This is a genomic window from Mesorhizobium sp. 113-3-9 (assembly GCF_016756515.1).
In the GTDB taxonomy this organism is placed as follows: Bacteria; Pseudomonadota; Alphaproteobacteria; order Rhizobiales; family Rhizobiaceae; genus Mesorhizobium.
Map to the genome: position 1 here is coordinate 343,553 of NZ_AP023246.1, position 453,857 is coordinate 797,409.

The window sequence follows — 453,857 nt, forward strand, 5'->3', positions numbered from 1 at the left end:
CGGACGATTTTCAACACAAACGCCGGTTCATCTGCTGCTACGCACGGACCCGACCAACTCAACCAGTTCTCGCGACCCCAGGACGGCCATAATGCAACTCAGTCTCGACCAGGCAAGAGGACTGTGCCGGATGGCGGCACTCGGCGCCGGCGCCAATGAAGAGGCCGCGCAATCGCTCACGGCCTCGATTATCGCAGCCGAGGCGGAAGGGCTTTCGGCCGTCGGGCTTTCGCATTTCATCGACTATCTCGAGGCCCTCGAGGCCGGCCGCATCGACGGCAATGCCGATCCGGTGATCACCAGGCCGGCGCTGGCCGTCTATCTCTCCGACGCACGCGGCGGGCTGGCGCATACCGGCTTCGACCGGACGATCGACGATCTCGCCAAGGCGGCAAGACTGTTCGGCGTTGCCATCTTCTCGCAGAAGAACGCCTATACATGCGGCGCGCTTGGCTATTTCACCGGAAGGCTGGCTGCACAGGGACTGGTATCGTTCGCCGCCACCAACGGCCCGGCCGTGCTTGCCGGCTCGGGCTCGGTCAAGCCGGTCTATTGCACCAACCCGATGTCGTTTGCCGCGCCGGCCGCCGACGGCGCGCCGCTTGTCATCGATCAGTCCTCGAGCGCCACCGCCTTCGTCAACATCCGCAAGGCGGCCGAGGACGGCAAGAAAATTCCCGAAGGCTGGGCGCTGGACGCCAGCGGCAACCCGACCACCGATCCGGCAGCGGCCATGAAGGGCGCCATGCTTGCCTTTGGCGGCCAGCGCGGGGCCAACATCGCGCTGATGGTCGAAGTGCTGGCGGCGGGCATTTCCGGGGCCAACTGGTCGCTCGACGCGCCATGGTTCACCGGTGGGGCGGACAGCCCCGGAACCGGCCTGTTCGTGCTGGCCATCGAGCCCAAGCTGCTTGACCCGGATTTCGAGCAGCGCATGAAGGACCAGCTTGACCGCCTGCGCCGCCGCTTTGGCGTGCATGTGCCGGGCCGCGCCCGGGCCGAGGCGGCCGAGAAGGCACAGGCGCGCGGCATCACCGCGCCCAAGGCGGTGGTGCAGCGGATTTCGGAATTCGCCGAACGTTATTCGGCCTGAAGAAATCGACGATTTTTTCCGCGCCTTGGTGAACCTTTGCGCGCGTCGCGGCGACCCATGACTGTCCGGGTTGGGGTGCCCGGTCGGTGTCTTCTGTCGGATGCGTCCAGGGCTGGGGCGGGCGTGCTTGCTTCACGCCAAGCTGATACCGTCTCAGGTCAGGCCGTCTCGTTGGACCCTGGTTTCGACATGAGCTTCACCCGGAAAACCCCGCTTCGGCGGGGTTTTCTGCGTTTCATTTTGCGCACATAAACATGATTGTGAAAGTTAACTTTTGTTAACTTGACTTGGTGGGAACCATCGGGCGTTTGCAAGGGGATCATCACAACAACAGGAGCCACGATGTCCTCAACCACCGACGCTTCCCACGGCAAGCTGATCATTCCGGCGCTTGGCCGCCTGTATTCGTCGCTGCACGATGCCGGCGAAACCCTGCTGCGCGCCGTTGCCGGCATCTTTCTCACCATCCACGGTTCGCAGAAGATCACCAATCCGTTCGGCGCCGCCGAGATGGTCGAAGGCCTCGGCTTCTATCCCGGCGCCTTGTGGTCGTTGCTTCTGGCCTGCACCGAATTTTTCGGCGGCATTTTCATCACCATCGGGTTTTTGACGCGCCCCGCCGCTTTCGCCGGCCTGTTCGTGCTGCTGGTCACCGTCTGGTTCCACTGGGTGACCATGGGCCAGGGCTTTTCCGGTGCAGAGAAGTCGCTTCTGTGGGCGGCGATCCTGCTCTTCTTCGTCATTCGCGGCGGCAACCGCCACTCGGTCGACGCCCGTATCGGCAAGGCATTCTAACAAGCTTTCGAGAGCGGTGACGCGACGACGCGTCACCCTTTGCCTTTGGCGCAAAACGGACTATGAAACGGCTTCAGCCAAGCCATCTGGAAAGTGCGCCGGAGCCCGCCATGACCGAAATCCTGCAGACCCCAAAGCTCGTCGTCGTCTTTGGCGGGTCAGGCTTTGTCGGCCGCCATGTCGTGCGCGCGCTGGCCAAGCGCGGCTACCGCATCCGGGTCGCCTGCCGGCGGCCCGACCTTGCCGGCCATTTGCAGCCGCTCGGCAATGTCGGCCAGATCCAGCCGGTGCAGGCGAATGTGCGGGTGCGCTGGTCGGTCGACCGCGCCGTGCAAGGGGCCGACCATGTCGTCAATCTCGTTGCCATCCTGCATGAGAGCGGCCGGCAGAGATTCTCCGCCGTGCATGAATTCGGAGCCCGCGCCGTCGCCGAGGCCGCGCGCTCCGTTGGCGCCGGGCTGACGCATGTTTCGGCGCTTGGCGCCGATGCTGGCTCCGAATCGGGTTACGCGCGCACCAAGGCGCTTGGCGAGAAGGCGGTGCTGGAGACGATCAACGACGCCGTGATCTTCCGGCCGTCGATCAATTTCGGACCCGAAGATAGCTTCTTCAACCGCTTCGCCAACATGGCGCGCTATTCGCCGGTGCTGCCGCTGATCGGCGGCGGCCAGACCAAGTTCCAGCCGGTCTATGTCGGCGACGTCGCCGAGGCGGTGGCACGCTCGGTCGATGGCAAGATCAATGGCGGCCAGATCTACGAGCTCGGCGGCCCCAACGTGCTCACCTTCAAGGAGTGCATGGAAGAGTTGCTCGCGGTGATCGAGCGCAAGCGCCTGCTGGTCCCGGTGCCGTGGTGGGTGGCCAACATCCAGGCCTCGATCCTCGGCCTGTTGCCCAATCCGCTGCTGACCAAGGACCAGGTGATGCAGCTGCGCGAGCACAACATCGTTTCGGACGCCGCCGCCAAGGCCAACCGGACACTTGCCGGGCTTGGCATCCAGCCGCAGTCGATCGCGACGATCCTGCCGAGCTACCTCTGGCGCTTCCGCGCCGCCGGCCAGTTCCAGCAGCGCAAGCCCGCAGCATAACCCCAAGGTGCGTTGATATTCAGGTCGGGCCGCCATCGTTCGCAGGCCGGCATCACCTGAATATCGGCATGCCTTGAGCGGCTCAGCGTTTCACGGAATCGCAGAACCGCTCTAACTATTTGTTTTTACGCAATTCCGGACGGAAAACCGTTATACACTTTTCCTGGAATTGCTCTAGCGAGGCGTGACCTGCATCGGCAGTCCGCCTTGCGGCTGGGTCGTCAATTTCTGCACCGGCCAGGGTTTCGTTTCGGCCGTGGTGTCGAAGCGGAAGCGCGACAAAAGGATGGCGAGCGCGATGATCGCCTCCTGCATGGCGAAACTGGCGCCGATGCAGACGCGCGGGCCTGCTCCGAACGGCAGATACTGGAAACGGTCGATCTTTTCACGGTTCCCCGGGTGGAAGCGCTCGGGCAGGAAGGCATCTGGCCGGTCCCACAGCTTCCGGTGACGATGGACAACCCACGGCATCACCAGAACGGCCGCGTGTTTGGGGATATAGAGATCCTTCCACATCTCGGGCACGATCGGCTCGCGGTTGATCGACGGCGCCGGCGGATAGAGCCGGAGCGCCTCGTCGAAGGCGGCGCGGGTCAACGGCATGGCGTCGAGCCACTTTGTCGGATCGGGCTCGCGCGCCAGAACCTGGTCGATTTCCTGCTCGACCCGGTTGCGCTCCCATGGCGATTCTGCGAGGCAATAAAGCGTCCAGCCAAGCGCACGCGCCGTCGTCTCATGGCCGGCGCCGATGAAGGTGATGATGTTGTCCTCGACTTCCGGGCGCGTCAGCCCCTCCGGGCCTTCGGCCTTGAGCAGCAGCGTCAGGAAATCCTGTGGTACGGCATCGGGATCACGCCTGAATCTCTCTTCGCGCATCTTGACGGTATCGGTCACGATCTTGCGGAAATAGGCCATGGTCTTGCGGCCGCGGATGCGGGTGAGCCGCGGCAGCCAGTCGGGCGCGCGCAACAGGTCGAGCGGATCGACACGGCCCATGGTCTCGAACAAACGGTCGATCTCGTTGGCGAAACTGCCCGGTTCGCCCGCGATCTCACCGGAGAACAGCGTCTCGGCCAGGATGTCGTAGGTGAGCAGCGTCATGTCATGGGCGATGTCGGATGTGCCGCCCTGTTCGTAGCGGGTGACGAACTCGAGCGTGCGCTTCAGCATCGGCTGGGCAAAGCCGAAGATGTGGCGCGGCGTGAACACCGGCGCCATCGCCTTGCGTGACCGCTTCCAGACCTCGCCCTCGGCGGTCAGCAGGCCATCGCGCAGGATCGGGCGCAGGATCTTCTGGCGCACCGTCGCCATCTTGTAGTTCTTGGCGTTGTCGACCAGAACATGGCGGATGAGGCCGGGATCGTTGGCGATGACCAGCGGACCGCCGGCGCCCTTGGCCGAAATCCAGGGTTCGTTGTAGGTCGGCTCGCCCCAGAGTTCGAGCGGATTGCGGTAGACGATGCGGATCATCTCCAGCGTCGAAGGCGGCGATGTACGCGGCTTCGGTGCGGGAGGAACAAAGGGGGCGGGCTGAGTGTCCATGAAGTGCTCCGCTGCTGCTTCAATGTAGTGGCTGGCACCCCGGACGTCCATGTGACCGAACGGCAGGCACTTCGCGGCACGAAGCAGACAGTCTGTTCATCCGATCGTGACCGCTGCGCCTAGCGTCCAAGCTTGTCCGACGGGACGCTCTGCCGTAGCGACAGTCACCAACAGATACCGCCGACAAAGGAGCCTGTCTTGAAGCACCAGTTGAACATCATCATCGGCAGCACGCGGCCAGGACGCGCCGGTCCTGTTTTTGCGGAATGGCTGGAGACGTTCGCGCGCGAGCACGGGAAATTCGAACCGGTGCTGACCGACATCGCCGCATTTCACCTGCCGGTGCTCGACGAGCCGCATCATCCGAGGCTGGGCAACTATCAGAACGACCACACCAAGGCGTGGTCGAAGGCGATCGACGCCGCCGACGCCTTTGTCTTCGTGGCGCCGGAGTACAATTATTTCGCGGCGCCCGCGATCATCAACGCGATCGACTACCTCGCGCGCGAATGGAAGTACAAGCCCGCCGCCATTTTCAGCTATGGCGGCGTCTCCGGCGGCCTGCGCGCGGCGCAGGCGCTGAAGCCTCTGTTGGCCGCCGTGGGGATCATGCCGATCCCCGAGGGCGTCGCGCTGCCGATGTACCAGAAGCTGCTCGACGAGAACGGTGCCTTCAGCGCCAGCGACCAGGTGGCCGGTGGCGCCAGGACCATGCTGGACGAGCTGTTGCGCTGGAGCGAGGCGTTGAAACCGATGCGCGCCGGCTGAAGGAGCCGGTTTGGCCAAATGCCAGGCTTGCCCGCGCCATGAAGAGGTGGAATGGTCGGCAAAGGACTGAGCCGGGGGCGGTTCGACTTGCGTTTGCTGTTTGCCTTGCTGCTGATGCTTGCGACCACCGCCACCGCGGTCGCGGAACGGCGCGTGGCGCTGGTCATCGCCGAGGATGACTACCGGCTGGTCCGGCCGCTTGCCAATCCCCTTCATGATGGCGAGGCCATGCAAGCCGCGCTGAAGAAACTCGGTTTCGAGGTCGTGCTCGAAACCAATCGCGACCTCAGGCGCATGCGCCGCGCCCTCGACGATTTTCGCGAGGATGCCAGGGGCGCCGATGTGGCCTTGGTCTATTTCTCCGGCCATGGCGTCGAAATCGCCGGCGACAACCGGCTGCTGCCGGTCGATGCCGACGCCTCCTCGCTCGACCAACTGGACAAGACCAGCCTGCCGCTGGAAGAGGTGCGCGACGCCGTCGCCGCCACCGCCAAGGTCGGGCTGATCGTGCTCGACGCCTGCCGCAGCGATCCGTTCTCAGGGGGCAGCGGTGACGGGCGCGGCGCGACCTCGCTGGCGAAGGATGTCGCCGAAAAGGTCAAGCCAGGCCTCGGCCGCGTCGGGCGAGCGGAAAACATCCTGTTCGCCTTTTCGGCCGCACCCGGCGAGACGGCCGCCGACGGTACCGGGCAGAACTCACCCTTCACGACGGCACTGACCAAATATCTCGGCACGGACGGGCTCGAGATCCGCTCGGTGCTGACCTTGGTGCAGCAGGAGGTCTATGATCTCACACGCGGCAAACAGCTGCCCTATGTCGAGAGCGGCCTGCCGAAGCTATTCTTCGCCACTGCCGCCAAGGAACAACTGCCGGAGCGCGAACGCCTGCTGCTGGCCATGGCCGATGTGACTCCGGAAATGCGCGGCGAGGTCGAGCAGATCGCCAGCGACGCCGACATGCCGCTGGCGCCGCTCTATGGCGCGCTGATCAGCGCCGACGCCAGCCATCTCTCCGCCGACAGCCTGAACGCCCGGCTGCGCGAGGCTGCCGACGCCTTCGTCAAGGTGCGCGGCGAAATGAAGACGCTCGCCTCCGACGACCCGCGGGTGGCGGAGTTGCGCCGGCAGGCCCAGGAACAGCTTTCGCTCGGCGCCTTCGATGGCGCCCGCACCCTTCTCGCCAAGGCAGCCGACATCGACAATGTCTCGCGCCAGGCGCTGAAGGTCAATTTCGTCAGCCGCACCCTGTCCGAGGCCGCGACGCTTTATCTGTCCGGCGGTGCGGCGCGCGCCGACCTCGACTACGCCACCGCCATCAAGGACTATGAAACGGTGCTCTCGCTCTATGGCGAGGCCGGGCAGTCCTCATTGGCGCTGGAGGATGCCGACCGCCAGATCCGCACCCTGGACGAACTCGGCAAGCTCTACACCCTTGTCGGCAACACCGACGCCGCGGGCCGCGCCTTCTCGGCGCTCGTATCCAATCTCGAATTGCGCTCCGCCCGGGAAACCGATCCGAGCGTCAAGCGCGACTTTGCCGTCAGCCATATCAAGCTCGGCAATATCAGGATGGCGCAAGGCGACCTGCCGGCCGCGCTGGAGAATTACCGGACCGCCAGAACCATGCTCATGGATTTGACCGCGGCCGAACCCGGCCGCCTGCCATGGTTCGGCGATTTCGCCATGGCCGACGACAAGATCGGCAACGTGCTGGTGACGCAAGGCGATCTGGCGGGCGCCTCGCAGGTCTATCAGGAAAGCCTGTCGATCAAGAAACAGCTCGCCGCCAACGAACCCGAGCGCGCCGACCTGCAACGCGACCTGACCATCACCTATGACGAGATCGGCAATCTGGCGCACAGCGCCGGCCAGTTCGACAATGCCGAGGCGGCCTATGAGGAGAGCCTGAAGATCCGGCTGGCGCTGGCCGAGAAGAAGCCGCGGGATGCCGAGCGCCAGCGCGACGTCTCCGTCAGCCATGAGACGATCGGCGATCTCAAGCGCGAACGCGGCGATGCCGCCGGTGCGCTCGCGGCCTACCAGGCGAGCCACGCGATCGTCGACCAACTGGTCAGCCGCGATCCCGACAACAGCGAGTGGAAACGCGACCTGTCGGTCGGCAACGCCAAGATCGGCAATGCGCTGAGCGACCAGGAAAAATGGCCGGAGGCACTGGCCGCCTATCAGGAGGCGCTGCGAATATCCCGCGTTCTGGCAGCCGGCGACCCGAACAACACCGACTGGCAGCGCGACCTTTCGGTATCCATCGAAAAGGTCGCCGGGGTTCTCGCCATTCAGGGCGACCAGAACGGGGCGCTCAAAGCCTACATGGACAGTTTCGCCATCGCCGACAGGCTGGCGAAACTCGATCCGGCGAATGCCGACTGGCAACGTGACCTGTCGATCACGCTGTCCGAGATCGGCATGCTCAAGGTCAAGCAGCGCGACGTCAAAGGTGCACGGCAGGCCTTTCAGGACAGCCTCGACATCCGCCAGCAGCTTGCCCGGTCCGACCCTGACAACGCGACATGGCAGCGCGACCTGGTGGTCGCCATGGTCGACTACGCCCAGGTCGCCAAGAACCCCAAGGCGGTACTTTCCCAGGCGCTCGACATGACGCTGGAACTCGACCGGACCGGGCGGCTGGCGCCGCGATACAAGTTCATGATCAAGTTTCTCAGGGAGCGCGTGGCCAAGGCGAAATAGCGCCCGACGGGAGCCAGCCATGGACAGCCGGCTCATCCCCGGGGAAATGCCCGCAAACCTTGGAAAAACCGCCTTTAGCGCCTATATCTAGTGCATATCAGACGCGCGATTCGGGGCCGATTTTTCGCGCTGTACAAGCGGCATCTAGACAATAGGTTTTCATGAGCGACCAGACCGAGAACACCAACGGCGCCGAGGCCGAATACGGCGCCGATTCCATCAAGGTTTTGAAGGGGTTGGATGCTGTCCGCAAACGCCCTGGCATGTATATCGGCGACACCGACGACGGTTCCGGCCTGCATCACATGGTCTATGAGGTGGTCGACAACGCCATCGACGAGGCCTTGGCAGGCCACGCTGATCTCGTCACTGTGACGCTCAACCCCGATGGTTCGGTGACGGTAATCGACAATGGCCGCGGCATTCCGACCGATATCCACACCGGCGAAGGCATTTCGGCCGCCGAAGTGATCATGACGCAGCTGCATGCCGGCGGCAAGTTCGACCAGAACTCCTACAAGGTGTCGGGCGGCCTGCATGGCGTCGGCGTCTCGGTGGTCAACGCCCTTTCGGCATGGCTGAAGCTCAAGATCCGCCGCAACGGCCAGATCTTCGAGATGAGCTTCACGCACGGCAATGCCGATGCGCCGCTGAAGGCGACGGGCAGCTACGAGCAGGACAAGCAGCCAGGCACCTATGAGGGCCGCAGCGGCAGCTCGATCACCTTCTTTCCGTCGGCCGAGACCTTCACCATGGTCGAGTTCGACTTCGGCACGCTGGAGCACCGGCTGCGCGAGCTCGCCTTCCTCAATTCCGGCGTGCGCATCGTTCTGACCGATGCCCGTCACGCCGACATCGTGCGGCATGAACTGCACTATGATGGAGGCCTCGAAGAGTTCGTCAAATATCTCGACCGGGTCAAGAAACCGCTGATCGAGAAGCCGATCGCCATCAAGGCCGAGCGCGACGGCATCACCGTCGAAGTGGCGATGTGGTGGAACGACAGCTACCACGAGAACGTGCTGGCCTTCACCAACAACATCCCGCAACGCGATGGCGGTACCCATCTGGCCGGCTTCCGTGGCGCGCTGACGCGCCAGATCACCGGCTACGGCGAATCCTCGGGGCAGACCAAGAAGGAAAAGGTCTCGCTGATCGGCGACGATTGCCGCGAGGGCCTGACGGCGGTGCTGTCGGTCAAGGTTCCCGACCCGAAATTCTCCTCGCAGACCAAGGACAAGCTGGTCTCGTCGGAAGTGCGGCCGGTGGTCGAGGGGCTGGTCAACGAGGCGCTCGGCACCTGGTTGGAAGAGCATCCGACGGAAGGCAAGGTGGTCATCGAGAAGGTGATCCAGGCCGCGGCGGCGCGCGAAGCAGCGCGCAAGGCGCGCGACATCACCCGCAAGACCTCGCTCGGCGTCACCTCGCTTCCGGGCAAGCTGGCCGACTGCCAGGAGCGCGACCCGGCAAAATCGGAAATCTTCATCGTCGAGGGTGACTCGGCCGGTGGCTCGGCCAAGGGCGGCCGCTCGCGCCAGAACCAGGCCATCCTGCCGCTGCGCGGCAAGATCCTCAATGTCGAGCGCGCCCGCTTCGATCGCATGCTCTCGTCCGACATGATCGGCACGCTGATCACCGCGCTCGGCACGTCGATCGGCAAGGACGAGTTCAACGCCGACAAGCTGCGCTATCACAAGATCATCCTGATGACCGACGCCGACGTCGACGGCGCCCATATCAGGACCTTGCTGCTCACCTTCTTCTTCCGGCAGATGCCGGAGCTGATCGAGCGCGGCCATCTCTACATAGCCCAGCCGCCGCTCTACAAGGTGACGCGCGGCAAGAGCTCGCAATACATCAAGAATGAAAGCGCCTTCGAGGAGTTCCTGATCGATTCAGGGCTGGAGGAGGCCTCGCTTACGCTGGGCTCGGGTGAAGTGCGGACCGGACAGGATTTGCACAGTGCCGTGGCCGATGCGCTGGCTGTGCGCCAGCTCATCAACGGCCTGCACACACGCTACAACCGCAACGTCGTCGAGCAGGCTGCGATCGCCGGCGGGCTCAACCCCGAGGTCTTCGGCGATCTCGGCGGCGCCAACGCCATGGCGGAGCGGATCGCGCAACGCCTCGACATCATCGCCGAGGACACCGAGCGCGGCTGGACCGGCCGCATGTCGACCTCGAACGACGGCAGCGGCGGCTATGTGTTCGAGCGCACCGTGCGCAGCGTCAAGGAATATGCCCATCTCGACATGGGGCTGATCAATTCGGCCGATGCCCGTCAGCTAGACCGCTACGCGCAACGCCTCAGTGATGTCTATGGGACGCCACCGGTGCTGCGCCGCAAGGATGTGTCGGAAACCGTTTCGGGGCCGCTGGCGCTGCTCAACGCGGTCTTTGCGACCGGCCGCAAGGGCCTGACCATGCAGCGCTACAAGGGTCTCGGCGAGATGAATGCCGAGCAGCTCTGGGAGACCACGCTCGACCCGAATGTGCGTTCGCTGCTGCAGGTCAAGGTCAACGATGCGACCGATGCCGACAGCCTGTTCTCGCGGCTGATGGGCGACGAAGTCGAGCCACGGCGCGAATTCATCCAGGACAATGCGCTGTCGGTCGCCAATCTGGATATTTGATGCATGTTCCCCAAAACCGCACGGCGGTTTGGGCAGAGCGAGATGCACAAGAACTCAAGGCCGCGTCGTCTGAATCCGCTTCAGTGCGACGCGCTTTGAGACTGTAGCGATGCGCTGAAGAAACTTGCCAGGGCGGCGTTCAGGCGCTGATGGAAAGCGGCCCTATCGAAGCCGGGTTCGTCGATGCAAATCTGGGGGGCAGCGCCGCGCATTTGCGCGCTGCATGGCGGCAAGAACGCATAGTGACCGGCCAGGGGTTCGACATGATACTCCGGCGGTCGAGGCAGCGCCGAACGAAGGTGTTCTTCATACCAGGAGTCGGGCTGATGCCGGTCGTCGGCCGCGCGCCAGAGCAGCACCGGGATCTGAACCGAAGCGAGGCCGGTACGGTCAAAGGTGAAGCCAAACGCCGGCGCGGCAGCCGCGATGGCGCGGATCCGCCGATCCGGCTTCCACGCATCCGGCGGTGTTTGGACCGTTTTTGCAACGGAATGGACCCCCGCCTTGGCCAGCGCGGTGCAAAGATCGTGCCGAGGATTTTCCGCGCAGTATGGGTCGATCTTGTCGAGGTCGGGTATTCCGCCCGCTTCGACGAGCACGGTGAAGCCGCCATTGGAGAATCCGAAGGCGCCGATGCGCTGGGGATCGATGTCGGCGTGCGCCTGCCAGTCCTTCAGCATGAAATCGATCAGCCGGCTTAGCTGGGCTGGCCGGCGCCATGGCATCAGCACCTTGCTCTGGTCGTCGAAAGTATCGCCGGCATGGCTGACCGCGGCGACGATGAACCCGGCTTTCGCCAAGGCGATCGCGGTATCATAGTGGCCGGCATAGGATCCGCCGCCGCCATGCGAAATCACGATGAGTGGCAGCGCATGGCCCTTTAGCGGCCCCGAAGGCGCGACGTGCTGGGTAAAGCTTCCCAGCGGCACATCGCGCGGCTCGGTTGAAGTCGGGTACCAGATACCGGCGACCAACGGCGGTTCGCCGCCATTGGGAACGCGCACGGCTTCGAAGCCCACTGGAGAATCCGCGGTGTCTTCGGCGGCTGAACTGGCCGACGGCGCGCCAATCGGCGTGCCGGCTGCGGCGGCAGGAATCCAGGCCCCGATAAACAGACCAGAGAACAAGACAAGGCCGGCGAAAATTGCTGAGCGCGGCCGGCTGACTGGGCCCCAAATGCGCCGGGCCGTTGCTTTTTGCTTCTTCTGGAATTTCCTTGGAGTCATTTGTCTTCCTGCTCGGCAAGGCACTTCGAAGAAAATTCGTAGGGCTGACGGTCGGATCAGCGAGACTTGTGAGAGGCAAGGACGAAGCCGGATTTCCGCTTTTGCCCGGCTCGGCCTATGGGTCAAATCACAACAACATGATCGCTTGAGGCATTTGTGCGAAGCGGCGCTCCGAATTGTTCCATCGCCGGCAAACAAAATCATTTTATAACCCGCCGGAACGGAAGTCCTCCCGGGACATTGTGACAACATCGATCACAGTTTCTCACAGGAGGCCTTCATGGGACGTGGCATTTTGCTCTGGTTGCTCGGCATTCCGATTCCGATCATCATTCTCATCATGCTGTTCGTACGGTAGGGGGCGTTGATGCAGCCCACCTTACCGGCTATCGACCTATCCGCCTCAGAAGAATCCTCCGCTACAGCCGTCAGCTGGGGCCCTATCATTGCCGGTGCCTTCGCGGCCTCGACGCTGACTTTCATCCTCATGCTGCTTGGCTCCGGGCTCGGGCTCAGCATGGTTTCGCCATGGTCGGGGTCCGGCGCCTCGATCACCACCTTCGCGGTGTCGACCGCGATCTGGCTGATCATCGTGCAGTGGCTGTCCTCCGGCGTCGGCGGCTATCTTGCCGGACGCCTGCGCACCAAATGGGTCGGGATCCACACCGACGAGGTCTATTTCCGTGACACAGCGCACGGTTTCCTCGCCTGGGCATTGGCCACCTTGCTCGTCGTCGGCGTGCTTGGCTCGGCGCTCTCGGCGGCACTCGGTTCCGGCGTGCAGGCGGTCTCCACGGTGGCGTCGGGCGCTGCCATGGGTGCTTCGGCTGGCGCCTCCGCCAATGCCGGTGGCGCGTCGGCCAACAATGCGACTTCCTATCTGGTGGATTCGCTCTTCCGTCCGGCCGATCCGGCCAAGCTCGCGGGAGCCAATCCAGATAGCGACGCTGCAGCGGTCGGGCAGGCGTCGCGCATCCTGGTCGCCAGCGCCGCGGCGGGCGAGATTTCGGCCGACGACAAGACTTATCTGTCGCAACTGATTGCTGCCCGCACCGGTCTTTCGGAGGCCGACGCCAAGGCGCGTGTCGATGCAATGGTCGCCAAGGTCGAAGACGCCAAGGTCAAGGCCAAGCAAGCGGCCGACACCGCCCGAAAGGGCAGCGCGACCTTTGCCTTGCTCGGCGCCTTGTCGCTGGTCATCGGCGCCTTCATCGCCAGCGCCGCCGCGGCCCTCGGCGGCAGGCAGCGCGACGAAGAGGAAGCGGTTTTCCTGACCAGCCGCTGAACCGCCATCCCTGCCGCAGTTCAGGGCAGTTCCGGTAGATCAGGGCACGGCGGCAACGCCGTGCTCCTTTGCTTGAAACAGCGGGGGTTACTTCCAGCAACCATGAAGCCCGCCACCTGACTATTTTTGGGAGGGGTTCGGCGACCCTCAACATCTTGGTGGCGTTGGCAAAAATTTGGGCTATCTGAATGATCCCTGTCAGCATGGAGAGACAGGGTCTTGCCGAATAGCACCACTTCAATCCTTTTCCGTTCTCTTATGGCATGCACGGCGCTGGTTGGCCTGCAGGCCCAGGCGAGAGCCGCCGATATCATGGTCAGCGATGCCGCCGGCCTCTCCAGCGCGATCAGCAATGCGTCGAGCGGCGACCGGATCATCCTGCAGAACGACATCGCGCTCGGCACAACGCTGCTGCCGCCCGTATTGACCAACATTTCCATCGACGGCCAGGGCCACACGATCGATGCGCAAGGCAACAATCGAATCTTTTTCCTGAACAGCCAGGATGCCATGCCGGCTGTGTCGATCGAAAACGTCACGCTGAAAGGCGGCGCGGCCAAGGGCGGCGATGGCGGCAATGGCAATGGCGCCAGTTATGACGGCGGTGGCGCGGGCGGTGGCGGCGGCATGGGTGCCGGCGGCGCGATCTTCGTCAACAACGGCTCGCTGACGATCGCCAATGTCGACTTCGCCGACAACAGTGCCACTGGCGGCAATGGCGGCGTCCGTGTGCCGGGTGGCGGAACATCCGGCGGCGGTGGCGGCGGCGGACTGGGTGGCGGTGGCGGCGGGGGCGGTCAGAGCTCAGGCGGCGGCGGCGGCGGTTACAGCGGCGGCGGCGGCGCTCCCGTAGCACTTTATGGCAGCCCGCCGTCCGTTGGCGGCACCGGCCCCGGCGGCGACGGTGGCTCCAATGGAGCGGGTCAGGGCGGCGGCATCAATGGCGGCGCCGGCCCCAATGGCGGCGGCGGCGGACTGCCGACCGGCATGGGCGGCAACCCCAACAGCGATGGCACGGAAGGCGGCGGTGGCGGCGGCGCGTCGGACTCCGGCCGTGCCGGCAACGGCGGCGACTTCGGCGGCGGCGGCGGCGACACCACCAGCTTCGGTGTCGCCGGCAGTGGCGGCTTCGGCGGCGGCGGCGGCGGCATGGGCGCGTGGGGCAACGGCGGCAATGGCGGCTTCGGCGGCGGCGCAGGCGGCGGTTATGGCTACATGCGCGGTCCCGGCACCCCCGGCGCCGGCGGCGGGTATGCCTACCAGTCGGGTGGCGGCGGCGCTGGTTTCGGCGGCGCCGTTTTCGTGCGTTCCGGCGCCTCCATCACCATTGCCGACGGCTCGTTCGAGGGCGGCACCGCCTCCGGCGGGAGTGGGTATACAGCCGGCGCGGGCGCCGGCGGCGATCTTTTCCTGATGTCGGGCACTGTGACCACCTTCAATCCGATCGGGACACTCACCATCAACGGCACGATCGCGGACGACAGCCAGTCGAGCCTGCCGACCGGCCAGAGCTATGGCGCGGGCTGCGTGGCCGGCCCGAGCTGCGGCGCGGCGATCGCGATCACAGGCGGCACGGTTGTGCTGAACGGCGCCAATACCTTCGCCGGCGGCATGTCGGTCCAGAGCAGGGTTCGCCTCGGCAACAGCAGCGCGGCGGGCACGGGCACCATCACCGCACTGGGCGCCACGATCGACTATGCCGACGGCATCACCGTCGCCAACCCGATCGAACTCGACGCCGACGGCACCAAGCTCAACGTCGACACCGGCTCGGCCGAACAGTCAGGAGTAATTTCCGAATCCGGCGGTTCCTTCTCGCTGGAGAAGACCGGCGCCGGCGCTCTGACGCTCTCGGGCGCGAACACCTATTCGGGTGGCACGCTGATCAGTGCCGGCACGATCGTCGTCGGCGTCGACACCGTCGGCAGCCACGGCGCGATCGTGTCCTCGGCGCTTGGCACCGGCGATGTGACCCTGGACGGCGCCACCTTGCAGGCGGGCGGATCCTTCACCGTCGCCAACGATATCTCGCTGACCGCCAAGGGCGGATCCATCGACAACAACGGCAACTTTTTCGGGCTGAACGGGAACATCACGGACGCCACGAGCGGGGGCGGCACACTGACCTTCCTGGGCTCGGGGACAACCGACCTCGCCGGCTCCAACACCTATTCCGCAAACACGGTCATCAAGTCCGGCATCGTCCAGGCGCTGTCGACCTCGGCGCTGTCGGCCAGTTCCGCGTTCTCGATCGCGAGCGGGGCCGAACTGCAGCTCAATGGATTTTCGAACACGGTCGCGTCGCTCTCGGACGACGGATCGGCAGGCGGCGGTACGGTCTCCAACGGCGCGGCGACAAACGCCACGCTGACGCTTGGCGCGACGAGCGGCACGGCGACCTTTTCCGGCAGTATCGAGGATGGCAGCGGCGGTGGCTCCCTGAAACTCGCCAAGACCGGCGGCGGCACACAGGTGCTGTCCGGTGCCAACAGCTATACAGGTGGAACCAGTGTCAGCGGCGGCACGCTGAAGATCAGCGGCGGCGGAACACTGGGGGCTACCACCAACAGCCTTGCCGTGAATGGCGGAACACTCGACCTCGGCGGCACGACCCAGACACAGGATGGCGGCGTGTCCCTGGCCGGGGGCTCGATCGAGAACGGCACGTTGAGTTCTTCGGGAATTTTCGACCTGCAGGCGGGGGCGATCTCGGCGGCATTGACCGGAACAGGCAAGCTCGAAAAATCCACGACCGGCACCGTGACGCTCGGTGGGCAAAACAGCTACTCCGGCACGACGACAATCACCGGCGGCACGTTGGCGGCAGGCATTGCCGGCGCCTTCTCCGCCAGCAGCGCGTTTTCCGTGGACAGCGGCGCGACGCTGGATCTCGGCGGATTCAATCAGGAAGCCGGCTCGCTGACGGGCCAGGGAACGCTCACCAATGGCGGCACGACCAACGCGATACTGACCATCGGCGGCGACAACTCCTCCACCGATTTCGAAGGCCTGATCGAGGACGGCGCGCACGCCACGACGGGGTTGACCAAGACCGGTACCGGAACATTCACCTTGAAGAGCAGCCAATCCTATTCCGGCGCCACCAGGATCGAAGGCGGTACGCTTGCTCTCAGCCATGCCGGCGGCATTGCCAATTCCAAAGTCACAGTCGAAGATGGCACGTTCGATATCTCGGGAACGATCTCCACCAGCTCGACCATCGTCGATCTCGCGGGGTCGTCTTCCGGCGCTGTCTATCTCGGAGCCAAGCGTCTCATCATCGGCAACGCGGGATCCGAATTCGCCGGAACGATCAGCGACAACGGGCTTCTCGGCCAGTTGGAGATCGCCGGCGGCACGCTGACCCTGTCGGGTGAGAACACCTATACGGGTACGACGTTCATCGATAGCGGTGCGACGCTGGCCATCAAGGGCAAAGGCTCAATTGCCGATTCGGCCGCCATCAGCTTCGGCAAGGGCGGCGCAACCCTGGACATTTCGCAGGCCGACACCAACACCAGCGTCAATGGCATTGGCGATCTTGCAGGAAGCTCCATTGTCGCCCTTGGCGCAAAGACCCTGACGGTTACCGGCAATTCCCAGTTCGCGGGCGTGATCCAGGACGGCGGTCTGGGCAACGGGACCGGTGGCAGCCTGGTGGTGGCCGATGGCGCCTTGCTGGACCTGTCGGGAATCAACAGCTTCACCGGGTCCACCACGATCGAGAATGGCGGCACGCTCCGCCTCTCGGGTGACGGCGGCCTGGCCACCTCGAGCGGAATCGCAGCCGATGGCGTCCTCGACGTTTCGGCAAGCACGGCAACGGCGGGCGTATCGGTCAAGTCGCTGACAGGCGGCGGCGCTGTCTATCTCGGCGGCACCAAATTGCATGTGACCAATGCGAATGGCGTCTTCGACGGATCGATCAGCGACTGCGGCACGGACGGAGCAAGCTGCGCCTCGGCCGCATCGGGTGGTCAGCTGGCACTCGAGGGCGGCAAGCTGACGCTCAACGGCATCAACACCTATACTGGCGAAACCGTGGTGAGCGGCGGCAAGCTGATCGTCGGCGACGACAGCCATGCCGGCGCCAGCCTCGCCGGTGCCGTGACCGTCAACAACGGTGGAGCACTCGGCGGCATCGGCACGATCGGCGCACTGACGGTCAACGCCGGAGGCACAGCCGCGCCGGGCAATTCCATCGGCACGCTGACGGTGAACGGGGATGTGACGATGACAGCAGGATCGATCTTCGCGGTCGAGCTTGCCGGCAACGGCTCGAGCGACAGGATCGCTGCCGGCGGCAAGGCGACGCTTGGCGGCGGCAAGGTCGAAGTGAAGGCGCTGGACAGCCAGACCAGCTACACGACAGGCAAGACCTACACGATCCTGACCGCCGACGGCGGCGTCGAGGGCAGCTTCGATCCGGTCGTGCTGTCCAACTCGGCCTTCCTGTTCGGGCAACTTTCGCAGGATACCGACAGCGTCGACCTCAAGATCGCCGTGAAAGGCGTGTCCTTCGCCGGTGTCGCCGACAGCCCGAACAGCAAGGAGACGGCCGGTGCGCTGGACACGCTGCAGCAGAGCGGCCCGTCGCTGGCATTGTACAACAAGCTGCTGTTTCTGTCGGCCGACGAGGCGCGTGCGGCATTCAACGGGCTGTCAGGTGAAATCCACGGCTCGACCGCGACCGGCCTGATCGCGGACAGCCAGAAACTGCGCGATGCGATCGACAACCGGCTGCAGTCGGCTTTTGCGAACCCGAGCGAGGCGCCCTTGCCGGTGATGGCCTACGGCGACGATGCGAGCCTGCCTACCGGCTCGGTCTCGACCCAACGCTTCACAGCCTGGGGTTCGGCCTTCGGCTCCTGGGGCAGCATCGACGGCAACGGCAACACCGCAAAACTCTCGCACTCGACCGGTGGCTTCGTCACTGGCGCCGATGGCTTCGTCACCGACAACTGGCTCGCCGGCATGCTCGCCGGCTACAGTCATTCCAGCTTCAATACCGACCAGGGCTCGGCATCGAGCGACAATTATCATCTCGGCATCTATGGCGGCGGCGAATGGGGCGCGCTCGCCTTCCGCACGGGCCTTGCCTACACATGGAGCAACATCGACACTGGCCGTTCGGTCGCCTTCCCCGATTTCACCGACAGCCTGAGCGGCAACTACCGGGCAGGCACAAGCCAGGCCTTCGGCGAGTTCGGCTACACCATCAAGGCAGGCGGCATCGGGTTCGAGCCCTTCGCCAACCTCGCCTATGTCAACCTGGGTACCAGCGGCTTCCATGAGACGGGAGGCGCTGCCGCTCTGGCCGTGGAGGGCGGCTCCAACGACGTCACCTTTACCACATTGGGGCTGCGCGCTTCCGGCGACTTCGCCATTGGCGGCCTGAAAGCCACCGCGCGCGGCACAATCGGCTGGCAGCATGCCTATGGCGATACGACGCCGACGATCACCCAGGCTTTCGCAGGCTCGTCCGCCTTCACTATCGCCGGGGCTCCGATCGCCAGCGATAGCGCCATCGCCGAAGCTGGACTCGACCTTGCCGTTACCCCCGGCGCGACGCTTGCCCTAGCCTATAACGGCCAGATCGCAAAACAGGCTCGCAATCATGCATTCCGGGCCGACCTGAACATCAGGTTCTGACGGTGCCCTGCCCGCCTGCAAGAAAAAAGCCCGGCACCTGCCGGGCTTTTGCATCGCAACGCTGCTGCCGGATCAGTGATCCATGGCCTTGACGATTTCCTCGGTCATCTTCTTGGCGTCGCCGAGCAGCATCATGGTGCCGTCCTTATAGAACAGCGTGTTGTCGATGCCGGCATAGCCGGAGCCGAGCGAGCGCTTGACGAACAGGCAGGTACGCGCCTTGTCGACGTCGAGGATCGGCATGCCGTAGATCGGCGAGGACTTGTCGTCGCGAGCCGAAGGATTGGTGACGTCATTGGCGCCGATGACATAGGCGACGTCGGCCTGCGCGAACTCGGAGTTGATGTCCTCCAGTTCGAAGACTTCGTCGTAAGGCACATTGGCTTCAGCGAGCAGCACGTTCATGTGACCGGGCATGCGGCCGGCAACCGGGTGGATAGCGTATTTGACATCGACGCCGTTGGCCTTGAGCTTGTCGGCCATTTCGCGCAGCGCGTGCTGCGCCTGGGCGACCGCCATGCCGTAGCCCGGCACGATAATGACCTTCTGTGCGTTCATCATCAGATACGCCGCATCGTCGGCCGAGCCCTGCTTGACGGTGCGCTCGATGCCGTCATCCGCCGCAGCGGCCGTCTCGCCGCCGAAGCCGCCAAGGATGACCGAGATGAAGCTTCGGTTCATGCCCTTGCACATGATGTAGGACAGGATGGCGCCGGAGGAGCCGACCAGCGCGCCGGTGATGATCAGCGCCAGATTGCCGAGCGTGAAGCCGAGTGCCGCGGCGGCCCAGCCCGAGTAGGAATTCAGCATCGAGACGACGACCGGCATGTCGGCGCCGCCGATCGGGATGATCAGGAGGATGCCGAGCACCAGCGAGGCGGCGACGATCAGCCAGAAGACCAGTTTCGATTCGGTCGTGACCAGCAGCACGATCAGCACGACAAGCGCGATGCCAAGGGCGGCGTTGATGAAATGGCGGCCGCCGATCATGATCGGCTTGCCCGACATGCGGCCGTCGAGCTTCAAGAAGGCGATGACCGAGCCGGTGAAGGTGATGGCACCGATGGCGACGCCAAGGCTCATTTCGACCAGGGCCTGGGCATGGATGTCGCCCGCCGTGCCGATGCCGAAGCTTTCCGGCGCATAGATGGCGGCGGCCGCCACCATGACGGCGGCAAGGCCGACCAGCGAGTGGAAGGCAGCGACCAGCTGCGGCATCGAGGTCATGGCGATGCGGCGCGCGGTGACGGCGCCGACACCACCACCAATGGCGAGGCCCAGCACGATCAGACCGAAGCGGCCGGCCGACGGGGTTGCCAGTGCCAGCGTGGTGGCGATGGCGATGCCCATGCCGATCATGCCGTAGAGATTGCCCTGGCGGCTGGTGGTCGGATGCGACAGGCCGCGCAACGCCAGGATGAACAGGATGCCGGAGACGAGGTAGAGGAAGGAAGCGAGATTGACGGTCACGTCACTTGTCCTTCTTCTTGTACATGGCCAGCATGCGCTGGGTGACGAGGAAGCCGCCGAAGATGTTGACCGAAACCAACATCAGGGCGACGAAGCCGAAACCGGCGGCAACGCCGGAGGCAGCAATGCCGACAGCCAGCAGCGCGCCGACGACGATGACCGACGAGATGGCGTTGGTGACGGCCATCAGCGGCGTGTGCAAAGCGGGGGTCACCGACCAGACCACGTAGTAACCGACGAAGATCGCCAGCACGAAGATGGCGAAACGGAAGACGAAGGGATCGATGGCGCCGCCGGAGAGTGCGTGCGCGGCATCACCCGCCGCCTCGGCACCGCCTGGAGCATTTGCCAGGTTCTGCACCGCCAGCCGGACGGCAGCACTTGCCTGATCGAGCTGGTCGAGGGCTTTCTGCAAGGTCTGATCCATCACGCGGTCCCTTTCGACTTGGGCGAGGGCGACTTGGATGCGGCGGTTTTCCTGGGCGCGGCCTTTTTCGGCGCGGCAGGCGTGGAAGCATCGGCGACCATGGTCGTGGCCGGGATCGCGGCCGGCTCGATATGGGGCTGCTGGTCGGCCTTGGCGAAGGCCGGATGAACAACCTTGCCGCCGTCGGTCAGCATCGTCGCCTTGACCAGGTCGTCATCCCGGTTGATGGCAAGCGTCTTCGTGGTCTTGTCGACCAGAGTCTCGAGGAAAGCGAACAGGTTCTTGGCATAGAGCAGCGAGGCTGATGCGGCGACGCGGCCCGGCACATTGAGGTGGCCGACGATCTTCACATTGTTGGCCGTGGTGACGACCTTGCCTGGCTTAGCACCTTCGACATTACCGCCGCGCTCGACGGCGAGATCGACGAGCACCGAGCCGGGCTTCATCGAGGCGACCATCGCCGCCGAGACCAGCTTCGGCGCCGGACGGCCTGGTATCAGCGCCGTGGTGATGACGATGTCCTGCTTGGCGATGTGCTCGGCGGTAAGCGCCGCCTGCTTGGCCTGGTATTCCTTCGACATTTCCTTGGCGTAACCGCCCGCGGTTTCCGCGGCCTTGAACTCGTCATCCTCGACGGCCAGGAATTTCGCGCCGAGCGAAGCGACCTGTTCCTTGGCGGCAGGGCGCACGTCGGTGGCGGTGACGACCGCGCCGAGACGACGCGCCGTGGCGATCGCCTGCAGGCCGGCGACGCCGACACCCATGATGAACACCTTGGCCGCCGGCACGGTGCCCGCCGCCGTCATCATCATCGGCAAGGCGCGATCATATTCCGAAGCGCCGTCGATCACTGCCTGGTAGCCGGCAAGGTTTGCCTGCGAGGACAACACGTCCATCGATTGCGCGCGGGTGATGCGCGGCATGAATTCCATCGAGAAGGCGGTGACACCGGCCTTGGCCAGGGCCCCCACGGCGGCGTCATTGCCGTAAGGGTCCATGATGGCGATGACCGCCGCGCCGGGCTTGTAACTCTTGAGCTCGGCATCCGTCGGCCGGCGAACCTTCAGCACGACATCGGCCTTGGCGACATCAGAGGCCTTGCCGATGGCAGCACCAGCCTTGGCAAACTCCTCGTCGGGGATGCGCGACCTCGTGCCGGCGCCGGTTTCGACAATCACATCGAAGCCGAGCCCCGCCAGCCGCTTGACCGTATCGGGCGAGGCCGCGACACGCGGCTCGTTCGCGTCAAGCTCACGAGGGATGAAAACCGTCTGTCCCACCGCATGATCCTTTCGGCTGGAACCTGTTTGCGCAAAGTGTCGGCCGGAACATCCGGCGACGTCAATGGCAACGGGGTTTTGGAAGGTCTATCGCAGAATGAAGGCGCCGGCGGCCATGATCAGGAAGAACAGGATAAGCGCCGAGAAGAAGCCGCCAGCGAAGAAGCCGAAAGCCATCGCCAGAAGAAGCGCGCCGCAGAAAAGCGACCCGTATTTAGCCAGCATGAGAAAGCCCGCATAAGTGCGGTCATGCTCGGCATAGTCCATCTTCGCGCCCAGTTCGACAGGACCGGTCGGCGAGTGATCAGCCATAGGAATACCCCTTCGAAGACATCTTTCAGGCACATAGCGAAAAGCCGGGCCGAGGGCAATGGCGCTATTGCCGCATCGCGACCGACAACTGCCTCAAGGGAAAATTGAAACTGCGGGCGTATCCCGGCGAGGGACAGCCTTCGCGCCAGGCTTGATCGCCTGCCTCAGCCGGCGAGGTGCGGGAAAAGACCGAGCAATCCGACGACGATCAGATAGAGCGCGACGATGTAGTTCAGCAGCCGCGGCATGATGAGGATCAGCACGCCGGCGATCAGCGAGATAAGCGGCGTGAGCGCGAGCTGGGAAATATGCATGTCGGGGTCCTTTCCAGAAGCGATGCCCACCAACTTACGGCGATGTCGCCCTATACAACGCCTTCACGCTGGGAAAGCTCCATCGTGACGGACATTGCCCAAAAGCCGAGGCCGGTTCATAGCGAGGACATGCCCGAGGACGCGGCCAAAGCGCGTGAAATCAGGCTGCTTCGAAGTACTTGGCGGTGGGCAAGATGGTCAGCGGTGCCAGCTCGCCCCTGCCGGGGCGCTGGAAGAGCATGCGTTGCTCGAACGCCGTCGAGTTGAAGAACGGAAAGCGATCCAGCGTCGCCTGCATGTTCTCGGAGCACTTCGACTGGAAGAGATGCACGGGGACGGTGAGACCAGGATAATTTCGCGGAGGCACCGCCTGCTCCGATCGGAAGATGCGATGATAGAAGGCGGAGTGCTCTTCCTTGATCGCCGTCAGGCAATAGGTCGGCTTGAAATGGCTGCAAGCAACCACCGCCAGCCTGAGAGTGACATACGGCAGCACGCGCAAGCTGCTCGACCATTCGAGATCGGCCGCGAACCGGCTTGGATCGACGAAAGTCTCGCCAGTCGCCAGTCGCCGCGCCAGCACGTCGCCGAAAACATCGGTGCTGGGCGACACAGGATATCTCGCGCTGGCGTAGTGGATTCTGATGGTGCTGACGAGCGCGCCGTCGAAGAAGACGCCGAAGCGGTATGAATTGGGCAGGTCGTCGAAGTCGTCCTTCACCATGCGGGAGGCATCCGGCTTCACCATGCCGGCGTGAAGATAGGAATTGTAGCGCAGCCTATAGATCGCCTCTAGATCCTCGGCGCCATCGCAAAGGCGATACTCCACATGCTCCAGAACATCCATGACGTGATCTGAAAACACTGAGGGGCTATTCTTGTCCTTGCCCGCAGTCGCCGCCACGGGCGTACCCAACAACTTGTTTTCCATTCTGTCCTCGCACCGCCGCATAACGACAATAGCGAAGCACAGAAGGAACCAGAAGCAAAATTCCGAGCTTTTGCGTTTACCCTAAATTAACGTTAACAAATGGTAAATTGCGACCACGGGAAGATCTGGGTCTTGACGACTGGATTTCAGGGGGCGGCGCGCTTGGCGATCGGCTGCAATTCGGCGGCGAAAGGCCAGGTTACATTGGACATGGTTTCGATGCCCGACGCGCTGAGTGCGGCGCCGAAGAGGAAGCCCTGGACAAGATCCGGTTTCACCGAATGCAGCAGGATCTTGAGCTGCTCGAATGTCTCGACGCCTTCGATGGTGACGGTGAGACCCAGGATACGGGCCAGGTCGACGACGCCCTTCAACAGTTCGAGCGAGCGTGGATTCTGGGTAACATCCATCACGAAAGAGCGGTCGATCTTGATCTTGTCTAAAGGCAGCTTGTGGAGATAGCTCAGGCTGGAATAGCCGGTGCCGAAATCATCGAGGGCGATGCGCACGCCAAGCCGCTTCAGTTCCTCGATATATTGACGCGTCTGCGACTTGTCGTCGAGCAGCGCGGTTTCGGTGACTTCGATCTCCAGCCGGCCGGCGGCGAGGCCTGAACTGGCCAACGCGTCGCGGACCTTCTGGATGACATCGCCATTGCGGAAATCCCTGGCGGAAAGGTTGACCGAGACGCTGGTCTGGTCAGGCCATTTGGCGCATTCGGCGCAGGCCGCCTGGAGCACGAAAGTGCTGATCTCGGAAATGATGCCCATCTCCTCGGCCAGCGGGATGAAGACGCCGGGCGAAATCGGCCCGAGATCGGGATGGTCCCAGCGGCAGAGCGCCTCGCAGCTGGCGATGCGCATGGTCTTCATGGCCACGATCGGCTGATAGACGACCCGCAGGTTCTTGCTTTCCACGGCGGTGCGCAGATCCGCCTTCATCAGCTGACGGTTGCGGAACGCGGCGTCCATCGCCGCCTCGAACAGCCGCCACCCGTTCTTGCCGAGCTCCTTGGCCTTGTAGAGCGCCAGGTCCGCCTTGACGATCATGGCGTCGACGTCGGTCCCCTCGACCTTCGACAGCACCGCGCCGGCGCTGGCCTGGATCCGCAAGCCGTGGCCGGCGACGTCGACTTCGCCCTGCAGGTCGGCGAAAATCTGGTCGAGCAGGCTGGCGAGATGGCTTTCGTCCTCGACGCGGTCGAAGAACATCATGAATTCGTCGCCGCCGAAGCGACTGACGGTGATGCCTTGCCCAGCGATCGCCGCGAGCCGTTCCGCCACGGCATAGATCAGGCCATCTCCGACAGGATGGCCGAGCGTGTCGTTGACGCTCTTGAAATCGTCGAGGTCGACCACCGCCAGGCCGCACAGGCGGTCGCGCTCGCCGGAGGCCATCAATTCGCCGACCAGTTCGTGGAAATAGGCGCGGTTCGGCAGGCCGGTGAGGTTGTCGTAGCGCGCCATGAAACGGATTTTTTCCTCCGTCTCGACACGCGCCGTCACGTCTTCAAAGGTGATGACGCCCAATTCCTGGTTGCCTTCGCGGGCGGAGAATTCAAAGTGCTGGCCATTGGAAAAGGAAACCAGCACCTTGCGGTCACGCCCCTCGCGCAAGGCGCGCGTCAGCTGCGCCTCGACATAGCGGCAGTCCTTCGGTGCCAGCATGCCGCCGGCAACGCCGCGCAGCAGCAGTGAATGGATCGACCGCCCGAGCAACTGGTCGGGCGATTTCAGCGACATGAGACGGGCGGCCTCGGCGTTGCCGACAACCACCTTGCCGTCCGGGCCGAGCATGACCAGGCCATGCGACATGGTGTTGAGGGCGCGGTTGAAGCGCTGCGCGATCTGCCTCGCCTGCTTGTGTCCGACAACGGCCGAAAACAGCACATTGCGGACGTGGTCGGCGCTGCCCTTGATGATGAACATGAAGGGGATGATCAGCAGGCCCAGCACGACATAGGGCAAGTCGAACCTGAGAATGAGCGCCGCGGCGATCGGCCCGACGAAGGTGACCGCGAAGATCATGACCATGCGCGGCGAGCCGTAATTTCGGCCGACGACAGTCACCAGGGAGGCCATCGTCACCGACAGCGCCCCGATCTCGGCATAGGAATCCGAGTAGACATAAATGGAAATGAAGCAGAAGAACCCCAGCAACAGCCCTTGAAGGCTACCCTTCAGGATGTATTCGCGCTCCCACTTCGTTGCATCGGCGGCGTCCCGGATCTCACCGCCCGAGCGGTGGAACCGCCGCAGGCTGAAGTAACGCCAGACGCCGATGCCGAGCAGCGCGCCGGCGAGAGCCAGGAAAATAGGTTGGCCGTGGCGCCAGTAGACCATGAGGCTGATCGTGGCGTGGCAAAGCGCGCCGATCACCAGCATATGCGCGTTGTCGAACAACGAGCGCACAAACTGGATATAAACATCCACTGGGATGTTATCGGTCTTTGTTTTGCCCATTACTGGCGCCCAATGAGCCCCAGCCTTGGCATAGTCCCATTAAAAAACCTTTAGCCTGGGCCGAAACGCCTGGTTTTAGGCGCTTTTTGGATCATTCGGCGGCCTGAAGTTCCGGCCTTGCCGGTGCGTTTGCCAGGCGATCGAGCAGTCTTTGGCGCTCACCCAGGGCCTTTTCGGCGCTGGCCTGTCGGACATGGCCATAACCGCGGATGAGCGCGGGAACCGAAACGAGAGCGACCGCCGCATCGGCCTTGCCAGGCGCCAGCGACTTGGCGACAAGCTGCAGATCACCCTCATACTGTGCCAAAAGCCGCCGTTCCGCACGCCGTTCGGCGGTGTAGCCGAACAGGTCGAAAGCAGTGCCGCGCAAGCCCTTCAGCGCCGCCAGCAGGCGAAAACCCTTCATCATCCAGGGGCCAAAGCTCGACTTCCGAGGGCTTCCGTCATTGCCGCGACGTCCCATGAGCGGCGGCGCGAGATGGAATTCGAGCTTCTCGTAGCTCTGGAACTGCTTTCCAAGCTCGGCGGCAAAGGAGCCGTCGGTGTAGAGTCGGGCCACCTCGTATTCGTCCTTGATCGCCATCAGCTTGAACAGGTTCCTTGCCGCCGCCTCGGTCACGGCGGTCGAGCCGGGCACGGCCTTGGCCTCGGCGGCGCGCAGCAGCGCCAGCCTGTCGGCATAACGCTTGCCGTAGGCGGCGTTCTGATAGGAGGTCAGGAAGGCGACACGGCGGGCAATGATCTCGTCCAGAGTCTGCGCGACCGGGGCGGCTTGTCCCGCCTTGCCCGGCTGGGCGACAAGACCGCGCACGAAATCCGGCTGGTGTGCCGCGCGGCGGCCCCAGCGGAAGGCGGCGATGTTCATCGCCACCGCTTCGCCATTAAGCTCGATGGCCTTTTCGACGGCCTCGGCCGACAGCGGCAGGCCGCCATGCTGGAAGGCAAAGCCGAGCATGAACATGTTGGCGCCCAGCGAATTGCCGAACAGCGATGTGGCGGTGCGGGTGGCGTCAAAGAAATGCGCCTTGTCCTCGCCGGCGGCGGTGCGGATCGCTTTCTTGAGGCGTTCGATGGGCAGCGAAAAATCCGCCGAGCGGGCAAACTCGCCGGGCATGATCTCGGCGGTGTTGGCGAGGAAGATGGTATGGCCCTCGCGTACCGCCGTCAGCACCTTCTTGGCGCCCGACACGACAAGGTCGCAGCCAAGCACGAGGTCGGCCTTCCCCGCCGAGACGCGAATGGCATGGATATCGTCCGGCGTGCGGGCGATGCGGACATGGGTGAACACCGAGCCGCCCTTCTGGGCGAGGCCGGCCATGTCGATCATGCCGCAGCCCTTGCCCTCGAGATGAGCCGCCATGCCGAGCACGGCACCGACGGTGACGACGCCGGTGCCGCCGACGCCATCGATGATCGCCGCCCAGCCCTCGGCACCCAGAGGAAATTCGGCCGGTGCCGGCACGCCGTCGAGCGGATCGGTCTTGCCGGCCAGGCCCTCGGCTTTCCTGATCTTGGCGCCATGCACGGTGACGAAGGACGGGCAGAAGCCGTTGACGCAGGAGAAGTCCTTGTTGCAGCTGGACTGGTCGATCTTGCGCTTGCGACCGAATTCGGTCTCGACCGGCTGGATCGAGACGCAGTTCGACTGCACGCCGCAATCGCCGCAGCCTTCGCAGACCAGCTCGTTGATGAAGACGCGCTTGTCGGGATCGGGAAAGGTGCCGCGCTTGCGGCGCCGGCGCTTCTCGGCCGCGCAGGTCTGGTCGTAGAGCAGGATCGAAACGCCCTTGACGTCGCGCAGCTCGCGCTGGACGAGGTCGAGGTCGTCTCGGTGGTGGATGGTGGCGCCGGCGGGGAATTCGGCCTTGCCGGCATATTTGTCGGGCTCGTCGGTGACGATGGCGATCCGGTCGACGCCCTCTGCCCGCACCTGCCTGGCGATCATGTCCACCGTCAGGCCGCCCTCGTGCGGCTGGCCGCCGGTCATGGCCACGGCATCGTTGTAGAGGATCTTGTAGGTGATGTTGGCCCCGCTCGACAGCGCGAAGCGGATCGCCAGCGTGCCGGAATGGTTGTAGGTGCCATCGCCCAGGTTCTGGAAGATATGACCGCGCTTGGAGAAAGGCGCCTGGCCGACCCATTGCGCGCCTTCGCCGCCCATGGCCGTGAAGCCCAGCGTATTGCGGTCCATCCACAGCGCCATGAAATGGCAGCCTATGCCGGCGGCGGCGATCGAGCCGTCCGGCACCTTGGTCGACGAATTGTGCGGGCAGCCGGAGCAGAAGAAGGGCGTGCGCGAACCAATGTCGGTGGCGTCCGCCAGCATCGCCTGGAACTGGCGCAACTTCGCCACCCGCGCCGAAATCTCTTCCGACGGACCGATGGTTTTCACGATCCGCTCGCCGAGCGCAATGGCGATCTCGTTGGGGTCGAGCGCGCCCTTGGCGGGAAACAGCCAGTCGCCGCGCTCATCCTTCTTGCCGACGATGACCGGCTGGATGGCGGTACCGTAGAGGTTCTCGCGCAGCTGCACCTCGATCAGCGAGCGCTTCTCCTCGACCACGACGATGGCGTCGAGGCCTCGGGCAAAGTCTGCGATGTGCTGCAGGTCGAGCGGCCACGGGCAGCCGACCTTGAACAGCCGCACGCCGATGCGGTTGGCGGCCGCCTCGTCGATGCCGATATCCTCCAGCGCCTGGCGGACATCGAGATAGCTCTTGCCCAGCGTGATGATGCCGAGCTTCGGATTGCGGCCGCCCGAATAGACGATGTGGTTCAGCCCGTTGGCGTGGATGAAGGCGGAGGCCGCGGCACGCTTGTATTCATGCAACCGCTCCTCCTGGCCGAGCATGTCGATCTCGTGGCGGATGTTGAGGCCGCCCGGCGGCATGTCGAATTCCGGCAGGACGATGTTGAGCCGTTCGAGCGAGGCGTCCACCGAGGCCGTCGATTCGATGTTGTCCTTGACGCATTTGATCGCCGCCCAGGTGCCGGCGAAACGCGACATGGCAAAGCCATACAGGCCGTAGTCGATGATCTCCTGGACGCCGGCCGGGTTGAGGATCGGCACCATTGTGTCGACGAAGAGGAATTCGGTAGCGTGCGCGTTGGTCGAGGATTCCGCCATGTGGTCGTCGCCCATGAGCGCGAGCACGCCGCCGTGTTTCGACGAGCCGGCGAGATTGGCGTGACGGAAGACGTCGCCTGAACGATCGACGCCCGGACCCTTGCCATACCAGACCGAAAAGACCCCGTCATGGGTGCCCTCGCCCAGCAGTTCCGTCTGCTGCGATCCCCAGCAGGCGGTGGCGGCAAGCTCCTCATTGAGGCCGGGCTGGAAGACGATGTCGGCCCCGGCGAGCTGCTTCTTCGCCTTCCACAGCTGCATGTCGAGGCCGCCGAGCGGTGAGCCGCGATAGCCGGAGACGAACCCAGCCGTGTTCAGGCCGGCGCGGCGGTCGCGCTCGCGCTGCATCAGGAGCATGCGGATGACGGCCTGCGCGCCGGATAGGAAGATGCGCTCCTTTCCAAGGTCGAACTTGTCGTCGAGCGCGACATCATGCAGCGTCATGGGGCATTTCCTCTGCGAAGGCCGCGGGCAGCAGCCAACGTCGGGATCGGATGGCGCATCCTTTCTCCCCTTGCAAGGCAGGTCAAACAAAATCGAAGGGACCAGGCCACGCGCAACAAACAGTCCGGCAGGCGCCTGAGCGCGTATGAAACCGTGCGCCAATAGCGCGATGGCGCACTAAAATTCCAGCCGAGACCGGCTCGGTCGGAAGGTGTCAGCCGGCTTTCGAGCAGTCGGGCTTCGGCTCGCCCGGCAGTTTGCCGTCAGGATGGCCCGCGAGGTCGGGATTGGCCGTATAGAGCTGGTCGATGACCAGCGGCCGGTCGGGCAGGATCGACTGGTCCTCCGTCGACATCAGCGTGGTGTCGATCGTCTGCAGGACGGCGCCGTCGGCGCCCTTGATGCTGATGGCGATGGCGTAGGGCTTGTTCTTGACGATGCAGGTCAGCGCCGGGCTCTCCAGGCTCACCTTGTCGAGCTTCGGCCAAACCTTCTGTTCGACCACCAAAGGCGCACCGCCGGCGGGATTCTGGAAGCTGGCGACCGCCACCTGGCCCTCACCCATCGGCCGCAAGGGCCGCAGCGTCACGACGTAGGTCGCCCTGGCGAGGCGGTAGTTGAAGACGAATATCTTGCCGGAAACCTCGAACAGCTTGCCCTCGCCGCCGGTATCGCGGCAGGCGCCGAGCGCGGCGGCGGCGATCAAAATGGCGCCGGCAACGAACGCGCGTGAAAATCCCCTAGGCATCCTTGACCTCATGGGCCGCCATGCGGCGGCGGCGATAGTGACGACTTGCCTTCTGCCGGTTGCCGCACACCGACATGTCGCACCAAAGACGGCTGGAATTGCGGCTTCTGTCGACAAACAGCCAGGTGCAGTTGGGACAGATCCTGAGCCTCGCGACCGTGTCGTCACGCAGCAGCGAGAGTGCCGAAACCGCCAGCGCCGCCTCGAAAGCGATAGGCGTCGAGGGATTCCCGAACGGCTTTCCCGGCACACCGATCTCGGTGCGGCTGCCGGCCAGGCCCTCGGCACAGGCCCGCAGGAAATCCGGCAGGTCGGCGGTGGCAAGCGCGCCCTTCGACACCGCGCCGCGAAACAGCCGGTCGGTCGTCTCGCGAATCGACAGCACGACAGGCGCGATTGCCGCCGGTGAGGATACCGCCAGCCGCCTGTCGCCAAGCTCGGCGGAGCGGAAGCCGCTGGCCGCATCGGCAAAGCGGGCGATTTCGACCGGATCGTCGAAGCGGTCGAATGTGCGTTGCGGATCGCCACGCAGCACGACGGTGTTCGCCGTGTCGAGCGCGAGCAGGCCGCCGGTGAAGCGGTGCGGGGTCCAGGCAACTGTCATATCGTAAAATCTAACCGATAAATCGCATTTGACAAGTTAGATTCTACGATGCAAACCTCCGATGCGCACGGTATCGTCGCCTTTGTCTTGAGCATTTTCGTCGTCCCGGACCACCGCGCATTCCGGGCGAGACGCTTCTGGTGTTGAGCATGCTCTATTTCTTCCAGCAGGTGCTGAACGGGCTGCATTCGGGCGCGCTCTATGCGCTGCTCGCCTTCGGCTACGTGCTGACCAACGGCATCCTGCACCGCACCAACCTCGCCTATGGCGCGCTGTTTGCGTTCTGCGGCCAGGCGATGATCCTGAGCGTCGCCTTCGGCTACCAGGTTCTGTGGCTGACACTGCTGGCGTCGGTGCTGTTCGGTGTCGTCGCGGCGTTCCTCTATGCCGCGCTGATCAGCCATGTCCTGTCGCGCAGCATCTTCGAACCGCTGGCCGACCGCTCGCCCAATGCCATCGTGGTGACCACGCTCGGCATCCTGCTCGTGCTGTCGGAGGCGAGCCGTATCGCGGCCGACACGCATGATCTGTGGCTGCCGCCAATGTTGGCCCAGCCCATCGCCTTTGCCGAAGGCTCCGGCTTCAAGGCGACGCTGACGCTGATCCAGGTGCTCGACTGCGCGGTGGTGCTGGCGGCGGTCGCGCTCGCCACCTCAGCATTTGCCCACTCCAACTTCGGCCGGTGCTGGCGCGCTGTCTCGGATGATCCGCGCGCCGCCGCCCTGTGCGGCGTCGATGTGCGCGGCGTGTTCCGGCGCGCCGTGCTGCTCGGCGGCTTCTGCGCCGCGCTGGCCGGCGTCATGGCCAGCCTCTACTACGGCAATGTCAGCTTCGGCTCCGGTCTGGTCTACGGCCTGAAGATACTGTTCGTGACAGCGGTCGGCGGCTACCTTTCGCCGCCGCGGGCAGCACTGGGCGCGGCCGCCTTCGGCATGGCCGAATCACTGTGGGCCGGCTATTTCCCGGTCGAATGGCGCGATGCGTGGATGTACCTGTTCCTGGTGGCCATGCTGATCCTGATCGGCGCCGGCCGCGATACCGGCAAGGTCGTCTGAGCCCATCAGACTTTGGTTGCATGACGCCGGGGCAGACCGCCCTTGTCCCGCGCCACCCTTCATCCGATACCGTTTTGCAGCCGCCATCCGTGTTGACCCGTCCGGCCACGCGCGGCATACCGTTGGGCCACGCGGCGTGACGGCAAGAAAGGGGGAGCCTGCACGCCTCGGATACAAGGGAGGACTGCATGGAAGCGCCGCTCGCTTTGTCGCGGGGCATCGACCGCCTCAACGAATTCATCGGCAAATCGGTATCCTGGCTGATCCTGCTGGCGATCCTGGTGAGCGCGGCCAACGCCGTCATCCGCAAGATCTTCGACATCTCGTCGAATGCGTGGCTGGAGCTGCAATGGTACCTGTTCGGCGCCGCCTTCATGCTGGCGGCGGCCTATACGCTGAAGCAGAACGAGCATATCCGCATCGACATCGTCTACGGACTGTTTTCACGCCGCGTGCAGCACTGGATCGACCTTCTGGGTCATATCCTCTTCCTGATGCCGTTCGTGACGCTAATGGTCGTCTATTTCGTGCCCTACGTGTCGCTGTCGTTCCACAGCGGTGAAATGTCGACCAATGCCGGCGGCCTGATCGTCTGGCCGGCCAAGGCGATCCTGCTGGTCGGTTTTTTCCTGCTGGCGCTCCAGGGCATTTCCGAAATCATCAAGAAGATCGCCATCATGCGCGGCGTCATGGACGATCCCAACCCCTTCGTTTCCGTGCACGAACAGGCTGAGCTCGAAGCCAAGGCGCTGGCCGACGAGGTGCGCTCGTGATGGAGTTCATCGCCCAGAACATGGCGCCGATCATGTTCGCCTCGCTGATCCTGTTCATGCTGATCGGCTATCCCGTCGCCTTCTCGCTGGCCGCCAACGGCCTGATGTTCTTCTTCATCGGCGTGCTTTTGACGCCCCATTCGGGCGGGGCGATCAACCTCGCCTGGCCGCTGCTCTATGCGTTGCCGGACAATTTCTACGGCAGCCGGGTGATGTCGAACGACACGCTGCTGGCCATCCCGTTCTTCACCTTCATGGGCATCGTGCTCGAACGATCGGGCATGGCCGAGGACCTGCTCGACACGATCGGCCAACTGTTCGGACCGATCCGCGGCGGCCTCGCCTATGCGGTGATCTTCGTCGGCGCGTTGCTGGCGGCGACCACCGGCGTGGTGGCTGCATCGGTCATCGCCATGGGGCTGATCTCGCTGCCGATCATGCTGCGCTATGGCTATGACCGCCGTCTGGCGTCCGGCGTCATCGCCGCCTCCGGCACGCTCGCCCAGATCATCCCGCCCTCGCTGGTGCTGATCGTTCTTGCCGACCAGCTCGGCCGTTCGGTCGGAGACATGTATGCGGGCGCGCTGATCCCGGGCCTCGTGCTGACCGGTCTCTACGCACTTTACATTCTCATCGTGTCGATCTTCCGGCCGAAGATGATGCCGGCGCTGCCGCTCGAAGCGCGCACGCTCGGCCATGGCGTGATTTCGCTGCTGGTGGCGCTGGCGGCGGCGGTAGCTATCTCCTATGCGGCGTACAGCTATCTCGCGCCGACCCATGGCGACGACGCCGACATTCTTGGCGCCTGCGTGGGCGTGATCCTGATCTATGTCGTCGCGATCGCTGACAGAAGGTTGAACATCAATATGATGTCGCGGCTGGCGCAGCAGGTCGTCATCGTGCTGATCCCGCCGCTGGCGCTGATCTTTCTGGTGCTGGGCACCATCTTCCTCGGCATCGCCACGCCGACGGAAGGCGGCGCCATGGGCGCGGTCGGCGCGCTGGCGATGGCCGCGGCAAAGGGCCGGCTGTCGCTGGATGTGATCAAGCAGGCGCTGGCCTCGACGACGCGGCTGTCGTCCTTCGTGCTGTTCATCCTGATCGGCGCGCGCGTCTTCTCGCTGACCTTCTACGGCGTCAACGGCCAGATCTGGGTCGAGCATCTTCTGACTTCGCTGCCGGGCGGCGAAATCGGCTTCCTGATCGGCGTCAACATCCTCGTCTTTTTCCTGGCCTTCTTCCTCGACTTCTTCGAACTGGCCTTCATCATCGTGCCGCTCCTGGCGCCGGCGGCCGACAAGCTCGGCATCGACCTGATCTGGTTCGGCGTTCTGCTCGGCGTCAACATGCAGACCAGCTTCATGCACCCGCCCTTCGGCTTCGCGCTGTTCTACCTGCGCTCGGTCGCCGCGCGCGTGCCCTATCTCGACCGCATCACCGGCAAGCAGATCGCGCCGGTCACCACCGGCCAGATCTATTGGGGCGCGGTGCCCTTCGTCCTGATACAGGTGGTGATGATCGGACTGACCATCGCCTTCCCGCAAATGGTGATGCGCTACAAGGGAACGGCGATCGATCCGGGCACGATCGACTACAAGGTGCCGGAAGTGCCCGGCCTGTCGCCGCTCGGCGCCCCGCAGGATGGTGGCGCGCCCGCCAATGGCGGCAGCGCTCCGGCCGCGCCCGGCACGCCAGACCTGTCGCAACCGCCGAGCTTCGGCGATGCGCCGCCCGCCAAGCCGGCGACACCGACGCCGGACCTCTCGCAACCGCCGAGTTTCAATTGAGAGGGACGACGCCATGAAAGCGGTGCGGCTGGAGGCAGTGGGCAGCATCGCGCTGCGCGAGGTCGTCAAACCTGTCCCCGGCCCGGACGAGCTTCTGGTACGGATCGAAGCCTGCGGTGTCTGCGGCACCGACCGCCACCTCTTCCATGGCGAATTCCCCTGCCGGCCACCGGTGACGCCCGGACATGAATTTTCGGGCATAATCGAGGCGGTCGGCGACACGGTCTCCGGCTTCGCCGTCGGCGACCGCGTCACCGGCGATCCCAACATAGCCTGCGGGCGATGTCCGTATTGCCATGCCGGCCGGGTCAACCTCTGCAGCAATCTCAATGCCATCGGCATTCATCGCGATGGCGGCTTTGCCGAGTATGTCGTTCTGCCGCGGAAGCAGGCCTTCATCCTGCCTGCCGATCTGCCTCCAACGCATGGCGCGTTCTGCGAGCCGCTCGGCTGCTGCCTGCATGGCGTCGATCTTGCCGCGATCAAGCCCGGCAGTTCGGTGATCGTGCTGGGCGGCGGCGTCATCGGCCTGCTCACCGTGCAATTGGCAAGACTGGCCGGTGCCGCGACCATCATCCTGTCGACCAGACAGGCCTCACGGCGCGCGCTTGCCGAGGAGCTCGGTGCGACGGCGACGGTCGACCCCACCGCCGCAGATGTCATCGATGCCATTTCCGGACCGGCGGGCCTGATGCCGGGCGGCGCCGACGTGGTGTTCGAATGTGCGGGCGTGCGCGAGACCGTCGAGCAATCGATGCGGCTGGCAAGGGCCGGCGGCACGGTCGTCATCGTCGGCGTGACGCCGCAAGGCATGAAGGCGGAGTTCGAGCCCTTCGACCTGCTGTTCCGGGAATTGAAGGTGGTTGGCTCCTTCCTCAACCCCTATACGCATCGCCGCGCCGCCGAGCTGATCGCGTCGGGCGCGATCGAGATCGACCGGCTGATCTCCAGGCAGGTGCCGCTCGAAGGGGCGGCCGACGTGATCGCCAATCCGCCGGCGCCGGGCGAGGTCAAGGTGCTGGTGGTGCCGGGTCGAAACTAGGCGGCGGGCCCTTCCGGGATCACCACGCGGCCAAATGAAAGACCCGGGTGAGCCGAGCTCCCCGGGTCTCTTGAGCCGATGTTCGCCTCTTACAGCTTGCCGTTGCGCTGCTGGACCATCATGAAGGTGTCGTAATTGTACTCGGCCACCTGCGCCCAGAGATAGTGCTCCTTGCGGAAGCCCTTGATCGATTCCCAGATCTTCTTGAACGGCGCGTTCGAGGCCTCCATCTCGGCATAGACTTCGTTGGCCTTTTCGAAGCAGGCGGCCATGATCTCCTGGCTGAATGGACGCAGTTTCGCGCCGCCGGCCACCAACCGCTTCACCGCCGCGGGGTTCACATAGTCGTATTTCTGCAGCATGTCGGCATCCGTGGCTTGCGCGGCGGTGTGCAACAGCGATTTGTAAGCCGGCGAAAGCTCTTCGTATTTCGCCTTGTTGAACATCAGGTGGACGGTCGGACCACCTTCCCACCAGCCGGGATAGTAGTAGTAGGGCGCGACCTTGTAGAAGCCGAGCTTCTCGTCGTCATAGGGGCCGACCCATTCGGCGGCGTCGATGGTGCCCTTTTCCAGCGCCGGGTAGATGTCGCCGCCGGCGATCTGCTGCGGCACGACGCCGAGCTTCTGCACCACCTTGCCGGCAAAGCCGCCAATGCGCATCTTGAGGCCGGAGAGATCGGCGACCGTGTTGATCTCCTTGCGGAACCAGCCGCCCATCTGCACTCCGGTGTTTCCGCCCGGCAGCCCGAAAAGACCTTGCGTGGCGAGAAACTCATTGAACAGGTCAATGCCGCCGCCATGGTAGTGCCAGGCGTTCATGCCGCGCGCGTTGAGCGAAAAGGGAACCGCCGCACCGAGCGCCCAAGTCGGGTCCTTGCCCCAGTAATAATATGCCACCGTGTGGCAGGCCTCGACCGTGCCGGCCGTGGTGGCGTCGGCGGCCTGCAGGCCGGGCACGAGCTCGCCGGCGGCAAAGACCTGGATCTGGAAATTGCCGTCAGTGGCTTCCGACAGCATCTTGGAGAACACCTCGGCGCCGCCATAGATGGTGTCGAGCGATTTCGGGAAGGACGACGCAAGCCGCCATGTCACCTTGGGATTGGACTGGGCGATTGCCGGAGCGGCCAGCGTTGCCGCCGCCGCCGCAGCGCCGACACCGGTCACGCCGGCCTTGCGAATGAACGAACGACGATCCATGCAGTTCCTCCCTTTTGGATCAACAGACCAACATTCGGGAAATCCTCGGCTTCCCGTATCGGTTGGCCGAAACAATACACGGGCAAGAAGCCTAGTCCAGCACGGCGGCCTGATTTGGTAACCAAGCCTTGCCGCCCTGCAACTATAGTCTAACGAGGAATTTGGTGGCCCATGCGACACGCTGAAACTTGCCATGGAAAAACCACAGCGGATCGCCTATTTTGAAGGCAGGACATACCTTGCCAGATGGAAACCAGAGCCAAAATGCAGCAGCCGCTCGTCGCCATATCGACCGACGTCCGTCAGTTCGACAACTACACCTGGCATGCCGCCCCTCAGCAATATCTGGAAGCCGCCATCACCGGTGCGGGCGTGTTCCCGCTGCTGGTGCCGTCGTTCGGCGACAGGCTCGACTTGGACGAACTTTTGTCCTCGGTCGACGGTGTCATGGTCACCGGCTCGAAATCCAACGTGCACCCCTCGCTCTACGGCGGCGATGCCAGCGAAGCCAACGGCCCTTATGATCCGGCGCGCGACGCCACCACGCTGCCGCTGATCCGCCGGGCGATCGAGCGCGGCGTGCCGCTGCTCGCGATTTGCCGTGGCATTCAGGAGCTGAACGTCGCGCTTGGCGGTACGCTGGGCACCGAGATCCAGGAGCGCGAGGGTTCGCTCGACCACCGCGCGCCGGTGAGCGACAAACAGGATGAGCGCTTCGCCATCCACCAGACCATCTCGATCAAGCCAGGCAGCTGCCTGGCTGGCGTGTTCGGTGCCGGCGACATCAAGGTCAACTCGCTGCACCGGCAAGCGATCGACCGGTTGGGATCGAAGCTTGAGATAGAGGCTGTCGCCGCCGACGGCACGGTCGAGGCGGTTTCGGTCAAGGGCGCCCGTGCCTTCGCCGTCGGCGTCCAGTGGCACCCCGAATATTGGGTCAAATCGGACAGCAACTCGGCCAAGATCTTCCGCGCCTTCGGCGATGCGGTGCGCCTGCATGCCGCCGCGAAGGCTGGCGCACGGGCCGCGGCGGAATAATCAGTCGTCGGCCTTCCGGTCGCCCGCCAGCGACAACAAGGGCGTGGCCGGTGCGTAGGATTCGTAACCATCCCCGTCGGCAACGCTGAAAGCGACAATCGGATCGATGCCGTTGGCGCTAAAGGCGACCGTGCCGTCGTTCTGGTCGCGCCAGAATTTTGCCCGCTCGATGCCCGGCAAGAGCCGGCGGCAATTTGGTGCCACCGTCAACAGCGACAGCCCATCCGAAATCGTGGCTCCGCGCGTCACCGCGCAGGCTCCCTCGTCGCCATTGGCGACCAGTTTGTAGCTGTTGGATGGCACGGTTTCGTCGGCAACGCTTTCACCGCCGCCGCCTTGAAACATTTGAACGCCGCCAAACAGCGCGGTGGCAGCGATCAGGACGGAAAGCGCTTTCATCATTGTTCATCCATTCTTGCGGACAGGATGAATAATGATTTCAAAGGGTTAAGCTGGCGTTAATAAGTGTGGCAAACTGCCACTCAGCCGCGATCCTTGACATGCGCCGTCTCCGGCACCGGTGTCAGCGGCCGGCGTTCGGTGAACCAGGACACCAGATTGTCGACGCACAGATCGGCCATGGCGCGGCGCGTGTGCTCCGAGGCCGAGCCGACATGCGGCAAAAGAGAGGTGTTGGGGGCGTCGAGCAGCGCCTTGGGCACGTTCGGCTCGTCGGCGAAGACATCGAGCCCGGCTGCAGCGATGGTGCCGTCGGCAAGGGCTGCCGCCAGTGCTGCCTCATCGACCGTGCTGCCGCGGCCGATGTTGACGAAGACCCCGTTGGCGCCGAGCGCCGACAGGATCTCGGCATTGATCGCCTTTTGCGTCGAAGCACCGCCGGGCGCCACCGAAATCAGCGTGTCGACCGCTTCGGCAAGGCCTTTCAGCGTCGGATGGTACTGGTAGGCAAGACCTTCGATACGGCGCCGGTTGTGGTAGGCGACCGGCAGTCCGAACGCCTCCAGCCGCCGGGCTATGGCCTGTCCGATACGGCCCATGCCGAAAATGCCGACCCGGCGCGCGCGCAAGGTCAGCCGGCTCAGCGGATAGTTGCCCTTGCGCACCCAGCTGCCATCGCGCAGCCAGTTTTCCGCGCGCGGCAGGTCGCGGATCGTGTTGATCAGCAGCCCGATCGCGGTGTCGGCGACCTCCTCGGTCAGGACGTCGGGCGTGTTGGTGACCATGATGTTCTTCGCCGCCGCATGGCCGACATCGACCGAGTCATAGCCGACGCCGAAGGAAGCGATGAGCTCGAGATTGGGCAGCGCATCCATCATCGCCGCGCTGATGCCGGCAAAGGAGGCAATGCCACGCACCGTGCGGCGCATCTCCTCGGTGACCAGCGCCGGATCGGCGCGCTCGATCCTCAGCTGTTTGAAGGTACGGCCGATGCGCCCGACGGCATGGTCGCTGAAGCCCGCCGGCACCAGAATGGCAACGGCTTCCAGCTGTTCGGCCTTGGTCATGCGCGCTCCACCGGTCTGCCGGTCGACTGGCGCACATGCAGTTCCGGCTTGATCAATTCCTGCGAGGGCCGCACTGTCTGCCCGTTGAGCTTGTCGAGCAGCGCGCTGGCGGCGCGTCGGCCGACCTCGCGCTGTCCGTTCCAGACGGTGGTCAGCGCCGGCGTGGCGATCGCCGCCTCCTCCAGATCGTCATAGCCGGTGACGGAGATGTCGATGCCCGGCACCAGGCCGGCTCGCGCAATGCCGTTCATCAGGCCGATGGCGACGAGATCGTTCCAGCAGCAGGCGGCGGTCGGCCTGTCCTTCAGCGCCAGGAACTGTCCGGCCGCCTCGAAACCGGCCTGCTTGGTGCGCGGGCCGGCGATGCGCCAGGACGGCCTGACCTCGAGCCCGGCCGCCTCCATGGCATTGACATAGCCCTGGTAGCGGTCGCGGCCGGTCGAGGTCTGATCGGTGCCGCCGATCATGGCGATGCGCTTGTGGCCGAGCGAGATCAGATGGTTGGTGGCAAGCCCGGTGCCATAGGCGTCGTCGCCGCGAAAGACCGGCACGTCGGCACCCTCGACGGTGCGCGCGATCAGCACCGCCGGCAGGCCGTTCTCCTCGGCCATCAGGATGTCGGAAGCAGGCGTGCCGATGGCCGGCGACATGATGACGCCGTCGGCGCCAAGCTGCAGCAGCGTATCGATGAAGGTGCGCTGCTTCTCGAGCTGGTCATAGTGATTGGACAGGATGAAGGTCTGCCGGCTGCGATCGAGTTCGCTTTCGATCGAACGCAATATCTCGGCGAAGAACGGGTTCATGATGTCGTGCACGACGACACCGACAATGCCCGAGCGCGAGGTGCGCAGGCTGGCGGCGCGGCGGTTGTAGATATAGCCGATGGCGCGCGCATGTTCCTTGATGCGGTCGCGCGTGGAGCCGGCAACCAGCGGGCTGTCGCGCAGCGCCAGGGACACGGTGGCCGTGGACACGCCGAGTGCATCGGCGATCGTCGAAAGCTTGATTTTTTGTGCCAGCGCCTTGCGCTCCCCGAACGACCTGAATTGCGACCTAAACTGTTTAAAGGCGGCGTTATGCCACCGATCGGGAGCAAATCAAAGTTTTTTTGCCAGCGCTTCCGCCTCGACATCGGAGGCCGCGCGGCTCCGCAGCCGGAGCCGGTGCTCGCGATGGACGATGTAGAGGCCGCTGGCAACGATGATGGCCGCGCCGACCAGTGTCCATCGGTCGGGAAACTGCTTGAAGACGATCCAGCCGGAAATGATCATCCACACCATCTGCGAGTAGGGATAGGGGGCGAGCGCCGTGGTCGTCGCCAGCCGATAGGCCTGCACCAGCAGCCAATGCCCGACACCGCCGAACACGCCAAGCATGAGCAGGACGAACCAATGCCAGCCATCATGCGGCAGCGAGAATGAGAATGGCAGCATGGGCAAAAGCAGCACCGCCGGCGCCAGCGCCGAGAACAGGATCAGGCTTTCCGACGTCTCGGTGGCCGACATGCGGCGCGTCATGATGACATAGAAGCTGTTCGACAGCATCGAGCCGAGCGCGAAGAGATGCCCGATACCGAAAACGCCGACACCCGGCCTTGTGATGATCAGAACTCCGGCGAAGGCGGCGAGGATGGCCAGCCAGCGCCGCCAGCCCGCCCATTCGCCAAGCAGCGGGCCGGCAAGTGCGGTGATCACCATCGGCCCGAAGAAATAGATCGACGTCGTCTCGGCCAGTTGCAGGGAGCGGAGCGCCAGGATGTTGCACATGGTCGAGCCGAACAGGAACACACCGCGCAGCACATGCGCCGGCAGGTTGACCGGGCGAAACCGCATGGGTTGCCGCCAGCCGCGCAGCAATGCGCCGACCAGCACGACATGCACGGCAAAGCGAACCCAGGCGACAATCAGCGCGGAAACGCCGGCCAGGACGAGATATTTGCTTGAGGTGTCGAGGAAAGTGAAGAAGACATAGGTGGCAAGCATGCACAGGATCGCCACCGGCGGTGTCGCGCTTTCGACATATCTCTGGGAAGCACTCACTTGCAGGCCGGGGAAAAGCTGGGCTGGAACCCACCTTTGCGGGAATTGTGGCTTGCCGGCAAGCCAATTGTCGCCCGCTGCTGCGCCAAAGCCGGCTGGCACAACAACAGAAGCCGGCAGGCTTAGGCAAGGCTTCCCCTGCTATGCGTGCATGCGGGCGCCTTTGGTGATCTTGTCGACGAGCTTCTTGTCGGCGCGCAGCGCGACGCCGACCACCTTGGCGTCCTCGGGCGCGAACTCGGCGAAGACGGCGCGGTTGGCGGCATCAAAGCCGGTCGAGAACATCTCCTCGACATAGAGCGAAGTCGTCACGCCGCGCTCCAGCGCGCGCCGTTGGATCGCGCTTATCGTCGCCTGGTCGGCCGACAGCACGATGACCGGTTGGATCGACAGCGGGTTGTAGAGATTGCCGGCGCGGTCGCGATAGGGCTCGCCGATGATGTCGGGACACTGCGCGACAATGCCGCTGGTCAGGAAGGCGGTGACATTGAGTTTCTGCCAGACGGGCAGGTCTTCCCGCAGGACGATTGCAAATTTCGTATCGAACATGAGAAAATAGACCATTCGAGGTTGGGCCCCGACTGCGAGGCTGAAGGAGACGATGGCGTTGGAACTAGACCGCCAGGCCTTCGAGGGTCTTGGACGTTTGTGCGCCGATGCGGCTGAGAACTGCATCATTTCCGCTCCCGACCCCGCGGGGATGGAGCGGATCGAGGCGCGGTTCCACGGCAGTGCCTTCGATCTGCATCGCCATGACACCTACGCGATCGGGGTGACGCTGCAGGGCGTGCAGACATTTCGCTATCGCAGTGCTGCGCGGATAAGCCTGCCCGGCCAGATCATCGTGCTGCATCCCGACGAACTGCATGATGGCGGCGCCGGCACCGAGGACGGGTTGCGCTACAGGATGCTCTATCTCGAACCGTCGCTGATGCTGGACTGCCTTGGCGGCGCGTCCCTGCCCTTCGTCGGCGATGCCGTGGTGAGCGACGACACCTTCTGCGCAACGCTGCTCTCGGCACTGGGGCCGCTGCAACAGGAACTCGACGAGTTGTTTGTCGACGACTTCCTGACGCAATTGATGCAGAGCCTGGCGCGGCATGCCGGCCAGCCGGCGAAGCCGATGGCCAGAACGGCCTGGCGGGCCGCCGCCCTGGCGCGGGACTATCTCACGGAGAACGTTACACGCCCGGTGCGTTCCGGCGAACTGGAAGCCATCACCGGACTCGACCGCTACGCCTTGTCGCGGCATTTCCGCGCCGCTTTCTCGACCAGCCCGCATCGTTTCCTGGTGATGCGCCGGCTTCAACACGCGCGGCGGATGATCACTGCCGGCGAACCCCTGGCGCAGATCGCCGTCGAGGCCGGCTTCACCGACCAGAGCCACTTCAACAGGCAATTCAAGAAGGCGTTCGGCATGACGCCGGACGCTGGTCCTCGCTGATCCGGGATTCTATCCCGGCGGCAGCCTGACCGCTGCGATCAGTCGTCCGACTCGGCGTCGTCGTCGATCAGCACCAATTCCTCGTTGGAGAGGTTGGCCTCGATGCGGGCAAGCAGCTTGAACAGCGCCTTCTGATCCTTCTTGTCGAGGCCCTTCAGCGCCTGCTTTTCGGTCTTCTTCACCGACTTCTCGATGGCGCGGATGGTTTCCCGGCCGGTGTCGGTGAGAAAGATGTGCGCCTGGCGGGCATCGGCTTCCGATGCGCGCTTTTCCAGAAAACCCTGCGCCTGCAGCCGGTTGATGGTCTTGGTAATGGTCGGCGGGCGCACGCCAAGGCGACCGGCAAGATTACCCGGCGTCTGGCCGTCCTCGCGGTCGAGCGCCAGCATGATCTGGTCCTGGCCGGCATAGAAGCCGTGCGCCAGAAGCCGGGCCGCCAACGCGGTTCTTGCCAGCCTGGCCGCCGAATGCAGCCGGCTCATTGTTGCAGTCTTGTCCGCCTTGGCCATGGTCATCCCTCTTCGGCCGTGCCGGTGCGTGGAGCATAGACGCAGCCGGCCGGTTGGCAATCGACGATAGAAAAGATTCCGGCGCTCCAAACAGCTTTGCCGGCAAGCATTGCGGTGTCCGCCGTGGTGATGCCAGATGTTTATTTCAGTTAGATGACAAACGAGTTTCTGAAATACCGGATTCACGGCGACCGCGTCCCAGGCGCGACGTGACATTGACAGCCCCTGCCAAGACGCCTCCCTTGTCGTTCCCGCCTTTCAGCATCGCCGAGGCGCGGATCTTTCCCCCGACAGTAACCACAGGGATAGTCATGGCCGGCCGCTTTGGCCCATTGGTTTACCCCGTGCAAAAGCCCGAAACACACCCTATATGGGACCAACAATCCCTTTTTCACGGCCTGGATTTTCAAGGCCCGGTCATTCGAGGCAAGCCATGAGCGACGCACAGACGCAGATCCCCGTAACCGTTCTCACCGGCTATCTCGGCGCCGGCAAGACGACGCTGCTCAACCGCATCCTGTCGGAGAACCATGGCAGGCGCTACGCCGTCATCGTCAATGAATTCGGCGAAATCGGCATCGACAACGACCTGATCGTGGAATCCGACGAGGAAATCTACGAGATGAACAATGGCTGCGTCTGCTGCACGGTGCGTGGCGACCTGATCCGCGTCGTTGAGGGCCTGATGCGCCGCCCCGGCCGCTTCGACGCCATCGTGGTCGAGACCACCGGTCTCGCCGATCCGGTGCCGGTGGCACAGACCTTCTTCATGGACGACGACGTGCGCTCCAAGACCAAGCTCGACGCCGTGGTGGCGCTGGTCGACGCCAAGCATCTGCCGCTCAGGCTCAAGGATTCCAAGGAGGCCGAGGACCAGATCGCCTTTGCTGACGTCGTCGTGCTCAACAAGACCGACCTTGTCACTCCGGAAGAACTCGCCAAGGTCGAGGCGACGATCCGTGCCATCAACCCGGCGGCCAGGATCCACCGCACCACGCGCGCCGGCGTCGCCCTGTCGGAAGTGCTCGACCGTGGCGCCTTCGACCTGTCCCGGGCACTGGAAAACGATCCGCATTTCCTCGAGGCGCATGACGACCACCATCATCATGACCACGATCACGATCATCATGACCATGATCATGACGGGCATGACCACCATGACCACGCGCACGCTTCCGACATCCATGACGTGACGGTGCAGTCCGTGTCGTTGCGCGGCGGCGAGATGGACCCGAAGAAGTTCTTTCCGTGGATCGAGAAGATCACCCAGATGGAAGGTCCGAACATCCTGCGGCTGAAAGGTATCATCGCGCTCAAGGGCGATGACGAGCGCTATGTCATCCAGGGCGTGCACATGATCATCGAAGGCGACCACCAGCGCGCCTGGAAGGATGGCGAGAAGCATGAGAGCCGGCTGGTGTTCATCGGCCGCGAACTGGATGCCGAGCGGCTGAAGAAGAGTTTTGATGCCTGCCAGGCGGCTTGATTTCCAAGCCTTATAACGCTAGCGCTGCCTTTTTTCCTTCTCCCCTTGTGGGGGAAGGTTGGCGCCACACCTGGCCGCGCTGGCGACTTCCAGGGATGGCGACAAATCTCATTGGAACGGTTCTGATGCCCACAGTCGCCCCCCTCGATCTCGAAGGCCATTGCCTAGCCGCCGTCTTCCTTGGCGACGTGCCGCATTTCGCGCTGGCCGATGGTGCCATCCATCGGCTCGACAACGGCCACAAGACGACGCAGGCCAATGACGGGTTGCTCGCCACCTTCCACGATGCGGCGAACGATCGGCTGATCACCGGCGGCGAGGACGGCAAGGTGTTTGCCGTTGCTGCGGGCGGCAATGTCGGGGAATTGGCCAGCGCCGGAAAAAAGTGGATCACCAGCGTCGCCGCCGGGCCGCAGGGCGCCATCGCCTACGCCACGGGCAAGACCGCCTTCGTGCGCTTCGCCGATGGCAAGACCAGGGAATTCGCCCATCCGCGTTCGGTCGAGGGGCTGGCGTTTTCGCCCAAGGGCATGCGCTTCGGCGTTGCCCGCTACAATGGCGCGACGCTGCATTTTCCGGCCGCCGAGGGCAAGCCGGTGGAACTCGAATGGGCCGGCGCCCACACAGGCATCACCTTCTCGCCCGATGGCGCCTTCCTCGTCACAACGATGCAGGAGAACGCACTGCATGGCTGGAAGCTGGCCGACGGCAAGCACATGCGCATGAGCGGCTATCCCGGCAAGGTCAAAAGCCTGTCATGGAGCGTCAAAGGCAAATGGCTGGCGAGTTCCGGAGCCCCGGCGGCGATCGTCTGGCCGTTTTCCGGCAAGGACGGGCCGATGGGCAAGGCGCCGCTGGAACTCGGTACGCGCGGCAATACGATGGTGACCTGCGTCGCCTGCCATCCAAGCCAGGATGTCGTGGCGATCGGTTATGACGACGGCATGGTGATCGCCGCCCGTTTCGCCGATGCCAAGGAAGTGTTGTTGCGCCGGCAGGGCAAGGGCGCCATCACATCGATGATGTGGGACAAGGAAGAACGCCGCATCGCCTTCGGCAGTGCCGCCGGCGACTGCGGGGTTATCGACATCACGGCCTGACCTCACCGCGCCCGCGCGGCCAGCCGAAGAGGCTTGCGGCGCAGCGACAGCCCATCGCGCATGTTGAGCGACAGCAGTGCGATGTTCGTCGCGCCGGCTACCAGTTCGATCGTCTGGACGATCACGAAAAGGCTGTCGAAGCGACCGGCCGCGGCAAAGCCGCTGAGCAGGAAGGCCGAGGGCACGAGCACCAGCAATCCATTGGCGGCGATGATGCGCATGCGCCGCGCTTTGCGTGCCACGACCGGGCTCTTCCAGCCTTTGCCGAGTGAGAAGCCCGACGCGCCGGCGATGATCATCGCCGGTATGAGCACAGCCATGCCGGCCAGCACGTAGTTCTTGACCGCTGTAATCGCGGCCGTGTCGCCGAGCAGTTCAACAGTGGCCGTCGACAGCCAGAAAGCAGAAACCGTGATGAGGGCGACGGCGCCCGCCGCTGCATGAATTTTGGTTTTCATCTTCATCTCCATAGCAAGCTATATATCATTGCATAGCATGCTATTCAACAATTATCTGGTGGGCATGGCATTTCAGAAGGAACGATCCGCCGGATTCCTGGCCAACCACATGGCGCGGTTGTTTGCCAACGGGCTGCAGCAGCGCATCCGGCCGCTTGGCCTGGCGCCCGCCCAGTTCATGACGCTGCTGGCGCTGTGGGATGAAGATGGCCTCACCCAACGCGAGCTCGTGCGGCGTCTCAACGTGGAACAGGCGACAATGGCCAACACGCTGATCCGCATGGAACGTGACGGGCTGATCGAACGACGCTTGCACCCCGAAGACGGGCGCTCGCAGTCGATCCATCTCACCGCGAAGGCGGTTGGCCTGCGCGAGCCGGCGACACAGGCCGCGCGTTTACAGAACGAGGTCGCCCTGACCGGCTTCAGCGAAGACGAGCGGCTGGTGTTTCTCGACCTGATGCGACGCGCCATCGCCTCGATGCAGGCAGGCTGACACGACCGATCGGCGAGTCTACTCGGCTCCGCACGACACCTTGCCCGTCAATTCAGCCGGCTTGCCATCCTTGTCCTTGTCGGCGGTGCTGTCATAGACGGCAAGCGTGTACCGGCCGTCATAGACGCCTTCGTCGCTCGCCTTGGTCAGGATCGTCAGTTCGACTGAATCGAAGGTGTCCGCCACCTCGTGCTCGTGGTAGATGTTCAGCCGCAGTTCCTTGTCGTCCAGCCAGTACTGGGTCAGGTTGGAATCCTCGAACGCCGTCTTGCGCAATCCATCGCCAGCCGGCCTCGCCTTGATTTCGAGATCGCCGCGAAAGTTGAAGGTCGGGCCGCCCATGCCCCTGGTGACGCCGGCGCCGACGTCGAATGTCACCGCCGTATCGTCGACGTTGCACCAGATGCCGCCAGAGGCGAAGGCCGGGGCGGCCGACGCCAGAAGCATTGCCACACAGATGATTGTTCGCATCCTTGGTCCCCCACACCAATTCCCGCTCATATTGGCGCTGACTTCGACAGCACGGTCAAGCGGCGCTGCCAGACGCTGAGCCAATGCAGAACAGACGCGCGGCCAATTGCGGTTGCGGACATGGATTGGCTAAGAGGGACCAGCCAGAGGGGTTTCCATGCACAGCAGCGACAGTTCAACGACGTCCATCGGCGGCATCAGCCGTGACCGCATCGCACAATTGCGCGAGACCGAGGGGGCGGCCTTCCGCGCGGCGCGGCCGAAATCGCAAGCCAAGGTCGGTAACGGCCTGCCGGGCTTCTTCGGCGGCGTGCCGATGCACTGGATGAATGACTGGCCGACACCGTTTCCGATCCTGGTCGACAGCGCCAGGGGCGCCACGATCACCGACATAGACGGCAACAGGCTGGACGATTTCTGCCTTGGCGATACCGGTTCGATGTTCGGCCATTCGCCGCCGCCGGTGGCGCGCGCCATCCGCCGCCAGGCCGGGCGCGGCCTGACCTACATGCTGCCTTCGGAAGACGCGCTTGCCATCGGGCCGCTGCTGCAGCAGCGATTCGGCCTGCCGTTCTGGCAGATCGCGACCACCGCGACCGACGCCAACCGCTTCGCGCTGCGCGTCGCCCGCGCCGTCACCGGGCGCGAGAAAATCCTGGTCTTCAACGGCTGCTATCACGGCTCGGTCGACGAGACGATGGTGCGGCTGGTCGACGGCAAGCCGGTCAACCGGCCGGGGCTGGCGGGCGAGTTCCGCGACCTGACGCGCACGGCCAAGGTGATCGAGTTCAACGACGTCGCCGCGCTCGAGGCCGCGCTGAAGGACCGGGACGTCGCCTGCGTCATCGCCGAGCCGGTGCTGACCAATTCCTGCATGGTGCTGGCCGATCCGGGCTTCCATGACGCGCTGCGCAAGCTGACACGCGAAACCGGGACGCTGCTTTTGATCGATGAGACGCACACCATCTCGACCGGCCCCGGCGGCTACACCAGGAAATACGGGCTCGACCCCGACTTCTTCGTACTGGGCAAGCCGATCGCCGGCGGCGTGCCGGCAAGTGTGTGGGGCATGAGCGAGGAGGTAGCTTCCCGCTACGCCGACTACAACCGGACGAAAGAGCCCGGCTATTCCGGCATGGGCACGACGCTGTCGGCCAACCCGCTGCAATTCGCCACCATGCGCGCCACGCTCGAGGAGGTGATGACGCCGGAGAACTATGACCGCATGGATCATCTCGCCCGGCGTCTGGATGCCGGGCTGACCGGGGTGATCGACCGCTACCGCCTGCCCTGGCATGTCGCCCGTGTCGGCGCCCGCGTCGAGTTCATCTGCGCACCCGGCCCGTTGCGCAACGGTGCGGAGGCGGAAGGCGCGCACGCGCCGGAACTGGAAGCCGCCATCCATGTCGCGCTGGTCAATCGCGGCGTGCTGATCGCGCCCTTCCACAACATGATGCTGATCTCGCCGGCGACCACAGGCAGCCAGGTGAACCGGCTGATCACCGCCTTCGGCGCGGTTGCGGCAAAGCTTGCGGCATGAGACAAGCGGCCATGGACAATGCCATCGTGACCTCGCCTTCGGGCTCCTCGCCCACCGAGGCGCAAGCCTTTCTCGACGCCCATCCCGAGATCGAGGCCTTCGATATCGTGCTGACCGACGCCAATGGCGTCGGCCGCGGCAAGATCGTGCGCCGGCATGAACTTAAAAGCATTTTCGAGGGCGGCCGGCACATGCCGATCTCGATCCTCGGCCTCGACATCACCGGCGAGGATGTACACGAGACCGGGCTGATCTGGACCACAGGCGACGGCGACCTCCGGGCCTGGCCGATTCCCGGCACGCTGGTGCCGCTTTATGGAACCAGCCCGCCGCGCGGCCAGGTGCTGATGGCGATGTACCATCTCGATGGCCAACCCATGTCTTCGGATCCGCGGCTGGCGCTGGCACGGCAGGTCGATATCCTCGCGGCCAAGGGCCTTTATCCGGCCGGTGCCTTCGAACTGGAATTTTTTCTCCTGGCCAACGAGCGCGATGCCGACGGCAAGGTGCAGCCGGCGCGTGCCGTGCTCGACGGCCGCGTGTCCGGCAAGACGGAAGTCTATTCGGTCGACCATCTGCACGGCATGGAGCCGCTGTTCTCGGACATCTACGCCGCGGCCAAGGCGCAGGGCATTCCGGCCGAGACGGTTATTTCCGAATATGCGCCGGGCCAATACGAGTTGACGCTGAACTACCGCAAGGATGTGATGCGGGCGGCCGACGATCTGGTCATGCTGAAGCGACTGGTGCGGGCGCAGGCGCGCCGCCATGGTGTCACCGCCTGTTTCATGGCCAAGCCGATCGAGAAATATGCCGGCTCGGGCATGCATTTCCATGTCTCGCTGCAGGACAAGGCCGGCCGAAACGTGTTCGCCGAGGCCGGCGGCGAGAGCTGGTCGCTGCCCCTGCTGCAGGGGCTCGGCGGCCTGATCCAGACGATGGCCGAATCGATGCTGGTGTTTGCGCCGCACGCCAATTCCTGGCGGCGCTTCGTTTCGCAGTCCTATGCGCCGGTGGCGCCGACCTGGGGCGTCAACAACCGCTCGGTGGCGCTACGCGTGCCGGCTGGCGACGCCAGGAACCGGCGCATCGAGCACCGGCCGTCCGGCGTCGACGCCAATCCTTACCTGATCGCCGCAACCGTGCTCGCCGGCATCATCAAAGGCCTCGATGAAGGGCTCGATCCCGGCCCCGAAACGACTGGAAACGGCTATGAAGCGGCCGTCACGCGTACGACGATGCCGGCAGATTGGCGCGCGGCAATCGAAGCGGCCAAGGCCTCCAGCTTCCTGAAAGGCGCGCTCGGCGAGGACCTGCATCGCACCTTCGTGGCAATCAAGCAATCCGAATATCTGCGCGTGGCGCGCACGGTCAGCGAACTGGATTATCATCTCTACCTGCACGAGGTCTGATGGCTGAGTGACCCGGCGGCGATCACTTTTTCGCCGCCTGCATCAAATGAGGTAGCATACTGCCTCTCTAGAACATATCATGAACATATGAGCGCACTCACTGTTCGTGAAAAACTTGCGATCCTGTCCGACGCCGCCAAATATGACGCTTCCTGCGCCTCTTCCGGCTCGGCGAAAAAGGATTCGCTGACATCCGGCGGCATCGGCTCCACGGAGGGGATGGGTATCTGCCATTCCTACGCGCCGGACGGGCGCTGCATTTCGCTCTTGAAAATCCTGCTCACCAATTTCTGCATCTACGATTGCAGCTATTGCATCAACCGTTCGTCCTCGAATGTGCGGCGCGCCCGCTTCAGCATCGACGAAGTGGTGAAGCTCACCATGGATTTCTACCGGCGCAACTATATCGAGGGCCTGTTCCTGTCGTCAGGCGTCATCCGCTCGCCTGATGAAACCATGGGCGAGATGGTCGAGGTGGCGCGGCGGCTGCGGCTGGAAGAGAAATTTTCAGGATATATCCATCTGAAAACCATTCCGGAGAGCTCGGCGGAACTGGTCGAGAAGGCCGGCCTCTATGCCGACCGGCTGTCGATCAATGTGGAGCTGCCGACGGACGAGGGCGTCAAGAGACTGGCACCGGAAAAGAAGCCGGAAACGATCCGCCTTTCCATGGCGAAGTTGCGCCAGAAGATGGAGGAGAAAGCCGAGCCGACACTTCGGACCAAAAAGCGCGAACGCTTTGCTCCCGGTGGCCAGTCGACGCAGATGATCGTCGGCGCCGACAAGACATCCGACGACGGCATATTGCATACCAGCGCCCGGCTCTATGGCAGCTATCATCTGCGGCGCATCTATTATTCGGCCTTCAGTCCGATCCCGGATTCATCGTCGTCCCTGCCCTTGCAGAAGCCCCCATTGATGCGTGAGCATCGGCTTTACCAGGCCGACTGGCTGATGCGGTTCTACGGCTTCTCACAGCCGGAAATCCTGGCCGGCAGCAGCGACGGCATGCTCGATCTCACCATCGATCCAAAGCTCGCCTGGGCACTGCGCAACCGGGGGCGGTTCCCAGTCGACATCAACCGTGCCGACCGCGAAGCGCTGCTGCGAGTTCCCGGTCTCGGCACCAAGGTGGTGGCGAGAATCCTGGAAACCCGCCGCCACCGGCGCATGCGGCTCGAAGATGTCGGGCGGATTTGCCAGTCGATCGCCAAGCTCAGGCCGTTCATCATCGCCGAGGGTTGGTCACCGGGAGCACTCACCGACAAGCTGGGCCTGCGCGGCAAGATCGTGCAACCTTGCGAACAACTGGCGCTGTTTTGACCATGCGGCCGGCCGAGCTCAACCTGGCACGGTATAGTATACGGCTCGACGGCGAGACTGATTTTGCCGGCTGGCGCGACGCGGCACGGCGGCTGGCGTTGAACGAGGTCCGGCCCGAAGACATCAGCTGGCATGTCGTATCCAACTCGGACCAGGGCCAGACGGGCTTGCCAGCCATTCCTGCCGGTGTGCAGCTGGTCGTATCACGTGACTTCATCGCGCGTGCCGAAACCGCCTTCTGCCATTCCGACCCCGGCCGGTTCGCCTTTCTTTACCGGATGCTTTGGCGGTTGCGCATGGAGCCGAAGCTGCTGGCGATCGCATCGGATCCCGATACCAGGCGGCTTGAATCCATGGAAAAGGCGGTGCGGCGCGACAGCCACAAGATGCATGCCTTCGTTCGCTTCCGGAAGATCGGTGACGGCGACGAGGAGCGCTATGTCGCCTGGTTCGAGCCCGATCATTTCATTGTCGAACGCAACGCGGATTTCTTCGTCAGGCGCTTCACCGGCATGCGCTGGACGATCCTGACGCCGCACGCCTCGGCCGACTGGGACGGCGAAAGGCTGGCCATCGGACCGGGCGCCGCCAAGGCCGATGCCCCAGCACAAGACGACACCGAAGCGCTGTGGCGCACCTATTTCGAGAACATCTTCAATCCGGCACGGCTGAAGGTGAAAGCCATGCAGAAGGAGATGCCGAAGAAATATTGGCGGAACCTTCCCGAGGCTTCGCTCATTCCAGACCTGATCGCAGGAGCGGACAAGGCCGCCAAGGAGATGATTGCCAGAATGCCGACGAGGCCAGCGCCGCATCACGCCAAGGTGCAGGCAAAGCATTGGCCGAAGCATGAACCAACGCAGGCGCAGGACGATGACGACGCCAGTAGCATTTCAGAGTTGCGCGAGGCCGCGAAAAGCTGCCGCCGCTGCCCGCTCTGGCGCGACGCGACGCAGACCGTGTTCGGTGAAGGGCCTGACAACGCCAGCGTCATCTTCGTCGGCGAACAGCCCGGGGACCAGGAGGACCTCGCCGGCAAACCTTTCGTCGGCCCGGCCGGCAAGGTGTTCGATTCGATACTGGACGATGCGGGCGTCGATCGCCAGAAAGTCTACGTCACCAACGCGGTGAAACATTTCAAATTCGAACCGCGCGGCAAGCGGCGCATCCATTCCAAGCCGAATGCAGGTGAGGTGCAGGCTTGCCGCTGGTGGATCGACAGGGAATTCGCGCTGATCAAGCCGGAGCTTGCCGTGGCGCTCGGCGCAACGGCCGCACTGTCATTGCTCGGCAAGGCAATCCCGGTGACGAAGATGCGCGGCCAGGTCATCGAACGCGAAGACGGCTTGCGCGTGTTCATCACCATCCACCCGTCCTTCATCCTGCGCATCCATGAGCCGGCGGAGAAGGAGGCGGAGCGCGCGCGGTTCCTGCGGGATATGAGAGAGGTGAAACGGCTGATGAGGTCGTGAGATGAGCGAAGGCCTCCGCGACTTCGTCATACACGGGCGGAGCTGAGAGGCTTCAGCAAATCACCAACGGTTGTCGTGACCGAACGCTTAGGCGCTTCGGCTGCCGCAGGTGAACTAACGGATCAGAATTGCCCTGAGATCATTGACATTCGTGCCGGTCGGCCCAGGCACAAACAGATCGCCAACCGCATTGAAGGCCGTCCAGGCATTGTTGCCCGCCAGCATCGCTTTGGCATCCACACCCGCCGCGCGCATGCGCGAAACCGTCGAACCATCGGCGAAGGCGCCGGCATTGTTTTCCGAGCCATCGATGCCGTCCGTATCGGCGGCCAGCGCATGGATATTTTCGGCACCGTTGATGCCGACAGCGAAGGCGAGCAGGAATTCGGAATTGCGGCCGCCCTTTCCCTTGGCGCGCAGTGTCACCGTGGTTTCGCCGCCGGACAGGATCAGCACCGGCTTCTGGAAAGGCCGGTCGCGCGTCGCGACTTCGCGCGCGATCGCGGCATGAACTCCACCGACCTCACGCGCTTCGCCCTCGATGGCATCGGAGAGGATGACGGCCTCGATACCTTGCCGCCTGGCTTCTGCTGCGGCCGCATCGAGCGACACGCCGGCCGAGGCGATCAGATGCACCTCATTGCGCGAAAAGCGCTGATCGCCGGGATCGGGTGCATCGGCCGCCGGCGAATTGATATGCGCCATCACCGAGGCCGGCAGGTTCATGCCATAGGCCGATATCGACGCCAGCGCGTCTTGACGGCTGCCGGTATCCGGCACGGTCGGGCCGGAGGCGACAAGGGCCGGATTGTCACCGGGAATGTCGGAGACAACCAGCGACACCACCTTGGCCGGCCATGCAGCGGCGGCCAAGCGGCCGCCCTTGATGGTCGAAAGATGCTTGCGGATGGTGTTCATCGCCGCGATCGGCGCTCCGGAGGCGAGCAGGGCCTCGTTGACGGCGATCTCGTCGGCCAGCGTCAGGCCGGCGGCCGGCGACGGCAGCAGCGCCGAGCCGCCACCGGAAATCAGCGCCACGACCAGATCGTCCTCAGTGAGACCCTGGACCTTGGCGAGCAGGCGCCGCGAGGCCTCGAGGCCGGCGGCGTCCGGCACCGGATGCGCCGCCTCGATGATCTCGATGCGCTCGCATTTGGCGCCATAGCCGTAGCGGGTAACGACCAGCCCTTCGATCGGCCCATCCCAGATTTTCTCAAAGGCCGCCGCCATCTGCGCCGAGCCTTTGCCCGCGCCGATGACGATGGTGCGGCCCTTAGGCTTCGCCGGCAGATGGTCCCGGATGGTCCGCTCCGGATCGGCGGCGGCCACCGCGGCTTCGAAGATGGAAGTGAGAAAGGCCTTGGGATCGAGCACAGTCATTCGGATTCCGAAGGTAATGCCAGCCCACGACTGTCGATACCGAGATGGTCGCACAGCGCATCGACCACAACGCCGTGATCCTCCCGCTCCGGCAGACCGGACACAGCAATCACGCCAATGACGCCGGCGCCCTTGACGGTGACCGGAAAGCCGCCGCCGGCGAGCACATAGTCCGAGATGTCGAGGCCTTCGCCGACCTTGAAGGTGCGGTCCGGGCGCTGCTGTTCCAGCACCATGCGATAGGTGCTTCTGAGGAAACGCCTGACGACATTGATCTTGCGCCGCGCCCAGTCGGGATTGGAAGCGTTCGAACCCGGCATGGCAGCGTAGAAGAGCGGCCGGTCCCACAGCCTGATGTCGATGATGATGGGCAGGTTTTCGGCCAAGGCGCGCTCGCGGATGGCTGAGCCGATCTTGAAGGCGACGGCCTCGTCGAAGGCGGGAAAGACAAGGGTTTCTTCCTGTCTCCTGATCAGTGCGATGTCGTCAGCAACGGCCATGTCGTTCCCCTGTCAACTTCGCCGCACGCTTTGACCTATGGCTGCCGCCGGGTCAAGCAAGGAACGCACCTGACATTCTAACTCGCCATGTCGCCCTTGGCAGCCCGCCCCGCGACATAGACCTCGTGCACGGCGCGGTCGTCGCCCAGCGTCTGCAGCAGAAACAGTTCCTGCGCCAGCGTCTGCGCCGTTTCCATCCTGAGCCGCATCGCCGCCGTCGCCCTGGCATCGAGCACGACGATGTCGGCATCGGTGCCTTTGTCCAGCGTGCCGACCCTATCGGCCACCGACAGCGCCTCGGCATTGCCGCGCGTGATCTGCCAGAAGGACTGGAACGGGTTGAGCTTCTCGCCGTTCAGGGCGATCACCTTGTAGCCTTCGTCCATGGTGCGCAGCATGGAATAGTTGGTGCCGCCGCCGACATCGGTCGCGGCGGCGATCCTGAGGGCTTTGTCACGCGTGCGGTAGCGCTGATAATCGAACAGGCCGGAACCGAGGAACAGGTTCGAGGTCGGGCAGAACACCGCCACCGAGCCACTGTCCGAAAGCGCATCCGCCTCACGCTCCGACAGATGGATGCAGTGGCCGAACAGGCTTTTCTTGCCCAGCAGCCCGTAATGCTCGTAGACGTCGGTATAGTCGCGCGACCAGGGGTAGAGTTCCCGGGTGAAGGCGATCTCGGCGTGGTTTTCCGACAGATGCGTCTGCATGTGCAGGTCGGGATGCTCGCGGCAGAGCGCTCCAGCCATCTCCATCTGCTCCGGCGAGGAGGTGATCGCGAAGCGCGGCGTGATGGCATAATGCTGGCGCCCCTTTCCGTGCCATTGCGCGATCAGCGCCTTGGTGTCGTCATAGCCGGATTGCGGCGTGTCGAGCACACCGTCGGGTGCATTGCGGTCCATCATCACCTTGCCGGCGATGTTGAGCATGTTGCGATCATGCGACTCGGCGAAGAAGGCTTCGGCCGACGCCTTGTGCACCGAGCAATAGGCGACCACCGTCGTCGTGCCGTGGCGCACCATCTCGTCGAGGAACAGCCGCGCGACGCGGCGGCCGTGCTGCGCGTTGGCGAATTTCGTCTCTTCCGGGAAAGTATAGGTGTTCAGCCAGTCGAGCAGTTCGGCACCATAGGACGCGATCACCTGCATCTGCGGGAAATGCACATGCGTGTCGATGAAGCCCGGCAGCAAAAGATGCGGCCGGTGATCGATCTTTTTTACACCCTCGCCGGCCTGTTTCTCGACATCCGCATAGGCGCCTGATGCAACGATCCGGCCGTCGTTGATCAGCAGGCCGCCATCTTCCTCGTAACGCCAGGCCGAATGGTCATCGATGGTCTGCGGCCAGCGCACGAAGGACAGCGTGCGGCCGCGCAGAAGTGTCGAGGTCATGCCTATTTCCCCGCGCCTTCGAACCAGGCCACCAGCAACGCCCGTTCCTTGTCTGATATCTGCGAGACATTGGCGGGCGGCATGGCGTGGCTGCGGCCGGCCTGCAGATAGATCTCGCGGGCGTGGTTGGCTATGTTGGCGTCGGTATCCAGCATCACGCCCTTGGGCGCGTGATAGATGCCTTCATAGACCGGTTCCTGAGCATGGCACATCGAGCAGCGGCCGAGCACGGTGTCGCGCACCGCCGGGAAATGCGCCGAGGCGATATAGACTTCCGCCGAAGCCGACGCCTTCGGTTCGCCGGTCAACACCTTCGGCACGGTCGACAGCCAGATGATGATGATGAACAGGACGAGGGCACCCAGCCAAGTCCAGTGCGGATTGCCGGCACGCTTGTGCACGGTGTTGAAATAATGCCGGATAAGCACGCCGATGATGAACACCAGCGAGGCGATGACCCAATTGAACTGCGTGCCGAATGCCAGGGGGTAGTGGTTCGACAGCATTAGGAACAGGACGGGCAGCGTCAGATAATTGTTGTGAAGCGAACGCTGCTTGGCGATCTTGCCGTATTTCGGATCTGGCTTGCGGCCGGCGATGAGGTCCGCAACGACGATCTTCTGGTTGGGAATGATGACCATGAAGACGTTGGCCGACATGATCGTGGCGGTGATGGCGCCAAGATGCAGGAAAGCGGCGCGCCCGGTGAACAGGTGGGTGAGCCCCCAGGCGATGAACACCAGCACGCAGTAGAGCACCAGCATCAGGCCGGTGTCGCTTTTTCCAAGCGGCGAACGGCAGAGCAGATCATAAACCACCCAGCCGACGCCGATCGTGGCCATGGACAAAAGGATGCCGACCGGCACCGACATCGGCAGCACATTGGGGTCGATCAGGAACAGATCGGCACCGGCATAGTAGACCACGCACAGCATGGCGAAACCGGACAGCCAGGTGGCGTAGGACTCCCATTTGAACCAGGTCAGATGCTCGGGCATCTCGGCCGGCGCCACCAGATATTTCTGGATGTGGTAGAAGCCGCCGCCATGCACCTGCCATTCCTCGCCGAAGGCGCCGACAGGCATGCCGGGACGCTGGCGCAGGCCGAGATCGAGCGCGACGAAATAGAAAGACGAGCCGATCCAGGCGATGCCGGTGATGACATGCAGCCACCGCACGGCGAAGCTCAGCCAGTCCCAGAAAATCGCGAAATCCATCATTGAAGTCGTCCCTGCCGATTGGGTGACTTTACGGTGTGGCGCGCAAACGGAAAGAGGCGAGGTGTACGATGACTTTCAAAAAAAAATGGAAAATACTAGGCTGATCGCCGAAAAGCGGCGAAGGTGCTCCGTATGGCCTATCTCGACAACATCGCCGTCTTCGTCCGCGTCGTCGAGCTCGGCAATCTGTCGGCGGCGGGGCGCGACATGCGCATTTCGCCGGCGGTCGCCTCCAACCGTATCAAGGAGTTGGAGAAGCATCTTGGCGTGCGGCTGTTCAACCGCACGACGCGGCAATTGATGCCGACCGAACATGGCACGGTTTTCTACGCCGGCGCCAAGCAGGTGCTGGAGGCCATCACCGAAGCGGAAGCCGCCGTCTCGGCCCTTTCCGGCCAGCCGCGCGGCACCATCCGCGTGACCGCGCCGCTTGGCCTCGGCCGGCGGCTCGTCGCCTCGGGCATTCCCGATTTCCACGATAAGTATCCCGATATCGAAGTGCGGTTGAGGCTCTCCGACCACAATGTCGACATCATGAAGGAAGGCATCGACGTCGCCTTCCGGCTTGGCATCATCGAGGATTCCAGCCTGCGGATGCGCGGCATCATGGAATGCGAGCGCGTGCTGGTGGCGGCACCGAAATATCTGGAAGCGCGCGGCGAGCCCGTGGAGCCGCAGGAGCTGATCGGACGAAAGCACGACTGCCTGATGCTGCGCTATTCCGGCGCGCGCGAATATGTCTGGACGCTGCAGACCCCCACCGGGCCCCAGAAATTCGAAGTGCACGGACCTTACGACACGGATGACGGCGACGTGCTGACCGGCTGGGCGCTGTCGGGACGCGGCATCATCAACAAGCCGCGCTTCGAGGTCGAACCGTTCATCCGCGACCGGCGATTGAAGGTGATCCTGAGCAACACACCACCGACGCCGGTACAGTTTGCCGCGGTCTATCCGCATAAGAAGCTGCAGGACCCGAAAGTGCGGCTGCTGCTGGATTTCATGGCCGAGCGCTGCCAGCGCCTGATCAACGACATTCTTGCTGGTAAGTAGAGGCCGCCTGCCGCGCGGAAGGCACCGGTCGATGTTTGGCGCCTACGTCCTAGATTGGCCGAAGCCTCCCCAACTTCGTCATCCACGGGCGGAGCGACGCGAAGCGGAGCGCAGACCCGAGGATCCATTCCGTGACCTTCGATGGGGGCGCAGCGGCGCAGAATTTTGCACCGTCGCAACACTTCAGAGTCACGGCATGGATTCTAGGGTCTGCGCCGCGTCGCTTCGCTCCTTGCTCCGCCCTAGAATGACGACGTGATGGAGGTTCAGGCTAATTGCCGAAGTATGCGGCCACCAACGCAACATTCGGGCTGTCAAGACTTCCACCTCAAGCGAAGCGATGCCTGGCCGGCAAGTGACAGCCCGGTGGCCCACTGAAGCCCGTTGCCTTGTGCGAAAGCGAGCCTAGGTTGGTAGCCGGATGGCTGCACGACGCCGGTCGCAGCCGAAATGGGCCGCCTGCATGCATCTCGCCATTTCGCTCGATATCGCTGCCGCCACCGGAGAGGCCGTGCTGGATTTCAGCTGGATCAGCAAATTCGTGCGACAGGCAGAAGCAGTCGGCGTCGACATGGTCGCGATTTCCGACACCGCGGACGGGCCATCAAGCAGCCCATTCGAAGCGACGACCTTGCTCGCCGCCCTCGCGACGGTGACCAACAGAATCGGACTGGTCGCGGCGGCCTCGACAGTCGCCCACCAGCCCTACAATCTGGCGCGCCGTTTCGCTTCGCTCGACATCATCAGCCATGGCCGCGCCGGCTGGAACGCGACGATGGCGCGGAGCCCTCGCGAGGCCGCGAATTTCAGCCGGCCGGAAGGATTTTACGACACCGACTTTCGCCGCCGCGGCGAGGAATATATCGGCATCGTTCAGGGCCTGTGGCAGGGCTGGGACGCGGATGCGCTGCTGTTCGACAAGACCGGCGGACGCTTCCATGATCCCGGGAAAATGCACCTGCTCGACCACAGGGGCGAGTTCTTCTCCGTGCGCGGGCCGCTGAACGTCGCGCGTTCGCCGCAGGATACGCCGGTGCTGGTGTTCTCCGGTCTGTCGGAGCCTGACCTGGATATTGCGGCCCGCATCGCCGATGTCATCTTGCTGGAGAGCGGGTCGGTCGAGAGCGCGAAAGTACGCTATGATGATCTGAAGCGTCGCGCCACGGCGGCTGGGCGCGATCCGGATGCTGTGAAGGTGCTGACGAATATCTCGCTAGCGCCCGATGACAGCTCGGCCACCTTGGCCGATAGGCTGGAAACCCAATTTCGCGCAAGAAGCTGCGACGGGTTCAGCATCCAGTTGTCACAGCTTTCGGTATTCGACGATTTCATCAATCGTGTCGCGCCGGAGTTGCGGCGCCGCGGCCTTCTTCGAGAGACCTATCACGGCACGACGTTGCGCTCGCATCTTGGCCTTGCCGGCGGAGGTGAGCAATGAGCGCGCAGATGAAGCTCGGCGCCTTTCTGTGGGCAACAGGCCACCACATCGCCGCATGGCGCCATCCGAAGTCCCATGTGACGGCTGGCATCGACATCGACCATTACATCCAGCTGGCGCGCACGGCGGAAGCGGCCAAGTTCGACATGATCTTCTGCGAGGACGCCGCCGGGCTGCGCGAGGCCAATATCGGCATCGCCAGCCAGACGTCGCGCTCGATCGGCTTCGAGCCGATCAGCCTGCTTTCGGCGCTGGCCGTGCAGACCAGCCGCATCGGCCTCGTTTCCACCGCCTCGACAAGCTACAACGAGCCCTACGGCCTGGCGCGGACGTTTCTGTCGCTCGACCATCTGAGCGGCGGCCGCGCCGGCTGGAACCTCGTCACTTCGGCAAGTCCGATCGAAGCCGCCAATTTCGGTGCGACAGGTCTCAAGCCCCATGCCGACCGCTATGAACGAGCGCGCGAATTCGCCGAGGTCGTCACCGGCCTTTGGCACGGCAAGGCGTCCGGCCACGACGGCCAGAGCTTTTCGGTGCGCGACCCGCTCGACCTGCCGCGCTCGCCGCAGGGCGCGCCGGTCATGGTCCAGGCCGGCGCCTCGGATGTCGGCCGCGATCTTGCCGCCCGCACCGCCGACGTGGTGTTCACGGCGGCTCAGACCTTCGAGGAAGCGAAGGCTTTCTACGACGATCTCAAGGGACGCATGGCGACCTATGGGCGCGAGCCTGACGACATCAAGATCATGCCCGGCGTCTCGCCCGTGGTGGCGGAAACGGAGACTGAGGCCCGCGAGAAGCATGAGGAATTGCAGGAACTGATCCCCGACGATGTCGGCGTGGCGCTGCTCTCCAGCTATCTCAGCATCTCCGATCTTTGGCGCTATCCGATCGACGGGCCGCTGCCCGAACTGCCGGAGAGCGAGGGCATGAAGAGCCGCCAGGCGCTGGTCGTCGAACAATCGCGCCGCGACGGCCTTTCCATCCGCCAGCTTGCCCGCCATTTCGCCGGCGCGCGCGGCCATTGGCGCATTGTGGGCACGGCGGCGCAGGTCGCCGACGAGTTGCAGGCGCGGTTCGAGGGTGGTGCCGCCGACGGCTTCAACGTGATGCCGTCTTATTTCCCGGGCGAGCTCGATGCCTTCGCCACGCTGGTGGTGCCGGAACTGCAGCGGCGCAGTCTGTTCCGCCGGGACTATGAAGGCCGAACGTTGCGCGACCATCTGGGTTTGAAACAGCCGGCCTGAGCCGGCAGCTTCTATGCTTCGTCCATCATGCGCGCCGTGCCCGAGACCCTGATCGACCCGCCTGTCTCGGGCGAGATATCGGCGTGCAGGCGCGAGCGCATGCCCATGTCCTCGCCTTGCACGACATCGATCGCGCCGCCATGCGGCCAGCCGATGTCTCTGAGATAGCCGGCGAAGGCCGCCGTCGAGGCTCCCGTCGCCGGATCCTCATACACCCCGCCGGAGGCAAAGGGATTGCGCGTGTGGAAAAGCCGTGGCGTTTCGGCATAGGCAAACAGGATCGTCACCAGCCCTGCGGCCCGCATCAAGGCCTGGCCGGCTTTCAGATCGTAGCGCATGGCGGCGAGCGCCTCGCGCGATTTCAGCGCCAGAACCAGATGGTCGGCACCGCCATGGATAAGAGCCGGTGGAATGGTTGGATCGAGATCGGTCGCGGCATAGCCGAATAGCGCCAGCGCCTCGGCGATCAGTTCCGGCGGTGCCGGCTTGCTGCGTGTCGGCGGCGACTGCAGCGCGGCAGCGATGGTCGCGCCATCGCGAAAACCCTCGACGGTGATGCTGGCCTGGTTGAGAATCAGCGGGAAAATCCCGTCGCCGAACCGCCGAACAAGGGCGGCCCCCAAGGCGACAGTGGCGTGCCCGCAGAAGGGAACCTCGGTTTCGGGCGAGAAATAGCGAACCCGCCACTTGTCCCCATCCGGCGCGGCGAAGGCGGTTTCCGAGAACCCGACCTCGGCTGCCAGACGCTGCATTTCAGCGGCATCGGGCAAGACGTCGCCTATCAGGACCCCGGCAGGATTGCCGCCGGTGTTGCCATCCGAGAAGGCCGCGATTTTCAGAACGTCCATCTATCCTCACCTCATGCAGGAACGCCCGGTGGATACCGCAAATGGATTTTCCTGCGATTGAAAACAAGCAGGCCAACGAGCAGCCCTTGGCTAACCGGCCAGGGCCTTGTCCTGCTGGACCTGATGGTTGGCATTTGACGAAGCGTTGTGAACCACCAGCGCCGTCATGATCTCGGCAGCGGCAAGTGCCGCGATAACTGGCGGGCGCTTGTCCTTGACGGCGTCGCCGCCGATTGGCGAGACGAGGCGGGAGAATTCGGCTTCGCTGCCTTCAGCCGACTTCAGGAACCAGTTCTTGAACGTCGCTTTCTTGGTCTTCGAGCCGATCATGCCGACATAGCCAGCGTCGTTCCGTTTCAGCGCTTCGGCGACGATCAGGAAATCCAGTGCGTGGTCGTGGGTGAGGATCGCGAAAGCCGTGCCGGCAGGGGCGTTTCGCACCTCGGCCTCGGGCATCGGCGTCAGCCGCGTCTCGACGGTTTCCGGCATGCCCTCCAGCGCCTCGGCCCGTGTCTCGATGACGACACCGTGCACGGGAAGGAGCGCGATCGTCGACGCCAGCGCCTGGCCGACATGGCCGCCGCCGAAGATGTAGACATGCGGCAGATGGGCTTCCTCGGCTTCAGCGTCGGCAATCAGCCTCTGTTCGATTGCCCTGTCGATCAGCCGGATCAGCACCTCGACGCGGCCCCCGCAGCACTGGCCAATCTCCGGTCCGAGCGGAACGTCGAGGGTAGCGCAGATTTCGTCGACCTCGATGCGGGCTTCCTTACCCTCCCCCTTGTGGGGAGGGTCGGACGACGCAGTCGTCCGGGGCGGGGGGCCTTCGAGCGCCGCAGCCCCACCCCGGCCGGCTTTGCCGGCCGACCCTCCCCACAAGGGGGAGGGTGAAGACGCCAGCATCTGCCGGGCCTTGTCGATCGCCATATATTCGAGCTGGCCGCCGCCGATCGTGCCAAGGATCGCCGCCTGCGAGACGAGCATGAAGGCGCCCTTCTCGCGCGGCGTCGAGCCTTTGGTGCCCGCCACCTCGACCAGAGCAAGCCGGCCGGCACTGGCGAGGAAGGCTTTCAGGCTTTGCACGTTCGAGTTCATCGTCTGCATTCCCACCCGGGAAATATAGCGTTTTTCGGCCCGATTTGCACGTTAAGGCTCGATCAGGCCGGTTTTGCCGCTTTCAACCTCTCGATCGCCATCAGCACGCGTTCTGGCGTCGCGGGCGCATCAAGGCGTGGACAAATTCTATGATCGGCGACACTGGCCACCGCATCCGACAGGGCGTGCAGCACCGACATGCCGTGCGGCAGCGGCGGCTCGCCGACGGCCTTGGAGCGATGGATGGTCGGCTCATAGGCCTGCGACCAGTCGGTCAATGCCACGTTGAAGATCTTCGGGCGATCCGACGCCAGCGGGATCTTGTAGGTCGACGGCGCATGCGTGCGCAGCCGGCCCTTGTCGTCCCACCACAGTTCCTCCGTCGTCAGCCATCCCATGCCCTGGATGAAGCCACCCTCGACCTGGCCGATGTCGATCGCCCGGTTCAGCGAACGGCCGCAATCATGCAGGATGTCGGCGCGCTCTACGACGTATTCGCCGGTCAGCGTATCGACCGACACTTCAGAGCAGGCCGCGCCATAGGCGTAATAATAGAAGGCGTGGCCCTGGCCCTTGCTTCGGTCCCAGTGGATCTTCGGCGTCTTGTAGAAGCCGGCGGCCGAAAGCTGGACGCGTGCAATATAGGCCTGCCTGACCAGGTCGTTGAAGGAGACCTCCTGGTTGCCGACGCGCACCCGGTTGGGCAGGAACACCACCTGGTCGACCGGGACCTGGTATTTCTCGGCGGCGAAATCGGTCAGCCGCTGGCGGATCTGGCGCGCGGCGTTCTGCGCCGCCATGCCATTGAGGTCGGCGCCCGAGGACGCAGCCGTCGGCGCCGTGTTCGGCACCTTGGCGGTGGTGGTAGCGGTGATCTTCACGCGCTCGAGGTCGATCTGGAATTCCTCGGCGACAACCTGCGCCACCTTGAGGTGCAGGCCCTGCCCCATTTCGGTGCCGCCATGGTTCATGTGCACGGAACCATCGGCATAGACATGCACCAGCGCGCCGGCCTGGTTGGACTCGGTCTTGGTGAAGGAGATGCCGAACTTGACCGGGGTCAGCGCCAGGCCGCGCTTGATGAAGCGGCTGTTGGCGTTGAAGGCCGAAATTTCCCGCCGCCGCCGCGCATACTTGGCGCTTTCCTCAAGCTCGGCGACGATGCGCTGGATGATGCAGTCCTCGACCTTCTGGTGATAGGGCGTGACGTTGCGGCTGCCGATCGCCTCCATCGGGTCGTAGAAATTCAGCTTGCGGATTTCGAGCGGATCCTTGCCGACGGCGAAGGCGACCTCATCGATGACGCGCTCAGCGCCGATCATGCCTTGCGGGCCGCCGAAGCCGCGGAAAGCGGTGTTGGAAACGGTGTTGGTGTAGAGCGGCGCCGACTTGGCGTGGACATTCGGATAGAAATAGGCGTTGTCGCAATGGAACAACGCGCGGTCGCCGACCGGACCGGTCAAGTCTGCAGAGAAGCCGGCATTGAGCGCGAACATGAAGTCGACGCCGAGGATATTGCCCTCGTCGTCGAAGCCGACCTCATAATCGATGGCGAAGTCGTGCCGCTTGCCGGTAGCGGTCATATCCTCGTCGCGATCGAGCCGGATCTTGACCGCGCGGTTCAGCTTCTTGGCGGCAATGGCGGCGATGGCCGCGCACTGGTTGGCCTGCGTTTCCTTGCCGCCGAAGCCGCCACCCATGCGCCGAACCTCGACCGTCACCGCATGGCTCGGCACGCCGAGCACATGAGAGACAAGGTGCTGGGTCTCGCTCGGCCCCTGGGTTGAGCAATAGACAGTGACCTCGTCGTCTTCGCCGGGCACCGCCAACGAGACCTGGCCCTCGAGGTAGAAGTGGTCCTGTCCGCCAAGCTTCATGCGCCCTTTCACCCGACGGGGCGCGCTGGCGATCGCGGCGGCCGCGTCGCCGCGCCGCAAGGTGAGCGGCGTGGTGACCTGCCTGTCCTTGACCGGATCCAGACCCCAGATGCCGAGGATAGCTGGAAGTTCGTGATATTCTATCCTGGCCAGACGCGCGGCACGGCGCGCCGCTTCCCTTGTTTCAGCGATGACCGCGAAGATCGGCTGGCCGAAAAACTGCACTTTGCCTTCCGCCAGGACGGGATCGTCATGCATGCCGCTCGGCGAGACATCGTTCTCGCCGGGCACGTCGGCATAAGTCAGCACGTCGACCACGCCGGGTGCCGTCCGCACCGCCGAAAGGTCGATGCTCTTCAGGGTGCCATGCGCAACTTTCGACAGGCCCAACCCAACATGCAGCGTACCTGCCGGTTCCGGCATGTCGTCGATATAGACGGCGGTGCCGCTGACATGCTTGTGGGCGGAATCATGCCGCTGATCGGTGGCAACGCCGCCAGTGATCTTCTCGGCCTTGAGATTTGACGTGGCGTGCTTGTTCATCAGGCAGCCTCGTTGCGTGACACCTGGAATGGTGCCCTGGTGCCGGTGGTCTCGACAAAGAAGCGCAGCAACAGATTCCTGGCCGCAAGAGCCCGGTATTCGGCCGACGCCCGCATGTCTGTGAGCGGGGTGAAATCCCTGGCGTATTCGGCCATCGCCGTTTCAACCGTCTCTTCGGTCCAGGGCTTGCCGAGCAGTGCCTGTTCAACGAAAGACGCCCGTTTTGGCGTCGCCGCCATACCGCCATAGGCGATGCGCACATCGGCTACCGTACCGTCCCTGGCCAGCGTCAGGAAAAAGGCGCCGAGGGCAGCCGTGATGTCCTCGTCGCGCCGCTTGGTGATCTTGTGGACCGCGAACTTCGTGCCCTTGGCCGGGACAGAGACATGTACCGCCTCGACGAACTCGCCCGGCTGCCGGTCCTGCTTGCCATAGGCAATGAAGAAGGTTTCCAGCGGGATCGTGCGCCGCTTCTTGCCCTTGCGCAGCGTCAGGCGCGCGCCAAGCGCGATCAAGGGCGGCGGCGTATCGCCGATCGGCGAGCCGTTGGCGATGTTGCCGCCGATGGTGCCCATGTTGCGCACCTGTTCGCCACCGATGCGATCGAACAGCGGCCCGAGCGCCGGGATGCGTTTGGCCAGGGTCGAGAAGGCTTCCGTGTAGGTGACGCCGGCGCCGATCGATATGACGCCCTTGTCCTCGGAGATGGTGCGCAGCCCGTCGAGATTGCCGATGAAGATCACCGGTGAGATGTCGCGCATGTGCTTGGTCACCCACAGGCCGACATCGGTGGAGCCGGCAACGACCGTGGCGCCGGGTTCCTTGTCCAGCATGGCGGCGAAGTCATCGACATTGGCCGGCACGATGAGCCGCTTCTTGCCCGACTCGATCTCTATACGGGCGCCGTCATGCATGGCTTCCAGCCTCGCCGTGATCGCCTTGCGCTCCACCGCCAGCGGATCTTTTGCCGCCTTGCCGTAGCTGGAGATGGCGTGCGCCGCGCGCATGATCGCCTCATAGCCGGTGCAGCGGCAAAGATTGCCTTGCAAGGCCTTTTCGATGGCCGCGTTCGATGGGTCCGGCGACTTCATCCACAGGCCATAGAGCGACATGACGAAGCCCGGCGTGCAGAAGCCGCATTGCGAGCCGTGGAAATCGACCATCGCCTGCTGGACGGGATGCAGCTTACCGGGCTCACCGCGCAGATGCTCGACCGTCACGACATGGGTGCCGTCGAGAGAGCCGAGGAAGCGGATGCAGGCATTGACGCTTTCATAAACCAGCCCGCTGGCGGAGAGCTTGCCGACAAGCACCGTGCAGGCACCGCAATCGCCCTCGGCGCAGCCTTCCTTGGTGCCGCGCAGCGAGCGGTCGAGCCGCAACCAATCGAGCAGGGTCGCGTCGGGCGCAACCGACGACAGCACGACATCCCTGCCATTCAGGATGAAGCGGATTTCGTTTCGGACGGTGACCTTGGCCATGCCTCAGCTCCCCCTGTAGGTCGAATAGCCGTAGGGCGAGATCAGCAAGGGTACATGATAGTGCACCGCCTCCGCCATGCCGAAGCGGATCGGCACGCTGTCGAGAAAAGCGGGCTTGGGCAGCTTTATGCCTTGGCCGCGCAGATAGTCGCCGGCGGCGAACACCAGTTCGTATTCGCCGGTGCGGAACTCAGCGCCTACCAGCAGCGGCGCGTCGCAACGGCCATCGGCATTGGTTGCGACAGTCTTCAGATGTGTCCTGGCCGAACCGTCGAGACGATAGAGTGCGATCGACAGTCCGGCCGCCGGCTTGCCGGTCGCCGTGTCCAGCACATGGGTCGTCAGGCGCCCGCCATCGGCTTTCGACGTTTCAGCCATTGGCCGCCTCCCATCCAGGTACATCAGAACAACAGTGATGAATTGTGCGCCAATTAAAGGCGATGCATAAGTCCCGGTCGAGCGGAGCGCGACAAAAACACTTTCAAAAATTTTCGGGGGAATGCGAGAAGCACCCTTTCGATATCCTGATCATACTTCGGGCGATGCCCGGCGGGAGGGACGATGCGTTACGAAAGAGACATGCGTGGCTACGGAGCCAATCCGCCGGATCCGAAATGGCCTGGCGGCGCGCATGTCGCCGTACAATTCGTGGTCAATTACGAAGAGGGTGGCGAAAACTGCGTGCTCCACGGCGACAAGGCATCGGAAGCCTTCCTGTCGGAAATCGTCGGCGCGGCACCCTGGGTGGGTCAACGCCACTGGAACATGGAATCGATCTACGAATATGGCGCGCGGGCCGGCTTCTGGCGGCTACTTCGCCTGTTCAGCGAGGAGCAAGTGCCTGTGACCTGCTACGGCGTCGCCACCGCGCTGGCACGCTCGCCCGACCAGGTCACGGCCATGCAGGACGCCGGCTGGGAGATCGCTTCGCACGGGCTGAGATGGATCGACTACCGCGACCACAGCGCCGCGGACGAGCGCGGCGACCTCGAAGCGGCGATCAAGCTGCATTACGAAGTGACAGGCCAGCGCCCGACCGGCTGGTATACGGGCCGCACCTCGGTCAACACGGTGCGTCTGGTCGCCGAGGAAGGCGGCTTCGACTATGTCTCCGACACCTATGATGACGAACTGCCTTACTGGTTCGAGCATGCAGGCGGCACGCAGCTCATCATCCCCTACACGCTCGATGCCAACGACATGCGCTTCGCCACGCCGCAGGGCTTCAATTCGGGCGACCAGTTCTTCGCCTATCTCAAGGACAGTTTCGACACGCTTTATGCCGAAGGCAAGGCAGGACGGCCGCGCATGATGAATATCGGCCTGCATTGCCGGCTCGTCGGGCGTCCGGGCCGGGTCGCGGCGCTGAAGCGCTTCGTCGACTATGTGAAGTCGCACGACAAGGTCTGGCTGGCGCGGCGCATCGACATCGCCCGCCACTGGCAAGAGAACCATCCCTACAAGCCGGCGGCACTCAGGCCTTCTAAGATGGAATTCGAGACATTCGTCCACACGTTCGGCGGTGTGTTCGAGCATTCGCCGTGGATTGCCGAACGGGCCTACGAACTGGAACTGGGTCCGGCGCACGATACGGCAGGTGGCTTGCACAATGCGCTTTGCCGCGTTTTCCGTGCCGCCAGCGAAACCGAGCGGCTCGGTGTGCTCAACGCCCACCCGGACCTTGCCGGCAAGCTGGCCAAGGCCAAGCGGCTGACGGCGGAATCGACCCGGGAACAGGCCTCGGCCGGCCTCGACGCGCTGACGGACAAGGAACGCGAACTGTTCTCCAAGCTCAATGCCGCCTACGTCACCACCTTCGGTTTCCCCTTCATCATCGCGGTGAAAGGCAAGACCAAGGAGGAAATCCTGGCGGAATTCGAGGCGCGCATCGGCAACAGCCGCGGCGTCGAATTCGAAACCGCCTGCAAACAGGTCGAGCGCATCTCGCTGCTCCGCCTCACGGACATGCTACCGCAATAGGTTTGAAACCATGGATACAATCAGGATGCCCGACCGAACCTACTACACGCCGCATGGCGGCCATTCCGGTCAATCCGAACTGCTAACAGGCCGCGCCGTCTTCACAGAGGCCTATGCCGTCATCCCCAAAGGCGTGATGCAGGACATCGTCACCAGCGCCCTGCCGTTCTGGGACAAGACCCGCGTCTGGATCCTGTCGCGCCCACTGTCCGGCTTCGCCGAGACGTTCTCGCAATACATCGTCGAGGTCGCGCCCGGCGGCGGCAGCGAGCGGCCGGAGCCCGATGCCGGCGCCGAGGGCGCCCTGTTCGTTGTCGAAGGCGAACTGACCGTTTTGCTCGGCGGCAAGAAGCATGTCTTGCGACCAGGCGGTTTCGCCTTCCTGCCGCCGTCCAGCGGCTGGACAGTTCGCAACGAAAGCACGGCTGCCGTCCGTTTCCACTGGATTCGCAAGGCCTACGAAGCGGTCGACGGTCTCGAAACGCCTGAAGCCTTCTTCACCAACGAGCAGGATATCGCGCCTTCGCCGATGCCTGGCACCGAAGGCCGCTGGGCCACGACACGGTTCGTCGATCCGGCCGATCTGCGCCACGACATGCACATGACCATCGTCACGCTCGAGCCCGGCGCCGTCATTCCGTTCGCCGAGACGCATGTGATGGAGCACGGGCTCTATGTGCTGGAAGGCAAGGGGGTCTATCGCCTCAACCAGGACTGGGTCGAGGTCGAGGCCGGCGACTATATGTGGCTGCGCGCCTTCTGCCCGCAGGCCTGCTATGCCGGCGGCCCCGGCAAATTCCGCTATCTGCTTTACAAGGACGTCAACCGGCACGCCAAGCTCGGCGGGGCTGGCATTGGCGGCCGCTCGCGGTGACCCGCCCCATCTTGGCTCATATCGTCGCGCGGCCGCTGACCCGTGAGGCCTTTGCCGAATTCGGTGATGTCATCGACATGGGTGGCGACAACCACTACCCGATCAATGGCGGCAAGGCCGAGCGCTACCATGACCTGGCGACCGCCGAGGCGGCGGGACCGAACGCCCGCGTGCTGATCTCCATGGTGCGCGGCACGCCTTACGAACTGCCGCTGAAGCTGACCATGGTCGAGCGTCACCCCTTCGGCAGCCAGGCCTTCATTCCGCTGTCGCCGCGCCCGTTCCTGGTCGTCGTCTGCCATGACGGCAAGGAGGGGCCGGGCGAACCGCATGCCTTCATCACCGCGCCGGGACAAGGCATCAACTATTCCCGCAATCTCTGGCACGGCGTGCTGACGCCGCTCGGCGAGGCTCAGGATTTCCTGATCGTCGACCGCGGCGGCGACGGCTCCAACCTCGAAGAGTTTCATTTCTCGCACGCCTACGAGATCCATCTCCCTTGATTTTCGTGCATGTCGCCACCCCGAAACCGGGGGCACTTTTGGCCGGCGTGCAGCAGGAGACCCCGTCATGACCGACATTTCGCTGATCGACCGCCTGCTCGACGTCATCGAGCACGACATCGTGCCGAAGACGGCGGAAGGCGTCGCCCACGGCAACAAGCTGTTCGGCGCGGCGATCCTGCGCAAGGACGACCGTTCGCTGGTGCTGGCCGAAACCAACAACGAGATCGAAAACCCGCTCTGGCATGGCGAGGTGCATTGCCTGAAGCGGTTTTACGAAATGCCCAGGGCTGAGCGTGTCGACACCAAGGACGCGCTGTTCATAGCCACGCATGAACCCTGCTCGCTTTGCCTGTCTGCGATCACCTGGACCGGCTTCGATAATTTCTACTATCTCTTCAGCCACGAGGATTCGCGCGACAGTTTCGCCATCCCGCACGATCTGAAAATCCTGAAAGAGGTCTTCACCCTCGATCCCGGCGGCTACAATGCCGAGAACGCCTACTGGAAGAGTTTTTCGATCCGCAGGCTGGTGCGGGCGCTGCCCGAGGCCGAACGCCGGCGGCTGGAGACGCGCATCGGCACGATCTCGGCACGCTACGACGAACTGTCCGAAGCGTACCAAGCGAGCAAGGCCGAGAACGATATTCCGCTCAACTGAGCGTGTAGAGCAGGTAGCAGCACAGGTCGCATATTTCGCTGCTCCAGTCGCGAATTGCGATTGAAAGTTGCCGTGCCGCGGGGCGTTATGCGCACCATGAAAACCATTACCGAATTCCCCCGCAAAGTCGTCGAATTTCCTGACATGGGCATCGTCATGCCGGATGGCTGCCGGCTGTCGGCGCGGGTGTGGATGCCGGAAGATGCCGGCGACGATCCGGTGCCTGTCATCCTCGAGCATCTGCCCTACCGCAAGCGCGACGGCACCATCTTTCGCGACCAGCTGACGCATCCCTATTTTGCCGGCCACGGCTACGCTTCGATCCGCGTCGACATGCGTGGCAATGGCGATTCCGAAGGGCTGATGGACGACGAGTATTCCGAGCAGGAATTGCAGGACGCCTGCGACGTCATCGCCTGGGCGGCGGCCCAGCCCTGGTGCAACGGCAATGTCGGCATGATGGGCATCTCCTGGGGCGGCTTCAACTGCCTGCAGGTGGCGGCCAAGCAGCCGCCGGCGCTGAAGGCGGTGATCAGCCTGTGTTCGACCGTCGACCGCTATGCCGACGACATCCACTACAAGGGCGGTTGCCTGCTGATCGAGAATTTCGGCTGGGCCTCGACGATGTTGTCCTATTCGTCGCGACCGCCGGATCCGCTGATTGCCGGCGACAACAGATGGCGGGACCTGTGGCTGACCCGGCTGGAGAACCAGTCGTTCCTTGCACCGCTGTGGCTGAAGCACCAGCACCGCGACGCCTACTGGAAACGCGGTTCGATCTGCGAGGATTTTTCCGCCATTCATGCCGCCGTGCTGTCGATCGGCGGCTGGCATGACGGCTACCGCAACACGATCTCGCACCTCGTGACCAACATCGAGGCGCCGGTAAAGGGCATCGTCGGCCCGTGGATCCACAAATATCCGCACTATGCCGGTCCCCAGCCGGCCATCGGCTTTCTGCAGGAGGCCCTGCGCTGGTGGGACCATTGGCTGAAGGGCGCCGAGACCGGCGTCGAGGACGATCCCGCCTACCGCGCCTATGTGATGGACAGCGTGCGGCCGGCACGTTGGCACCCGGAGCGGCCAGGCCGCTGGGTGGCCGAGACAGAATGGCCCTCGCCCACCATCAAGATCCAGACGATCGATCTGCTCCCCAAGGGGAGCCAACCTTCCATCGTCGCCTCGCCGCAGAATTGCGGCCTCGCCGGCGGCGAATATTTTCCGTTCACCTTCGGACCGGAATTGCCGGGCGACCAGCGCCCCGACGATGCGCTGTCGGTGTTTTTTGATCAGCCGCTGCTCACGGAGGCGATCGACATCGTCGGCGCGCCGGAGGTCGAGGTCACGTTCTCTTGCGACCGCCCACAGGCCAACATGGCGATCCGGCTGTGCGACGTGCATCCCGACGGCGCTTCGGAACTGATCTCCTACGGCGTGCTCAACCTGACGCACCGGGCATCGCACGAGTTCCCGCAGGCGCTGGTGCCGGGCGAAACCGTGTCGGCGCGCGTCGTGCTCGATCAATGCGCCTATCGCGTGCCGGCCGGCCACCGCCTGCGCATCGCGGTGTCGAACGCCTACTGGCCTGTCATCTGGCCCTCGCCGCACCCGGCGCAACTCGCCTTGTCGGCCGCGACACTGGCCCTGCCGCTGCGCCCGCTGGCGACAGGCGACGAAACGAGGTTCGCCGAGCCGGAAGGCGCTGCGCCCTGGGCCACGGAAACAGTCCGGCCCGCCAATTCCGAGCGCCATGTCGATCGCGACGAAAAGACGGGGATCGTCACGCTTTCCATATCTGATGATTTTGGCGAGGTGCGCGATCTCGACCATGGCCTGGTCAACGGCAGCGTCGTCCGCGAGACCTGGGCGATCCACCCCGACGATCCGCTGTCCGCCTCGGGAAAAACCCATTGGACCCAGACCCTGTCGCGGAATGAATGGTCGGTCCGTACCGAGACATGGGCAGAGATGCGGTCGGACGCGGAAAACTTCATCGTAAGCGCGAGAATCGAAGCCTATGAGGGTGAAAAAATCGTCTTCGAGCGCAATTTCGAGGAAAAGATTCCACGCGCGCTCGTTTGAGATCCCAAGGCGTTGGTCCAAATGCGACGTACGATTTACGCCACGGCATGTCGCATTCGGTCTTGCTTACGGCATTGGCTTACCCTCATTATTCAGGGAGAATTAAAAACAAAAATCGACCGTAGAGTCGAACCAACAGAGTGAGGAACTCAATATGTCAAACGAACTGGAATTCCTTAGCCGGCGTGTCGCAGCGGGCAAGCTGAGCCGTCGTGACTTTCTCGGCAGGGCGGCGGCACTCGGCATCGCCGCACCTTTCGCCAACTCGCTTCTTTCAAGTGCGGCGCGCGCGGCAGGCCCGGTCAAGGGCGGCACGCTGAAAGCCGGCCTGGTCGGCGGTGAATCCACCAACAGTCTCGATCCGGCACTGATGATGACGCAGGTGCCGTTCGCCTTCGGCAAGTGCTGGGGTGAAATGATCGTCGAGCTGTCCCCCGACGGCAAGCTCGAGAACCGCATCGCCGAAGACATCGGCTCTTCCAAGGACGCCAAGGTCTGGACGCTGAAGATCCGCGACGGCGTCGAGTTCCACAACGGCAAGACCGTGACCGCCGAGGACGTTGCCGCCACGCTCGAGCGCCATTCGGACGAGAAGTCGAAATCCGGCGCGCTCGGCTACATGAAGGGCATCGAGACCATCAAGGCCAGCGGCAAGGAAGTGGTGCTGACCCTGAAAGAGGCCAATGCCGACCTGCCCTACCTGCTCAGCGACTATCACCTGATCGTCCAGCCTAATGGTGGCAAGGACAAGCCCGATGCCGGCATCTCGGCCGGCCCGTATGTGGTCAAGACCAACGAGCCCGGCGTGCGCCATGGCGGCGAGCGTTTCGCCAACTACTGGCAGGGCGACAAGATGGGCCATGCCGACCAGATCGAAGTCATCGTCATCAATGACGCGACGGCGCGCACGGCGGCCCTGCAGGGCGGCCAGGTCAACATGATCAACCGCGTCGAGCCGAAGATTGTCGACCTGATCAAGCGCGTGCCGGGCGTGACCATCCGCAACCATGCGGGTCCGGGCCACTATGTCTTCATCATGCATTGCAACACGGCGCCGTTCGACAACAACGACCTCAGAATGGCGCTGAAGCTCGCTATCGATCGCGAGGAGATGCTGACCAAGGTGCTGCGCGGCTATGGCTCGCTCGGCAACGACTTCCCGATCAACGCCGCCTACCCGCTGTTCACCGAGATCGAGCAGCGCAAGTACGATCCGGACAAGGCCAAGTTCCATTACAAGAAGTCGGGCCATGACGGCACCGTGCTGCTGCGGACCTCGGACGTTGCCTTCCCTGGCGCGGTCGATGCCTCCCAGCTCTTCCAGCAGAGCGCGGCCAAGGCCGGCATCAAGATCGAGCTCAAGCGCGAACCCGGCGACGGCTACTGGAACGAGGTCTGGAACAAGCAGCCCTTCTGCGCTTCCTACTGGGGCGGGCGTTCGACGCAGGACCAGATGTACTCGACCGCCTATCTGTCGACCGCCGACTGGAACGACACGCGCTTCATGCGTCCGGACTTCGACAAGATGGTGCTGGCGGCGCGCGCCGAACTCGACGAGGCCAAGCGCAAGCAGATGTACCACGACATGGCTGTGCTGGTGCGCGACGAAGGCGGCCTGATCCTGCCGATGTTCAACCAGTTCATCGACGCCACCGGCGCCAAGGTCGATGGCTGGGTGGACGATCCGCACCAGGAACTGATGAACGGCTACGCCCTGGCGAAGTGCTGGCTGCAGGCCTGAGTCCGGCTTTGCAGAGATGTCTTCACCCATCCTGAAACTAATCGCCCAGCGCATTGCGCTGGGCATCCTCCTTCTGTTGGCCATATCGGTCCTGATCTTCGCCGGCACCCAGATCCTGCCCGGCGACGTCGCGCAAGCCATTCTGGGACAATCGGCGACACCGGAGTCGCTCGCCAATTTGCGCGAGCAGCTCGGGCTGAACGATCCGGCCTATGTCAGGTATTTCCATTGGCTCGGCGGTGTGCTGACCGGCGACCTCGGCACGGCCATGTCGAGCGGCCAGGATATCGCCACCTCGATCAAGGGCCGGCTGTGGAACACGCTGTTCCTCGCCTTCTGGGCGGCGATCGTGGCGGTGCCGCTGGCGATCATCCTCGGCCTGATCGCCGTGCGCTTCCGCAATGGCTGGGTCGACAAGCTGATCTCCGGGCTGGCGCTCGCCTCCACCTCCTTCCCCGAATTCTTCATCGGCTATCTCCTGGTCTATTTCTTCGCCGTGAAATGGCAGATCTTCCCCGCCATCTCGACCGTCTATGACGGCATGCCGTTCGGCGAGCGGATGCAGGCCATCGCGCTTCCGGCGACGGCGCTCACCCTTGTGGTGCTCGCCCACATGATGCGCATGACCCGCGCGGCGATCCTCAACGTCATGCAGTCGGCCTATGTCGAGACGGCGGAGCTCAAGGGGCTTTCGGCCTTCGCGGTCATCCGCAAGCACGCCTTCCCGAACGCGATCGCGCCGATCATCAACGTCGTCATGCTCAATCTCGCCTATCTCATCGTCGGCGTGGTCGTGGTCGAGGTGATCTTCGTCTATCCCGGCATGGGGCAGTATCTGGTCGACCACGTCACCAAGCGCGACGTGCCGGTGGTGCAGGCGGTCGGCCTGATCTTCGCCGCCGTCTATATCAGCCTCAACATCATCGCGGACATAGCGGCGATCGTCGCCAATCCGCGTCTCAGACACCCAAAGTGAGGGGGCGGGCATGCTCGATATAAAACGCATCCCCATCCCCGCCCTGATCGGCCTCGTGCTGACCGCCCTTTTCGTGCTGGCGGCGGTCTTCGCACCGTTGATCGCCCCGCACGCCAATGCCGAGATCGTCGGCGATGTCTGGGAGCCGATGTCGGCAACGCATTGGCTGGGCACCGACAATCTCGGCCGCGATCTCTTGTCGCGCATGATCTACGGCGCTCGCATCACCCTGTTCATCGCCGTGCTGGCCACCGCGCTGTCCTTCTCGCTCGGCGCCATACTCGGTTTCTCGGCGGCGGTGTTCGGCGGCTGGTTCGACACGATCCTGTCGCGCCTGGTCGACCTTTTGATGTCGATCCCGACGCTGATCATGGGCCTGGTCGTGCTCTCCGTGCTGCCGACGAACCTGGTGACGCTGATCCTGGTCATGGGCATCCTCGACTCGACCCGCGTCTACCGCCTGTCGCGCGCTGTCGCTGTCGACATCAACGTCATGGACTACGTCGAGGCGGCAAAACTGCGCGGCGAAGGCAGTGCCTGGATCATCTTCCGCGAAATCCTGCCCAATGCGCTGTCGCCGCTGGTTTCGGAACTCGGCCTGCGCTTCATCTACGCGGTGCTGTTCCTGTCGACGCTGTCCTTCCTCGGCCTTGGCGTGCAGCCGCCGGACGCCGACTGGGGCGGCATGGTCAAGGAGAACAAGGACGGCATCGTCTTCGGCATTGCCGCCGCGCTCATCCCGGCGGGAGCGATCGCGGCGCTCGCCATCTCGGTCAACCTTGTCGCCGACTGGATCCTCAACCGCACGACAAGCCTGAAGGGAGGACGCGGGTGATGGCCGACAGCAAAGCGAAACCCGGACAACCCAAGCCAGGCGTGCTGCTCGATATCAGGAACCTGCGCATCGAGGCCACGGTGTACCCGCCCGGAGAGGCGCCAAAGAACATCGTGCTGGTGCACGATGTCTCGCTGACGCTGGAAAAGGGCAAGGTGCTGGGCCTGATCGGCGAATCCGGCGCCGGCAAGTCGACCATCGGCCTGTCTTCCATGGGTTATGGCCGCGGCGGCGTGCGGATCACCGGCGGCGAGGTGATCCTCAATGGCCGCGACATCCTGAAGGGCGGCAAGGAAGGTTTCCGCAAGCTGCGCGGCCGCGAGGTCTGCTATGTCGCGCAATCAGCGGCGGCCGCCTTCAATCCGGCGCACCGGCTGATGGACCAGGTGGTGGAAGCCACGCTGCTGCACGGCACGGCGACACGCGCCGAGGCGGAAAAGCGAGCCGTCGCACTGTTCAAGAAGCTCAGCCTGCCAAACCCCGAAACCATCGGCGAACGCTTTCCGCACCAGGTCTCGGGCGGCCAGCTGCAGCGCGTGATGACGGCAATGGCGCTGTGCTCGGAACCGGACCTGATCGTCTTCGACGAGCCGACGACGGCGCTCGACGTGACGACGCAGATCGACGTTCTGGCGGCAATCAAGGACGCCATCCGCGACACCCATGTGGCGGCGCTCTACATCACCCACGACCTTGCGGTGGTCGCCCAGGTCTCCGACGAAATCATGGTGCTGCGCCATGGCCGGCTGGTCGAATGGGGCGGCACAAGGCAGATCATCAAGGAGCCGCGCCAGGAATACACCAACGCGCTGGTCTCGGTGCATGAGATAGAACATTCCGAACAGAAGCCCGGCGCGACACCCTTCCTCTCGGTGAAGAACGTCACCGCGGCCTATGGCGGCGGCCAGGTCAAGGTGCTGAAGAACGTCTCGGTCGATATCTATCCCGGCCAGACGCTGGCCGTGGTCGGCGAATCCGGCTCCGGCAAGTCGACGCTGGCGCGCGCCATCACCGGACTTCTGCCGCCCGAGCAGGGCAATGTCACCTTCGATGGACGGCCCCTGGCCAACCGGCTTGCCGACCGGCCGAAGGAGGATCTGCGCCAGTTGCAGATGATCTACCAGATGGCCGACGTGGCGATGAACCCGCGCCAGACCGTCGGCACCATCATCGGCCGCCCGCTTGAATTCTATTTCGGCATGCGCGGCCGCGAACGCGACAAGCGCGTTGCCGAACTGCTCGACGAGATCGAGATGGGCAAGGGTTTCCTCGACCGCTATCCGGCCGAGCTTTCGGGCGGCCAGAAGCAGCGCGTCTGCATCGCGCGCTCGCTTGCCGCCAAGCCGAAGCTGATCATCTGCGACGAGGTCACTTCGGCGCTCGACCCGCTGGTGGCCAACGGCATCCTCAAGCTGCTGCTGAACCTGCAGGAGCACGAAAAGGTCGCCTATCTCTTCATCACCCACGACCTGGCGACGGTGAAGTCGATCGCCGATTCGATCGCGGTGATGTATCGCGGCGAAGTGGTGCGCTACGGCTCGAAGAGCAAGGTTCTCACGCCGCCCTTCGATGCCTATACCGACCTTCTCTTGTCGTCGGTTCCGGAAATGGAGATCGGCTGGCTGGAAAAGGCCATCAAGGGGCGGCGCATGGCCAGCGCGGGGAACTGAGCAATTCGGGAAGGCGAGCGGGTTTTCCGGTCGGAATTGCGCTGAAGCAAAGGGATGGACTGAAGCGGCTGGCCGGGGAGCGACCATCGTCATCAGCATGCAACACTAGGGCGCCACAGGTCCTTCCGGACGGGCGCCGCTGGTGTGACGTTATTTTCAACAAGGGGTAGGACATGAAGACTGAACTCGACCATCTCGCTGAGCTCGCCGGCCAGGGCCGGATATCACGTCGCGACTTCCTTGGCCGCACCGCGGCGCTGGGTGTGTCGGCGGCGCTGGCAACGACGCTGGCCGGGAAAGCCTTCGCACAGACGCCGGTCAAGGGCGGCATCCTCAAGGCCGGCCTGCAAGGCGGCGAATCGACCAACAGCCTCGATCCGGCGCTGAACCTCAGCCAGGTCACCTACAGCTTCGGCAAGCAGTGGGGCGAATATCTGGTCCGGCTGATGCCGGACAACAGCCTGACCAACATGATCGCGCAGGAGATCGGCGCTTCCAAGGACGCCAAGACCTGGACGATCAAGGTGCGTGACGGCATCGAGTTCCACAATGGCAAGACGGTGGCGGCGGAAGACATCGCCGCCACGATCGAGCGCCATGCCGACGAGAAGTCCAAATCCGGGGCGCTCGGCATCCTCAAGAATATCAAGGGCGTCAAGGCAAGCGGCAAGGAAGTCATCGTCACGCTCGGCGATGCGGACGCCGACTTCCCCTACCTCATGGCCGACTACCATCTCGTCATCCAGCCGAATGGCGGCAAGGACAATCCGAATGCCGGCATCAGCGCCGGCCCCTACAAGGTCACAGTCAACCAGCCCGGCGTGCGCCATGGCGGCGAGCGTTTCGCCAACTACTGGCAAGGCGATAAGCTGGGCCATGCCGACCAGATCGAGATCGTCGTCATCAATGACGCCACGGCGCGGCTGGCCGCGCTGCAGGGCGGCCAGGTGCACATGATCAACCGCGTCGAGCCAAAGGTCGTCGACCTGGTCAAGCGCATCCCGGGCGTCACCATCGAGAACGTGTCGGGCAAGGGCTACTATCCGTTCAACATGTTCTGCGACACGGCGCCGTTCGATAACAATGACCTTCGCATGGCGCTCAAGCTCGCCATGGACCGCGACGAATTGCTGGAAAAGATCCTGCGCGGCTACGGCTCGGTCGGCAATGACTTCCCGATCAACGAAGCCTACCCGCTGTTTTCCACTGACATCGAGCAGCGCAAGTTCGATCCGGAAAAGGCGGCGGCGCTCTACAAGAAATCGGGCCACAGCGGCTCCATCCTGCTGCGCACCTCCGACGTCGCCTTCCCCGGCGCGGTTGACGCGGCCCAGCTTTACCAGCAGAGCGCCGCCAAGGCCGGCATCAAGATCGAGATCAAGCGCGAGCCGGGCGACGGCTACTGGTCGGAGGTCTGGAACAAGCAGCCCTTCTCGCTCTCCTACTGGGGTGGGCGCGCCACGCAGGACCAGATGTATTCCACCGGTTACGTTTCGACCGCCGACTGGAACGACACGCGCTTCAAGCGGCCGGAATTCGACAAGATGCTGTTTGCGGCGCGCGGCGAACTCGACCAGGCCAAGCGCAAGGCGATCTACCACGACATGGCGGTGCTGATGCGCGACGAGGGTGGCCTGATCGTGCCGTTCTTCAACCAATTCATCGATGCCGCCGCCACCAACAAGATCAGCGGCTTTGCCAAGAGCCCTATCGGCGAAATGATGGACGGCTACGCACTCGGCGAGTGCTGGCTCAACGCTTAGTCGAACCCTGCCTGTCTGATTCACGTGTAAGAACGCCGTGTGCCCGAAACGGCACACGGCGTTCCCGTTTCAACTGCTAGACATCATGGAGCTGCCCATGGCGCTCAGATCCAAGCTTCTGCTGATCATCCTCGATGGTGTTCCCTACAGGAACTGGCGCCGGCTTATGGGCAATCTCGAGGGCTGGGTGCAATCGGGCGAGGCGCGGGTCTGGAAGATGCGCTCGGTGCTGCCGTCGACCTCGGCCTGCTGCTATGCCTCCATCCACACCGGCGTGTCGCCGCAGGTGCATGGCATTCTTTCCAACGAGAACCGCTTCCGGGTCGCGCAGCCAGACATCTTCTCGGAAGTCAGCAAGGCTGGAGGCAAGACAGGCGCGGTGACGCATTCCTACTGGTCCGAATTCTTCCGGTCCTATCCGTTCGACCTGGTCGAGGACATGGAATATGACGAGCCTGGTGGTCCGATCACGCATGGCCGGTTCCACACCATGACCGGCTACAATGCCCGTAACCAGATGACACCGAGCGACGTTGACCTGTTCGCGACGCTGACCATGCTGACGAAACGCCACGGCATCGACTACGGCATCCTGCACACATGCACGCTGGACTCGATGGGCCATCGCTTCGGCCACGACTGCCACGAGATGGACCATGCCGTCTATGCGATGGACGGCATGCTGGCAGCTTTCCTGCCGGGCTGGATCGAAGCAGGTTACGAGGTCATGGTCACCGCCGACCACGGCCAGACCGACCGTGGCCACCATGGCGGCCATGACGACGAAATGCAGGATTTCGCGCTGTATTATTTCGGTCCGGCGAAAGGCCCCGAGGGCGACACGCTGCTCGACCAGTTGCAGCTGGCGCCGACCGTGTTGAGCCGGCTCGGCGTGCCGGTGCCGGCGACGATGAAAGCGAAGCCGTTTCTGGATTGAGCGCGACTTTCCCTTCTCCCCTTGTGGGAGAAGGTGGCCTCGCGAAGCGAGGTCGGATGAGGGGTGCTCCAGCCTGGCGACGACGGCACTCCGTCACCCACCCCTCATCCGTCTCGGCGCTGCGCGCCGATCCACCTTTCCCCACAAGGGGGGGAAGGAAGAAGCGCCCCTACTGGCAACCTCCCCTTTCTTCGGTTAGCCTCCGCGAATTCCTTGGCGGAGGATGAACCTTTTTGGACCGATCAGCGACAGAGCAGGCAGGAGCCAGGCGGCTCGACCGGCCATGACGGCAGCGACGGATACCGATCGCGCGCTTGTCGACCGGGTCGCGAAGGGTGATCGTGCCGCCGTGCGGCTCCTGTTCATGCGTCACCACGCGCGGGTCTACCGCTTCGTGGTGCGCCAGACGGGATCGGAAATGATGGCTGACGATATCGCGAACGAAGTCTTCCTCGAATTGTGGCGTCAGGCGCCAGGCTTCGAGGGACGCTCCGAAGTCTCGACATGGCTGCTCGGCATCGCCCGGTTCAAGGCGCTGTCCCTGCTGCGCAAGAGGAAGGAAGACTGGATCGACGACGAGGCTGCCGCCGCGGTGCCCGACGGCGCCGACACGCCGGAGGTCGTCACGATGAAAGAGGACAAGGCCGCCGCCTTGCGCCGCTTTGTCGATGCCTTGCCCGAAGAGCACCGCACGGTGATCGACCTTGCCTATTATCACGGACAGTCGGTGACCGAGATCGGTGAGGTGCTCGGCATCCCGGTCGCGACCGTCAAGACCCGGATGTTCTACGCCCGCAAGAAACTCGGAGAGGCCCTCAAGGCCGCCGGTTACGACAGGGGGTGGCCATGAGCGCCGCTGAAAAAATGTCGCGCCGCGACGAAATGGAAACGCTGCTGCCGTTCTACCTGAACGGCTCGCTGGAAGGCTCGGAGCTGGAAGCCGTCGAAGAATGGCTGGCGACGGATCCGGCCGCAATGGCAGCCCTTGGCGAGGCCGAGGCCGAATTCTCCGGCATATCGGCCGCCAATGAGGCGATCCGTCCGCCGGCCGATGCGCTCAGCCGCTTCGCCAGGGCACTCGATGCCGAAGCGGGGCCGGCACGGGCACCGGCGGGCTCCTCCTGGCTGGCGCAGGCCTGGGGGCGGTTCATGGCGGTGCCGGCCGGTGTCGCCTGGGCCACGGCCGCGGTCCTGCTGGCACTGATCGCGGTGCAGTCGCTGGTGCAGCCCGGCGGCAAGGGCAAGGACTTCGAGATCGCCGGCGCCGAAGACGATCTGGCGAAAATGCCGTTCGCGCTGGTCAAGTTCAAGCCTGATGCGAAGATGTCCGATATTTCGGGCTTCCTCGGCAGCAGCGGGTTGAAGGTCATTGGCGGACCGACCGCCGATGGCGTGTTCCGGCTCGGCATTCCCGCGGCCAACGCAGCCGACTACACCAAGCAGCTCGGCCTTATTGCTGCCCAGCCGTTCACCGAGACTGTGATCGAGGGAAGGAAACCGGCTGATGGCGGCTGAGGCGGTCGTTCGATTTGCGGTGGTCCTTGCGGCGGCGATGACAATCGCCGCCGTGCCTGCATCGGCACAGACCAACGGCACCACTGGCGACCAGACGAAGATCGACTGCCGCAACGGCACCAATGCGGCAGGAGCCGACTGCGCCAAGGACAACGAAAAGGACGGTTCAGGGGCATCGCGGCCCGGCGCCGTCTTTCTTCCGGCCCTGATCGTCGACCTCTTTCCCAATCCCGCCGAAACTCCGGTCCCCGTGCCGACACCCGCACCGCGCCAGGATCCGGGTACGCCGCCGCCCGCCCCCGCCGATAAGCAACCGGGAACATCGGCCGGGGGGCCGATCGTCTCGCCCACCGATCTCATCGCCGTTCAGCCGCCGCGCGCGGTGGTGGGCGATTTCGTGCCCGACGAGGTGCTGGTGACCGTCGACGGCGATGCTGGCGCCGTGCAGCAGATCGCCGCCTCTTTCGGCCTTCAGGTTCGTTCGCAGCGCCAGTCGCGGCTGCTCGGCACCACGCTGGTGCGTTTCGGCATTCCCGACGGCCGCCCTGTCGGTGTCGTACTGGCGCAGCTTGCCGCCGACGGCCGCACGCAGCGCCGCGAGCCCAACCACATCTACTCGCTGCAGCAGGCGGCCGGCATCGTCAACTATGCCTTCGACCGCATCGCGCTCGATGCCAAACAGGCCAGCGGCGAAAACGTTCGTGTTGCCGTCATCGACACCGGCATCGACGACACCAACCCGGCGCTGGCCGGCGTCATCGCCGCGCAGTTCGACGCCATGCCCGACGTGCCGATCGAGAAGCGCGACCATGGCACTTCGATCGACGGCCTGATCGCCGGCGTCGGCGCGCTGGAAGGCATGGCGCCGGGCGCCAGGATCTACCATGCCCGCGCCTTCGAAGGCGGCAAGTCGACCATGGACGTCATCCTGTCGGCACTCGACTGGGCGGCCGAGCAGAATGTCAGCATCATCAATATGAGCTTCGTCGGGCCGAAGAACGACCTGCTCGGCGCCGCCTGCCGCAATGCACGGGCGCTCGGCATGGTGCTGGTCGCCGCTGCCGGCAATAACGGGCCGAAGGCGCCCTATGGCTATCCGGCCGCCTTCGACGGCGTCATCGCGGTGACCGCGACCGACGCTAAGGACGCTCTGATGCCGCAGGCCAATCGCGGCGCCTACGTCTTCATTTCGGCGCCCGGCGTCGAGATGGTGGCGCCAAGCGGCGCCGGCTCGGACGTGGTCACCGGCACCTCGTTCGCCGCGGCGATCGTGAGCGGCGCCATCGCCAATCTCCTCCATGCCGCGCCGGGCCGCTCGGCCGACGACATCGAGAAAGCACTGGCGGCGACAGCGAAGGATCTCGGCCCCAAGGGGCGCGACAACGACTTCGGCTACGGACTACTGGACATCAAGGCGGCCGAAGCGGCGAGGCAATGAGCCTGGGCACCGACACCTGGCTATCCGCAACGGCCGCGATAGATGGAACACCGTCGCCCACCGGCATGGCGATGGACCATGCTTGGCGCGATCCGCTATAGAGATGGGCCCAATCGAACGGCGCTTCCATCATAGAAACGCGACAGCCGGAAGCGGCTGAGATCATGCCCAGTCTCGTTTCCCTGTATCATGTCGGAAACGACGCGACCAATTCCTGGCCCGATACCAAACCCGTGACCACTCATGCCGGTGGCGACGAAAAGACCGCCGACCGCCTCCACGCGATCCACGACAGGAACGACATCGGGCATGGCGTCGATCATGCCTGCCCAGCCCGCCTTTAGGCGAAGCGTTTCGAACTGTGGAAAAAGGTGTTTGAAATTGCGTTCTATCGAACGGAGGCCGGAGCGTTCGGCGGCTGGGTTGAGCACCCGCATCCTTTCGAAGGGGCTGCGGGAATCCGGTGCCCAGTCGCGCGGCGTCGACCAGCTGTCGGGGTAGCCTGACGGAGCGAACGGAAAGTAACGTGTCCCGAACGGGTTGGCCATCAGGGCTGGAAGATACTTGGTGGCGTGCCGGAACGCGTCGGGCCCGACGTAAAGCAAATTGCTGCCTCCCGGGGCGAGCGTGTATCCGCCATCCTGTCTGCGCCTGAACGCGATGTGGTCGTCGGCCGCCGCACCGGAATAGATTTCGGGCAGGGGTTCCGTCGCGGCCACGGTTACCCTGACGCTGAGCTGAGGGACGGACACGCCGTGTCTTGCCAGGAGCAGGGATGACCAGGCGCCGCCCGCGACCAGGACGCTGGAGGTCTCGATGTACCCCGCCTCGGTCCACACGCCCTTGATCCTGCCCGCCGAGATTTCGAGGGTCCGCACGGCGCAATTCTCTACGATCCTGGCACCTTTTCGGGCGGCAAGCCGCGCAAGCGCGGGCACCGCCAACCAAGGCTCCGCACGCATGTCGGAGGGCGTCGTCATCGCACCCTTGAACCTGCGCGACATGCCCTTGATGAGTTTTGCGGTTTCGTCCGCGTCCAGGAGGCGAGTGTCGAGTTCATGGATCGCGGCGATCTTCATGAATTTTTCGAAGCCGGCCATTTTCTTGTCCGAGCTTGCCAGGTAGGTCACACCTGTCTGGTTCAGACCGATGTCTTCGCCGCATTCCTCAGCCAGCTGCCGCCATAGGCGAGACGCCTCGATAACAATCGGCAGTTCATCCGCGTCTCGCCCCTGCTTTCGAATCCAGCCCCAATTTCGGGAGGACTGCTCGGCCGCAACGCGTCCTTTTTCCAGCAGCGTCACCGGAATGTTGCGCTGCGCAAGGAAAAGAGCGGTCGTCACGCCAATGATACCGCCGCCCACAATGACCACCTCCGAAGTCTTCGGCGGCGGACCGGCATGTCGGATTGGATCCGCTTCGGAGAACGGGAATATGGGCAAGTGGCGCATCCTGGGAGGAATGATCGATGGCTCCGGCTTACTGGTTGCCACCCTCCAAAAGCCAAATCAAGAGCAGACGCAGGCGGACCGTTATCCCACGACACGGCAATCGATCGTCCGGCAAGGTCCGCAAGGGGCCGGCTCCGCAGGGTGATTGGGTCTGTCTCCTACGCCGGCGCACCGGCGACCGAGCCCCGCACCACCAGATCGACCGGCCAGACCTCGCCGCGGGCGCCTTCTTCCAGGCCCGATATCCGTGCCGCCAGCCGCTCGGCGACGCGCTCGCCGGCGAGACGGATGGATGAGCGCGTCGTCGATAACGGTACGGAAAAGTTTTCCGGCTTCAGCCAGGGGAAAACGTCGTCATGGGCGATCAGCGAGACATCGCCGGGAATAGTGAGGCCGAGGTCACGCACCGCGCGCACGACGCCCAGCGCCATGATCAGGCTTGAGCAAGCGATCGCCGTCGGCGCGTCGCTCGCCTCAAGCAATCGCCTGGTGGCGCGATAGCCGTTTTCTTCGGTCATGGCCACCGAGCAGACGTGGCGCTCGCCGAGGGTCAGTCCGCTCGCGGCGAGCGCCCGGCACACGCCGCGTTCGCGATGGATGGCAAAGGTTTCGCGGTCGTCGCCATTGATCAGCGCCAGCCGCCGGTGGCCAAGCTGGACCAGCAACCGCGCCGCCTCGTGGAAGGCACCCTCATTATCGATGTCGAGATAGGGATAGTCGAAATCGAGGCCTTCGCTGCGGCCGTGGACCAGATAAGGGATCCCGAGCGTGCTGACCAGCGCCACCCGGCTGTCCTGCGGCCTTGGCGACGAGATGTAGACGGCATCGACCTGCCGGTTGGCGACGATGCGCCGGTAAGTGGTCTCCTGGTCGTCGGCATCGGCCGGCGACAGCACAAGATCAAGCTCATGCGAGCGGGCATAATCGCCGAGGCCGGACAGGAATTCTACGAAATGCGGATCGATGTCGACGGCCGCACCCGTCGGCAGGACATAACCGATCATGCCGGACTTGCCGGTCGCCAGCCGGCGCGCGCTCGGATTGGGGCGGTAGCCATGGCGCTTGGCGGCGTCCATCACGCGCCTGCGCGTTTCCTCGTTGACCTCCGGGTAGCCATTCAGCGCCCGGCTTACCGTGGTCTGCGAAAGCGCCAGCATATGCGCGAGCTGCTTGAGGTTCACAACGGCCTCCATTCCCTCAAAGCGCTTTTAAATTGAATCGGCCCAAGTGCCACAAGGCCGCCAGGGTATCGACACAACCATAAGCGGGGTCGGGATCGGTTTGAAACAGAAAATTGCTGTTGCGCTGCCAAAAAGCATGCTGCGGTGCACTTTTTGATGCCAGAATCGGCGAGATTAAATCGATTAGCTAACCGAACCTCTTGACTTCCGGTCGATTCAATGGCGAGATCAGGAAAGCCAAAGCGCTTTGGAAGACTCTTCGAAAGGTTGCGGTTCCCTTGCGACTGAGTCACAGTCCTGCGGCGTCGGCGGGCGGAATGGAGGTTCCGTCCGGTGTGTGTGACCCACTGGGAGGGAATACCGATGAAGAAAATGCTTTTGCTAGGTGCTGCGTTTGCCACGCTCGCCCTGAACGCGCCCGCGCATGCCGAGCTGAAGTTCAAGCCGGGCGATGACAAGCGTTTCAACTGGGCAAATTACGAAGACCTGAAGAAAGTCGATCTCAAGGGCGAGACCCTGACCATCTTCGGGCCGTGGCGCGGCGAGGACGAGGCGCTTGCCCGTTCGGTGCTCGATTATTTCGCCGAAGCGACCGGCGCCGAGGTGAAGTACTCCTCTTCCGAGAACTATGAGCAGCAGATCGTCATCGACACCCAGGCCGGCAGTCCGCCAAACATCGCCATCCTGCCACAGCCGGGCCTGATCCAGGATCTTGCTTCCAAGGGCGTCCTGACCCCGCTGGGCGACGACGTCGCCGCCTGGATCAAGGAGAACTATGCCGCCGGCGACTCCTGGGCCAAGCTCGGCACGTATAATGGCAAGGACGGCAAGCCGGGCTTCTATGCCTTTCCCTACAAGATCGACGTGAAGGGGCTGGTCTGGTACTCGCCCGACAATTTCGACGAAGCCGGCTACAAGGTACCGAAGACGCAAGAGGAACTGGCCGAGCTCGAAAAGAAGATCATCGCCGACGGCGGCAAGCCCTGGTGCATCGGGCTTGGCTCGGGCGGTGCGACCGGATGGCCGGCGACCGACTGGGTCGAGGACATCATGCTCAGGACGCAACCGCCGGAAGTCTACGACAAGTGGGTCAAGAACGAGATCCCGTTCACCGATCCGGCGGTGGTCAACGCCATCGACATCTTCGGCAAGATCGCCACCGACGACAAGATGGTGGATGGCGGCGCCAAGGCAGTGGCGGCGACCGACTTCCGCGACAGCCCGAAGGGCCTCTTCACCGTGCCGCCGAAGTGCTACATGCACCATCAGGCATCGTTCATCCCCTCCTTCTTCCCGGAGGGCGTGAAGCTCGGCCAGGATGCGGATTTCTTCAACTATCCGCCTTACGCCTCCAAGCCGGAACTCGGCACGCCGCTGGAAGTGGCCGGAACATTGGTCATGATCACCAAGGATTCCAAGGCATCGCGCGAGTTCATCAAGTTCCTCGAAATGCCGCTCGCGCATGAATTGTGGATGGCGCAGAAGAGCTTCGTCACGCCCTTCAAGGGTGCCAACAAGGACGCCTATGGCAGCGATGCGCTGAAAAAGCAGGGCGAGATCCTGGTTGGAGCGACGACGGTTCGCTTCGATGGTTCCGACCTGATGCCCGGCAAGATCGGCGCCGGCTCATTCTGGACCGGCATGATCGATCTGGTCGGTGGCAAATCCGCCCAGGACGTGGCCGCCGACATCCAGAAGAGCTGGGACGCGATCAAATGACCAGCCCGGGCAAGTAACCAGCCCGGGTTCAGGTGCAATCCAGACTTTCCTGATCCTCATACCGAATCCGGGCCTCCGGCCCGGATTCACCGGCAGCACATGCCGGAAGCCTTTCGCGTTCGATTGTTCCGAATAACGAAATCGGTGCATCCAATCGCCAGCACTGCCTGGCCGATCATGCGCAGGGAGAGGGACCATGGCGGCTCAGATCTTCTCGGCCATATTTGTCATCATCATCGGCGTCGGCGGCTGTGTCGCTTATTTCTGGGGCGCCAACAAACTGCTCGACTTGACCTTCCCCTCGCGCGGGGTTTCCGGCACGGCCGCCGTGAACAATCTGCGCCGGCAGGGCCTGGTGCGGCCATGGCTGTTCGTCGGCCCGGCGCTGATCATTCTCACCATCTACCTGATCTACCCCGTGATCGCGACACTGTGGCTCTCCTTCCTCGACCGCGGCGGCGAGCACTTCGTCGGCTTCGCCAATTACGAGTGGGCGCTTCGCGATCAGGATCTGCGAAACTCGATCCTGAACAACATCCTGTGGCTGGCCGTGGTGCCCGCCGCCTGTACTTTCCTCGGACTGATCATTGCCGTGCTCACCGACAAGATCTGGTGGGGCACGATTGCCAAGAGCCTGATCTTCCTGCCGCTGGCCATCTCCTTCGTCGGCGCCAGCGTGATCTGGAAGTTCATTTACGAATATCGCGGCGAGGGCCAGGTGCAGATAGGCCTGCTCAACGCCATCATCCAGCATTTCGGCGGCCAGCCGCAGGTTTGGATATCGCTGCCGTTCTGGAACAATTTCTTCCTGATGATCATCCTGATCTGGATCCAGACCGGTTTTGCCATGGTCATCCTGTCCTCGGCGCTGCGCGGCATCCCGGAGGAGACGCTGGAAGCCGCCGTCATCGACGGCGCCAACCCGTTCCAGATCTTCTGGAAGATCATGGTGCCGCAGATCTGGGGCACGATCGCGGTTGTCTGGACCACCATCACCATCCTGGTGCTCAAGGTGTTCGACATCGTGCTGACCATGACCAACGGCCAATGGAACAGCCAGGTCCTGGCCAATCTGATGTTCGACTGGATGTTCCGCGGCGGTGGCGATTTCGGCCGCGGCGCGACGATCGCCATCATCATCATGATCGCGGTCATCCCGATCATGGTCTGGAACATCCGCCAGGCGAACAAAGAGACGGGAGGACACTGAGATGGCCGTCGCGACCGGAAATTCCTTCGCCAGCCGTTTCGGCGTCCATATAGCAGTGCTGGTCTTCGTGACGATCTGGACCATTCCGACACTCGGCATCCTGGTCTCGTCGCTGCGCGACAAGGATCAGATCGTTGCCTCGGGCTGGTGGAATTCGTTCGCCAGTTCCAGCCAGACCGAGGCCGGGCGCCTGCCCCCCGCCTCGGCGCAGACCCAGAAGGACGGCAAGTTCGTCCTCGAGGGCAACATTTTCGGCGACGGCGCTAGGCGCAGCATCAGCGCCTTCGGCGTCAAGGCGGCGTCACCGACACAGTATCCGGCCGGCACATCGGCAGACCTCGGTGACGGCGTGACCTTGCAGGTCAATGCCGACGGCAGCTTCGTCATGGCCTCGCCCAAGGCGTTCGAAGGCGATCGCGGCCAGCGCGTCTACTATGCCTCGTCGGCGCCGCCGAAATTCACCACCGACAACTACCAGACCGTGCTGTTTTCGGAAGGCATCGGCCGCTCGTTCATGAATTCGCTGACCGTCACCATCCCGGCGACCGTCATTCCGATCCTGATCGCCGCGTTTGCCGCCTACGCGCTGGCCTGGATGCGTTTTCCTGGCCGTGCGCTGCTGATCGCGGTCATCATCGGCCTCCTGGTGGTGCCGCTGCAGATGTCCCTGATCCCGCTGTTGAAACTCTACAACGGCGTCGGCACTTTCTTCGGGGTGCCGTCGAAGACCTATCTCGGCATCTGGCTGGCGCATACCGGCTTCGGCCTGCCCTTCGCCATCTATCTGCTGCGCAGCTATATTGCCGGCCTGCCGCGCGAGATCATGGAATCGGCCCGCATCGACGGTGCCAGCGATTTCGAGATCTTCGTCAAGATCGTGCTGCCGTTGTCCTTCCCGGTGCTGGCCTCCTTCGCCATCTTCCAATTCCTGTGGGTATGGAACGATCTGCTGGTGGCGATGGTTTTCCTCGGTACGGCACCCGACCAGATCGTGTTGACAGCCAAGCTCAATGCGCTGCTCGGCTCTCGCGGCGGCAACTGGGAGATCCTGACGACATCGGCCTTCATCACCATCATCGTGCCGCTGATCGTCTTCTTCTCGCTGCAGCGCTATTTCGTCCGCGGGCTGCTTGCCGGCTCGGTGAAAGGAGGCTGAAACCATGCAATCCGCTTTGAAGGCCAGCTCGAAGCCTGACCTTGCCGTCGATCGCGACTGGTGGCGAGGGGCCGTGATCTACCAGATCTATCCGCGCAGCTACCAGGATTCGAACGGCGACGGGATCGGCGACCTCAAGGGCATTATCGGGCGGCTGCCCTATATCGCCGCGCTCGGCGCGGACGCCATATGGATCTCACCCTTCTTCAAATCGCCGATGAAGGATTTCGGCTACGACGTCTCGGACTATTGCGACGTCGACCCGATGTTCGGCACGCTGGCCGATTTCGATGCACTGACGGCGGAGGCGCATCGGCTGGGCCTCAAGGTGATGATCGACGAAGTGCTGTCGCACACCGCCGACAACCATCCCTGGTTCAAGGAAAGCCGGTCGAGCCGCGCCAATCCAAAGGCGGACTGGTATGTCTGGGCGGACGCCGGGCCGGACGGCACGCCACCCAACAACTGGCTTTCGATCTTCGGCGGATCGGCCTGGCAGTGGGACACCAGCCGCCAGCAATACTACATGCACAATTTCCTGGCCGAACAGCCCGACCTCAACTTCCACAACCGCGAAGTCCAGGACGCCCTGCTCGACGTCACCCGCTTCTGGCTGGAACGCGGCGTCGACGGCTTCCGCCTCGACACGATCAATTTCTACTTCCACAGCCAGGGCCTGGAAAACAATCCGCCGCTGCCGCCTGAAGAGCGCAACGACCAGACAGCGCCAGCGGTCAATCCCTACAACTACCAGGACCATCTTTACGACAAGAGCCGCCCGGAAAACCTCGGCTTCCTCGAACGCTTCCGCGCCCTGCTCGATGAATATCCGGCGACCGCCGCGGTCGGCGAAGTCGGCGATTCGCAGCGCGGGCTGGAAGTCGTGGCCGCCTATACCGCCGGCGGCAAGCGCGTGCACATGTGCTATTCCTTTGACTTCCTGGCGCCGGAAAAGATCAGCGCGGCCAAGGTCCGCTCGGTGCTGGAAGCCTTCGGCAAGGTCGCCAGCGACGGCTGGTCGTGCTGGGCGTTTTCCAACCATGACGTGATGCGCCCGGCCTCGCGCTGGGCTGCCGACGAGGCCGACCCGACCGCCTATCTCAAGGTCATCTCGGCATTGCTGATGTCGCTGCGCGGCTCGGTCTGCATCTATCAGGGCGAGGAGCTCGGGCTCGGCGAAGCCGAATTGCGCTTCGAGGATCTTCAAGATCCCTATGGCATCCGCTTCTGGCCGGAATTCAAGGGCCGCGACGGCTGCCGCACGCCCATGGTGTGGGATGGCAACGCCACGAATGGCGGCTTCTCCCAGGCAAAGCCGTGGCTGCCGGTGCCGGCAAAACATCTGGCGCAAGCGGTCAATGTCCAGCAGGGCGACCAGGCTTCGCTGCTCGAACACTACCGGCGCTTCCTCACCTTCCGCCGTGCCCATCCGGCGCTGGCCAAGGGCGATATCACTTTCATCGAAAGCGAGGGCGACACTGTCGCGTTCACGCGCCGGGCGGGCAATGAGCAAGTCGTCTGCGTCTTCAACCTCGGCGCCAAGCCGGCCAAGGTCGACCTTGGCGGATCATCACTGCAACCCTTGCCGGGACACGGGTTTTCCGGGCAGGCGAGCACCGGTTCGATCGAACTTGGTGGTTACGGCGCCTGGTTCGGGCGCATCGACTGAATCTTTTTGAGAGATCACTGGGAGGAAACCAATGGCCGATGTCAATCTGAGACAAGTGAAGAAGTCCTACGGCAATCTCAACATTCTCCACGGCATCGACCTCGATATCAAATCGGGCGAATTCATCGTCTTCGTCGGTCCGTCGGGCTGCGGCAAGTCGACCTTGCTGCGCTCGATCGCCGGGCTCGAGGAAATCACCTCGGGTGAGCTCAAGATCGACGGCGAGGTCGTCAACAACGTGCCGCCGTCGAAGCGCGGCATCGCCATGGTGTTCCAGTCCTATGCGCTCTATCCGCACATGACCGTCTACGACAACATGGCGTTCTCGATGAAGATCGGCAAGGAGAACAAGGCCGAGATCGACCGCCGCGTGCGCCAGGCGGCGGAAATCCTGCAGCTGACCAAATATCTCGACCGGCTGCCCAAGGCGATGTCGGGTGGCCAGCGCCAGCGCGTCGCCATCGGCCGCGCCATCGTGCGCAATCCGAAAGTGTTCCTGTTCGACGAGCCGCTGTCGAACCTTGACGCCGCACTGCGCGTCGCCACGCGCATCGAGATCGCCAAGCTCAAGGAATCGATGCCCAACACGACCATGATCTACGTCACCCACGACCAGGTCGAGGCGATGACGCTGGCCGATCGCATCGTGGTGCTCAAGGATGGCCACATCGAGCAGGTCGGCACGCCGATGGATCTCTACAAGAAGCCCGGCAATCTGTTCGTCGCCCAGTTCATCGGCTCGCCGGCCATGAACATCCTGCCGGCGACGATCGACAAATCAGGCAGCCCGACCGTCGTCAGCCATGTCGGCGGGCGCAAGGCTACGGTGCCGATCACGACGCCGGCCTCGGCGAAGGGTGCGGCTGTAAGCTTCGGCGTGCGGCCGGAGGACCTGATCATCGCCACCGGCGCGGACTATCTGTTCGAGGGAACGGTCGATTACGTCGAGCAGCTCGGCGAGGTTCAACTGGTCTATGTCGACATCGGCCGCGCCGACCTGCCACTGGTGACCAAGCTGCCGGGCAATGTCGAGGTCAAGCGCGGCTCGACGCTGCGGCTGACCGCCAATGCCGAGGACTTGCATATCTTCGACACGGACGGGCGGTCCTTCGCGCTGCATGAAGCGGAAGCAAAGGCCGCTTAAGAAGCCGTCTTGACGGCAGAAACAAAAAGAGCGGCGGGCAAGGCCCGCCGCTCTCTTTTACGATCGACTTTGGCTGTTAGTGGCCGAAGAGGTTCCGGTCGGCGCCCTGGGGCGCGGACTTCTGCACATCGCCCGACGAATTGAGCAGCTTGTAGACGGGCGAATCGCCGTTGCGGATCGAAGCCGTGCGCGAGTTGTCGACAGAAGTCGCGGCAGGCTGGTTGGCGCCATTGGAGTTGAAGTTGTCACTTCCGGCGAAAGCGCTGCCCGAGAGAGCCAGAACGGCGGCGGCGGCGATGATGATCTTGTTCATTTCAAGTCTCCTGAATTTCAAGTTTCAACGGGACGGCAGGCAGGCCCGCCACCCCGGAGAATCGGCCGTTAGTGGCCGAAGAGGTTGCGGTCGGCACCCTGGACAGGTGTCTGGGCAGCCGGTTCCGACTTCTTGATCGAAGCGGTGTACGAGCTGTCGGTCGAAGTGACAGCGGGCTGGTTGGCGCCATTGGAGCCGTAGTTGTCGCTGCCGGCGAAGGCGCTGCCGGAGATAGCCAGAACAGCGGCGGCAGCAAGGATGATCTTCTTCATTTCAAGTCTCCTGAATTCTTCGAGTTCCGCCAAGGCGGCAAGCCAGGGCCACCGCCTGCTGGAAATCGACTGTTAGTTGTTGCCGAAGAGGTTGCGATCGGCACCCGTGACAGGCGCCTGAGCAGCCGGTTCCGACTTCTTGGTCGAAGCGGTGTACGAATTGTCGACGGCAGCAGTGGCTGCAGCGGCATTCGAACCATAGTGATCGCTACCAGCGAAGGCGCTGCCGGAAATGGCCAGAAGGGCGGCGGCAGTGAGAACAATCTTTTTCATTTTTGGTACTCCAGTATTTTCCCGTCCGTCTAGCGGCGTGTCTTGGGATTAAAATCGCGTCGTTCGGACAGCCCCGATGTGGGAAAGCCATGTGGCCGTTTCCAATCACGAAGTTGTTCCGTGTGGACCAAGAATCCACCACTTGAAATTGTACCAAGGCATTCCACTGCAAACATTTTTCTTTTTGATATCAATCGATTAGATAAAACCAGCAATACGATCACCTGATGTATCGAAGGCTCAGCGTTCACAGCGTGCTGTACGCACCGTCAACAGAAACGAACCGTTCGGTTCGATTTTAGAATCTGCTAATAGTCACTTTTCGAAACCGTTAACCCTTTTTGCTTCGGTTCCGGGGCGATTTCGATAGCCGGCATCGTCGTCACCGAGACGCGTTTCGTGGCCGTTCTTCCTGACTCGATCGTTGCTGAAGCGTGTCGCGCCACATGGATGCGATGTCGCTTTCATGCCGATGTCGCATGCGCTGTCGTGATTAGATCATGGCCATCTCAGGTGCCGCTTCGTGACGACGGGGCGGAGAATTGGGAAGCCGGTCAAAGTCCGGCGCTGCCCCCGCAACGGTGGTGGAGTTCAAGTCGCAACGGGAGACCACTGGGCGAAAGCCTGGGAAGGTGTCGCGACCGTCCGAAAGGACACTCCAGAGCCCGGAAACCAGCCCGAGATTTTTGAACTCGACTGATCGCGGTGGGCGGTCAAGAGGTGGATAGTGCATGACCGGCGCTTCGCCGGGACTGCATCCGATCCTTCCTCCATCACCACCATAGTCAGTCCTTAAACACGAGGACAGGACATGGATGTGCGCAACGATATGCTGAGGCTCTTGAGCAGCCGCAGAGAGGGTTTCTCGCTCGAGCAGCCTTTCTACACCGACCCGGACTATTTCAAGCTCGACATGGAGCTGATCTGGTACCGCGACTGGCTTTTCATCGGCCATGATTGCGAATTGCCCAAGCCCGGCAGCTTCATCACCGTACAGATCGGCGACTACCCGGTCGTGCTGGTGCGCGATCAGCAGGGCAAGATCAACGCCTTCCACAATTCCTGCCGCCATCGCGGCAGCAGGGTCTGCAACACGGACAAGGGCACGGCCGCCAAACTGGTCTGTCCCTATCACCAGTGGACCTATGAGCTCGACGGTCGCCTCCTGTTTGCCCGCCAGATGGCCGACGGCTTCGACAAGAGCCAGTTCGGGCTGAAGCCGGTCGCCTGCGAGAGCGTCGCCGGCTACATCTTCATCTGCCTGGCGAAGGATCCAGCCGACTTCGCCCCGATGCGGGCGATGATCGAACCCTATCTCAAGCCGCACCGACTCAGCGAGGCAAAGATCGCCTTCGAGAGCACCATCGTCGAAAAGGGCAATTGGAAGCTCGTCTGGGAAAACAACCGCGAGTGCTATCACTGCGCGGGCAATCACCCGGAGCTGTGCAAAACCTTCCCGGAAGCACCGACCGTGACCGGCGTGCAAGGCGCCGACAGCGATCCGGAGATGCTGGCGCACTGGGCCAAATGCGAAGCGGCCGGCCTGCCGAGCAAGTTCCGCATCGACCCGGCGGGGCAATACCGCGCCACCCGGGCGCCGCTGCTGCGCGATGCGGTCAGCTACACGATGAACGGCAAGCGGGCGGTGAAGAAGAACCTCTCCGACAGCGTCTCGGCCGACCGTATCGGCACATTGATGCACTATCACTACCCGACGACCTGGAATCATATCCTCATCGACCATGCCGTCACCTTCCGCGTGCTACCGATCAGCGCCACCGAAACCGCCGTGACGACCAAATGGCTGGTGCATAAGGATGCGGTCGAGGGCGTCGATTACGATCTTGCCGAGCTCACCCATGTGTGGACCGAGACCAACGATCAGGACCGCCGCATCGTCGAGGAAAATGCCCTCGGCATCCTGTCGCCGGCCTATGAGCCCGGCCCCTATTCGGAGCTTCACGAGGGCGGCGTGATCCAGTTCGTCGACTGGTACGCCCGCTTCATCGGTCCGCGCCTCGCCGAAGGCGGCCGGCCGGCGTTGCGCAGCGTCGCCTGAGAGGTTGAGGGATGAATGCGATGACCGACCTTGGCCTCTATCGCCATCTCGATCAGATGGCCCCCTGGAACGACAGGCTGCAGGTGCTGGAAGTGATCGGCGTCAGCGACGAGGCGCCTGACGTCAAGACCTTCACTTTCCGATCCGACAACCAGACCTGGTTCCGCTACAAGCCGGGCCAGTTCGTGACGCTGGAGCTGCCTGCGCCGGACGGGCCGCTGATGCGCACCTATACGCTGTCCTCCTCGCCGTCGCGGCCCTTCTCGATCGCGGTCACGGTGAAGGCGCAGGCCGGCAGCATCGGCACGCGCTGGATGTTCGATCACCTCGTGCCCGGTTCGCACGTCAAGGCCTATGGGCCGAGCGGCGACTTTTCACTGCACAGCCATCCGGCGGCCAAATACCTGTTCATCTCGGCCGGTTCCGGCGTGACGCCGATGATGTCGATGCTGCGCTGGCTGAACGACTGCGCGCCATGGACCGATGTCGGCTTCGTCAATTGCGCGCGTCGCGCCGAAGAGATCATTTTCCGCAAGGAGCTCGAACTGCTCGGCAGTCATATGCCGGGCCTGTCGCTGGGCTTCATGATCGAGGAGCGGTCAAGCCGCGAGGGCTGGTATGGCCATATGGGGCGCATCGACGCCATCCGGCTGCCATTGCTGGCGCCCGATTTCCGTGAACGCGAGATCTTCTGCTGTGGTCCGGACCCTTTCATGCGCGCCGTGCGCGGCATGCTGGAAGCCGCCGGTTTCGACATGACGAAATACCACCAGGAAAGCTTTGCCGCACCTGCGGTGGAGGAAATCCCGGCGCCGTTCGCAACGCCGCCGCAGGATGGCGTGGCCGTTCCCGTCGAGGCCGCAACGCCGATCCGCTTCGCGCTTTCGGACGTCGACGCCGAATGCGTCGCCGGCCAGACCGTGCTGCAGACAGCGCGTGCCTCCGGCGTGCGGATACCCGCGGCCTGCGAATTCGGCCTTTGCGGAACCTGCAAGGTGAAGAAAGTCTCCGGTGCCGTCGAGATGAGCCACAATGGCGGCATCCTCGATCACGAGATCGACGACGGCTTCATCCTCGCCTGCTGCTCGAAGCCGCTATCGGCGCTCGAAATCGAGGCGTGATCCGCACGGGCCTCGATTGGCCCCCAGAAATGTCGGCGCCCTGCCGGCGCCGGTTGCCTTGCCAAGAAAGAACCGAGCGTTTACAGGCGTTGTCAGTGGAAGCGATCCCGCTGGCGGGCGGGAATTGTGAAGCGGGGGCAACAATGACGCATGATTGCGACACCTATGCGGTTGCGAGCAGGGACATCGTCTTCGAATCCTTCGATGGCGAGGCCGTGGTGCTCAACCTTGCGAATGGCAAGTATTTCGGCTTCTCCGATTCCGGCAGCAGGGTTTGGCAGGCGCTCTCGTCCGGGGTCAACACGCAAGCCCTGATCGGGCTGACCGCCGGTGGCTCGACACTGGGCGCGGCGGAACTCGAACACTTCATCTCGCAATTGCTCGAAATGGGGCTGCTGGTGCCTTCAGATCAGGTTGCACAAGCGCTGCCGGGCGAGCTATCGGCCGAGCTTGCCGCCACGAACGAACCGCTCAATGTGAGCATTCACGACGACCTCGCCGACCTGATCATCGTGGATCCCATCCACGAGGTCGAGGAACCCCTCGGCTGGCCGGCGGTCAAGCAGGCATCCTGAAGAGCGGCTGCGTCCGGGATAGAGGGCGCTGGATGCCGCGCGTCACGCTCGAAACCTTGCCGGATTACGCACGGTATCTCATCACCGCCGCGGAAGAAGCCGTTGCACATTATCCAGCCCCGCTGACGGTCCGCCTGCCCCAACTGGAGCTGACCGCGCATGTCGGTCCCGGTGTGCTCGCGGATGCGCTGGGCCACGCCTTTGTAGAGGCCCATGATGGCCTGACGGCACCGTCGGCATGCCGCATCTTCATCGCCCATCCCGGCATCGACGGCATCCCCGAGCCGGCACGCTGGGGCGACGCGCATTTCACCGAATATGGCTTTGCCGAACGGCTCGCCGAGGCCGGGCTGCGCGGCCACTATTTTCACGATCTGGATTTCTGGCAGGTCTACGATCCTGAGCGCCGCATTGGCGTGCAACTGATGGCGTCGGCCGATGCCTTCCCGCCCTGGGAGCCGACAGCGCCGCTGCGGGCCTTCCTGCATTGGGAATATGCGGCGCGCGGCATGCGGCTGACCCATGCCGGCACGCTCGGTGCCAATGGCAAGGGCGTGCTGCTTGCCGGCGCGGGGGGCGCCGGCAAATCCGGCACCGTCGCCGCCGGCCTGCTTAACGGGCTCGACAGCGTCGGCGATGACTATGTGCTGATCGATCTCGCAGGTGGCGTAACCGCGAGGCCTCTGTTTTCGACGCTGAAGCAGGATGCGCGCGGTTTCGCGCGACTGGGCCTGAAGCAGCGGCTGGGGGTCGAGAGCCCCTTGAACTGGCAGGGCAAGCACACTTTTCACATTGTCGACATAGCACCCCGGCCGGTACCCCCGGCGCTGGACATCGTTGCGCTGGTGGTGCCACATATCGGCGGTGGCGAGGCGAGTTCGATCGTGCCGGTGTCGCGGCGAGACGCCATGATAGCGCTGGCGCCGTCGGGCATCATGCAGATGCCGGGGGAACGCGAAAGCGGCTTTCGTTTCTTCGGCGATCTCACTCGCCTGCTGCCAAGCTACCGTCTGTCCTTGGGAACGCATCCCGAGGAGATCGCCGGCACCATTGCGGATTTTCTAACGCGAGTTGCTTCGTGAAGTTGAGCGTGATCATGCCTGTCTACAACCGCGAACGTTATGTCGTTTCGGCATTGCGCTCGCTGGTGCGCCAGCGCGACGCCGCCGATCTCGACATCATCGTCATCGATGACGGCTCGACCGACGGTTCGGCGGAGGCCGTGCGCTCGATGATGGGCGAGAACCCCTGCATCCGCCTGTTCCGGCAAGAGAACATGGGTGTCGCCAGAACGCGCAATGCCGGGCTGAGGCAGTTGCCAGCGGACGCCGAGTTCGTTTCGTTCCTGGATTCCGACGACATCTCGCTGGCCGGGCGCTTCAAGACCGATCTTGCGCGTTTCGGCGCCAACCCCGGCTTGGAGTTGACCTATTCGTTGATGACACTGGTCGACCGGATTGACGATGAGAGGCTGGAGCCTGCGGTCGACAGCCGCACCATGACGCTGCGGGGAATTTCGCTGAGCACCGCCCTGTTCCGCAGAAGGCTAGTCGAGCGAACGGGCCAATTCGACGAGGAGTTCGAACAGGCCGAGGACACCGACTATCTGCTGCGGGTTTTCGAAACGGGTCCGAGCTATGAGTTGCTGGACACTGTTGCGATCTACTACCGGCGCCACGCCGGGAATGCCACCAGGGAACATGACGTCCGGGTCCGCAACCATTTGCGTGTAGTCCACAAGTCGATGCGACGGCGCAAGGCCGATCCGTCGCTGCGCGAGGTTCAGGGTATTTTCGAACTGAAGAGCCCATCTGCTGACTGGCGGATGATGTGATGCCGCACGTAATCGGATCGGATCTCGAACAGGCTTGGAGCGGCCTATGAGGCTGAGCGTGATCATGCCGGTCCATAACCGTGAGACCCTTGTAGGTCCGGCGCTACGGTCGCTGCTCAGGCAGCGTGACGCCGCCGATCTCGACATCATCGTCATCGATGACGGTTCGACCGATGGATCGGCCGAAGTGGTGCGCTCGTTGATGGCGGAGAGCCCTTGCATCCGCCTGTTTCAACAGCCCAATATGGGTGTGACCCGGACGCGCAACACCGGACTGGGATTGCTCGAGCCGGAGACCGACCTTGTCTCCTTTCTCGATTCGGACGACATTTCGCCGGTCCGACGCTTTGCAGCCGATATCGAACTCTTCCGCAATGATCCGGGTCTGGATCTCACCTATTCAAGGATGATGCTGGTCGACAAGATCGACGATGAGCGCCTGGAGCCCGCCGCTGACAGTCGCAGCATCACGGTTCGCGGCATCCATTTGTCGTCGGCGATCTTCACGCGCCGGCTTGTCGAGCGCATCGGTGTCTTCGACGAAGCCTTCAATCAGGCGGAGGATACCGACTACCTGCTGCGCACCTTCGAAAGCGGACCAAGATATGTCACGCCGGAGACCGTGGCCCTCTACTACAGACGCCATCCCGGCAACATGACCCGGCAGACCGACGTCCAGTCCCGCGAATTCATGCGTGCTATCTATAAGTCGATGACCCGCCGCAAGGCAGATCCGACCTTGCGGCGGATCGAAGGCATCTTCGAACTCAAGGATCTCACTGACTGGCAGTTCATGTGATGAATGAATACGGCGTCGTCATACCGGCCTTCAACGCAAGCGGCACGATTGCCGACACCTTGCTCTCGGTCGCGGCGCAGACGGTGCTGCCTGAACTGGTGGTGATCGTCGACGATGGTTCGACCGACGATCTCGCTTCGGCGATCAGCGGAACGGAGTTGCCGGTGCGCCTGTTTCGCCAGGCAAATGCCGGGCCCGGCAGCGCCACGACCAGGGGCATCGCGGCGCTGTCGACGCCGCTCATCGCGACGCTCGATGCGGACGACCTCTGGCTGCCGGACAAGATCGAGAGGCAGCTCGCGCATCTGGAGAGATTTCCCACGACATCGGGGGTTTTCTGTCACTGGCAGAATTTCCGCAACGACCGGCCCGACGCGCCAGAGGCCGAGGCGGTGCCCGGCTGGTCGCGCACCACCATGATGATCCGCCGTGAGGTCGCCGAGACGATTGGGCCAATCGTCGATCCGCCGGGCGGCCGTGGCGAAATGATCGACTGGATCGCCCGGGTGCGCGAAGCGGGCCTTGCCCTCGACATGCTGGACGAGGTGCTGGCACGGCGCCGCATTCGGCCTGGCAGTCTGTCCTACGGGCGCGATCCGGCACGCGATCGCGGCTATCTCCAGGTCGCGCGGCTCGCCATGCTGCGGCGGGCGCGGAACAAGGCCGGCTCGGGCTGATGGCTGATATCCGCCGTATCGAGCGACGCTTCCCGGACTATGGCTGGTCATGGCCTACGGGTGGGCTCGATCAATTGCTCAAGGCAGCGCTCCTTGCCGACGAGGATGCCGCTGCCGCCTGCGCCGCACGCTGGCTGGACGAGAACGATATCGATCTCGTCTCGTTCCGCGAGCACCGGCTGCTGGCCGCGATCTCCGACAGGTTCGGCAGGAAGCTCGCCGGTCATTCCGCTTATCCGCGCCTCGTCGGCCTGCAGAAGATGCTTTGGACCAAATCGCGCATAGCCATGCGGGAGGCCGAGCCGGCGCTGAAGGCGATGGCGGATGCGGGATGCCAGGTGATGCTGATCAAGGGCGCCAGCCGCATTGCCTTGAACGCATCGGCACAGCGCGGCAGGGTGGCGCACGACATCGACATATTGGTGCGGCCGCAGGACATGCAGACGGCCTTCGACGTGCTGCGCGACGGCGACTGGCAGATCGCCACCGGCGTCAGCCCGCAATATCTGCGGACAAGACTGGCGTCGCTGCGCTCGATGAATTTCTTCAAGGGCAATCTCGGCGACATCGACCTGCACCAGCTCGCCTATGACGGCTCGCAACGGAGCGAGGAAGATGACCTGGCCATCTGGCAACGGGCCGATAGCGCCGAATTCAGCGGCGTCGGCGTGCTGGTGCCGTCGCCGGCCGACCGCATCGCGCTTGCCATCGCGCATGGCGGCCTCGACGCCCACACCCACAGCGACTGGCTGGTCGATTGCGCGGTGGCCATTCGCGGCGGCGACGTCGACTGGGACGTGTTCCTCGATGTTGTCGCCAGGCGCGGCCTTGCCGTTGCAGCGGCGGTGGCGCTCTCCTATCTGACGCTTGAAACAGGCGTGACGACGCCGGACCGGGTGCTGGCGGGTGTGCTTGACATGGCCGACCGCTCCGGCCTCTCGCGCTGGTCGGCCGTGCTGCAGGCCAAGCCGCGGACCGATTTCGGCAGGCTGGTTTGGCTGTCGCGCGGCCTTGCCAAGCAGTTGCGGCTGAGGCGCAAGAGCGGCAGGCTGCGCCAGGAGCCGCCAGCCAAGGCCTGGCGCGGCAAGCCAGCCCGCAGCGAGCCGTCGGAAACGGCGCCGCCGTCGGTCTTCTCACAGACCATACCTTGCCCGCGAACGGTGGGCGAGATGATGCTGGACATCATGGTCAGGGTCAGCGTTCCACCGGTCCGCCGCCGCATCGAATTGGAGATCAATGCCGACGACCACCATGTTGCGCGCCTGCGCGCCATGGCCATCAGCCGGTCGGGGAGGGAACGGGTGCTGCATTTTCGCGGCAAGGTGACGCTTGATGGCGAAAGGCATGCCCTGACGCTGGAAGCGCGGCCATCGCGGCAATTCCGCCAATGGGACGACGCGGCGACCGTCGCCGCTTATGGCGCACTGCCCTTCCACCTGATCTCGGCGACGTTCTCGCCAATTGGCTGAAATGGAAGTCGGAACGAGTGGTCGACGGCCCGGTTAACCGCGCTTTAGGCAATCGAAGCTAATTTTAGAGGCGAATTTCAGCGGATTTCGGGAGCAGCCGGTGATCGATGCGAGCATTGCCGCAGGGCACGCGGCTTTGGCATCGGTGCTGATGCCGATCTCGAACGTCATCGTCCTCCGAAAAGTCGCCATCCTGGTAGCTGCCCGATGATCATGGGAACCTGCCGAGCCCGAAAAGCAGCGTCGTGGAGAAATGCACGGTGACCGCTTTCCAGAATCAGACCTTGTCCAATGCCGTTAGTCTCGCCGAGCGCAAAGAGCAACCGCGTACCATGGTTCTTTGCCTGCTCATCCTTGCGGCGGCCGTGCCCTGGCAATTGCGGTGGGGGGTAATACCCGATACGAGTTGGATCATCACGATGTGCGAGCGAATGCTCGCAGGCATGCGCCTTTACGTTGATCTCTTCGAGGTCAATCCGCCCTTCACACCTTGGATGTTCCTACCCGCCGTGGCGTTGGCTCACACCCTTGGCCTGTCGCCGGAGGTCATGATCCATATCTATGCCTATGCGATCTGCCTTCTCGGGCTGGGCTTCTCGGCACTGATCGTCAGGGCGGCCGGATTTGCCGAGAACCGGGCGCTGCTCTCGATGCTGCCCTTGTTCCTGGCCCTGCTGGTGATCTTTCCCGGCAACGCCTTCAGCGAGCGCGAACACCTAGGCGTTGCACTGCTTTTGCCATTGCTGGTGCTGATGGCATGGCGTGCGGCGCCGACCGATGAGCGCGCGCCCGGCCCGCTGGTGGTGGTGCTGGCCGGACTTTGCGGCAGCGTCCTGGTGCTGGTAAAGCCCCATTACGCTCTGGTGGTCCTCGTCCCGGCGATTTACGTGGCATGGCGACGCCGCTCGATCTGGATGCTTTTCGCCATCGAATACTGGGTGATCGGTCTGGTTTGCCTTGGGTATCTCGTCGCGGTCCTTTATTTCTACCCGCAATTTCTCGACGTCATTTATCCGGTGCTGGCCGATACCTACATGCGGCTTCGAGTTTTGCAGCCGGTGCTGATTAAATATGGGCCAGCCTATCTGATCGCGCTCTACATGCTGCGCTTCCTTCGCCCGGACCTGCCCTTGTCGCCACTTGTAACTGTGTTCGTGTTGGCTTCGCTGGCAGCCACCGGACCTCTCATCTACCAGGCCAAGGGCTGGCCTTACCATGCATTCCCAGCACTCTGCCTGATGGCGGCGGCGCTGCTGCTGAGGGCGACACAGAGTGATCCGACCGGACAGTCCCCAGCCGGAATGGCGATGGGTACCCCGCGCAAGTTGCTGCTGGCCGCGACGATTGTGGCCAACGCAATTCCTTTCCTTCCAACCCAGAAGCCTAGCGCCGAACTCATCGCCACGATCAATGACGCGGTTGAGCATCCAACAGTCGCGCTAATCGGCTCCGACATCGCCGCAGGCCATCCGCTGACGCGGATGGTCGGCGGGAACTGGATCTCGACCTACTGCAGCGACTGGCTCGGGACATTCGCTACCTACTTTTCGCAGGTCGAGGCGCAGAGCGGCAATCAGGCGGACGCTCAACACTACACGCGGATCGCAGACCGCTACATTGATGGCAAGCTCGCTGAATTGGAAACCGCCAGGCCATCGCTGGTCGTCGTGCAGAAAGGCGACGCAATGTGGACGGCAAAACTGTTCGCTCGGCCGGAGATCGTCCGCTTCATGCAGAATTACCACCAGATCGCGGAGGACGATACGGTCAAGGTGCTGCTTCGCAACGGCACTGGCGCCTCGCCGTGAACGTCCCCGTCAAACCGGCTTCGTCACCCGCCGCAGCGTCAGATTGATCCTGCCGCCGTTCTTCAGCAACGCCGAGGTCGAGGGATAGATGCGGTCGACGCCGTGGAAGCAGAGGCGCCCCTCGCCGCCGAGCACGACGACATCACCGCTTTTCAGCCTGAACGACTTGGTCGCGCCCTCGCGCGTCGTCTGACCGACCCTGAACAGGCAATCGTCGCCCAGCGAGACGGAGACGACGGGTGCCGAGAAATCGGCCTCGTCGCGGTCCTGGTGCAGGCCCATCTTCGCGTCCACCGTGTAGAAATTGATCAGGCAGGCCTCCGGCGGATTTGGATAGCCCGACACTTGCCGCCAAAGGTCGAGCAGGCCCTCCGGGATCGGCGGCCATGGTTCCCCGGTCAACGGATGCGTCGGCTGGTAGCGATAGCCTCGCTCCTTGTCGGTGACCCAGCCGAGCGTGCCGCAATTGGTCATGCGCACGCTCATCTCCTTGCCGGTGCGCGGCATCGCCGGCACGTAAAGCGGAGCCTGCTGGACGATGCTTCTCACCGCCTCGACAAGCGCCTCCTGAACAGTGCGCGGCAGATAGGCCGGCATGTGGCGGACTCCCTTGGGCAGAACGAGCATGGATTTGCGCACCTCGAGATGGTTCGAGCCGACAGGATGCCACCATCAAGGAAAGACGGCGACCCGAAAGCGGCCCCCGATCTCGTCGCGGCTATTGATGTGGGGATTCACGAAAGTGTCTGCGCGGAGCGCAACTGGTAAAATCGAAAACGCCGCGCGTCCTTTCGGATGCGCGGCGCTTGACTTCGCCGTATCGAAACGGCGCGATCTGGTTACTAAGTCAGGGGATGCGCAGCACCTGACCTGGATAGATCTTGTCCGGGTGGGTCAGCATCGGCCTGTTGGCCTCGAAGATGGCCGTATTCTTGACGCCCTGGCCCTTGCCATAGCTTTTCTCGGCGATCTTCCAGAGGTTGTCACCCTTCTGAACGGTGTAGAAAGTCGGTTCCTTGGCCGGCGCAGCTGCCTTCCCGGCATCCGGCGCGACCTGCAATTCGTCGGCCTGCACCTTGGAGACACCCAGCGTGTTGCCGACGGCAATCACCGCCTTTTCGAAGATCGACTGGTCCTTGACCACGCCCTTCAGCACCGCCGTGTCACCCTGGACGACGACTTGCACGCCATCGGTGCCGAGCTTGTGCGAATCGAGTTCCTTCTTGAGCGTGTCGGCAGTGGGTGCGGCTTCCTCGTCGCCGCCGATGCCTAGCTTCTTGCCGACGCTTTTGACGAAATCGAACATGCCCATCTTTAGTCTCCCTTGCTGTGGCAATGGCGAAACCTTGCATCTGAGGCGTCAAATGGAAAGCCATTTTATGCACGCGGCTGGTGTGGAGCTTAATCGTTCTCCACCCGGCCGCGCAGCTTCTTGATCGTGCCGCGCCCGGCCTTGCTTTTCAGCCGCCGTTCCACCGCGCCTTTCGAGGGGCGCGTCTTCTTGCGCGGCGGCGGTGGCGGCTCCGCGGCCTTGGCCACCAGTGCCGCCAGCCTCGCCCTTGCATCGGCGCGATTCTGCTCCTGGGTACGGAAGCGCCCGGCCTCGATGACGATGACGCCGTCCTTGGTGGCGCGCTGACCGGCAAGCTTGATCGTGCGTGCGCGCACGCGCTCCGAGAGGCCGGCCGCGTTGGCCGCGTCAAAGCGCAGTTGTACGGCCGTCGCCACCTTGTTGACGTTCTGGCCGCCGGGACCGGACGAGCGGATGAAATCCTCGTGCAGGTCGCCCGGATGGATCACGGCTTCGTCTGATATGATGATGTTGTCATCGATCGGCATGCCGCAGTCATGGCGCGGTGGACCGAAAAAGAAAAGGCCCGATCGAAACCGGGCCTTCACTGGTGCCTAGCAGCAATGATGCCAAGCGATCTGACGACTACTCCGCCGCTTCCTGCATGCGGGGCGCCGCCCCCACGACGGTTGCATCGACATGCGGCTCGAATTTCTCGAAGTTGACCGCGAACATCCCGACCAGTCTTGCCGCCTGACGGTCATAGGCAGCCTTGTCGGCCCAGGTCGAGCGCGGATCGAGAATTGAGCTGTCAACGCCAGGCACGGCCACCGGCACCTCGAAGCCGAAATTGGCGTCGGTGCGGAACGCGCCGGTCTTCAGCGAGCCGTCGAGCGCGGCGGCAAGCAGAGCGCGCGTCGCCTTGATCGGCATGCGCTTGCCGGTGCCATAGGCGCCGCCGGTCCAGCCGGTGTTGACCAGCCAGCAATCGGCGTCATGGCTGGCGATGAGCGCGCGCAGCAGGTTGCCGTATTCCGACGGATGGCGCGGCATGAACGGCGCGCCGAAACAGGTCGAGAACGTCGCCTCGGGCTCGGTGACGCCCTTTTCGGTTCCGGCCACCTTGGCCGTGTAACCGGAGAGGAAATGATACATCGCCTGCGCCGGGGTCAGCCGCGCGATCGGCGGCATCACGCCGAAGGCATCGGCGGTCAGCATGATGATGTTCCTGGGATGATTGGCGCGCCCGGTCTTCGAGGCGTTGGGGATGAAGTCGAGCGGGTAGGCACAGCGGGTGTTTTCGGTGAGGCGGCCGTCATTGAAGTCGGGCACGCCGTCGGCGTCGAGCACGACATTTTCCAGCACGGTGCCGAAGCGCTGCGTGGTGGCGAAGATCTCCGGTTCGGCTTCCGCCGACAGCTTGATGGTCTTGGCGTAGCAGCCGCCCTCGAAGTTGAAGATGCCATGCGGACCCCAGCCATGCTCGTCGTCGCCGATCAGCGTGCGCGATGGATCGGCAGAGAGCGTCGTCTTGCCGGTTCCGGACAGCCCGAAGAATATGGCGGCGTCGCCGGCCGGTCCCTCATTGGCCGAGCAGTGCATCGGCATCACGCCCTTCTGCGGCAACAGGTAGTTGAGCATGGTGAACACCGACTTCTTCATCTCGCCGGCATAGGAGGTGCCGCCGATCAGCACGATCTTGCGGCTGAGGTCGACGGCGATCACCGTCTCGGTGCGGCTGCCGTGGCGGGCGGGATCGGCGCGGAAGGACGGCAGGTCGATGATCGTCATCTCAGGCACGAACTGTTCGAGTTCGGCGCTATCCGGACGGATGAGCAGATTGCGGATGAACAGCGAGTGCCAGGCGAATTCGGTGATCACTCTGGTGGGGAGCTTCAGCTCCGCGTCGGCGCCGCCGACCAGATCCTGCACGTAAAGATCCTTGTCCGCGGCGTGGGCCTGGAAATCGGCAAGCAGCGTCTCGAACTGGGCCGGAGAGATCGCCTTGTTGTTGTCCCACCAGACATGCGGCTCGGTGGCTGCGTCGCGGACGACGAATTTGTCCTTGGGCGAACGGCCTGTGTGCTGGCCGGTCTCGGCGACCAGCGCGCCATGCGCGGTCAGCCGGGCCTCGCCGCGCCGGATCGAGTCCTCGTAAAGGGCGGCCGCCCCGAAATTGTAGCGCACCACGCCGGTGGTTTTCAGGCCGATACGATCGATCGCGCAAGCAGGATTGCGTTTGCCGACTTCCGACATTGGTGTCCCTTCTTCGATTTGCTGCGTCTTTGCCGGCGTATTTCCGGCACGCCCGCTGTCCGGGCTGAGATGGTCAGAACCAGAAAAGCCAAATGATATCAAATCATTAATCGATTTAAATATTTTGAAAGTTGTTTAAATCGTTTATATATGCAAAAAGTTTCACGGTTGCCCAAAGGATTGGCCGCGTTCGTTCGTCCAATCCATGTCGAGGTAGAATTGTGGCCTGCGGCACCCCGCGCGTGACAGCGGCCAAGGCCTATGCCACATTTTGTACCTAATTTGTCCTGCAAAAGCCCCTTCTCTACGAAAGAAGGGACAGCTCATGAGGGAGCCGCTTGAAATGGCAACAATCGCGCTTGTCGATGACGACCGCAACATTCTGACGTCGGTGTCGATCGCCCTTGAATCCGAGGGATATCGTGTCGAGACCTACACGGATGGTGCGTCCGCGCTGGAAGGCTTGGCGGCGCGTCCGCCGAATCTCGCCATCCTCGACATCAAGATGCCGCGTATGGACGGCATGGAGCTTTTGCGCCGGATGCGCCAGAAGTCCGACCTGCCGGTGATCTTCCTGACCTCCAAGGACGACGAGATCGATGAGTTGTTCGGCCTCAAGATGGGTGCCGATGATTTCATCCGCAAACCGTTCTCGCAACGTCTGCTTGTCGAGCGGGTGCGCGCCGTGCTGCGCCGTGCCAGCGCCCGCGAGGCTGCGGCAAAGGCGCCCAGCCAGCAGGCCCGCTCGCTCGAACGCGGCCAGCTCGTCATGGACCAGGAACGCCACACCTGCACCTGGAAAGGCGAACCGGTAACGCTCACCGTCACCGAATTCCTGATCCTGCATTCGCTGGCGCAGCGCCCCGGCGTCGTAAAAAGTCGTGATGCGCTGATGGATTCGGCTTATGATGAGCAGGTCTATGTCGATGACCGCACGATCGACAGCCACATCAAGCGGCTGCGCAAGAAGTTCAAGGCTGTCGACGACGACTTCGAAATGATCGAAACCCTTTACGGAGTCGGATACCGGTTCCGCGAAGCTTGAATAGGCAGTAGGCAGTAGGGAATAGTCGGTAGTCAGTTTTGAATGGTGCGAGCGGCCATCGCCGCGATCTCAGCCAACCATTTCTCTATTCCCTACTGCCTACTCACCACTCACTAACTAGGCAGGGCCTGCTATTCGATGGCAGTGGAAGCACAGCGAACAAGACCGGCGGGCGCTGCCAGGCGGCCGTCGCGCATCATGCCGTCCTTCGTGTCGAAGATTACCGTGCCGATGCGCCGCTTCCTCGGCCATCACATCTTCTCCAGCCTGACGCGGCGCATTCTGTTCCTCAACCTTGCCGGCCTGGCCGTCCTGGTCACCGGCATCCTCTACCTCAACACCTTCCGCGACGGGCTGATCGATGCCCGCGTCGAAAGCCTGATGACGCAGGGCGAGATCATCGCCGGCGCGATCGCGGCATCGGCGACGGTCGAGACCGATTCGATCAGCATCGACCCGGAAAAGCTGCTTGAGCTGCAGGCCGGCGAAAGCCTGGGGCCGGGCTCCGACCAGCTCGACAATCTGGATTTCCCGATCAATCCCGAACGTGTCGCGCCGGTGCTGCGGCGGTTGATCTCGCCGACCCGGACGCGGGCACGCATCTATGACCGCGACGCCAATCTGCTGCTCGATTCGCGCCATCTCTATTCGCGCGGCCAGATCCTGCGCTACGACCTGCCGCCGGTCGACGAGGAAGAGCCCGACCTTGTCGAGCGCATCCAGAAGTTCATCTTCGACTTCTTCCGCAACACCGACCTGCCGGTCTATCACGAACAGCCGGGCGGCAATGGCGCGGCCTTCCCGGAAGTGGTCAAGGCGCTGACCGGCAGCCCGTCGACCATCGTGCGCGTCTCGGAACAGGGCGAGCAGATCGTTTCGGTGGCGGTGCCGATCCAGCGCTTCCGCGCCGTTCTCGGCGTGCTGATGCTGTCGACCGAGGGCGGAGACATCGACAAGATCGTCGCCGCCGAGCGCAAGGCGATCCTGCGCGTCTTCGGCATCGCGGCACTCGTCACCGCCATCCTGTCGATGCTTTTGGCCTCGACCATCGCCAACCCTCTGCGCCGGCTGTCGGCGGCGGCGGTGCGGGTCAGGCGCGGCGTCAAGAGCCGCGAGGAGATCCCGGACTTTTCCGACCGGCAGGACGAGATCGGCAATCTGTCGGTCGCGGTGCGCGACATGACCAACGCGCTCTATGCCCGCATCGAGGCGATCGAAAGCTTCGCCGCCGACGTTTCCCATGAATTGAAGAACCCGCTGACGTCGCTGCGCAGCGCGGTGGAGACCCTGCCGCTGGCCAAGAACGACAATTCGCGCAGCCGGCTGATGGAGATCATCCAGCATGACGTCCGGCGGCTGGACCGGCTCATCACCGACATTTCCGACGCCTCCCGTCTCGACGCCGAACTCGCGCGCGAAGACGCGGGAACCGTGGACCTGAAGAAATTCGTCACCGATCTGGTCGCCGTGTCGCGCGAGGCCACCCGCAACAAGAAAGCGGTCGAGATCGAACTCAAGGTCGCCAAGTTGCCGCAGGGTGTCAAAGGCTATTTCGTCGTCGGCCACGATCTGCGTATCGGCCAGGTCATCACCAATTTGATCGAGAATGCGCGCTCCTTCGTTCCCGAGGACCACGGCCACATCAGCCTTTCGCTGGCGCGCGCCGGCAAGTTCAATATCCTCACCGTCGACGACAACGGTCCCGGCATCCGCGCCGACAACATCGACCGCATCTTCGAGCGCTTCTACACCGACCGGCCGGCCGGCGAGGCGTTCGGCCAGAATTCGGGCCTTGGCCTGTCGATCTCCAGGCAGATCGTCGAAGCCCATGGCGGCACGCTGACCGCCGAGAACATTCCCGGCACCAAGCCCGGCGAGATCAAGGGCGCGCGCTTCGTCGTGACGCTGCCGGCCGAAGCATGATCCCGAACCGAAGGGCAGCGGGATCATGTCCGTTGCAAAAAGACGTGATCCGTGCGGCCTGAAAACATTCACGCGACGGCGGTGCTGATCGGCGAACGTGGCATTCTGGTCAGCGGCGCGTCCGGTTCAGGCAAGACGACATTGGCGCTGACGCTCATCGACCATTGCCGTCAGCGCGGATTGTTCTCACGGCTGGTCGGCGACGACCAGCTTTTCATCGAGGCGCATGGGGGGGAGGCGCATGCGGGGCGGCTGGTATGCCGCGTACCCGCCACCATCGCCGGCCTTGCCGAAGTGCCGGGACTTGGACCCCGGCCGCTGCCGTTCGAACCCGCCTGCGTCATCGACCTGCATATACGCCTGCTGCCGGCCGGCGAGATCGCGCGCTTCCAGGAGGACGCCAGTGACGAGATCGCCGGGTGCGTGGTGCCACGGATCGATCTGGCCGAACGCAATGTCCAGGCTGCCCTGCCCGCCGTGATGGCGCGGCTGTCCATCATGCCTTTTCTATGATCCGCCCGGCATTTTTTGCTGCAATGCGTCAAAATGGCATGGGCAGGCGCAATTTTGGGCTTGTCAACGGGCCGCGCGTCGACAAGATAGCGCTCCCGCCGCCTGGAATGGCTGGCGAGCATAAAATGCGCCTGTGAAGCGGCGATGACGGGAGCCACCAAAGAATGATCGGACTCGTGCTTGTAACGCACGGTCAACTGGCCACCGAGTTCCGACATGCCGTCGAACATGTCGTCGGGCCACAAGACAATTTCGAAACCGTGGCGATCGGTGCCGACGACGATATGGAACAGCGTCGCCGCGATATCGTCGACGCCGTCGCCCGTGTCGATACCGGAGCCGGCGTCATCGTGCTGACCGACATGTTCGGCGGCACGCCGTCGAACCTTGCCATCTCGGTGATGGAGTCCGGCCGCACCGAGGTGATCGCCGGCATGAACCTGCCGATGCTGATCAAGCTGTCGTCGATCCGCAAGGGCGACAACATGGCGGCCGCGCTCGATGAGGCGCAGGCTGCCGGCCGCAAATACATCAATGTCGCCAGCCAGCTTCTGAGCAGCAAATGAACGCGCTATCATCGGAAAAAGAGCAGATTGTCCGGGAGTTTCCGATCGTCAACCAGCGCGGCCTGCATGCACGCGCCTCGGCGAAATTCGTCCAGCTCGCCAGCGGCTTCAATGCCGCGGTCCATGTCGAGAAGGACGGCGTCAAGGTCGGCGGCACGTCGATCATGGGCCTGATGATGCTGGCCGCCAGCCCGGGCTACTCCATCCGCGTCACCGCCAGCGGACCCGAGGCGCTCGAAGTGATGGACGCGCTGGAGCAGCTTGTCGCCTCCCGCTTCGGCGAGGAATGCTGATCCCCTGCATCGCCAAGGCATGCTTGCGAGACATGCAGGGATAAAGATTTCTTTATATCCCATTGTCGTTTCGACATCGATCTGCTAGTCAGGCCGGCAATTCGCGCCCTTCGACGCGCCGACCGGCGCGGGCGCATCCGCAACCAATTCGCAGCATAACAATTCGCATCGGAGCACTGCCATGACGGGTAGCAAGGATTATGTGGTCGCCGACATCTCGCTTGCCGGCTGGGGCCGCAAGGAACTCGATATCGCCGAAACCGAAATGCCGGGGCTGATGGCCTGCCGCGAGGAGTTCGGCGCCAAGAAGCCGCTGAAGGGCGCGCGCATCACCGGTTCGCTGCACATGACGATCCAGACCGCGGTGCTGATCGAGACGCTGAAGGCGCTCGGCGCCGATATCCGCTGGGCGTCCTGCAACATCTTCTCGACCCAGGACCATGCCGCCGCGGCGATCGCCGAGGCCGGCATTCCTGTCTTCGCCGTCAAGGGCGAGAGCCTCGAACAGTACTGGGACTACACCGACCGGATCTTCCAGTGGACAGACGGCGGCCTCTCCAACATGATCCTGGACGACGGTGGCGATGCCACCATGTACATCCTGATCGGCGCCCGCGCCGAGGCCGGCGAGGACGTGCTGTCCAACCCGCAGAGCGAGGAAGAGGAATATTTCTACGCCCAGGTCAAGAAGCGCCTGAAGGCTTCGCCCGGCTTCTTCACCAAGCAGAAAGCGGCGATCCGCGGCGTCACCGAAGAGACGACCACCGGCGTCAACCGGCTATACCAGTTGCAGAAGAAGGGCCTGCTGCCCTTCCCCGCCATCAACGTCAACGACTCGGTCACCAAGTCGAAATTCGACAACAAGTACGGCTGCAAGGAATCGCTGGTCGACGGCATCCGCCGCGGCACCGATACGATGATGGCCGGCAAGGTCGCGGTCGTCTGCGGTTATGGCGACGTCGGCAAGGGCTCGTCCGCCTCGCTCAAGGGCGCCGGCGCCCGCGTCAAGGTCACCGAGGTCGATCCGATCTGCGCCCTGCAGGCGGCGATGGACGGCTTTGAAGTCGTCACGCTGGAAGACGCGGCTCCGACCGCCGACATCGTCATCACCACCACCGGCAACAAGGATGTCGTCACCCTCGACCACATGCGGTCGATGAAGGACATGGTGATCGTCGGCAATATCGGCCACTTCGACAACGAGATCCAGGTCGCGTCGCTGCGCAATCTGAAGTGGACCAACGTCAAGCCGCAGGTCGACATGATCACCTTCCCGGACGGCAAGCGGATGATCCTCTTGTCGGAAGGCCGCCTGCTCAATCTCGGCAATGCCACCGGCCATCCGAGCTTCGTCATGTCGGCCTCCTTCACCAACCAGGTTCTGGCCCAGATCGAGCTGTTCACCAAGGGCGAGCAGTACCAGAACCAGGTCTATGTCCTGCCCAAGCATCTCGACGAGAAGGTCGCGCGCCTGCACCTCGACAAGCTCGGCGCCCGCCTGACCGAACTGTCGGGTGAGCAGGCCGCCTATATCGGCGTCACGCCGCAGGGTCCGTTCAAGCCGGAACACTACCGCTATTAACCAAAGCTAAATTTGCTACCATATATTGACGCCGGGCGATTGACTTTTCGCCCGGCTTTATTTTTGCGCGCGATCAGCCTTCACGGCGATTCGGCGAGGGTTTATTGTCAGGTGATTCGCGACGCTTCCGGCCCGAGAGGGGATCAGAGAGGCGCGTTTCAGGGCGGTCTTGCATTCAGGCGGCGGAGAGGACCAAGACATGCCGGGGCAAAACCCGCACGGAGCGGGATCGGCCGTTTCCGGCGGCCATGACGATTCGGGGACCTTAGGCTCGGCCATCCAGGGCGGACGCCTTTCATGGCGTGCCCGTGCGGGACTGTTGGCCAGTTCGGCACTGGCCTGGCCTTTGGCAGGCGCCGTGGCGCATGCCGAGACCGCCGCCGTGGCGACCGCCGGCCTGTCGATCAGCACGGTCGAAGTCATGCAGCTTGCGGTGTTCGTCGGCGTGACGGGCGCGGCGCTGCTGTCGGCCATCGTTCTCATCCGCGAGCGGGCCCGCACCTCGGCGGAGAATGTCGAACTGAGAAGCCGCGTCGCCGACGTCAACGCCGCACTGCGCCGGTCGGAAGCGTTGCTCAATCTGCGCGACCAGCGCGTGGTCGTCTGGGCCTCGGAGAACAAGAAACCCGAACTCGTCGGCACATTGCCGGTCGAAAGCGGCGCCCCCGAGGAGCGGGCGGCTTTCCTCGCTTTCGGCCGCTGGCTGATGCCGCGCTCGGCGGCGGCACTCGAACATGCGGTCGCGGGCTTGCGCGAAAAGGCGAGGCCTTTCGACCTGGTCATCGAATCGCAGGCCGGCGCACCGCTCGAAGTGCACGGCCGCAAGAGTGCCGCGCATATATTGGTGCGGTTTGTCTCGCTTTCCGAGACGCAGCGCAGCCAGGCCCGGCTGATGATCGAGAACCAGCGGCTGGCCGCCGACCATGACACGATGATCGGCCTGCTCGAGGCGCTGAAGATGCCGGCATGGCTGCGCGACGAGCACGGACGCCTGAAATGGGTCAACCGGGCCTATGCCGACGCGGTCGAAGCCGAGAGTGCGGAAGCCGCCGTCCGCGACGCCAAGGAGTTTCTTGGCGGCCAGGCGCGCGAGGCCATTGCCACCCAACACAAATCACATCCGGTCTTCGAGCAGTCGCTTTCCACTGTGATCGAAGGCGACCGCCGCGTGTTCGCGGTGACCGACGTCGCCGGCGGCGACGGTTCGGCCGGGCTTGCCTGCGACACCAGCGCGATCGAGACCATCCGCGGCGAATATGAGCGGACGGTGCGCAGCCACGCCGACACGCTCGACCAGCTCAACACCGCCGTTGCCATCTTCGACACCGACGAGAAGCTGCGCTTCTTCAACCAGGCATTCCAGAAGCTGTGGGGGCTCGACAGCGGCTTCCTGCACAGCGCCCCGGACAATGCGCTTTTGCTCGACCGGCTGCGCAGCGAAGGCAAGATCGCCGAACAACCTGAATGGCGCCGCTGGAAGGAAGGCCTGCTCGGCGCCTACCGCGCGGTCGAATCGCAGGAACATTGGTGGCATCTCCCGGATGGCAAGACCATTCGCGTCGTTGCCAACCCGCAGCCCAAGGGCGGCGTCACCTGGGTGTTCGAGAACCTGACCGAGAAGATGGACCTGGAAAGCCGCTACCGGACCGCGGTGCGGGTCCAGGGCGAAACGCTCGACAATCTCGCCGAGGGTGTGGCGGTGTTCGGCCCCGATGGCCGGCTGCGGCTGTCGAACCCGGCCTTTGCCACGCTGTGGGGGCTGAGCGCGGACGCCGCCAAGCCTAACGTGCACGTGTCGACGATCCGTGATCTTTGCGACCGGCAGGCGGTCGACAGCCCCTGGCCGGGCTTCGTTGCCGCCATCACCGGGTTCGACGATGAGCGCCGCGACCGTCACGGCCAGAGCGAGCTCAACAACGGCACCGTGCTGCGTTACGCCGTGATTCCACTGCCCAACGGGCAAGTGATGATGACCTTCGTCGACGTCACCGACAGCGTCCGTGTCGAACGCGCGCTGAAGGACAAGAACGAGGCGCTGGAAAAGTCGGATCAGCTCAAGAACGACTTCGTCCAGCACGTGTCCTACGAGCTGCGCTCGCCGCTGACCAACATCATCGGCTTCACCGAACTGCTTTCAGGGCCAACGACCGGGCCGCTGAATCAAAAGCAGCGCGAATATGTCGAGCATGTCAGCTCGTCCTCCTCGGTCCTGCTGACCATCGTCAACGACATACTGGACCTTGCGACCGTCGACGCCGGCATCATGCAGCTCGACATTTCGGAGGTTCATGTCGACCGCACGATCGCGGCGGCGGCGGAACTGGTTGCTGACCGGCTGCAGGAGCATTCGATCCGACTCGTGGTCGATGCCACCGCTGCGCCGAAGACCTTCCACGGCGATGAGACCCGCATCCGCCAGATCCTCTACAATCTGCTCAGCAACGCCGCCAATTACGCGCCGGAAGCCAGCAGCATCCGGCTCGCCTGCCGCCAGTTGGCGGACGGGGTGGAATTCTCGGTTCATGACGACGGCCCCGGCATGCCGCCGGATGTGCTGGATTCGGTGTTCCGCCGCTTCGAACCGCGTACCAATGGCGGCCGCAGGCGCGGCGCCGGCCTTGGCCTGTCGATCGTCAAGAGCTTCGTTGAACTGCATGGCGGCGGCGTTCGCATCGAAACCGGCAAGGACAAGGGCACGACCGTCATCTGCACCTTCCCCGACATGCCCGGCATCCGCGCCGCGGCCGAGTAGCGCGCTCGATGACGGGGCTTGTGCTGGAGCGTTTGCTCCCTGATGAGACACAGACCGCGCGGCTGGGCGAGGATCTGGCGCTGGCGCTGCGTGCCGGCGATGTGCTGGCGCTCAAAGGCGATCTCGGCGCCGGCAAGTCGACACTTGCGCGGGCTCTGATCCGAACGCTTGCGGACGATGCCGGCCTCGACGTGCCGAGCCCGACCTTCACTTTGGTGCAGAGCTACGACACGCGCATTCCAGTGCATCATTTCGACCTCTACCGCCTGGCGTCGGCGAGCGAGCTCGACGAACTCGGCTTCGATGAAGCGCTGACGCAAGGGGCAGCCCTGGTCGAATGGCCCGAGCGGGCGGAGGGCTATCTGCCGAAGACAGCGCTGTCGATCGAACTCGTCCAGCATGGCGAAGGGCGGCTGGCGCGGCTGTCGGGGCAAGGCGCGACCTTCGAGCGGGCGGCGCGGTCCCTGGCCATGCGCGATTTTCTCGACAGCGCCGGCTGGGGGACAGCGCGGCGCCGCCATTTCATCGGCGATGCCTCGGCCCGTTCCTATGAGATCGTAACGCTTGCCGGCCAGGAGCCGCGCGTGCTGATGAACTCGCCGCGGCTGGTGCTTGGCCCGCCGGTGCGCGACGGCAAGCCCTATGCCGTGATCGCGCACACCGCCCAGTCGGTCTCGGCCTTCGTCGCCATCGACCGCGCCTTGAAGGCCGGCGGCGTCAGCGTTCCGCAAATCCATGCCGAGGACCAGGACCAGGGGTTTCTGCTGCTCGAGCATCTCGGTTCCGAAGGGTTTCTAGGCAAGGACGGCGAGCCGGTGGCCGAACGCTACGCGGCGGCCGCCGAACTGCTGGCCATGATGCATGGCAAGACCTGGCCGCGGCGCCTGCAAGCCGGACCGGGCAGCTTCCACGAGGTGCCGCCTTTCGATCGCGATGCGATGATGATCGAAGCCGATCTTTTGGTCGACTGGTATGTGCCGGCCATATCGGGTGGCCCGGCCAGCCAAGATCTGCGCACGGGCTACGCCAGGCAATGGAACGCGCTTTTCGACCGGCTGCAGGCAAGCGAATACACGCTGATGCTGCGCGACTTCCATTCGCCCAACATCATCTGGCGCGGCGACCGCTCCGGGCATGACCGGCTGGGCATCGTGGACTTTCAGGACGCGCTTATCGGCCCGTCGGCCTATGACGTCGCCTCGCTTGCCATGGATGCCCGTGTCACCCTGTCGTCCGCGATCGAAAAGCAGACACTTGATGCCTATGTCGCGGCGCGACATGCGGCAGGGGCTTTCAACGAAGCGAGCTTCCTGGAAGCCTATGCAATCATGGCCGCGCAGCGCAATTCAAAGATCCTCGGCATTTTCGTGCGTCTCGAAAAGCGCGACGGCAAACCTTATTATCTCAGACACCTGCCGCGTATCCGCGACTATCTGCGCCGGGCGCTGTCCCATCCGGCGCTCGCCAGCTTGAAGGATTTCTACGGCACGCACGGGCTGCTGGAGGAACGAGCGCTGTGACAGCAAGACCGGACACTGCCATTGTGCCCCAAACTGCAATCGTACTCGCCGCCGGGCTCGGCAAGCGCATGCGGCCGATCACCGACACCATCCCCAAGCCGCTGGTCAGGATCGCCGGCAAGACCTTGCTCGACTGGGGTCTCGACAGCCTAGCCGCCGCCGGCGTCGCCAAGGCCGTCGTCAACGTCCACTATCTTCCCGAACAGATCGTTGCCCATGTCGCGACGCGCCATGTGCCCCGCATCATCATTTCCGACGAGAGCGACCGGCTGCTCGATTCGGCCGGCGGCATCGTCAAGGCGCTGCCGGAACTGGGCGAACAACCCTTCTACATCCTCAACGCCGACACGTTCTGGATCGACCACGGCCCACTCAATCTCGGCCGCCTCGCCCTTGCATGGGACGCCGCGAAAATGGATATTCTGCTGATGCTGGCGGATCTCCATCAAGCGACCGGACACTGCGGCTCAACCGACTTCCTGGTGGCGCCGGACGGCACCTTGCGGCGTTCAAAAGGCGATCCGGCAGGCCTGATCTATGCCGGCGCGGCGATCGTCCATCCGCGCCTGTTCGCGGACGCATCCGCCGAACCGCATTCGCTCAACGCCTATTTCGACAAAGCCATCGCCGCCGGCCGCCTGTTCGGCATGCCGATGCACGGCCACTGGATCACTGTCGGCACGCCCGATGCCATTGCGCTCGCTGAAGCGGCAGTCGCCGGCGCGCTGACCGAGTCGCAATGAGCGGCACAGGCCGCGTTTTCTCCATCCCCCCCGGAGCGCCGTTTCTGCCGACGCTGGCCGAGGCGCTGCTTGCCGGTCGACTGGTTCCCGGATTTCGCTTCGACGGCGATCCGCTCGCTCTGGCCGATGTCACCATCTATGTGCCGACGCGCCGTGCCGCGCGCGCCTTGCGCGGTGTCTTCGTCGACAGTCTCGCGGCGCGCGGCGGCGGCGGTTCGGCGATCCTGCCGGTCATCCGTCCGCTCGGCGAGTTCGACGAGGACGAAGCGGCGTTCGATGCCGAGCCATCGGCGGCGATCGATCTCGCGCCACCGATCTCGGCAATCGAACGCCTGTTGCTGCTGACGCCGCTGGTGCGCGCCTGGAAGCGCCGGCTGCCGGAGCATGTGGCGAAGCTTTTCGCGGAGGAGATCGTCATTCCCGCGTCCACCGCAGACGCGATCTGGCTGGCGCGCGACCTCGCGGCGCTGATGGACGAGATCGAGACGGAAGGCACCGACTGGGCAAAGCTTGAAGGCCTGGTGACCGGCAACCTCGCCGGCTGGTGGCAGGTAACGCTCGAATTCCTCGGCATCGTCACCGATGCCTGGCCGAAATTCCTCAGTGAAAGCGACCGCTCCAATCCGGCCGCGCATCGCAGCGCGCTGATCCGCTCCGAGGCGGCGCGGCTGCGGCGCAATCCGCCGCCTGGACCGGTCATCGCAGCGGGATCGACCGGCTCGATACCGGCCACGGCGGAGCTGCTTGCCGCGATCGCCCGCCTGCCCGGCGGGGCCATCGTGCTGCCCGGGCTCGACCGCACGCTGGACGAGGCATCCTTCCAGGCGCTCATCGCTCCCGGAGCGCGGCCTGCGGTGCTTGGCCATCCGCAATATGGCCTCGCCAGGCTGATCGGCAAGATCGGCGTGCTGCGCTCGGATGTCGAGGAAGTCAGTGCCGCCGAACCGCACCTCGCGCTTCGCGCCGCGCTTGTCGGCGAAGCACTGCGGCCAGCCGAGACCACCGAATTGTGGGCCGAAACGCGCAATGGTTTTTCGGCACCCGATATTGCAGGTGCCTTCGCCGGCGTGACCCTGCTTGAAGCAGCCAGCGAGCGCGACGAAGCCGTCGCCATCGCGGTTGCCCTGAAGCAGGCGGTAGAGGAGCCGGGCCAAAGAGCTGCCCTCGTCACCGGCGATCGCGCGCTGGCGCGGCGTGTCTCGGTCGAACTCAAGCGCTTCGGCGTTGTCGCCGATGATTCCGGCGGCACGCCGCTCGCCAACAGTCCGGCGGCCAGCCTGCTCAGGCTGGCGCTCGAGGCGGTGTTCCGGCCGGGCGATCCGGTCGGCCTCTTGTCACTGCTCAAGCATCCGCTGCTCGGCCTCGGCCTCGAACGCGCTGACGTGCGCCATGCGGCGGAACTGGTCGAACTGGTGGCGTTGCGCGGCGGCACCGGCCGTCCCGACATCGCATCACTGCCGGAACTGTTCGAAACCCGCCTCATTGGGCTCGACGATGACAGCCGGCCACCCTTCTGGTTTTCCCGTCTGACCGTGCGCGCCATCGAAAGCGCACGGAATTTGCTCGAAGGTCTGAAGCAAGCCCTGGCTCCGCTGATGGCCTTTCGCGGCCAGGCGGATGCCGATCTTGCCGCCTTGGTCAAAGCCAGCGTTGTGGCCCTGGAAAATCTCGGCCGCGCCGCCGATGGCGGCCTTGCCGACCTCTATGCTGGTGACGCCGGAGAAAAGCTCGCCGAACTGCTGCGCGGGCTGGTCGCCGCTTCGGCGCCGCTGTCGTTCGCGGCGAGCGAATGGCCCGATGTGATGGACGCGCTGATCGCGCCCGAAACGGTCAAGCCGGCGCAAGGCACCGACCGGAACATCGCCATCTGGGGCGCGCTGGAAGCGCGGCTGCAGGACGTGGACACGCTGGTCATTGGCGGGCTCAACGAAGGCGTCTGGCCGCGCAAGCCGGAGAGCGACCGCTTCATGTCGCGGCTGATGAAGACCGGCATCGATCTCGAACCGCCGGAACGGCGCATCGGCCTTGCCGCGCATGATTTCCAGATGGCCATGGGTGCGAAGAAGGTTCTGCTGGCCCGCTCGGCGCGTTCCGGCGACGCACCCGCCGTGCCATCGCGCTGGCTGCAGCGGCTGCTCACCTTCATCGGCAACGAGCAGGCGGCAACCCTGCGCGGGCGCGGCGACGAGCTGCTCGCCTGGGCTCGTGCTCTCGATACCGGACCGAAGCAGGATTTCGCGCCGCGGCCGCAACCGAAGCCGCCGCTGCAGGTGCGCCCGACGCATTTCTCGGTCACCGAGATCGAGACGTTGCGCCGCGATCCCTACGCCGTCTACGCAAGACGGATCCTCGGCCTGATGCCGCTCGATCCTGTGATCCGCGACCCCGGCGCGGCCGAGCGCGGCACGCTGTTCCATGCCATCCTGCATCTGTTCTCATCCAAGGTGGCCGATCCGCGCGCGCCCGAGGCGCTGGCCGGCCTCATTGCCGCCGGCCGCGCCTGCTTTGCCGAGGCTGCCCTTCCAGCCGATGTCGAGGCGGTGTGGTGGCCGCGCTTCGAGAAGCTCGCCGCCAACATCATCGAATGGGAGCGCACACGCGCCGATGCGGTGGTCCAACGACATGCGGAAGAGAGGGCGGGAAAGACCGTCGTCGGCCAGTCCGGCGTGACGCTGTCCGGCTACGCCGACCGCGTCGACCTGCTGGCCGGCGGGATGGCCGATATTCTGGACTACAAGACAGGCTCCTCGCCCTCCAAGGCGCAGGCGCACACGCTGCTGGCGCCGCAACTGGCGCTGGAAGGCGCACTGCTGAGGCGCGGCGCCTTCAAGGATCTGGGTGCGCGTGAACCGTCGCAACTGGCCTTCATCAGGCTGAAGCCGAATGGCGAGGTGTTCGAGGAGTCCATCCTCGAACACAACCGCCAGCCACGAACCGCGACCGATCTCGCCGAGGAAGCCTGGGCACGGCTGGAAAAGCTGCTGGTCCACTACGCCGATCCGCAAACCGGATACCTGTCGCGCGCGCTGCCGTTTCGTGAAGGCGAGACCGACGGCGACTACGATCATCTCGCCCGCGTGCTCGAATGGTCGGCCGGCGGCGATGCCGGCGACGAGGGAGGGGAGGCATGAAGAAGGCCTATCCCATCCCGAGCGACACCGCGACCAGCCAGGCCCGCGCCGCCGATCCCATGAATTCCGCCTGGGTGTCTGCCAATGCCGGCTCCGGCAAGACCCATGTGCTGGCCCAGCGCGTCATCCGGTTGCTGCTCAACGGCACCGACCCGTCGAAGATCCTGTGCCTGACCTACACGCGCGCCGCCGCCGCCAACATGTCGAACCGGGTTTTTTCCACTCTGTCGGACTGGACCGTGCTCGGTGATGCCGAGCTGGCCGTGAAGATCGAAGCCCTGGAAGGGCGCCGGCCGGACTGCGATACCATGCGGCGCGCCCGTCGCCTGTTCGCCGAGGCGCTGGAGACGCCGGGCGGGCTGAAGATCCAGACCATCCACGCCTTCTGCGAATCCGTGCTCCACCAATTCCCGCTGGAAGCCAACATTCCCGCCCATTTCGAGATGCTCGACAGCCAGATGGAGGCGTCGCTTTTCGCCGCTGCGCGCCGCGAAATGATTTCAGCCGCCGGCGACGCGGATTTGACCGAGGCCTTCGCCACTGTTCTGGAGCGCGGCGGTGAAGCCGGTCTCGATGCGTTGCTCGGCGAGATCGTGCGCAAGCGCGATGGCTTGCGCGAGTTCCTCGATGCGGTCGGGCATGACGGCTTCCAACCTTTGTTCGACGAATTCCATTTCCGCCCCGGCCAGACCGCCGAGGGCCTGGCCGCATCGGTGTGGCCACTGCCGGGCTTCCTGCCGGATTATTTCGCCGGCTTTGCCCAGGCCGCCGAATCCACCGACGCCAGATCGGTGCTGAACAACATCCTGCCCTATGCGCGTCAGGCCTTCGCAGAGAGCGATTCCATTCACCGCCTGCAATTGCTCGCCAGAGCATTCCTCAAGACCGATGGCGATCCCTATGATCCGGCAAAGGCCTTCAAGAAGGCTCTGACCGACCGCCTGCCGGATCTGGCCGAGCGCTATGTCTCGGCGGCTAAAGCCATCATCGAAACCGTCGACCGGCTGGCGCTGTTCCGGATGCTGGAAGGCACGCGTGCGGCGCTGACCATCGCCGACTGGCTGATCGCCCGCTACGAGGTGCTGAAGCGCAGTCGCGGCTTTCTCGACTTCAACGATCTGATCACCCGCACGGTCAACCTGCTGGCACGGCCCGATGCCGGCCCATGGGTGCAATACAAGCTCGACCAGGGCATCGACCACATTCTGCTCGACGAAGCGCAGGACACCAGCCCGGATCAATGGGAGGTGGTGAAACGGCTGGCGGAGGAATTTTTCGCCGGGCTCGGCGCGCGCGACAGGGTCCACCGCACGGTCTTTGCCGTCGGTGACGAAAAGCAGTCGATCTATTCCTTCCAGGGCGCGGCGCCCGACTCCTTCGCCGACAGCCGGCTGCTGTTTGCCGGCAGGGTGCGCGATGCCGAGGCGTCGTTCGCCGACCTCAAGCTGACCTGGTCGTTCCGCTCGACCGACGACGTACTGGCCGCCGTCGACCGCGTCTTTGCCGATCCCGTCGTGCGGCGCGGCATCAGCCACGATCCCGATCCGCTGAGCCACAAGGCGATCCGCACCGATGCGCCGGGCTATGTCGAGGTCTGGCCGTCGCTCGGCACTGAAGCCGTCGATGAGCCCGACGACTGGACGCAGGCGATCGACCATGCCCACGCGCCGGCGGTGCGCGTTGCCGAAAATGTGGCGGCCACCATTGCCGGCTGGATCGGCAAGGGCGAAATCATCGAGGGCCGCGGCAAGCGGCTGCGGCCCGGCGACGTGCTGGTGCTGGTTCGCAAGCGCGACAGCTTCGTCCATGCGCTGACCCGCGCCTTGAAACGCCGCGACATTCCGGTCGCCGGCGCCGACCGGCTGAGCCTGCCCGGCCATATCGCGGTCAAGGACCTGATCGCGCTCGGCCATCTGCTGATCCAGCCGCAGGACGACCTGTCGCTCGCCGCCGTGCTGCGCAGCCCGATCTTCGACCTGCCGGAGGAGACGCTGTTCACGCTCGCCGCACAGAGACAGCCCGGCGTATCGCTGGCAGCGTCACTGCGCCAGCAGGCCGAAGAAAACGGGCGCCTGGCGAAGATTGTCGCGCAACTCGACGTCTGGGCTGACGAGGCCGCCTTCAAGCCGGTGTTCGAATTCTATGCCGGCCTGCTGGCGCGCGATGGCGTGCGCCGGAAGATGATCGCGCGGCTCGGGCCGGAGGCCGGCGATATTCTCGACGAGTTCCTGAGCTTCTGCCTTGCCGAGGAGCGGACCGGCCTACCCGGGCTGGAGGCCTTCCTGTCGACGCTGGAAAATGCCGGTCCCGAGATCAAGCGCGAGATGGACCAGACCCGTGACGAGGTCCGCGTCATGACCGTGCACGCGGCCAAGGGTTTGGAGGCGCCGGTCGTGTTCCTGGTCGATGGCGGCTCCGCCCCGTTCAGCGACCAGCATCTGCCGCGCCTGATGCCTTTCAAGGGCTCGGGCACATACTGGGACGGCAAGGGCTATCTCTGGCGCTCGGCCAGCGACGTCGCCAACGGCTTTTCCAGGGCCGCGGCGGTGCGGGCGCGGGAACTCGCCGACGACGAATACCGCCGCTTGCTCTATGTCGGCATGACCCGTGCCGAGGATCGGCTGATCGTCTGCGGTTACCATGGCAAGCGGGCGCCGAATGCCGGCACCTGGCATTCGATCGTGAGCCGCGCCTTGATCGGTGCGCCCGAGAGCGAACAGCGTCCACATCCCGCCGCCGGCGACCCGGTGCATCGTTTCCACGTGACCAACCTGCCGCCCGTCGCGCCGGGCGCCAGTGAACAGGCGCGGCAGGCCAGTGGTTTTGACCCGTTGCCGGCGACCCTGTTCCGGGCTTTGCCACCCTTCGAGGACCTGCCGCGGCCGCTGTCGCCATCCGGCGCCTCGGCGCTGATCGACGAAGGCAAGGAAGCGGTGGTCGACAGGGCTTCACCGGTGCTGGACGCCGATGCCGAGCCGGGCTTTGCCGTGCTGCGCGGGCTCGCTTTGCACAAGCTGCTGCAGATGTTGCCCGGCATTGCCGAGGGTGAGCGCCAGGGCGCGGCCGAACGTTATCTCGCGCGAACAGGTGCCGCATGGCCACCGTCCGAGCGGGACAAGGCGCTTGCGTCGGTCATTGCCATCCTCGACGATCCACGCCTCGGCCAACTGTTCGCGCCCTCGTCGCGCGCCGAGGTGGCGATCATGGGCAAGCTGGAGGTGAGGGGGAAAAGGCGCTCCATTTCCGGCAAGATCGACCGGTTGGCGGTGACCGCCGACACGGTTTCTATCGTCGACTACAAGACCAACCGGCCGGCGCCTGCCTCGCTGGCTGAAGTCCCGCCGGCCTATCTTTTGCAGTTGGCGCTTTATCGCGCGTTGCTACAGCCGCTTTATCCTGGGCGCGAAGTGAAGGCGGCCCTCTTGTTCACCGAAGCGCCAAGGCTGATCGAACTGCCGGCCCAGGCCATGGATGACGCCCTTGCCCGACTCACAGGAGCGTGACACAAGACCTGCTTGAAGAAGGGCGCGACAACCACCACATTTGGTGGGACAAAAAACTCTCGAAAGGAATTTTCCGCATGGGTGCCACCGTCAAGGTCGACAAGAACAATTTCCAGGCCGACGTGCTCAACGCCAAGGAGCCGGTCGTTGTGGATTTCTGGGCTGAATGGTGCGGCCCGTGCAAGATGATCGGCCCGTCGCTGGAAGAGATCGCCACCGAGCTCGGCGGCAAGGTCAAGATCGCCAAGCTCAACATCGACGAGAATCCCGAGCTTGCCGCGCAGTTCGGCGTGCGCTCGATCCCGACGCTGATGATCTTCAAGGGCGGCGAAGTGGCCGACATGAAGGTTGGCGCCGCTCCGAAGACCGCGCTGTCGCACTGGATCAACGGCAGCCTCTGATCCATCTGCTTAGATGCAATTCCGGACAGAAAACCGCTTCACGCTTTTCTTGGAATTGCTTTGAATCCCCGATAGCAAAAGCCCGGCCGTCACGCCGGGCTTTTTGTTGGCGCCATCGGCCAACCCGCTCTGGCCCTCACATCAGGGCACGCCATGTCTTCTGTTGGCAGCAGAAACAGGGAGAGCGACATGACCGGATCCGCCAAAGCCACCGTCTTCATCGACAATGAGCGCGTCATCGTCACCGAATACCGCTTCCAGCCGGGCGACAACACCGGCTGGCATCGCCACGGCCATGACTATGTCGTGGTGCCGCTGATGGACGGCAAGCTGAAGCTCAAGACCAAGGACGGCGAAACCTTCGCCGAGATGAAGAAAGGCGCTCCCTATTTCCGCAAGGAAGGCGTCGAACACGACGTCATCAGCGCCAATGACGGCGAATATGCCTTCATCGAGATCGAGCTGAAGTAAGCGGCCGCATTGACTAAGCGATGAACGGCATCACGTCGGCGGCGTGCCGTTCTCGGCCAGTACTGCCCCAGCCAAATAGAGCGAACCGCCGATCAGGATGCGGGGCGCTGGGCCGTCCCAGGTGTCGCGCAGCAGCATCAGCGCACTGGCGACGGAGCTGACCGGCTCGGCGCTCAGCCCGGCTTCGGCGGCGCGTATCGCCAGTTCGTCGTTGGGCACGCCGGCGTCGCTCATGCTCACCGGCACGGTGTAGACATGCCGGACGAGGCCCTTGAAGGCGCGGAAATAGCCGCTCTGGTCCTTGGTGTTGATCATCCCCGAAATGAGGAAGAGCGGGCGCGGGTTCTTTTCCTCCTGCTCGGCCAGCGCTTCGGCAACGACCACGCCGGCGCCGGGATTGTGGCCGCCATCGAGCCAGATGTCGGCACCCTTCGGCGCCAGCTCCGCCAGCCGGCCCTGCACCAGTTTCTGCATGCGGCCGGGCCAGGCGACACTGGTCATCGCCTTCTCGGCGGCGCGGTGGCTGATCTCGAAGCCGGCCGCCTTGACAGCGGCAATCGCCGCCGCCGCGTTGGCGAATTGGTGGCGCCCCGGCAGACGCGGCGGCGGCAGGTCCATCAGACCGTCCTCGTCCTGGTAGACCATGCGGCCGTTCTCCTCGAAGGCGAGGAAATCCTGGCCGTAGACGAAAGTCGGGCACTCCAGCCGCTCGGCGGTCTCGATCAGCACCTGCAGCGCCGTCTCGCTTTCCTGCGCGCCGATCACCACCGGGCAGCCACGCTTCATGATGCCGGCCTTCTCGGCCGCGATCAGCTCGACCCGGTCGCCGAGATAGGCTTCGTGGTCCATCGACACCGGCATGATCACCGACACGGCGGGCCTGGCGACGACATTGGTGGCGTCGAAGCGTCCGCCAAGGCCGACCTCGATGATGGCGGCTTCGGCCGGATGTTCGGAAAACAGGATGAAGGTGACGGCGGTGAGTATCTCGAAGACGGTGATCTTCTGGCCGTCATTGGCCTTGGCGACACGGGCAATGGCCTCGGCGAAGGTCTCGTCGTCGACCAGTTTGCCACCCCCCTCGGCGGCGAGCCTGTAGCGCTCGGCCCAACTCACCAGATGCGGCGAGGTGTGGACATGGACAAGGTGGCCGGCGGCTTCAAGCAGCGCGCGCGAAAAGGCGGCGCAGGAGCCCTTGCCGTTGGTGCCGGCGATGTGGATGACCGGCGGCAGCAGATCCTGCGGATTGCCCAGCCGCTCCAGAAGCCGCGTGATACGGTCGAGCGAAAGGTCGAAACCTTTCGGATGAAGCGCCATCAGGGCTTCGATTTCGCGGTCGGCGGCAAGCGTTGTCATGGCAAAATCCCGGCGCACGGCCCGAGGACCAGAATCAATCCCGGAATGGCCATGGCAATCAAAAGGCTACAGCGCGCGACCGCCCTGGTGCAATCGCGGTCGCGGCGACCAAAGTCGTGTTTTGTGCATGTCGTTTTCCCGAAACCGAGGCCACTTTCGGACGACATGCACAGCGTCGCGTCCTCAGGCTTGCGGTCGGGCTTCGGTCGTAACCACCGCCGGCGGCAGGATTTCCGGCTCGAGCGGCTTTTGCTCCTCCGGCATCTTGAGCAGCATCTTCAACAGCCGCGCGATGGTCTGGCGCAGCTCAAGCCGCGACACCACCATGTCGACCATGCCGTGCTCCATCAGATATTCGGAGCGCTGGAAGCCGTCCGGCAGCTTTTCCCGGATGGTCTGCTCGATGACACGCGGGCCGGCAAAACCGATCAGCGCGCCGGGCTCGGCGATGTGCACGTCGCCCAGCATGGCATAGGAGGCGGTGACGCCGCCAGTGGTCGGGTTGGTCAGCACGACGATATAGGGAAGGCCGGCTTCCTTCAGCCGGTCGACGCCGACCGTGGTGCGCGGCAATTGCATCAGGGACAAGATACCTTCCTGCATGCGGGCGCCGCCGGAGGCGGCGAACAGGATCAGCGGCCGCTTGCGCTGCAGGGCGACCTCGAATGCGTGCACGATGGCGTCGCCGGCGGCCATGCCGAGCGAACCGCCCATGAAGGCGAAATCCTGCACCGTCACCACCACCGGCAGGCCTTCGATAGTGCCCAGAGCGTTGACGATCGCGTCTTCCAGCCCGGTCTTGGCCTTGGCGTCCTTCAACCGGTCGGTGTAGCGCTTCTCATCGCGGAACTTCAGCGGATCCTGCACCACCTTCGGGTTTTCGAGCTGTTCGTATTTGCCATCGTCGAGGAAGTACTTCAGCCGCTCCTTGGCCGAGATCTTCATGTGATGGCCGGAAGACGGGATGACGAACTGGTTGGATTCCAGATCCTTGTGGAACACCATCTCGCCGGTCTCCGGATCCTTGATCCAGAGATTCTCGGGCATGTCGGTGCGCCGGCCGAGCATCGAATTGATCTTCGGGCGAACGTAATTGGTGATCCAGTTCATCGCTTCGGCTCCTGTCCTGACGAAGAGTTGCTAATGCATGTCACCGAAGAGTGGGAACCGGTTTTGGGTGACATGCACAAACTTGAGGTAGGAGAACTATTCGGCGGCAGCAAGGCGGGCCGAGCGCACGCCTTGAGCAAGCCCACTGACCAGCGTGGCGACGGCCTCGGCCGGGTCGGCGGTCTTTTCGCCCTTCGGCCCCAGCACATTGGCGACCGCATTGACGATGGCCGTACCGACGACGACGCCATCGGCATTGGCTCCGATGACACGCGCCTGTTCGGCGGTCTTGACACCGAAGCCGACGCAGACCGGCAGGTCTGTGTGGCCCTTGATGCGCTTGACCGCCGCCGCCACCTTGCCGGTGTCGGCCAGCGCCGAACCGGTGATGCCGGTCATCGAGACGTAGTAGACGAAGCCGGACGTGTTCTGCAGCACCTTGGGCAGGCGCTTGTCGTCGGTGGTCGGCGTCGCCAGGCGGATGAAATTGATGCCTGCTTTCAACGCCGGAATGCAGAGTTCCTCGTCCATTTCCGGCGGCAGATCGACGACGATCAGGCCATCGATGCCACTGGCCAGCGCATCTTTCAGGAAGCGGTCGACGCCATAGATGTAGATCGGGTTGTAATAGCCCATCAGCACGATCGGCGTTTCATTGTCGCCGGCGCGGAAATCCGACGCCATCTTCAGCGTCTTGACCAGCGTCTGGCCGCCTTTCAGCGCGCGCAGGCCTGCCGCCTGGATCGCCGGACCATCGGCCATCGGATCGGAAAACGGCATGCCGAGTTCGATGATGTCGGAGCCGGCGCCGGGAAGCGCCTTCATGATCGACAGCGAGGTGTCGTAGTCGGGGTCGCCGCCCATGAAATAGGTGACGAGCGCCGGACGGCCTTCGGATTTGAGCTTCGCCATGCGGCGGTCGATGCGGGTCACCATGATCAGATCTCCATGCCCAGCATCGAGGCCACCGTGTGCACGTCCTTGTCGCCACGGCCCGACAGGTTGACGATGACGATCTGGTCCTTGTCCATGGCAGGCACGATCTTGACCGCGTGCGCGATGGCGTGCGCGGATTCCAGCGCCGGGATGATGCCTTCGACGCGCGTCGTCAGCTTGAAGGCTTCCAGCGCCTCGTCGTCGAGGATCGGCACATATTCGACACGACCGGAGTCGCGCAGCCAGGAATGCTCCGGGCCGACGCCGGGATAATCGAGACCGGCCGAGATCGAATGGCCGTCCATGATCTGGCCGTCGGCATTCTGCAGAAGATAGGTGCGGTTGCCGTGCAGCACGCCGGGAGAACCGGCATTCATCGAGGCGCAATGCTCGATGCCGTCAAGACCGCGCCCGCCGGCTTCGATGCCGATGATCCTGACCTCCTTGTCGTCCAGGAACGGATGGAACAGGCCGATGGCGTTCGAACCACCGCCGACGGCGGCGATGATGGTGTCCGGCAGCCGGCCCTCCTGCTCGAGGATCTGCGCCCGCGCCTCGGTGCCGATGACCGACTGGAAGTCGCGCACCAGTTCCGGATAGGGATGCGGGCCGGCGGCGGTGCCGATCAAATAATAGGTGTCCTCGACATTGGTGACCCAATCGCGAAGGGCTTCGTTCATGGCGTCCTTCAGCGTGCCGTGGCCGGCGGTGACCGGCCGCACTTCGGCGCCGAGCAGCTTCATGCGGAAGACGTTGGGGCTTTGCCGGGCAACGTCGGTCGCGCCCATATAAACCACGCAAGGGAAGCCGAAGCGTGCGGCGACGGTGGCCGACGCCACGCCATGCTGGCCAGCACCGGTCTCGGCGATGATGCGCTTCTTGCCCATGCGCTTGGCCAGCAGGATCTGGCCGAGGCAATTATTGATCTTGTGGGAGCCGGTGTGGTTCAGGTCCTCGCGCTTGAAATAGACCTTGGCGCCGCCCCCGAGGCCCTTCGCCGCGGAAACCTCACGAAGATGCTTGGTCAGGCCTTCGGCGAAATAAAGCTTCGACGGCCGCCCGGCATAGTGGGTCGAAAGATCGGTCAGCTCTGCCCTGAACTCCGGATCGTTCTTGACCTCGTTCCAGTGCCGCTCAAGATCGAGGATCAAAGGCATCAGCGTTTCGGCGACAAAACGGCCGCCGAAAATCCCGAACATGCCCTGTTCGTCGGGTCCGGTACGGAAGGAATTGGGTGTCGCCGGCTTGTTCATCGCCGATCTCCTAAATCTTGATTAGAAGCCCGATCAGGCGGCGCGGTCGTCGCGTGCTGCCCGGACGGCCCGGAAAAACTGTTCGATCAGCGCCGGATCCTTGACGCCCGGCGCGCTTTCCACGCCCGACGAAATGTCTATTCCGGGCGGGTTGGCAAGCCGAAGGGCATCGCCGATGTTGGCGGCGTTGAGCCCACCGGAAAGCATGTAATCGACGCCGGCGTCAAGGCCGCCGAGGATGCGCCAGTCGAAGGCCACGCCATTGCCGCCCGGCAGTTCGGAACCCTTTGGCGGCTTGGCATCGAACAGGAACCGGTCGGCGACGCCGATGAAAGGCTTGATCCGGTCGAGGTCGGCGACCTCACTGAGCGGCAGCGCCTTCATCACCGGCAGGCCGTAGCGGGCTTTCAGTTCGGCCACGCGCTCGGGGGTTTCCGAGCCGTGCAGTTGCAGCATGTCGGGCTGCATGTCTTCGACGATCTCGTGCAGGAAGGCGTCGCTGGCGTCAACCGTGACGGCAACCGCCAAGGCCTTGCCACGTGCCGCTTCGCGCAGGCGTCCGGCTTCCACCGGCTCGACATAGCGCGGGCTTTTGGCAAAGAAAATGAAGCCGACATGGCTGGCACCGCCGGCCAGCGCCGCGGCCATTGCCTGGTCGGTCTTCAAGCCGCAGATCTTGATGTCGAGCGCCATGGCGCGGGAATTGGCATGAAATCGAGACAGAGTCGAGAAAAAGCATGCTGTTTGCCGGCAGGGCCAAAGGCGCTACCTATTGATGGACGGATAGACAGCATGCCGGGCGGGAGAAAGATCATGGCCGACACAACCATTGCCGAACTGAAGCAGAAGATAGCGCAGGCACACGAGGTCATCGCGCACCTGATGGACAAGGCCGCCTTCAACGGCGCCGAAGCGCATCGGGCGCTGGAGTATTTCGGCGGCGATACGTTTGACCGGAATTTCCTGCCCTGGCCGCATCATGGCGATGAGGGGCTGCGGCCGGATGAACTCAATGCGGCCAACGACGATTGACTACTCGAACACGATCGCCTGCAACGCGCCGCCGTTGCGCTTCAGCCAGTCCTTGCAGCGGTCGGTGTCGGGGCAGAGTTTTTCGCACAGTTTCCAGAATTTCGGGCCGTGGTTCATCTCCTTGAGATGCGCCACCTCATGCGCCACGAGGTAGTTTATGACCGGCTGCGGCGCCATCATGATGCGCCAGGAGAAGGAGAGATTGCCTTCCGAGGTGCAGGAGCCCCAGCGGCTGGACGTGTCCTTGTAACGGATCGCCTTGGCGCGCTTGCCGAGCGCCTCGGTGTGTCTGGCCACCAGCTTCTCGATCTCCTTCTTGGCCTCGCGCTTGAGGAAATCGGCGATGCGGCGCGGCAGATGTATCCGGTCGCCATGCACGATCAGCAGCGGCCCGCGCTCGTCGCGCGATACCGTGACGGTGCCGCGTTTCGACGGCTCATGGACGATACGGTGCGGCACGCCCCGGATTGGGATCCTGATACCCGGCCGCACCTGTGGCCGCGTCGGCACTTTTGCGAGCCGCTGCTCCAGCCAGTCCTGGTGACGCTCGAGGAACCGGTCCACCTCGCCGCGGCGCAGGCCTGGCGGCACGGTGATGCGCAGGCCCTGGCCGCCGGAATCGATGCGCAGCGTCAGCCGCCGCGCCCTGGCGCTCTCGACGATCTTGAGCGGCAGCGTGCGGCCGGCAACGCAATATTCGCGCTCCACGACAGGCGTGGGCTTGGGCTTCGTCAGATTGCGAAAGAATCCGATGGTCATGGCGGGACGATACGCGATTCGAGAAAAACGACTAGAACAAAAAAGAAACGGCGCCGCTCGCGCGACGCCGTTCTCATACCTTGGCCTGTCGCTCGGCCTCAGTCGTCAAGCAGGTTCGAGCCCTTGCCACGCTTGGCCGGGGTCGTGCCGGTGCTCGGATCGGTCTTCGCCGGAGCGGTCGACTTGTTGCGCTTCGCCATGAAGCGGTCGAACTCGTCCTGATCCTTGGCGCGACGCAATTCGCGGGCATAGTCGTCGAACTCGGTCAGCATGTCGTCGAGCTTGCGGCGCTCCTCGGCAAGGCGCTCAAGCTCCTTTTCGCGCCAGTCGTCGAAAGCGACGTTGCCGGTGCGGGCGGAGCCGTTGCCCCAGCGCGCGGCCTTGTCGGAACCACGGCGGCAGCCGGCGAAGATGCCGTCGGTCGCGCGGTTGACGTCACGCTTGAAGCCGTCGAGCCGGTCGCCCCAGATGATGTAGGCGAGCATGGCGAAGCCGAGCGGCCAGAACACCATGAAGCCGATCACCATCAACGCGATGGTTGCCGGCGTCCAGGCCGGGCGGATCAATGCAGATGTGTTCATTTTCTCCCATTCCTTCGGTTGGAGACAGCCAGGACCGGCTGCGTGGAATCGAAATGGGAAGACAAAAACGGCGATTCAAGACAATGTCCGCCAAAACCGGACAAGCTTCTGAAATGATTATCGCTTTTTGAGCATGTCGAGGAAAAGCACGCCCAACCCGGCAATCAGCCCCCAGAACGCGGCGCCGACGCCGAACAGTGTCAGCCCCGAGGCGGTGACGACAAAAGTGACGGTGGCGGCCATCCGGTCGGCCTCGTCCTTGAGCGCGATCGCCAGCGCGTTGGCGAGCGAAGCCATCAACGCAAGCCCGGCCACCAGCACGATCAGGCTCTGCGGCAGAACGGCGAAGATGGCCACCAGCGAGGCGCCGAAGATCGCGAAGACGAGATAGGCGAGCGCATAGAACGGCCCGGTCTTCCAGCGCTCGGCGGGGTCGGGATGAACGTCCGGCCCGGTGCAGATTGCCGCCGAAATCGCCGCCAGATTGGTGGTCGAGCCGCCGAACGGCGCCGACAGCAGCGAAAACAGGCCGGTGACGCCGATCAGCGGGCCGGGCTCCGGGTGGTAGCCGGCGGCTCGCAACACGGCGAGGCCGGACAGGTTCTGCGACGCCATGGTGACGAGGTAGAGCGGCAGCGCCAGGCCAATCATCGCCTTGGCGGTGAAGTCAGGTGCAATCAGCGTCAGTGTCGACAGCTCTGGTGTCGGCAGGCCACCGACACGGCCGGTGAGAAACGCGGCGAGACCGCCGCCGATCAGCACCGCCAGCACCGACAGCGCCGGGTTGAACAGGCGGATGATGAAGAACGCCGCGATCAGCGGCAGGATCAGCCAGGGGTCGGCGGGAACGGTCTTGACCGCATTGAGGGCGAAGGTGACGACGATGCCGGCCAGCATGCCCGAGGCGACCGAGGGCGGTATCCTGGAGATCAATTGCGTCAACGGCCGAAACAGGCCGGTGGCGATCAGCAGGATGGCGGTGACGATGAAGGCGGCGACGGCCTCGCCGATCGAAAAGCCGGTTGAGGCAGCCATCAGCGCCAGGCCCGGCGTCGACCAGGCGGTGATGACGGGCATCTTCGTGCGCCAGGACAGCCACAGGCTCTCGACCGCCATGGCCAGGCAAATGGTTGTCACCCAACTCGCCGTCTGGACTTGCGTCGCACCGACCGCGTGGGCGGCGGCAATGACGATGGCCAGCGTGCCGCCGAAGCCGACGATGGCCGCGACAAAGGCCGAGATCGGGATGGAAAGGCGCATTCTCACCTGCCCCGCCCGGCCATGTCACCAACCGCCCGCACCAGCATGTCGAGATCCTGCGGCCGCGACAGGCGATGATCGCCGTCGGGAATGAGCGACAGCGTGACATCATCGGCCGGCAGCAGGCTGACCAGCTTCAGCGCATGGCTCGACGGCACGTCCGCATCGGCCAGGCCCTGCATGATGTGAACCGGGCAATGGGTGTCGATGGGGCCCGTCATGACCAGGTTGTCGCGCCCATCCTCGATCAACGCGCGCGTGTAGATATAGGGCTCCGTGGAATAGTCGGAGGGCTCGGCGAAGAAGCCCTTTTCGGCGAGGTCGTGCTTCTGCGCCGCGGTCAGCACCGGCTCGACCAACTCGGCGGTAAAATCCGGCGCCGGCGCCAGCAGCACCAGGCCGACGACGGATGCGTCCCCCGCCTTGCGCAATTCCTGCACCATGCGCAGCGCGATCCAGGCGCCCATGGACGAGCCTACCAGGATCTGGCTGCCGCTGGCGAAATGCCGGAACACGGCGAGGCTTTGCGAAAGCCATTTCGAAATCGTGCCGTCGGCAAAGGCGCCGTCGGATTCGCCGTGTCCTGAATAGTCATGGCGCAGGAAGGCGCGGCCTTCCCTTGCCGCCCAGTCCGACAGCGTCTGCGCCTTCGTGCCCAGCATGTCCGACTTGTAGCCGCCCAGCCAGACAATGCCGGGCGTCGAACCCGCCATATGGCGCACCGCGATGCGCGATCCCCCAACATCCGGAGAGATAGGGACATCGAGAAAGGTCGGGGGCGTGACGGTCATGGCTTTTTCCTCAGGCCCCTCTTTTGGCACGGCGTTCTTGTGGCACAGCCACAGGCGTGGCGAAAAGTGCTCGCGCCGTTTCTTTGTTTGGTGCAGGCCAGCGATCAGGGTGATTTTCTGTCAATGCTGTGCTATTGACTCCGCCCGCGCGCTCACCACATTGGCGCGTCCACGCATCAGACTGACAAATCCTGAACGAAACGGCCAAGGAGACCACGACCATTCGCAGACCTTTCAAAGCAGCGGCGCCGACCAAGGATGGGCCGCGCTCCAACCGTGACATCCGGGTTCCCCGGGTCCAGCTTATCGACGCCGAAGGCCAGAACCGCGGCGATGTTTCCATAAACGACGCATTGCTGCTCGCCGAAGAGGCTGGGCTCGATCTCGTCGAGATATCGCCCAATGCGGTGCCGCCCGTCGTAAAAATTCTCGATCTCGGCAAGTTGAAATACGCCAACCAGAAGAAGGCAGCCGAGGCGCGCAAGAACCAGAAGGTCATCGAGATCAAGGAGATCAAGATGCGCCCCAACATCGACAGCCATGACTACGAGACCAAGATGAAGGCGGTTCGCCGCTTCTTCGAGGAAGGCGACAAGGTCAAGCTGACGCTGCGCTTCCGTGGCCGCGAAATGGCGCATATGGAGCTCGGCATGCAGCTCCTCAACAAGGTCCGCGAAGAAGTGGCGACCATCGCCAAGGTCGAGGCGGAACCGAAACTCGAAGGCCGCCAGATGATGATGGTGCTGGCGCCGCGCTAGGCGGATATTTTGCGGAACCTGCCTGGATCACGATAAGGTTAGGCGCCGTCATCACGCTCTAAATCCGCCTGAATTGTGCTACAGGGCGTCCCGACGATCCGCGGGACGCCTGTTTCTTGGCGAAAGCTGCGATCGCCGGCTTTGTTTTTATGCATGTCGTCCTCCCAGAATCGGGGCCACTTTTGGACGATTTGCGATAGGCTCCTCGACGATCGGATACCCCCTTGGACAATGAAGTGAAATACGGGCTGGGCAACTACCAGCAGATGCGCCGGCTGGTGCTTGCCGTGCTTGTGGTGGTGCTGTTTCTGGCACTGCTGTTTGGCCAGTCGACCTTCCCGCCGGACACGCCGGTGCATGAATCGATCGAGATGTTCGGCGTGCTCTTGATTTTCCTCGGCATTGTCGGACGCCTTTGGGCGACGCTCTATATAGGCGGGCGCAAATCCTCCGAAGTGGTGACGGGCGGGCCTTATTCGATCACCCGCAATCCGCTCTACGTATTCTCGACCGTGGCCGCGGCTGGTGTCGGCGCCCAGATCGGCTCGTTCTCCGGCATTGTTCTCTTTGCGCTGCTCTGCGCCGGGGCCTTCCACATCGTGATCCTGCGCGAGGAGAAGTTCCTCAAGGAAGCGCTCGGCGCGCCGTATGCGGCCTATCTGGCGCGGGTACCGCGCTTCTTCCCGAAGCTTTCCCTCTACCAGGAGGGCGATACGGGCAGCTTCAAGCCGCGCCTGCTGTTGACCACGCTGCTCGACGGCCTGGTGTTCCTGATCGCGCTGCCGGCCTTCGAACTGATCGATGGCGCCCAGCAGTCGGGCATGCTTCCGGTGTGGTTTACGCTCCCCTGACAGAAGACAGAGCGTCGCACGGCCTCGGGTGTTGCGTACAAGTCGTGTTTGACGTATAGGACCGCCGTTCAAGAAAACCGCCCGGCAGGGCATGCCGTGGCGGTTTCATTTGCTTTTCGGGCTTTGGTCGGCCCGGAGCGAACAAGAAGCGCGATAGTGCGCCAACAATACGGAGTAGCAAAATGCCCAAGATGAAGACCAAGTCGGCCGCCAAGAAGCGGTTCAAGATCACAGGTACGGGTAAAGTCCTGTCGGCTGCGGCCGGCAAGCGTCACGGCATGATCAAGCGTTCCAACAAGTTCATTCGAAATGCCCGCGGCACGATGGTTCTGGCTGAACCGGATGGCAAGAAGGTCATCAAGAATTTTCTGCCGAACGGCCTCTAAGGCATTCGGACCGGACACGCAGTAGTTTTACGCAATTCCGAACGGAAAACCGCAAGACACTTTTCCTGGAATTGCTTTTAAGGAGATCATGACATGGCACGCGTAAAAAGAGGCGTCACCTCGCACGCCAAGCACAAGAAGGTCCTGAAAGCCGCCAAGGGCTTCTACGGCCGTCGCAAGAACACCATCCGCATCGCCAAGCAGGCGGTGGAAAAGTCGCTGCAGTACGCTTACCGCGACCGCAAGAACCGCAAGCGCTCATTCCGCGCGCTGTGGATCCAGCGCATCAACGCCGCGACCCACGAGCATGGCCTGACCTATGGCCGCTTCATCGACGGCCTCAACAAGGCCGGCATCGAGATCGATCGCAAGATCCTGTCCGACATGGCCATCCATGAGCCGCAGGCTTTCGCCGCGCTCGTGGCCAAGGCCAAGGTGGCGCTCGAATATCTGAAGAACACCACGCCGAACGCTTTTGAAAGCGCTGTCGCCTAGAGCATGATGCCAAAAAGTCTATGACTTTTTGGACAACATCATGCTCCAGGGAAATTAGCGAGGAGCACGATCTTTTCCGAAAAGTCTGCAACTTTTCGGGATCGGGCTCCGAGCCCAGCGCTTCCCAAGCATTCGCAATTCTGATTTTGGGGAACCCGCGCTGGCACGGCTGGCGCGGGTTTTTCTTATGCCCGATGTAACCAAATTGGTGACACGCCCAGTGATGGCGGGTTGCCCGACCGAGAGAGTTTCGCCGTGAACGCCACCGCTGGAAATCTTGAAGCCCTGGAAGATTCACTTCTGGCCGACATCGCATCGGCCGCCGATGAGCCGGCCATCGAGGCCGTGCGCATCGCCGCCTTCGGCAAGAAGGGCACCGTGTCCGAGATGCTGAAAACGCTTGGCGCCATGACCGCCGAGGAGCGCCAGATCAAGGGCCCTGTCATCAACGGCCTCAAGAACCGGGTCACCGAGGCGCTGACGGCCCGCAAGGCCGAATTGAAAGACGTGGCGATCGCCGTCCGCCTTGCCGCCGAAAAGGTCGACGTGACGCTGCCGGTACGGCAGTCGCCGGCCGAGCGCGGCCGTATCCATCCGATCAGCCAGGTCATCGACGAGATCGCCGCGATCTTCGGCGATCTCGGCTTCGCCATCGCTGAAGGTCCCGATATCGAGACCGACTATTACAATTTCACCGCGCTGAATTTCCCCGAGGGACATCCGGCACGCGAGATGCACGACACTTTCTTCTTCCAGCCGGACGAGAAGGGCGAGCGGAAGCTTTTGCGCACCCACACTTCGCCGGTGCAGATACGCACCATGGAGAAGCAGAAGCCGCCGATCCGCATCGTCATTCCGGGCAAGACCTACCGCCAGGATTCCGACGCCACGCACTCGCCGATGTTCCATCAGGTCGAGGGGCTGGTGATCGACAAAACGGCCAACGTCGCCAACATGAAATGGGTGCTGGAAGAGTTCTGTAAGGCCTTTTTCGAGGTGCCCTCGGTCAAGATGCGCTTCCGGCCGTCCTTCTTCCCGTTCACCGAGCCAAGCCTCGAGGTCGACATCCAGTGCGACCGCTCGCGGCCCGGCGAAGTGCGCTTCGGCGAAGGCTCCGACTGGATGGAGATCCTCGGCTGCGGCATGGTGCACCCCAATGTGCTGCGCGCCGGCGGGCTCGATCCCGACGAATACCAGGGCTTTGCCTGGGGCATGGGCATCGATCGCATCGCCATGCTGAAATACGGCATGCCGGACCTGCGCGCCTTCTTCGACGCGGACGTGCGCTGGCTGTCGCATTACGGTTTCCGGCCGCTCGACATGCCGACGCTGTTCGGCGGCTTGAGCGCATGACGGCGCCCCACAATGGCGGCTGTCGCTGCGGCGCCGTGCGGTTCGAGGCTTCGGCTGAACCGCACCACGTCAGCTATTGCCATTGCGGCGATTGCCGGCGGGCCAGCGGCGCGCCGGTATCGGCCTTTGTCGGCTTCCCGGCCAGCCAGGTGGCGTTCACCGGCAAGGCGCTGAAGATGTTCGAGAACGGCCCGGTGACGCGCTCCTTCTGCGGCGTCTGCGGCTCGCCCATCGCCTATGTCGACGAGCGGCTGGAAGACGACATCTACTTCATGCTCGGCGCCATGGACGCGCCGGCCGATTTCAGACCGACGCTGCATGCCTATGTCAGCGAGCAGCTTCCCTTCCTGCATATGTCCGACGACTTGCCCAGACATCTGAAAACAAGCGTCAAAAGACCAGACGGAACAGTCCCATGAAATTCACCCTCTCCTGGCTCAAGGATCATCTCGAGACCGACGCCTCGCTCAACGAGATCGTCGAGCGGCTGACGTCGATCGGGCTTGAAGTCGAGCATGTCGACGACAAGTCGAGCCTGAAACCCTTCGTCATCGCCAAGGTGCTGACGGCTGTGCAGCACCCCGATGCCGACCGGCTGCGCGTGCTGACCGTCGATACGGGCGACGGCAAGGCACCCGTGCAAGTGGTGTGCGGTGCGCCGAACGCCCGCGCGGGCCTGATCGGCGCCTTCGCCGCGCCCGGCACCTACGTGCCCGGCATCGACGTGACGCTGACGGTCGGCAAGATCCGTGGCGTCGAAAGCCATGGCATGATGTGTTCCGAGCGCGAACTGGAACTGTCGGACGAACACAACGGCATCATCGACCTGCCCGAGGATGCGCCTGTCGGCACCAGCTTTGCGTCCTATGCGCATCTCGACGATCCGGTCATCGAGATCAATCTGACGCCGAACCGGCCCGATGCCACCAGCGTCTACGGCATTGCCAGGGATCTGGCGGCGAGCGGGCTCGGCACGCTGAAAAGCGCTGCGGTCGAAGCGATCCCCGGCAAGGGCGAGACGCCGGTCAAGGTGGTGATCGAGGCGCCGGAGCTTTGCCCCGGCTTCGCCTTGCGCCTCGTGCGCGGTGTCAAGAATGGCCCATCACCGAAATGGCTGCAGCAAAGGCTGATCGCCATTGGCTTGAGGCCGATCAGCGCGCTGGTCGACATCACCAATTACGTCACCTTCGATCGCGGCCGGCCGCTGCATGTGTTCGATGCCAGGAAGGTTGCCGGCAATCTCGTCGTGCGCCGCGCGCGCGACGGCGAGAAGGTGATGGCGCTCGATGGCCGCGAATACACGCTGACATCAGACATGTGCGCCATATCAGATGACAACGGCGTCGAATCGATTGCCGGCGTGATGGGCGGCGAACATTCCGGCTGCGACGAGAACACGACCGACGTGCTCATCGAATCGGCGCTCTGGGATCCGATCACCACCGCTCGCACCGGCCGCACGCTCGGCATCATCACCGATGCGCGCTACCGTTTCGAGCGCGGTGTCGATCCTGAATTCATGGTGCCTGGCGTCGAGCTCGCGACCAGGCTTGTTCTCGATTTCTGCGGCGGAGAGCCGGCCGAGACCGAGGTCGTCGGTTATGCCGGCCACAAGCCCAAGATCGTCTCCTTCCCGCTGTCGGAAGTGACGCGGCTGACCGGCATCGAAGTGCCCAAGGCGGAAAGCCTCGACATCCTGTCGCGTCTCGGCTTCAAGCCGCTGGGCTCCGGCGATGTCGTCGATGTGGCGGTGCCGTCCTGGCGTCCCGATGTCGACGGCAAGGCAGACCTGGTCGAAGAGGTGATGCGTATTCACGGCGTCGACAACATCGCGCCACAGCCGCTCGGCGCGCATGACGCGGTCAATTCCAAGATCCTGACCACGCTGCAGGTCCGCACCCGCACCGCCAAGCGCGCGCTTGCCGTGCGCGGCATGATGGAAGCCGTTACCTGGTCGTTCATTCCGGCCAAGCATGCCGAACTGTTCGGCGGCGGCCAGACGGCGCTGAAGCTCGCCAACCCGATCGCCGCCGACATGTCCGACATGCGGCCGTCGCTGCTGCCGGGGCTGATTGCAGCCGCCCAGCGCAATGCCGACAAGGGTATTGGCGACGTGGCGCTGTTCGAGGTGTCGGGCACCTATGAGGGCGACGGCGCCGACCAGCAGCGGCGCGTGGCCGCCGGCGTGCGCCGCGGCACCGCCAAGCTCGACGGCTCGGGCCGCAACTGGGCCGGCAATTCGGGTCCGGTCGGCGTGTTCGACGCCAAGGCCGATGCAATCGCGGCACTGGAAGCCTGCGGCGCGCCGGTCGACCGGCTGCAGATCGAGGCAGGCGGGCCGTCCTGGTACCATCCCGGCCGCTCCGGCACGATCAAGCTCGGGCCGAAGACCGTGCTCGGCACGTTCGGCGAGTTCCATCCCAAGACGATGGAAGGGCTCGATGTTTCCGGGCCGCTCTGCGGCTTCGAAGTGTTTGTCGACGCCGTGCCCGAGCCGAAGGCCAAGCCGACCAAAACCAAGCCGAAGCTGGAGCTCTCCGCCTTCCAGGCGGTGAAGCGCGACTTCGCCTTTGTCGTCGACAAAGCGATCGAGGCCGGCACGCTGGTGCGCGCAGCACTTGCCGCCGACAAGAAGCTGATCACTGGCGTTTCGGTCTTCGACATTTTCGAAGGCGCGGCGCTCGGCGCCGACAAAAAATCGATTGCGATCGAAGTGTCGATCCAGCCGGTCGAGAAGACGCTGACCGACGAGGATTTCGAGGCGCTGGCCAAGCGTATCGTCGAGAATGTCGGCAAGCAGACGGGCGGCGTGCTGCGCGGCTAACTTGCGAGCGGATGGCGAATCGTCCTCCAAAGGGCGATGGACCATCTGCGCTATTCCGGGCTGCCGTTCGAAGCACAGCGAGAGGCGTTTCTCGACATCGTGTCGGGCGACCCGATGGTCGGCGACGCGCTGGCGCGGGCTCGCGCGCTGGCTCTTCCGGACTGGCTGGTCGTCTCAGGCGCACTTTACAACAGCGTCTGGAACCATTTGACCGGCAAGCCGTCAGGTTACGGCATCAGGGATGTAGACCTGTTCTATTTCGACGACAGCGACCTGTCCTATGAGGCCGAGGACGCTGTCATCCGCCGGGCGGCGCGGCATTTCGAGGGGCTGGCGCTGCCGGTCGAAGTGCGCAACCAGGCGCGGGTGCATCTGTGGTATCCGCAGAAATTCGGCCAGCCCTGCCCGCGCTATACGAGCGCGAGCGAATCCATCAGCCATTTTGCCTCGAAGACGCATGCGGTCGGGGTGCGCTACGATGCCGGCAGGCGGCTTGAGCTGGTGGCGCCATTCGGGCTCGACGATGTCTTTTCGTTCCGCATCACGCCGAACCGGGTGATGGACAACCAGCGGACGCATGAGGCGAAGGGGGCGCGGGCGAGGGAGTGCTGGCCGGAGATTACGGTGGTGGCTTGGTAGGGACGCAGACATAGAAAAATGTCGGCGCGAGGCGCCCCCCTCTGTCCTGCCGGACATCTCCCCCACTTGGGGGGAGATCAGCAGTTTCGGTGCCCCGTCCATTTCTCCAACGTCGGCGATTGGCGAAAGCCGAGCCGGCATCCAATCTCCCCCCTCGTGGGGGAGATGTCCGGCAGGACAGAGGGGGGCGCTGTCCCGCCAGCGTCTCAAAACAAGCTGATGCTAAAGGTCACCCATTCACCAGTGCCAGCAGCTCCTCGGTGTAGCGGTTGCCAACAACCTTATCCGGCGACAGCGCGTCGCCAATCGCAGCCACTTCAGCCGCACTCAACTCGATCCCCGCCGCCGCCGTGTTCTGCTCGAGATGGCGGATTTTTCGCGCACCCGGGATCGGGACGATGAAATCGCCCTGGTGCAGCACCCAGGCGAGCGCCAGCTGCGCCGGGGTCACGCCCTTTTCAGCCGCCATCCTTTCCAGTGTGGCGACCACCTTGGCATTGGCTTCCATGGCCTCGGCCTGGAAGCGCGGCAGGGTGCGGCGCCAGTCGCCGTCATCAAGCGTTTCGGGCTTGGCGATGGTGCCCGTCAAAAGGCCACGGCCGAGCGGGCTGTAAGGGACGAAGCCAATGCCGAGTTCGCGGCAGACGGCGAACACTTCCTCTTCCGGATCGCGGCTCCACAGCGAATATTCGCTCTGCACGGCCGCGATCGGATGTACGGCATGCGCCCGGCGGACGGTCTCCGCACTTGCCTCCGACAGGCCGAGCGCGCGCACCTTGCCCTCGCGCACCAGTTCGGCCATGGCGCCGACCGTATCCTCGATAGGCACGTTCGGGTCGACCCGGTGCTGGTAGTAGAGGTCAATGACATCGGTGCCCAGCCGCTTCAGGGAGGCCTCGGCCACCGCCTTGACGTGCTCGGGGCGGCTGTCGACGCCGGCCATGCGGTCGAGGCCCGTGCCTTCCTCCAAAATCTTGAAGCCGAATTTCGTCGCAATCGTCACTTTGTTCCGCACGGACTTCAGCGCCTTGCCGAGCAGGATCTCGTTCTCGTAGGGGCCGTAGACTTCCGCCGTGTCGAAGAAGTTGACGCCGATCTCGACGGCGCGATGCAGGGTGGCGATCGCCTCGGCCTCCGGCTGGCCGCCATAGGCGAAGCTCATGCCCATGCAGCCGAGGCCTACGGGATAGACGCTCAGTTCGGTTCCTAGTTTGCGGGTTTGCATCAGGCATCTCCTTGCTGTGATGCGACAGATTTAGTGCCTTGCCTTATGTTCGATAATCGTCTCTCATTTGCACAGGCTGTTCCAAGAAATAGATCAATGAACCGAGCGCATCTCTCACAGCTGGCTGTGCTGGCGACGGTCGCCCAATGCGGCAGCTTTCGTGGCGCGGCCAGGGAATTGGCGATCGCGCCGTCGGCCGTCAGCCATGCTGTATCCAGCCTGGAAGCGCGGCTCGGCGTGCGGTTGTTGGCGCGCAGCACCCGCAGCGTCGCGCCGACGGAAGAAGGCGCGCAACTCCTGGAGCGGCTGCGGCCGGCCCTTTCCGAGATCGACCTGGCGCTGGAGACGGCGGTCGAGTCGCGTGAGCGGCCAGCCGGGAATCTGCGGCTCAGCGTGCCGCGCACGGCCGCGCATCTGGTGCTGACGCCGCGGCTTGGTGCCTTTGCATCGGCCTATCCCGACATCGTGCTGGAAATCGTCATCGAGGATCGCTTCACCGATGTTGTCGAAGGTGGCTTCGACGCCGGCGTGCGGCTCGGCGAGAGTCTGCAGCGCGACATGATCGCGGTGCGCATCGGACCGGACATGCGCGGCGCGGTGGTCGGCGCGCCATCCTATTTCGCGGCCATGCCGAGACCGCATCATCCGCGCGACCTTGCCGACCATCGCTGCATCCGTTTCCGCTTCTCCAGCGGCATCCTCTACCGCTGGGAATTCGAAAAGGGCGGCGAAGAAATCGAGATTGCCGCGCAAGGGCCGCTGATCCTCGACGAGGACCATCTGATCGCGCAAGCGGCGGTCGACGGCGCCGGGCTCGCCTTCGTCTTCGAGCCTTATGTTCGCGCCCCGCTCGCCGACGGCAGGCTGATCCGCGCGCTGGAGGACTGGTGCCCGTCTTTCGAAGGCTTCTTTGTCTATTATCCCAGCCGCCGGCAGATGCGCCCGGCGCTGAGGGCGTTTGTGGATTTCTTCAAGGTGAGTGGGTAGGGAGCGCCCCTTACCCTCCCCCTTGTGGGGAGGGTCGATCCGCGTAGCGGATCGGGGTGGGGGTCTCGTAGAGCGCTGCCCCACCCGTCGCTTCGCGCCGACCCTCCCCACAAGGGGGAGGCTGGAAGAAAGCGCAACTCAGCAACGTTCTTCTCCCATGCAAACCTCCATCACCAACACGCCAACCCGCTACGGCTGGGCGACGATCCTCCTTCACTGGCTGATCGGGATCATCTTCATCGGCCAGTTCGTGCTCGGCTTCATCATGGTGAGATTGACCAGCCAACGCGCCGCCTTCGAGCTGATCCAGTTGCACAAATCCCTTGGCTTTCTGCTGCTTGGCCTCATCATCCTGCGCATCGCCTGGCGGCTCGGCAACGTGGCGCCGCCCTTGCCGCCTTCGGTCGGCGCGCTGGAGCGGCGTACGGCGCCGCTCGCGCATCTGGCGCTCTATGCCTTCCAGGTTGCCTTGCCCTTGTCAGGCTGGGCGCTGGTTTCGGTGTCGACGCTGGAAATTCCGACCATGCCGTTCAACCTGTTCGTAATGCCTACCCTGCCTTTGGCGGAATCCGACAGCGCGGAAAGCTTCTGGGCGGCGGCGCACTGGTATCTCGCCTATGCCGGCATCGCGCTTGTCGCGCTGCATGCCGCCGCCGCCCTGCGCCATCATTTCCTGCTGCGCGACAGCGTGCTCACGCGCATGATCACGCCTTCGTCAGACAGGGAATAGAGCGGGCGGTTCGCTCGTTTGTGGGCTGAGGACGCGAAACGCGTTGCCTCCAGGAAAGGATCAATCCCATGCATGCGCGCATCCTTGGATTCGCGGCTCTTGCCGCATGCCTAGCCATGCCCGCCACTGCTGCGGTGGCGCTGAGTGACGCCGCCGGCAGCTACACGATCAGCCCGGCAGGCTCCAGCATCCGCTTCACCATAGGCAAAGCCGGTGGCGGCGGCTTCGATGGCGCCTTTGCACGCTTCAAAGGCACGATCCGCATCGACAACGGAGATATCGGCCATTCGAAAGTCGATCTGACCATCTATCCGGAAAGCGTCGGTACCGGCCAGGGCCGTATCGATGCCTTCCTGCGCTCCGACGCGGTGTTCGATGCGGCCAACAGCCCGGAGATCCAGTTCCGTTCGACCAGCGTGACCCGCACCGGCGACACGTCAGCCCTGGTCACCGGCAGGCTGACGGCGCGCGGCAAGACGTTTCCGGAAAAATTCACGGCTGAACTCGACGGCTTGAAAGGCGGCACGATAAAATTCCATGTCACCGGCAAGGTGCTGAGATCACGCTACGGCATGGATGTCGGCACGCCGCTCTATTCCAACATCGTCGATTTCGACATGACGCTGACGGGCAAGCGGGGGTAGTTCTAATTTGCGCATCCTCCGGGTTCGTCATCCTAGGGCGAAGCAAGGAGCGAAGCGACGCGCGCAGACCCCTGGAGCTGCTCCGCAGCCCAAGGGATCCACTCCGTGACGCTAAGGCGTTGCAACGGTTACAGAATTCTGCACCGCTTCACTTTATGTCATAGGTCACGGCATGGATCCTCGGGTCAAGCCCGAGGATGACGAAGGCGCTTTGTGATCCGCGTCCGCGATTGGCTTTTCTCCGAAATTGGGGCACACCTCCATCGATATAATCGAGATGGAGAAGCGTCATGTTCCGATGGGGTGTGTTGTCGACGGCCAAGATCGGTCGCGAGCATTTGTTGCCCGCAATGGTCGAGGCGGAGAATGGTGTGCTTTCGGCGATTGCCAGCCGCGACCTGTCGAAGGCCAAGGCCCTGGCCGAGCGATTTGGCGCGCGCCATGCGTTCGGCTCCTATGAGGAACTGCTCGCTTCCAAGGACGTTGACGGCGTCTACATTCCGCTGCCGACATCGCAGCATGTCGAATGGACGGCCAAAGCGATCGAGGCGGGAAAACATGTGCTGGTCGAGAAGCCGCTGGCGCTCGACGCCAAGGACATTCTCCCCCTGATCAAGCTGCGCGACCAGAAGAAGGTGCTGGTCTGCGAGGCCTTCATGGTCATCTACCATCCGCAATGGATCAAGGTGCGCGACCTTATCGCCGGCGGCGCCATCGGCCGGCTGCGCCATGTGCAAGGCGCGTTCTCCTATTACAATGTCGACCCCAACAACATGCGCAACCAGCTCGATCTCGGCGGCGGCGCGCTGCCCGACATCGGCGTCTACCCGACAGTGTCGACGCGGTTTTCGACCGGCAAGGAGCCTAGCCGTGTCCAGGCGACGATCGAGCGCGACAAGAAATTCGGCACCGACATCTATTCCTCGATCCGCGCCGATTTCGGCGATTTCGAACTGTCCTTCTATCTGTCGACGCAGATGGCGGCGCGCCAGGTGATGGTGTTCCACGGCGAGAAGGGTTTCATCGAGGTCTTTTCCCCGTTCAATGCCGGGCTCTATGACCATCACCGCGTCGAATTGCACAACCAGAACCACACCGAGGCGCAAGTGTTCCGCTTCCCCGGCACGCAGCAGTACCGGCTGGAGGTCGAAACTTTCGCGCGAGCGGCGCAGGGCGGCAAGGAACGTGTTTTCACTCTGGAGGAGTCCGTGCTCAACCAGAAGGTCATCGATGCCATCTTCCGCGCCGGCGGCAAGGACGGCTGGGAGGCCGTCTAACTCTGGTTTGACGCAATTCCGGACGGAAAACCGGTTACACCTGGAATTGCGTTAGCCGGCTAATTCTGGGAGGAGAGATGGCTGACGACGCGGACGTGATCATAGTCGGTGCCGGCCTTGCCGGGCTGGTTGCCGCCGCCGAGCTTGCCGGGGCCGGCAAGAAGATCATCATCGTCGACCAGGAGCCGGAGCAGTCGCTCGGCGGCCAGGCGTTCTGGTCGTTCGGCGGCCTTTTCCTCGTCGATTCACCCGAGCAGCGGCGCATGCGCATCCGCGATTCGCACGATCTGGCGCTCGAGGACTGGACGGGCACCGCCGCCTTCGACCGGCCGGAGGATTTCTGGCCGCGCAAATGGGCGGAGGCCTATGTCGGTTTCGCCGCCGGCGAGAAACGCTCCTGGCTGATCGAGCGCGGCCTGAAATTCTTTCCTGTCGTCGGCTGGGCCGAGCGCGGCGGCGGCAACGCCATTGGCCACGGCAATTCAGTGCCCCGCTTCCACATCACCTGGGGCACCGGCCCCGGCGTGCTCGAACCTTTTGTGCTGCGCGTGCGCGAGGCGCAAAAGCGCGGATTGGTCAGCTTCAGGTTCCGCCACCGCGTCAATGAACTGACGCGGACGGGCAGCGTCGTGACCGGTGTGCGCGGCGATATCCTTGAGCCGAGCACGGTCGAGCGCGGCCACAAGAGCTCGCGCGAGGTATCAGGCGAATTCGAGCTGCATGCACAAGCGGTGATCGTCGCTTCCGGCGGCATCGGCGCCAACCATCAGCTGGTACGGGAAAACTGGCCCAAGCGATTGGGTGCCGCACCGAAACGCATGATCACCGGGGTGCCGGACCATGTCGACGGCCGCATGTTGGCGATCACCGAGGCGGCCGGCGGTTCGATCATCAACCGCGACCGTATGTGGCACTATGTCGAGGGCATCAGGAACTGGGCGCCGATCTGGACCGAGCACGCGATCCGTATCCTGCCCGGCCCGTCGTCGCTATGGCTCGATGCCAAGGGAAAACGCCTGCCGGTGCCGCTCTATCCCGGTTTCGACACGCTGGGCACGCTCAGCCATATCATGAGCACCGGCTTCGACTATTCCTGGTTCATACTGACCAGGAAAATCATCCAGAAGGAGTTCGCGCTGTCGGGCTCCGAACAGAATCCGGACCTGACCGGCAAGAGCTGGCGCCAGGTGCTCGGCCGCGCGACATCGGGCATTCCGGGTCCGGTGAAAGCCTTCATGGAGAGGGGCGAAGACTTCATCGTCGAGGCCGATCTTTCGAAACTGGTCGCGCGCATGAACGCGCTGGCCGGCGGCGAGCCGCTGCTCGAGCTTGCCCAGGTCGAACGCGAGATCCGCGCCCGCGACAGGCAACTCGACAATCCGTTCTCCAAGGACATGCAGATCACCGCGCTGCGCGGCGCCCGCGCCTATCTCGGCGACAAGCTGATCCGCACGGCCAAGCCGCACAAGATGCTCGACCCGGCGAACGGCCCGCTGATCGCGGTGCGGCTCAACATCCTGACCCGCAAGACGCTGGGCGGCCTGCAGACCGATCTCGACAGCCGCGTGCTGGGCGCGGATGGCCAGCCGGTCGCCGGTCTCTATGCCGTTGGCGAGGCCGCCGGTTTCGGCGGCGGCGGCGTGCATGGCTATGCCGCGCTTGAAGGCACGTTCCTCGGTGGCTGCATCTTCTCCGGCCGCAGCGCAGGCAGGGCGGCGGCCGCATCGCTGGCGTGAACGGCGCCAACGTGGCCTGTTTTTCCAGCTCGGGCTCTTATACGTCCGGGCGATAAACATATGACTTTTTTATATTTTTCAGATTTCGTCCGCCTCGAATACAAATACCGATGCTTTTATCTTTCCGAGTGCAGCCGGTGCTGAGCCGCTGCAGGCGGCCGTCACCTTGTGGCGGCGGTACCAGAAAGAAGGAAGTCTTCGATGTTCCTCTCAGACGGGCTCTATCTGCCCACTCATCGTCCGCTGCCGGCGTCGCAGATCGAACAGATGAAGCGTGCGACCAATAACGAGCGCCGGCCGGGCAGCCTGGTCGCGCCGTTCACACCGACATGGTGGCTGCTGGTCGTCGGCGCCGTGCTGGCCGCCGCCGCGATCGCCGCCCAGCTTTCCTGAGAAGCGGGAGATGACCATGCAAACTACCCCCATTTCTCCCGACGGAAACGCCGTCCACCGCTTCGTCGTCGGGCGCGATGGCGAAGGCCATTGGATCGCTCGCGACGAAGAAGGCCTGACCGGCGGCGTCTTTGCCGACAGGAATTCCGCTGTCCGTTTCGCCACGATGGAGAGCGGCCATCGGGCCGGCGCGATACGCTTCGCCCCGGCAAGCGTGCGGCTTTCCCTGTTCAACTGATCCGCGCCCGGTTCCGAACTGACCGGAACGATCTGGCCATGGACAATTCCAACACCATTGCTGGGCCCAACAGCACCGATCTCGCCGGATTGCTCGATCGCCTCCCGCATGTTGGCAGGCTGCTCGAACACCAGCTTTGGGAGGCGGCACGCGCCCTGCCGCTCGACAGATCATCCCGCCAAGGGCGGCGATTTGCCGGCCTGATGGAGGCTGGCGCCACGCTCGACGCTGTCCTCCTGCTGATCGCCGTGTCGAAGCCGGAACGTTCGGTATCGGCCATCAGCAAGATCGGCGAGCGCTGGTTCTGCTCCATTCAAATCACATCCGCGGGAACAACGGCCGAAGCGGACCACATCGATCTGGCCGCCGCACTGCTGTCGGCCCTGCTTTCCTCGCATCTCGAAAAGACGGTGCCTTCAGAAATTCATCCAGGAGACTTTGATTGCCATGACACCAGAACAAGCCCGAATGCGCCTGACCGGAGCGATGACCGCGCTGGTAACGCCGTTCACCGACGGCGAGGTCGATCTGAAGCAGCTGACCGCGCTGTTGCGCTGGCAGATCGAACAAGGGATCAACGGGCTGGTCCCATGCGGCACCACAGGTGAGGCCCCCACCCTGTCGTGGGAGGAGCGCCTCGACATCATTGCGCTGTGCGTGAAAATCGCCGCCGGCAGGGTGCCGATCATTGCCGGCACAGGCACGAACAGCACCGAGACGACAATCGCCTTTTCGACAGCCGCCGAGGCCTTTGGCGCCGATGCCGCTCTCATCGTGACGCCTTACTACAACAGGCCAAGCCAGGAAGGGATCTTTCGCCATTTCGAGGCGGTCGCCAGAAAGGTCAGGATACCGGTCATCGTCTACAATGTGCCGGCGCGAACCGGCGTCGACCTGTCCGAGGAGACGATCAGACGCCTGGCGCAGATCCCAACCATTGTCGGCATCAAGGACGCAACCGGCGATGTGAGCCGGCTATCCACTCTCCCGGCTGTGCTCAGGCGCCGCTTCATCTGCCTCTCCGGCCACGACGCGACGTCGTTCGGCTTCAACACGATGGGCGGCCGTGGGACGATCTCGGTGGTCTCCAATGTCGCGCCGCGACTGTGCGTCGAGATGCATGATGCGTGCAGGCAGGGCGACCATCACACCGCCCGGGCCATCCATCATCGCCTGCGGCCGCTGATCGCGGCATTGGAGCTTGAGAGCAATCCGGTGCCGGTCAAATACGCGCTGAGCCTGGCACTGGGCATGAGCCCCGATGTCCGTTTGCCGCTGACTCCGGTTCGTCCTGAAACCGAGACCGCCATACGCGAGGCCATGCTGGCCCTGAACGGGAGCATCGCCGGCGCCGTGCAATCAAGACCGGTGCCGGCCTCGCCCGTGCCGTGGCGGCCTTGACGAAGGCGCCTTGCTGTCAACGGCATAGACCAGCCCCGGCTGGACGATCCATTCCCCGGTGCGGAGCGCTTCGACATCGAAGCGTCCGCTGCGGTCGCGGGGTGCAACGCCGACAAAACGGTATTGCAGTCCACTCGCATCGACGACGATATCGGCGATCGGATGATCTGCGAGCCGCCCGATGATTGTTCCCTTTTCCCTGAGGTTTGCCAGGACGAAATACTCCGTCGGCACCCTTTGGCTGGCCCCTGAGGTCAGCCAGGCTGAATGTGATTTCATGGTCGTCTGAAGCCAGTTTGTTGATCGGGCCTCAGTCAGGCAGCGGCCCGCAACTACATAATCGCTGGCGGCATAGGAATTCGAGAGGGGGTTTCGGCCTGAATTATATACGCCGCATATGTCCTGGCAGCTCGTGACGAAAGCCCAGCCACCAGCGTCAGGCGTCCCGTCCGAGCGCAGCGATCGCGTCGACGATCCGCGTGAAACTTTCGCGAGCGCGACCGACCGTGTGCCGGGCCCTGAGGTAACCATGCACCAGACCCGGCTCCTCGAACCAGGTGGCCCGCCCACCCGCGGCGATGATCCGGTCACGATAGGTCTCGCCATCTGAAGACAGCGGGTCGCACTCGGCGGTGATCAGCATCGTCGGCGGCAGGTTGGCGAAGTCGGTGTCGGCCAGCGGCGAGAGTGTTATGTCGCCGGCCCGGTCCCCGCCACCGGTGCGGATATGCTTGTAGAATTCGAGATCGCGCATGGTCAGCATCGGCGCTTCGGCATGCGTGACATAGGACCCCTTCGAGCGGTCGCCGCCAAGGCCGGGATAGATCAGCACCTGACCCACCGGCCGTTTCGCGCGGCCGCGTGTGGCGTGCGCAACGGCGGCGCAGAGATTGCCGCCGGCACTGTCGCCGCAGAGCAGGATGGGTCGGTCGCGGGTGGACGCAACCCATGCGAAGGCGCTCATCGCGTCGTCGAAGGCGGCCGGATGCAGATGCTCCGGCGCCAGCCGGTAATCGACCGAGACAACCTCATGGCCGGTGCGGGCGCAGAGTTCGGCGCAGACATCGTCATGGCTGTCCAGCCCGCCAAGGATGAAGCCGCCGCCATGGATGTAGAGCACTGTCGCCGCCGGTTGCGGGGCGCTTCGGTAGATGCGGATCGGGACGCCGTGCGTGGGCGTTGCAATGGCTGAGGTTTCGGCGGTTACGCCCTCGGGATAGCCGGCAAAGAATTCGCGGCACATGCGGTCATAGATCTCACGCTGCTCAGCGATCGTGTAGTCGATCGTATCGGGCGGATAATAGGAATTGGTCCGCTCGATGAAGGCCCAGGTCTCGGCGTCAATGAGTTTTGGGTAGTCGGTCATGGAACTCCTTTACCTCCCCTTGATGGAGGAGGTCGCCGCGGTGTGGCGGGTGGGGGTGACGGCGCTTCACCCCACCCCGGACCTTCGGTCCGACCCTCTCCATCGAGAGGAGGGTAAAGTGGCTCACTTCCCCTTCCACACCGGATCGCGCTTTTCGGCGAAGGCGCGGAAACCTTCCATATTGTCTTCGGAGCCGTAGAGCGCATCAACCGTTGCCAACTGGCGGCGCGTCACCTTGTTCATGGCGTCCTGGAAGGTCAGCGCTTCGGCCACGCGTGCCGTCTCCTTGATTGCCGCAAACACCAGCGGCGGACCGCTGGCGAGCAGGCGGGCGATCTCCCAGACGCGGTCCTCGAGCTTTTCCTTGGGCAGCACCTCGTTGACCAGGCCCCAGCGATGCGCTTCCGCCACATCCATCCAGCGGCCGGTGAGCAGGAGGTCCATGGCGACATGGTAGGGAATGCGCTTAGGCAGCTTGATCGTCGCCGCATCGGCCAGCGTACCGGCGCGGATTTCCGGCAGCGCGAAGGAAGAGTGATCGGCGGCGTAGATGAGGTCGCAGGACAGCGCCAGTTCGAAGCCGCCGCCCACCGCCATGCCGTTGACGCAAGCGATGACCGGCTTGTTCAAGTCGCGCAATTCCTGCAGCCCGGCAAAGCCGCCGACGCCATAATCGCCGTCGACCGCATCGCCGCCGGCGGCGGCCTTCAGATCCCAGCCGGCGCAGAAGAACTTGTCGCCAGCGGTCTTGACGATGGCGACGCGCAGTTCCGGATCGTCGCGGAACGCCTTGAAGGTTTCGCCCATCAGCCGCGACGTCTTCAGGTCGATGGCGTTGGCCTTGGGCCGGTCAAGCGTGACCTCGAGGATCGAGCCTTCGCGGCGGGTCGAAATGACGTCAGACATTCTTGTTTTCTCCCAGCACCAGCAGCGCGTCGGCGATCCAGGCGCCCTTGCCTTCGACGCAGACGATCAGCGGGTTGATGTCGAGTTCCTCGATCTCGCCGGCATTCTTCTGCACAAAGCCGGCAATTCCCGCGATGGCGTCGATGGCGGCCGCGACGTCGGCCTTCGGCCGGCCGCGATAGCCTTCGAGCAGCGGGAACAGCTTCAGGCCGCGCAATGCCGCCTCGATGTCGTCGCGGGTCGCCGGCAGCATCAAGGTGACGCTGTCGCGCAGCAATTCGACCAGAACGCCGCCGGTGCCGAGCGTCATGACCGCGCCGAACATCGGATCGCGGGTGAAGCCGACAATCAGCTCGGCAACACCGTCGCGCACCATGCGTTCGACATAGAGGCCGGTGCCGAGCGGAAGCAGATCATGCGCCGCCGTGCTGACGGACTCAGCGTCCTTGAGGTTGAGCCTGACGGCGCCGACCTCGGACTTATGAGTGACGCCCAGTGCCTTCAGGGCGACGGGGAAGCCGAGCGCCATCGAGGAAATCACCGCCTCGACCGCATTGCCGGCACGCTCGCCCTTGGGCACGGGAAGCCCGGCCTTGATCAGCCGCGCCTTGGCTTCGGCCTCGTCAGGCGTGACATGCTCGCCACCGGCGGCACCGGCGGCTGACGTGTCGACCGGCTGCGCCTGCGGTTCGGCCCATGCCCAGCCGATGAAGGCCGCCGCGCCGGCGGCATCCATCGCCTCGGAGATGCCGAACAACGGCACCATGCCGCGCGCCATCAGTTCGGCGGTGTATTCCTCGGGCAGGTTTTCCGGCAGCGAGGAGACGATGGCGCCGTGCGCCTTGTTGGTCTTCAGTGCCGATTCGAAGGCGCGCAGCGTCGCCCACCAGTCGGTAACCGAGCAGCGGTCCGGACGCGGGAAATCGAGCACCAGCATATTGAGGTCGAAGCCGCCCGACACCATGGCGGTGAAGGTGGCGGTCATCGCCGGTTCGTTGTTCCAGATGAAGGTGTGATAATCCAACGGGTTGGCGACCGCGACCAGCGGCCCAAGCGTCGATTTGACATGGGCGCGGTGCTGTTCCGTCAGAACCGGGAAATTGACCCAGCGCCCTTCGGCGCTGTCGGCCATGACGGAAGCCTCGCCGCCCGAGCAGCTCATTGACGACAGTTTGTATCCCGGCAGCGGGCCTGTGATGTGCAGCAGCTTCAGCGCCTCGATGAAAGCCGGGATGGAATCGACGCGGGCAATGCCGAGCCGCCTCAGAAAAGCGCCCGAGGCCGCGTCCGAGCCGGCGAGCGAGGCAGTGTGCGACACCGTCGCCTGCCGCGCCTGTTCGGAGCGCCCGACCTTCATGGCGATGATCGGCTTCTTCAGTTCGCGCGCGCGTGCCGCCAACCGTTCGAATCCGGCTACGGAGTCAAAAGCCTCGATGTGCAGGCCGAGCGAGGTCACACGCTCATCTTCGATCAGGCCGAGCGCCATTTCGGACAGGCCAGTCTGCGCCTGGTTGCCGGCGGTCATCAGGAAGGCGATCGGCAGGCCGCGTTTCTGCATCGTCATGTTGATGGCGATGTTGGACGACTGGGTGATGATGGCGACGCCCTTACCGCCCTCTTCAAGCCTGATGCCGCCATGCTGGTCGGGCCACAGAAGCGCGCCGTCGGCATAGTTAATCAGGCCGTAGCAGTTCGGGCCGATGATCGGCATCTGGCCGGCGGCCGCGACCAGTTCGGCCTGCAGTCTTTCGCCGTCATCGTCATAGGCCTCGGTTTCGAGGAAGCCGGCGGCAAAGCAGACGGCGCCACCAGCGCCGCGTTCGGCCAGCGCCTTGACGACCTCGATGGTCAGATGACGGTTGACGCCGACAAAGGCGGCGTCCGGCGCGCCGGGCAGATCCGCGACGGATCGATAGGCCTTGCGGCCGGCAACCTCGTCCTTGGTCGGATGCACCGGCCAGATTTCGCCGGCAAAGCCCATCTTGATCGATTGCGCGACGACGGCGGCGGCCTGCACGCCGCCGAAGACGGCGATGGATTTCGGGCGCAGGAGACGTTCGAGTTTATGCATGGTCATCTTTTCGTTTGAGCGCGATCCCAGGACAAACGATCTCGTTTGCCCGACAAAACCGAATCCCGGCTTGGGCGATCATGCTCTAAGCTCCGAACGGACGCAGCAGCGCCCGCGAAATAATATGTCGCTGAATCTCCGACGTGCCTTCCCAGATGCGCTCGACACGGGCGTCGCGCCAGATGCGTTCCAGCGGCAGGTCGTCCATCAGCCCCATGCCACCATGGATCTGGATCGCTTCGTCGGCGACGTAGGCCAGCATTTCGGTGGCCTTTAGCTTGGCCATGGCCATGTCCTGGTCGGTGACGGTGCCCTGATCGTACTTCCAGCCGGCTTCGAACACCATCAGGTCGGCGGCTTTCAGTTCCGTGGCCATGTCGGCGAGCTTGAACGACACACCCTGGAACTTGCCGATCTGCTGGCCGAACTGCTGGCGTTGCGCGGAATACTCGATGGCGTGGCCGAGCGCCCGCTCGGCCCGGCCGAGACAGGTGGCGCCGACCTGCAGGCGGGTGGCGCCCAGCCAGGAATTGGCGACCTCGAAACCCTTGTGGACTTCGCCGAGCACCTGGCTCGCCGGCAGGCGGCAATCGTCGAATTCGAGGATGGCGTTGGTGTAGCCGCGATGCGAGACATTGCGGTAGCCGTCGCGTACCGTGAATCCCTTGGTGCCCTTGTCGACAAAGAAGGCGGTGATCTTCTTGCGTTTGCCGCGCGGCGAATCTTCTTCGCCCGAAGCCATGAACACGATGGCGAAATCCGCGAGATCGGCGTGGGAGATGAAGTGCTTGGTGCCGTTCAGCACCCAATCGTCGCCATCCTGCACCGCGGTCGCCTTCATGCCGCGCAGGTCCGAGCCGGCGCCCGGCTCGGTCATCGCCAGGCAGTCCCACTTCTCGCCGCGAATGCACGGGAACAGATATTTCTCGCGCTGTTCCGGCGTGCCGGCGAGCAAGATGTTGGAGGGACGCGCCACACAGGTCCAATGCAGCGCGTAATTGGCGCGGCCGAGTTCCTTTTCGTAGAGCAGCCAGGTCACGGTATCCAACCCCGCGCCGCCGACATCGGCCGGCATGTTGGCGGCATAGAGACCGGCCTCGATCGCCTTGGCCTTGATCTCCTCGATCAGCTCACGGCGCAGCACGCCGGTGCGCTCGACCTCGCGTTCATGCGGGTAAAGCTCGTTCTCGATGAAGGCGCGCGTCGTCTCGACAATGAGCTTCTGTTCCTCCGACAGCCCGAAATCCATGGTTTCAGCCTTTCTTCTTTTTCTTCGGCTTTTCCGCCTTCTTCACCGGCTTGGAGGCCTTGGCCTTTTCGGCAGCCTTCGAGGCCGCCGGCTTCTTCGCCGCCAGCTTGGCCAACTGCTTGGTATAGTCCTTGTGCAAGGCGCCCGCGCCCCAGCCCTTGCCCTTGTTCTGCTTCGACAGCGCATCCATGATCGCGACCAGATTGTCGTCGCGGATCTTTTCCAGTTCGCGGATCGACAGGCCGTGCGCCTGGTCGTCCGACTGGGTGGCGATCAGGTCGACCAGCTCATCGTTGAATTCGGGCACGTCCATGAGCTTGGTCCATGGCCATTTGAGGCACGGCCCGAACTGGGCCATGAAGTGCCGCATGCCGGCCTCGCCGCCGGCGACGCGATAAACCTGGAACATGCCCATCTGCGCCCAGCGCAGGCCGAAGCCATAGCGCATGATGTCGTCGAGTTCCTCGACCGTGCAGATGCCGTCCTTGATCAGCCACAGCGCCTCGCGCCATGCCGCTTCGAGCAGGCGATCGCCGACGAAGGCCTCGATCTCCTTGCGGATGACGACCGGCTTCATGCCGATCGAGGCATAGATCTCCTTGGCGACCTCGATGGCCTCGGGGAAGGTCTGATCGCCGCCGACGATTTCGACCAGCGGCAGGAGGTAGACCGGGTTGAACGGATGGCCGACGACCAGCCGCTCCGGGTGCTTCTTCATCGCCACCTGCATGTCGGTCGGCTTGATGCCGGACGTCGAAGAGCCGACAATGGCGTTGGCCGGCGCATGGGCGTCGATCTCGGCCAGCACCTTGTGCTTGAGGTCGAGCCGTTCCGGCACGCTTTCCTGGATGAAGTCGGCATCGGCCACCGCCTCGGCGATGGTCTTGGCGAAGGTCAGCTTGCCCTCTTTCGGCAAGCCGCCGGGCACCATCTGCTTGTAGGCGCGGCGCGCGCCCTTCATCACTTCCGATACCTTGCGCGAGGCCTCAGGGTCCGGATCGAAGATCGACACATCGATGCCGTTGAGCAGCAGCCGCGCCACCCAGCCGGCGCCGATGACACCGCCGCCTATGGCGGCCGCCTTGTTGATGATGCTCATGCGGAAGCTCCGGTTCTTGTCCTGGCTGTTTGGGGATCGATGAGAGGCACGCGCTCGCCGGCGCGGATCACTGCGGGGTCGTAGGCCTTGCGGGCGAAGACTTCGAGCACGAAGGGCCGAAAGAAGTCGATCGGCAGCGTCTCGTAATCGGGATCGAAGCTCGACTGGTCCCAGCGTTCGCAAAACTGGTCGCAGTCGTCGAAATAGGCATGGCCAGCGAAGCGGTCACGCGCATGGCGGTTGCCGCCGAGATGGTGGGCGTAATAGAGGCGCTGGAAGTCGCCGTGCTTTTCCACCACCCAGGTGCATTGTTCGCGCACGAAGGGTTTCAGGATCGAAGCGGCGTATTCATCGTGATTGTAGGGCGCGTAGATGTCGCCGATATCGTGCAGCAGCGCGCAGGCGATCCAGTCGGTGTCGGCGCCGTCGCGCCAGGCGCGCGTCGCCGCCTGCAGCGAATGGCCGAGCCGGGTGATCTTGTAGCCGGACAGGCCTTCGTCGAGCTGCACCAAAGCGTCGAGCAGCCGCTCACCGGTCCTGGCGGCATAGTCGATTTCATGGGCGGTCAGGAACTCGTAATCGTCCTTGTCGCCATCCTTCATCGCGGTGAATTTGACGGTTGTCATTCTCGACGCCCTCCAAACTATGCCGCGATCGGCGCCCGCTTGGTCAGGTTGAGCTTCTTGCGCACTTCCTCCGGCCCCAGAATCCGGGCGCCGAGATTGGTGACGATGCTGGCGGCGCGCTCGACCAGCTGCGCATTGGTCGCGAGCACGCCCTTGTCCAGCCACAGGTTGTCTTCCAGCCCGACGCGGACATTGCCGCCGGCAAGCACCGCGGCCGCGGCATAGGCCATCTGGTTGCGGCCGATGGAAAAGGCCGACCAGTTCCAGGTCGACGGCACGTTGTTGACCATGGCCATGAAGGTGTTGAGATCGTCCGGCGCGCCCCACGGCACGCCCATGCAGAGCTGCACCAGCGCGTCGGGGTTGAGCACCTTTTCCTCGACCAGCTGCTTGGCGAACCAGAGATGGCCGGTGTCGAAGGCCTCGATCTCGGGCTTGACGCCGAGCGCCGTCATCATGCCGCCCATGGCGCGCAGCATGCCGGGCGTGTTGGTCATGACATAGTCGGCTTCGGCGAAGTTCATGGTGCCGCAGTCGAGCGTGCAGATTTCCGGCAGGCACTGGCGCACATGTTCCATGCGGTTGGTGGCGCCGCCCATGTCGGTGCCCTTTTCGTTGAGCGGCAGCGGCGCTTCCGGCGAGCCGAAAACCATGTCGCCGCCCATGCCGGCGGTGAGGTTCAGGATGACGTCGACATCTGCCGCGCGGATGCGCTCGGTCACCTCGCGGTAGAGATGCACATCGCGGCGGGGCTTGCCGGTCTCGGGGTCGCGCACATGGCAGTGGACGATCGCGGCACCGGCCTTGGCCGCGTCAATGGCCGAATCGGCGATCTGCTTGGGCGAACGCGGCACATGCGGGCTGCGATCCTGCGAGCCGCCGGATCCGGTCACGGCACAGGTAATGAAAACCTCACGGTTCATCGCAAGCGGCATGGAATTCTCCTCCCAGTTCGAACAGCCATGCATGTCGCCCAAAAGTGGGAACCGGTTTTGGGGCAACGACATGCACAGGGACCCGCATAACATTGCGCGACTTGCGGGAGACTGCTTTGCGCTTTACGAAGGCGGCATGATAAAAAGCGAAAAGACGACAATCTTTCGTGCCGAGCAGTCGCCGCTCAAGGTCACATTGCTGGTGTTTTCCGGGGCGTCCATCATGTGCGTGGCATGCGCCGTCGATCCGCTGCGTGCCGCCAACCGCATCGCCGGCGAAACCCTGTTCGACTTCAAACTGGTTTCGGTGACCGGGGAGGCGCCGGTCACGACATGCGGCCTGCCCGTGGCGGTCAGCGGTCGGTTCGATGCGACGGAGCCAACCGATGTCCTGGTCGTGGTCGCGGGCTTCGGCACGCAGAACTATGCCACGTCAGCCTTGCTCGCCGGCCTGCGCCGCGCGGCGCGGGCTGCTCGCGCCTGCGGCGGCGTCGAGGCGGGCACATGGCTGGTGGCGCGCGCCGGCCTGCTGGAGGGGCGCAGCGCCACCACCCATTGGGAAGACATGGAGGATTTTTCGTCCGCCTTTCCCGGGGTCGACGTGCGCCCCGACCGATACATCATCGATGGGCCGGTCTTCACCACCGGCGGCGCGTCACCGACGCTGGACCTGATGCTGCACCTGATCCGCACCCGGCTCGGCATGGCCGTGGCGCTGGATGTGGCAAGCGCGTTCATCTATGACCAGGCGCGGGTGGCGACCGATGCGCAGCCGCTGGTCTCGCTTGGCCGGCTCGACGGCTACGATCCACGCCTGGCGCAGGCCATCCGGCTGATGGAAGCGCATGTCGACCAGCCGCTCACCATAGAAGCCATAGCCAAGCGTGCCGGCGTGACGGCGCGGACCCTGGAAAGCATTTTTCGCAAGTCGATCGGCGAGACGCCTGGCGCTTATTATCTGAGACTGCGCCTTGGCGCGGCGCGCAGGCTGGTGGTCGACACCAGGGTGGCGATGGCGGATATTGCCGGGCGGACGGGATTCTCATCCGCCGCGGCATTTTCCAGAGCGTTTTCAAGAGCATTTGGCGAAGCCCCGGTCAGGCTTCGTCGGGGTTAGGCCGCGTTCTGACGATCGGTGCCAGCGTCGATCTGTGAGCGCATCTGCCTCACAAGACGGACTTCAAAGCGGCTGCTGACGGCGCGATCCCATTCATTTTTCACGTCGTCGGTCGGCCGCGGCAGCGCCATCAGCCGGTCGATGATCGATCCGGTCTCACCGGATGAGAGCAGGGCGTCGATTTCGCGTTCGTGCTGCATATCGGTTCGCCTCCTTCCTTTTCACCCGCCACAAGGTCCCTTTTATACGAGATACGTGACGGCAGTTTGAAGGCAAGAGCGAGGTCATTGAGGGGCACCCAGGGGCAAAACCTTGTCGTCGAATGAGCGCTTTGGCGCAAAGCCGTTCCGCACGCCAAAATCCGAATCAGGTGACGTCAGCCCAGCCGCTTCTCGAACAGCACGGTGGTGAAACCACTGTCCCATTCGTCATCCGGATAGCGGTCTTTTTCGACATAGCCGACCGCCTTGTAGACATTCTGGGCGCGCTCGTTGAACGTGTCGGTCTCGAGCCGCGCCTGGCGGAATCCGGCAGCGCGGATAGCCTGTTCGGCGTGCGCCAGCAGCTTGCCGCCGACGCCCTGGCCCTGGCGGCTGACCCTGACATGCAAAGCCTCGATGAAATCGCCGCGCCAATGGATCAGGCCGGCAATCTCGCCATCGATCTCGGCAATGGTGAATTCCGGCCAGCTCTCCTCGACATAGTGCCCGCCAAGATCGGTCTCGACATAGCGTTGCGCCGATGCCTGGGTGATGTGCGGTAGCCAGGTGCCCTCGAACGTCTCCCGCAGCACCTTTTTGAGAGCCACGAGATCGCTCAGCCGTGCCTTGCGTACCGTGATCGGCCCGTTAGCCATTGTCATCTCCCTTCAGGAGAGCGGACTAGCAAAAGGCGATCACGGCGGCTTTCAGCCACACCGGGCAGATGTCGGTCCAGAAGTCAGGCGTCAGACGTAACGATTGACGATATTTTCCAGCAGTTCCTGACGGCCGGAGCGCGGCTGCGGCTCGATCTTCTTCTTCACCACGCGCTCGGCGATCTCCTCCAGCGTGCGCTTGCCCGCCAGCATCGCCTTGGCCTCGGCGCTGTTCCAGCCGGCATAGCGTTCCGCCAGCGGCGCGGACAACGCCTTGTCCTCGACCATGCGGGCGGCTGCCTTGAGGCCGCGCGCGCAGGAATCCATGCCGCCGATGTGGCCGATCAGCAGATCCTGCGGGTCGAGCGACTGGCGGCGCAGCTTGGCGTCGAAATTGGTGCCGCCGGTCTTGAAGCCACCGGCCTGCAGGACCTGGTAATAGGCCAGCGCCATCTCCGGCACGTTGTTGGGGAACTGATCGGTGTCCCAACCCGACTGGTAGTCGTTGCGGTTCATGTCGATGGAGCCGAAGACACCGAGCGCGTTGGCCAGCGCCAGCTCGTGCTCGAAAGAATGGCCGGCCAGGATGGCATGGCCCTGCTCGATGTTGAGCTTGACCTCCTTCTCCAGGCCGAAGCGCTTGAGGAAGCCGTAGACGGTAGCGACGTCGTAATCGTACTGGTGCTTGGTCGGCTCCTGCGGCTTCGGCTCGATCAGGATGGTGCCCTTGAAGCCGATCTTGTGCTTGTAGTCGACGACGAGGTTGAGGAAGCGTCCGGCCTGTTCCTGCTCGCGGGCAAGGTCGGTGTTGAGCAGCGTCTCATAGCCCTCGCGGCCGCCCCACAGCACATAGTTCTCGCCCTTCAGCCGCTTGGTGACGTCGATGCAGCTCTTCACCGTCGCCGCCGCATAGGCGAACACATCCGGATCGGGATTGGTGGCGGCACCCGACATGAAGCGGCGGTTGGAGAACAGGTTGGCCGTGCCCCACAGGAGCTTGACACCGGTCTGCTTCATCTTGGTGGCGAAATAGTCCGCGATCTCGTCGAGGCGGGCGGCACTCTCGGAAAAATCCTTGCCTTCGGGCCGGACATCGGCGTCGTGGAAGCAGAAATAGGGTGCGCCGAGCAGCGAGAACATCTCGAAAGCGACATCGGCCTTGAGTTTCGCCAGTTCCATCGTGTCGACGCCGCCGGCCTTGGGGAACCAGGGACGGTCGAAGGTCTGGCCACCGAAGGGATCGCCGCCCGGCCAGGCAAAGGAGTGCCAGTAGGCGACAGCGAAGCGCAGATGGTCTTCCAACCGCTTGCCGGCCACGACCTCGTCGGGGTTATAGAAGCGATAGGCCAGCGGATTGGTCGAATCCGGCCCCTCATATTTGATCTTCTGGATGTCGCCGAAAAATCCGCTGCTCATGATTTCTGTCCTCTCTCGAATAGTTCGCCCTGATTACCTCAGGCGTAATTGGTTTCGGTCCTGGGCCGGTCGAAAAGGCTGATGTCAAAGCCATCAAACAAAGGAGACAGACCATGACCGACCTCAACAAGATCGCCGAGGGCTACATCACCGCCTGGAACGAAAGCGACGCCGGCCGCCGCGCCGACTTGCTGAAGGCCACCTTCACCGAAGACGTCAGCTATCGCGATCCGCTCATGCAGGGCGACGGCCATGAGGGCGTCGCGGCGCTGATCGACGGCGTGCATCAGCGCTTTGCCGGCTTCCGGTTCTCGCTGAAAGGCACGCCGGACGGGTTTGCCGACAAGATCCGCTTCTCCTGGAATCTCGGCCCGGAAGGCACATCTTCCATCATCGAGGGCACCGACATCGGTGTCATCGAGAACGGCCGCCTGAAGAGCGTCACCGGCTTCCTCGACAAGGTGCCGGCGCAGTGAGTTGCCGAGCCGCGGCGTGGGCGAGAAACCGCTCACGCCGTGGCGCCCCTGATTGCCGGATAGAGCGCCCGATAACGGTGATACGCATCGGCATAGGCACTGTCGAGCTTGGCATCCGGTTCGATCGTGGCATCTGTCCTGGGCGCGGAGCAGATGGCCAGCGGATCGGCGCCGGTCGCCGCGATCAGGCCAAGCCTGGCGGCGCCAAAGGCGGCGCCGAAATCGCCGTCGGCGGGAATATCCACCGGTACCTGCAGCGCGGTGGCGATCGATTTCAGCCAGTAGCGCGAACGCGAGCCGCCGCCGATCGCGGTGACGCGCGTCAGTGTGGTGCCGGCTTTCTTCAAGGCTTCGAGGCTGTCGCGGAAGGCGAAGGCGACGCCTTCCAGAACCGCCTGCGTCAGCGCCGCGCGGCTCGACTCATGCGCAAGGCCGGTGAAGGAACCGCGAATGGCCGAATCATTGTGCGGCGTACGCTCGCCGGAGAGATAGGGCAGGAAGGACACGCCGCTTGGCGCCATCAGCGCGTCACCCAGTTCAGCGGTCAGTTCGCCCGCGCCCTTGCCCGTGATCTCCGACAGCCAGTTGAGCGAATCGGTCGCCGACAGGATGACGCCCATCTGATGCCAGGTGTTGGGCAGGGCATGGCAGAAGGTGTGGACCGCGCTTGCCGGGTTGGGCAGATAGGACGCGTTGGCGGCAAACAGCACACCCGACGTGCCGAGCGAGACAAAGGCATGGCCGGCGCCAACCGTGCCCATGCCGCAGGCGGAAGCCGCATTGTCGCCGGCACCGCCGGCAACCGGGATACCGGCCTCGACGCCCCATTTCGACGCCAATTCGGCACGCAACCCGCCAGCCTTCTGCGTGCCCTCGACCAGGGACGGCATCTGCTCTTCGTCGAGCGACGTTGCCGCCAGCAATTCGGCCGACCAGCGGCGCTTGCCGACATCGAGCCAGGACGTGCCGGCGGAGTCGGACATCTCCGAAATGTGCTCGCCGGAGAGCCACAGCCGCAGGAAATCCTTCGGCAGCAGCACCTTGGCAACCTTGGCGAAGACAGCGGGCTCGTTGTTCTTCACCCAGGCAAGCTTGGGTGCGGTGAAGCCAGGGAAAACGATGTTGCCGGTGAGCGCGCGGAAGCGCGGATCGGCGTCGAGTGCCGCCGCCTCGGCATGGCTGCGGGTGTCGTTCCACAGGATGCAGGGGCGCAGCACGTGATCGGCCGCATCAAGCAACGTGGCGCCATGCATCTGGCCCGACAGGCCGATGCCTTTCACCGCCGCGAACTGCTTGGGATGGGATGCCTTCAGTTCGGCGATCGCGTCTTCGCAGGCGCGTATCCAGTGGGACGGATCCTGTTCGGACCAGCCGGGATGCGGCCGCGAGACGTCAAGCGAGCCGTGGCCGGAGCCGACGACATCCTGTCCGGCATCGATCAGCAGCGCCTTGACGCCCGACGTGCCCAGGTCGAGGCCGAGATACATGTTTTCCTCCCACGTCCTTATTTTTTTCGGATCCCGAAAAAATCTGGCCGAGCCAGTTTTTAAGGCAAGATCCGCTCCGGGTCAATTCTCTGACAAATCGGCGGCGCGTTGTGAAAACAGGACCGACAGCGGACTGTCCGGCCGCGCTATCGATCGCTCGGCCGCGAGCGCCCTGGCGAGCACGCCGTCCCCGCCTCGCAGCGCGGCTTCGATCAGCGTCAGGTCGATGACGTCGCGCTGCGCATGGCTTCCACCGAAACGGTGGGCGATCGCGCGGATCGGCCGGATCAGGCGTATGGCCTCGGCGTAGTTGCCCTCGCCGAACGCCTTGATCGCCAGCGTCAGGGGATAGCCGACGTCCCGGGTAAAGGCGGCGTTGTCGTCGCTGCCACTCATGGCCTCGCGCTGTGCCTCGAGCAAGGTCCGGGCCGGGGCATCCAGCCCGGCGCCCACAAACGCCATCATCGCATGGGCGTCGTTGAAGGCATAGTCGCCGACGCCGGCCCCCGGCCAATTGGCGGCCAGCGCGGCCCAACGGTCGCCAATATCGACGCCGCCGAGATGGAGCCGCCACAGGAGTGCCGACGCATCGACCATATTGAGCGCCATCGTTGATGGTGTGCCGTAGATCGGCCCGTCGTAGAGCGCCAGCACCTGGTCGGTCTCGCCGAGATCGTAGTGAAACAGCGCCAGATGCCACCAATTGTGCACCTGCAGGAAGCTCTCCTTCGTCCACGCTTCGGGGTTGGCGCGCATCCAGGCAATGCCGTCTCTTTGCCGGCTTTGCATTTCCATCACATGGGCGACGGCGTGTTGCGCCCAGCCGTCGCGCGGCTCGATCTCGACCGCCACGCGGCCGAGTTTCTCGGCCCTGACATAGTCACCCATCTCCTCCAGCCCGAAGGCCTGCATGCCAAGCATGGCATGGTAACCGGGCATGCCGCTCTGCCAGGATGGCAAGGCGCGCGCGATGCGGTCGCGCAGCATGCGGGCATTGCCGGTGAAAAAGTCGATCTGGTGCCCGAGCTGCAGCGCAACGGCGTCGAGTGGGGTCTCGATGGTGATATCCTCAAGGATTCTGGCGGCGTCATGCCAGCGCCCGTTGGCGAGATGACCGAGGGCTGAGACATGGGCCTTTTCGCGCGTTGTCGCGGCAAGCGGCAACGCCGCCTCGTGACAGGCCCTGGCCACGGACGTCGCCTCACGTTCGGTGGCAAGCCCGAAGAGATAGCCCTTGAAGACATGCGCCATGACAAAACCGGGGTCCTGCGCGATGGCGCGATCGACGGAAGCCACCGGATCGCCGATGAAGCACTGCAATTGGCTCACCGCTTGGCTGTAGGGCACGAATCCCGCTTGGGTCGCACCCGAAAGTGCCAGATCGAATGCATCCTTGATCGCCATGCAAACCCCCTTGACCGGCGCGTTGCGGGCACGATGCCCCTCGGTCCAACGCGATCTTAAAGCATGGGCCACGGACGCGCCAACAATGCGCCGCGCACACTGATTTCAGTAGATGTCGCAATTCATCAACCATGGCGAACAGATTAGGCTTTGTAAAATCGAACGGATTGTGGCTTCATTGCGGCGCGGCGAAGGGCTTGTAATCGCGATCTGAGAGGGGACGCGATGCGGCATTTTGAAATACAGCTTCCGAACGGCCGTTCGGAGCACGTTGATATGCTGATTTCTTTGTTGCGGCGAAGGCCGCCGCAAATTCGACCATGGTTTATTAGCCTTCTCGCAACTACAGCGTTTGTGTTGCTGCCTGGGTCCGCAGCTTTCGCGGCCTGCGTGCTGGTTCCATCGGCTGGAAATACCACCTTCACCTGCGATAGCGGCGATTCAGGCGGCAGCCTCACCGACACCAGCGGCGACAACACGCTCACCTTTCCCGCCGGCGGCACCGGCCAGGTGAGCGGCAACGTCACTTTCGGCCCCGGCACGGACCGCATCAACATGCAGTCCGGCACCATCACCGGCACGGTCGACCAGGGCGACGGCACGGATTTCTTCACCATCGGCGGCGGCACCGTCGCAGGCAACGTCCAGCAGGGCGCCGGCATCGACGACTTCAACATGAGCGGTGGCCAGATTGGGTCGCTCAACCAGGGTGACGGGCTCGACACCTTCACCATGACCGGCGGGCGCATCGTCGATTTCTTCGACGATGGGGATCGTGCGGTGATGACCGGCGGCCGCATCGGCCGCGTCAACATGAAGCTCGACAAGAACTATTTCAACATGTCCGGCGGCACCATCGACCGCAACCTCGTCACCGGCTTCGACCAGGACACCATCATCCTCTCGGGCGGCACGATCGGCGGCAACATCAGCGTCAGCGGCGGCAATGACAGCGTGACAATCACCGGCGGCACGGTCGGTGGCGATGTGCTGATGAGCTTCGGCTCCGACAATTTCGTCTGGAATGGTGGCGGCATCATCTATGGCGCTGTCGATCTTGGCGCCGACAACGATACCGCCAAGCTCAGCAACCTCACCAACGCCAATATCGGTGGCACGGATGCCATAAATGGCGGCCTTGGCACCGACGCGCTGACCTTCGACAACGTCAAACTGGACGGGATCGCCCGGGTCCAGAACTGGGAGAGCATCGACGCCACCAACGACACGCAGCTGACGCTCGACGGCAATCTCGTGCTCGGCGACAGCGGCACCGGCACGGGCTCGCTCAGCGTCGATGCCTCGAGCACGCTCTATGGCGGCGGCTTCAACTCGACGATCCAGGCCTTCACGGCTGGCCAGCTGGCTCAGGTCACCAATGCCGGGCGCATCGACCTGACCAACGGCACCACCGAAGCGACCGACCGGCTGACGATTTCGGGCAATTATGTCGGCGCCGGCGGCGTGCTGCTTGTCCAGACCGAACTCGGCGACGATTCTTCCGCGTCCGACAGGCTGGTCCTGTCAGGCGGGACAGCTTCCGGCTCGACCGGCATTTCCGTGGTCAATGTCGGCGGCGCGGGCGCCACGACCACGCAGGACGGCATCATGATCATCCAGGCCATCAACGGCGCTACCTCGGGCGCCTCGACCTTCGCGCTCGACGGGCCGGTCGCCGCCGGCGCCTTCGAATACTATCTTTTCAAGGGCGGCGTCAGCGCCGGCAGCGACGAAAACTGGTATCTGCGCTCGACGCTGATAACACCGACATCGCCGGCCGCGGCGCCACCGGCGCTCGAGCCCTCGCCACCGGTGGAACCGGTGCCTCCGGCGGCCGAGCCGCCGCCTCCGCCGCCCTCCGAACTGCCGCCGACGCCGCCGCCGAGCGAGGGCGACATCAACAATCCGCCGGTCGACCCGACGCCGCCGGTGCAAACCAGCGACCCACAACCCGAACCACCGCCGCCGCCGCCTCCGGCGCCTCCGGCTGATCCGCCACCGCCGCCACCGGTGGTGCCGACTGCCGTGCCCGACCTGCCGGTACCGGCGGCCGGTCAGGAAATCGTGCTCTATCGCATCGAGGTGCCGGTCTATTCGGCCTTGCCGCCCGTGGCCGAGCACCTGGCGATGACGACGCTCGGCACCTTCCACGAACGGCGAGGCGAGCAAAGCCTGTTGTCGGATACGGAGTTGTCGCCGGTCTGGGGCCGCATCTATGGCCAGGACGCCAAGATGGGCTGGTCGGGGACGGTGTCGCCATCCTTCGACGGCACCCTGTTCGGCCTGCAGGCGGGCTTCGACGTGTTTGGCCGCGACACCGCCTCGGGCGGAATCGATCGCGCCGGCCTGTTCGTCGCCTATGCCAGCATGAAGGGTGATGTGCGCGGCCAGGCGCTGGGATGGAACGACCTGTCCGTCGGCAGCCTCGACGTCAGCGGTACCAGTGTCGGCGGCTACTGGACACGCATAGGCCAGGGCGGCTGGTACCTCGACGGTGTCCTCATGGCCACCTTCTTCGGCGGCGACGCGACCTCGTCGCGCGACATCGGCATCGATATCGGTGGGACAGGCGTCACCGCTTCACTTGAAGGCGGCTATCCCATTGCGCTGGCGCAGGGCTGGACGCTCGAACCGCAGGCGCAACTGGTCTGGCAGCTTCTGTCGCTGGACGATACCAACGACCGCTTCTCGTCGGTTTCCTTCGGCACCGACGACAGCGTCAGCGGCCGGCTGGGTGCGCGGCTGCAGGGCGAGGCCACGATCAACGGCATGGCGCTGCAGCCTTATCTCAAGGCCAACATCTGGCACGATTTCGGCGGTACCGACCGTGTCAACTTCGACACCACCGACATCACGACCGAGGGCAGGTCGACCTCGTTCGAGTTCGGCGGCGGCGTCGTTGCCAAGGTGACGGACAAGGTCAGCATCTTCGCCACCGGCGACTACACGACCAATCTCGGCGGCGACAAGCGCCGCATCCTCGAAGGCAATCTGGGGATCAGTGTCAAATGGTGAGGCCCTCCGGGCCTCACCTTGCGTCAGGAGATCAATTGCCCGAACGCATCGCCACCGTGGCAATGCCGGCACCAACCAGCAATGTGCCACCGGTGCGGTTGAAGATGCGGATCGCCTTGGGATTGCGCACGACGTTTCGCGCGCGTGCGGCGATCAGCGCATAGCCAAAGGCATTGGCAAAGGCGAGCGCCAGGAAGGTGGTCTCGAAGATCAGCATCTGCGTCCAGAAGTCAGCGTGCCGGTCGAGGAACTGCGGCAGGAAAGCAACGAAGAAGGTGATACTTTTCGGGTTGAGCGCGGTGACCAGCCAGGCATGCGCCATCATTTTTGCCGACGATACGGCATCGGTCCGGGGTTCGGCCTTCAGCGCGCCGCCGGCGCGGAACAGTTTCACGCCGAGATAGATCAGATAGCCGGCGCCGATCAGCTTCAGGATGGTGAAGACACCAGCCGAAGCGGCGAGCAACGCGCCGATTCCCAGCATCGACAAGGTCATTGCGGTGAAGTCGCCGAGCGCCACGCCGACGGCCATCGGCAGGGCGGTGCGCCAGCCCTGGCCCAGCGCATAAGACACGACCAGCAGAATGGTCGGCCCCGGGATGATGAGAAGGATCGTCGAAGCGGCGGCGAAAGCGGCCCAGTTTTCGAAGGACATGTCTGTCTCCCTTTGGGTTAAGGAAAAGGATAAATCCTCAGCCCCGGGAGAATGTAAAGGGGCATGATCTTTGTTTTTTGCGCAATTGCGCACGCAAGACCACCACGCATTTTTCCTGAAATTGCCGCGCCATCAATTGCGCGAACGGCAGGTTGGCGTCAGTTCGCGCCGCCCAGCGTGCTCACGATATCGGCCAGGCTGACATTGGCACCGAGGACCAGCGCGGCCGCGACAATGGCAGCGGCAAAAAGCTTGATGTCGGTCTTTAACGTCTTGCACATGGAGGCCCCTCGCTGATCGCTTGCTGCGTAGGAGCCGCCGACGCCGGGATTATGACATGAGCTGGGTCTTTTTGTGCAGGACCTCTCGGTTGGCGGTCATCCGGGAGGGCCGAACCCCGCCGGGCGACGCGCAAATGCAGCCGGTGCAAGGCATTCACGCTTTATCAACCATGAATGATGAAAATGCCTGCTATCCGGCCGGACCGTGCTTCCCGCCGACAGCGTAAGGTTTGGGTATATGCGCGAGTTGCCGCAAGGTCTGACGCCGCCACGAAACGGCGACGCAATCGAAACCGACCATCATCTGTCCCGCCGCGCCGTCCTTTCCGGGGCAGGCGCGCTGGCGCTGCTCAGCGCCGCCGGCTGCTCGACTTCCGGCGGCGGCATGCCGGCGCTTGATCTCGACAATACGGTCACCGGTTCCGTGCCGCCGATGCGGCCGGCGATCAGCGTCGACAAGAACATCACCAGCCCCGACCTGATGTATGCCGCGTTGACGGACAACGGTTTCAACGTGCCCGAGGTGCCGTATCTGAAGGTCAAGCCGGAATTCCGCCGCCAGATCGTCGTGGAGACGACCGGCGAAGCGCCCGGCACCATTGTCGTCCATCTCAAGGAACGCATGCTCTATCTCGTCCAGCCGGGTGGCGACGCGATCCGCTATGGTGTCGGCATCGGCAAGGACGGCTTCCGCTGGTCCGGCCGCGCCAACATCCAGTATGGCCGCGAATGGCCGACCTGGACACCGCCGCCCGAAATGATCCAGCGCAAGCCCGAACTGGTGAAGTGGCAGGGCGGCCAGCCCGGCGGCCTCACCAACCCGCTCGGGGCGCGCGCGCTCTACATCTACCAGGACGGCAAGGATACCGGCTACCGCATCCATGGCTCTCCGGAATGGTGGAGCATCGGCCAGGCGATGTCGTCGGGCTGCGTGCGCCTGATCAACCAGGACATCATCGACCTCTACAGCCGCGTTTCGAAGAAGAACCCGGTCGTCGTCATGTGATCTTTCGAGCGGCCAACGCGGCCGCTTTATCGTCTTGTTCGAGCATGATTTCTGGACAAACGGAAACCGTTTGTCCGAGAGAACCGGTTTCCATTTTCGGGATCGTGCCCGCGACTCCCCCGTTGCGCGATGCCGCGAGACAGGCGAAGGTGTCTTGAGACCCATCGCCTCGGGAGACGTCAGGAATGGCCGGAACTTTTGTTATCGCGCAAGGCGGCGGCCCAACCGCCGTCATCAACCAGACGGTTGTCGGCGCCACGCTGGAGATCCGCAAGCGGCATCCCGGCGCCAAGGTGCTGGGCTCCCTCCATGGCGTGCGCGGCATTCGTGACGGCAATTATGTCGACCTTTCGGCCATCCCCGAGGACCGGCTGCGGCTGATTGCCGGGACACCGAGCGCGGCGCTTGGCTCGACGCGCGACAAACCGGACGCGGCCTACTGCGATGTCATCCTCAAGGGCTTGCAGAAGGCCGGGGCCGACGCCTTCATCTATATAGGCGGCAACGACACGTCGGGCACACAGCAGATTCTGACCGACGCCGCCGGCGGCTCCATTGCTTTCGTCCATGCGCCCAAGACCATCGACAATGATCTCGAGGAGAACGACCATACGCCGGGCTTCATTTCGGCGGCGGAGTTCGTCGCCGGCGCCTTTCTGTCCGTCGACCTCGATTTTCGCGCTTTGCCCGGCATCTATGTCGGCATCGTCATGGGCCGGCACGCCGGCTTCCTGACCGCCGCCGCCGCCGCCTGGCAGCTCGATCCCGACAGCGGCCCGCATCTCGTCTACGTGCCCGAGCGGCCGTTCTCGGCCAAAGGCTTCATCGACGACGTGCGTGCCACGCTCGATCGCCACAAGCGCTGCATCGTCGCGGTGTCGGAAGGGGTCAGCACCGCCGACGGCAAGGCACTGGTCGAGAGCCTGGTGCCGCCGGAGAAACTGGAACGCGACCAGCACGGCAACGTCAAATTGTCGGGCAGCGACCTGCCGGCGGCGCTGGAACGGGCATTGGCCGATGGGCTTCCGGGCAAGCGGGCCCGCGTCGACGCACTCGGCTACATGCCGCGCGGCTATGTCGGCGCCATCAGCGCCGTCGACGCGCGGGAGGCTTTCGATGCCGGCGCCTTCGCGGTCTCCGTCGCTGAACAGGGCGGCGGCTCGGTGGCGCTGCAATATGATGGCACGAAGACCGTGCTGAAGAAGGTGCCGCTGAAGAATGTCGCCGGCAAGACCCGCCACATGCCGGACAATTTCATGAAGCCCGATGTCAGCCAGCTGTCCGAGGCCGGCATGGCCTATCTCAAGCGGCTGGTGCCGGAAAAGTACAAGGTCGGGAAGCCGTTCGTCTAATGTCAGGCTGGTTCAGCAAGAGCATCGTCGACGACAGGACGACGATGCTGACCGAGCCGTTCGTGCATGACTATGTCCGCGCCAACATCTGGCATCTGCGGGGTCGCGACGCCGACCTTCTGGTCGATACCGGCATGGGCATCTGTCCGCTGGCGCCGGAGATCGAAACGCCGCGGGACAAGCCGCTGCTGGTCGGCGCCACGCACATCCATCTCGACCATGTCGGCTCGCTGCACGAATTTCCATGGCGGGCCGGGCCGAGGATGAGTGCCGCGCAGTTCGAGAGCATGGATGAGGCGGCGACCTACGCCTACATGTTCCACGACCTCGAAGGTGCCGTTTCGAAACTGCCGGAGCCGGGCTGGAAGGCGACGGATTACAAGATCCCATCGGCGCCGCTGACGCGGACCCTCGACGAGGGCGACGTGGTCGACCTCGGCGACCGGCAATTCCGCGTCCTGCATCTTCCCGGGCATTCGCCGGATTCGATCGCGCTGTTCGACGAGGCCGACGGACTGTTCTTCAGCGGCGACGCCATCTACGACGATACGCTGATCGACTCGCTGCCGGATTCCGACCGGACCGCCTATGTCAGCACCATGCAGCGCCTGCTCGACCTGCCGATCCGCATCGGCCATGGCGGCCACGGACCGAGCTTCGACCGCAAGCGTATGCGTGAGATTGCAACGGCTTACATCAAAAAAACCGACGATGTCTGAACTTCGCCAAGCCCGCACACTGTAAGGAGCGGTCCTGCGACGGTCAGGCGCCTATCAGGCCGCGAAGAATTAAATCTTTGTAATATAACCGAAAAAACCTAATTCGCCCGCATCCGCGTCCTAGATTCCGGTTTCATCGACCTGAACGGCCACCGCATGAAGCGAGACAGGCGGCCGCGATGGCCGGTACGCCGAATGGGCCGCTCCCATGGAGTCCACGGCGCCGAACCCAATGTCTCGCACGGACAACGACCATGTCATCCCACAACATTCCTCGCAGACATCGCGTCGCCGCATTGCTGGGCGCCGCCCTTATCATCTCCCCCTTCGTCGTTTCATTTGCTCAAAGTGCCGGTAACACAGGCGTGAGCAACGTTGTCGCGACGACCCAGACCCCTGTCGCCGGTATCACCGCCCCCAATGGCTCCTTTGCTCCGATCGTGGCGGCTGACAAGCCCGCGGTGGTGACGGTCACAACCGTGATGAAAGCGCAGCCTGCAAATGACGACGATGGGATGCCTCTCGGCAACTCCCCGTTCGACCAATATTTCCGCCAGTTCTTTGGCGACCAGGGCATGCCGGCTCCGCGGACGCCGCCGCAGCAGGCGCAGCGCGCCGAAGCGCTCGGCTCCGGCTTCATCGTCTCTGCCGACGGCACGATCGTCACCAACAATCACGTCGTCGACGGCGCCTCCTCGATCAAGGTTACGCTCGACGACGGTACCGAACTTCCCGCCAAGCTCATCGGCCGCGACGCCAAGAACGATCTCGCCGTGCTCAAGATCAAGGCCGACAAACCCTTGCCGACGGTCAAATGGGGCGATTCCGACCGGCTGATGACCGGCGACCAGGTGCTGGCGATCGGCAATCCGTTCGGCATCGGCACCACGGTGACGGCAGGCATCGTTTCGGCCCGCGGCCGCGACCTGCATAGCGGACCGTTCGACGATTTCATCCAGATCGATGCGCCGATCAACCATGGCAATTCCGGCGGCCCGCTGGTGGATGTGAACGGCAATGTTGTCGGCATCAACACGGCGATCTATTCGCCCAATGGCGGCAGTGTTGGCGTCGGCTTCGCCATCCCGTCCGACCAGGCGCAGAAGGTCGTGGCCAAGCTGATGAAGGACGGCTCGATCCAGTATGGCTATCTCGGTGTCGAGATCCAGCCGGTGACGCCCGACGTGGCAAGCGCCATCGGGCTCGACCATCCCGGCGGCGCGCTAGTTTCGAAGGTCAATGACAGTTCGCCCGCCGCCAGCGCCGGCGTCGAGGCCGGCGACGTCATCACGGGCTTTGCCGGACAGGACGTCAAGGACCCCAAGGATCTGTCACGCGCCGTCGCCGATGTCGCTCCTGGCGCCAAGGAATCGCTCGATATCTGGCGCAAGGGCAAGGCTATGCAGATTTCCGTCAATGTCGGGCAAAACAGCGATGACGTGAAGACGGCGTCGACTGACGATTCCGGCATGCCGAGCGCCGAACAAGGCTCACGCGCGCCGGCGATCGGCCTCGGCCTGATGGATATCACGCCCGACATTCGCCAGGAAATGAACCTCGCCGACAACGAGCATGGCGCGGTGGTTGCGCGCGTCAGTCCCGACAAGGCGGCGGCCGCGGCCGGCATCCAGCCGGGCGATATCATCGTCGCCGTCAACCAGGCGCCGGTCAAGAGCGCCCGGCAGGTCACGCAGGCGATCGCCCAGGCCAGCAAGTCAGGCCGCAAGTCGGTGCTGCTGCTGGTCGAACGCGACGGCGGCCAGATCTACGTCGCCGTGCCATTCGCCAATGGCTGAGGCGCGGGGCTGGATTTGAACCGAGGGCGGGCTCGTCGCGACGAGCCCGCCGCTATCTAGAGTTTGCGCAGCGCCACTTCCTCGACCAGATGGTCGGCGCCCTTGCGCAGGATGAGGTCGGCGCGGGCGCGGGTCGGCAGGATGTTTTCGCGCAAATTCTTCAGATTGATGTTGGTCCACAGGCCTTCGGCGATGGCGCGCGCCGAATCCTCCGAGAGCTGCGAATAGCGGTGGAAGAAGGAATCCGGATTGCGGAACGCGGTCTCGCGCAGACGCATGAAACGGGAAATGTACCACTGGTGGATCAGTTTCTCGTCGGCATCGATATAGATGGCGAAATCGAAAAAGTCCGACAGGAAAGGCACGATCTTGCCGTCCTGCGGCAGCTTGCCCGGCTGCAGCACATTGATGCCTTCGAAGATCAGTATATCCGGCCGGTCGATGGTGACGAATTCGCCGGGAATGACGTCGTAGGTGAGATGCGAATAGACCGGCGCGCGCACATTGGGCAGCGCCGACTTGATGCCGGAGAGGAAACGCAGCAGCGCGCCGACATCGTAGCTGTCGGGAAAGCCCTTGCGTTCCATCAGGTTTTCGCGGCGCAGGACCTCGTTGGGCAGCAGGAAGCCGTCGGTGGTGATGAGATCGACCTTGGGGCTCGACGGCCAGCGCGCCAGCAATTCCTTCAGCACGCGGGCCGTGGTCGATTTGCCGACCGCCACCGAGCCGGCGATGCCGATGATGAACGGCGTCTTGACGATATCGACGGCGTTGAAGAAGGCCTGGCGCTGCCTGAACAGCAATTGGCTGGCCTCGACATGCGCGGATAAAAGCCGCGACAGCGACAGATAGATGCGCTTGACCTCTTCGAGGTCGACCGGGTCGTTGAGCGAACGCAGGCGGCGGAACTCGTCCTCGCTCAGTGTCAGCGGCGTGTCGGCTCGGAATTGCGACCATTGCTCGGCGGAGAAGAAACGAAAGGGGGAATATTTCTCGGTTGGCGCGAGCTGATCCATCGAGATACCTGCCCTCCCTCGTGCTCAGCCCTTGGGCCGCGACGCCTTCTCGGCGATACCCGAACGCGCGGTGCGGCTTTCGAGCTCCTGGAGCACGTCGCGCAACGGAACACCCGAAATGCCGAGAACGACGAGCCAATGATATATAAGATCGGCACTTTCGGAAACGAGGCCCTGCCTGTCGCCCTTGACGGCGGCAATCACGGTCTCGACCGCCTCTTCGCCAAGCTTCTGCGCCGCCTTGTCGATGCCACGGGAAAACAGCTTGGCCGTCCACGAGTCCGCATCGCCGGAATGGGCGCGCTCATGGACTATTTTTTCCAGATCGGAGAGCGAAAACTCGGTCATGGCCGCCGTTTAAGACCGATTACCTGGGGAGTCCAGCCGCATCGGCAGGCCGGCATTGGCCATATGTGCCTTGGCCTGGGCAATCGTGTAGGTGCCGAAATGGAAGATGGAGGCGGCCAGCACGGCGCCGGCATGGCCATCGCGAATGCCTTCCACCAAATGATCGAGCGTGCCGACGCCGCCCGACGCGATGACTGGCGCGCGCACCGCATCAGCAATCGCGCGCGTCAGGGCGATGTCGTAGCCGGCCTTCGTGCCGTCGCGGTCCATCGAGGTCAGCAGGATCTCGCCGGCGCCACGATCGACCATTTTCCGGGCGAATTCGACCGCGTCGATGCCGGTCTTCTCGCGTCCGCCATGGGTGAAGATCTCCCAACGATCGGCCTCGCCGGCGCTGGAGACCTTCTTGGCGTCGATGGCGACGACGATGCACTGGTTGCCGAACTTGTCGGCCGCTTCGGCGACGAAATCCGGGTTCTTCACCGCCGCCGTGTTGATCGACACCTTGTCGGCGCCTGCCAAAAGCAGCTTCCTGATGTCGGCGACCTGGCGCACGCCGCCGCCGACGGTCAGCGGCATGAAGCACTGTTCGGCGGTGCGGGCGATGACATCGAAGATGGTTTCCCGGTTGTCGGACGAAGCGGTGATGTCGAGAAAGCACAGCTCGTCGGCGCCGGCGGCGTCATAGGCCTTGGCTGCCTCGACCGGGTCGCCGGCGTCGATGAGATCGACGAAATTGACGCCCTTGACGACACGGCCGTCCTTGACGTCGAGGCACGGGATGACGCGGGCTTTCAGCATCAGCGGCCCTCTATCGTGGCGATAAGGTCGTTGAGCAACTGGCCGACCAGCGGCGGCACGTCGGCCTGGGCATCGAAGGCCGGATCGTAGGCGGAAACGGTGATGCCGACGACTGGCACGGCAAGCGCCATGGCACAGGCCGCGTCGCGCAACTGTTCGGGGCTCGGCCCGCCAGGTGTGACATAGCGATTGGCCTGCAGCTCCCGGGGGTCGTGCACGTCGAGATCGAGATGCATGTGCACGCTTTTGGCGCCGGCGGCTTTCAGTCTTTCGGTCGCTTGCGCCACGCCGGGGCATTCGGTGCGGATCACCGGCAAGGTCTCGAGAAGTTTTTTCTCCGCCGGATCGAGATCGCGGGCGTTGACGAGCACGCAGCGCGAGGGATCGATCGACTGGAAGCCGGGAATGGCTGATGCCATCGGACGCCAGCACAGGCCGAGGACGGTCGCCAGCGCCATGCCGTCAAGGAAGCCGTATACGGAGGTCTCGGGCGTGTTGAGGTCGCCATGCTGGTCGGCCCAGATGATCGCATCGGCGCCTTCGCCGGCGACCGCGCCGGCGCTGGTCAGGCAGTTTCCGGCCAGCACGATAGGAAACCGTCCCCTGTCGATGGCAATGCGGACCTCGCCCGAGACAGCGTTGCAGACGGCAAAGCCGGTGGCGATCTCCCGCTCCTGGTCGTCGCCGACCCTGCCGATATCCTCGACCGCGACGTCGTGGCCGGCCATGGTCAGGGCATCGACGAGACCGCCCGCAATCAGCGCGTCCGGCCCCTGGCCCATGCCGCCATGGTAGTGGCCGCTGTCGTAGGAGGCGAGGATGATGGTGATCTTCACGATTTCGCCTCCGCCACCGGCCGGCCCTGCAGGATCGCCAGCGCCTCGGTCGGATCGATGCGGCCGTCATAGAGCGCGCGGCCCGAGATGGCCCCTTCGAGCTTTTGTGCGTCCGGCATGGTCATGCGCACGATGTCGGCGATAGAGGCCAGCCCCCCCGAAGCGATGACCGGGATCGATACGGCGTCGGCGAGGTCGATGGTGGCATCCCAGTTGATGCCGGTCAGCACGCCGTCACGGTCGATGTCGGTGTAGATGATGGCGGCGACGCCGGCGCCCTCGAACTTCTTCGCCAGTTCGATGACGCCAAGGCTCGACGCTTCGGCCCAGCCCTCGACGGCCACCTTGCCGCCCTTGGCGTCGATGCCGACCGCGACCTTGCCCGGGAAAGCCTTGCAGGCCTGCTTGACCAGATCGGGATCGCGCACCGCCACCGTGCCGAGAATGACGCGGGCGAGACCGCGATCGAGCCAGTCCTCGATCTGCGCAATCGTGCGGATGCCACCGCCAAGCTGTACCGGGTTCCTGGTCGCCTTGAGGATGGCGCCGACCGCCGCGCTGTTGACGCTCTGGCCCTTGAATGCGCCGTTGAGGTCGACGACGTGCAGCCACTCGAAGCCCTGGTCCTCGAAGGCTTTTGCCTGCGCGGCGGGATCATCGTTGTAGATGGTCGCGGTCGCCATGTCGCCGTGCTTCAGGCGCACGCATTGGCCGTCCTTGAGGTCGATGGCAGGAAACAGGATCACGATTCAGGCGCCCTCAACGATGACGAAATGGCCCGTCGATGCGGCCAGCCTGAATTTCGAGGCATGCTGATATTCCGGCGAATGATAGCATTCCGCTGCCTTGTCGTAGGATTCGAACTCGATCACGACATGGCGATTGCCTGTCGGCTGTTCCGGGTTCTCGTGGCGGCCCGCCCGCACGATGAATTTGGCGCCGTACTTGGCAAAGGCAACAGCATTCGCCTCGATATAGTGCTTGTAGACCTCGGGATCGCGAACATCGATCATCGCCATCCAATAGCCCTTCTTGCTCATGCTCTAGGGCCTCCACTTCAGGAAATTGGTGATCAACGCCAGCCCCAGCGCCTGGCTCTTCTCCGGATGGAACTGCGTGCCGACGAGATTGTCGCGGGCGACGGTGGCCGTCACCGGGCCGCCATAGTCGGCGACCGCCAGAACCTCGTCCGCCTTGCGCGCATCGAGATGGTAGGAGTGGACGAAGTAGGCGTGCAGTCCCGCGGTTCCGGTTGGAATGCCGGCAAAAAGCGGATGCTGGCGCCGAAGCTCGATCGTGTTCCAGCCGATCTGCGGGATCTTCAGCGCCGGATCGGCCGGCGTGATCTCCTTGACGTCGCCCGATATCCAGCCAAAGCCGTTGGTGACGGTCTTTTCCAGGCCGCGTCCGGACATCAGCTGCATGCCGACGCAGATGCCGAGGAAAGGGCGAGCTTTGGCGATCGCGACGTCCTCGACCGCTTCCCACATGCCCTCGACGGCACGCAGACCTGCCGCGCAGTCGGCATAGGCGCCGACGCCGGGCAGGACGATGCGGTCGGCCGTCCGCACCCGGTCGGCATCGGCCGTCAGCTCGATCTCGGCCGATATGCCGGCTTCGCGCGCGGCGCGCTCGAAGGCCTTGGTGGCCGAGCGCAGATTGCCCGAGCCATAGTCGATGATTGCTACCCGCATGTCAGGGCCGTCCCGGTATGTGGGTCAGGCCCAGCGCCATGCCCGGCTGCGCCGGGCGCGCCAGGGCGGCATCCGGAACCATGCGCGGCGCGGGAATGGCTTCCTCGGCGCGCCCCTCGGCCTCAAGCGCATAGCGCATGTCGGCGTCGTCGAGCCTGCCGGCGTGAACCACGCCCCATTCATGCCAGCCGCGCCGGCGAAGGGCCGCGATGCGCAACCCCTGCCCTTCCAGGCCGACATAGAACGAGACGAGCAGCGACAGCAGTGAACTGGCCAGACCGAGGCCAAGCTTCTGACCAGCCATCGAAAGCAGGCCCATGACGACGAAGGCAAGCCCGGCTTCAATCCACAGCCGATGCCAGGCGAGCCATAACGGCGGCACCAAGAAGCCGAGCCAGGTGAAGCCGTCGCGGACAAACGCCGTTGAGTCGGCCTTCTCGCTGCGGCCGGGCGGTTCCATCACGACATAGGCGGCCATGACGCTATCCCTTCAAAGATCCCTTGGTGGAGGGAACCGCGTCCGGCTGGCGCGGGTCCGGCTCGAGTGCCGTGCGCAGCGCGCGCGCCACCGCCTTGAAGCAGGTCTCGGCGATATGGTGGTTGTTGGCGCCATAATGGTTGGTGACATGCAGCGTGATGCCGGCATTCTGCGCCAGTGCCTGGAAGAATTCCCGCACCAGTTCGGTGTCGAAGGTGCCGATCTTGGGCGACGAGAAGGACACGTTCCAGACCAGGAACGGCCGGCCCGACACGTCGATCGCCGCACGCGTCAGCGTCTCGTCCATGGCAAGGTCGATCGAGGCATAGCGCATGATGCCGCGCCGTTCGCCCAGCGCCTTGGTCAGCGCCTGGCCGAGCGCGATGCCGGTGTCCTCGACCGTGTGATGGTCGTCAATATGCAGGTCGCCCTTCGCCCTGACCGTCATGTCGATCAGGGAATGGCGCGAGAGCTGGTCCAGCATGTGGTCGAAGAAGCCGACGCCCGTGGCGATATCGGATTTGCCCGAGCCGTCGACCTGGACCGACACCGAGATGTCGGTTTCCCTGGTCTTGCGGCTGGCTTCGGCGGAACGGGGCGCCATCACTCTATCCTTGTCCCAGCGATTCACTTGGTAAACCGGGTTCACGTGCTAAACCGGTTCACAGGCTCCAAGCGCTCGCGGGCTTGAAAACGAATGCCTTCTATCAGCATGATCCGGCGATTGCCAGTTGCCTCGGACAGCGGTATCGGGCCTTGCCGGAGAGGCGATTTGCAATCATTGGTCCTGTGCATACATATGGCCGATAAATCACTCGTACCGCGCCAATCGCCTTTTGGGATCGCGCGAATCGGAGCCAGGAAATGTCTGATAATCTGACCATGCACGCCACGACCATCGTGACGGTGCGCAAGGGCAACAAGGTGGTGATCGCTGGCGACGGCCAGGTCAGCCTTGGCCAGACCATCATGAAGGGCAATGCGCGCAAGGTCCGCCGCATCGGCAAGGGCGGCAATGTGATTGCCGGTTTCGCCGGCGCTACCGCCGACGCCTTCACCCTGCTGGAGCGGCTGGAAGCCAAGCTCGAACAATATCCCGACCAGTTGACGCGCGCCTGCGTCGAACTCGCCAAGGACTGGCGCACCGACCGCTATCTGCGCCGGCTCGAGGCGATGATGCTGGTGGCCGACAAGTCGGTCTCGCTGGCGCTGACCGGCAACGGCGACGTGCTCGAACCGGAACATGGCGTGATGGCCATCGGCTCGGGCGGCAATTACGCACTGGCCGCGGCGCGCGCCTTGATGGACACCGACAAGGATGCCGAGGAAATCGCCCGCAAGGCGATGCAGATCGCTTCCGACATCTGCGTCTACACCAACAACAACTTCGTCGTCGAAACGCTCGATGCCGCCTGAGCAGCTCTACGATTTTCGGCCGGTGACCACGAAAGACCTGCCGATGATCGCCGGCTGGCTCGCCGAGCCTGAAGTCGCTCGGTGGTGGAACGATCCGGAGACGGAAATCGCCGAGATCCGCGATCATATCGACTCGATTTCCGTCGAGCCGCTGATCGTCGAACTCGACGGCAAGCCGATCGCCTATCTGCAGAGCTACGATCCGCATATGGAAGACGACCATCCCTATGCCGACCAGCCGTTCGGCACGCTCGGCATCGACCTGTCGATCGGCCGGCCCGAACTGATCGGCATCGGCCATGGCTCGGCCATCGCCAGGCAATTCGTCGAAGACCTGTTCAGGGAAGGCGTACCGCGCGTCATCATCGATCCGGACCCGGCCAATATCAGGGCCATCCGCGCCTATGAAAAAGCCGGATTCCGGGCCATTGATCGCAGGCAATCGGTCTATGGCAACGTGGTGCTTATGGCTATCGATGCTGAAGAGGGCGATGCCGAAGGGGGCGATGCCGAAGAAGGCGACGCGGAAGAGGGGCTATAGGGCATGGACGCATCCGGCGAGGAGAAGAACCTCTCGGCCTACGAAAACAGCTGGCGGATGGGGCTGCTGATCGTTGCCGGGCTTATCATCGTCCAGGCCGTCACGCTCTATCTGATGGGCCGGACGCCGATCTGCACATGCGGCTACGTCAAACTCTGGCACGGCGTGGTGAACAGTTCCGAGAATTCCCAGCACATTTCGGACTGGTACACCTTCTCGCACATCATCCACGGCTTCCTGTTCTACGCGCTGGCACGGTTCCTGTTCCCACGCTCGCCGATCGGCCTGAGGCTGGCATTCGCCGTTCTCATCGAAGGCGGCTGGGAATTGCTCGAGAACAGCCCGTTCATCATCGACCGCTACCGCGCCGGCACCATCTCGCTCGACTATTACGGCGACAGCATCATCAATTCGGTATCCGACACACTGGCCATGGTGCTGGGATTTGTGATGGCGCGAAGGCTACCTATATGGGTGATCGTCAGCCTCGCCATCCTTTTTGAACTGGGTACCGGCTACCTCATCCGGGACAATCTGACACTCAACGTGATCATGCTGCTGCATCCGTTCGAGGCCATCAAGCAGTGGCAAAGTGGAATTTAGCTATGACGACATTTTCTCCCCGCGAAATCGTTTCCGAACTCGACCGCTTCATCATCGGCCAGAAGGACGCCAAGCGCGCCGTGGCCATCGCCTTGCGCAATCGCTGGCGCCGCCAGCAGCTGGAAGGCCAGATGCGCGAAGAGGTGATGCCGAAGAACATCCTGATGATCGGGCCGACCGGCGTCGGCAAGACCGAGATCTCGCGCCGCCTGGCGCGTCTGGCCGGTGCGCCTTTCGTCAAGGTCGAGGCAACCAAGTTCACCGAAGTCGGCTATGTCGGCCGTGACGTCGAGCAGATCATCCGCGATCTCGTCGAGATCGCCATAGGCCTGGTGCGCGAAAAGATGCGCGAGGACGTCAAGGCGCGCGCCCACATCAATGCCGAGGAACGCGTTCTGGAAGCGCTGGTCGGCAAGACGGCGAGCCCGGCGACGCGCGACAGCTTCCGCAAGAAGCTGCGCGACGGCGAACTCGACGACAAGGAGATCGAGATCGAAGTGGCCGATACCGGCAATGGCGGCATGCCCGGTTTCGAGATTCCCGGCATGCCGGGCGCCAATATCGGCGTGCTCAACATCAACGACATGTTGTCCAAGGCGATGGGCGGCAAGAAGACCAAGCAGCGCAAGACGACAGTGAAGGAATCCTACGATCTGCTGGTCAGTGACGAGTCCGACAAGCTGCTCGACCAGGACGAGGTGGTGCGCCGGGCGCTCGATGCCGCGGAAAACGACGGGATCGTCTTCCTCGACGAGATCGACAAGATCGCGGCCAGATCGGACATTTCGGGCGGGCCTTCGCGCGAAGGCGTGCAGCGTGACCTGCTGCCGCTGGTCGAAGGCACCACGGTGGCGACCAAATACGGGCCGCTGAAGACCGACCACATCCTGTTCATCGCGTCGGGCGCCTTCCACGTCTCGAAGCCGTCCGACCTGTTGCCGGAATTGCAGGGCCGCCTGCCGATCCGCGTCGAGCTGCGCGCGCTGGAGAAGGAGGATTTCGTCCGCATCCTGACCGAGACGGAAGCGAGCCTGATCAAGCAGTATATCGCGCTGATGAAGACCGAAGGGGTCGACCTGACCTTCACCGACGACGCCATCGATTCGCTCGCCGGCATCGCCGTCGACCTCAACGCCAGCGTCGAGAATATCGGCGCCAGGCGGCTGCAGACAGTGATGGAGCGGGTGCTGGACGAGATCTCCTACGACGCACCCGACCGCAACGGCACGAGCGTCACCATCGACGCGGCCTATGTGGAAAAGCATGTCGGCGATCTGTCCAGAAACACAGATTTGTCGCGATTCATCCTGTAAACGACAGCTCTGGAACGTTCCGGCGCCGGATCAGGCAATATCTTCCGGCGGAAATCATGTGTGGCCAGATGGTACCATCTGGCCACCTTTCGTCTTGCCGGCGGAAAGGGTGCTCTCGACTCAACCCGGAGCATTACCCTAGTTTGCGCGGCAATACTTCAGGGCGGCGGCGCATGAAAAAACTCATACTGGTCATTCTCGGCTTGACGCTGGCGGCGACGCTGTTCGCGGCTGATGCGGCGACATTGGTGCCGCCGGGAAACCGCAATGCCGAGCAGCCCGACATTCCCGGCGCCTCGAGCCGGCGCACGCAGGCGACCAACACCACCTTCCAGGCGAAATACCGCAAGGTCTACGCCTTGCTGCAGAACGATGCCGATCTGCGCGCCAAGATCAAGAAGGCCGCTTCTTCCTACGGCATCGATCCCCTGCACATCGTCGGCGCCATCGTCGGCGAGCACACCTACAATGTCGACGCCTATGACCGGCTGCAGACCTATTACGTCAAGGCGATCTCCTATCTCTCCAGCAAGCTGTCCTTCGCCTATGACGGCGAGGACATCACCGATTTCGTACAGCGGCCGGAGTTCAAGAAATGCGCCGCAATGTCGGACAGCTATGACCTTTGGGAATGTCGCGAGCAGGTCTGGAACCATTCGTTTCGCGGCAAATCCGTCGGCGGGACAAGCTTTCCCGACGACCGCTTCGGTGCCACCTTCTTCCAGCCTTACTATGCCGGCCAGACCTTCGGCCTTGGCCAGCTCAACCCTTTGACGGCGCTGCAGATGAGCGATCTCGTGCACAAGGTGTCCGGCCTGCCGAAGCTCGACGTCGGCGACCCCAATTCGGTCTACAAGACCATCATGGATCCCGACCTGACGCTGCCCTACGTGGCCGCGACGATCAGGAAATCGATCGATGCCTACAAGAGCATCGCCGGGTTCGATATTTCGGGCAATCCGGGACTGACCGCCACGCTCTACAATGTCGGCAATCCGGAGCAGCGCGCCTATGCGCTGAAGGCGGAGAACGACAAGCGTCGCGCCGCCGGTGAACAGGTGAAGCTGCCGGAAGAGAATTATTATGGCTGGCTGGTCAACGACAAGCTGCCGGAACTCAAGGCGCTTTTCTAGAGCATTTCAAGGAAACCGCAGAACCCTACGTCTGCCCGTCGCCGTCTTCGATCTCGGCAAGTGAATTCAGCTGCGCTTCGCTGATCTCCGCGCCGTTCTTGTCCAGAACAATGATACCCACGGCCTTGCCGCGCCGCAGTGCTTCGAGACGCGCGACAGCCTCTTTCGCGGCGGCGAAATCATCCCTGATCTGCGCGACCGAAATGCCGTAGAGGATCGAATAAGGCATGAGCCGGAAACCTCGAGCAACCCGCGCAGGCTAGCACGGCTCAAGCCGCCAGCAACGATTTCAGCTTTACCGCCTGCGATCCCAGCGCCTCCGGCGCCGGCCTGGCCTGCTTGCCGATCAGCATTTCGGCCAGCCGGATATCGCGGGCGACCGCGTTGCCTGGACCGATGCCGCTGGCCGCCACCAGCCTGCCATCCTCGGCCAGGTGGAAGAGGATGAAGGCGCCGTCACCGAGATCGCGTCGCACGGTGCCGCTGCCTTCGTCGGCAAGGCCGGATATCTGCAAAGTGAGCCCATACTGATCCGACCAGAACCACGGCACCGCCACATGCGCCTCGCCGGCACCAAGCATGTTCTTCGCGGCAAGCGCGCCCTGTTCCTGCGCATTGCGCCAGGCCTCCAGCCGCACGCGGCGACCGCCATAGACGGCAAGTGGGAACGAACAGCAGTCGCCGGCGGCAAAGATGTCGGGATCGCTGCTGCGCAGCTCGGCATCGACCGCAATGCCGTTGTCGATGGCTAGGCCGGCCTCGGCCGCAAGCCCGGTCACCGGCACGGCGCCGATGCCGATGACGGCGAGATCGGCTGTGATTTCGCGTCCGCCGGCAAGCCTCACGCGCACTTCGTTGCCGTCGTCGGCGATGGAGGCAATGCCTTCACCGCACAGGATGTCGACGCCTTCGGCGACATGCGCCGCATGGACGATCTCGGCAATCTCGGCCGGCACGCCGCGCATCAGGATGCGCGGCTGTGCCTCGATGACCGTGACCGCAGCGCCGAGCTTGCGGGCCGCGGCGGCGAGTTCGAGGCCGATGAAGCCGCCGCCGATGACGGCAATGCGGTTGCCCGCACGGAGGTGGGCGCGAATGGCCAGCGCATCGGCGAATGTCCTGAGATAAACGCAGCGCTTGCCGAGGCCAGGCATCTGCAGTTTGCGCGGGGTCGAGCCGGTGGCCAGCAGCAACTTGTCGTAGGGCAGGACCGAACCGTCCGACAGGCGCACCGTATGCGCCGCGCGATCGATCGCGACGGCCCGGACGGAATGGATGTGCCGGATCGATTTCTCGGCCAGGATCGCGTCGCTGGCGATCGCCTTGATTTCCGGCGCGTCGCTGGCCATCGCGTCCTTGGACAGAGGCGGCCGTTCGTAGGGCAAATGCGGCTCGTCGCCGACCAGCGTCACCGGCCCGTCATAGCCGAGATCGCGCAGCGTAAGCGCTGCCCGCCCGCCGCATTCGCCGGCCCCGACGATGACCATTCCGTGCGCCATCTCCGTCACCCGATCTGGACGAGGACTTTGCCGCCGTCGACCCTGACCGGATAGGTCCTGAGGTTGACGCAGACCGGCGCGCCCCTGGCCGCGCCCGTCTTGTAGTTGAAGCGGCCATTGTGCTTGGGGCATTCGATGATGTCGTCCATCACCAGGCCGTCGGCGAGATGCACCTTCTCATGCGTGCAGAGCCCGTCCGTGGCGAAGTATTCGTCGTCGGGGCTGCGATAGATGGCGAAGGTGCGCCCGCCATGATCGAAGCGCATCACGTCCTCTTCATCGATGTCATCGGCAGCACAGGCCTCGACCCAGTCGCTCATTCAGTCCTCCGCAAAAGAGTGTGGATCGGATGCCGCGATCATTCCGCCGCGGCGGCGACGGCATCGCTATGAAACTCCTCGCGGTACGGCCTGGCGGTCGGCGGCAGTTCGCGCTTGAGGAAATAATCCTCGTTGCGCAGCTGGCGCAGGAAGACCGGGATCATCTCGCGGTAGCCGGCCAGGATCGATGGCGTCGGCGCCGGCAGATCATGCTTGATCAGCGCATGCAGCCTGGGCAGCGCGTGGTAGGGCACCATCGGGAACATGTGATGCTCCACATGATAGTTCATGTTCCAGTAGATGAAGCGGCTGATCGGGTTCATGTAGACGGTGCGGCTGTTGAGCCGATGGTCGATGACATTGTCGGCGAGGCCGCCATGCTGCAGCAGGCCGACCATGACGTGGTGCCAGGCGCCATAGAGCCTGGGCAGGCCGACCAGCATCAAGGGCAGGAACGATCCAGTGTAGAGCGCCAGCGCGATGGTCGCGGCATAGATCGCGGTCCAGATGCGGGCAACACGGATCGCCTTGCCCTGCTCCTGCTCGGGAATGAAGGTCTTTTCGGCCGCGCTGATGTTGCCGGCGGCGTTGCGCAGCATGTCCGACATCGCATGCCAGGCATCGAGCACGCCGACAAAGCCGAGGATGGCGCGTACCAGGTCCGGCGGCCGCATGACAGAGATTTCCGGGTCGCGGCCGACGATGATGGTGTCGGTGTGGTGGCGCGTATGGCTCCAGCGCCAGGTCACCGGGTTGCGCATGATCATGAAGCAGGCGACCTGATAGATCACATCATTCATCCACTGCGTACGGAAGGCCGTGCCGTGGCCGCATTCGTGCCAGCGTGAATCGGTGGAGGAGCCGTAGAGGACGCCATAGACGAAGAAGAACGGTACGCACCACCAAGTACCCCAGAACCAGGCGCCGCCGGCACCGCTGGCGACGAGGGCGGCCAGCCAGATCGCGGTGTCGCGGATCGCCGGCCCGTCGGAGCGTTGCATTAGCTCCTTCATCTGCTTGCGCGGGATGTCGGTGTGATACCACTCGGCCGCCGACAGGCCATTTTCCACGGCGAGCTTGGCGTCGCGGCCGATCAGGCTGTAGTCACGCCGGGACGGCGTTGTCGTCATGATTGCCTCCCTCGGCGAGGCATCCGCCCAGGCGAATGCCGCTTACCCATTGGCTTCGAGCCTAAAAATACCGCCGGGCCATGATAGACTCAATATCACAAAGATGGTTTCTATCATTTCCTATCAGAATGATGTATCCATGTTTGGGAATAGAACGAGGGCGATCATGGCGAAACGGCCAACCATCACCGATCTGGCGCGCATTTCCGGCGTCAGTGTTGCCACGGTGGACCGGGTGCTCAACAACCGCCTGCCGGTGCGCGAGGAAACCGCCCGCCGCGTCTACGAGACCGCGACCGAGATCGGCTATCACGCCGCCGGCCTGATCAAGCAGCGGATGCGCCATGAGTTGCCGGAGTACCGGCTCGGCTTCCTGCTGCTGAGAGGCAATGACGTGTTCTATTCGGAGTTCGCGCGGCAGCTCGAGCTCGCGGTGTCGCAATCACAGCGCTTCCGCGGCGTCGCGATCATCGATTTCGCCAGCTCGCTGACGCCGGACGAAATCGTCGAGCGCACGCGCAAGCTGGCGGCCAGATGCAGGGCCGTCGCTCTGGTCGGGCCGGATCACCCGACGCTGACGGTCATCGTCGAGGAGATGAAGGCCAAGGGGTTGCCGGTATTTTCGTTGCTGTCCGATTTCGCGGCCGGTATTCGCGAAGGCTATGTCGGCCTCGACAACCGCAAGGTCGGCCGCACCGCGGCCTGGATGATCTCGAAAGCGGCGAAACGGCCGGGCAAGGTCGCGCTGTTCGTCGGCAGCCACCGCTTCCACGGGCATGAGCTGCGCGAGATCGGCTTCCGCTCCTTCTTCCGCGAACAGGCGCCGGACTTCACCTTGCTTGAAACGCTGGTCAATCTCGAGGCCAACCAGATCACGCAGGATACGCTGCTCGATGTTCTCGCCCGCCATCCCGATCTGGTCGGCTGCTATGTCGCCGGCGGCGGCATGGAAGGCGCGGTCGCGGCACTCAGGCAAGCCAGGCCCGCACAGATGCCGGCGGTGATCTGCAACGAGATCACGGCCGTCTCGCGTTCGGCCCTGGCCGACGGCATCCTGACGATGGTGATCTCGACGCCGCTGACCGCACTTTGCCGCGAACTCATGGACCTGATGGCGCATGCCATCGAGACCGGCGCCGCGAACGCGCCGGGACAGACCTTCCTGCCGTTCGAAATCTACCTGCCCGAAAACATCTAGCGATGTATTGCGCCTGCAAGTGTCGCCCGGCCGAGTTGACGCAGAATCCGGTCGCCAATATAGACCGCTAATGGGTGAGGACAGGTTTGGGTACATCGCCTTTGGCAAGGATGAGCTCTATGCTCGTGGGGCGCTTTTCAGCGCCCTTCGGCTGTTGCATTACACGCCAGGAGCCAAAATTTCAGTCCTGACGGACCGGCCAAGCGTTTTCGACGGCTATCCGATCGAAGCGATCGAGCTTACCGCCAAAGAAATGGCCGAGATGTCTTTTGGCGATCGGTACCTGTTTGGCATCAAGGCTGCCGGCATCATTGAGCTCTTGCGGCGTTGCGATCGCCTGTTTTTCATGGATACCGACATCTACCCCGTCGGCAATGTATCGAGATGCTTCCGACAAATCTCCGCCTCGCACTCGATCATGAGAAAATGCGAAGGGACGCCGAAGGCCGCCGCCTATCAGGCAATCGCGGACAAGGGATTTTTGCTTGGGGACCAGCGGCTGTCCGGACGCGAGCCGATGTGGAATAGCGGCGTCGTAGGGGTCCACAATTCCAATCTTCCGGCGCTGGCTGACGCTTACCAGGCCATCGAGCAAATGATCGGCGTGGTCAGAGCACACACGTCCGAACAGTTCTGCATTGGTGTGGCGTTATCGCAGCACGGCCGTTCCATAAGCGGACACTGGCTGCCCCTGCGGAACTATAACACCAGGGGTCGAAAGCTATTTGCCAGGCAGCGCATTGAAGCCTTTTTCGAGCGCGCCAATCGTCTGACCGTAAGTCAGCAGATAGAGTCCGCGGCGAAATACCGGGTGTGGCGGGCTCCGCTCGACTTGTTGATGCAGCGGGACATCTGGCACTTCTAGGCCGCGCCCATCACAGGCATCGCGATACTGCGGACGGCAGCACCCCGCGGGAAGAGGCCGCCGAGGACCGTGGCAACCACCCGCCGCCTAACTGGTTGGATGGCGATCGTTTACTTTGGCAGAAAGAGAATATCGTTGGTCCCACTGGGTAAGTTGCGAATGTCTACATCCCTTTCGGACTTTCCGCTGAAGACGACACAACGTCCAAAATATTGGGCCAAATCCGCCGCCATTTCACTTGCTTCCGACGGCTCATACCGAGATGGCACATATTCCATCAGGATTGGAACTCGGCGTTCCAGCAAGTCCCTCATGGATCTCAGGGCCGCCGGTTCAGCTCCCTCGATGTCCATCCAGACGAGGCCAATATCGTCAGGACTGACGTCGACTTCACGCAGGATTTCATCCACGCGTCGAAGAGGCACTTGGACAGATCGAGCACCCTCCCCAGGCCTGGTAACGCTGCCTGCTCCAGAATTTTTTTCGTCAAAGTAGAAGTCGACGACGCCGTTGTGGTCACCCACCGCACACTCAATAACGGCTGTTCCATCCATCAGCCCATTGAGAGACAGATTTTGTTTCAAGAGCTGAATATTGTCGGGCGCAGGCTCAATGCAAACCAGTCGGTCGAAGCGGCCGCTACGTGTCAAGTAGACGCTATGTGTACCGATATTGGCGCCAATCTCCAGGAGTGTTCTCCCGCCGGTCTGCCCAATGATCTCCAGCACTCTGTCCGCCAGATCGCGTTGGTAATGGCCGTCCTTGAATAAGCTTCTCCCTATGTACTCATGTGGCGAGAAGGTAAGGCGATGATCCGCGAACTGTCTTGTGACGAGGACAATATCTTCGTTAATGGTCAGCAGGCTGAAGTAGCGGAATCGGTCGAAGGTTCGAAGTCCCGCAAACATCCTATCGCGTGAACGCCGAAGTGCCCTATCAATTGGCCGAAATAATCTCATATGCAGATCCCCAAAATGTTTCGAGGGACCTGATTGATGGCAAACGCCATATATTGGTGCGCATATTTTAAAATCCCCCCACTATTTTTTATCTCCAAGCGCGAGTTCTTACAAGATTGGTAAATGACAATGTTTCCTGGTCTCCTAGATTACTCGGCCAGCTTAGCTTTCGCCTCTGCCAAACAACCACGGCATGGCTCGGTGGAGGCAACGGCAAAGGCTGGCGATCTGGCCATCACTGATATCCCCGGACTTGCCTCGGCTTGGGTCGGCCCTCGCACCGAGCACGCTCGCCCAGCCCGCATCGACGCCGCATTCCCGCATCGGCCAAAATCGCGCGTCCGGTTTTGGAATCGCCCTTGACGCCTTGTGGCAAAATGGAATAAATATTTCACCAACTGTACATTTTGGTTCTTTCGTTCCGGAACGTCTGTTTCAAACGGAGAGTTTGGCGTTCCAGCCGATGCAGGGAATGCAGCGCGGAACGAAACGATATCAGGGAGAGATTCCCCGGGGAGATCGGGGATTCCGGATAGATCGGTGCAGCCGGACACCAAAAGTGGAGGAGAGATACAATGAAGAAACTGCTTTTGGGCGTCGCCTTCGCGGCGCTGATGAGTTCATCGGCCATGGCCGCCAAGATCGGCGTATCGATGGCCAAGTTCGACGACAACTTCCTCACCGTGCTGCGCAACGGCATGATCGAGCAGGCCAAGGGCATGAGCGGCGTCGAGCTGCAGGTCGAGGACGCACAGAACGACGTCGCCAAGCAGCTCGACCAGATCAAGAACTTCGCCGCTTCGGGCGTCGACGCCATCATCGTCAACCCTGTCGACACATCGGCCACGCAGGCGATGTCGGACGCCGCCGCGGCCGCCAAGATCCCGCTGGTCTACGTCAACCGCGAGCCGGTCAATGTGAACTCGCTGCCGGACAACCAAGCCTTCGTCGCCTCGAACGAAGCCGATTCCGGCACGCTCGAGACCAAGGAAGTCTGCCGCCTGTTCAAGGAAGCCGGCAAGAAGGAAGCCAATGTCTATGTGATCATGGGCGAGCTTTCCAACCAGGCCGCCGTGCAGCGCACCAAGGACATCGAAGAGGTGATCGCCACGCCGGACTGCAGCTTCATCAAGATCATCGACAAGCAGACCTCGAACTGGAACCGCGACGAGGCGCAGAACCTGATGACCAACTGGCTGTCGACCGGCAAGCCGTTCGATGGCGTCATCGCCAACAATGACGAAAGCGCCATCGGCGCCATCCAGGCGATGAAGGCCGCCAACATCGACATGAAGTCGGTTGTCGTCGGCGGCGTCGACGCCACCCAGGACGCGCTGGCGGCGATGCAGGCGGGCGACCTTGATGCAACCGTGTTCCAGGACGCGGCCGGCCAGGGTGCCGGCGCGCTGGATGCGGCGCTCAAGCTGTCCAAGGGTGAGAAGGTCGAGCACAAGGTCTACGTGCCGTTCCAGCTCGTCACCCCGGCCAACATCGACAAGTTCCTGAAGAAGAACTGAGCCGCGGACATATGGAGCGGCGCTTTCGCGCAAAGAAGGCGCCGCTCCTCTTTCCCTCAGCGCCTGAAGGCGATCGAGGAACGACCGCGGCTGACGGAGGATAGAAGATTGTCACAGACATCCCATGGCGTCGGAGGGCTCACCTACGATGCGAAGAAGCGCGCATGGCCGGCCGAACTCAACGTTTTCCTGGCGCTTGTCATCCTCGTCGTCGCCTTTGAAGTGATCGGCCGGGTCTTTCTCGGCGACAGTTTCCTGTTCAACACCCGCAGCGACGTCGGCGGGATCTTCAACGAGGCGCGCCTGCAGATCATCATCCTGCAGGTGTCGATCGTCGGCATCATCGCCATCGGCGTGACGCAGGTGATCATCACCGGAGGTATCGACCTGTCCTCGGGTTCGATTGTCGGCGCCACCGCCATGATCGCCATGAGTTTCGCCCAGGTGGCAACCGTCAACGGCAATCCAAATCCCAAGGCGATGTTCCTGGCGCAAGGCTGGACCGACCTGCCTGTGATCGTGCCCCTGCTGGTCGCGATCGGCTGCGGCCTGCTGGCCGGTCTCGTCAACGGCGCCTTGATCGCCTACACGCGCATTCCGCCCTTCATCGCCACGCTCGGCATGATGGTGACCGCGCGCGGCATCGCCAAATGGTGGTCCAAGGGCCAGCCGATCTCGTTTCCCACCGACAGCTTCGCCGCGATCGGCAAGGGCCTAATGCCTGTCATCATCTTCCTGTCGCTGGCGGTGCTGTTCCAGCTGATCCTGACTTACACCCGCTACGGCAAGCACTGTTATGCGATCGGCTCCAATGAGGACGCCGCGCGCATGTCCGGCATCAAGATCGCCAACCACAAGATCCTGGTCTACGTCATCGCCGGCATTCTCGCCTCGCTCGCCGCCGTGGTGCTCTCCTCCAAGAACCTCACCGCCCAGGCCGGCATGGGCGTGATGTACGAACTCGACGCCATCGCCATGGCGGTCATCGGCGGCGTCTCGCTGTCGGGCGGCCGCGGCTCGATCATCGGCACGGTGATCGGTTCGCTGATCTTCGGCGTCATCATCTCCGGCTTCACCTTCCTGCGCCTCGACGCCTACTACCAGGAGATGGTCAAGGGCGTGATCATCGTCGGCGCGGTGGTTCTCGACCAGTGGCGCCAACGCCTGCGGGCATTGAGGGCTTGACCATGTCAGACATCGTCCTGAAGACCGAAAACCTCACCAAACGCTATGGCGGCGTGCATGCGCTGGAAGGCGCCAACTTCGAGCTGCGCAAGGGCGAGCATGTCGCCATCATGGGTGACAACGGCGCCGGCAAGTCGACCTTCGTGCGCCAGATCACCGCTGTCGAGCAGCGCACCAGCGGCCAGATCTGGTTCGATGGCAAGGAAGTGAATTTTGCCGGGCCGATCGAGGCCCGCACGGCGGGCATCGAGACGGTGTTCCAGAACCTGGCATTGGCCGACGATCTCGACGTGCCGTCGAACCTGTTCCTCGGCCGCGAAAAGGTGTTGTTCAATCTCGGGCCGTTCTCGATCCTCGACCGCAAATACATGCGCAAGGCAACCGAGGCGGCGCTGATCCGCACGGCGGTGAAGATTCCCAATCTCTCCAACACCATCCGCCACATGTCGGGCGGCCAGCGTCAGTGCGTGGCGATCGCCAGGACCGCCACTTTCGCCTCCAAGCTGATCATCATGGACGAACCGACGGCGGCCCTCGGCGTGCAGGAGACGGCGCAGGTCGAAAACATCATCCGTACGCTGAAGGACAATGGCGAGCCGCTGATCCTGATCAGCCACAATATGCGCCAGGTGTTCGACCTGTGCGACCGCATCGTCGTCTTCCGGCGTGGCCGCATCGTCGCTAATCTGCGCAAGGAGAACACCGACGGCCAGGACATCGTCTCCTACATCACCGGCGCCAAGACCGGAGAGGCGGAACTCGCGGCTTGAGGCCGGGCGTGGTCTCTCGGTTCCAGGACGATCCGCCGCGCCAGGAAAATACCCCAGCCACCTTTCCCTGACAGGAAAGGTGCGGACACAACTCTCTCGAACCCATCCCTCAGAGGAAATATCCATGACTGTTCGTTTCGCCCTCCTCGGTGCCGGCCGCATCGGCAAGGTCCACGCCCGCGCCGTCGGCTCCAACCCCGATGCAAAACTGGTGGCCGTGGCCGATGCCTTCGAGAAGGCAGCTAAAGAGCTGGCGAGCGCCTATGGCGCCGAGGTGCGCACCATCGACGCGATCGAGACATCCAAAGACATCGACGCCGTCGTGATCTGCACGCCGACCGACACCCATGCCGATCTGATCGAGCGTTTCGCCAAGGCCGGCAAGGCGATCTTCTGTGAAAAGCCGATCGACCTGAACGTCAAGCGGGTGGAGAAGTGCCTGGCCGTGGTCGAGAAGGCCAAGGCGACGCTGATGGTCGGTTTCAACAGGCGCTTCGACCCGCATTTCGCCGCCGTGCGCAAGGCCATCAACGACGGCGCCATCGGCACGGTCGAGATGATCACCATCACATCGCGCGATCCCGGCGCGCCGCCAGTCGACTACATCAAGCGCTCGGGCGGCATTTTCCGCGACATGACCATTCATGATTTCGACATGGCGCGCTTCCTGCTCGGCGAAGAGCCGGTGGCGGTCAGCGCGCACGCCTCGGTGCTCGTCGACAAGAAAATCGGCGAGGCCGGCGATTTCGATAGCGTCAGCGTCATCCTGGAGACGGCGTCCGGCAAGCAGGCGATCATTTCGAACTCGCGCCGCGCCACCTATGGCTACGACCAGCGCATCGAGGTGCATGGCTCGAAAGGCATGATCGCGGCCGAGAACCAGCGGCCGGTATCGATCGAGCTGGCCAATGAGAAGGGCTATACCCGCCCGCCTTTGCACGACTTCTTCATGACCCGCTACCTCGACGCCTATGCCAATGAGATCGCTGCCTTCATCACGGCCGCGACGAAGGGCAAGAAGGCAGCGCCAAGCGGCGCCGACGGCCTGGTGGCGCTGAAGCTGGCGGACGCGGCGCTGAAGTCGGCGACGACAGGCAAGACCGTCCGTCTCGACAAGTAAGAACCCGGAACCCAAGGCACAGGAGCAAAGCGATGAGCGCATCCGCCGATCGCAATCATGAGACACGCGCCATCGTCACCGGCGGCGCGCAAGGCATCGGCTTCGCCGTCGCCGAGGCACTCGCCGACGAGGGCTGCCGGGCGCTGGCGCTCATCGGCCGCTCGCAGGAGAAGGGCGACAAGGCGGTTGCTCATTTCAAGAAGTTGGGTGTCGACACGATCTTCATCAGCGCCGACGTCTCCAAAGTGGCCGACTGCAAGCGCGCGGTGGCGACCGCGCTCTCGCATTTCGGCACCATCAACGCGCTGGTCAACGCCGCCGCCACATCGGCGCGCGGCTCGCTGGTCGAGACCTCGGAAGAGCTGTTCGACACGATTTTCGACACCAATGTGCGCGGCCCGTTTTTCCTGATGCAGGGCGTGGTGGCGCATCTCCTGGAGAGGAAGGCGCCCGGCTCGATCGTCAACGTGCTGTCGATGTCGGCGCATACCGGCCAGTCGTTCCTGACGCCTTATTCGACCAGCAAGGGCGCGCTGATGACGCTGACCAAGAACGTCGCCAACGCCTATCGCTTCAACCGCATCCGCTGCAACGCCGTGCTGCCGGGCTGGATGGACACCGAGGGCGAGGACATCGTGCAGAAGAAATGGCATGATGCCCCGGACGACTGGCTGGCGAAGGCCGAAGCCGCGCAGCCGATGGGCCAATTGGTCAAGCCGGACCAGCTCGCCCGGCTGATCAGCTACATGGTCAGCCCGCAATCGGGCGTCATGACCGGATCGCTGGTCGACTATGATCAGAGCGTTGCCGGGTCGTCACCGGAGTAGGCTCAACCAGTAGCCTCGTGCCCTGTTGCCGCAGCATCGCCATTCCCATATAGTCAAGATAGTCAGACTAGTCATGGAGATTGAGATGCTGCCTGCACCCAAAGACACGAACTGGACGGTCGCTGGGGCAAAGGCTCGGCTCTCGGAGGTTATCGAGCGCGCGCAGTCTTCTCCGCAGACGATCACCAAAAACGGCAAACCAAGCGTGGTTGTCGTCTCGGCCGAGGAATGGCAGCGAAAGACCGTGCGCAAGGGTACGCTTGCGCAGTTCCTGCTGGAGTCACCGCTGCGCGGCGCCGATCTCGACCTTGAGCGCCAGCGTGACGAACCGCGTGACCTGCCGCTGTGAGGCTGCTGCTCGATACGAATGTCCTGTCCGAGGTGACAAGGCCGGCGCCAGACGCGCGCGTTCTGGACTGGCTCGACGGGCTTGATGAGGATCGCTCATTCATCAGTGTCGTGTCGATCGCCGAGATCCGGCGTGGCGTCGCCCTCATGGACGAGGGCCGGAAACGCGAGGCTCTGGCCGAATGGCTCGCCCGGGACCTGCCGCAGCGTTTCGAGCAAAGGATTTTGCCCGTGGACGAGCCGGTTGCTTTGGCCTGGGGCGACCTTATGGGCCTTGCGAAGCGTCGCGGTCGCGGCCTGTCGTCGATGGACGGCTTGATCGCAGCCACGGCGATTGCGCAGGAGTTCACTTTGGCAACGCGCAATACGAGAGACTTCGAAGGATTTGGAGTTGACCTCTTCGATCCCTGGACTGCTTGATTGCTCGGCGCTGCATGCCAGCCTCGATGCGACCCATGTGCCCTCGTCACAAGAGAACGTCTCGATGTACCCATACTGGATCAAGATAAGCGGTCATCTTGGTGTCGGCGTCACAGCGCGGTCGGAAGCTGACGCCCTCCAACTCTTCGCGCTTGCCTTCGGATCCGCCGAGAAAATCATCAGCGTCGAGATCATCAAGGACATGAAGTATCTCGATCAAGATCACGTCGTGCCCAATCTGGGCGGGGCCAACTGGCTTGGGCGCGGCATCTGGTTCCCTCAGGGACAGGAGCGCATCGGAAACGGAGACAATGCGTAGTCCCATCAGGCACGTGACAAACGCCTCGGCTTCGATTATATGAGCCGCATGATCCACCTGTCCGCCACCTATTGGTACTTTAGCAGCTCGCTGGCGGCGGGAGGATTGCGCTCGATCTGAAGATTGCAGCAACAACATCCGAACAGCCGCCAGACCTGGCGGCTTTTTTGTTTCAGCCGGCAGGTCTCCTAAACCAGGAGCAGAAAGCCGTGTTGACCACCACAGACGACCTTCGGGTCAAGGAAATCCGAGAACTGAGCACGCCGGACCAGGTGATGCGCGAGATCCCGCGCACGCTGACGGCGACGCGCACCGTCAGCGCGTCACGCAATGCCATCCACGCCATTCTGAACGGGACCGACGACCGGTTGCTTGTCGTCGTCGGCCCCTGTTCGATCCACGATCCGGTCGCGGCCGTTGACTATGCCAGCCGTCTGGCGGCGCTGCGCGAGACCCTGTCCGACCGGCTCGAGATCGTCATGCGGGTCTACTTCGAGAAGCCGCGCACCACGGTCGGCTGGAAAGGGCTGATCAACGATCCTGACCTCGACGGCAGCTTCAACATCGACAAGGGGCTGCGCATGGCGCGCAATGTGCTGTCGGCCGTCAACAATCTCGGCCTGCCGGCGGCGACCGAATTCCTCGACATGACCACCCCGCAATACATTGCCGACCTGGTCGCCTGGGGCGCGATCGGCGCGCGCACGACGGAGAGCCAGATCCACCGCGAGCTGGCATCGGGCCTGTCTTGCCCGGTCGGCTTCAAGAACGGCACAGACGGCAATCTCAGGATCGCCGGCGAGGCGGTGAAATCGGCTGCCCAGCCGCACCATTTCATGGCGGTGACCAAGGGCGGACGCAGCGGCATCGCGACCACCACCGGCAATGAGGACTGCCATGTCATCCTGCGCGGCGGCGTCCAGCCCAATTATGACGCGGCGAGCGTCGAGGCGGCCTCGGTCGAACTCGCCCGCATCGGCGTCGCGCCAAGGCTGATGATCGATGTCAGCCACGCCAATTCGAGCAAGAAGCCGGAGAACCAGCCCAAGGTGGCGGCCGACGTGGCAGGCCAGGTCGCGGCGGGCGACGAGCGCATCATCGGCTTGATGATCGAGAGCAATCTCGTCGCCGGCCGGCAGGACGTCGTGTCCGGCAAGCCACTGGTCTACGGCCAGAGCATCACCGATGGCTGTATCGACTGGGCGACCACCGAGACCGTGTTGCACGGCCTTGCCGGAGCTGTCGAATGGCGCCGGTCGGCGCGCCGCGCCATGCTGGAGAGCCGGCAGGGAGCCGCTTGAGAAGCCGATGCCAGTATTGCCGGCGTTTGCCCGGCACGTACCCCCACCCCTAACCCCTCCCCACAAGGGGGAGGGGAACTTTGCATAGGCGCTGGACTCAGCAAACTGCCGACGCTCAATGCCAAAGAAGGCACGGCATGCGGCAGCATTCCCTCCCCCTTGTGGGGAGGGCTAGGGTGGGGGTCCTTCTTCGCAAGAATCCATGTGCTACGCCGCCCTCAGCCCTTCCCAAGCGGTGAAGACCGAGACCGCGAAGAGCAACAGACCGGCCGCCCGGCCCGCAAGAGTGGTCGCCCGTGGATTGGCGATCAGAAGGTTGCGGCTGCGGCCGGCCGTGATCGCGAGCCCGCCATAGATCGCGGCCTGGGTCAGCACCGTCATCAGCCCCATCACCGTTGCCTGTATCCAGATCGGGCCGTAGTCCGGCTTCAGGAACTGCGGATAGACGGCAAGCACGAACAGATAGGCCTTCGGATTGACAAGGCAGGTCACCAGCCCTTGGCGAAATGCCTTCCATGCCGAGCGGCTGCCGGCAGGCCCGTCCTGACCGACGGTGATGGAGCTGCGCATCAGCGAGATGCCGATGAAGGCCATGTAGGCGGCGCCGGCGATCAGCAGCGGCTTGAACAGGATCGGCACGAAATGCATCAGCAGACCGACGCCGATGGCGCCGTTCAGCGTGTGCACCATGCCGCCGACCATGATGCCGCCAGTCGCGGCCAAACCCCTGTCGCGGCCGCCGGTCAGCGCATTGGCCAGCACGAACAGCATGTCCATGCCCGGAACGATGATGATGCCGAACAGCAGGATAAAGAAAAGCCAGAGATTTTCCGCGTAGCCCATGTCAGTTGCCTGTCGCCTCGTTCCACCAAGACGCAGCGGAACCTGTTGATTTTCAATTCGATAGGCAGTCCTATAGGTCGATCCAACTGACAATGGTGTGTCAGTTGGGATCGAAACCGGGTGAGGAAAATGCGCAAGGCGTCACGCCTGTTCGAGATCATCCAGATCCTGCGTCTGGCGCGGCAGCCGGTGACGGCGGCCATGATTGCCGAGCGGCTGGAGGTGACGATCCGCTCGATCTATCGCGACATCGCCGCGCTGCAGGCGATGCGCGTGCCGATCGAGGGCGGGCGCGGCATCGGCTATATACTGCGCCCCGGTTTCGACCTGCCGCCGCTGATGTTTTCGATCGAGGAGATGGAGGCGATCGTGCTGTCTCTGGCGCTGCTGGAGCGCACGGGCGACAGCGAGCTCAAGCAGGCGGCCAAGCGGGTCAGCGCCAAGATCGCCGGCGCGGTGCCACCGCCCTTGCGCCAGACGCTCGACGCCAATGCGCTGCATGCGTGGGGGTTCGCCGCACCTTCGGCCGGCACGATCGACTTGGCGCTGGTGCGCCGCGCCATCCGCGACGAGGAGAAGCTAGACCTCTCCTACCGCGACGAAATGGGCCGCGCCTCCGAGCGCCTCATCCGTCCGATCGCGCTCATCTACTACGCCGAGACCGCCAACATCGTCGCCTGGTGCGAGCTTCGACAGGCGATCCGCAATTTCCGCAGTGACCGGATCGAGGATTGCCGGCCGACCGGGCTGCGCTTCAAGGGCGAAGGCGACCGCTTGCGGCAGGTCTGGGTCGACGGCTGGGAAACCCCGGCCGCCGGCGGCTGAGGCGCGCTTGTATTACCGCACATCCACCCAGCGTTTTTCCTGGAACGAGCGCGCCATGGCGTGCACGGTGCGCTCGATCTCCAGACCTTCGGCGAATTCGATAAGCCGCGCCGGTCTGCCGGCGAGCCGCGTCAGCAGTTCGTGGCACTCGATGATCTTGAGGTCGTTGAAGCCGAGATTGTGGCCTGGCGCCGGCAGGAAGGCGTCGTAGGGCCTGTGATGCGGCGCCATCAGGATGGTGCGGTAGCCCTGTTCGGTCGGACGATCCGCGGTGACATAGAGCTGGATCTCGTTCATCCGCTCCTGGTCGAACAGGATAGACCCTTTCGAACCGAAGAGCTGGATGGCGATGCGGCCCTTGCGACCCCAGGCCGAGCGATTGACCTGAAGCGTGCCGGCGATGCCGTTTTCCAGATGCATCAAGACGCTCGCGATATCATAGGTCTCGACCGCCCGGCGTCCGCCGGCCGCCAGCTTCCGGTCGGCATAGGGCTTGGCCATGTCGCAGATGACGCTGGCGACGCGGCCGAACAGCGCCGAGACCAGCGACAGCGGATGCACGGCGAAATCATCGAGCGCTCCATAGCCGGAAGACGCCTCGTGCTTCCAGAAGAACAGCGCCTCGGGATCGGCCATGAAATCCTCGTCCATCTCGATGCGCAGATGGTTGACATCGCCAATGATCTTCTCCTCGAGCAGCGCGCCGATGTGGCGGATGGCCGGGCTCTGGATGTAGTTGTAGCCAAGCGCCGCGATCTTGCCTGATGTCTTCGCCGCGGCCGCCATCGCCTCTGCCTCGGCAAAGCTTGGCGCCATCGGCTTTTCGCACCACAAATGCTTGCCGGCCTGAAGAACCGCGATGGCCATTTCCGGATGGAACTGGTTGGGCGTGGTCAGCGAGACAATGTCGACCTCCGGGTCGTTGACGACGGCGCGCCAGTCGCCGGAGGCCTTGGCGAAGCCGAATTCGCCGGCCTTGCGCTGGGCCAACTCCTCATTGACCTCGCCGAGATGGACGAGCCTGGGCTTGGCGACATCCGGAAAGACGGCGCCGACGGCACTCCACGCGATGGCATGGCATTTGCCCATGAAGCCCGTGCCGATAAGACCGACGCCAACCATTTTCCATTTCTCCGCTGCCTGAAGCACTGCGTGGATGAATTAATCCATTTTCTCTCGAAATGGAATGTCTGCCTCATTTTTTATGGCGTTCTTGCGCAGCCTCGCTATGATGGGGCAGAGAGGACGCTTCCAATGCATGTCGCCCAAAAGTGCGCAGCGGTTTTGAGACAACAACATGCATGGAATCAAACGGTCTGAAGCGCGCTGACGCGCCTTGGACAAGCTTGGACGGGCCGACGATGGACGAACGGGTACCTCGCGACTTCGAGACGCTGCGCGCCACGATCCTCGATCGTCGCGAAACCCTGCCGAAACGCATCGCGCAGATCGCCGCCTATGCGCTCGACAATCCCGACGACATCGCCTTCGGCACCGCCGCCAGCATCGCCGCTTCGGCCGGCGTGCAGCCGTCGACCCTGATCCGGTTTGCACAACAGCTTGGCTTCGACGGCTTCACCAGCCTGCAGCAGGTGTTCCGCGAGCGGCTGCGCGAGCGCAACTCGTCCTACGACGAACGGTTGCAGGCCTTGCGTACCAAGGCCGAGGGCGGCGCCGGCCATCGCGCCATCTTCGACGGATTCGTTGCCGCCGCCAGCACCTCGCTCAACGACATTTCCCGCACGCTGGATGACGCGCATCTGGAAGAAGCGATTTCGCTGCTGGCAAAAGCGCAGACCATCTATGTGCTGGCCAAGCGCCGCTCCTACCCGGTGGCGACCTACATCGCCTATGCGCTGGGCAAGCTGAAGATCCGCAACCAGCTGATCGAATCCGCCGCCGGCCTGAACGCCGAAATGGTCGGCTTCGCGACGCCGGCGGACGCCGTCATCGCCATCTCCTTCTCGCCCTATGCGCCGGCCACCATCGAGGAAGCACGCACCATCTCCGAACAGGGCGTGCCGATCGTCGCCATCACCGACAGCTCGTTCTCGCCGCTTGCTCAGTTCGCCAGGGTCTGGTTCGAGGTTGCCGAGGCGGACTTCGCCGGCTTCCGTTCGCTGTCGGCGACGATGGCGCTGGCCATGGCGCTGACCGTCGGGGTTGGCGAGAAACGACGCGACGCAAGCCGCAAGCGCAAGGGCTGAGCCTGTCTTCGCCGGCCTCGGGCCAGGCTCAAAATCGGGCGCCGGCTCTCGCTTCCCACGCCTTCACCGCGGGATCCTGATTCCTTACTTTTCGATCCGGGAATGCTCATTCCATATTGACTATGGATTGGAATTATTATTTCATATTCCCGGCACCACGCTGCCGCTCGCGCGTGTTACCCAAACAAATGTTGTTCCTGACAACAAGACCAACGGGAGGTTCCAATGAGCGAAGCCGTGGACTTAAAACAGGCGCCGCTCGACGTCATCACCATCGGTCGCGCTTCCGTCGACCTCTATGGCCAGCAGATCGGCTCGCGGCTGGAGGACATCACCTCCTTCGCCAAGTCGGTCGGCGGCTGCCCGGCCAACATCTCGGTCGGCACGGCCAGGCTCGGCCTGCGCTCGGCGCTGCTGACGCGCGTCGGCGACGAGCAGATGGGCCGCTTCATCCGCGAACAGCTCAAGCGCGAAGGCGTCAACACCGACGGCCTGAAGACGGACAAGGAACGCCTGACGGCTCTGGTGCTGCTCTCGGTCGAGAGCGAAGGCGTTTCGCCGATGATCTTTTATCGGAGCGACTGTGCCGACATGGCGCTGGCGCCGGAGGATATTGACGAGGCGTTCATCGCTTCGGCGCGTTCGATCGTCGTCACCGGCACGCATTTTTCCCGCCCCAACAGCGACGCCGCGCAGCGCAAGGCGATCCGCATCATGAAGGCCAAGGGCGGCAAGGTTGTCTTCGACATCGACTATCGGCCCAATTTATGGGGCCTCGCCGGCCATGCCGAAGGCTTCGAGCGCTATGTGAAATCGGACCGCGTCTCGGCCCAGCTGAAAACGGTGCTGCCCGATTGCGACCTCATCGTCGGCACCGAGGAAGAGATCATGATCGCCTCGGGCGCCGACGACTGCCTGAGCGCGCTGAAGACGATCCGCGCGCTGTCCTCGGCCACCATCGTACTGAAGCGCGGCGCCATGGGCTGCATCGTCTATGACGGGCCGATCAGCGACGATCTGGAAGACGGCATCGTCGGCAAGGGTTTCCCGATCGAGATCTACAATGTGCTGGGTGCAGGCGACGCCTTCATGTCCGGCTTCCTGCGCGGCTGGCTGGGAGGGGAAGACCATGCGACGGCGGCGACCTGGGCCAATGCCTGCGGCGCGTTTGCCGTGTCGCGGCTGCTGTGCGCGCCGGAATATCCAACCTTCGAGGAGCTGCAGTTCTTCCTCAAGAGCGGCAGCAAGCACCGGGCCTTGCGCAAGGACGAGGCGATCAACCACATCCATTGGGCGACCACCCGCCGGCGCGACATTCCCTCGATGATGGCGCTCGCCTGCGACCACCGTGTGCAGCTCGAGGACGTCGCGGCCAAAGCCGGGGCCGATCCGGCGCGCATCCGCGATTTCAAGGTGCTGGCGGTCAAGGCGGCGGCAAAGGTCGCCGCCGGCCGCGACGGCTACGGCATGCTGATCGACGAGAAGCATGGCCGCGAGGCGATGTTCGAGTTCGCCAGGCATCCCTTCGCCTGGCTCGGGCGGCCGGTGGAACTGCCGGGCTCGCGGCCACTGCGCTTCGAATTCTCGCAGGACATCGGGTCGCAGCTTACCGAATGGCCCGTCGATCACTGCATCAAGTGCCTGTGCTTCTACCACCCCGACGATCCGGCGGCGCTCAAGGAAGAGCAGCAGCAGAAGCTGCGCGCGCTGTTCGAGGCCGCGCGCAAAGTCGGCCGGGAGCTGCTCATCGAGATCATCGCCGGCAAGCATGGCAAGCTCGACGACGCCACCATTCCGCGCGCGCTGGAGGAACTCTATGCGCTCGGCATCAAGCCCGACTGGTGGAAGCTGGAGCCGCAGGCATCGAGCGGCGCCTGGGCCAGGATCGAAGCGGTGATCCTGAAGCACGATCCATGGTGCCGCGGCATCGTCCTGCTTGGCCTGGAAGCGCCGCAGGACGAGCTGGAGGCGGCTTTCGCCGCCACCGCCAAGGCACCCATCGTCAAGGGCTTTGCCGTCGGCCGCACCATATTCGTCCACGCGGCCGAGGAGTGGCTGGCCGGCAGGATGTCGGATGACGAGGCTGTCGCCGACATGGCCTCGCGCTTCGAGCAACTGACCGAAGCGTGGCTTGCCGCGCGCGGACGCAAGGCGGCATAAGAAGGCGCGGCACAAGGACTGCGGAGGAAACACAATGAGCAAGACAATCCGCCTGACGATGGCGCAGGCGCTGACCCGCTTCCTGTCACGCCAGATGACCGAGATCGACGGCAAAAAAGTGCCGATCTTCGGTGGTGTCTGGGCGATCTTCGGCCATGGCAATGTCGCCGGCATCGGCGAGGCGCTCTACCAGGTACGCGACGAATTGCCGACCTTCCGCGCCCACAATGAGCAGGCGATGGCGCATGCGGCGATCGCCTACGCCAAGGCCAATTTCCGCCGCCGCTTCATGGCCGCGACCTCTTCGATCGGCCCTGGCGCGCTCAACATGGTGACGGCCGCGGCGCTTGCCCATGTAAACCGGTTGCCTGTCCTGTTTTTGCCCGGCGACGTCTTTGCCAACCGCATCCCCGACCCGGTGCTGCAGCAGGCCGAGGATTTTTCCGACGGCACGGCGACGGTCAATGACTGTTTCCGCCCGGTGTCGCGCTATTTCGACCGCATCACCCGGCCTGAGCAGATCATCCCGGCACTCAGCCGCGCCATGCAGGTGCTGACCGATCCGGCCGATTGCGGGCCGGTGACGCTGTCGCTTTGCCAAGATGTTCAGGCCGAGGCCTATGACTATCCCGAGAGCTTCTTTGCCGAACGGGTCTGGCACCAGCGCCGACCGCGCCCGGACCGCCATGAGCTTGCCGCGGCTGTCGCGGCGCTGAAGGGTGCTAAGAAGCCGCTGATCATTGCCGGCGGCGGCGTGCTCTATTCTCAAGCCTCAAGCGAACTGGCCAAATTCGTCGAAGCCGCCGGCATTCCGGTCTGCGAGACGCAAGGCGGCAAATCCTCGCTGCCGGACGATCATCCGCTCAACATGGGGGCAGTCGGCGTCACCGGCACTTCGGCGGCCAACCGGCTGGCGGAAGAGGCCGACGTGGTGCTCGCCATCGGCACGCGGCTGCAGGATTTCACCACCGGCTCATGGGCGCTGTTCAAGAATTCCGGCAAGACCATCATCGGGCTCAACGTCCAACCTTTCGATGCCGGCAAGCACCGGGCGCTGCCGCTGGTCGCCGATGCGGCCGAAGGGCTCGCTGAACTCGGTGCCGCTCTGAAGGGCTGGAAAGTGCCTGCCGCCTGGACTGACAATGCAGCCACCGGCAAGAAGGCCTGGCAGGCCGACGCGGCCAAGGTGACGGCGTCGACCAACGCCGCTTTCCCGTCCGACGCGCAGGTGATCGGTGCCGTGCAGCGGGCCATGGGCTCGGGCGTGACGCTGCTGAATGCATCGGGCGGCCTGCCGGGCGAACTGCATAAGCTCTGGCAGGCGGGCGCGCCCGGCTCGTACCATGGCGAATACGGATTCTCCACCATGGGTTACGAGATCGCCGGCGGGCTCGGCGCCAAGATGGCCAAGCCCGACCAGGAGGTCGTCGTCATGATCGGCGACGGCTCCTACCTGATGATGAATTCCGAGATCGCAACCTCGGTGATGCTTGGTTTGAAGCTCACCATCGTGCTGCTCGACAACCGTGGCTATGGCTGCATCAACCGGCTGCAGATGGCGACCGGCGGCGCCAACTTCAACAATCTCCTGAAGGACGCACGCCACGAGATCCTGCCCGATGTGGACTTCGCCGCCCATGCGGCGAGCCTGGGCGCGATATCAGAGAAAGTACCCTCGATCGCCGGGCTCGAAAACGCGCTGCAGAAGGCCAAGAAGAACGACCGCACCACCGTTGTGGTCATCGACACCGATCCGCTGGTTTCCACCGATGCCGGCGGCCACTGGTGGGACGTGGCGGTGCCGGAAGTCTCGGCGCGACCACAGGTCAACGCGGCGCGCAAGGCCTATGACGAGAAGCGCCAGATGCAGAGCGTCGGCGATTGATGCGAGCTCCCTTCTCCCCGTCCCTATACGGGGAGAAGGCGCCGGCAGGCGGATGAGGGGCGGCGCCAGCGGCCAAAGAATGAACTGTTCTAATCTGGAGTGACGACTTGAAAGCCAAACTGGGCATGTCCCCCATCGCGTGGTGGAACGACGATCTTGCGGAACTGAGCGATGACGTGTCGCTGGAGGAGTGCCTGCGCCAGTCGCGTTCGGCCGGCTTCACCGGCATGGAAATGGGCCGGCGTTTTCCCAACGACCCCGCCGTCATGCTGCCGATCCTGAAAGCGGCCGACGTGACGCTGTGCGGCGGCTGGTTTTCCGGAACGCTGGTCGATGAGGAGATGGGCAAGAACAAGGACCGCATCCAGCCGATGATCGACCTGTTCAAGGCGGTCAATGCGCCCTGTATCGTCTATGGCGAGGTCGGCCGCTCGATCCAGGGCGACCGCTCGAAGCCGCTCGCCACCAAGCCGAAGCTCACCAGTGACGAAATGAAGGCCTATGGAAGGCGCCTGACCGAATTCGGTGAATGGTGCGCCGAGCAAGGCATGCCGCTTTCCTACCACCACCACATGGCGGCGGTGGTCGAGACCGAGCCGGAACTCGATGCCTTCATGCGCCATTCCGGGGCGGGGATTCCGCTGCTGCTCGATGCCGGGCACCTGGCCTTTGCCGGCGGCGACGTGCTGCGCGCCATCGACAACCACCACAAGCGCATCAGCCATGTCCATGTGAAGGATGTGCGCATGGACGTGATCGACAGGCTCGACCGCACGAAACAGTCCTTCCTCGACGCCGTAGCGCTCGGCGCCTTCACCGCGCCGGGCGATGGCTCGCTCGATTTCGGCGCCATCGTGCAGCGCTTCGCCGACCATGGCTATGAGGGCTGGTTCGTGGTCGAGGCCGAGCAGGACCCGAAGAAGAACCCGCCGCTCAAGATGGCGCAGGTCGGCCACAAGGAGCTGATGCGGGTGATGACGGCCGCCGGCTACACGGTGGAGACCCAGGGTTTTCCGAATGCCTGACGCGATGGGTTCACGGCGGGGCAGGTTGCTGTAGATTGGCCCGATGAAAGATTCCGAGCACCCGTTCTTCCGGCCCTTGTGGCGGCGTGTCGCCGTCGTCGCGGTCTGCGTCATCTGGTCGATCATCGAGTTCGCCACCGGCACGCCGTTCTGGGGCGTCATTGCGCTCGGCTTCGCCGGCTATGGCGTCTGGCAGTTTTTTTATCTGTACAAGCCGGTTGATGAGAGCAAGGCGACGGCCGAGGCCGAACCGAAGGAGTAACTGATCGCGTGCGTTGGCGATTAGCTTACGGCGCTTCCACCTTCGTCATCCTAGGACGGAGCAAGGAGCGCAGCGACGCAGCGCAGACCCTAGGATGACGAAGATGGAAGCGCGCCGACCAAAGATTTGCGATGGCCCTTTCAAACAGACGGCTTGGCTTCACGGAGCCCCTCAAGCCAGTGAAATAGGAGAGACAAAAATGTCGAAGCTGCTCGTGAAGGCCGACAAGAGCCATGGCCGCGTTGCCCACGTCACGCCGAAAAGCGCCGGCTGGACCTATGTCGGTTTCGACCTGCATCGGCTGCGGCCTGGCGAAAGCGCCTCGGGAAAGACGGACGATCGTGAGATCTGCCTGGTGTTCGTCACTGGCAAGGGCACCGCGAAAGCCGGCGGCAAGGATCTTGGCCTGCTCGGGGAACGCATGTCGCCCTTCGAAGGCAAGCCATGGTCGGTCTATATCCCCGAGGGATCGGACTGGTCGGTAACGGCCGATACCGAGCTGGAACTGGCGGTGTGCTCGGCGCCCGGTCTTGGCGGCGGCCTGCCGGTTCGGGTGATCGGACCCGACGATCTCGGCCAGGAGGTGCGCGGCAAGGGCACCAACACCCGTTACGTCACCAACATCCTGCCGGAAGGCAAGCCGGCGGACTCGCTGCTGGTGGTCGAGGTCATCACGCCCGGCGGCCACACGTCGAGCTACCCGCCGCACAAGCATGACCAGGACAATCTGCCTGATGAATCCTATCTCGAGGAAACCTACTATCACCGTCTCAACCCGCCGCAGGGCTTTGCCTTCCAGCGCGTCTACACCGACGCCGACAAGAACGGCCATCGCGCGCTGGACGAAGCCATGGCGATCGAGGATGGCGATGTCGTGCTGGTGCCCGAGGGTTATCACCCCTGCGCCGCCTGCCATGGCTATGATCTCTACTATCTCAACGTCATGGCCGGGCCGAAGCGGACGTGGAAATTCCACAATGCCCCCGAGCACGAATGGTTGATGAAGGCCTGATCATTCCGGCGGCGCCGGCTGAAGTTATTGGTCCAGCTTGAAAAAATCGTCGGCTAAGGACCGCCTGGCTCGATTTGCCTTCGAAAACCCTTCAAAGCTTCGTCAATCCGTCATGGAAATCACCTATGGCAACGGATCTGACGAGGACTTCCCATGCGTTATGCCATCTATTTCACCCCCCGGCAGGACGAACCGCTGGCGCGGATCGCCGCGAATTGGCTGGGCCGCGACCCGTTCGGCGCGGCGACAAGGCCGGTCGAGGCCGTGGCCGACCTGGCGGCGGCGGAAGTTGCCTTCCACACCGCTTCGGCCCGCCGCTATGGCTTCCACGCGACACTGAAAGCCCCCTTCCGGCTTGCGGCCAACGAGAGCGAGACCTCGCTGCGCGCGGGGCTCGACCATTTCGCCGAAGCGACGCCGGTGGTGACGATACCGCGGCTCGTCGTCAGTCAGATCGACAGCTTCTTCGCGCTGGTGCCCGAGGGCCCGTTGCCTTCGCTCAACCGTTTCGCCGACGAGGTCGTGCGCGACTTCGACCGCTTTCGCGCGCCACTGACCGAGGCCGAGATCGAGCGGCGCAGCCCCGATTCGCTGAAGCCGGCCGAGTTCCGCAATCTCTGCCAGTGGGGCTACCCCTATGTCTTCGAGACCTTTCGCTTCCACATGACGCTGTCGGGTCGGGTCGGGCCACAGGAAAGCCCTCGTCTTCGCCTAGCAATCGACAGCCTGTTCGCCGAAGTGCTGCAACAACCTGTGCTGGTGGACGCGCTGACGCTGTTTGTCGAGACCGAACCCGGGGCGCCGTTCATGGTGCTTTCCCAGCACGTGCTGGGACGCCGACCGGCCAGAAAAATCGCCTGAACAAGCCCTGCCCCAGATGATCAAGGACTGCCCGAAATGACCGCCGAAACCGTTCTTTCCAACGCCCGCATCGTGCTTGCCGACGAGATCGTCGAAGGGTCGCTGGTGCTGCGCGACGGCTTGATCGCCGGCATCGATGCCGGTGCTGCCCGCACCGGCGAGGACATGAGCGGCGACTATGTCATTCCGGGGCTGGTCGAACTGCACACCGACCATCTCGAGGGCCATTACGCACCACGGCCGAAGGTACGCTGGAACCCGATCGCCGCGGTGCTTGCCCATGACGCCCAGGTGGCGACGGCCGGCATCACCACCGTGCTCGACGCCTTGCGCGTCGGCATGGACGAGGACGCCGATCTCACCTTGGCCGATATCCGCAAGCTGGCCGATGCAATCGAGGACAGCGTCGCGCAGGATCGTCTGCGCGCCGATCATTTCCTGCATCTGCGTTGCGAGGTTTCGGCGCCGGATTGCCTGCAGGCCTTCGCCAATTTCGATCAGGACGACCGGGTCAAGTTGGCCTCGCTGATGGACCATGCGCCCGGCCAGCGTCAGTTCGTCAATCTCGAAACCTATGCCTATTACTACCAGCGCAAGCTGAAGCTGACCGACCGCGACTTCAAATTGTTCTGCGAGAAGCGGATGGCGGAATCGGCGCGCTATTCTGCGCCGAACCGCGCGGTGATCGCGGCTGCCTGCCAAGAGCGCGGCATCGTGCTCGCCAGCCATGACGACGCCACGTCGAGCCATGTCGACGAGGCGATCGAGCAAGGAGTGCGCGTCGCCGAATTCCCGACCACCGAGGAAGCGGCGCGCGCTTCGAAGGCCGCGGGCCTGGGCGTGCTGATGGGCGCGCCCAACGTCATGCGCGGCGCTTCGCATTCGGGCAATGTCTCGGCGCGCACGCTGGCCAGCGACGGCCTGCTCGACATCCTGTCATCCGACTATATTCCGTTCAGCCTGATCCAGTCGGCCTTCTTCCTCGGCGACATGGTCGAAGGCATTTCGCTGCCGCAGGCGGTCGCCATGGTTTCGAAGAACCCGGCGGAAGCCGTTGGCCTGACCGACCGCGGCATCATCGAACAGGGCCGCCGCGCCGATCTGGTGCGCGTGCGTGTCGACGACCATGTTCCGGTCGTGCGCACCGTCTGGCGTCAGGGGCGCCGGGTCGCATGATGGTGTCGGCGTTGATCGAACGTGAACTGTCCGCCGAGACGTTTCCGATCCGCCACGGCGTCTTTGTCGCTGTCGTGGGGCCGAGTGGCGCCGGCAAGGACACGGTGATCGGCTACGCCCGCGCGCTCTTTGCCGACGAGAGCCGGCTGGAGTTCGTCCGCCGCGTCATCACCAGGCCGAGCGATGCCGCGAGCGAGGATCACGACACGCTGGCCGACGCGGCCTTTGTCGAGGCCGAGGCCGACGGCGCCTTCGCAATCTCGTGGGAAGCACACGGCTTGCGCTATGGCCTGCCCGCCGATGTCGACTGGTCGGTCGCCAATGGCCATGTCGCGGTCGCCAATGTGTCGCGCGCGATCATCCCCACCTTGCGCGAGCGCTATGCCAATCTGGCCATTGTCGAGATCACCGCCTCGCCTGATGTGCTGGCCGAGCGGCTGGCAATGCGGGGCCGCGAGTCGCGCGGCGAAGTGCTGGCGCGCCTGGCGCGCAGCGCCAACGTCACCCTGTCCGGCCCCGGCGTCACCTCGATCGACAACAGCGGCCAACGCGAGGTTGCCGGCGAACGTTTCGCCGAGCTGCTGCGCAAGGCAATGGCCTTCTCCGACATGTCGGGCATGATCTGATTCAACTCGCCAGCGAGATTCCGGCACCACGACTTGCCTAAAAAGACGACTTGAGGCACGCCGACTGAAGTCGCTCGGCGCGAGCCGCCTTGGCGTGAGCAATCTCCAGAGTTGATTTCGCCGCATCATGGCGCACGGCCACGTATCCGGTGCATCGCTGCTGTTCGCCGCTGGCAGGCCGCATGCCCGCCCGCGCCTGGCCGCCGGTGTCACACCGCTGTAACAGATATTTCGGATGGTGGCTCTCGTTGTAATCACTACAGGCAGCGAACGAGCCGGCCACCATGACTTATGATGCACCCGAAGAGCAGAAAATGACGGTCGACGCCCTTGTCCAGGCGGCGCTCGATAGCCTGCCGCCCGCCGAGCAGCGCATGGCGCGGTTCTTCGTCGACCAGAAGCAGGCTGTGCTCCTGGGGTCCGCGGCCGAGATCGCCGAGCAGGCCGGCGCCAGCGACGCCACCGTGGTCCGGACAGCGCGCTCGCTTGGTTTCGATAGCCTCTCGGCGCTTCGCCAGATGCTGCTGTCGGACCTCACCGGCACGCCGTCACCCGGCAAGCGACTGGCGCGCACCTTGCAGGAGACCGGCGACGACGGCGCGGCAGCGTTGCGGCACGTGATCGACATTCATGAAAGCGTGCTCGATGTGCTCAAGCGCCCGGAAATGGCGGCCGCATTCGAGCGCAGTATCGACATCCTGGCGCGGGCCAATCGCCGCCATGTCTTCGGCATCGGTCCGTCGGGCGCCATGGCCGATTATGCCAGTTTGCAGTTCAACCGGATCGGGCTGCCGACCAGCGCGCTGTCGGTATCGGGAATTGCGCTCGCCGACCGGCTGCTGTGGCTCGGCAAGGGGGACGCGGTGCTGATGATGGCCTATGCGCCGCTCTACCGCGAGGTCGAGGTTGTTCTCGAGCAAGCCATGCAGATCGACGTCCCGGTCGTGCTGATCAGCGACAATCTGGCTCCGCTTGTCTCGGGCAAGGTGGCCGAGACGCTGCCGATTCCGCGCGGCAAGGCCGATCACTTGGCCATGCATGGCGGCACGATCGTTCTCCTCGAGGCGATGATCATCGGGCTGGCGAAGCGGGCCAGCGAAGCCGCCTTTGACAGCCTCGAACGGTTGAGCTCGCTGCGCGGCTCGATCGACAAGGCGTGGATCAAACGAGGCGTCAAAAGGAATAAATCAAAAAACGCCGGGAAATGACACAAAATGTTCAAGTAACATTCGTATGATATGATGGGTATTACTTTGCCCATGGCAATTTACTGGAGATAACCATGAAAACCGGCACAACATTCTGCTTTGCAATTGGCTTGAGCACGCTCGCCTTGACGATGCCTGTTTCGGCATCCGACCTGGTGCTTTACGACGCACTCGATTTCGCCGGCCCGGTGGCCAAGGCCTTCCAGGCCAAGACCGGCCTTACGGTCGACGTCGTCGAGCCCGGCAGCACCGGCGAGACGCTGGGCAAGATCGCCGCGGAAGGCAACAACCCGCAGTTCGACATCGTCTGGCTCGACGGCTCGGCGGTGATGGAACGCATGGCGGCCGACCACGTGCTGCAGGCCATTCCCGCCGCCGCCTACGACAAGGTGGCGTTCACCGATCTCGGCAAGTCGCTGATCCCGCAAAGCCGCGCTTTCCTGCCGACCGGCACCAGCACCACTGCCATCGAGGTCAACACCAAGAAGGTGCCGGCCGACAAGATGCCCAAATCCTGGGCCGACCTTCAGTCCTTCGCAGGCGGCGTCGCGGCCAAGGATCCGAACCTGTCGGGACCGGCCTATCAATGGCTGGCCGGTTTCTTCCAGACCAACGGCCTCGATGCCGGCAAGGCGCTGCTGGCCAAGACGCTGACCAACAAGGCGCTGTCGGGCCTGTCGAGCGGCGGCAAGGTGAACAAGGCCGTGCTGACCGGCGATGCCTCGGTCGGCATCAACCAGGACAGCGCCATCTTTTCGAAGATCGCGGCCGGCGAGCCCGTCGTCGCGGTCTATCCGAGCGAGGGTTCGGTGTCGCTGCCGCAAGGCCTCGGCATCAGCGCCAAGACCCAGCATATGGACGCGGCCGAGAAATTCATCGACTTCGTCACTAGCGCCGAGGGCCAGGCCGCCATGCAGAACGGCGATGACACGGACTTCTTCTTCATTCCGGTCATCAAGGGCGTCAACGCCAAGCCCGGCCGCGAAACCAACATCACCTACACGCATCTCAACGACGCCATGGCCTCTGCCCATGAGGCCGAATGGAAGCAGTGGTACAAGGATAATTTCGTCCAGTGATCCGGCTGTCTGAGCCCAACTTGTTCTGGCAATGACAATGATCCAGCATACAGGCGCCGCGGTATCAGCCCGTCGCGCCGGCACCAGCAGCCTGCCGCGAGGCGGGCTGACGGTGCTTGTTCGCGGCGGCGGGTCATTTGCCGTCTACGCCGTGTTTGCCCTGCTGATCGGATTGCCGCTTGCCCTGGTGCTGGTCCAGGCGGTCATGCCGGACCTGTTCGCCGCGCAGAATCCCGACAACAGCTTGAGCCTCGAGCCCTTGTCCCGCGTGTTCAATTCGCCTTATCTCGCCAGGTCGGTCCTGCACTCGCTCGAACTCGGCATGCTGGTCGCTTGCACCACGACGGTCCTGGGCGGAGCCTTCGCCGTCCTTGTCCAGCGCTGCGACATCCCGTTGCGTGCCGCGATTTCGGCGGTGCCGTGGCTGGTTTTCCTGACGCCGTCCTATCTCAAGGCGCTCGCCTGGGTGCTGCTGATGTCGCCTGGCGGCTATCTGGCGCAATTCGGTCTGCTGCCGTCCTGGCTGGGCGCTTCGTTTTTCGGGCTGACCGGGCTGGTGTTCGTCCACACGCTCAGCCTGTTCCCGCTGGCGGCCTTCATCATCGGCAGCGCGCTTGCCGGACTGAGCAGCGAGTTGGAGGATGCAGCCCGGCTTTCCGGTGCCGCACCCCTGCGGATCTGGCTGCGCATCAACGGCCCCTTGCTGGCGCCGGCCATCGCCTTGAGCTTCATCGCCACCTTCGCCGAGGTGCTGTCCGATTTCGGCCTCGCCTCGACCATCGCCAGAATGTCCGATTTCGGTGTCCTGACCTACGGCATCTACGCCGCCGCCAGCGATTATCCCGTCGACTTTCCCGCCGCCGGCGCCCAGGCTCTCGTGCTGCTCAGCCTTGTCCTGCTGGTCGTTGTGGGAGACCGGCTGCTGCGCCGCCGCGCCGACCCGCGCCTGATTTCCGGCCGCGCCAGGCCGGCCCGGCTCTACACTCTCGGCCCATGGCGATGGCTCGCCATCGCGGCGGCCCTTGCCATTGCCTTCCTGGCGCTCGCCTTGCCGCTTGCGGCGATCGCGGCGCGCGCGCTGACGCAGACGCTTGGCCATGGGCTGATCTGGAGCAACTTCACCACGGTCAATGTGGCGGCGGCGCTCAGTCCGGACACCGCGGCCAATGACGGCCTGTTGCGCAGCCTCTTCTATGCCGGACTGACGGCGGTCATCGCCAGCGCGCTTGCCTTGCTTTTGTCGGCGCAGCTCGACCGCGCGAGCCCGGTCCTGCGCACAGCCGTCATCGGCCTGTCCCTGGGCGCGGTGGCGATACCGGGCATCGTGCTTGGCTTCGGCTATATCCTGGTCTGGAATCGCCTGCCGGGATTCCGCGACTGGCCATTCCCCCATTATGGCGATGGGTCGCTGCTGGTCATGGGCTATGTCGCCGCCGCCCTTCCCTATTGCCTGGTGGTGATCCTTTCGGCGATCGGCCAGCTGGCGCCGAGCCTGACGGACGCGGCGCGCCTGCATGGCGTCGGGACAATCCGAAGACTGCTTTCGATCACCTTACCGCTGGTCCTGCTCAGCGTGGTAACGGCCTTCCTGCTGACGTTCATCCGCACCGTCTTCGAACTGCCGATCTCGCAGATGCTCATTCCCCAGAGCGGGCCGCCGGCGCCGACGCTGATCCTGAAACTGTTCAGCCATGACCGTGATGGGCTGGCATCGGCCATCGCGTTGGTCGCCATGGCGGCCGCCGGCATCGGCGCGGCGCTGGTCTGGTACCCGCTTCGGCGATTCGTCAAACCGCGTCGCGGCGCAGGGGCTGCCGATGCGGGCAGCAATCACATCGCCAGCGCGGAAACCCTGTCATGACTGCCTCCCTGCATTGTGCCGGCATCTGCAAGTCGCTCGGCGGACGTCCCATCCTGACCGACCTCGACCTCAGGATCGATGCCGGCGAGGTGGTGTCGCTTCTCGGCGCCAGCGGGTCGGGCAAGACCACGCTCCTGCGTATCATTGCCGGACTGGTCGAGCCCGAAAGAGGGCTGATCACATTGGACGGGCGTGTGGTGTGGAGCGAGACCTCGGTCATCCCGGCCGAAAGGCGGCGGATCGGCATGGTCTTCCAGGACTATGCGCTGTGGCCGCACATGACGGTCGCCAACAATCTGGCCTTCGGGCTCAAGGCACAACGGCTTTCGGATCGCGACATCGCCCAGCGGCTCGCCCACGCGCTCGACGTCACCCGCCTTGCGCCCTACCGCGATCGCTATCCCACAGAACTCTCTGGCGGCCAGCAGCAGCGCGTCGCCATCGCGCGCTGCCTCGCCGCGCGTCCCGCGCTGATGCTGTTCGACGAGCCGCTGAGCAACCTGGACGCGGCCCTCAGGGAGGACATGCGCATCGAAATGATGGAGCTGGTGCGCCGCGAGGCCATCACCGTCGTCTATGTGACGCATGACCAGGCGGAGGCGATGGCGGTCTCCGACCGCATCGCCATCATGCGGGCAGGCGAGATCGTCCAGTTCGACACGCCGCGCGCGATCTACGAAGCACCCGCCGATTCCTTCGTGGCCAGCTTCATCGGCGGCTTTTCGGTCGTTCACGGTCAGGTCCGCGACGAACGCTTCAAGATCGCCGAGACCGATGCCGAAGCCGTGCGCACGCCTGGCGCCCGCTCGGGCGCCGGAATGCTGGTCATCCGCCCCGAAGACGCGCGGCCGGCCGACGCCTATCCCGACAGCCGGCTGCAGGGCAAGGTTCTGTCGAGCGCCTTCCAGGGCCGATGCTGGCGGCTGGCGGTTGACCTTGGCCCGCAGCGCGTGCGGCTCGACTGGCCCGAAGCGCCGCCGATTGGCGCTTCGCTCATCTTTTCACTGCCACCGGAGCGCTGTGTGGTGCTGACCGCATAAGTGATCTGGATACGATCCCGAAGCTAGAAATGACCGGCCAAAAAGATCATGGTCGAGCAAGACAACGCAGGAAGCCTTGATGCAGACGCTGACACCCATACTCTCGACAGTCACGGCGGCATTTCTCGCCTCCTTCGTCGAGGTCGTCGAAGCCTTCACCATCGTGCTTGCGGTCGGCGTGACGCGCAGCTGGCGCCCGGCATTGACCGGTGCCGCCCTGGCGCTGGCTGTGCTGGCGGCCCTGGTGCTGACGTTCGGACCGCTGCTGGCGCTGGTGCCCATCACCACACTGCAGTTCGTCGTCGGCGTCCTGCTCATCCTGTTCGGCATGCGCTGGCTGCGAAAGGCCATCCTGCGCAGCGTCGGCGTCATCGCCCTGCATGACGAGGCGGCGGCCTTCTCCAAGGAGACCGCTGTCCTGCACCAGCAGGCCAACGACCGTCGTGCCGACTACCTCGCCGGACTGGCCTCGTTCAAGGCGGTGCTGCTCGAGGGTGTCGAGGTGGTGTTCATCGTCATTGCCGTCGGCGCGGCTCACGGGCAAACGCTTTACGCCAGCCTGGGCGCGCTGGCGGCCTTCGTCCTGGTGATGCTTGTCGGCCTGGCGGTCCACAGGCCGCTGGCGCGTGTACCGGAGAATGCGCTGAAATTCGTGGTCGGGCTGATGCTGACCAGCTTCGGCATCTTCTGGACCGGCGAGGGCATCGGTGCCGACTGGCCGGGCGCCGATCTCGCCCTGCTCGCCATCTTCGCCATCGTCGCGCTGGCGTCCTTTGCCATGGTGCGCTGGCTGCGCAGCACCTATCCCGCGGCCGCTGGAGGGCTCGCCCGATGAATGCCATTCGTCTTGTCGCCAGGGAATTCTTCGGCATGTTCGTCGATGACGGCAATCTGGCGCTGCTGGCGCTGGTGCTGGTGGCCGCCGTCGTTGCGGCGGTGAAGCTGCTGGCATTGCCGCCGCTCATCGGCGGCGCGCTGCTGCTGGTCGGCTGCCTCGCCATCCTGTTGCAAAGCGTTCGCCGCGCGGCACGCCAGACCGGTCGATAACGGCGTCGACCATGCGGCTCGATGCCTTGCAGGCATCAGCCGCTCAGATGATCAAGATGATCGGCAGCCGTGCCCAACAGGCGCGCCGCGAGAGGCTCGTCTCCGCAGGCACTCCACGGGCATTGAGGCGATGAAAAAGGTCGCCTGAACGCTCATGGACAGACCAATAACATTATAATAGCATACCATTATAACTCGCAGAGGAACGCTCCATCCCCGGTTTGCAAGGGATGTCGGCAGGCGAGATCGATCTGTTTCAAATCCTTGGGCGGCGAGTGCGCCCCGCCCGAACGATATCGACGCAAGGCGCCAGAAAAATGCATGGGAGGAAAACATGCGGACTTTCCTGAGAGGGGCCGGTGCCTTGCTGGCCGGCATCGTGCTGGCGATTGCGGCGCTGTTGCCGTCGATCGCTTCGGCGCAGTCGGTCGAGGATATTATCGCGCGCGGCAAACTGGTCGTCGCCATCGACACCACGACACCGCCCTACGGCTTTCTCGACGCCAATCTGAAGCCAACCGGCTTCGACGTCGAGGTCGCCAACAAGATGGGCGAGGCGCTCGGCGTGCCGGTTGAATTCGTCACCGTCACCTCACCCGGCCGCATCCCGGCCTTGCTGACCAAGCAGGTCGACGCGGTGATCTCGATCTTCTCGATCACCCCGGCGCGCGCCATCCAGATCGACTATTCGATCCCCTATGCCGGCCAGTCGGCGGTGGTGATCGCCCCGAAAAGCACCAGCATCAAGGGTGTCGCCGATCTGGTCGGCAAAAAGGTCGGCCTGACGCGCGGCACCGGCGAGGACGGATTGCTGACCAAGGCCGCCGAAGCCAATCCCGGCATCGAGATCCTGCGCTTCGACGACTATTCCTCGCTGCTGCAAGCGATGGTGTCGGGCCAGATCGATGCCATGGGCGGTGGCGACTATGGCGAGATCTATCTGAAGAAGGCGCAGAATGGTGACGCCTTCGAGCAGAAATACGTGCTGAAGACCTTCTACTTCGGCATCGGCGTCGCCAAGGGTAACGACAATCTGCGGCAGTGGATCAACACCTGGCTGTTCACCATGAAGACCGACGGAACGCTGGATGCGCTGTCGATGAAGTACCGCAACCAGCCGCTGCCGGTACTGCCGGTCTTCTGATTTACACATCCGCAGTCGGGCGGGGCCAAGTCGGCCCCGTTTCCTTGACCTCGTGACGGGATGCCATGCAAACCGCCCTGCAATTCGGCCCGATCCTTGTCCATCTCGACCTGCTGCTGCGCGGCCTGGAAAAAACCATCCAGCTGGCGGCGCTGTCGATCCTGTTCGGCACCGCCATCGGCGTGCTCGGTGCCGTCGGCCGCAGCTTCGGGCCGCGCTTTGTGTCGTGGCTCATCGCTGCCTATGTCGAGCTGATCCGCAACACGCCGCTTCTGATCCAACTCTATTTCGTCTTCTTCTCGCTGCCGCTGTTCGGCTTCAAGCTGTCGAGCAACACGGCCGCCGTCGTGGCGCTGTCTATCCATCTCGGCGCCTATGCGACCGAGATATTGCGCGCCGGCATCGAAGCCATCCCCGAGGGGCAGATCGAGGCGGCCAAGTCGCTCGGCCTCAGCCGCTACCGCATCATCCGCCATGTCGTGCTGGTGCCGGCGGCGCGGGCGGTCTACCCGTCGTTGTCGGCGCAGTTCATCCTGCAGATCATGGGCACGTCGATCGTCGGCGCGATCGCGGCGGAAGAGCTGACGGCGGTCGCCAACAACCTGGTCATGCAGACTTTTCGCAGCTTCGAGGTCTACATCATCATCGCCATCATCTATTTCGTGCTGGTGCAGGCCGCCAGCCTGCTCTTCGCCGGCATCGGCAAGCTCATGTTCCGCTGGAAGGTCTGAATCATGAGCCTGCGTGACTTCGGCCCCAATGAACTGATGTTCCTTCTGCTCGCGACGCGCTGGACGATCCTTCTGGCGCTGATCGCCTTTGCCGGCGGCGGCCTGATCGGCCTCGTGGTCGCCGCGATCCGGGTGGCGCCGGCGCGGCCGCTGCGCTGGTTGGCTGCCGGCTACATCCAGTTCTTCATGGGCACGCCGATCCTGATCCAGCTGTTCATGGCCTATTACGGGTCTTCGTTCCTCGGCTACAGGCCGGACCCGTGGGCAGCCGCGGCGGTGACGTTCTCGCTCAATGGCGGCGCCTTCTTCGGCGAGATATTCCGCGGCGCCATCGAGGCTATCCCCAAGGGGCAATGGGAAGCCGCGACAGCGCTCGGCTTCCGCTTTGTCAGGACATTGCGGCTGGTGATCATTCCGCAAGCTGTGCGGCTGATGCTGCCGCCGACGGTCGGCTTCATGGTGCAGATCGTCAAGACGACGTCGATCGCCTCGCTGATCGGGCTGACCGAGCTCGCCCGCGCCGCCACGCAGGTCAACACCGTGACTTTCCAGCCGGTATTGGTGTTCGGCACGGTGTCGATCATCTACTTCGCGCTGTGCTGGCCGCTATCGCTCTATGCCGGCTATCTCGAGCGTCGTTTCGCTACCGGAATGACAAGGAAGGCCGAGACAGCACTGGTGATGTCGGCGGCTTGAGTGTGGACGTCAGCCCTTGAAGGCCGGCAGTGTCAGGCCCTTGACGCCGACGTCGAGCGCGAACAATCCGCCCGGGTTTTGCTGACCTATGAAGTGGCTGTCGGGACGCTTGAGGACGGCCGAGGTGACGTAGAGGATGTCGAGGTCCTTGCCGCCGAACTCGCAGCAGGTCGGCAGGTCGGTCGGCAGCAGCACCGTCTGCATCAGCCGGCCGTCGGGGTCGTAGCGGCAGATCTTGCTGGTCACCGGAATGGTCACCCAGTAGCAGCCTTCGGCGTCGACCGTGGCGCCGTCGGCGACGCCACCGGTCACCGTCATGTCGATGAAGGTGCGGCGGTTCTCGATGTCGCCGCTGGCGGGATCGAAATCATAGGCCCATACCGCGCCGGCATGGCTGTCGGAGAAATACATGGTCTTCGAATCCGGGCTCCAAGCCAGCCCGTTGGAGCAGCCGATGCCGTCGATCATCTTGTGCACCGACAGGTCGGGATCGAGCCTATAAAGCGCCCCTATGAACTCGATCGGCTCGCCGGGCACCTCGAACATCGAGCCCGACCAGAAGCGGCCCTGGCGGTCCGGCTTGCCGTCATTGAAGCGGGTCTTCGGCATATGGGATTCCGGATCGACGATCGCTTCGAACGTGCCGGCCACCGGGTCGAAGAAATGAAAACCGTCGGTCATGGTCAGCACCAGGCCGCCCTTCTCGCGCAGGCCGAGGCAGCCGAGATATTCCGGAGTCTCGAAGGTCTCGTCCTTGCCGGTCGATGGATCGTAGCGATGGATCAGCTTCTTCCAGATGTCGATCCACCACAGCACGCCCGCCTGGGGGTCCCAGAGCGTCCCTTCGCCGAGCTCGGCCCTGGCGTCGACGACACAAGAAATTTCGACCATGGTCAGCCCTCTTTTCTGCGCAGCCGGCCGCCGAGACCGGAGAAGGTTTCGCTGCCGATCGACACGGTGAGCAGGATCACCGCGCCGTATACGATGAGCAGCGCGCCGCTCGACAGGTTCAGCGCCGGCAGCAGCCCGGTGAGGATGGTGAGCACCATGGCGCCGGCGACGGTACCGAGATAGTGACCGCTGCCACCGAGGATCGAGGCGCCGCCGATGGCGACCGCGGCTATGGACGTGAACAGATAGGCGTCACCCATGCCGAGATAGGCCTGGCCGGAATAACCGGTCAAAAGCATGCCGGCGAAGGCGGCGGTGAGGCCTGAGATGACATAGGTGAGGATGGTGGTGCGCGCCGTCGGCACGCCGGAGAATTCCGCCACCGTGGCGCTGGTGCCCAAGGCATAGAGATGGCGGCCGAATGCCGCCTTGGAGAGCAGCAGCGTCGCAATCAGCGTCAATGCCAGCCAGATCAATGCAATGACCGGAAAGCCGCCGATGCGGCCGACCGAGAAGAACTGGATCAGGGCTGGCGCCGAGGGTGTTGGCGAACCGCCGGTCAGCACCAGGATCAGGCCTTGCAGAATGACGTTGGTGGCCAGCGTCATGATGATCGGCGGCACGCCGAACTGGGCGACGCCGAGGCCGTTTATCAAGCCGATGAACGCGCCGCCGCCAAGCAGCAGCGGCATCACCCAGACCAGCGGCAGGTCCTGGCCGCCGCATAGCAGCGCCATGATGATGGCGGCCGAGTTGAGCACCCAAGGTACCGACAGGTCGATGCCGCCGCCGATGATGACGAAGGTCTGGCCGAGCGCGACGATGCCGACGAAGGCGGCAAGCACGACAGTCGAGCGCATGTTGGAGATCGACAGAAAGCCCGGCGAAAACAGCGCCGTAACCAGGAGCAGCACGACCATGCCGGCATAGGCGAGCACGATGAGGCGGTTACGGGCAAGGAAGGCGCTCATTGGACCCGGCTCCTCGCGGCTTTTTCGGCGACGGAACTGGCGAGTACCGAGAGCAGCAGGATGACGCCCGACGCGACCGGCTGCCAGTAGCTCGACACATGCAGGACGAAGACCAGATTGCCGATCAGGGTCAGCACGAAGGCGCCGATCAGCGTGCCGGCAAGATGGCCACGACCGCCAAACAGGCTGACGCCGCCGATGACGGCCGCCGCCACCGAGGGCAGGATATAGTCCTTGCCGATGGTCGGCGAGCCGGCACCGGTCTGCGTCACCAGGAACAGCGCCGCGCCGGCCGCGAACAGGCCCGACAGGCCATAGGTGACGAGGTTGACCCTTGTGATCGAGACGCCGGACAAGAAGGCCGATTTTTCGTTGGAGCCGGTCGCCTGGATGGCGATGCCGACGCGCGTCGCGCGAAACCACCACCAGAACACGAGCAGCGCCAATAGCATCCAGACAGGGCTGGTCAGGCCGATGAGCTGTGCGGACGCGAAGCCGACCCACCACGAGGGAATGCTGCCGCCATCGGTCGGCAGGATGATCATGGCGACGCCGTTGAGGATCGACCAGGTGGCGAGCGTCACCAGGAAGGGCTGCAGCCTGAGCAGCGAGATCAGCAGGCCGTTGAGCGCGCCGATGACGAAGCCGAGCGCCAGGATGATCAGCGCCCAAAGTGCCGTGGTTGAAGGATCGTCGGTGAAGCGCGTCGCCGCGATCACCGTGCCGAGGCTGATCATGCCGCCGATCGACAGATCGATGCCACCACGCACCAGCACGATGGTCTGGCCGGTGGCCGCGAGCATCAGCGTCATTGCCGCCGCCGTGTCGAGGTTGAGCTCATCGAGCGAAAAGACACCGGACTGCAGGCTGCCGTAAATGCCAACAATCAAGGCCAGCATCAGGCAGGCGACCAGGAACGGCGCGCGGTCGAGCAACCGGCCGCGCCAGTCGATGCCGGGCCTGGCAGATTTGATCTCAGCTGGCCTTTGCGCCATCTCCACAGGGTGCTCCGCGGACATCACCATGCCTCAGGCCGCCCTGGTTTCAAGCATGGCGGCGCGCAAAATCTGCTCCTCCGAGATCTGGTCCCCCTCCAGCGTCGCGGCGATTCGGCCGTTGCGCATGACGAGCACGCGGTCGGCGACATGGACGAGTTCCGGCATGTCGCTGGAATGGAACAGGATCGCGTAGCCCTTGGCCGCGAGGTCGCGCATCAGCTGGAAGATCTCGCCCTTGGTGCCGACATCGACGCCGCGCGTCGGATCGTAAAGCAGCAGCACGCGCGCCTGCGTGAGCAGCATCTTGCCGAAGATCACCTTCTGCTGGTTGCCGCCGGACAAGGTGCCGGCAAGCTGCTCCGGCGTGCCGGCCTTGATGCGCAGGAAATCGACCATTTCCTTGACCAGGGCGGCTTCCTTTTGCCGGCTGAGCAAGCCGTTCTCTGTAAAGCGCCTGATCACCGACAGTGTCAGATTTTCGCGCACGCTCTTGGTCAGGAGCAGGCCCTGCCCGCGCCGATCCTCCGGCACCAGCGCGATACCGTCCTTGCCGGTCAGCGCCTGGCGTGGATTGCCGATCGAGGCGGGCTTGCCCCAAAGCTCGACCGTGCCGCTCGCTCTTGAGGCTCCGAACAGTGCCTGGAACAGCTCGCGTTGCCCGTGGCCCTGCAAGCCACCCACGCCGAGGACTTCGCCCTCACGCAATGCGAAATCGACTCCGGAAAGCCGCCCGCCACTGGAGAAATTCCCGACCTTCAGCGCAATACGGTCGGTGGCGGTGGCAATGCGCTCGGGATAGAGCCGGTCGAGATGCCGGCCGATCATCTGGGTGACGATCTCGTTGTCGGAGACGGCATTGGCCTCATGCGCGGCGACCGTGCTGCCATTGCGAAAAATGGTCAGCCGGTCGGCGATGGCGCGCACTTCGGCCATGCGGTGCGAAATGAAGATGACCAGCCGGCCTTCGGCCGCCAGTTGCCGGGTGAGTTTGAGCAGCCATTCAGCCTCCCGTGCCGGCAGCGCCGAGGTCGCCTCGTCAAGGATCAGGATGCGTGGGTCCTTGGCCAGCCCCTTGGCGATCTCGACGATCTGCCGTTCGGCCAGCGTCAGCCGCCGCAATTCCTGGTCGGGGCGGAGCGCCGGGAAGTTGTATTTTTCCAGCAGTGCCAGCGTCTTGCGGCGCATCTCCGCGCGGTTGACCGTGCGCAGCAGCGTCCTTGGCTCGTGGCGGAACCAGATGTTCTGTTCCACACTGAGATCGGGGATCAGCGACAATTCCTGGAAGACGGCGGCAATGCCAAGCGCCTGCGCGGCATCCGGATCGGCGGGACGATAATCCTGGCCATCGACCAGGATCGAGCCGCCATCGTGCCGTACGGCGCCCGACAGGATCTGGATGAAAGTACTTTTGCCCGCGCCATTCTCACCGAGCAGCGCGTGCACCTCGCCCGCGCGGGCGCTGAATGTCGCCTCGCTCAGCGCGACGATGCCGCCATAGCGTTTGGACAGGCCGTTGACGGTGACGAGGTCCATGAATGCGCCTTCGAAAAGCTCTCCCGACATCTTGCGATGCCGGGAGACAGGGTCGTGGTCACGGGATGTTACTTGGTGCCGGCAGCTTCCGCAGCGGTGATCTCGACCCAGTCGGGCGTGATCGGCAACGTCAGGCCGGGCGCCTGGTCGGGGAACGCATTTTCGCCAATCGCGATCTTGATCATCTTGGTGCCCGGATAGAGCTTGGACTCGAAGGGATCGGTGGTGACGAAGTCGCCCTTGACCGAAACGGAGCGCTCGGCCGGCTTCTTGCCGGTGTCGAGAATGTCGACCGCCAGTTTGATCGCTTCCGACGATAGATAGGCCGGGTTGGAGCCGAGAATGCACTTGGCGCCTTGCGTCTGCGCGCAGGTGACGGCGGCGACATTGTAGGAGAAGCCGACGACCGGGACGATCGGTCGACCGGCATCCTTCAACGCCTGGATGGCGCCGGAGCCATAGCCTTGCGTCATGATGCCGTCGATCTTCGGATTGGCGGCAAGCAGGGCCGCGACACCGGACTGTTCCGGTCCAAGCGCATAATTGCCGTTGTAATAGCCGACGACCTTGATATCGGGATATTTGGCCAGGACCTTCTCATAGCCCTGCTGCAGCTGCGCCGAGATAGGCGCACCGGCGAGACCGCGGTCGAGGATGATGTTGCCCTTGCCGCCAAGCTGCGTTGCCATCCACTCGGCCATGACCGAAGGGATGCGGTCCCAGTCGGAAGCGACGGCGAGCGCGCAGGGCTCGGTCACCACCTGGTCGAAGGAGATGACGACGATGCCGGCGTCGCAGGCCTTCTTGATGGTCGGGTTCAAGGCCGAGTCCGAACCTGCGTCTACGAGGATAGCATCCGGCTTCTGGCGGATGATGTTGTTCAGCGAATTGATCTGCGCCTGGACGGTGTTCTCGACATTCTCGATCTTGAGGTCGACGCGACCCTTGAGCGGCCCCTTGTTGACCGACACGGTGGCGACACGCTCCATCTGCTGGCGCCAATCATTGCCGACGAAATTGTTCGAGAGATAGATGGTGTAGGGCTTCTTGTCCTCGGCGTGGCCGGCCTGTGTGCCCGCAGCCATCATGGTGACGGCAAGCGCTGCAAGGCCGATGTTACGGCTTGGTGATTTCATGATCTTCTCCTCCCATTTTTCGTTGCGAAATCGCGACGCCTGAAGTGGCGCCTTGCATCCACCAAATCAGGTTCCCGAAGCCTCCTTGGGCGTGATCTCGACCCAGCTCGGCGACACCGGCAGGGAAAGTCCCGGCGCCAGATCCGGAAATACGGTCTTGCCTAGCTCGATCTTCACCGCCGAGGAATTCGGGGCGTATTTGGCATCGACCATATCCGTGGTCAGGCCGGGTGAGTTGAACAGTACGGTGGTGTCGGCCGGCTTCTTGCCGGTGTCGAGAATGTCGACCGCGAGCTTGATCGCCTCGGCCGACAGCGAGGGCGGATTGGCACCCAGCCAGCATTTGGCGCCCTTGGTCTGCGCGCACGTCACGCCGGTACCGTTGAAGGCGGCGGCGACGATCGGCACCATCGGCCGATCGGCATTCTGCAGCGCCTTGATCGCACCGGTGCCGTAGCCCTGCGAGAAGATGCCGTCGACTTCCGGATGGGCGGCGAGCAGGCTGGCGACGCCCTCCTGTTCGGGCCCCGCGGCATAATTGCCGTTGAAATAGCCGACGATCTCGATGCCGGGATACTTCTTCAGCACGGCACCAAAATTCTTCTCGAACTGTTCCGAGATCGGCGCGCCGGCGAGGCCGCGATCCATGAGAACCTTGCCCTTGCCGCCGAGGATGGAGGCCATCCATTCGGCCTGGTTGTTAGCCATGATATCGAAATCGGAATGCAGCTTGTAGGCGCATTCGGCCGAAACGGTCTGGTCGAAGCTGACGACGATGATGCCGGCGTCGCAGGCCTTCTTGATGGTCGGATTGAGCGCCTCGGCCGAGGACGCATCGATGAGGATTGCGGCTGGTTTCTGGCGGATAATGTTGTTCAGCGAATTGATCTGCGCCTGAACGGTGTTCTCGGCGTTTTCGATCTTGAGGTCGACGCGGCCCTTCAACGGCCCCTTGTCGACGGCGACATTGGCGACGCGCTCCATCTGCTGGCGCCAGTCATTGCCAACGAAATTGTTCGAGAGATAGATGACGTAAGGCTTTTGGGTTGCGGTATGGCCGGGCATAGCGCCCATCGAGACTGCGAACCCGGCCAGCGCCACGAAGCAGGCGCTCAAGCTCCTCAATTTCATGATCTTCCTCCCAGTGTTTCCTGTCCAGCCGGTGATGGACTGCGCCATCTTGATCGGATGAAGATGAAAAATTGATACCGGTACCAATTGCGAATGTCAATTTGACCGGACTTCCCCGAGGCTGTGTCCGCGAGCCGAATTCGCCAGATTTCCTCCCTTGCGACTTCTCCCGTGGCCGGCACTTCAGCCTAGCTATCATGCTATTATAATTTTATGGGCCTGTCTATGCGACCTCGGCAGAAAATACGGCCTCCGCCGCGCTTCAGGACAGGTCGTTGGGCGCGTCGTAGGTGATGCTGAAAATGTCGGCGGGATGGCGGGCAACGGAGAATTCGATGCTGCGCTGGTCCGCCGACTGGTAGAGCATCTCCACCGTCAGCACTGGGCTGCCGAGCGTGATGCCGAGGTCGGCGGCAACCACCTCGTCGGCGATCTCGGCGCGCACCGTGACATGCGCGACGTCGAGCCGCAGGCCGAGATGTTTCTGCACCGAACGGAAGATCAGCACGTCGGAAAAATCTTCCCGCTTCAGGCGCGCGCCGATGTCGGGCGGGAAATAGGTGGTGATCTGCGCCTTGCGCTGTTCGCCGATCGACAGCACGCTGCGCAGGCAGTAGCCCGCCTCGTCCTTGCCCATGCCGAAATGGCGCTGGAGCACGGGCGAAACCTCCTTGCGATAGGATTTCACCGTCAGTTGCGCATCCTTGGTGAAGGCCGCCATGTCAGCAAAGTTCTTGAACTTCCAGCTCAGGTTGACCGACGGATTGCGGGCCGCGACCACCGCCGGCTTGGCTGAGCGTTTCCGGATCAGTCCGTCGGCCTCGAGATCGCGCAGCGCCTGGCGAACCGTGATCAGGCTGACGCCGAAATGCTCGGCAATGGTCGCTTCCTTCGGCAGTTCGCCACCGACCGGGAAGGTGCCGTTGCCGATCGGTTCGCGCAATATGTCGGCAAGCTGGCGGTAAAGCGGCCCATTGGCGCGGCCGAGTGTCCGCCTGGGAAGACTGTCGATGGTGGGAGCGGAATGATCCATGAGCCTCGTCGCGCCTAGAGCGTTTCACCGTTTCACGGAAACGGCGAACCGCTCTATCTCTTATTTGACGCAATTCCGGACGGAAAACCGCTTCGCACTTTTCCTGGAATTGCTCTAATGTCGAAGCTTTTATAATAGCTTCCTCACCCGGAGGCTAGGCAAGGCTGTTGACGATCAACCGTCTCAGACGAAGAGCCGAAGCGGCTGTTCGATCGCCGATTTCAAGGTCGCGAGCCACGTGGATGCGGTGGCCTCATCAACGCTTGCCGCATCCACCGTCAGCAGGCATTCGGCATGATCGCTCGCCGTGCTGAGCGAGACGGCCAGCCGCATCGCGCGGCCAGGCAGAAGCGGCATCACGACCGGCCGGATGTCGCTGGTGGGCAGCAGCCGCAGGGATAGCACCGCCGCTTTGTCCGCGTCGTCACGGCTGCCGGCCAAGGCGGCGAGCCGCGTTGCGCGCAGCGATGACAGCGGCATCTCGGCGGCCACGGGGAATACCGCCTGCCGGTCAGCCAGCTCCAGCGCCACGGCCGTATCGCCGACACCGCGGGCATCCGGTATTTCGAGAAATGCTCGACCGGCCGCGCGCAGCAGCACGTCGTCGACATCGAATGCCCGTCCCAAATTCCCAAGTGCCGCCAGCAGGTCTTGCAGGGCGCCGAGTGCAATGGAGGTTGCGAAAGCGGCGATGCGGAGCGCGGCGATTGGAGGCGCTGCCACGGGCGCGGCGACCTCGGGCGAAGCGGCAGGTGCGTCAGCCGAAACAAAGCCCAAAACGTCGGCGGCCAGGATGCGCCCGCCCGGCCCGCTGCCGCGGAGCGTTTCCAGCGACAGGCTTCGCTCGCGCGCCAGCCGGCGGGCATAGGGCGAAACAGCCAGACGTCCGGATTGCGCCACCGCGATGTTCATTTCAGATACTCTGAATTCACGCAGTTGGTCAGCCGTCCCTCAACGAGATAGGCGTGCACCACCTCGATCGATTTCAGCCGAAGGTCGCGCATCGATGCCGGACTGTAGAAGGCGGCATGCGGAGTGACGATGAGGCGATTGGCGATCCACGCTTCGCGGCGACGCCAGGCCGCCAGCAGCGGATGGTCGAGATCGCCGGGTTCGTTCGGCAAGACGTCCAGTCCGGCGCCGGCGACGGTGCCCTTGCGCATGGCGGCTTCCAGCGCGTCGAGATCGACGATCGGGCCGCGCGCCGTGTTGATCAGGACAAGACCGGGCTTGGCGGCGGCGAAGGCGGCCGCGCCGAGCAGCTTGCGGGTTTCCTCGCTCAGCGGCGCGTGGACGCTCACCACATCCGCGCGCGCCATCAGTTCGGCCAGCGAATGGACCCGCTCGTAACCGGTCGAGAGGTCCACGCCGGACAGAAGATGCGGATCGTAAAACACAACCTTCATGTCGAAGGCCGCGGCGCGGCGCGCGGTGGCGAGCCCGATGCGGCCGAGACCGACGATGCCGAAGGTGGCACCCTTGTGCCGGCGCACCAGCGGCGCCTTGGAGAAATGCCAGCCTTCGGCGCCATTGCCGGCAAGCTCGGCGCCATAGGCGGAGGTACCGCGCGTCAGCGCCAGCATCAGGCCAATGGCGTGATCGGCGACTTCGGTCGTGCCATAGTCCGGCACATTGCAGGCCGGAATCTTGCGCGCGCCCCAACCCACCGTGTCGATGTTGTCGAAGCCGACGCCGGATCGCACCGCGATGCGCGCCTTGGGAAAGGCCGATGGCGCGGCGGCGACATTGTGGATCGGCGAATAGTTGATGACCGCGTCGACCGTCTGGCAGACTGCCGGATCCAGCGTGGCCGCCTTGTCGTTGGTCGAGCGGGCGAGGATGAACTCGATGTCGGGATAATGCTCGCGCTCGAGTTCGGCTTCGTCGGCGGCTTGCCAGTTGGCGCACAGGATCTTCATGCTTGCCCTTCGGATTTCATGTCTGGGTAGAGGTTTATTTCTTGATGCCACCGATGCGGCCGCCCATCGGCACCACGGCGCCGACCGGCTGATCGATCGCGGCAAGCGTTCCGCTGATCGGCGCCTCGATCTCGACTACGGCCTTGTCCGTCTCGATCTCGGCGATCAGTTCGCCCTCCTTGACCGTTTCGCCAACCGCCTTCAGCCATTTGATGACCGTGCCCTCGCTGACGGTGAGGTCGCCGAACGGCATCGTTATCGGTTCATCGCCGCCGGGGGCAGCGGGCGTCGGGGTCGGTAGCGCGGGCGATGCGGCCTTGACCGGGGCAGGCGCGGATCTGGCCGGCGCAGTGCTCTTCAAGCCGACCGTGTACCAATGATCGGGCACCGGCGGATTGCCTGCGATGACGTCACGTGCACCCTGGACGATGCGGGCGCTGTCGACCAGCATGGCGCGCTCCAGCACCGGCGCGAAGGGGTGCGAGGTCGGCGCGGTGTGCAGCCGTCCCGGCGGGGCGTCGAGTTCGTCGAAGGCCAATTCGTTGATCGCCTGGGCGATCTCGCCGCCAAGGCCGCACATGGCCCAGGCTTCGTCGACGATGAGCAGGCGATGGGTCTTCCTGACGCTGGCGACGATCGTGTCGATATCGAGCGGCATGATGGTGCGCGGGTCGACCACCTCGGCCTCCATGCCTTCGGCTGCCAGCGCTTCCGCTGCCTCGAGCGCGCGCTGCACCATCTGGCCGGCGGCAACGATGGTGATGTCGGTGCCGGCCCGGGCGATGCGCGCGACGCCGAACGGGACAAAGTGCTCGCCGACCGGCACCTCGCCCTTTGAGGCGAACAGCGCCTTGGGCTCCAGCATGATGACCGGGTCGCCGGCCCTGAGCGCCGTCTTCATCAGACCCTTGGCGTCGGCCGGTGTCGAGGGCACGCAGACGATGAGGCCCGGCATATGGGCGAAGACCGGATGATAGATGCCGCTGTGATGCGGGCCGGAACTGCGCAGCGCGCCCGCGCCGACGCGCACCACCATCGGCGCGCTCATCACACCGCTGGTCATGTAGCGCAGCTTCGCCGCCTGCAGGAAAATCTGGCCGGCGGTCTCGAAAGCGAAGTCGGCGAACATCAGGTCCGACACGGTACGCGCGCCGGTGGCCGAGGCGCCGACAGCGGCGGCGGTGAAACCCTGTTCGGAGATCGGCGTGTCGACCATGCGATCGGCGCCGAATTCCTGCCAGAGGTTTTTGGTGTGGGCAAAACTGCCGCCACGCTCGCCGGTGCCTTCGCCGAAATAGAGGATCGCCGGATCGGCGCGCATTTCCTCGGCGATGCCGTCGCGCACCGCTTCCAGCCAGCCTTGCGTGCGGGTCTCGCCGACGGCGCGCCAAGCCAAGGCGGCGGGCGGGTTGATCGGATCGGCAAAGACATGCAGGCGCACCGTCGCCGGATCGGGCTCGGGCGAATTGCGGGCGAAGTTCAGCGCCTCTTCGACCACCTTCTCGATCCGCGCTTCGATGGCGATCAGCGCCTCGGCATCGGCGATGCCGTACTCCTCGACCAGTTTCTTGCGGAACATGTCGATCGGATCGCGCTTGATCCAGGCATCGAGCTCCTCTTGCGTGCGGTAGGTGCCGATGACCGGATCGCCTTCGTGATGACCGACCGTGCGGTAGGTCTTGGCCTCGATCAGCGTCGGGCCCTTGCCGGAACGGGCGCGCTCGGTGGCCTCCTTCATCGCCAGCCAGACGGCGAAGACATCATTGCCGTCGACAGCCACGCCGGGCATGCCATAGGAAGCGGCCTTGGTGGCGATCTCGGGATTGAGCGTGATGGAGTTGAGCGGCGTCGCCGTGGCGTAGAGATTGTTCTCGCAGATGAAGACAGCCGGCGCCCGCTGCACGGCAGCAAAATTGAGCGCCTCGTGGAAACCGCCATGGTTGGCGGCGCCGTCGCCGAAGAAGGCGACGCCGATATCGTCGCGGCCCTGCTGGCGGGCGCTCATGCCGATGCCGACGGCATGGCCGATGCCGGCGGCGACGATGCCGTTGGTGCCGAACAGGCCGACCGAACGGTCGTAGAGATGCATTGTGCCGCCGCGGCCACCGCAAATGCCGTCGGCCTTGCCGAACAGTTCGGCCATGACGCGGCCGGGATCGGCGCCCTTGGCCAGGGCATGACCATGGCCGCGATGGGTCGATGTGACCCAGTCGGTTGGCCTGAGGTGGGCGCAGACGCCGACGCCGGTCGCCTCCTCGCCGATGTAGAGATGCAGGAAGCCGGGTGTTTCGCCCTTGCGGCAAGCGATCTGGGCGATGCTTTCGAAACGGCGCAACAGCACCATGCGTTCGAACAGATCGAGCAGGATCTTCCGGTCGGGGAGGTTTGGCGCACCTCTCGACTCCTCGCGTGCGCGCGCCGCAGACATTGCCACCAAAGCCTCCCTGAATCCATCTGACGCCGGGCGGCAGAGCGCCGGCAGCGGGCTTGTTTGCCGCCCGCTTCTGCGCATCATAGATTATAATAGCATAATGTCTACTGGCTCCAGGCAGAGCCGTGCGGAGCGCTAGATTCTCGTCATGCGCACCGTGGCGTCCGGACGCTGGAACAGCTCCGGGCGCAGGCTGAGACCGAGCCCAGGCCCATCGAGCGGCGCGACATGGCCGTCCTTGACCGGCGGAATGTCGGCGACGATTTCGGTGTACCAGCCGGTGAAATAGGCACGCACCGCCTCCTGGTAGTTGACGTTCGGCAAGGTGGCCGACAGCGCGCAGCTGGCGGCATAGACGATCGGCCCGGTGCAATCGTGCAAGGTGACAGGCAGTTCGCTGGCTTCGGCCATGTTGGCGATCTTGCGCGCCTCGGAGAGGCCGCCGCACCAAGCGAGGTCGATCATGATCACGCTGGCCGCGCGCTTGTCGATCAGCTGCTTGAACATCTGTCGCGAGGCGAGCCGCTCGCTGGCGGCAACGGGAATCGAGGTGTGGCGGGCAAGCTCGGCCATGGCGTCGAGTTCGTTGTAGCGGATCGGTTCCTCCAGCCAGGCGACGTCATACGCCTTCAGCGCCTCCGCGATGCGCAGCACGGGCGGCAAGGTCCACAGCCCGTGCAGCTCGACCATGATTTCCATGTCGCGGCCGACAGCGTCGCGGATCTTCTGGAACGGCTCCAGCGCCTTGTCGAGATCGGCAAGCGAGATGCGGGTGCCGTTCGATGCCTCCGCCGCGATGTCGAACGGCCATATCTTCATCGCGCCAATGCCCTCGGATTTCAGGCTCCTGGCGAGATCGCCGGCATTGTAGCGCCAGGCGAGCAGGTCCTCGTACGGGCCCTCGTTCGAATCGCCTGATTTGAGCGACCAGTCCTCGCCGCGCTCGAACAGGGCGTTCTTCTTCGTGGCGCGGACATGTTTGTAGCCGGCGCAAGTGTTGTAGATGGGCACGCTTCTGTGGGTGCGGCCGCCAAGCAGCCGCCAGACCGGTTCGCCGAGCGCCTGGCCATAAATGTCCCAGAGCGCGATGTTGACGGCGGAATTGCCGCGCACCTCGGCCCCGGAATCCCGCGCGCCGACATAGACGCTGCCAAGCGTGCGGTCATGCAACTCGATGTCGCGCGGATCCTTGCCCAGGAGATAGGCGGCGACATTGTCGTGGATGTAGGACGCGACCGGCCCCGGCGCCCAGAAGGTTTCTCCGGTGCCGATGAGACCGGCATCGGTGTGGACGCGCAGCCAGAACAGGAATGGAAACTCGGCCAGCTGCAGCGTTTCGAGCGCGACGACTTTCATCTTTTCCTCCCATTGCAGCGGACCCATGCGGTCGACGGGACAATAGCACATCGCCGTTGACAGCCATTTATGGTACCGGTATCAATTCCGTCAAGATGGCCACCGGGAGGGCGTTCGTTTGCCTGCCAAAGATCAAGACACGACGCGGCGGAGAGCACTGGTCACCGGTGCCGCGGGCGGCCTCGGCCGGGAGGTGGCGATCCAGTTGGCCCGGCGAAACTGTGTCGTCGCGGTCACCGACATCAATGGCGAGGGACTGGCCGAGACCATCAGGCGGATCGGCGACACAGGCTCTGAAAGCGAGAGCATCGTCAGCGATTTCACCAGGGAAGGCGCACCGGAGGCCGCGGTCGAAAAAGTGGTCGCGCGCTGGGGCGGCATCGACATCCTCGTCAACAATGCCGGCTATGGCGTGATCGAGCCATTCCTCGATGCCACCTTCAAGGCCTGGACGCGCACGCTGGCGCTCAACGTCACGGCACTTGCCATGGCCTGCAAGGCGGCGGGGCGGGTGATGCGCGAGCAGCGCTCGGGGCGCATCATCAACATCACCTCGCCAGGCTCGCGCATGGCGCTGCCCGATTACACGGCCTACACGGCGAGCAAGGCCGGCGTCGATTCCATCACCCGGGCCGCGGCCGTGGCGCTGGCCCCCTATGGCGTGCTGGTCAACAGCCTGGCGCCGGGCATGATGGACACCGAGATGCAGCGCTCGACCGAGGTCGATCTCGCCCGCGCCAATGGCCGCAACGATCTGCAGGCCTTCCTCGACGAGCGCACCCGCCGCATCCCGCTCGGCCGCCGCGCCGAGATCTCCGAGGTCGCTGAAGCCGTCGTCTGGCTCTGCCTCGATTCGCCCCGATACATGACCGCCGAGCGGCTCAACATGTCGGGCGGGCTCGACAAGGACTGATCCCATGCTGCGAAACTCCCCTCCCGGCAGCGCCGATATCGGCGCGCTCGAACGCAAGGCGACACGGCTGCGCCGCCACATGCTGGCCATGGCGCGCGGCCAGGGCCAGGGCTATATCGGGCAGGGCCTCGGCATCGCCGATGTGCTGGCCGCGCTGTATTTCCACGAACTGCGCTACGATCCGCACAATCTGGCGTGGCCCGACCGCGACCGCTTCCTGCTCTCGACCGGGCATTATTCCATCGCGCTCTGGGCAGCGCTGGCCGAGGCCGGCATCATTCCGGTCGACGAATTGACCACCTATGGGGCCGACAACAGCCGGCTGGAAATGTCGACGCTCGACACCACGCCCGGTGTCGAAGTGATCGGCGGCTCGCTCGGCCATGGCCTGGGGCAAGGCGTAGGCCAGGCGCTGGGCCTGCGCGTGGACCGCTCGGACGCACGCGTCTTCGTCGAACTGTCCGATGGTGAGATGCAAGAAGGCTCGACCTGGGAAGCGGCGATGTCGGCCAGCCATTTCAGGCTCGACGGGCTGGTGGCGCTGATCGACTGCAACGGCATCCAGGCCGACGGCCCGGTGGTGCTCGACATGGAGCCGGTGGCCGACAAATGGCGCGCCTTCGGCTGGCAGACATCGGAGATCGACGGCAACGACATGAGGATGATAGTCGGTGCGCTGGCGGATGCGAGGAACCGCAACGGCAAGCCGAAGGCGATCGTGCTGCGCACGCTTCCGGGCAAGGGCGTGCCGCGCATCGAAACCTCCGAGAAATCGCACTTCTTCCGCATCGACGTGGCGCAATGGGACGGCATCATCGCCGAGTTCGAAAAGACCGTGGGGGCGGCCCAATGAGCGGCGCGGCGACGGAGGCCGGACGTACGCTGGCCATGGGCCAGGATGAAGCGGTCGGCGGTGGCCGGCAGAGTGTCGAGGCACCGTTCGGCAAGGCGTTGGCGCGGCTTGGCCAGAGCCGTCCAGACATTGTCGGACTGACTGCCGATCTCGGCAAATACACGGATATCTTGCCGTTCCGCGACGCCTTCCCGGATCGCTTCTTCAATGTCGGCATGGCCGAGCAGAACCTGGTCGCGGTGGCTGCAGGACTGGCGCGCACCGGCAAGGTGCCGTTCGCCACCACCTATGGCGTCTTCGCGACGCGGCGCGCCTATGATTTCGTCGCCATCGCGCTCGCCCACTCCAACCTCGACGTCAAGATCGTCGCCGGCCTGCCGGGACTGACCACCGGCTATGGCGGCACGCATCAGGCGATCGAGGACCTGGCCTTGATGCGCATGATCCCCGGCCTGACCATCATCGACCCCTGCGACGCGACCGAGATCGAGGCAGCGACCGAGGCGATCGCGGAGCATAGGGGTCCGGTTTACATGCGGCTGTTGCGTGGCAGCGTGCCGGTAGTGTTCGAGCCCGGCTACATCTTCGAGATCGGCAAGGCGCGCCGCCTTCGCCAAGGTTCCGATGTCGGCCTCATCTCGACCGGCTTCATGACCGAGCGGGCGCTGGATGCGGCGGATGCGTTGGGTAAACAAGGCATCACGGCCGGCGTGCTGCACGTGCCGACGATCAAGCCGTTCGACGCCGGGGCGGTGGCCGAATTTGCCGCTGGCTTCAACCATATCGTCACGGCGGAAAACCATGTCGTGGTCGGCGGGCTGGCGAGCCTTGTCGTCGAGACCTTGTTCGATGCCGGCATTGCGAAGAAAGTGACGCGCATCGGCCTGCCCGACCGCTATATCGAATGCGGCGCGGTGCCGACCTTGCAGGCGAAATACGGGCTGACGACCGAGGCCATCGTCACAACAATTGCCGCGTTGAACTAGGACTGCCGCATGAAGATCACCGACATCGAGACCTTTGCCGTCGGCGCCGGCTGGAAGAACTGGCTCTTCGTCAAGGTGCACACGGACAAGGGCATCCATGGCATCGGCGAAGGCACGTTGAACGGCTTCATCAAGACCACCGAAGCCGGTGTGCACGAACTCAAGCACCTCGCCATCGGCCAGGATCCGCGCCGCATCAACGCGCTGGCCAAGCGCATGCTGGATAGCGTCTCGCTAGACGGCGGCCATATCCACCGCACGGTGATCGCGGCGGTCGAGGTCGCCTGCTGGGACATTCTGGGCAAGAGCCTCGGCGTGCCGATCCACCAGTTGCTCGGCGGCCAGGTGCGCGACAGCGTGCTCGGCTACGCCAATGGCTGGTACCGCACCGAGCGCACGCCGGAGGCCTTTCTGGAAGCCGCCAAGGCGGTTCTGGCCAAGGGCTTCAAAGCGTTCAAGCTCGACCCGTTCGGCACCGCGCAGGGCTTTATCTCGCGTGAGGAACTGGATCTCTCCTACGCGATCTGCCGAACCTTGCGTGACAAGCTACCGAAGGACACGCTGATACTGATCGACGTGCATGCCCGCTTCACCGAGATCGCGGCGCTGCAGGCGGCACAGAAGTTCGCTGACCTCGACATCTACTGGTGGGAGGAGCCGACCTCGCGCGACCGGCAGGAGACCGTGCACGAAGTGGCGCATCGCTCGCCGATCCCGGTTGCGACCGGCGAGATGTACGACACGGTCGGGCAGTTCTACACGCTGGCCGCCGGCGGCGGCGTCAATATCTTCCAACCCGAACCGATGTCGCTCGGCGGCATCGCGCCGTCCATGCAGGTGGCCAATCTGGCGCTCGCGCATGGCAGCCACATCGCGCCGCACCAGAGCGGCGGACCGGTGGCGACGGCGGTGTGCCTGCAGCTGGCGGCGGCGGTGCCGAACTTCCTCATCCAGGAGTATTTCGACGCCTTCAACGACCCGTGGACGCGCGACCTCGTGACCTGGCATCCGACCGTCAAACCGGACAATGGCCATCTGTCGCTGCCGGACGCGCCGGGGCTCGGCATCGATCTCAACATCGAGGCGATCAAGGATCACCCCTACGATCCCAACGCCTATCTCAACGTCCATGCGGAAGGCTGGGAAAAGCGCCTCGGGCGGCGTGAAGAGGCGGGCAAGCGTGGCCGTTAGGTTGGCAAAGCCCTCCGTCCATTCGTCATTCTAGGGCGGAGCAAGGAGCGAAGCGACGCGGCGCAGACCCTAGAATCCATGCCGGGACTCCCGAGCGTCACAGCGGTCCAGAATTCTGCTCCGCTGCACCCGTCAGGAAGGTCGCGGCATGGATCCTAGGTCTCCGCGACGCCGCTGTGCGGCTGCTCCGCCCTAGGATGACGAAGCTGGGGCCTCGGTCGCCAAGGAGAGAACCTCAAGCACTCTCGCGGTCGACGATCTCGAAGCCAAGGCTGGTGATGGTCGGCACCTTGGTGTCGCCGCCGAGCCTCGCCAGCAATTGCCGCACCGCGCGGCGGCCCATCTCGTAGCGGTTGACCTTCACCGTGGTCAGCGGCGGATAAAGCTGCGCGGCCAGATCCATGTCGCCATAGCCGGCGATCGCGATCCTGCCCGGCACCGCCCAGCGGCGGCGGTGGCATTCCTGGACGGCGCCGACGGCCAGCGTGTCGCTGGAAAAGAAGATGGCATCGATATCCTTGTGCCTGGAGGTCAGCGTCACCAGCGCCTCGGCACCGCCCTGCGCGGTGATCGGCACTTCGACCTCCATGTCGCCATGGTTCTTGAAACCCAGTTCGGTGAGTGCGGCGTGATAGCCGGTGCGGCGCTGCTGCAAACGATCATTGCCATGGATCGGCGTCGAGACGAAGCCGATGCGCTTGTAGCCCTTGGCCGCCAGATGCATGGTCATGGCATAGGCGGTCTCGAAGTTGGAGACGCCGACCACCATGTCTATCGGCTTGCGGCCCTTGATCTCGGATATTTCGACCACCGGTGCGCCGCTGCTCTTCAGAAGCGCCCGTGCCGCCTCGCTTTGCACGAAGCTCTGCAGGATCATGCCGACCGGTCGCCAGCCGAGCAGATTGCGGATCGATTTTTCCTCCGCCTCCTGCGTGAATTCACCCTGCACCAGAAGCATCGAATAGCCGCTCTCATGGCATTCGTCGGACATGCCTTGCACCTGTTCGGCGATGCCCGAATTGATCAGCGGCGGCACCACCGTGCCGATCATGCGGCCATTGCCGCGCATGCTTGAGGCCAGCCGGTTGGGCACGAAGCCGGCCTGCTCGATCGCTTCGAGCACTCTGATGCGCGTCTCCGGCGACACCATGTCGGGATTGGACAACGCGCGCGACACCGTCATCGGCGCGACGCCGACACGCTTGGCGATCTCGCGGACGCCAAGGCGTTGCGGCTTCTTCTCGCCCGCCGGCGGCTTGTCGACCATCACCATGCTCCAAAAGAGAGCGACCCACCAAGGCAATGTCCTATGGATCACACCGTAAGCGCCTTTCATAGCGGGTGTGGTGGACGGTTTCCAGCCGCGGGTCCGGCGGGGATGGCAAGCATCGACGGTTCAGAAATTGCGCCCATAGCCAGCCGTCCACCCACCGTCGACGCCCAGCATCTGGCCCGTCGTGTAGGTGTTGAGCGGATCGCAGAAGAACAACACGGCCGCGACCGCTTCCTCGATGCGGCCGGCGCGGCCGACCGGTGTGTGGCTGAGCATCGCCTTGTCGCCCGAGACCATGGTTTCACCCTCGACCGCGCCGAAGCCGACGGCATTGACCAGCACCTTCGGCCCGAATTCCATGGCCAGCGTACGCATGCCGGCCAGGATCGAGGCATTCTCCATGGAGAAGCGCGGATGGCGACGCATCGGCATGCAGGCGGTGGCCGAGATCAGGAAGACAATGCGCCCGCGGCCGTGCTCGGTCATGGCCACGGCCGCCTTGCGGGCATCGGCATACAAGGTGGGGGGATCTTCGGCCGTCGTTCCCGGACGCAGCGGGCATGAAACAAGAAGGATGTCGGGGGGCAGCATGCCAGCGGGCCGTGCCCACACCCCTTCGACAATGCGGCCGCCATTGGCACGCAAGGCGGCAATTGCCGCTTCGACGAGCGGATTGCCTGGGCCTTCCAGCGCTATCGTCGCGCCGGCGAGATCGATTTCCATCGCGCCACTCACATCATGTATCCCGCCGTCCAGCCGCCATCGACGGCCAGGACCTGGCCGTTGACGTAGCTGGCGGCAGGCGAGGCCAGGAACAGCACCGCCTCGGCGATCTCTTGCGGTTCAGCCGGACGACCGAGCGGGACATGGGCGAGGAATTCCTGCGTGCGGCCGGCGAACTTGCCGTCGTCGCCGTAAAACAGCTTGGCCGTCAGCGCCGTCATCACCGACCCCGGGGCGATGGCGTTGGTCAGGATGCCCCTGGCACCAAGTTCGATCGCCATAGAACGTGTCAGATGGATGATGCCGGCCTTGGCGGCGACGAACGGGCTCTGCAGGCGCATGGCGGCAAGGCCGACGACCGAGGCGATATTGACGATGCGCCCGCCGTTGCCGGCGGCGAGCATGGGCGCGAGTGCCGCCCGGCTCATGATATAGAGGCCGTCAAGGTCGATGCCAGTGATGCGGTCCCATTCCTCGGGCGGGAATTCGTCCAGGGTGACGCGGTGCGCCAGCGTGTTGACGCCGGCATTGTTGATGAGGATGTCGAGGCGGCCGTAGCGCTGCATGATCGCGGCGATCGCACTGTCGACCGAGGCGGCATCACGGATGTCGGTGGCGCAGGCCATGGCGTTGCTCAGACCGGCCGCGACCTGGCTTGCGCCTTCGCCGTTGATGTCGGCGACGACGACGGCGGCGCCATTGTCGGACAGGCGTCCGGCGATGGAACTGCCGATGGCCCCCGCGGCCCCGGTGACCAGCGCTACCTTGCCTCGCAAATCGCAGCGCATGTCCCGTCCACCCCCGAGCAATATCGGGTTATGCTATTATAATATTCGCAGGGTGTGGACAAGCAGTTGAGTCATGGCAAGTGCTTATTCCGCCGGCGCACCAGCGACATTCTTGCGAGCGGCATCCACCATCAGCCGCCGGGCGCGGAACACGCCCCATTGCTGGTCGACCAGCACGCCGATGAGGATGACCCCGCCCATCACCGCGAAGTTGAGGGAAGACGGGATGCCGAGCAGATTGACAAGGTTCTGCAGCTCCTGCAGCAGCACGGTGCCCAGCACGACGCCGATCAGCGAGCCTTCGCCGCCGCGCAACGAGAAACCGCCAAGCACAGCCGCGGCAATGGCGTAGAGTTCGTAGAACTGGCCATGGCTGGCGGGTGAAATCGAGCGCGTGTACATGGCGAAGTAGATCGCCGACAAGGCGGTCAGCACGCCACAGATGACATAGGCGGCCATGACGATCCGGCCGGTGCGGATGCCTGAATATTTCGCCGCCTCCTCGTTCTTGCCGATGGCATAGAGATAGCGGCCGAACACCGAGCGGTGCAGCACCACCCACATGACGATGGCGATGATAATCAGGGCGAAGAAGGAGTTCGGCACGCCCCAGGAGCGGCCGGCGGTGAGAAATTCGAGGTCAGGAAAATTCTGGCCGAAGGCGAAGCCGGCCGTGCCGTCGGCGGTGTAGAAGCGCGCGACGCCGCGATAGATCAGCAGGCCGCACAGCGTCACGACAAAGGGTTGCAATTTCAGCCGCGTGATCAGCCAGCCATGCGCCAGTCCGATGATCGCGCCAAGCACGAGGATGAGCACGAAGGCAACAGGCCATCCCATGCCGCGCACGGCGATGAAGTCGATGAACAGCGTGCCCAGCAGCGCGACCAGCGAGCCGACCGACAGTTCGATGCCGCCGGTGATGATGACGAAGGCCTGGCCGATCGAGAGGATACCGAACAGGCCGATCAGGTTCGAGGTGTTGGCAAGGTTGATCGGCAACAGGAAGCGCGGATTGATGATGGCGACGATCGCCCCGACCACCAGGATCAGGATCAGCAGGCCGAGATCTTTCTTGCTCATCGTCGTCTCCGCTTACGGCCAAAGCGCGTCGTGCGCTCCGGCTCCTTGGTCTATGCATGTCGTTGTCGCGAACCCGAGGTCACTTCTGCGCGACAGCATTAGTTTGCCGGCTTGCCCACAGCCAGCAGCAGCACGTTTTCCTGGCTGAACCGGTCCTTGTCGAGAATGCCCGAGATCTGGCCCTCATGCATGACGGCGATGCGGTCGGACACGCCGATCACCTCCTCCATGTCGCTGGAGATCATCAGCACGGCGACGCCGGCGTCGGCGAGCGCTCGCATCAGCCCGTAGATTTCCGCCTTCGCGCCGATGTCGATGCCGCGCGTCGGCTCATCGAGGATCATCACCTTCGGGTTCATGGCCAGCCACTTGCCGAGCACGACCTTCTGCTGGTTGCCGCCCGACAGCGTGCCGGTGCGTGTCTGCACCGACGGCGCCTTGATGCCGAGATCCTTCTTCTGCTTCTCGGCGGTAGCGTTCTCCGCACTGGCCGACACCAGCGAGCGCCTGGCATGCGCCGGCAGATTGGGCAGCGAGATGTTCTGCGCGATCGACAGGTCGAGCAGGATGCCGGTCAGCTTGCGGTCTTCCGGCACCAGGAAGATGCCGTGCGCGACGGCGTCGGCCGCGGAGCCGAGCACAAGCGGCTTTCCGTCGAGCTCCAGCGTGCCGCCAAGGCTGCCGTCAATGCCGAAGAACACGCGTGCCAGCTCGGTGCGGCCGGAGCCGACCAGGCCGGCAAGGCCGAGGATCTCGCCGCGCCTGACATCGAGGTCGACCGGGCGGCCGGGATAGGTGGGCGTGCGGACGGCCTTGGCAGCAAGGGCGACGGCGCCGGGGGCACGCGCGGCCTCGGAGGCTTTCTCGCGCTCCTTCAGCATGCGCCCGATCATCAGCTTGACCATCTGGTCGTGGTTGATGTCGCGCTTGCCCAGCGTGCCGGCCAGCATGCCGTCGCGCAGCACGACGACGCGGTCGGCGACGCGCTCGACCTCGTGCAGGCGGTGCGAGATGAAGATGACGCTGATGCCATCGGCCTTCAGCGCCTTGATGACGTCGAGCAATTTGTCGGTTTCGGCTATCGGCAGGCTCGATGTCGGCTCGTCGAGGATGACCAGCCTTGCCTTGATCGAGAGCGCCTTGGCGATCTCGACCATCTGCTGTTGCGCAAGCGACAGGTCGGCGACCTGCGTGTCGGCGGAAAAATTGGCGCCGACGCGCTTCAGCAGCGGCGCCACCATTTCCCGCAGCTTGGAGCGGTCGACAAGCTTGAGCGGTCCGGCGCGTAGCGGTTCGCGGCCAAAGAAGATGTTGGCGGCGACATCGAGGTTTTCGAACAGGTTGAGTTCCTGGTGGACGAAGGCGATGCCCGAGCCAAGGCTGCCTTCGACGCTGAGCCCCTTGTGGGCGGTGCCATCGACCGTGATGGTGCCGGTGTCCGGCGTGGTGACGCCGCCGAGGATCTTCATCAGGGTCGACTTGCCGGCGCCGTTCTCGCCGACGAGGCCGATAACCTCGCCCGGCCTGACCTCCATCGAGAAGCCATCGAGCGCGACGACGCCCGGATAGGTCTTGCGCACGTTCTCGAGACTGAGGAACGGTGTGATTGCCGCGATGGATGTGTCGGAATAATTCATCATGCCTGACAGCGATTGGCGGGCCGACCTCTCAGCAGACTGACGATCCCGGCCGGGTTCGTCAATGCGGACAGCCGGCTCAAGCGAAGTTGAGCCGGCCGAACTGCTTCCTGGCCTTAGTTTCCAGCCATCGCCTTGAGATTGGCGGCATAGGCGTCGACATCATCCTTGCCGATGATCTTGGTCGGGATGATGATCAGCGCATTGGCCGGGATGCCCGACTTGTCGCCCTTGAGATAGGCCGCCATCAGCTTCATGCCCTGATAGGCCCATTCGAAAGGCTGCTGCACGACGGTGGCGGCAATGGTGCCTTCCTTGACGCCGCCCAGCGTGATCGGATCGTCATCGAAACCGACGACCGTGATCTGGCCGAGCTTGCCGGCGTCGCGCAGCGCCTCATAGATGCGCGGCGTGTTGTAGGAATAGAAGCCGACCATGCAGGTGACGTCGGGGCTGGCAACCAGCGCGTCCTCGACATTCTTCTTGGCGCGGGCCTGGTCGATATCGTCGCCACGCACGTCGTCAAGCGTGATCTTGGTGCCGGCCAGCCCGTCCTTGAAGCCCTGGATGCGCTCCTTGGCATTGTCTGCACCGAGCAGGCCGACGAAGCCGAGGCACTTGCCGCCATTGGGCATCGCCTTCTTGGCGATATCGGCGGCCTGCTTGCCGGCGTCGACGTTGGACGAGCCGATATAGGCGACACGCTTGGTCTGCGGAGCGTCGCTGTCGGTGGTGAACAGCGCTGTTTGCGAGGCGATCTTGTTCAAGCCATCGGTCGAGGTCTTGGGGTCAACCGCCGAAACCATGATGCCCTTGACGCCGGCCGTCACCAGATCGTCCATCAGGCGCTGCTGGATGGCGACCGAGGACTGCTCGGGATATTTGAGCTCAAGCGTGTAGTCGGGCAGTTCGCCTTGCGCCTTCTTGACGCCGGCTTCGGCCGCTTTCCAGAAATCGGAAGCGCCGTTGACGACGAAGGCCAGCGTCGGCTTGTCGTCGGCGCGCGCGATGGCTGTCGCCGTCAGGCCGACAACCAGGGCCGCGGCGGCCACGGATGCATTGCGTATCAAGGATTTCATGTTCAACCTCCCGTTTTGGTCCAGCCATCCGGCTGACCGGTCTTGCTCACTAGAATTGCCTTGCTCACCTGGATTTGCCGTTTGCGGCTCGGACGCCCCTCCTCCTCAGGGGTTCCCGGCACTGAAAGAATGGCGTCGTTCCAGCCACGGCCACGGACTTTAGAGACTCATCCATCATTCGTAAATAGTCCGATTTGTCTGACATATCACATGTCCGAGACAGAGCTTGCAGAGGCAATATCCGCTCGCCATCGGGCCAGTCACGCACGCTTTCCCGCCGCGCCAGAACCCAACGGGGCCGGACGCGACGGATTGACGTTACAGCGCATTTTTGTATTAGTAAACACTATTAGTTTCGGCTCAACATTCGCACGCGCCGAGGCGACATCGCAGACGACGCGCCGCGGACCGATGCCTGGGCAACATGGCGGCGCGAGCCTTGCAACCCTTGCTTTTCTCGGATAACCGGAACCTGATGACCGATGGACCACGAAGCTACTAATAGATATAAACAGCGCGACGATTTCTATAAATCGGCACCGCAGCGCCATCTTGTCGACCCGGCAGGCTGCCGCTAGACAGGACTGGGGATCGGGGACACCAATCAATGAGCGAGACGACGGATCCGGCCAGCGAGACGGCGAGACGCCGCAAGGCGCCGGCAAAGCCCAAGGGGCGGGTCACCATGACCGACATCGCCAGGGCCGCCGGCTGTTCGCAGGCGACCGTTTCCTTCGTGCTCAACAATTCACCCGGCATCAGGCTGTCGCAGCAGACCCGCGAGCGGGTGATCGAGGCCGCCCGGGCGCTGGGCTACAGCGCTCCCGCTTTCTCGGCGCTGCGCAAGCCTGTTGCCGCCTTCGATGGGCTTGACGGGGTGATCGGCTTTGCCGTCGACCAGCTCGCCACCAGCCCGGAGGCGGTGGTCGCCATCGAGGGCGCGCGCCAGGCCTCGTGGAATGCCGGCAACGTGCTCTTGGTGGCGCAGACCATGGGCGACGCCGTGATGGAGCCGCGCGCCATACAGGCGCTGACCAGACGGGGCATTTCGGCGCTGATCTACATGACCATCTTCACCCGCGAGATAACGGCGCCCGACTTCCTCTACAGCCTCGACATCCCGGTGATCCTGCTCAATTGCTACACGTCGGACTATGCCTTCCCCGCCGTGGTGCCTTCCGAAATCGCCGGCGGCCAGAGTTCGACCCGGCATTTGATCACCCATGGCCACCGCCGCATCGCCACCATCACCGGTGAGCCATGGATGCAGGCCGCACAGGACCGGCTGAAGGGCTACCGCCGCGCGCTCGCCACCGCCGACATCCCGTTCGACCCGGAATTGGTGGTCGAGGGCGACTGGTCGGCAAGCGCCGGTTATGCCGCGACGGTGAAGCTCTTGGCGCTGAAGGAGCGTCCAACCGCCATCTTCTGCCAAAACGACCGCACCGCGATCGGCTGCTACGAGGCACTCAAGGAAGCCGGCCTGCACATCCCCCAGGATATCTCCGTGGTCGGTTATGACGACGAGGAAATCGCCCGGCACCTCTTTCCGCCGCTGACCACCTCGATCCTGCCGCACATGGCGATGGGCCAATGGGCGATCGAACAGCTCGAGGCACCCTTGCCGCCCGGGCAGGGGCGCTATCCCATCACCAAGCTGGAGTGTCCGCTGGTGGAACGGGAGAGCGTACGGGCCGTCGCGGGTAGTTAACGCCAGGCAACCGGCTCAGTGGCGCTGCGACCGGCGCAGATATCTCTCCAGCCACAGGCTGTAGCGTGAGCCGCCGAAGCACAGCACGAAGTAGATCAGCGCGGCGAACAGATACGCCTCGTCGTAATAGCCCAGCCATTGCGGGTCGGTGGCCGAGGCGCGCGCGGCGTTGAGCAAATCGAAGATGCCGATGACGGCGAGCAGTGATGTTGCCAGCAGGAAGCCGATCGCCAGGTTGACCATGCCGGGAATGACCAGGCGCAGCGCCTGCGGCAGCACCACGAGTTGCATCGTTCGCCAGTAGCCGAGGCCAAGCGCGGTCGCCGCTTCGTACTGGCCTGGCGGGATCGCCTGCAGGCCGCCGCGAATGACTTCGGCGATATAGGCCGACCAGAACAGCGTGATCATGATCATGGCGCGCACGTTCTTGTCGATCAGTTGCCCATTGGGAATGGCCATCGGCAGGATGAGCATCGCCACGTAGAGGATGGCCACCATCGGCGTGCCGCGCATCACTTCGATGAAGACGATCGCCAGCATGCGCAGGCCGCCCATGCCGGAACGCCTGGTCAGCGCCAGCAGGATGGCGAGCGGCGTCGCCAGGCCGAAACAGACCGACCACACGAACAGCGTCACCGCCAATCCGCCCCACTGGTTCGATGGGACAGCGGGTGGAACCAGAGAGCCGGACATCAGCATCCAGCTGGCGGCAATCACGACGAACCAGGCGGCGAGCAATCCCTTGCGCCAGAAGCGCGGCTGCGCGGTGACGACCAGCAGCCCCAGCAGCAGCACCATGACGATCAGCGGGCGCCATTGCAGCGCCGGCGGGTAGAAGGCGAACAGGATGAAGCGGAATTTTGCCCCGACGAACGCCCAGCAGGCGCCAGACGCCGCCGCGCAGTCGGCCGATGTTCCCGTCCATGTCGCGTCAAATATGCCCCAGCGCAACAGCGGCGGTATGATCCAGGCCAGCAGTGCGACCGTGACCACGGTGATCAGCGAATTCAGCGGCGTGCCGAAAAGCCCGACCTTCAATGTCCGCAGCGTCGCCGACGATCGCCATGTTCTCAGGTCAAGAGCGTCGGAGAGGCTCATATCCTTGCTCCCCTGAGCGCGACACGCTTGTTGTAGAGGTTCATGGCCGCCGAGACGGAGAGGTTGATCGCCAGATAGATGGCGATCAGCAGGGTCAGCGCTTCCAGCGACTGTCCGGTCGTGTTGGCGGTGGTGTTGATGATGCTGACCAGATCAGGGTAGCCGATGGCGACGGCAAGGCTGGAATCCTTGGTCAGGTCGAGGTAGCTGGACGTGGTCAGCGGCGTGATGACGCGCAAGGCCTGCGGCAACACGACAAGGCGCATAATCTGGCCGTTGTGCAGGCCAAGCGCCCTCGAGGCCTCCCACTGGCCGCGATCGACGGACTGGATGCCGGCCCGCACGATCTCGGCGATGGCGGCCGAGAATTTCACCACTAGGCCGGTCAGCAGTGCGGCGAATTCGGGTGTCAGATTGTGGCCGCCGCGGATGTTGAAGCCGGCCAGCGCCGGTATCTCCCAGGCCGCGCCGGCGCCGGTCAGCGGGAAGGCAAGCACAACGGTGCCCAACAACAGCGCCGTTGCAAGGCCCAACCGCCTGGCGGACAGCCTGCCGCCGCGCCATGCCCATAGAACGAAGATCAGATAGGCAGCCGCGAGGCCGCCGAGCAGCCAGAACGTCGGTGCCGACACATCGTGGAAACCGAGCGCCGGCACGAAGACGCCGCGGTTGGTGAGGAAGAAGCTGCCGAACGCCGAAAGCGCCTGCCGTGGCGAGGGAAAGGATTTCGCCAGCGAAATCCAGAAGAACAACTGCAGCAGAAGCGGCGTGTTGCGGACGATCTCGACATACCAGCGCACCAGCCCCGCCAGCAGAAGATTGCCGGAGAGACCGGCAACGCCGAGGGCGACGCCGAGGATCGTGGCCAGCACGCAGCCAAGCGCCGCCGCTTTGATCGTGTTCAAAAGCCCGGCCAGGATAGCGCGCGCATAGGGATCGCCAGCCTTGAAGGCAATCGGCGCCTCGCCGATCTCGAAACTCGCCGGCCGGCTGAGGAAGTCGAAGCCCGGCGTGATGCCGATGCGCGCCATCGTCTCGGCGGCGTTGTGGCCAAGCAGCCAGAACAGCGCGACGACCGCGGTGATGACGGCGACCTGCGTCAGCGGATAGCTGCCCCACCACAGGGATATCCTGCGCAAAATGCCGGGTCCGCCAGGACCCGGCATGGTTTCGTCAATCAAGGACATTGGTTGGCGAAGGTCTTAGCGGAACGGCGGCGAGTAGAGCAGGCCACCGTTGGTCCACAGGCTGTTGTAACCACGCTCCCAGCCGAGCGGCTTCAGATTGCGGTCGTAGATTTCGCCGTAATTGCCGACGGTCTTGATGATGTTGTAGGCCCATTTCGGATCGAGGCCGATCGCTTGCGCGAGTGACGGATCGACGCCGAGGAAGCGCTGGATGGCCGGATCCGGCGACTTGAGGAAGTCGTCGATGTTCTTGCTGGTGATGCCCCATTCCTCGGCCTGGATGGTGGCGTTGACCGTCCAGTTGACGATTTCCAGCCAGCGGTCGTCGCCGCTGGCGATCGCCGGCGCGAGCGGCTCCTTCGACAGACGCTCGGGCAGGATGATGTAGTCGTCAGGTTTCTTCAGCTGCGTGCGCTTGCCGACGAGGTCGGACGAGTCCTGCGTGATGGCGTCGACACGGCCCGACTCCAGCGCGTTGATGAACTCGCTGGTGTCCTCGATCGTCACCGGCGTGAACTTCTTGCCGGTCTTGCGGAAGAAATCGGCGATGTTCAACTCGCCGGTCGTGCCGCTCTGGACGCCTATCGTGGCGCCGTCGAGATCGGCGGCCTTGGTCACGCCAAGGTCCTTGCGCACCAGTATGCCTTGCCCGTCATAGAAGACGGTCGGGCCGAAATGGAAGCCGAGCTGGAAAGCGCGCGTGATCGTCACCGTCACGCCCGACAGCAGGATGTCGAATTCGCCGGACTGAAGCGCCGGCAGGCGCTGCTGCGGCGAAGAGTTGGTGAACTCCACCTTCTCCGGATCGCCAAAGACGGTGATCGCCAGGGCGCGGCCGTAGTCGGCGAAGAACCCCTGCCAACGGCCGTTGCTGTCCGGCGAGAAGAAGCCGGGTGTCGTGCCGACGCCGACCTTGATGGAGCCCCGCGCCTTGATCTTGTCGAGGGTCGGGCCAGCGTAGGTGGATGTCGAGAACAGTCCCACCGCCACCATGAGCGTCGTTGCCAGTGCCGTCCTCCAACGGGCACCGGACCGCGTTGTTGTCGTCATGTACGTCACTCCTGCGATTTGTTGCCATCAGCCGCTGGCGGAACGTCCCCCGCCCTGTTCGACTGGCTCGAAGTTAACTCTAAAATTTTTGTAGACTAAGGAACGGCAATCCAATTTTTTGCCCGCCGGGAAAGCAGTTTGCTTCGAAAATAGACATTGGCGGCGAATGCGAACCGGGTGCTTGCGAACAGATCATCGCGGGAAAGACGCGCTTCGAGCGGCACGGAGTCCCGGCTTCGAACTGCTTATTTTCCCTGTCCCGGATTTTGCATGAAACTGCCCAGCAGAAGCGCGAGGCTGGAGACGATTGCTCCGGCCCACAGCAGTTCCGGCGAGTAGCGTTTGATGCCGAGGAAGTGCCAGCTCTTGCACAGCGACATGGCGAGCGAGCAGCGGTCCGACGTCTGCAGCAGGCATGGCAGCGTGCGTTCGACCGGAAAGCCGGTGTTCGACATGACCTGCGCATAGACGATCGCCCACCAGACAAGGGCGACGAGCGTCAGCGCAATCCCCGCCGCCTCCAGCCAGCGCAGCGGAAACAGTTTCCGGACCGAAGCATTCTCGCTCATGCGGAGAACCCGAGTATCTCGAGGATGTGCTGGCGCTGCGCGACGATACGCGGATCGTCGCGCCGCCGCGGATAGGGCAGGTCGACCACGACTTCCGCCTTGATGCGCGCCGGGCGCTCGGTCAGCACAATGACGCGCTCGCAGAGCAGCAACGCCTCCTCGACATCGTGGGTGACGAGGATGACCGTGTAGCCGGCCTCGCGCCAGAGCGACAAAAGCTCTTCCTGCATGGTCAGCCGGGTGAGCGAATCCAGCCGTCCCAACGGCTCGTCGAGCAGCAGCAGGCGCGGGTCGTTGACCAGGGCACGCGCCAGTGCAGCGCGTTGCGCCATGCCACCGGACAGTTGATGCGGAAAGGCCGATGCGAAGGCGTCCAGCTTGACCAGGCGAAGCGCGTCGTCGATCCGCTTCTGGCTGCCGGCCAGCACGCCGCGCGCTTCTGGCCCGATGGCGACATTGTCGCGGACAGTCCGCCACGGAAACAAGGTCGGATCCTGGAACACGAGCACGCGCGACGGATCCGGCCGGGCGACGATTGTCGCGTCCGCCAGCACGTCGCCGCTTGTCGGCCTTTCCAGCCCCGCCGCCAGCCGCAGCAAGGTCGACTTGCCGCAGCCGGATGGGCCCAGAAGCGCCACGAATTCACCCGGCGCCACGGCCAGGTCGATCTGCCGCAGCACCGGCAAGGGCTGCCCGTCGAGATCGTATTGATGCGAGACGCCCCGAAAATCGACGGCGAGACCGGCGGCGTTTTCGGATGCGGTGCGAAGTCCTGCGGCGGCTACCATTGCACCACCCCCTTCTGCCAGCCGAGCAGCCGGTCGCGGACGACGAACAGCAGCTTGACCAGGCCCGAGCAGAGCAACGCCATGATGATCAGCATGGCATAGACATTGGCATAGGCCGAATAGGCGGTCTGGAACTGCAGGTACCAGCCCAGGCCGTATTTGGCGCCGAGCATCTCGGCCACCACCAGAACGGCGAACGAATAATAGAGCCCCATGAACAGGCCGACAAAGACATGCGGCAAAGCGGCGGGTATCGCCACGCGCAGCACGAGATAGCGGGTGCTGGCGCCCAGCGTGCGCGCCACGTCGTAGAAGGAACGGCTGACCGAGTTGACACCGGAGGCGGTCAGGATCGCGACCGGTATTCCGGATGCAAGGGCGACCAGGAACAGGCTGGCCTGGAACGTCGTCGGGAACAGGAAGAACGTCGCCGGGATCCAGGCGCTTGCCGGCACCGGACCGATCAGCTTCAGGATGGGCATGCCCCAGTAGGCAAAGCGCTTCGACCAGCCGAGCGCCACGCCGCCGATGAAACCGAGGACGATGCCGCTGAAGAAGCCGATCATCCACAGCCGTGCGGTATAGGCGATGCAGATGAGGATGCGCTGCCAGTCGACGATATAGACATGCAGCAGACCATGCGGCGGCGAGAAGAACGGCTTCGGCAGCCAGCCGAGCTTGGCCGTGATCAGTTCCCAGGCCGCGAACCATAGGCCGAGCGCGATCAGCCAGGGGCCATAATGGATCAGGCCGCGACCCAAGCCGCCGAGCTTTTCGACGCCGAAGGCGAGGCCGGCCAGCACGACCGCCCCCGCGGCCAGCAGCCCTACAAAGACGTCGCGGCTGCCCCACGGCACGACATCGGGGAATGCCACCGTCACAATGGCGGCGAGCAGCCAGGCCGCGGCCGCGTAGAGCCCATGTTTCCAGACGGGACCGGCAAAAGCAGACAGAACGCTTTTGCCGGTTGCGTCCTTGTCGACCGCTGCACTCATCACCCGGGTTCCGTCAGGCGAGGATGTCGACCGTCACCCGCTGGGCGAGTTCCGCCGGATCGGTGGTTGGATCGAGCACCTTTATCAGCGCCAGATCAGCGGCGGCATTCTTGACCTGACCCTGCAGGTCCTTGCCGACCGGGTGGTTGTGCAGCACCCAGGAGGCAATCTCGTCGCGGATATCCTCGAAGGGGAAACCGGGGTTGAGATTGTCGACGAACCACTTGGCGACCTCGTCCGGATGCGCCGCGGCGTATTCGTGGATCTCGATATCGGCCTCGGCCAGCCGCCGGATGGCATCCTTGTTGGCATCGAGGAAGGCCGAATTGACACCGAGCACGCAACAGACCGCGCCCTCGAAGGCTCCGGTTTGCGTGTTGGCGACCTCCACCAGATCGAACTTCTTCTTGTGGGCATAGGCCCATGGATCGAGATGCGCCAGCGCGTCGGCCTGGCCCTTGCCCACCGTCTCGCCGACGAGGTCGAACGGCACGTTGGTCCAGTTGACGTCGTTGTTGGGGTCGAGGCCGGCCTTGGCGAGCGCGACCTGGAAGGAATGCTTCGGCGGGCTGGCAACGTCATAGGAGACGATGGTCTTGCCCTTCAGGCCTTCGAGCGTGGTGACGCCCGAAGCCTTCGATGCCAGCAGCCTGGTGCAGCCACCATGCGAGCCGACGAAGAGCTTGACGTCCAGCCCCTGCTCCAGCGGCTTGACCCAGTCATAGAGCAGGCCAGCGCCGGCATCGGTCTTGTTGGTGGCGATCGACTGGATCAGCGTCTGGCCACTGGCGCCCTGGTAGTAAAGATCGATATCGAGATCATGCTTGGCGTAGATGCCCTTCGACAGAGCAAACGCGATCGGCGAATGACAGGCCGCGAATTCGGTCCATGACAGCCGCACCTTGGTTGGATTGCCGGCGATGGCGTAGCTCGTCGGCCTGGCGAGCAAGCCGACAGCGGCGGCGCCGACGCCAAGCGCGCCAGCGGCGCGCAGCACGCCGCGCCGCGAAATCCTTGATGTGGTTTTCCTGTCTGTGGTCATAGTCCCCTCCTGTGATCGGATGAATGTGAAGCCGGCAAAATTCCTAGGCAGCCTTCAACTCGCGATCGCCGGCGACCTGGTCGAGCGCCTGTTCGAGGTCGCGGATGATGTCGTCGGGATGTTCGATGCCGATGGAGAGCCTGACGTAGCCGGGGGTCACGCCGGTCGCGAGCTGCTCTTCCGGCGACAGCTGCGAGTGGGTGGTGGTCGACGGATGGATGGCCAGGGAGCGCGCGTCGCCGATGTTGGCGACGTGGTAGAGCAGCTTCAATCCGTTGATGAAGGAGCGTCCCGCCTCGCGGCCGTCCTTCAGTTCGAAGCCGACCAACGCGCCGTAGCTGCCTTGCCGGAAATAGGCATCGGCGCGCCGCTTGCTCTCGCCTGTCTGGTAGCGCGGGAAGATGACATTGCCGACTTTCGGATGTCCGCGCAGATATTCGGCCACCTTTATGGCGTTCTCATTGTGCTGGCGGATGCGCAGCGGCAGCGTCTCCAGGCCCTGCAATAGCTGGAAGGCATTAAACGGGCTGATCGCGGCGCCGACGTCGCGCAGGAGAACGGTGCGGATGCGCAGCACATAGGCCACCGGACCGAGCGGCTTGGCCGCCTCGACCCAGACCTTGCCGTGATAGCTCGGATCGGGCTGGTTCAGAGTCGGGAAGCGCTCGGCATGGTCTTCCCAGGGGAAGTTGCCGCCATCGATGACGATGCCGCCGATCGAGGTGCCATGGCCGCCAATGTATTTCGTCGCCGAATAGACGACGACCGCGGCGCCATGATCGAATGGCCGGATGCTGAGGGGTGCCGCGGTGTTGTCGACGATCAGCGGTACGCCGAGCGAGCGGCCGATGTCGGCCACTTCCTTGATCGGGAAGACCTGCAGCTTCGGGTTGGGCAACGATTCCGCATAGTAGGCGCGGGTGCGTCCGTCGGTGGCGCGGCGGAAGTTTTCGGGATCGGATGGATCGACGAAGCGGACCTCGACGCCCAGATGCTTCAGCGTGGCCGCAAACAGCGCCCAGGTGCCGCCATAGAGATCGGTGGCCGAGACGATGTTGTCACCCGCGCCGGCAAGGTTCAGCACCGAATAGACCGAGGCCGCCTGGCCGGAGGAGAGCAGCAGGGCCGCAGCGCCGCCTTCCAGCGCCGCGATGCGGGTCTCCAAAGCGTCCTGCGTCGGGTTCGAGACCCGCGTGTAGATGTGGCCGATCTCGTCGAGCGCGAACAGCCGGTCGGCATGGCTGGTGTCCTGGAACTGATAGGACGTGGTCTGGTAGATGGGCACCGCGACCGCACCGTTGGTGGGATCGGCGCGCCACGAACCGCCGTGGAGGGCGAGGGTCTCGGGAGAGAGATTTTCGAGCGTCATGGGCGTTCCTCCTGTGTTGTTGGCGCCGTCAGGCAAAGGGCGCGACTTCGGCGCGAGCCTGGGTGGCAATGAGATCGGCATGGTGGCGGCGCGCCACATCTGGATGCGAGCGCAGCCGGCTTTTCAGCGCGTTCTGCCCGGAGTTGCGGTAGAGCGGATTCTGGGGGTCACGGGTAACGCCGCTCGCCTGCGCCTTGAGGTGCGGCGCCAGGTCAAGCAGCGGGATCTCGGCATCGAAGGGAGCACCAAGGAAGAAGGCGACCGACAGCCGGTCGGTGCCAGCCGGCGGCGTCACGACCCGGTGCACGGTGGCTTTCAGATAGCCATCCGTCGCCATTTCCAGCAACTCGCCGATGTTGACGACAAAGGTGCCGGCGCGCGGCTCGGCGTCGATCCAGCCGCCGTCGGCGGCTTCGACTTGGAGGCCTTTCTGCTTCTCCTGCAGCAGAAGCGTCAGGAAGCCGCTGTCCTTGTGGGCGCCGACGCCCTGCTCGCTTTCGGTCGAGTCCCGGCCGGGATAGCGGATGATCTTGATGAGGTGGTTCGGCGTGCCGGCGTAGATGGTTTCGAACGCGTTCTCGTCCTGCTCCAGGACAATGGCGAATGCCTTCAGCAGGCGCGTCGAGAGGTCGGTGAGGCGGTCCTGCCACTCGATCAGCAGCGGCTTGAGCTCCGGCAAGGCGCTTGGCCATTGGTTCGGCCCCTGCAGGCGCGTCCAGGCCGGCAGGTTGCCATCGCGCTCCAGCGCCGGCGCTTCCGAGCCGATGTCGACCTGTTCGCGCCAGTCCCTCTGGCCCTTGGTCAGTTCCTGGCCGACGCGGTTGTAGCCGCGGAAATGCGGCGAGTTCACCATTTCGATCTGGAGCTTGTCTTCGTCCGGCAAGGCAAAGAAACGCCTGGACGCACCAAGTACATCGTCGATCAGCGATTGCGCGATGCCATGTCCAGTCAGATAGAAGAAGCCGACATCGCGTGCCGCGCGCCGCAACCCCTCGATGAATTCCTTGCGGGAAGCCGGGTCGGCTTCGTATCGAGAAAAATCCAGCACCGGGATAGTTCTCTCGTCGGCAGTACTGCTCATTTCGACCCTCTCATTTGGTGATCGAAGCGTCGCACCGCGGACCGCCGAAACAAAGAAAACGCCATCCCTTTCCGAGACAGGTGGGGAAATTGACGTATCGTTCCCGCGGGGCCGGCGGCCAATTTTTGTTAATTCTATAAAAATAGTAGATTTTGATTTGCGATCGGTGTGGGGCCTATGCCTCTCAGATCCACACAGTCGAGTGCCCTGGTCAGGGCTATCTGCCGCCGCCAGGGTGCACGGCGATGGCGATACGTGTTGGCCAGCCTACCAACCACGAGAAACGGATCGCGTGCCTTCTGCTTGTCCGTTGCATCGGCACGCAGAACCGGGACAGCCTCGATCAGGCGACGCGCGTACGGGGCACCATCATTCCAGCACATGGCCGGGGCAGTATGCGGCTGGCCAATTGTCGTCCATACTCCAGCCATGACGCGTCCAGGCTTGCGCTGTGTGCGGGTGTGTGCGGCTTTGCTGGCCGCGACCTGCCCGCGCGCCATGGCCGATGGCACAAAAATCTTCGAAGCCGGCGCCTACTCATTCTCGGATGAACTGGGCGGTTTCAGGATCCTCTCGGCCACGGGCGCCGGAACGCGCACCGATCCGATCGTGGTGACCGAGGAACTGGAGACCGCCGACCCGGTGACGCTGACCATCCGCGCCGTAAGGCCGATCCAACCGTTCGGAACGACGGGCAACTACGCGACCGGCTATCTGCCGCTGAAGATCGTCACCCGCAACAACAGCGGCGATGCCTGGATCGAATTCGGCTTCGAGCTGCAATCGATCATGAACAGGCCGAGCGACTATGGCGACGGGTTGTCCTTCGACCAGGCGCAGCGCGAGGACAAGGTGATCAAGTCCGACAGCTTCGCCGAATTCAAACGCGACTTCGAACCCTATGACCGGCTGCTGTTCCGCAAAGGCAAGGTCGACCCGCTCGAAACCGCCTCGTTCTCGTTCCTGGTGACGGATTTCTCGCCGAAGGACCGGTTTTATCTGGTGGAGGAGCCGCGTGTGCCTTCGTCCTGAGGCGATGGGCCATATCGGCCGCTCGGAAGCGCTTGGACGCAATTCCCTGGGGAAAGCGTTACGCGCTTTTCCCGCAATTGCTCAAGCCTAGCCTGTGAGCCGGGAGTTCGCGCATTCAGGCAAGCTCGCCAAGATGCCGACGAACCCATTTGACCTCTTCCGATGCCGTGCGCCGGAAGTGCCGTTTGAAGTCACGACTGAACTGGGCGGGACTGGTGTAGCCAACCGATGCCGCGACCTCCGCGATCGTCTTGTCCTTGCGCGCGATCATCCGCCGCGCCTCGTGGAGACGCATTGCCTTCACGTACTGTATCGGACTGCTGCCCGTCAGGGCCTTGAAGTGGACGTGGTAGGAGGGAACGCTCATGCCTGCTTCATGTGCCAGCCCGGCGACCGAAATCCGCGAACTGTAGGTTTCGCGTAACCGGGCGAGGCTTTGCACGATCCGCCCGGAGGTGCCCGCCTGCCGCAGGGCCGCGATCATCGCACCGCCTTGTGGGCCGACGAGTACCCGGTAGTGCAGCTCGCGCATGACGCCTGGCCCCAGAACGGCAAGCTCGACAGGATCGCGCAACACCCGCAGCAGGCGCAGCACCACATCCTCGATACTCGGCTCCATTCTGCTCGATACCAGACCTCTCACCTTGCAGGCTGCCGGTTCGGAACGCCTCCCCCCTACTTCCGAGGCGATCTCGGCAGCCAGGCGCATGTTGAACTCGACATAGACCGCGAGCAGGGGTCGTTCGGCGCTGGCCACCGATTCCATCCGAAACGGAACGGGCACCGACACGGCCAGATAGTGCTCCTCGTCGTAGAGATAGACCTCGCCCTCCAGCATGCCCCGCTTGCGGCCCTGCAACACGAATACGGCTCCTGGCTTGTAGAGCACGGGGATGTCGTGAAGGACCGCCTCGGTCCTGAGGACGCGGACACCGTCTAGCCCTGTCGGATTGTACCCGGGGCGGGGGGCAAGAAGTCCGGCCAGTTCGACCAGCTCGCGGCGCACCGGCCTCCCGCTCTCCAATTTGATAGGAATTGGCAAGGTATTCATAGGTATCGCAATCGATTCCCGTCTTTCAGAAGATTATCCGTCAAAAGACCGACCAATCAAGACGAGAAAGCCAGATATGTCTAAAAGGACCTTCTTCATCACCGGCGCGAACTCCGGCTTCGGCTTGGCGATCGCGGCGGCCGCGAGCAGCAAGGGCCACAGGGTCATCGGCACCGTCCGTTCGGAGCGGTCGCGTGCAGCTCTTGCGGAACGCTTGCCAGCGGTGGAACCCATCCTGTGCGATGTGACGGAGTTCGACCGGATAGCCGAGGTCGTGCGACGGGCCGAAGAGGACCATGGGCCGGTCGACGTGCTGATCAACAATGCCGGCTACGGCCACGAGGGTATCCTCGAAGAGTCGCCTCTCGAAGAGATGCGGCGTCAGTTCGACGTGAACGTCTTCGGCGCCGTCGCGGTCGCCAAAGCCTTCCTGCCGCGGTTTCGCGAAAGGCGCAGCGGATTCATCGTGAACGTGACCTCGATGGGCGGCATGATCACCATGCCGGGGATCGCCTATTACTGCGGAAGCAAGTTTGCCCTCCAGGGCATTTCGGAAGTCATGCGCGCGGAGATGGCGCCGTTCGGTGTCCACGTGACAGCCCTGTGCCCCGGTTCCTTCCGGACGGACTGGGCCGGACGCTCGATGGTCCGGACCGGACGATCGATTGCCGACTACGACGCGCTGTTCGATCCGATCCGCCAGGCAAGGCAGGCCAAAAGCGGCAGGCAACCTGGCGATCCCGACAAGCTTGCGGCGGCCGTGCTGGATCTGGTCGAGTCCGACAGCCCTCCACCACAACTCCTGCTCGGCAGCGATGCCCTTGGACTTGTGTCGGAGAGGGTGGAGCGCCTTAAGCTTGAGATCGAAGCATGGAAATCCGCCAGCATCTCGACCGATGGCTGATGGCGTTGGCATAGGGAACAATTCGCGCTTGCTTATGGCAATGATGTCGCGTTCCACGCCCAGGACTCGGCGTGCCCCGGCATCGGCCACCCGAGCGGCGGATCGATGTAACAACGTGTTCCGCCGCCTCAGCCATGCCACCCGGCCGCGGCGATATCCGGGCACGATCCCCTCGTCCCACAGCACGGATGAATACCGAAATGCTCCCGCCTATCCGCCGGTTGGCTGACGGCCGGCGGGACGCATCGTGCAGTCAGATGTAATTATCAAACGTTGACATGCTAATTACGTTACAATAACGATTGCCATGGCCAAACCGCTGAAGCTTTGGCCGCAGCATTCAACAGAAGCTAAAAAATGGGGACGTTGAAAATGACCAGTATGAGGCTATTTGGATTCGCGATCGGCGCGATCCTGATCGGATGCGCCGGCCAGGCATCGGCTCAAGGCAGTGACCTGGAACTGAACAGTCCGGGCGCGCTTAGCGTTTGCGTGACCGACGCCAACGCTCCGATGTCTTCGGTGATCGACGGGAAGATGCAAGGTTACGAAGTGTCCTTCACAACGGACATCGCGCGGCGCCTAAACCTGACGCCCGACTATCGCATCACCGTTTTCGAAGGCATCTTCGCAGCCGTCGCCAACCATGTCTGCGACATCTCGGCCGGCTCCCATTCCATCACGCTTCCGCGCCTGAAGATCGTCAATTTCAGCAGCCCGCATTTCGTCGGCTCCTACACCATCCTGACGTCGCAGGATTCCGGCATCAAGGACGAGGCGGGACTGGCCGGGAAGCGGCTCGGCGTCGTCGCCGCGAGTATCCAGGAAACCTACGCCAACGAGACCTACAAGAGCACGCAGATCGTGCCGTTCCCGGACTCCGCCGCGTTGCAGATATCGCTGCAGTCTGGCCAGATCGACGCCGCGTTCTTCGACGGCGGGCTGGCAGCCATCTACGTCAAGACGTCGCCGCGCCCGCTTTCCGTCGTCGTATCCATCCCCAACACCGATCAGCCCGCCGGTATCGGCGTCGCCAAGGACCGGCCGAATCTTCTCGCGGCAGTCAACAAGGCCGTCGCCGACATGATCGCCGACGGCACCTATGGCAAGATCTACCAGGAGTGGATCGGCGCCGATGTGCCGAAATTGCCCGGCCCGGATTTCGTCCCTACCCGCTGACCTGATGGACGACGCGGCCGCGGCACGCAAAGCCGGGCCGCGCCGACCACGAAAATCGACCGTAGAGGCGGAACAATGTCGGGAATCTTCGATACATTCTTCAACCTGTCCTACATGCTGCAGGTGGTTCCAGACATCATCCGCGTCGGCTACTACAACACCATCACCATAGCGATCTATTCGACGATCCTCGGCATCATCATCGGTGCCCCGCTGTCGCTCATGGCGATCTCGAAGGTCACGGCCGTGCGTATCGCGGCCAAGGCCTATATCGACATTTTTCGCGGCCTGCCGGCTATCGTCACCATCTTCCTGGTCGGACAGGGGGTCCCCTTCGCAGGTTTCCGGCCGTTCGGACAGAACCCCTATCCCTACGGCATCATCGCCATCAGCATTGTCGCCAGCGCATATATTGCCGAGATCCTGCGTTCCGGCATCCAGAGCGTCGACAAGGGCCAGACCGAGGCGGCCCGTTCGCTCGGGCTCGACAAGCACCGGACAATGTACCGGGTGGTCTTTCCGCAAGGCATCCGGCGGGTCATCCCGGCGCTGACCAACCAGTTCATCAACATCATCAAGGACTCGAGCCTGATCTTCGTGCTCGGGCTGACGGTGGGCGAGCGGGAGCTCTACCGAATCGGGCAGGACATCGCGCAGCGTACGGGCAACCTGTCGCCGCTGGTGGCTGTCGGCATCGCCTATCTGGTCATCACCGTGCCGATGACCCACCTCGTCAACTATCTCGACAGGCGACTGCGAAACGGCGAGCCTATGCTTCCGCCGGCACTGACATCGAGGTTTGCCAGGATGCGCACGGCGCCGGCCGCCGCTCCCGCCGAGGAGCGGGTCGAGAGGCAGCAACCCGGCCGGACGGGAATCTCGGCTAGCGCACCAACGCCAGTGGCTGGAGAGACGGTGGTCGACGCGAAGGGACTGACGCTGAATTTCGGTCATTTCCGCGCGCTAGACGAGGTCAGTTTCGAAGTCGGGGCCGGCGAGGTGATCTGCGTGATCGGACCATCGGGGTCCGGCAAATCCACGCTTCTACGCTGCATCAACGGCCTGCAATCCGTCGACCGGGGCAGTCTCAAAATGTTCGGCCAGCCGTTCCCAACCAGGGAGGGCCCGTTGAACGCCCTGCGCGCCGACGTCGGCATGGTCTTCCAGAACTTCAACCTGTTCCCGCACATGACGGCGCTGCGCAATGTGACGTTCGCACTGGAATCGGTCCGTCACCTGGATCGAAATGAAGCCAGGCGCGTGGCGATCGCATCGCTGCGCGGCGTCGGCCTTGGTGACAAGCTCAACTCGCTGCCGTCCAGGCTCTCCGGTGGGCAGCAGCAACGCGTTGCCATCGCCCGCTCGCTGGCAATGAACCCGAAGATCATGCTGTTCGACGAGGCGACTTCGGCGCTGGATCCGGAACTGGTCAAGGGCGTGCTCGAAATCATGGAGGGTCTCGCGCGGCGTTCAGCTTCCGATGGCAGCCCCATGACCATGGTGGCGGTCACACATGAAATGGGCTTTGCCCGCCGGGTCGCGGACAGGGTCGTGTTCATGGACCAGGGTCGGATTGTCGAACAAGGGACGCCAGCAGAGCTTTTCGACAAACCAAAATCTGATCGGCTGAAACTGTTCCTGGACCAGATCCTGTGACTTTGCCGTTCGCGGCCGCGCGTCGCGTTGTGGAGCAGTGGGTCCTGAATAGCGGCGCAAATCGTCCAATTTCCCTTATCAGCGGCACCTGCCGCGCATTCAGAAACGGCAACGGCAATGACATCAACGCAATCCAAACAGGTCGACGTCGCGATTGTCGGAGGCGGCATCATCGGCTGTGCCATCGCCTGGTATCTGAACCGCAGGGGATTGAGCGTCGGGGTCTATGAGAAAGGCCGGATCGCCGGCGAGCAATCGGGGAAGAATTCCGGCTTCGTACGCAAACAAGGCCGTGACCGGCGCGAGATGCTGCTGATCAAACGCAGCCTTGACCTGTGGGGGCGCATCGACGCTGAGATCGGCGACGTTACCGGCTTCAAGGCAAGCGGAAACCTTGCCCTGGCGTCCGACGAGGCGAAACTCGAGGGCATGAACGCCTGGCTCGCCATCGCACGCGAATTCGACGTCGACAGCAGGGTGGCGTCACCTTCGCAACTGAAGGACATCAGCCCCACCTTGCGGGGGAGTTTCCTCGGCGGCCTGCACACGCCGAGCGACGGCCGGGCCGAACCGAACCTGGCCGCGCCGGCAATCGCCCGCGCGCTGGCCCGCGAGGGTGCGGACGTGAGGCAGAACTGCATGGTCGAAGGTCTCCTCATGGAGGGAGGAAAGGTCACCGGGATCGTGACAGAACATGGCGAGGTCCGCACCAAGACCGTCGTCGTCGCGGCTGGATTGTGGAGCGGCGTCTTCCTGCGCCGGTACGGCGTTTCCCTGCCGCAGGTCGATCTGCGCGTCTCGGTCGGCCGGACTGCGCCGTTCTCGCACGGCGTTGCCTTGCCGACCATCTTCGATCAGGCCCTCGTGCGGCCCCGTCACGACGGCGGGCTGACCATCGCACCCGGCCTGCAAGGCCCACTCGACTATGACACCGCGTTTCGCAGTCTGCGTCACGCGCCGCGCTATATCCGAACGCTTTTCGCGAGCCGGGAAGGAACACGCGTCAACTTCGGGAGGCATCTGCGTGATGATCACCGGCTGGTAAGCGCGTATCTGTCCGGGGCCAGCAATCGTTACGCGGATCTGCGCGTGCCGAATGTGCCCGCGAACGACGCGGTGCTGGCGAAGAGCCGCGCGGCCGCGCGCGCCGCCTTCGGCATTGGCGACGAGATGAAACTCATCGAAACATGGGCCTGCCGGATCGACATCACGCCAGACGGCGTGCCTGTCCTCGACCGCCTGGACGCACTGGGCAACCTGGTGGTTGCCACCGGAATGAGCGGCCATGGCTTCGGCATATCCCTTGGCGTCGGCGATACGCTCGCCGAATTGATCGACACCGGCAGCACGACGATACCGCTGGAGCCGTTCCGGCTCGCACGCTTCCGCGAGCGCTATTTCGCTGCCCCGCAGAACGTCCTGTGAGCCGCCATTACCTCTGGAGAACGACATGATCCTGGATCACTTCGCCTGGTCTTCGCCTTCGCTGGACAAGGCGATCGCCGATGTGGAGGAATGGAGCGGCATACGCGCCGCGCCCGGCGGCTCGCACCCCGGAATGGGCACACGCAATGCTCTCCTGTCCCTGCGGGACGGCCTGTATCTTGCCATCGATGCGCCCGATCCAGGACAGCAACTCGTGACCAACAATGGCGCGAGAATGGCTGCTCAGCCCGGCTACAACATGGATCTGTTCGCGGTCGCCACCGACGACATCCAGGCAGCGCAAAGTATCCTCGAGCGGTTCGGCCTCGCGGCGGAGCTTCGGACGGGCAGCCGCAAAACCCTGCGCGGCGAAATCCTGAAATGGCGTCACCTCGCCGTCGAGCCATCCCGTTTCGGCAATGCGCTGCCCCACATTTCGCAATGGGAGACCGCCAACCATCCGTCGCTCGAGGCGCCGATCGGCTGCACCCTCGAACGTTTCGAGGTCGCCCATCCCCTGGCGGAATCCGTTCGCGAACTCTATGCCGCGCTCGATCTGACGATCGATGTGGTGCGGGCGGAGCGTCCGTCGCTGCGTGTTTCCTTGCGTGGACGGCACGGCGCGTTCGATCTGCCGTCATATTCCGCCTGACACGCCAGGCTCGCTCGCCCTGTCGGAAGCGCAGGATAACCTGCGTATAGGCCGCGTGCGACGCCATATCGCCGGATTGCGTCGTCGCGTATATCGCGGATCATGGCGAGGTCGCGATTCGTGGGATCGCCGCCGCATGAATGGTGTATGCCGGCTTATCCCGGCATTTCGAAAGAATGGACAATGATTCCCTCCGAAGTTATCCGTGATCTATCGGTGGTGGCGGAGATCGCGAACAATGCCGGCAAGACGCCGGAAGGTTTGAGCGTTTCCTGGATCAACGATTTGATCGATCGCTACGGGATGACCTATCCGCGCGCCATCACCGAGCGCGACCGGGACAGGTTGCATGAGATCGCCAAGGAATTCCGCGTCATCTTCTCGATGCCGCAGGACGAGCTTGCCAACTTCTCCAACGCCGTGCTCGAGAAGACACGATTTTCGCCCCGCATCATGAACCATGGCGGGTTTGGGTGGCACATCCACTACTACGACGACGATTTCTCCTTCGATGAGCGCATCCGCTCCAACACCGCCATGTCGATCATGTCGCTGATCATCCATGGCGAAGCTGGACGGCTGAAGACCTGCAAGGCCGAGACCTGCGGCAACGTCTTTGTCGACACGACACGCAATGCCTCGAAGGTCTATTGCGACGTCAAGACCTGCGGCAACCGCGCCCATGTCGCCAATTTTCGTGCCAAGGCGCAAAATTCGACGGCCTTCTAGTTCCTTGGGAAACGGACGCGGCGCCGGTCGTCAAAGCGCAGCGCATGGTTTTCGAAATCCTGTCATCACGTGCGCGTTCCCTGGTGGCGCATACACCCAGGGAACCTCGCCAAGGTTCAGTCGAGCCGAAAGCCTAATGCGTCGAATCCGAGATGGCGGCCGGTACTGAGCGGAACCTTTGGGATGGGCCTCACTCCAGACCCTGCATCGGCAACCCTGCAACGTACGAATGCGTCTCCGCTCCCTACGCCTTTTTCAGGAACTCTGTCCGCAGAACGAGGTTCTTGACCTTCTCGGCCCGACACTCGACCTCGTCCTCGTTGCCCGTGAGATGGATGTTCTTGATCAGCGTTCCGCGTTTCAGGGTGACCGACGTTCCCTTGACCTTGAGATCCTTGATGAGCGTGACGGAATCTCCTTCGCTCAGCGGAGTGCCGTTGCTGTCCTTGACGTTCATGATTTCGCTTCCTGCCTTTGTGCATTCAATCCGTTGAGGAGATCGGCGAGTTCCTCGGCGTCGTGCTGGTTCATTCCAACGATGGTTCGGCTGCCCATCTCGGCGGGCCGTCCGGTCCAAGCATCGTTGACGGTCCAGGTGCCGGTCGGCTCCTGAAAAGGTTCGTAGCGTTGAGTCATGCGGATACGATAATTGCCGAGCCCCGCCGTGCCAAGGGCCGATTAATATTTTTTCGCTTTGTATTGATGTTTAATACGTCAATGATAACATGATGAGTGTCACTTCTCATATTCAGACGCTGATGCCCCAATGATCACTGCCTCCCAGCTTCGTGCTGCCCGCGCCCTTCTCAACATCGACCAGAAAACCCTGGCGGAAATGGCGAGCGTCTCGCTGCCGACGATCCAACGAATGGAAGCCAGCCAGGGCAATGTGCGAGGTGTTGTCGATAGCTTGATGAAAGTGATCAACGCGCTCAACCGCGCCGGCGTCGAGCTTCTCAGCGAACATGTGCGTAGCGACGATGGCGGCCGTGGTGTCAGGTTCCGCCATCCGGACACGCTGCCGGGCAAGCCAAACTAGACCCTGCAGAGCACAGCGTCGAGGCCACGCATTCACCCCCTTTGTCTTCCCTTCTCCAGAAACACTCAATGAGCCTTTCCCGGCACATCAGCTTGCGGTCCTGCTTTTGCGCATGGAAAGACAAGGTTCGCTCATGATCCTGTATCTGCGTCGGTTGACCGGAAAGGAACGAAGCGAAAGAACCGATCGGCATCTCGCCCGTTTCCTGACGTTCATCGCGGGAGCCGCCAACGCTGGCGGCTTCCTGGCGGTTCAGCAGTACACGTCCCACATGTCCGGCATCGTTTCGTCGATGGCGGACCATCTGGCGCTCGGCGATGTCGGACTGGCGCTTTCCGGCTTGGGCGCCTTGCTGTCGTTTGTGACAGGCGCGGCCTGTTCGGCAATCCTGGTCAACTGGGGAAGGCGGCAGGGCCTACAGGGCGAGTACGCATTCCCGCTTGTCCTGGAAGCGATCCTGCTGATCTGTTTCGGGCTGCTCGGCGGCCATCTTGCACGTCATGAAGCGCTGTTTGTACCAATGACGGTGATGCTGCTCTGTTTCATCATGGGGTTGCAGAACGCCATCATCACCAAGCTATCGGAAGCCAGAATCCGGACGACGCATGTCACGGGCCTGGTGACGGACATGGGCATCGAACTCGGCAAGCTGCTCTACTGGAACATCTCAGGCAATGACTCGGACAGGCTGTTCGTGAAGGCAGACCGGAGAAAGCTGAGACTGCTTGCGTCGCTCGTGGCATTGTTCTTCATCGGCGGCGTCATCGGCGCTGTGGGTTTCAAACATATCGGCTTTGCGGCGACATTGTTTCTCGCCGCCATTCTCCTTGTGCTGGCTTCCATGCCGGTCCTTGAAGATGTGTCCATCCGCATGAAGCGGCTCTGGCAGTAGCTCGACAGGGCTTCGCCGCAATTCCATGGGGAGAGCGCTACGCGCCTCCCCGGGAAACCGTTCACACTTTTCCTGGAGTTGCTCTAGGCAGATCGTCGCGGCACATGCCAAGGCCTGAACGCCAGGAGACCAAGCTCCTGTTCGATCTCCTCGGCTCCCACTGACGGCGGCATCATCAGCACCGGTTGGACGAGATCCCGCACCTTGCCTGCCATGACGAGTGCGTTGCGATCCTGAGCGCCGCGGATATCGAGCAGTCTCACATCCGCCCAGATATTGGCGAGCTTTGCAGCAACGCGATCCGGCATGATGTCGAGGTCATGACAGGCATGAACGTTGCCGATCAGAATACCGGAAGAATTCTTGAGACGCGTCTGCGCCAAGCCGAAGAAAGTCTCGGCGCACAAGTGATCCGGGATGCGCCGCCCGGAATAGGCGTCCAGAACGATAGCGTCGTAGCGGTGACGGCCGGCGCGCAAAAAATCCCGCCCGTCGGAGATGCAGCAGTGAACTCCAGGAGGTAACCCAAAGTATTCCCGGGCGATCTGGAAAGCCTTTGGGTTGATGTCGACGACCGTAACCCGCACACCAACCCTGTCCAGCATCGTGCCCAGGCTGCCACCGCCACAACCGATCATCAGGACATCGGACACCCGCGCCTGCGCGAGGAGACCAAAGATGGCGTGTATATAGGGCACGACGCTGACGCCATTCGGATCGCACTCGCTTTGATAGCAGCCACCTTGGCGATAGATGAACGAGCCGGAGTCCTTGGCCCGCAGAACCTCGATGTTGCCGAAATCGGTATGATATTTCGCAACCCGGATCATGACCTTGTCATCACAGCCAATTCCTAAATCCGCCGCTCGGCTGGTTTTCCGCTGGTCGGCCCCTTCATGCGGAGCCTAGAGGTTCGCCCGTCATCTTGCAGCGGGCCGCGCTTCGCAGTTGCAGGGCAACCAATCGGCGAGGCTCAGCGCCTCCCAACTCGTATCTCCCCGGCTTTCTACAATCTCAAGACAGATGCGTCACGCATCATTATTTGAATACGCTGCATTTTAATATATGCTGCAGCGGTTAGAGATAATACGTCAAAGCTGATCGAAAAGGGGATGCGACCGTGATAACTGCTCCACAGTTGCGTGCCGCGAGGGCGCTCCTTGGCATCGACCAGCGCAGGCTTGCCGAATTGTCCGGCCTTTCGGTGCCGACAATTCAACGTATGGAAGCCAGCGAGTCGATTATCCGGGGCAATGTGGATTCCCTGATGAAGCTGATCGGCGCGCTTGACCTCGCCGGCGTCGAGTTGATTTCTGAAGGCGCCTCCAGCCAAATCGGCGGGCGCGGCGTGCGGCTGAAGGCAGATTTTGATCCCGCCAGAATTCTGGGCGGGGTCGATACGGACGCCAAGGTCTTTGTGAGGAGTGTGGCGTGATTTCGGGGGCCGCGGTCCTCCTGTGGAGCGTTGCCGCGCTCCTGGGAACCGCGGTGCTTGCGATTGCGTCAAGCCGCGCATCGGGCTCGGGAACCCGCCTGGTCTACAGCCTGACGCTAGGCATATCGGCGGCCGTGCTCCTGGTTCTCGCGAGCCGTATCGCCGATGATCCCGTAACCCCGTCGACTGCCGCGCTGCCGCTTGGGCTGCCATGGATTGGCGCTCATTTCCGTCTGGACGCGCTCTCGACCTTTTTCCTCGTCGTCGTCAATTTCGGCGGCGCCATGGCCAGTCTTTACGGCCTCGGCTACGGCAGGCATGAGTCCGCGCCGCATCGGGTGCTGCCGTTCTTCCCCGCCTTCCTCGCCGGGATGAATATGGTCGTGCTGGCGAACGACGCCTTCACCTTCCTGCTTTCCTGGGAATTCATGTCGCTCGCTTCCTGGGCGCTCGTGATGGCGCACCATCGCGAGCAGGACAATGCGAGAGCGGGCTACATCTATCTCGTGATGGCGAGCTTCGGCACGCTCGCGCTGTTGCTCGCGTTCGGCCTGCTGGCCGGGCCGAGCGGAAACTACACGTTCGAAGCGATGCGTGCGGCTACATCCACCCCGCTCGTCGCCGCTTTGGTCCTGGCCCTGATGCTGCTGGGCGCCGGCTCCAAGGCTGGCCTGGTGCCGCTGCACGTATGGCTGCCACTGGCTCACCCGGCCGCGCCAAGCCACGTCTCGGCTCTGATGAGCGGCGTCATGACCAAGGTCGCCATCTACGGCTTCATACGCGTCATTTTCGACCTGCTCGGTGAGCCGGCATGGTGGTCGGGCGTCGTGGTACTTTTCCTGGGCGGCCTGACGGCCGTTCTCGGCATTCTTTACGCCTTGATGGAGAAGGACCTGAAGCGGCTTCTTGCCTATAGCACCATCGAAAACGTCGGCGTCATCTTCGTCAGCCTTGGCCTTGCCCTGGCCTTCAAGGCGAACGCCATGCCGTCGGCCGCGGCGCTGGCGCTCACCGCCGCGCTGTTTCACGTCCTCAACCATTCCTTTTTCAAGAGCCTGCTGTTTTTCGGAGCAGGCGCCGTACTGACGGCAACCGGAGAGCGGGACATGGAGAAACTGGGCGGTCTTATCCACCGTATGCCGTTGACCAGTTTTGCCTTTCTGGTCGGCTGCGTGGCGATCTCGGCGCTTCCGCCGTTCAACGGCTTCGTTTCCGAATGGCTGGCCTTCCAGGCCATATTGCAAAGTCCCGATCTCCCACAATGGGGGCTTAAGGTCATGGTGCCCGCCGTTGGCGGCTTACTGGCGCTGTCGGCGGCCTTGGCCGCTGCCTGCTTCGTGAAGGCGTTCGGGATTACATTCCTCGGCCGGCCACGCTCGGTGGCGGTGGAACCGGCGCACGAGGTCGACCGCTATTCGCTAGCGGCAATGTTCACCCTGGCGGCTCTTTGTCTCCTGGCCGGCATTGTGCCGGGGCTTGTCATAGACGGCCTCTCATCGGTGACACTTCCGTTGCTTGGCAGCCGGATGCCTGTGCAGATGGCTGAGCCATGGCTGTCGATCGTGCCGATCGCAGCGAGCCGCAGTTCCTACAACGGCCTGCTGGTGTTCCTGTTCATCGCGGTCTCCGCATCGTTCGCGGCATTTGTCATTCACCGCTTCGCCTCGCATGCGCTCCGCCGGGGTCCGGCCTGGGGTTGCGGCTTCCCCGACGTAGCACCTGCCGCGCAGTACACATCGGCAAGCTTTGCACAGCCCATTCGACGCGTCTTCGGCACGTTCGCATTCCGCGCGCGGGAAAAAGTCGAAATGCCGGCGCCTGGCGAAACCGGCCCGGCTCGTTTGACTGTCGAAATCCACGATGTGATCTGGGAAACGTTCTACCTGCCCATCGGCAGGGCCATCGACTTTGCGACCGACCACCTGAACCATCTGCAGTTCCTGACGATCAGGCGCTACCTGACCCTTGTATTTCTCTTTCTCATCGTCCTGCTTCTGGTGCTCGCACTATGGCCCTGACCCTTGAGTTGGCCGTTCAGGGCGCGCAGATGATGCTGGTGCTGTTGCTGGCGCCGCTCCTGACCGGGTTCGTGCGCAAGGTGAAGGCACGACTCTTGCGCCGCCAGGGTCCATCGCTGATCCAGCCCTACCGCGATCTCCTGCGGCTGATGCGAAAGGAAGTCGTTCTGGCGGACAACGCATCCTGGCTGTTTCGCGTGACACCCTATCTGATCTTTGCCGCCACCTGGGTCGCGGCCGCGCTTATCCCGACATTCGCAACCGGGCTCACTTTCAGTTGGACCGCGGATCTCATAGCTATCGTCGCGCTGCTGGGAAGCGCCCGCTTCTTCCTGGCGCTGGCAGGGATGGATGTCGGCACGAGCTTCGGCGGCATAGGCTCGAGCCGCGAGGTGATGATCGCTTCGCTGGCCGAGCCCGCCATGCTGCTCATCGTGTTCAGCCTGGCGCTGGTCGCCGGAGCGACACAGTTGTCCACGGTCGCCGCTTTCATGGGCTCGCCGCAGGTCGGCCTGCGGGTATCGCTCGGAATGTCGCTCATCGCTCTCGTGATGGTGGCGGTCGCCGAAAACGCCCGCATACCAGTGGACAATCCATCGACCCACCTGGAGCTCACCATGGTCCACGAGGCGATGGTCCTGGAATATTCCGGCCGTCATCTGGCGATGATCGAGTTCGCGGCCTTCCTCAAACTCCTGCTCTATGTATCGCTGATCTCCTGCGTCTTCCTCCCCTGGGGGCTGGCTGGTGTCGGGGCCGGGCCGAAATCACTTGCCCTGGGTGCCGTGACCTATCTTGGCAAACTTGCCTTGTGCGGCATTCTCCTCGCCGTGTTTGAGACCGCGATCGCCAAGATGCGCGTTTTCCGCGTCCCGGATTTTCTGGGCGCGGCACTCATGCTGGCGTTGCTCGGCACGCTCTTGCTGTTCGTCTCGCGGAGCCTCTGATGAACGGCCTCACCTTCGACATCGCCCATCTGCTCGCCGGCGGCCTGGTGCTGGTCAGCTTCATGATGCTGTACCAGGATCGCCTCTTCGCCCTGATCAACGTTTTTGCACTTCATGCGATCGTGCTCGCCCTGTCCGTGGCCTGGCAGGCCTACATTCAGGACGCCCATCACCTCTATGTCACGGCGGCGATCGCCCTGATCTTCAAGGCGATCATCATTCCTGTCGGCCTGCACCGCATCATCCAGCGGCTCGGCATCCATCGCGACATCGAGACCGCCGTCGGGATCGGTCCAACCATGCTTGCCGGGATAGGCCTGGTGACCCTGTCCATGGTGCTGATGCTGAGGGTCACTCCCGACGCCGACCCCCTAGCCCGCGAGGATCTTGCCTTCGCGCTGTCCATCATACTGCTTGGGCTCCTGGTGATGGTCACCCGCCGGAACGCGGTCAGCCAGGTTGTCGGCTTCATGTCGCTCGAGAATGGCCTGGTGCTGGCCGCCACGGGCGCCAAGGGCATGCCGCTGGTTGTCGAGATCAGTGTCGCCTTCTCGATTCTGATCGCCTTCATCGTCATCGGCGTCTTCCTGTTTCGCATACGCGAGAGATTCGACTCGGTCGATGTCGGCGCGCTCGACGACTACAGGGGGGAACACCGTTGACCGCGTTTTCCCTCGATGCAGTGGCCGCCGTCTTGCTGATACCGGTCGGCGCGGCCGCGCTCCTGGCGACCCTGCCGAACTATCGGATAACGGCTGGCCTCAATGTCGCCGCGAGCCTGCTTACCTTGATCGCCGCGGTGTCGCTTCTCTTCACGGATCGGCCGCAGCCCGGTCAGTATCTGCTCGTCGACGATCTCAATATCGTTTTCATCGTGCTCAACACGTTCGTCGGCTTCACGACCAGTGTGTTCAGCGCCTCCTACATCGCGCACGAACTGGATACGGGGCGGCTGACGGCGACGAATTTGCGATTTTATCACGCAATGTACCAGATCATGATGTTCGGCATGAATCTGGCATTCGTGTCGAACAATATCGGCTTGATGTGGGTGGCGGTGGAACTTGCCACGCTGACCACCGTGCTCATGGTCGGCATCTACCGCACGCACGAGGCGCTGGAGGCGGCCTGGAAGTATTTCATACTCGGCAGCGTCGGCATCGCGCTTGCCCTCTTCGGCACCATTCTCGTCTACATGGCCGCGCAGCCGATTGTCGGCGAAGGCACGAATGCAATGGTCTGGACAGTGCTTATCGAGCACGCGGCGCGCTTCGACCCGGCGTTGCTGAACGTCGCCTTCGTCTTCCTGCTGCTCGGCTATGGGACGAAGGTTGGCCTTGCGCCTTTGCATGCCTGGCTGCCCGACGCGCACGCGGAAGGCCCGACGCCGATTTCAGCGGTGTTGTCGGGGCTGCTCCTCAACGTCGCGCTCTATGCGGTGCTGCGCTTCAAGCTGCTGCTCGCGGCCAGCCCGGACGCGATCGCGCCTGGGCCATTGATGATCACGATGGGGCTCACCTCCCTCATCTTCGCGGCCTTCATGCTCTACCGCCGCCGCGACATCAAACGTCTGTTCGCGTACTCCTCGATCGAGCACATGGGCATCATCGTGTTCGCTTTCGGCATGGGTGGCCCGCTCGCCAATTTTGCCGGGCTGCTGCACATGGTCATGCACAGCCTGACCAAGTCGGCGATCTTTTTCACGGTCGGCCACATCGCCCAGATCAAGGGAACACAGAACATTGCCGAGATCCGGGGGCTGACGGAAACGCATCCGGGGCTTGGCTGGGCGCTCGTCATCGGCGTCGTTGCCATTGCCGGCCTGCCTCCACTCGGCATCTTCATGAGCGAATTCCTGGTCGTGAGTTCGACATTTGCAAGGCACCCCCTTTTGGCGATTCCTCTGGTATTCGGGATTCTGCTCGCTTTCGGCGCCCTGTTGCTTCGGTTGACCGGCGTCGCTTTCGGCGAACCGCGAGGCAGCACCGCGCCCGCCGAGGCGTCCTACGTTCCGATGTATTCCCACCTGGCGCTTGTGTTTGCCGCCGGCATCTATCTGCCACCACCGCTGGTCATATGGTTCCAGCATGTCGCCAACCTTCTGGGATGAAGCGGACGGGAGAAAGAACATGCCCGCACTGACCGAGCTCATCCTTGCCGGCAAGGGCGTCGACAACCATCTCCCGTGGTCGCGCGCGGTGGTGACTTCGAAAGAATGGAGCTTTGCCGCCGAGCAACTGGCCGAAGGGCACTGGAGCCTGCTCGGTCTTTGGGGCGAGCCAGGCACCGTCCACATGGCACTGCTCGACGAGGCCGTCGGGGACATCGGCGTTGTCAGCCTGCTGTGTCCGGATGGCCGCTACCCGTCGGTCGGCCTGCTGCATCCGCCAGCACTGCGCCTTGAACGTGCGGCCGCGGACCTGTTCGGTCTTTTGCCGGAAGGCGCGCCCGATACGCGACGGTGGCTTGATCATGGCCACTGGGGCATCAGCTTCCCGTTGAGTGCCCGCGCCCGGACCTCCGTTGCGGCGGCGTCCCCCTACCAATTCCTGCCTGCCGAGGGGGAAAGCCTGCATCAGATCCCGGTCGGGCCCGTGCATGCCGGCATCATCGAGCCAGGGCATTTTCGATTTACAGCGAGCGGCGAAACGGTCGTCCGGCTGGAGGAACGCCTGGGGTACACGCACAAGGGCATGGAAGGCTTGATGGCCGGGTCCGATATCGACCATGCCGCCAAGCTGGCGGGCAGGACCTCTGGCGACAGTACCGTGGCATACGCCCTTGCTTTTTCCCGCGCGATCGAAGCGGCCCTGGGCATCGAGGTTCCTGCGCGCGCGGTCTGGCTGCGAGCGCTCATGGCCGAGTTGGAGCGTCTGGCCAACCATCTTGGCGACATCGGCGCCATCTGCAACGACGCCGCCTTCGCACTCATGCACGCCCACTGCGGCGTCCTGCGCGAGCGCGTATTGCGGGCAAGCGACGCCGCCTTCGGCCACCGTTTGATGCGCGACCGCGTCGTGCCCGGAGGAGTGGCGGCCTACCTGAACGACGAGGGGACAACAGCGATCTGGTCCCTGATCGCGGAGATCAGGCAGCGGTTTCCGGCGCTTGTGGAACTCTACGACAACACCGCGTCGCTGCAGGATCGGACAGTCGCAAGTGGGCGGCTGAAGGTGGAACTCGCTCGACAATATCGTGCCGGAGGGTATGTCGGCCGGGCCTCCGGTCGGGACTTCGATGCGCGACGCAGTCTGGCCTATCCTCCCTATGACGCGCTCAACTTCAATGTGCCTCTCCTCCAGGAAGGCGACGTGAACGCCCGTGTCTGGATTCGCATTCACGAGGTCGAACAGAGCTTGTCCCTGGTCGAGCAAATCCTGAGACAGTTGCCGGGCGGACCGATCCGTGTCGACTTTGCACGGACAGGCGGACCGCATGAAGGCATGGCGCTCGTCGAGGGTTTCCGGGGCGACATTCTGGCCTGGCTGCGCATTGGTGAAAGCGGCCTGGTCGAGCGCTGTCACCTGCGTGATCCGTCATGGTTTCAATGGCCGCTGCTGGAAGCGGCCATCGAAGGCAACATCGTTGCCGACTTCCCGCTATGCAACAAATCGTTCAACTGCTCGTATTCAGGACACGACCTCTAAGGGTTCAAGGCAAGCCATCATGCGCAAGCTCCTCTTCGAAAGCCTGATACGCCCGCCGCTGACCGAGCGTCCGCCGCGAGTAAGCGACGCGGCGGTTGACGAACTCGCACGCGCCCTCAATGGGGTTGCTCATAGAAGATTGGGGCGAAGCCTGTCGATCCGGGCAGTCGATGCCGGTTCCTGCAACGGTTGCGAACTCGAGATGCACGCGCTCAACAGCGCTTTCTACGATATCGAGCGTTTTGGAATCCGGTTCGTCGCATCGCCGCGCCATGCCGATGTCCTGCTTGTCACCGGGCCGGTAACCAAAAACATGCGCGAGGCATTGAAGCGGACCTACGACGCAACTCCCAACCCCAAATGGGTGGTCGCGCTCGGCGATTGCGCCCTGAACGGCGGCTGTTTCGCCGGCAGCTACGCCGTGGTGGGCGGAGTGTCGGAGGCGTTGCCTGTCGATCTGCACATTCCAGGCTGCCCGCCACCGCCCCTCGAAATTCTGAAAGGCCTGCTCGCCTTGCTTGAGGGCGTGAATTCAAGGGCCGCTGTTGCCCGAAGTTGACGATCGATGTGGCGGGCTTTTCCGCCACCAGGCAGCAAAAGCCTCCAGGCTGAAATGGCATCCCGGCTGCCCCGGTTTCGATGTGAAAGCGGAGCGTTTAACGATCGCGGCGTGAAGCTGAAGCAAGGCGGCCTGTCTAAAATGGCGCACCGGAGAGGATGAAACTGGGAACTCCTATGTGATTGTTTGTTCAAGCAATTTATAAAAAACACACGTGCTGACTGTCGATCGTGAGCGGGTTGAGCCACCAGTCCGTGCCTTCGGTCTGTTATGCCGAAGGGGTGCAGAGATGTGATGGCCCGAAATCTATGATATGCTTCCGTGGCAATTCAACGTCGGGAGCACTGCATGGTCGGAGTACCGCTTGGATTCAACCTCGGTGATTTGATCCTTCGTACAGCAAACGAGCTGCGGGAAGCGCAAGCGAAGGCCAACAAGGACGATCCTGTTCTGCAGTTCATGGGGTGCGAGATTGAACTCGCGGTGACAGCCACGGCCGAGGCCGGAGGTGGTATCAAGTTCTGGCTGGTCGACGCGTCCGCGAAGGGATCGCGGGAAAAAGTCAGCACCGTGAAAATCAGCTTCGGGCCAGTGCCGGGAAAAAAGGCGCTGCAGTATCTCCAGGAAACGGGCGGTGCCGCTCCCAAGAACCCAAAGCGTAAGACTAGCTCCTGATGGCCGAGAGCGAGGATGCGCGCAGGCTGCGCGCCTTGTGGAACCGCGAAGCCCTCAGTCAGTACGAGGGCAAGTGGATCGCCTTCCGCAAAGGTGAGGTTGAGGCTAGTGAAGCGTCCAATGAGGTGTTGCTTTCTCGCTATCTGGACGAGATCAAAGAGCACCGCGGTCCTCTGTTCGCCTATGTGTATTTCGGGGTGATGCAATGACCCATCGCATCGATTTTACCGACCGCTATGACTACGGCACAAAGCAGAACAATTACGACAATAGGCCGATGGCCGAAGTCACGCTGGTGGGGCCGACGGGATCTGTCCGTCTGTGGGCTGTGGTCGATTCCGGGGCGGATTATAGTCAGGTCAGCGCGGCGGACGCGAACGCCACGGGCATCAACGTTGCGGGCGCTCCCTCGGCCAGTGTTCTGGGCGCCACCGGCTCCGTTTCTCTGCCGCAAGTGCCCAACGTCCAGATCGATGTCGAAGGCATACCGACAACGGCTGATGTGATTGTTGGCGGTACGCAGCCGCTTCTCGGGCGACAAAGTTTCCTCGCCGCAATCAAGTTCGGGATGGACGATACCGGCTGGTTGTATGAGTAGGAACATAATCTATATGGTTAAGCTTCTGTTCCTGCCATATTTTTCAAGGCTGGAACGCAGCGTCGAGAGATTGCGGCATTGTTTATGTCACACATCTTCAGGCAGATTCTCCAGCTCCAGCCTGTCACCTATGTACTGCCGCGCTCTGTATCCGGCCCCGCGATTCCGAGTGGCTTGGCCGAGAAGGATCATCCTGGACGGGATGTAGAAAAATGGCGCACCCGACAGGATTCGAACCTGTGACCTCTGCCTTCGGAGGCCGATTTAGTTAGTCTTTTCAATAGCTTGTCTTTATACGCCATGGTTCGCTAAGCTACTACGACGACTGACTTTTTGTCGACCCGAGGACCGAAGCCAGTATCCTACCGCAGGCCGGAGTTTCCGTCCGGGTGCTTCCGTGGTGCTTCCGCGGAATCACTTCGACAGAGCTCTGAGGTGCGCGATGGCAAAGCTGAACAAACGAACCGTAGATCAAGCGGGACCGGGAAAGTCGGACTACTTTCTTTGGGATGATGAGTTACCTGGGTTCGGGCTGCGCGTGTTTTCATCCGGTAAGCGCAGCTATCTTGTACAGTATCGAGCTAAAGGTAGAACCCGCCGATTTACGATCGGGCCCCATGGCGTCTGGGCTCCAGAAGCGGCTCGAAAGGAGGCGCGGATACTGATCGGTCGAATCGCGCAAGGCGACAATCCTGCGGAGACGAAACTTCTCGACGCCAAAACGATCACCGTCAAAGAACTTTGCACCCGATATTTGGCTGATTGTGAAGCTGGACTTGTGCCAGGCAAAGGCGGTCGCCCCAAGAAGCCATCGACTATGGAGATCGACCGAAGCCGCATAAAACGCCACATCCTTCCGCTCCTTGGGAACCGGAGAGTGACGGAGGTCACGTCGGCAGACATTGCCAAGTTTTTGCGAGACGTTGCCAACGGCAAGACCCGAGCCGACATGAAAACAAAGATGCGTGGGCGAGCTATCGTTCGCGGAGGCATTGGCACCGGTTCGCGCGGCGTAGGACTTCTCGGCGGCATCTTCACGTACGCCATGCGGGAAGGGATCATCGAAAAGAATCCGGTTCACGGCTTTCGGAAACCAAAGGATCGCGTTCGAGACCGTCGTCTGACCGAGCGTGAGTATCGTGCATTGGGCAAGATTCTCGCGGACGCCGCTTTCGACCCGCAGTTTTCAACGGCTACCAAAATGGTACGGACCCTCGCTATGACGGGATGTCGGCGAGGCGAGATCATCAATCTGAGAGTGGGGGAGATCGATGTTCAGCGCAGTTGCATCAGGCTTGAGGATTCCAAGGAAGGTGCATCGGCCCGGGCCATCGGCTTGCCCGTGGTAGAGTTGCTCCAACCACTATTGTCGGACGATGAGGCTGATTTCGTATTTCCCGGCACGGAGCAAGGAAAACCATTAATCGGCTTCCCGAAGCTATGGGAAAAGCTCGTCAAAGGCACACCGCTTGAAAGCGTGACCCCCCATGTGCTTCGCCACAGCTTCGCAAGCGTGGCAAACGATCTCGGCTTTACCGAATCGACGATAGCAGCGTTGGTAGGACATTCACGGGGGACGATCACTAGCCGCTACATTCACACAGTAGACACCGCGCTCGTAATGGCAGGCGACACGATCGCTAGCTACATTCAGGCTCTGTTAGATGGAGTGAAGTTCGAGCGCGCAAATTATGCGCTCGATCACAGCGCGCGTAAGGATGCCATGCGGAAATTCTTGACAGCGGCTGTGGAGTCTGCCGGTACCCAGGTCGCGTAGTCACCTTCTCGAGGCTTACTTTGCTCGATTCGACCTCACGGTTGTTCCGCCACAGTGTCATCAAAAGAATGACCCCGGCTGTTTGGCGTAGATGCGGCTTCCCGTGACACTCGCCAAGAATTGCTCGGGCAATACTCGTTCGACAACGGTAAGGAAGGCCTCGATTAGCGCGCGCATGTGATCTAGATCGCCTTCTTGCACGCGGCGCCAGACGCTCGGCCGATAACGCACGATGATCGAAAGGGCATAGAGCAGCACAAAACAGATCGCCCGGTACTCGTTCACATCTCTGAACAGGGGCTTGATAAAGGCGGTGCGGCCGAGCGGACTACGATGGATCGCGAGCGCCTCCCAAAATGAACTAAGACCCTCGTGATCGACCGCTGCCTGGAAGCACCGTTGCCCTTTCGAGGCGACACGCCTGATTTCACTGATAGGGCCGGGGAATGCGGCTACATCCTCCTTCGTCATACGGCGCGACACATCCGCGAGTATGATGTACGTACGGGTCGCACGGACCGGCGCGCGAAAGCTGAGGGGGTTTCCGTTCGCCATCGCGTTGTGACTGGGATGCAACCAGAGCGTCGGGCTCTCGAAAATGTCCACATATAAGTCGGCAATCTCTGGAATGCGGGCCAACAGGTTCTCAAGCGTCACCCAACTTTGCGCGGGCAATGCCTCAGCCGCCGCTAAACTCTTGGCTTTCGCTGTTGGCAACCAATTGACGTCCTTGCCCATAAAACGCAGCCAATAGGGCAGAAAACCCGATCGGATTGCCCCGACACCGATATCCGGCAGATCCAATGTCCGCCCATCAAAGGTGTAGAGCCCATGACCTTGCTTCGTAACCTCCTCAATCTCGGCAAGCGTGGACGACCCAGACGGCGCGGAAACCAGTTCCGCGAATGCGAACGCCATCGTTCCGTAATAGAGGTTCAGGATCCGCTGGCTTACATTTTTCGTTTGCGGCGCCGTGTAGTAGTCGGTCGCATTGCGTAGTGTGAAAGCTAAGCCTTCCGCCTTGCAAGATATCTGATCTGCTCCGAGGGTGGCGCCTTCTCGCGTCGCGCGATCCACTATAAGTTTGCGGGCAAGCCTGACACTGTGAAGTTGGCGAAGGCGAAGCCAGACGGCCTCAATCGGCGCCTCCGATAGGAGCAAGCGGTATTGCTGGTCGCTATCGTCCTCTTCGTCGATGATCTTGTCCGCATCTGCGCCCGGTGCGAATTTTCCGTCGGACGTCTCGCGGTTCCACTCGACGAGCACCGCGTAGAACTCATCGACCATGCGGATCGGGGTGGTAATGCCGTGGGCATAGGATTCGAGTTTGTAAAACGCGCCATTCGTCATGATCAGGTCGACCTGTGCCTGCAAGGCCTTGTAGGTCGTATTGTCGGTCGCGGACGAGTAGAGCAAAGCGAACTTGCGGCGGTGTCCTCCGCGCTCGGCTGACATCACCAAATGTTCGCCATGCTCCACCTCCAGTTCGATAGAGACGCGCCATCCATGCCGGCGCAGTGGTTCCAAAATTTTGTTCTCGGCATCCCTTTTCAGGAGCTCGAGACGACCACGCCATCCCGTGTCCATTTTTGCCGGCCTCTGCGTTGTTACGGGCAATGCATCGAAAGAGGCGACACGTAGTTGATTCGATGTGCGCATCCGCTAGTTTTGAGCATGCCTCTAAGAATAGCTATCGAACAGCGCTATCCTCAGTCTTTCCCACGTATTGTCGCCATGCGGGAAAGGCTGATAGAGGTCAGTCAAGCCTTCCTGGACAGCGGCTTCGGTGACGGCAACGCCGAGCAGCGTCTATGTTCGGCCGACGAAGGCACCTACTGGCAGCAGCTTTCCGAGGTATTGCTGGCGCACCAGCTCACAGAGGCTGGGGTCGAATTGACCCATCAGCAGGCAGGGCCCGACTTTCGGATCGACCGGGAGGGCCGGCGCATTTGGATCGAAGTTATCACGCCAACCGCCGCCAATATTCCGGCGGAGTGGCTTGCTGCGCCGGGCGGCGGTGTGCGTGATTTTCCGTATGAGGCCATTCTCCTACGCTGGACGGCCGCGATCAAGCAAAAGGCCGAAGTATTGCTGGGCAATCCGCCGCTTGCCGTTCCAGGCTACCTCGCCAATGGCACAGTCGGCGCCAATGATGCGTACGTTATCGCGGTAAATGGCCGGCTTCTGCGCGGATATGACGGCGTCTTCGATGCGCTGACCGGAATCAGTCAGTTTCCATTTGCGGTGGAGGCAACCTTCGCCGTCGGACCGTTGCAGTTGCGTATCAATCGGGAGACCCTGGAAGCCAGCGCACTCGAACACCAGCCGCGTTACCTGATTCACAAGCCGACTGGGCAGCCCGTTCCGGCCGATACCTTTCTGGATCAACGATTCGCGCCGATCAGCGCCATCTGGGCGACGGACATTGACGAGTTCTCGCTGCTGGGGCGAATCCCGAGAATGGCTGTCGTACACAATCCGGGCACCGCCAACCCCGTGCCATCGAGATTCTTGCCAGCCCAAGACGAATATCAAGCACAAGAAATCGACGAGCAAAACTATCGACTCGATCGACTGGACGGGAATCTTCCCGGAGAACTCGCCGACGAGTTAACGGTCGGCTGAAGGCCTCTAGTCAGCCGCCATTAGAGCAACGTCCCTCTGCCTGCTGGTCTTGCGTGAACTTGATCTGCGCGGCCGGCTTTCCACGCTCTTCAGCCCATGCCGCCAGAGTATTAGTCTCTACGCGGTCGCCCTAAGATCACTACGTGCGCCGGGCTTCCGAGCGCAGGATATAGGACGATTCGAGCGACGAGATAGCCTGCCCCCGGCCCATCGAGGGGTTCGCCAACGGCTAGTTGGAGCGTATGGGAGTCGTCGGCATCAAACGGGCTTTCATGCGGCAGATCGCCTACGAAGGTCTCAACGTCATCACGTCTGCAAAGGATTAGGTCTATAAGCAACGGATCAAAAGCACCTAAGCCCATTTCTGCGATGGCATAGGCATAGGCCGTTTTCGCCAGCGACCGCATGTAGTGCCGACGATTGACCTCACCAAGCTTCACTGCCACGAGCTTTGCCCCAGTCTCTTCGGCAACCTGCTTGACTATGCTCGACAGAGCCTGCTGATCGACATAGGTCCACGGTTCGCCAATTGACGCCGACCGGGCGCCGCTTGGCTTCAGCAGCTCGGGGAGAGGCGACGACCAGAGGCTGATCATCAAGGGCGCCTTTGCCAAGGTAACTCTGCGCTTGCCGAGATTCCGAATCGGTTGACCGTGTTCGTTGACCTCGACAAAATGCATCAGAACGTCGGAAGGTCGATCCTTTCTGTTCCGGGTTGGCGCATCTACCTGTGCCCTGAACACCCCGAGCTGCTTTTTAAGCACCTCTTGCTCGTATTTCTGGATGATCTTTTGGCAATCGGAGCAACAAGACTTCTCGAGCACAAGGCTGTTGCCGCCCAATGCGAAAGGTATCACGTGCTCGTCCGTCAACGGCACCCCTACGCCGCCGCAGTAGATACACCTGCCCGGGGAGGGAATCCGGCGACTCCGGCGTTGCTCCAGGTCGAATTCTGATAGCTTCATTGAAACGACCTAGCCGGATGGAGGCGATCACGTTCGCAATCGGGAATTCCGGATACTTCTACAAGCTGCCCATGGCGGACTCCGACAGGTTCCGCGCGGGCCCAACGTCATCTCAAGGGTTCTGCTGATGCCCGTATTCTCTCGGCGTCGACTCCAGCAGATGATTGATGACCTTTCAGCTTATCTTGATCAAGAGAAAGCTTCCGATCTCGTTCAGAGACTCGAATCGAAAAAAGTCGATCAGGCGCTGCCAGCAGAAATGGAACTAGCAATATTGTGGGCAATTGCGAACACCGGCGACATCGTCGTCGAGCCGGCGTGGTGGGGTGACACCCGGCGGCCGGATGCCGTCTCCGAGACCGTTGTGCTGGGTACGCAAGTTGCTGTTGAGATCGCGGCGGCCACGGACAATTCAATTTCGCCAGAAGAGGCGATGGACCGCGTTGCTCTCTCCGTCACCGATTTCTGCAATCGGCTGTCCAAGGGAGTAGGCCACCACCTCTATTTTCGTTTCGGCGAAACCACAAAACGCATGGAGGGACGAAGCTTTCGACAAGTCTTGGCACCTTTTGATTTTCAGTTGACTGAAGAGCAGGCGAAGAGGTTGAGAGAATGGGTGCGTGAAGATCGATTTAAGACAGAGAAAATCACGCTACGCGAGCCGGGACTTTTGGTTGAAGTGGAATGGAAGGAATATCGCCAGGTCCGATATCATAACATCTGGACATCTTTGCCGCCGCAGGCCTATTCGCGGGAGGAAAACCCGCTTTTCGCGCTTCTTCGTCGAAAGGCAGATCAGCTTCGCGCGGCGACAGCTGGAACAGTCCGCATCGTCGTCGTCGCTGATGTTGGGTCTACCCTTTTAAATCACATGGGTAGGATCGGGGAAAATGACCCAGGAGGACGCAATTTTTCCGCACGGCAGATCATTCACCGCTTTGTCCAATTACACAACCGTAAGATCGACGGTGTCGTGGCTTTGAGTCCGCGAAAGGAACTGCGGATGGGGAGTAGCGAACGAAATTGGGTAGCTCGGGGCTTCTATACTGACGCTGGGAAAGATGGGTGTGTCGCACTTTCAAAAGTCCTTGAAGCCTTGCCACTGCCACGCTTCGCTGGATATCAGGCTAGGTCCTTATTCCGCCAGGGCTGTTTTTCGCCTAAGGCAAAGGGATGGTATCTGGGAATGAGTATGGAGAGCAAACTTCGAGATAAGAATGACCCAAATAGTGGGCGACAGGAAAGCGTGAGGATTCCTGCGCGGATGTTCTTGGATCTTATGGCGGGACGTATCACTGAGGCACAATTTCGATACTTCCTCGGTGAAAGAAACGGTGAAAAAAATTTCCTTGCTGGTTGGCTCAACAAGGGCCTGACGATCTCCGGCGCGGAGATGGCCCCGAGGAACCTGGATGAGGAAGACGATCACATCATCCTTCATTTCAGTGATGATCCAGTTGCTCGTCCGTTAACAGGCAAGGGATAGGTTTAGCAACGCTGATTCCGAATCGGAAAATCTCACCGGCGGGCGAACTTGAACCCCGGAACCATGCACGGAATAACGGACGGCTGCGACCGTCACCTCGCGGGCCCAATCAACGGATTCGTCATGGCACAGCGTCGGCCGCTGATGTAACCTGGGCGGGCTACGCTGTTCAGGGCTTCGCCCCGGTCGCCACTCGCACCAATCTACGTTGGCTGGCCCTCTTGCTCTTCACCCCGTTCAGCATCGAACGCCTGCCTACCCTTCGCAGTCCATAATCGTTGGGCTTGCTCGCCTTCATCGCTCTGTAGCTTGGCGGCGATCCAGAGCAACGCGCCGTAGATGGTAGCGCGATCGTCGTTGGTGAGCTCGACAATGCCTGCCTTGACGACGAGTCCGCCCAGTTCGATCAGATGTCGAGTGCGTTTGCGTCTCTCGACCTGCCATGTCCTCATGTCATTGCGAGCCAGTGCCGCCTGCCGGCGATTGTGGGCTGCCCGGTTGCGCTGGAGCGCCGCGTGGGTTGCGCTGAGATGCCGGAGCAGTTCGCCGTGACCTGCTGTCGAAAAACATCGCTCCACGCTTGGCCCACGCCTCACGCTTTGCGGTGTCTTTGGTTTCAGCGATTGCGACCAGCGCGCCGGCCAGTTCGTCGCTGCTGAGCTGATCGGCGCCGGTGGCGATCACCAGCTCGCCAAGCTGCTGCACCTTTCGCGTTTTGAGTTCTCGCGCTTTGTCTTCCAGCGCCCTCAGTTCGGCGTCGAAGTCCCTTGGTTTGCGCATGGCTATCTCCATCGATTGTCGATGCGGCAATGATAGGGGAGCGTCTGCCGGAAGGCTTCAGGGTTGCCGAGACAGCCTGGGACGGGCTGGTCCATCCCGAGATTTTTTCGAGGGAGGGCGCGCTTATACGTCGTGCCGACGTGGGCTTTGCCGTGCAAATGATCTGGTCGCTATGGCGATCTATCATCTTCACGTCAAGGTCATTGGCCGCAAGGCTGGGAGCAGTGCTGTCGCGTCGGCCGCCTACCGCTCGGCTTCGCGGTTGCGCGACGAGCGCATCGAACGCAGCCACGACTTCTCCGCCAAACGCGGTGTCGTCCATTCCGAGGTGATGTTGCCGGAGGATGCGCCGGAAACCTGGAGCGACCGCGAACGGCTTTGGAACGACGTCGAGGCGATCGAGGTGCGCAAGGATGCCCAGCTCGCCCGCGAGGTCGAGTTTGCCCTGCCGCGCGAACTCAGCCAGGCGCACGGCATCGAACTGGCGCGCGACTTTGTACAAGTCGAGTTTGTCAGCCGAGGCATGGTCGCAGATCTCAATGTGCATTGGGACAGGGCGGAGGATGGCAGCCCCAAGCCGCATGCTCATGTCATGCTCACCATGCGGTCCGTGGACGAGAACGGTTTTGGTGCCAAGGTTCGAGACTGGAATGCTACCCAGCTGGTCGAGCGCTGGCGCGAGCGGTGGGCGGAGCTGGCCAATGAGCGCCTGGCCGAACTCGACATCGACGCCCCCATCGATCATCGCAGTCTGGAAGCGCAGGGCATTGCCCTGGAGCCGCAAACGCAGATTGGTGCACCGGCGCAACGCATTGAAGGCAGCGGCCTTTCTGCTGGCGATAGTGAAGCAGATCGCGCCGAACTGCATCGCGAGATCGCGCGCAACAATGGCGCGCGCATCGTTGCCGATCCATCCGTGGCGCTGGACGCCATCACCCATCAGCAATCGACCTTCACCCGAAAAGACATTGCGAAGTTCGCGCATCGGCACAGCGATGGAATGGAGCAGTTCAACGCGGTGATGGCGGCCATCAGCAATGCACCCGATCTGGTCGAGCTCGGCAAGGACAGGCGTGGCGAAGATCGCTTCACCACCCGGCAGATGATTGAGACCGAACAGCGCCTTCACCGCGCGGCGGAGCGTATCGATTTGGACGAGCGACACGCGGTGAGTGAGGCACATCGCGAGGTAGCTCTGGCGCGCGCTGCGCAAGGCGGGCTTGTCCTTTCGGGCGAGCAGGCCGATGCGCTTGCGCACATCACCGATGGTCACGGTCTTGGTATCGTTGTCGGCTTTGCCGGCACCGGCAAGAGCGCCATGCTGGGCGTTGCGCGCCAGGCATGGGCGGCAGCCGGCTATGAGGTTAAAGGCGCCGCACTCTCCGGCATTGCGGCCGAGAATCTGGAAGGCGGATCAGGCATCCCGTCACGCACCATCGCCAGTATGGAGCATAGCTGGGGACAGGGCAGGGATCTGCTCACCACGCGCGATGTCCTGGTGATCGATGAGGCCGGCATGGTCGGCACGCGCCAGTTGGAGCGCGTGCTCTCCCATGCGGCGGACGCTGGCGCAAAAGTCGTCCTTGTCGGCGATCCCCAACAGCTGCAGGCGATCGAAGCGGGTGCTGCATTCCGTTCGATCCATGAACGCCACGGCGGCGTCGAAATCGAGCAGGTGCGCCGGCAGCGCGAGGACTGGCAGCGTGATGCCACGCGCGATCTTGCAACCGGCGGGATCAATGCTGCGATCAGCACCTACGACGCGCACGGCATGGTGCATCGAGCTGCAACGCACGACGAAGCGCGAGCTGAACTCGTCGAGCGCTGGGATCGCGACAGGCAGGCGCATCCAGAGGCAAGCCGGATCATTCTCACACACGCAAACGACGAGGTGCGTGCGCTCAACCAGGCAGCACGCGAGCGCATGCGCGCTGCCGGCGATCTGGGTGACGATGTCCAGGTGAATGTGGAACGCGGTGCAAGGAACTTCGCCAGCGGCGACCGCGTCATGTTCCTGCGAAACGAGCGCGGGCTTGGCGTCAAGAACGGCACGCTTGGCATCGTGGAGGATCTCAGCACACAGAGCATGACGGTTCGCGTCGACGATGGGAGGTCAGTTCGCTTCGACCTGAAAGACTATTCCCACATCGACCACGGTTACGCTGCGACCATTCACAAGGCGCAGGGCATGACGGTTGACCGCGTCTATGTCCTGGCAACGCCGGGCATGGATGCGCATGGCAGCTATGTAGCGCTATCGCGGCACCGAGACGCGATGGACCTGCATTACGGCGGCGACGACTTTGCGACACGAGACCGGCTCGTTCGCACGCTGTCGCGCGACCGCGCCAAGGACATGGCTTCCGACTATGAGCTAGTCGATCCGGCGAGGAGCTATGCCGAACGGCGCGGCATCACCTTCCGCGAGCGCCTGGTCGAGATCGTGCGCCGGATCATTCCGGAGAGCCTCCGCGACCGGATCGGCGGGTTGCTGGACGGATTGCGTTCGCCCGGAGACGTCCAGCTCGGCCAAGAAGGTGGGCGCGGGCCGGGAAGGGAGAGTGTTGGAGGGCGGATCGGAGATGCAGGCCCAACGCCCGGCAGAGGAAATCTCGCCACAGGCTTGCCGCGCGACACGGATGTTCCGGTGGACGCGGAAGCGGCGTTGCGCAGCGCTCGCACCAAGGCGCTTGTTCGTCACGCCCGCGCTCTCGACGCGATCCTCAGTACCGGAAATGCCAACGGGCAGGGCAGTCCCGACCAGATGCGCGAATTGAGGGATGCTCGTAGCGCTTTCGAGAAGGTGCGGCCGCATGGCTGGCGCGATGCCGAAGCGGCCTATGTGAAGAATCCCGAGCTTGTCCCCGAGGCGGGGGCCGGCCGCGTCAGCCGCATCGTGCTTGCCCTCCAGCTTGAAACCGAAATCCGCACTGGATTGGACACCGATCCGAACCGCCGGGCCGAGCGCTTCGTGGGACGTTGGCAAGAACTCCACCGGACAAGCCAGGACCAATATCAGGCCGGCGACATGTCCGGCTACAAGTCAACGCGCTCGGCCATGTCCGATATGGCCAAGAGCCTCGAACGCGATCCGCAGCTGGAATCCCTGCTTGCCAATCATAAGAAAGCGCTTGGCATCCAGGTCGAATCCGGCCGGCGTCTGGGTGTAGAACTCGCGTTCAATCACGGCATCGGGCTTGGCCGAGGCAAAGGCATCGGAATCTGACCATCCGATTTGCCGCCGTTACCGCGCCACATCGCGGTAGGGCGGGAATGCGTCTTGCCTGACCGATGCAGCCTGTTTCGTGTGACCCATCAGATATCATAGGCACGCAGGAGGAGACAGGAGAGCCATGCCCGAACCCGATCGCATCATTCGCAGCAGAACTGTCCTTGCCCGGACCGGCCTGTCCCGCTCAACCATGTATCGCAAGATCGCCGAAGGCACGTTCCCGGCTCAGATCAAGATCAGTGTCAACGGTGCGGGCTGGCGCGAATCAGAAGTTAATCAGTGGGTTGACGATCCAGTTATGTGGTGCGCCAGGAAGCAGCAAGACAATAGCGACCAACCGCAATCAGTCGTCAGGCATCGCCGCCATCGGATAGGTTCAATGACCGATTAGGGCCGACGGCGGTCCGTCCGGTTTCGGTAGCGGTTGATGGAAAGCTGCCCCTAACCAACCGCCCCCTTTCGGCCCCTCGTACTCAAATAGCGAAACCCGATAGCGGTCATTGCCCGTTATAATATCAATTCCCTGCGCATGCGTAGCGATTGCGGGCTCCAATCCGAAGCGCCAAACAGCGACGGAGCCGATCGCTCTGGAGAGTATCCCTATGGCCCGGCGCCTTCGGGACGAACGCTGTTTGCCGCTTCCTCAGCCTCGGCCGCTGCCTGCGCAGCGCGCTCCACCATCTCGCGCGTGACGACTTTGCTGTGATCCCGCTCACGGTAGAGACGCGCATACTCGGCGTCGTCGACATCGCCCGGGCCATAGTCATGGTAGTCGAGATGGCGCCAACCCCGTTGCGTGAGGTCCATGCCGTATTCTACGCCGACAAATCCGCTCAAGGGCACGATATAAGTCTTTACGAACGGGACGTTCTCGTAGGTTCGCTTGATGAACTGCGCGCCGGGCGTGTTTTCGATAAACCATGGCTGCCGGCCGAACCCACCAAACTGCAGTTGGATGACGCGGCCGAGCGTTTTCAATGCCGATAGAGCGTCCTCCCGCATTGTGGAGTAGGTCGCGGGATTAAAATGGACCGAACGGTTGCGCAGCGTCGCGAGCTCCATGAAAGCCATCCCAACATCAGGCAAGAGCACGCCCCAGTCTTCCAACACGCGCACGGCGAACCGCCAGTCATCGAAAGACTCGCTGCGATAGACGCGGCGATAGTGCGGCGACGCTTTGTAGTGATCCCGAAGGTCCAAGATGAGGTGGTTCAGAATGCGCTCACCGAGGGCGCACGTAGCAACCAAGGCTGGGAAGTAGAGCCCTGACACAAAGGCGCGGCGCGCCTGTTCATGCATCAGGTTATGATAACTGACGATGGAGAACGCCTTTGCACCAAGGTCCTTAGTGTCCTGGATCACATGCGCATGGCGGCGTTCTCCGTACTCGGCCTTGAGCCTCTCAATCGCATTGTTGCGGTTCTCAATATGAAGCGCCTTCACTTTCTCCTCCCAGTGCGCGCTCGGATCTTCGAGACTCATCGGGGTGGAGTCGAAATCATAGGCAAACGGGTGATACCGCCGCCGCCCACGGTCTCGCACGGAAACGTGCCCGTCATGATCGTAGAGGCCACCCGGCAGGTCGGTGACCGTAGTGAACCCTTCGGATACAGCCCTCTCCGCGCGTCCGTTGCTCTCGGTTCCAGCCGCTTCCCGGTGCGTGGGCACCACCTGCGCCGGCTTCTTACCTTCGACGGCAGTCGGCTCTTGGTCGGCCATGGTCCGTCAGCTTCCCGTCGCGGGTGCGGCCGTTCGGCGGAGCATCCTCATCTTCAGCGCATTCGGATGGAAATTGCCCATAAGATGGCCGCGTCCTGTTGTAAGCTAAGGGCGAAGGCTTGTTCTTGCCCCGACCGCCTCGAACTTTTCGTATCGCCCTTCGTTGGCGGTTAGCATACGTGGGATCGGTCCAGATAAAGTGACTATGCCAACGATCTTCCTCATTCTAAAGACCCATCAACCCGGGGCGCCGGACGCCGAGCCACAATGTGCGCTTGCCAGATAAATCTATCATGCACAGCCCCTTAGGACTGCTGCCCGGTTTTCGTTCTTCGAGTGGTCGCCTCATCCGTATGCGGGGAAATAGTCAGCAAAAATCGACCGCCATTCGTCGATCGCCAGCTTCGCATATCCCTGGTTCGAGTAGTTTTCCGCAGTAAGAGCCTGCCGATATGCCTGGTCGAGAGCGGCGACCATCCTGTCGGCCCCGGACTTAGCTAGATAGGAAGCGACGTCGTCACTGTAGCCAGCGGGATCGGCGATCTTGGTCCAAACCTTATCCCTCATTTTATCGAACACCCATCGAGCGCCGCTCGGATAGTCGCTGATAGTGACGTCCTTCAGAACATGGCGCACCAGGACCTCCAGATGAAAGGAGCGGAAGAGATCTCCCTTCTCACGGTTCCAACACTTCAGCATCTTGATCAGTGGCACCAGTGAGCCGTTGTGAGCTTTGTTGGACGCGGACCACAAGTCGACGTGCCTCTTCGGATCTGTGGGAATCCATCTTTTCAGGTGCGGGTCGGGAATAAGATACCCTCCGCCAGTTCGATAGAAGCCCGGAACGACATCGACCTTGAAATCTGTGAAGGTTATGGTCACCGCTTGGCCGTCAGGCTTTATTTTCGGTGTCTTCGGATACCTCTTCTTGAGTGTCGTCATCACGGATGACAGCAGTGCATGCTGGTTTTGGTCCCTGTAGTATTTCGGATCGAGCACGATGAAGACGTCGATGTCTGCCGTCGTGAGGGGTGCGATCATCGTGTTTCGGCGATAGGATCCGGTCAGAAAGGATTCGAGAATTTCGAAATCTTCGGCGACCGCGTCCCGCACGTTCTGCTGACGGCTGGACATAGTGCTTTCCTGCAGATTTGTTATTTCAAGGTTCGTTCTGAATTGGCGAAAGCCCTCCGATATTGTTGTGACCATGTTTGCCTCAGATGCCGAGACGACCGCGAATCTGTTCCCATTCCGTTGTCAGGCGCGCGTTTTGCTTATGAAACAGCGAAGATGAGAGAAGGATCGCGGCTGTAGATTTGGTCGTTTCATAGAACGAGAAAAAGTCGATCGCCTGCGATTGAGCAGTGGGTCGCGAGAAGGCCTGCTTTCCTGTGAACAGTCGAGTTAAGTTATCGAAAACCTGCTCGCTGCGGATACGGAGCCATTCCATCCGAAGCCACCGGGCGATGATATCCTCACTGAAGACCGCCTGAGCTGCAACAGCAAGTACTTCGAGATTCGTGGAGCGATTCAAGACGGCGACGAAGTAGATGACGAGATAACCTGCGGTCTTCGTTCGCTGTCCGACGAGCATCGTTCGAACAATCTCACGCGTGAAGAACGTGCTTTCCATGACCGACGCCGCAAGGCGCTTCAAAGGGTTTGTCTGGTCATTATTGTAGTAACCGACTGTCTCTTCATGCGTCAGCGTCACGCCATAACTGTTCGACAGCAATTCCTGCCGGCGTTTGTCTTCGGCACGAGGAAAGAGATAGAGCTTCTGGATCTGTCCTTGACAAAAGAACAGCAGCACACAAACGATGAAGACTATCTGCACGATATCGAAGGCAATCGGATAGGCCACCTTGTCGACGAAAAGCGCCGCTATCGAGAGGATCGCAACCAGCCAGAACAGTCCAGATCCGACAGCTTCGGCCCGCTCGAGGGGCTTGTAGTAGTTGCCACCTACCGTATCTACCCTGGGCATCAATAGATCCCTTTCCTTAACCTACTTGATCACGGCGTAGAACGGCTCGCTAAAACCAACGAGCCGATCATCGCTTTTGCGGATGATGAATGCTTCCGCCATGTGGACGCCGTGGTATTCGAGTGTTTCCCAGCGACGGTCACCGTCGGTAGGCTTCTCGAAGCCGCCCCGCCCTTTCTTGAGGGCCATAGCCACGGCCCCGGTATTGGTGATTCGCCAACGCACGTAGCAGTCAGCCGGCACCGTTTGGAACTTGTTGACACGGACGTCGAACCAGAGACCACCCCGTGGGGGTAACGCCTCGCCTGAATTGATGGGATGTCCCTTACCGGAATACTGGGACGCGCGATATTCCGCGAAGACTTGGACATTCCGGGAAACCTGCTCGGCGGGCGGCCAACGCGGCGCCTGAAGGTGGGCTGGCGTCCGAAACCACAATGGGAGGATGCTGATACCAAAGTCAATTACGTTGTCTACTAGGCTATCAAGGTGGGCTGCCCCTTCCATGAGAAGCGCACTGGCCTGCTGCATCGCAGATGCCTCCACCTTCTTTAAGTTCTCTCCCTTCGCAAAATCGTCGCCGAAGACCTTGCGCCATTTCTCGATGCTGTCGGAGCGGGTCTCGGCATCGATCGCTTCATCGATCCACTTCCGGTACTTGTTGACGAAGTTTCGGAAGTTCGCGTACTGGATGTCGTTCCATAGGTCGGCAAAATCCTCGTTGGGGAGCGAAGGGTTGTTGACCCCCGGCTTGTCCGGCCGTGCTTGCAGCCAGTCGTCGAGCCTACCCATGATTGTCTGCAACGCGGTTGGCGTGTCCGCGAACCCGTCCGAGTCCTTATCGAACCACTCGATCCGCTGACCGACGAGAGTCGTTAGGAGAACTGAACGGCAACTAAAACGCTTCTTGATGTCCCTGATGTATTTGATGAGCCGGGTCGCCTTGCGAAACGAGTTATTACCCGAGTACCCGTTCTTCTCACGCATCCATCGAGTGTATTCGATGGGCTGAGATTCGTCGAACTTGTCATTGCGCTTGTCGCAGACTTCGAGCGTTCCTTGGTACTCGCGGTCCATCACAAGCGGAGCGATATCAATCTTACAATCGTCCGCATAGGTGATTGTGACGCAGTAATCATAAACGACTGTCTTGTCGGCATATCGTCCGCTCTCAAGGAAAACGCGCCCGAGGTCCTTCACGTATTGAGCGGCACTCCAGCCATCGACCGGGCGAACCTTGACGAGCAGATCGGCGTCGAATTCTCCGCCATCCACCGGGCGGATGATAGTGTCGTGCGCCCAAGACCCCTGCTCGATGAAGGTGGAGATGCTCGGTTCCCAGTCGGATGCTCGAAGAAAGCTTTTAATCGTCTCCGCTCGATCCTCAAGCAGTGTAATACGGGTTTGATTGAGATTGACGGTATCGGATAGAAAGTTTTTGAATTCACTTACAAGTTTCACACTGCCCTCTTGATATTTTGCCAGTCCTCACCGGATGGCGATACGCTCACGTTCTCGACTGGCTCTCATTGGCGGGGAGAGGTACAGAAAGCCAAGGAAACAGCCTTTCAGGATTGCGAACACGAACGCGATAATCTGCTTTATACGAACGAGAGTGAGAATAGGAATTTAACTCTCACACGGGACGAATGCTTAGGTTAGATTGTGACAGGCCGATGCGTGGCACACGTGCGGTGACCAAGCCGAACACATATTATGGCGTCTATAGTAATGTATTCGATAAGTACAAGATCTAGGGTGTTTGATTCTACCATGCGTGGAGAGAAAATGGCTGCACATGATACGGTACTCATTGTCGCGCATGACAAGGAATGGGTCGGGCGTTTTGCCAGCGAGGCGGAGGCGATCCGCGCTGCCATTGCACCGGCGCGAGCATTTATTGATCATGTAGGATCTACGGCGATCCGCGATCTTATGGGCAAGCCGTGCATAGACCTCCTTGTCTCCCTTCTCGACTGGTCAAAAGCAAAACAAGTCGCCGCAGCGCTGAAAGCAGCGGGCTATGTCGAGGAGGAGAGTTGCGATAACCCACCGCGCATTTTTCTTGTGAAAGCCGATCCCGTCACGCCTTTTCACCTTCACCTAGTTCCAAACGGCAACTCTTGGGGACAGGACATGATTGTATTTCGCGACGAATTGTCCGGCGATCCAGACCTAGCGAGCCGCTATGCCGCTCTCAAGCAACGCCTTGCGCAGGCGTATCCGACCGACGCCAAGGCCTACACTGGAGGCAAGTCTAGCTTTGTCGCCGAGGTTCTGCGCAATGCAGCGGGGGCGTTTAGTAATGACCGCCTGCTGACCCATCAGCGTGCGGAGCTGAACCGTGCACAGGCATACCAGAACCTGGCACTTGCTGCCCAGTTTGGTGTTGCGGCCGTCGCCGCAGTCTCAGTCTATTCCAGCGATAACGCGACCCTTCTAAACTTTGCGCTCTTCGGCTTCGGGCTTGCCGGCATTTGGCTTTTTTTGGGCAATAAGCAGCGGAAGCATCGCTCGGCTGGCGACCAGGCGCGCCGGGCGGTGCTCTTAGCGAGCGGTCTCAACGCACGGTTCTCAGCAGAGCAGCGGCTCAGAATCTTTGACGGCTTCACCGCACCCATCGAAAACAAGGCAATGGTGCGCGAGGAAAGCTACTTTGCTAGCCGAGCAGAACCGAGTTTTCGCCGCTTGGCCGAGTTGATCGAAGAATCAGCATACTGGACGCGCGACTTGCAGCGCGCGAGTGCCCAAGTGATGCGCCTCGTGCTGGTTGCGGTTGCGCTTCTCATGGGCTTCACGCTCTGGCATGCTATGTCTTCGATGTCCACCGACGCGCAGGTCTCGCTTGCGCGCGTGCTGGTGGCGACCCTAGTTTTCCTGCTTTCGTCCGATACAGTTGGCACGATGATCGCACATAAGAGCGCCGCCCACGCTATCGATGATGTCCTCCAACGCGTCGAAAGTGCGGCCGCACGTGGCTACACAGAGCCGGATCTGCTGCTACTCCTGTCGGACTACAATGCGGTCGTCGAAGGCGCACCTGTCGCTTTGCCGGGTATATATCAACTCCGTCGCGGCAAACTCACCCGAAGATGGCGCGCATATCTGGAGAACAAGCGATTAACGGAGCTGACCTGAAGCGTCTCCGCGACCAACTCAGCCCTGCGGCTCGCCAGCATGCGGAGAGCGCGAGTGTCGGCTGCTACCGGAAGCGACCTTCGCTTTACGACGTGAGATGAGGTGCGACCAAGACCTCCAGCATGTTTAATCCTGATGTCTGCTCTAGGAGTTCCCTCAACGGCCGACATGAGGGCGCAAAGCTGCCGATCGCTAGCTACAGGTCCGCTCGACGCGTGCTCGCGAGCGGCTCATAACCATGCCAGCACTAGGAGTCGTTGGGTTTGACCAACTCCAAATGACTTACCCCTAGTGCTTGGGCAAGCTCGTAAAGAGTGATTACGGTGGGGTTTCGCCGACCGCGTTCGAGGCTGCTTAGATATTGCTGACTGAATCCGGAGCGTGCTTCCACATCCTCCTGCGTCAGGCCTTTCTCTCGCCGTATCCGCGCGAAGTTTGTTCCAACCAGCTGACGCATGTCCATGCGTCGGACAATCGAGGTTTACACACTTTAAGTTTATCAACTATAATATGTATTCACTGAGCGCGAAACTCGCTGGAGCCAAACCGTGTCGACGACAAATCCGCATGTCTTTGCCGCAAGTCGGAACGAAGGGGAGCCGCAACTGGCAGGCGTGCATGACCCCGCGTTGTATTTAATGAACGATTGGCAGATGGCTCGGTACGTCTCCCTCCTATTATGTCGCGTGCAGCAGCGTTTGGAGAGCCGAATGATGGTCAATACCGGAAATTGGGGATTGACCTCAGATTTACGAAACCAGGCCGGAAGCCAAGCAGGGCACCCTGTCGGTGACTCAGGGGCGTATGCGGTTGCGCGAGAGGCCGAGGTCTTAGCGATGACCGAAGCCCTAAAGCTTCAGGATACTATCCCCGAGGTGGCGGCTTCGTCGCTCACGGGGATCATCGCCAAGTTGGAGATGATCGTCGGCGCTGATCGAGATATCGGTGATCCTACTGACTTCCCGTGGCCGCATATTGCTTCGGTGCTACGCGACCTCAAAGCCGTTGCGGGCGAATTGCCTCCTTATCGACCGGACCGCGCCTCGACACGCGCGGATGCAGCGCGCTATTGGCAGGATGCTTGTAAGCTTGTCAGGGCACTTGCGGACGAAGATGCTCTGCTGAACGCAACCACTTATAAATCTCGCTAGACTGGCCAAGGCTTGCCGGTTGGCAGGTTCCAACTGGCCGTTGTCCAAAGCATTGTCACGGCCATAAACGTAGCTATGGCCGCAATCGGTAGTTTGTTTGACGGGAAACGGGCGCCTGAGTGGGCAGCGTCTGGCCTATAGCTAATCCGAATATCTTGCCGACTGCTTCCGTGGTGCTTCCGCGACGTCTTTCCCGACCTCTTCCAATCAAGAAATGGTCTTGCTAACTACATGTTTTTGCAGTATAAAAGTGGCGCACCCGACAGGATTCGAACCTGTGACCTCTGCCTTCGGAGGGCAGCGCTCTATCCAGCTGAGCTACGGGTGCTTCCCGGGGAAACCGGAAAACGAACCAGCCGGTGAACCGGCAAGTCACGGCTTCTTAGCGGAAGCCGGCGCGAGCTTCAACGGGCAATTGGCAATTGGGCGGCGCGCCGGAGATCGAGCGTTGGACATGCCGACCAGACTCGAGCACTGTCGGGTCCTTTGCAGGCTCGCTGCCCTTTGGGAGCTCATCCCCTCAAAAAGGTCCACTGGGCTCTAGAGCCGGGCCCATCGTTGGTCATTCGAGAGGCGAGGGCTTTTCTTCCGCTGCCGACGATGCCTATTGCCCCGCCTCACCCTTCACCGTCCGCCGCCTCACCCCGCGCACGGCCCGTTTCGCCTTCTTCGCACCCGCCAGCTCGTTCATCGCATCCAGCTGCATCTGCTGCATCTCGGCGAGCCGCGTCCATTGGCGGGAAATGAGGTAGTCGAGTTTTTCGTGCAGGTGGCGCACTTCGAGCTCGGCCTTGAGGTTGACGCGGTATTCGTTGAAGGAGCGCAGGCGGTCTTTCACCTCCTGGCGCTTCTGGCTCATCATGATGACCGGCGCCTGGATGGCGGCGATGCAGGAGAGCAGGAGGTTGAGCAGGATGAAGGGGTAGGGGTCGAAGGCTCTATTCAAACCCTCGAACAGATTGATGCCGATCCAGACCAGCAGCACGCTGGCAAACGAGATCAGGAACCACCAGCTGCCGCCGAAGGCGGCCATGTTGTCGGAGACGCGGTCGGGAAAGGTCCGGTGCTCCTCGAACTCCTCCTCACTGTTTTCGGAAATGGTGTCCTGTTTGGCGATCGATTCCACCACCTGGCGGTCGAGCTCCGAGAATTCGCCATGCTCCTGCTGCAGCAGCTCCTCCATATAGCGCATGCGGTAGCGGCCGAGCTCCTCGCGGCTGACGCGCGCGCCCTTGGGCAGGTCCGGGTGGTCCGATCGAATGCGATCGGCGAGGCTCGGGCGCAGCGTGTCGATGCGCACGAGGTCGCGCTTGCGGAATTTGCGGCCCGAGATCGCCGACGGTTTTTTCCTGGGCTTTATCCGCGACGCGCCGGGACCGGCTGGTTCGGAGTCCGGCACTTCGGGCGTGTCGAAATGCTCGTCCGAAACCTCGTGCGGATCCTCCTGCGCAATCGGCGCCTCGAAATATTCGCCGCCGCTGTCGTTCTCATTGTCGGCCGCCTTCTGCTCGGATGCCTTGGGAACGGTGCTCATGATGCTGGCTCCTGCTGTGGCGCTGATAGGGAGGATACGCCGAGGTGGCGGGGCATATCCACTGTCAGATTGCGCTGCCTATGCCATGGCTTCCAGACGATTGCATGACAGTGTGACAACAATAGCCGGCTGCGGTTTTTGGCGGCTGTTGTTCGCGGCGGCGGCCGCCCCTTCGTCGGGCCGAGGTGGGCGGACGGACCTTCGCAGGCTCAGGCGTTCGTCCTTCGAGAAGCCAGGCAGTTGGCTTTCGTCCGCCGCGCGGACTACTCATAACCTACTGCTGTTCGGCGAACATCAGCCTGGTTTTGGTGGAATCCATCGTTGGCGACAGGCTGCGCTGGATCAGCGCCTCGACATGGTCGTTGCGCTGGCGGGCACTGTCGGCGCCCATCACCACCACGATCAGCTGGCGGCCGTCGGCATTGTAGGAAGTGACGATGTTGAAGCCGGAGGCCCTGATATAGCCGGTCTTGATGCCGTCGACGCCGCGCACCCGGCCGAGCATGTCGTTGTGGCCGCGCACGAGCTTGCCGCGGAACATGAAATCGCTTTCGGAGAAATAGTGGAAATGCTGCGGGAAGCGCTGGCGCAGCGCCATGCCGAGCACCGCCATGTCGCGCGCCGTCGTCATCTGGCCGTCATCGGGCAGGCCCGACGCGTTGCGGAAGGTGGTACTGGACATGCCGAGCGAACGCGCCTTGGACGTCATCATGGCGGCGAACTGGTCCTCCGAGCCGCCAAGATATTCGCCGACCGCCACCGCCACGTCATTGGCGGATTTGACGACGATGGCGCGGATGGCGGAATCGACATCGATGCTCTCGCCGCGCCGGAAGCGCATCTTGGTCGGCGGCTGCGAGGCGGCATGATCGGAAACCGGGATCTGCGTCTCCTTGGTGACGCGGCCGGACTCCATTGCCTCGAACAGGAGGTAGAGCGTCATCATCTTGGTCAGCGAAGCCGGATAGCGCTGCGCCGTCGAGTTGACCTCGAACATCTGCTTGCCGGTCTTTGCGTCGACGACGATCGCGGCATATTTCTGCGGCGGCGCGGGCACGGCCAGCACGGAATCCGGCGGTGTCGTGGTCGAGCAGCCGGCGACCATCAGCAACAGGCCAAGGGCGACGAAAAGTCTCTGGAGGAGCGGAAAGGAACACAGTTTGGACAAGGGCAAGACGTTCTGGCGATGCTGTTGCTGAGATGAGGCGAAGCTAACGTAACGCGATTGGTGCGTCCATTTGGTTAATGGCTGATAGTCCCAGGATTGTCGAGTTCGGCCTGCCGCCCCGAAATCGCCGGTTTCCTGTCTTTCCTTGCCAACGCCGCGCTTCCCGTGGGAAGGGGCGTGGGCATCGGCTGGCTTGGGGGGTGGCATGACGAACATCGGGGCCGGGGGCGCAGCGCACTCGCTTATCAAGGCATCGCTCAGCCGCACCGGCAAATGGGCCGGAAGCATCGCCTTTGTCGGCGGCGCGGTCTCCGACATCCTCAATCCGCTGGCGCCGTTCGCCGCCTATATCGCGCTGGTCGCCTCGATCGCGGCGGTCATCATCGCCATCGCCATTGTGCTCAGGCTCGTGCTGGCGGCCAGGGCGCTGCCGGCGCTGGTGTTCGCCACCAGTGCGGCGGCGGTCGCCGGCGGCGTCTATGCCGTGCAGCAGCAGACCAATTCGCAGAACGGTGTCATCGCCGGCCTGGTGCCGGCGATCGCGCAGCTGCAGCAGTCGATGGGCATCGTCTCCGAAAAGGTGGCGAAGATCGAGCGGACGGTCACGCAGACGCAAAAGACCGTCGAAGAGGTCAAGAAATCGACCGACACGGTTGCACAGAAGACCGACCAGATCGCGTCGGCGCAGCAGCAACAGACCCAACAGGGCGCCGAGACGCAAAAGACCGTCGAAGCGGTCAAGCAGACGACCGAGACGCTCGTCGCCGGCCAGCAACGGCAGCAGGCCCAGGCGGAAAAGCTGCAGGCCACGACCGAGCAGATCGCCGCTTCGATCGACACCATCGCCAAGGGGTTTGCCCAACTGGCGGCGCAGGGCGGGGCGATCGCCGAGCCAAAGCGGCCGGACGAATTCTACCACAATGCCCGCGTCTACGAATTGTCCGGCGACATGCTCAATGCCCGGCGCTCCTACCTCGCCTTCGCCGGCTTCGACGTCGACGCCATCGACCCCTATACGCGCTTTGCCACGCTGCTTCGGGTGCAGGACGGCAAGGCGGGTGCCCGTGAAGTGTTCGGGCAGCTTGCCGACAAGGGCAAGGCGCTGTCGATCAAGCTGGTGCATATATTGCAGTTCGACGATGCCCAGCGCCTCGACAAGCTCAACGCCTTCATCGCGGCCAATCCCGACTACGTGCCGGCCTATTACCTCCTGGCGCAGGAGTTCTCGGAAGACCGTCTCGGCAGCCAGACGCTGGCCGACAAGCGCAGCGAAGCCCAAGCGCTGACCAAATTCGTCTCCTACGAAAAGGATGGCGGGCTGCTCAAATATTTCGTCGACCAGACCCAGCTGGCCGACTGGCTGGACCGCAGCCACAGCCGACTGGCGGCTTTAGGCGACGTGCTCGACCCCGCGCGCTTTGTGCCTTCGCTGACGCCGATGCGTTCGAACCAGGGCTGGTCGATGACCATTTCGCTACCCGAGCCGGCAACCGCGATTTCCTGGCGGCTCGGCACTGGCGGCCCCTTCACCGACACCGGCTTCCTGGCGATGAACGACCAGACCACCGGCAAGCCGATGGCCAATCCGAGCTTTGAACTGCCTGGCAGCACCGCGGCGACCACGATCGCGATAAGATATCTCGACATCAGGGGCCGCGAGACCGGTCCATTCGACATCCGCTTCGACCCCGACATCGCGCTGCAGCAAGGTGACAAGCAGATCCTCGACCAGTTCTGGACGTCGTGGATCGCCTTCGACTCCGGCGGCAATCACGGCCTGGTCTATTTCACCCAGATGCTGTCCTACCGCTGCGCCATCAAGGAGGTGCACTTCAGCCTGAACGGTGCCGCGCTCGACAAGTCGCTCGATATACCGCCTTGCGACAAGAAGGACCCCTACGCCATCCCCTACGACGCCAAGGGCTATTTCAAGGTCGCCGACAGCGTGAAATCGATGTCGGTGCAGGTGACCTATACCGACGGAACGAAATCGCCGGTGCGGGAGTACAAGCGGCAGTAGCTGATGCGAAATGCCGATTGCGGTGCTTGCGCAACCCGCGCTGAAAGGGTTCTGTTCGCGGCTTCGGATTCGGTGAGAGCGCAATGACCATCAGCACGATCAAGGCCACAGGTATTTCGGTTTCGCTCGATCTCACTGTCGGCCACATCGCCGACATGGTCGTCGAGAGCCCCGGAAGGCAGCTTCGGCCACTGCACCGCGCCCCTTGGGTCGACGCGGGCGAGACGCTGCCGAAGGACCTGCCGCAAGGCACGGTCCGGTTGTCCGGCGATTTCCTCTGCGCGCCGTTTTCGCGCAGCGATGTCGAAGAGGCGCCGCTACATGGCTGGACGGCCAACAGCGCCTGGGATGTCGTGGACAGCAACGCCACGCGGGATGGCTGGCGCGCGGTCTTCCGGCTGCGGCACAAGGTCATGGGCGCCAGCGTCGACAAGATTTTTACACTCATCGACGGCCATCCCTTCCTCTACCAGGAACATGTGTTTTCCGGCGGCTCCGGCGCGATTTCCGTCGCCCATCACCCGATGACGGTGATGAAAGGCGGCGGCCGGCTGGCCTTTTCGCCGAAGCGCTTTGCAGCGACATTAGCCGATCCGCTGGAGCCCGATCCCGCGCGCGGCCGCTACATGCTGGCCTATCCGGCGCGGTCGGCCGAGCTCGGCCGGTTTCCCGCCGCCGGCGGCGGCATGCTCGACCTGGCAGAATACCGCATGGATGACCGGCGCGAGGATTTCGTCACCCTGGTCGAGGCCGATCATGGCGGGCCGGGCTGGACGGCGCTGGCGCGCCAGGCCGAGGGCGACCTCGTGCTGGTGCTGAAGAACCCGGCCGAACTGCCGGTCACCATGCTATGGCTCAGCAATGGCGGGCGCGACTACGCGCCCTGGAGCGGGCGTCATCTGGGCGTGCTCGGCATCGAGGACGGTCGCACGGCGGTCGGCCACGCCGCCTCGATTGGCGACAACTGGCTGAAGCGCGAGGGTGTGGCGACCGCCTTTGCGCTCGGCGAGGGTCGAAGCTTTTCGTTCCGCCATGTCATCGGCGCCATGCCCCTGTCCGGCGGCACCCCGCCAGGGGAAATCACCGCCGCCGAGGGTCGCATGCGGCTTGCCGCGGGCAGATCGAGCTGGGACGTGCCCTTCGACAGCGATTTCCTGCGCATCGGCCAGCCCGTCCCTGCCTGAGCGGGGATTGCGCGAGCGCGGGGTTTGAAATTTCCGTGAACTGCCGCCAAGATGCGGCGGAAACATCGTGCCGGTCATCCAGGCAAGTGAGGCTTCCCATGTCCGAAATCGCCCATCTCGCCGCCACCATCTTCAAGCGCGCCGGCAAGGCAAAGCGCTTCATCGTCGCCATCGCCGGGCCGCCGGGGGCTGGAAAGTCGACATTGTCGGCCGGCCTGCATGACCTGTTGCCGGAAGGGGCGGTGGAAGTCGTGCCTATGGACGGCTTCCATTATGACGACATCGTGCTCAATGCGCGCGGCCTGCGCGCCCGAAAAGGGGCGCCGGAAACCTTCGACTTTGCCGGCTTCGAGGCCCTGCTGAAGCGCATCCGGGCCGGCGAACCCGAGATCGCGATTCCCGTCTTCGACCGCGACATGGAATTGTCGCGCGCCGCGGCGGCGATCGTCGGCACCGAGACGAAATTCATCCTGGTCGAAGGCAATTATCTTCTGCTCGACGAAGAGCCGTGGTCACGGCTGGCGCCGCTGTTCGACTTCTCGATCTTCGTCGAGGTGCCGCGCAATGAACTCGAGCGGCGCCTGGTGGAGCGCTGGCACGGCCATGGCCGCTCCGATGAGGATGCCCGCGCCTGGATCGCCTCCAACGACATGCCCAACATCGAACGCGTGTTGGGCCGGCGCCGGGCCGCCGATCTGGTCATTGGTTAACACGCTTAATTTTCGGTATTTCTGCACGGGAACCTTAAGGGTTTCGCGCCGTTATGTCCGGGAACCCATTTGTCGGGCGTAAGGGATTTTCCGATGGCAACCAAGGCAAGAAAACCCGCAGCCGCCAAGACCAGGACGGCAAAGGCAAGCCCAGCGACAGCCGGTGCCGGAGCAGCGATCGCCGAGCGCTCGAAAGACGCCAAACCCGCTTTCGGCAAGGCCGCACCGAGGAAGGTCGTGCCTGCCGCCAAGACGCCAAGCCCGCGCAAGGCGGCGAAGGGCAAACAAAGTGCCGTCCGGACGGTGGCAAGCGTAGCCGCCGGCGCGGTGGTCGCCACCGCGCGCGGTGCCGTCTCGCTGGCGGCCTCCGTGATCGGCAAGGGCGGTTCGAAGGCCAAGGCGAAGTAGCAGGTTCTGCATCGCCGGGTGGCCAGGGCAATCGCCCCGTAGGCCAGTTTCAGTCCCTTGCCGGAATGGTCAGGCCCTTTTGCACCGCCGGCCGGGCCAGGCCGCGCTCCAGCCAAGCTGCCACATTGGCGAAATCGTCGAAGCCGACGAGTTCGCGCGCGTCATAGAAGCCGATCAGGTTGCGAACCCAGCCGAGCAGCGAAATGTCGGCGATGGTGTAGTCGTTGCCCATGATCCATTTGCGGCCCTTCAGCCTGCCGTCGAGCACACCGATCAGCCGCCGCGATTCGTCGCGGTAGCGCTCCAGCGGGCGCTTGTCGGCGATCTCGCGGCCGGCGAATTTGTGGAAGAATCCGACCTGGCCGAACATCGGCCCGACAGAAGCCATCTGGAAGAAAACCCACTGGATCGTCTCGTAGCGCCGCGCCGCGTCCGCCGGTATGAGCAGGCCGGTCTTTTCGGCGAGATAGAGCAGGATGGCGCCGGATTCGAACAGGCCGATCGGCTTGCCGTCCGGGCCGTCGGGATCGATGATCGCCGGAATCTTGCCATTGGGATTGAGCGACAGGAATTCCGGCGTCCAGCTTTCGTTCTTGCCGATGTTGATCAGATGCGGCTCGTAGGGCAGGCCGATCTCTTCCAAGGCGATCGAGACCTTCACCCCGTTCGGCGTTGTCGCCGAGTAAAGCTGGATCCGGTCCGGATGCTTGGCCGGCCAACGGGTTGCGATCGGAAAGGCGGACAGGTCAGCCATCGAGAACTCCTGAGCGGGGATTTGCGCCAAAGGCGCACGGTGTTGGCGGGTGGCCAAGAATTAGGCGCACGGCCAGGCGGGATCAATATGGCGGCGACAGTTTCGCCATGCACGGACAGTCAACCGAATCGAACGCGGCGGCATAGTGTGCGGCCGCCAAGGCGCTCACCCCCTGGGCAGGCATTGACCACACCCGGAATCAGATGGCCTTGAACGCCAGCACCGCATTGGTGCCGCCGAAAGCAAAGCCGTTGCTGATCGCGGCGCGCACCTTGCGCTCGCGCGCGACATTGGGCGTCACGTCGAGATCGCAATCGGGATCGGGTTCGCGGTAATTCGCGGTCGGCGGCACGACGCCCTCGCGGATAGCCATGACGCAGGCGATCATCTCCAGTCCGCCCGATGCGCCCAGGCAATGGGCATGCATCGACTTGGTCGATGAGACCGACAGCGAGCGTGCATGCTCGCCAAAGACGCGCTTGATCGCGTTGGTCTCGATCTGGTCGTTGGCCTTGGTGCCGGTGCCGTGCGCGTTGAGATAGTCGATGTCCTCGGGATTGAGCCCGGCATCGGCCAGGCAGAAGCGCATTGCCGCTTCCGGTCCCTCGATGGTTGGAGCAACGATGTCCGAGGCATCGGCGGAAAGACCGGCGCCGGCGATTTCGGCAAGGATGGTTGCGCCGCGCGCCATGGCGTGATCGTAGCTTTCCAGAACCGCCATGCCGGCGCCCTCACCGAGCACCAGGCCCTGGCGATCGGCCGAGAACGGCCGGCAAGTATCGGGAGACAGCACGCGCAAAGCCTCCCAGCCCTTGAGCACGCCCCAGACCAGCGGCGCGTCGGTGCCGCCGGCCACCATGACGTCGGCGCGGCCGAGCCTGATCTGGTCGACCGCCGAGGCGATGGCGTGATTGGCCGACGAACAGGCCGAAGTGACGCCGAAGACCGGCCCGCGCAGGCCAAGGTGCATGCTGACCTGGCCCGCGGCGGCTCCCGGCATGACCCTGGGCACGGTGAAGATGCCGGCGCGATTCTTGCCCTCGATCAGGATGGCGCGATAGTTTTCCTCAACCGTCTCGAAGCCACAGACGCCGACGCCGACAATGGTTCCCATGCGATAGGTGTTGTCGGCATGCGTAGCCAGTCCCGACTGTTGCAGGGCTTCGCGGGCGGCGAGCACCGCCAGCAGGCTGAAGCGGTCCATCGACACCAGCTGCTTGCGCTCGATGCCGTGATCGGGCAGCGCCTTGATCTCGCAGCCGGTCTTCACCTTCAGGTCGTGCAGGAAGGGATTGTCGATCGGACCTATCGCCGAGCGTCCAGCGCGCATCTCGCCCCAGATCGCCGGCACATCGGTGCCGAGCCCGCATAGCCCGCCAAGGCCGGTGATGACGACGCGTCTCAGCATTCGGTTAGGCTTTTTTCGCGATCAGCGCGCGAACGGCCTCGACCATGTCGCCAACATTCTTCAGGTTGCTCCAGGCATCGACCGTGTTCATCTCGATCTCGATGCCATATTCCTCCTCAAGGTCGAAGATGATCTCGGTCAGTTCCAGCGAATGGATGCCGAGCGCCGTCAATTCGGTGTTGGTGGTGATTTCCTCGCCGCCAGGCTCGGCATGGGCCTTGATCTTCTCGATGATATCCGTTGCCAGTTGGTCAGCCATTCGGTTTCTTCCCCACTTTGTCGTTTCCCGACGCCAACTGAACAGCGCCTTCTTGTCCTCGATATCAGGCCGCGATCGTCGCCTCATACCCCCGCCAAGCATCGCTTGACCGTACCGAGGTGGCTCCCTCTATAGAAACGGAAACGCCATCAAGCAACAAGCTATATATCGACAAAACCGCCGCAGTGCTTAACCTGACGGCGTGGATACGATCGAATATACGAAGTTTTCGCCCCCTTTGGCCCAGCGCGCCGCCGGCCTGGCACAGCTGGGCTGCGCCAGCGCCGACGGCCGCACGCGGCTGCGGCGCCTCTATCAGGACGGCTCCGCCAAGATAAGGCTGCCGGCCGTTTCGGCCGATCCGCTGGAGGCGGTGCTGATCAACACCGCCGGCGGGCTGACTGGCGGCGACCGCATCGGCTGGGATGTCGATGTCGGCGCGGATGCCTCGGCGGCGATAACGACCCAGGCCTGCGAGAAGGTCTATCGCGCCGCATCCGACCATGCAGAGGTAAGGGTCAAGCTGACGGTCGGTGAAAACGGCCGCATCGCCTGGCTGCCGCAGGAAACCATCGTCTTCGACCGGGCCGCCTTCGCCCGCACGTTGGATGTCGAGCTTGCCGCCGGGGCGGAGGCGCTGCTGCTGGAGGCCACCGTCTTCGGTCGCCTGGCCATGGGCGAACGCGCCGCGCAAGGTATTTTTCGTGACCGCTGGCGTGTTCGCCAGGATGGCTTTCTCATCCATGGCGAGGATTTCCGCGTCGGGCCTGACATCGCCGCCACGCTCGCCCGTCCGGCGGCTGCCGGCGGCGCGATCGCGGTGGCAACGCTGCTGCTGGTGTCGCCACGGGCGGAGGCCTTGCTCGACCCGGTCCGCGAGATCGTCGCAGACCAGGGCGGCGCCAGTGTCTGGAGCGTTAAGGCATCTGGCAAGCTTCTTGCGAGGCTTTACGCCGGGGACGGCTACCAACTGCGCCAGCGGCTGGTTCCGCTTGTCGGATTGCTCAACGGACGGGCGGGGCTGCCCAAATTATGGTCACTGTGATTCGGAAACCTGCATGAACCTGACGCCGAGGGAAAAGGACAAGCTGCTGATCGCCATGGCAGCGATCGTGGCACGCAAGCGGCTGGAGCGCGGCGTGAAGCTGAACCACCCGGAAGCGATCGCGCTGATCACCGACTTCGTCATCGAAGGCGCCCGCGACGGCCGCCAGGTCGCCGAACTGATGGAGGCCGGCGCCCATATCGTCACCCGCGCGCAGGTGATGGAGGGCATCGCCGAGATGATCCACGACGTGCAGGTGGAAGCGACCTTTCCCGACGGCACCAAGCTGGTGACCGTGCACGAGCCCATCAGGTGAGGAGAGGAAACCGGGATGCTTGAACTGCGCCCAAACTGCGAGTGCTGCGACAAGGACCTGCCGCCCGAAGCCGAGGATGCGCTGATCTGCACCTTCGAATGCACCTTCTGTGCCGATTGCGTGGAAACCGTGCTGGGCGGCGTCTGCCCCAATTGCAGCGGCAATTTTTCGGCGCGGCCGATCCGACCGACGGCGATGCTGAAGAAATATCCGGCTTCCGCCAAACGCGTCCTCAAGGCCGAGGGCTGCGGTCCTCGCAAGGCAGCGTGAACACCGTGACACTGGAAACGGAAGGCAAATCGAAATGATCCCCGCAAAACGACTGTCCCTCTCGGCGATCCTGTTTCTGGCGGCGGCTATGCCCGCCTACGCCCATGTCGGGGTTGGCACGACGTCGTCCTTCACGGCCGGCTTCATGCATCCCTTGTCCGGCCTTGACCACATGACCGTGATGATCGCCGTTGGCCTGTGGGCGGCACTCAAGGGCGGCAAAGCGATCTGGGCGTGGCCGGCCGCCTTTGTCGGCGTCATGCTGGGCGGCGCCGCCCTTGGCATGGCCCATGTACCGGTGCCCTTCGTCGAGCCGGGCATACTGGCCTCCGTGGTGGCGCTCGGACTGCTGGTGGCGCTGGCGGTCGATCTGCCCGTCTCGGCGGGCGTCGCCATTATCGGCCTGTTCGCGTTGTTTCACGGCCACGCCCATGGCACGGAAGTGCCTGAAAACGCCGGCGGGCTCGAGTACATGGCCGGCTTTGCCGTCGCCACCGTGATGCTCCATGCCGTCGGCATCGCCGCCGGCCTTAGCCTTGGCCTGAGGTTGCGCGGTCTGGCCCGCGTCGCGGGCGCTGCCTGCGCGGCGATCGGCGTCGGCCTCGCCTTCGGCGTGGTGTGAAGCCCAATGATCCCTGGCGAAATCATCCCCGTCCAAGGCGACATCGAGCTCAACAAGGGTCTGCCGACCGTCACCTTGAAAGTCGCCAACAGCGGCGACCGGCCGATCCAGGTCGGCAGCCACTATCATTTCTTCGAAACCAATGAAGGACTGAAATTCGACCGCGAACAGGCGCGCGGCATGCGCCTCGACATTGCCGCCGGCACTGCCATGCGCTTCGAGCCAGGCCAGGAGCGCGACGTCACGCTGGTGCCGCTCGGCGGCAAACGCGAGGTCTATGGATTCCAGCAGAAGGTGATGGGCAAGCTGTGAGTTTTGTGGCGTCTCATGCGCGGCGCGCACAGATTCCCAGGGGGAAGCGCCATGCGCTTTTCCCACCGCTTCACACTTTTCCTGGAATTGCTCTAGTCCGACGGCTTGGCGGCCGCATAGATGACGATCTTTCCCGGATTGTCGAACTCGACGGCCAGAATGTCCTGCGCGAGCACGCGCCGCGAATCGATGGCGTTGTAGAGCAAGGCGTTGGCCTCGATCTCCTTGCGCAGTTCCGCGACATCGTCCCGATGCTGCCGAACCTTGTTCTCGATGACCGCCGGCGGGCCGCCTTCGCTGCGCGCCGCGTCGGTCAGGAACACGATATCGACGTTGTCGAGCTTGGAGGTCTTGCGCACGGTGCTGATGTTTTCACGCGTGCGGTCGATCGCCGAGGTGACTTTGCCGATTTCAGCGATGGTCTTGGCCTCTTCCGCGCTGACTTGCGAGCCGACGATCCGATCGACGGTCTCCGGACTTTCAAGCCCCTGCGCGTTCAGCGCGGCCTGAGGAAAGCTCGCTGCCAGAAACGCAGTCGCCGCTATGGCATAAAGCCATCGGCCATCGGGCAAAGTGGTGACGGTCATCGTTCGCTTTCGCAGTTTGTTCCAGCACTCAGGAAACGAAACGACACCAACCCTGCCACGGTTCCCCTCATGATGCGGCCGGCGGACCGAATGTCGGCCCGCCGAGCCGGGCCGTCAGCTGGCCTTCTTGGTGATCAAGGTCAACGCGCCATTGGGCTCCATGCTGGCCGCGACCACCTGCGCCGAGGTCATTCCCTTTGCCTCGAGGGCGGACTTCACCTTGGGTGTGGCATCGATCGAGCTGCGCAGTTTCTGCAGGCCGGCATCGCCACGCTGGGCGATCACCTGATTGACCTGCGTCTGGGTGTCCTTCGGCAGTTCGGTAATGTCGACGATGTTGACGCTCTGGATCGCCGGCGCGGCCTGCTGACCGCCGGGGGCGGGAGTGGTCGCCTTGGGGGCAGGCGTGGCCGGAGCGGGCTGTTGCGCGGGCTGCTGCTGGGCACTGGCGGCACCGGCCAGCATCAGGCTGGCGGCGGCTGCAAGAATTATCGTTTTGCGCATGGATTTTCCTTCCATCGATTTGGCAAACGGTCGTTTTGGGGTGACCCGCTCACCTCAACCGCCAAATGGGATCAGAAGGTGTCGCCCGGCGGGTCATTGCGTGACCATTGGATGGCGCCAATGTGCGCCCCGCGCCCAACCACACCGCATTTCGGGAGCAATCTCTGATGGCTAGAATCTCGCGTTCTACCTATGCCCAGATGTATGGCCCGACTGTCGGCGACAGGGTCAGGCTGGCCGACACCGAACTCTTCATCGAGGTTGAAAAGGACCTCACCATTCACGGTGAAGAAGTAAAATTCGGCGGCGGCAAGGTCATTCGCGACGGCATGGGCCAGAGCCAGGTGTCGCGGGCGCAGGGCGCGGTCGACACCGTCATCACCAACGCCTTGGTGGTCGATGCCAGCGCCGGCATCCTCAAGGCTGATATCGGCCTGAAGGACGGCCGCATCGCCGCGATCGGCAAGGCCGGCAATCCGGACACGCAGGATGGCGTCACCATCATCATCGGCCCAGGCACGGAAATCATCGCCGGCGAGGGCAAGATCCTGACACCGGGCGGCTTCGACGCGCATATCCATTTCATCTGTCCGCAGCAGATCGAGGAAGCGCTGATGAGCGGCATCACCACCATGCTCGGCGGCGGCACCGGCCCAGCGCATGGCACACTGGCCACCACCTGCACACCGGGGCCGTGGCACATGGCCCGCATGATCCAGTCCTTCGACGCCTTCCCGATGAATATCGGCCTGTCGGGCAAGGGCAATGCCTCCTTGCCCGCCGCGCTGGAAGAGATGGTGCTCGCCGGCGCCTGCTCGCTGAAACTGCACGAGGACTGGGGCACGACGCCGGCCGCCATCGATTGCTGCCTGTCGGTCGCCGACGATTACGACGTGCAGGTGATGATCCACACCGACACGCTCAACGAATCCGGCTTCGTCGAGAACACGGTGGCGGCGATCAAGGGACGCACCATCCACGCCTTCCACACCGAGGGCGCGGGCGGCGGCCATGCCCCCGACATCATCAAGGTCTGCGGCCTGCCCAACGTCATCCCGTCCTCGACCAACCCGACCAGGCCTTACACCGTCAACACGCTGGCCGAGCATCTCGACATGCTGATGGTCTGCCATCATCTGTCGCCGTCGATCCCCGAGGACATTGCCTTTGCCGAAAGCCGCATCCGCAAGGAGACGATCGCGGCCGAGGACATCCTGCACGACATCGGCGCCTTCTCGATCATCTCGTCGGACAGTCAGGCCATGGGCCGCGTCGGCGAAGTCGCGATCCGGACCTGGCAGACCGCCGACAAGATGAAGCGCCAGCGTGGTTCGCTGCCGCAGGAGACAGGCAACAACGACAATTTCCGCGTCCGCCGCTACATCGCCAAATACACGATCAACCCGGCCATCGCGCATGGGCTGTCGAAAGAGATCGGCTCGATCGCTGTCGGCAAACGCGCCGACCTGGTGCTGTGGAACCCAGCCTTCTTCGGTGTGAAGCCGGACATGGTGCTGGTCGGCGGCATGATCGCCGCCGCCCCGATGGGCGACCCCAACGCCTCGATCCCGACGCCGCAGCCCATGCACTACCGGCCGATGTTCGGCGCCTATGGCAAGGCCAGGACCAATTCGTCGGTGACCTTCGTTTCGAAAGCCGCGCTCGAGTCGGGGCTGCATGGACGGCTTGGCGTCGACAAGCAGTTCGTCGCCGTGGAAAACACCCGTGGCGGCATTGGCAAGCATTCGATGGTGCTCAACGACGCCACGCCACATGTCGAGGTCGACCCCGAAACCTACGAGGTCCGCGCCGACGGCGAATTGCTCACCTGCGAGCCGGCAACGGTGCTGCCGATGGCGCAACGGTATTTTCTGTTTTGATGCTGGATCGGCGACCGGGCCGACCGGCGCGAAACCCATTGCGGCATGTGCCGTGACACCGCAATATGCGGCTCAATGAAACCGCATGACTTGCCATGGCCACCGAAATAGCCTCCGCCCACGACATCTTCCCGCACATCCGCATCGTCATGGGCATGGTGATCGGACTTGGTGTCACCCGCCTGCTGTCGGGGGTGGCCCGTATTATACAGCATCCCGGCCAGTACCGGCTCTATCCCGTGCATCTGGCTTGGGTCGCTTCGGTGCTTCTGATGCTGGTGCATTTCTGGTGGTGGGAGTTCGGCCTCTACGCCATCGAGGCATGGACCTTCGGCAAATACCTTTTCATCATCTTCTACGCGATCACGCTGTTCCTGCTCTGCGCGCTGCTGTTTCCGGATTCGATGCTGGACTACAAAAGCTACGAGGATTTCTTCTATTCGCGGCGCGCCTGGTTCTTCGGCCTGCTGGCCGCGACCTATCTGCTCGACGTGATCGACACGTTGCTGAAAGGGCCGGAGCATTTCGCCCATTTCGGCAATGAATATCTGTTCCGCACGCCGATCTTCGTCGCACTCTGCATTGCCGCGATCCTGGTGCGCGACCGCCGCTTTCACACCGCCTTTGTCGCGGCGGCGCTGATCTATCAGATATCGTTCATCCTGCGGCTCTTCGACACGATCGTATGACGACTGCGAATGCTCTAGGCTTCCTGGGAAAGGCAGGTTTCTCATGTACAAGGCCGTCGGATCACAGGGATCCCGGGTCAGCCGCGTCCTCTGGATGCTCGAGGAGCTCGGGCAGCCCTACGAATTCGTCGAAGTCAAACTGCGCTCGCCGGAAGCCTATGCGCTCAACCCTTCGGGCAAGGTGCCGATCCTCATCGACGGCGAGCTGACGGTGACGGATTCGGCGGCGATCTGCGTCTACCTAGCCGACAAGCACGCCGACAAGGGCATGGGTGCCAATCCAGGTATCGCCGGCCGTGCCGAGATGGATTCCTGGATGCATTTTGCCCAGAGCGAGTTCGAGGCGCCGCTGTGGAACAAATTGCGCCACCGCTTCCTGCTGCCGAAGGAGGTTCGGGTCGATGTCGGCCCGGCGGCGGCCTATGATTTCGCCTCGGAAACCAAAGCCCTGGATCGTCGTCTCGGCGAGAAGCCGTTTGCGCTCGGCGACCGGTTTTCCGCTGTCGACGTGCTGCTCGGCGACATGGGCGGCTGGGCCCGTGCTGGAAAATTCCCGATCGAGTCCGAGCGCGTCAACGCCTATTTCAACCGGGTGCTTTCGCGCCCTGCCCGCGCACGGGCACAAGCTAGTGGCGGAGCCATGAAATGAAGCTCAACCTCAACACCGATTTCACCAAGTTCCCGCGCGCCGTCTCGGTGGTGGCCGCTGGCGAGGCGGGAGCCATCGTGCCGTCCGGGCGCGCCGTTCTGCCTCATGACGAGCGGCATCTGCGCCGTCGGGCCATTGAACTGTCCGACGGCAGCAAGGTGCTGGTCGACCTGCCCGAGGCGGTTGCCCTGAACGACGGCGATCGGCTGGTGCTGGAGGATGGCCGCCACATCGAGATCCTTGCCGCGCCGGAAGATGTCTATGACATCCGCGCCCGCGACGGCGTGCACCTGACCGAGCTTGCCTGGCATATCGGCAACCGCCATCTCGCGGCGGGCATCGAGGCGGATCGCATCGTCATCCTGCGCGACCACGTCATCAAGTCGATGCTTGAAGGGCTTGGCGCCACGGTGTGCGAGGTTTCCGAGCCGTTCAAGCCGGTGCGCGGCGCCTATTCCGGCCATGGCGGCGCGCACAGCCACGATCACGGCCATGCACATGCCCACAGCCATGCGGAAGCGCATTCCCATTCACATGGCGACACGCATTCCCATTCGCACAGCCATTCCCACGCAGGTCATCACCACGACCATGACTGACCAGCCTTCGAACATCGCCTTGCTGCGGCTGATGGCGTGGCTGTCGCCGGCCTTTCCGGTCGGCAGCTTTGCCTACAGCCATGGTCTCGAGCGCGCGGTGCATGATGGCCTGGTTGCTGACGGCACCGGCCTTGCCGGCTGGCTGGGGACACTGATCGAGATGGGCTCGGGCTGGAACGATGCCGTGCTGTTTTCCGAGAGCTGGCGCCGCGCCCGCAACGCAGGCGATCTCGATGAAGTGGCTGCACTGGCCGAGGGGCTGGCCGGCTCGCGGGAACGCCATACCGAGACCATGCTGCAGGGTGCCGCCTTCCTCAAGGCCGCCGCCGCCTGGCCCAATCCCGTGCTGGAGCGATTGCCGGCCGAATGCGCCTACTGCATCGCCGTCGGTGCTGTTGCCGGCGGCAATGGCATTGCGCTTGAGGATGCGCTGTCCGCCTTCCTGCAGGCCTTCTTCTCCAATCTCGTCCAAGCAGCGATCAGGCTCGGTGTCGTCGGACAGAGCGAGGCCACCACACTGCTGGCCGGCTTCGAACCGCTGGCGCTCTCGACCGCTGGCCGCGCGTCGCGCTCGACATTGGATGATCTCGGCGGCTGCGCCTTCGTCTCCGATATCATGGCGATGAAGCACGAAACCCAGTATTCGCGGCTGTTCCGGTCATGATCGTGCTTGCCTTCACGCTGTCCTTCGTCCTGCTGCTCATCACGGCGCTGCATGTCTATTGGGGCATTGGCGGCATCTGGCCGGGCAGGGACGCGGCCTCCTGCGCCCGCGCCGTCGTCGGCTTTCGCGGGATCGACGAAATGCCGACGCCCTTCGCCAGTTTCGCCGTTGCCGCCTGTCTCGGCCTGGCGACGCTCTGGCCGCTGGCACTGATCGGCTTCTTTGCCTCGCCCTTCCCGAAAGAGGGCCTTGCCGCCACTTCGCTGCTCATCGGCCTGGTGTTCCTGGGTCGCGGCATTGCCGGCTTCACGCCGTGGTGGCGACGGCTGGCGCCCGAGCAGCCTTTCGCCCGGCTCGATGTCCGGTATTATTCGCCGCTTTGCCTGTTGATCGGGCTTGGCTTCGCCATCCTTGCCATCATGGAGTTCCCGACATGACTCAAGCCAACGGTCCTCTTCGTATCGGCATTGGCGGCCCCGTCGGCTCCGGCAAGACGACGCTCACCGAAAAACTCTGCAAAGCGCTGCGCGACGAGTTCTCCATCGCCGTGGTCACCAATGACATCTACACCAGGGAAGATGCCATGATGCTGGCCCGGCTGCAGGCCCTGCCCGAGGACCGCATCGTCGGTGTCGAGACCGGCGGCTGCCCGCATACCGCCATTCGCGAGGACGCGTCGATCAATTTGCAGGCCATCGCCGAGCTCAACCGGAAATTCCCCGATCTCGACATCATCTTCATCGAATCCGGCGGCGACAACCTCGCCGCCACCTTCTCGCCAGACCTTGCGGACCTGACGCTCTATGTCATCTCGGTCTGTCAGGGCGAGGAAATCCCGCGCAAGGGCGGGCCGGCGATCACCCGCTCGGACTTCCTGATCATCAACAAGAGCGATCTGGCCCCCTATGTGAACGTCAACCTCGACGTGATGGAGAGCGACGCCGGCCGCATGCGCGGCAAGCGCCCGTTCGGCTTCACCGACCTGTCGCGCGGCAAGGGACTGCAAGAGGTCATCGACTTCATCGTCGAGCATGGCGGGTTGAGGGCCACGGCTGCCGCCAGCACAGCGGCCTGACAGGTCGCCGCTTCTCCCTGCACCAACCAAAACCCGTTGCGAGCAGCCGCCGATCACGGCATTCTCGCCAAAACCGGAGGATTTTCGATGAGCATCGCCCGCCTGCAGAAGGAAACGCTGACCAACCTGCCCTTCTACGAGGAGCGCGTCGATCTCGCCTGCGCGTTTCGCTGGACGGCGCGGCTCAACATGCACGAGGCGGTGGCCAACCATTTCTCGCTGGCGGTCAATGAGAACGGCACGCAGTTCCTGATGAACCCCAACCAGGTGCATTTCTCGCGCATCAAGGCGAGCGACCTGTTGATGATCGACGCCAATGATCCGGACACGCTGTCGGGGCCCAACGCGCCGGATCCGACGGCCTGGGGCCTGCACGGCGCCATCCATCGCAATGTGCCGCATGCGCGCTGCGTCATGCATGTCCATTCGATCCATGCCACGGTGCTGGCCTCGCTGGCCGACTCGACATTGCCGCCGATCGACCAGAATTCGGCGATGTTCTTCAACCGCCACGTCGTCGACGCGCATTATGGCGGGCTGGCCTTCGAGGAAGAGGGCGAGCGCTGCTCGCAGCTTCTCACCGACCCCAAGGTCAAAGTGATGGTAATGGGCAATCACGGCGTGCTGGTGATCGGCGACACAGTTGCCGACGCCTTCAACCGCATGTTCTATTTCGAGCGTGCCGCCGAGACCTACATCAAGGCGCTCTGGACCGGCAGGCCGCTGCGCACGCTGTCCGACGCCATCGCCGAGAAGACGGCCAGCGAAATGGACGACTATCCCGGCCAGGCCGAGCGCCATCTCGCCGAGTTGAAGGCGATCCTCGACGAGGAAGAGCCGGTTTACCGGAATTAGAGCCCGAGCTGAGCCCGCAATTCCCCGGCGCTGTTGATGACGGTGGCGCCGGGCGGTCCTTCCATCGGCTTTTCCGGCCAGAAGATCGTCTTCATGCCCGCCGCCAGACCCGCCATGGCGCCCGGCCAGCTGTCATCGACCGCGACCGCGTGAGCGGGATCGACATCGGCCAGATAGGCCGCGCGCAGGAAGGGTTCGGCATGCGGCTTGCCCTCGCGCACGTCGTTGCGGCTGATCGTCTTCATGCCGGGATAGAAGAGGCCGACGGCGCGCAGATTGGCGTCGACGATCAGCCGGTCGGAATTGGAGACCACCGCTTGCTGAACGCCGAGCGCGCGCAATTCATTGAAGACCTCGATCGCGCCGGGGCGCGGCCGCAAGCCCTCGACCAGCGGCATGTAGTGCTCGTATTTGCGCACGATCCAGTCGTCGAAGGCCAAGTCCAGGCCGAACTCGTCGCGCATCATTTCGTAAACCGGCCAGGCAGCGACGCCGAGGACGCGCTCATGCAGGTCGGATGGCGGCGTGAGGCCGACATTGCGCATTGCCGCCACAAGGGCTGCCTCGTGCAGCGGCTCGCTGTCGACCAGCGTGCCATCCATGTCCCAGAAAACCGCCTTCGGTGTCATGCAGAGCTCCTTTTGCGATCCCCTTAAAGGGTTTGCGCCGGGAGATAAACCTTCGGGTTCACAGAAGCTGGCCGCGACCGGACCCGACGCCACCCTTCTTTCCGCATCGCAACATTGCCTGCGGGAAAATCCGTGCCGCGCAGGGACAAGCAATTGCCCTTGAGATTGACAATTGCGCAGGAAGGCGTTCCCTGCGAAACTGAGAGCGGACCGCTCCTGTGAGCAGCGGTTCGCGGAGGCAGGACGTGAATACCCGGCAGGATGGTGGCAGCAACAGGCTGGACGACGCGGCGCGCGCCGGCTGGCTCTATTATGTCGCCGGCAACACACAGGACCAGATCGCCGCCACGCTCGGCATTTCGCGGCAGACGGCGCAGCGGCTGGTGTCGCTGGCGGTGTCGGAAGGCTTGATCAAGGTTCGCGTCGATCATCCGATCGCCAACTGCCTCGACCTCGCCGCCCGGCTGAGATCCCGCTTCGCGCTCGATCTGGTCGAGGTGGTGCCGAGCGACCCCAATTCGTCCTCCACCACCATCGGCATCGCCGAGGCGGCGGCCGCCGAGATCGAGCGGCGGCTGCGGTCGCCGACACCGATCGTCATGGGGATCGGCACCGGGCGTACGTTGAAGGCGGCGATCGAGCAATTGCCGCCCATGGAATGCCCGCAGCACAAGGTGGTGTCCTTGACCGGAAACATCTCGCCGGACGGTTCGGCGGCTTTCTACAACGTCATCTTCACCATGGCCGACAGGGTCAAGGCGCGCTCTTTCCCGATGCCGCTGCCGGTCATCGCCTCCTCGCCGCAGGAGCGCGAGATGCTGCTCAACCAGCCGATGATCCAGCCGACGCTGGCGCTTGCCGCCGAGGCCGACGTCACATTCATTGGCATCGGCGACCTCGGTCCGAAGGCACCCCTCTACGAGGACGGCTTCATCTCGGAAAGCGAGTTGAAAGCGCTGCAGAAAGCGGGCGGCATCGCCGAGATCGTCGGCTGGGTGTTCGACAGGGAAGGCCGCATGATCGAGGGCATCACCAACGACCGGGTGTCGTCGGCCTCGCTGCCGTCACGCGAAAAGTCGCTGGTCATTGCGCTCGCCATGGGCGAGCGCAAGCTGCCGGGGATCCTGGCGGCCGTGAACCGCCGGCTGGTCAATGGGCTCATCACCGATGAGCGGACGGCGACCGCCCTGCTGGCCGGCATGTGACCCCTCGGGCACGCTGCCATTTGCCGGGTGCGGCCGGGGTGACTGCTTTGCGATAAAGCCAACAAGGCTATCCGTGCCGCCCGACAGGGTCGTTTCCATCGAGGAACCCGAGGTCGCGCTGCAGATGCGGCGACAGGTCCCTGATGTCGAGATGCGCCTTCTTCCTGACCGCGAACCAGCCGAATCCGTCCGCGAGCCACGAAATCCAGCGATGATCTGGAGCGGGAGTGCATTTTTGTTGCGCCATGGTCATGATCGTCAACCTTCGCTATCCTCAACCCGAATGACCGGTTGACGCTGAATGTCGGTCTTGCCGGCCGCCTTTGCCAATCGAACGTCGATAAGAACCCATAAGGAGGCTTTATGCCTGACCTTGGCTCGCGACAGATTTCACAACTCCCGCCGCTGCAGGCGATCCGGGTGTTCGAAGCCGTGGCGCGGCATCTTTCCTTCACCAAGGCCGCCGTCGAACTCGCCATGACACAGGCCGCCGTCAGCTATCAGATCAAGGTGCTGGAAGAGCGCGTCGGCGCACCGCTGTTCCTGCGCCGGCCGCGACAGATCGAGCTGACCGAAGCCGGGCAGCGCCTGGCGCCGGCCGTCAGCGAGGCCTTCGCCATTCTTGGCCAGGCCTATGCCGCGGCACGTGGCGGCGCGGATGGGTTGCTGTGCGTCACCACCGTGCTGACCTTTGCCTCGAACTGGCTGGCGCACCATCTGGGCTCGTTCCAGATAGCGCATCCAGCCCTTGCCGTGCGGCTCGAGACGTCGAGCCGGCTGACGGATTTCGCCCGCGAGGACGTCGACCTCGCCATCCGTTCGGGCGGCGGCAAATGGCCGGGCCTTGAGTCCCACAAGCTGCTCGATGCCGATTTCACGCCGATGCTAAGCCCGAAACTCGCGGCGAGCATCGGCGGCATCAAGGAGCCGGCGGACCTGCTGCGGCTGCCGATCCTTGATCCCGGCGACATCTGGTGGACACAATGGTTCGAGACGGCGGGCGTGCACTCGCACGACCTTGCCAAGCGGCCCGGCAGCAGCATGGGGGCCCAGGCCTATGAGGCCAACGCGGCCATCGCGGGCCATGGCGTGGCGATCCTGACCCGGGCGCTGTTCAAGGCCGAACTTGCCGACGGCCGCCTGATCCAGCCCTTCGACCTGGTCGGCGACGATGGCCACGCCTACTGGCTGGTCTATCCAGAAGCCCGCCGCAACGTGCCGAAGATCCGCGCCTTTCGCGACTGGCTGCTTGCCGAGATCGCCTGCTGACAGGCGGTTCGCACCCGCCCCCCACGTCCAGACCTTCCTGTCCTCTCGCCTGATATCCGGCCCAGGGCGCGGTTCGTCGTCTCAATTTCCATCCGTCCCTGGTGCATCCGGCCCGTCGAGTGCTGCGCTGCAGCATCGAATCCGGCTTGACATAATTAAGACTTAGTGAGTAATTGCTCACAGCCAAGGCAAATGCTCATCTTGGTTCATGGGAGGAATTTGATGAAACTTCGCACGCTTACCCTGGGCTTGTTGTCGGCCAGCGCCCTCGCCTTCGCCGCACACGCCGAATCCATCACCATCGCCACCGTCAACAATGGCGATATGGTCCGCATGCAGAAGCTGACCGACGACTTCACCAAGGCTAACCCCGACATCCAGCTCAACTGGGTCACGCTTGAAGAAAACGTGCTGCGCGAGCGCGTCACCACCGACATCGCCACCAAGGGCGGCCAGTATGACGTGATGACCATCGGCACCTACGAGGTTCCGATCTGGGCCAAGCAGAGCTGGCTGCTGCCGCTCGACAAGCTCGGCGACGACTATGACGCCAAGGACATCATTCCGGCCATCGCCGGCGGTCTCTCGGTCGACGGCAAGCTCTATGCCGCGCCCTTCTACGGCGAAAGCTCCTTCGTCATGTACCGCAAGGACCTGATGGACAAGGCCGGGCTGAAGATGCCCGACGCACCGACCTGGGACTTCATCAAGCAGGCCGCCGACAAGATGACCGACCGCGCCAATGGCGTGAACGGCGTGTGCCTGCGCGGCAAGGCCGGCTGGGGCGAGAACATGGCCTTCCTGACCGCCATGTCGAACTCCTTCGGCGCCCGCTGGTTCGACGAGAACTGGAAGCCGCAATTCGACCAGCCCGAATGGAAGAACACGCTGCAGTTCTATGTCGACCTGATGAAGGCCGATGGCCCCGAGGGCGCGTCTTCCAACGGCTTCAACGAAAACCTGGCTCTCTTCCAGCAGGGCAAGTGCGGCATGTGGATCGATGCCACCGTCGCGGCGTCCTTCGTCTCCGATCCGAAGAACTCGACCGTCGCCGACAAGGTCGGCTATGCGCTGGCGCCGGACAATGGCCTGGGCAAGCGCGGCAACTGGCTGTGGGCATGGTCGCTGGCCATTCCAGCCGGCACCAAGAAGGCCGACGCCGCCGAGAAATTCGTGTCCTGGGCGACCAGCAAGCACTATGCCGAACTGGTCGCTTCGAAGGAAGGCTGGGCCAACGTTCCTCCGGGCACGCGCTCCTCGCTCTATGCCAATGCCGAGTACCAGAAGGCGGCTCCGTTCGCCAAGATGACGCTGGACTCCATCAACGCCGCCGACCCGACGCATCCGACCGTCAAGCCGGTGCCCTATGTCGGCGTCCAGTTCGTCGCCATCCCTGAGTTCCAGGGCCTTGGCACCACTGTAGGCCAGCTCTTCTCGGCGGCCCTTGCCGGCCAGTCGAGCGTCGACGATGCGCTGAAGCAGGCCCAGGACGCCGCCACCGCGGCGATGACCGAGGGCGGTTATATCAAGTAAGGCTCCTCCCGGTGCCGAATGCCGGTTGCCTCCTCGACCGGCAACGGCCGCCCGAGTTCCCAGCTCGGGCGGCCGCCTTCAACGCCTGTGAAAATTCAGTCTGACCATTGAAGGGTGACCGTCATGGCTACTCAGCAGACCCGTTCGCTTGCCCGTTTCATGATGGCGCCATCCGTTGTGCTGCTGTTCGTCTGGATGGTCGTGCCGCTGGCACTCACGCTCTGGTTCTCCTTCCAGCAGTACAATCCGCTCAACCCGATCCGCGACGGATTCGTCGGTTTCTCCAACTACGCGCTGTTCTATTCCAACCCCGCCTTCCTGCAGTCGATCCTCAACACCCTGATCCTGGTGGTCAGTGTCCTGTTGATCACGGTGATCGGCGGCATCCTGCTGGCGCTCTTGATCGACCAGCCGATGTGGGGACAGGGGATCGTGCGCATCCTCGTCATTTCGCCGTTCTTCGTCATGCCGCCGGTGGCCGCACTGGTCTGGAAGAACATGATCATGCACCCGCAATATGGCGTGTTCGCCGACATAGCGCGCTTCTTCGGGATGCAACCGATCGACTGGTTCGGGCAGCACCCGCTGACGGCGATCATCATCATCGTCGCCTGGCAGTGGCTGCCTTTCGCGACACTGATCCTGTTGACCGCGCTGCAGTCTCTCGACGGCGAGCAGAAGGAAGCCGCCGAAATGGACGGCGCCGGCTTCATCAGCCGCTTCATCTATCTGACGCTGCCGCATATGTCGCGCGCCATCACCGTGGTCATCCTGATCCAGACGATCTTCCTGCTCTCGGTCTATGCCGAGATCCTCGTCACCACCAATGGCGGTCCCGGCTACGCCTCCACCAACCTGCCCTTCCTCGTCTACCAGAAGGCGTTGCTGGAGTTCAAAATCGGCCAGGCATCCGCGGGCGGTGTGATCGCCGTCATTCTCGCCAACATCGTCGCCTTCTTCGCCATGCGCGCGGTCGGCAAGAACCTCGACAAGTAAGGGAGGACAAGATGGCACGTGCAGTCACCACCCAGCACAAGACGATCGCGACGGTTGCCGCCTGGATCGTGGCCCTGCTGATCTTCTTCCCGATCCTCTACACGATCATCACCTCGTTCAAGTCGGAACAGGAGGCGATCCAGGGCTTCAACCTGATCCCGTCGGGAACGTTCGAGAGCTATACCGAGGTTCAGGCGCAGAGCGGTTACTTCAAGTTCTTCTTCAATTCGGTGCTGCTCTCGGTCGGCTCGACGGTCCTGGCCCTGCTGGTCGCCATTCCGGCGGCATGGTCGATGGCTTTCTCGCCGACCAAGCGGACCAAGGACATCCTGATGTGGATGCTGTCCACCAAGATGATGCCCGCGGTCGCCGTGCTGTTCCCGATCTACCTGATCTTCCGCAACCTCGGGCTGCTCGACAGCCGCATCGGCCTGATGGTCATGCTGATGCTGATCAACCTGCCGATCGTGGTGTGGATGCTCTACACCTACTTCCGCGAGATCCCCGGCGAAATACTGGAAGCGGCCCGCATGGACGGCGCCTCGCTGTGGAACGAGATCATCTATGTGCTGACCCCGATGGCCGTGCCCGGCATTGCCTCGACCATGCTCCTGAACATCATCCTGGCCTGGAACGAGGCGTTCTGGACGATCCGCCTGACCACCACGGATGCTGCTCCGCTGACCGCCTTCATCAGTTCCTTCTCCAGCCCGCAAGGCCTGTTCTGGGCCAAGCTTTCGGCCGCCTCGACATTGGCGATCGCGCCGATCCTGATCATGGGCTGGTTCAGCCAGAAGCAGCTGGTGCGCGGCCTGACCTTCGGCGCCGTGAAGTAACACCGCCGCACGCAACGGACGACGGACAATAACCCCTCGGGGAGGAAACCATGGGAAACATCACGCTCAAGAACGTCTCCAAATCCTTCGGATCGACGTCCATCATCCCCGGCCTCGACCTGGTGATCGAGAATGGCGAGTTCGTCGTCTTCGTCGGCCCGTCGGGTTGCGGCAAGTCCACGCTGCTGCGGCTGATCGCCGGGCTGGAGGACACCAGCGGCGGCACCATCAACATCGACGGCCGTGACGTCACCGGCGAGGCGCCGGCCAAGCGCAAGCTGGCCATGGTGTTCCAGTCCTACGCGCTCTATCCGCATATGACGGTGGCCAAGAACATCGCCTTCCCGCTGAAGATGGCGGGCGAGGACCAGGCGACCATCGACAAGAAGGTGAAGGATGCGGCACGCGTCCTGAACCTCACCAACTACCTCGAACGCCGGCCGGGCCAGCTCTCCGGCGGCCAGCGCCAGCGCGTCGCCATCGGCCGCGCCATCGTGCGCCAGCCTTCGGCCTTCCTGTTCGACGAGCCGCTCTCCAACCTCGATGCCGCGTTGCGCGGTACCATGCGTCTGGAGATCAGCGAACTGCACCATCAGCTGAAGACCACCATGATCTATGTCACCCACGACCAGGTCGAGGCCATGACCATGGCCGACAAGATCGTCGTGCTGAACGCCGGCAACATCGAGCAGGTCGGCTCACCGATGGAGCTCTACAAGACCCCGAACAATCTGTTCGTCGCCGGCTTCATCGGCTCACCGAAGATGAACCTCATCGAGGGCGCGCCGGCGGCCAAATATGGCGCCAAGACCATCGGCATCAGGCCGGAGCATATGCAGATCTCGACCACGGCGGGCGAATGGAAGGCCACCGTCGGCGTTGCCGAGCATCTGGGGTCCGACACTTTCCTGCATGTCCAGACCGAGGGCGTCGGTCCGCTGACGGTGCGCGCCGACGGCGAGCTGGCTGTCCATCACGGCGACACGATTTATCTCACCCCCGACAAGGCCAAGCTGCATCGCTTCGGCCCTGACGGCAAGGCGATGGCGAAGTGAGGCTGAAGGACAAATCGGCGCTGGTCACAGGATCGGCGCGGGGCATCGGCAGGGCCTTCGCCGAAGCCTATGTGCGCGACGGCGCCACGGTGGCGATTGCCGACATCAACCTCGAGGCGGCGCGGAAAACCGCCGCCGAGATCGGCGACAAGGCCTATGCGGTCAAGCTCGACGTCACGGATCAGGCATCGATCGACGCCGCGGTGAAGGCGGTGGAGAGCCGGACCGGCGGCCTCGACATATTGATCAACAACGCCGCCTTGTTCGACCTGGCGCCGATCGTCGACATCTCCAGGGCGAGCTACGAGAAACTGTTCTCGGTCAATGTCGCCGGCACTTTGTTCATGCTGCAGGCGGCTGCCCGCTCGATGATCGCGCGGGGCAAGGGCGGCAGGATCATCAACATGGCAAGCCAGGCCGGACGGCGCGGCGAGGCACTGGTCGGCGTTTACTGCGCCACCAAGGCCGCCGTCATCTCGCTGACCCAGTCGGCGGGGCTCGACCTGATCAAGCATCGCATCAACGTCAACGCGATCGCGCCTGGGGTGGTCGATGGCGAGCACTGGGATCATGTCGATTCACTGTTCGCCAAATACGAGAACAGGCCCAGGGGCGAGAAGAAGAAACTGGTCGGCGAGGCGGTGCCATACGGCCGCATGGGCACGGCCCAGGACCTTACCGGCATGGCGGTCTTCCTCGCCAGCGCCGATGCCGAATACATCGTCGCCCAGACCTACAACGTCGATGGCGGCCAGTGGATGAGTTGAGGGGGGCGGCCTCTGTTTCTCGTCCCTCCGCGAGGAGCAGAGGCCAACATCAGAGGCTGCATCGGCCTTCGCAGGCATGCCGCCCTTATCCTCTCCCGGCTGGACCGGGAGAGGCGGAGTAACGAGGCCGGAGCCGGCCAAAGGGTAAAACAGATGACCGTGAAACTCTCTTCCGCCAATCTCGCGAACCTTCCCGCCAAGGTCGCGGGTCCGAAATATGACCGTGCCAAGCTGAAGGCCGGCATCGTCCATTTCGGTGTCGGCAATTTTCACCGCTCGCACCAAGCCGTCTATCTCGACGATCTGTTCAATTCAGGTGTCGGCCATGACTGGGCCCTGGTCGGCGCCGGTGTGTTCGAGGGCGAAAAGATCGGTCGCGGCAAGCTCCAGGAGCAGGACTGGCTGACCACCGTGGTCGAGCAGGATGACGGTCATATGAGCGCCCGCGTCACCGGCGCCATGATCGACTTCCTGACGCCGGGCGATGCCGCCGGCATCATTGAACGGCTGGCCGATCCGGCGATCAAGATCGTGTCGCTGACCATCACCGAGGGCGGCTACTTCATCGACCCGGCGTCGGGCAAGTTCAACCCGGCTCATGCGGACATCGTCGCGGACGCCCAACCGGGCGCGACTCCGAAAACCGTGTTCGGCATCATCCTTGCCGGACTGGTGCGGCGGCGCGCCGACGGCATCGTGCCGTTCACCGTCATGTCCTGCGACAACATTCCCCATAACGGCCACGTCACCTCGGACGGCGTCATTGGACTGGCGCGGCTGATCGACGAGGACCTAGCCAACTGGGTAAGCGGCCACGTCGCTTTCCCGAACGCCATGGTTGACCGAATTACGCCGGCGACCACCGACCGCGAGCGCAAGATTCTGGCCGACGATTTCGGCCTGGAAGACAATTGGCCGGTGTTCTGCGAGCCCTTCAAGCAATGGGTGTTGGAGGATCACTTCACGGCCGGCCGGCCGGCCCTGGAGAAGGTCGGTGTCCAGTTCGTCAAGGATGTGTCGCCCTACGAGCTGATGAAGATCCGTATCCTCAATGGCGGCCATGCCACCATTGCCTATCCCGCCGGGCTGATGGACATCCACTTCGTCCATGAAGCGATGCAGGAGCCGCTGGTGCGCGGCTTTCTCGACAAGCTCGAGCATGACGAGATCATTCCGACGGTGCCGCCGGTGCCGGACACGGTGCTGGAGGACTATTACCAACTTATCGAGAAGCGCTTCTCCAATCCCAAGATCGGCGACACGGTGCGCCGGCTCTGCCTCGACGGCTCCAACCGCCAGCCGAAATTCATCATCCCGACCATAGCCGACCGACTCAAGGCCGGCAGAGGCGTTGCCGGGCTGGCGCTGGAATCGGCGCTGTGGTGCCGCTACTGCTTCGGCACGACCGACAGCGGCGCCGTCATCGAACCCAACGACCCGAGCTGGGACCGGCTGCAGGCGACGGCAAAGGCGGCAAAAGATGCGCCCGCCGCCTGGCTGGCGATGGAGGACATCTATGGCGATGTCGGCCGCGCCACGGCATTCGTCGAGGCCTTCGGCCACGCGCTCGGCGTCCTGTGGGCCAATGGCGCCCGCGGCACGCTGACGCGCTATCTCGCCGGCAAGCTCTGAAAGCCATTCGACATCATGACGCCTGAACTGGTCATCTTCGACTGCGATGGCGTGCTGGTCGACAGCGAGGCGCTTTCCGTCTCGGCGCTGCTTGGCATGATCGAACTTGCCGGCGGCAATATCGGCGTGGATGCCGCCTACGAACACTTCCTCGGCAAGAGCATGAAAAGCGTGCGCGAGATGCTTGGCCGCGACTTCGGCCTGGAGATCACCGACGAGCACCTTACCGCCATGCGCGTCGACCTGATGCGAAAGTTCCGTGAGGAGCTGCAGCCGATCCCGGGCATCAAGGAGATGTTGCCCAGGCTTGGCCTGCCGTTCTGCGTCGCCTCTTCCGGCACGCTGGAACGCATTCGCTATGCGCTCGACGTCACCGGCCTGCTCGGGCTGATGGAGCCGCATCTGTTCAGCGCCACCATGGTGGCCAAGGGAAAGCCGGCGCCCGATCTTTTCCTGCATGCCGCGGCCAGCATGCGGGCCCATCCGCGCAAATGCCTCGTCATCGAGGACAGTCCGGCTGGCGTCGCGGCGGCGCGCGCGGCCGGCATGCGCGTCTTTGCCTTCACCGGCGGCTCGCATGCCGGCAACCCCGCATTGAAAGCGCGGCTTGCGTCGAGTGAACCGGACTTTATATTCGCTGACATGCTGCAATTGCCCGATCTGATTGCAGGCCTGGGAGCGAGAGTTAGAGCATCTTGACGAAACAGTTTGTTTGCGCGGTCGATGTCGGCACCGGGAGCGCTCGCGCGGGCATTCTCGACGCCAGTGGTACCTTGCTCGGCCGTGCAGATCGGCCGATCGCCATGAACCAGCCAAAACCCGATCATGCCGAGCATGATTCACGCGATATCTGGTCGGCCGTCTGCGCCGCCGTGCGTGCGGCGCGCGAAAAGGCCGGAGTCGCGGCGCAAGACATTGTCGGCATCTCCTTCGATGCAACCTGTTCTCTTGTGGTTCGCGACCGGCAGGGCGATCAGCTCAGCGTTTCGACCACCGGCGACAAGCGCTGGGACACTATCGTCTGGCTCGACCACCGCGCCATTGCCGAAGCCGACGAATGCACGGCGAGCGGCCACGAGGTGCTCAACTATATTGGCGGCGTGATGTCGCCGGAGATGGCGACGCCGAAGCTGATGTGGCTGAAGCGCAACCTGCCAAAGACCTGGAATGAAGCCGGCTATCTATTCGACCTGGCCGACTTCCTTACCTGGCAGGCGACCGGCTCGCTGGCCCGCTCGCAATGCACGCTGACGGCGAAGTGGACCTATCTGGCGCATGAGGAAAGCGCGTGGCAGCGCGATTTCTTCGAAATCGTCGGCCTGGATGACCTTTTCGAGCACGGCAATCTGCCGGAGCGCGCCAGTCCGGTCGGCGCCGACATTGGTCCGCTGACGGCGCAAGCGGCGGCGGAGCTCGGCCTGACGGAAAGCTGCCGGGTCGGCGCCGGGGTCATCGATGCCTATGCCGGCGCGCTTGGCGTGCTCGGCGGCTTTGCCGGCGATGAGCAGGATATCGGCCGCCACCTGGCGCTGATCGCCGGCACCTCGAGCTGCGTCATGGCGATGTCGCCCGATCCGCAGCCTTTCGCGGGCGTCTGGGGTCCGTATTACGGCGCGGCGCTGCCGAAGCTGTGGCTGTCGGAAGGCGGCCAGTCGGCGACCGGCGCCCTGCTCGACCACATCATCCGCTGGCACGGCGCCGGCGGCGAGCCCGACGCCGCCATGCACGCCAAGATCGCCAGCCGTGTCGCCGAACTGCGCGCCGCCGAAGGGGAGAACCTTGCCGCGCGGCTGCATGTGCTGCCCGACTTCCACGGCAACCGCTCGCCGCTGGCCGATCCGCATGCAGTCGGCGTCGTCAGCGGCCTGACGCTGGATTCCTCCTTCGACAGCCTGTGCAAGCTCTACTGGCGCACCGCCGTCGGCATCGCGCTCGGCGTGCGTCATGTGCTGGAGGCGCTGAACGAGAACGGCTACCTGATCGACACGCTGCATGTCACCGGCGGCCACACCAAGAACCCGCTGCTGATGGAGCTCTACGCCGATGCCACCGGCTGCACGGTGGTCGAACCGCTGGCCGACGAGGCGGTGCTGCTCGGCACCGGCATGGTCGCCGCCACCGCCGCCGGGCTGTTTCCCGACCTCAACGCCGCCTGCCTTGCCATGCAGCAGGGCGGCAAGAGGCGTGCCGCCAACCCGGGCGCCGGCGCCCGCTTCGATCGCGACTACCGGATATTCCTGGAAATGCACCGGCAGCGGCAGGCGCTCGACGCGATACGGTAGGCTTTGCGCTATTGCTTGCGCAGCGAGGCGCCCGACGTGGCGTCGAACAGATGGATGCTTTCTTCCTCGAACGTGTAGCGCACGGGGGCGTTCAGCACCGGGCATTCACGTGCCGGAACCAGCGCGCTGATCTCCTTGCCGCCTGAACCGAATGTCACCAGCGCGTCATTGCCGTGGAATTCGATGAGATCGGCCGTGCCTTGCAATATGCCGGCGGCACCGGCACCGGCCGTCTTCAGGTCCGGAGGCCGGATGCCGAGCACGGCGCGGTCGCCATGCTGAAGATGAAATCCCCGGCCTTCGACCGAAAGAACCGTTCCGGCACCGGTCAATATCCAGCCATTGCCTGAGCGGCCGACCGTCACCTCGATGAAATTCATGTTCGGGGTGCCGATGAAACCGGCGACGAACATGTTTCCCGGCCGCCGATAGATTTCCGCCGGAGAACCGATCTGCTCGATCACGCCGTCCTTGAGCAGCACGATGCGATCGGCCAGCGTCATCGCCTCCAGCTGGTCATGGGTGACGTAGACGGTGGTGGTCTTCAGCGACTGGTGCAGGCGCGCGATCTCGACGCGCATATGGTTGCGCAATTTGGCGTCGAGATTGGAAAGCGGCTCGTCGAACAGGAACACCTTTGGCGTCTTGATCATCGCACGGGCAATGGCGACGCGCTGCTGCTGGCCGCCGGAAAGCTCGGCCGGCTTGCGGCCGAGATAGGGTTCGAGCCCAAGCGTCCTCGACACCGCTTCGACCCGCTTGCGGATATCGGCCGCCGGCACCTTCTGGCGCCGCAGCCCGAAGGCGATGTTGTCGAAGATCGTCATGTGCGGATAGAGCGCGTAGTTCTGGAACACCATGGCGATGCCGCGGTCGCCCGGATCGAGATCGTTGACCACCTTGCCGCCGATCGAGACCTCGCCGCCGCTGATGTCCTCCAGCCCCGCCAGCATGCGCAGCAAGGTCGACTTGCCGCAGCCGGACGGGCCGAGGAACACGACGAATTCGTGTTCCTCTATCGAGAGGTTGAGGTCGCGGATCACCGTGGTGGCGCCATAGGCCTTGTCGACATGGGAGCAAACGATCGCGGACATGATCAGCCCTTCTCGCCGCTGAGCAGGATCTGCAGCTTGACGTCTTGCGGGTTGCCTTCGGCAGCCCGTTCGAATGCCTTGATGCTGTCGGAGAAATCATAGGTGCCGGTGATCAGCGGCTTGAGGTCGACCTTGCCGGAAGCGATCAGCTGCAAGGCGCGGTCGAAGATGTTGGCGTAGCGGAACACCGTCTCGATGCGCACCTCCTTGGAGATCGCAGCCGGCACGTTGAGGGCGACCGGCTCCACCGGCAGGCCGACCAGCACCACCGCGCCACCCGGCCGAACGACATTGAACAGGTCGGCAAAGGCCTTCGGGTTGCCGCTGGCCTCGAAGACGATATCGGCACCCCAATTGCCGGTCGCGGCGGCAACGGCATCGGCCAGCGACTGCTCGCCAATATTGACCGGTACGATGCCGGCATACTGCGCGGCGATCGCCAGCTTGGGCGCGGAGAAGTCGGAGATCAGCACTTTCGAACAGCCGCCGGCAAGGGCGGCAAGCGCGATCATGATGCCGATCGGGCCGCAGCCGACGACGACGGCGACATCGCCCGGAACGATGCGGGCGCGGCTTGCCGCCTGCATGCCGATGGCGAAGGGTTCGACCATCGCGCCCTCGGCGAAGGAAACATTGTCGGGCAGTTTGTAGGTGAAGGCGGCCGGGTGCACGGCATAGGGCGCGAGCACGCCATGCACCGGCGGCGTCGCCCAGAAGCGTACGTCCGGGTCGACATTGTAGATGCCGAGCTTGGTCGCGCGCGACGACAGGTTCGGCACGCCTGGTTCCATGCAGACGCGATCGCCGACCTTGAACGTCTCGACATTGGCGCCGATCTCGACGACCGTCCCCGCGGCTTCGTGGCCGAGCACCATCGGCGCACGTACGACATAGCTGCCGATGGCGCCGTGCGTGTAATAGTGCACGTCGCTGCCGCAGACGCCGACCGTGTGGATGGCTATCCTGACGTCGTCCGGCCCGACATCGAGCGGCAACGCGATCTCGCGCAGCGACAGTTCGCCTTTTTTCTCAAGCACCAGTGCCCGCATCGGGGAAATCCTCACATCAAGTCTTTTTTTGCCGGAAAACGGAATTCAGGAAGCCGCTGAGTACGCCGAGGAACAGCAGGGGCGGCAGCGACAGGAGCACGACCGAGGCGTTCAGAATGCCCCACGGCACATTCATGCCTTGCTGGGAGAGTTCCGAGGCGACGATCGGCAAGGTCTTGGCGTTGGAACTCGACAGCATCAGCGCGATCAGGAATTCGTTCCAGACCAGCACGAAGCTGAAGGCGACCGCCCCTGCCAGGGAGCGCGCGGCGACGGGCAAGGCAATGCGCCAGAACACCGAATAGGCGCCGTAGCCGTCGACGAAGGCTGCTTCCTCGATCTCCTTCGGCACGCTTTGGAAGGCGGGGATGGCGAGCCACATGATCACCGAGATGGTGAGCAGCGAGTAGGTGACGATCAGCGCCGGCAAAGTGTCGTAGAGGCCGACCTGCAGCCAGATCACCATCAGCGGAATGGCCACCGCGACCGGCGGCAGGAAGCGCAGCGACAGCACGAAGAACTGGATGTCGCCGGCCCATCGGTTGGGGTAGCGCGCCACCGCGTAGGCCGCCGGCAGGCCAAGCACGACGCCGATCAGCACGGCCGAGCCGCAGGCGACGACCGAGTTGTAGAGCCCGGTGAGCACACTGTCGCGGCCAAGGATGTAGCCGATGTTGGCCCATGTCGGCGTGAACACCAGGCGCGGCACGCGGGTGATGATGTCGACATTGTTCTTGAGCGCATTGAGCGCCGTCCACAGCAGCGGAAACACGGCCAGGAACCCAGCCAGCGCCAATATCGCCTTGCCGATCAGTCTGCCGGGCTTCATGCCTGCACCCGCTTCCACAGCATGGTGAAGGTGATAACGGTGGCGATCATCATCAGCACGGCCATGGCCGAGGCGTAGGAGACCTTTCCGGACTCGATGAAGCCTTGCGAGAAGGCGTACATGTCGAGCGTTTCGGTGGCCACGCCCGGTCCGCCGCGGGTCATCACATAGATCAGGTCGAAGGAGCGCAGCGATTCGATCATCTTGACGAACATCAGGCTGATCAAGGGTGCCTTCAGCATCGGCAAGGTGACATAGGCGTGGATCTGCCAGCGCCTGGCATGGTCGAGCCGTGCCGCCTCGATCGGCTGAGGCGGCAGGGTTTCGAGCAGCTTCAGCACGATGACGGCGAAGAACAGCCCCCACTGCCAGACATCGACCGAAGCGACGGCGAACAAGGCCGTCGCCGGCTTCGACAGCGGATCGAAGATCAGCCCGCCTGTGATAAGCCTGTAGGGGTAGGTGGCGATGCCGTAGAGCGGATGGTAGGCGAATTTCCAGACGAAGGCCGCCGAGACGCGCGGCAACAACACCGGGATGATGAACAGCAGGCAGTAGACATTGCGCAGGCGCGGGCTGGCGACCTCGAACATCAGCACGCCGAGCCCGATCGCCACCACCATCGTCGCGACAACGGTGACGATCTCCCATTTCACCGACACCCAGACCGCGTTGAGAAAGCGGCGGTCGAGAAACAAGTCATAGAAGTTCGAAAGCCAGACCCAGGAATAATCGGGCGTGCTCAACTCGCGGTTCTGCAAGGCGATGACAATGGCGTAGAGCGTCGGCACCATCGACAGCACCAGAAGGATGGCGATGGTCGGAACGACGAAGGTGACAGGGAGCGACGTGCGTCGGGCCATTGGCATCTATCCTCGCTTGCGTCTCGATGGTGTCGGCATGACTTGCTCGTTGGGCAAAGTTCCCGCGGCGCGCAGGTCCCGGCATTGCGGACAATGCCGTGGACCGCGCGCCACGGGCGGGAGGATGGCTCTATTTCTTCTTCGCCAGATCGTTGGCATAGGCCTCGAGCTCGTTGAGGCCGCCCTTGATGTCGGTGCGGGTGTCGGTGACCAGTTCCTCGAGGATGATGCCCCAACGGTCGCCGAGATCGGGCCAGCGCGGATCCTGCCAGAAGTTGACCGCAGTGACCTTGCCGGTCGCCGCCAGCGCCTGGCCGAGATCGGCGCCGTAGATGTCGGCGAATTCCTTGCTGGACAGGATGCTGGTGCGGTTCAGCTCGCCGAACTGATGGGCGTCGAGCCGGCGCTTCTCGTTTTCCTTGGACGTTGCCCAGGCGATGAACAGGCCGGCGCATTTCTTCGACGCGTCGTCGGCATTGGCCTTCGCCGCGATGGCAAGGCCATGGCCGTAACCGCCGCCGGGCAGTGGCGAGGGCGGCGGCAGGAAGCCGATCTTGCCGACCACCTGCGAGGTCTTCGGATCGACCGCCATGCCCGACAGCGGCGTCGATTCGACGAGGATGGCGACCTGGCCGGAGAGGAAGGCGCCGGTCGATTCATCCCAGCTGCCGGTCTGCGTGCCGGGGGCCGAATCCTTGAAGAGTTTCAGATAGGTTTCGGTCGCCTTGACGGCGGCGTCCGAATTGAAGACCGGCTTGTCGCCGTCAAACCACTGACCGCCATAGGCCTTGAAGAAGGGCATCCAGCGCCAGACATTGGCGCCCGAACCGCGTGCGCCGCGCAGCGCGATGCCATACATGCCCTTGTCCGGATTGGTGAGCTTCGGCACATCGGCGATCAGTTCGTCGAGTGTCTTGGGCGGCTGGATGCCGGCGGCCTCGAGCACGTCCTTGCGGTAGACCATCAGGTCGCCGCCGCCGGTCAGCGGCGCGAACCAGACCTTGCCGTCATAGGTCGCGACCTTCTGACGGCCGGGATCGAAGTCGGCATAATCATAGTCAGCCGGATAATAATCGGTCAGCGGCACGATCCATTTCGACGAGGCGAACAGAGCGACATTGGCTTCGTCGACATAGTAGACGTTGTAGTTGCCGACGGTGGACGCATCGGCGCGCGATTTCGCGCGGCGGTCGTTTTCGTTCAGATAGTCGATCTGGAAGCCGGCGCCGGCAAGCTTCTCGAACTCGGCCTTGGAGTCCTCCAGAAGCGTCAGGCCGTCGCGTGGCTGCGCCAGCACCTTGACCGGTGCCGTGCAGACCGGCGCCTGCGCCAGCGCGATGGTTGATACGGTAGCGGAAAGCATGAAAGCTGCGCCCAAGCCCGCAGCGAGCCGAATTGGTTTCATTGATTTTTCTCCTCCAGGAACACTCGCGGGAAGCGGACGTCCTCGGGGTCTGCGATCCTCACCATCGCCCGAGCGACAAGCCACCCACCGCCAAAATGAGGAGTTCAACCGGACCAAGCTAGAAGCCCCGTTGCAACAAACATGTACTTTTATGCATTGTGCAGCGCAAAAAACGGCGCACCGGATCAAAGTCCGTCACACGAGTATCGATCGCATCCAAGCCGTTGATTTAAGGCGTGCTTATGCGCGCATCGTCAGCCGTTGCCGCGACAGCTTGCGGTATGATGACGGCGTCATCTTGTGCTTGCGCAGGAAGGCGCGGTTGAAGTTCGAGATGTTCATGTAGCCGACCTGGAAACAGATGTCGGTGATGGCAACATCGGTATCCGCCAGCAGCTTGCAGGCCTGCCAGAGCCTGAGCTTGGCAAGGTGGTCGCTGAAGGAGTTGCCGGTGTTCTTCTGGAAGAAGCGCGAAAATGTGCTCTCCGTCATTCCCGCGAGTTCGGCCACGTCGGGCAGCTTCAGATCCTCGGCGAAATGCTGGAACAGATAGGTCAGCGTGCGCTGGATGATGTCGAGGGACGCGGCATCGAGAACCGGCGAGAAATCGGGCGAAGACAAGAGTTCGTACTCGTCGGTCCTGGCCAGGAGGTCGACCAGTTCGAGGAACAGGCAGAGGCGGGCGAGCCCATGCACCGTTCCCATCCGCTCCATCAGTTCGGCGCCCTCCAGCGCCGTGCGACCGTGAAAGACCATGCCGCGCAGCGACCGTTCGAGGAACGGCTCCAGTTCGCGCAGTTCGGGCAACAGGCCCGCCGAGCCGCGCAGCCTCTGCGCATCGAATTGCAGGACGATGTCGCGGCCTTCGATCAGTTCGCCCGGCTGCACCGCCGTCACCCAGTCATGTGGCAGGCCGCCACCGACGATGGTCAGGTAGCCAGGCCCGAATTCGCCAATGTGATCGCCAACCAGGACCACGCCGGAGGATTTCCTGAGCAGATGGATTTCGTATTCCGGATGAAAGTTCCAGACATTGCGCTCCCAGGGGTAGTCGTCGCGCCTCCACAGGAAACTGTCGCTCGCCTCGGTGACGATATGTTCGAAGGCCGGCGCAGTGCGCGGGATCGCGGTCGTGTTTTTTCGCTGTCTGAACGCCATCCGTATCTCCCGGGGGGTTCGCTGGCTGCCGATCTCCGAGGCAATCCGTAACAGCCCGCGCCCGGCAAGGGAACGACGCAACCGCACCAGGGGAATGGCGCTGGCTCAATCGGTACCCGCTCCTCCTCCCTTGCCTTCATGTCGCATTTCGTTCAATAGACGGCGCAAACGCCGCGAAACCGCAGGTTTTGCCGTTTGACATGCGGCTTCCGGCTTCTTTCTGCCGACGTGCCGCGCCTGGAAAGAGCGGAACAATGTCTGCGATCGAAGCCGGCGCTCGCGCGCCGGAAAATCTTTGGCGTCAGGAAATCAAGGCGACGCTGGCGCTGGCCTGGCCGATGGTGCTGACCAATCTCGGCCAAACGGCGATGACGGCCACCGACGTCATGATGATGGGGCGGCTCGGGCCGGACACGCTGGCCAGCGGCGCGCTTGGCGCCAACCTCTATTTCATGCCGCTGATCTTCGGCCTCGGCCTGATGCTGGCAACCTCGCCTATGATTGCCACCGAGCTTGGCCGTCGCCGCCATTCGGTGCGCGACCTGCGCCGCACCGTGCGCCAGGGCTTGTGGCTGGCGATCCTGATCTCGATCCCGATCTGGATCTTCCTGTGGCATGGCGAATCCATTCTGCTGGCGATGGGCCAGGAGCCTGCCTTGGCGCACCAGGCCGGCATCTACCTGCGCTGGCTGGAATGGGCGGTGCTGCCTTTCTACCTCTACATCGTGCTGCGCTCGTTCATCTCGGCGCTGGAACGCCCTGGTTGGGCGCTGGTCATCGTTTTCGTCGCCGTCGCCTGCAACGCGCTCTTCAACTGGGTGTTCATGTTCGGCAATCTCGGCTTTCCGGCAATGGGCATCTCCGGTTCGGGCCTTGCCACCTCGCTGTCCAGCACGCTGATGTTCGCCGGCATGGCAGCGGTGGTGATGCTGGAGAAGAAGTTCCGGCGCTACCGTCTGTTCGGGCGCTTCTGGCGATCCGACTGGCCGCGTTTCAAGGGCCTGCTTCGGCTCGGCCTGCCGATCGCCGGCATCCTCGCCTTCGAGGTGACGATCTTCAACGCCGCGGCGCTGCTGATGGGCCTGATCGACGCGGATTCGCTGGCCGCGCATGCCATCGCCATCCAGATCGCCTCGATCTCCTTCATGGTGCCGCTTGGCCTCAACCAGGCGGTGACGGTGCGCGTCGGCCTTGCGCACGGCGCCGGCAATCCGGAAGGCGTCTCGCGCGCCGGCTGGACCGCCTTTGTCATCGGCGTCTCGTTCATGGCGCTGATGGGGCTGGTGATGATCCTGTGGCCGCATCCGCTGATCAGCGCCTTCATCGATCTCGCCAACCCGGCCAATGCCAGGGTGATCACGCTTGCCGTGTCGTTCCTGGCCTTCGCCGCCCTGTTCCAGGTCTTCGACGGCGCGCAAGCGGTCGCCGCCGGCATGCTGCGCGGCCTGCATGACACCAAGGTGCCGATGATCTACGCCGCGATCGGCTATTGGGGCGTGGGCCTGCCGCTCGGCGTGCTGCTCGCCTTCCATTTCGACTTGCACGGCGTCGGCATCTGGATGGGCCTCTCGACAGGACTGGCCGTGGTGGCGGCGCTGCTCCTGGCGCGCTGGCTGCGCCGCGACCGGATCGCGCCGTCGCTTGCCTTCGGGCATTGAACCGGACGGTTGCCGGCTGCCCGGCAGCAGACATTGCGGCTCATTGAACGGAGCCTTCGCGTCAGCCTACGAAACGCCTGCTTTGCGCCTCTTGTCAGTCGTTCGGGCATGCATTGCGTGTCCGAGAAGCAGACGTCGAAGCAAAGCGGCGGAGGCCGACGGCATATTGGCGAATCGTCGGGTTCGTCGGTGTGCCAACCTGGGGACGGGCTCAAACCATGTGCGCGACAGGTGCATTAGAAGTTGTTTAAGTCCGCCTGAGCAAGGGCCCCCGTCTCATCGGTGATTTGCCGGGTTTGAGCGGGTCCGCTCAGCCATCGTAAGCCCATGCAATCAAAGAACTGTTTTAAAAGCACTCGATCAAAATGGCCGCTCCACGTCTCCATCATCTCCCCGGCAGCCTCTGGAGTGAAGCCTTTCTTGTATGGCCGAATGGACGTCAAGGCATCGAAAACATCGCAAATCGCGACAATCCGTGCCGCGGCACCGATCTGTCCGTCTTTCAGGCCATCCGGGTAGCCGGACCCGTCCAGCTTTTCGTGATGATGAAGGCAGATTTTTCCCACGATTTCCGGTAACCCCTTCGTCGTCGCCAGGATTGCATATCCCTCGCGCGGATGGGTCTGCATGATTGCCATCTCATCAGCCGTGAGCTTGTCGGCCTTGGTCAGAATGGCGGTCGGGATACGAATCTTTCCGATGTCATGCAGAAGACTGCCAACTGACAGTATCCGGACCAAATTACTGTCAAGCTTGAGATGTCGCGCGAATAAGCCGACAAGAGCACAGACTGCTACTGAATGTTGAAAGCTGATCTCGTCTTTTGTCTTGAGCTTGGTGAGGTTCAAGACGCTTGCCGGGCGAGTGTGCAGGAGCTGGTCGACGACGTCGACAACCGCCTCCACTTGCTGCTGGTCAATGCATGTAGATGAGGCTGCGTTGCTGAAGATCGAGCGGACCATCCCGGTCGCTTTCATCAACGCAGCCTCAGTGTTGGCGGGCGTTGAGCTCTCAATGGGTTTTGGTAGCTCGGCCGTCGAACTGGTCGGCCCGATCCCCTTTGAAAGGTCAATGACAAGCGTCGTTACCGAACTTTCGCGAAGCGCCTGCAGCTCGGCCGGGCTGGATAGTTTGAACTGGCTGGCTGCAAACGGGCTGCGTAGCCATTGCTTGCCGAACCCATGAACAAACATGCCGAGACGGGCTTCATTCTTGTCGATCTGAAGAAGCGTAGAACTGATCATGCAGTGTTCGCCTGGTTAGTCTTGGCTCGAAACCGTCGGAGCGACCAGGTGCTTGGCGGACACCAACGCCTAATGTTGTCCGCGTCGCCGGTGCGCTTACTTCAAGTTATAGCGCATAGCTGCCCGGAAACTACTCTCGCGCGCCTCTCAACCCTCGTCGCCGTTCAATGTTACGGCATGTTCGTAAACTTTCCTTACCCTATCGAGTAGGAGACAAGTTCGTCCCGCAGTTAGCCCGGTACTATACTCGAGAATCCTCGGTTCGATTTTGGTCGCGGCTCTGCCGATTGGCGTAACAGCACGAATAACGAGTTTCGGCTGCTAGCCGCAGCGTGCAGAACGTCCGACAACGAGTCGGCTACAGAATGACAGCTATTGGCCCCAATAGCCGCAAGTCCGGAGACGGCCCCAAAGGTGACGCACCCAACGTCATCCAATGACCCAAAGAGGCATTCGAGCGCCTCCTATAGTTTTTTAGTCTCCGTCGATGCTCGTCAACACAGCTCCACTCAATGGGCGGCGCGCCGTTCGAGCGACCGGGCATATTGCGTCAACGGAAAGCACATGACGAAGAAGATCAGCGCCACCAGCCCATAGACCTTGAACGGTTCGAAGGTCGCGTTGTTGATGGCGTTCGAGGTCCGCACCAGCTCCTCGAAGCCGATGATCGAGGTCAGCGCAGTCGACTTGATCAGCTGCACCAGGAAACCGACCGTCGGCGCGCGGGTGATCGAGAAGGCTTGCGGCAGGATGATCAGCCTGAGTTCCTGCAGATAGTGCAGGCCGAGGCTGGCGCCGGCGTCCCATTGGCCCAACGGCAGCGCGTCTACCCCGGAGCGCCAGATCTCGGCCAGATAGGCGCTGGCAAAGAAGGTGAGGCCGAGCACCGCGGCGGTCCATGGCTCGATGCGCAGACCGAGCATCGGCAGGCCGAAGAACATCAGGAACAGCTGCATCAGAAGCGGCGTTCCCTGGAAAAGGGCGATATAGCCGGAGGCGAGGCGCCGGCTCCATCTATTCTTGGAGATCCGGAAGAACAGCACGACCATTCCGACCAGCGCGCCGCCAACGAAGGCGGCCAGCGACAGCAGCACGGTCCAGCGTGCGGCCAGCAGAAGATTGCGCACGATGTCCCAGAAGGTGAACTCGATCATGACACGCCAGCTCCGAGAGCACGACGCCCGCCGGTGACCAGGAGCCGGCGCAAGGCCATCGACAAAGCGAGATAGACCAGTGTCACGACGAAATAGGTCTCGAAGGACCGGAAGGTCCGCGCCTGCAGCATGTCGGCTTCATAGGTCAGCTCGCGCACCGCGATCTGCGACACCACGGCCGACTCCAGCATCATGATGACGATCTGGCTGGTGAGCGCCGGATAGATCACCTTGAGCGCCTGCGGCAGCACGATCTTGATGAACACCTGACGGGGCCTGAGCCCCAAGGCCAGCGCTGCTTCCGTCTGCCCGAGCGGCACGGCATCAAGCCCGGCGCCGACGATCTCGATCGTGTAGGCCGCCATGTTGAGCGTCATCGCCAGCATGGCGGCCAGGATCGGGTCGAGCCGGATCCCGAGACTCGGCAGCCCGAAGAAGATGAAGAACAGCTGCACCAGGAACGGCGTGTTGCGCATCACCTCGACGTACCAGGCGATGGCCCGGCGAAGCAGCGCGGGGCCGTTTCGCCGTCCCGCCGCGCCCAGGATGCTGAGCAGCGTTCCCGCCAGCGTGGTCACGGCGATCAGCAGGATCGTCGTGGCCGCGCCGTGCGCGATGTCGCCCACGGCACCTGGAAGCCAGCCGAAGGCCATGGGAACTCAATCCTTGAGGTTGTCGGGATTGAGCGGCGTCTTCAGCCAGGCTTTCGAGCTTTCGTCCAGCTTGCCGTCGGCAAGCATCTTGGCGATGGCGTCGTTGACCGCCTTCTTCAACCCGTCCTCATTCTTGTTGAGACCGATATGCGAGGGCGAGGTCAGAAGCTGGAACTTCTGCTCCGGCTTCAGCGCATCCTGCTTGGCCAGCACCTGCGCGCCGACATCGTTGCCGACGACCATCAGCTGGGTCTGGCCGGAGATGAAGGCCTGGATCACCGAATTGTAGTTGTCGAAGCGCTTGATGTCGGCCGAGGCAGGCGCGGCCTCGGTGAGCGAGGTGTCCTCGAGCGTGCCGCGATTGACGGCGATCGACTTGTCGGCGAGGTCTTCCTTGCCCTTGACCGTCATCGCCGCCGGACCGATCACCGCGATGTAATAGGGCGCGTAAGCGGCGGCGAAATCGATGACCTGCTCGCGCTCCTTCGAGTAGCCGACGCTCATCAGGATGTCGACGCGATGGTCGTTCAGGTAGGGGATGCGGTTCTGGCCGGTGACAGGGACCGGATTGAGTTTCACCTTGAGCGTGTCGGCGATGTATTGGGCCACGTCCATGTCATAGCCCTTGAGGCTCATATCGGCGCTGGCCGAGGAGAAGGGCGGGAAGTCCGCGAAGACGCCGACATTGATGGTGCCGGCCTTGGTGATGTCAGCCAGCGCGTCGGCGTTGGCCGCCTGCGTGGCAAAGCCAAGACCGGCAGCACCCAGCATCAGGGCGGCGGCGATGGATGATTTCAGTGTCGAGTGGATTGTCATTGTCATTCCCCTTCTGGAAGCTTTTTGATTGTTGGGTCAGCCGCCGGCTCCAGCGCGGCGGCCGCCTTTTCGTGACGTCCGTCAGGCCCCCTTGCCCGTGATGGCCGGGCTGAACACCATCAGGCTCAGTATCTCGAACAGCACCTGGGCGCCGGCATGCGCCGTGTTGGTGGTGGCGTCATATTGCGGCGCCACCTCGACGACGTCGCCGCCGACGATGTTGAGGCCCTTGAGGCCTCGCAGCAGTTCAAGCACCTCGCGCGTCGTCAGCCCGCCGACTTCCGGCGTGCCGGTGCCGGGCGCGAAGGCCGGATCGACGCTGTCGATGTCGAAGGAGACATAGGTCGGGCCGTCGCCGACGATCTTGCGGGCCTTTTCGATGATGGCGGGGATGCCTAGCCCGGTCACCTCCTCGGCGTGCACCACGGTCATGCCGGACTCGTAGGTGAACTCCCACAGATATTCGGCCGAGCCGCGGATGCCGATCTGGATGGTGCGCGTCGGATCAAGCACGCCGTCGAGCACCGCGTTGCGGAACGGGCCGCCGTGGTGGAACTTGGTCATGTCGAACAGGCCACTGGTGTCGCAATGGGCGTCGATGTGGATCAGGCCGACCGGCGCCTTCTTGCCGACAGCCTTGAGGATCGGATGGCTGATCGAATGGTCGCCGCCGACAGAGAGGGGAAGCACGCCGGCATCGACGATCTGGTTGGTGCGGCGCTCGATGTCCTCATGGCTGATCTCCAGCCGATAGCGGCTGCGGAACGGCGTGTCGCCGATGTCGGCCACCCGAAGCTCATGCGTAGGGGCGCATTCCAGCACGTGGTTGTAGGGGCCGATGCGCTCGATGGCGCGCAGCGCCCTCGGCCCGAAGCGCGAGCCCGGCCGGTTGGTGACACCGAGGTCCATCGGCACGCCGATCATGGCCACCTGCAGGTCGCCGAAATCCGGGTTCTCCGCAGCGATCTCGCGGTAGGGCGCGGCGAGGAAGGTCGGGATGCCGGAATAGGGCGCCAGCCTGGTGCCGCTCTTGGAGAAGATCTTGTCGGCGACCTTGCGGAACTTTGGGTCGAACATCTCGCCGCCATGGCTCTCGCCATATTTGCGACGCAGCGCGTCAAGCTTGCCGCGATCATAGCCCATATCGGTTCCTCCTCGATTGGTGCAGCTTGACCAATGGTGATCTCAGGCGAATTGACCGTCGTCCGGCCGGGTCGCTTGTCCCGCTGGCTGCCTGCAGATTTCACGTCTTGAAGTTGTTCAGGACTGAAGTGTCCGGCAGCCGCCTTGAAAAATCAATTGATATTGTTAGGGTGTTTTCTGTGAGAAAATCTCACAAACTGCCGAGTCCCCTATGGCCAAACGCCTGCCGCCCCTGAACCCGCTGCGCGCCTTCGAGGCGACGGCGCGCCATGGCTCGCTGACCAAGGCGGCAAGTGAGCTGAATGTCACGCATGGCGCCATCAGCCACCAGATCAAGGCGCTGGAGCAGTCGCTCGGGGTCAAGCTGTTCGAGCGTGTCGGCCAGCGGGTCAAGCTGACGCCGCATGGCGCCGAACTTTTGCCGGCTGTATCGACCGCCTTCGACGGCATCGCCGCCGCCACGCAGCGGCTGACGCGCCCGGCCAGCAGCGGCGCGCTTTCGGTGTCCTGCGTGCCGGCATTGCTGCTTTTGTGGATGACGCCGAGGCTTGGCAGCTTCACCGCGCAATATCCCGACATCCAGCTGACGCTCATTCCCTCCAACGACCCCAGGGATATAAGGGCACCGCATATCGATGTCTGCGTCCACTATGGCAATGGCAGCTGGGCCGATTGCTGGATGCGCAAATGGTCGGGGCTGGAACTGTTTCCCGTGGTGAGCCCGACCTTGATCAACAACCGCCCGATCCGCAGCGTCAGGGATCTCGCCGATCATGTCTTCCTGCATGGCGACGACGGCCGCGAATGGCACACCTGGCTGGCGGCCGCCGACGCGCTGGACCTCGAGCGCGGTCGACGCCATCATCTTGGCGATGCCCGCATGGCGACCGAGGCCGCGGTGCACGGCCATGGCGTGGCGCTGGGTGATTCCGTGACGGCAAGCGCGCTGCTGGCCAGGGGCATGCTGATCGCGCCGTTCAGCCTGTCGGTGCCGGCGGTCGATGAATTCTACATCGTCTGCCGCAATGAAATGCGCACAGCGCCGATCGTGCAGGTGTTCATCGACTGGCTGTTCGCCGAGAAGGCCGGGGATGACGGCCGCGCCGATGCTCCTGTCGCCGGCCGCCTCGTCACCCGCCGCAAACGCCCGGCACTCAAGGTGATCGGCGGCAAATCCGCAGGCTGACGGCATACCGTGCACGGCCGCATGCAGGCCGTTCTTTTTGTCGGGCCAGCCTGAAAGCAAGCAGCGTTTTGGTCAATTCGATGCTATGAGGCCTGTCGCGGTTGGATTGCAGGCAGCGAAGGCGGCGTTGAAACATGGCTAAGACCGATATTGCGCGGCGCGTCTACAACCATACCTGGAAGCTCGATCCGATCGTGCGCAGTCTGCTCGACACGGATTTCTACAAGCTTCTGATGCTGCAGATGATCTGGGGCATGTACCCCAAGGTCGAGGCCACCTTCTCGCTGATCAACCGCACCACTTCGGTGCGGCTGGCCGACGATATCGATGAAGGCGAGCTGCGCGAACAACTCGACCATGCCCGCACCTTGCGTTTCTCCAAGAAGGAGATGATCTGGCTGGGCGGCAACAATTTCTATGGCCGCAAGCAGATCTTCGAGCCGGAATTCCTCGCCTGGCTGGAAGGGTTCCGGCTGCCCGACTACGAACTGTCCAGGCGCAATGGACAGTATGAGCTCTCCTTCAGCGGGCCGTGGATGTATACCACGTTGTGGGAAATCCCGGCGCTCGCCATCATCAACGAACTGCGGTCCCGCGCGGCGATGCGGGCCTTCGGGCCCTTCGCCCTCGATGTGCTCTATGCCCGCGCCAAGGCCAAGATGTGGGCCAAGACCGAGCGCCTGAAGGCGCTGCCCGGCATCCGCATTTCCGACTTCGGCACGCGCCGGCGGCATTCCTTCCTGTGGCAGCGCTGGTGTGTCGAGGCGCTCAAGGAAGGTATCGGCGAGGCCTTCACCGGCACCTCCAACGTGCTGCTTGCGATGGACAACGACCTCGAAGCGCTCGGCACCAACGCACACGAATTGCCGATGGTGTTCGCGGCGCTTGCCAATTCGGAGAAGGAGCTGAAACAGGCTCCCTACAAGGTGCTGCAGGACTGGCAGCGCTACTATGGCGGCAATCTGCTGATCGTGCTGCCCGACGCTTTCGGCACCGCCTCCTTCCTGCGCGACGCGCCGGACTGGGTGGCCGACTGGACCGGCTTTCGCCCCGACAGCGCCCCGCCGATCGAAGGCGGCGAAAAAATCCTGTCCTGGTGGCGCGAGAAGGGCAAGGATCCCAAGCAGAAACTGCTGATCTTCTCCGACGGCCTGGAGGTGGAAACCATCGAGGAGACCTACCGCCACTTCGAGGGCAAGGTGCGCATGTCCTTCGGCTGGGGCACCAACCTCACCAATGATTTCGAGGGCTGCGCGCCGACGGAGACCAACAGCCTGGACGCCATATCGCTGGTCTGCAAGGTCACCGAGGCCAATGGCCGGCCGGCGGTGAAGCTTTCCGACAACCCGGCCAAGGCGACCGGCGACGAGAAGGAGATCCAGCGGTATCTCAGGATTTTCGGCGAGAAGGACCGCGTGGAGCAACTGGTCAAGGTGTGAGGGGCGAGCGCTGCTTGAGGCATCGCCATACGAGGCCGCAAAGTTGGATAGGCTGAGTTCCTTCGCCGTGGAGCGCCGTCTTCAAGGATTGGCTTTCGCCATCGCCCTGCTAGCCCTCCTCCCCACTCCCGCCTTCGCCCATGCCTCCGACCGAGGCCACGTCCTGCTCCTGCCGACCGGCTATTACCTCGTCGGTGGCGCGTTCGTCGTGGCCGTCAGCTTCCTCGTGCTGGCGCTGCTGCCGGCGGCTTCCATCGATCGTTTCTGGCGCCGGCGGCTGCCGCTTTTCACCTTCGGCGATAGCGCCCGCGCTTCCCTCAGCCTGATATCCTTTGCCGGCTTTTCAATCCTCGTCACCGCTGGCCTTTTCGGCAGCCGCGACCCGCTCTCCAATCCACTGCCGCTGGTGATCTGGACGCTGTTGTGGGCCGGCCTCACGCTGCTGCAAGGCGCTTTCGGCGACCTCTGGTCATGGCTCAACCCTTGGTATGGACCGTGGCGCCTCGCCTCACGCCTGCGCGGCGCAAGCGACGAGGGGCTGTGGCGCCTTCCCCGATGGATCGGCTGCTGGCCGGCCGTCATCCTGTTCTTCGCCTTTGCCTGGTTCGAGCTCATCGATCCGGCGCCTGACGACCCTGCACGGCTTGCCCTTGTCGCCGGCTTTTATTGGCTGCTCACCTTCCTTGCCATGCTGATGTTCGGCTATCGCGGCTGGAGCCGCAGCGGTGAGTTCCTGACCATCTTCTTCTCCATGGTGGCGCGCTTCGCGCCTGTCGAACGCGACGAGAAGGGCCGGCTTGCGCTGTGCTGGCCAGGCGCCAAGCTTTCGGCAGCAGAGCCCTTGCCAGCCAGCGGCATCGCCTTCCTGCTGCTGGCCCTGTCGTCCGTGTCTTTCGACGGCCTGTCAAAAACCTTCTTTTGGCTTGGCCTCTTCGGCATCAATCCGCTCGAATTCCCAGGCCGCACGGCGGTGATCGGCAGCGGCAGTCTCGGGCTCGTTCTGACATTCGTCCTGCTGGCGGCGGTGTTCCTTTTGGCCGTTGTGCTCGGCCAACGTCTTGCCGGCAGCGGACCGCCGCTCGCCCAGGCAGCCGGGCTGCTGGTCTGGTCGATCGTGCCGATCGCGCTCGCCTACCACGTCGCGCACTATCTGACGGCGCTGCTGGTCGACGGCCAATACGCGCTGGCCGCCCTGTCCGACCCGTTCGCGCTGGGCTGGAACCTGTTCGGCACCGCCGACATGCAGGTCGAGGCCGGCATCGTGGCCGGCGCGGCGTCCGCCTGGTGGCTGTGGAACATCCAGGCTGGTGCCATCATCCTTGGCCATGTGCTCGCCGTCCTCATCGCCCACGGCTTCGCCTGGCGCCTGCATCCGCAGCCCGCCCGCGCCGCGCTCAGCCAGTTTCCGCTCACCCTGCTGATGATCGCCTACACGGTCTTCGGCCTCTGGCTGCTCGCCACGCCGACGGTCGGCTGAGGCATTTGCGCTGGAAAATAAACCGGGATTCCCTTAGGGAACCAGCATTGCCGTGTCCGGACTTTGGTGATTTAGTTTGTACACATGCAATTTTTCGACTTCCGGACATGAGCGGACTTTGCGCTCCTAACGCTGAACAAGGGGAACGGCATATGGACAAGAGCAAGACCTTCAACCTCCCGAAAACCGGTCTCACCCGCCGCACGGCGCTGAAGGGCCTTGCAGCGGGCGCCGGCCTCGCCATGGCGCCCGGCTTCGTCCGCTATTCCCAGGCGCAGAGTTCGGCGCCGATCAAAATCGGCTTCCAGTCGCACCGGACCGGCATCGGTGCCGCCTATGGCCGCTGGTACGAGAAGACCACCGCCGCCGCGGTCAAGGCGATCAACGCCGCCGGCGGCATCAATGGCCGTCAGGTCGAGGTCATCATCGAGGATGACGGCACCGATCCCGGCCGCGGCGCCGAGGTGGTTGGGAAGTTCGCCACCCAGCACAAGACCGATATCGTTTTCGGCACACTGTTTTCGCATGTCGTCATCGGCTCGGCGCCGGCCGCCGGCGAGGCCAAGATCCCTTATTTCGTCGTCAGCGAAGGCCACCACGTCGCCTCGACCAAGCTCAACCGCTACGTCTTCCAGCCCGGCATCACCGACGTGAAAAGCCAGATCCAGTCGATGGCGCCATGGATCGCGGCCAATGCCGGCAAGAAGGTGACGCAGATCTTCCCCGATTTCGCTTTCGGCTACGATCATCGCGACTACCTGCCGCCGGCGCTGAAGGCGCAAGGCGCCGAGGTCATTGCGCAGATCGCCATCCCGCCGACGGAATCCTCCTTCACCAAGTATTTTCCGCAGATCCCGGCCGAGACCGAGGTGATCTACCACGTGATGGTCGGTCCCGCGGTGCTCACCTTCGTCAAGGAACTCGGCGAGTTCTACGGCTCCAACCGGCCGCAGCTGTTCGGCTTCATCGATTCGCTCGAGGCCGTCGACATCAACAGCCCGGGGCTGGAATTCCTCGACGGCAGCCATTTCTGGGAAGGCTCGCCGCGTTATGCCCAGGCCGATGATACCGAGGCGCAGAAAGCCTATCGCGCCGCCGTAGGCATCGACGACAATGGCGCCGCCGTCGGCGACTCGAAGGACGTCTCCACCGCCGCGCACATGTTCGGCTGCTGGGAAACGCTCTACGTCGTCAAGAAGGCGATGGAAGACGCCGGCTACAAGGGTCCGGAAGACCGCGCCAAGCTGGTCGAGGCAACCGAGGCGCTGACCGCCTTCGCCGAAGGCCCGGAGCATCCGCAGGGGCCGAAAACCTTCAACGGCAAGATCCACCAGTGTTTTGGCATCCAGAACATCTCCAAGGTCGAAAGCGGCAAGCTGAAGGTGGTGCACAAGACCAAGATCGAGGACGGGCTCTACGAGGCCGAGGGGGATTACACGACGCAGGCGCTTTGAGGCGTCTTACCCTCCCCCTTGTGGGGAGGGTCGGCGAATAGGGTTCGCGTTCTTGCGAAGCCTATGAGACGGGGTGGGGGCTGCGACGGCCCATGCCCCACCCCCCACCCGACCGCTTCGCGGTCACCCTCCCCACGAGGGGGAGGGTAAGGGCGCCCCTGAATGCACTTCGGACCCCATCTCCTCCTTGCCGCCCTCGAAGGCCTCGTCACCTCCGCCGTGCTGGCGCTGACCGCGCTTGGGCTGTCGCTGGTGTTCGGCGTGATGCGGGTGGTCAATGTCGCGCATGGCGAGTTCTTCATGCTGGGCGCGGTGCTTGCCTGGGCGATCTCGACGGCGATATCGGGTCATCCGGCATTGGGTTTCCTGGCGGCACTGGTGATAGCGCCGCTGATCGTCGGCGCCATCGCGCTGCTCGCCGAGCGGCTGGTGCTGCGCCGGCTCAACTACAATCCGGAAGCCACCATCGTCGCCACCATCGGCATGCTCTACATCATCCAGCAGCTGGCGCTGACCTTCTATGGTCCGGAGGCGCGGCCGGTGGAGCCGCCGTTCAGCTACCGCATCCTTTTGCCGTGGTTCGGCTACTCCAGCTACAAACTGTCGATCATCGCGGCTTCCGCGCTTCTCCTGATCGCCACATGGCTGGTGCTGACACGCACCAAAATCGGCCTCATCATGCGCGCCACGCAGTATGACAGCGAGACGGCGCAGGCCTTCGGCATCCCGGTCGGCCGTGTCTATGGCGGCGTCTTCGCGCTTGGCGCCATGCTGGCGGCGATCGCCGCGGTGCTGATCGTACCTATCAGCCAAGCCCATTATCTGATGGGACAGGACCCGCTGCTGCTCTCCTTCATCGTCGTCATCATCGGCGGCCTCGGCTCGCTGCGCGGCACCGTGGTCGCCGCCGTGCTGATCGGCCTGTCCGATGGCATCATCTCGATGTTCTTCTCGCCGACCCTGGCCAAGATCATCGCCACGCTGCTGGTCGCCATGGTGCTGGTGTTCCGCCCGCAAGGCCTGTTCGGAACGGCATCGCGATGAGCGAAGCTTCGCCGGCAAAGGCCTATGCGCTGCATCTCGGCGTCATCGCCCTGCTCTTCGCGCTGAGCTTCCTTTTGCCGGAGTACTATCACGGCCTGCTTGCCCGCATCATGGTTCTGGCGGTGTTCGCCATGGGCTACAACATGCTGTTCGGCTATGTCGGCCTGCTCAGCCTTGGCCATGCCATGTTCTTCGGCGCCGGGCTTTACGGCGCTGGCCTTGCCATCATCCAGCTTGGCTGGGGCGTGCCACTGGCCTTCCTCAGCGGGATTGCCTGCGGCGCGGTGCTGGCGCTGGCGATCGGCCTTCTTGCACTGCGCACCACGGGTGTCGCCTTCATGATCGTCACCATGATGTTCGCGCAGGTGTTTTATCTCCTCATCCTCTATTTCGCGACGTGGACCGGCGGCGATCAGGGCCAGGTCGTGCCGCAGCCGGCACGCGTCCTCGATTTCGGCGCGACCTCGCTCGACCTCACCAACCCGACCGTGCGCTACATGAGTGCGCTGGCGCTGTTCTCGATCGTGCTGCTGATCACGCTTGCCATCGTCCGCTCCCGATATGGCCGTGTGCTGGTCGCCATCCGCGAGAACGAAGAGCGCACCAAGATGCTGGGCTACGACACCTTCTCCAACAAGCTTGCCGCCGTCGTCATCTCCGGCACCATCTGCTCGGCGTCGGGGGCCGCCTATGCGCTGCTGTTCGGCTATGTCGGCTCGAGCTTCGCCTCGGTGCAATATTCGATCCTGCCGCTGCTGTGGGTCCTGCTCGGGGGTGCCGCCACAACGCTTGGGCCGCTCATCGGCACGGTCTTCATGTACTATGTCATCGACATCACCAGCGGCTACACATCGGCCTATCTGCTGATCGTCGGCATCGCGCTGATCCTGCTGGTTTTGTTTTTCCCAAAGGGCATTCTTGGCACCATCCGCCAACGCTGGCTAAGGTGGCTGCCATGACACCTCTTTTGAGCACCAGGGGCCTGTCGCGCCATTTCGGCGGCCTGCGCGCCGTGGACAATGTCGATTTCACCTTGATGCCAGGCGAGATTCGCGCCGTCATAGGCCCCAACGGAGCCGGCAAGACGACCTTCGTCAGCCTGGTCAGCGGTCGCATCCAGCCGTCTTCGGGAGCGATCATATTCGACGGCGACGACATTACCGGCCTGCCCGCCTATGCCAGAGTGCGCCGGGGCATCGCTTACACCTTCCAGATCACCAGCGTCTTCGCCAATCTCAGCGCCTACGCCAATGTCGCGTTGCCGGTGCAACTCACACTGAGCGATCGCCGGTCGGCAGGCGCGATCAAGGCAGGCGTCATGTCGGCGCTCGAACGCACGGGCCTCGCCGACCGTGCCGATATGCCGGCCGGGCAGTTGTCCTACGGCCACCAACGCCTGCTGGAGGTGGCGATGGGCCTGGCGCTGAAGCCTCGCCTGCTGATCCTCGACGAGCCGACACAAGGGCTGGCCGACAGCGAGATCGACAATTTCATCGCCTTGGTGCGCGAGATCGCCAGGGACGCCACCGTGCTTCTGATCGAGCATAACATGCCCGTGGTTATGCAGTTGGCCCACCGCATCACTGTCTTCAATGCCGGCAGTATCCTGGCGGAAGGCACCCCCGAGGCCATCCGCGAGAACACGGCGGTGCAGGAAGCCTATCTGGGGACCGCCCGATGATTGCGGGCAAGGCGGAAGCGTTGCGGATCGCGGGACTGGACTGCTTCTACGGCGAGATCCAGGTGCTCTACGGCCTCGACCTCGTGCTGAACAAGGGCGAGGTGCTGTGCCTGTTCGGCCGCAACGGCGCCGGCAAGACGACGACGCTGAAGGCGATCATGGGCCTGGTTCCTTCGAGCGCCGGCTCGATCAAGCTCGCCGGCCAGGAATTGACCGGCCTGCCGGCGCATGAAGTGCCGAAGGCAGGCGTCGCCTATGTACCGCAGGGCAGGCGGCTGTTCGCCGAGATGACGGTGGCGGAAAACATCGAGATCGGCCTGATGGCACGCGGCAAGGGCAAGGCCGTGCGCGAAACCGTGCTCGACCTCTTCCCGCTGCTGCGCCAGAGGCTGCGGCAACGTTCGGGCACCTTGTCGGGCGGCGAGCAGCAGATGCTGGCCATGGCGCGGGCGCTCTGCCTCGAGCCGCAAGTGCTCTTGCTCGACGAGCCGACGGAAGGGCTGATGCCGTCGATGATCGCAAAAATCCGCGAGACGGTTTCAACGCTGCGCGACATGGGCGTCTCGACCATCCTGGTTGAGCAGCGGGTCGACGCGGTGCTGTCGGTCGCCGACCGCGTCTCGTTCATCGAGAATGGCCGCAACCGCGAGACGGTCGATGTCGAGGAGCTGCGCGCCGACCCTTCGGCGGTCAGGCGCTATGTCGGCGTTGGTTGATCAGCCGAAAAACACAAAGCCCGCGATCAAGAAAATCGGGATCAGCACCAGACCGGACCACAGCATGTAGCCGAAGAAGCCGGGCATCTCGACGCCGCGCTGCCGGGCGATGGCATAGACCATGAAGTTGGGCGCATTGCCGATATAGGTGTTGGCGCCCATGAACACCGCACCCGCCGAGATCGCCGCCAATGTCGAGGCGAATTCGGTCATCAGATGGCGTGGATCGCCGCCGGCAAGCTCGAAGAACACCAGGTAGGTCGGCGCATTGTCGAGGAAGGACGACAGCGCTCCGGTCAGCCAGAAATAGGCGAGGTCGTTGGGCGTGCCTTGCGCCGAGGTGACGAGCGCGACCAGCGGCGCCAGCGCTCCCTCATGGCCGGCTCTCAAAATGGCGATGACCGGCACGATGCAGATGAAGATGCCGGCAAACAATTTTGCCACTTCCGCGATCGGTCCCCAGTTGAAGCCGTTCGCCTCCCGGTATTCCTTGCGCGAAACCGCCAGCGAGACGAAGGCGAGCGCCAGGATGACGGCGTCGCGCACCAGGTTCTGCAGTTCCAGCGTCACGCCCTGAATGGAGACGCTGACCTCGGGCTTCCATGTCGCCGACAGCAAGATGGCGCCGATGACCCCGCCCAGCAACGGAATGTTTGGCAGGCCGCGGATGCGTATCCTGGAATCCGGTGTCGGGTCCTTGATCTTCGGCGCGCCTGCCTCGCGCCGATGCAGGATGACGTCGATCGCCAGGAACGCCGCCAGCACCAGGCCGCCAACGAACAGCGTTTCCCGATAGAGGTTCGTGGTCGTCCAGAAGAAGTCGACGCCACGCAGGAAGCCGACGAACAGCGGCGGGTCGCCGAGCGGCATCAGCGAGCCGCCGATGTTGGACACCAGGAAGATGAAGAAGACGACGACATGGGCGTTGAACGGCCTGGCGTCGTTGGCGCGGATGATCGGCCGGATCAGGATCATCGAGGCGCCCGTCGTGCCGATGACCGAGGCGAGCAGCGCGCCGACCAGCAGCAGCCCGGCATTGACCAGCGGCGTGCCGTGGATGTTGCCGGCGACCAGAATGCCGCCCGAAATGGTGAACAGCGCAAACAGCAGGATGATGAAGGACATGTATTCGGTGAGCAGCGCGTGCAGCACCGCCTCGGTCGCCGAAGGCAGACCAAAGGCGAGCGCCAAAGGTACGACGACAAATGCGGCCCAAAGCGCCGATATCTTGCCGTAGTGGTGCTCCCAGACATGGTGGAAGAGCAGCGGGCCGGTCGCGATCGACAGCAGCAGCCCGGCAAAGGGCAGTGCCCACCACAGCGACATCGAGGCGCCGGGCAATGCGTGTTCCTCGGCCGCGAGCGCCGCTTCCGGGAACAGCATCGCGACGGCGATGGCGGCACCCGTCATTGCGCCCGCGGTGATCCGCGAAAGGTCCCCCTGTTGCCCCACCGTCCGTTCAGTCCGACAAATGGTCTTCAAGCGTCACGCCGGCATCGCGCATGCGCCGCAGCATGGCATCAAGCGAGCCGTTGAGGTCGATGCCACGGCAGGCATCGAGCCGGACGGTGGTTTTGAACCCCTGGCTGACGGCATCCAGCGCCGAAAAGCCGACGCAGAAATCGGTCGCCAGGCCGACCAGGGTCAAACTGTCGATGCCGCGTTCCCTGAGGTAGCCCCCGAGGCCGGTCGGCGTCGTGTGGTCGTTCTCGAAGAAGGCCGAATAGCTGTCGATCGCTGGGCGAAATCCCTTGCGGATGACGAGTTCGGCCTTGGTCCAGGCAAGGCCGGAATGGAAATCCGAGCCGAGGCTGCCCTGGATGCAATGGTCCGGCCACAAAGTCTGCTGGCCATAGGGCATCTCGATCATGGTGAAGGGCTGGGCACCCGGATGGCTGGAGGCAAAGCTTGAATGGCCGGCGGGGTGCCAGTCCTGCGTCAGCACGACATGGTCGGTCCGCCGGATCATATCGTTGACCAGCGGCACGATCTCGTCGCCGCCGGTCACGGCCAACGCGCCGCCCGGGCAAAAGTCGTTCTGCAGGTCGATGACAACAAGCGCTTCGTCGGCCATGCGGCTTCCTTCCCTCTGTCTCGATGCCGCTGTTGCGACCGGAGGCAGAAACTTGACCAGATGGCCGGCCGCGTCAACCTCAGAAGGCGTAACAATCTCGTTGCATGCGGCCCGGCAGGTACGACACCCCAAACTCTGGCTTTGACAATTTCCACTGGCTTGATATCATTTGCATACGAATGAATTTCCGGTTCGAAACCGGCAACATGATCCCAGGGGAAAATCCTGGGAGGGCCAAATTCGGGGAAGGCCCACTCTCTGGGAAGGCAAAGCGTGATCCGTTACGCGAAACCCACCACGGTCGACGAGGCGCTCGTGCTGCTTGGCGAGGGCGCCTGGCGCATCCTCGCCGGCGGTACGGATTTCTATCCGGCACAAGGCACGAAGCCGTTCCGCGACAATGTCCTCGACATTAATGGCCTCACTGTGCTGCGCGGCATCGTCGAGACGGATGACCACTTTGTCATCGGTGCGCGCACGACATGGACCGACATCATCCGCCATCCCTTGCCGCCGACCTTCGATGCACTGAAACAGGCCGCGCGCGAGGTCGGCTCGCCGCAAATCCAGAACGTCGCCTCGGTCGCGGGCAATCTCTGCAACGCCTCGCCGGCCGCCGATGGCGTGCCGGGCCTGCTCGTGCTTGATGCCGAAGTCGAACTGCGTTCGGCAACAGTGACGCGCTACCTGCCCTTGCCGGATTTCATTCTCGGCAACCGCCGAACAGCCTTGCGAGCAGGGGAAATGGTCAGCGCCATCCGCGTGCCGAAGCCCGCTGCAACGGGCACGTCGGCTTTCGTCAAGCTCGGCGCGCGGCGCTATCTCGTCATTTCCATAGCGATGGTGGCGGCGCGTCTGGTCGTCGAGAACGGCACAGTGACCGAAGCGGCCATCGCCGTCGGGTCGTGCTCGGCCGTCGCCAGGCGCCTTGCCGGCGTCGAGGCGGCGCTGCTCGGATTGCCTGCGGATCACCGGCTCGCCGATGCGGTCCAGTCCGCACCGATCACAGAACTGTCGCCGATCGCCGACGTGCGCGGCAGCGCGGAATACCGGCTCGACGCTGTGCGCGAGATTGTCGCCCGCGCCGTGCTGACGGCCGCCGGCCTAATGAACGATCACATGGTGGCGGCATGAACCAGCTTCTGCCTGAAGTGACTGAAGCCCTGCCCGGTCTGGGCGTAGGCACGCCCGGCCTCGGCCCTGAACGCGCCGACATTGCCTTCACGGTCAATGGCGACGCTGTCCTGGTCAATGTGCCGCCGCTGCGCCGGCTGTCCCAGGTGCTGCGTGACGAATTGCGGCTAACGGGTACCAAGGTCGGCTGCGATGCCGGCGATTGCGGCGCCTGCACGGTGCTGGTCGACGGTGCTCCCGTCTGCGCCTGCCTGATGCCGGCGGCTTCCGTATCCGGGGCGGCAGTGACAACAGTCGAGGGACTTGCCAATGGCCGGCTCTCGGCATTGCAGGCCTCGTTTCTCACCCATGGCGCGGCGCAATGCGGCATCTGCACGCCGGCGCTGCTGGTCGCGGCGACAGCGCTCCTGGACACGACACCCAGGCCGACCGAGACCGAGGTGCAGGATGCGCTGGGCGGCATTCTGTGCCGTTGCACCGGCTACCGGAAGATCATCGCGGCGGTGATGGAGGCGTCCCTCCAGACAGCGAGCCTGGATTTCCGTCTGCCTCAGTCCGGGCATGCCATCGGCGCGTCCCCTGTGAGGCTCGATGGCGTGCCAAAGGTGACCGGGGCTGAGAAATTCGGCGGCGATTCCTTCCCGGCCGATGCGCTCGCCGTTCTGGTGGTCCGCTCACCGCATTATCACGCCAGCTTTGCCTTCGGCGACCTCGATGGTTGGGCGAAGAGACACCCCGGCATCGCCGGTGTCTTCACCGCGGCCGACATTCCGGGAAAGAACTGCTTCGGTGCGATCGGCCCGTTCGCCGATCAGCCGGCACTGGCCGAAGGATTTGCGCGGCTTCGCGGCGAGGCGGTGGCGCTGGTCGCCGGCGAGCGCGAGGCGATCCTCGATCTCGACCTGTCGGATTTCCCGGTCCGCTGGACCGAATTGCCGCATTTCCTGCAACCTTGCGAAGCGCAGGCCGAAGGCGCGGCACGGATCCATGACAACCGCCCGGCCAACCTTCTGACCACGGGCCTTGTCGAGCGCGGCGACCCTGAGGCGGCGCTTGCAAATGCCGCCGTCACCGTGAGCGGCGCCATCGAAACTTCCTATGTCGAGCACGCCTATATCGAACCGGAAGCCGGCTATGCTTATCTGGACGGCGACACGCTGGTTGTCGTCGCCTGCACGCAGGCGCCTTACATGGACCGCGACGAGACGGCGAAGGTACTTGGCCTTGCCGTCGACAAGGTGCGTATCGTGCCCACCGCGACCGGCGGCGGTTTCGGCTCGAAACTCGACGTATCGCTGCAGCCGCTGATCGGCCTCGTGGCGCTGAAAACCGGCCGGCCGGCGGCGCTGGCCTACACCCGCAACGAATCGATGACATCGACCACCAAGCGCCATCCCGCGCAGATGAAGGCGACCATCGGGGTGGACGCAGAGGGCCATGTCACCGGCATGACCTTTGCCGGCGATTTCAACACCGGCGCCTATGCGAGCTGGGGCCCGACCGTTGCCAATCGTGTGCCGGTGCATGCGTCCGGCCCCTATGCGACGCCCAACTATCGCGCCGAGGGCCGCGCCATCCATACTCATGGCCCGATTTCCGGCGCCTTCCGCGGCTTCGGCGTGCCGCAGGCGACCATCATGCAGGAGACGCTCTATGACGAGCTCGCCGGCAAGCTTGGTATCGACCGCCTCGATTTTCGCCTGAAAAACTGCCTTCGGAACGGCTCCGAAACGGTTACCGGCCAACGTCTGGAGTCCGGCGTCGGCATCGCCGAGTGCCTTGAGGCACTGCGGCCGCATTGGGCGCGCGCGACGGCCGACGCGGATGCGTTCAACCATACCCACGCGGACAAAAAGCGCGGCGTCGGCGTGGCGTCCTGCTGGTATGGCTGCGGCAATACCTCGCTGCCCAATCCATCGACCATCCGGGTCGGCATCGCGGCTGACGGCACGGTCGTCCTGCACCAGGGCGCCGTCGATATCGGCCAGGGCTCCAACACCGTCATCACCCAGATCTGCGCCGACGCGCTCGGCCTGCCGCTGGAGAAATTCCGGCTGAAGAGCGCCGACACGGCGATCAGCCCCGATGCCGGCAAGACTTCCGCCTCGCGCCAGACTTTCGTCACCGGCAAGGCGGCCGAGAAGGCCGGCCGCGCGTTGCGCGAAAAGATCCTGCGCTTTGCCAATGTCTCGGAAAAGGCATCCCTGCAGTTGGATGGCGTGGCGATCGTCATCCGCGAGGGCGAGGCCGCACGCCGCATCAATCTCGCCTCGCTCGACGTCGATGCCGAGGGCTTCGTCTTCCGCGCCGAGGAGACCTACGATCCGCCGACGCTGCCGCTCGATGCAAAGGGCCAGGGCAAGCCCTACGCTGTGTACGGCTTTGGCGCGCAGATCGCCGAACTCGAGGTCGATCTCAAGCTCGGCACTGTGAAGCTGCTGAAAATCACCGCCGCGCACGATGTCGGCAAGGCGATCAACCCGCTGCTGGTCGAAGGCCAGATCGAGGGCGGCATCGCGCAAGGCATCGGCATGGCGCTGATGGAAGAATATATCCCCGGCCGCACGGAGAATTTGCACGACTATCTCATCCCGACCATAGGCGACGTGCCGCCGATCGAGACCATCCTGATCGAGGTTCCCGATCCGGAGGGCCCGTTCGGCGCCAAGGGGCTGGGCGAGCATGTGCTGATCCCGACCGCACCCGCGATCCTCAACGCCATCCGCCACGCCACCGGGGTCCTCGTCACCAAGGTCCCGGCGACGCCGACGCGGATCCGCGCTGGCATTCGTGAAAAGGATGGCATCCGCGAAAAGGAGGCGCGCCCATGAGCGAGCTTGCCGAACGCTTCGAAACGCATGATCCCGGCGAGAAGCTGATGGCGGAGAAGATCCGCTGTGATGCCTGTCCGGTCATGTGCTACATCGCAGATGGCCGCACCGGCGCCTGCGACCGCTACGGCAATGCCGGCGGCCGGATCGTGCGCATGGACCCGCTGACCATCCTCGACCACGCGGCCGAGACCGGCGCGGCGATCGTACCTTTCGTCGCCGAGGGCGAGGCCTGGGACGGCGAGCTGGTCAACACCGGGCGCCGCTTCGTCACGGCAATAGGCGCCGGCACCACTTATCCCGACTACAAGCCGGCGCCGTTCATCGTCAGCCAGGAGGTGGAGGGCGTCGATCTCGTCACGGTCGTCACCGAAGGCATCTTTTCGTATTGCGGCGTCAAGGTGAAGATCGATACCGACCGTCATATCGGACCGGAAACGGCTGTCGTGCGGGCGGAGGGCGAGGCGATCGGCCATGTCACAACAGGCGAATACGGCTCGCAGATGCTGTCGCTGGGCGGCGTTCATCACCTCACCGGCGGTTCCAAGGCCGAAGGCCGCGCCACCTGCGATGCGCTGCTCAATCTGTGCAACCGCAAGCCGGTGGAACTGACCATCGACGGCGGCGCCACCATCATCGTCGAAGCCGGCAAGCCACCTGTCATCGACGGCAAGCAGGAGCACCGCATGCGCGTCGGCTGCGGCTCGGCGACGATCGGCATGTTCGCCACGCAATGGCGCGGGCTGGTCGACGAGGTGGTTGTGGTCGACGATCACATCACCGGCGTCGTTTCCGAGCATCAGGCCGGCAAGGTGCTGGGCTGGCAGGACACGGGGATCAAGATCATCGGCCGCCGCTCGACGCCGGGCCGCTATTTCAAGGTCTCCGAGCCGGGCCTCGGCTGGGGCGGCACCTCGATTTCCGACCCGCTGTCGATCCTCGGCGACTGGAACGCCAAGAAGGGTGCGCGGCCGGGCCTGTCGTTGCTGATGGTTTCGACCACCGGCGAGCAGTTCGCCTACTACGAACTCGACGACGAATTGAAGCCTGTCGAAAAACCGTTTCCGGAGCGGCTGCGGAAGTCGGTCAATCTGATCGAGGACAATTGCGAGCCGGCGCTGTGCACCGTGCTGTTCATCGGCGGCGCCGGCGGTTCGCTGCGTGCCGGCGTCACCGAAAATCCGGTCAATCTCACCCGGTCGGTGCAAGGCCTGAAGACCTATGTGACGGTCGGCGGCGCGCCGGTCTATGTCTGGCCGGGCGGCGGCATCACACTGATGGTCGACGTGACGCGGGTGCCGGAAGGCGCCTTCGGCTATGTGCCGACACCGGCGCTGGTGGCGCCAATCGAATTCACCTTGCGCCGCGACGACTATATCAGGCTCGGCGGCTACGAGGCCGAAATCCGCAGCGTCGAGGACATCGTCGCCAAGGGCGGCGAGTACCTCAACCCACGTCGCGGAACCGGCGCGCCGTCCGACAATCCATGGCCGCCGCTCGCGCAATTGCGGCGTGCCGCCTCGAACGGAGCCGGATGATGGACGGCCCGCAAGTCCACTGGCTGCAGGACGGCAAGCGGCTGCACCTCAACCACGGGCCGATCGACCTGATCGTCGAGGCCTTTGGCGAGGCGGACGAGTGTCGTGCCGCCTACGCCCAGGCTGTCGCGCGCTTCCAGACGATCCTGATCGAGTTGGTCAAGGAGCTTCCCGAATTGCGGCTCCCGGCATTTTTCCTGCGGCCGCGCGCCTTTGACGGCCCGACGGCGCGCCGCATGGAGGCAGCCGTCATGCCCTTGGCGGAATGCTTCATAACACCGATGGCCGCCGTTGCGGGATCGGTAGCCGACGAAATGCTCGCCGCATTGCTTGCCGGACGTAGGCTCGATCGTGCCTATGTCAACAATGGCGGCGACAGCGCCCTTCACATCGGCATAGGCCGCTCGATAGGTCTGGCGGTCGCCGGCACCGGCAATGGTTTGGCCGACCGGATCACGATCCGCGCGGAAGATGGCGTTCGCGGCGTTGCCACCAGCGGCTGGCGCGGCCGCTCCTTTTCGCTCGGCATCGCCGACGCCGTCACCGTGCTGGCGCGGACCGGCGCCGAGGCCGATGCGGCGGCGACGCTCATTGCAAACGCGGTCGACCTGCCCGGCAATCCCGCCATCAAGCGCATTCCGGCACAGGAGCTATCGCCCGACAGCGATCTCGGCGCGCGGCTGGTGACACAGGCCGTCGGCACGCTGGCATTTGGCGAGGTGGCGCAGGCGCTGGACAATGGCCTTGCCGTCGCCGAAGATTTTCGCCGGCGCGGGCTGATTGCCGCATCGGCACTGTTTCTTGGCGGTGAGGCCCGCATCAGTGGCTCGGTTGCACTTTCCGCGCCCAACAAAAATCCGAGGGAGGAAGTTGCCCATGCCTGAGTTTCCGATCCGCAAGGTCGCGGTGCTGAGCGAAGAGATCTTTCACGAGGGCGGACCGGTCGCGGACGTACCGCGCCGGCGTGCAGCGGCCATGGCCGTGGTCAAGAACCCGTTTGCCGGGCGCTATGTCGAGGACCTGCAGAGCGCGATGGAGGATCTGAAGCCACTCGGCCTGCTGCTCTGCGACCGGCTGATCGCGGCACTCGGCGGAGACGTCAAGCAGATCGACGGCTACGGCAAGGGCGCCATCGTCGGCACGGCTGGCGAACTGGAACACGGCGCGCTCTGGCATGTGCCGGGCGGTTACGCCATGCGCGAGCGGCTCGGCGACGCCAAGGCGATCGTGCCGTCGGCCAAGAAGGTCGGCGCCTTCGGCTCGAAGCTCGACGTACCGCTCGGCCACATCAACGCCGCCTATGTGCGCAGCCATTTCGACGCCATGGAAGTCGGCATCAGCGACGGCCCGCGTCCCGACGAGATCCTGTTTTGCCTCGCCATGACCTGCGGCCCGCGCGTCCACAACCGCATGGGTGGCCTTGCGGCCGACGACATCAAGGCCTGGGACGGGTTGCGGTGAACGGCGAGGACAATCTGCTCAAGCTGGTCGAGGCCGAAGAGCCTGAGGAACATGACTACCTCCTCCAGGAACAGGTCGGCTTCATCCTGCGCAAGGCGCACCAGCGCCATGTGTCTATCTTCGCCGCGCATATAGGCGACCTGACGCCGCCACAATTCGCGGCACTGGCCAAGCTGCGCGATGTCGGCGAGACCTCGCAGAACCAGCTCGGCACGCTGATCGCGATGGACGCGGCGACGGTGAAGGGCGTGATCGACCGGCTGAAGGCGCGCGGCCTGGTAGAGCTGTCCAGGCATGAGGTCGACAAAAGGCGGCTGCTGGTCAATCTGACCGCCGAGGGTCGCGATGCGATCGAACGGCTGATCCCGCTGGCCCGCGAAATCACCAGGGAAACGCTGGCGCCGCTCTCGGCCAAGGAGATCGCCACGTTCACAAAGCTGCTGGCGAAGCTGGCGTAGGTGCGGACCCTGCCAGCCTGCAGAAGCTGGTCACCGAAGCGATTGAGTTGAGTAGAATTGGTTAGTCTGCGCTGCCCCTCATTGTCCTGCCGGACATTTCTCCCCGTATAGGGACGGGGAGAAAGACGCTGTCATCGACGGCTTCGCCAGTCGCCAGCGTTGCAGAAGGGCGCCGGCTTCACCACAGCTCCCTTCTCCCCGTCACAATACGGGGAGAAGGTGCCGGCAGGCGGATGAGGGGCTGCTCCAACCGACACCCCTCAAGCTCCACTATCTCAGAGTCCGTTGTCCTTCAGCACCTTGGCGGCGTTTTCCTTGGTGATCTTCTCGGTGGGCAGCGTGATGGTTTTTTCGACCTTCTCGCCGTTGAGGAACTTGATCGCCTGGCGCAGGCCTTCGGCACCGGGGGTGACATAGGTGAAGGTCGCCGTCAGTTCACCCTTGTTCACCATTTGCACGCCTTCATTGGGCAGGCCGTCAATGCCGATGAACTTGATGTCCTTCTCGCGGCCGACATCCTTGGCGGCGAGATAGGCGCCGTAGGCCATCGGGTCGTTGTGGCCGTAAACGAGATCGATCTTCTCGTTGGTTTTCAGCGCGTTGGCCATCAGATTGTAGGCCTGGTCCTGCTTCCAGTCGCCCGACTGCTGGTCGAGCAGATACTTGATGCCCGGTTCCTTGTCGGTGAATTCATGGAAGCCATCATGGCGGTCATGCGCCGGCTGGGTGCCCATGCCGCCCCAGATCTCGACGACATTGCCCGCCGCCTTGCCCTTGCCGCCGAGCAGTTCGACGGCATATTCGCCGGCCGCGCGGCCGATCAGCTTGTTGTCGCCGCCGACGAACTGCGTGTAGTCCTTGGTGTCGACGTTGCGGTCGAGCACGAAGACCGGGATCTTGGCGTCGATGGCCTGCTGCACGACGCCCGTCAGGCCCGCGGATTCCTTCGGCGACACCAAAAGCGCGTCGACCTCCTGGCGGATCAGGTTCTCGACATCGGCGACCTGCTTCTCGGTCTTGTCCTCGCCATCGGTGATGATCAGCTCGACCTCGGGATGCTTGGCGGCTTCGGCAATGATGTCCTTGTTGAACTGGGCGCGCCAGGGCTCGATGGTCGTCACCTGCGAGAAGCCGATCTTCCATTTCTTGTCCTGGGCGAAGGCATTGCCGGTCGAAAGCAGCGCGGTGGTGGTCAGCAGTGCCGCGCCGAGTGCGGCAAGCTTCAGCATGTCACGTCGTTTCATTTCTTGTTTCCTCCGAGATTGAGAGACGGGGTCTCTTGTGGCGGCCGCTTGGCTGCGGCCGTTTCCTTGCGCGCCGGTTGCCCGCCGGGCAGGCGCAGATAGGCCAGGAGATCGCCGGCATTGCGCTCCTGCACGAGCACGGTGCCGATGATGATCATGCCCTTCAGCACCAGTTGAAGATTTGAATTGATGTTGTGGAGCTGCAGTATGTTGGAGAGCAGCCCGAAGATCAGCACGCCGCAGAACGTGCCGATCAGGCTGCCGCGTCCGCCCATCAGGCTGGTGCCGCCGATGACCACGGCGGCGATGGCGTCGAGCTCCAGCCCGGCACCGGCATCGGGCTTGCCTTGCCGGTACTGCGCCACATAGAGCACGGCGGCGATGCCGGCGAGCAGGCCGGAGACGGCATAGGTCGTGATCTTGACGCGGCCGGCGGCGATGCCGGAGAGCCGCGCCGCCTCCTCATTGCCGCCGATGGCATAGACATAGCGGCCGAACGGCGTGAAGCGCAGCACGGCGCCGTAGATCAGGATGGCACCGAGGAAGAAGAGGCCAGGCATCGGTATGACGCCGAACACCAGCGAGCGCAGCATCTCGAAATCGGCGGTGGCGTTCGAGCCGGTATAGACCGGCAGCACCGCATTGTTCTGGCCGGCGGTGAGCCGGGCGATGCCAAGTGCCGTCACCATCATCGCCAGCGTGACGATGAAGGGCTGCAGCCGCCCGGCAACGATGATGAAGCCGTTGATGGCGCCGAACAGCAGGCCGACGCAGGGCGCCACCAAAAGCACGCCGAGCACGCCGAATTTGGGCTCGATCTGCGGCAGCAGGTACCATAGCGACAGGCAGCACAGCACTACGCCGACGATTGCCGGCGTGACCAGGCCGCGAACGCTGTCGAGCTTCACGTCGCGCGCGGCGGCATCTGGACCGGCACGGGATTTTTCCACGTTGAGGAAGATGAAGCGGGTGACGACGAAGCCAAGGCAAAGCGCCACCAGCGCGACGGTCGGCACGCCCAGCACGACACCCGGCGTTACACCTGGCACCGTCAGCAGCATGGCGCAGACCACCGAGCAGATGGCCATCAGCGAGCCGACGGAAAGGTCGATGCCGCCGGTGATGATCACCGCCGTCATGCCGGTGGCGATCAGTCCGGTGGTCGACACCTGGCGCAGCACGTCGAGCAGATTGCCGTAGGACAGGAAGATGTTGTTGCCCTTGGAACTGACCGGCGAGCCGAGCACGCCGATCAGGAAGATGGCGATCAGGCCCCAATAGAGCTTGGTCCGGGACAGGAGCTTCAGGGCAGTCATGCGGCTGGTCTCGATAGCGTCCGGCGCGGTGCGGCGAGGCGCATGATGGCCTCTTCGCTTGCCGCGTCGCGGGAAAGAATGCCGGTCTGGCGGCCGTCGGCCATCACCAGGATGCGATCCGAGAGATGCAGCAATTCCGGCAACTCGGAGCTGATGACCGCGATAGCCAGGCCATCGCGCGCCAACTGGAAGATGAGGTCGTAGATCTCGCGCTTGGCGCCGACATCGATGCCGCGCGTCGGCTCGTCCAGCAAGAGCACGCGCGGCCTGGTCGCCAGCCACTTGCCGATGACGACCTTCTGCTGGTTGCCGCCCGACAGCGTGCCGGCGGGCTGATCGATGTCCTGGCAGCGTATGCCGAGTGCCTTGACCGCCTGCCGCGCCAGCCCCTGCTCGCCGGCCAGCGAGCGGATGCCGAAGCGTGCCAGCGACCCGACCAGCGGCAGTGCGACATTGTCCGTGATCGAGGCCTGCAGGTGCAGGCCTTGCGTCTTGCGGTCCTCGGTGACCAGCGCGATGCCCAGCCGCCTGGCGTCGCGCGGCGAGCGGATGTTCACGGACCGGCCGTCGAGCTTGACCTCGCCGTCGGCACGGCCATCGCCCGAGCCGAAGATCGCCTCCATGATCTCGGTGCGGCCCGAGCCCAGAAGGCCGCCTATGCCGAGGATTTCGCCGGCGGCCAGATCGAAGCTGACGCCGTCGATCACCTGCCGCCAACCCTGGCGGTCGGGCTTCGACAGCGACAGATTGCTGACCGAAAGCACGGTTCGGCCGCCGGGATCCCGCTCGTCTTGGGAGGATGCGAGCAGGTCCCGTCCGACCATCGCCGAAATGATGGCATTCTCGTCAAGCTCGGCCATCGGCCGCGTCAGCACATGGCGCCCGTCGCGGAATACCGTGACGCGGCCGGCCAGATGCATCACCTCGTCGATGCGGTGCGAGATGTAGACGATGGCGACGCCGCTTTCGGCAAGCTGGCGGATGATGCGGAACAGCCGCTGGCATTCTGCGGGCGAAAGCGCCGAGGTCGGCTCGTCCATGATCAGGATGCGCGCCGACATCGACAGCGCCTTGGCGATTTCGACCAGCTGCTGTTCGCCGACGCGCAAGGCGCCGACACGGGCTTCCGGGTCGAGTTCGATGCCAAGCCGCTGCAGGAGGGCGGCCGCCGCACGGCTGCTCGCCTTGCGGTCGACGATCAGCCCGGCGATCAGTTTTTCACGGCCGAGGAAGATGTTGTCGGCGACGCTGAGTTCCGGCACCAGGTTGAGCTCCTGGTGGATGATGGCGATGCCGGCATCTTCGGCGTCGCGCACGCCGGCGAAGTTGACCGGCCCTCCATCGACGCTGACCGTGCCTTCGTAGCCGGTATAGACGCCGGAGAGGATCTTCATCAGCGTCGACTTGCCGGCGCCGTTCTCGCCCATCAGGGCATGGACCTCGCCACGCCGCAATTCGAAACCGACATCGACCAGGGCGGCGATTCCGCCGAACCTCTTGGAGATGTGCTCGGCGCTCAGGACGACATTGGAATGGTCCGCCGCCGCGGCATGCCCATGAGCGATGGGACCTCTGTGCTCCATGACAATGGCGGCCTCCCTTCCGTCCTCGTCAATCTCATCCAAACGCTATTCTAAACGTTTCGATACTGTCAAGCCGCTATCTGATAACGCAGGATTGACCCTTTTCAATTCTTGCGAAAAACCTTGATATTCCGTAGGTATAGCGAACACACACTGGCGAAACGTTTCGAAAATGGCAGCATCCAAGCGGACGAGACAGCGAAAATCGACGGCGCCGACCATGCTGCATGTGGCGGAAGCGGCACGTGTCTCGGTCGCCACCGTGTCGGCGCTGATCAACGGCACGGCGACTGTCAGCCCCGAACTCAGCCAGCGCATCGAGCAGGCGATCCGCGATATCGGCTACAAGCGCAATGCGATCGCCCGCAGCCTGAAAATGGGCACGACGCGCACCATCGGCCTGACCGTGCCGCACATCACCAATCCGTTCTTCACCGATGTCGTCTCGGTCATCCAGCAGGCCTTCGACCGCGCCGGCTATGCCGTCATGCTTTGCTGTACGGACGAGGATCTGAACACCCAGGATGACCAGATCAGGCTCTTGCTCGACCGCATGGTCGACGGGCTTATCGTGGCGCGTGTCGGCGACGGGGCGATCCTCAAGGGGATCGTCGACGACGCCAATGTGCCGGTCGTACTGCTGGACCGCATCTGCGAGGGCGTCGATACCGATGCGGTGGTGCTCGACAACCAGCGCGCCGTGTTCGACGCCATCACCTACCTGATCAATCTCGGCCACCGGCGCATCGGCTACATCACCGGCACGTCCGATATTTCGCCCATGCACGACCGCATGACCGGATACAGCGAGGCGCTTCGGGCTGCCGGCCTGCCGGTGGCCGAGGACCTGGTTCGCTCCGGCAATTTCCATGAGATCGACGGCTACAACGCGACCATGCAGCTGCTCTCGCTGCACAATCGGCCAAGCGCGATCTTCTCGGCCAACAACCCGATGGTGATCGGCACCATGAAGGCAATCCGCGACATCGGCCTGTCCTGCCCGGAGGACATTTCGGTTGCCTGCTTCGACGATTTTCCGTGGTCCGACGTGTTCCAGCCGCAACTGACCACGGTGGCGCAGCCGGTGCAGGCGATCGGCGAACAGGCGGCCAATCTGCTGCTCGACCGCCTTGCCGGCAACCGGGACGCGCCACCGCGCAAGCTGGTGCTCAAAGGCCGGCTGATGATCCGCAATTCGTGCCGGCCGCTCGGAGCAATCGCGCAGAGCGTGAGTGCCTAGAGCCGGATGATTTCAGGTCGAATCGACCTGAAATCTGAATCCGCCTCTAAATCAAAGAGATAGAGCATGATGTCGTCCGAAAACCGCTTCACACTTTTCGGCATCATGCTCTAGGCCGGAAACACTCCCAAGCAAAGCGCCTGCAGCTTGGAAAAGACACCTTTGCCGCCCGATATGACCTGCGTCCCGCTCTGCAGCACCGTCTTGCGATCCGCCTTCAGCACCGTGCCGCCGGCTTCCTCGATCAGCAGCATGCCAGCCAGGCAGTCCCAGGCGTTCATGTGTTCTTCCACATAACCAAGCAGCCGGCCCGAGGCCACATAGGCCAGCATCAGGGCGCCGGACGCGTTGCGGAAGAAAACACCGCCTTCGGCGAGGATCTTCTTGATCAGCACGGCAATGTTCTCGGCCTCGGCCCGGTTCGAAAATCCGGTCCCCACCGACCCTTCTCCCAAGCTGGTCGCCGCGCTTGCCTTGATCGGCCGGCCGTTGACGAAGGCGCCGCCGTCGCGTCTGCCGTGAAACGTCTCGCCGGTCGACGGCTCGTGGATGACGCCGACGACCGTCTCCCCGTCCCGGGCGCAAGCGATCACCACGCACCAGGCCGGAATGCCGCGCACGAAATTGGCGGTGCCGTCGATGGGGTCGATGACCCAGACATGGCCCGTCGAGCCGGCGACCGAGGCATGCTCCTCGCCGACGATGCCATCCTGCGGATAGTCGGCGGCAATCGCAGCGCGGATGAACAGCTCGACCTCGCGGTCGGCTTGCGAGACCAGGTCCTGATGGCCCTTGCTCTCGATGGTCAGGCTGTCCAGATCGCGGAAATATCTGAGACCGAGGTCACCGGCGCGCCGCGCCAGATCGATGGCAAACCGCTCGCGCGCTTCATGGTCGTTTTTCAAGGGAAGTTTCCGATCCGTGGAGGGAAACCCGCCCATAGCAAAACGGCGGTGCCTGCAACAGTGCCTGCCAGGCAGGTTCCGTAAAAGTGTTGCGCGGTTTTGCGGCAGACAAAGAAACTCAAGCAGACGACGCATTGGCGAAGCCAGCGGAGTCTGCTTGGAAGATCAGGCCGCCTGCAAAAGCGATTTATGAGCCTCAGCCAGAATCTCGAAGGAGCGCACTCGCGCCGCATGATCAAAGATCTGTGCGGTGACCATCAGCTCGTCGGCACCGGTGCGGCGCACGAAGGCGTCGATGCCTTGCCGGACCGTTTCGCGAGAGCCGACGACGGCGCAGGACAGCGCCTGGCCGAGCATGGTCTTGGCCATCGGGTCGAGATCCCTGTCATAGTTCTCGACGGGCGGCGGCAATCTTCCCGGCCTGCCGGTGCGCAGATTGACGAAGGCCTGCTGCAGCGAGGTGAACAGCAGACGCGCCTCGGCATCGGTAGGTGCCGCAAAGACATTGAGGCCGAGCATGACATGCGGCTTGTCGAGCTGCTCCGACGGCTGGAAGCGGGAGCGGTAGATGTCCAGCGCATGGTCGAGCTCCGCCGGCGCGAAATGCGAGGCAAAGGCGTAGGGCAGGCCGAGCATGGCGGCGAGCTGCGCGCCATAGAGGCTCGAGCCGAGGATCCAGATCGGCACGGTCTGGCCTTCGCCGGGCACGGCGCGCAGGCGCTGACCTTCCTCCGCCGGCAGGAAATAGCCCATCAGTTCGACGACATCCTGCGGGAAGTTGTCGACGCCGGCTTCCAGGTTGCGGCGCAAGGCGCGCGCGGTGTTCATGTCTGTGCCGGGGGCCCGGCCGAGCCCCAGATCGATGCGGCCGGGAAACAGTGCTGCCAGCGTGCCGAACTGCTCGGCGATCACCAGCGGCGCATGGTTGGGCAACATGATGCCGCCGGCCCCGACGCGAATGGTTTTGGTGCCGCCGGCGACATGGGCGATGACCACCGATGTGGCTGCGCTGGCGATACCCGGCATGTTGTGATGCTCGGCCAGCCAGTAGCGCTTGTAGCCCAGCCGCTCGGCGTGGCGGGCAAGATCGAGCGAGTTGGCCAGCGACTGCGAGGCATCGCTGCCTTCGACGATCGGCGACAGGTCGAGAACGGACAGTTCGGTCATGCGGTGGGATCCTGTGTAGAAGCCGCATGTAGGGTGCGCCTGGCGACGCCGCAAATTCAAAAATATTGATCAGCCCTTCGCCGGCTCGGTGTCGGCGGCATCATCGTCCCCCACCACGGCGGTCTGCTGCGCGGCGAGAAAATTGCCGACATGGCCGAGCCCCTCGAAATGGTCGCAGAACACCTTGATGACGACCAGCAGCGGCACTGCCATCAAGGCGCCGACGAAACCCCACAGCCACGACCAGAAGGCAATGGCGATGAAGATCGCCACGGCGTTGATCTCCAGGCGCCTGCCGACCACCATCGGCGTCACGAATTGGCCTTCGACGACATCGCAGAGCAGTACGAAGGCCGGCGCCAGAAGCGCGTAGGAAATGGTGTCGAAGCTGATCAGCGCCATCACCGCGACCAGCACGATGGTCAGCAGCGCGCCGACATAGGGCAGGAAGTTGAGCAGGGCGGCGGCCACGCCCCAGACCAGCGGGTTGGGCATGCCGAGCGCCCACAGGCCAAGGCCGATGACCGTGCCAAGGCCGGCATTGATGATGGTGACGGTGAGCAGATAGTGCGAAATCTCGCGCTCGACGTCATAGACGACGCGCAGCGCCCGCTTCTTTTCCGTGAGGCTGGCGAAGGACTGGATGATCTTCTCGTAGAACATCGTGCCCGAGGCGAGCAGGAACAGCGACAGCACGAAGATGATGGTGAGGCTGGTTCCCGCCGCCAGGATGTTGCTGGCGGCGGATGACAGGATGCCCGACTGGGCGACCGCCACCTTCTGCACGCCGGGCTCCTGCGACGTCTCGGTCAATTGTTCGATCTGATGCGAGACCTGCATGATCTTTTCCAGCGGACGCCGCAATTGCGCCAGCCGGTCGGTCAGTTGCTGGCCGATCGACGAGGTGTTGTTGATGAGTTCGAAGACCGGGCCGCTGAGCAGGTAGCCGGCGCTTGCGAACACACAGATGGACAACAGCACGAGAAGCGTCGCCGAAACCACTTCGGGAATGCCGCGCTTGCGCAGCAGCCGCACGATCGGCGTCAATGTCAGCGCCAGCAGGAACGCCAGGATGACCGGCATGAAGAAGGCGCGGGCGAAATAGAGCGCATAGACGGTCATGAAAATGAAGATGCCGACCAGCAGCGTGCGCATCAGATGCGTATCGGCACGCGCCACGGCGCGCGCTTCGGCCGCTTCGGCAACGCCCGCGCCCAGCGCGTCGGGTTCGGCTTTCATCTCGGTCCCTCGGCGGTGCACCGCAATTGGTGCAATCCGTCGACCGGAAACGCTGGCGCGGCTTCAAGGTTCCGTTAGCCGGCAGGGCCCAAGAAGCCGGCCCTGCCGTTAGCTTACGCCACCGGAGTCGCCACCGCCGGCGCGGATTTCGCCGTCTCCTTGCGCACGATCGGCGCCACCTTGGTGCCGTAGAGCTCGATCGCCTTCATGATCTTGGCATGCGGCATGGTGCCGATCGCCATCTGCAGCAGGAAGCGGTCATTGTTGAAGATCCTGTGCTGGGCGACGATCTTTTCGGCCACCTGTTCCGGATTGCCGACGAACAGCGCGCCATTGGGGCCGCGCGCCTGATCGAAATGCGCCCGCGATGTCGGGCCCCAGCCACGCTCGCGGCCGATGCGGTTCATCACCTCCGCCTGCGGGCCGTAGAAATCGTCGGCTGCCTGTTCGGTCGTCTCGGCAATAAAGCCGTGCACGTTGATGCTGGTGGCGAGACCTCCCGGATCACTGCCGGCGCGCTTGGCAGCCTCGCGGTAGAGGTCGAACAGCGGCGCGAAGCGGGCAGGCTCGCCGCCGATGATGGCGAGCGCCAGCGGCAGGCCGAGCGCGCCGGCGCGGGCGGCGGACTGTGGCGTCCCACCAATCGCGATCCAGATCGGAAGCCTTTCCTGGAACGGACGGGGGTATACGCCGCGATCGTTGATCGCCGCGCGCAGGTTGCCGGACCAGGTGACCTTCACCTGGTCGCGAATGGCAAGCAGCAGATCGAGCTTTTCGGCGAAGAGCTCGTCATAATCCTCGAGATTGTAGCCGAACAGCGGAAAGGATTCGATGAACGAGCCGCGCCCGGCCATGATCTCGGCGCGGCCGCCCGACAAAAGATCGAGCGTGGCGAACTGCTGGAAGACGCGCACCGGGTCATCGGAAGAGAGCACGGTGACCGCGCTGGTCAGCTTGATGTGCTTCGAGCGCTCGGCAGCGGCCGCCAAAGCCACGACCGGCGCGGAGGCGGCATAATCGGGGCGGTGATGTTCGCCCAAGCCAAAGACGTCGATGCCGACCTGGTCGGCCAGTTCGACCTCCTCGATCAGGTTGCGCAGCCGCTCATGCGGCCCGATAGCGCCTGGGCCGGGCTGCGGGCTGACGTCGGCGAAAGTGTAGAGACCGAGTTCCATGTGATGTCATCCTGGTGTTGGGTTTTGTCGGTAAAGCAATTCCAGGAAAAGTATGAAACGGTTTTCCGTCCGGAATTGCGTCAAAGAGAAAGAGCGGTTCACCGAAAGGCGAACCACTGACGTAGCGATCGTACCGCCTCGCCGCCAGAGAGGCTGACGGTGAACAGTGCATGTCGGTTTGGGTGGCAAAAGGCGTCTCCCGGCTGCAACATCGCGGAATTTCATGGCTGGCATACCGTTTTGGCGCTTGAACTCTCGGCATTCGCGCGTATGTAAGCCTCGCGAATTGACTTCAGGGAAGTGGACTTGGCTATCTACAGGGAAAAAGACATTTTCGAGCGGCGCAACGCCGCGAACGAGGCAAAGAAGGCGCTTCTGGAGCGTTTCAAGTCAAAGCCGGCGGCAGATGATCCTGCGGTGCTGGCGCGACAGGCCGAACGCAAGGCGATCCTCGAGGCTCGCGCGATACGCGAAGCCGAGAAGGCAAGGCTGAAGCAGGAAAAGCTGGCACGCGAGGCGGTCGAGAAGGCCGAGCGCGAGGCGGCGGCCGAAGCGGAACGCATTGCGGCCGAAGAGGCGGCACAGGCAGAAGCGAAGATCAAGGAAGCCGAAGAGACCGAGCGCATTGCTCGTTTGCTGGCCGACGAAGCCGAACGCAAGGCAAAACGCGACGCACGCTATGCGGCGCGCAAGCAGCGCACCGGCAGAACGCCTCCAGGCTTCTCCGCCCGCTAGCAGCTTCGGCGCAGCCAAGTTTGAATGTTGAATCAGGGTCGCCTTGCAGCGGCCCTGAATGTGTTTGCGCGAAAATGGCGCCTTGGCCTTCGGGGATGCGTATCGTTGTCCCAAAGCCGCTTGGCGGCTTTGGGCGACGTGCATTCAAGCCGCGAACTTCAGCCCCATGATGCCGCAGACAATCAGCGCGATGCAGGCAAGCCGGATCGCCGTAGCGGGTTCGCCGAGCAGCCAGATGCCAAGCAGCGCCGTGCCGACCGTGCCGATGCCGGTCCACACCGCATAGGCGGTGCCGACGGGAAGCGCCTTCAGCGCCAGGCCGAGCAAGGTGAGACTGATGATCATCGACGCGACCGTGAGCACGGTCGGAACGAGCCTGGTGAACCCATCAGTGTATTTGAGGCCGATCGCCCAGCCGATTTCGAACAGGCCGGCGAAAAACAGAAAAATCCAAGACATCGGGAACGCTCCATCCAGCATCGGATCGGAATAGAATCCGATCCTCAGATCAACAATGGGCGGGTCGTCCCGACCTGATTTTTCGGAGAAGCGCGGGGTCGTCCCCGCGCCAGGGATATAGGGTTGTCCAAAAGCCCGATCAACACCCGCCGTCGGCATTGTCGAATGCCGCCGGTGAGATCCCACCGCGCCGGATTTGTCGAGGCCTACTTCTCCTTGATGCGCATCGCCTTGACCGGCGGCGCCTTCAGGACGGGAGCGGCTGCCGGCTTCTTGGCGTCCTTCTTCGGCTTGCGGGCTTCCTTGCCTGCCTTCATCGCACCTTTAGCCATGATTCGTTCCTCCAATTGCGGGGAGTGAAGTGAAACAAGAGAAACGCTTCGCTGCAAGGGGGCAGCGCCTGTCAGGAACTGACGGTCGGCCGCTTTCAACCAATTTCTGGAGCAGTTCACGTTCCGCGGAAACGATGAACTGCCCTAACTCCTTGTTTTGACGCAATTCCCAAGGGCAAAGCGCTATGCGCTTTGCCCGGGAAAACCGCGTCACGCTTTTCCTGGAACTGCTCTCGTAAACCATGACCGTCCGTGCCATGGTCGTCCTCGCACTGCAGCATCGATCCGCGCTTTCGCCGGGTGATCGTCAGGCAGGCCGGTCAGGACGACAATGCGGATCCATATCGGCTGCGAGATGAGCTTCGACTTTCCGCAGGAAACACCGCTCATCGCGATGCTCAATGTCCACTATTCCCGCGCTTCCGATCTTGAGCGCCCGGACTTCTTGACATCGAACCCGCCTGTGCCGATCGAGAGCTACCGCGACAGTTTCGGCAATTGGTGCAACCGCTTCGTTGCGCCGCCCGGACGGTTCACATTCGGCACCGATGCGGTAATCCGCGCGCCCGGCACATTCGAGATGAGCGAGCTGATGGCCTGGCAGCACGAGGTGCGCGACCTGCCGGCGGAAACGCTGCTGTTCCTGTTGCCCAGCCGGTTTTGCGAGAGCGACCTTTTGGCCAGCGAGGCATGGCGGCTGTTCGGCCATACGCCGCTCGGCATACCGCGCGTGCAGGCGGTGTGCGATTTCGTTCACAACCACATCGTCTTCAACTACGGCAACGCGCGGCCGACGCGCACCGCGGCGGAAGCCTATCGCGAGCAGAGCGGCGTGTGCCGCGACTTCGCGCACCTCGCCGTCACCTTCTGCCGGGCGCTCAACATCCCGACACGCTACTGCACAGGCTACATCAGCGATATCGGCATGCCGAAGCCATGGGCGAGCATGGATTTCGCCGCCTGGATGGAAGTCTATCTCGGCGGCCGCTGGCATGTCTTCGATCCGCGCAACAATGCACCACGCATCGGTCGTATCCTGATCGCCTCCGGACGCGACGCGGCGGATGTGCCGCTGACTCATATTTTCGGACCGGGGACACTGGCCGGCTTCAAGGTGTGGACCGACGAAATCGTCGAATAGTCTCCGTCCCGCAGCCGGTCCCAGGCAAATCGGGTCTTGAACAACCCGGCAGTTGGCGCGTTATGGTGGAGCTTCGGCCGTCCGGCCGTTAGGCTGGGTGCGTCAAACGGGGGAACTAAACTGTATGGCCGGGCATAGCGGCTCCAAAATGGTCATCTATGCGGCGCTCGCCGGCAATCTGGCGATCGCGCTGACCAAATTCGCCGCCGCCTTCTTCACCGGCAGTTCGGCGATGCTGTCGGAAGGCGTCCATTCGCTGGTCGATACCGGAAATGGCGGGCTGCTGCTCTACGGCATGCACCGGGCCGCGCGCCCGGCCGACCGCACGCATCCGCTGGGCCACGCCCGCGAGCTCTATTTCTGGAGCTTCATCGTCGCGCTCCTGGTTTTCGCGCTCGGCGCCGGCGTGTCGTTCTATGAGGGCATCATCCACATCATGGCCCCGGAGCCTGTCGCCAATGTCAAGGTGAACTATGTCGTCCTGGGCCTCTCCTTCCTGTTCGAAGGCAGCTCCTGGCTGGTGGCGCTGAAGGAATTTCGCCGGGAGAAGGGCAAGCAAGGCTGGCTGCAAGCCGTGCAATCGAGCAAGGACCCGAGCGTCTATACGGTGCTGTTCGAGGACAGTGCAGCACTTCTTGGCCTGATCGTCGCCTTTGCCGGCATATTGGCGGCGGAGTTGCTGGAGATGCCGGAACTCGACGGCGCCGCCTCGATCGGCATCGCGCTCATCCTCGGCGCGACGGCGATTTTCCTCGCCCGTGAAAGCAAGGGCCTGCTCATCGGCGAGCCGGCATCCCTCGAGGTGCAAAGGAAAGTGCTGGCAATCGCCCAGCAGGATCCGGCGGTACAGCGGGCGAACGGCGTCCTGACCGTTCACATGGGACCGCAAGAGATTGTCGCGGGATTGAGCATCGAATTCGAGGATCATCTTACCGCGCCGGAAATCGAAGCCTGTGTCCAGCGCATCGAGACGCGGCTGAAGGAGGAGATGCCGGAGATCACGCGGCTGTTCGTCAAGCCGCAGACCACGGGCACCTGGGAGCAGCGACGCAAGCTGATCGAGGCCGCATCGAACTAGTCGTGGACCAGCACTGCACCGTTGGCCCAACCGCCTGGCCCCGCTAAGATCAGTCGAAGGATTGCGGAGGAGCAACCATGAAGATCGACGGCGGGTGCCATTGCGGCGCCATCACCTATGAAGCGGAGGTCGACGCGGGAAAGACCTCCATCTGTCACTGCACGGACTGCCAGCAACTGACCGGTACGGCCTTTCGCGTCACAGTTCCCGCGCCCGAGGACCATTACCGGATCACCAGGGGCACGCCAAAAATCTATATCAAGACCGGATCGAGCGGCGCCAAGCGCGCCCAGGCATTTTGCGGCGACTGCGGTTCGCATCTTTATGCGACGTCTGTCGGTGACGGCCCGAAGGTCTATGGGATCCGGGCGGGGACCGCGCGGCAACGCGAGGATCTGGTCCCGACACAACAGAAGTGGCATCGATCGGCTCTGCACTGGCTTCCGCAATTCGAGGGCATAAGCATCGTGGAGGAGCAGTAGCCCCTGCGCCGAAAGCCGCCCAAGGCAGCAATTATGTGCTAGCCTGGCTCGCCATCAAACGGGCGGGTGATAGCCATGTTGGAAACGGACAAGTTGTTTGCCGGCTCGATCCCGGAAAACTACGACCGCTATATGGTGCCGTTGATTTTCGAGCCGTTCGCCGCGGATCTTGCGCAACGAGCAGCATCCTTTTCGCCCAGCGCCGTGTTGGAAGTCGCCGCGGGCACCGGGGTTGTCACCCGTGCATTGGCGCCAAGACTGTCTCCTGGCGCAAGCTATGTCGTGACCGACCTCAACCAGCCGATGCTCGACTATGCCGCTTCGCGACAGGCTCCCGACAGCCGCATCCAATGGCGCCAGGCCGACGCCATGGCGCTGCCGTTTGAAGATGCGACCTTCGATCTCGTTTGCTGCCAGTTCGGCGCGATGTTCTTTCCCAGCCGCCCCTCCGCCTACCGCGAAGCAAGGCGGGTGCTGAAGCCCGGCGGACATTTTCTGTTCAACGTATGGGATCGCATCGAAGAGAACGTGTTTGCCGATGATGTGACGAATGCACTGGCCAGGATTTTTCCGAACGATCCACCGCGCTTTCTGGCCCGCACGCCGCACGGCTACCACGATACGGCGTTGATCCGCGGAGACCTTGAGCAGGCGGGCTTCTCCGCTGTGGCGATCGAGACGAGGGCCGAACAAAGCCTTGCACCCTCGCCGCGCATTCCGGCCGTTGCCTATTGCCAGGGAACGGTGCTTCGCACCGAAATCGAGGCCAGGGACCCGGGGAAACTCGACGCCGCAACGGACTATGCCGCATCCGCGATTGCGGCCAGGCATGGCAGCGGTGCGGTTGCCGCCAAGATTCAAGCCCACGTCATCGTCGCCGTGGCCTAGAGCGGTTCAGCGTTTGACGGAATCGCAGAACCGCTCTAACTATTTGTTTTTACGCAATTCCGGACGGAAAACCGTTACACACTTTTCCTGGAATTGCTCTAGGCAGTTATTTGCTCAGTCGTCGCCTTCGACGACCCGCAGCCTGAGCTGCCCGGTCTTTGAATCGGCAACGCGCGGGCCGGGGTCGAGTTTTGCGGCCGGTGCCCGGGACGGCGTCTCCGGGCCTGCATCGCCTTCGGCCTGCGCGCCGAACTCCAGCGCCTCGATCTTCTGGCCGCGCTTGGTCACTTTCGATGTCGAGACCAGTATGTCCTCGATATCCTTGGCCGACTGGCCGAAATGGCCTTGCAGCTTGCGCACGCGCTCGTCGACGCGCGCGACATCTTCCATCAGCCGGATCACCTCGCCCTGGATCAGATGCGCCTGTTCGCGCATGCGGGCGTCCTTCAGGATCGCCTGGATGACCTGGATCGATAGCATCAGCAGCGACGGCGAGACGATGACGACGCGGGCGCGGTGCGCCTTGTGGACGATCGCCTCGAAATTCTCGTGGATCTCGGCGAACACCGATTCCGACGGCACGAACATGAAGGCGGTGTCCTGCGTCTCGCCCTGGATCAGATACTTCTCGGAGATGTCGCGGACATGGATCTCGATGTCGCGGCGGAAGGCCTGGGACGCGACCTTCTGCAGGTCGGCGCCATCGGCGGCGCGGATGGCGTTCCACGCTTCCAGGGGAAACTTGGCATCGATGGCCAGCGAGGGCGCGCCGTTCGGCATCTTGACCAGGCAATCGGGCCGGCTGCCGTTCGACAGCGTCGCCTGGAATTCATAGGCGCCATGCGGCAGGCCGTCGGCAACGATCGCCTCCATGCGCGACTGGCCGAAGGCGCCGCGCGTCTGCTTGTTGGAGAGGATGGCCTGGAGCTGCACGACCTGGCCGGCAAGAGACTGGATGTTGCCTTGCGCGGTATCGATGACCGCCAGCCGCTCCTGCAGTTTGGCCAGGCTCTCATGCGTGGATTTGGTCTGCTCGGTCATGGTCTGGCCGATGCGGCCCGTCATGGCGTCGAGGCGCTGGCCGATCGACTGCGTCAACTCCGCCTGGCGCGCGCCGAACACTTCGGCGATGGCGCCCATGCGGCCCTGCATCTCGGCCTGGCTTTGCAGTATGCCGGCCATCCGCGCCTCGGCGTCGCGGGCATGGTCGGCGGCTTCCGCGGCAGCGACGGCGCGCGCCTTGGCCGACCGCCATAGCGCGACGACCAGCGCCACGAACAGGCCGAAAAACAACAAGGCGCCAAAGGCCAGAGCGTGGCCGAGCGTGATTGTCGAGGCGCCAAGCCGGGCGACGGGCTCGGAAAGGATGGTGCTCAGATCATTCATGTGGACAGCATAGCCGATTCGTGGGGCTGGCACAGATCAAAACGTGAACGAGGCTCAGGTCCACCGGTTGACGCTTTTCGCTGGACGTCTTACGTGGGACGCCATGCCGATCAAGCCGCTCATCATCCTTCCCGATCCCATCCTGCGCCAGGTTTCGAAGCCGGTGGAGCGCGTCGACGCGCCGTTGCGCAAACTGGCCGACGACATGCTGGCGACCATGTATGACGCGCCCGGCATCGGGCTGGCGGCAATCCAGATCGGCGAGCCGTTGCGCATGCTTGTGATCGACCTCGCCAAGGAAGACGAAACGCCGGCGCCGCATGTCTTCATCAATCCGGAGATCCTCGAAAGCGCCGATCAGCGCTCCGTCTACGAGGAAGGCTGCCTGTCCATCCCCGACTATTACGCCGAGGTCGAACGCCCGGCTTCCGTGCGGGTGAAATATCTCGACCGCGACGGCAAGTTGCAGGAGATGGAGGCCGAGGGTCTGATGGCGACCTGCCTGCAGCACGAGATCGACCATCTCAACGGGGTGCTGTTCATCGACCATATCTCGAAGCTGAAGCGCGACATGGTGGTGAAGAAATTCAAGAAGCTCGCCAAGGACAAGGCGCCGGGCAAGCTGGTGGGATAGGGGAATGCCCCTTCGCGTCATCTTCATGGGCACGCCGGAGTTTTCGGTGCCGACGCTGCGCGCGATTGCCGAGGCCGGACATGAGATTTCCGCCGTCTACACGCAGCCGCCTCGCGCGGCCGGCCGGCGCGGGCTGGAGCTGACACCCTCGCCGGTACAGCGCGAGGCCGAGCGGCTTGGCATCGAGGTACGCACGCCGACCTCTCTCAAGACCGAGGCCGAACAGACCGCTTTCCATGACTTGCGGGCCGATATCGCCGTGGTCGTCGCCTATGGATTGCTGCTGCCGAAGGCTGTTCTCGACGCCCCCCGGCTTGGCTGCATCAACGGCCACGCATCGCTCTTGCCCCGCTGGCGCGGTGCCGCCCCCATCCAGCGCGCCATCATGGCGGGAGACCTGGAAAGCGGCATGATGGTGATGCGCATGGAAGAGGGGCTCGACACCGGTCCGGTGGGATTGCTTGAAAAATGCGCCATCGAACCCGATATGACGGCGGGCGATCTGCATGATCGGTTGATGAGTGTCGGTGCCGCCCTGATCGTGGAAGCGCTGGCGCGGCTGGAAGAGAACACCCTGACATTTACCGCGCAGGCGGCAGACGGGGTGACTTACGCCAGAAAAATCGATAAATCCGAGACGCGTGTGGATTGGACACGGCCTGCCGTCGAGGTCCATAACCACCTTCGTGGCCTGTCGCCCTTTCCCGGCGCCTGGTCCGAAATTGACATTGGCGGCCGCATGGAGCGGCTGAAACTGCTTCGCTCGACGCTATCCGAAGGTCTGGCGCTTTCGGAAGATCTGGGCGAGTCGGGAGGAATTCTCGATGACCGGCTGACGGTCGCCTGCGGCGCAGGCGCGATCAGACTGGTCGAAGTTCAACGTGCGGGCGGAAAGCCCGCCGCCGCGTCGGAATTCCTGCGCGGAGCCAAGATTGTTAAAGGAATGAAGTTCTCATGAGCATGATGTCGATACGCGCGGCGACGCCGCGGGATCGCGAGGCCATCCGCCTCGTCGAGGAACACGCTTTCGGCCAGCAGGCGGAGGCCGGCTTGGTCGACGCACTGGTGACCGGCGGCGACGCCGTGGTCGAACTGGTGGCGGAAGAAGACGGCCAGGTGGTCGGCCATATCCTGTTTTCACGGCTCTTCGTCCAGAATGGCGGCAAGAGTCTCGCAGCCGTGGCGCTGGCGCCGCTGGCGGTGGAGCCTTCGTTCCATGGCAGCGGCATTGGCGGCGCGCTGATCCGCGAGGCGCATATCCGTCTCAGGGATGCCGGCGAGACACTGGCCGTGGTGCTGGGCGATCCGGCCTATTACGGCCGTTTCGGCTATAGCCATGCGCGGGCCGAAAGATTCGAGAGCGAATACCAAAGCGAAGCGCTGCAGGCGCTGGCCTGGGGCGACGCTCCGGAAGCCGGCAGGCTGGTCTACGCTTCCGCCTTCACCGCTCTCGCCGCGTAGGCAAGAGCGTATAGTCGCCCGGCATGCCGCGTTTTCGCCTCGACATCGAATATGACGGCAGCCTTTTTGCCGGCTGGCAGCACCAGGCCGACCAGCCTTCGGTGCAGCAGGCGATCGAGCAGGCGATCGAGAAATTCAGCGGCGAGGCGGTGCGGCTGCGTGCCGCCGGCCGCACCGATGCCGGCGTGCATGCGACGGCCCAGGTGGCGCATGTCGATCTCGCCAAGGCATGGCCCGATGACAAGGTGCGCGACGCCGTCAACGCCCATCTTCAGGCCGCCGGCGCGCATGTCGCCATCCTGAAGGCGATGGTCGTCCCGGACGATTTCGACGCGCGCTTCTCGGCCACTGGCCGTCACTATCTCTACCGCATCCTCAACCGCCGTGCGCCATCGGCGCTGGACAAGGGCAAGGTGTGGTGGGTGCCGAAGCGGCTCGACGCCGCCGTCATGCACGAGGCGGCGAAAGTCCTGCTTGGCCGGCATGACTTCACCACCTTCCGCTCGACGCAGTGCCAGGCCAACAGCCCGGTCCGGACGCTGGAGCGGCTAGATGTCAGCCAGACGGGCGATATGATCGAGGTAAGGGCCTCGGCGCGTTCCTTTCTGCACAACCAGGTACGCTCGATGGTCGGCTCGCTGAAACGCGTCGGCGACGGCGGCTGGACCGAGGCCGACCTCAAGGCGGCGCTCGAAGCGCGCGACCGCGCCGCCTGTGGCCAGGTGGCGCCGCCCGACGGGCTTTTTCTCATTGGCGTCGACTATCCCGGATGAGCCAGCCGGCTCTATCCCTGAATAGAGTCCGGAGGCTCTACCCGGGAAAGAGTCCGGAAAGGCTCTGAGGCCCGACATCGTCCGGAACGCTGATGCCAAGCAGCATCTGGAGCCCGAACAGCACCAGCAGCGAAGCGATGAACATGCCGACGAAAACGGCGGTTCCAACCGCCGCGCCCTTGCCGATCGTCGCAGTGGTCATGCGCCAGGTCAGCACCATCGACAGGGCAAACAACAACAGCGACACAAGGCTCGAGACCTGGCTCGCCGAGGAGAGGAAAAGCCTGACCAGCGCCGAAGGCAGCATCAGCCAGGCAGTGATGGCCGAGGCCCAGTTGCTGGCGACGACGTAGTGGACGAAGCGGCCGCCAATGCCGGCGCGCGGCGCGACCAGGGCGAGCGCGATCAGCGGCAGCACCCAGGAGCCGATGTCGACCGTGGCCAGGCGCAACAGCATGCTGAAGCGGCCCACGAAAGCATCGGGATCACCGATCTCGTTGGCGATGCCGACCCAGCCGACGATCAGCGGCGGCGCGGCAACGATGATGGCGAAGAAAGAATTCCAGAAACCGTCGGCCGACAGGTCGAGCAGGCGCAGGCCATCGGCCTTGCCGAGCATCAGCCGCCAGGCACCGAGCAACGAGGCTTGGGTTTCGTCCGCCGAAAGCATGCTGCTCAGCCTTGTCCGAACCAGTCTTCGATGAAGCGCTGGTAGATCCGCGTCAATGTCTCGAGGTCGGCAAGGGCAACGCGCTCGTCGACCATGTGCATGGTCTTGCCGACCAGGCCGAACTCGACCACCGGGCAATAATCCTTGATGAAGCGTGCATCCGATGTGCCGCCGGAGGTCGACAGCGTCGGTTCCTTGCCAACCGCCGACTTGATCGATCCGGCAAGCGTGTCGACCAGCTTGTCGTCACGGGTCAGGAAGACATGGCTTGGCCGATCACGCCATACAAGGTCGTAGTCGACCGGCGTCTTCTTGCCCGGCCGGTACTTCTTGCGCTTGGCCGCCTGGTCGAGCCGGTTGTGGATTTCGGCCTGGATGGTCTCGGCCGTCCAGGTGTCGTTGAAGCGGATGTTGAAGGTCGCGGTGGCCTTGGCCGGAATCACATTGGTGGCCGGGTTGCCGACATCGATGGAGGTGACCTCCAGATTGGTCGGCTGGAAATCCCTGGTGCCCTTGTCGAAGACGGGATGAAGCAAGGCGTCGACCAGGCTGATCAGCCCGCGCACCGGATTGTCGGCAAGCTGCGGATAAGCGGCATGGCCCTGGCGGCCATTGACCGATATCGAACCGGACATCGAGCCGCGACGGCCGATCTTGATCATGTCACCCAGCGCATCCGGATTGGTCGGCTCGCCGACGATCGAGGCATCCCATTTCTCGCCCCTGGAAGCGGCCCATTCGAGCAGCTTGACCGTGCCGTTGATGGCCGGGCCTTCCTCGTCGCCGGTGATCAGCAGCGAGACCGAGCCCTTGGGGCCGCCATTCGCCTCGACATGGCGGGCCACGGCGGCGATGAAACAGGCGATACCGCCCTTCATGTCGACCGCGCCACGGCCATACATCTCGCCATTGGCGATCTCGGCGGCGAAAGGCGGGTGCGTCCAGGCGGCCTCGTCGCCGACCGGCACGACATCGGTATGGCCGGCGAACATCAGATGCGGGCCGTTGCCGGACCGCCTTGCGTAGAGGTTCTCGATGTCGGGGGTGCCGTCCTCGGAGAACACCGGCCGGTCGACCAGGAAGCCGAGCGGTTTCAGCATCGTTTCCAGCGCGCTCAGCGCGCCGCCTTCGGCTGGCGTCACCGAGGCGCAACGGATAAGGGCGGCGAGGTTTGCGGCGGGGTCGGTCGGCAGCGTCATGGCAAAAGCGATAGTCGAAAGCTGAGGGCCTGTCACGGCCAGACATGGAGGCCAGCCCAATGGCAGGCGATGCCGCCGACATTATGGTTTTCATGTCGTATAGTCGGGCCGGTGCGGAGCGGCAGTATGGCAAACGGGCAAAAAAGGATCGTCATCGCCGGCGCCGGCAGCATCGGCTGTTATGTCGGCGGCTGCGTGGCGCTCGCCGGCAGGCAGGTGATTCTGCTGGCCAGGCCGCGCATCGAGGCTGCCATGCGGCAGGGCGGACTGCGCATCAGCGACCTCGAGGGCCGCGACCGCCTGGTCAAGCCCGACGTGCTCGGGATCACCGTGGATCCGGCTGCTGCCTTGCCCGGGGCGGACGTGATCCTGGTCACCGTCAAGAGCGGCGCGACGCAGGAGATGGCAGCGCTCATCAATACCCATGCCCGCCCCGACGCCGTGGTGGTGAGCCTGCAGAACGGCGTCGACAATGCCGACAGGCTGCGCGCCGGGCTCGGCCAGAGAGCCGTGCTGGCCGGCATGGTGCCGTTCAACGTGGTGCAGTCACCTGATGGCGAGATGCCGCTGCGCGTCCACCGCGCCAGCGAGGGCAAGGTGATGATCGAGGACAGCGGCCGCGCCGGCCTTCCCTATGTCGCCGGTCTTCTTGATGTCGCCAGTCTTCTTGATGTGGAAGGGCTGGCGGTCGGGACGCATGGCGACATGAAGGCCGTTCTGTGGGGCAAGCTGCTGATGAACCTGAACAACGCCCTGGTGGCGCTGTCGGGCCTGCCGCTGGCGAACGAACTCGCCGATCGGCGCTGGCGGCTGATCCTGGCCGGGCAGATCGACGAGGCGCTGCGGGCGATGAAGGCCTCCGGCATCGCGCCGGCGCGGATCGCCGGGCTGCGGCCGGCGCTGCTGCCGAAGGTGCTTCGGTTGCCGGACTGGCTGTTCAAACGGCTGGCGCGGCGCATGCTGGCGATCGACCCTCAGGCGCGCTCGTCGATGTGGGACGATCTGCAGCGCGGCCGGCCGACGGAGATCGGCGAGTTGCAAGGGGCGGTGCTCAGCCTCGCCGAGAGAACAGGCACGCCGGCGCCGCTTTTGAAAAGCATTACCGCTTTGGTGCGCGCGGCGGAAGCGGCGCGGCTCGGCTCGCCGGGTCTGGCGCCGGAACAGGTTGTGCCGCCGGGTGGCTCTCGATCAGGGTGATCTTCTGCCAGATCTTGCGCGACAGGTTGGAACTCAGATTCTCGATGTCGTTGACGCCATCGATAACCACGTCGTCATTGACCGACTGGGCGAACAGAGCGGCGATCTTGCCGGTGATCGACAGCATTTCGGAGCAATAGTCGAGATAGCGCGCCAGGTCGGCGGCATTGGTGATGCGGGCCGGCGACTGCGCCGTCGGCTTGAAACTGGCCGAAAGCGCCGCCGGATCCTTGGTCAGCTGGTGCATGTCGATGACATGGATCAGCGAGCGCAGGCCATGAAGCTGGCGAAAGACCCTCTTGCGCTTGATGCGCTCCTCGGTGCGGATCAGGGCCAGAAAGCCAAGCACGGCGAGGATGACGGTGTTGATCGAAGCCTCGATGCCTTGAACCGACTGCACGGCATCGTCGGTTCCCGAAATCCGGTCGAGCGGCAGGATGGTGCCGACGAACAGGAAGATCAGCACCCCGGCGATGAAGGCCGCGACGATGAGGCCGCGCAGCCACCAGATCGGCTCCTCGAGCCCTTTCGCCGCCTTGGCCAGATCGCGCGACAGCGATACCAGCTCGGCGGCGACGCCACGCAGTCCGGCCTTGGGAAAACGTTCCGCAACGCGACCCTCGAGCCGTTCGGCGGTCTCGATGATCAGTTTCGGATCAAGCGTACGGTAGCGCATGTCCGATCGGTCCTCAGGGCATGACGCCGAAAAGTGTGAAGCGGTCTTTGGACGACATCATGCTCTATCTCTTTGATTTAGAGCCGGATTCAGATCTCAGGTCGATTCGACCTGGGATCATCCGGCTCTAGGGTTGTGCCGGCTCGTTGGTGCGACGGCCATAGCGGTTGGGCCCAGGCTGCCCTGGAAACAGGCACAGTACAAGAAAAGCGACGATCGAGACGACCGGCACGAACAGGATCAGCGCGGCGATGCCCGGCTTGTCGAGGTCGTGCAGCCGCTTCACCGCCAGCGCGATGTTCGACCACAGCGAAGCAATGAAGGCGATGAAGAAGATGAACGACCACATATTGCTCTCGGCCGAGCCTTCCGGCACCAGCGTGAAGCGATAGAGCGGGAACGCCTGGATGATGGCGACCAGCAAGCCACCAAGAAAATAGGCCGCGCGACTGACGCGGCCCGATGTCTTGAAGAAAAGCCAGGTGAGATTTGAACTGTCAGGCAAGCGGGTCCGATCCGTATTGATTGGCACCCTTGGCGCCTTCGAGAATGCCGCATTCCACCAGAAACCAGATCGCGCCGATGAAAGGCACCAGGATGATCAGGCTCCACCAGCCGGACTTGCCCCGGTCATGCCAGCGCTTGGCATAGACGGCGAAGACCGAATAGAGCATGGCCAACGCATAGAGCAAATAGATAAAGCCGTACGGCATGTGGTTGAATGTCGTACCCAGTATGTTGTCGAGAATCATGGCGATCACCGCGCCGACGAAAATCACGCCCACGCAAGCCCAGAACTTTGCGCGGTTGATGCGACCCTCATAGCTGGTCAGCAGATACTTCCAGTCCATGTCACCCCTCCATGTTGAACCAGCGCGACCGATTGTCGCGCCGGCGGAAGGTGCGCCCGCCCGGCGGAAAGATCAATCGCGCAGCAATTCGTTGATCGAAGTCTTGGAGCGGGTCTTGGCGTCGACGCGCTTGACGATGACGGCACAGTAGAGGCTGGGGCCGGGCTCGTTGTTTGGCAAAGGCTTGCCGGGCAGCGAGCCGGCGACGACGACGGAATTTGGCGGCACCTCGCCGTAGAAGATCTCGCCGGTAGTGCGGTCGACGATCTTGGTCGACTGGCCGATGAAGACACCCATGCCGAGCACCGAGCCCTCGCGCACGATGCAGCCCTCGACGACTTCCGAACGCGCGCCGATGAAGCAATTGTCCTCGATGATGGTGGGACCGGCCTGCATCGGCTCCAGCACGCCGCCGATGCCGACGCCGCCCGACAGGTGGACGTTCTTGCCGATCTGGGCGCATGAGCCGACCGAGGCCCAGGTGTCGACCATGGTGCCGCTATCGACATAGGCGCCGACATTGACGAAGGACGGCATCAGCACGACACCAGGGGCGACATAGGCGGAACGGCGCACGATCGACGACGGCACCGCGCGAAAACCCGCCTTCTCGAAATCGACGGCGCTCCAGCCGTCGAACTTGGACGGTACCTTGTCCCACCAGACGGCCTGGCCGGGCCCGCCCTTGATGATCTCCATCGGGTTGAGCCGGAAAGAGAGCAGCACGGCCTTCTTCAGCCACTGGTTGACGTGCCACTTGCCGTCGGCCTGCCGCTCGGCGACGCGGGCACTACCGTGATCGAGCAGGTCCAGCGCCGACTGGATGGCGTCGCGCGTCTCGCCGCGTGTCGCGGTTGAAATGGAGTCGCGCTCCTCGAAGGCCTTCTCGATGGTCTTTTCGAGGCTCGCCAGATCGGGCTTCGACATGAATTTGCTCCATTACCAAGCTGTTAAGGGGCTGCGTCTTAACCTGTTTTGAAAGCCGCGCGGACCCCCACGCATGCTTTGCATGCTTGGGTCTTTGCATGTAGCAGGTTCTTGTCGCAAAACCGCCGGACACTTTTGCGGAACCTGCTTATGTTAAGGCTCAATGGGGGTCAATCGTGGCTGCGTCACGGGACGACGCAAGTAAAGGAATTGGACGGGTGGATTCGATGACTCCCATGGAAAAGGCGGGATGGACGCCGCTGCCGCATTCGGACGAGGATCTGGAGCGGTCGAAAAGCGTGCCGGACACGCCGCAGACGCGGGCCGAGACCTACCGGCTTGCCTGGAACGATCCCGACTTCATGACGCGGCGCGAATTGCGGGCGGTCAGGCTGCAGCTCGAACTTTTGAAACCGGAAATGATCCTGGCCGAGCGCGGCATCCGTTCGACGGTGATCCTGTTCGGCGGCGCGCGCCTGCCGGAACCAGGCGGCGAAGCCTGGGCGGCCAAGAACGAGACACAGAAGAAGAACCTCGAGGAAAACAGCAAATATTACGAGGAGGCGCGCAAATTCGCCCGTCTGTGCTCACAGCAGTCGGCGGCCTCATACTACCGTGAATATGTGGTGGTGACCGGCGGCGGCCCTGGTGTGATGGAAGCCGGCAATCGCGGTGCCGATGACGTTGGGGCGCCGTCGATCGGACTCAACATCGTGCTGCCGCACGAGCAGGCGCCGAACGCCTATGTGACGCCGGAGCTCTGTTTCAACTTCCACTATTTCGCCATCCGCAAGATGCATTTCGTCATGCGCGCCAAGGCGGTGGCGGTGTTTCCCGGCGGCTTCGGCACGATGGACGAATTCTTCGAAACGCTGACCTTGATCCAGACCGGACGCATGGAGCGCGTGCCGGTGATCCTGTTCGGCAAATCCTTCTGGAAAAGGGCTATCGACCTCGACTTCCTCGCCGAGCAAGGCACGATCAGCCCTGGCGACCAGGACATCATCGATTTCGTCGACACCGCCGACGAGGCCTGGGGCATTATCAGCCGGTTCTACAAGTTAGGGGAATAAGGGAGTAGGGCAGTAAGGCAGTAGGTGAAACCTGGAAATCAGGGGCTGAGAGCGCCTTATTCTCCCTACTGCCCTACTGCCCTACTGCCCTACTGCCCTACTGCCCTACTGCCCTACTGCCCTACTGCCCTACTGCCCTGCAACGATCCCCGTCAGAAACGCCGCGAGATCGTCGGTGACGAAATCGACGTCGTCATCCTGCGCGGGGTCGCGTTCCCAGATCTCGGAAAAAGTCGGCTCGAAATTGCGCGGCACCACCAGCACGGTGGTCATGCCCAGCGCCTTCGGCACCTCCAGGTTGCGGGCGAGATCCTCGAACATCACCGCGTTGTGGCCGGTGACCGCGTGCAGCTCGGCGAACTTCTCATAGGTCTGGCGCGCGGGCTTGGGATTGAGGCCGGCGGCGACGATATCGAAGATGTCGTCGAAATGATCGAGGATGCCAAGCTGGCGCGCGGTGCGCTCGGCGTGCTTGCGGTCGCCATTGGTGAAGATGAACTTGCGGCCGGGAAGCTGGCGGATGGCGGTGCCGAGAACCGGGTCGGGCACCAGCCATGAATAGTCGATGTCATGCACCTTCTCGAGGAAATCGTCGGGATCGATGCCGTGGCGCGTCATCAGCCCGTTCAGCGTCGTGCCGTATTCGAGATAAAGCTCCTTCTGCAGCTTGCGCGCCTCGTCGCGCGGCAAGGCCAGCAGTTCCCCGACATAGGCCGTCATCTTGACGTCGATCTGCGAGAACAGATTCGAATGATGCGGATAGAGCGTGTTGTCGAGGTCGAACACCCAGTCGGTGACATGGGCGAAGCGGGCGGGATCAGGCAGCGTGGTCATGCGCTCCTTATGGCATGAAACGGGGATTCTGAAAGGGACTTTATCCACAACTTCCACGCGCTTTCAGTGGCGGAAATGGCCTCACGATTCAAATTTTAAGCAACCGCGAAAGGTGGCCTTCAGGGCTTGCTGGCACAGAGACAGTCCTGTGGGAGCCCGCGATGAACAGCATCATTCTGAAATCCGCCGCTATCGCTTTTGCCTCCGTCGCCGCCTCTCTTCTTCTCACGCTGATCATCGTTCCGGCCATGGGATTTCCGATCAACCGGACGATCTGGCTGACTTCGACGCTCTGCCCGCTGGTGCTTGCGTGGGTGGCCTGTATCAGCACCTTCTGGCAGAGCGACAGGCTGAAAAACGCGCACCGCGAACTGGCCCGGGCGCACGCCCAGCTCGCCGCGGCGCACCGCCGCTTGTCGGAAAAGGCGAGCCGCGACGACATGACCGGCATGCTCAACCGGGAAAGTTTCTTCGCCGCGCTGGACGGCTCCCGGCGCAAGTCCGACCGCGGTGCGCTGCTGATCATCGACGCCGATCATTTCAAGAAGATCAATGACAGTTTCGGCCATCTGACCGGCGACGACGCGTTGCTGTTGATCGCCAGCGCCATCGAGCGCGGCGTGCGCAGCGGCGACGTGCTCGGGCGCATTGGCGGCGAGGAGTTCGGCGCGTTCCTGGTCGGAGCCACGGAAAAAGAAGCCAAGCGCGTTGCCGAGCGCATTCGCCGCGAGGTCGAACTGATCCGCTTCCGGCCCGTCGACGAACGGACCATTCCGCTGACCGTCAGCATCGGCGGCACCGTCTGCGGAGAAGAGGCAAACGTCTCGGAGCTGATGCGTGCCGCCGACCAGCGCCTCTATCAGGCCAAGCATGCTGGCCGCAATCTGTCGATCCTCGATACGGACATTTCCGCAGCCGCCTGAACGGCCGGCCCGATACACCCGCCTGTTAAGGAATTTCTAACGCTGTTTGCATTCGGTTGTGCCGCTTGCCCGTCTTTTCGCTGCCTTGAGACCTGACTTGGCACGATACTGGCGTCCGTGACGATGCGTGTGCCGTTCGGGGAATGGCATGCGCATCGAAGCCCCTATGCGAGAGACCTGTCATGAGTTTCTTCAAGAAAATGTCACGCCGCACAATCGTGCGGGCAATGATCTCACTGCCTGCCCTGTCCCTGTTCCGCAAGCTGCCTGAGGCCGGCGCCACCGATGCCGGTCGATCCCTGGCCGACCCGAACGAGATCGTCGAGGTCAATGGCTGGATCCTGAAGCGGAGCGACCTGGCATGATCTTCGACAGCTACGAGGCGTATCGCGCCGCCACCTTCAAGCCCAAGGTCTGCATTCTCGGTTCCGGTCCGGCCGGCACCACCATCGCCCGCAAGCTGGGTGCTGCCGGCATCCAGGTCGTCGTGCTGGAGGCCGGTGCGCGCGAGTTCAGCGACGAGTCGCAGGATTTCTACCGCGGCACCACGGTCGGCGACTTCTATTTCGATCTCGACATCACCCGGCTGCGGTATATGGGCGGCAGCTCCAACCACTGGGCCGGCTGGTGCCGCGTGCTCGACAAGCAGGATTTCGAGCCGAAGGCCTGGGCGCCCGACACCGGCTGGCCAATCCGCCGCGCCGACATCGAGCCCTACTTGCCCGAGGTGCACGATATCCTCGAGCTTCCCGATTTCCGGCCTGACGTGCCGATCTCGGACGACATACGCTGGGTGCAGCTGATCAAGAGCCCGGCGGTGCGCTTCGGCGAGAAATTCGCCGACGAACTCGACAAGAGCCGCAACATCGCCGTCGTGCTCAACACCTATGCCACCGAACTTGCCGGCGACGGCAAACGGGTGACCGGCGCCAAACTGTGGTCCAACGGCCAGGATGCCGGTACCTTCAGCGCCGACTATTTCATCGTCTGCACCGGCGGGCTGGAGAATTCACGGCTGCTGCTGTGGTCGAACAAGCGCTCCAACGGCGGCGTGGTCCCAAACGCCACGGCGCTCGGCCGCTACTGGATGGAACATCCGACCTTCGAGGGCGGCAATGCCATCCTGGCCAACTACAGCGAGTTCGAGGTCGATGCCGTCAACGAAGCCTTCTTCTCGCCGACGCTCGCCGCGATGGAACGCCTGCGGATCATGAATTTCGGCATCAGGCTGATCGAGACGCCTTATGCCGGCGTCAAGCATGTGATTGCCGACCTCGCCTGCACGGCACCCGACATGGCCGAATGGGTCGCCTATCAGCTCAGCCAGAACCTGCGCTGCGCGGCCCAGCTCTACGTCGCCTGGGAACAAGCGCCGCTGGCCTCGAACCAGGTCGAACTGTCGAAGACCGATGTCGACCATGCCGGCGTGCCGCGCATCGAGCTGCACTGGAAGAAATCGGAGCTGGAACGCCGCACGCTTGTCGAAGGCCTGAAACTGTTCGGCACGACGCTCATCGAGAAGGATCTCGGCCGTGTTCGCCTGATGGACTGGATTGCCAACGCCGAGGATTACCCGAACAACGAGGAGACCGCGGGGCACCATCACATGGGCGGCACGCGCATGGGCACCGACGTCACCAGGAGCGTGGTGGACGCCAACTGCAAGGTGCACGGCATGGACAATCTCTATGTTGGCGGCTCCTCGGTGTTCTGCACCTCGGGTCAAGCCAACCCGACGACGACGATCACCGCGCTGGCCTGCCGGCTGGGGGACCATCTGAGCAAGGTGGTTACGGTCTGACGGTTGCGCCGCGAGCCCATTCGCTCCACTGCAAGCCGATATGTTGCCGGCGCCGATAACGGCGCCGGCGGAAGCCCGGCATGGCCCTCAAAGGCCGTAGATGGCGAGGCGCACCAGCACGGCCGCGGCAGCCAGTGCGACGAGCAGGATGCCGAGGCCGATGGGAGAGCCCCAGCCATACCATTCCATCGCCAGCTTGGCGTATTTGAATTCATCCTCGTGCGAGAGGGGCGAACGCTGTTGAATCAGGCTCATTTTTCACTCCTTGTCGGCGACCGGCACTTGCCTTGTCGGCGCCTCGGCCGCATATTGTTGCGATAGTCTAAATGTTAGACGGATTGATAGTTAGATGATCGAAATAAATTCGTCAAGCGGGCATCGCGACGAAATGACGAACGCGATCGGCCTCGCCGTGATGCAGTGGCAGGACGCCACGCAGGCTTATGACGAAGCGGTCGGGACGAGGCTTGGGCTGAACATGGCCGAGCGCCATTGCATCGGACTGCTCTATGGCGGCCCGCAATCGGCAGGCGCGATCGCGACCGCGACAGGGCTGACGCCGGCCGCGGTGACGGCGCTGATCGACCGGCTGGAAGCGCGCGGCCTGCTAACGCGCACGCGTAGCCTTGAAGACAGGCGCAAGGTGGTGATCGAAGCCACGGAAACGACGCGGGAGCTGTCGGCGCGCTATTACGGCGTCATCGCGCAGGAGGGCGAGAAGGTGATCGCCACCTTCAGCGACGCCGAGCTCGCGACCATATCGCGCTTCGTCAACGCCGCGCTCGACCTGCAGCGTGCACAGCTTGCGCGGCTGAAGGCCGAAGGGTCGGACACTCCCAGGCGATAAGGGTGCGATGTGTTTGCGGCGTCACCGCAAATGTCGGCACGGACCGAGACTATTTCGGCTTGACCCCATAGGTGACAAGAAACGCCTCCACCGAGGCATCCGCGTGCTGTTCCAGTTCGGCCCTGGAGCGCCGGTTGCTTCCCGTGAACATGGCTTCATTCATGGGGATCCAAAGAAGCATTCCAAAAAGATGGCTGGCCGCCAGATAGGGATCACTCGTCTGTATCAGTCCCCGACTGGTGAGCTTTTGAAAGCAGGACGCCGTCGAGGCAAGCATGCGCTCAAAACCTTTTTCGTACCAACTGCGGCCAAGCTGCGGCATTCGATCCGCGTTGGCGATGATCAGGCGCCGCAGCTTCAACAACTCTTCATCCATGAGCATTGTTATCAAACGTCGGGCAAGCTGCTGCAGGCCACCTTCCATGAATTTCGCCTCGGAAAGCAGCGTCGTCACGGACTCGATGATGTCGTTGACCTGGGTGGCGGTTGACAGGACGACTTCGCCGAACAGCGTCTCCTTGTCAGTGAAATGCTTGTAGACGGTCTGCTTGGAAGCCCCCGCCCTGGTGGCGATTTCCTCCATGCTGGTCCCGTCATAACCCTTGCTGATGAACGCCGCCGTGGCCGCCTGGATGATTTCACGATCCTTGCGTGCCGATCTGGTCTCACCGTCGATTTCCATGGAATCCCCTTGACCAGTACTAGACGGTACCGTTCCCGCATGATAGTCACAGCCATAGTACTAGACTGGCTAGTACCCGTCAACGAAAGCAGGGCTTATACCGATGAGCAAAATGATCTTCGTTAATCTACCGGTGCGCGATCTGCAGGCAGCGACCAGCTTCTATCTCGCGATCGGAGGCACACTCAATCCGCAGTTCTCGAACGACCAGGCCAGCTCGATCATGTTCTCGGATTCCATTGGGGTCATGCTGCTGACTCACCAGCATTACGGCCAGTTCACAACACGCCAAATCGGTGACGCCAGGCGCGACAGCCAGATGCTGATCGCCCTCACCGCCGGCAGCAAGGACGAGGTCAATGCCACGATCGAGAAGGGCGTGGCTGCAGGCGGTCGCGCCGATCCCAATCCAGCGCAGGACCTCGGTTTCATGTACAACCGCCACATCGAAGATCCCGACGGCTACGTCTGGGAACTGCTGTGGATGAACCCCGCCGCCATGCAATAGCCTGTCGGGTCAAAGCGTCCAAAGCGCGTCGCATTGAAACAGATCCATGCGACGTGCTTCAGGTCTTTGGGCGAGATGCATCAGACCGTCGCCGGATCGAGCGCCGGCTGGCCCTTGCGGCGCGCCACGATCGCCTCGAAATCGGCGGCCTGGAAGGCATCGCGCAAGGCGTCGAAGGACGGCAGCACGAAATAGGCGCGCTGAAACTTGTCGATCTCGTAGCCGGTGCGCATCACCGTTTCGAGGTCGAAGGGCACGTGATGGGCGTCCTTGCCCTCGACGGCGAACTGCAGTTCGGTGAAGGACGACATCAGGCCGGCGCCAAAGGCTTTCAGCGGCTGGCCGGCCTCCTGCATGAGGCCGTATTCGGCCGTGTACCAGTAGAGCCTTGTAATCATCTCATCACCGCCGAGCGCGATGATGTCGCCAGCCTTCTTGCCATACATCTGCATGAAATCGGCGAATACCGGCTGCGACAGCACCGGCACGTGGCCGAAGAAATCGTGGAACATGTCGGGCTCGACAATGTAGTCGAGTTCCTGCCGGGTGCGCAGCCAGTTGGTGACCGGGAAGCGGCGATTGGCAAGATGGTCGAAGAAGGGGGCGGCCGGAATGAGACCCGGCACCGCGACGATCTCCCAGCCGGTCAGCTTGCGCAGTTTGGCGCTGACATCCTCGAAATCGGGGATGCGGTCGAGCAGGCCGAGCTTTTCCACGCCGTCAAGATAGGAGTGATGGGCGAGCTTGCGCGTCAGCTTGGTCTGGCGGTCGCACAAAGTGCGCCACACCGCTTGCTCCTCGGCGCTGTAGTCATAACCCTGCGCCACGGTGAAATCGGCACGGCAGACCGAATAGTCGCCGCGCAACCCCTGTGCCGCGCAGTCGCGGGCATATTCGGCAACGGTCATCGTCGTCATGGTTCCTCCTCGCAAATCATCGATTGCTGACGTGCCAAGAGGCTAGCCGGATTTGCCGAGGCAAATCGGTTTTGATGATGGTTCGGCGGCAACATTAGAGATAATATTCACTCACAATCCGCACCAAAGGAGTGAAAATGCCTCAATTTGACGATTTCGAGATCAAGATGCTTGATGTCCTGCAACGTGATGGCCGCAAGCCGGTCTCCGAGCTGGCGCAAGAGATCGGCCTGTCGACGACGCCATGCGCGCGACGCTTCGAGGCGCTGCAGGACGCCGGCATCATCAAGGGCTTCGCCGCCGTGATCAGCCGCCGCGCGGTCGGTCTTATGGTCGAGGTGTTCATCCAGGTGCGCCTTGTCAGCCACAGCGACGGCTCGCCGGAAAGCTTCATTGCCGCCGTGCAGCGCATGGACGAGGTGTCCTCGTGCTGGACGATGACCGGCGACCACGATTTCCTGCTGCATGTCATGGTGCCGTCGGTCGACGAACTCAACGCCTTCGTCATGCACCGGCTGATGCGGCTCGACGGCGTGCGCGACGTCCATACCCAACTTGTGCTGCAGAACATCAAGGGGCCAGGCCACGTGCCGCTCGCGCATCTGAGGCGATGACGGCCTTCCTCGTTCCCTGGGGAAAAGCTGCACGCAAACTGCTGAAACAGGCCAATCCGGGGTCTATATCCCGGGTCAGCATACGCGGACCATCTCTCCATGAGGTCCGCCATGAAAATCGTCCTGATCAATCCGCCGCACACCGCGATCGGCAGCCGCGTGCCCGACGACCATCTGCCGCCGCTCGGCCTGCTGGCGATCGGCGGCCCGCTGATCGACGCCGGTCATGACGTGCGGCTCATCGATGCCGAATTCGGGCCGATGCCGCTCGAGACAGTGGTGGGAGAGGCTCTGCATGACTTCCCGGACTTCGTCCTGATCGGCCATTCCGGCTCGACCTCGGCGCATCCGACCGCCTTGCTGATCGCCGGGATGATCAAGCAGCGCGAGCCGGCGACGACAATCATCTATGGCGGCGTCTTCCCGACCTATCACTGGCACGACATATTGGTGGCGACGGATGTCTTCGACTTCATCGTGCGCGGCGAAGGCGAGGCGACCGTGGTGGCGCTGGTCGAGGCGCTGGAGATGCACCAGCCGCCGGCGAGCGTGGCGGGTGTCGCGTTTCGCGACGATCTGCGCCGGCCCTTCGCCACGCAGGCCGCCATGACCATTGCCGAGCTCGACGCCTACCGTGTCGGCTGGGAGCTGATCGACCATAAGAGGTACAGCTATTGGGGCGGCAAGCGCGCGGTGGTGATGCAGTTTTCGCGCGGCTGCCCGCATCTGTGCAACTATTGCGGCCAGCGCGGCTTCTGGACCCGCTGGCGGCATCGCGACCCCAAGAAATTCGCGCGGGAGATCGCCTGGCTGCACCGCGAACACGGCGTCGAATTGATCAATCTCGCCGACGAGAACCCGACGGTTTCCAAGAAGGCCTGGCGCGCATTCCTGGATGCGCTGATCGCCGAGGACGTGCCGGTGCTGATCGTCGGCTCGACGCGCGCCGACGACATCGTGCGCGACGCCGACATACTGCATCTCTATCGCAAGGCCGGTGTCATCCGCTGGCTGCTCGGCATGGAGAACACCGACGAGCAGACGCTTCAAATGATCCGCAAGGGCGGCAGCACTTCATCCGACCGCGAGGCGATAGGGCTGTTGCGAAAGCACGGCATCCTGTCGATGGCGACCTGGGTGGCCGGCTTCGAGGATGAGGGGTTTCGCGACCTGTGGCGCGGCTTTCGCCAGCTCATCGCCTATGACCCCGACCAGATCCAGGCGCTCTATGTGACGCCGCACCGCTGGACGCCGTTCTTCCGCATCGCGCGCAACCGCAAGGTTATCCAAAAAGATGCCCGGCTGTGGGACTACAAGCATCAGGTGCTGCACATGACCCGGCTGAAGCCGTGGATGCTGTTCTTCAGTGTCAAGCTCATCGAACTTGCCGTGCAGTCCAGGCCGAAAGCGCTGGCGCGCATCCTGTTCCATCCCGATCCCGAGCAGCGGCATTCGATGCGCTGGTACACCAAGATGGGCCGCCGCGTCTGGTTCCGCGAGGTCTGGGGATTTCTGGCCGGCGATATCAGGGTGAAAGACGGCCCGACGCTCGCCGAATTCTGGGGCGCGCCGCAGGACGCCGAGGAAGAATCGATGACCGTTCGGCGCGCGGCGCCCAAACCGGCGCTTTCCGCCGCAAATCGCGAGCCGCCGGAGAAAAGATTAGCCGGCTGATATTTTCCTAGGGCACGATCAGCGTGCCGGCGCCGTGTTCGGTGAAGAGTTCGAGCAGCACCGAATGCGGCGTCTTGCCGTTGAGGATGACGACGCCTTCGACGCCGCGCTCGATCGCCTCGATGCAGGTCTCGACCTTGGGAATCATGCCGCCCGAGACCGTACCGTCCTTGATCAGCGCCCTGGCCTCGGCAACGGTCAGCTCATCGATCAGCTTCTTGTTCTTGTCGAGCACACCCGGCACGTCGGTCAGGAACAAAAGGCGCGAAGCCTTGCAGGCGCCGGCGATGGCGCCGGCGAAGGTGTCGGCATTGATGTTGTAGGTGTGGCCGTCGCGGCCGGGCGCCACCGGCGCCAGCACCGGGATCATCTCGGAGCGCGCCAGAAGGTCGAGCAGCGTGCGGTCGACCTCCACCGGCTCGCCGACAAAGCCGAGATCGAGCACCCGCTCGATGTTGGAATCCGGGTCGATCATGGTCTTGCGCGCCTTTTCGGCGAACACCATGTTGCCGTCCTTGCCGCACAGGCCGATCGCCCACTCGCCCTCGGCATTGATCAGCGCGACGATCTCCTTGTTGATCGAGCCGGCCAGCACCATCTCTACGATCTCGACCGTCTTCTGGTCGGTGACGCGCAGCCCACCCTCGAATTTGGATTCGATGCCCATCTTGGTCAGCATGGCGCCGATCTGCGGGCCGCCGCCGTGAACGACGATCGGGTTGACACCGGATTGCTTCAGCAGCGCGATGTCGCGGGCGAAAGCCTTGCCGAGTTCGATGTCGCCCATGGCGTGGCCGCCATATTTCACCACGACGGTCTTGTGTTCGTAGCGCTGCATGTAGGGCAGGGCTCGCGACAGCAGGGCTGCCTGCATTTCGGCGGTGGCGGCGATGTCCGTCATCGGGGCGGTTCCCTGGCTTTTGGTTTGTGCATGCCGCTGCCCCAAAACCGCTGGGCAATTTTGGGGCGACCTGCATCAGGTAAAGACGGCGGCGTCTTAGCGGGAATTGGCGCAGGGGGCAAATGGCATTGCTGTCATATTCGAACGTCTCACGACGTCGTCATCGCGACGGAACCATCAGCGGCGCCCTACGACCCAGCCAACCCGAAATCTTCTCCATCTGCGCGGCGAAGGACAAAAGCGTCTCCTCGTCGCCCGGACGGCCGGCGGCCTGGATGCCGAGCGGCAGGCCGGCCTCCGTTACATGGACGGGCAGCGCGATCGACGGCTGGCCGCTGACATTGTGGATCGCCGGCCAGTGCGTGAACAGAAGGCTCTTGTCCATCAGCTGGCCGAACAGCGGCTTGAGCTTCAGCAGGGGCGTCAGGTGAAGCTTGTCGAGCAGGTTCTCGATCAGCTCGTCGGCGCCTTTCGGATCCATGGCGCCGCAGGCGAGCGGCGGGTGGGCGATGATCGGCATCAGCACCGCATCATAATGCGCGGTTTCCTCGATCATCCGCCGCGAGGCGGCATGGAGCCGCTGCAGGCCGGCATAGGTCTCGCCGGCCGAGACCATTTCGCCCAACCGGCCCAGCACCCGCGTGGCACGCTCGATGTCACCGGTGACGGAACGGCCGACGCGCAGCGCTTCCGCCCGCAGCATGCCGGCGACGGCCGAAGCAACCGTCCTGCAAAAGTCGGCGAAGAAGTCACGGTCGATGAAGGGCAGGTCGATGTCCTCCACCGTATGGCCGCCCTCTCGCGCAAGCGCCACCGCCATGTCGAGCGCTTTCATTGTTTCGGCCGAGATCGGCAGACCAAGCGGCGACTTGCGATAGACGGCCAGCCTCAACTGGCCCGGATCGCGCGCGGCGGCGGCGGCGAACGTGCCCTTCGGCGGCAGCGCGGCATAGGGCGACAAGGAGTCCGGGCCATGGGTGAGGTCGAGCAGCAGTGCGGTGTCGCGCACCGAGCGGGTGACGGCGTGGTCGACCACCATGCCGTACCAGCTTTCGCTCACCAGCGGCGTCAGCGGGATGCGGCCGCGCGAGGTCTTGAGGCCGACCAGGCCCGTGCATGCGGAAGGCACCCGGATCGAGCCGCCGCCATCGGAGGCATGCGCCACCGGCACCACGCCGGCGGCGACGAGGGCTGCCGCACCGCCCGACGAGCCGCCGCTGGTGTGGCCGGTATTCCATGGATTGCGGGTGATGCCGAAGGCCTTTGATTCGGTCATCAGCCGCAACCCGTGTTCCGGCGAGGTCGAGGTGACGATCGGGATTAGCCCGGCCGCAAGGTAACGGTCGGTCATCACCGAATTGACGCCGGGCACCCAGGCGGGAATGCGGCTGCCGCCATGCGACGGCACGCCCTTGATGGCGATGCCGAGGTCCTTGATGGCGAAGGGCACGCCGGCCAGCGGCAGGGAGCGGTCGATGGTCCTGGCCCGCGCCCGGGCGGCCTCGTAGAGCGGCTCGGCCGTGGCATTGATTTCAGGCCGCGTGGCCTCGGCGCGCGCGATTGCCGCTTCGGTCAGCTCGATCGCCGACAGTTCGCCCCTGCGCACCAGATCGGCGAGGCCGGTTGCGTCTTCTTCCCAAAGGGTCCGTTCGACCGACATCAGCGTTTCCCACTTTTGGCCAAGCTAGCCAGCGGCGATTCCCTTGGCAATCGATGCCGCTACTGAACGCCGGAGCTTCAGGTGCACGGAATATTTCCGGCGTTGCAAATACAACGCAATCGCCTAATTTGGCTCGCATGACGCCGCAGGACATCTCGAAGCTGATCGTCCGGACTTCGATGAAGGATCGGGCTGCGTTCGATCTGCTCTACCGGCAGACCAGCGCGAAACTTTTCGGCGTCTGCCTTCGTGTATTGAACGATCGGGGAGATGCGGAAGAAGCGTTGCAGGAAGTCTTCGTCAAGATATGGACGAAGGCGGATCGTTTTGCTGTCTCCGACCTGAGCCCGATCTCCTGGCTGGTGGCAATCGCACGCAACCACGCGATCGATCGCATCAGGGCGCGGCGCAAGCCTGCCGCCGATATCGATGCCGCGCTAGACGTGGCCGATCCGGCACCGGGACCTGAAGCGATGGCGGTGGCGGGCGATGAGTCCGAACGCATCCATCATTGTCTCGATGAGCTGGAAAAGGACCGGGCGGCGGCCGTCCGGGGCGCTTATCTCAAGGGCGAAAGCTACGCCGAACTGGCGGAACGCCACGGCGTGCCGCTGAACACGATGCGTACCTGGCTGCGCCGCAGCCTGTTGAAACTCAGAGAATGTCTGGAAAGATGACGCTGGCAGAGGACAATGGACCGGAACGTGGAGGCGACGACCTGTTCGCCGCCGAATACGTTCTTGGCGTTCTGCCGGCGGAAGAGCGGCAGATCGCGATCAGCCGCATCGATACCGAAGCCGAATTCGCACGGCTCGTCGACGGCTGGGAGGTTCATCTCTCGCCGCTGGGCGCAGCGTATCCGGAGGTCGAGCCGCCGGCTTCGGTGAAGCCGGCGATCGACCGCCGGCTTTTCGCTTCGACGGCTGCGATACAATCCGAGGCACGCGCCGGCCTGTGGTCCAGCCTTGCCTTCTGGCGCGGTCTTGCCGTCGCGGCTGTTGCCGCCCTGGCTCTCTATGTCGCCGTGCCCTACGTCAATCGGCCGGCTGAACAGCCGCAGGCGCGGCTTGTCGCCTCGCTGGCCGCCGACGGCAGCGACGTAAAATATCTCGCCGTCTATGATTCCGAGCGGCATGAGGTCAGCCTTTCGCATGTTTCCGGCACGCTCGCTTCCGGCAAGGACTTCGAGCTCTGGATGATCGAGGGCAAGAACGCCCCGGTCTCGATGGGCGTCATCCCCGCCGGTGCGACCGCGCATATCGGGGTCTCGCCCGCCACGCAGCAGAAACTGGCGCAAGGCGCGGTGCTGGCTGTCAGCCTCGAGCCGGCCGGCGGCTCGCCGACCGGGCAGCCCACCGGCCCGGTGGTTGCCGCGGGCGACTTGAAGAGCATCTGACCGGTATCTCCTCGTAGCGAAGCCGTCTCCAGAATATTTCAGATTTATCTCATGTCACACATGTTTAAACAGGCATGTGTGCCGGCAAACTGTTGCGCGGAACAAATCTCTTTGCCCGGACGAATAAATTAGAAATTCAAAAATATTCTGAAACTCCCGCGATTGTGTTCCGTATCTCCTCGCGTCCCCCAAAAATGGGAAGAGAAACCCGAGGAGTTTGAACATCATGCGTAGATTCGCCACCCTTTTGCTCGCCGGTACGATCGCTGTCTCCGCGCTTGCCACCGCTGCCTATGCCGAAAACCCGATGGTCGGCGGCGCCGCCATGTATGCCAACAAGACCATCGTCGAGAATGCCGTCAATTCGAAGGATCACACGACGCTGGTCGCCGCCGTCAAGGCTGCCGGCCTGGTCGAGACCCTGCAGGGCGCCGGTCCGTTCACCGTGTTCGCGCCGACCAATGAGGCCTTCGCCGCGCTGCCGGCAGGCACGGTCGACACGCTGCTCAAGCCCGAGAACAAGGACAAGCTCGTCAAGATCCTGACCTGCCATGTCATCGGCGCCAAGGCGATGGCTGCGGACGTGGCCTCGATGGCCAAGGCTGACGGCGGCACGCACAAGGTCAAGACGGTCGGCGGTTGCGAGCTGTCGCTCAAGGCCGATGGCGGCAAGGTCACCGTCACCGACGAGAATGGCAATGTCGCCAATGTGACGATCGCCGATGTCGAGCAGTCCAACGGCGTCATTCACGTCATCGACAAGGTTCTTCTGCCGAAGATGTAACAAAGGGCTTGCCGCGCACGAAGTTGCAGCAAGAGCTCTCCGTCGATCGCGTCGTCTCGCTCCCGTGATGCGCAATCGACACGCATGCTCCGCGCCGCCCACGGTAACCCGTGGAACGGCGCGGAGTGTCGTTCGAGGGCAAACCGTCACCGGCTTTTGATTTCTGCGTGGCGGTATAGTTTGGCAAAAGACAAGACAGGAGGAACTGGCCATGAACCGTCGCGACTTTCTTTTGAGCGGTGCCGCCGCCATCGGCGTCGTCGGGGCCGCGTCAACCCTGCTGCGCATGAGCAGCCCGCAAGCCGCGCAGGCGGCCGAGAAATTCGAGATCACCAAGACTGATGACGAGTGGAAAGCGATCCTGTCGCCGGCCGCCTTCGACGTGCTGCGCAAGGAGGGCACGGAGTATCCCGGCACCAGCCCGCTGCTCAACGAGCACCGCAAGGGCATTTTCGCTTGCGCCGGCTGCGACCTGCCGGTCTATCCCTCGGAGACGAAGTTCGATTCCGGCACCGGCTGGCCGAGTTTCTGGCAGGAGATCGCCAACGGCATCGGCAAGACCGAGGACCGGTCGCTTGGCATGACCCGCACCGAGGTGCATTGCCGCCGCTGCGGCGGCCATCTGGGCCATGTCTTCGACGATGGCCCGGCGCCGACCGGCCTGCGCCATTGCATCAACGGCGTGGCGCTGACCTTCAAGCCCGCCACGGCCTGAACAGACTATACATAAAAAACTCCGGGTCTTGCGGCCCGGAGTTTTTTTGCGCTGTCAGGGTTTCGGGCGTGGACTGGAGGAGCTTCCCGAAACCGCTGCCGGCGGATGGTATTTTTGCTTTGACGCAATTCCGGACGGAAAACCGCTTCACACTTTTCCTGGAATTGCTTTAATGCCCGCCGCCACCACCGCCACCGGGCGCAGCCGGCTTCTTGATCAGCATGGTGAACAGGCCGAGCGTCGCGAACAGCACGGTCAGCATGTAGAACACGTCGATGAAGGACAGCAGCGCCGCCTGCTGCTGGACCATGCCCGACAGCTTGGAGATCGCCGCACTGGTCGCATCGAGGCCGGTGGTCTGCTCGAAATTGAGCGTCATGTTCTGCAGCTTGGTCTGCGCGGCCGCACTGCCCCACTGCACATGCTCGGAGAGCCTTGCATAGTGGAAGGCATTGCGATCGATCAGCACGGTGTTGATGAGGGCAAGGCCGACGGCACCGCCCAGATTGCGGGTGAGGTTGAACAGGCCGGACGCATTCTTCAGCCGGTCTGGCGGCAAGGTGCCGAGCGCGATGTTGTTGATCGGCACCATGCACAGCATCATCGAACAACCGCGCAGGATCTGCGGGATGAGCAGTTCGTAGAAATCCCAGTCGGCGGTCAGATGCATCATCCACCAGGTTCCGGTGGCGAAGCCGAAGAAGCCGATCATCATCATCAGCCGCAAATCCATCTTGCTCGACAGGATGCCGGAGATCGGCGCGGTGACGAACATCGCCAAGCCACTGACGAACAGCGCCTCGCCGATCATCATCGAATCGTAACCCCGGATACGGCCAAGGAAGACCGGATAGAGATAGGTCAGGCCGTAGAGGCCGATGCCGATGACGAAGGAGAACAGCGAGCCGAAGGCGAAGTTGATGTTGCTGAACGCCCTGAGGTCGACGATGGGTTCCTCGGCGGTGAAGACCCGCCAGAAGAAGATCACCGCGCCGACAGTCATGACGATGGCGCAGATGAACACCCCCTGGTCCTGCAGCCAATCATTGTTCGGGCCCTCCTCAAGCACATATTCCATGCAGCCCAGGAAGGCCGCCATGCCGGCGAGGCCCCACCAGTCGAACTTGTTGAACAGCTTGAGATTGGGCTTGTCGAAATCGATCAGCGACCAGGCGGCGGTCGCCACCAGGATGCCGGGCACGACATTGACCAGGAACAGCCAGTGCCATGAAAAAGCGTGACTGATATAGCCGCCGACGGTCGGACCGATGGTCGGCGCCAGCGTCGCCACCAGGCCGATCATCGGCGAGACGATGGCGCGGCGCGAGGGCGGGAAGATGGTGAAGGCAGCGGCAAAGACGCTCGGGATCATGCCACCGCCGATGAAGCCTTGCACGGCGCGGTAGACGATCATCTGGTCGATGTTGGTGGCGGTCGCGGCCAGGGCGCTGGCGGCGGTGAAGCCGGCGGCGGCGATGGTGAACAGGACGCGCGTCGACAGCATGCGGCTGAGGAAGCCCGACAGCGGGATCATGACCACCTCGGCGATCAGATAGGCCGTCTGCACCCACGGGATTTCGTCGGAGCTGGCGCTGAGGCCCGCCTGGATCTCGGACAGCGAGGCCGAGACGATCTGGATGTCCAGGATCGCCATGAACATGCCGAACACCATCGCCAGGAAGGCGATGATACGGCGTGTGGAAATGGTGTCGGGGACCGCCGGCCGTGCCGGCGGCGCTCCTGCGGTGATTGTTGCGGTTGCCATTGCGTGAGCCTCCTTGAGGCAGGCCGGGCGGCTCAGTGCTCAATCAGCCACCGAGCCGCCCTCCGAAAGCGCTTAGTTGGTCGTGGCGACAGGTGCGGTGCGGCTGTCAACGTTGACGACAACGCTCAAGCCAGCGCGCAGCTTGCCGGTCTTCAGGGCCTCGGCCGGGACGTCGATGCGCACCGGGACGCGCTGCACGACCTTGGTGAAGTTGCCGGTGGCGTTTTCCGGCGGCAGCAGCGAGAAGACCGCTCCCGAAGCCGGAGCCAGTGACGAAACGGTTCCCTGGATGGGCTGGCCGTCGATGGCATCGACCGAGATGTTGACCTTTTCGCCGGGAACCAGCCGGGCAAGCTGCGTCTCCTTGAAGTTGGCGACGATGTAGAGCTTGTCCATCGGCACGACGACGGCGAGCTTCTGGCCGGGGCTGACGAGATCGCCCTGCTCGACCGAGCGGTTGCCGACGACGCCGTCATAAGGCGCCTTGAGCACGGTGAACGACAGGTCGCGCGCGGCCTTGTCGCGGTTGAGCTGCAAGGAGGCAAGCGTGCTCGCCGACTCGGCGCGCTGCGCCTCAAGCACACCGATATTGGCCTGTGCGGCGGCGATCTGGGCGTCGGCACCGACGAGAGCGGCATTGGCCTGATCGAGCGCGGTCTGGGCGTCGTCCAGCTGTGCCTGCGTGCCGACATGGGTCTTGACCAGCTGCGCGGCGCGCTGCTGGGCACGGGCGGCATTGTCGGCCGCGGCCTGATCGGCGACCTTCTGCGCCTGCGCCTGCTGCAGGGAAGCCTGCGCGGCCTTGGTCTGGGCGTCGATGCGGTCGAGCGTCTTCGACAGCGTGGCGATCTGCGCCTCGGCCTGGGCGACAGCGATCTTGTAGTCGCCATCGTCGATGGTCAGCAGCGGATCTCCAGCCTTGACCAGCTGGTTCTCGCTCACCTTGACCTGGTCGACATAGCCGGAAATCTTGGGCGAGACGAACGCCATGTCGGCCTGGACATAAGCGTCGTCGGTCGAGATCATGAAACGGCCCGTGGTCCAGTAGTCGTAGCCGTACCAGGCGCCGCCGCTCAGCAGGGCAAGGCCGATGATCGGCAGCAGGAAGGATCGCACCGAGCGCTTCTTCTTGGCCGGAGCTTCAGCCGCCGGCGGCGGTGCTACCGGCTGGACCGGAATCTCCGGTGCTTCCGTCGCCGGAGCGACCTTGGCGTTGGGGAAAGGGCGGACTTCGGCTGACGTGGGCGCGTTCGAGGACATGACATCTCTCTAAAGTGATAATACTGAACCGTTCGGTTCGATCTGGCCGTTGACATAGCGTGGAAAGAGGACCATATCAAGGGGCAATCGAACCGGTTGGTTCGAATTATTTCGAGGTGTCACCCCATGGCCGAAACCAAAGCCGAAACCTCAGCCAGTATTGAAAAGGAACAGTGCGACCTGCTGGACAGCCTGCGCCGCGGACGCCCGGCGGCCGGACAGGATCCGGTCAAGCGCAGCCAGATCATCGATGGCGCCCGCCGCGTCTTCATAGACAAGGGCTTCGAGGCCGCCTCGATGAACGACATCACGCGCGAAGCCGGCGTGTCGAAAGGCACCATCTATGTCTATTTCGCCAACAAGGAAGAGCTGTTCGAGGCGCTGATCGAGGAAGAGCGCGGCACCATCTTCAAGAACATGTACGACATGCTCGACCGTGCAGACGACCTGCGCCAGACCCTGGTCAAGTTCGGCAAGGTGCTGTCCATGAAGATCACCTCGGCCAAGGTCATCCAGGCGCAACGCACGGTCATCGGCGCCTCCGACAGGATCCCCGACATGGGCGCGCGTTTTTACGAACGCGGGCCCAAACGCGGCCATGACAAGGTGGTGGAGTTCCTCAATGCCGCTATCGAACGCGGCCTGCTCGAGATCGACGATGTCGATCTTGCCGCCTACCAATTCACCGAACTTTGCCTGGCCGGCCTTTTCCGGCAGTGCATCTTCGCCTACCGGACCAAGGCGCCGAACCAGGATGAGATCGACCACATCGTCCGGTCGGGCGTCGGCATGTTCCTGAAGGCCTACGGCACCGAAAGGCTCGCCGAGGAGGAAAGCCACCAGATGATTGCCCTGGAGGCCAAGGCATAGGGCCAGCAGGATTCATCGGGAGCGGCCCGCTCCCTGCCCTAACCGCCATTGGCGGCAAGCACGATCGCGGCCTGCAATTCCTCCAGGCCCTCGCCCTTTTCCGATGACGTGGCTAGGACGAACGGAAACGCCGCCGGGCGCTTCTTGATCTTCTGCAGCGTCTCCTCGATCAGCCGCGGCACGCCGGCGACCTTGATCTTGTCGGTCTTGGTCAGCACGATCTGGTAGGACACCGCCGCCTTGTCGAGCAGCGACAGCACTTCGTCGTCCTTGGCCTTGATGCCGTGGCGGGCATCGATCAGCACATAGACCCGCTTGAGCGTGACGCGGCCCTTGAGATAGTCGAAGACCAGCTTGGTCCATTCGTCGACCTTCTCCTTGGGCGCGGTGGCGTAGCCGTAGCCCGGCATGTCGACCAGCGCCATCGGCGGCAGGTCGGCGCCCTCGCCCGAAAATCCGTCCGGCACGAAATAGTTGAGTTCTTGCGTGCGCCCCGGTGTGTTGGAGGTGCGCGCCAACCCCTTCTGGTTGACCAGAGCGTTGATCAGCGAGGACTTGCCGACATTCGAGCGGCCGGCGAAGGCGATTTCCGGCGGCCCTTCCGGCGGCAGGAATTTCATGGCCGGCACGCCGCGGATGAAAATCCACCCGCGCGTGAACAGGTCGGTGCCGATCACGGTGCTGTTTTGAGCGTTCAAGCTGCTGCCTCCAGAAGAGAGATATCGGCGCCCCTGATGGCATCGAGGTTGCGGCCGATCTTGTCCACCGGCCATTCCCACCATGCCAATGCCAGAAGCCGCCTGATCGTCCTGTCGTCGAAACGCATCTTCACCATCTTGGCCGCGTTGCCGGCAACAATGGCATAAGGCGCCACATCGTGCGTCACCACGGATTTGGCGGCGATGATGGCGCCATGGCCGATTTCCACGCCGGGCAGGATCACCGCCTCCATGCCGATCCAGACATCGCTGCCGACCACCGTGTCGCCGCGCACCTCACTCGACCATGTCGCCGGGTCAAAGCCCTTTTCCCAGCCATGGCCGAAAATGTTGAACGGATAGGTCGAAAAGCCGGACATTGCGTGGTTGGCGCCGTTCATGATGAAGCGCGTGCCTTCGGCGATGGCGCAGAACTTGCCGATGATGAGCTTGTCGCCGATGAAGGGATAGTGGTGCAGCACGCATTTGCGCGCGAATTGGTCCGGCCCGTCCGGGTCGTCATAATAGGTGAAGTCGCCGATCTCGATGTTCGGCTCCGTCACCAGCGGCTTCAAGAAGCCGACACGCGTGTGCATCGGGATCGGATGCTTGATGTCGGGGTTGGGTCCGTCCATATCGGTTCGTCCGGGAATTGGCAGACAGGCGCATCCGCAGCCGGAGGCGCCTGGTCAAAATAACGTGATCCGCCCTATAGCACCAATCGGCCTGAGAGCCAGTCTCCCGTGGCGAGCAAGCTCATTTGTTGCCGCGGCAGATCACGATCGGATTGGACAACGCGCTGTCGAAACCGCTGCCCTGGTAGACGGTGACATTCGAGGCTCCGGGCGGCAGCAGGAAGGTGCCTTCGACGACTTTCTGGTCGCCTGATGCCATGTGGAGAGCCCAGCTAAACGTGCAGAATTGCGGCGGTGCCTTGGGTTCCACGTGGCTGCAGTTCAGTTGCGCGCCGCCCAGCATCGCGGCGCCACCGCAACTGACCGCGTCCTTCGCAACCGCCGCGCCCGGGCACCCGACAAGCGCCGTCACGGCTGCGATCCTGATCCAATTCATCGTCGAAATCCTTGCCGGAAAATTCGCGCCGCGAGGCGCCTTCTTCGCACCGTGGCCCATGAAATTTTTCTTCCGCGCGGCTTAGTGCGTCTTGCGCGCGCCGTCCAGCAGGATTATGTGCATGATGATAATAAGCATGCTCACGAAAAGTTGTCCATAGATCCTGACCTCCTCCCATGTCTCCCTCGCCAAATATCAGCTTCGTGCTGCACGACGTTGCGCGCTTGCTTCGGAAGCGGTTCGAGCAGCGTTCACGGACATCGGGGCTGACCCGCGCCCAATGGCAGGTGCTGGCCTATCTTTCGCTGCATGAAGGCATTCACCAGAACAAGCTCGCCGACCTCATCGAGATCATGCCGATCACGCTTGCGCGGCTGCTCGACAAGATGGAGGCACGCGGCTTCATCGAGCGCCGGCCCGACCCCACCGATCGCAGGGCCTGGCTGCTTTACCTGACCCCGCGGGCCCATCCGCTGCTCGAGACCATGCGCGGCAACGGCCAGAAAACACGAGACGAGGCCTTCGCCGGCCTTTCGTCTGAAACACAGCAGCATCTGCTGCAAACCCTAAGCTTGATCAAATCCAATCTGCTCGCGGCTTGCACCCAGCCAGCCGTCGACCGGGAGAACGTACATGGCTGAATCAACATCCCCAAAGAAGCCTGCCGAGGATGACTCTTCAAAGGGTCGCGCCGGCGACCAGATCATCCTGCTGGACAGTGAGCGCGAACAGAGGCGCGCCAATGTCGTCATCGACAACGACGAGCTGGAAGCTCCCGTTGCGCTGGAGCCCGCAGCACTCGAGGCTCCGGCCAAGGAGCCGCAGCCACAGCAGGCCCCTGCCGCCCTTGCCCCTCCTGCTCCTGCCCCGGCCAAGCCGAAGCGCGGCCTGACGCGGCCGGTGCTTTTTGCCCTGCTTCCCGTCGCGCTGGCCGTCGGCGGCTATTATTACGTCACCGGGGGCCAGGTGATGACGACCGACAATGCCTATATCCAGGCGCAGTCGCTCGGCGTGTCCACCGACGTCTCCGGCACCGTGCAGGAGATCGACGTGCACGAGAACCAGGCTGTAAAGAAGGGTGACGTGCTCTTCCGCCTGCGGCCGGCCTCTTTCGAAACCGCTCTTGCAGCCGCCCAGGCCCAGCTCGGGACCGTGCGCAACCAGGTGCTGACCCTGCAGGCAAGCTACCAGCAGTCGCTGTCGCAGATCGAGCAGGCTGAGGCCGACATTCCCTATTACGAGGCCGCCTTCCAGCGGCAGCAGGATCTGCTCAAGACCTCGACCGCCTCCAAGGCGACTTTCGACAGCGCCCAGCACGACCTCGTCGCCGCGCGCCAGAAAGTGTCCGTCGCCAAGGCGCAGGCGCAGGCCATGCTTGCCCAGCTGGGCGGCGATGCCAGCCAGCCGGTCGAAAAGAACCCCTTCTACCTGCAGGCCCAGTCGGGCGTCGATGACGCGCAGCGCAACCTCGGCGATTCGGTAGTCAAGGCGCCGTTCGACGGCATCGTCACCAATGTCGACGCGCTTCAGGTCGGCAAGTATCTGCCGGCTTCACAGCCGGCCTTCAGCCTGGTTTCGTCGACCGATCTGTGGATCGAGGCGGAGCCGAAGGAAACCGAGCTGACCTATGTGCGGCCGGGACAGACGGCGACGATCAGCGTCGACACCTACCCGGGCGCCGTCTGGCACGGCACCGTCGCCTCGATCAGCCCCGCCTCGTCGTCGAGCTTCTCGCTGCTGCCGGCCCAGAACACCACCGGCAACTGGGTCAAGGTCGTGCAGCGCATCCCGATGCGCGTGACGGTTGACGATCCCCAGGGCAAGCCCCCGCTGCGCGGCGGCATGAGCGCCGTGGTCGACGTCGAGACCGGCCATGCGCGCGGCCTGCCGGACTTCGTCACCAACCTCCTGAACCGGTTCGGACAGAAATCATGAGCAACGCGTCCGCGGCAGGTGCCACAGCGGTGGTCGCCAATCGCGGCGCCATCACAGCTTGCGTGATCCTGGCCGTCATCATGCAGGCGCTGGACACGACCATCGCCAATGTGGCGCTGCCCTACATCCAGGGCAGCGTGTCGGCCAGTGCCGACCAGATCAACTGGGTGCTGACCTCCTACATCGTCGCGGCGGCGGTGATGACACCGCCTTCGGGCTACCTCGCCAACCGTTTCGGGCGCAAGCGCATCCTTTTGACCTCGATCACCGGCTTCGTGGTCGCCTCGGTCCTGTGCGGCTTCGCGCAGTCGCTGCCGCAGATCGTCGGCTTCCGCCTGCTGCAGGGGCTGTTCGGCGCGGCCCTGGTGCCGCTGTCGCAGAGCATCCTGCTGGACATCTACAGCGTCGAGGAGCGCGGCTCGGCGATGGCGCTGTTCGGCGTTTCGGTGATGGTCGGGCCGGTGCTGGGGCCTGTCATCGGCGGCTGGCTGACCGAGAATGTCTCCTGGCGCTGGGTGTTCTACATCAACGTGCCGATCGGCGCGCTGGCCTTCGCGGGCGTGTCCCTGTTCGTGCTGGAAACCAAGCTGGACATCAAGGCAAGGCTGGACTGGCTGGGTTTCGGCATGCTCAGCATCACCATCGCGGCTTTGCAGATGTTTCTCGATCGCGGCGAGCAGCTCAACTGGTTCTCCTCATCCGAGATCATCGTCGAGGCGCTGATCTGCGCGTCGGCCTTCTACATCTTCCTCGTCCACACCTTCACAGCCAAGAACACCTTCGTGAATCCGCGGCTCTTCCTGGACAGGAATTTCGCCGTCGGCATGGTCTTCATCTTCATCATCGGCATCACCTATCTCGCCTCGCTGGCGCTGATGACGCCCTACCTGCAGACGCTGATGGGCTATCCGGTGGTGACGGCCGGCATCGTCATGGGGCCGCGCGGCCTTGGCACGATGGCGTGCATGTTCCTGGTCGGCAAGCTGATCGGCAAGGTGGATACGCGATGGCTGCTGCTGATCGGCCTGCTGATCACCGCCTGGGCGATGTACGACATGACCGGCTGGACCCCCGATGTCTCGCAATGGACGATCATCAGCACCGGCTTCGTCCAGGGCGCAGGCCTGGGCTTCCTGTTCGTGCCGCTGACCACCATCACCTTCGCCACGCTGGCACCGGAACGGCGCGCGGAAGGCACCGGGCTCTACAACCTGTCGCGAAACATCGGCTCGAGCGTCGGCATATCGGTGGTCACCGCGCTGTTGACGCAGAACGTGCAGATCAACCATGCCAACATCGCCACCTATGTGACGCCCTTCAACCAGGCGTTCAGCAACCCGGCGATCGCGCAGGCGATGAACCCCTACACCGCCGCCGGCCGGGCCGCGCTGGACGGCGTGGTGACGCTGCAGGCGACGATCATCAGCTATATGAACGACTTCAAGCTGATGATGATCCTGTCGCTGGCGGCCATTCCCCTGGTGCTCCTGCTGCGCAAGCCCGGCACGCCGGCCAAGGTCGACCACAGCGCCGTCATGGAGTGAGGCCGGGGTCCGGCTGACCGCGCCGGGACCAGCCAGCACATATCCCACAAAAAGAAACCGGGGCCCTGTGAGGGACGACAGGACCCCGGCCTCGCCGATACGGCTTCCCAAGAAACCTGGCACCTCGACATGAGGCGGGGACGGCAGGCCGATAAAGCCCCAAGACCTGCCGCTGCCCCTTTCGCCGGAAGCCGCTACTTCGGCAAGAGCACCTTGTTGACGACATGGATGACGCCGTTCGACTGGTTGACGTCGGCGATGGTCACCTTCGCCTCGCCGCCGGATTCATCCATGATGTAGAGCTTGCCCTTCTTGACCTCGGCGGTGAGCGTGTCGCCGGAGACGGTCTTCATCTCGTATTTGCCGCCCATCGCCTTGGCCTTCTTCATCATTTCGGCGCCAGAAATCTTGCCGGCCACCACATGCGCGGTCAGCACCTTGGTGAGCTGGTCCTTGTTTTCAGGCTTCAGCAGCGTATCGACGGTGCCCTTCGGCAATGCCGCGAAGGCTTCGTTGGTGGGCGCAAAGACCGTGAACGGTCCGGCGCCCTGCAAGGTATCGACCAGGCCGGCAGCCTTTACGGCGGCGACCAGCGTCGTGTGGTCCTTGGAATTGACGGCGTTCTCGACGATGTTCTTTGTGGTGTACATCGGCGCGCCGCCGACATTCGGGTTCTTGGCGTAGGCAGGGGCGGCAATCGCCACGCTGGCGACAAGGGCCGAAATGGCGATGGTCCTGAATGATGGCAAGCGCATGTGGTCTTCCTCCGGGTGAGGGCTGATCGGAATTGATAGCCTTTGGAAACGCACACGCAGTCACGTCCCGCGACCGCTTGCAGTTTCGCCGATCACGGGAACGTGAACCAACCCATATAAGAACTGCCCCCGCTGCCGCTCGCGTCAATCGAGCGGGTTCCTGACCGGCTTTTGGTTTTCCGCGATCATCGGGGTTGCCCACGACCCGTTATTGGCGGCGCTTCCGAAGGCAATTCCGCGGCACGCGGCCTGTTGGCAATCCGGCGAATGCTAGATTGCCGACAGCACGGCGAGGTCGCCCGAGCGCCAGACGTTGTCGACGATCGTCCGCTGGATGAGCCAGCCCTCCCCGCTCCTCACCAGCTCTACATCGTACCTGTTCTTCATCAGATAGTGTTTTGTGGCATCGTGCCGAGGCACATGCTGCGCTTCAACGAGCGCATCGAGGCGAGCTGTGTCACCGTCGATCGTGACACGGGCGTTGGTCACCGAATGCGTTGTGTCCAGCGATGCAAGGGAGGTTGTGAGCGCCGCGACGATACCATCTCTACCCTCAATAACCGGATATTCGAATCCGGCCTTGGCGGCTGCCGGACGAAAATCCGACACCGCGTCCCGTGCGAGCGAGGACGCGAGAAGCTCCTTGTCGCGAAGATCGATGCCGGCGGCAAAACGATAGAGGGCTTCGACAACCGCGAGCTTGTCCGCGGCCTGGTGGGCGAATGATGGGGAGGTTGTCATAATCGTTTTCCTTGTCATGCCGGAGGTTCACGAAATGAGAACCTTCCCTCGCGTCAGCACTTCTGGAAGTGCCAACCGTTGCGTCTGATGGTGCTGTCTATTCGAGATCCGCATCGATGCGCGCGATCAAGCCTTCCGAGTTGATCGCGATCTTCAGGACTCCGATCTCGTGGCCAAAATCGCCGGTGAAATCGAGGCGGGCCACAGCATTGAAGCCGTCCAGTTCCTCGATCGACAGAAACTTGCCGCAGGTGTGGTACCCGACGAAGAAACGCTCGAGGTAGACACGGACGCCATCACTGCCCACGAACGCATCGCCAACCGAAACGTCATCGATGACCGCGTCGAACGCAAACAGCTCCAACGCGCCCTCGATATCGAAGGCGTTGGTGATTTGGATAAAGTTCTCGACGAGCTTCCGCATGATCGCTCCTCAGATGTCGACAATGTTGGTGTCGGCGATCGTTTCGGCGAAACCATTGCCGAACAATCCAGCGGGGGTCTGGAAACCGGCGCGAACCTCGCCTGCCAGAACCCGGCGTCCGGCCTCGGCTGCCGCAACCGCGGTGAAGGTATAGCCGTTGACCGTGTCGAGGCGCGCACGGGTCACCTCTCCGTCCGCATCTGTGACCTCGACGACCGCCTGATAGCGGTTTGCCAATCGTTCCGCTTCGCTCGGTCCGTCGGGAAGCAGTGAGAGATCGCCTTGCGGAAAACCGTCTCCGGTCACATGCAAGAAAGTCTCGATGTCGGGAACAGCGGTTGCCTGCCAGATCGTGATGAGATCGGGAAGCGTCACCTGGAAGCAGTCGACGGGGCCCTTGCCGAAATCGAAGCTCTTGATGTTGCCGGCAGCACGGCCGACAAGCTTGCCTTCCACACGCCCGAGGGTCTGAGCCGTCAGGTTTTCCGTGGCGCTGATCGCGGAACCACGCGAGAGGCCGCCCGCGACATGCAGCGCGATCCTGATCTTGCGGGGCTGTTTCACCCTGGCTACCGCGCGTCCGGCCAGACTGCCGAGCATAGCGACGCTGCCACCACCGCCCGGCATCAGCATGACGCCCGCCGCCTTCGCCTCATCGTCGAGTCTTTCGGCCAGACGATAACTGTCGAGTTCCGCCGCGGTGTCGAGATAGTGGATGCCGTTGCGGATGGAAGCCCGCATCAGGGGATCGGCCGTCCGCATGAAGGGACCGGCACAATTCAGGATAACGGAGATGTCACTCAGAGCCCGGTTGATCGCCGCGGCACCATCGAGGGCGAAGACCCGGTACTCGACGCCAAGTTCCGCGGCGAGCTTGACCAGCGGCACTTCACTGCGTCCTGCGAGGACGACGGGGGTTCCAGCGATCCTCGCGCGTTCGGCCGCCATGCGACCGGTGTATCCGGTCGCACCGTAGATCATCAGTTTTTTCATTTCAGTGCTGCCATTCCTTGTAGACGAATTCGAGGCTGTAGCCGTCGGGGTCGCGGACCTGAGCGGCGTAATAGCGAGGGTCGTAGTGAAGCTGCGGTCCGGGCGGATGGATCTCCAAGGCGCCCGCGGATATCGCTGCGGCAAAGGCGGCGTCGACCTGGCCCGCGCCATTGGCAACGAAGCCGACATGGGCGGCACGGCCTTCGACGACGCCCTTGCGGAGCCAGAAAAACACCCGGCCGTTTGCGCCAAAACCCTTGAGATCGGGATGGCCCGGAGGGCCATCCTTTCCGTCGTAGTCGCCGGCGTGGACAATCCCGAGGGGCGCGAGTGCCTTCTCGTAAAAGGCAATCGAGCGATCGATGTCGCTCACCGATATGAAGACATGGTCGAGCATGGCGCTCTCCTTTGCACTAGATGACATAGCCGCCAGCGACCTCGATGTTCTGGGCGTTGATCCAGCGGTTTTCCTCGGACAGCAGGCTGGCGATGACGCCGCCGATCTCTTCGGGTTCGCCGACGCGGCCGAGCGCGGTCTGGCCTGCAAGCAGGGCCTCGAATTCATCATTCAGGCCGCCGCCCAGTTCGGTGCGGATGGCCCCTGGAGCAATGGAGTTCGCCCTGATCCGGCGATCGCCGAACTCCTTGGCCATGTAGCGCGTCAGAACTTCCAGGCCTCCCTTGAACGAGGCGTAGGGAGAGACGCCCGATGTCGCGACACGGCTGGTGGCGCTGGTCAGGTTGACGATATGGCCACCGTCTTCCATCAACGGCAGCAGGGCCTGGGTCAGGAAAAATGGACCCTTGAGATGCACGTTGAACAGACCGTCGAACTGTTCCTCGGTCACGGTCGGGATCGGAGCATAGAGACCGTATCCGGCGTTGTTCACGAGGTAGTCGAACGTTTGACGCCCCCAGACCGATTGAAGCTGCACGCTCACCGCATCCCGGAATTCAACAAATGAGCGGCTGTTGCCGACGTCGAGTTTCAAGACGACGGCTTTGCCACCTTTACCGGTGATCTTGCCAGCAACGTGCTCAGCCTGCCCTGGACTATTGTTGTAGGTGACGATGACGCCCATGCCGCGCTCGGCGCATCTGATGGCGGTGCTCGCGCCGAGGCCGCGGCTGCTCCCGGTAACGATGACGATCTTCATATGCCTCTCCTTCGTGTCTGGTGTGACCCGAAGCTATGCCCGCGCCACATCAGGCGCTCACCCATTCCTCTCTGAAACTTGCCTATTTCTGCTTCACCCTTGCGTAGCCGCGTGCGCGCTGTCAGGGTCGGATGATGGAAAGTCAACTGCAAGAACTACGGGCGCTGGCCTCGAAGGCCGAGAACAAGCGTACAGAGACGGGCATTCCCGGCGTGGCGATGGTCCAGGGCGAAATCCCCGAACACAAGCTAGCCGCCGTCTATGATCCGATGGTCAACCTGATCCTGACGGGGTCGAAGACGATGACGGTCGGCGATCGGACGTTCCACTACGACCCGGCGACCTATTTCGTCATGTCCGTGGATCTGCCGGCTGTTGGCTCAGTCCATCCGGCCGCGACGGGCGAACCCTATCTGGCGATCAGCCTGACGCTCGATCCGACGACCCTCGCGGGGTTGATCCGCGATCTCCCGGTAAAAGTGTGCAGCGAATTGTTCGGCTCGGGGTTTTCGATCGCCCCGGTCAATGCCGATTTTCTTGATGCCTGGATCCGCATGCTACGGCTGATGGACCGCCCGGACGAGATCGCGGTGCTTGCTCCTGTCTATGAACGGGAAATCCTGTTCCGGGTGCTTCAGGGCCCGCTTGGATGGATGCTGCGCGACATCGCCTCGCCCGATACGGCGCTCTCCCGAATCAGCTTGGCAATCAATTGGATCCGGCAAAACTTTGCCCAGCAAATCAGGGTCGAGGCGCTGGCCGAGATGGCGGCCCTGAGCGTGTCCGCCTTCCATCGTCACTTCAAGGCGGTGACGGCACTCAGCCCTCTGCAGTATCAAAAGCGCGTCCGCCTTCTCCATGCCCGATCGCTTCTGATCGCCGGACAGGGAAACGCAACATCGATCTCTTTCGGTGTCGGATACGAGAGCCCGAACCAGTTCAGCCGGGAATACGCGCGCCTTTTCGGTCAGCCTCCGTCAAGAGACCTGGCGAAGGCCACGCGCGATCTGCGTGTCGCGTAGCCGACCAGGAGGCCTCCAGAGAGAACCTCATTGGTTCGACCTCTCGCCTAGCCGCCAATCTGTCTTCCACCTGGCACGATCCGGGGGGCAGCCCGAAGGCTGCTGGCTGCAAGGAGCCTTATTCCGCCGGCGACGGTTTCTTTCGAAAGAGTGCGACCAGATTGTCCCACAGCTCGATCTTGGCGCCCTGGCGCTTCATGATCACGCCCTGCTGGAGGATCGAGAGCGTGTTGTTCCAGGCCCAGTAGATGACGAGGCCGGCCGGGAAACCCGCCATCATGAAGGTGAAGATGATCGGCATCCAGGTGAAGATCGCGGCTTGCGTCGGATCCGGCGGCGTCGGGTTCATGCGCATCTGCAGGAACATGGTGACGCCCATGATCAGCGGCCAGACACCAATCATCAACATATGCGGCAGCGTGACCGGGATAAGGCCGAACAGGTTGAACAGCGACGTCGGATCGGGCGCCGCCAGATCCTGGATCCAGCCGAAGAACGGCGCGTGGCGCATCTCGATGGTGATGTAGAGCACCTTGTAGAGCGAGAAGAAGACCGGAATCTGCAGCGCCACCGGCCAGCAGCCGGCAAGCGGATTGATCTTCTCGGTCTTGTACAGCTCCATCATCGCCTGCTGCTGCTTCATCTTGTCGTCCGCGTATTTCTCGCGGATCTCCAGCATCTTGGGCTGCACCTTCTTCATGTTCGCCATCGACGCGTAGGACTTGTTGGCGAGCGGGAAGAAGATGGCCTTGACGATGACGGTGGTGGCAAGGATCGCCAGGCCGAAATTGCCAAGGAACTTGTAGAGCGTGTCGATCAGCCAGAACATCGGCTTGGTGATGAAGTGGAACCAGCCCCAGTCGATCAGAAGGTCGAACCGCTTGATGTGACGGTCTTCGGCATAGGCGTTGATCTTGGCGACTTCCTTGGCGCCGGCGAAGACCTCGGTCTCAACGGTCGCCGACTGGCCGGCCTCGACATTGATCGGATCGGTCAGGAAGTCGGACTGATAGCGGTGGCGGCCGTCCACGAAATAGCCGAAGCGCGGCTGGAACGGCTGCTTCTCGCTCGGAACCACCGTCACCGCCCAGTATTTGTCGGTGATGCCAAGCCAGCCATCGGTCGACTTGCCCGGCTTGACTTCCTTATCCTTCTCGATGGACGCGTATTTGTGTTCCTGCAGGCCTTCGGCTCCGGTGAAGCCGATCAGGCCCTCATGCAGCACGTAGGTGCTGGCGACAGCCGGCTTGTCGTAGCGGGTGACACGGCCGTAGTTCGACAGTGAAACCGCGCTGGAACCGGAATTCTGCACCGTGTCCGAGACCGTGAACATATAGTCGCCGTCCACGGAGAAGGTGCGCTTGAAGGTCAGCCCCTTGTCGTTGGTGTAGGTCAGCGTCACCGGCGTCGACGGGGTCAGCGTCGGGTTGCCTTCGATGCTCCACACCGTGTCCGCACCCGGTACCGTGCCGGTCTTGTCATTGCCGACGAAGCCGATCTCGGCGAAATAGCCGGTGGGAAGTGTCGACGGGTTGAGCAGTTCGATCTCGGGCGAATTCTTGTCGACGGTCTCGGTGTAGTGCTTGAGCTTGAGGTCGTCGAGGCGCGCGCCGGTCAGGTTGATCGAGCCCTCGAGGCTCGGCGTGTCGATCTTGACGCGCGTCGAAGCGGCAAGCGCCTGATCACGGCTCGCGGCGGTGACGGTGTCGCCGCCAGGCGCGTTGGGAATGGCGCCAGGCGCAGGCGCTGGCGTTACAGCACCCGGGTTGGCGGCCTCTGCCGCCTTCTTCTGCTCCTCGACACGCTGCTGCTCGATCTTGGCGGCCTCGCGCTGCGCCTCGACGCGCGGGTTCATGTAGAAAACCTGCCACAAAGTCAGGATCAGCACCGACAGCGCGATGGTGATGAAGAAGTTCCGGTTATTTTCCATCGAGAGCCCTTGGCCTATCGTGTTCCGCGAAGTCGGCGGGAGAGTTCGGCCTTCAACTGGCCGAAGGGGGCGCGCAGCGCATCATCGCGCCCGACGATGACATAATCATTGCCGGGCGTCATGTCATCTGCGGCATGGGTGCGGACGGCTTCTCTCAGCCGCCGCCTGACGCGGTTGCGCACAACAGCGTTGCCGACCTTCTTGGTAACGGTGTAGCCGACACGCGGCACGCCGCCATCGCCGCGGTCAAGGACCTCGACGAGGAAAAACCGTCCGCGTCGCTTCTCACCACGACGGACGGCCAGGAATTCCGCGCGTTTCAGAAGCCGCTTGGGATTTTGCCCCACTGGCTTGCCGGTTGCGGGCAACGATCTTGTCTCGCTTAGGCGCTGAGCCGCTTGCGGCCGCGGTTGCGGCGAGCTGCGACGACGCCACGACCACCCTTGGTGGCCATGCGGGCACGGAAACCATGCCGGCGTTTGCGGACGAGTTTGGACGGTTGGTAGGTACGCTTCATTTGTTTTAATACCGCGGGGTGCGGCCCTTCTTGATTCTGTCACTTTGTAACAGGAGCTTTGCCGGGCCTGTTTTGGCGCGATCGAAACCGCGCCGGGACGAATGGCCCGAGCGTGAGCGGGCTTATAGAAAGAAGGGTTTTGGAAGTCAATCCGGCGTCGTCGCGACGTGGACGCAGGCTTCATGACGGTAATTTAATGTTCGGACCGAAGGATGAAATTGGCAAAAAACGCATAATCGCCTAATCTTGGCCGATCAAGTGATTGTGAAGACAGAGTCGCATGAGCGAAGCCAGCCAAGCAGGGGAAGGGATCGGCACGGCGCCAGCCGCCGTCCGCACGGTGCCCTTGTCACGCGGCCTGTCGACAAAACTGCTGCTGTTGACCATCGTTTTCGTGCTTTTGGCTGAAGTGCTCATCTTCCTGCCCTGGATCGCCAGTTACCGGCTGAGCTGGCTCAAGGAGCGGCTGAGCACGGCCGCCGCCGTTTCGATCGTGCTGGTGCAGGGCGAGTCCACCTCATTATCGCGCACGGCCCAGAACGACGTGCTGATGGCGATCGGCGCCAAGGCGATCGCGGTGCGCGACGGCGGCGTCTCGCGGCTTCTAGTGGTGGCGGACATGCCGCCGCAGGTCGACGAGCACATCGACCTCGCCAGCGTCGGCATGATCAAGGGCATGACCGGCGCGCTCGACACGCTGTTCTTCGGCGGCGACCGGATGCTGCGGGTTTTCGGACCGGTCGGCGACAGCGACAAGGAGTTCGAGCTGATCATGCCGGACTACTCCCTGCGCAAGGCGATGCTCATCTATTCGCGCAACGTCGCCTTCGTCTCGCTGCTGATTTCGCTGTTCACCGCCATGCTGGTCTATGCCGCGATCGACCTGATCATGATCGGGCCGATCCGAACCATGACGCGCTCGATGCTGTCCTTCTCCGAGGCCCCCGACGATCCCGGGCGCATCATCCATCCCGCCGCCCGCGCCGACGAGATCGGCGTTGCCGAACGCGAGCTGTCGCAGATGCAGGAGCGGCTGCAAAAGATGCTCTCCGAGCAGAAACACCTTGCCGACCTCGGCCTGGCGGTCTCGAAGATCAACCACGACATGCGCAACATCCTGGCCTCGGCGCAACTGATGTCGGACCGCCTGCGCCAGGTCAGGGATCCGACCGTGCAAGCCTTCGCGCCGAAGCTTTTGCGCGCGCTCGACCGGGCCGTCTCCTATTCGGAAGGCGTGCTTCACTACGGCCGCACGCAGGAGCCGCCGCCTTCGCGCCGCAGGGTGCGGCTGCGCCAGCTGGTCGAGGACGTGCACGGCCTGCTCGACATCGAGGAGGGCATCGAGTTCATCAACGCGGTCGAGGTGGCTTTCGAGGTGGACGCCGATTCCGACCAGCTGTTCCGGGTGCTCACCAATCTGTGCCGCAACTCGGTGCAGGCGATGGCGGCTGACACCGAGAGCGCGGTGGTGCGGCGGCTGGCGGTCTCGGCCGAGCGCATGGGCAGCGTCAGCCGCATCGCCGTCACCGACACCGGGCCCGGCCTGCCGCCGAAGGCGCGCGAAAACCTGTTCGCGGCGTTCCGCGGCTCGGCGCGCAGCGGCGGCACCGGTCTTGGCCTGGCGATCGCGCACGAACTGATCCGTGCGCATGGCGGCACGGTGGAACTGGTCGAATCGATTGGCGGGCGCACCACTTTCGCGGTCACCATCCCCGACCAACCGGTGCGGCTCGACCAGGCGCGCGGTAGCCTGCGCCGTCCGGCGTGACAGTCTCGGTGGTGCTTTCCCGAGGCTCTCGCCTTTCGGGCCTGACGCTCTTGATGGCCTTCCCCGCGACTTTTCCCCGCCCAGCTTGAAATCAGACCGGCTCGTCGGCCGCTTCAAAGCCTCCGGGGCGGGGCTGTCACCGCCAGATGACACACTCACGACAAAACTTTTGCCGGATCGGCTTGCTTTTCCCAAATTCAGTCGCTAGGGAACTGCACACATTCGCGGCCGGTCCTTGGGATCGGATCGCGGGGCCGTTGAAAACATGGCCTGATGCGCGCCCGTAGCTCAGCTGGATAGAGCACCAGACTACGAATCTGGGGGTCAGGAGTTCGAATCTCTTCGGGCGCGCCATTCCATTCAATTGAAATCGCTGGTGTTTTAAGGCTGGCCAACGCGACCGCACCGACCTGGGTACCAGAATTTATCCGGTTTGGATGAACGGACATTTCTTAGAAGGTGCTCGAGTGCCTAGACCTCAGCACCTTCGGGTGCGAACCCTGTCGTTCGATGCTGCGCAGGGTCGACGTCTAAGACCTGCCGGCCGCAAGCGGAGCCGTCTGGTTCTGACGCGTCCGAAGTGGCCCAGCATGTCGGCGACCTTGCACTTGATCTGTCAAGTGGTTTAATAATGTCCGTTATGAAAATGGAAGGTCGACCAGATGGGACGCCATCGCGAATTTGATGTGCAGAAGGTACTGGACGCCGCATTGAACGTCTTTTGGCGCAAGGGTTACGAGGGCGCATCGTATGCTGACCTTGTTGAGGCTGCAGGCGTGGAGAGGCCCGCCCTCTACTCAGCCTTCGGCAACAAGGAAGCTCTCTTCCGGCAAGCCCTGGCTCGCTATGACGAGTTGTACCTGGATTATATTCCAGAAGCGCTTCTGCTGCCCACCGCGCGGGAGGTTGCCGCGCACATCCTTTATAATGCGGCCGACCTTAATACGCGCTATCCCGACCATACGGGTTGTCTTGGCGTCAATGGAGCCCTGGCGGTGTCCGACGACGCGGAACCCGTACGACAAGCGTTGATAGATTTTCGTGCGGCGGGTCAGGCGCAGCTTCGTGCCCGCTTCGAGCGGGCAAAGGCAGAGGGCGACTTGCCGGAGCAGGCGAAGCCCGACGCCCTTGCTGCATTCGTGATGGCTATTACACACGGCATGGCTGTGCAGGCCAAGGCAGGCTTTAGCCACGACATGCTGAAGGCTGTCGCCGACCAGGCACTTTCCACATGGCCGGGCAACGAAAAGCGATCGGTCTCAAGGAAGGTCGCCCGGTGACGGGCCAGCAAAGGCCCGCGCTCGAAATCACCAAGTCCCAGACGTCCTTTCGCGACGGTCGCTGAACGAAATTCCATCGTATCAGACGCCTTCCCAGCGCAGCGACCGCAGACCTCAAAAACTGTTTTCGAAACGGTCATTATAAATTCCTTGACATCCATTCGTCAGATAACATACTGATCGTTATCGTAATACTCATTACGAATTTTGAATGTTTGGCATTTTTGACGCCACGCATGGATGGCACTGGGTTGCCTGTGGCGCAAAACGCAACGCTCTGTCCGGTCGCTGTCTTGCAGAGCCCGGCCGAGCACTTCCCCCTCAATGAAAATGAAGGAGAACTGGCTATGAAAAGTATACGCAAGGACGTTGTCGCGCTTGGCCTAATACTCGCCACGTTGTTCAGCGTTGCGGCCGGCGCGCAAAACGCGACCGCAGCGCAAACGTCGGCCGCGGTATCCGAGCTGGCCCACCCGCTGACCCCCGGTCTCGGTCCGGACACGGGCTTCACCCATCACCGCGTGGCGGTCGGAGACGTGCGCCTCCACTACGTTCGCGGCGGCAAGGGGGAGCCATTGATCCTGCTCCACGGTTGGCCGACAACGTGGTGGGAGTGGCATAAAGTCATGCCGGGCTTGGCCAAGGACTTCGACGTGATCGCGGTGGACACACGCGGACTCGGCGATTCAAGCCGACCCCAGAATGGCTACGACAAGGACCAGCTCGGTGAGGACATCGTAAAACTGGCGCGTCAGCTTGGCCTGACCCGCTTCTCGCTCGCCGGGCACGATCTAGGCGGCCAGATTGCTTTTGCTATCGCCCGCAATCATCCCGACATGGTGAAACGCCTGGCAATTCTCGACGTGCCGCTGATGGGGATGCCGTATTCCGACGCAATTCAGCCGTGGCACTTCGCCTTCAATAAGGTGCCGGATCTGCCGGAAGCGTTGACACAGGGCCATGAGCGCCTTTTCCTTGACCAGTTTTGGAGCGGATACACCTACGATCCGCGCGGCTTCGAGGAAGCCGACATCCAGGAGTTCCTGCGCACCTATGCCGCGGTCGGAACGATGCGCGCGGGTTTCAACTACTACCGTGCCTTCGATCGGGACGGCGCTGCGAACAAGGCATGGCTCGCCAAGGGCGGCAAGCTTCAAATGCCGGTGTTGTGGCTGGGCGGAGAAACCACGTCAGAGGCCGAAATGGCAACAGCAGGCATCATCAGCACCGGCGACCTGCTGGGCCGGCAGCTGGAGACGGCTGCGACCGACCTTCGTGGCGAAAGCCTTAAGGGCTGCGGCCACTGGCTCGCCTCCGAGTGCCCCGAACGCACCGAAGAGCACCTACGCCTCTTCTTCAAAGGGAACTGACGGGTTAGGCCTCATGAAGCATCAAGGCGCGCTTCGAGCGCGCCTTGAACGAAGCCGGACCGTTGGACCGCTTGTGGCTTCGCCGACCGGCACCACATCATCGAATGGCTCAAGCACGTCCAGCCAACCCGCCGCCGGAGAAGAGGCACCGATCAACCGGTGCCACCACTCTCCCGCGGCGAGCGAGGTGGCTCACCACACAATGCTTGCCGTGCTCGGGTCCGTCAGGCTCGATATCAGCCATCGACCAGCAGGCCCCGGCAAAGCGTCGCTCAAGTAGACCGCCTGGAAGGGCATGATCCCGGCCGCCGGTCCCTCCAGATCGATTTGCGTGAGCCGGCCACTCTCAAGGTCATCTTGCACAATCCAGCGGGGCATGTGTCCCCAGCCAAGTCCAGCAAGCAGAAGTGCGTGCTTGGCCCCGAGATCACCGAGCCGCCAGACATTCTTGTTCTGCACGCCATATTCGACACCCGCCGTCAGCTGCGACCTGTCGGTGAGGATCAGCTGCGTCTCGCTGGCGAGTTCTCGCAAAGTTACGGGGCCGCGAACTCGCGCGAGGGGGGTTTCCGGCGCAACGACCGTCACCAGTTCCTCGCTGACAAGACGTTCGGACATCAGCCCGGGCGGCGGGAAAGGCAGCGTACCGGTGATGCCGAGGCTACATACCCTGTCCAGAACCAGTTGGGCCACCGCTCCCAATGCCTCGACATGCAACCTCAGCGGCGTCGAAGGGAACTGATGCTTGAAGCTCGCCAGACACGCGGTGAGATGCGGGCTGGGGAAGAAGACGTCCACGACAATGGACAGCTCCGCCTCGAGCCCTTCAGACATGCTTCGCGCCCTCGCCTTCAGCATGTTCGCTTCTGTTAGCACCCGGCGGGCATCGACGATCAAGCTGGTGCCCTGGACCGTGAGCACGGGGTATCGGCCCACGCGCTCGAACAGTTTGACGCCGAGCAATGCCTCAAGATTGGCGATGGTCTGGCTTACAACGGATTGAGCTCGGCCGAGCGACCGCCCCGCAGCGGAAAAGCTCCCTGTATCAGCCGCCGCAACAAAGGTACGCAGTTGGTCGAGGGACACGGGATCGAGCATCTATCGTTCCTGTAGATGGGTGCGATCTACTAATATAGGCTACTGATGGGATCTGGAAAGAACCACCTTCAACGCGAAGGAGTTCTCCTGTGTCCCGGAAAGTTAAAGTTCTTGTCATCGGCGCGACCGGGTTTGTGGGTGGCGCGACTGCGCGAAGACTCGCCGCGAAGGGCAATGCCATCAGCGGACTGGCGCGATCGGATGAAGCCGCCGCGCGGCTAATCGAGGTCGGGATTACTCCGGTCCACGCTGACCTTGAGCAAGACATCGAAGGTGTCGTCGCCGCCGCAAAGTCAGTCGATGCGGTTGTTTATGCGGCGCAGATCGCACCACCGGCCGAGCTGGAGGCCGTATCGGCCACGCTCGACGCGCTCTCGGGTAGCGGCAAGACGTTCATATTCCTTTCCGGCTCAGGGGTTCTTTGCCAGCGCACCGAGGGCGCGTGGAGCGCTGACAGCTTCGCCGAAGACGAGGCGTTTTCTCCCGAACCGCTCGCGGTGGCACGTGTCGAAACCGAGGCGCTGGTGCGTTCCGCCGCTGGGCGCGGGTTGCGTTCAATGGTGGTTCGGCCGCCTATGATCTGGGGGCCGGGAGACCATGGCCATGTGCCCATGGTCTACCAGTCCGTCGCGGCGACCGGGGCCGCCTGCTACATCGGCGATGGGCTTGCCACTTACGGCAACGTCCATGTCGACGACATCGCGGAGCTGTTTGATCGCGCGCTCGAAGCTGGCGAGCGCGGCGCCCTCTACCATGCTGTCGCGGGCGAAATCCCCAACCGCTGGATCGCCGAGGCGGTTGCGCGCGACCTGGGCTGCGAGACGCGGAGCGTGACGATGGCCGAGGCCGCGGAAATATGGGGCGAGTTCGGCGCGCTCATCATGAGTGTATCGAGCCGTGTGCGCGACGCGGCGACGCGCAAGTCTCTCGGCTGGGCGCCCCGCAACAACGACATGCTGTCCGAGATCGGCGAGCCGCGCCTGCGCGCCTTGGCCACTACAAACACAAACTCAGAGAAGGAGTGAAAACCATGAAAACCCATGAAGGCAAGGTCGCGATCGTCACCGGCGGTCGGCAAGGCATTGGTCGAGGCATCGCAGATCTCTTGGCGAAGCGCGGGGCGAAGGTTGTGATCGTCAATCGCACTGACGCGCCTGACATCGCCAAGGCCATCGGCAATGACGCCATATCGATCGCGGCCGACATTACCAAAGAGGCCGATTGGGCCAAGGTCGCGGCCGAAGTCGAAAAGCGCTTCGGCCGTGCCGACATCCTGGTTCATGCGGCCGGCATCTACCCGTTGGCGACACTGGACCAAATGACGCCGGAGGAGTGGCACCGGGTCTTCTCGGTGAACCTCGACGCGCATCTGGTCGGCGCGCGTGCCATCGTGCCTCTGATGCGCAAGGGCGGTGGCGGCTCGATCGTCGCTATCGGGTCCGATGCCGTCAACCTGGTGACGCCGCCGGGCATGGGCTTCTCGCACTATGTGGCGTCGAAAATGGGCGTCGTCGGCCTGGTCCGCGCGCTCGCCAACGAGCTCGCCGCCGACAACATCATCGTCAACGCCGTCCATCCCGGAATCACCGACACCGAGGGCGCCAGCGGCATGCCCAACGAGCAGAAGGCACAGGTCTTCATGATGCAGGCGATCAAGCGCCTGGGCACGCCTGCCGACATCGCCGGACCCGTCGCCTTCCTCACCAGCGACGACGCACGTTTCGTCACCGGTCAGACCATCGCGGTCGACGGTGGCCTTCTGAAACTTTGAAAGGAAGACTATCGATGCGGCTCTTTCATCACGCAGGCACGTGCGCGCTCGCGCCGTATGCGGGCTGACCCTGCACCCACATCTAAAGAGCGGGCTCGCTTCGACCGGGTCGGAGAAGTTCACACGGTGATCGTGTTCGGCTTGCCGCGGACACGAAAATTTCGATCCCTAGAGGCATCTCCGTCGGGCAACGCGACCCAGCGATCCGCCATCGCCGGGAGAGTGGGATCGGTCAAAAAGCTCGATCGTGAGACGTTTCATGCGCGCTCTAAAAACCAATTGCGGGATAGAGCCCTTCGATCTAGACTGATTGCATAGTGCAATCAGAAGCGCACGGATGTGCCGTGCGGGGAAAGGGGAAGCTATGGCCAAGCTCGTGTTCGGAATGAACCAGTCCCTGGACGGCTACGTCGACCATATGGGATTTGCGCCACCCCCTACACTCTTCCGCCACTTCATCGAGGAGGCCCGGCAGCAGGCGGGCAGCGTGTACGGTCGCCAAATGTATGAGATCATGCGTTACTGGGACGACGATCATCCTGAATGGGATGCGGATCGACAGGCCTTCGCGGCGGCGTGGCGGAACCAGCCAAAATGGGTCGTTTCGCGCTCGCTGAAGTCGGTCGGCCCCAAGGCCAGGCTGATCGAGGATGATCTCGAAAGTGCGATCCGCGATCTGAAGGCCGGGAGCGACGGGGAGATCGAGGTTGCTGGTCCGACCTTGGCGCAAAGCCTTACAGAGCTTGGCCTGATCGATGAGTATCGAATCTACCTGCACCCCGTCGTGCTTGGTCACGGCAAGCCATATTTCGCCGGACCCCGGCCGCGGCTCCGCCTCCTGACTCACGACCGGATTGGCGAGGACGTGATCCGGCTGACCTACGTTCCTGCCTGATCGCGCGATGTGCGCCCGTGCCACTCCGCCCCAGTCATCGGCGCGGTATCTTCCAGAACCACTCGACAAGCGTCTTGAGCAGCTCACCAAGTCGGATCCCGACCTTCGAGATCATCGTCCGGAAGAACCTGCGGCCGGCGGCCGTGACTGGTGTATGGCTCGGCATAGGTCATTTTGAAGGCATCGCCGAGCGCGGCGGACATGGCGGCAAGCGATGCCGCGATTCTGAGCGTGGGAAGGCTTGTTCCCTGCAAGCCGGAACGGCGGCTGGTGATCGGGGCGCTCGTGGACATGTCGGTCATGGCGTCCTCCTGCAAGTGAGGATGACGCCGCCTTGCGCCCAGGTCCTTGGCCTCAGCCTGAAAAGCCCTCAATAACCCTGAACAGTCCTGAAGTTCGCCATCAGGACCGTCTTGGATTATACCGTCCTGGGTTATCCTGCCCGCGAGCGACGGGCTTTTGGCAAATGGACGTGGATTTCGGGAACTTCAGCCTGAAACGAACCGAACGGGTGCTGCTGGGGCCCCAGGGGCCGGTGGAGCTTTCGGCGCGGTCCTTCGACATCCTGGCCGTGTTGCTGGAGAGGCCGGACGAAGTGGTCGGCAAGACCGAACTCTTCGATGCGGTCTGGCCCGGCGTGGTGGTGGAGGAGAACACGCTCCAGGTCCACGTTTCAGCGCTCCGAAAACTGCTGCCTGCCGAGATGATCGTTACCGTGCATGGCCGCGGCTATAAATATGCCGGCCCCAAGCCCTTGGCGGTTGCAACGGAAGCTCCGGCGACGTCCAGGCCGTCCATCGCTGTCCTTCCCCTCGACAATATGAGCGGCGACCCGGAGCAGGCCTATTTCAGCGACGGGATAACCGAAGACATCATCGCCGGGCTTGGCAAGTTCAGGGAGTTCCTGGTCATTGCGCGGAACTCCTCCTTCCAGTTCCGCGGCAAGGCCAATGACGTGGCCGAGGTGGCGGAAAAGCTTGGCGTCAAATACATCGTCGAAGGCAGCGTGCGAAAGACCGGCAACCGAATCCGGGTGACCGTGCAGTTGATCGACGCGTCCTCGGCGGCCCATATCTGGGGCGAGCACTACGACCGCGAACTCGACGATATTTTCGCCATTCAGGACGACATCACCCAGATGATCGCGGCCCGCCTGGCCCGGCAGGCCAGAACCGCGATCGCGTCGCGCGCCAGGGCCCGGCCGACCAACAATATGTCGGCCTATGAGTTTTACCTGCGGGCGCTGCAACTGGCATCGGTCTATGACACGGTGCTCGAAGCGGAACCGTTTCTGCGCCAGGCGGTAAAGCTTGATCCGCGGTTTGCCGCCGCCCACGCCATGCTGAGCTTTGTGGAGTCCATCAAGTACTATTGGGACTACAACAATCCCGGTCATCTGCATTCCGGACTGGAGATCGCGAGAACCGCATTGGGCCTTGACCCCGACGAGGCCTATGGGCATCTCGCCACCGGCTTCGCTCACCTGTATTTGCGCCAGTTCAGGCAAGCTGAAATCAGCCTTGACCGGGCGATTGCGCTCAATCCGAACGATCCGTTCATTCTCAGTATCCGCGCTATTTTCCTCAATCACACGGACAGGCCGGAGGAAGGGCTTGGTGAAATAAACGAAGCCCAGCGCCGCGACCCATACGCCGTGGGATGGTATGACGACTTTCGCGGCGTCCTGCTGACCACGGCTGGACGATACAGCGAGGCAAAGTCCTGCTACGCGAAAATGGCAGCCGTACCGCCATGGTCGCTCGTTCGCCTTGTCATCTGCCATTCCGAACTCGGCGAAACCAGGCAAGCGCAAGACGTCCTGGCAAAGGTCAAGGCACATTACCCCGGACTAAGCCTTGACGAGATCGTTGATACGGAAGTGGATTTCTACAGGGATCCCTCCGTGTGCAACCGTTACCGCGCGATCCTGCAGCGCGTTGACAGGGAAGAATAAGCTTCGCAGCCGGGCGAGGCCCACACAAACCGCCAAGCCTACTGATGGAGATTGTATGGTTCCGCTGATACAGCCGACACTGCCCGTCTGCGTGCGGCAGGCACGGCCCTTGGAAACCTGATCATGACCCTTCCCCGCCTCAAACGCGCCTTGATCACCGGCGCCGGAGCCGCCGACGGCATCGGCTTCGCCATTGCCCGCCAGCTTGGTCACACCGGCCATGCCTTGTTCCTCACCGGCGCCAGCGCGCGTGTGCTTGACCGCGCCACCGAACTTTGTGCCGAGGGCATCGATGCCAGGGCCATGGTCGCCGATCTCACCAAGGCCGCCGATGTCGCACGGCTGCGGGCAGATGTCGGCGCCGTCGACATACTGGTCAATAATGCCGGCATGGGCTCGCTGGCATCACCCTCGGCCGACAAGGCGTTTCTCGCCATGACCGAGGCCGATTGGGATCGAGGCATCGACGTCAGCCTGAAGACGGCGTTCCTCGTCACCCATGCGTTCCTGCCGGCGATGATCGAAGCGGGCCATGGGCGCATCGTCAATGTGGCGTCGGTCACCGGGCCGCTGGTGTCTTTCGAAGGTACATCGGCCTATTCGGCCGCCAAGGCCGGCATGGTCGGGCTGACGCGCACGCTGGCGCTCGAAGTGGCCAGGAGCGGCGTGACAGTCAATGCAGTGGCTCCCGGCTGGATCGAAACGGGCGCGTCGAGCGAGATGGAACGGATGGCGGCCTTGCATACGCCGCCGGCGCGGGCGGGCCGGCCGGATGAAGTGGCGGCGGCGGTCGTGTTCCTGGCTTCCGAAGGCGCCAGCTATGTCAACGGCGCTCTTTTGGTGGTCGATGGCGGCAACAGCCTCCAGGAACACAAGGGCTGAAGGTGTGCCTTCGGTGCCCTTGAGCCAAGCAGGGGAACCAAACCGCCCGGCGGCGGTTTTCCCCTCGAAGGGACCGCAGACCTCAAGGGTGCGGAACAATGTACGACCATCTGGAACTGGAACTGGCGAGAGCCAGGCAGCGCGTCAAGCGTGCGGAATTCTTTCTCACGCGAGCAAATGCAATGCTGGACGGGGAGCGTGGCGTCGGCATCAGCCTTGCGCTGTGCTGCCGGATCAGATCCGAGCAAAAACGTGTGGCTGAAGCGCGCTCACGCCTCCGCCAGATCGATCCCACCACACACTGATTGTGCCATGACCATGATGCCCTCTCCCGAAAAGAGTGCCGCATATCGCGCCGCAAAGCTCGCCATGCTGCGAAAGCTGATGGTGAAGCATATCGAGCGCACCGATGCCCAGGCGCGGAGTGTCGAACAGGCGCTGGCGGTGTTGGCTGAAGCGACTGCCCAGGCCAGCGGCGCGCATCGGTAGCGTAGCCGCCACAGCTCCTGGCCATCCCGGAAGGGATGCGGGAAGTTCGCTCTTCGAAGGAAGGGTGGGGCAACCGTGATCACGCAGAACGTGTCGTTGCAATCCAAGTCGCCCTCAGGACGCCTTGGCCAGAAAACTCTGGTAATCCGACTTGGCCTGCAGCAGGCGCAGCACATTCTCGCGTGATCCCCGCACATGGGCACGGGCCAGGGTACCGGCCCGAGCGGCGTCGCCGGCGCAGATCGCCTCGATGATCTCTGCATGCTCTTCGCGGGCGATCTTCCACTCGTCGAGCCACAGCAATTCGGTCCAGACATAGTGCTGGCACTTGTCGAGGATGCCGCACAGCATGCCGTGCAGCATGGCGTTGCCGCTGATCTGCGCAATGACGCGATGCAGGTCGATGCCGACTTCGAGTTCCTGGAATTTTTCCCTGGTGGTGCGGTCGGGAATGGCGGCGAGCCGTTCGCATTCGGCCAGCATGGCGCGCAGCCGTGCCTTGTCATTCTCGGTCGCGGCGGCGGCCGCCAGTTCGGTCGCATGGCCGTCGAGGAGTTCGCGGATGTCGAAAGCCTCGCGGAACATGTTGATGTCGAACTCGGTGACGACATAGCCCTGGCGCGGCCGGCCTGTGACGAGGCCGTCGCGTTCGAGGCGGTTGAAGGCTTCGCGCACCGGCGTGCGGCTGACATTGAGCCTGGCCGCGATATCGTTCTCGGTGACGCGCGAGCCCGGCGGAATCTGACCGGTCACGATCATCGCCTTGAGCGAGGAATAGACCGAGTCGCGCAGCGTGTTTTTGGTTTCCTTGGCCAAGTCCGTTTCCAGTTCTCCGGTCTTTCCGCCGGAAGTCGACATGATCTCATAGCTGTATTCAAAGTCGGCGCGATTTGCCACGCCCCGGCACCGCGTCCTGCCAGCCCTCCCGGTCAAAGGCTCCTGGCAATGCCGAGCGCTGTTGACATCGCCGATCGCCAAGCTACACTCAAAATTGTATACAAAATAGCATGCGAAATCAAAAATAATGGGAACACCGGTTGGAGAGCCGAAAAATGAACAGGATCAGAAGCGTTAGCGTTGTTGCGGTTGCCGCCCTCATGGCGGCCGGCGCGGCCCCCGCCATGGCGGGCGATACCATCACCGTCGCCTCATGGGGCGGCACCTATCAGGAGGCTCAGACCAAGGCCTTCTTCAATCCGACCGCCGACGCGCTCGGCATCACCATCAAGCAGGACACCACTAACGGCCTCGACGATGTGCGCCTGCAGGTGACCGGCAATGCGGTGAAATGGGATATAACCGAACTCGGCGCCGACGAATGCGCGCGCGGATCGAAGGAAGGCCTGTTCGAGAAGCTCGACTACGGCATCATCGACAAGAGCGGCATCAACCCGAAGCTGGTGCATGACGACTGGGTCGGCATTTCCTACACCTCCGTCGTCCTCATCTACCGGACCGACGTCTTCGGCGACAAAGGCCCCAAGACCTGGGCCGACTTCTGGAACGTGGAGAAATTTCCGGGGCGGCGCGCGCTGAGCGGCAGCCAGTCGACCGAGACGCTGAGCGTCGCCGCACTCGCCTCGGGCCTGCCGATCGACAAGGTTTATCCGGTCGACATCGACAGCGCGCTGAAATCCGTCGACAAGATCCGTGGCCATGTCGATGCCTGGTGGACATCAGGCGCGCAGGCGATGCAGCTGGTCAAGGACGGCGAAGTCGACATGGCGAGCATCTGGAACGGCCGCGCCGGGACGCTGAAGAAGGAAGGCGCGCCGGTCAGCTTCTCCTTCGACCAGGGCGTGCTCACCGCCGACTGCATGGTCATTCCCAAGGGCGCCAAGAACAAGGAAGCCGCCATGAAGGCGCTGGCGATGTTCGTCAGCCCGCAATTGCAGGCCAACCTGCCGCTCTATGTCGACAACGGGCCGGTGAACGAGAAGGCTTTCGAGACCGGCAAGATCCCGCCGGAGCGGATCAAGGACATCAACTCGTCGCCCGAAAACGTCAAGAAGCAGGTGTTGCAGGACGCCGAATTCTGGCGTGACAATCTGGTGGAGGCGACGGAGAAGTTCAACAATCTGATCCAGCAATAGGCCGCGGCCGGACCCGAACCACGGCAGGGCGGCGCACGCTGAAACGGAGCCCGCCCTGCTTCCGCCCGCCCCCTCACCAGGAGACGATGATCTTGTCCATTGCGCCATCCGCGCTGCCGATCAGCATGCGCCGGATCGAGAAACGATTTGGCAGCGTGTCGGTGCTGCGCGACCTGAACCTCGATGTCGAGGCCGGCGAGTTCCTGACGCTGCTCGGGCCCTCCGGCTCCGGAAAGACGACGCTGCTGATGATCCTGGCCGGTTTCGTCAGGGCCAATGGCGGCTCGATCCGGGTCGGCGACGACGAGATCATCACCACGCCGCCGCACAAGCGCAACATCGGCATGGTGTTCCAGAACTACGCGCTGTTTCCGCATATGAACGTCTTTCACAACATCGCCTTCCCGCTGAAGCAACGCGGCGTGCCGGCCACGGAAACGGCGGAGCGGGTGGAGAAGGCATTGGAGCTGGTGAAGCTCAAGGGCCTGGGCGAGCGCCGGGTCGACCAGCTTTCCGGCGGCCAGCGCCAGCGCGTGGCCCTGGCGCGCGCCATCGTCTTCGAGCCGCGCATCGTGCTGATGGACGAACCGCTGTCGGCGCTCGACAAGGGCCTGCGCGAACACATGCAGATCGAGCTACGCGCCCTGCACCGGCGGCTTGGCATGACGACGGTCTATGTCACGCACGACCAGCGCGAAGCCATCACCATGTCGGACCGCATCGCGGTGATGAACGCCGGGCGCATCGAGCAGCTCGACAAGCCGGAAACACTCTACGCCGCGCCGAAGACGCAATTCGTAGCCGGCTTCATCGGCGAATCGAATTTCATTCCCGTCGAATGCCGCAACGGGTCAGTCTGGTATGAGGACAGGCGGATCCAGACGGCAGGGGCGCCGCCGGCCGCCGGCCGGCACCTGATGGTGGTGCGGCCTGAGAAGCTGCGGCTGGTCACGGCTGCCGAACCGCCGAACGGTATCAACGTGCTCGACGCCACGCTCAGCGACATCATCTACCAGGGCGACAGCTTCGTCTGTTACGCCTCGCTGCGCGACGGCCGCCAGCTGACGCTGCGCGACTATTGCCGCAGCGACGTGCTGTCCAGGCTGCCGGCCCCCGGCCAGCCGGTCAGGCTTGGCCTCGATGCACAGGACACGATCCTGGTGGAGGCCGAGGGATGAGCGCGCCATCCGCCCTCCTCGTCGAGACTGCCGGCGCGAGCCGGGACCTCAACGCGCGGGCGCTGCGCGCCGATGCGCGGCGCGAGCAGCTCAGGCTGCTGGCGCTTTTGTCGCCCAGCCTGGTCCTCGTCTTCGCCATCATCATCGTGCCGATCGGCTGGCTGTTCTGGCTGTCTCTGTTCGACGAGGCCGGTGCCTTCAGCGCGTCCAACTATGCGCGCTTCTTCGAGCAGGCCTCCTACATCAAGACCTTCATCACCACCTTCAAGGTGGCCTTCATCGTCACCGGTGCCTGCGTGCTGCTCGGCTATCCCCTGGCCTACATGCTGTCGCAGCTGCCGCGGCGGGCGGCGTCGATCTGCCTGATCTTCGTCATCCTGCCGTTCTGGACATCGGTGCTGGTGCGCACCTATGCCTGGCTGGTGATCCTGCAGCGCAAGGGCCTGATCAACAGCTGGCTGATCGACCTCGGCGTGATCAGCCAGCCGCTGTCGCTCGCCAACAATCTGTCCGGCGTCGTCATCGGCATGACGCATATATTGCTGCCCTTCCTGGTGCTGCCGCTCTACGCCTCGATGAAGACCATCGACACCGATTGCCTGCGCGCCAGCATGAACCTTGGCGCCGGCCCGGCCGCCACCTTCCGTCAGATCTTCTTTCCACTGTCGCTGCCCGGCCTCGCCTCGGGCGTGGTCATCGTCTTCGTGCTCTGCCTCGGCTTCTTCGTCACGCCCGCGCTGATGGGCGGCGGCAAGGTGATCATGTGGGCGATGCGCATGGAGCAGACCACCAGCCTCTATTCCAACTGGGGTGCGGGCGCGGCGCTTGGCGTGGTGCTGCTGCTGGTCACGCTGGCGCTTCTCGGTCTCTTCCAATTGCTGCTCGGCGCGCGCGCCACCGGTGTGTGGAGTTCGCGATGAGCGGGGATGTCGGCCTGCCGATCTCGCACCGGCAACGTCTGTGGCTCTACGCGCTGGGCGGCCTGGTGCTGTTGTTCCTGATCGCGCCGTCGGTCATCATCGTCATCATGTCGTTTTCGGATTCGACGCTGCTGCAGTTCCCGCCGCAGCAATGGTCGCTGCGCTGGTACGAAAGCTATTTCCAGTCGCTGGAATGGCGCGACGCGACCATCGTATCGGTCAAGGTGGCGGTCATGACCGTGCTGGTGGCGACGCCGCTCGGCACCGCGGCTGCCTATGCCATCAACCGGGGCACGCTGCGCTTCAACGGCACCATCAACGGCCTGCTCACCGCATCGCTGATCATTCCGGTCATCCTGATCGGCATCGGCACCTTCTTCCTCTATGCGCGCATCGGCCTCAACAACACGCTGACCGGCCTGGTCATCGCGCACACGGTGCAGGCGCTGCCCCTGGTGGTGCTGACGGTGCTGTCGGGCTTGCGCTCCTACGACATGAACCAGGAGCGGGTGGCGCGCAGCCTGGGTGCCGGGCGCATCGGCGCCTTCTGGCAGGTGACGATGCCGCAGATCCGCTTCTCGATCGTCTCGGGCGCACTGTTCGCCTTCATCACTTCCTTCGACGAAGTGGTGGTTTCGCTGTTCATCTCGGGCGGCGAGACGACGACACTGACACGCCGCATGTTCAACGCGCTGCGCGACCAGATCGATCCGACCATCGCCGCCATCTCGACCTGCCTGATCGTGCTTTCCGTTCTGCTCCTGTCGATGGCGCAGATCTTCGGGCGGCGGCATTGATTTCCATCAGACCAACTCGCTGTAGTGACCATGGGATATCCAGACAGAATGCGTGATTTCCAGTTTCCCGGCCGCTCGCCGGTTCGTGCCACGGAGGCGGTTGCCGCGACATCGCATCCGCTCGCCACGCTCGCCGCGATCGACATGCTGCGCGCCGGCGGCAACGCCATGGACGCCGCCGTCTGCGCCGCCGCCGTGCAAGGCGTCGTCGAGCCGCAATCGACCGGCATTGGCGGCGATTGCTTTGTCCTTTACTGCCCGAAGGGACAAGGCGACGTGCTGGCCTTCAACGGCTCCGGCCGAGCCCCCGCGGGCGCCACCGTCGACTGGTATCTGGACAAGGGTTTCAGCGAGCTTCCCAAACAGGGACCGCACGCGGTGACCGTGCCAGGCGCCATCGATGCCTGGTGCCGGCTACTGGAAGATCATGGCCGCAAGAGCCTGGCCGAGGTGCTGGTGCCGGCCATCCACTATGCCGAGAACGGCTATGTCGTGCATGACCGCGTTGCCTTCGACTGGGCCGAGCCGGAAACCGACCTGTCGGCCGACGAACACGCCGCGCGCATCTTCCTGCCGAACGGCAAGGCGCCGAAGGCCGGCGATATCCATCGCCAGCCGGAACTCGCCGCCACCTTGCGGATAATCGCCAAGCAGGGCCGCGCCGGGTTCTATCAAGGTGCTGTCGCCGACGACATGGTGCGCCGGCTCAATGAACTCGGCGGGCTGCATTCGCACGAGGATTTCGCGGCGACCAAGGGCGACTATGTAGCGCCGGTCAGCACCTCTTATGGCGGCCACGACATCCACCAGATGCCGCCGAACAACCAGGGGCTGACGGCGCTTTTGATGCTGAACGTGCTGTCGGGCTTCAAGCTCGGCGGGCTCGATCCCAACGGCGCCGAGCGCCTGCATCTGGAGATCGAGGCCGGACGCCTGGCCTACCAGGACCGCGACCGCTACCTCGGCGACCAGAACCATGTTCCGGTGCCGGTGAGAGAGCTTCTGTCCAGCGCCTATGCCGACCGGCTGCGCGCCGAGATTCATCGCGACCGCGCCATGACGCATCTGCCGCGCCTGGACCTGCCCGGCAGCGACACGGTCTACATCTCGATCGTCGACCGTGACCGCAACGCGGTCTCCTTCATCAACTCGACCTATTATTCGTTCGGCAGCGGCGTCGTCAGTCCGAAGACCGGCGTCGTCCTGCAGAATCGTGGCTCAAGCTTTCGGCTCGACCCGGCGCACCCGAACGCGATCGCGCCCGGCAAGCGGCCTATGCACACCATCATGCCCGGCATGGCGACGAAGAACGGCCGCGTGGTGATGCCGTTCGGCGTCATGGGCGGCGGCTACCAGCCTTTCGGCCATGTCCACCTTTTGACCAACATGATCGACTTCGGCATGGACCCGCAGCAGGCGCTGGACGCGCCGCGCGTGTTCTACAATGACGGCGTTGTGGAGGCCGAGCGTAACGTTCCCCCTGATGCGCTCGAAGGCCTGCGCAAGCGCGGCCATCGTGTCGTCGAACCGCAGCATCCGCTTGGCGGCGGGCAGGCGGTGCTGATCGACTGGGAGAAGGGCACGCTGACCGGCGCCTCCGATCCGCGCAAGGACGGGATGGCGCTGGGGTATTGAGGGATGGGGCAGGGAATTGGAGGACTGCCTTCAAGGTGTTGGCGCTGGCCCTCATCCGCCTGCCGGCGCCAACGTCGACAATTGTCCGGAGCCGGATCGTCCGCTGGACTTTCTAGAAGCAGTTGTTTGAACCATAGTCGGTGACCATGAGCACGAATTCAAAAGACCTCTCCCATCGTCTCGCCGCCGGCGCTGACAACGCTCCCGCAATCCTGGCGCCCGAGAGGGCCACACTCACCCATGGCGGGCTGCGGAGCCTGATCGAGGCCACGGCCGAGCGGCTGCATGCGCTCGGCATCGGTAGGGGCGACAGGGTGGCGATCGTGCTGCCGAATGGGCCGGAGATGGCCACCGCCTTCGTCGCCGTGGCGGCCGCCGCCTCGACGGCACCGCTCAATCCGGCCTACCGGGCCGACGAGCTCGATTTCTATCTCACCGACATCGGCGCCAAGGCGATCCTTGTCGCGGAAAACGAGACCGGGCCGGCGGTGGCGGTGGCCGAACGCCTCGGCATCGGCGTGTTGAGGCTCATCGTGCAGCCCGATGCGCCGGCCGGCAGCTTCACCATCGAGGGCGCGGCGGTCGGCCCGCAAGCAGCGCCCGCCATGGCAGGGGACGGCGATATCGCGCTTTTGCTGCACACGTCGGGCACGACATCGCGGCCAAAACTGGTGCCGCTCAGCCATGCCAACATCGCAGCGTCAGCCCGCCATATCGGCGCGACGCTCGGCCTGAACGCCGAGGACCGCTGCCTCAACATCATGCCGCTGTTCCACATCCATGGCCTGATCGCGGCGGTGCTGTCGTCGCTGGCAGCGGGTGGCAGCATCTACTGCACGCCGGGCTTCAACGCGCTGCGCTTCTTCCAGTGGCTGGGCGACGCCAAGCCGAGCTGGTACACGGCGGTGCCGACCATGCACCAGGCGATCCTGCCGCGCGCGGCGCGCAATGCCGAGGTCCTGGCGGCGGCGCGCCTGCGCTTCATCCGCTCCTCCTCGGCGTCGCTCCCGGCGCAAGTGATGGGCGAGCTCGAGGCAACCTTCGGCTGTCCGGTGATCGAATCCTACGGAATGACCGAGGCCGCGCACCAGATGGCGTCGAACCGGCTGCCGCCGGGCCTGCGCAAGCCGGGCAGTGTCGGCGCGGCCGGCGGACCCGAGGTCGCGGTGATGGCGCCGGACGGACGGCTGGTCACAGCCGGCGAGACCGGCGAGATCGTCATTCGCGGACCCAATGTCACGGCGGGTTATGAGAAGAACCCGGACGCCAATGCCACGGCCTTCGCGCATGGCTGGTTCCACACCGGCGACCAGGGCGTGCTCGACGAGGACGGTTATCTCCGCGTCACCGGCCGGCTCAAGGAGATCATCAACCGCGGCGGCGAGAAGATCTCGCCGCTCGAGGTCGACGACGTGCTGATGGACCATCCGGCGGTGGCGCAGGTCGTCACCTTCGCCATGCCGCATGACAAGCTCGGCGAGGATGTGGCGGCGGCCGTGGTGCTGCGCGAAGGCATGAGCGCCACCGAAAGCGACATACGCAGCCATGCCGCGACGCGGCTCGCCGACTTCAAGGTGCCGCGCAAGATCCTGATCCTTGACGAGATCCCCAAGGGCGCGACGGGCAAGCTGCAGCGCATCGGGCTCGCCGCCAAACTCGGGCTCTAGATCAGGATGACGTTTCCTCGAATCGGCACCCTGATCTAACTTTTTGTTGGAGCATGATCTTTTCCGAAAAACCGGTCCCCACTTTTCGGGATCATGCTCGAAGGCATGTCGCTTGGAAGTGTCCTCGGTTCCAAGATAACGACATGCATGAAATAAAAGGCCCACTAAGATGAAGATCACCATTTTCGGCGCCGGCGCGATCGGCGGCTACCTCGCGGCCAAGCTGGCGATCGCCGGCCGCACCGATCTGTCGATCGTCGCGCGCGGCGCCCACCTCGAAGCGATCCAGGCAAACGGCCTGCGCCTGATCGAGGACGGCCAGGAATCTGTCGCTCCCGTCCGGACCGCCCCCAGGGCCGAGGAGCTTGGCGTGCAGGACACAGTCGTGCTGGCGCTGAAGGCCCACTCACTCACCCCGGCACTGGACCAGATCGCGCCGCTCCTCGGACCGGACACATCAGTCGTCACCATGCAGAACGGTGTGCCCTGGTGGTATTTCCATGGCGTGGGCGGGCCGCTCGAAGGCACCAGGCTGAACGCGGTCGATCCCGGCGGCGCGATCTGGCAGCGGATAGGTCCGGAGCGCGTCATCGGCTCGGTCGTCTATCCCGCCGCCGAAGTCGACGCGCCCGGCCTCATCCGCCATGTCGAGGGCAAGCGCTTCTCGCTTGGCGAACCTTCGGGCGAGCGCAGCGAACGGGTGACGCGTCTGGCCGAGGAAATGGTCAAGGCCGGCCTGCAGGCACCGGTGCGCGAGGATATCCGCAGCGAGATCTGGGTGAAGCTGTGGGGCAACCTCTCCTTCAACCCGATCTCGGCTCTGACCGGCAGCACGCTGGCCGCTATCGTCGCCGACGATGGTACCCGCATATTGGCCCGCAGCATGATGCTGGAGGCGCAGGCGATCGGCGAAAGCCTGGGCGTGCGTTTTCCCATAGGGGTCGACCGCCGCATCAAGGGCGCCGGCGATGTCGGCGAACACAAGACCTCGATGCTGCAGGATCTGGAGCGCGGCCGCCCGATGGAGATCGATGCGCTGGTCACAGCGGTACAGGAACTTGGCCGGCTGACGGACAAGCCGACGCCGACGATTGATGCCGTGCTGGCGCTGGTGCGGCGGCTGGCGGTGGAGCGCGGGTGTTATGGGTAAGAGGCGCGCGACAGTCCAAGCCTTAAAGCGCCCTGCTCCGCCCGGAGTGATGCGGTTCGGTAGCTTTGGAGAGCATCCACGGCAAGGGGCCAGACCTTTGAACCCTCCGGAGGCAAGGCGTTCCACACAAGGCATAGATATTGGAAACGTCGTCCTTCTCTTGAGGTCTTTGCGCCATTTCTGACATCGCCAGCCCACCGGCGGGGTGTCATGATGTGCATCGCCAACGCACAGAGAATGATTTCATGTTTCCAAGCCGTCGCATCGCCTTGAAATTTGTCGCTCTTCTCAGCGTTTCGATCGGTGCTTTTTGCGCTTCGACCGCATTCGCGGAAAGTGTCGATCCGGCGCTCCAGAAGCTGATCAGCGGGCCACAGCGCTCACAGCCCAACAGCGTGCGGGACAAATATCGCCATCCCGGCGAGGTGCTGACATTCTTTGGCGTGAAGCCTGAGAGCGTCGTCGTCGAAATCCTTCCTGGCGCAGGTGGATATTGGACCGAGATCCTGGCCCCCTATCTGAAGCAAAACGGTCGCTATATCGCGGCAAATGGCGAGAAGACTTCGCCTTCGGCTGAGGTCCAGAAGGATAATGCCGCCTTGGCGGCCAAGCTTGCCGCCGATCCGGCCGACTATGACAAGGTCACCGTCACTGAATTTGCCGCAGACAAATATGCGATCGCGCCGCCAGGAAGCGCGGATTTCGTACTGACCTTTCGAAACATCCACAATTGGATGAGTGCCGGCACCACCGCGGACGCTTTCGCCGCCTTCTACAAGGCGCTGAAGCCTGGCGGTATCCTCGGGGTCGAGGAGCATCGGGGCAAGCCGGACGAGCCGCAAGATCCGCTCGCCAAGTCTGGTTATGTGCGCCAGGACGTTGCGGTCGGGTTTGCGGAGGCGGCGGGTTTCAGATTCATCGGCAGCTCCGAGGTCAACGCCAATCCCAAAGACACGAAGGATTATCCGAGCGGCGTGTGGACCCTGCCGCCAACCTTCAAGCTCGGCGCGCAAGATCACGCAAAGTATGTAGCCATAGGCGAAAGCGACCGCTTCATCCTGAAATTCCAAAAACCATAGGAATCCGGTGACGGGGATTGCCCGGAGCGGATCAGCCCCTGCCCGCCCGACCGAGCACGCGCGCATAAAGCTCGCCGACGATGCCGCGGCGGAAGACCAGCACGCAGACCATGAAGATGAGTCGGGTGGCGATGGTCACGGGGAAACCGGAGGTGGCGAGCGTGTTTTCCAGCCCGACGACCAGGCTGGCGCCGACGATCGGCCCGACCATCGTGCCGATGCCGCCGAGCAGCAGCGTCCCCCCAACGATTACCAGCAAGCGGTATTGAACATGTGCAAGATGAGGATGAGCGGCAAGGGGCGGCTTGCGGATTTCATGTTCGACGCCTGGCAAGGCTTTTGCCCGCCGGACCGCTTTCCCGAGCCTGCCGCCGCCAGGGTGGCAGCAAGGCCGATTGGCCAGATCACGCCAGCCGGAAGCTCGGGAAGCGGCACGGCCATGTGAGCCGTGACCGGCGGCATGGCGGAATCAGCGCAGACATCATCCCATTCTTAGTCAGGGGAATGGACTCGACCGCCAGAGCCGTAACGCTTAGATTGCGTATGGATCGCCAGCCTCCAGGGGGAAGCCAACTGAGATATCAGGATGGCTTTGGTAATGAATAGGTCGATAACCGCCATTACCGTGACGCACAACAGCGCGCATACCGTGCGCGGCGCGCTCGCTTGCCTGCCCCCGGGCATCGAGATCGTGTGTGTCGACAATGCAAGCACCGACGATCTTTCCGCCGCGCTATCCGGTTTTGCCGTTCGTCGCATCGATAATCCTGCAAACCTCGGCTTTGGGCGTGCCTGCAACATCGGGGCGGCGGCGGCATCGGGGGAGTATTTGCTGTTCGTCAACCCCGATGTGCGCCTTGGCGCGGACGCCGTCGACGCGCTGATGCAGGCGGCTGAACGCTACCCGAATTGCGGCGTCTTCGTGCCGCGCACGAACACGGTGGATGGGCGCCTGTGGTTTCGCGAGCAGAGCGAAATAGATCGCCTTTCCGGTGTGTCGCTGCCCACACGTATCCGGCAGGTCTGGGGGGATTGTTGCGTGCGCTTCGTCAATGGCGGCGTGTTCATGATCAGAAGAAAGCTCTTCCTGGATACGGGAGGCTTCGACGAGGATATCTTCCTGTATTTCGAAGATGACGATCTCTCTTATCGGCTGCTGCAGCGTGACGAGCCCATGATCCTTGTCAGTAGCGCGCACGCTGTCCACGACGTCGGCACTTCGGTTGCACAATCAACCCGGTCACGGATCTTCCGGTATCGGTCCAAGATGCGGTCGGAGATCCACTTGCGCAGAAAGTACGGCATAGCCTATAGCCCATTTGTGGACATACTCCGCTATCTGACGAAGATAGGCTTCTACTGCCTTACGCTTAATCGAAATAGACTGATTAATTCCCTGGGCCGGCTGATCGGTATATTTGATAGCATCCTTGACCGATCGCACGCGAATCGAAACAGCGGCTATGTCGCCTGACGCTACCGACACAAGACTTGTTCCGCCTGATGTCCTGCCCTGCGAACCGCGAAAAGGCGACGCATGTGGTGTCGACCAAAGCAGTGCGCTGAGCGAAATCCACATCCACACGCCGGGACGCTACATCGTCGAACTTTCGCCAACGGACAGGCGGATGCCGTTTCTCCGGCTCAATGTTAGCCGCGCTGGACATCTGGACAGGGTCGTCTATGTGCCTGTCACCAGGCGGACGTCCTATCTGCTCAAAAGTCGTGAAGGCGGACTGGCGCTGCGGTTCGACAGAAGCGACGTCGTTGCGGCGAGTGCTCGCCCCCTAAGCATCAGGGATATTGGCGCGCTGTTGAGTCGGCGCCGTCGCCACAAGCGATTTCAACTGCCTCTTGGCCAAGGCATCGTATTGCAGCCTCTTTTGCACATTTCAGGGGCGGAAGGGCGCGAGTTGGCCCGTGCCCTCGGCAGCCTTGCCGGTTGGGGTTTTGGCACGGCGAGCGACAATCTGCAGAAAACCCTGTTACGGCACTTTGATGGTCCGCCAGCCGAGGCCCCCGAACGCCGGCCCGCCGTCAAGCCCAGAATCGCCGTAGCGCTTCATCTGCATTACCCCGATCTCTGGCCCGAATTCGAGGCGCTGCTGGCGACGATCGGTCGCCCGTTCCATCTCATCCTCTCACTGACCCAGCCCGACATGGCACTCGCGCAACGCGTCCAGGCGAGATTTCCGGATGCCGAGGTCGTCGTTTATGACAATCGCGGTCGCGACGTCGGTCCTTTCATCCAATTGCTTCGTGAAGGAAGGCTCGATCCCTTCGACCTGATCTGCAAGCTGCATGGCAAGAAGTCTGGGCCGCGCGGGCCGCGCATGGTCCTCGGTGATATCTGGCGCCAGGCCAGTGCGTTCGACCTGATCGGATCCCGCGACATGGTTGACCGCATCATCGCCGAGTTCGAGCGTTCGCCCGAGACCCAGATGATTGGATCCAGGCGCTTTCGGTTGCCCAATAAATGGAAGGGGGAGAAGGCTGCGTGGGGCGAGAACAGGGCGATGGTCCTCAACTTGCTGGAGACGATGGGGATGCCCTCCAGTTCCCGTCTCGACTTCTTTGCCGGGACGATGTTCTGGGTTCGCCGCGGCGCGCTGGAACCCCTCATGCGACTTGATCTGCCTTTGGCAGTCTTCCCCGAAGAGGCAAGCCAACAAGACGGCACGTTGCAGCATGCCCTGGAGCGTGTGCTTGGAATGATCTGCACAAAGATCTCCGACATTGCCTGGGATGACGAGATGGCGCCGGATTCCCGCGAGGCAGACCCGATTGGATAGATCCGAATTCCTGATCTTCATAGGATCGCTCACCAGCAGAAGACGCTGGAAGATCTTCCGAACCTGGCAACGAATTCGCGCCAGCGGGCTGTTCGATTTGTCGTGGTATCTGGTCCAGAATCCGGATGTAGCCAGGAGCGGAAAAGATCCGATCCTGCATTACATCAGGCACGGTGCCGCCGAGTCACGAAACCCAAGTCCGGACTTCGACAACGAATACTACCTGACGAAGTATCCCGACGTGACTGCCGCGTCGATGAATCCGTTGGATCACTACATTCGTTTCGGCAAGATGGAGGGGCGCAGCGCCCGGCGTGCTCCGGGCACAAATGCCGGCGCCCTCCAGAGACCCGCTAGCTATGTGCCGCGATCCGGCGAGGGCCGACCAGCCGCTTTGCGGGCGCGCCTCGTTGCATTCTACCTGCCGCAGTTTCATCCGATTCCTGAAAATGATGCCTTCTGGGGAAAGGGCTTCACGGAATGGACGAATGTGACGCGGGCGACGCCGCAGTTCGACGGTCATTACCAGCCCAGGCTGCCGGCGGATCTTGGCTTCTATGACCTGCGCGTGAAGGACATCCAGAAGGAACAGATCGAGATTGCCCTTCAGTATGGCCTCTCGGGGTTCTGTTTCCACTTCTACTGGTTCAACGGCAAGCGCGTTCTTGAGATGCCGATCGCCCAATTCGTCGAGAACGACGCACACGAGATGGGTTTCTGCATCAACTGGGCAAACGAGCCGTGGAGCCGCCGTTGGGATGGGCGCCAACAGGAAGTCTTGATCCCGCAATCGCACTCGCCCGACGACGACCTGGCCTTCATCCAATACGTAGCCGGCTATTTCCGTGACAGAAGATACATCCGTATCGGCGGCAAGCCACTGCTTATGGTTTATCGGCCCGGATTGTTTCCGTCGGCAGCTGAAACGGCACGACGCTGGAGGGCCTATTGCCGGGAAGCCGGCATCGGCGAGATTTTTCTTGCCTATCCGCAGTCGTTCGACTTGGACGATCCCGCGGAATTCGGGTTCGACGCCGCCGTCGAGTTTCCACCGAACCTTGGACGATTTCCCGATATCAGCGCCAGCATCCCAGCGCTCAAGAGCGGCTTCAGGGGGAAGATCTACGACTGGACAGAGCTCCTCAATCGCAGCCGCGCCTACCCGCAGGTTGCCTACACGCTGTTTCGCGGGGTTTGCCCTTCCTGGGACAACACGGCGCGGAGGATGGAGGCCGCCTACATTCTGGTGAACCCGTCGCCGTCCCGCTACAGAGAATGGCTCGCCAACGCGGTCGTCGATACATGCGATCGGTTTGCCGATTTCGACAGCCGGCTGATCTTCGTCAATGCCTGGAACGAATGGGCGGAGGGAGCCTATCTCGAGCCTGATGCCCGCCATGGCTACGCCTACCTGCAGGAGACGCGGGACGTCCTGTCGGCACGGCCAGCGGCCGGCAGATCACCCGGGGGGCCGTCGTGGCGCGTTTTGTTCGTGTCGCATGATGCGGCTCTCGGTGGAGCGCAGGCATCGTTGATCAACATCATCCAATGGCTGCAATCGCATACCAATCTGGAGATCAAGGTGCTGTGCCTGGCAGGCGGTCAGTGGCTCGAAGCGTTTCGACGTCTCGTCGATACCGTCGTTCTGGATGATCTGGCTTCAGAGACCCGGACGACCGCCACGAAGCTGGCCCACATTACGGAATGGTACGGTGGCATACCGGACCTCATCTATTGCAACAGCCTGGCGACCGGCCGGGTGCACGCGCTGCTTGGAGAACTGGACCGGCCAATCCTGACGCATGCCAGGGAGTTGGGAACGGGCGTTGCCCGATACGCCAAGGACAATATGGGCGATGTCGTTTCCCGCACACAGAGATTTGTAGCGTGTTCCCGAAGTGTCCGGGACTATCTGGTATCCGAGCACAACGTTGCAACGGACGCCATCGACGTCATCCCAAGTGCGGTTCCGCAACCCAACGCCGATCACAGCCCTACGGAAATCCGGCGCCTTGAAAGCCGCAGCCTTGCCGGCTGGCCGACGGACAAGGTCATCGTCTTGGGTTCCGGCGTCGGCATGCCCTTCCGCAAGGGTGCCGACCTCTTCATCGAGGTCGCCCGAATCCTTCGGGCACGCGGGGTCGAAGACTATCATTTCTACTGGCTCGGCTCGTTTCCGGGGCGCGAACGGGATGAGGTTCTCGGTACATGGTCGCAGCAACTCGACAGATTGCGGGCGGACGGGTTGGACGAAAAAGTCACATTTCTGGGTGATGTCGACGATGTGGGGACTTACCTGCGGCGCGCCGATCTGTTTCTCCTGACCTCCCGCGAAGAGCCGTTCGGCCGCGTCATGCTGGAGGCGGCCTTTGCCGAATTGCCGGTGATCTGCTTCGCGGGCAGCGGCGGGGCACCGGAGTTCGTCGAGGAGGATGCCGGCATCATCGTCGAGCGGGCTGACCCCGCCGCGATGGCCGATGCCACGTTGAGACTGATCCGGGACAAGTCCCTGCGGATGCAGCTTGGCAGGCAGGCGAGCACCAAGGCAAGGCTAAATTTTTCCACCGATCGGGTCTTTCCGCGCCTGCTGTCGACCATGCGGAAGGTCGCAAACAAGCCGCCGGCGGTCTCGATCATCGTACCGAACTACAACTACGCGCGCCATCTGCATGAGCGTATGGACAGTATTCTGGGGCAGTCGTTCCAGGATTTTGAACTCATCATCCTGGACGATGCCTCGACAGACGGCAGCCAATCGATCCTGAATTACTATGCCGGTGTCCATGGCACCCGTGTCATCGTCAATGACAGGAATTCCGGGGCGCCCTACCCGCAGTGGTTCAAGGGCATGGCGCTTGCAAAGGCCGACTTGATCTGGATCGCCGAAGCCGATGACGTATCAGAGCCGAGTTTCCTCGAAACACTGGTGCCCTTGTTCCGCGATCCAGGCGTGAAGTTTGCCTTTTGCGCATCGAAGATGATCAATGATCGAAGCGAGACCGTCGGCGACTATCTGTCCAGCCCGTACCTCACCGATCTCTCCAATTTCAAATGGAGGCGCAGCTACCAGGTTTCGGCGGCGCAGGAGGTCAACGAAGGGCTGGGTGTCAAGAACACGGTCATCAATATCAGCGCGGCGGTTTTCCGGAAGTTCGACATCACGCCGGATTTCGTCGCGCATGTCCTGTCCCTGCCGGCGGGCGGCGACTGGTACTTTATCCTCGAGGCAATCCGCAACGGCTCCGTCGCCTATGAATCTGCATTGCTCAACCATCACCGCCGGCACGGGGACAGCGTTACCAGCGCCGTCACCGCCTCCCATTCAGAGGCACTGCTGCGCACGCGGCAAATGATCCATCAGCATGTTTTGCACACATACGAAACGGACTTGGCCATCAAACTGAAAATGGCCGAACATGCCTTGCAACTCTGGAACCAGCTCTTTCCCGGTCGCCCGGCCGAAGAGATGGAAAGCCTGTATTCGCTAACCAAATTGGGCGAATTCCCTGCGAGAAGCCTGCGGATCCCAGAGATTGCTCTCGAGCCGTAACCGTTTCACGGAAACGGTGAACTGCTTCACCTCTTTGTTTTGGCGCGATTGCAAGGTCAAGCGCTACGCGCTTGTCCCGGGAAAACCGCTTCACACTTTTCCTGGAATTGCTCTAGTTACCGGCAGCGACGAGATGGCCGTTGCCGACATCTTGCAAGGCCAGCTTTAGCGGCGCCTCCCCGATCTTGCGGGTGGCGCTCGGGATCTCCTGATCGAGCCGGGCGAAGCGGCTTCTGCGCCTGGCCGGATCAGGCACCGGCACGGCCTCGATCAGCCGTTTCGTGTAGGGGTGACGCGGGTTGGAAAAGACCTGATCGCGCGTGCCCATCTCGACGATCTGGCCGAGATACATGACGGCGACGCGGTCGGAGATGTTCTCGACCACCGCCATGTCGTGCGAGATGAAGAGATAGGCGACGCCGAATTCGCGCTGCAATTCCTTCAACAGGTCGAGCACGCGCGCCTGCACCGAGACGTCGAGCGCCGACACGCTCTCATCCGCGATGATCAGTTTTGGCCGCAGCGCCAGCGCGCGGGCAATGCAGACGCGCTGACGCTGTCCGCCTGAGAATTCGTGCGGATAGAGTTCCATCTGGTCGGCCGACAGGCCGACGCGCTCGAACAATGCCGCCACACGCTCCCGGCGCTCGTCCTTCGAGGCAATGCCATGGATGACGAGCGGCTCGGCGACGAGATCACCGACGCGCATGCGCGGGTCGAGCGAGGCGAAGGGGTCCTGGAAAATCATCTGCACGTCGCGGCGCACCGCCTTGCGTTCGTCGCGGCCCAGGCCCGATAAATTGCGCCCCCCGACAACGATGTCGCCGCTATACGGCACCAGTCCGGCCAGCGCCTTGGCGGTGGTCGACTTGCCGCAGCCCGACTCGCCGACCAGCGCCAGCGTCTCGTTGGGCGCGATCGAGAAGCTGACGCCCTCAACCGCATGAACACGGCGGGTGACCCGGCCAAAAACGCCGCCGCGTAGATCAAAGCGAACATGAAGGTCGCTGACCTCGGCGACGTTTGCCGGCTTGGAAAATTCCTGTGCATCCCTGGATTTCTGCCGCCCGACACCGCTGCCGATGCGCGGCACGGCGGCCAGCAGCTCGCGGGTGTAATCCGCCTGAGGTCGGACAAAAATGTCCGATGCCTTGCCCTCCTCGACCATGCGGCCATGCCGCATGATGATGACGCGATCGGCCATCTCGGCGACAACGCCCATGTCGTGGGTGATGAGGATGACGCTCGTGCCATGCTGGCGCTGCAAGTCGCGCAGCAGTTCCAGCACCTCGCCCTGCACGGTGACGTCGAGCGCCGTCGTCGGCTCGTCGGCGATCAGCACGTCGGGCTTGAGCGCCAGCGCCATGGCGATCATCACCCGCTGGCGCATGCCGCCAGAGAGTTCGTGCGGAAACTGCTTTAGCCGGCTTTCAGCTTCCGAAATGCGCACCGCCTTCAGCGCCTCGATGGCACGCTGGCGGGCCTCGGCTTGCGACAGGCTGGTATGCGCCTCGATGGACTCGGTGAGCTGGCGGCCGATCGACAGCACAGGGTTCAGCGAGGTCATCGGCTCCTGGAAGATCATGGCGACGCGGTCGCCGCGAATGCGCCGCATCTGGCGCTCGTCGAGATCGGTCAGCTCGACATCACCGAGACGGATGGTGCCGGAGGATATGCGGGCAGCAGGCTGCGGCAGCAATTGCATGATCGCCAGCGCCGTCATCGATTTCCCGGAGCCGGACTCGCCGGCGATGCAGAGCGTTTCGCCGCGTGCAAGTGTGAGCGACAGGTCGGAAACAACCTCGCGCTCGCCATCCTCGCCGCGCACGCTGACCGACAGGCCGGCGATATCGAGCACCAGTCCCGCCGTCACCGGAGCGGCAGCTCCGGTCCGCCTCCTGCCCACGCCAGCGTTCATTCGAAGACGCAGCGCGGGAAGTAGAAAGAGACCACCCAGTTCGGCATGTCGACGATCTCGCTGATGCGCAGATCACCGCAGACCGAGGCCAGCATGTAAGCCTCGACCGGATCGAGCTTGTAGCGCCCGGCGAGCAGGTCGACCATCTGCGCAACGGCCTCCTTCGCACCCGTCATCAGGTCCGGCCCGATGCCGGTCGTCACCTCATAGCCCTTGGCGTCGAGATGGCGCGTCACCGGCCCCGGCGTGGTGAAGCGCGGCGTCTTCAGCCGGGCGTCCTTGACCAGGTCGAGCTTGAGCACGACGTCCATCGGGCTTTCGATCGCCGTGCCGCAAACCTCGCCGTCGCCTTGCGCGGCATGGGTGTCGCCGACCGAGAACAGCGCACCGGCCACTTCCACCGGCAGATAGAGCGTCGTGCCGGCGGCGAGATCGCGGATGTCGAGATTGCCGCCGACGCGTCTGGGCGGGACCACCGAGTGATGGCCCATCTCGGCCAGTGCGTTGCCGATGGTGCCGGCAAAAGGCTTTAGCGGCACACGCGCATTTTTGCCGAACAGCGCCGGCTCGAGCGAGGCTGCGTCATATTTCCAGATGTTCAGCGCCGGCTCCATGAAATCGTCGGCGAGCAGCCCAAAGCCCGGAATGTTCGCCGTCCAGCCGAAGCCGGACGGTTTGAACATCTCGATCGTCACCTTCAGCGCGTCACCCGGTTCGGCGCCCTCGACGAAGATCGGCCCGGTCACCGGGTTGATCGTGGCGAAGTCGAGCTTGGCGATATCGCCGACCGTGCTGTCGGGTTTCAGCTGACCGCCGGAGGAATCGAGGCACTGGAACTCGATGGTCGAGCCGGGCGCCACACGTTCGGCCGGGGCGAAGGCGTTGTCCCAGCCGAAATGGTGATGGCGTCCGTGGATGGTGTAGTCGCAGTTATTGCACATCTTTTACGTACACATTGTCATAGTTGATCGGGATATGGACCGGGTCGACATAGAGGTTGTCGGCGCCGCCCATGCGGGCCGATTTCATGGTGAAGCGCTGTTCGTTGAAGACCGGCGCCCAGGGCGCGTCCTCCATCACCTTGTCGTAGATGGCGCTCCACATCTTGTCGCGTTCGACGGCCTTTGAGGGATCGACCACTGAGTCGGCCTCGGCCGCCTTGGCGTCGAGATCCTTGTTGCAGTACCACGACCAGTTCCAGCCACCCGGCACAGCACCGGCGCAGCCGAGGATCGGGCCGTAGAAGTTCGACGGATCCGGGAAGTCGGCGATCCAGGCCATGCCGCCGGACCAGATCATCGGCGCGCCGGCCTTGTCGCCGCCGGCGGCAATGACATTGGCCTGAGCGAGCGACTGGATGCTGGCCTTGATGCCGATCGCCGCCAGATCCTGCTGGATCGCCTGGGCGATGCGCGGGTTGGGGTCGGTGTTCATGGCAAACAGTTGCGTGTCGAAACCATCGGGGTGACCGGCCTCGGCAAGCAGCGCCTTGGCCTTGGCGACATCATAGGGATAACCCTTGTATTCCTTGTCGTAGCCCGGCATCGACGGCGGCAGCGGCTGGTTGGCCGGCACGGCGCGGCCGTTGATGATCTGGATGATGCGCGCCTTGTTGATTGCCATGTTGACGGCCTGACGCACCTTCACATTGTCGAACGGCGCCATGGTGGTGTTCATGGTGACATAGCCGGTGTGCAGCTGGCCGCCTTCGACGACACGCGCCTTCTGCTCGGGATCGGCCATCACTTCCTGGAACTTGGCCGGCGGAATGCCGTCGCCGGGCACGTCGATCTCGCCCTTCTGCAGGCGCAGCAGCGCGACGATCGGCTCCTGGCCGATCTCGAAGGTGATCTTGTCCAAATGCGGCAGGCCCTTGTGCCAATAGTCCGGGTTGCGCTCGAAGACGATGCGCTGTCCCAATGTCCATTCGGCGAGCTTGAAGGCTCCGGTGCCGACCGGATGCTTGCCGAAATCGGCGCCGTACTTTTCGACCTCTTCCTTCGGCACGACATGCGAGAAGTTGATGGCCATGACATGCAGGAAGGTAGCGTCGGGACGGGTCAGCTCGAACTTGACGGTGTAGGGATCGACGACCGTGACGCCCGACAGGGTCTCCGCCTTGCCTGCGGCCACCTCGTCATAGCCCACGATCGAGCCGAAGAAGCCGGCACCGGGGCTCTGCGTTTTCGGGTTGGTGACGCGGTCGAGCGAATACTTCACGTCGTCGGCGGTCATTTCGCGGCCGTTGTGGAATTTCACCCCGTGGCGCAGCTTGAAGGTGAAGGTCTTGCCGTCGGGCGAGATCTCGTAGCTCTCGGCAAGGTCGGGCTTGAGGTTGGTGGTGCCCGGTTCGTAGTCCATCAACCCGTCGAACAGGCTCTTGATCATCGACCAGTTCTGCCAGTCATAGCCGATCGCCGGGTCGAGGGTCGCGACATCGTCCTTGTAGGTGATGGTGATGGCGCCGCCCTGCTTGGCGTTGGGATCGATCGTGTCCTCGGCGCGCGCGCTCGTCATGCCGAGCATCAGCGCCAGCGCCGATGCCGCTACCGTGGATATGAGATACTTTTTCATTGTTATGTTCCCTTTCTCTGTTTGTTTTCGGTCATGTCCTGATTGTCATCTGAGCTTGATGCGGGGGTCGATGAAGGGCGCGACGATGTCGGCCAGGAGATTGCCGAGCACGATGGCAAAGGCCGAGACCAGCGTGACGCCCATGATGATCGGGATGTCGACGCGCTGGATGGCCTGCCACGCCAGCTGGCCGATGCCGGGCCAGCCGAACACGCTTTCGACGACAACGATGCCGCCCATGAAGATGCCGATGTCGATGCCGATCATGGCGATGATCGGCAGGATGGCGTTGGGCAGTGCGTGGCGGAAGAGGATGGCACCACGCGCCAGGCCTTTCGCACGCGCGGTGCGGACGTAATCCTGGCGCAACACGTCGATCATCGACGAGCGCATCATGCGCGCGTACCAGCCGGCGCCGAGGATGCCCATGGTGAGCGACGGCAGCACCAGATGGCGCCAGGTGCCGTAGCCGCCGATCGGAAACCAGCTCAGCCGCACGGCAAAGACATAGAGCAGCAAGAGACCGACGACGAATTGCGGCGCCGAGACTCCGACGAAGGACGCGACCATCAAGGTCTGGTCGGTGGCGGTGCCGCGCTTGACGGCGGCGATCAGGCCCATGGAGAGGCCGATCAGCAATTCGCACAGGATGGCGCCGACCATCAAAAGCAGGCTCGCCGGCAACCGCGAGACGATCAGCTCGGTAACCTCGGAGCGCTGGATGTAGGAGCGGCCGAGATCGCCGCTGACGAGCCTGGTCAGATAGTGCCAGTACTGGACGACGAAAGGCTGGTCGAGGCCAAGCTGCTGGCGGATGTTCTCGACCGTCTGTGGCGTGGCGCTGCGCCCGGCGATCTGGCGCACCGGATCAGCGGGCAACAGGTAGAGCAGCGCGAAGGTGATCAGCGAGACGCCGAGCAGGATGAGCAGCGACTGGATCAGCCGGCGGCCGAGATAGGCGATCATGACCGGCCCCCCATCATTCCCGGCCCCTCTGCGTCGGATCGAGGATGTCGCGCAGCGCGTCGCCGATCAGGTTGAAGGCCAGCGCCAGCGCCAGGATCGCCGCGCCGGGGAAGAACACCAGCCAGGGCGCTGCCTGGAAATAGGTCTGGTTCTCGAAGATGATGTTGCCCCACGAGGCCGTCGGCGGCTGCACGCCGATGCCGAGGAAGGAGAGCGTCGCCTCCAGCAGCACCGTCGTCGAAATGCCGAGCGTGCCCCAGACTATGATGGTCGGCAGGAGGTGCGGCAGGATGTGGCGGAACAGGATACGCGGCGCGCCGGCGCCGATGGTGCGCTCGGCGTCGATGAACTCGCGCTCTGCGAGCGAGGAAGTTTCGGTGTAGATGACGCGCGCGGTCTGCACCCAGTTGACCAGCGCGATGACCATGGCGACGATCCACAGGCTGGGCTCGAACACCGCCGCCAGGCAGATGGCCAGCAGCAGCGCCGGAAACGCCATCATCAGATCGGTGAAACGCATCAGCGCGCTGCCGATCCAGCCGCGGAAATAACCTGCCGTGACGCCGACCAGCGTGCCGATCAGAAGTGCCACGCCATTGGCGACGATGCCGATGATCAGCGAGGTGCGGGCGCCGTAGAGGATGCGGGTCAGCAGGTCACGGCCGAGCAGGTCGGTGCCGAGCCAGAATTTGGCATCCGGCGGCAAGGGCGAGCCCTCGATGGTCAGGCCGTCGAACATCTGTTCGTTGGGATCATAGCCGGTCAGCCAAGGGGCCAGCACGGCGCCGGCGACCACGATGGCGACGATGACCAGGCCGAGCAGCGCCAGACGGCGCTTGACCAGCCGGCGCCAGACGCCCGCGCGCGGCCTGGCCGGCATGCGCGCCGGCGCGATGAGATCAGGCGCGATGGGACTGGTCATCGCCGCCTTCCTCGCCTGTTTCCTCGCTCATCATCGCCACGATCCGGCGTGCGGCATCCTCAACGCTGATCTGCCAGCTCATCGCCAGCGAGCGCAGTTGCGCATAGGCGCGCTCGTCATCCGTGCCTTTCGACAGTGCCGCCACCGCACGCACGATCGTCTGGCGCTCTGCGACGCGCTGGCGCAGCGAGGAAATTTCGCCGGCTAAATTCTTGCGCGCCTCGAAACTCTGCCGCGCGATCAGCAGCGCGCTGTAGACGCCGGCAGTGCCGACCGGCTTCAAAAGCTGGGCATCGGCGTTGTGCGACAATGCCCATTCGATACGGCCCGGCGCCTCCGAACCGATCAGCGCCACCAGCGGCATCGGCGCCTCGCCCGGCTTCCAGGGGAATTGCTCGTCGAAACCGAGATCGGCGTCGAAGAAGACGAAATCGGCGGCGAGCGCCTCGGGCGGCAGTTCCGGCCAGCAGTCGAGCGTGACGAGGCCGATGGCCGACAATTGTCTTGTGATGGCCTGCACCGTCGGATGCGGGCGATGCAGGATGAAGGCCCTGGCGCCGCCGAGATTGGGGATGCGCGGGATTCTGGTCACGACACCACCCTCAGGCGCGGACGGCCGAACGTCTTGGCGGGGTCGTAGCGCGACAGATAGGGATCCGGCGCGACTTCGTGCTGCTGGCTGACGACCTCGAAATATCCGTCGGCGATCCGGCCGATGATGACAGGCAGCGTCGCGTGCTGGGTGTGGGCGTCGATGGCGATCGGCCCCAGCCGGGTGGAGAAGCGCGTTGCGGCGAAGGCTTTCGAGAACCCCGCCGGGCCGGCGTCGGGATCGCGCGACAGCACCTCGGCCATCACCTGCACGGAGGCATAGGCGGAGGCCTCGAAGGACGAGGCGAAAGCCGCCGGCCGTGGTGCGAAATAGGGCCCGACCGATAGATGTCCCTTGCCCGTTTCGCCGATCGCCGGCAGCTCGCCCTCGGTGAGGTTGCAGGAGATGACCGGGCAGGTTTGCGGGCTGAAGGCAGGATCCTCATCGCCTAGGTCACGATAGGCGGCCAGGAAGGCATAGGATGAGGTGCCGATCAGATTGTTGAGGATGAAGTTCGGCCGCGTCGCGCGGATTTCCCCGATCAGGCGCGACACGTCGGTCTCGCCGATGCGCAGATAGCGTTCTCCCAGCACCTTGCCGCCGGCGTCCGCGATCAGGTCGCGCGCGACACGGTTCATCTCCCAGCCCCAGATATAGTTCGAGCCGAGCAGGAAGCCGTTGGCGCCGAAGCGCGGCACGACATGGGCCATCAGCGGCACCAGGTGCTGGTTGGGACAGGCGTGCATGTAGACGACATGCTCGTTGGCCTCGAAGCCTTCGTAGGGGCAGGCGTACCAGAGCATGCCGCCGGCCTTCTCCAGCACCGGGATCGTCTCCTTGCGGCTCCAGGATGTGACGCAGCCGACGACATGGCGTGCGCTGCTGGTCTTGAAGATGTCCTCGCAAAGCGTCGCGTAGCGGTCGGCATTGCTTTGCGGATCGCGCTCGACGGGCACCAGCTCGATGCCTGAGCCGCGATCGGCATTGATGTCGGCGATGGCGCGCATGGCGCCCATGCGGCACGCATCGGAGACGAGCTGATAGCTCCCCGAGCGGGAATAGAGGATGCCGATCTCGATGCGCCGTTTCAAACAGGACCCCAGAAATGACAATGCCCCGCAGCCAGCGCCGCAAGGGCGAGGCATACGAGGCATTCTTGCCGCCCGGCGATCAGAGCCGGTATTTCGTTCTAGGGTATTCGGTCCGGCGGGTCAGTCAAGCGGGAAAGTGTGCCGGTCGGGGATCGTACGCGATGTCGGTCATTTCCGGGCGATGTCCTCGAAGCTGAGGTCGAAGCGCCTGAGGTATTTGCGCAGCCGGTCGGCGTCGTTGCCGCTGGTCTTCTGCAGCCGCGAGACGGCAAACAGCTTGCGGCCGGCGGCGCTGATCGAATTGCTGTCACGGCAAACCGCGAGCACGGTTGCCAGCTGCGCCCGGTCGAAGAGGTCGATCCGGCCTTGCCGCTCGGGGCCCAGAACCTCTCCCAGAATGGCTTCCCGGTCGTCGGCTTCACCGGCGCGCCAAAGCGTGGCCAAACGTTCGATCTCGTCGCGCACCGTCTCCTCGTTGATGCGGCCGAGCGGCGCCAGCGTCGCCATGCGGGTGACGGAGGCCGAGAGATCGCGGAAATTCGCCCGCCACATCGCCTCCGGCGCCACGGCGAATTTCAGATAGAGGTCGCGCGCTTCCTTATTGAAGGTTACGTTCTGTCCCTCGCGCTCACTAAAGCGGCGCAGTTCGAAATCTAGGTTTGGCTCGATGTCTTCCTTGCGGTCGCGCAGCGCCGGCAGCTGGAAGGTCCACAGGTTCAGCCGCGCGAAAAGATCCTCGCGGAACTTGCCTTCCTTGACGCCGATCGACAGATCGCGATTGGTGCCGGCGAGAAGCTGGAAATCCGACATCACGTCCTGGTCGGCGCCGACCGGCAGGAAGCGCTTTTCCTCGATGGCGCGCAGGCACATGGCCTGTTCGTCGGGGCCAAGCTCGCCGATCTCGTCGAGGAACAGCACGCCCTTGTTGGCTGATTTCATCAGCCCGGCGCGCTCGTTCTGGGCGCCGGTGAAGGCGCCCTTGACGTGGCCGAACAGGGTCGACATCGCCTGGTCGCCGCGCAGCGTCGCGCAATTGACCTCGATGAAGGCACCGGAAACCTGCCGCTGCGCCTTCTTGAGTTCGTAAATACGCCTGGCCAGTTGCGACTTGCCGGCGCCCGTCGGCCCGGTGAGCAAAACCGGCGCACGCGAGCGGATTGTCACTTTCTCGATCTGGTCGATCATCTGGTTGAAAGCGGGATTGCGGGTGGCGATGCCCGACTTCAGGAAGGACGTTGCCTCGTCGCGCTCGGCTGCAAAGCGCGTGGCGATCGCGTCGTAACGCGACAGGTCGAGATCGATGATCGAATGGCTGCCGGAAACATCGTCATTGCTGTCGCGTTTGCGCGGCGAAAGCTGCAACAACCGCGCCGGAATGAAATGGGCCTCAGTGAGCAGGAACCAGCATATCTGCGCGACATGGGTGCCGGTGGTGATGTTGACAAGATAGTCTTCCTTCTCGGGATCGAACGTGTAGGCACGAGCGAAGTCCCGCAACCCGGTGTAGACCTCGCTGAAATCCCACGGGTCGCGCATGCTGATGAGATGAGGCCTGACCTCGGTGGCCGGCGAAACCTGTTCGATGTCGGCAGTGACCTGATTTGCCAGCCGTTGCGAGTGGACATCGTGGATCAATTCCAGCCGATCGATGAACAGCCCCGGTTGCTGGCACAGCGCAACCGTCGGCCGCCATTTTTTCCAGCGGTCATCCCGACCGCTCGCATCCAGCGTCGTGCCAAGGATGCCTATCGCAACACGTCTTCTCATTTTATTCCATAGTATAAAGTCGGAGATAATTGGATTATAATACAGGCAATCCCTTAGACTGCGCCAGAGGCTATGTGGTCTCGGATCGATTTTTCTTTCATAGCAAAATCAGTTGGTTAATTGACATCTGGCGGACTAGGACTCGCTCATCCTTCAAACTGGCACGCCGCCTGCAGTGATGCTGGTGTGAAATGAAGGATGAGAACAATGGCGAACAAATCCGTGTTTGCG

Annotated in this window: 435 protein-coding genes, 2 tRNA genes, 3 pseudogenes and 1 riboswitch (1 of these 441 cut by a window edge); of the genes and pseudogenes, 250 read left to right on the forward strand and 190 right to left on the reverse strand. The window is 63.4% G+C overall.

The window, feature by feature from the left end; all coding sequences use genetic code 11:
• Nucleotides 1-91: 91 nt before the first annotated feature.
• From MesoLj_RS01565 to MesoLj_RS01575, 3 genes are all read left to right on the forward strand, one after another.
• Nucleotides 92-1,093, forward strand: a complete 1,002-nt coding sequence (locus MesoLj_RS01565) for an Ldh family oxidoreductase (RefSeq protein ID WP_202324862.1) — start codon at nt 92-94, stop codon at nt 1,091-1,093.
• 342 nt (nt 1,094-1,435) lie between these two features.
• Entirely contained in the window at nt 1,436-1,888 is a 453-nt protein-coding gene (locus tag MesoLj_RS01570) for a DoxX family protein (RefSeq protein ID WP_202324863.1), read from the forward strand.
• Between the two features lie 110 nt (nt 1,889-1,998).
• Complete coding sequence (locus tag MesoLj_RS01575; protein ID WP_140770109.1) at nt 1,999-2,976, forward strand: complex I NDUFA9 subunit family protein; 978 nt, start codon at nt 1,999-2,001, stop codon at nt 2,974-2,976.
• Nucleotides 2,977-3,150: 174 nt separating this feature from the next.
• On the opposite strand, the gene MesoLj_RS01580 is transcribed toward MesoLj_RS01575, so the two are convergent.
• Nucleotides 3,151-4,518 (reverse strand): cytochrome P450, encoded by a 1,368-nt coding sequence (locus MesoLj_RS01580; protein WP_140770111.1) that lies wholly within the window; start codon nt 4,516-4,518, stop codon nt 3,151-3,153.
• A gap of 198 nt (nt 4,519-4,716) precedes the next feature.
• Between MesoLj_RS01580 and MesoLj_RS01585 the strand changes: the two genes are divergently transcribed.
• From MesoLj_RS01585 to gyrB, 3 genes are all read left to right on the forward strand, one after another.
• Nucleotides 4,717-5,286, forward strand: coding sequence for an NADPH-dependent FMN reductase (locus MesoLj_RS01585; protein WP_202324864.1), 570 nt, complete (start codon nt 4,717-4,719; stop codon nt 5,284-5,286).
• Between the two features lie 87 nt (nt 5,287-5,373).
• Complete coding sequence (locus tag MesoLj_RS01590) at nt 5,374-7,992, forward strand: caspase family protein (protein WP_202324865.1); 2,619 nt, start codon at nt 5,374-5,376, stop codon at nt 7,990-7,992.
• A 161-nt stretch (nt 7,993-8,153) separates the two neighbouring features.
• On the forward strand, nt 8,154-10,625 hold the full coding sequence (gene gyrB, locus MesoLj_RS01595) for a DNA topoisomerase (ATP-hydrolyzing) subunit B (protein ID WP_140770117.1): 2,472 nt from the start codon (nt 8,154-8,156) through the stop codon (nt 10,623-10,625).
• Nucleotides 10,626-10,705: 80 nt separating this feature from the next.
• Here gyrB and MesoLj_RS01600 read toward each other — a convergent pair whose 3' ends face one another.
• Complete coding sequence (locus MesoLj_RS01600) at nt 10,706-12,055, reverse strand: alpha/beta hydrolase family protein (protein ID WP_244735267.1); 1,350 nt, start codon at nt 12,053-12,055, stop codon at nt 10,706-10,708.
• Between the two features lie 163 nt (nt 12,056-12,218).
• On the opposite strand from MesoLj_RS01600, the gene MesoLj_RS01605 reads away from it, so the two are divergent.
• On the forward strand, nt 12,219-13,136 hold the full coding sequence (locus tag MesoLj_RS01605; RefSeq protein WP_202324866.1) for a hypothetical protein: 918 nt from the start codon (nt 12,219-12,221) through the stop codon (nt 13,134-13,136).
• A gap of 219 nt (nt 13,137-13,355) precedes the next feature.
• A complete protein-coding gene (locus MesoLj_RS36215; RefSeq protein ID WP_274609145.1) occupies nt 13,356-18,788 on the forward strand; it encodes an autotransporter domain-containing protein in 5,433 nt (1,810 codons plus the stop codon).
• 72 nt (nt 18,789-18,860) lie between these two features.
• Here MesoLj_RS36215 and MesoLj_RS01635 read toward each other — a convergent pair whose 3' ends face one another.
• The 10 genes from MesoLj_RS01635 to MesoLj_RS01680 form a co-directional block, all read right to left on the reverse strand.
• On the reverse strand, nt 18,861-20,258 hold the full coding sequence (locus tag MesoLj_RS01635; RefSeq protein ID WP_056569240.1) for an NAD(P)(+) transhydrogenase (Re/Si-specific) subunit beta: 1,398 nt from the start codon (nt 20,256-20,258) through the stop codon (nt 18,861-18,863).
• Between the two features lies 1 nt (nt 20,259).
• The gene (locus MesoLj_RS01640; protein ID WP_032919126.1) at nt 20,260-20,685 is read right to left on the reverse strand and encodes a proton-translocating transhydrogenase family protein; all 426 of its coding nucleotides are present in this window, start codon (nt 20,683-20,685) and stop codon (nt 20,260-20,262) included.
• Nucleotides 20,685-21,965 carry a Re/Si-specific NAD(P)(+) transhydrogenase subunit alpha gene (locus MesoLj_RS01645; RefSeq protein WP_202324867.1) on the reverse strand — a complete coding sequence of 427 codons (1,281 nt, stop codon included), beginning with the start codon at nt 21,963-21,965 and terminating at the stop codon, nt 20,685-20,687. The genes MesoLj_RS01640 and MesoLj_RS01645 overlap by 1 nt, the downstream gene beginning before the upstream one ends.
• 87 nt (nt 21,966-22,052) lie before the next feature.
• Complete coding sequence (locus tag MesoLj_RS01650; protein ID WP_140770124.1) at nt 22,053-22,277, reverse strand: aa3-type cytochrome c oxidase subunit IV; 225 nt, start codon at nt 22,275-22,277, stop codon at nt 22,053-22,055.
• A gap of 164 nt (nt 22,278-22,441) precedes the next feature.
• Nucleotides 22,442-22,591, reverse strand: a complete 150-nt coding sequence (locus MesoLj_RS01655) for a DUF3096 domain-containing protein (protein ID WP_019862764.1) — start codon at nt 22,589-22,591, stop codon at nt 22,442-22,444.
• Nucleotides 22,592-22,751: 160 nt separating this feature from the next.
• Entirely contained in the window at nt 22,752-23,522 is a 771-nt protein-coding gene (locus MesoLj_RS01660) for an N-acyl amino acid synthase FeeM domain-containing protein (RefSeq protein ID WP_140770125.1), read from the reverse strand.
• 146 nt (nt 23,523-23,668) lie between these two features.
• Nucleotides 23,669-25,984, reverse strand: coding sequence for a putative bifunctional diguanylate cyclase/phosphodiesterase (locus MesoLj_RS01665; protein WP_202324868.1), 2,316 nt, complete (start codon nt 25,982-25,984; stop codon nt 23,669-23,671).
• Between the two features lie 91 nt (nt 25,985-26,075).
• Nucleotides 26,076-29,555, reverse strand: a complete 3,480-nt coding sequence (locus MesoLj_RS01670) for an indolepyruvate ferredoxin oxidoreductase family protein (RefSeq protein WP_202324869.1) — start codon at nt 29,553-29,555, stop codon at nt 26,076-26,078.
• A gap of 214 nt (nt 29,556-29,769) precedes the next feature.
• Nucleotides 29,770-30,303, reverse strand: a complete 534-nt coding sequence (locus MesoLj_RS01675) for a hypothetical protein (protein WP_140770130.1) — start codon at nt 30,301-30,303, stop codon at nt 29,770-29,772.
• On the reverse strand, nt 30,296-30,907 hold the full coding sequence (locus MesoLj_RS01680) for a CGNR zinc finger domain-containing protein (RefSeq protein WP_202324870.1): 612 nt from the start codon (nt 30,905-30,907) through the stop codon (nt 30,296-30,298). The genes MesoLj_RS01675 and MesoLj_RS01680 overlap by 8 nt, the downstream gene beginning before the upstream one ends.
• Nucleotides 30,908-31,056: 149 nt before the next feature.
• Between MesoLj_RS01680 and MesoLj_RS01685 the strand changes: the two genes are divergently transcribed.
• From MesoLj_RS01685 to MesoLj_RS01700, 4 genes are all read left to right on the forward strand, one after another.
• Entirely contained in the window at nt 31,057-31,962 is a 906-nt protein-coding gene (locus MesoLj_RS01685) for a branched-chain amino acid ABC transporter permease (protein WP_202324871.1), read from the forward strand.
• 188 nt (nt 31,963-32,150) lie between these two features.
• Nucleotides 32,151-32,735 carry a TRAP transporter small permease subunit gene (locus MesoLj_RS01690; protein ID WP_202324872.1) on the forward strand — a complete coding sequence of 195 codons (585 nt, stop codon included), beginning with the start codon at nt 32,151-32,153 and terminating at the stop codon, nt 32,733-32,735.
• The gene (locus MesoLj_RS01695; protein ID WP_140771346.1) at nt 32,735-34,522 is read left to right on the forward strand and encodes a TRAP transporter large permease; all 1,788 of its coding nucleotides are present in this window, start codon (nt 32,735-32,737) and stop codon (nt 34,520-34,522) included. Before MesoLj_RS01690 ends, MesoLj_RS01695 begins: the two co-directional genes overlap by 1 nt.
• 13 nt (nt 34,523-34,535) lie before the next feature.
• A complete protein-coding gene (locus MesoLj_RS01700; protein ID WP_202324873.1) occupies nt 34,536-35,564 on the forward strand; it encodes a zinc-dependent alcohol dehydrogenase family protein in 1,029 nt (342 codons plus the stop codon).
• Between the two features lie 89 nt (nt 35,565-35,653).
• Here the strand turns inward: MesoLj_RS01700 and MesoLj_RS01705 are convergent, their stop codons facing one another.
• Nucleotides 35,654-36,763: a TRAP transporter substrate-binding protein gene (locus MesoLj_RS01705; protein WP_140770138.1), complete on the reverse strand. Its 1,110-nt coding sequence runs from the start codon at nt 36,761-36,763 to the stop codon at nt 35,654-35,656.
• A gap of 264 nt (nt 36,764-37,027) precedes the next feature.
• On the opposite strand from MesoLj_RS01705, the gene MesoLj_RS01710 reads away from it, so the two are divergent.
• The gene (locus MesoLj_RS01710) at nt 37,028-37,801 is read left to right on the forward strand and encodes a gamma-glutamyl-gamma-aminobutyrate hydrolase family protein (protein ID WP_202324874.1); all 774 of its coding nucleotides are present in this window, start codon (nt 37,028-37,030) and stop codon (nt 37,799-37,801) included.
• Here the strand turns inward: MesoLj_RS01710 and MesoLj_RS01715 are convergent, their stop codons facing one another.
• The 5 genes from MesoLj_RS01715 to MesoLj_RS01735 form a co-directional block, all read right to left on the reverse strand.
• Nucleotides 37,802-38,200 carry a hypothetical protein gene (locus tag MesoLj_RS01715; protein ID WP_244735268.1) on the reverse strand — a complete coding sequence of 133 codons (399 nt, stop codon included), beginning with the start codon at nt 38,198-38,200 and terminating at the stop codon, nt 37,802-37,804.
• An 83-nt stretch (nt 38,201-38,283) separates the two neighbouring features.
• Nucleotides 38,284-39,267: a 2-hydroxyacid dehydrogenase gene (locus tag MesoLj_RS01720; RefSeq protein ID WP_202324876.1), complete on the reverse strand. Its 984-nt coding sequence runs from the start codon at nt 39,265-39,267 to the stop codon at nt 38,284-38,286.
• Nucleotides 39,264-40,286 (reverse strand): LacI family DNA-binding transcriptional regulator, encoded by a 1,023-nt coding sequence (locus MesoLj_RS01725; protein ID WP_140770146.1) that lies wholly within the window; start codon nt 40,284-40,286, stop codon nt 39,264-39,266. Before MesoLj_RS01725 ends, MesoLj_RS01720 begins: the two co-directional genes overlap by 4 nt.
• A gap of 78 nt (nt 40,287-40,364) precedes the next feature.
• Nucleotides 40,365-41,306 (reverse strand): DMT family transporter, encoded by a 942-nt coding sequence (locus MesoLj_RS01730; protein ID WP_081295048.1) that lies wholly within the window; start codon nt 41,304-41,306, stop codon nt 40,365-40,367.
• 141 nt (nt 41,307-41,447) lie between these two features.
• The gene (locus MesoLj_RS01735) at nt 41,448-41,855 is read right to left on the reverse strand and encodes a DUF2000 family protein (RefSeq protein ID WP_202327132.1); all 408 of its coding nucleotides are present in this window, start codon (nt 41,853-41,855) and stop codon (nt 41,448-41,450) included.
• Nucleotides 41,856-41,907: 52 nt separating this feature from the next.
• Between MesoLj_RS01735 and MesoLj_RS01740 the strand changes: the two are divergent.
• A pseudogene (locus MesoLj_RS01740) lies at nt 41,908-42,779 on the forward strand (AraC family transcriptional regulator).
• A gap of 9 nt (nt 42,780-42,788) precedes the next feature.
• Here the strand turns inward: MesoLj_RS01740 and MesoLj_RS01745 are convergent.
• Nucleotides 42,789-43,259, reverse strand: a complete 471-nt coding sequence (locus tag MesoLj_RS01745) for a MarR family winged helix-turn-helix transcriptional regulator (RefSeq protein ID WP_056569192.1) — start codon at nt 43,257-43,259, stop codon at nt 42,789-42,791.
• Between the two features lie 433 nt (nt 43,260-43,692).
• Between MesoLj_RS01745 and MesoLj_RS01750 the strand changes: the two genes are divergently transcribed.
• Nucleotides 43,693-44,745 carry a CobW family GTP-binding protein gene (locus MesoLj_RS01750; RefSeq protein WP_202324878.1) on the forward strand — a complete coding sequence of 351 codons (1,053 nt, stop codon included), beginning with the start codon at nt 43,693-43,695 and terminating at the stop codon, nt 44,743-44,745.
• A 125-nt stretch (nt 44,746-44,870) separates the two neighbouring features.
• Nucleotides 44,871-45,845, forward strand: coding sequence for a WD40 repeat domain-containing protein (locus tag MesoLj_RS01755; protein ID WP_140770150.1), 975 nt, complete (start codon nt 44,871-44,873; stop codon nt 45,843-45,845).
• A gap of 2 nt (nt 45,846-45,847) precedes the next feature.
• On the opposite strand, the gene MesoLj_RS01760 is transcribed toward MesoLj_RS01755, so the two are convergent.
• Complete coding sequence (locus MesoLj_RS01760) at nt 45,848-46,315, reverse strand: hypothetical protein (protein ID WP_244735269.1); 468 nt, start codon at nt 46,313-46,315, stop codon at nt 45,848-45,850.
• 52 nt (nt 46,316-46,367) lie between these two features.
• On the opposite strand from MesoLj_RS01760, the gene MesoLj_RS01765 reads away from it, so the two are divergent.
• Nucleotides 46,368-46,799 (forward strand): MarR family winged helix-turn-helix transcriptional regulator, encoded by a 432-nt coding sequence (locus MesoLj_RS01765; RefSeq protein ID WP_140770154.1) that lies wholly within the window; start codon nt 46,368-46,370, stop codon nt 46,797-46,799.
• An 18-nt stretch (nt 46,800-46,817) separates the two neighbouring features.
• Here MesoLj_RS01765 and MesoLj_RS01770 read toward each other — a convergent pair whose 3' ends face one another.
• Complete coding sequence (locus MesoLj_RS01770) at nt 46,818-47,270, reverse strand: hypothetical protein (protein WP_140770156.1); 453 nt, start codon at nt 47,268-47,270, stop codon at nt 46,818-46,820.
• 157 nt (nt 47,271-47,427) lie between these two features.
• On the opposite strand from MesoLj_RS01770, the gene MesoLj_RS01775 reads away from it, so the two are divergent.
• From MesoLj_RS01775 to MesoLj_RS01790, 4 genes are all read left to right on the forward strand, one after another.
• A complete protein-coding gene (locus MesoLj_RS01775) occupies nt 47,428-48,810 on the forward strand; it encodes an aspartate aminotransferase family protein (protein WP_202324879.1) in 1,383 nt (460 codons plus the stop codon).
• An 11-nt stretch (nt 48,811-48,821) separates the two neighbouring features.
• The gene (locus MesoLj_RS01780; RefSeq protein WP_202324880.1) at nt 48,822-50,222 is read left to right on the forward strand and encodes a glutamine synthetase family protein; all 1,401 of its coding nucleotides are present in this window, start codon (nt 48,822-48,824) and stop codon (nt 50,220-50,222) included.
• Between the two features lie 87 nt (nt 50,223-50,309).
• A complete protein-coding gene (locus MesoLj_RS01785) occupies nt 50,310-51,545 on the forward strand; it encodes a putative DNA modification/repair radical SAM protein (protein WP_202324881.1) in 1,236 nt (411 codons plus the stop codon).
• A 2-nt stretch (nt 51,546-51,547) separates the two neighbouring features.
• Complete coding sequence (locus MesoLj_RS01790) at nt 51,548-53,017, forward strand: UdgX family uracil-DNA binding protein (RefSeq protein ID WP_202324882.1); 1,470 nt, start codon at nt 51,548-51,550, stop codon at nt 53,015-53,017.
• Between the two features lie 114 nt (nt 53,018-53,131).
• Here MesoLj_RS01790 and MesoLj_RS01795 read toward each other — a convergent pair whose 3' ends face one another.
• From MesoLj_RS01795 to MesoLj_RS01810, 4 genes are all read right to left on the reverse strand, one after another.
• Nucleotides 53,132-54,397: a glycerate kinase type-2 family protein gene (locus tag MesoLj_RS01795; RefSeq protein WP_202324883.1), complete on the reverse strand. Its 1,266-nt coding sequence runs from the start codon at nt 54,395-54,397 to the stop codon at nt 53,132-53,134.
• Nucleotides 54,394-54,897, reverse strand: a complete 504-nt coding sequence (locus tag MesoLj_RS01800) for a heme-degrading domain-containing protein (RefSeq protein WP_202324884.1) — start codon at nt 54,895-54,897, stop codon at nt 54,394-54,396. Before MesoLj_RS01800 ends, MesoLj_RS01795 begins: the two co-directional genes overlap by 4 nt.
• A 77-nt stretch (nt 54,898-54,974) precedes the next feature.
• Nucleotides 54,975-56,288, reverse strand: coding sequence for a guanine deaminase (gene guaD / locus MesoLj_RS01805; RefSeq protein ID WP_202324885.1), 1,314 nt, complete (start codon nt 56,286-56,288; stop codon nt 54,975-54,977).
• Nucleotides 56,289-56,290: 2 nt separating this feature from the next.
• Nucleotides 56,291-57,508, reverse strand: a complete 1,218-nt coding sequence (locus tag MesoLj_RS01810; protein ID WP_056569160.1) for a urate hydroxylase PuuD — start codon at nt 57,506-57,508, stop codon at nt 56,291-56,293.
• Between the two features lie 132 nt (nt 57,509-57,640).
• Here MesoLj_RS01810 and MesoLj_RS01815 point away from each other — a divergent pair, with 132 nt between their 5' ends.
• The 3 genes from MesoLj_RS01815 (at nt 57,641) to MesoLj_RS01825 (ending at nt 61,243) form a co-directional block, all read left to right on the forward strand.
• A complete protein-coding gene (locus MesoLj_RS01815; RefSeq protein ID WP_202324886.1) occupies nt 57,641-58,561 on the forward strand; it encodes a LysR family transcriptional regulator in 921 nt (306 codons plus the stop codon).
• Between the two features lie 463 nt (nt 58,562-59,024).
• Nucleotides 59,025-59,999, forward strand: a complete 975-nt coding sequence (locus tag MesoLj_RS01820) for an LLM class flavin-dependent oxidoreductase (RefSeq protein ID WP_202327136.1) — start codon at nt 59,025-59,027, stop codon at nt 59,997-59,999.
• A complete protein-coding gene (locus tag MesoLj_RS01825; RefSeq protein ID WP_202324887.1) occupies nt 59,996-61,243 on the forward strand; it encodes an LLM class flavin-dependent oxidoreductase in 1,248 nt (415 codons plus the stop codon). Before MesoLj_RS01820 ends, MesoLj_RS01825 begins: the two co-directional genes overlap by 4 nt.
• Nucleotides 61,244-61,254: 11 nt before the next feature.
• Here MesoLj_RS01825 and MesoLj_RS01830 read toward each other — a convergent pair whose 3' ends face one another.
• The 5 genes from MesoLj_RS01830 to uraH all read right to left on the reverse strand — a co-directional run bounded on the left by MesoLj_RS01830 (nt 61,255) and on the right by uraH (nt 67,465).
• Complete coding sequence (locus MesoLj_RS01830; protein ID WP_202324888.1) at nt 61,255-62,091, reverse strand: PhzF family phenazine biosynthesis protein; 837 nt, start codon at nt 62,089-62,091, stop codon at nt 61,255-61,257.
• Nucleotides 62,092-62,181: 90 nt separating this feature from the next.
• Nucleotides 62,182-63,186 carry a xanthine dehydrogenase accessory protein XdhC gene (gene xdhC / locus MesoLj_RS01835; protein WP_202324889.1) on the reverse strand — a complete coding sequence of 335 codons (1,005 nt, stop codon included), beginning with the start codon at nt 63,184-63,186 and terminating at the stop codon, nt 62,182-62,184.
• A 62-nt stretch (nt 63,187-63,248) separates the two neighbouring features.
• Nucleotides 63,249-65,606, reverse strand: coding sequence for a xanthine dehydrogenase molybdopterin binding subunit (xdhB, locus tag MesoLj_RS01840; protein ID WP_202324890.1), 2,358 nt, complete (start codon nt 65,604-65,606; stop codon nt 63,249-63,251).
• A complete protein-coding gene (xdhA, locus tag MesoLj_RS01845) occupies nt 65,606-67,087 on the reverse strand; it encodes a xanthine dehydrogenase small subunit (protein WP_202324891.1) in 1,482 nt (493 codons plus the stop codon). The genes xdhB and xdhA overlap by 1 nt, the downstream gene beginning before the upstream one ends.
• A 3-nt stretch (nt 67,088-67,090) precedes the next feature.
• Complete coding sequence (uraH, locus tag MesoLj_RS01850) at nt 67,091-67,465, reverse strand: hydroxyisourate hydrolase (protein WP_202324892.1); 375 nt, start codon at nt 67,463-67,465, stop codon at nt 67,091-67,093.
• A gap of 183 nt (nt 67,466-67,648) precedes the next feature.
• On the opposite strand from uraH, the gene puuE reads away from it, so the two are divergent.
• The 14 genes from puuE (at nt 67,649) to MesoLj_RS01920 (ending at nt 84,062) form a co-directional block, all read left to right on the forward strand.
• A complete protein-coding gene (gene puuE / locus MesoLj_RS01855; RefSeq protein WP_202324893.1) occupies nt 67,649-69,067 on the forward strand; it encodes an allantoinase PuuE in 1,419 nt (472 codons plus the stop codon).
• A gap of 10 nt (nt 69,068-69,077) precedes the next feature.
• Entirely contained in the window at nt 69,078-69,941 is an 864-nt protein-coding gene (locus MesoLj_RS01860) for a bifunctional allantoicase/(S)-ureidoglycine aminohydrolase (protein ID WP_202324894.1), read from the forward strand.
• Between the two features lie 11 nt (nt 69,942-69,952).
• The gene (locus tag MesoLj_RS01865) at nt 69,953-70,444 is read left to right on the forward strand and encodes an ureidoglycolate lyase (RefSeq protein WP_202327138.1); all 492 of its coding nucleotides are present in this window, start codon (nt 69,953-69,955) and stop codon (nt 70,442-70,444) included.
• Between the two features lie 67 nt (nt 70,445-70,511).
• Nucleotides 70,512-71,105, forward strand: coding sequence for a nucleoside deaminase (locus MesoLj_RS01870; RefSeq protein WP_140770193.1), 594 nt, complete (start codon nt 70,512-70,514; stop codon nt 71,103-71,105).
• 96 nt (nt 71,106-71,201) lie between these two features.
• On the forward strand, nt 71,202-73,187 hold the full coding sequence (locus tag MesoLj_RS01875) for a CocE/NonD family hydrolase (RefSeq protein WP_202324895.1): 1,986 nt from the start codon (nt 71,202-71,204) through the stop codon (nt 73,185-73,187).
• 154 nt (nt 73,188-73,341) lie between these two features.
• Complete coding sequence (locus tag MesoLj_RS01880) at nt 73,342-74,928, forward strand: ABC transporter substrate-binding protein (RefSeq protein ID WP_140770197.1); 1,587 nt, start codon at nt 73,342-73,344, stop codon at nt 74,926-74,928.
• A 16-nt stretch (nt 74,929-74,944) separates the two neighbouring features.
• Nucleotides 74,945-75,904 (forward strand): ABC transporter permease, encoded by a 960-nt coding sequence (locus MesoLj_RS01885; protein ID WP_202324896.1) that lies wholly within the window; start codon nt 74,945-74,947, stop codon nt 75,902-75,904.
• A gap of 10 nt (nt 75,905-75,914) precedes the next feature.
• Nucleotides 75,915-76,739, forward strand: a complete 825-nt coding sequence (locus MesoLj_RS01890; RefSeq protein ID WP_172371154.1) for an ABC transporter permease — start codon at nt 75,915-75,917, stop codon at nt 76,737-76,739.
• Nucleotides 76,739-78,409 carry an ABC transporter ATP-binding protein gene (locus tag MesoLj_RS01895; protein ID WP_140770199.1) on the forward strand — a complete coding sequence of 557 codons (1,671 nt, stop codon included), beginning with the start codon at nt 76,739-76,741 and terminating at the stop codon, nt 78,407-78,409. The genes MesoLj_RS01890 and MesoLj_RS01895 overlap by 1 nt, the downstream gene beginning before the upstream one ends.
• A gap of 173 nt (nt 78,410-78,582) precedes the next feature.
• On the forward strand, nt 78,583-80,172 hold the full coding sequence (locus MesoLj_RS01900) for an ABC transporter substrate-binding protein (RefSeq protein ID WP_140770201.1): 1,590 nt from the start codon (nt 78,583-78,585) through the stop codon (nt 80,170-80,172).
• A 97-nt stretch (nt 80,173-80,269) separates the two neighbouring features.
• A complete protein-coding gene (locus tag MesoLj_RS01905) occupies nt 80,270-81,109 on the forward strand; it encodes an alkaline phosphatase family protein (protein WP_202324897.1) in 840 nt (279 codons plus the stop codon).
• Between the two features lie 283 nt (nt 81,110-81,392).
• A complete protein-coding gene (locus tag MesoLj_RS01910; protein WP_202324898.1) occupies nt 81,393-81,959 on the forward strand; it encodes a sigma-70 family RNA polymerase sigma factor in 567 nt (188 codons plus the stop codon).
• Nucleotides 81,956-82,624, forward strand: a complete 669-nt coding sequence (locus tag MesoLj_RS01915) for an anti-sigma factor (RefSeq protein WP_202324899.1) — start codon at nt 81,956-81,958, stop codon at nt 82,622-82,624. Before MesoLj_RS01910 ends, MesoLj_RS01915 begins: the two co-directional genes overlap by 4 nt.
• Nucleotides 82,614-84,062: a S8 family serine peptidase gene (locus tag MesoLj_RS01920; protein WP_202324900.1), complete on the forward strand. Its 1,449-nt coding sequence runs from the start codon at nt 82,614-82,616 to the stop codon at nt 84,060-84,062. Before MesoLj_RS01915 ends, MesoLj_RS01920 begins: the two co-directional genes overlap by 11 nt.
• Before the next feature lie 95 nt (nt 84,063-84,157).
• On the opposite strand, the gene MesoLj_RS01925 is transcribed toward MesoLj_RS01920, so the two are convergent.
• Both MesoLj_RS01925 and MesoLj_RS01930 read right to left on the reverse strand, forming a co-directional pair.
• Nucleotides 84,158-85,504 (reverse strand): NAD(P)/FAD-dependent oxidoreductase, encoded by a 1,347-nt coding sequence (locus MesoLj_RS01925; RefSeq protein ID WP_140770211.1) that lies wholly within the window; start codon nt 85,502-85,504, stop codon nt 84,158-84,160.
• A gap of 167 nt (nt 85,505-85,671) precedes the next feature.
• Nucleotides 85,672-86,694: a substrate-binding domain-containing protein gene (locus MesoLj_RS01930; RefSeq protein WP_202324901.1), complete on the reverse strand. Its 1,023-nt coding sequence runs from the start codon at nt 86,692-86,694 to the stop codon at nt 85,672-85,674.
• Between the two features lie 363 nt (nt 86,695-87,057).
• Here MesoLj_RS01930 and MesoLj_RS01935 point away from each other — a divergent pair, with 363 nt between their 5' ends.
• The 5 genes from MesoLj_RS01935 to MesoLj_RS01955 all read left to right on the forward strand — a co-directional run bounded on the left by MesoLj_RS01935 (nt 87,058) and on the right by MesoLj_RS01955 (nt 93,592).
• Nucleotides 87,058-88,413 (forward strand): ABC transporter substrate-binding protein, encoded by a 1,356-nt coding sequence (locus MesoLj_RS01935; RefSeq protein ID WP_140770215.1) that lies wholly within the window; start codon nt 87,058-87,060, stop codon nt 88,411-88,413.
• Nucleotides 88,414-88,609: 196 nt separating this feature from the next.
• Nucleotides 88,610-89,623: a carbohydrate ABC transporter permease gene (locus MesoLj_RS01940; protein ID WP_202324902.1), complete on the forward strand. Its 1,014-nt coding sequence runs from the start codon at nt 88,610-88,612 to the stop codon at nt 89,621-89,623.
• Between the two features lies 1 nt (nt 89,624).
• The gene (locus tag MesoLj_RS01945; protein ID WP_140770219.1) at nt 89,625-90,779 is read left to right on the forward strand and encodes a carbohydrate ABC transporter permease; all 1,155 of its coding nucleotides are present in this window, start codon (nt 89,625-89,627) and stop codon (nt 90,777-90,779) included.
• A 4-nt stretch (nt 90,780-90,783) separates the two neighbouring features.
• Entirely contained in the window at nt 90,784-92,448 is a 1,665-nt protein-coding gene (gene bglA, locus MesoLj_RS01950; RefSeq protein WP_202324903.1) for a beta-galactosidase BglA, read from the forward strand.
• Nucleotides 92,449-92,479: 31 nt separating this feature from the next.
• Complete coding sequence (locus MesoLj_RS01955) at nt 92,480-93,592, forward strand: ABC transporter ATP-binding protein (protein ID WP_202324904.1); 1,113 nt, start codon at nt 92,480-92,482, stop codon at nt 93,590-93,592.
• Between the two features lie 76 nt (nt 93,593-93,668).
• Here MesoLj_RS01955 and MesoLj_RS01960 read toward each other — a convergent pair whose 3' ends face one another.
• The 3 genes from MesoLj_RS01960 to MesoLj_RS01970 all read right to left on the reverse strand — a co-directional run bounded on the left by MesoLj_RS01960 (nt 93,669) and on the right by MesoLj_RS01970 (nt 94,450).
• A complete protein-coding gene (locus tag MesoLj_RS01960) occupies nt 93,669-93,905 on the reverse strand; it encodes a DUF680 domain-containing protein (protein WP_140770224.1) in 237 nt (78 codons plus the stop codon).
• A gap of 68 nt (nt 93,906-93,973) precedes the next feature.
• The gene (locus tag MesoLj_RS01965) at nt 93,974-94,177 is read right to left on the reverse strand and encodes a DUF680 domain-containing protein (protein ID WP_140770226.1); all 204 of its coding nucleotides are present in this window, start codon (nt 94,175-94,177) and stop codon (nt 93,974-93,976) included.
• Nucleotides 94,178-94,249: 72 nt separating this feature from the next.
• A complete protein-coding gene (locus MesoLj_RS01970; protein WP_140770228.1) occupies nt 94,250-94,450 on the reverse strand; it encodes a DUF680 domain-containing protein in 201 nt (66 codons plus the stop codon).
• A gap of 494 nt (nt 94,451-94,944) precedes the next feature.
• Nucleotides 94,945-95,145: riboswitch (cobalamin riboswitch) on the forward strand.
• Between the two features lie 116 nt (nt 95,146-95,261).
• Here MesoLj_RS01970 and MesoLj_RS01975 point away from each other — a divergent pair.
• The 9 genes from MesoLj_RS01975 (at nt 95,262) to MesoLj_RS02015 (ending at nt 104,792) form a co-directional block, all read left to right on the forward strand.
• Nucleotides 95,262-96,509: an aromatic ring-hydroxylating oxygenase subunit alpha gene (locus tag MesoLj_RS01975; protein WP_202324905.1), complete on the forward strand. Its 1,248-nt coding sequence runs from the start codon at nt 95,262-95,264 to the stop codon at nt 96,507-96,509.
• A gap of 20 nt (nt 96,510-96,529) precedes the next feature.
• Nucleotides 96,530-97,630 carry a hybrid-cluster NAD(P)-dependent oxidoreductase gene (locus tag MesoLj_RS01980; protein ID WP_202324906.1) on the forward strand — a complete coding sequence of 367 codons (1,101 nt, stop codon included), beginning with the start codon at nt 96,530-96,532 and terminating at the stop codon, nt 97,628-97,630.
• Nucleotides 97,627-98,205 carry a PqqD family protein gene (locus MesoLj_RS01985; protein WP_244735270.1) on the forward strand — a complete coding sequence of 193 codons (579 nt, stop codon included), beginning with the start codon at nt 97,627-97,629 and terminating at the stop codon, nt 98,203-98,205. Before MesoLj_RS01980 ends, MesoLj_RS01985 begins: the two co-directional genes overlap by 4 nt.
• Before the next feature lie 32 nt (nt 98,206-98,237).
• On the forward strand, nt 98,238-99,287 hold the full coding sequence (locus tag MesoLj_RS01990) for a serine kinase (RefSeq protein ID WP_202324907.1): 1,050 nt from the start codon (nt 98,238-98,240) through the stop codon (nt 99,285-99,287).
• Nucleotides 99,284-100,039 (forward strand): glycosyltransferase family 2 protein, encoded by a 756-nt coding sequence (locus MesoLj_RS01995; protein WP_202324908.1) that lies wholly within the window; start codon nt 99,284-99,286, stop codon nt 100,037-100,039. Before MesoLj_RS01990 ends, MesoLj_RS01995 begins: the two co-directional genes overlap by 4 nt.
• Before the next feature lie 46 nt (nt 100,040-100,085).
• Nucleotides 100,086-100,838 (forward strand): glycosyltransferase family 2 protein, encoded by a 753-nt coding sequence (locus MesoLj_RS02000; RefSeq protein ID WP_202324909.1) that lies wholly within the window; start codon nt 100,086-100,088, stop codon nt 100,836-100,838.
• Nucleotides 100,838-101,515, forward strand: coding sequence for a glycosyltransferase family 2 protein (locus MesoLj_RS02005; protein WP_202324910.1), 678 nt, complete (start codon nt 100,838-100,840; stop codon nt 101,513-101,515). Before MesoLj_RS02000 ends, MesoLj_RS02005 begins: the two co-directional genes overlap by 1 nt.
• The gene (locus MesoLj_RS02010; RefSeq protein WP_202324911.1) at nt 101,515-102,984 is read left to right on the forward strand and encodes a nucleotidyltransferase family protein; all 1,470 of its coding nucleotides are present in this window, start codon (nt 101,515-101,517) and stop codon (nt 102,982-102,984) included. The genes MesoLj_RS02005 and MesoLj_RS02010 overlap by 1 nt, the downstream gene beginning before the upstream one ends.
• Nucleotides 102,985-103,244: 260 nt before the next feature.
• On the forward strand, nt 103,245-104,792 hold the full coding sequence (locus MesoLj_RS02015) for a hypothetical protein (RefSeq protein WP_202324912.1): 1,548 nt from the start codon (nt 103,245-103,247) through the stop codon (nt 104,790-104,792).
• A 9-nt stretch (nt 104,793-104,801) separates the two neighbouring features.
• Here MesoLj_RS02015 and MesoLj_RS02020 read toward each other — a convergent pair whose 3' ends face one another.
• The 4 genes from MesoLj_RS02020 to MesoLj_RS02035 all read right to left on the reverse strand — a co-directional run bounded on the left by MesoLj_RS02020 (nt 104,802) and on the right by MesoLj_RS02035 (nt 108,339).
• Entirely contained in the window at nt 104,802-105,419 is a 618-nt protein-coding gene (locus tag MesoLj_RS02020; protein ID WP_202324913.1) for an alpha-ketoglutarate-dependent dioxygenase AlkB family protein, read from the reverse strand.
• 220 nt (nt 105,420-105,639) lie between these two features.
• Nucleotides 105,640-106,104 (reverse strand): peptidoglycan-binding protein LysM, encoded by a 465-nt coding sequence (lysM, locus tag MesoLj_RS02025; protein ID WP_140770246.1) that lies wholly within the window; start codon nt 106,102-106,104, stop codon nt 105,640-105,642.
• Nucleotides 106,105-106,193: 89 nt separating this feature from the next.
• On the reverse strand, nt 106,194-106,631 hold the full coding sequence (gene arfB / locus MesoLj_RS02030) for an alternative ribosome rescue aminoacyl-tRNA hydrolase ArfB (protein ID WP_140770248.1): 438 nt from the start codon (nt 106,629-106,631) through the stop codon (nt 106,194-106,196).
• A 97-nt stretch (nt 106,632-106,728) separates the two neighbouring features.
• A complete protein-coding gene (locus MesoLj_RS02035; protein ID WP_202324914.1) occupies nt 106,729-108,339 on the reverse strand; it encodes a phosphoenolpyruvate carboxykinase in 1,611 nt (536 codons plus the stop codon).
• A 343-nt stretch (nt 108,340-108,682) separates the two neighbouring features.
• Between MesoLj_RS02035 and MesoLj_RS02040 the strand changes: the two genes are divergently transcribed.
• The 13 genes from MesoLj_RS02040 (at nt 108,683) to MesoLj_RS02100 (ending at nt 126,782) form a co-directional block, all read left to right on the forward strand.
• Nucleotides 108,683-109,384: a response regulator transcription factor gene (locus tag MesoLj_RS02040; RefSeq protein ID WP_010912942.1), complete on the forward strand. Its 702-nt coding sequence runs from the start codon at nt 108,683-108,685 to the stop codon at nt 109,382-109,384.
• A gap of 138 nt (nt 109,385-109,522) precedes the next feature.
• Complete coding sequence (locus MesoLj_RS02045) at nt 109,523-111,307, forward strand: sensor histidine kinase (protein ID WP_140770252.1); 1,785 nt, start codon at nt 109,523-109,525, stop codon at nt 111,305-111,307.
• A 51-nt stretch (nt 111,308-111,358) separates the two neighbouring features.
• Entirely contained in the window at nt 111,359-111,820 is a 462-nt protein-coding gene (locus MesoLj_RS02050; RefSeq protein ID WP_202324915.1) for an HPr kinase/phosphorylase, read from the forward strand.
• Nucleotides 111,821-111,984: 164 nt separating this feature from the next.
• Nucleotides 111,985-112,386 (forward strand): PTS sugar transporter subunit IIA, encoded by a 402-nt coding sequence (locus MesoLj_RS02055; RefSeq protein WP_010912939.1) that lies wholly within the window; start codon nt 111,985-111,987, stop codon nt 112,384-112,386.
• Complete coding sequence (locus MesoLj_RS02060) at nt 112,383-112,679, forward strand: HPr family phosphocarrier protein (RefSeq protein ID WP_202324916.1); 297 nt, start codon at nt 112,383-112,385, stop codon at nt 112,677-112,679. Before MesoLj_RS02055 ends, MesoLj_RS02060 begins: the two co-directional genes overlap by 4 nt.
• A gap of 181 nt (nt 112,680-112,860) precedes the next feature.
• On the forward strand, nt 112,861-114,261 hold the full coding sequence (ahcY, locus tag MesoLj_RS02065; protein WP_064985125.1) for an adenosylhomocysteinase: 1,401 nt from the start codon (nt 112,861-112,863) through the stop codon (nt 114,259-114,261).
• Between the two features lie 199 nt (nt 114,262-114,460).
• Nucleotides 114,461-117,013: a sensor histidine kinase gene (locus tag MesoLj_RS02070; protein WP_202324917.1), complete on the forward strand. Its 2,553-nt coding sequence runs from the start codon at nt 114,461-114,463 to the stop codon at nt 117,011-117,013.
• A gap of 8 nt (nt 117,014-117,021) precedes the next feature.
• On the forward strand, nt 117,022-118,533 hold the full coding sequence (tsaE, locus tag MesoLj_RS02075; RefSeq protein WP_202324918.1) for a tRNA (adenosine(37)-N6)-threonylcarbamoyltransferase complex ATPase subunit type 1 TsaE: 1,512 nt from the start codon (nt 117,022-117,024) through the stop codon (nt 118,531-118,533).
• Nucleotides 118,534-118,601: 68 nt separating this feature from the next.
• Complete coding sequence (locus MesoLj_RS02080) at nt 118,602-119,276, forward strand: nucleotidyltransferase family protein (protein ID WP_244735505.1); 675 nt, start codon at nt 118,602-118,604, stop codon at nt 119,274-119,276.
• Nucleotides 119,273-122,407, forward strand: coding sequence for a double-strand break repair protein AddB (addB, locus tag MesoLj_RS02085; protein ID WP_202324919.1), 3,135 nt, complete (start codon nt 119,273-119,275; stop codon nt 122,405-122,407). Before MesoLj_RS02080 ends, addB begins: the two co-directional genes overlap by 4 nt.
• Nucleotides 122,404-125,910, forward strand: coding sequence for a double-strand break repair helicase AddA (gene addA / locus MesoLj_RS02090; protein ID WP_202324920.1), 3,507 nt, complete (start codon nt 122,404-122,406; stop codon nt 125,908-125,910). Before addB ends, addA begins: the two co-directional genes overlap by 4 nt.
• 77 nt (nt 125,911-125,987) lie before the next feature.
• Nucleotides 125,988-126,311: a thioredoxin gene (gene trxA, locus MesoLj_RS02095; RefSeq protein ID WP_140770268.1), complete on the forward strand. Its 324-nt coding sequence runs from the start codon at nt 125,988-125,990 to the stop codon at nt 126,309-126,311.
• 189 nt (nt 126,312-126,500) lie between these two features.
• Nucleotides 126,501-126,782 carry a cupin domain-containing protein gene (locus MesoLj_RS02100; protein ID WP_140770270.1) on the forward strand — a complete coding sequence of 94 codons (282 nt, stop codon included), beginning with the start codon at nt 126,501-126,503 and terminating at the stop codon, nt 126,780-126,782.
• A gap of 30 nt (nt 126,783-126,812) precedes the next feature.
• On the opposite strand, the gene MesoLj_RS02105 is transcribed toward MesoLj_RS02100, so the two are convergent.
• The 5 genes from MesoLj_RS02105 to MesoLj_RS02125 form a co-directional block, all read right to left on the reverse strand.
• Entirely contained in the window at nt 126,813-128,138 is a 1,326-nt protein-coding gene (locus tag MesoLj_RS02105) for a bifunctional folylpolyglutamate synthase/dihydrofolate synthase (RefSeq protein WP_202324921.1), read from the reverse strand.
• Between the two features lie 183 nt (nt 128,139-128,321).
• A complete protein-coding gene (accD, locus tag MesoLj_RS02110; RefSeq protein ID WP_202324922.1) occupies nt 128,322-129,248 on the reverse strand; it encodes an acetyl-CoA carboxylase, carboxyltransferase subunit beta in 927 nt (308 codons plus the stop codon).
• Nucleotides 129,249-129,344: 96 nt separating this feature from the next.
• Nucleotides 129,345-130,184 carry a tryptophan synthase subunit alpha gene (trpA, locus tag MesoLj_RS02115; protein WP_140770275.1) on the reverse strand — a complete coding sequence of 280 codons (840 nt, stop codon included), beginning with the start codon at nt 130,182-130,184 and terminating at the stop codon, nt 129,345-129,347.
• A gap of 2 nt (nt 130,185-130,186) precedes the next feature.
• Nucleotides 130,187-131,437, reverse strand: coding sequence for a tryptophan synthase subunit beta (gene trpB, locus MesoLj_RS02120; protein WP_202324923.1), 1,251 nt, complete (start codon nt 131,435-131,437; stop codon nt 130,187-130,189).
• A gap of 33 nt (nt 131,438-131,470) precedes the next feature.
• Nucleotides 131,471-132,130, reverse strand: coding sequence for a phosphoribosylanthranilate isomerase (locus MesoLj_RS02125; RefSeq protein ID WP_202324924.1), 660 nt, complete (start codon nt 132,128-132,130; stop codon nt 131,471-131,473).
• A gap of 120 nt (nt 132,131-132,250) precedes the next feature.
• Here MesoLj_RS02125 and MesoLj_RS02130 point away from each other — a divergent pair, with 120 nt between their 5' ends.
• The gene (locus tag MesoLj_RS02130) at nt 132,251-132,469 is read left to right on the forward strand and encodes a hypothetical protein (protein WP_140770281.1); all 219 of its coding nucleotides are present in this window, start codon (nt 132,251-132,253) and stop codon (nt 132,467-132,469) included.
• Here the strand turns inward: MesoLj_RS02130 and MesoLj_RS02135 are convergent, their stop codons facing one another.
• The 4 genes from MesoLj_RS02135 to MesoLj_RS02150 all read right to left on the reverse strand — a co-directional run bounded on the left by MesoLj_RS02135 (nt 132,470) and on the right by MesoLj_RS02150 (nt 135,860).
• Nucleotides 132,470-133,228 (reverse strand): M48 family metallopeptidase, encoded by a 759-nt coding sequence (locus MesoLj_RS02135; RefSeq protein ID WP_140770283.1) that lies wholly within the window; start codon nt 133,226-133,228, stop codon nt 132,470-132,472.
• 98 nt (nt 133,229-133,326) lie between these two features.
• Nucleotides 133,327-133,809 (reverse strand): DUF2852 domain-containing protein, encoded by a 483-nt coding sequence (locus MesoLj_RS02140; RefSeq protein ID WP_140770285.1) that lies wholly within the window; start codon nt 133,807-133,809, stop codon nt 133,327-133,329.
• A 117-nt stretch (nt 133,810-133,926) separates the two neighbouring features.
• Entirely contained in the window at nt 133,927-135,069 is a 1,143-nt protein-coding gene (locus MesoLj_RS02145) for a benzoate/H(+) symporter BenE family transporter (protein WP_140770287.1), read from the reverse strand.
• Between the two features lie 2 nt (nt 135,070-135,071).
• The gene (locus tag MesoLj_RS02150) at nt 135,072-135,860 is read right to left on the reverse strand and encodes an alpha/beta hydrolase (RefSeq protein WP_202324925.1); all 789 of its coding nucleotides are present in this window, start codon (nt 135,858-135,860) and stop codon (nt 135,072-135,074) included.
• 221 nt (nt 135,861-136,081) lie between these two features.
• Here MesoLj_RS02150 and infC point away from each other — a divergent pair, with 221 nt between their 5' ends.
• From infC to MesoLj_RS02190, 8 genes are all read left to right on the forward strand, one after another.
• Nucleotides 136,082-136,618, forward strand: a complete 537-nt coding sequence (gene infC / locus MesoLj_RS02155; RefSeq protein ID WP_010912915.1) for a translation initiation factor IF-3 — start codon at nt 136,082-136,084, stop codon at nt 136,616-136,618.
• A 224-nt stretch (nt 136,619-136,842) separates the two neighbouring features.
• Nucleotides 136,843-137,469 carry a methyltransferase family protein gene (locus MesoLj_RS02160; RefSeq protein WP_140770291.1) on the forward strand — a complete coding sequence of 209 codons (627 nt, stop codon included), beginning with the start codon at nt 136,843-136,845 and terminating at the stop codon, nt 137,467-137,469.
• 182 nt (nt 137,470-137,651) lie between these two features.
• Nucleotides 137,652-137,855, forward strand: a complete 204-nt coding sequence (gene rpmI / locus MesoLj_RS02165) for a 50S ribosomal protein L35 (protein ID WP_006201248.1) — start codon at nt 137,652-137,654, stop codon at nt 137,853-137,855.
• Between the two features lie 93 nt (nt 137,856-137,948).
• On the forward strand, nt 137,949-138,350 hold the full coding sequence (rplT, locus tag MesoLj_RS02170; protein ID WP_006201247.1) for a 50S ribosomal protein L20: 402 nt from the start codon (nt 137,949-137,951) through the stop codon (nt 138,348-138,350).
• A 255-nt stretch (nt 138,351-138,605) separates the two neighbouring features.
• Nucleotides 138,606-139,703 carry a phenylalanine--tRNA ligase subunit alpha gene (gene pheS, locus MesoLj_RS02175; RefSeq protein ID WP_202324926.1) on the forward strand — a complete coding sequence of 366 codons (1,098 nt, stop codon included), beginning with the start codon at nt 138,606-138,608 and terminating at the stop codon, nt 139,701-139,703.
• Nucleotides 139,700-140,122, forward strand: a complete 423-nt coding sequence (locus tag MesoLj_RS02180) for a GFA family protein (protein WP_140770296.1) — start codon at nt 139,700-139,702, stop codon at nt 140,120-140,122. Before pheS ends, MesoLj_RS02180 begins: the two co-directional genes overlap by 4 nt.
• Complete coding sequence (gene pheT, locus MesoLj_RS02185) at nt 140,119-142,527, forward strand: phenylalanine--tRNA ligase subunit beta (RefSeq protein ID WP_202324927.1); 2,409 nt, start codon at nt 140,119-140,121, stop codon at nt 142,525-142,527. Before MesoLj_RS02180 ends, pheT begins: the two co-directional genes overlap by 4 nt.
• A 36-nt stretch (nt 142,528-142,563) precedes the next feature.
• On the forward strand, nt 142,564-143,166 hold the full coding sequence (locus MesoLj_RS02190; RefSeq protein WP_202324928.1) for a nucleotidyltransferase family protein: 603 nt from the start codon (nt 142,564-142,566) through the stop codon (nt 143,164-143,166).
• Nucleotides 143,167-143,395: 229 nt separating this feature from the next.
• Here the strand turns inward: MesoLj_RS02190 and MesoLj_RS02195 are convergent, their stop codons facing one another.
• Nucleotides 143,396-144,391 (reverse strand): aldo/keto reductase, encoded by a 996-nt coding sequence (locus MesoLj_RS02195; RefSeq protein WP_202324929.1) that lies wholly within the window; start codon nt 144,389-144,391, stop codon nt 143,396-143,398.
• Nucleotides 144,392-144,487: 96 nt separating this feature from the next.
• Here MesoLj_RS02195 and MesoLj_RS02200 point away from each other — a divergent pair, with 96 nt between their 5' ends.
• The 9 genes from MesoLj_RS02200 to dapA all read left to right on the forward strand — a co-directional run bounded on the left by MesoLj_RS02200 (nt 144,488) and on the right by dapA (nt 151,797).
• Nucleotides 144,488-145,378: a LysR family transcriptional regulator gene (locus MesoLj_RS02200; RefSeq protein ID WP_202324930.1), complete on the forward strand. Its 891-nt coding sequence runs from the start codon at nt 144,488-144,490 to the stop codon at nt 145,376-145,378.
• A 157-nt stretch (nt 145,379-145,535) separates the two neighbouring features.
• Nucleotides 145,536-146,108 (forward strand): cytochrome b, encoded by a 573-nt coding sequence (locus tag MesoLj_RS02205; RefSeq protein ID WP_202324931.1) that lies wholly within the window; start codon nt 145,536-145,538, stop codon nt 146,106-146,108.
• A 68-nt stretch (nt 146,109-146,176) separates the two neighbouring features.
• Nucleotides 146,177-146,752 (forward strand): YceI family protein, encoded by a 576-nt coding sequence (locus tag MesoLj_RS02210; protein WP_140770308.1) that lies wholly within the window; start codon nt 146,177-146,179, stop codon nt 146,750-146,752.
• A gap of 290 nt (nt 146,753-147,042) precedes the next feature.
• Nucleotides 147,043-148,029, forward strand: a complete 987-nt coding sequence (locus tag MesoLj_RS02215) for a Gfo/Idh/MocA family protein (protein WP_202324932.1) — start codon at nt 147,043-147,045, stop codon at nt 148,027-148,029.
• 77 nt (nt 148,030-148,106) lie between these two features.
• Nucleotides 148,107-149,765 carry an FAD-binding dehydrogenase gene (locus MesoLj_RS02220; RefSeq protein WP_202324933.1) on the forward strand — a complete coding sequence of 553 codons (1,659 nt, stop codon included), beginning with the start codon at nt 148,107-148,109 and terminating at the stop codon, nt 149,763-149,765.
• Between the two features lie 201 nt (nt 149,766-149,966).
• On the forward strand, nt 149,967-150,158 hold the full coding sequence (locus MesoLj_RS02225) for a hypothetical protein (RefSeq protein ID WP_202324934.1): 192 nt from the start codon (nt 149,967-149,969) through the stop codon (nt 150,156-150,158).
• A 16-nt stretch (nt 150,159-150,174) separates the two neighbouring features.
• Nucleotides 150,175-150,396 carry a hypothetical protein gene (locus MesoLj_RS02230; protein WP_244735271.1) on the forward strand — a complete coding sequence of 74 codons (222 nt, stop codon included), beginning with the start codon at nt 150,175-150,177 and terminating at the stop codon, nt 150,394-150,396.
• Nucleotides 150,397-150,434: 38 nt separating this feature from the next.
• Nucleotides 150,435-151,004: a hypothetical protein gene (locus MesoLj_RS36220; RefSeq protein ID WP_244735272.1), complete on the forward strand. Its 570-nt coding sequence runs from the start codon at nt 150,435-150,437 to the stop codon at nt 151,002-151,004.
• A complete protein-coding gene (dapA, locus tag MesoLj_RS02235; protein ID WP_244735506.1) occupies nt 150,892-151,797 on the forward strand; it encodes a 4-hydroxy-tetrahydrodipicolinate synthase in 906 nt (301 codons plus the stop codon). The genes MesoLj_RS36220 and dapA overlap by 113 nt, the downstream gene beginning before the upstream one ends.
• Here the strand turns inward: dapA and MesoLj_RS02240 are convergent.
• From MesoLj_RS02240 to MesoLj_RS02275, 8 genes are all read right to left on the reverse strand, one after another.
• A complete protein-coding gene (locus tag MesoLj_RS02240; RefSeq protein ID WP_202324936.1) occupies nt 151,756-152,076 on the reverse strand; it encodes a hypothetical protein in 321 nt (106 codons plus the stop codon). The genes dapA and MesoLj_RS02240 overlap by 42 nt on opposite strands.
• 157 nt (nt 152,077-152,233) lie before the next feature.
• Entirely contained in the window at nt 152,234-153,163 is a 930-nt protein-coding gene (locus MesoLj_RS02245) for an alpha/beta hydrolase (RefSeq protein WP_202324937.1), read from the reverse strand.
• 123 nt (nt 153,164-153,286) lie between these two features.
• Complete coding sequence (locus MesoLj_RS02250) at nt 153,287-154,069, reverse strand: carnitinyl-CoA dehydratase (protein WP_140770321.1); 783 nt, start codon at nt 154,067-154,069, stop codon at nt 153,287-153,289.
• Entirely contained in the window at nt 154,062-156,140 is a 2,079-nt protein-coding gene (locus MesoLj_RS02255) for an acetate--CoA ligase family protein (protein ID WP_140770323.1), read from the reverse strand. Before MesoLj_RS02255 ends, MesoLj_RS02250 begins: the two co-directional genes overlap by 8 nt.
• Before the next feature lie 85 nt (nt 156,141-156,225).
• Nucleotides 156,226-157,389 carry an acyl-CoA dehydrogenase family protein gene (locus MesoLj_RS02260; protein WP_202324938.1) on the reverse strand — a complete coding sequence of 388 codons (1,164 nt, stop codon included), beginning with the start codon at nt 157,387-157,389 and terminating at the stop codon, nt 156,226-156,228.
• A 4-nt stretch (nt 157,390-157,393) separates the two neighbouring features.
• Nucleotides 157,394-158,488, reverse strand: coding sequence for a carnitine 3-dehydrogenase (locus tag MesoLj_RS02265; protein WP_140770327.1), 1,095 nt, complete (start codon nt 158,486-158,488; stop codon nt 157,394-157,396).
• Nucleotides 158,485-159,114, reverse strand: a complete 630-nt coding sequence (locus MesoLj_RS02270) for an HD domain-containing protein (protein ID WP_140770329.1) — start codon at nt 159,112-159,114, stop codon at nt 158,485-158,487. Before MesoLj_RS02270 ends, MesoLj_RS02265 begins: the two co-directional genes overlap by 4 nt.
• Before the next feature lie 17 nt (nt 159,115-159,131).
• On the reverse strand, nt 159,132-160,049 hold the full coding sequence (locus MesoLj_RS02275; RefSeq protein WP_056570308.1) for a 3-keto-5-aminohexanoate cleavage protein: 918 nt from the start codon (nt 160,047-160,049) through the stop codon (nt 159,132-159,134).
• Between the two features lie 136 nt (nt 160,050-160,185).
• On the opposite strand from MesoLj_RS02275, the gene MesoLj_RS02280 reads away from it, so the two are divergent.
• Nucleotides 160,186-161,166, forward strand: coding sequence for a GlxA family transcriptional regulator (locus tag MesoLj_RS02280; protein ID WP_140770332.1), 981 nt, complete (start codon nt 160,186-160,188; stop codon nt 161,164-161,166).
• Here the strand turns inward: MesoLj_RS02280 and MesoLj_RS02285 are convergent.
• The 3 genes from MesoLj_RS02285 to xylA all read right to left on the reverse strand — a co-directional run bounded on the left by MesoLj_RS02285 (nt 161,163) and on the right by xylA (nt 163,438).
• A complete protein-coding gene (locus tag MesoLj_RS02285; RefSeq protein ID WP_140770334.1) occupies nt 161,163-161,366 on the reverse strand; it encodes a hypothetical protein in 204 nt (67 codons plus the stop codon). The two genes, MesoLj_RS02280 and MesoLj_RS02285, sit on opposite strands and share 4 nt — an antisense overlap.
• A 176-nt stretch (nt 161,367-161,542) precedes the next feature.
• Nucleotides 161,543-162,022, reverse strand: coding sequence for a GNAT family N-acetyltransferase (locus MesoLj_RS02290; protein ID WP_202324939.1), 480 nt, complete (start codon nt 162,020-162,022; stop codon nt 161,543-161,545).
• A 90-nt stretch (nt 162,023-162,112) separates the two neighbouring features.
• The gene (gene xylA / locus MesoLj_RS02295; protein WP_140770338.1) at nt 162,113-163,438 is read right to left on the reverse strand and encodes a xylose isomerase; all 1,326 of its coding nucleotides are present in this window, start codon (nt 163,436-163,438) and stop codon (nt 162,113-162,115) included.
• Between the two features lie 113 nt (nt 163,439-163,551).
• Here xylA and MesoLj_RS02300 point away from each other — a divergent pair, with 113 nt between their 5' ends.
• On the forward strand, nt 163,552-163,914 hold the full coding sequence (locus tag MesoLj_RS02300) for a nuclear transport factor 2 family protein (protein ID WP_202324940.1): 363 nt from the start codon (nt 163,552-163,554) through the stop codon (nt 163,912-163,914).
• A 32-nt stretch (nt 163,915-163,946) separates the two neighbouring features.
• Here the strand turns inward: MesoLj_RS02300 and xylB are convergent, their stop codons facing one another.
• The 3 genes from xylB to MesoLj_RS36225 form a co-directional block, all read right to left on the reverse strand.
• Entirely contained in the window at nt 163,947-165,401 is a 1,455-nt protein-coding gene (xylB, locus tag MesoLj_RS02305) for a xylulokinase (protein WP_202324941.1), read from the reverse strand.
• An 81-nt stretch (nt 165,402-165,482) separates the two neighbouring features.
• A complete protein-coding gene (locus MesoLj_RS02310; RefSeq protein WP_202324942.1) occupies nt 165,483-166,805 on the reverse strand; it encodes a tetratricopeptide repeat protein in 1,323 nt (440 codons plus the stop codon).
• A gap of 175 nt (nt 166,806-166,980) precedes the next feature.
• Complete coding sequence (locus MesoLj_RS36225) at nt 166,981-167,127, reverse strand: hypothetical protein (RefSeq protein ID WP_244735596.1); 147 nt, start codon at nt 167,125-167,127, stop codon at nt 166,981-166,983.
• Between MesoLj_RS36225 and MesoLj_RS02315 the strand changes: the two genes are divergently transcribed.
• On the forward strand, nt 167,082-169,820 hold the full coding sequence (locus MesoLj_RS02315; protein WP_244735273.1) for an autotransporter family protein: 2,739 nt from the start codon (nt 167,082-167,084) through the stop codon (nt 169,818-169,820). The genes MesoLj_RS36225 and MesoLj_RS02315 overlap by 46 nt on opposite strands.
• 31 nt (nt 169,821-169,851) lie before the next feature.
• On the opposite strand, the gene MesoLj_RS02320 is transcribed toward MesoLj_RS02315, so the two are convergent.
• On the reverse strand, nt 169,852-170,475 hold the full coding sequence (locus MesoLj_RS02320) for a LysE family translocator (protein ID WP_140770348.1): 624 nt from the start codon (nt 170,473-170,475) through the stop codon (nt 169,852-169,854).
• A 158-nt stretch (nt 170,476-170,633) separates the two neighbouring features.
• Nucleotides 170,634-170,756, reverse strand: coding sequence for a hypothetical protein (locus tag MesoLj_RS36590; RefSeq protein WP_080680899.1), 123 nt, complete (start codon nt 170,754-170,756; stop codon nt 170,634-170,636).
• A 238-nt stretch (nt 170,757-170,994) separates the two neighbouring features.
• Here MesoLj_RS36590 and MesoLj_RS02325 point away from each other — a divergent pair, with 238 nt between their 5' ends.
• From MesoLj_RS02325 to MesoLj_RS02340, 4 genes are all read left to right on the forward strand, one after another.
• Nucleotides 170,995-171,762 carry a L,D-transpeptidase gene (locus MesoLj_RS02325; protein ID WP_202324944.1) on the forward strand — a complete coding sequence of 256 codons (768 nt, stop codon included), beginning with the start codon at nt 170,995-170,997 and terminating at the stop codon, nt 171,760-171,762.
• Between the two features lie 185 nt (nt 171,763-171,947).
• Nucleotides 171,948-173,114: a diphosphate--fructose-6-phosphate 1-phosphotransferase gene (locus MesoLj_RS02330; RefSeq protein ID WP_202324945.1), complete on the forward strand. Its 1,167-nt coding sequence runs from the start codon at nt 171,948-171,950 to the stop codon at nt 173,112-173,114.
• A complete protein-coding gene (locus MesoLj_RS02335) occupies nt 173,114-173,833 on the forward strand; it encodes an MBL fold metallo-hydrolase (RefSeq protein WP_202324946.1) in 720 nt (239 codons plus the stop codon). Before MesoLj_RS02330 ends, MesoLj_RS02335 begins: the two co-directional genes overlap by 1 nt.
• 254 nt (nt 173,834-174,087) lie before the next feature.
• Nucleotides 174,088-175,629, forward strand: a complete 1,542-nt coding sequence (locus MesoLj_RS02340; RefSeq protein ID WP_202324947.1) for a DegQ family serine endoprotease — start codon at nt 174,088-174,090, stop codon at nt 175,627-175,629.
• Nucleotides 175,630-175,685: 56 nt separating this feature from the next.
• On the opposite strand, the gene coaA is transcribed toward MesoLj_RS02340, so the two are convergent.
• From coaA to hisB, 9 genes are read right to left on the reverse strand one after another with little or no spacing between them, the layout of a single operon-like run.
• Complete coding sequence (gene coaA / locus MesoLj_RS02345; protein ID WP_056568914.1) at nt 175,686-176,645, reverse strand: type I pantothenate kinase; 960 nt, start codon at nt 176,643-176,645, stop codon at nt 175,686-175,688.
• A 24-nt stretch (nt 176,646-176,669) separates the two neighbouring features.
• On the reverse strand, nt 176,670-176,993 hold the full coding sequence (locus tag MesoLj_RS02350) for a phosphoribosyl-ATP diphosphatase (RefSeq protein ID WP_202324948.1): 324 nt from the start codon (nt 176,991-176,993) through the stop codon (nt 176,670-176,672).
• A gap of 9 nt (nt 176,994-177,002) precedes the next feature.
• Complete coding sequence (hisF, locus tag MesoLj_RS02355) at nt 177,003-177,797, reverse strand: imidazole glycerol phosphate synthase subunit HisF (protein ID WP_202327141.1); 795 nt, start codon at nt 177,795-177,797, stop codon at nt 177,003-177,005.
• Entirely contained in the window at nt 177,794-178,630 is an 837-nt protein-coding gene (locus MesoLj_RS02360) for an arginase family protein (protein ID WP_202324949.1), read from the reverse strand. Before MesoLj_RS02360 ends, hisF begins: the two co-directional genes overlap by 4 nt.
• Nucleotides 178,627-179,376: a 1-(5-phosphoribosyl)-5-[(5-phosphoribosylamino)methylideneamino]imidazole-4-carboxamide isomerase gene (hisA, locus tag MesoLj_RS02365; RefSeq protein ID WP_202324950.1), complete on the reverse strand. Its 750-nt coding sequence runs from the start codon at nt 179,374-179,376 to the stop codon at nt 178,627-178,629. Before hisA ends, MesoLj_RS02360 begins: the two co-directional genes overlap by 4 nt.
• 3 nt (nt 179,377-179,379) lie before the next feature.
• The gene (locus MesoLj_RS02370) at nt 179,380-179,670 is read right to left on the reverse strand and encodes a DUF1330 domain-containing protein (RefSeq protein ID WP_202324951.1); all 291 of its coding nucleotides are present in this window, start codon (nt 179,668-179,670) and stop codon (nt 179,380-179,382) included.
• Between the two features lie 3 nt (nt 179,671-179,673).
• Nucleotides 179,674-180,324 (reverse strand): imidazole glycerol phosphate synthase subunit HisH, encoded by a 651-nt coding sequence (hisH, locus tag MesoLj_RS02375; protein WP_202324952.1) that lies wholly within the window; start codon nt 180,322-180,324, stop codon nt 179,674-179,676.
• A 1-nt stretch (nt 180,325) separates the two neighbouring features.
• Entirely contained in the window at nt 180,326-180,802 is a 477-nt protein-coding gene (locus tag MesoLj_RS02380) for a DUF2628 domain-containing protein (protein WP_140770367.1), read from the reverse strand.
• A gap of 4 nt (nt 180,803-180,806) precedes the next feature.
• Nucleotides 180,807-181,406, reverse strand: coding sequence for an imidazoleglycerol-phosphate dehydratase HisB (hisB, locus tag MesoLj_RS02385; protein ID WP_202324953.1), 600 nt, complete (start codon nt 181,404-181,406; stop codon nt 180,807-180,809).
• A 260-nt stretch (nt 181,407-181,666) separates the two neighbouring features.
• Between hisB and hslV the strand changes: the two genes are divergently transcribed.
• From hslV to MesoLj_RS02410, 5 genes are all read left to right on the forward strand, one after another.
• The gene (gene hslV / locus MesoLj_RS02390) at nt 181,667-182,218 is read left to right on the forward strand and encodes an ATP-dependent protease subunit HslV (protein ID WP_137928919.1); all 552 of its coding nucleotides are present in this window, start codon (nt 181,667-181,669) and stop codon (nt 182,216-182,218) included.
• A complete protein-coding gene (locus MesoLj_RS02395; protein ID WP_202324954.1) occupies nt 182,208-182,759 on the forward strand; it encodes a GNAT family N-acetyltransferase in 552 nt (183 codons plus the stop codon). Before hslV ends, MesoLj_RS02395 begins: the two co-directional genes overlap by 11 nt.
• A 3-nt stretch (nt 182,760-182,762) precedes the next feature.
• On the forward strand, nt 182,763-183,362 hold the full coding sequence (locus tag MesoLj_RS02400; protein WP_140770374.1) for a DUF2585 domain-containing protein: 600 nt from the start codon (nt 182,763-182,765) through the stop codon (nt 183,360-183,362).
• A gap of 2 nt (nt 183,363-183,364) precedes the next feature.
• Complete coding sequence (gene hslU / locus MesoLj_RS02405; RefSeq protein ID WP_140770376.1) at nt 183,365-184,675, forward strand: ATP-dependent protease ATPase subunit HslU; 1,311 nt, start codon at nt 183,365-183,367, stop codon at nt 184,673-184,675.
• Between the two features lie 173 nt (nt 184,676-184,848).
• Nucleotides 184,849-185,808 (forward strand): DUF1402 family protein, encoded by a 960-nt coding sequence (locus MesoLj_RS02410; protein ID WP_202324955.1) that lies wholly within the window; start codon nt 184,849-184,851, stop codon nt 185,806-185,808.
• 25 nt (nt 185,809-185,833) lie between these two features.
• On the opposite strand, the gene MesoLj_RS02415 is transcribed toward MesoLj_RS02410, so the two are convergent.
• The 4 genes from MesoLj_RS02415 to MesoLj_RS02430 are packed head-to-tail and all read right to left on the reverse strand — an operon-like array spanning nt 185,834 to nt 188,757.
• Nucleotides 185,834-186,037: a hypothetical protein gene (locus MesoLj_RS02415; protein WP_202324956.1), complete on the reverse strand. Its 204-nt coding sequence runs from the start codon at nt 186,035-186,037 to the stop codon at nt 185,834-185,836.
• A 40-nt stretch (nt 186,038-186,077) separates the two neighbouring features.
• A complete protein-coding gene (locus tag MesoLj_RS02420; RefSeq protein ID WP_202324957.1) occupies nt 186,078-187,307 on the reverse strand; it encodes an NAD(P)/FAD-dependent oxidoreductase in 1,230 nt (409 codons plus the stop codon).
• Nucleotides 187,308-187,312: 5 nt separating this feature from the next.
• Nucleotides 187,313-187,627 (reverse strand): MocE family 2Fe-2S type ferredoxin, encoded by a 315-nt coding sequence (locus MesoLj_RS02425; RefSeq protein WP_202324958.1) that lies wholly within the window; start codon nt 187,625-187,627, stop codon nt 187,313-187,315.
• Nucleotides 187,628-187,665: 38 nt separating this feature from the next.
• The gene (locus MesoLj_RS02430) at nt 187,666-188,757 is read right to left on the reverse strand and encodes a fatty acid desaturase family protein (protein ID WP_202324959.1); all 1,092 of its coding nucleotides are present in this window, start codon (nt 188,755-188,757) and stop codon (nt 187,666-187,668) included.
• 166 nt (nt 188,758-188,923) lie between these two features.
• Between MesoLj_RS02430 and MesoLj_RS02435 the strand changes: the two genes are divergently transcribed.
• On the forward strand, nt 188,924-189,955 hold the full coding sequence (locus tag MesoLj_RS02435; protein ID WP_202324960.1) for a LacI family DNA-binding transcriptional regulator: 1,032 nt from the start codon (nt 188,924-188,926) through the stop codon (nt 189,953-189,955).
• A 70-nt stretch (nt 189,956-190,025) separates the two neighbouring features.
• A complete protein-coding gene (locus tag MesoLj_RS02440) occupies nt 190,026-190,820 on the forward strand; it encodes a hypothetical protein (protein ID WP_202324961.1) in 795 nt (264 codons plus the stop codon).
• A 110-nt stretch (nt 190,821-190,930) separates the two neighbouring features.
• Here the strand turns inward: MesoLj_RS02440 and MesoLj_RS02445 are convergent, their stop codons facing one another.
• Nucleotides 190,931-191,728 carry an FkbM family methyltransferase gene (locus MesoLj_RS02445; protein WP_202324962.1) on the reverse strand — a complete coding sequence of 266 codons (798 nt, stop codon included), beginning with the start codon at nt 191,726-191,728 and terminating at the stop codon, nt 190,931-190,933.
• Between the two features lie 626 nt (nt 191,729-192,354).
• Here MesoLj_RS02445 and MesoLj_RS02450 point away from each other — a divergent pair.
• From MesoLj_RS02450 to MesoLj_RS02490, 9 genes are all read left to right on the forward strand, one after another.
• Nucleotides 192,355-193,296 (forward strand): sugar ABC transporter substrate-binding protein, encoded by a 942-nt coding sequence (locus MesoLj_RS02450; RefSeq protein ID WP_140770393.1) that lies wholly within the window; start codon nt 192,355-192,357, stop codon nt 193,294-193,296.
• Between the two features lie 108 nt (nt 193,297-193,404).
• Entirely contained in the window at nt 193,405-194,481 is a 1,077-nt protein-coding gene (locus MesoLj_RS02455; protein ID WP_140770395.1) for an ABC transporter permease, read from the forward strand.
• Between the two features lie 2 nt (nt 194,482-194,483).
• Nucleotides 194,484-195,251: an ATP-binding cassette domain-containing protein gene (locus MesoLj_RS02460; RefSeq protein ID WP_027040720.1), complete on the forward strand. Its 768-nt coding sequence runs from the start codon at nt 194,484-194,486 to the stop codon at nt 195,249-195,251.
• 124 nt (nt 195,252-195,375) lie between these two features.
• Nucleotides 195,376-196,371, forward strand: coding sequence for an inositol 2-dehydrogenase (iolG, locus tag MesoLj_RS02465; RefSeq protein WP_202324963.1), 996 nt, complete (start codon nt 195,376-195,378; stop codon nt 196,369-196,371).
• 32 nt (nt 196,372-196,403) lie between these two features.
• The gene (locus MesoLj_RS02470) at nt 196,404-197,198 is read left to right on the forward strand and encodes an SDR family oxidoreductase (protein ID WP_202324964.1); all 795 of its coding nucleotides are present in this window, start codon (nt 196,404-196,406) and stop codon (nt 197,196-197,198) included.
• 85 nt (nt 197,199-197,283) lie between these two features.
• Complete coding sequence (locus MesoLj_RS02475; protein WP_202327142.1) at nt 197,284-197,547, forward strand: type II toxin-antitoxin system Phd/YefM family antitoxin; 264 nt, start codon at nt 197,284-197,286, stop codon at nt 197,545-197,547.
• Nucleotides 197,544-197,966, forward strand: coding sequence for a type II toxin-antitoxin system VapC family toxin (locus MesoLj_RS02480; RefSeq protein ID WP_202324965.1), 423 nt, complete (start codon nt 197,544-197,546; stop codon nt 197,964-197,966). The genes MesoLj_RS02475 and MesoLj_RS02480 overlap by 4 nt, the downstream gene beginning before the upstream one ends.
• Nucleotides 197,938-198,285 (forward strand): hypothetical protein, encoded by a 348-nt coding sequence (locus MesoLj_RS02485; RefSeq protein ID WP_202324966.1) that lies wholly within the window; start codon nt 197,938-197,940, stop codon nt 198,283-198,285. The genes MesoLj_RS02480 and MesoLj_RS02485 overlap by 29 nt, the downstream gene beginning before the upstream one ends.
• A gap of 209 nt (nt 198,286-198,494) precedes the next feature.
• Nucleotides 198,495-199,586 carry a 3-deoxy-7-phosphoheptulonate synthase gene (locus MesoLj_RS02490; protein WP_202324967.1) on the forward strand — a complete coding sequence of 364 codons (1,092 nt, stop codon included), beginning with the start codon at nt 198,495-198,497 and terminating at the stop codon, nt 199,584-199,586.
• A gap of 207 nt (nt 199,587-199,793) precedes the next feature.
• Here the strand turns inward: MesoLj_RS02490 and MesoLj_RS02495 are convergent, their stop codons facing one another.
• On the reverse strand, nt 199,794-200,429 hold the full coding sequence (locus tag MesoLj_RS02495; protein ID WP_140770407.1) for a LysE family translocator: 636 nt from the start codon (nt 200,427-200,429) through the stop codon (nt 199,794-199,796).
• A gap of 129 nt (nt 200,430-200,558) precedes the next feature.
• Here MesoLj_RS02495 and MesoLj_RS02500 point away from each other — a divergent pair, with 129 nt between their 5' ends.
• Nucleotides 200,559-201,254, forward strand: coding sequence for a helix-turn-helix transcriptional regulator (locus MesoLj_RS02500; RefSeq protein ID WP_202324968.1), 696 nt, complete (start codon nt 200,559-200,561; stop codon nt 201,252-201,254).
• A 12-nt stretch (nt 201,255-201,266) separates the two neighbouring features.
• Here MesoLj_RS02500 and MesoLj_RS02505 read toward each other — a convergent pair whose 3' ends face one another.
• The gene (locus MesoLj_RS02505; RefSeq protein WP_202324969.1) at nt 201,267-202,376 is read right to left on the reverse strand and encodes a Gfo/Idh/MocA family protein; all 1,110 of its coding nucleotides are present in this window, start codon (nt 202,374-202,376) and stop codon (nt 201,267-201,269) included.
• A 239-nt stretch (nt 202,377-202,615) separates the two neighbouring features.
• Here MesoLj_RS02505 and MesoLj_RS02510 point away from each other — a divergent pair, with 239 nt between their 5' ends.
• The 18 genes from MesoLj_RS02510 to MesoLj_RS02595 all read left to right on the forward strand — a co-directional run bounded on the left by MesoLj_RS02510 (nt 202,616) and on the right by MesoLj_RS02595 (nt 221,274).
• A complete protein-coding gene (locus MesoLj_RS02510; protein ID WP_202324970.1) occupies nt 202,616-203,461 on the forward strand; it encodes a MurR/RpiR family transcriptional regulator in 846 nt (281 codons plus the stop codon).
• 225 nt (nt 203,462-203,686) lie between these two features.
• Nucleotides 203,687-205,621, forward strand: coding sequence for a bifunctional 5-dehydro-2-deoxygluconokinase/5-dehydro-2-deoxyphosphogluconate aldolase (locus MesoLj_RS02515; RefSeq protein ID WP_202324971.1), 1,935 nt, complete (start codon nt 203,687-203,689; stop codon nt 205,619-205,621).
• 34 nt (nt 205,622-205,655) lie between these two features.
• Nucleotides 205,656-207,506: a 3D-(3,5/4)-trihydroxycyclohexane-1,2-dione acylhydrolase (decyclizing) gene (iolD, locus tag MesoLj_RS02520; RefSeq protein ID WP_202324972.1), complete on the forward strand. Its 1,851-nt coding sequence runs from the start codon at nt 205,656-205,658 to the stop codon at nt 207,504-207,506.
• Nucleotides 207,507-207,613: 107 nt separating this feature from the next.
• Nucleotides 207,614-208,531 (forward strand): myo-inosose-2 dehydratase, encoded by a 918-nt coding sequence (gene iolE / locus MesoLj_RS02525; protein ID WP_202324973.1) that lies wholly within the window; start codon nt 207,614-207,616, stop codon nt 208,529-208,531.
• A gap of 43 nt (nt 208,532-208,574) precedes the next feature.
• Nucleotides 208,575-208,793, forward strand: coding sequence for a DUF3329 domain-containing protein (locus tag MesoLj_RS02530; RefSeq protein WP_140770427.1), 219 nt, complete (start codon nt 208,575-208,577; stop codon nt 208,791-208,793).
• 199 nt (nt 208,794-208,992) lie between these two features.
• The gene (iolB, locus tag MesoLj_RS02535) at nt 208,993-209,805 is read left to right on the forward strand and encodes a 5-deoxy-glucuronate isomerase (RefSeq protein ID WP_202324974.1); all 813 of its coding nucleotides are present in this window, start codon (nt 208,993-208,995) and stop codon (nt 209,803-209,805) included.
• A 153-nt stretch (nt 209,806-209,958) separates the two neighbouring features.
• Nucleotides 209,959-210,666 (forward strand): DUF1045 domain-containing protein, encoded by a 708-nt coding sequence (locus MesoLj_RS02540; protein WP_202324975.1) that lies wholly within the window; start codon nt 209,959-209,961, stop codon nt 210,664-210,666.
• A 36-nt stretch (nt 210,667-210,702) separates the two neighbouring features.
• Nucleotides 210,703-211,842, forward strand: a complete 1,140-nt coding sequence (locus tag MesoLj_RS02545; protein WP_202324976.1) for an alpha-D-ribose 1-methylphosphonate 5-triphosphate diphosphatase — start codon at nt 210,703-210,705, stop codon at nt 211,840-211,842.
• Nucleotides 211,839-212,468 carry a phosphonate metabolism protein/1,5-bisphosphokinase (PRPP-forming) PhnN gene (phnN, locus tag MesoLj_RS02550; protein WP_181179708.1) on the forward strand — a complete coding sequence of 210 codons (630 nt, stop codon included), beginning with the start codon at nt 211,839-211,841 and terminating at the stop codon, nt 212,466-212,468. The genes MesoLj_RS02545 and phnN overlap by 4 nt, the downstream gene beginning before the upstream one ends.
• A 284-nt stretch (nt 212,469-212,752) precedes the next feature.
• A complete protein-coding gene (locus MesoLj_RS02555; protein WP_244735274.1) occupies nt 212,753-213,676 on the forward strand; it encodes a MurR/RpiR family transcriptional regulator in 924 nt (307 codons plus the stop codon).
• Nucleotides 213,677-213,750: 74 nt separating this feature from the next.
• A complete protein-coding gene (locus MesoLj_RS02560) occupies nt 213,751-214,755 on the forward strand; it encodes an ABC transporter substrate-binding protein (protein ID WP_202324977.1) in 1,005 nt (334 codons plus the stop codon).
• Nucleotides 214,756-214,792: 37 nt separating this feature from the next.
• Nucleotides 214,793-216,616 carry an ABC transporter permease gene (locus tag MesoLj_RS02565; RefSeq protein ID WP_202324978.1) on the forward strand — a complete coding sequence of 608 codons (1,824 nt, stop codon included), beginning with the start codon at nt 214,793-214,795 and terminating at the stop codon, nt 216,614-216,616.
• Nucleotides 216,613-217,656, forward strand: a complete 1,044-nt coding sequence (locus MesoLj_RS02570) for an ABC transporter ATP-binding protein (protein ID WP_140770443.1) — start codon at nt 216,613-216,615, stop codon at nt 217,654-217,656. The genes MesoLj_RS02565 and MesoLj_RS02570 overlap by 4 nt, the downstream gene beginning before the upstream one ends.
• A 79-nt stretch (nt 217,657-217,735) precedes the next feature.
• Nucleotides 217,736-218,491, forward strand: a complete 756-nt coding sequence (locus MesoLj_RS02575; protein WP_140770446.1) for a COG4280 domain-containing protein — start codon at nt 217,736-217,738, stop codon at nt 218,489-218,491.
• Complete coding sequence (locus MesoLj_RS02580; protein ID WP_202324979.1) at nt 218,488-218,703, forward strand: hypothetical protein; 216 nt, start codon at nt 218,488-218,490, stop codon at nt 218,701-218,703. Before MesoLj_RS02575 ends, MesoLj_RS02580 begins: the two co-directional genes overlap by 4 nt.
• A gap of 334 nt (nt 218,704-219,037) precedes the next feature.
• Complete coding sequence (locus MesoLj_RS02585; RefSeq protein WP_056568793.1) at nt 219,038-219,847, forward strand: transporter substrate-binding domain-containing protein; 810 nt, start codon at nt 219,038-219,040, stop codon at nt 219,845-219,847.
• A gap of 65 nt (nt 219,848-219,912) precedes the next feature.
• A complete protein-coding gene (locus MesoLj_RS02590; protein WP_202324980.1) occupies nt 219,913-220,578 on the forward strand; it encodes an amino acid ABC transporter permease in 666 nt (221 codons plus the stop codon).
• Nucleotides 220,579-220,581: 3 nt separating this feature from the next.
• Nucleotides 220,582-221,274: an amino acid ABC transporter permease gene (locus MesoLj_RS02595; protein WP_202324981.1), complete on the forward strand. Its 693-nt coding sequence runs from the start codon at nt 220,582-220,584 to the stop codon at nt 221,272-221,274.
• A gap of 9 nt (nt 221,275-221,283) precedes the next feature.
• Here the strand turns inward: MesoLj_RS02595 and MesoLj_RS02600 are convergent, their stop codons facing one another.
• The 11 genes from MesoLj_RS02600 to MesoLj_RS02650 form a co-directional block, all read right to left on the reverse strand.
• Nucleotides 221,284-222,165 carry an SMP-30/gluconolactonase/LRE family protein gene (locus MesoLj_RS02600; protein WP_202324982.1) on the reverse strand — a complete coding sequence of 294 codons (882 nt, stop codon included), beginning with the start codon at nt 222,163-222,165 and terminating at the stop codon, nt 221,284-221,286.
• A 2-nt stretch (nt 222,166-222,167) separates the two neighbouring features.
• Nucleotides 222,168-223,136 carry an ABC transporter permease gene (locus MesoLj_RS02605; RefSeq protein WP_202324983.1) on the reverse strand — a complete coding sequence of 323 codons (969 nt, stop codon included), beginning with the start codon at nt 223,134-223,136 and terminating at the stop codon, nt 222,168-222,170.
• Nucleotides 223,133-224,161 (reverse strand): ABC transporter permease, encoded by a 1,029-nt coding sequence (locus tag MesoLj_RS02610; protein WP_202324984.1) that lies wholly within the window; start codon nt 224,159-224,161, stop codon nt 223,133-223,135. The genes MesoLj_RS02605 and MesoLj_RS02610 overlap by 4 nt, the downstream gene beginning before the upstream one ends.
• 3 nt (nt 224,162-224,164) lie before the next feature.
• A complete protein-coding gene (locus tag MesoLj_RS02615) occupies nt 224,165-225,667 on the reverse strand; it encodes a sugar ABC transporter ATP-binding protein (RefSeq protein ID WP_244735275.1) in 1,503 nt (500 codons plus the stop codon).
• 68 nt (nt 225,668-225,735) lie between these two features.
• Nucleotides 225,736-226,803, reverse strand: a complete 1,068-nt coding sequence (locus MesoLj_RS02620) for a substrate-binding domain-containing protein (RefSeq protein WP_140770469.1) — start codon at nt 226,801-226,803, stop codon at nt 225,736-225,738.
• 66 nt (nt 226,804-226,869) lie between these two features.
• Complete coding sequence (locus tag MesoLj_RS02625; RefSeq protein ID WP_244735276.1) at nt 226,870-227,934, reverse strand: substrate-binding domain-containing protein; 1,065 nt, start codon at nt 227,932-227,934, stop codon at nt 226,870-226,872.
• 262 nt (nt 227,935-228,196) lie between these two features.
• Entirely contained in the window at nt 228,197-228,967 is a 771-nt protein-coding gene (locus tag MesoLj_RS02630) for a GntR family transcriptional regulator (protein WP_056568764.1), read from the reverse strand.
• A gap of 183 nt (nt 228,968-229,150) precedes the next feature.
• Nucleotides 229,151-229,879 (reverse strand): E3 binding domain-containing protein, encoded by a 729-nt coding sequence (locus MesoLj_RS02635; RefSeq protein ID WP_202324985.1) that lies wholly within the window; start codon nt 229,877-229,879, stop codon nt 229,151-229,153.
• Nucleotides 229,876-230,886, reverse strand: a complete 1,011-nt coding sequence (locus MesoLj_RS02640; RefSeq protein ID WP_202324986.1) for a C-terminal binding protein — start codon at nt 230,884-230,886, stop codon at nt 229,876-229,878. Before MesoLj_RS02640 ends, MesoLj_RS02635 begins: the two co-directional genes overlap by 4 nt.
• 34 nt (nt 230,887-230,920) lie before the next feature.
• Complete coding sequence (locus tag MesoLj_RS02645; protein ID WP_244735277.1) at nt 230,921-233,314, reverse strand: thiamine pyrophosphate-dependent enzyme; 2,394 nt, start codon at nt 233,312-233,314, stop codon at nt 230,921-230,923.
• A gap of 138 nt (nt 233,315-233,452) precedes the next feature.
• The gene (locus MesoLj_RS02650; RefSeq protein WP_140770478.1) at nt 233,453-234,673 is read right to left on the reverse strand and encodes a mandelate racemase/muconate lactonizing enzyme family protein; all 1,221 of its coding nucleotides are present in this window, start codon (nt 234,671-234,673) and stop codon (nt 233,453-233,455) included.
• Nucleotides 234,674-234,791: 118 nt separating this feature from the next.
• On the opposite strand from MesoLj_RS02650, the gene MesoLj_RS02655 reads away from it, so the two are divergent.
• From MesoLj_RS02655 to MesoLj_RS02670, 4 genes are read left to right on the forward strand one after another with little or no spacing between them, the layout of a single operon-like run.
• Nucleotides 234,792-235,586, forward strand: coding sequence for an SDR family NAD(P)-dependent oxidoreductase (locus MesoLj_RS02655; protein ID WP_202324988.1), 795 nt, complete (start codon nt 234,792-234,794; stop codon nt 235,584-235,586).
• 4 nt (nt 235,587-235,590) lie between these two features.
• A complete protein-coding gene (locus MesoLj_RS02660) occupies nt 235,591-236,439 on the forward strand; it encodes a transketolase (protein ID WP_202324989.1) in 849 nt (282 codons plus the stop codon).
• The gene (locus MesoLj_RS02665) at nt 236,436-237,425 is read left to right on the forward strand and encodes a transketolase family protein (protein ID WP_202324990.1); all 990 of its coding nucleotides are present in this window, start codon (nt 236,436-236,438) and stop codon (nt 237,423-237,425) included. Before MesoLj_RS02660 ends, MesoLj_RS02665 begins: the two co-directional genes overlap by 4 nt.
• 9 nt (nt 237,426-237,434) lie before the next feature.
• Nucleotides 237,435-238,616 (forward strand): mandelate racemase/muconate lactonizing enzyme family protein, encoded by a 1,182-nt coding sequence (locus MesoLj_RS02670; protein WP_202324991.1) that lies wholly within the window; start codon nt 237,435-237,437, stop codon nt 238,614-238,616.
• Between the two features lie 235 nt (nt 238,617-238,851).
• On the opposite strand, the gene MesoLj_RS02675 is transcribed toward MesoLj_RS02670, so the two are convergent.
• The 6 genes from MesoLj_RS02675 to MesoLj_RS02700 all read right to left on the reverse strand — a co-directional run bounded on the left by MesoLj_RS02675 (nt 238,852) and on the right by MesoLj_RS02700 (nt 245,196).
• Nucleotides 238,852-239,883: a LacI family DNA-binding transcriptional regulator gene (locus tag MesoLj_RS02675; RefSeq protein WP_244735278.1), complete on the reverse strand. Its 1,032-nt coding sequence runs from the start codon at nt 239,881-239,883 to the stop codon at nt 238,852-238,854.
• Nucleotides 239,884-240,012: 129 nt separating this feature from the next.
• On the reverse strand, nt 240,013-240,624 hold the full coding sequence (locus tag MesoLj_RS02680; protein ID WP_244735279.1) for an SDR family oxidoreductase: 612 nt from the start codon (nt 240,622-240,624) through the stop codon (nt 240,013-240,015).
• Nucleotides 240,621-241,400, reverse strand: a complete 780-nt coding sequence (locus tag MesoLj_RS02685; RefSeq protein WP_140770497.1) for an SDR family NAD(P)-dependent oxidoreductase — start codon at nt 241,398-241,400, stop codon at nt 240,621-240,623. The genes MesoLj_RS02680 and MesoLj_RS02685 overlap by 4 nt, the downstream gene beginning before the upstream one ends.
• Before the next feature lie 84 nt (nt 241,401-241,484).
• Nucleotides 241,485-242,480 (reverse strand): ABC transporter permease, encoded by a 996-nt coding sequence (locus MesoLj_RS02690; protein ID WP_140770499.1) that lies wholly within the window; start codon nt 242,478-242,480, stop codon nt 241,485-241,487.
• A 98-nt stretch (nt 242,481-242,578) separates the two neighbouring features.
• Nucleotides 242,579-244,117, reverse strand: a complete 1,539-nt coding sequence (locus MesoLj_RS02695) for a sugar ABC transporter ATP-binding protein (RefSeq protein ID WP_202327145.1) — start codon at nt 244,115-244,117, stop codon at nt 242,579-242,581.
• Nucleotides 244,118-244,233: 116 nt separating this feature from the next.
• Nucleotides 244,234-245,196 (reverse strand): sugar-binding protein, encoded by a 963-nt coding sequence (locus MesoLj_RS02700; RefSeq protein WP_140770502.1) that lies wholly within the window; start codon nt 245,194-245,196, stop codon nt 244,234-244,236.
• Nucleotides 245,197-245,803: 607 nt separating this feature from the next.
• Between MesoLj_RS02700 and MesoLj_RS02705 the strand changes: the two genes are divergently transcribed.
• Nucleotides 245,804-246,907, forward strand: a complete 1,104-nt coding sequence (locus MesoLj_RS02705) for a LacI family DNA-binding transcriptional regulator (protein ID WP_202324993.1) — start codon at nt 245,804-245,806, stop codon at nt 246,905-246,907.
• Nucleotides 246,908-246,922: 15 nt separating this feature from the next.
• Here MesoLj_RS02705 and MesoLj_RS02710 read toward each other — a convergent pair whose 3' ends face one another.
• The 9 genes from MesoLj_RS02710 to MesoLj_RS02750 all read right to left on the reverse strand — a co-directional run bounded on the left by MesoLj_RS02710 (nt 246,923) and on the right by MesoLj_RS02750 (nt 256,086).
• Nucleotides 246,923-248,005, reverse strand: coding sequence for an amino acid ABC transporter permease (locus tag MesoLj_RS02710; protein WP_202324994.1), 1,083 nt, complete (start codon nt 248,003-248,005; stop codon nt 246,923-246,925).
• A complete protein-coding gene (locus tag MesoLj_RS02715) occupies nt 248,002-249,171 on the reverse strand; it encodes an amino acid ABC transporter permease (protein ID WP_446720320.1) in 1,170 nt (389 codons plus the stop codon). The genes MesoLj_RS02710 and MesoLj_RS02715 overlap by 4 nt, the downstream gene beginning before the upstream one ends.
• A gap of 36 nt (nt 249,172-249,207) precedes the next feature.
• Nucleotides 249,208-250,185, reverse strand: coding sequence for an amino acid ABC transporter substrate-binding protein (locus tag MesoLj_RS02720; protein WP_446720321.1), 978 nt, complete (start codon nt 250,183-250,185; stop codon nt 249,208-249,210).
• Between the two features lie 302 nt (nt 250,186-250,487).
• Complete coding sequence (locus MesoLj_RS02725; RefSeq protein ID WP_202324996.1) at nt 250,488-250,811, reverse strand: hypothetical protein; 324 nt, start codon at nt 250,809-250,811, stop codon at nt 250,488-250,490.
• Nucleotides 250,808-251,599, reverse strand: coding sequence for an ABC transporter ATP-binding protein (locus MesoLj_RS02730; RefSeq protein ID WP_202324997.1), 792 nt, complete (start codon nt 251,597-251,599; stop codon nt 250,808-250,810). The genes MesoLj_RS02725 and MesoLj_RS02730 overlap by 4 nt, the downstream gene beginning before the upstream one ends.
• Nucleotides 251,593-252,594 (reverse strand): ABC transporter permease, encoded by a 1,002-nt coding sequence (locus MesoLj_RS02735; protein ID WP_202324998.1) that lies wholly within the window; start codon nt 252,592-252,594, stop codon nt 251,593-251,595. Before MesoLj_RS02735 ends, MesoLj_RS02730 begins: the two co-directional genes overlap by 7 nt.
• 13 nt (nt 252,595-252,607) lie before the next feature.
• Nucleotides 252,608-253,636, reverse strand: coding sequence for an ABC transporter substrate-binding protein (locus MesoLj_RS02740; protein ID WP_202324999.1), 1,029 nt, complete (start codon nt 253,634-253,636; stop codon nt 252,608-252,610).
• A gap of 43 nt (nt 253,637-253,679) precedes the next feature.
• Nucleotides 253,680-255,005 (reverse strand): O-acetylhomoserine aminocarboxypropyltransferase/cysteine synthase family protein, encoded by a 1,326-nt coding sequence (locus tag MesoLj_RS02745; protein ID WP_202325000.1) that lies wholly within the window; start codon nt 255,003-255,005, stop codon nt 253,680-253,682.
• 28 nt (nt 255,006-255,033) lie between these two features.
• Nucleotides 255,034-256,086, reverse strand: a complete 1,053-nt coding sequence (locus MesoLj_RS02750) for an isopenicillin N synthase family dioxygenase (RefSeq protein ID WP_202325001.1) — start codon at nt 256,084-256,086, stop codon at nt 255,034-255,036.
• 429 nt (nt 256,087-256,515) lie between these two features.
• On the opposite strand from MesoLj_RS02750, the gene MesoLj_RS02755 reads away from it, so the two are divergent.
• The gene (locus tag MesoLj_RS02755) at nt 256,516-257,118 is read left to right on the forward strand and encodes a hypothetical protein (RefSeq protein WP_202325002.1); all 603 of its coding nucleotides are present in this window, start codon (nt 256,516-256,518) and stop codon (nt 257,116-257,118) included.
• A gap of 115 nt (nt 257,119-257,233) precedes the next feature.
• On the opposite strand, the gene MesoLj_RS02760 is transcribed toward MesoLj_RS02755, so the two are convergent.
• A complete protein-coding gene (locus MesoLj_RS02760; RefSeq protein ID WP_202325003.1) occupies nt 257,234-258,169 on the reverse strand; it encodes an AraC family transcriptional regulator in 936 nt (311 codons plus the stop codon).
• Between the two features lie 76 nt (nt 258,170-258,245).
• Between MesoLj_RS02760 and MesoLj_RS02765 the strand changes: the two genes are divergently transcribed.
• From MesoLj_RS02765 to MesoLj_RS02790, 6 genes are all read left to right on the forward strand, one after another.
• On the forward strand, nt 258,246-259,073 hold the full coding sequence (locus MesoLj_RS02765; protein ID WP_202327147.1) for an oxidoreductase: 828 nt from the start codon (nt 258,246-258,248) through the stop codon (nt 259,071-259,073).
• 372 nt (nt 259,074-259,445) lie between these two features.
• Nucleotides 259,446-260,252 carry an ABC transporter substrate-binding protein gene (locus MesoLj_RS02770; protein WP_202325004.1) on the forward strand — a complete coding sequence of 269 codons (807 nt, stop codon included), beginning with the start codon at nt 259,446-259,448 and terminating at the stop codon, nt 260,250-260,252.
• A 75-nt stretch (nt 260,253-260,327) separates the two neighbouring features.
• Nucleotides 260,328-261,908: an amino acid ABC transporter permease/ATP-binding protein gene (locus MesoLj_RS02775; protein WP_244735281.1), complete on the forward strand. Its 1,581-nt coding sequence runs from the start codon at nt 260,328-260,330 to the stop codon at nt 261,906-261,908.
• 117 nt (nt 261,909-262,025) lie between these two features.
• Complete coding sequence (locus MesoLj_RS02780; RefSeq protein ID WP_202325005.1) at nt 262,026-263,333, forward strand: NAD(P)/FAD-dependent oxidoreductase; 1,308 nt, start codon at nt 262,026-262,028, stop codon at nt 263,331-263,333.
• 25 nt (nt 263,334-263,358) lie between these two features.
• Nucleotides 263,359-263,985, forward strand: coding sequence for a VOC family protein (locus tag MesoLj_RS02785; protein WP_202325006.1), 627 nt, complete (start codon nt 263,359-263,361; stop codon nt 263,983-263,985).
• Between the two features lie 183 nt (nt 263,986-264,168).
• Nucleotides 264,169-264,714, forward strand: coding sequence for a CGNR zinc finger domain-containing protein (locus MesoLj_RS02790; protein WP_202325007.1), 546 nt, complete (start codon nt 264,169-264,171; stop codon nt 264,712-264,714).
• Between the two features lie 244 nt (nt 264,715-264,958).
• On the opposite strand, the gene MesoLj_RS02795 is transcribed toward MesoLj_RS02790, so the two are convergent.
• Entirely contained in the window at nt 264,959-265,171 is a 213-nt protein-coding gene (locus MesoLj_RS02795; protein WP_140770538.1) for an alkylphosphonate utilization protein, read from the reverse strand.
• Between the two features lie 309 nt (nt 265,172-265,480).
• Here MesoLj_RS02795 and MesoLj_RS02800 point away from each other — a divergent pair, with 309 nt between their 5' ends.
• Together MesoLj_RS02800 and MesoLj_RS02805 are read left to right on the forward strand one after the other, a co-directional pair.
• The gene (locus MesoLj_RS02800; RefSeq protein WP_095773162.1) at nt 265,481-265,753 is read left to right on the forward strand and encodes a helix-turn-helix domain-containing protein; all 273 of its coding nucleotides are present in this window, start codon (nt 265,481-265,483) and stop codon (nt 265,751-265,753) included.
• A gap of 112 nt (nt 265,754-265,865) precedes the next feature.
• Nucleotides 265,866-266,633, forward strand: a pseudogene (locus MesoLj_RS02805) (YoaK family protein); the annotation flags it as partial.
• A gap of 95 nt (nt 266,634-266,728) precedes the next feature.
• Here MesoLj_RS02805 and MesoLj_RS02810 read toward each other — a convergent pair.
• Nucleotides 266,729-267,475 (reverse strand): spermidine synthase, encoded by a 747-nt coding sequence (locus MesoLj_RS02810; RefSeq protein WP_202325008.1) that lies wholly within the window; start codon nt 267,473-267,475, stop codon nt 266,729-266,731.
• 290 nt (nt 267,476-267,765) lie between these two features.
• Here MesoLj_RS02810 and MesoLj_RS02815 point away from each other — a divergent pair, with 290 nt between their 5' ends.
• From MesoLj_RS02815 to MesoLj_RS02865, 11 genes are all read left to right on the forward strand, one after another.
• Nucleotides 267,766-268,080 carry a helix-turn-helix domain-containing protein gene (locus MesoLj_RS02815; RefSeq protein WP_140770541.1) on the forward strand — a complete coding sequence of 105 codons (315 nt, stop codon included), beginning with the start codon at nt 267,766-267,768 and terminating at the stop codon, nt 268,078-268,080.
• Nucleotides 268,077-270,098 (forward strand): hydrogenase 4 subunit B, encoded by a 2,022-nt coding sequence (gene hyfB, locus MesoLj_RS02820; protein ID WP_446720290.1) that lies wholly within the window; start codon nt 268,077-268,079, stop codon nt 270,096-270,098. Before MesoLj_RS02815 ends, hyfB begins: the two co-directional genes overlap by 4 nt.
• Nucleotides 270,089-271,045, forward strand: a complete 957-nt coding sequence (locus MesoLj_RS02825; RefSeq protein WP_202325009.1) for a respiratory chain complex I subunit 1 family protein — start codon at nt 270,089-270,091, stop codon at nt 271,043-271,045. Before hyfB ends, MesoLj_RS02825 begins: the two co-directional genes overlap by 10 nt.
• Complete coding sequence (locus MesoLj_RS02830; RefSeq protein WP_095773166.1) at nt 271,045-271,707, forward strand: hydrogenase-4 component E; 663 nt, start codon at nt 271,045-271,047, stop codon at nt 271,705-271,707. The genes MesoLj_RS02825 and MesoLj_RS02830 overlap by 1 nt, the downstream gene beginning before the upstream one ends.
• The gene (locus MesoLj_RS02835) at nt 271,704-273,155 is read left to right on the forward strand and encodes a hydrogenase 4 subunit F (protein ID WP_140770547.1); all 1,452 of its coding nucleotides are present in this window, start codon (nt 271,704-271,706) and stop codon (nt 273,153-273,155) included. The genes MesoLj_RS02830 and MesoLj_RS02835 overlap by 4 nt, the downstream gene beginning before the upstream one ends.
• A 19-nt stretch (nt 273,156-273,174) precedes the next feature.
• Nucleotides 273,175-274,692: a hydrogenase large subunit gene (locus MesoLj_RS02840; protein WP_202325010.1), complete on the forward strand. Its 1,518-nt coding sequence runs from the start codon at nt 273,175-273,177 to the stop codon at nt 274,690-274,692.
• Nucleotides 274,693-274,711: 19 nt separating this feature from the next.
• Nucleotides 274,712-275,251, forward strand: a complete 540-nt coding sequence (locus MesoLj_RS02845) for an NADH-quinone oxidoreductase subunit B family protein (protein ID WP_202327150.1) — start codon at nt 274,712-274,714, stop codon at nt 275,249-275,251.
• 348 nt (nt 275,252-275,599) lie between these two features.
• The gene (locus MesoLj_RS02850; RefSeq protein ID WP_140770551.1) at nt 275,600-275,926 is read left to right on the forward strand and encodes a trypco2 family protein; all 327 of its coding nucleotides are present in this window, start codon (nt 275,600-275,602) and stop codon (nt 275,924-275,926) included.
• The gene (locus tag MesoLj_RS02855) at nt 275,926-276,135 is read left to right on the forward strand and encodes a hypothetical protein (RefSeq protein ID WP_140770553.1); all 210 of its coding nucleotides are present in this window, start codon (nt 275,926-275,928) and stop codon (nt 276,133-276,135) included. The genes MesoLj_RS02850 and MesoLj_RS02855 overlap by 1 nt, the downstream gene beginning before the upstream one ends.
• Nucleotides 276,132-276,524 (forward strand): aspartyl protease family protein, encoded by a 393-nt coding sequence (locus tag MesoLj_RS02860; RefSeq protein WP_140770555.1) that lies wholly within the window; start codon nt 276,132-276,134, stop codon nt 276,522-276,524. Before MesoLj_RS02855 ends, MesoLj_RS02860 begins: the two co-directional genes overlap by 4 nt.
• A 442-nt stretch (nt 276,525-276,966) precedes the next feature.
• Complete coding sequence (locus MesoLj_RS02865) at nt 276,967-278,301, forward strand: tyrosine-type recombinase/integrase (RefSeq protein WP_202325011.1); 1,335 nt, start codon at nt 276,967-276,969, stop codon at nt 278,299-278,301.
• A 60-nt stretch (nt 278,302-278,361) separates the two neighbouring features.
• Here the strand turns inward: MesoLj_RS02865 and MesoLj_RS02870 are convergent, their stop codons facing one another.
• The gene (locus MesoLj_RS02870) at nt 278,362-279,888 is read right to left on the reverse strand and encodes a YaaC family protein (protein ID WP_202325012.1); all 1,527 of its coding nucleotides are present in this window, start codon (nt 279,886-279,888) and stop codon (nt 278,362-278,364) included.
• A 147-nt stretch (nt 279,889-280,035) separates the two neighbouring features.
• On the opposite strand from MesoLj_RS02870, the gene MesoLj_RS02875 reads away from it, so the two are divergent.
• The gene (locus MesoLj_RS02875; protein WP_202325013.1) at nt 280,036-280,926 is read left to right on the forward strand and encodes a hypothetical protein; all 891 of its coding nucleotides are present in this window, start codon (nt 280,036-280,038) and stop codon (nt 280,924-280,926) included.
• 110 nt (nt 280,927-281,036) lie between these two features.
• Here MesoLj_RS02875 and MesoLj_RS02880 read toward each other — a convergent pair whose 3' ends face one another.
• A complete protein-coding gene (locus tag MesoLj_RS02880) occupies nt 281,037-281,798 on the reverse strand; it encodes a hypothetical protein (protein ID WP_202325014.1) in 762 nt (253 codons plus the stop codon).
• Nucleotides 281,799-282,051: 253 nt separating this feature from the next.
• Between MesoLj_RS02880 and MesoLj_RS02885 the strand changes: the two genes are divergently transcribed.
• A complete protein-coding gene (locus MesoLj_RS02885; protein ID WP_202325015.1) occupies nt 282,052-283,377 on the forward strand; it encodes a hypothetical protein in 1,326 nt (441 codons plus the stop codon).
• A gap of 203 nt (nt 283,378-283,580) precedes the next feature.
• Here MesoLj_RS02885 and MesoLj_RS02890 read toward each other — a convergent pair whose 3' ends face one another.
• Both MesoLj_RS02890 and MesoLj_RS02895 read right to left on the reverse strand, forming a co-directional pair.
• On the reverse strand, nt 283,581-283,829 hold the full coding sequence (locus tag MesoLj_RS02890; RefSeq protein WP_202325016.1) for a conjugal transfer protein TraD: 249 nt from the start codon (nt 283,827-283,829) through the stop codon (nt 283,581-283,583).
• 1 nt (nt 283,830) lies between these two features.
• Nucleotides 283,831-284,157: a conjugal transfer protein TraD gene (locus MesoLj_RS02895; protein WP_202325017.1), complete on the reverse strand. Its 327-nt coding sequence runs from the start codon at nt 284,155-284,157 to the stop codon at nt 283,831-283,833.
• Nucleotides 284,158-284,329: 172 nt separating this feature from the next.
• Here MesoLj_RS02895 and traA point away from each other — a divergent pair, with 172 nt between their 5' ends.
• Together traA and MesoLj_RS02905 are read left to right on the forward strand one after the other, a co-directional pair.
• Complete coding sequence (gene traA, locus MesoLj_RS02900; RefSeq protein ID WP_202327151.1) at nt 284,330-287,383, forward strand: Ti-type conjugative transfer relaxase TraA; 3,054 nt, start codon at nt 284,330-284,332, stop codon at nt 287,381-287,383.
• Between the two features lie 127 nt (nt 287,384-287,510).
• Nucleotides 287,511-287,780: a helix-turn-helix transcriptional regulator gene (locus MesoLj_RS02905; protein WP_202325018.1), complete on the forward strand. Its 270-nt coding sequence runs from the start codon at nt 287,511-287,513 to the stop codon at nt 287,778-287,780.
• Between the two features lie 209 nt (nt 287,781-287,989).
• Here the strand turns inward: MesoLj_RS02905 and MesoLj_RS02910 are convergent, their stop codons facing one another.
• The 4 genes from MesoLj_RS02910 to MesoLj_RS02925 form a co-directional block, all read right to left on the reverse strand.
• Complete coding sequence (locus MesoLj_RS02910) at nt 287,990-289,108, reverse strand: hypothetical protein (protein WP_202325019.1); 1,119 nt, start codon at nt 289,106-289,108, stop codon at nt 287,990-287,992.
• A gap of 345 nt (nt 289,109-289,453) precedes the next feature.
• Complete coding sequence (locus MesoLj_RS02915) at nt 289,454-290,317, reverse strand: CBASS oligonucleotide cyclase (RefSeq protein WP_202325020.1); 864 nt, start codon at nt 290,315-290,317, stop codon at nt 289,454-289,456.
• A gap of 7 nt (nt 290,318-290,324) precedes the next feature.
• Nucleotides 290,325-291,095 carry a hypothetical protein gene (locus tag MesoLj_RS02920; protein ID WP_202325021.1) on the reverse strand — a complete coding sequence of 257 codons (771 nt, stop codon included), beginning with the start codon at nt 291,093-291,095 and terminating at the stop codon, nt 290,325-290,327.
• A gap of 21 nt (nt 291,096-291,116) precedes the next feature.
• Nucleotides 291,117-292,556, reverse strand: coding sequence for an SMODS domain-containing nucleotidyltransferase (locus tag MesoLj_RS02925; protein ID WP_202325022.1), 1,440 nt, complete (start codon nt 292,554-292,556; stop codon nt 291,117-291,119).
• A gap of 327 nt (nt 292,557-292,883) precedes the next feature.
• Between MesoLj_RS02925 and MesoLj_RS02930 the strand changes: the two genes are divergently transcribed.
• Complete coding sequence (locus MesoLj_RS02930) at nt 292,884-294,233, forward strand: GrpB family protein (RefSeq protein WP_202325023.1); 1,350 nt, start codon at nt 292,884-292,886, stop codon at nt 294,231-294,233.
• A gap of 247 nt (nt 294,234-294,480) precedes the next feature.
• On the opposite strand, the gene MesoLj_RS02935 is transcribed toward MesoLj_RS02930, so the two are convergent.
• Complete coding sequence (locus tag MesoLj_RS02935) at nt 294,481-294,696, reverse strand: helix-turn-helix domain-containing protein (protein ID WP_127303222.1); 216 nt, start codon at nt 294,694-294,696, stop codon at nt 294,481-294,483.
• Nucleotides 294,697-294,781: 85 nt separating this feature from the next.
• Between MesoLj_RS02935 and MesoLj_RS02940 the strand changes: the two genes are divergently transcribed.
• Nucleotides 294,782-295,384 (forward strand): hypothetical protein, encoded by a 603-nt coding sequence (locus MesoLj_RS02940; RefSeq protein ID WP_244735282.1) that lies wholly within the window; start codon nt 294,782-294,784, stop codon nt 295,382-295,384.
• A 251-nt stretch (nt 295,385-295,635) separates the two neighbouring features.
• Here the strand turns inward: MesoLj_RS02940 and MesoLj_RS02945 are convergent.
• From MesoLj_RS02945 to MesoLj_RS02955, 3 genes are all read right to left on the reverse strand, one after another.
• Nucleotides 295,636-295,712, reverse strand: a tRNA-Arg gene (locus MesoLj_RS02945).
• Between the two features lie 276 nt (nt 295,713-295,988).
• A complete protein-coding gene (locus tag MesoLj_RS02950) occupies nt 295,989-296,918 on the reverse strand; it encodes a DUF1003 domain-containing protein (RefSeq protein WP_202325024.1) in 930 nt (309 codons plus the stop codon).
• Between the two features lie 274 nt (nt 296,919-297,192).
• On the reverse strand, nt 297,193-298,023 hold the full coding sequence (locus tag MesoLj_RS02955) for a D-alanyl-D-alanine carboxypeptidase family protein (RefSeq protein ID WP_446720322.1): 831 nt from the start codon (nt 298,021-298,023) through the stop codon (nt 297,193-297,195).
• 268 nt (nt 298,024-298,291) lie between these two features.
• On the opposite strand from MesoLj_RS02955, the gene MesoLj_RS02960 reads away from it, so the two are divergent.
• The 4 genes from MesoLj_RS02960 to MesoLj_RS02975 all read left to right on the forward strand — a co-directional run bounded on the left by MesoLj_RS02960 (nt 298,292) and on the right by MesoLj_RS02975 (nt 302,408).
• Nucleotides 298,292-300,106, forward strand: coding sequence for a methyl-accepting chemotaxis protein (locus tag MesoLj_RS02960; protein ID WP_202325025.1), 1,815 nt, complete (start codon nt 298,292-298,294; stop codon nt 300,104-300,106).
• A gap of 83 nt (nt 300,107-300,189) precedes the next feature.
• Nucleotides 300,190-301,290 (forward strand): hypothetical protein, encoded by a 1,101-nt coding sequence (locus MesoLj_RS02965; protein ID WP_202325026.1) that lies wholly within the window; start codon nt 300,190-300,192, stop codon nt 301,288-301,290.
• A gap of 98 nt (nt 301,291-301,388) precedes the next feature.
• The gene (locus MesoLj_RS02970; protein ID WP_202325027.1) at nt 301,389-302,000 is read left to right on the forward strand and encodes a nucleoside triphosphate hydrolase; all 612 of its coding nucleotides are present in this window, start codon (nt 301,389-301,391) and stop codon (nt 301,998-302,000) included.
• 93 nt (nt 302,001-302,093) lie between these two features.
• Nucleotides 302,094-302,408, forward strand: coding sequence for a hypothetical protein (locus tag MesoLj_RS02975; protein ID WP_140770588.1), 315 nt, complete (start codon nt 302,094-302,096; stop codon nt 302,406-302,408).
• 49 nt (nt 302,409-302,457) lie between these two features.
• Here the strand turns inward: MesoLj_RS02975 and MesoLj_RS02980 are convergent, their stop codons facing one another.
• The 3 genes from MesoLj_RS02980 to MesoLj_RS02990 form a co-directional block, all read right to left on the reverse strand.
• The gene (locus MesoLj_RS02980) at nt 302,458-303,162 is read right to left on the reverse strand and encodes a glutathione S-transferase family protein (RefSeq protein WP_202325028.1); all 705 of its coding nucleotides are present in this window, start codon (nt 303,160-303,162) and stop codon (nt 302,458-302,460) included.
• Between the two features lie 199 nt (nt 303,163-303,361).
• Complete coding sequence (locus tag MesoLj_RS02985; protein ID WP_140770592.1) at nt 303,362-304,570, reverse strand: beta-ketoacyl-[acyl-carrier-protein] synthase family protein; 1,209 nt, start codon at nt 304,568-304,570, stop codon at nt 303,362-303,364.
• Nucleotides 304,571-304,574: 4 nt separating this feature from the next.
• On the reverse strand, nt 304,575-304,829 hold the full coding sequence (locus MesoLj_RS02990) for an acyl carrier protein (protein ID WP_056568590.1): 255 nt from the start codon (nt 304,827-304,829) through the stop codon (nt 304,575-304,577).
• A gap of 202 nt (nt 304,830-305,031) precedes the next feature.
• Between MesoLj_RS02990 and MesoLj_RS02995 the strand changes: the two genes are divergently transcribed.
• The 5 genes from MesoLj_RS02995 to MesoLj_RS03015 are packed head-to-tail and all read left to right on the forward strand — an operon-like array spanning nt 305,032 to nt 307,394.
• A complete protein-coding gene (locus MesoLj_RS02995; protein ID WP_202325029.1) occupies nt 305,032-305,874 on the forward strand; it encodes an urease accessory protein UreD in 843 nt (280 codons plus the stop codon).
• Nucleotides 305,875-305,887: 13 nt separating this feature from the next.
• Nucleotides 305,888-306,190: an urease subunit gamma gene (locus tag MesoLj_RS03000; protein ID WP_202325030.1), complete on the forward strand. Its 303-nt coding sequence runs from the start codon at nt 305,888-305,890 to the stop codon at nt 306,188-306,190.
• Nucleotides 306,191-306,205: 15 nt separating this feature from the next.
• A complete protein-coding gene (locus MesoLj_RS03005) occupies nt 306,206-306,460 on the forward strand; it encodes a DUF1272 domain-containing protein (RefSeq protein ID WP_140770598.1) in 255 nt (84 codons plus the stop codon).
• Nucleotides 306,461-306,494: 34 nt separating this feature from the next.
• Complete coding sequence (locus tag MesoLj_RS03010) at nt 306,495-307,082, forward strand: HupE/UreJ family protein (RefSeq protein WP_202325031.1); 588 nt, start codon at nt 306,495-306,497, stop codon at nt 307,080-307,082.
• A gap of 6 nt (nt 307,083-307,088) precedes the next feature.
• Complete coding sequence (locus tag MesoLj_RS03015; protein ID WP_115141435.1) at nt 307,089-307,394, forward strand: urease subunit beta; 306 nt, start codon at nt 307,089-307,091, stop codon at nt 307,392-307,394.
• Between the two features lie 92 nt (nt 307,395-307,486).
• Here MesoLj_RS03015 and MesoLj_RS03020 read toward each other — a convergent pair whose 3' ends face one another.
• Nucleotides 307,487-307,981, reverse strand: a complete 495-nt coding sequence (locus tag MesoLj_RS03020) for a hypothetical protein (protein ID WP_202325032.1) — start codon at nt 307,979-307,981, stop codon at nt 307,487-307,489.
• A 114-nt stretch (nt 307,982-308,095) separates the two neighbouring features.
• Nucleotides 308,096-308,485, reverse strand: coding sequence for a hypothetical protein (locus MesoLj_RS03025; RefSeq protein ID WP_202325033.1), 390 nt, complete (start codon nt 308,483-308,485; stop codon nt 308,096-308,098).
• 167 nt (nt 308,486-308,652) lie between these two features.
• Here MesoLj_RS03025 and ureC point away from each other — a divergent pair, with 167 nt between their 5' ends.
• The 8 genes from ureC (at nt 308,653) to MesoLj_RS03065 (ending at nt 314,896) form a co-directional block, all read left to right on the forward strand.
• Complete coding sequence (gene ureC, locus MesoLj_RS03030; RefSeq protein WP_446720292.1) at nt 308,653-310,365, forward strand: urease subunit alpha; 1,713 nt, start codon at nt 308,653-308,655, stop codon at nt 310,363-310,365.
• A 95-nt stretch (nt 310,366-310,460) separates the two neighbouring features.
• Nucleotides 310,461-311,054: a hypothetical protein gene (locus MesoLj_RS03035; RefSeq protein WP_202325034.1), complete on the forward strand. Its 594-nt coding sequence runs from the start codon at nt 310,461-310,463 to the stop codon at nt 311,052-311,054.
• 43 nt (nt 311,055-311,097) lie between these two features.
• Nucleotides 311,098-311,703 carry a glutathione S-transferase family protein gene (locus MesoLj_RS03040; protein ID WP_202325035.1) on the forward strand — a complete coding sequence of 202 codons (606 nt, stop codon included), beginning with the start codon at nt 311,098-311,100 and terminating at the stop codon, nt 311,701-311,703.
• Nucleotides 311,700-312,302, forward strand: coding sequence for an urease accessory protein UreE (locus tag MesoLj_RS03045; protein ID WP_202325036.1), 603 nt, complete (start codon nt 311,700-311,702; stop codon nt 312,300-312,302). Before MesoLj_RS03040 ends, MesoLj_RS03045 begins: the two co-directional genes overlap by 4 nt.
• Nucleotides 312,295-312,966, forward strand: coding sequence for an urease accessory protein UreF (locus MesoLj_RS03050; RefSeq protein ID WP_202325037.1), 672 nt, complete (start codon nt 312,295-312,297; stop codon nt 312,964-312,966). Before MesoLj_RS03045 ends, MesoLj_RS03050 begins: the two co-directional genes overlap by 8 nt.
• On the forward strand, nt 312,963-313,403 hold the full coding sequence (locus MesoLj_RS03055) for a DUF3995 domain-containing protein (RefSeq protein WP_202325038.1): 441 nt from the start codon (nt 312,963-312,965) through the stop codon (nt 313,401-313,403). Before MesoLj_RS03050 ends, MesoLj_RS03055 begins: the two co-directional genes overlap by 4 nt.
• The gene (gene ureG, locus MesoLj_RS03060; RefSeq protein ID WP_202325039.1) at nt 313,400-314,041 is read left to right on the forward strand and encodes an urease accessory protein UreG; all 642 of its coding nucleotides are present in this window, start codon (nt 313,400-313,402) and stop codon (nt 314,039-314,041) included. Before MesoLj_RS03055 ends, ureG begins: the two co-directional genes overlap by 4 nt.
• Nucleotides 314,042-314,128: 87 nt before the next feature.
• Nucleotides 314,129-314,896, forward strand: coding sequence for a class II aldolase and adducin N-terminal domain-containing protein (locus MesoLj_RS03065; RefSeq protein WP_202325040.1), 768 nt, complete (start codon nt 314,129-314,131; stop codon nt 314,894-314,896).
• Here MesoLj_RS03065 and MesoLj_RS03070 read toward each other — a convergent pair.
• Nucleotides 314,893-315,525, reverse strand: coding sequence for an HAD family hydrolase (locus MesoLj_RS03070; RefSeq protein ID WP_202325041.1), 633 nt, complete (start codon nt 315,523-315,525; stop codon nt 314,893-314,895). The genes MesoLj_RS03065 and MesoLj_RS03070 overlap by 4 nt on opposite strands.
• Nucleotides 315,526-315,770: 245 nt before the next feature.
• Between MesoLj_RS03070 and MesoLj_RS03075 the strand changes: the two genes are divergently transcribed.
• Nucleotides 315,771-316,730, forward strand: coding sequence for a sugar-binding transcriptional regulator (locus MesoLj_RS03075; protein WP_202325042.1), 960 nt, complete (start codon nt 315,771-315,773; stop codon nt 316,728-316,730).
• A gap of 67 nt (nt 316,731-316,797) precedes the next feature.
• Here MesoLj_RS03075 and MesoLj_RS03080 read toward each other — a convergent pair whose 3' ends face one another.
• A complete protein-coding gene (locus MesoLj_RS03080) occupies nt 316,798-316,983 on the reverse strand; it encodes a hypothetical protein (RefSeq protein ID WP_202327155.1) in 186 nt (61 codons plus the stop codon).
• 110 nt (nt 316,984-317,093) lie between these two features.
• Here MesoLj_RS03080 and gcvA (MesoLj_RS03085) point away from each other — a divergent pair, with 110 nt between their 5' ends.
• The 9 genes from gcvA (MesoLj_RS03085) to MesoLj_RS03125 all read left to right on the forward strand — a co-directional run bounded on the left by gcvA (MesoLj_RS03085) (nt 317,094) and on the right by MesoLj_RS03125 (nt 327,100).
• On the forward strand, nt 317,094-317,999 hold the full coding sequence (gene gcvA / locus MesoLj_RS03085; protein WP_202325043.1) for a transcriptional regulator GcvA: 906 nt from the start codon (nt 317,094-317,096) through the stop codon (nt 317,997-317,999).
• 222 nt (nt 318,000-318,221) lie between these two features.
• On the forward strand, nt 318,222-319,532 hold the full coding sequence (locus MesoLj_RS03090; protein WP_140770629.1) for an ABC transporter substrate-binding protein: 1,311 nt from the start codon (nt 318,222-318,224) through the stop codon (nt 319,530-319,532).
• A 123-nt stretch (nt 319,533-319,655) separates the two neighbouring features.
• Nucleotides 319,656-320,528 (forward strand): carbohydrate ABC transporter permease, encoded by an 873-nt coding sequence (locus tag MesoLj_RS03095; protein ID WP_140770631.1) that lies wholly within the window; start codon nt 319,656-319,658, stop codon nt 320,526-320,528.
• An 11-nt stretch (nt 320,529-320,539) separates the two neighbouring features.
• Nucleotides 320,540-321,364 (forward strand): carbohydrate ABC transporter permease, encoded by an 825-nt coding sequence (locus MesoLj_RS03100; RefSeq protein WP_140770633.1) that lies wholly within the window; start codon nt 320,540-320,542, stop codon nt 321,362-321,364.
• A 50-nt stretch (nt 321,365-321,414) separates the two neighbouring features.
• A complete protein-coding gene (locus MesoLj_RS03105) occupies nt 321,415-322,419 on the forward strand; it encodes an ABC transporter ATP-binding protein (RefSeq protein ID WP_140770635.1) in 1,005 nt (334 codons plus the stop codon).
• Nucleotides 322,416-323,186: an L-iditol 2-dehydrogenase gene (locus MesoLj_RS03110; RefSeq protein ID WP_202325044.1), complete on the forward strand. Its 771-nt coding sequence runs from the start codon at nt 322,416-322,418 to the stop codon at nt 323,184-323,186. The genes MesoLj_RS03105 and MesoLj_RS03110 overlap by 4 nt, the downstream gene beginning before the upstream one ends.
• A gap of 153 nt (nt 323,187-323,339) precedes the next feature.
• Nucleotides 323,340-324,818, forward strand: coding sequence for a mannitol dehydrogenase family protein (locus MesoLj_RS03115; RefSeq protein ID WP_202325045.1), 1,479 nt, complete (start codon nt 323,340-323,342; stop codon nt 324,816-324,818).
• A 15-nt stretch (nt 324,819-324,833) separates the two neighbouring features.
• On the forward strand, nt 324,834-325,517 hold the full coding sequence (locus tag MesoLj_RS03120; RefSeq protein ID WP_202325046.1) for an HAD-IA family hydrolase: 684 nt from the start codon (nt 324,834-324,836) through the stop codon (nt 325,515-325,517).
• Nucleotides 325,514-327,100 carry an FGGY-family carbohydrate kinase gene (locus MesoLj_RS03125; protein ID WP_202325047.1) on the forward strand — a complete coding sequence of 529 codons (1,587 nt, stop codon included), beginning with the start codon at nt 325,514-325,516 and terminating at the stop codon, nt 327,098-327,100. The genes MesoLj_RS03120 and MesoLj_RS03125 overlap by 4 nt, the downstream gene beginning before the upstream one ends.
• A gap of 8 nt (nt 327,101-327,108) precedes the next feature.
• Here the strand turns inward: MesoLj_RS03125 and MesoLj_RS03130 are convergent, their stop codons facing one another.
• From MesoLj_RS03130 to MesoLj_RS03155, 6 genes are all read right to left on the reverse strand, one after another.
• The gene (locus MesoLj_RS03130; protein ID WP_202325048.1) at nt 327,109-328,194 is read right to left on the reverse strand and encodes an ABC transporter ATP-binding protein; all 1,086 of its coding nucleotides are present in this window, start codon (nt 328,192-328,194) and stop codon (nt 327,109-327,111) included.
• Nucleotides 328,195-328,196: 2 nt separating this feature from the next.
• Nucleotides 328,197-329,243, reverse strand: a complete 1,047-nt coding sequence (locus MesoLj_RS03135) for an NAD(P)-dependent alcohol dehydrogenase (RefSeq protein ID WP_202325049.1) — start codon at nt 329,241-329,243, stop codon at nt 328,197-328,199.
• A gap of 16 nt (nt 329,244-329,259) precedes the next feature.
• The gene (locus tag MesoLj_RS03140; protein WP_140770649.1) at nt 329,260-330,072 is read right to left on the reverse strand and encodes a carbohydrate ABC transporter permease; all 813 of its coding nucleotides are present in this window, start codon (nt 330,070-330,072) and stop codon (nt 329,260-329,262) included.
• A complete protein-coding gene (locus tag MesoLj_RS03145) occupies nt 330,069-330,935 on the reverse strand; it encodes a carbohydrate ABC transporter permease (RefSeq protein ID WP_202325050.1) in 867 nt (288 codons plus the stop codon). Before MesoLj_RS03145 ends, MesoLj_RS03140 begins: the two co-directional genes overlap by 4 nt.
• A 130-nt stretch (nt 330,936-331,065) precedes the next feature.
• On the reverse strand, nt 331,066-332,298 hold the full coding sequence (locus MesoLj_RS03150; RefSeq protein WP_446720323.1) for an ABC transporter substrate-binding protein: 1,233 nt from the start codon (nt 332,296-332,298) through the stop codon (nt 331,066-331,068).
• 282 nt (nt 332,299-332,580) lie between these two features.
• Complete coding sequence (locus MesoLj_RS03155) at nt 332,581-333,498, reverse strand: AraC family transcriptional regulator (RefSeq protein WP_140770655.1); 918 nt, start codon at nt 333,496-333,498, stop codon at nt 332,581-332,583.
• 254 nt (nt 333,499-333,752) lie between these two features.
• On the opposite strand from MesoLj_RS03155, the gene MesoLj_RS03160 reads away from it, so the two are divergent.
• Nucleotides 333,753-335,156 carry an MATE family efflux transporter gene (locus MesoLj_RS03160; protein WP_202325052.1) on the forward strand — a complete coding sequence of 468 codons (1,404 nt, stop codon included), beginning with the start codon at nt 333,753-333,755 and terminating at the stop codon, nt 335,154-335,156.
• Nucleotides 335,157-335,392: 236 nt separating this feature from the next.
• Here the strand turns inward: MesoLj_RS03160 and MesoLj_RS03165 are convergent, their stop codons facing one another.
• The 5 genes from MesoLj_RS03165 to speB form a co-directional block, all read right to left on the reverse strand.
• Nucleotides 335,393-336,400: an HD-GYP domain-containing protein gene (locus MesoLj_RS03165; protein WP_202325053.1), complete on the reverse strand. Its 1,008-nt coding sequence runs from the start codon at nt 336,398-336,400 to the stop codon at nt 335,393-335,395.
• Nucleotides 336,401-336,909: 509 nt separating this feature from the next.
• Nucleotides 336,910-337,554, reverse strand: a complete 645-nt coding sequence (locus MesoLj_RS03170; RefSeq protein ID WP_140770661.1) for an amino acid ABC transporter permease — start codon at nt 337,552-337,554, stop codon at nt 336,910-336,912.
• Nucleotides 337,551-338,207, reverse strand: a complete 657-nt coding sequence (locus MesoLj_RS03175; protein WP_056568479.1) for an amino acid ABC transporter permease — start codon at nt 338,205-338,207, stop codon at nt 337,551-337,553. Before MesoLj_RS03175 ends, MesoLj_RS03170 begins: the two co-directional genes overlap by 4 nt.
• Before the next feature lie 6 nt (nt 338,208-338,213).
• Nucleotides 338,214-339,023 carry a transporter substrate-binding domain-containing protein gene (locus MesoLj_RS03180; RefSeq protein WP_202325054.1) on the reverse strand — a complete coding sequence of 270 codons (810 nt, stop codon included), beginning with the start codon at nt 339,021-339,023 and terminating at the stop codon, nt 338,214-338,216.
• 81 nt (nt 339,024-339,104) lie between these two features.
• Entirely contained in the window at nt 339,105-340,166 is a 1,062-nt protein-coding gene (gene speB / locus MesoLj_RS03185) for an agmatinase (protein ID WP_140770664.1), read from the reverse strand.
• Nucleotides 340,167-340,377: 211 nt separating this feature from the next.
• Between speB and gcvA (MesoLj_RS03190) the strand changes: the two genes are divergently transcribed.
• The 8 genes from gcvA (MesoLj_RS03190) (at nt 340,378) to MesoLj_RS03225 (ending at nt 349,163) form a co-directional block, all read left to right on the forward strand.
• Complete coding sequence (gene gcvA, locus MesoLj_RS03190; protein ID WP_140770666.1) at nt 340,378-341,352, forward strand: transcriptional regulator GcvA; 975 nt, start codon at nt 340,378-340,380, stop codon at nt 341,350-341,352.
• A 134-nt stretch (nt 341,353-341,486) separates the two neighbouring features.
• Nucleotides 341,487-342,791 carry a nicotinate phosphoribosyltransferase gene (pncB, locus tag MesoLj_RS03195; protein ID WP_202325055.1) on the forward strand — a complete coding sequence of 435 codons (1,305 nt, stop codon included), beginning with the start codon at nt 341,487-341,489 and terminating at the stop codon, nt 342,789-342,791.
• 43 nt (nt 342,792-342,834) lie between these two features.
• The gene (locus MesoLj_RS03200) at nt 342,835-344,268 is read left to right on the forward strand and encodes a hypothetical protein (RefSeq protein WP_446720293.1); all 1,434 of its coding nucleotides are present in this window, start codon (nt 342,835-342,837) and stop codon (nt 344,266-344,268) included.
• Between the two features lie 152 nt (nt 344,269-344,420).
• Complete coding sequence (locus MesoLj_RS03205; RefSeq protein WP_202325056.1) at nt 344,421-345,722, forward strand: ABC transporter substrate-binding protein; 1,302 nt, start codon at nt 344,421-344,423, stop codon at nt 345,720-345,722.
• Between the two features lie 162 nt (nt 345,723-345,884).
• A complete protein-coding gene (locus tag MesoLj_RS03210; protein ID WP_202325057.1) occupies nt 345,885-346,766 on the forward strand; it encodes a branched-chain amino acid ABC transporter permease in 882 nt (293 codons plus the stop codon).
• Complete coding sequence (locus MesoLj_RS03215; protein WP_202325058.1) at nt 346,763-347,725, forward strand: branched-chain amino acid ABC transporter permease; 963 nt, start codon at nt 346,763-346,765, stop codon at nt 347,723-347,725. The genes MesoLj_RS03210 and MesoLj_RS03215 overlap by 4 nt, the downstream gene beginning before the upstream one ends.
• The gene (locus MesoLj_RS03220) at nt 347,722-348,447 is read left to right on the forward strand and encodes an ABC transporter ATP-binding protein (RefSeq protein WP_140770677.1); all 726 of its coding nucleotides are present in this window, start codon (nt 347,722-347,724) and stop codon (nt 348,445-348,447) included. Before MesoLj_RS03215 ends, MesoLj_RS03220 begins: the two co-directional genes overlap by 4 nt.
• Complete coding sequence (locus tag MesoLj_RS03225) at nt 348,444-349,163, forward strand: ABC transporter ATP-binding protein (protein ID WP_202325059.1); 720 nt, start codon at nt 348,444-348,446, stop codon at nt 349,161-349,163. The genes MesoLj_RS03220 and MesoLj_RS03225 overlap by 4 nt, the downstream gene beginning before the upstream one ends.
• Here MesoLj_RS03225 and MesoLj_RS03230 read toward each other — a convergent pair whose 3' ends face one another.
• Both MesoLj_RS03230 and pncA read right to left on the reverse strand, forming a co-directional pair.
• Entirely contained in the window at nt 349,164-350,573 is a 1,410-nt protein-coding gene (locus tag MesoLj_RS03230) for a sodium:proton antiporter (protein WP_202325060.1), read from the reverse strand.
• A 49-nt stretch (nt 350,574-350,622) separates the two neighbouring features.
• Nucleotides 350,623-351,237 (reverse strand): bifunctional nicotinamidase/pyrazinamidase, encoded by a 615-nt coding sequence (pncA, locus tag MesoLj_RS03235; protein ID WP_140770684.1) that lies wholly within the window; start codon nt 351,235-351,237, stop codon nt 350,623-350,625.
• A gap of 273 nt (nt 351,238-351,510) precedes the next feature.
• Between pncA and MesoLj_RS03240 the strand changes: the two genes are divergently transcribed.
• From MesoLj_RS03240 to MesoLj_RS03265, 6 genes are read left to right on the forward strand one after another with little or no spacing between them, the layout of a single operon-like run.
• Nucleotides 351,511-352,371, forward strand: a complete 861-nt coding sequence (locus MesoLj_RS03240; RefSeq protein ID WP_202325061.1) for an FAD binding domain-containing protein — start codon at nt 351,511-351,513, stop codon at nt 352,369-352,371.
• Nucleotides 352,368-355,202 carry a molybdopterin-dependent oxidoreductase gene (locus MesoLj_RS03245; protein ID WP_202325062.1) on the forward strand — a complete coding sequence of 945 codons (2,835 nt, stop codon included), beginning with the start codon at nt 352,368-352,370 and terminating at the stop codon, nt 355,200-355,202. The genes MesoLj_RS03240 and MesoLj_RS03245 overlap by 4 nt, the downstream gene beginning before the upstream one ends.
• Nucleotides 355,199-356,740 carry a 6-hydroxynicotinate reductase gene (locus MesoLj_RS03250; RefSeq protein ID WP_202325063.1) on the forward strand — a complete coding sequence of 514 codons (1,542 nt, stop codon included), beginning with the start codon at nt 355,199-355,201 and terminating at the stop codon, nt 356,738-356,740. Before MesoLj_RS03245 ends, MesoLj_RS03250 begins: the two co-directional genes overlap by 4 nt.
• Nucleotides 356,740-357,624, forward strand: coding sequence for a UPF0280 family protein (locus MesoLj_RS03255; protein WP_202325064.1), 885 nt, complete (start codon nt 356,740-356,742; stop codon nt 357,622-357,624). The genes MesoLj_RS03250 and MesoLj_RS03255 overlap by 1 nt, the downstream gene beginning before the upstream one ends.
• Nucleotides 357,617-358,201: an amino acid synthesis family protein gene (locus MesoLj_RS03260; protein WP_202325065.1), complete on the forward strand. Its 585-nt coding sequence runs from the start codon at nt 357,617-357,619 to the stop codon at nt 358,199-358,201. The genes MesoLj_RS03255 and MesoLj_RS03260 overlap by 8 nt, the downstream gene beginning before the upstream one ends.
• Nucleotides 358,198-358,659, forward strand: a complete 462-nt coding sequence (locus tag MesoLj_RS03265) for a MarR family winged helix-turn-helix transcriptional regulator (RefSeq protein ID WP_065005440.1) — start codon at nt 358,198-358,200, stop codon at nt 358,657-358,659. Before MesoLj_RS03260 ends, MesoLj_RS03265 begins: the two co-directional genes overlap by 4 nt.
• A gap of 275 nt (nt 358,660-358,934) precedes the next feature.
• Here the strand turns inward: MesoLj_RS03265 and MesoLj_RS03270 are convergent, their stop codons facing one another.
• The 3 genes from MesoLj_RS03270 to MesoLj_RS03280 are packed head-to-tail and all read right to left on the reverse strand — an operon-like array spanning nt 358,935 to nt 362,802.
• A complete protein-coding gene (locus tag MesoLj_RS03270; RefSeq protein WP_065005441.1) occupies nt 358,935-359,903 on the reverse strand; it encodes a substrate-binding domain-containing protein in 969 nt (322 codons plus the stop codon).
• Nucleotides 359,900-361,219: an ABC transporter permease gene (locus tag MesoLj_RS03275; protein WP_202325066.1), complete on the reverse strand. Its 1,320-nt coding sequence runs from the start codon at nt 361,217-361,219 to the stop codon at nt 359,900-359,902. Before MesoLj_RS03275 ends, MesoLj_RS03270 begins: the two co-directional genes overlap by 4 nt.
• The gene (locus MesoLj_RS03280) at nt 361,216-362,802 is read right to left on the reverse strand and encodes a sugar ABC transporter ATP-binding protein (RefSeq protein WP_202325067.1); all 1,587 of its coding nucleotides are present in this window, start codon (nt 362,800-362,802) and stop codon (nt 361,216-361,218) included. Before MesoLj_RS03280 ends, MesoLj_RS03275 begins: the two co-directional genes overlap by 4 nt.
• Nucleotides 362,803-363,022: 220 nt before the next feature.
• On the opposite strand from MesoLj_RS03280, the gene MesoLj_RS03285 reads away from it, so the two are divergent.
• Complete coding sequence (locus MesoLj_RS03285) at nt 363,023-364,042, forward strand: LacI family DNA-binding transcriptional regulator (protein WP_140771373.1); 1,020 nt, start codon at nt 363,023-363,025, stop codon at nt 364,040-364,042.
• Between the two features lie 110 nt (nt 364,043-364,152).
• Here MesoLj_RS03285 and MesoLj_RS03290 read toward each other — a convergent pair whose 3' ends face one another.
• The 4 genes from MesoLj_RS03290 to MesoLj_RS03305 form a co-directional block, all read right to left on the reverse strand.
• Nucleotides 364,153-364,947, reverse strand: coding sequence for an inositol monophosphatase family protein (locus MesoLj_RS03290; RefSeq protein ID WP_202325068.1), 795 nt, complete (start codon nt 364,945-364,947; stop codon nt 364,153-364,155).
• Between the two features lie 165 nt (nt 364,948-365,112).
• Complete coding sequence (locus MesoLj_RS03295) at nt 365,113-366,114, reverse strand: LLM class flavin-dependent oxidoreductase (RefSeq protein ID WP_202325069.1); 1,002 nt, start codon at nt 366,112-366,114, stop codon at nt 365,113-365,115.
• A 69-nt stretch (nt 366,115-366,183) separates the two neighbouring features.
• Nucleotides 366,184-367,353 carry an AI-2E family transporter gene (locus MesoLj_RS03300; protein WP_140770704.1) on the reverse strand — a complete coding sequence of 390 codons (1,170 nt, stop codon included), beginning with the start codon at nt 367,351-367,353 and terminating at the stop codon, nt 366,184-366,186.
• A gap of 113 nt (nt 367,354-367,466) precedes the next feature.
• On the reverse strand, nt 367,467-368,528 hold the full coding sequence (locus MesoLj_RS03305; RefSeq protein ID WP_202325070.1) for an LLM class flavin-dependent oxidoreductase: 1,062 nt from the start codon (nt 368,526-368,528) through the stop codon (nt 367,467-367,469).
• Between the two features lie 306 nt (nt 368,529-368,834).
• Between MesoLj_RS03305 and MesoLj_RS03310 the strand changes: the two genes are divergently transcribed.
• Nucleotides 368,835-369,263, forward strand: a complete 429-nt coding sequence (locus MesoLj_RS03310; RefSeq protein WP_140770707.1) for a DUF6481 family protein — start codon at nt 368,835-368,837, stop codon at nt 369,261-369,263.
• 144 nt (nt 369,264-369,407) lie between these two features.
• On the opposite strand, the gene sugE is transcribed toward MesoLj_RS03310, so the two are convergent.
• Entirely contained in the window at nt 369,408-369,722 is a 315-nt protein-coding gene (sugE, locus tag MesoLj_RS03315) for a quaternary ammonium compound efflux SMR transporter SugE (RefSeq protein ID WP_140770709.1), read from the reverse strand.
• Nucleotides 369,723-369,928: 206 nt separating this feature from the next.
• On the reverse strand, nt 369,929-370,054 hold the full coding sequence (locus MesoLj_RS36595) for a hypothetical protein (protein WP_081294966.1): 126 nt from the start codon (nt 370,052-370,054) through the stop codon (nt 369,929-369,931).
• 331 nt (nt 370,055-370,385) lie between these two features.
• Here MesoLj_RS36595 and MesoLj_RS03320 point away from each other — a divergent pair, with 331 nt between their 5' ends.
• The 4 genes from MesoLj_RS03320 (at nt 370,386) to MesoLj_RS03335 (ending at nt 373,643) form a co-directional block, all read left to right on the forward strand.
• Nucleotides 370,386-371,195, forward strand: coding sequence for a transglutaminase-like domain-containing protein (locus MesoLj_RS03320; protein WP_140770710.1), 810 nt, complete (start codon nt 370,386-370,388; stop codon nt 371,193-371,195).
• A 124-nt stretch (nt 371,196-371,319) separates the two neighbouring features.
• Nucleotides 371,320-372,273: a cation diffusion facilitator family transporter gene (locus MesoLj_RS03325; RefSeq protein WP_202325071.1), complete on the forward strand. Its 954-nt coding sequence runs from the start codon at nt 371,320-371,322 to the stop codon at nt 372,271-372,273.
• A gap of 77 nt (nt 372,274-372,350) precedes the next feature.
• Nucleotides 372,351-372,755 carry a GFA family protein gene (locus MesoLj_RS03330; protein ID WP_202325072.1) on the forward strand — a complete coding sequence of 135 codons (405 nt, stop codon included), beginning with the start codon at nt 372,351-372,353 and terminating at the stop codon, nt 372,753-372,755.
• Nucleotides 372,756-372,830: 75 nt separating this feature from the next.
• Entirely contained in the window at nt 372,831-373,643 is an 813-nt protein-coding gene (locus MesoLj_RS03335; RefSeq protein WP_202325073.1) for a class I SAM-dependent methyltransferase, read from the forward strand.
• A gap of 114 nt (nt 373,644-373,757) precedes the next feature.
• On the opposite strand, the gene MesoLj_RS03340 is transcribed toward MesoLj_RS03335, so the two are convergent.
• Nucleotides 373,758-375,029, reverse strand: coding sequence for a DNA recombination protein RmuC (locus MesoLj_RS03340; protein ID WP_202325074.1), 1,272 nt, complete (start codon nt 375,027-375,029; stop codon nt 373,758-373,760).
• 103 nt (nt 375,030-375,132) lie between these two features.
• On the opposite strand from MesoLj_RS03340, the gene def reads away from it, so the two are divergent.
• Genes def through truA form a run of 4 tightly spaced genes read left to right on the forward strand, consistent with a single transcriptional unit; the run spans nt 375,133 to nt 377,897 of the window.
• Nucleotides 375,133-375,663 (forward strand): peptide deformylase, encoded by a 531-nt coding sequence (gene def, locus MesoLj_RS03345; protein WP_056573548.1) that lies wholly within the window; start codon nt 375,133-375,135, stop codon nt 375,661-375,663.
• A gap of 4 nt (nt 375,664-375,667) precedes the next feature.
• Nucleotides 375,668-376,621, forward strand: coding sequence for a methionyl-tRNA formyltransferase (fmt, locus tag MesoLj_RS03350; protein ID WP_202325075.1), 954 nt, complete (start codon nt 375,668-375,670; stop codon nt 376,619-376,621).
• Nucleotides 376,618-377,124, forward strand: a complete 507-nt coding sequence (locus MesoLj_RS03355) for a GNAT family N-acetyltransferase (RefSeq protein ID WP_140770721.1) — start codon at nt 376,618-376,620, stop codon at nt 377,122-377,124. Before fmt ends, MesoLj_RS03355 begins: the two co-directional genes overlap by 4 nt.
• A 23-nt stretch (nt 377,125-377,147) precedes the next feature.
• Nucleotides 377,148-377,897: a tRNA pseudouridine(38-40) synthase TruA gene (gene truA / locus MesoLj_RS03360; RefSeq protein WP_202325076.1), complete on the forward strand. Its 750-nt coding sequence runs from the start codon at nt 377,148-377,150 to the stop codon at nt 377,895-377,897.
• Nucleotides 377,898-377,934: 37 nt separating this feature from the next.
• On the opposite strand, the gene MesoLj_RS03365 is transcribed toward truA, so the two are convergent.
• Both MesoLj_RS03365 and dapE read right to left on the reverse strand, forming a co-directional pair.
• The gene (locus MesoLj_RS03365; RefSeq protein WP_140770725.1) at nt 377,935-378,567 is read right to left on the reverse strand and encodes a transporter; all 633 of its coding nucleotides are present in this window, start codon (nt 378,565-378,567) and stop codon (nt 377,935-377,937) included.
• A gap of 5 nt (nt 378,568-378,572) precedes the next feature.
• Nucleotides 378,573-379,766, reverse strand: coding sequence for a succinyl-diaminopimelate desuccinylase (gene dapE, locus MesoLj_RS03370; protein WP_202325077.1), 1,194 nt, complete (start codon nt 379,764-379,766; stop codon nt 378,573-378,575).
• A 126-nt stretch (nt 379,767-379,892) separates the two neighbouring features.
• Between dapE and MesoLj_RS03375 the strand changes: the two genes are divergently transcribed.
• Nucleotides 379,893-380,963 (forward strand): 2-dehydropantoate 2-reductase, encoded by a 1,071-nt coding sequence (locus MesoLj_RS03375; protein WP_202325078.1) that lies wholly within the window; start codon nt 379,893-379,895, stop codon nt 380,961-380,963.
• Here MesoLj_RS03375 and MesoLj_RS03380 read toward each other — a convergent pair.
• The 4 genes from MesoLj_RS03380 to dapD all read right to left on the reverse strand — a co-directional run bounded on the left by MesoLj_RS03380 (nt 380,866) and on the right by dapD (nt 383,417).
• Nucleotides 380,866-381,639 carry a hypothetical protein gene (locus MesoLj_RS03380; protein WP_140770731.1) on the reverse strand — a complete coding sequence of 258 codons (774 nt, stop codon included), beginning with the start codon at nt 381,637-381,639 and terminating at the stop codon, nt 380,866-380,868. The two genes, MesoLj_RS03375 and MesoLj_RS03380, sit on opposite strands and share 98 nt — an antisense overlap.
• Before the next feature lie 127 nt (nt 381,640-381,766).
• Nucleotides 381,767-382,144: a DUF805 domain-containing protein gene (locus MesoLj_RS03385; RefSeq protein WP_010912753.1), complete on the reverse strand. Its 378-nt coding sequence runs from the start codon at nt 382,142-382,144 to the stop codon at nt 381,767-381,769.
• Nucleotides 382,137-382,490, reverse strand: a complete 354-nt coding sequence (locus tag MesoLj_RS03390; protein ID WP_140770733.1) for a DUF805 domain-containing protein — start codon at nt 382,488-382,490, stop codon at nt 382,137-382,139. The genes MesoLj_RS03385 and MesoLj_RS03390 overlap by 8 nt, the downstream gene beginning before the upstream one ends.
• 72 nt (nt 382,491-382,562) lie before the next feature.
• Nucleotides 382,563-383,417, reverse strand: a complete 855-nt coding sequence (gene dapD / locus MesoLj_RS03395; protein WP_202325079.1) for a 2,3,4,5-tetrahydropyridine-2,6-dicarboxylate N-succinyltransferase — start codon at nt 383,415-383,417, stop codon at nt 382,563-382,565.
• A 227-nt stretch (nt 383,418-383,644) separates the two neighbouring features.
• On the opposite strand from dapD, the gene MesoLj_RS03400 reads away from it, so the two are divergent.
• On the forward strand, nt 383,645-384,490 hold the full coding sequence (locus MesoLj_RS03400) for an LOG family protein (protein WP_115141502.1): 846 nt from the start codon (nt 383,645-383,647) through the stop codon (nt 384,488-384,490).
• A 129-nt stretch (nt 384,491-384,619) separates the two neighbouring features.
• Here MesoLj_RS03400 and MesoLj_RS03405 read toward each other — a convergent pair whose 3' ends face one another.
• Nucleotides 384,620-385,324: a pyrimidine 5'-nucleotidase gene (locus MesoLj_RS03405; protein ID WP_202325080.1), complete on the reverse strand. Its 705-nt coding sequence runs from the start codon at nt 385,322-385,324 to the stop codon at nt 384,620-384,622.
• 161 nt (nt 385,325-385,485) lie between these two features.
• Between MesoLj_RS03405 and MesoLj_RS03410 the strand changes: the two genes are divergently transcribed.
• From MesoLj_RS03410 to MesoLj_RS03420, 3 genes are all read left to right on the forward strand, one after another.
• A complete protein-coding gene (locus MesoLj_RS03410; RefSeq protein ID WP_140770739.1) occupies nt 385,486-386,247 on the forward strand; it encodes a GGDEF domain-containing protein in 762 nt (253 codons plus the stop codon).
• Between the two features lie 182 nt (nt 386,248-386,429).
• The gene (locus MesoLj_RS03415; RefSeq protein WP_202325081.1) at nt 386,430-386,612 is read left to right on the forward strand and encodes a hypothetical protein; all 183 of its coding nucleotides are present in this window, start codon (nt 386,430-386,432) and stop codon (nt 386,610-386,612) included.
• On the forward strand, nt 386,609-388,048 hold the full coding sequence (locus MesoLj_RS03420; RefSeq protein ID WP_202325082.1) for a GMC oxidoreductase: 1,440 nt from the start codon (nt 386,609-386,611) through the stop codon (nt 388,046-388,048). The genes MesoLj_RS03415 and MesoLj_RS03420 overlap by 4 nt, the downstream gene beginning before the upstream one ends.
• An 87-nt stretch (nt 388,049-388,135) precedes the next feature.
• On the opposite strand, the gene MesoLj_RS03425 is transcribed toward MesoLj_RS03420, so the two are convergent.
• Nucleotides 388,136-388,303: a hypothetical protein gene (locus MesoLj_RS03425; RefSeq protein WP_181179724.1), complete on the reverse strand. Its 168-nt coding sequence runs from the start codon at nt 388,301-388,303 to the stop codon at nt 388,136-388,138.
• Nucleotides 388,304-388,397: 94 nt separating this feature from the next.
• On the opposite strand from MesoLj_RS03425, the gene MesoLj_RS03430 reads away from it, so the two are divergent.
• Nucleotides 388,398-388,895 carry a MarR family winged helix-turn-helix transcriptional regulator gene (locus tag MesoLj_RS03430; RefSeq protein WP_140770745.1) on the forward strand — a complete coding sequence of 166 codons (498 nt, stop codon included), beginning with the start codon at nt 388,398-388,400 and terminating at the stop codon, nt 388,893-388,895.
• Between the two features lie 49 nt (nt 388,896-388,944).
• Here the strand turns inward: MesoLj_RS03430 and MesoLj_RS03435 are convergent, their stop codons facing one another.
• A complete protein-coding gene (locus tag MesoLj_RS03435) occupies nt 388,945-389,577 on the reverse strand; it encodes a TetR/AcrR family transcriptional regulator (protein ID WP_140770747.1) in 633 nt (210 codons plus the stop codon).
• A 103-nt stretch (nt 389,578-389,680) separates the two neighbouring features.
• Here MesoLj_RS03435 and MesoLj_RS03440 point away from each other — a divergent pair, with 103 nt between their 5' ends.
• Nucleotides 389,681-390,085, forward strand: coding sequence for a VOC family protein (locus MesoLj_RS03440; RefSeq protein ID WP_202325083.1), 405 nt, complete (start codon nt 389,681-389,683; stop codon nt 390,083-390,085).
• An 80-nt stretch (nt 390,086-390,165) separates the two neighbouring features.
• Here the strand turns inward: MesoLj_RS03440 and phhA are convergent, their stop codons facing one another.
• Nucleotides 390,166-391,002 carry a phenylalanine 4-monooxygenase gene (phhA, locus tag MesoLj_RS03445; RefSeq protein WP_202325084.1) on the reverse strand — a complete coding sequence of 279 codons (837 nt, stop codon included), beginning with the start codon at nt 391,000-391,002 and terminating at the stop codon, nt 390,166-390,168.
• 137 nt (nt 391,003-391,139) lie between these two features.
• Between phhA and MesoLj_RS03450 the strand changes: the two genes are divergently transcribed.
• Nucleotides 391,140-391,616 carry an Lrp/AsnC family transcriptional regulator gene (locus MesoLj_RS03450; RefSeq protein ID WP_023810775.1) on the forward strand — a complete coding sequence of 159 codons (477 nt, stop codon included), beginning with the start codon at nt 391,140-391,142 and terminating at the stop codon, nt 391,614-391,616.
• A gap of 111 nt (nt 391,617-391,727) precedes the next feature.
• Nucleotides 391,728-393,290: a magnesium-protoporphyrin IX monomethyl ester anaerobic oxidative cyclase gene (bchE, locus tag MesoLj_RS03455; RefSeq protein WP_202325085.1), complete on the forward strand. Its 1,563-nt coding sequence runs from the start codon at nt 391,728-391,730 to the stop codon at nt 393,288-393,290.
• 7 nt (nt 393,291-393,297) lie between these two features.
• Here the strand turns inward: bchE and argB are convergent, their stop codons facing one another.
• Both argB and MesoLj_RS03465 read right to left on the reverse strand, forming a co-directional pair.
• Nucleotides 393,298-394,191, reverse strand: a complete 894-nt coding sequence (gene argB, locus MesoLj_RS03460) for an acetylglutamate kinase (RefSeq protein WP_056573602.1) — start codon at nt 394,189-394,191, stop codon at nt 393,298-393,300.
• Nucleotides 394,192-394,351: 160 nt separating this feature from the next.
• A complete protein-coding gene (locus tag MesoLj_RS03465; protein WP_202325086.1) occupies nt 394,352-395,851 on the reverse strand; it encodes an amidase in 1,500 nt (499 codons plus the stop codon).
• A 137-nt stretch (nt 395,852-395,988) separates the two neighbouring features.
• Between MesoLj_RS03465 and MesoLj_RS03470 the strand changes: the two genes are divergently transcribed.
• From MesoLj_RS03470 to msrB, 4 genes are all read left to right on the forward strand, one after another.
• Complete coding sequence (locus MesoLj_RS03470) at nt 395,989-396,528, forward strand: sigma-70 family RNA polymerase sigma factor (protein ID WP_140770757.1); 540 nt, start codon at nt 395,989-395,991, stop codon at nt 396,526-396,528.
• Nucleotides 396,525-397,247, forward strand: a complete 723-nt coding sequence (locus MesoLj_RS03475) for an anti-sigma factor (protein ID WP_140771377.1) — start codon at nt 396,525-396,527, stop codon at nt 397,245-397,247. The genes MesoLj_RS03470 and MesoLj_RS03475 overlap by 4 nt, the downstream gene beginning before the upstream one ends.
• 226 nt (nt 397,248-397,473) lie before the next feature.
• Nucleotides 397,474-398,031 carry a fasciclin domain-containing protein gene (locus MesoLj_RS03480; protein ID WP_056573615.1) on the forward strand — a complete coding sequence of 186 codons (558 nt, stop codon included), beginning with the start codon at nt 397,474-397,476 and terminating at the stop codon, nt 398,029-398,031.
• Nucleotides 398,032-398,242: 211 nt separating this feature from the next.
• A complete protein-coding gene (msrB, locus tag MesoLj_RS03485) occupies nt 398,243-398,746 on the forward strand; it encodes a peptide-methionine (R)-S-oxide reductase MsrB (RefSeq protein WP_140770759.1) in 504 nt (167 codons plus the stop codon).
• A gap of 169 nt (nt 398,747-398,915) precedes the next feature.
• Here the strand turns inward: msrB and MesoLj_RS03490 are convergent, their stop codons facing one another.
• Nucleotides 398,916-400,511, reverse strand: a complete 1,596-nt coding sequence (locus MesoLj_RS03490) for a DHA2 family efflux MFS transporter permease subunit (protein WP_202325087.1) — start codon at nt 400,509-400,511, stop codon at nt 398,916-398,918.
• 72 nt (nt 400,512-400,583) lie between these two features.
• On the reverse strand, nt 400,584-401,771 hold the full coding sequence (locus tag MesoLj_RS03495; protein ID WP_202325088.1) for an HlyD family secretion protein: 1,188 nt from the start codon (nt 401,769-401,771) through the stop codon (nt 400,584-400,586).
• 126 nt (nt 401,772-401,897) lie between these two features.
• Here MesoLj_RS03495 and MesoLj_RS03500 point away from each other — a divergent pair, with 126 nt between their 5' ends.
• The gene (locus MesoLj_RS03500; RefSeq protein WP_140770765.1) at nt 401,898-402,641 is read left to right on the forward strand and encodes a TetR/AcrR family transcriptional regulator; all 744 of its coding nucleotides are present in this window, start codon (nt 401,898-401,900) and stop codon (nt 402,639-402,641) included.
• 38 nt (nt 402,642-402,679) lie between these two features.
• Here MesoLj_RS03500 and yihA read toward each other — a convergent pair whose 3' ends face one another.
• From yihA to MesoLj_RS03515, 3 genes are all read right to left on the reverse strand, one after another.
• Nucleotides 402,680-403,339 carry a ribosome biogenesis GTP-binding protein YihA/YsxC gene (yihA, locus tag MesoLj_RS03505; RefSeq protein WP_056573631.1) on the reverse strand — a complete coding sequence of 220 codons (660 nt, stop codon included), beginning with the start codon at nt 403,337-403,339 and terminating at the stop codon, nt 402,680-402,682.
• Entirely contained in the window at nt 403,336-403,974 is a 639-nt protein-coding gene (locus tag MesoLj_RS03510) for a CatB-related O-acetyltransferase (RefSeq protein WP_202325089.1), read from the reverse strand. Before MesoLj_RS03510 ends, yihA begins: the two co-directional genes overlap by 4 nt.
• A 121-nt stretch (nt 403,975-404,095) precedes the next feature.
• Entirely contained in the window at nt 404,096-404,386 is a 291-nt protein-coding gene (locus MesoLj_RS03515) for a hypothetical protein (RefSeq protein ID WP_244494109.1), read from the reverse strand.
• Nucleotides 404,387-404,586: 200 nt separating this feature from the next.
• Here MesoLj_RS03515 and MesoLj_RS03520 point away from each other — a divergent pair, with 200 nt between their 5' ends.
• The 3 genes from MesoLj_RS03520 to MesoLj_RS03530 are packed head-to-tail and all read left to right on the forward strand — an operon-like array spanning nt 404,587 to nt 407,889.
• Nucleotides 404,587-405,051 carry a MarR family winged helix-turn-helix transcriptional regulator gene (locus MesoLj_RS03520; RefSeq protein ID WP_140770769.1) on the forward strand — a complete coding sequence of 155 codons (465 nt, stop codon included), beginning with the start codon at nt 404,587-404,589 and terminating at the stop codon, nt 405,049-405,051.
• A complete protein-coding gene (locus MesoLj_RS03525) occupies nt 405,044-406,345 on the forward strand; it encodes an HlyD family secretion protein (RefSeq protein WP_140770771.1) in 1,302 nt (433 codons plus the stop codon). The genes MesoLj_RS03520 and MesoLj_RS03525 overlap by 8 nt, the downstream gene beginning before the upstream one ends.
• Nucleotides 406,342-407,889 (forward strand): DHA2 family efflux MFS transporter permease subunit, encoded by a 1,548-nt coding sequence (locus MesoLj_RS03530; RefSeq protein WP_202325090.1) that lies wholly within the window; start codon nt 406,342-406,344, stop codon nt 407,887-407,889. The genes MesoLj_RS03525 and MesoLj_RS03530 overlap by 4 nt, the downstream gene beginning before the upstream one ends.
• Before the next feature lie 194 nt (nt 407,890-408,083).
• Here MesoLj_RS03530 and MesoLj_RS03535 read toward each other — a convergent pair whose 3' ends face one another.
• From MesoLj_RS03535 to MesoLj_RS03560, 6 genes are all read right to left on the reverse strand, one after another.
• The gene (locus MesoLj_RS03535; RefSeq protein ID WP_140770775.1) at nt 408,084-408,644 is read right to left on the reverse strand and encodes a fasciclin domain-containing protein; all 561 of its coding nucleotides are present in this window, start codon (nt 408,642-408,644) and stop codon (nt 408,084-408,086) included.
• A 270-nt stretch (nt 408,645-408,914) separates the two neighbouring features.
• Nucleotides 408,915-409,403, reverse strand: coding sequence for a nuclear transport factor 2 family protein (locus tag MesoLj_RS03540; RefSeq protein WP_244735284.1), 489 nt, complete (start codon nt 409,401-409,403; stop codon nt 408,915-408,917).
• Between the two features lie 79 nt (nt 409,404-409,482).
• Complete coding sequence (locus MesoLj_RS03545; protein ID WP_140770777.1) at nt 409,483-409,809, reverse strand: nuclear transport factor 2 family protein; 327 nt, start codon at nt 409,807-409,809, stop codon at nt 409,483-409,485.
• 9 nt (nt 409,810-409,818) lie between these two features.
• Nucleotides 409,819-410,802, reverse strand: a complete 984-nt coding sequence (locus tag MesoLj_RS03550; RefSeq protein WP_202325091.1) for a saccharopine dehydrogenase family protein — start codon at nt 410,800-410,802, stop codon at nt 409,819-409,821.
• A gap of 1 nt (nt 410,803) precedes the next feature.
• On the reverse strand, nt 410,804-411,199 hold the full coding sequence (locus MesoLj_RS03555; protein ID WP_140770780.1) for a VOC family protein: 396 nt from the start codon (nt 411,197-411,199) through the stop codon (nt 410,804-410,806).
• Between the two features lie 16 nt (nt 411,200-411,215).
• The gene (locus MesoLj_RS03560) at nt 411,216-411,959 is read right to left on the reverse strand and encodes an SDR family NAD(P)-dependent oxidoreductase (protein ID WP_140770782.1); all 744 of its coding nucleotides are present in this window, start codon (nt 411,957-411,959) and stop codon (nt 411,216-411,218) included.
• A gap of 134 nt (nt 411,960-412,093) precedes the next feature.
• On the opposite strand from MesoLj_RS03560, the gene MesoLj_RS03565 reads away from it, so the two are divergent.
• Complete coding sequence (locus MesoLj_RS03565) at nt 412,094-412,981, forward strand: AraC family transcriptional regulator (RefSeq protein ID WP_140770784.1); 888 nt, start codon at nt 412,094-412,096, stop codon at nt 412,979-412,981.
• Nucleotides 412,982-413,099: 118 nt separating this feature from the next.
• On the opposite strand, the gene yidC is transcribed toward MesoLj_RS03565, so the two are convergent.
• From yidC to rpmH, 3 genes are read right to left on the reverse strand one after another with little or no spacing between them, the layout of a single operon-like run.
• On the reverse strand, nt 413,100-414,911 hold the full coding sequence (gene yidC, locus MesoLj_RS03570) for a membrane protein insertase YidC (protein WP_202325092.1): 1,812 nt from the start codon (nt 414,909-414,911) through the stop codon (nt 413,100-413,102).
• A gap of 14 nt (nt 414,912-414,925) precedes the next feature.
• On the reverse strand, nt 414,926-415,279 hold the full coding sequence (gene rnpA / locus MesoLj_RS03575) for a ribonuclease P protein component (protein ID WP_140770787.1): 354 nt from the start codon (nt 415,277-415,279) through the stop codon (nt 414,926-414,928).
• A 14-nt stretch (nt 415,280-415,293) separates the two neighbouring features.
• Nucleotides 415,294-415,428, reverse strand: a complete 135-nt coding sequence (gene rpmH / locus MesoLj_RS03580) for a 50S ribosomal protein L34 (RefSeq protein ID WP_008833937.1) — start codon at nt 415,426-415,428, stop codon at nt 415,294-415,296.
• A 280-nt stretch (nt 415,429-415,708) separates the two neighbouring features.
• Here rpmH and MesoLj_RS03585 point away from each other — a divergent pair, with 280 nt between their 5' ends.
• The 4 genes from MesoLj_RS03585 (at nt 415,709) to MesoLj_RS03600 (ending at nt 419,846) form a co-directional block, all read left to right on the forward strand.
• Entirely contained in the window at nt 415,709-417,196 is a 1,488-nt protein-coding gene (locus MesoLj_RS03585) for an ATP-binding protein (RefSeq protein WP_202325093.1), read from the forward strand.
• Between the two features lie 277 nt (nt 417,197-417,473).
• Nucleotides 417,474-417,550, forward strand: a tRNA-Arg gene (locus tag MesoLj_RS03590).
• A 308-nt stretch (nt 417,551-417,858) separates the two neighbouring features.
• Nucleotides 417,859-418,476 carry a TetR/AcrR family transcriptional regulator gene (locus tag MesoLj_RS03595; RefSeq protein WP_202325094.1) on the forward strand — a complete coding sequence of 206 codons (618 nt, stop codon included), beginning with the start codon at nt 417,859-417,861 and terminating at the stop codon, nt 418,474-418,476.
• Nucleotides 418,477-418,823: 347 nt separating this feature from the next.
• Entirely contained in the window at nt 418,824-419,846 is a 1,023-nt protein-coding gene (locus MesoLj_RS03600; protein WP_202325095.1) for an alpha/beta fold hydrolase, read from the forward strand.
• A 192-nt stretch (nt 419,847-420,038) separates the two neighbouring features.
• Here MesoLj_RS03600 and MesoLj_RS03605 read toward each other — a convergent pair whose 3' ends face one another.
• A complete protein-coding gene (locus tag MesoLj_RS03605) occupies nt 420,039-420,944 on the reverse strand; it encodes a LysR family transcriptional regulator (RefSeq protein ID WP_202325096.1) in 906 nt (301 codons plus the stop codon).
• Nucleotides 420,945-421,033: 89 nt separating this feature from the next.
• Between MesoLj_RS03605 and MesoLj_RS03610 the strand changes: the two genes are divergently transcribed.
• The 3 genes from MesoLj_RS03610 to MesoLj_RS03620 all read left to right on the forward strand — a co-directional run bounded on the left by MesoLj_RS03610 (nt 421,034) and on the right by MesoLj_RS03620 (nt 423,610).
• A complete protein-coding gene (locus tag MesoLj_RS03610) occupies nt 421,034-421,969 on the forward strand; it encodes an NAD-dependent epimerase/dehydratase family protein (RefSeq protein ID WP_202325097.1) in 936 nt (311 codons plus the stop codon).
• 5 nt (nt 421,970-421,974) lie between these two features.
• Entirely contained in the window at nt 421,975-422,715 is a 741-nt protein-coding gene (locus MesoLj_RS03615; RefSeq protein WP_202325098.1) for an SDR family NAD(P)-dependent oxidoreductase, read from the forward strand.
• Between the two features lie 364 nt (nt 422,716-423,079).
• Entirely contained in the window at nt 423,080-423,610 is a 531-nt protein-coding gene (locus MesoLj_RS03620) for a dihydrofolate reductase family protein (protein WP_202325099.1), read from the forward strand.
• Between the two features lie 83 nt (nt 423,611-423,693).
• Here MesoLj_RS03620 and MesoLj_RS03625 read toward each other — a convergent pair whose 3' ends face one another.
• On the reverse strand, nt 423,694-423,912 hold the full coding sequence (locus MesoLj_RS03625; RefSeq protein ID WP_202325100.1) for a hypothetical protein: 219 nt from the start codon (nt 423,910-423,912) through the stop codon (nt 423,694-423,696).
• A 164-nt stretch (nt 423,913-424,076) separates the two neighbouring features.
• On the opposite strand from MesoLj_RS03625, the gene MesoLj_RS03630 reads away from it, so the two are divergent.
• From MesoLj_RS03630 to MesoLj_RS03645, 4 genes are all read left to right on the forward strand, one after another.
• Nucleotides 424,077-425,564 (forward strand): winged helix-turn-helix domain-containing tetratricopeptide repeat protein, encoded by a 1,488-nt coding sequence (locus tag MesoLj_RS03630; protein WP_140771381.1) that lies wholly within the window; start codon nt 424,077-424,079, stop codon nt 425,562-425,564.
• Between the two features lie 123 nt (nt 425,565-425,687).
• On the forward strand, nt 425,688-426,446 hold the full coding sequence (locus MesoLj_RS03635) for an SDR family oxidoreductase (protein WP_202325101.1): 759 nt from the start codon (nt 425,688-425,690) through the stop codon (nt 426,444-426,446).
• Between the two features lie 98 nt (nt 426,447-426,544).
• Entirely contained in the window at nt 426,545-426,751 is a 207-nt protein-coding gene (locus MesoLj_RS03640) for a hypothetical protein (RefSeq protein ID WP_140770801.1), read from the forward strand.
• Between the two features lie 7 nt (nt 426,752-426,758).
• Complete coding sequence (locus MesoLj_RS03645) at nt 426,759-426,935, forward strand: hypothetical protein (protein ID WP_202325102.1); 177 nt, start codon at nt 426,759-426,761, stop codon at nt 426,933-426,935.
• A 114-nt stretch (nt 426,936-427,049) separates the two neighbouring features.
• On the opposite strand, the gene MesoLj_RS03650 is transcribed toward MesoLj_RS03645, so the two are convergent.
• On the reverse strand, nt 427,050-427,832 hold the full coding sequence (locus MesoLj_RS03650; protein ID WP_244735285.1) for a GntR family transcriptional regulator: 783 nt from the start codon (nt 427,830-427,832) through the stop codon (nt 427,050-427,052).
• A gap of 155 nt (nt 427,833-427,987) precedes the next feature.
• Between MesoLj_RS03650 and MesoLj_RS03655 the strand changes: the two genes are divergently transcribed.
• The 8 genes from MesoLj_RS03655 (at nt 427,988) to MesoLj_RS03690 (ending at nt 437,454) form a co-directional block, all read left to right on the forward strand.
• Complete coding sequence (locus tag MesoLj_RS03655; protein ID WP_140770803.1) at nt 427,988-429,028, forward strand: ABC transporter substrate-binding protein; 1,041 nt, start codon at nt 427,988-427,990, stop codon at nt 429,026-429,028.
• Nucleotides 429,029-429,120: 92 nt separating this feature from the next.
• The gene (locus tag MesoLj_RS03660; RefSeq protein ID WP_202327160.1) at nt 429,121-430,206 is read left to right on the forward strand and encodes an ABC transporter ATP-binding protein; all 1,086 of its coding nucleotides are present in this window, start codon (nt 429,121-429,123) and stop codon (nt 430,204-430,206) included.
• The gene (locus MesoLj_RS03665; RefSeq protein WP_202325103.1) at nt 430,203-431,126 is read left to right on the forward strand and encodes an ABC transporter permease; all 924 of its coding nucleotides are present in this window, start codon (nt 430,203-430,205) and stop codon (nt 431,124-431,126) included. Before MesoLj_RS03660 ends, MesoLj_RS03665 begins: the two co-directional genes overlap by 4 nt.
• Nucleotides 431,123-431,923 carry an ABC transporter permease gene (locus tag MesoLj_RS03670; RefSeq protein WP_140770806.1) on the forward strand — a complete coding sequence of 267 codons (801 nt, stop codon included), beginning with the start codon at nt 431,123-431,125 and terminating at the stop codon, nt 431,921-431,923. Before MesoLj_RS03665 ends, MesoLj_RS03670 begins: the two co-directional genes overlap by 4 nt.
• A gap of 48 nt (nt 431,924-431,971) precedes the next feature.
• On the forward strand, nt 431,972-433,558 hold the full coding sequence (gene ggt / locus MesoLj_RS03675; RefSeq protein WP_202325104.1) for a gamma-glutamyltransferase: 1,587 nt from the start codon (nt 431,972-431,974) through the stop codon (nt 433,556-433,558).
• A gap of 146 nt (nt 433,559-433,704) precedes the next feature.
• Nucleotides 433,705-435,225 carry an acyl--CoA ligase gene (locus MesoLj_RS03680; protein WP_202325105.1) on the forward strand — a complete coding sequence of 507 codons (1,521 nt, stop codon included), beginning with the start codon at nt 433,705-433,707 and terminating at the stop codon, nt 435,223-435,225.
• 169 nt (nt 435,226-435,394) lie between these two features.
• On the forward strand, nt 435,395-436,375 hold the full coding sequence (locus MesoLj_RS03685; protein WP_202325106.1) for a 2-dehydropantoate 2-reductase: 981 nt from the start codon (nt 435,395-435,397) through the stop codon (nt 436,373-436,375).
• A 245-nt stretch (nt 436,376-436,620) separates the two neighbouring features.
• A complete protein-coding gene (locus MesoLj_RS03690; protein WP_202325107.1) occupies nt 436,621-437,454 on the forward strand; it encodes a class I SAM-dependent methyltransferase in 834 nt (277 codons plus the stop codon).
• Between the two features lie 31 nt (nt 437,455-437,485).
• Here MesoLj_RS03690 and MesoLj_RS03695 read toward each other — a convergent pair.
• A pseudogene (locus tag MesoLj_RS03695) lies at nt 437,486-437,686 on the reverse strand (branched-chain amino acid ABC transporter permease); the annotation flags it as partial.
• A gap of 39 nt (nt 437,687-437,725) precedes the next feature.
• Between MesoLj_RS03695 and MesoLj_RS03700 the strand changes: the two are divergent.
• From MesoLj_RS03700 to MesoLj_RS03715, 4 genes are all read left to right on the forward strand, one after another.
• Nucleotides 437,726-437,899, forward strand: a complete 174-nt coding sequence (locus MesoLj_RS03700; protein ID WP_202325108.1) for a hypothetical protein — start codon at nt 437,726-437,728, stop codon at nt 437,897-437,899.
• Nucleotides 437,900-438,040: 141 nt separating this feature from the next.
• Entirely contained in the window at nt 438,041-438,928 is an 888-nt protein-coding gene (locus tag MesoLj_RS03705; protein WP_202325109.1) for a glycosyltransferase family 2 protein, read from the forward strand.
• Complete coding sequence (locus MesoLj_RS03710) at nt 438,885-440,246, forward strand: rhamnan synthesis F family protein (protein WP_202325110.1); 1,362 nt, start codon at nt 438,885-438,887, stop codon at nt 440,244-440,246. The genes MesoLj_RS03705 and MesoLj_RS03710 overlap by 44 nt, the downstream gene beginning before the upstream one ends.
• Nucleotides 440,239-443,796 carry a glycoside hydrolase family 99-like domain-containing protein gene (locus MesoLj_RS03715; protein ID WP_202325111.1) on the forward strand — a complete coding sequence of 1,186 codons (3,558 nt, stop codon included), beginning with the start codon at nt 440,239-440,241 and terminating at the stop codon, nt 443,794-443,796. Before MesoLj_RS03710 ends, MesoLj_RS03715 begins: the two co-directional genes overlap by 8 nt.
• Nucleotides 443,797-443,908: 112 nt before the next feature.
• Here MesoLj_RS03715 and MesoLj_RS03720 read toward each other — a convergent pair whose 3' ends face one another.
• The 8 genes from MesoLj_RS03720 to rtcR form a co-directional block, all read right to left on the reverse strand.
• Nucleotides 443,909-445,714 carry an ABC transporter ATP-binding protein gene (locus MesoLj_RS03720; protein ID WP_202325112.1) on the reverse strand — a complete coding sequence of 602 codons (1,806 nt, stop codon included), beginning with the start codon at nt 445,712-445,714 and terminating at the stop codon, nt 443,909-443,911.
• A complete protein-coding gene (locus MesoLj_RS03725) occupies nt 445,711-446,655 on the reverse strand; it encodes an acetamidase/formamidase family protein (protein ID WP_140770820.1) in 945 nt (314 codons plus the stop codon). Before MesoLj_RS03725 ends, MesoLj_RS03720 begins: the two co-directional genes overlap by 4 nt.
• Nucleotides 446,645-448,288, reverse strand: coding sequence for an ABC transporter substrate-binding protein (locus tag MesoLj_RS03730; protein WP_202325113.1), 1,644 nt, complete (start codon nt 448,286-448,288; stop codon nt 446,645-446,647). Before MesoLj_RS03730 ends, MesoLj_RS03725 begins: the two co-directional genes overlap by 11 nt.
• A gap of 45 nt (nt 448,289-448,333) precedes the next feature.
• Complete coding sequence (locus MesoLj_RS03735; RefSeq protein ID WP_202325114.1) at nt 448,334-449,254, reverse strand: ABC transporter permease; 921 nt, start codon at nt 449,252-449,254, stop codon at nt 448,334-448,336.
• Nucleotides 449,255-449,267: 13 nt separating this feature from the next.
• A complete protein-coding gene (locus tag MesoLj_RS03740; protein ID WP_446720294.1) occupies nt 449,268-450,176 on the reverse strand; it encodes an ABC transporter permease in 909 nt (302 codons plus the stop codon).
• The gene (locus tag MesoLj_RS03745; protein ID WP_202325115.1) at nt 450,154-450,768 is read right to left on the reverse strand and encodes an ANTAR domain-containing response regulator; all 615 of its coding nucleotides are present in this window, start codon (nt 450,766-450,768) and stop codon (nt 450,154-450,156) included. The genes MesoLj_RS03740 and MesoLj_RS03745 overlap by 23 nt, the downstream gene beginning before the upstream one ends.
• Complete coding sequence (locus tag MesoLj_RS03750; protein WP_202325116.1) at nt 450,765-451,859, reverse strand: transporter substrate-binding protein; 1,095 nt, start codon at nt 451,857-451,859, stop codon at nt 450,765-450,767. The genes MesoLj_RS03745 and MesoLj_RS03750 overlap by 4 nt, the downstream gene beginning before the upstream one ends.
• 168 nt (nt 451,860-452,027) lie before the next feature.
• Nucleotides 452,028-453,626 carry an RNA repair transcriptional activator RtcR gene (gene rtcR / locus MesoLj_RS03755; protein ID WP_202325117.1) on the reverse strand — a complete coding sequence of 533 codons (1,599 nt, stop codon included), beginning with the start codon at nt 453,624-453,626 and terminating at the stop codon, nt 452,028-452,030.
• 207 nt (nt 453,627-453,833) lie between these two features.
• Here rtcR and MesoLj_RS03760 point away from each other — a divergent pair, with 207 nt between their 5' ends.
• A protein-coding gene (locus MesoLj_RS03760; protein ID WP_202325118.1) for a vWA domain-containing protein crosses the window boundary here: on the forward strand, nt 453,834-453,857 show its start. 1,536 nt of this gene lie beyond the right edge of the window; only the first 24 of its 1,560 coding nucleotides appear in the window; the start codon lies at nt 453,834-453,836; its stop codon lies off the right edge, out of view.

Coding starts and splice junctions, on each gene's coding strand:
- MesoLj_RS03630 (WP_140771381.1), top strand. CDS start 424,077: ATGGACGTGGATTTCGGGAACTTCAGCCTGAAACGAACCGAACGGGTG.
- bglA (WP_202324903.1), top strand. CDS start 90,784: ATGCAATCCGCTTTGAAGGCCAGCTCGAAGCCTGACCTTGCCGTCGAT.
- MesoLj_RS02640 (WP_202324986.1), bottom strand. CDS start 230,886: ATGAAGATCCTGTGCGCCAACTGGCAAGCCGCCGACGAAGCCGAACTC.
- MesoLj_RS02140 (WP_140770285.1), bottom strand. CDS start 133,809: ATGAACACATCTGCATTGATCCGCCCGGCCTGGACGCCGGCAACCATC.
- MesoLj_RS01915 (WP_202324899.1), top strand. CDS start 81,956: ATGAGCGCCGCTGAAAAAATGTCGCGCCGCGACGAAATGGAAACGCTG.
- MesoLj_RS03670 (WP_140770806.1), top strand. CDS start 431,123: ATGAGCGGGGATGTCGGCCTGCCGATCTCGCACCGGCAACGTCTGTGG.
- MesoLj_RS02685 (WP_140770497.1), bottom strand. CDS start 241,400: ATGCGCTGCGATTTGCGAGGCAAGGTAGCGCTGGTCACCGGGGCCGCG.
- MesoLj_RS03165 (WP_202325053.1), bottom strand. CDS start 336,400: ATGATCAGTTCTACGCTTCTTCAGATCGACAAGAATGAAGCCCGTCTC.
- MesoLj_RS03205 (WP_202325056.1), top strand. CDS start 344,421: ATGGACAAGAGCAAGACCTTCAACCTCCCGAAAACCGGTCTCACCCGC.
- MesoLj_RS01810 (WP_056569160.1), bottom strand. CDS start 57,508: ATGATGGATTTCGCGATTTTCTGGGACTGGCTGAGCTTCGCCGTGCGG.
- MesoLj_RS03740 (WP_446720294.1), bottom strand. CDS start 450,176: ATGACCAGTCCCATCGCGCCTGATCTCATCGCGCCGGCGCGCATGCCG.
- MesoLj_RS03015 (WP_115141435.1), top strand. CDS start 307,089: ATGATCCCTGGCGAAATCATCCCCGTCCAAGGCGACATCGAGCTCAAC.
- MesoLj_RS02750 (WP_202325001.1), bottom strand. CDS start 256,086: ATGAGCAGTACTGCCGACGAGAGAACTATCCCGGTGCTGGATTTTTCT.
- MesoLj_RS02700 (WP_140770502.1), bottom strand. CDS start 245,196: ATGAAATCCTTGATACGCAATGCATCCGTGGCCGCCGCGGCCCTGGTT.
- MesoLj_RS02675 (WP_244735278.1), bottom strand. CDS start 239,883: ATGGTCGACAAGCCGCCGGCGGGCGAGAAGAAGCCGCAACGCCTTGGC.
- MesoLj_RS03175 (WP_056568479.1), bottom strand. CDS start 338,207: ATGGCCTTCGGCTGGCTTCCAGGTGCCGTGGGCGACATCGCGCACGGC.
- MesoLj_RS02960 (WP_202325025.1), top strand. CDS start 298,292: ATGACGAACATCGGGGCCGGGGGCGCAGCGCACTCGCTTATCAAGGCA.
- MesoLj_RS02890 (WP_202325016.1), bottom strand. CDS start 283,829: ATGAGGACATGGCAGGTCGAGAGACGCAAACGCACTCGACATCTGATC.
- MesoLj_RS01765 (WP_140770154.1), top strand. CDS start 46,368: ATGGCATTTCAGAAGGAACGATCCGCCGGATTCCTGGCCAACCACATG.
- MesoLj_RS02245 (WP_202324937.1), bottom strand. CDS start 153,163: ATGACCGACTACCCAAAACTCATTGACGCCGAGACCTGGGCCTTCATC.
- MesoLj_RS01690 (WP_202324872.1), top strand. CDS start 32,151: ATGGAAGCGCCGCTCGCTTTGTCGCGGGGCATCGACCGCCTCAACGAA.
- MesoLj_RS02440 (WP_202324961.1), top strand. CDS start 190,026: ATGGGTGAGGACAGGTTTGGGTACATCGCCTTTGGCAAGGATGAGCTC.
- MesoLj_RS02910 (WP_202325019.1), bottom strand. CDS start 289,108: ATGGCCGACCAAGAGCCGACTGCCGTCGAAGGTAAGAAGCCGGCGCAG.
- MesoLj_RS02720 (WP_446720321.1), bottom strand. CDS start 250,185: ATGGTGGCGGTGGGACTGTTCTCGACATCCACCTACGCTGGCCCGACC.
- MesoLj_RS02555 (WP_244735274.1), top strand. CDS start 212,753: ATGACTTATGATGCACCCGAAGAGCAGAAAATGACGGTCGACGCCCTT.
- MesoLj_RS01705 (WP_140770138.1), bottom strand. CDS start 36,763: ATGGATCGTCGTTCGTTCATTCGCAAGGCCGGCGTGACCGGTGTCGGC.
- MesoLj_RS03425 (WP_181179724.1), bottom strand. CDS start 388,303: ATGAGCCTGATTCAACAGCGTTCGCCCCTCTCGCACGAGGATGAATTC.
- lysM (WP_140770246.1), bottom strand. CDS start 106,104: ATGGGCATGTTCGATTTCGTCAAAAGCGTCGGCAAGAAGCTAGGCATC.
- MesoLj_RS03545 (WP_140770777.1), bottom strand. CDS start 409,809: ATGCGGAAGCTCGTCGAGAACTTTATCCAAATCACCAACGCCTTCGAT.
- MesoLj_RS02130 (WP_140770281.1), top strand. CDS start 132,251: ATGGCCGACACAACCATTGCCGAACTGAAGCAGAAGATAGCGCAGGCA.
- MesoLj_RS02495 (WP_140770407.1), bottom strand. CDS start 200,429: ATGGGCTACGCGGAAAATCTCTGGCTTTTCTTTATCCTGCTGTTCGGC.
- MesoLj_RS03045 (WP_202325036.1), top strand. CDS start 311,700: ATGAAGCTCAACCTCAACACCGATTTCACCAAGTTCCCGCGCGCCGTC.
- MesoLj_RS03500 (WP_140770765.1), top strand. CDS start 401,898: ATGGCCGAAACCAAAGCCGAAACCTCAGCCAGTATTGAAAAGGAACAG.
- MesoLj_RS03170 (WP_140770661.1), bottom strand. CDS start 337,554: ATGATCGAGTTCACCTTCTGGGACATCGTGCGCAATCTTCTGCTGGCC.
- MesoLj_RS01650 (WP_140770124.1), bottom strand. CDS start 22,277: ATGGCTGATCACTCGCCGACCGGTCCTGTCGAACTGGGCGCGAAGATG.
- ahcY (WP_064985125.1), top strand. CDS start 112,861: ATGACGGGTAGCAAGGATTATGTGGTCGCCGACATCTCGCTTGCCGGC.
- MesoLj_RS02200 (WP_202324930.1), top strand. CDS start 144,488: ATGAACCGAGCGCATCTCTCACAGCTGGCTGTGCTGGCGACGGTCGCC.
- MesoLj_RS01790 (WP_202324882.1), top strand. CDS start 51,548: ATGCGGCCGGCCGAGCTCAACCTGGCACGGTATAGTATACGGCTCGAC.
- addB (WP_202324919.1), top strand. CDS start 119,273: ATGAGCGGCACAGGCCGCGTTTTCTCCATCCCCCCCGGAGCGCCGTTT.
- MesoLj_RS03040 (WP_202325035.1), top strand. CDS start 311,098: ATGTACAAGGCCGTCGGATCACAGGGATCCCGGGTCAGCCGCGTCCTC.
- MesoLj_RS02810 (WP_202325008.1), bottom strand. CDS start 267,475: ATGATCCGGGTTGCGAAATATCATACCGATTTCGGCAACATCGAGGTT.
- MesoLj_RS02505 (WP_202324969.1), bottom strand. CDS start 202,376: ATGGTTGGCGTCGGTCTTATCGGCACGGGCTTCATGGGCAAATGCCAT.
- yidC (WP_202325092.1), bottom strand. CDS start 414,911: ATGGAAAATAACCGGAACTTCTTCATCACCATCGCGCTGTCGGTGCTG.
- MesoLj_RS02780 (WP_202325005.1), top strand. CDS start 262,026: ATGACATCAACGCAATCCAAACAGGTCGACGTCGCGATTGTCGGAGGC.
- MesoLj_RS03540 (WP_244735284.1), bottom strand. CDS start 409,403: ATGACAAGGAAAACGATTATGACAACCTCCCCATCATTCGCCCACCAG.
- MesoLj_RS02570 (WP_140770443.1), top strand. CDS start 216,613: ATGACTGCCTCCCTGCATTGTGCCGGCATCTGCAAGTCGCTCGGCGGA.
- MesoLj_RS02395 (WP_202324954.1), top strand. CDS start 182,208: ATGCCGCCTGAGCAGCTCTACGATTTTCGGCCGGTGACCACGAAAGAC.
- bchE (WP_202325085.1), top strand. CDS start 391,728: ATGAAAATCGTCCTGATCAATCCGCCGCACACCGCGATCGGCAGCCGC.
- MesoLj_RS02400 (WP_140770374.1), top strand. CDS start 182,763: ATGGACGCATCCGGCGAGGAGAAGAACCTCTCGGCCTACGAAAACAGC.
- MesoLj_RS01885 (WP_202324896.1), top strand. CDS start 74,945: ATGTCTTCACCCATCCTGAAACTAATCGCCCAGCGCATTGCGCTGGGC.
- MesoLj_RS03275 (WP_202325066.1), bottom strand. CDS start 361,219: ATGACTGCCCTGAAGCTCCTGTCCCGGACCAAGCTCTATTGGGGCCTG.
- MesoLj_RS02180 (WP_140770296.1), top strand. CDS start 139,700: ATGACGGCGCCCCACAATGGCGGCTGTCGCTGCGGCGCCGTGCGGTTC.
- MesoLj_RS01565 (WP_202324862.1), top strand. CDS start 92: ATGCAACTCAGTCTCGACCAGGCAAGAGGACTGTGCCGGATGGCGGCA.
- MesoLj_RS01965 (WP_140770226.1), bottom strand. CDS start 94,177: ATGAAGAAGATCATCCTTGCTGCCGCCGCTGTTCTGGCTATCTCCGGC.
- MesoLj_RS02195 (WP_202324929.1), bottom strand. CDS start 144,391: ATGCAAACCCGCAAACTAGGAACCGAACTGAGCGTCTATCCCGTAGGC.
- argB (WP_056573602.1), bottom strand. CDS start 394,191: ATGACGGACATCGCCGCCACCGCCGAAATGCAGGCAGCCCTGCTGTCG.
- MesoLj_RS01580 (WP_140770111.1), bottom strand. CDS start 4,518: ATGGACACTCAGCCCGCCCCCTTTGTTCCTCCCGCACCGAAGCCGCGT.
- MesoLj_RS03705 (WP_202325109.1), top strand. CDS start 438,041: ATGGCTTTGGTAATGAATAGGTCGATAACCGCCATTACCGTGACGCAC.
- pncA (WP_140770684.1), bottom strand. CDS start 351,237: ATGGCCGACGAAGCGCTTGTTGTCATCGACCTGCAGAACGACTTTTGC.
- MesoLj_RS03050 (WP_202325037.1), top strand. CDS start 312,295: ATGACTGACCAGCCTTCGAACATCGCCTTGCTGCGGCTGATGGCGTGG.
- MesoLj_RS02935 (WP_127303222.1), bottom strand. CDS start 294,696: ATGGACATGCGTCAGCTGGTTGGAACAAACTTCGCGCGGATACGGCGA.
- MesoLj_RS03160 (WP_202325052.1), top strand. CDS start 333,753: ATGTCTGCGATCGAAGCCGGCGCTCGCGCGCCGGAAAATCTTTGGCGT.
- MesoLj_RS03465 (WP_202325086.1), bottom strand. CDS start 395,851: ATGTCGGTCGAACGGACCCTTTGGGAAGAAGACGCAACCGGCCTCGCC.
- MesoLj_RS03595 (WP_202325094.1), top strand. CDS start 417,859: ATGGGACGCCATCGCGAATTTGATGTGCAGAAGGTACTGGACGCCGCA.
- MesoLj_RS01750 (WP_202324878.1), top strand. CDS start 43,693: ATGAGCGACGCACAGACGCAGATCCCCGTAACCGTTCTCACCGGCTAT.
- tsaE (WP_202324918.1), top strand. CDS start 117,022: ATGACGGGGCTTGTGCTGGAGCGTTTGCTCCCTGATGAGACACAGACC.
- MesoLj_RS03215 (WP_202325058.1), top strand. CDS start 346,763: ATGAGCGAAGCTTCGCCGGCAAAGGCCTATGCGCTGCATCTCGGCGTC.
- MesoLj_RS03225 (WP_202325059.1), top strand. CDS start 348,444: ATGATTGCGGGCAAGGCGGAAGCGTTGCGGATCGCGGGACTGGACTGC.
- MesoLj_RS02370 (WP_202324951.1), bottom strand. CDS start 179,670: ATGAGCAAGAAGGGCTATTGGATGGCGATGATCGATGTTCGCGATCCC.
- iolD (WP_202324972.1), top strand. CDS start 205,656: ATGAGCAAGACAATCCGCCTGACGATGGCGCAGGCGCTGACCCGCTTC.
- MesoLj_RS03420 (WP_202325082.1), top strand. CDS start 386,609: ATGATCTTCGACAGCTACGAGGCGTATCGCGCCGCCACCTTCAAGCCC.
- MesoLj_RS02985 (WP_140770592.1), bottom strand. CDS start 304,570: ATGCTGAGACGCGTCGTCATCACCGGCCTTGGCGGGCTATGCGGGCTC.
- MesoLj_RS03390 (WP_140770733.1), bottom strand. CDS start 382,490: ATGGACTGGAAGTATCTGCTGACCAGCTATGAGGGTCGCATCAACCGC.
- MesoLj_RS02320 (WP_140770348.1), bottom strand. CDS start 170,475: ATGTCCTTCGAAAACTGGGCCGCTTTCGCCGCCGCTTCGACGATCCTT.
- MesoLj_RS01695 (WP_140771346.1), top strand. CDS start 32,735: ATGGAGTTCATCGCCCAGAACATGGCGCCGATCATGTTCGCCTCGCTG.
- MesoLj_RS03325 (WP_202325071.1), top strand. CDS start 371,320: ATGGCCGGGCATAGCGGCTCCAAAATGGTCATCTATGCGGCGCTCGCC.
- MesoLj_RS03140 (WP_140770649.1), bottom strand. CDS start 330,072: ATGAAGCCCGGCAGACTGATCGGCAAGGCGATATTGGCGCTGGCTGGG.
- MesoLj_RS01720 (WP_202324876.1), bottom strand. CDS start 39,267: ATGACCAAGGCCGAACAGCTGGAAGCCGTTGCCATTCTGGTGCCGGCG.
- MesoLj_RS03720 (WP_202325112.1), bottom strand. CDS start 445,714: ATGAACGCTGGCGTGGGCAGGAGGCGGACCGGAGCTGCCGCTCCGGTG.
- trpA (WP_140770275.1), bottom strand. CDS start 130,184: ATGGTGACCCGCATCGACCGCCGCATGGCGAAGCTCAAATCCGAAGGC.
- MesoLj_RS03530 (WP_202325090.1), top strand. CDS start 406,342: ATGAGCAACGCGTCCGCGGCAGGTGCCACAGCGGTGGTCGCCAATCGC.
- MesoLj_RS03135 (WP_202325049.1), bottom strand. CDS start 329,243: ATGCGGGCACTGGTGCTTGAGAAAAAAGGCGAACTGTCGCTGCGCGAG.
- xdhB (WP_202324890.1), bottom strand. CDS start 65,606: ATGAACAAGCACGCCACGTCAAATCTCAAGGCCGAGAAGATCACTGGC.
- MesoLj_RS01600 (WP_244735267.1), bottom strand. CDS start 12,055: ATGATTTTGTTTGCCGGCGATGGAACAATTCGGAGCGCCGCTTCGCAC.
- rpmH (WP_008833937.1), bottom strand. CDS start 415,428: ATGAAGCGTACCTACCAACCGTCCAAACTCGTCCGCAAACGCCGGCAT.
- ureC (WP_446720292.1), top strand. CDS start 308,653: ATGGCTAGAATCTCGCGTTCTACCTATGCCCAGATGTATGGCCCGACT.
- MesoLj_RS36220 (WP_244735272.1), top strand. CDS start 150,435: ATGGACAATTCCAACACCATTGCTGGGCCCAACAGCACCGATCTCGCC.
- pncB (WP_202325055.1), top strand. CDS start 341,487: ATGGCTAAGACCGATATTGCGCGGCGCGTCTACAACCATACCTGGAAG.
- MesoLj_RS01935 (WP_140770215.1), top strand. CDS start 87,058: ATGAAGAAAATGCTTTTGCTAGGTGCTGCGTTTGCCACGCTCGCCCTG.
- MesoLj_RS03640 (WP_140770801.1), top strand. CDS start 426,545: ATGTACGACCATCTGGAACTGGAACTGGCGAGAGCCAGGCAGCGCGTC.
- MesoLj_RS02615 (WP_244735275.1), bottom strand. CDS start 225,667: ATGGACCTCGTCACCGTCAACGGCCTGTCCAAACGCTATGGCGGCATC.
- MesoLj_RS02135 (WP_140770283.1), bottom strand. CDS start 133,228: ATGACCATCGGATTCTTTCGCAATCTGACGAAGCCCAAGCCCACGCCT.
- MesoLj_RS03510 (WP_202325089.1), bottom strand. CDS start 403,974: ATGGACGGACCCAACCCCGACATCAAGCATCCGATCCCGATGCACACG.
- pheT (WP_202324927.1), top strand. CDS start 140,119: ATGAAATTCACCCTCTCCTGGCTCAAGGATCATCTCGAGACCGACGCC.
- MesoLj_RS03180 (WP_202325054.1), bottom strand. CDS start 339,023: ATGACAATCCACTCGACACTGAAATCATCCATCGCCGCCGCCCTGATG.
- MesoLj_RS03700 (WP_202325108.1), top strand. CDS start 437,726: ATGTGCAAGATGAGGATGAGCGGCAAGGGGCGGCTTGCGGATTTCATG.
- MesoLj_RS02340 (WP_202324947.1), top strand. CDS start 174,088: ATGTCATCCCACAACATTCCTCGCAGACATCGCGTCGCCGCATTGCTG.
- MesoLj_RS02975 (WP_140770588.1), top strand. CDS start 302,094: ATGGCAACCAAGGCAAGAAAACCCGCAGCCGCCAAGACCAGGACGGCA.
- MesoLj_RS03335 (WP_202325073.1), top strand. CDS start 372,831: ATGTTGGAAACGGACAAGTTGTTTGCCGGCTCGATCCCGGAAAACTAC.
- MesoLj_RS03380 (WP_140770731.1), bottom strand. CDS start 381,639: ATGCGCTACCGTACGCTTGATCCGAAACTGATCATCGAGACCGCCGAA.
- MesoLj_RS03535 (WP_140770775.1), bottom strand. CDS start 408,644: ATGCGCTTGCCATCATTCAGGACCATCGCCATTTCGGCCCTTGTCGCC.
- MesoLj_RS03105 (WP_140770635.1), top strand. CDS start 321,415: ATGGGAAACATCACGCTCAAGAACGTCTCCAAATCCTTCGGATCGACG.
- MesoLj_RS01785 (WP_202324881.1), top strand. CDS start 50,310: ATGAGCGCACTCACTGTTCGTGAAAAACTTGCGATCCTGTCCGACGCC.
- xylA (WP_140770338.1), bottom strand. CDS start 163,438: ATGAGCAGCGGATTTTTCGGCGACATCCAGAAGATCAAATATGAGGGG.
- MesoLj_RS02125 (WP_202324924.1), bottom strand. CDS start 132,130: ATGGCGCTCGACATCAAGATCTGCGGCTTGAAGACCGACCAGGCAATG.
- MesoLj_RS03080 (WP_202327155.1), bottom strand. CDS start 316,983: ATGACCATGGCGCAACAAAAATGCACTCCCGCTCCAGATCATCGCTGG.
- MesoLj_RS03095 (WP_140770631.1), top strand. CDS start 319,656: ATGGCTACTCAGCAGACCCGTTCGCTTGCCCGTTTCATGATGGCGCCA.
- MesoLj_RS03690 (WP_202325107.1), top strand. CDS start 436,621: ATGTTTCCAAGCCGTCGCATCGCCTTGAAATTTGTCGCTCTTCTCAGC.
- MesoLj_RS36590 (WP_080680899.1), bottom strand. CDS start 170,756: ATGTGCAAGACGTTAAAGACCGACATCAAGCTTTTTGCCGCTGCCATT.
- MesoLj_RS02055 (WP_010912939.1), top strand. CDS start 111,985: ATGATCGGACTCGTGCTTGTAACGCACGGTCAACTGGCCACCGAGTTC.
- MesoLj_RS03090 (WP_140770629.1), top strand. CDS start 318,222: ATGAAACTTCGCACGCTTACCCTGGGCTTGTTGTCGGCCAGCGCCCTC.
- MesoLj_RS02775 (WP_244735281.1), top strand. CDS start 260,328: ATGTCGGGAATCTTCGATACATTCTTCAACCTGTCCTACATGCTGCAG.
- MesoLj_RS01660 (WP_140770125.1), bottom strand. CDS start 23,522: ATGGAAAACAAGTTGTTGGGTACGCCCGTGGCGGCGACTGCGGGCAAG.
- MesoLj_RS01665 (WP_202324868.1), bottom strand. CDS start 25,984: ATGGGCAAAACAAAGACCGATAACATCCCAGTGGATGTTTATATCCAG.
- MesoLj_RS02460 (WP_027040720.1), top strand. CDS start 194,484: ATGTCAGACATCGTCCTGAAGACCGAAAACCTCACCAAACGCTATGGC.
- MesoLj_RS03410 (WP_140770739.1), top strand. CDS start 385,486: ATGAACAGCATCATTCTGAAATCCGCCGCTATCGCTTTTGCCTCCGTC.
- MesoLj_RS02825 (WP_202325009.1), top strand. CDS start 270,089: ATGGCCCTGACCCTTGAGTTGGCCGTTCAGGGCGCGCAGATGATGCTG.
- MesoLj_RS02770 (WP_202325004.1), top strand. CDS start 259,446: ATGACCAGTATGAGGCTATTTGGATTCGCGATCGGCGCGATCCTGATC.
- MesoLj_RS02575 (WP_140770446.1), top strand. CDS start 217,736: ATGCAGACGCTGACACCCATACTCTCGACAGTCACGGCGGCATTTCTC.
- dapE (WP_202325077.1), bottom strand. CDS start 379,766: ATGACGCTGCCGACCGACCCCGCCGCAAACCTCGCCGCCCTTATCCGT.
- MesoLj_RS03645 (WP_202325102.1), top strand. CDS start 426,759: ATGACCATGATGCCCTCTCCCGAAAAGAGTGCCGCATATCGCGCCGCA.
- MesoLj_RS02540 (WP_202324975.1), top strand. CDS start 209,959: ATGCGTTATGCCATCTATTTCACCCCCCGGCAGGACGAACCGCTGGCG.
- MesoLj_RS02225 (WP_202324934.1), top strand. CDS start 149,967: ATGTTCCTCTCAGACGGGCTCTATCTGCCCACTCATCGTCCGCTGCCG.
- MesoLj_RS01675 (WP_140770130.1), bottom strand. CDS start 30,303: ATGCCTAGGGGATTTTCACGCGCGTTCGTTGCCGGCGCCATTTTGATC.
- iolG (WP_202324963.1), top strand. CDS start 195,376: ATGACTGTTCGTTTCGCCCTCCTCGGTGCCGGCCGCATCGGCAAGGTC.
- MesoLj_RS02745 (WP_202325000.1), bottom strand. CDS start 255,005: ATGACGCTCGAAAATCTCTCTCCCGAGACCCTCGCCCTCCACGGCGGT.
- MesoLj_RS02270 (WP_140770329.1), bottom strand. CDS start 159,114: ATGACAACCGTCAAATTCACCGCGATGAAGGATGGCGACAAGGACGAT.
- MesoLj_RS02990 (WP_056568590.1), bottom strand. CDS start 304,829: ATGGCTGACCAACTGGCAACGGATATCATCGAGAAGATCAAGGCCCAT.
- MesoLj_RS03475 (WP_140771377.1), top strand. CDS start 396,525: ATGACGCTGGCAGAGGACAATGGACCGGAACGTGGAGGCGACGACCTG.
- MesoLj_RS03070 (WP_202325041.1), bottom strand. CDS start 315,525: ATGACACCGAAGGCGGTTTTCTGGGACATGGATGGCACGCTGGTCGAC.
- MesoLj_RS01875 (WP_202324895.1), top strand. CDS start 71,202: ATGAAAACCATTACCGAATTCCCCCGCAAAGTCGTCGAATTTCCTGAC.
- MesoLj_RS02230 (WP_244735271.1), top strand. CDS start 150,175: ATGCAAACTACCCCCATTTCTCCCGACGGAAACGCCGTCCACCGCTTC.
- MesoLj_RS03525 (WP_140770771.1), top strand. CDS start 405,044: ATGGCTGAATCAACATCCCCAAAGAAGCCTGCCGAGGATGACTCTTCA.
- MesoLj_RS02845 (WP_202327150.1), top strand. CDS start 274,712: ATGCGCAAGCTCCTCTTCGAAAGCCTGATACGCCCGCCGCTGACCGAG.
- MesoLj_RS03220 (WP_140770677.1), top strand. CDS start 347,722: ATGACACCTCTTTTGAGCACCAGGGGCCTGTCGCGCCATTTCGGCGGC.
- MesoLj_RS02765 (WP_202327147.1), top strand. CDS start 258,246: ATGTCTAAAAGGACCTTCTTCATCACCGGCGCGAACTCCGGCTTCGGC.
- MesoLj_RS01870 (WP_140770193.1), top strand. CDS start 70,512: ATGACCGACATTTCGCTGATCGACCGCCTGCTCGACGTCATCGAGCAC.
- MesoLj_RS03635 (WP_202325101.1), top strand. CDS start 425,688: ATGACCCTTCCCCGCCTCAAACGCGCCTTGATCACCGGCGCCGGAGCC.
- MesoLj_RS02920 (WP_202325021.1), bottom strand. CDS start 291,095: ATGCCCAGGGTAGATACGGTAGGTGGCAACTACTACAAGCCCCTCGAG.
- MesoLj_RS01795 (WP_202324883.1), bottom strand. CDS start 54,397: ATGACTGTGCTCGATCCCAAGGCCTTTCTCACTTCCATCTTCGAAGCC.
- MesoLj_RS03280 (WP_202325067.1), bottom strand. CDS start 362,802: ATGGAGCACAGAGGTCCCATCGCTCATGGGCATGCCGCGGCGGCGGAC.
- MesoLj_RS02425 (WP_202324958.1), bottom strand. CDS start 187,627: ATGAGCGACTGGGTCGAGGCCTGTGCTGCCGATGACATCGATGAAGAG.
- MesoLj_RS02760 (WP_202325003.1), bottom strand. CDS start 258,169: ATGAATACCTTGCCAATTCCTATCAAATTGGAGAGCGGGAGGCCGGTG.
- MesoLj_RS03005 (WP_140770598.1), top strand. CDS start 306,206: ATGCTTGAACTGCGCCCAAACTGCGAGTGCTGCGACAAGGACCTGCCG.
- MesoLj_RS02310 (WP_202324942.1), bottom strand. CDS start 166,805: ATGGCGATCAAGGATGCATTCGATCTGGCACTTTCGGGTGCGACCCAA.
- MesoLj_RS01640 (WP_032919126.1), bottom strand. CDS start 20,685: ATGGATCAGACCTTGCAGAAAGCCCTCGACCAGCTCGATCAGGCAAGT.
- MesoLj_RS03365 (WP_140770725.1), bottom strand. CDS start 378,567: ATGCTTTCGGCGGACGAAACCCAAGCCTCGTTGCTCGGTGCCTGGCGG.
- MesoLj_RS02420 (WP_202324957.1), bottom strand. CDS start 187,307: ATGGCGCACGGAATGGTCATCGTCGGGGCCGGCGAATGCGGCGGGCGG.
- MesoLj_RS02755 (WP_202325002.1), top strand. CDS start 256,516: ATGACGCGTCCAGGCTTGCGCTGTGTGCGGGTGTGTGCGGCTTTGCTG.
- MesoLj_RS02250 (WP_140770321.1), bottom strand. CDS start 154,069: ATGTCTGACGTCATTTCGACCCGCCGCGAAGGCTCGATCCTCGAGGTC.
- MesoLj_RS03155 (WP_140770655.1), bottom strand. CDS start 333,498: ATGGCGTTCAGACAGCGAAAAAACACGACCGCGATCCCGCGCACTGCG.
- MesoLj_RS03000 (WP_202325030.1), top strand. CDS start 305,888: ATGAACCTGACGCCGAGGGAAAAGGACAAGCTGCTGATCGCCATGGCA.
- MesoLj_RS02035 (WP_202324914.1), bottom strand. CDS start 108,339: ATGTCGGAAGTCGGCAAACGCAATCCTGCTTGCGCGATCGATCGTATC.
- def (WP_056573548.1), top strand. CDS start 375,133: ATGCCGATCAAGCCGCTCATCATCCTTCCCGATCCCATCCTGCGCCAG.
- MesoLj_RS02605 (WP_202324983.1), bottom strand. CDS start 223,136: ATGAGCGCCTTCCTTGCCCGTAACCGCCTCATCGTGCTCGCCTATGCC.
- MesoLj_RS02100 (WP_140770270.1), top strand. CDS start 126,501: ATGACCGGATCCGCCAAAGCCACCGTCTTCATCGACAATGAGCGCGTC.
- MesoLj_RS02610 (WP_202324984.1), bottom strand. CDS start 224,161: ATGGTGATGTCCGCGGAGCACCCTGTGGAGATGGCGCAAAGGCCAGCT.
- MesoLj_RS02905 (WP_202325018.1), top strand. CDS start 287,511: ATGCCCGAACCCGATCGCATCATTCGCAGCAGAACTGTCCTTGCCCGG.
- MesoLj_RS02600 (WP_202324982.1), bottom strand. CDS start 222,165: ATGGTCGAAATTTCTTGTGTCGTCGACGCCAGGGCCGAGCTCGGCGAA.
- MesoLj_RS02650 (WP_140770478.1), bottom strand. CDS start 234,673: ATGAAAGTCGTCGCGCTCGAAACGCTGCAGCTGGCCGAGTTTCCATTC.
- MesoLj_RS03340 (WP_202325074.1), bottom strand. CDS start 375,029: ATGAATGATCTGAGCACCATCCTTTCCGAGCCCGTCGCCCGGCTTGGC.
- MesoLj_RS03100 (WP_140770633.1), top strand. CDS start 320,540: ATGGCACGTGCAGTCACCACCCAGCACAAGACGATCGCGACGGTTGCC.
- dapD (WP_202325079.1), bottom strand. CDS start 383,417: ATGTCGAAGCCCGATCTGGCGAGCCTCGAAAAGACCATCGAGAAGGCC.
- MesoLj_RS02790 (WP_202325007.1), top strand. CDS start 264,169: ATGATTCCCTCCGAAGTTATCCGTGATCTATCGGTGGTGGCGGAGATC.
- phnN (WP_181179708.1), top strand. CDS start 211,839: ATGATGGTGTCGGCGTTGATCGAACGTGAACTGTCCGCCGAGACGTTT.
- MesoLj_RS02885 (WP_202325015.1), top strand. CDS start 282,052: ATGATTGATGACCTTTCAGCTTATCTTGATCAAGAGAAAGCTTCCGAT.
- MesoLj_RS01970 (WP_140770228.1), bottom strand. CDS start 94,450: ATGAAAAAGATTGTTCTCACTGCCGCCGCCCTTCTGGCCATTTCCGGC.
- gcvA (WP_202325043.1), top strand. CDS start 317,094: ATGCCTGACCTTGGCTCGCGACAGATTTCACAACTCCCGCCGCTGCAG.
- ggt (WP_202325104.1), top strand. CDS start 431,972: ATGCGTGATTTCCAGTTTCCCGGCCGCTCGCCGGTTCGTGCCACGGAG.
- MesoLj_RS02585 (WP_056568793.1), top strand. CDS start 219,038: ATGCGGACTTTCCTGAGAGGGGCCGGTGCCTTGCTGGCCGGCATCGTG.
- MesoLj_RS03375 (WP_202325078.1), top strand. CDS start 379,893: ATGGCAAACGGGCAAAAAAGGATCGTCATCGCCGGCGCCGGCAGCATC.
- MesoLj_RS03025 (WP_202325033.1), bottom strand. CDS start 308,485: ATGCGCAAAACGATAATTCTTGCAGCCGCCGCCAGCCTGATGCTGGCC.
- MesoLj_RS02280 (WP_140770332.1), top strand. CDS start 160,186: ATGATAAAAAGCGAAAAGACGACAATCTTTCGTGCCGAGCAGTCGCCG.
- MesoLj_RS02330 (WP_202324945.1), top strand. CDS start 171,948: ATGGCCGGAACTTTTGTTATCGCGCAAGGCGGCGGCCCAACCGCCGTC.
- sugE (WP_140770709.1), bottom strand. CDS start 369,722: ATGTCTTGGATTTTTCTGTTTTTCGCCGGCCTGTTCGAAATCGGCTGG.
- MesoLj_RS02800 (WP_095773162.1), top strand. CDS start 265,481: ATGATCACTGCCTCCCAGCTTCGTGCTGCCCGCGCCCTTCTCAACATC.
- coaA (WP_056568914.1), bottom strand. CDS start 176,645: ATGGATCAGCTCGCGCCAACCGAGAAATATTCCCCCTTTCGTTTCTTC.
- MesoLj_RS02145 (WP_140770287.1), bottom strand. CDS start 135,069: ATGCGCCTTTCCATCCCGATCTCGGCCTTTGTCGCGGCCATCGTCGGC.
- MesoLj_RS03055 (WP_202325038.1), top strand. CDS start 312,963: ATGATCGTGCTTGCCTTCACGCTGTCCTTCGTCCTGCTGCTCATCACG.
- MesoLj_RS02830 (WP_095773166.1), top strand. CDS start 271,045: ATGAACGGCCTCACCTTCGACATCGCCCATCTGCTCGCCGGCGGCCTG.
- MesoLj_RS01605 (WP_202324866.1), top strand. CDS start 12,219: ATGCAGCCCACCTTACCGGCTATCGACCTATCCGCCTCAGAAGAATCC.
- MesoLj_RS03625 (WP_202325100.1), bottom strand. CDS start 423,912: ATGACCGACATGTCCACGAGCGCCCCGATCACCAGCCGCCGTTCCGGC.
- msrB (WP_140770759.1), top strand. CDS start 398,243: ATGAACCGTCGCGACTTTCTTTTGAGCGGTGCCGCCGCCATCGGCGTC.
- MesoLj_RS02470 (WP_202324964.1), top strand. CDS start 196,404: ATGAGCGCATCCGCCGATCGCAATCATGAGACACGCGCCATCGTCACC.
- MesoLj_RS02255 (WP_140770323.1), bottom strand. CDS start 156,140: ATGCATAAACTCGAACGTCTCCTGCGCCCGAAATCCATCGCCGTCTTC.
- MesoLj_RS02665 (WP_202324990.1), top strand. CDS start 236,436: ATGAGCGGCGCGGCGACGGAGGCCGGACGTACGCTGGCCATGGGCCAG.
- MesoLj_RS02500 (WP_202324968.1), top strand. CDS start 200,559: ATGCGCAAGGCGTCACGCCTGTTCGAGATCATCCAGATCCTGCGTCTG.
- MesoLj_RS03450 (WP_023810775.1), top strand. CDS start 391,140: ATGCCTCAATTTGACGATTTCGAGATCAAGATGCTTGATGTCCTGCAA.
- MesoLj_RS02860 (WP_140770555.1), top strand. CDS start 276,132: ATGACCCATCGCATCGATTTTACCGACCGCTATGACTACGGCACAAAG.
- MesoLj_RS03565 (WP_140770784.1), top strand. CDS start 412,094: ATGGAAAGTCAACTGCAAGAACTACGGGCGCTGGCCTCGAAGGCCGAG.
- MesoLj_RS02735 (WP_202324998.1), bottom strand. CDS start 252,594: ATGAGTGCAGCGGTCGACAAGGACGCAACCGGCAAAAGCGTTCTGTCT.
- MesoLj_RS02560 (WP_202324977.1), top strand. CDS start 213,751: ATGAAAACCGGCACAACATTCTGCTTTGCAATTGGCTTGAGCACGCTC.
- MesoLj_RS03520 (WP_140770769.1), top strand. CDS start 404,587: ATGTCTCCCTCGCCAAATATCAGCTTCGTGCTGCACGACGTTGCGCGC.
- MesoLj_RS02045 (WP_140770252.1), top strand. CDS start 109,523: ATGGCAGTGGAAGCACAGCGAACAAGACCGGCGGGCGCTGCCAGGCGG.
- MesoLj_RS03260 (WP_202325065.1), top strand. CDS start 357,617: ATGCCTGAGTTTCCGATCCGCAAGGTCGCGGTGCTGAGCGAAGAGATC.
- MesoLj_RS01890 (WP_172371154.1), top strand. CDS start 75,915: ATGCTCGATATAAAACGCATCCCCATCCCCGCCCTGATCGGCCTCGTG.
- xdhC (WP_202324889.1), bottom strand. CDS start 63,186: ATGAACTCGAACGTGCAAAGCCTGAAAGCCTTCCTCGCCAGTGCCGGC.
- MesoLj_RS03490 (WP_202325087.1), bottom strand. CDS start 400,511: ATGGCAACCGCAACAATCACCGCAGGAGCGCCGCCGGCACGGCCGGCG.
- MesoLj_RS01770 (WP_140770156.1), bottom strand. CDS start 47,270: ATGCGAACAATCATCTGTGTGGCAATGCTTCTGGCGTCGGCCGCCCCG.
- MesoLj_RS02240 (WP_202324936.1), bottom strand. CDS start 152,076: ATGAAATCACATTCAGCCTGGCTGACCTCAGGGGCCAGCCAAAGGGTG.
- fmt (WP_202325075.1), top strand. CDS start 375,668: ATGCCCCTTCGCGTCATCTTCATGGGCACGCCGGAGTTTTCGGTGCCG.
- MesoLj_RS02060 (WP_202324916.1), top strand. CDS start 112,383: ATGAACGCGCTATCATCGGAAAAAGAGCAGATTGTCCGGGAGTTTCCG.
- MesoLj_RS02080 (WP_244735505.1), top strand. CDS start 118,602: ATGCGGCCGATCACCGACACCATCCCCAAGCCGCTGGTCAGGATCGCC.
- MesoLj_RS03600 (WP_202325095.1), top strand. CDS start 418,824: ATGAAAAGTATACGCAAGGACGTTGTCGCGCTTGGCCTAATACTCGCC.
- MesoLj_RS02895 (WP_202325017.1), bottom strand. CDS start 284,157: ATGCGCAAACCAAGGGACTTCGACGCCGAACTGAGGGCGCTGGAAGAC.
- MesoLj_RS03130 (WP_202325048.1), bottom strand. CDS start 328,194: ATGTCCGCGATCGTTTGCTCCCATGTCGACAAGGCCTATGGCGCCACC.
- MesoLj_RS02190 (WP_202324928.1), top strand. CDS start 142,564: ATGGACCATCTGCGCTATTCCGGGCTGCCGTTCGAAGCACAGCGAGAG.
- MesoLj_RS02955 (WP_446720322.1), bottom strand. CDS start 298,023: ATGGTCGCCGGCTGCTCGACCACGACACCGCCGGATTCCGTGCTGGCC.
- MesoLj_RS02965 (WP_202325026.1), top strand. CDS start 300,190: ATGACCATCAGCACGATCAAGGCCACAGGTATTTCGGTTTCGCTCGAT.
- MesoLj_RS02260 (WP_202324938.1), bottom strand. CDS start 157,389: ATGGATTTCGGGCTGTCGGAGGAACAGAAGCTCATTGTCGAGACGACG.
- MesoLj_RS02855 (WP_140770553.1), top strand. CDS start 275,926: ATGGCCGAGAGCGAGGATGCGCGCAGGCTGCGCGCCTTGTGGAACCGC.
- MesoLj_RS02630 (WP_056568764.1), bottom strand. CDS start 228,967: ATGGATCATTCCGCTCCCACCATCGACAGTCTTCCCAGGCGGACACTC.
- MesoLj_RS03725 (WP_140770820.1), bottom strand. CDS start 446,655: ATGTGCAATAACTGCGACTACACCATCCACGGACGCCATCACCATTTC.
- MesoLj_RS01735 (WP_202327132.1), bottom strand. CDS start 41,855: ATGTTCGATACGAAATTTGCAATCGTCCTGCGGGAAGACCTGCCCGTC.
- MesoLj_RS01820 (WP_202327136.1), top strand. CDS start 59,025: ATGCATCTCGCCATTTCGCTCGATATCGCTGCCGCCACCGGAGAGGCC.
- MesoLj_RS03480 (WP_056573615.1), top strand. CDS start 397,474: ATGCGTAGATTCGCCACCCTTTTGCTCGCCGGTACGATCGCTGTCTCC.
- MesoLj_RS03230 (WP_202325060.1), bottom strand. CDS start 350,573: ATGACGGGTGCCGCCATCGCCGTCGCGATGCTGTTCCCGGAAGCGGCG.
- MesoLj_RS03285 (WP_140771373.1), top strand. CDS start 363,023: ATGCTGCATGTGGCGGAAGCGGCACGTGTCTCGGTCGCCACCGTGTCG.
- MesoLj_RS03035 (WP_202325034.1), top strand. CDS start 310,461: ATGGCCACCGAAATAGCCTCCGCCCACGACATCTTCCCGCACATCCGC.
- rtcR (WP_202325117.1), bottom strand. CDS start 453,626: ATGAGAAGACGTGTTGCGATAGGCATCCTTGGCACGACGCTGGATGCG.
- guaD (WP_202324885.1), bottom strand. CDS start 56,288: ATGACCTCGACACTTCTGCGCGGCCGCACGCTGTCCTTCGTGCGCTGG.
- MesoLj_RS03555 (WP_140770780.1), bottom strand. CDS start 411,199: ATGCTCGACCATGTCTTCATATCGGTGAGCGACATCGATCGCTCGATT.
- MesoLj_RS02785 (WP_202325006.1), top strand. CDS start 263,359: ATGATCCTGGATCACTTCGCCTGGTCTTCGCCTTCGCTGGACAAGGCG.
- MesoLj_RS02530 (WP_140770427.1), top strand. CDS start 208,575: ATGAAAGATTCCGAGCACCCGTTCTTCCGGCCCTTGTGGCGGCGTGTC.
- accD (WP_202324922.1), bottom strand. CDS start 129,248: ATGAACTGGATCACCAATTACGTTCGCCCGAAGATCAATTCGATGCTC.
- MesoLj_RS02545 (WP_202324976.1), top strand. CDS start 210,703: ATGACCGCCGAAACCGTTCTTTCCAACGCCCGCATCGTGCTTGCCGAC.
- MesoLj_RS02565 (WP_202324978.1), top strand. CDS start 214,793: ATGATCCAGCATACAGGCGCCGCGGTATCAGCCCGTCGCGCCGGCACC.
- MesoLj_RS03560 (WP_140770782.1), bottom strand. CDS start 411,959: ATGAAGATCGTCATCGTTACCGGGAGCAGCCGCGGCCTCGGCGCGAGC.
- MesoLj_RS03270 (WP_065005441.1), bottom strand. CDS start 359,903: ATGAAACGACGTGACATGCTGAAGCTTGCCGCACTCGGCGCGGCACTG.
- arfB (WP_140770248.1), bottom strand. CDS start 106,631: ATGCCGATCGATGACAACATCATCATATCAGACGAAGCCGTGATCCAT.
- speB (WP_140770664.1), bottom strand. CDS start 340,166: ATGGGCTATGATCGCGGCAAGCTTGACGCGCTGCGTCGCAAATATGGC.
- MesoLj_RS03020 (WP_202325032.1), bottom strand. CDS start 307,981: ATGACCGTCACCACTTTGCCCGATGGCCGATGGCTTTATGCCATAGCG.
- MesoLj_RS03320 (WP_140770710.1), top strand. CDS start 370,386: ATGCGGATCCATATCGGCTGCGAGATGAGCTTCGACTTTCCGCAGGAA.
- MesoLj_RS02445 (WP_202324962.1), bottom strand. CDS start 191,728: ATGTTTGCGGGACTTCGAACCTTCGACCGATTCCGCTACTTCAGCCTG.
- hslV (WP_137928919.1), top strand. CDS start 181,667: ATGTCTGATAATCTGACCATGCACGCCACGACCATCGTGACGGTGCGC.
- MesoLj_RS01945 (WP_140770219.1), top strand. CDS start 89,625: ATGGCCGTCGCGACCGGAAATTCCTTCGCCAGCCGTTTCGGCGTCCAT.
- MesoLj_RS02620 (WP_140770469.1), bottom strand. CDS start 226,803: ATGAAATCACCAAGCCGTAACATCGGCCTTGCAGCGCTTGCCGTCACC.
- MesoLj_RS03120 (WP_202325046.1), top strand. CDS start 324,834: ATGACGCCTGAACTGGTCATCTTCGACTGCGATGGCGTGCTGGTCGAC.
- MesoLj_RS01575 (WP_140770109.1), top strand. CDS start 1,999: ATGACCGAAATCCTGCAGACCCCAAAGCTCGTCGTCGTCTTTGGCGGG.
- MesoLj_RS02660 (WP_202324989.1), top strand. CDS start 235,591: ATGCTGCGAAACTCCCCTCCCGGCAGCGCCGATATCGGCGCGCTCGAA.
- MesoLj_RS02430 (WP_202324959.1), bottom strand. CDS start 188,757: ATGACGACAACGCCGTCCCGGCGTGACTACAGCCTGATCGGCCGCGAC.
- MesoLj_RS01955 (WP_202324904.1), top strand. CDS start 92,480: ATGGCCGATGTCAATCTGAGACAAGTGAAGAAGTCCTACGGCAATCTC.
- MesoLj_RS02215 (WP_202324932.1), top strand. CDS start 147,043: ATGTTCCGATGGGGTGTGTTGTCGACGGCCAAGATCGGTCGCGAGCAT.
- MesoLj_RS03730 (WP_202325113.1), bottom strand. CDS start 448,288: ATGAAAAAGTATCTCATATCCACGGTAGCGGCATCGGCGCTGGCGCTG.
- hisH (WP_202324952.1), bottom strand. CDS start 180,324: ATGCGGGTAGCAATCATCGACTATGGCTCGGGCAATCTGCGCTCGGCC.
- MesoLj_RS03150 (WP_446720323.1), bottom strand. CDS start 332,298: ATGCTTTCCGCTACCGTATCAACCATCGCGCTGGCGCAGGCGCCGGTC.
- MesoLj_RS02705 (WP_202324993.1), top strand. CDS start 245,804: ATGAGCGAGACGACGGATCCGGCCAGCGAGACGGCGAGACGCCGCAAG.
- MesoLj_RS02625 (WP_244735276.1), bottom strand. CDS start 227,934: ATGAAATTGAGGAGCTTGAGCGCCTGCTTCGTGGCGCTGGCCGGGTTC.
- MesoLj_RS02380 (WP_140770367.1), bottom strand. CDS start 180,802: ATGGCCGCCTATGTCGTGATGGAACCGCCCGGCCGCAGCGAGAAGGCC.
- MesoLj_RS02410 (WP_202324955.1), top strand. CDS start 184,849: ATGAAAAAACTCATACTGGTCATTCTCGGCTTGACGCTGGCGGCGACG.
- MesoLj_RS03440 (WP_202325083.1), top strand. CDS start 389,681: ATGAGCAAAATGATCTTCGTTAATCTACCGGTGCGCGATCTGCAGGCA.
- MesoLj_RS02645 (WP_244735277.1), bottom strand. CDS start 233,314: ATGTCTGCGGCGCGCGCACGCGAGGAGTCGAGAGGTGCGCCAAACCTC.
- MesoLj_RS01910 (WP_202324898.1), top strand. CDS start 81,393: ATGACGGCAGCGACGGATACCGATCGCGCGCTTGTCGACCGGGTCGCG.
- MesoLj_RS01760 (WP_244735269.1), bottom strand. CDS start 46,315: ATGGAGATGAAGATGAAAACCAAAATTCATGCAGCGGCGGGCGCCGTC.
- MesoLj_RS03250 (WP_202325063.1), top strand. CDS start 355,199: ATGAGCGAGCTTGCCGAACGCTTCGAAACGCATGATCCCGGCGAGAAG.
- MesoLj_RS01775 (WP_202324879.1), top strand. CDS start 47,428: ATGCACAGCAGCGACAGTTCAACGACGTCCATCGGCGGCATCAGCCGT.
- gyrB (WP_140770117.1), top strand. CDS start 8,154: ATGAGCGACCAGACCGAGAACACCAACGGCGCCGAGGCCGAATACGGC.
- MesoLj_RS03495 (WP_202325088.1), bottom strand. CDS start 401,771: ATGTCCTCGAACGCGCCCACGTCAGCCGAAGTCCGCCCTTTCCCCAAC.
- MesoLj_RS01905 (WP_202324897.1), top strand. CDS start 80,270: ATGGCGCTCAGATCCAAGCTTCTGCTGATCATCCTCGATGGTGTTCCC.
- MesoLj_RS02865 (WP_202325011.1), top strand. CDS start 276,967: ATGGCAAAGCTGAACAAACGAACCGTAGATCAAGCGGGACCGGGAAAG.
- MesoLj_RS02875 (WP_202325013.1), top strand. CDS start 280,036: ATGCGGGAAAGGCTGATAGAGGTCAGTCAAGCCTTCCTGGACAGCGGC.
- MesoLj_RS03255 (WP_202325064.1), top strand. CDS start 356,740: ATGGACGGCCCGCAAGTCCACTGGCTGCAGGACGGCAAGCGGCTGCAC.
- MesoLj_RS03470 (WP_140770757.1), top strand. CDS start 395,989: ATGACGCCGCAGGACATCTCGAAGCTGATCGTCCGGACTTCGATGAAG.
- puuE (WP_202324893.1), top strand. CDS start 67,649: ATGCGTTACGAAAGAGACATGCGTGGCTACGGAGCCAATCCGCCGGAT.
- MesoLj_RS01960 (WP_140770224.1), bottom strand. CDS start 93,905: ATGAACAAGATCATCATCGCCGCCGCCGCCGTTCTGGCTCTCTCGGGC.
- MesoLj_RS03210 (WP_202325057.1), top strand. CDS start 345,885: ATGCACTTCGGACCCCATCTCCTCCTTGCCGCCCTCGAAGGCCTCGTC.
- MesoLj_RS01655 (WP_019862764.1), bottom strand. CDS start 22,591: ATGCATATTTCCCAGCTCGCGCTCACGCCGCTTATCTCGCTGATCGCC.
- MesoLj_RS02795 (WP_140770538.1), bottom strand. CDS start 265,171: ATGAACGTCAAGGACAGCAACGGCACTCCGCTGAGCGAAGGAGATTCC.
- gcvA (WP_140770666.1), top strand. CDS start 340,378: ATGGCCAAACGCCTGCCGCCCCTGAACCCGCTGCGCGCCTTCGAGGCG.
- MesoLj_RS01815 (WP_202324886.1), top strand. CDS start 57,641: ATGGCCTATCTCGACAACATCGCCGTCTTCGTCCGCGTCGTCGAGCTC.
- MesoLj_RS02980 (WP_202325028.1), bottom strand. CDS start 303,162: ATGGCTGACCTGTCCGCCTTTCCGATCGCAACCCGTTGGCCGGCCAAG.
- MesoLj_RS01800 (WP_202324884.1), bottom strand. CDS start 54,897: ATGGCCGTTGCTGACGACATCGCACTGATCAGGAGACAGGAAGAAACC.
- MesoLj_RS02710 (WP_202324994.1), bottom strand. CDS start 248,005: ATGAGCCTCTCCGACGCTCTTGACCTGAGAACATGGCGATCGTCGGCG.
- MesoLj_RS01830 (WP_202324888.1), bottom strand. CDS start 62,091: ATGGACGTTCTGAAAATCGCGGCCTTCTCGGATGGCAACACCGGCGGC.
- hslU (WP_140770376.1), top strand. CDS start 183,365: ATGACGACATTTTCTCCCCGCGAAATCGTTTCCGAACTCGACCGCTTC.
- MesoLj_RS03245 (WP_202325062.1), top strand. CDS start 352,368: ATGAACCAGCTTCTGCCTGAAGTGACTGAAGCCCTGCCCGGTCTGGGC.
- MesoLj_RS02715 (WP_446720320.1), bottom strand. CDS start 249,171: ATGCCGGGTCCTGGCGGACCCGGCATTTTGCGCAGGATATCCCTGTGG.
- MesoLj_RS01780 (WP_202324880.1), top strand. CDS start 48,822: ATGGACAATGCCATCGTGACCTCGCCTTCGGGCTCCTCGCCCACCGAG.
- rpmI (WP_006201248.1), top strand. CDS start 137,652: ATGCCCAAGATGAAGACCAAGTCGGCCGCCAAGAAGCGGTTCAAGATC.
- MesoLj_RS02580 (WP_202324979.1), top strand. CDS start 218,488: ATGAATGCCATTCGTCTTGTCGCCAGGGAATTCTTCGGCATGTTCGTC.
- MesoLj_RS03330 (WP_202325072.1), top strand. CDS start 372,351: ATGAAGATCGACGGCGGGTGCCATTGCGGCGCCATCACCTATGAAGCG.
- MesoLj_RS02740 (WP_202324999.1), bottom strand. CDS start 253,636: ATGACCACAGACAGGAAAACCACATCAAGGATTTCGCGGCGCGGCGTG.
- MesoLj_RS03585 (WP_202325093.1), top strand. CDS start 415,709: ATGAGCGAAGCCAGCCAAGCAGGGGAAGGGATCGGCACGGCGCCAGCC.
- MesoLj_RS02510 (WP_202324970.1), top strand. CDS start 202,616: ATGGACGAACGGGTACCTCGCGACTTCGAGACGCTGCGCGCCACGATC.
- MesoLj_RS01570 (WP_202324863.1), top strand. CDS start 1,436: ATGTCCTCAACCACCGACGCTTCCCACGGCAAGCTGATCATTCCGGCG.
- MesoLj_RS02590 (WP_202324980.1), top strand. CDS start 219,913: ATGCAAACCGCCCTGCAATTCGGCCCGATCCTTGTCCATCTCGACCTG.
- MesoLj_RS03115 (WP_202325045.1), top strand. CDS start 323,340: ATGACCGTGAAACTCTCTTCCGCCAATCTCGCGAACCTTCCCGCCAAG.
- MesoLj_RS03680 (WP_202325105.1), top strand. CDS start 433,705: ATGAGCACGAATTCAAAAGACCTCTCCCATCGTCTCGCCGCCGGCGCT.
- MesoLj_RS01860 (WP_202324894.1), top strand. CDS start 69,078: ATGGATACAATCAGGATGCCCGACCGAACCTACTACACGCCGCATGGC.
- MesoLj_RS02285 (WP_140770334.1), bottom strand. CDS start 161,366: ATGCAGCACGAACGCGAAATCGACGCCCTGCTCTCATCCGGTGAGACC.
- MesoLj_RS02210 (WP_140770308.1), top strand. CDS start 146,177: ATGCATGCGCGCATCCTTGGATTCGCGGCTCTTGCCGCATGCCTAGCC.
- hisB (WP_202324953.1), bottom strand. CDS start 181,406: ATGGCGCCCCGTTCCGCCGAAGCCAGCCGCAAGACCAGGGAAACCGAC.
- MesoLj_RS01755 (WP_140770150.1), top strand. CDS start 44,871: ATGCCCACAGTCGCCCCCCTCGATCTCGAAGGCCATTGCCTAGCCGCC.
- MesoLj_RS02450 (WP_140770393.1), top strand. CDS start 192,355: ATGAAGAAACTGCTTTTGGGCGTCGCCTTCGCGGCGCTGATGAGTTCA.
- uraH (WP_202324892.1), bottom strand. CDS start 67,465: ATGGCTGAAACGTCGAAAGCCGATGGCGGGCGCCTGACGACCCATGTG.
- xylB (WP_202324941.1), bottom strand. CDS start 165,401: ATGTATCTCGGCCTCGACCTGGGCACGTCGGGCGTCAAGGCGCTGCTG.
- MesoLj_RS03735 (WP_202325114.1), bottom strand. CDS start 449,254: ATGATCGCCTATCTCGGCCGCCGGCTGATCCAGTCGCTGCTCATCCTG.
- MesoLj_RS03405 (WP_202325080.1), bottom strand. CDS start 385,324: ATGACCACGCTGCCTGATCCCGCCCGCTTCGCCCATGTCACCGACTGG.
- MesoLj_RS02435 (WP_202324960.1), top strand. CDS start 188,924: ATGGCGAAACGGCCAACCATCACCGATCTGGCGCGCATTTCCGGCGTC.
- MesoLj_RS03305 (WP_202325070.1), bottom strand. CDS start 368,528: ATGGAACTCGGTCTCTACACTTTCGCCGACGTCAGCCCGCAGCCCGGC.
- MesoLj_RS03435 (WP_140770747.1), bottom strand. CDS start 389,577: ATGGAAATCGACGGTGAGACCAGATCGGCACGCAAGGATCGTGAAATC.
- MesoLj_RS01990 (WP_202324907.1), top strand. CDS start 98,238: ATGCCGCGCGTCACGCTCGAAACCTTGCCGGATTACGCACGGTATCTC.
- MesoLj_RS03620 (WP_202325099.1), top strand. CDS start 423,080: ATGGCCAAGCTCGTGTTCGGAATGAACCAGTCCCTGGACGGCTACGTC.
- MesoLj_RS03665 (WP_202325103.1), top strand. CDS start 430,203: ATGAGCGCGCCATCCGCCCTCCTCGTCGAGACTGCCGGCGCGAGCCGG.
- MesoLj_RS03605 (WP_202325096.1), bottom strand. CDS start 420,944: ATGCTCGATCCCGTGTCCCTCGACCAACTGCGTACCTTTGTTGCGGCG.
- MesoLj_RS02915 (WP_202325020.1), bottom strand. CDS start 290,317: ATGGTCACAACAATATCGGAGGGCTTTCGCCAATTCAGAACGAACCTT.
- MesoLj_RS02725 (WP_202324996.1), bottom strand. CDS start 250,811: ATGAGCGAGAATGCTTCGGTCCGGAAACTGTTTCCGCTGCGCTGGCTG.
- MesoLj_RS02415 (WP_202324956.1), bottom strand. CDS start 186,037: ATGCCTTATTCGATCCTCTACGGCATTTCGGTCGCGCAGATCAGGGAT.
- MesoLj_RS02265 (WP_140770327.1), bottom strand. CDS start 158,488: ATGAGCATCATCAACAAGGCGGCCGCCATAGGCGGCGGTGTCATCGGC.
- MesoLj_RS02070 (WP_202324917.1), top strand. CDS start 114,461: ATGCCGGGGCAAAACCCGCACGGAGCGGGATCGGCCGTTTCCGGCGGC.
- MesoLj_RS01715 (WP_244735268.1), bottom strand. CDS start 38,200: ATGAAAGCGCTTTCCGTCCTGATCGCTGCCACCGCGCTGTTTGGCGGC.
- MesoLj_RS02040 (WP_010912942.1), top strand. CDS start 108,683: ATGGCAACAATCGCGCTTGTCGATGACGACCGCAACATTCTGACGTCG.
- MesoLj_RS02300 (WP_202324940.1), top strand. CDS start 163,552: ATGACCGACCTCAACAAGATCGCCGAGGGCTACATCACCGCCTGGAAC.
- MesoLj_RS03145 (WP_202325050.1), bottom strand. CDS start 330,935: ATGGCCCGACGCACGTCGCTCCCTGTCACCTTCGTCGTTCCGACCATC.
- MesoLj_RS36225 (WP_244735596.1), bottom strand. CDS start 167,127: ATGGTCGAATTTGCGGCGGCCTTCGCCGCAACAAAGAAATCAGCATAT.
- MesoLj_RS02325 (WP_202324944.1), top strand. CDS start 170,995: ATGCGCGAGTTGCCGCAAGGTCTGACGCCGCCACGAAACGGCGACGCA.
- MesoLj_RS02595 (WP_202324981.1), top strand. CDS start 220,582: ATGAGCCTGCGTGACTTCGGCCCCAATGAACTGATGTTCCTTCTGCTC.
- MesoLj_RS01700 (WP_202324873.1), top strand. CDS start 34,536: ATGAAAGCGGTGCGGCTGGAGGCAGTGGGCAGCATCGCGCTGCGCGAG.
- ureG (WP_202325039.1), top strand. CDS start 313,400: ATGACTCAAGCCAACGGTCCTCTTCGTATCGGCATTGGCGGCCCCGTC.
- MesoLj_RS02930 (WP_202325023.1), top strand. CDS start 292,884: ATGGCTGCACATGATACGGTACTCATTGTCGCGCATGACAAGGAATGG.
- MesoLj_RS02290 (WP_202324939.1), bottom strand. CDS start 162,022: ATGGCTAACGGGCCGATCACGGTACGCAAGGCACGGCTGAGCGATCTC.
- MesoLj_RS02840 (WP_202325010.1), top strand. CDS start 273,175: ATGCCCGCACTGACCGAGCTCATCCTTGCCGGCAAGGGCGTCGACAAC.
- MesoLj_RS01975 (WP_202324905.1), top strand. CDS start 95,262: ATGGATGTGCGCAACGATATGCTGAGGCTCTTGAGCAGCCGCAGAGAG.
- MesoLj_RS02220 (WP_202324933.1), top strand. CDS start 148,107: ATGGCTGACGACGCGGACGTGATCATAGTCGGTGCCGGCCTTGCCGGG.
- MesoLj_RS03415 (WP_202325081.1), top strand. CDS start 386,430: ATGAGTTTCTTCAAGAAAATGTCACGCCGCACAATCGTGCGGGCAATG.
- iolB (WP_202324974.1), top strand. CDS start 208,993: ATGTCGAAGCTGCTCGTGAAGGCCGACAAGAGCCATGGCCGCGTTGCC.
- MesoLj_RS02105 (WP_202324921.1), bottom strand. CDS start 128,138: ATGACAACGCTTGCCGCCGACCGCGAAATCGAAGCCCTGATGGCGCTT.
- MesoLj_RS02275 (WP_056570308.1), bottom strand. CDS start 160,049: ATGCCGCTTGCGATGAACCGTGAGGTTTTCATTACCTGTGCCGTGACC.
- rplT (WP_006201247.1), top strand. CDS start 137,949: ATGGCACGCGTAAAAAGAGGCGTCACCTCGCACGCCAAGCACAAGAAG.
- MesoLj_RS03355 (WP_140770721.1), top strand. CDS start 376,618: ATGAGCATGATGTCGATACGCGCGGCGACGCCGCGGGATCGCGAGGCC.
- MesoLj_RS01670 (WP_202324869.1), bottom strand. CDS start 29,555: ATGACGCTGCATGATGTCGCGCTCGACGACAAGTTCGACCTTGGAAAG.
- MesoLj_RS03685 (WP_202325106.1), top strand. CDS start 435,395: ATGAAGATCACCATTTTCGGCGCCGGCGCGATCGGCGGCTACCTCGCG.
- phhA (WP_202325084.1), bottom strand. CDS start 391,002: ATGACGACGATGACCGTTGCCGAATATGCCCGCGACTGCGCGGCACAG.
- MesoLj_RS03430 (WP_140770745.1), top strand. CDS start 388,398: ATGATCGAAATAAATTCGTCAAGCGGGCATCGCGACGAAATGACGAAC.
- MesoLj_RS01900 (WP_140770201.1), top strand. CDS start 78,583: ATGAAGACTGAACTCGACCATCTCGCTGAGCTCGCCGGCCAGGGCCGG.
- traA (WP_202327151.1), top strand. CDS start 284,330: ATGGCGATCTATCATCTTCACGTCAAGGTCATTGGCCGCAAGGCTGGG.
- MesoLj_RS02635 (WP_202324985.1), bottom strand. CDS start 229,879: ATGAACATCGCGGTGGCGCAATCCGGACGTCTGGCTGTTTCGCCCTAT.
- MesoLj_RS01880 (WP_140770197.1), top strand. CDS start 73,342: ATGTCAAACGAACTGGAATTCCTTAGCCGGCGTGTCGCAGCGGGCAAG.
- MesoLj_RS02695 (WP_202327145.1), bottom strand. CDS start 244,117: ATGAATTATTCCGACACATCCATCGCGGCAATCACACCGTTCCTCAGT.
- MesoLj_RS02670 (WP_202324991.1), top strand. CDS start 237,435: ATGAAGATCACCGACATCGAGACCTTTGCCGTCGGCGCCGGCTGGAAG.
- MesoLj_RS03010 (WP_202325031.1), top strand. CDS start 306,495: ATGATCCCCGCAAAACGACTGTCCCTCTCGGCGATCCTGTTTCTGGCG.
- MesoLj_RS02005 (WP_202324910.1), top strand. CDS start 100,838: ATGAATGAATACGGCGTCGTCATACCGGCCTTCAACGCAAGCGGCACG.
- MesoLj_RS01980 (WP_202324906.1), top strand. CDS start 96,530: ATGACCGACCTTGGCCTCTATCGCCATCTCGATCAGATGGCCCCCTGG.
- MesoLj_RS03550 (WP_202325091.1), bottom strand. CDS start 410,802: ATGAAAAAACTGATGATCTACGGTGCGACCGGATACACCGGTCGCATG.
- MesoLj_RS02870 (WP_202325012.1), bottom strand. CDS start 279,888: ATGGACACGGGATGGCGTGGTCGTCTCGAGCTCCTGAAAAGGGATGCC.
- MesoLj_RS02205 (WP_202324931.1), top strand. CDS start 145,536: ATGCAAACCTCCATCACCAACACGCCAACCCGCTACGGCTGGGCGACG.
- trxA (WP_140770268.1), top strand. CDS start 125,988: ATGGGTGCCACCGTCAAGGTCGACAAGAACAATTTCCAGGCCGACGTG.
- MesoLj_RS02850 (WP_140770551.1), top strand. CDS start 275,600: ATGGTCGGAGTACCGCTTGGATTCAACCTCGGTGATTTGATCCTTCGT.
- MesoLj_RS02970 (WP_202325027.1), top strand. CDS start 301,389: ATGTCCGAAATCGCCCATCTCGCCGCCACCATCTTCAAGCGCGCCGGC.
- trpB (WP_202324923.1), bottom strand. CDS start 131,437: ATGAACAAGCCGGCGACACCCAATTCCTTCCGTACCGGACCCGACGAA.
- MesoLj_RS02690 (WP_140770499.1), bottom strand. CDS start 242,480: ATGAGCAAGAAAGATCTCGGCCTGCTGATCCTGATCCTGGTGGTCGGG.
- MesoLj_RS02000 (WP_202324909.1), top strand. CDS start 100,086: ATGAGGCTGAGCGTGATCATGCCGGTCCATAACCGTGAGACCCTTGTA.
- MesoLj_RS02315 (WP_244735273.1), top strand. CDS start 167,082: ATGCTGATTTCTTTGTTGCGGCGAAGGCCGCCGCAAATTCGACCATGG.
- MesoLj_RS02335 (WP_202324946.1), top strand. CDS start 173,114: ATGTCAGGCTGGTTCAGCAAGAGCATCGTCGACGACAGGACGACGATG.
- MesoLj_RS03295 (WP_202325069.1), bottom strand. CDS start 366,114: ATGACCGAACTGTCCGTTCTCGACCTGTCGCCGATCGTCGAAGGCAGC.
- MesoLj_RS01680 (WP_202324870.1), bottom strand. CDS start 30,907: ATGACAGTTGCCTGGACCCCGCACCGCTTCACCGGCGGCCTGCTCGCG.
- MesoLj_RS01745 (WP_056569192.1), bottom strand. CDS start 43,259: ATGGCCAAGGCGGACAAGACTGCAACAATGAGCCGGCTGCATTCGGCG.
- xdhA (WP_202324891.1), bottom strand. CDS start 67,087: ATGGCCAAGGTCACCGTCCGAAACGAAATCCGCTTCATCCTGAATGGC.
- MesoLj_RS03655 (WP_140770803.1), top strand. CDS start 427,988: ATGAACAGGATCAGAAGCGTTAGCGTTGTTGCGGTTGCCGCCCTCATG.
- MesoLj_RS02020 (WP_202324913.1), bottom strand. CDS start 105,419: ATGCTCGTTCTGCCCAAGGGAGTCCGCCACATGCCGGCCTATCTGCCG.
- MesoLj_RS02475 (WP_202327142.1), top strand. CDS start 197,284: ATGCTGCCTGCACCCAAAGACACGAACTGGACGGTCGCTGGGGCAAAG.
- MesoLj_RS02515 (WP_202324971.1), top strand. CDS start 203,687: ATGAGCGAAGCCGTGGACTTAAAACAGGCGCCGCTCGACGTCATCACC.
- MesoLj_RS03300 (WP_140770704.1), bottom strand. CDS start 367,353: ATGAAAGCCGAACCCGACGCGCTGGGCGCGGGCGTTGCCGAAGCGGCC.
- MesoLj_RS01895 (WP_140770199.1), top strand. CDS start 76,739: ATGGCCGACAGCAAAGCGAAACCCGGACAACCCAAGCCAGGCGTGCTG.
- MesoLj_RS02010 (WP_202324911.1), top strand. CDS start 101,515: ATGGCTGATATCCGCCGTATCGAGCGACGCTTCCCGGACTATGGCTGG.
- MesoLj_RS03615 (WP_202325098.1), top strand. CDS start 421,975: ATGAAAACCCATGAAGGCAAGGTCGCGATCGTCACCGGCGGTCGGCAA.
- MesoLj_RS36595 (WP_081294966.1), bottom strand. CDS start 370,054: ATGGCTAAAGGTGCGATGAAGGCAGGCAAGGAAGCCCGCAAGCCGAAG.
- MesoLj_RS01920 (WP_202324900.1), top strand. CDS start 82,614: ATGGCGGCTGAGGCGGTCGTTCGATTTGCGGTGGTCCTTGCGGCGGCG.
- MesoLj_RS03400 (WP_115141502.1), top strand. CDS start 383,645: ATGACTCCCATGGAAAAGGCGGGATGGACGCCGCTGCCGCATTCGGAC.
- truA (WP_202325076.1), top strand. CDS start 377,148: ATGCCGCGTTTTCGCCTCGACATCGAATATGACGGCAGCCTTTTTGCC.
- MesoLj_RS01710 (WP_202324874.1), top strand. CDS start 37,028: ATGCAGCAGCCGCTCGTCGCCATATCGACCGACGTCCGTCAGTTCGAC.
- MesoLj_RS01685 (WP_202324871.1), top strand. CDS start 31,057: ATGCTCTATTTCTTCCAGCAGGTGCTGAACGGGCTGCATTCGGGCGCG.
- MesoLj_RS01825 (WP_202324887.1), top strand. CDS start 59,996: ATGAGCGCGCAGATGAAGCTCGGCGCCTTTCTGTGGGCAACAGGCCAC.
- MesoLj_RS02730 (WP_202324997.1), bottom strand. CDS start 251,599: ATGGTAGCCGCCGCAGGACTTCGCACCGCATCCGAAAACGCCGCCGGT.
- MesoLj_RS02350 (WP_202324948.1), bottom strand. CDS start 176,993: ATGACCGAGTTTTCGCTCTCCGATCTGGAAAAAATAGTCCATGAGCGC.
- MesoLj_RS01940 (WP_202324902.1), top strand. CDS start 88,610: ATGGCGGCTCAGATCTTCTCGGCCATATTTGTCATCATCATCGGCGTC.
- MesoLj_RS02150 (WP_202324925.1), bottom strand. CDS start 135,860: ATGACCGTCACGCCCCCGACCTTTCTCGATGTCCCTATCTCTCCGGAT.
- MesoLj_RS03065 (WP_202325040.1), top strand. CDS start 314,129: ATGAGCATCGCCCGCCTGCAGAAGGAAACGCTGACCAACCTGCCCTTC.
- MesoLj_RS02950 (WP_202325024.1), bottom strand. CDS start 296,918: ATGAGCACCGTTCCCAAGGCATCCGAGCAGAAGGCGGCCGACAATGAG.
- addA (WP_202324920.1), top strand. CDS start 122,404: ATGAAGAAGGCCTATCCCATCCCGAGCGACACCGCGACCAGCCAGGCC.